Origin of the sequence: Kribbella sp. NPDC059898, from assembly GCF_042730855.1 — a bacterium.
In the GTDB taxonomy this organism is placed as follows: domain Bacteria; phylum Actinomycetota; class Actinomycetes; order Propionibacteriales; family Kribbellaceae; genus Kribbella.
The window spans coordinates 56,837-508,272 of the sequence record NZ_JBHWKR010000001.1; the positions used below are offsets into that span (position 1 = coordinate 56,837).

Below are 451,436 nucleotides of genomic sequence, written 5' to 3' on the forward strand. Positions count from 1 at the left end.
AGCGCGTGGTTGACCGTGTCCGCCACGACCACATCGTACCCGGTCCGGGCCGCGACGTCGTCCGGGAGTAACACCAGCCCGTTCGGCTCGGAGAAGCGCGCCTCGGAGTCGCCGCCGTCCACGAAACCACGCTCGCCGGTCCCGATCCGCCGTACGACGGTCGTCGCGTCCGCCGCGAGCTCCACGATGCTGTGGTTGCCGGCGTCCGCGACCAGGAACCCGTTGTCCAGCGCAACCACCTTCGCCGGGAACCGCAGGTCGGTCGGCTCCGCCGCGGGCGCGACGTACGGCGACTTGCCGCGCGTCAACGTGCCGGCCGCCTCGTGCTCGACGACAAGCTCCGCCAGCAGCGCGTCCAGCGCGTGCAGGTGCCCTTCACCGGAGTACTGCGCGACGATGTACCCGTTCGGATCCACCAGCACCAGGGTCGGCCACGCCCGCGCCGTGTAGTTCTGCCAGGTCACGAGCTCCGGGTCGTCCAGCACCGGATGCCCCACCTCGTACCGCTCGACGGCGGCCCGAACCGCCGCCTCCTCCCCCTCATGCGCGAACTTCGGCGAATGCACCCCGACGATCACCAACGCGTCGCCGTACTTCTCCTCCAACGGCCGCAACTCGTCCAGCACATGCAGACAGTTGACGCAACAAAACGTCCAGAAGTCCACCAGCAAAAAGCGGCCCCGGAAGTCCGCCAAGGCCAACTCCCGCCCACCCGTGTTCAACCACCCACGACCCCGCAACTCCGGCGCACGCACATGCATGCCACCCATTCTCCGCCGTGGCACAACCGCGTCTGATCAGCGGGGCAGGACGAGGGTGTCGCTGAGGAGTTTGGCGGTTTTGCGGAGGGTGGCTGGGGAGGAGGAGAGGTCGGTGGCGAGGGTGTGGGGGGTGAGGGTCTCGCCGGGGCCGACCAGGCGGTGGCGGTGGGCGATCAGCCAGACGATGGCGCGGGGCCAGGTCGAGAGGCGGGCCTTGGCGAGCAGGTCGGGGGCCTCGCGGACCAGGCGTTCGGCGATGTCGAACGCGTCGGGGGCGTACGACGTCCCCAAGGTCTCGCCGGCCATCAGCCAGGCGTGCGGGGCGAGCACCGAGAGGGTGGCGGCCTGGTGGTTGTCCAGGCCCTGGAGGTCGGGCTGCGGCGGGGTGCCGAGGCCGGCCAGGGCGCGGTAGGCGTCCTCCAGGTCGTTGGTGGTGTCGTCGAGGAAGACGCGCTCGCCGGGCTTCGAGCCGACCGGATCGATCATCGCGGCGGCCTCCAGCGCGGGCTGCCAGACGTCGACCGCGTCGACCGCCTCGTCGACGGTGTCCAGCGGCAGGCTGCCGCGGTCGCCGGCGAACTCGAGCCAGGCCTTCACCACTACCGGGACCGCGTCGAAGTAGGTGCTGTCGGCAAGCACCTTCCGCGGCAGCCAGTGCGCCAGGAACAGCTCGACCAGCACGCCGCTGACCCGCAGCGGGCCGCCGACGGTGTGGTCGACCGCATGGTCGATCCAGAGCCGGACGATGTCCGGCGCATCGTCGGGCAGACCAACGGCGAACCGCGAATCGAGGAAGTCCTCGACCAACTGCTCGCGCTGCCGCGGGGTCAGCAACGGCCGCATCGGCGGGCGGACCGGGCGCTCCGGCATCTGGGTCAGCCGGTTCACCAGCAGGCCGGTGAAGAACTCGAAGTCCTCGCTGACCGGCGGATCGTCGTAGTCCCGGGTCTCGCCGAGGGCCTGCAGGATGATCCCGGCGGCGATCGGCGGACGCACGGTCCGGATGGTCACCCGGCCGCCGCGCTGGTACGCCTCCAGGACGCGGTCCACCGGCGGGCCGACGAACACGTCCTTGATGATCGCGCCGAGGTTGTTGTCGATGAACACCACCACGGTGTGCGGGTGCTGCTCGTCGTCGTAGTCCAGCACGACGCTCAGCCCGTCACCGGTGATGTCCTCGGACACGATCGCGCTGGTCAGCCGGAACCCGGCGATCCGGGTCACCCACTCGGGCACTTCGTCCTGCGTCCGCAGGCGCGACACGTGCGCCCGCTGCAGCGGCAGCCGCCCGGCCGGGCCGACGGTCCGGGCCAGGCTGGTCAGCAGCACGAAGGACTCCAGGTCACGGCGCTCACCGAGCACCCGGGCTGCGTCGGCCCAGAAGAAGCGCTCCACCTCACCGATCTCGTCCGGCCGCCCGGCCGGCCACAGCTGGTCGGCGAGCATCGCCGCCGAACGGGCCACGGACGCCTCGGCGATCACCGGGTGCAGCGCGGCCGGCGCGGCGGCCAGGTCGAGGGAAAGCGTTTCCAGCAGGGTCTCCAGCACGGCGACGCTCGGCGTGGTGTCGACATCGACACCCACCGGCGGCGCGTACGTTTCGCCGGGATCGGAGCCGACGAGCCGCAGGTGGCTGCGCCGTCCATCCCGTCCACTCGGAGACTTGGTCACCTCCGTGAGATTACCGTCCGCGCCCACTCCCCCGCAGTCCCCACCGCGCGCCCTGTGGACAACTCCAGAACGACGGCCCGTACTCGCCTGAGCACGGGCCGTCGGGGTACTGCGGAGTTCAGCCCTTCAGCGCGCCCGCCATCAGGCCGCCGATGAACCAGCGCCCGAGCACGATGTAGACGATCAGCGTCGGCAGCGACGTGATCAACGCACCCGCCATCGAGGCGGCGTAGTCGACCTTCTGACCGCCCGCCAGCGCCGCCAGCCCGAGTGTCACGGGACCGTTGTCCTGCTGGGTCAGGAACAGCGCGAACAGGAAGTCGTTCCAGACCGAGGTGAACTGCCAGATCAGCGTCACCACGAACCCGGAGATCGAGATCGGCAGGATGATCCGCAGGTACGTCTGGACCAGGCCGGCGCCGTCCACCCGGGCCGACTCGATGATCTCGTTCGGCACGATCGTGGCGTAGTAGTTCCGGAAGATCAGCGTGCAGATCGGGATGCCGTAGATGCAGTGCGCGATGATCAGCGTCGGCACGCCCCGGGTCACGTCCAGTTCGGTGAACGTCGTACGCAGCGGCAGCATCACCGCCTGGTACGGGATGAACATCCCGAACAGGATGAACGCGAACACGATGTTCGCGCCCGGGAACCGCCAGCGGGCCAGCACGAACCCGTTCACGGACCCGATCATCGAGGAGATGATCGCGGCCGGGATCGCCAGCGACAGCGACCGGATCATGTACGGCTGCAGTACGTCCCAGGCCTTGCGCCAGGGCTCCAGCGTCCAGGTCTTCGGCAGGTTCCACTGCGAGGCCGCGGTGGTGTCACCGGAGGTCTTGAAGCTGGTGATCAGTACGACGTACACCGGGATCAGGACGAACAGCAGGAACAGCAGCAGCAGGACGTAGCGGACCGTCCGGCTGCGCCGGGTCGAGCCGTCCGCGATGACGCCGCGGCTCTTCGGCGGCTTCCGGCGGACCGCCGCGGCGGCGGACCCGGTCGCGGCGGTGGCGGTGTCGGCGCTCATTCCTGGTTCTCCTGCCGGACGGTGTACGCGATGTACGGGATGACCAGAACGGCGACGACGGCCAGCAGCACGATCGCGATCGCGGCCGACTTCGCCTGGTCACTGCGCAGCAAGGTGTTCCACATGTAGATCGCGGGCACCTCGGTACGGAACTGGTTCGGCCCGGTGATCGCGTAGATCAGGTCGAACAGCTTCAGCGACATATGCCCGAGGATGATCAGCGCGGACAGCGCGATCGGCGACAGTTGCGGGAACAGCACGTGCCGGTACAGCTTGAACTCGGACGCGCCGTCCACCCGGGCCGCCTCACGCAGCTCCGGCGGGATCCCGCGGAAGCCGGCCAGGAACAGCGCCATGATGTACCCCGACAACTGCCAGACCGCGGGTAACGCGATGGACGCCATCGTCGTCCATCTGCTCCCGGCGGTCCACCACGGATTCTCCAGGAAGTTCAGATGGAGGATCTCGAACAGCCGGTTCAGCCCGCGGGCGTCGGCGCCCTGGGACGGGTTCAGCAACCAGCCCCAGACGACGCCGGAGGCGATCATCGAGATCGCCATCGGGAACAGGTAGATCGACCGGAAGATCGACTCGCCGGGCACGCCCTTCTCCAGCAGCAGCGCCCAGAGCAGGCCGAAGATCAGCGTGCCCACGATGAACGCCACCGTGAGCACGCCGAGGTTCTTCAGCGAGTTGAGGAACCGGTCCTCACCGAACAGGTGCCCGTAGTTCTCGAACCCGACGTAGTCGGCCGGGCCCTTGCGAGCCGTGTGCCGGTTCGTCAGCGAGGTGTTGAAGGACCACGCGATCAGCCCGTAGACGAAGTACCCGAGCAGCAGCACGGTCGGCAGCAGCACCAGGGCTCCGGGTCCCCAGGTGCGGATTCTTCCGTGCACGCTCAGTCCTCCAACTCGTACTGGTTCCGCAACTCGACCTGCATCAGCTCGTCTTCATCGCGGTACCGAGCGCCGTCTGCAGCTTCGCGACGTCCGGGCTGCCGCTGAACTGGCTGAGCGCGGACAGGATGTCGTTGTTCTGCCCCAGCGTGCAGGCCGCACCGTGGGCGCAGGACGGGACGATCGTCTTGCTCTTCCAGTCCGCCATCGCCGACTGCTGGTACTTCGGGTAGTCCGCCGGGTTGGCGTCCGAACGGGCCGGGATCGAGCCCTTCTTGGTGTTGAACGCCTTCTGGCCCTCGGCCGAGCCGACGGTCTTCAGCCAGCACTTGGCGCCGTCGGGGTCCGCGCCGTTGGTCGGCAGCGTGAACGAGTCCGACAGGAACTGGAAGTCGCCCCCGGTGCCCGGGGCCGGCCAGTAGGTGTACGCCGTGTCCGGGACCTTGTCCGCCACCTGCTGCGCGGCGACCCAGTCACCCATCAGGGTGTAGCCGGCCTTGCCGGAGTTCACGTAGCCGAGCGCGTCCGGCCAGTCGATCGCCTCGCGGTCGGTGTTCGTGAAGGTCAGCAGCGTCTTGTACTTGTTCAGCGCCGCCGTCACGTCGCCGCCGGCCCAGTCGGTCTTGCCGTCCCACAGACCCTTGAACTTGTCCGGACCGAGCTCGGCCAGCAGCACGGCCTCGACCAGCATCTCCTGGGCGAAGCCCTTGGAGATCGCCAGCGGCGCGGTGACGCCGGCAGCCTTCAGCTTGGTCAGATCGGCGATCCACGCATCCACGCTGGCCGGGGCCTTCGTGCCGTCGAGGTTCGCCTTCTTCAGCACGGTCGGGTTCGCCCAGACGACGTTCGCCCGGTGGACGTTGGCGGGGATCGAGTAGATCTTGCCGTCGACCGTCAGGTTGTCGATCAGGTTCTGCGGGAACGCCTTGTCCAGCCCGAAGTCCTTGTACAGCTGGCTGATGTCGTCCACCTGGCCGGCGTTGATGTAGTCCTTCAGCTCGGCGCCGGCGTGCGCCTGGAACGTGGACGGCGGCTTGCCCGCCTGCAGGTCGTTCGCCAGCACCTGCTTGGCGTTCGAGCCCGCGCCGCCGGCGACGGCCGAGTTCACGAACTTGTAGTCCTTGCACGCGGTGCCGAACACCGACACCAGGCCGTCCAGACCGGCCTTCTCACCACCGTCGGCCCACCAGGTGAAGACAGTGACGTCCTTGCTCGCCGACGAGTTGCCGCCACCGCTGCTGTTGTTGCTGTTCCCGCAGGCGCTCACCGCGAGAAGACCCGCCGCACCCACCAGCGCCAGGGTCTTACTCAGACCACCACGCATGATTCACTCTCCGATCGAATTGATGGAGCCGCCTGTGACAACGATGCCCCCTTGACCGCCCCCACTCTGGAACTGCTACTCGCGAGTGTCAACGTTCCGCGCAGGCGCGTTGCGCAGCCGTGACCCCGTGCGGGTTGACAGTGTGAGAGCGCGCACATTCCCGGTTCGAACAGAGCTGTTGCGCACAACGTCAGGGCCGGAGCAGCACCTTGATCGCCCGCCGCTCGTGCATCGCGGCGTACCCGTCGGCCACGTCCGCGAGCGGGATCGCCGAGTCGAACACCCGCCCCGGATCGATCTCTCCCGCCAGTACGTCGGCCATCAGGTCCGGCAGGTAGGCCCGGCACGGGGCGGCCCCGCCGTTCAGCCCGACATTCCGGCCGAACATCGTCTTGATCGGCACCTCGACCCCGTGCGGTACGCCGACGAACCCGACCGTGGCGCCGGCCCGCGCGACGTCGAACGCGGTCGTCATCGACTGCGCCGTACCGACACACTCCAGCACGGCGTCGGCGCCGACGCCGTGGGTCAGCTCGAGGACGGCGTCCCGCGCCGCGTCGCCGCGTTCGGCAATGATGTCCGTGGCACCGAACTCCGTCGCCAACTGCTGCCGGTCCTGATGCCGCGACAGGGCAACGACCCGCTCCGCGCCCATCCGGGATGCCGCGAGGACGCCGCAGAGCCCGACCGCGCCGTCGCCCACGACGACCACCGTGTCGCCGGCCCGTACCCGGGCCGACCGCGCCGCGTGCCAGCCGGTGCCCATCACGTCGGACAGCGTGAGCAGCGACGGGACGAGCGAGTCGTCCGGTACGTCGGGCGTCGCGATCAGCGTGCCGTCGGCGTACGGGAGCTTCACGTACTCGCCCTGTCCGCCGTCGGCCTTCGCGCTGCCGTAGCCGACCAGGTTCTGGCAGGCCGTCTGGTACCCGGCGAGACAGTGCGGGCAGGTCCCGTCACTGACCACGAACGGCGCGATCACGAAGTCGCCCGGCTTGACCGTGCGTACCTCGGACCCGATCTCCTCGACGATGCCGACGAACTCGTGCCCGATCGGCCGCGGCGTCCGCACCGGGTTCTCGCCGCGGTACGGCCACAGGTCCGAGCCACAGATGCACGAGGCAACGACCTTGACCACGGCGTCCCCTGGCCCGTCGATCTTCGGATCCGGCCGCTCTTCCAGCCGTACGTCGAACGCTCCATGAATCACGGTGGCACGCATGGAGCTCACACTAGATCAGGCCGGAACCGGGACCCTCTCGACCCGCTTGGCGCTCCAGGCGAGCCACACACACGCGACGGCCAGAAGTGCGCCGTGACCGATCCGCAGTGCCGGTGGGCCGAAGAACTGCGGCAGGAACAGCCCGAACCCGACCGCGAACAGGATGGCCGGTACGGTACGAAGCCGGACCGCGACGATGATCGCGCCTGCCGCCATGGTCAGCAGCCCGGCGCCGAACAACGTCATCGCGAACGGGTTGTAGCGCACCTTCTCGGCCAGGTCGAGGATGTTCGGCTGGTTGGCCATCGCATGCAGGCCGAAGTCCTCGGCGCCGTAGTACGGCAGCGTCAGGCCGGCGCCGATCCAGAACACCACCGCGGCCGTACGGTCGATGTTCAGCAACGCGACCGCGACCAGGATGAAGCCGATCATCGCGCACAGGTGGGCGACGACCCAGGCGGTGGCGCCCATCGCGGCCGCGGCGCCGGACGTGGTCGACTCGTCCTCCCAGGGTCGGAGGGCGGGGTAGAGCAGGAACAGAACTCCTGCGACGGACAGCGGAATCCTCATGATTCGTTCCTCAGGCTGGCGAGATACATCCGGACGATTTGGTCGTAGGTCTCGTCGAGGTCCTCGGGCAGGCCGAAGCCGCCTGCCGCCTCGACGGACGCGAAGCCGTGGACGAGCACCCGCAGGCGCCGGGTGGCATGCACCGCGGCCGGTCCCTCGAGCCCGTAACCGCGCAAGGTGGCGTACATGACGCCGACCAGCTTCTTCCCCGCCACCTCTTGCAGCGGATCGTGCAGCGGGTCCATCGGCATTGCGGCGTATCGCTTCGGGTGCGCGGCGACGTAGGCGCGATAGGCGTGCATCAGCGCGGTGACAGCCTCGTCACCACCCATGCCCAGGACGGTGGCGGTGAACTGCTCGGTCATGTCCTCCAGCACCCGGACCCCGACGAGTGCCTTGAGCTCTCCGAGGTTCGCCACGTGCTTGTACAGCGACGGTGTGGCGACCCCGCAGCCCTGCGCGACGGCGGCGAGCGTGAGGCCGTCCGGCCCGTGCTCGTCGACGACGCCCAGCGCCACCTCGACCACGGCAGCAGGCGTCAGCGACCCTTTAACAACCATAGCCCAGAGGCTAATGGCATTAGCCAACGCTCGTCAACAGGGCTAGATCGTCACGTACCGTCCGCGGCGGTGAGCCAGGGCCGGTACGTCGTCCACGCCGAACTCGACGTGGGCGATCTCCAGTTGCACCTGCAGACCCCACCCGATCTCGGGCGGGTCCGGGTCGACCAGCGTGCAGCCGGCCCAGGTGCTGACGCCGACCGGGGCCGGGCCCCACTCGGTGTCGGTCCAGTCGATCAGCTTGAACGGACCGCCCGGCGCCGGCGCGACGTACCCGAAGGCGTCGGCCAGCTGCCGGTGCGGTTCGCCGAGCAGCGCCACCACCGCGGTCCTTGCCTCCCGCAACGTCTCCCACAGGTCCGAGTCGGGGTCGAGCAGCCCGATCACGTACCCGGGCTCCCCGTCGGCGACCAGCATCGACGACACCGTGAGCCCGGCCCGTTTCCCCTCGTACGCCGTCGTCCACAACCCCACCGGCGACGCCAGCCGCCCGCGGAACCGCCGTACCGGACTCCGCTCGGACTCGGGCGGCAGGAACGGGTGATCGCCGTGAATACTCACGTGGAAACGGTAACGCGCTCCGGGAGGGTGAAGGTGTCGAGCGGGTGCAGGGTGAGTCCGCTGGAGCCGCGCACCGACTCCACGGACCCGTCCGCGCCGAACGTGAACCGGTACGACTCGCCGTACGAGCTGTAGCCGTTGCCGCCGGTGACCCGCAGCGCGTCGCCGTCCGCCTCGACCGGCATCGGCTCCTCGGCCGGGTTCGGGCCGGACGGGTCGGTGATGTACAGCCGGCCGCCGAGCAGCATCACGTCGGTGATGCCCCACAGGTTCGCGAACCGCCCGGTGAAGCGCTCCAGACCGGCCGCGTCGCCGCGGTCCTTCGACTCGGCCAGGTCCAGCAGCCGGAAGAGGCCCTCCGCGAGCTGGGACGCCGGGCCGTCGATCGCGTTCGTCAGCACAGCCACGACCAGCCGCTTCTCCGGGTCGACGAGCGTCCGGGTGATGTGGCCCGGGTACCCGCCGCCGTGCCCGATCACCTCCCGGTCACCGACCTTCGTCACCGCGATCCCGAGGCCGTACCGCGCCTTCTCGTCGCTCCCGGTCGTCCACAGCGGGTGCTGCATCTCACGCTTCGACTTGTCCGTGAGCAGCCGGTCGTCGCCGGGCAGGTGCGCGGAGAAGTACGTCACCAGGTCGCGCGCGTTGCCGAAGAAGCCGGTCGCCGAGGCCAGCGCCCGGGTGTCGACGTGCTCGATCGGCACCCGCGTGTCGGCGTACGCCAGCGCGCTGTAGCCGACGGCGTACTCCGGCAGCCGCGCCGGGTCCAGCTCCGGGCCGAGGCCGGTCAGCCCGAGCTTGTCCACGATCGACCTCTGGACGAACTCGTTGTACGGCGTCCCGCCGGCCGCCTCGACGATCAGCCCGAGCAGCCCGAATCCGATGTTCGAGTACTTGAAGCGCTCGTTCTCCGGGAGCACCGCCGACTCCGCGTCCCGCAGTACGCCGAGCAACTGGTCGCGGTCCGGGAACGCCGCCGCCAGCTGCCACCAGTCGGCGTCCTGGCTGTCCCGGGTGACACCGCCGGCGTGCGCGAGCAGTTCGCGGACGGTCCGCTCCCCGATCGGCGTACCGGCGAGCTCGGTGACGTGCTGCGCCGCCTTGTCGTCCAGCCGCAGCAGGCCCTGCTCGACCAACTGCAGGATCGCGGTGCCGGTGAACGTCTTCGAGTGCGACGCGATCCGGAACAGGTGCTGGTCGGTCAGCGGTACGTCGTTCTCCACGTCGGCGTGGCCGTACGCGGCCGAGAACACCACCCGGTCGCCGGCGTACACCGCGACCTGGACCCCCGGGATCCGCTGGTAGTGCTGGTTGTACTTCAGCCAGCTGTCGTAATAGGCAAGCGCTTCGCGCAGGTTCTCTGGATTCAAGGCCTCACACATGACGCCTAGATTGAATGACGCGGAAGCGACTCGCAACGTAAGCGCCGTCGGTGTATGTCGCGTTCGCCGCCGGATTGGCCCCGGTGCCGTGGAAATCGCTGAAAGCGGCCGATTGATTCACGAACACCTGGCCGGTCAGGTTCTCGGACAGTGCGACACCCGCGTCGAGGGCCGCGTCCCGGGCCTCGTCGAGGACCTTCGGGTCGGTCGAGTAGATCCCGGCGGTCATCGCGCCGTCCTCGGTCACGGTCGACCGGAACAGCTCGATCGACTGCGCGGTGTCGGCCGTCTTCACCAGGAACGACACCGGCCCGAAGCACTCCCGCCCGTAGACGTCGGCGTCCGCGGCGTCGATCGCGACCAGCAACGGCGTACGGACGACCGCGTCCGGGTACGCCGGGTGCTGGATCGCGCGGGACGCGAGGACGACGTCGCCGTACTCGTCGGCCAGCTCGAGCCGGCTGATCACGGCCTGGTTGACGATGCCGCCGAGGATCTCGACCGCGCGGGCGTCGTCGCCGAGCAGCTTGCCGATCGCGGCCCCGATCCCGGCGCCGACCTCGTCGAAGGACTTGTGGCCCTCGTCGGTCTCGATCCCACCGGCCGGGACGAACAGGTTCTGGGTGGTGGTGCACATCTGGCCCGAGTACAGGCTCAGCGTGAAGGCGAGGTTGTTGCAGAGCGCCTTGAAGGAGTCGGTGGAGTCGACGATGACCGCGTTGACACCGGCCTTCTCGGTGAAGACGGTGGCCTGCGTCGCGTTCTGCTCGAGCCATTCGCCGAACTCGCTGCCGCCGGTGAAGTCGATCAGCTTCACCTCGGGGCGCTGGGCCAGCGGCTTGGCCAGGCCGTCGCCGGCGCGCTCGGTGGCGAGCGTGACCAGGTTCGGGTCGAAGCCGGCCTCAGCGAGCACCTCGCGGCAGACCTCGACCGTGATCGCCAGCGGCAGCACGGCCAGCGGGTGCGGCTTCACCACGACGGCGTTGCCGGTGACCAGCGAGGCGAACAGGCCGGGCCATGAGTTCCAGGTCGGGAACGTGTTGCAGCCGATCACCAGCGCGACGCCGCGGCCGGTGACCGTGAACGTCTTCTCCATCCGGATCGGGTCGCCCTTCGCAGGCTTCTCCCAGGTCGCGGTCGCCGGGTAGCGGTTCATCTCCTCGTACGCGTACGCGACCGCCTCCAGCGCGCGGTCCAGCGCGTGGGCGCCGCCGGCCTGGAACGCCATCACGAACGCCTGCCCGCTGGTGTGCTGGACCGCGTTCGCCAGCTCGAAGATCCGCTGGTGCAGCCGGTCGAGGATCTCCAGCGCGACGCCGGTCCGCCCGTCGATCCCGGCCCGCCGCCAGTCCGCGATCCCCTGCTGGGCGGCCGCGATCAGCTCGTCCAGACCGTCCTCGACCACCCGCGGGTACGCGACGTCCATGGCGATCCCGTACGGCGACTGCTCGGTCACGACCGTGCCGCGCGCACCCGGGATGTCCAGGGCGTACGCCGTACCGAGATGGGCCTCGAACGCCGTCTTGCCGTCCGCGGCCGCGGTCTCGCCGTACACCCGGGGGCTCGGCGACTCGGGGAACGCGGAGTGGTAGCCGCGGTCGTGGATCGCCTTCAGCGCGCCGTCGAGGCGCTCACGGTGGGAGGAGAGCAGGTCCGTGGTCATGTCTGCGATGTTACAGTCAATGGCGCAATCGGTACCAGGGTGTCACAAGAGTTTGGGGTGACCTATGAGTGACTTGGCGGCGCGGGTGGCCGCGGCGATGTGGGCGGAGGACACCGCCAGCGCCGGGCTCGGGATGACGCTGGTCGACGTCGGCGAGGGCACCGCGCGGCTCGAGATGACTGTCCGCGAGGACATGGTCAACGGGCACGGACTCGCGCATGGTGGATTCGTGTTCAGTCTGGCCGACTCGGCGTTCGCGTTCGCGTGCAACTCGCGCAACCGGGTCACGGTCGCGCAGGCCTGCGACATCATGTTCGTCGCCCCGGCGCACCGCGGCGACGTCCTGGTCGCTTCGGCTTCCGAGCGAACAAGCTTCGGCCGGAACGGGATCTACGACATCACGGTCACCCGCGGCGACGAAGTGATCGCCGAGTTCCGCGGCCGCAGCCGCCAACTGTCCGGCACGATCATTCCGGAGGAGTCCTGATGCGCGAGGCGTTTCTGGTGGACGGCGTACGGACGCCGATCGGGCGGTACGCCGGGGCGCTGTCGGCGGTCCGGCCCGACGACCTCGCCGCGCACGTCGTCTCGTCACTGCTGAACCGGACCGCGCTCGACCCGGCCCGGATCGACGACGTGGTCCTCGGCTGCGCGAACCAGGCCGGCGAGGACAACAGGAACGTCGCCCGGATGGCGCTGCTGCTCGCCGGGCTGCCGGACTCGGTGCCCGGTACGACGATCAACCGGCTGTGCGGGTCCGGGCTGGACGCGGTCGCGTACGCGGCCCGGTCGATCATTGCCGGAGACAACGACATCGTGGTGGCCGGCGGGGTGGAGTCGATGTCGCGGGCGCCGTTCGTGATGCCGAAGGCGACGACCGCGTTCGCGCGGCAGGCGGAGGTGCACGACACCACGCTCGGGTGGCGGTTCGTGAACCCGGTGCTGAAAGCGCAGTACGGGATCGACTCGATGCCGGAGACGGCGGAGAACGTGGCCGCCGAGTTCAACGTGTCGCGCGAGGACCAGGATCTGTTCGCGTTGCGGTCGCAGCAGCGGGCCGCGAAGGCGCAGGCGAACGGGCGGCTGGCGGAGGAGATCGTCTCGGTCGACGTCCCTGGGAAACGGGGCGCGGTGACGACTGTCGATGCCGACGAACATCCCCGTGAAACCTCGCTCGAAGCTTTGGCGGGTTTGAAGACTCCTTTCCGATCGCCTGGGACTGTTACGGCTGGGAATGCCTCGGGGGTGAATGACGGGGCGGCGGCTTTGCTGGTGATGAGCGGGGAGGCGGTGGAGCGGTACGGGGTGACGCCGATTGCTCGGGTGGTCGGGACTGCTGCCGCGGGGGTGCCGCCGCGGATCATGGGGATCGGGCCGGCGCCGGCGACCCGGAAGCTGCTCGAGCGGACCGGCGTCGCGTTGCCGGACATCGAGGTGATCGAGCTGAACGAGGCGTTCGCGTCGCAGTCGCTCGCCGTGCTGCGGGAGCTCGGCCTGCCCGACGACGCGGAGCACGTGAACCCGAACGGCGGCGCGATCGCCCTCGGCCACCCGCTCGGGATGTCCGGCGCCCGCCTCGCCCTCACCGCCGCCTTGGAGCTTCGCCACCGCGACGCCCGGTACGCGCTGACCACCATGTGTATCGGCGTCGGCCAGGGCATCGCGACCCTGCTCGCCCGTCCTTAGGAGTCGTTCGTGCTCGGTGAACCTTGCCCCTCGGAACTGCGGGACCCCGGCGAGCAACTGTCCGTCGACGAGCTCCGCGGTCGTCAACTGTCGTTGCTGCAGGCAACCGTACGGCGCGCGTACGAGAACGTGCCGCATTACCGTGCCGCGCTGGATGCGCTCGACTTCAAGCCCGGCGATCTGCGGTCGTTCGCGGATGTTTCGCGGCTGCCGTTCACCGCCAAGAAGGATTTGCGGGACAACTACCCGTTCGGGATGTTTGCGGTGCCCAGAACTGAGGTGGTGCGGGTGCATGCCTCGTCCGGCACTACCGGGCGGCCGACTGTGGTCGGGTATACGCGGCGGGATCTGGACAACTGGGCCGATCTGATGGCGCGGTCGATTCGCGCGGCGGGTGGGCGTGCCGGGGACGTGTGCCACGTTGCCTACGGGTACGGGCTGTTCACGGGCGGGCTGGGCGCGCACTACGGGGCCGAGCGGCTCGGGTGCACCGTCGTACCGATCTCGGGCGGGATGACCGAGCGGCAGGTGGATCTGCTCCGCGACTTCGGCGCCCGGATCATCATGGTCACCCCGTCGTACTTCCTGTCGATCGTCGACGAACTGGAACGCCGCGGGCTGGACCCGCGGGACACCTCGCTGCGGATCGGGATCTTCGGCGCCGAGCCGTGGACCGAGGCGATGCGCACGGAGGTGGAGGAACGGACCGGGATCCACGCCGTCGACATCTACGGGCTGTCCGAGGTGATGGGGCCGGGCGTCGCGCAGGAATGCGTGGAGACCAAGGACGGCCTGCACATCTGGGAGGACCACTTCTACCCGGAGATCATCGACCCGGTGACCGGCGAGGTGCTGCCCGACGGGTCCGAGGGCGAGCTGGTGTTCACGACGCTCACCAAGGAGGCGTTCCCGGTACTGCGGTACCGCACCCGCGACCTGACCCGCCTGCTCCCCGGCACCGCGCGCCCCGGGATGCGCCGGATGGAGAAGATCACCGGCCGTACCGACGACATGATGATCGTCCGCGGCGTCAACGTCTTCCCCACCCAGATCGAGGAACAGATCCTGCTGGTCCCCGGCCTCACCCCGCACTACCTGTGCGTCCTCACCCGCCCCGGCCGCCTCGACGAACTCACCGTCCAGGTCGAAGCCGCCCCCGACCTGACCGACCGATCCGCGGCCGCCTCGACTCTCGCCCACCGCATCAAGGACCGGGTAGGCGTCACCGCGTCCGTCGAGATCGTCGCACCGCACGCCCTCGAACGCTCCCTCGGCAAAGCCAAACGCATCCGCGACGACCGCCACTGACGAACGGTGGAGGCACCCGAATCGGGCGCCTCCACCGTCGCGTCAACAACGCGAACCGGCCCCCATCGCATACACGCCACACCCAGACTTCGGATCGGTGTTGTCAGGCCGCTGTGGCAATGGCGAGTCCATCTGGTACAGCCAGTACATGAACCGTGGGAACGGAGCGGTCCAGGAGAGTGCCTTCGGGACGTTGAAGCCTCCCGGCTCGTTCGAGTCGTTCCAGGCCATCTGCAGCCAACTGGTCACCACCAGCCCCGCGATGTTGCCTTTGAACTTCACGAAGATGTCCTTCCAGGTGCTCCCCTTCGTCAGCTCGCCGAAGAAGTCGCCGATGTTCTTTCCCGCGAAGCCGCCGGTGAACACGGTCGGCCACGGCAGGTCGCCGGGGTCGTTGTTCCCGATGTCGATCGGCGGGCGACCACTACCTCCGCCACTACCGCCACCACCCTGACTGTTGGCAGCTCGGAGTTGGTAGGCCCAGGTGAGGACGGCGTTGGCTCGGGCCGCTATCCGCTCGGCGGCTGCCAACGTGTCCTTCGACTGTCTGAGCATGCGGTCCAGGTCTTTCGCTTCGGCGTCGCCTACCCAGCGTTTGAGTTTGCGGGTGACGCGTTCCTGGACCTTCACGAGTTCGCGGATCGTGCGGGTGATGCGAACGATCTCGCGGACCACGTACGACGCGTAGACGAGCAGCGCGTTGGCCAATGAGTTCCAGCCCATCGCGCGGAACGCGAGGTACAGGCCGACAGACAGGATCAGCAGCCGGGTGTGCCGGACCAGCCGTTCCTTCTCCTCGGTGATCCGTTTGTAGACCACCTTGACCACTTCTCGGAGCGTGGTGACCGTCTCCGTCACGTACCGCTGGCCGTCCGGATCGCTGAACGTCACCGGACTGTTGTTGGCGTACGCGTACGCGTTCATCTGCTGCGGATCCTCGGTGTCCAACTGGGGATCCGCCGAGATGAACCGGCCACTGTCCGGGTCGTACTCGCGCGCCCCCAGGTGTACCAGCCCGGTCTGGTCGTCCTGCACTCCGCCGACGAAGCCCCGCTGGCCCGGCCACGCCGTCGGGGCGGTGCCGCGCACCTCGCCGTACGGCGTGATCCGGCGACGCTGCACCGCCAGTGTGTCCGCGTCGACCGAGACGGTCATGGTGCCGTGGTGGTCGCCGCTGACCCAGGTGACCTTGTTCCCGGTGCGTACCGCCACCTGCTGGTCGCCCAGCGCGTAGTACCGCGTGCCGACCAGCGATCCGTCCGGCTTCAGCTGCAGTTCGGTGTCGCCGATGAACAACGTCGTACCGCCGGCGTCCTTGCGCAGGATGCGGGTGCCATCGGCGGCGTAGATGGACGAGCTGGTCTTGCCGTTGCCGGCGAGCTCCCCGAGTTTGCCGTCGTCGGTCCAGGTCAGGGTGTCCGTGACACCTCCCTTGGTCCGCGTCTGCAGGTTGCCGTCGTCGTCGTACCCGTACTGGTCGACCCGGGTGCCGCCGGTGCCGGTGGTGGTCACCTTCTGCACGGCGTGTGGTTGCGGCTGCCCGGTGGCCGGGTACTCGTACGTGGCGTTGGTCTGGCCGCCAGGGGTGATCCGCTGTTCGCTCTTCCGGTTGCCGATGGCATCGAACGTCCAGCTGTACCAGTAGGGTGCCGGGCCGCCGAGGGCGTTCTTGTCCGGTACCGGGCCGCAGTCACCGCTGGACGGCGTCCACGCCTGCGTCAGCCGCCGGTAGTCGTCGTACCCGAAGCACTGGGTGTCCTTGGCGTCGACGGTCGTCGGGGTGTCGGTCGCCTTGACGATGTTGCCGGCCGGGTCGTATCCGTACCGGACGTCCGACTCGTACCCGTTCGGTGTCAGCATGCTGGACCGCGACAACCGGTGCGATCCGGGTTCGTACTCGAACAGTTGCTCCGCCCAATTGTCGGCGTTCGCCATCTGGATCCGGCTGGTCTCGCCGTACGGCGTGTAGTCGGTCTCGCTCACGTACGACGACGCGCCCGTCAGGCTGATCGGCCGGCTGCGCTGGTCGTACCCGACCGTGACGGTCTCGTCCGGCAGACCGCCGCGACCCGGCATGGTCGTGGTCTTCAGTTGTCCGTCGGCCGTGTACGTCGTACTGACCGGGTACGTTCCGCCGAGCTTGCCCTCGGAGTCCGGGATGACGAGCTCGGTACCGGTCGGACGCCCGGCGTCGTCGTATCCGGTGTAGCGCAGCGTGTAGGCGTTGCCGCCGACGTACCGCGTCGCGCTGGTGAGCGAGCCGGGCTTGATGGTGTCGTACTTCCACTCGGTCAGAAGGGTGTCGCCGTTCTTCACCGTCACCTGCCGGCCGAGGTCGTCGTACCCGTAGGTGAGCGTGACCTTCCGGGCGTCGGTCGTGGTCGCCACCTGGTCGAGGTCGTTGTAGGTGTAGGTCGTCGTCCCGCGGTCCGGGTCGTTCTCCTCGATCTTGCGGCCACGGACGTCGTACGTGTACTGCCAGACGTTTCCGGCCGGGTCCGTGACGCTCGCGAGCTGACCAGCCGGCGTGTACGTGTAGCTGGTCTTGTCGTACGTACCGGTCGCCTTGTTCCCGTGGTAGCTGCGCAGTTCGACGAGACGGCCCTGCAGATCGGTGATCCGGGTCGTCGCCTGGTCGCCGGCCGGCGGCTCGATCGTCTCGACACCGGTGCCGTTGCTGTGCGTCCGGGTCCACTGCGTGGCGCCCAGCGACAGGAACGACTCCTGCTGCGGACGGCCGAGGGCGTCGTACGACGTGAGCTTCTGGGCCGGGACCTCCTTCTCGTCGGTCGGTTTGACGATCTCGAAGCCGATCGGCGCGTCGTTGGCGTACGGGCCGTTCTGTTTGACCTGTTGACCCCGGCTGTCGGTGATGTAGTCCGTGACGATCCGGCCAATGCCGTCGGCGGACTCGGACTGGGTCTGGCGGCGGCGCATCAGGCCGTCGCTGAACTCCCGCGTCAGCTCGGTCGAGCCGTCGGCGCGCAGCGACATCGTGGAGACCACCCCGGGCTTACCAGGCTCGTTGGAGTAGTCGGTGGCCGAGTTCGGAGTCGACGAGGTGTTGCCTGGCAGCCAGGTCTGGACGGAGCGCCCGAGCGGGTCACGCGTGGTCCTTGTGGTGCGGCCCGCCACGTCGGTGACGGCGACCTCTTCACCCCACGCCGGATCCAGAGTGCTCGTCGCGGCCTGTCCGTTCGGCTGTGTGGTCTTCGTCGTGGTCAGCGGGCCACCGGCAGCCGGTGTGTAGTCGACCGTCGTCGTCCGCTGCAGTGCGTCGTTACTGTGCCGGACACGCCCGAAGGCGTCGTAGTCCGCCGTACTCACGGTCTGGTACGTCGGCTGACCGCTGGCGTCGAACCCGGACAGTCGCTGGACCGCTAGCTTGTCCCCGTTCGCCGGGTCGTAGCTGGTCTTCGTGTCGGACAGTACGTCCTTGTTCGTCCACGGTTTGTCACAGGCCACCTTGACGGTCTGCTCCCGCGACGGCAGCTCGGCGATCCCGGCAGCCGGGTTGCCGAAGTACTCGTACCGGGTACAGACATCGTCGTTCGGATCGGCGAGGTTGCGCAGGTCCGACTTCGCCGTCAACCGGCCGGTCGTCTCGTCGTACGTGTTGGCCGACGAGCTCTGCAGCCATCCACTCCCGACCGCCTGATCCTGCCGGATCGCCTTGTCCTGCACCCGGTACGCCTTCGTCGTACCCCACGGCTTGACTCGGGTGGCGGTCGGGTCCTTCGACACCCACTCGTCGGTGATCGACCGGTCGGCGACCGTGCTCCCTGAGTACGTCGTCTGCTCGCGGAGCTTGCCGGCCAACGGGTTCAGGTCCGCGGACTTGGCGCCGGTGGAGTCGGTCACGTCGACGCTCTTCACCGACCCGTCCTGCCGGACGTCGCCGTCCATGCCGCGGTAGTAGATGTTCAGCTTGACCGTGGCCGGGCCGTCCGTGCCGTTCCCGGTCGTCACCTTCACCTTCTCGTAGCCGCGCCACTGCGACCACGTCTTGCGGTCGACCTCGACCAGCCCGTCCTCCTCGTCGTGCCGCCAGGCCGGGGCCTCCGGGTAGGCGATGTTCGTCACCTGCCCGGGTGTGCCGCCGACCAGGTCGGACTCGGTGACCTGGTTCACCACGTACTTCGCGAACCAGTCCTGACGTTCCGCCTGGTCCTTCGGGGTCCACTTGATCGGGTAGCACCGCTTGCCGTTGTTGTCGACCGGCGGAAGGTCGGTCGGGACCGTGCAGTCCGGTCCGAGGTAGTTCACGGCCACCTGTCCGCCGGTGCCGTACGTGATGGTCTTGATCCGTGGCCAGATCAGCGCGGGCTGGCCCTGCGAATCCGGGCCGATCAAGCGGTTCGGCAGCAACTGCGCGGCGAAGCTCACCTCGGGCAGGGCCTTCGAGCCGCCGACCAGCCCGGTGCTGGTGATGCCTTCGAGCCAGAGCATCCCGCTCCGGCCGACGTCGTTCGGGTCCAGGAAGCTCTGCCGGAACGTCCAGGACTCCACCGGCTGGTACGCCGTACCCCGCCATACCTCGGTGACGACGCGGGACAGCCGCTTCTTCGTCCAGAACGACGGGTACAGCAGATCGCCGCAGTTCGTGGTACTGGTGCACTCCTGGTCGAGCGGCGTGTCCACATAGTCGGACGCGACACAGCTGCCGGCTTTGAGGCAGCGCTCGGCGGTCTCGAACCGGACCCGCGCGACCTTGGCTGTGTTGTCGGTCAGCTTGCCCGCCTGCTGGCCGTATTCGATCCGGTTCAGGTTGCCGGCCCGCACGTAGTCGGCGACCAGCGTCGACTTGCCCGCCCGGCCGTACTTGTTGGTCTCGACGTCGTAGTAGAAGCTCATCGTGTTGCCGTGCCGATCCACGACGTAGTCGAGGTTCCAGCGGTAGGCCTGCTGGCAGAACGAGTCCACGAACGCCGTCGCGTGGCAGGGCTCCTCCGGGTTGTTGCCGGCCACCGGGACCGTCCACGCCGAGTTCGTCGAACCGCTTGCCCCAGGCAACTTGTTGAGGCCGAAGAAGTACTGCGTCCCGGACTTGTCGGTGATCCGCCAGTACTCCCCCTTGGCAGCCACGCCGGTGGCCGGTCCGCCGTCGCCGTTGTCCGCGCCGGAGAGCTTCTCGATCGTCAGCCCGTCGTCGGTGCGGGAGTGCCACGTCTGAGTCTGGTCGTCGAGCACGAGTTCCCCGCCGGCGCCGTTCAGGGTGAAGGTCGCGTTGTCGGTCGCCCAGCAGAAGTCGCCGGTGACGCCGGTGCCGTTGTTGCCCTTCTGCTCGGTCTTCGACGCACAGGACGCGTACCGGCGCTCGATCGTGCCGCCGGGCGCGAACTCGAAGCCCGCGCCGACCCAGGACGCCTGGCTGTTCGCGGCGGTCGTCCGCCCGTCCACCGATCCGGACGCGTAGGCGAGTGCGAGTGTGGGCTTCGGACCACCGAGGCTCGGGGGCACCTGCATCGGATACGACCAGCTGAAGTCGCCGGACGAGCCACCGACCTGCCAGGTCGCGGTCGGTGTCAGCGAGGTCGCCGTACCGTCGCCCGCCGGACCTGATGCGGCCGCGCTCAGGGCGAACGTCTCCGGCGCGGCACCTGCCGGTACGTCGGCCGAGATCTCGCCCTTGCCGTCGTTGTGCGACGGCAGCCGGACCGGCGTACAGCCTGCGCAGTCCGGAACACTGACCACCTGGAGCCGGGTCGACCAGTCGCCGCCGAACGCCTGCCGGAAGCCGCTGTAGTCCAGCCGCAACGACACCTTGCCGGTCTTCATGACGCCGTCGGCCCGGTTGAGCCGGAAGCGCAACTCGTTGCCCGTCCGGCCGAGCAGTTCGACGGCCACCTTCGACGGCGACGCCGCGACGGCTGTATCGTCCGCGGACCTGGCAGCCGCCTTGTTCGCGGCCGCCGTCGGTCCGATCCGGATCGGCAACGCGCCTGCCTGCACGGCGGGGCCGATGGTCGTGGCGGCGGCGTTCCCGGCCAGCACCGTGACCCAGTCGACAGACTGCGCCTGCGGCTTCGGTACGGCGACCTCGGCCCGGCCGGGCGCCGGCCACTGCGGCTGGTCGACCGCGGTGATCGTGTGTTCGGAATCCCGGTCGGGCAGGCCGGGTTTCGCCGGCAGGTTCTCGGTCGGGACGGACGGTTCCCGGGCTGGCTTGCCGTGACTGGCGGTATGTTTCGCCGGAGACTGCGCGGCGGGCGCGACCCCGGGTGTGGTGGCTACCAGGCTGACGGCGAGAACCCCCGCCGTCGAGGCCAGCAGCAAATGCCGGCGATAACGCATGAGTTCCCCCTGAAATGGGCGGCGGGACGCCGCCAGTGCACCCTCGGGATCGCGGGCCCGGCAACGATTTCGACGGTGTTCGAATGGCCTCGACCGGCGGATTCGACGGTGCTCGAAAGGCCTTCCACAGACTCGCTGCAGATGTCATCGTGACCGCGTCGTCACACGCTGTCGAACCCAGGGGGGCCGCAGTGCGCACATTCCGGATCACGCAGGTACTGGCCGTGCTGGCCGCCGCCGCTCCACTGGTGCTGACCCAGTCACCGCCTTCGGTCGCGACCCCGCCGATCGTCACGCCGGACGGCCCGTCCGGCCAGGCCGCACGTACCGGCGAACGGGTGGAGCTGCCACAGCTGCGGACCGCGTCACGGCAGGTGTTCGTGAATCCGGACGGCACGCACACACTCGTCCAGCACGCCACGCCGGCGATCGACTCCACGCTGACCGTCGGCATCGACGGACGGGTCCACCCGGCGTCCGACGCCAAAGGCCTGACCTTCTCCGACGGCGGCACCGGCGACGGGCTCGTCAGCCTGGGATCGCTCCGCATGGGCTGGCCCGGTGTGCTGCCGAAGCCGACGCTGCGCGGCGACACCGCGACGTACGCCGAGGTACTGCCCGGTGTCGACCTGCGGCTGCGGGCCGAGCCGACCGGATTCTCGAAAGCGCTGATCGTCAAGAACCGGGCGGCGGCGAGCAACCCGGCGCTCCGCGAACTGCGCTTCAAGGTCAGCGGACTCACGTTCACCGCGAGGCCCGACGGTACGACGCTCGCCGCCGACCGCCGCGGACACGTGGTACTCGCCGCGCCCCAGGCACTGATGTGGGACTCCGGCTCCGAACCGATCACCGTCAAGGCCGGCTCGACGCTGCAGGGCGGCGTCCTGACCGTGCGACCGGATCAGGCGATGCTGACCTCGGCGGCGACACGCTATCCGGTGACCATCGACCCGTCGTGGTCCGACCCGGCGGACGACCTGTGGACGCACGTCGACCTGGTCCACCCGGACCAGGACTACTGGGCCTACGATCGCGACCAGGGGGCGAAGGTCGGTCAGGCGTGGGGGCCGGACACCGACACGTACCGCTCGGTCTTCCAGCTCGCCACGACCGGGATCGCCGGCGCCCGGGTGATCGACGCACGGTTCACGATCGTGCTCGACCACTCCCCGACCGGAAGCCCGACGCCCACCGACCTGTACCGGACCACTCCGATCAGCCGGGCGAACCCGGTCACCTGGAACAACACCGGCTGGCCGCAGTACCTGGCGACCGCGAGCGGCAACGCCTGGACCGGCCACCAGCCGGACATGTCGATGGGCTTCGCTTCGCCCGCCCTCACGGCCCTGCTGCAGGGCGTCGCGGATCGACGGGAGTCCTCGATCTCGCTCGGCCTGCGGGCCCCGAACGAGGGCGACGAGACACAGTGGAAGAGATTCCACGGCGAGACCGCGACGATCGTGGTCACCTACAACAACCCGCCGCGCGCCCCGCTGAAGGTCAACTTCGACTCCCCCCGGTCCTGCGGCACCGCCACGGCACCGACCGCGGTGAACGACCCCACGCCGACGTTCTCGGCCGTCGGGAGCGACCCGGACGGCGACAACCTGGTGAACCGCCTCGAGCTCCACCGCGTCGCGGACGACAGCACGGTCTACCAGCAGGACACAGCGATCACCGGCAACGGCGCCGCGTTCAGTTGGGCCCCTGTCCCCGACGGCACGTTGACCGAGGGTACGCCGTACTACTACGTCGCCCGCAGCAACGATCAGGTCGCCGGTGACGGCATCGAGTTCGGGGCGGCAAGTCCACGGTGCTACTTCGTCCTCGACGCCACCAGTCCCGGCGTACCGGCACTGTCCTCCACGGACTTCCCGGACGGGCTGCCCGGGCGGCCGGCTCGCGAGGTCGGCATCGTCAAGCTCTCACCGGCCGCCGGCGACACCGACGTCACGGAGTACCGGTACGGCTTCACGCAGGACCGGATCCTGCTGACGGTGAAGGCCAAGCCGGACGGTACCGCCGACCTCCCGGTCAGCGTGCCCGCCACCAGCCGGAAGCTCTTCGTCAGGGCTGTCGACCGGGCCGGCAACCCGAGCCTCGACCAGAACGGGCAACCGGCGTACGCGTCGTGGACGATGCTCGCCAAGTCCAACGGGACGGCGCCGCGGATCCGCGGCGACGTGAACGGGGACGGCGCGGCCGACGTCGTGATGGTGCTGGACCAGGGAAACGGACGGACGGGGATCTGGAACGTCGACAGTCTGAGCGGTGCGTTCGCGACCGGGACGCTGTCGTGGGACAGCGGCATCAACGGCGGGTTCGCGTTGTCCCGCAGCCTGCCGGTGCAGGGCGACTTCAACAACGACGGCCGTTCCGACGTGGCGTTCTTCCGCGACGAGCCCGGACGACGGCCGGCGCTCTATCCGATGTACTCGGACGGCAACCGGTACGACCCGCCGCCGACGCCGGTCTGGAAGGCCGCGGCGGCGGACTGGACGATCGCCAGCGCCCGGGTCACGTCGGGGGACGTGAACGGCGACAAGATCTCGGACATCGTCGTCCAGCTGAACACCGGCAACGGGACGTGGCGCGTGCTGGTGTTCCCCGGTGGCAACCTGGCCGCACCGGTGCAGTGGCTGCAGACGACCGCCGCGGGCGGCGAGTGGGCCCTGACCCAGCCCGTGGTCGCCGACGTCGACGGGGACGGCAAGGACGACTTCGCCGTCGTCCGCAAGATCAGCGGCTGCCGGACGGCGATCGACGTGTACCCGTCGTCCGGTACGGCGTTCGGCGCCGCGAAGTCGGCGTACGACGGTGACTACTGCGCCGACAAGGGCCATCCGGTCGTCGGAGACGTGGACGGCGACGGCAAGGACGACATCGTCGCGATCTACGACACCGGCTCCGGAACCTCGCTCAAGGTGTTCCGCTCCACCGGTACGGCCTACACGGTGTCGGACTGGTGGACCGGTGCCGGCTGGGACCCGCTGCGGACCTCCTTGCAGGTCGGCGACTTCAACAAGGACGGCAAGGACGACGCCGCGCTGGTCGCCGCACTCGACGGCGGCGGCCGCCAGGTCTCGCGCCTGCCGTCCAGCGGCACGGGGTTCGGTACGCCGGTCCAGGACTGGAGCGAGGCGGCGGTCGGCGCGGGAACCGGGCCGAAGTACGACATCGAGCCGCGAACGTACGAACTGGTGTCGCGGAACAGCGGCAAGTGCATGGAGGTGGCCGGCGCGAGCCAGACCGACCCGGCGGTCGTGCAGCAGTGGGACTGTTTCGGCGGACTGCACCAGCGGTTCCGGGTCGTGCCGGTCGCGGGCACCGAGCAGTACCAACTGGAGATGGTGCACGTGAACGGCGCATCGCTCGACGGGTCACCGCGTTGTGTCGACGTGGGCAATCAGAGCACGGCCGACGACGCCCCGCTCGTGCAGTGGAAGTGCGTTGGTACCGGCAACCAGCAGGTCCTGCTCGACTATGTCGAGGGCAGTAGCTACGACACCGTCGTGCGGTTGCGTTTCGCGCACAGCGGCAAGTGTGCGGCGGTGCAGAACGCCGGTACCGGCAACGGCAACGCGGTGATCCAGCGGACCTGCGCCGCGGTCCCCGAGCAGCAGTGGATCCTGCGCGCGGCTCTCAACTCCACACAGCTCGACGGCCGGTACAAGGTCGGCGTGGTGCTGCAACCGAACGACAAGGACTACGTGCTCGACATCAAGGACTGCACGCCGGCGTCCGGGGTGCGGACCTGGGACTGGATCCCGGCGAGCTCGTGCCAGCGCTGGCAGTTCAAGCCGCTCGGCGACGACATCTACCAGATCGTCGACCCGTCGACGAACACCGCGCTGCAGCTGCTCGGCTGCTCCCGGCAGGCAGCGGCACAGGTGATCGTGCTCCAGGCCGACCAGTCCGAGTGCCAGCGCTGGCGCGTCGAACCGGCGATCGACGGAACGTGGACGATCCAGCAGGCCGACACCGGGTTCACCCTCGACGTACCGCGATGTGTGGACACGAAGGCCGACCAACTGATCGTCTGGCACTACTGGAACGGGCCGTGCCAACGCTGGAGGCTGACGAAGATGTGATCAGAGCAGTGCTTCGGCCGGGGGTTCGAACTGCGGGGCTCTGCGGAAGGCGGGTGGGCGGAGGTGGGGGCGGATCAGCGCCTCCAGTTCGAAGTCCTCGAGAGTGAACTTGGCGGCGACGTCGCGGTACGGCGGATCTCGGTGAGGATGTCCCTCGACCGGGACGTCGTCGACGAGCGGGCGGCTGTAGGCGCGTGCGGGGTCGACGATCACGTCGATGTCCGGGTAGATCACCAGCCGGAGGGTGCCGGCGTACCCGTCGTCGGACCAGCCGATGGCGGCCGAGCCGCAGCCAGTCGCCGAGCGTGGTGGCCGGCAGCCCGAGATGGAGCGCCACCTCGGCGCGGGTGTACAGCGGCAGGTCGAACCGTGGATCCACGTCTCACCTCGATGCGCGGTGCGGGCGCTTGTCCTCCATAGAGTGCCAGAAATGGGGTTTCCAGCTCGGGCACCGGTCCGCTACGGTGCGAGGGCCGGGGTTCGACATCCCGGTGGCGGAGAGGAGGTGAGCGCGATGTCGAGTCCGACTGTCGTGCTGCCCCGCTGCCGTGTCCGCGGCTGACCGGGGTGGCGTCGTACCACCTAGGAGAAGTCGTATGACCGAAGTACAACGTCCGTCGCTGACCGCGGGAGAGCGGGATCAGTTGACCGGATGGCTCGATGTGCAGCGTTCGTTCGTCCGGATGAAGTGCGCCGGGCTGAGCGAGGCCGATGCCCACCGCAACGTCGTACCCACCTCGCCGCTGATGTCGCCGGCCGGGCTGGTCGCGCATCTGCGCTGGAACGAGTACTCGTGGTTCCAGCTCGGCATCGCCGGCGTCCCCGACACCGGCCAGACGCCGTGGACCGAGGGCGGGCACGTCGACGCCGAGATGTTCGTCGACGACGTACCGATCGCCCAACTGCTCGACGAGTACGACGAGGAGTGCCGGCGCTCGAACGCGACGATCGCGGACCTGCCGCTGGAGACCGTCGAGGCGGGCCAACCCGCTGACAAGGCAGCATCCTTGCGGTACGTGCTGTGTCACCTGATCGAGGAGACCGCCCGCCACGTCGGCCACCTCGACATCATCCGCGAACTCCTCGACGGCGCGAAGGGATACACCAGACTGGAGTAACCCGGTTACGCCTGCGCCGAGGGGTGGATAGGATGTCCGGCATCTGGCACGGGGTAGCGACAAGAGGTGTGATGAGGGAACCCTCCGTACGCCGTTATTCCGGGCGGTCAGTCGAAGAGTGGAAGGCCGCGCGCCGGGAACGGCTGCTGGCTGCCGCGCTCGAGCTCTTCGGGACCGAAGGATATCCGGCGACATCCGTGGAACGCCTGTGCACACAGGCGAAAGTGTCCACCCGGCACTTCTACCACGAGTTCCAGAACAAGGAAGCCGTGCTGCTCGCGGTGCACGCGCAGGTGATCGAGTTGGCGGTCCGGAGCACGGGGGACGCCCTCCGCCGGACCGCCGACCAGCCGGTGCGGGAGCGGATCACCGCGGCCGTCGACTCGTACCTGCGGACCATCATGGCGGACCTCCGGCGGGCCCGGATCTCGTTCGTCGAGGTGGTCGGCACCAGCCCGGCGGTCGAGGAGCAGCGGAACGCGTTCCGGGAGCTGCTGGTCGGCAAGGTCCGCGACCTCGGCGACACCGCGGTAGAACGCGGCGAGATCAAGCGCAAGGACTTCCGCTTCCTCGCGCTGGCGTTCCTCGGCGCGGTGAACGCGGTCGTCCACGACTGGATGCTCGCCGACCCGCGCCCACCGGAACAGAAGATCCAGAAGTCCCTCCGCGACCTCGCCGTCCAGCTGATCACGGCCTAGTCGAGGTACCGCTTCCTGAGTTCGGCGAGGGCTTCGTCGCGCGGTACGGCGGCGCCGGCGGCGTACGCGGACTCGTAGGCTTCGTTGCCCAGGGCATCGCGGAGTTCGTCGACGAGCCGCTGGACGTCGGCGTCCGGGATGGTGCGGAGGCCCTTCATCGTGGCGGCGAGCCCGAGCACCCGGGCCACCTCCGCGGGCTCGCTGGTCATCAGGTCGGCGTGCAGCCCGATCTCGACGACCGCGGCCGCGACCGGCATGTCCTCGGTGCCGAGGGCCAGCCCGATCGCCTCCCGGGCGCGCTGCTGGGCCTTCTCGACGTCGCCGGTGGACGCGTAGATCCGGCTCAGCTGGCTGAGCATCACCGCCTGCCCGTGCGGCGCCATCCGCTCGGCGTCCAGGTCGAGCGTCGCGTACGCGCGTTCGGCCAGCTCGCGCGCCTCCTCGATCCCCCCGAGCCGGAACTCCACCTTGGCGAGCCCCATGTACGCCATCGCCTCGCCGCCGCGCGAGCCCGTCTGCTCGGACAGCTGCAACGCCCGCTGCAGGTCGGCGCGGGCGCCCTCGTAGTCGCCCAGCTCGACCCGGCTCATCGCGCAGCTGCCGAGCAACTGCCCGACACCTTCGGTGGTCCCGAGCTCCTCGATCAGCCGGAGCGCCTCGATCAGCGATTCCAGCGCGGCCGCGTGGTCCCCGGTGCTGGCCTGGTACCCCGCGAGCCCGCGCAGCGCCATCGACGTACCGAACCGGTCGCCGATCTCGCGGAACCCGTCCAGCGCGATCGTGAGATCGGCCGCCATCTCGGTGACCTCGCCCTCGTTCTCGCGGAACATCGCGCTGGTCATCACTCCCATGTTCCGGATCCACGGATCGGGGTGCCGCCCGGCGGCCTCGAGTTCGGCGAAGCAGGTCGCCTTGTCCCGGCGTACGGCGGCCCAGACCGCGTTGGTGAACAGCCCGATCCCGGAGTCGACCAGGATCGGGTGTTTGCGCGTCATCCACCGCACCGTGGCCAGCCCGCGGGCCGCCTGCTGGAACGCCTTCGCGGCGTCCTGCCCGGTCGACATCCGGCCGAGCGCGAGCAGGTACAGCGCCTCGGCCTTGTCCAGCGGCACGGTCGGCCCGGGTACGGCGAGCGCGGCCTGCATCCAGGTCACCGCCTCGGCCGGGCGCCCGCTCATCGTCCAGTACTCCCCCAGCACCGCGACCATCTGTACGGCGACCCGCGCCGAGCCGGTGTCGATCGCGGTCCGGAGCGCGTCGATCAGGTTCTCGTTGTCGGCGGTGAGCCGGGCGATCCACTCGATCTGCTCGCCGGTCCGCAGCTTTGGCCGCGCCTTGCGGAGGATCCGGCTGAAGTACACGGTGTGCGCCCAGCGGAAGCGGTCGTACTCACCCGAGGCCTTCAGCTGCTCGGCGCCGTACGCGCGGACCGTCTCCAGCATCCGGTAGCGCACGGACCGCTCGTCGGCGGCAGCCTCCACGAGCGACTTGTCGACAAGCGATGCGAGCACGCCGAGCACGGACTCCGCGGGGAGGTGTTCGTCGCTGCAGATCTGCTCGGCCGCGTCCAGGGTGGCGCCGCCGGAGAACAGCGAGAGCCGCCGGGCGACCGCCTGCTCGTCCGGGTCCAGCAGGTCCCAGCTCCACTCCACGACCGCCCGCAGCGTCTGGTGCCGCGGCAGCGCCGTACGCGAGCCACTGGTCAGCAGCCGGAACCGGTCCGCCAGCCGGTCGACGATCTGCGGCGGGTTGAGCGCCCGCAGCCGGGCCGCGGCCAGCTCGATCGCCAACGGCATACCGTCCAGCCGGCGGCAGATCTCCGCCACGGCTTCCCGGTTCGCGTCGGTCAGCTGGAAGTCGGGCCGTACGGCGCGGGCGCGGTCGACGAACAGCTGCATCGACGGGTACTCGTCGGTGTCCGCGTCCTCCGGCGGCAGGTCCAGCGGACCGACCGGGTGCAGGTGCTCACCGGGGATGCTCAACGGCTCACGACTCGTGGTCAGCACTCGCAGCCGCGGGCACGACGCGAGCAGCGAGTCGACGAGTCCCGCGACTTCCTGCACGAGGTGCTCGCAGTTGTCGAACACGAGCAGGATGCGGCGGTCGCCGATCACCTCGACGAGCCGCTGGGTCGCCGCGCGGCTGGTAGGGATGTGTTGCGGCGCAAACCGAGCCTGTGTGACGTCGACGTACTCACTGGCGCCAAGCGTCGACAGTACGGCGGGGGCGACGTCAGCCGCGTCACCCAACGGTGCCAGCTCCACGAACCAGATGCCGTCGCCGGACTGGTCTACGAGCGACCTACCGGTCTCAGTGGCCAGCCTGGTCTTGCCTGCACCGCCAGGACCGACCATGGTGACCAGCCGGGTCCCGTTGCTCAGCAGGCGGGTCAGCTCGACCACGTCCTCCCGGCGGCCGACAAAACTCGTCAGCGGAGCCCGCAGGTTGTTACGCGGCACAGACGGAGCAGGAGCCGGTACGGCGATGCTCCTGGCCGCAGGATCCACCGCATCGCCCCGGAGCACCGACACATGCAGGTCCCGGAGCCGCGCACCGGGATCAGCACCGAGCTCGTCGGCCAGGGTGGTGCGGATACGTTCGTACGCCGTCAGAGCCTCCGCCTGGCGGCCGTCGGCGTACAAGGCGCGGATGAGGAGCTCGTGGACGCGTTCGCGGAGCGGGTGCGTGACGGCGAGGTGTTCGAGGTCCGCGATCAGGTCACGGGCGTGGCCGGAGCTGACAGCTGCCTCGGCCAGGTCCTCCGCGGCGGCGAGCCGCAGCTCGCCGAGCCGGTCCGCCTCGACCGCGGCGAACGGGAGGTCGCGCAGGTCGGTCAGGGCCTCACCCCGCCACAGCCTTTCGGCCTGGGTGAGCAGCGCGTGCGCCTGCTCCGGGTCGGACGTGAGGACCGCGCGGCCACGCCGTACCAGGTCCTCGAACTGGAGGGTGTCGACACAGTCCGGGCCGATCGTCAGCGTGTAGCCGGCCGGGCCTGACTGGACCGAGATGCTCGACTCGGTGGCAGGCAGGCTGCCGCGGAGCCGCGAGACCAGCGACTGCAGGGCGTTCGCGCTCGGGGCTTCGCTGCCCCACAGCCCGTCGACCAGGGTCTCGACACTGACCGGCCGCCCCGCGCTCAGCGCCAGCCGCGCCAGCAGCCCACGCAGGCGAACACCGCGGATGTCGAGCGGAGTCCCGTCGGCCGCCCACATCGCGAGAGGACCGAGCACCGCTATGCGCACTCCACCAGCCTCGCACATCCTCCCTCCCAAACACCCTGCCTTTTGTCACTTCGCTCCCTTAAGGTCGGGAAGCGTGACAGATATTGCCGCGCCGACGCAGGTCGCGCTCTCCCGAATCGTTGCCGAACGTCAGTCCAAGGGCCGGGTGCCCGGTGTGGTGGGCGCCGTCGCCCGGGCCGGGTCGCTGGCCTGGTCGCACGGTGCCGGATCGGCCGACCTGGACAGTCCCGGCGTACCGCCGACCGCCGACTCGCAGTTCCTGATCGCGTCGCAGAGCAAGACGCTGACCGCGGTCACGATCATGGCGCTCCGCGACGAGGGCAAACTCAGCCTCGACGACACGATCGAGAAGCTGATCCCGGACAGCACCCACGAGGGCATCACGGTCCGGCAGATGCTCAGCCACGCCAGCGGCATGCAGCGCGAACCGGTCGGCGACGTCTGGGACCTGATGAAGTTCCCGTCCCGCGAGGAGCTCGTCCCGGGCTGGAACGCGGCCGAGCGGATCGGCAAACCGCACCACCGGTTCCACTACTCGAACCTGGTGTTCTCACTGCTCGGCGAGATCGTCGCGCGGCTCGACGGCCGGTCCTGGTACGACGCCGTGAAGGCGCGGATCCTCGACCCGCTGGAGATGCGCCGGACCACCGTCGGCATGGACGGCGGCCCGGCGCAGACCGGGTACTACGTGCCGCCGTTCTCCGACGTACCCGTGCAGGAGCCGCTGCTCGACATCGGCGCGATGGACGCCTGCGGTGGACTGGCGTCGACCGCGGCGGACCTGGCGAAGTGGGCGATGTTCGTCGCGAACCCGGTCGACGAGGTGCTGTCCAAGGACACTCTCGAGGAGATGTGCCAGGTGCAGATCATGGCCGACGTGGACCGTTGGCAGCTGGCCTTCGGCCTCGGGTTCATGCTGCTGCGCCGCGGCGACCGGCTGTTCGTCGGCCATGACGGCGGCATGCCCGGCCACATCACGTCGACGTTCGTCGACCGTTCCTCCGGCACGGCCGGGATCGCGCTGTTCGGCGCCACCTCGTCGCCGGCACCGAGCGCGCTGGCGACCGACCTGATCATCAAGGTCCTCGAGGACGACCCGCTGCCGCCCGAGGCCTGGGTCCCGGGTACGACGGTCCCCGACGAGCTGACCGGCGTACTGGGCACCTGGTTCACCGAGGGATCGCCGTTCGTGTTCTCGGTGAAGAACGGCGTACTCGAGGCGAAGTCCCCGGGCGCGGCCGAGTACCAGTCACCCGCGGTCTTCGAGCGCGCCGCCGACGACACGTACCGCACAATCTCCGGCCGCGAGACCGGCGAACTCCTCCGCATCACCCGCGACCCGGCCGGCCACCCCACAAAGTTGCACTGGGCAACCTACCTCTGCACCCGCGAACCACTGTCCTTCGGCGAGCTCAACTCTTAGACCACACAGAAGTCGTTGCCCTCGGGGTCCTGCATCCACAGGTGATCGAGAGCCTCGTCGGTACCGATTTCCTGGACCAGCGTGGCACCGGCGGCCTGGAGTTTGTCGCCGGTGGTGCGGATGCGTTGCTCGCGGAGGTCCTGGGGTTGCGCGCGTCCGCCTGCCACCTGGAGGTCCAGGTGCAGGCGGTTCTTCACGGTGCGGGGCTCGGGGACCTTGAGGAACGAGATCGATGGGAGGACGCCGTTCGGGTCGGAGATCGAGGCGCCGTCGTTCCACTCGTCCTCGGGGACGTTCAGGTCGGTGAACCACGCCTCCCAGGTGTCCCAGCCCTGCGGTGGCGCCGACTCCGTGTAGCCGAGCGCCGTACACCAGAAGCGCGCGACCAGGCCGGGATCGGCGCAGTCGATGGTGAGCGTCCATTTGGTCGTCATGCGACCACTCTGACGCCCACCACCGACAGATTTCCTACGTACGGCGCCGGTAGGCGCGGATCGCCAATGGGGCGAAGACCCCGACCAGGCCGACCATCCAGGCGAGCGTGATCAGCAGCGGCTTCTCGATCGGGCCGCCGAGCATCAGCCCGCGCATCGTGTCCACCAGGTACTTGACCGGGTTGACGTTCACGAACGCCTGCAGGAAGCCCGGCAGCGTGTCGGTCTTCACGAACACGTTGCTGCCGAACGTCAGCGGGAACATCACCAGGAACGCCACACCCTGCACGCCCTGCGCGGTCTTCAGCGACAGCCCGAGCCAGACCCAGATCCAGCACATCGACAACGCGAACGCCAGTACGATCACGAGCGCGAGTACGCCGTACCCGACGCCGTTCTGGAACCGGAACCCGAGCGCGAAGCCGGTCCCCATCAGGATCACGATCGACAGCGTGTACCGGACCGCGTCGCCGAGCACCGCGCCGACCAGCGGCGCGATCCGGGCGATCGGCAGCGACCGGAACCGGTCGAACACGCCCTTCGCGAAGTCGTCGTTCAGCGCGACGCCGGTGCCCATCGTGGAGAACACCACCGTCTGCACCAGCAGACCGGGCAGCAGGAACGGCAGGTAGTCGCGCCAGCCGGCGCCCTGCGCGATCGCACCGCCGAACACGAACAGGAACAGCACCAGGAAGATGATCGGCTGGAACGTCACGTCCGCCAGGGCTTCCGGGTTCTGCCGGATCCGGACGATGTTCCGCCAGGCGAGCGTCAGGCTCTGCTGGGCCCATGCGAACGGGTTGGGCCGCCGTGTTTCGACTGCCATTGTGGTCATCGGCCGGCTCCTTCCAGGACCTTCGGTTCTTCGGCGGTGTGACCGGTCAGCGCCAGGAACACCTCGTCCAGGCTGGGCAGCCGCAGCGACAGCTCGGTCACCGCGATCCCGGCCTCGTCCAGCCGCCGTACCACGACCGGCATCGACGAGCCGTCCGTCACCGGCACGCTGACCAGCGCGTTCACCACGTCGACGGTCGGCCGGGTGCCGACCGATTCGGCCACGATCGCGGCCACCCGCTCGATGTGCGAGGGCTCCGCCGGGCGGACGTCCAGCGACTGCTTGCCGGCCTGCGCCTTCAGCTCGGCCGGCCGCCCGTTCGCGACCACGGCGCCCTTGTCGAACACCACGATCGAGTCGGCGAGCGCGTCGGCCTCTTCGAGGTACTGCGTCGTGAGCAGCACCGTCGTACCGTCGAGGACCAGGTTCCGGACCGTCTCCCAGACGCCGTTGCGGGCGTGCGGGTCGAGGCCCGTGGTGGGCTCGTCCAGGTAGAGGATGCTCGGGTTCCCGACCAGGCTCGCGGCCAGGTCGAGGCGGCGGCGCATGCCGCCGGAGTACGTCTTCGCGATCCGGTCGCCGGCGTCGGTCAGCTCGAACCGTTCGAGCAGCTCGTCCGCCTTGGTCCGGGCCTGCGGCCGCGAGTACCCGAGCAGCCGGCCGATCATGATCAGGTTCCGGCGCCCGGACATGTCCTCGTCGACCGACGCGTACTGCCCGGTCAGGCCGATGATGCCGCGGACCTTGCCCGCGTCGCGGACGACGTCGTACCCGCCGACTACTGCGTGCCCGGCGTCCGGCCGGAGCAGCGTGCCGAGGATGCGGACCGCGGTCGTCTTGCCGGCGCCGTTCGGGCCGAGGACCCCGAGAACGGTGCCGGTCGGCACGCTCAGGTCGACGCCGGCAAGCGCGGTCGTATTGCCATATTTCTTGACCAAGCCGACCGCCTCGATGGCGACCTGGTTCGTTGTGGTCATCGGGTTCCTCCCAGTTGTTGCTACTGGGACTACCGTCTCCCGACGTGCTGGCACCGGCCTGTCACGGCGCTGTCTCAGCCCTTCAGCGGCACGATCTGGTTCGCCAGCAGCGCCTGGTACGCCTCCGGGTTGTAGCGCGCGAGGTTGCCCCGCGCCTTCCGGCGGTACTTGAGGATCTGGCGTGTGCCGATCGCCCACAGCACGTACTGGAACGCGAGCGCGACCTTGAAGTCACCGATCGCCTGCGGTGCGCCACCGGACGACGCGTCAAGCAGTACGCCGACCATCCCGATGCAGAGCAGCGTCGCGATGAAGCCGCCGGTGTTGACCATCCCGTTCGCCGCCCCGAACCGTGTGGTCGGGTTGAACGTACGGGCGTAGTCCAGCCCCAGCATCGAGCCCGGTCCACCGGCTGCCTGTACGACGATCAACGCCAGTAGCACCGGCATCGGCGCACGCCCCGGCCACAGCAGCACGACCGTCCACATCAGCACCGAGCCCGCGATCACCGCCAGGACGATCCAGGACCGGTAGAACGGGAACTTGGCGGCGTACCGTCCGACAAGCGGTCCGTAGCAGAGCCCAGCGAGCACAGGGACGATCAGCATGGCCGCGGCGGTCGTTGGAGCGACCCCCTCTCCCTGCACGAGGAAGGGGTAGCCCCAGAGCAGTCCGAACGTACTCCCGGAGAAGCTGGTCGTGAAGTGCGTCCACAGGCCCAGCCGCGTGCCCGGTTCTTTCCAGGCGCGGCGCAGGTTCTTCTTGACCTCTGCGAGCGGCGGCTTCGCGCGGCGGAGCTGTTCGTCGTACGGGGTGTTCCTGACGAGCAGTAGTACCAGTACGCCTGTCACCAGGCTCAGCACTGACGCAGCGGCGAACGTGGGCGTCCAGCCGAACGCGTGGAACGCCGCAGCCATCGGAACGGTCGACATGATCGCGCCCAGACCACCGAGCATTCCTGTCGCCTGTGACATCACGGGCTGGCGCAGCGCGGGGAACCAGGACATGACCACGCGCAGCACACTGATGAACACCAGGGCGTCGCCAACACCTAGCACCGCGCGTGCGGCGAGTGCCGCGGGGTACGAGTTGACCATGCTGAACGCGGACTGCGCTACGAACAGCAGCCCGGACGCAGCGATCAGGAGCCGCTTGGAGCCGTAACGGTCGAGCAGTACGCCGACGGGGACCTGCATGGCGGCGTACACCGTCAGCTGTACGACGGTGAAGCTGGCCAGCGCGGACGCGGAGATGTGGAAGCGTTCCGCGGCCTGCAGGCCGGCCACGCTCATGGAACCGCGGTGCAGCACGGTGACGAGGTACGTGAAGACAGCTGTGGCCCACACCGCCCAGGCACGCCGTCCGCCCAGGGGGTAGCGAAGTTCGTTCACCGCGTGCCCCGCAGATCCGTCGCGGCGGTCTCGATGTGCGCGATCACGAGCTCACGGAACCGCTTCACGCTGTTCCCGCCGAGCGCCTCGATCATCTCCTGGTGCGCGGTGATCGACTTGTCCATCCGGGCCGGCTGGACCTCGATGCCGGGCACCCCCATCCGGACCTGCCGGTCCCGGAGGCTGTTGTAGAGCTTGGCCAGGATTTGGTTGCCGGCGGCATCGACGATCGCCTCATGGAAGGCGCGGTCGGCCTCGAGGAAGCTCTTCGCGTCGCCTGCCCTGCGGCAGGCGCGCATCTCGTCGACGCGCTCGGTGAGGGTTTGGATCAACTGCTTGCGGCGCGGCCAGACCTTGGCGGCGGCGTGCGTCTCGATCAGCTCACGGGCCTCGAGTACGTCGTCGATCTCCTGCGGCAGGACCGGGAGGACGAGCGCGCCCTTCTTCGGGTAGAGCTTGACCAGGCCGGACTCCTCGAGCCGGAGCAGGGCCTCGCGGACCGGCGTACGGGAAACACCTACCGCAGTCGCAAGCTCACCCTCGGTGAGGAGCTCGCCACCCGGGTAGGCCCGGTCCAGGATCGCGGCCTTCACGTACGCGTACACGCGCTCCGCCGCGGGGATCTTCTCCACCCCCGGCGCCGCCTCGACCACCACCCGCGCGATTTCCGCGGTCTCGTCACCCAATGTCAACGCGTCACGTCCCGCGTCCCCGGTTGCCACTGCACCCCACCCATACGACTCGTATCTTTGTTGTATCTATCTTACACACACAGACAATCCACTGTCGAAGCCGAATATTCCCCAGGTTATCCACAGGGGTGTCCACATGATGTGCACAGCTTGACGCAGGGTTTCCCCTGCGTTGTGGACGAAGAACTCCGCTTCCCCGCGATCCGGCCTAGAGTCTCGGGTTACCGGTCCGGACCCGTCCGTCCGGCCCCTGCACTGAGGAGGCCTCGTGTCCCGAACTCCCCGTCCCCGCCGGCTGGCCGCCGGTCTCGCCGCCGCCGCGCTCGCCTGCGTGTCGCTCGGCGCCACCACCGGCGCGCACGCCGCGACCACGGCCGGCCCGCTGATGAACTACGTGGTCAACACCAAGGCCACGCCCGGTCACGTCCGCAAGACCGAGGACGCGATCAAGGACGCCGGCGGGAAGGTCCTGGTCTCGTACCAGCAGCTCGGCGTGGTGATCGCCCAGTCGACCAACCCCGGCTTCCGCACCGACATCCGCGCCACCCACAACGGCCGCGAGGTCGAGTCGGTCGGCGCCACCCGCACCGCAGCGGTCAGCGAAGGCGGCATGAACGCCCTGGACGAGGCCACCGCCACCCCGGTCGCGGACCCGCGCGAGGGCGAGCAGTGGGACATGCAGCAGATCAAGGCGGACCAGGCGCACGCCGTCACCGACGGCTCCCGCAGCGTCCTCGTCGGCATCAACGACAGCGGCGTCGACGACAACCACCCCGACCTCGCCCCGAACTTCGACGCGGCAGACTCGGTCAGCTGCATCAACAACGGCGTACCGGACCGCACCGCCGGCGCCTGGCGCCCGACGACCAGCTCGCACGGTACGCACGTCGCCGGCACCGTCGCGGCCGCACGCAACGGCATCGGCATCGTCGGCGTCGCCCCCGGCGTCCGGATCGCGTCCGTCAAGGTTGTGAACGACGCCGGCTTCATCTACCCGGAGTACTCGATCTGCGGCATCGTCTGGGCCGCCGAGCACCACATGGCCGTCACGAACCACAGCTACTTCATCGACCCGTTCGAGTTCTGGTGCAAGGACAACGGCGACCAGGGCGCGGTCCAGGAAGCGGTACGGCGCGCGTACGCCTGGGCCACCGACCAGGGCACCCTGTCCGTCGCGGCAGCCGGCAACTCGAACTACGACCTCGCCCACAAGACCACCGACAACGGCAGCCCGAACGACTCCACCGCGACCCCGCGGACCATCAACAACAACTGCCTCGACATGCCGACCGAGCTCCCCGGCGTGATCACCGTCGCCAGCACCACCAAGACCACCGCCCGCAGCAGCTTCTCCAACTTCGGCCTCAACAAGATCGACGTAGCCGCCCCCGGCAGCTCGATCCTCTCCACCCTCCCCGGCGGCGGCTACGGCCTGATGAGCGGCACCTCCATGGCCTCCCCCCACGTCACCGGAATCGCCGCCCTGATCAAGTCCACCCACCCCTCGTGGGGCCCCCGCGACATCGAACGAGCCCTCCAAACCGAGGCCGACGACACCGCCTGCCCCACCACCCCCGACCCCCGCTGCACCGGCACCACCGCCAACAACTCCGTCTACGGCGAAGGCATAGCCGACGCCCTAGACGCAGTAACCCGCTAACCCCTCCCAAACCGAGTGGGGGTCCACCGCCCGGGACCCCCACTCACCCCCTATCGACGAACCGGCTCACCCGTTCGTCGAATCGTGGGATCCAGCGCGCGACACGCCGCATCCCGCGACCTCGATCCACGACTCGCAGTTACAGCCACCAGCCGAACGCCACGACTCGGCTCATCGGCCACCGCCGCTGAGCGGCAGGGTTAGGTCCGGCGGAGGGGCGGTGTTCGCGACGGTCTCGCCGGCGCTCATCGTCTTGGATGGCAGGGTCGTCGGCTTGTGGTTGGTGCGGTACGACACAACCCGAGGGCGGCGGCGCACGCGACAAGAGGCCGTTGACCTCGCGCGCACCCTCAGCAGGCCGTTCGAGGACGGCTAGCCCGACGAGAGGTACGCGCCACTCGCGCCCGGTCGTGGACTGGTGTCAGAGTGAGGGGATGTTGACGCAGGTGGGTGATGGGGTTTGGGTGCGGCAGAGTGGGTGGGTTTGGAGTAACTCGACTGTCGTGCTTGGGGATGACGGGTTGGTGCTGGTTGATCCGGGGATTACTGGAGCCGAGCTGAGCGAGCTTGCTGATGAGGTGGGGCGGCTTGGGGTTCCGGTGGTGGCTGGGTTTTCTACGCATCCGCATTTTGATCATTTGTTGTGGCATTCGCGGTTCGGGGACGTGCCGCGGTACGCGACGGCTGGGTGTGCGCGGAGTGCGGCCGAGGGGCGGGAGCAGGCGCAGGCTATGGCGGCGGAGAATGCGGAGGGCGCACCGGTTGAGCTGGTCGCGCTGGTCAGTCCGTTGCCGGCGGATGGTGGGCCTGTGCCGGGCGAGGTCATCGAGCATGACGGGCACGCTGTTGGGCATGCGGCGGTGCTGCTGGCGGATCAGGGCGTGCTGCTGGTCGGCGACATGCTGTCCGACGTACTGATTCCGATGCTCGACCCGGGTCGGCCTGGTCAGTTCGATGCGTACGAGGCGGCGCTCGACCGGCTCGAGGAGGCTGTTCAGCACGCCAACGTCGTGGTTCCGGGGCACGGGGCCGTGGCCGACGGGGCTGAGGTGGCGGCGCGGTTTGTTGCGGATCGCGCGTACGTCGATGCGCTGCGGCGGCGGCAGGTGCCCGTCGACGTACGGATGGAACAGGACTGGATGATGGGGCCGCACCGGCGCAATCTGCAGGTCGTACTTGATTGATCGGGGCATCTACCCTGTCGTGATCAGCACGATGCCGGCGACGACCACGGCCGCGGCGGTCGCTCGTTTCGGGCCGAAGCGTTCGTGGAAGAACAGGGCGCCGATGATCGCGCCGAAGATGATGCTGGTTTCGCGGAGCGCGGCGATGGCGGCGAGGGTGCCGCGGGTCTGGGCCCAGAGCACCAGGCCGTACGCCGCCATCGACACGACCCCGCCCGCGAGACCGGACAGGACCGCCGGGCGCGGGAGGTTGAAGGTCCGCGGGCCGCGCCAGGCCAGGACGGCCAGTGGTACGGCGAATCCTTGGAGCATGAAGACCCAGCCCATGTACGTTGCCACCGGCATCTTGTGTACGGCGACCCCGTCGACGACCGTGTACGACGCGATCATCAGGCCGGTGCCGATCGCGGCAAGGATGGCCGGCAACTGGTTGCGACCGGGACGACCGATGAAGACAAGGGCGATCAGCCCGGTCGAGACCAGCAGTACGCCGGCCAACTCGAGCAGTGCCAGGTGCTGATGCAGTACGACGATCGACACCACCGCCACCACCCACGGCGACGTACCGCGGGCCAACGGATACATCTGGCTGAACTGCCCCAGCTGGTACGACGCCAACAGCCCGCCGAGGTACGCGAGGTGCAAGAGCGCCGACGCGACGATGTACCCCCACGTCCCGGCCGGCGGCAGCCCCATCACCAGCACCGCGACCAGCCCGATCACCCCGGCCGCCACCTCGAACAACGCCAACCCGGCAACCCGATCCGGCGCCCCGTGCGCCATCGCATTCCACGTGGCGTGCAGAACCGCCGCCCCCAGCACCACCAGGATCACCACCACCCCACCACCCTCTCACCCGCTCGTCATGCGGGTCAGGTGGATTACATGAGGCCGAGGTCGCGGAGGCTCTGCGCGGTTTCGAGGATGGTTGTTTCGAGGGGGCGGGGGTTCCAGCCGAGCAGTGTGCGGGCTCGGGTGTTGTGGATGGTGGGACGGGGGAGGTCGGGGCCGGGGGCCTCTTCGGTGGGAGTGGGGATGGACAGGTGGGCGTGGAGGAGGTGGGACAGTTCGAGGAAGCTCGTGGTCGGGTCGTTGCTGACAGCAAGGAAGCGGTGGTTGGCGGCGGCTGGGGTGGCCATGGCTCGGACGTGCAGGTCTGCGACGTCGCGGACGTCGACCACGCCGAAGCGAGCGCGCGGGACGACCTGCGTGCTGCCGTCGAGGATCAGCTTGATCAGTTGGGTGGAGGAGCGAAGGTCCGTGGTGAGGGTCGGGCCGAAGATGGCGGTCGGGTTGACGACCACCAGTTCGGTGGTGGCGTCGCGCATCAGGTCCCAGGCAGCGCGTTCGGCGATCGCCTTCGAGCGGGGGTACGGCGCCAGGCCTGGCGTGTCCGGGTCCGTCCAGTCGTCCTCGGTGTAGTCGGCGTCGGGTTTCGGGGTATACCCGATCGCGGCGAAGGACGAGGTGAGTACGACGCGGCGGGCGCCGGCGTCGCGGGCGGCTCGTAGTACTCGGAGGGTTCCTTCGCGGGCGGGGATGATGAGCTCGTCGGGGTCCTCGGGTTGTACGGCAGGGATCGGTGAGGCGACGTGGTGGATCTCGGCGCAGCCCTCGACTACGCTCTTCCAGCCGTCGTCCGACAGCAGATCAGCCTCGACGAATTCAAGGCGGGTGTCGTCGGCGCCACCTCGGCGTACGGCGGCCCTGACAGAGTCGGCGCACGTCGTCGAGCGGACCGTCGTACGAACGTCGCGGCCGGCGCGGAGGAGTTGCGCGATCAGGTGGGTCGCCAGGTAGCCGGATCCGCCAGTCACCAGCACGGGGCTCATCGGAGGGCTCCGAGGCCGTCGACCACGTCGACCAGGCGTTCGATGGTGGCGGCCTCGGCGGCGTCGTCGCCGCGGTCGCGGGCATCCCAGAGCGCGGCTTTCTCGCGGAGGTAGCGGAGGCGGACCTGTTGCGCGGCGATCTCGGCCTCGATGCGGTCCGCGTGCCGGAGGAGCAGGTCGCGTTGTTCGCCGGCGGCCGCGCGGCCGCGGGCCCGGTTCGCCAGGTACGTGCGCATGTCGCCGATGCCGACGCCGACCGCGCGCAGGCAGGCGAGCGCCTCGAGTACGTCGACGTCCGCGGTCCGGTACCGACGGTGACCGCTCTGCGCGTCGCGGTCGATCGGGCCGACCAGTCCGACGTCCTCGTAGTACCGGAGCGTCGGCTCGCTCAGCCCGCTCCGCCGCGCGACCTCCTGGATGGTGAAAACCGTCATACCGTCACGGTCACACACTTCAAGCGCTTGAGGTCAACCAAGCGCCCGGACCTGCGCCACTCAGCAACCGACGGTCAACGCGTCCCGCCGCATCCCTCGACGGCCGGGAGCGGCGTTGGTGAGTGGTGGCGGTCCGGCAAACGAAGGGCCGGGCGACAGCCCGGCCCTTCGTCTCAGAACATCAGCGCGCGCGCCGGATCCTCGAGGATGCTCGCGACGTCGGCGAGGAAGGTGGAGCCCTTCTCGCCGTCGATCAGGCGGTGGTCGAAGGACAGCGCGAGCGTGGTGATCCAGCGCGGGACGATCTCGTCGTCCACCACCCACGGCTGCTTCCGGACCGCGCCGAACGCGAGGATCGCGGCCTCGCCCGGGTTGATGATCGGCGTACCGGCGTCGACGCCGAACACGCCGACGTTCGTGATCGTGAACGAACCGCCCGCCTGGTCCGCCGGCTGGGTCTTGCCCTCGCGGGCGGTGGCGACCAGGTCGTTCAGCGCCCGGCAGAGGTCGGGCAGGGTGAGCGATTCGGCGCTCTTGATGTTCGGGACGATCAGCCCGCGCGGAGTGGCCGCGGCGATGCCGAGGTTGACCGCGCCCTTGTAGACGATCTCCTGCGACTGCTCGTCCCAGGCCGCGTTGATGATCGGGGTACGGCGGGCCGCCAGCGTGACGGCCTTCGCGACGATCAGGAGCGGGGAGACGCGGAGGTCGCGGAACGCCCTGTCCGACTTGAGCCGCTCGACGAGCTCCATCGTGGCGCTGACGTCGACGGTGATCCACTCGGTCACGTGCGGCGCGGTGAACGCACTGGCAACCATCGCCTGCGCCATCACCTTCTGCACACCCTTCACCGGCACGCGCGTATCACCTTGCGCGCTCACCACCGGAGCAGGCTGGTACGCCGTCACACTCGGCAGCTCGTCCGCGGCCGGAGTCGCGACGTACGCCTCCACGTCCGCCCGGGTGATCACTCCCCCGGCACCGGTCGGTGCGACCGCTCCCAGGTCGATCCCCAGATCCTTCGCCAACTTCCGCACCGGCGGCTTCGCCAGCACGTGCCCCCCGGCAACCGGCGCCGGCGGCGCCGACGTGGAAGCTGCGGCGGCCGGCGCGTACGCCGCGGGAGTGGCCGGCGCGTATGCCGCGGGTGCTGGGGGTGGGGCGGGAGTGGTCGCCAGTGCGGCTGCACCGGCTGAACCTGGTGCTGCGGGTACGCCACCGCCCGCACCACCCGGAGCGGCGCCTGGCTTGCGTTGGCGGCGTTTGGCTTCGGTGGTTTTGGGGCCGTAGCCGACGAGGACCGCGGTGCGGCCGCCGTTCTCCTCGGGCTCCGGGGTGGGGGCGGGCTCGTCGGCGGTGTCGGTCTGCACCGAGATGATCGGCGTACCGACGGGGACGGTCTCGCCCTCGGGGACCAACAGCTCGGTGATGACGCCGGCGAACGGGACCGGGAGTTCGACGAGGGATTTCGCGGTCTCGATCTCGACCACGGTGTCGTTCAGCTTGACCGTGTCGCCCGGCTTGACCTTCCAGCTGACGATCTCGGCCTCGACCAGCCCCTCACCGACGTCGGGGAGGCGGAACTGCTGGATGCCCATCAGTACCCCATCACCCGGTCGACACCGTCCAGGACCCGGTCCAGGTCCGGCAGGTACTCGTCCTCCATCCGCGACGGCGGGTACGGCGTGTCGTACCCGGTCACGCGCAGTACCGGCGCCTCCAGGTGGTAGAAGCACTCCTCCGTCACCCGCGCCGCGATCTCCGACCCAGGCCCGAACGAGTACGGCGCCTCGTGCACCACGACTGCCCGCCGCGTCTTCTTCACAGAGGCGAAGATCGTCGCGAGATCGAACGGCGCGATCGTCCGCAGGTCGACGACCTCCAGGTTGCGCCCGTCCTCGACCGCGGCCTCGGCGGCCTGCAGGCACGTCTTCACCATCGGCCCGTAACAGAGCAGCGTCGCGTCAGTACCCTCACGCACCACCTTCGCCTTGTGCAGCGGCAGCGACGGCCCGGTGGACTGGTCCAGCTCGGCCTTCTCGTGGTACCGGCGCTTCGGCTCGAAGAAGATCACCGGGTCGTCGGACGCGATCGCCTGCTGGATCATCCAGTACGCGTCGACCGGGTCGCCGCAGGAGATCACCTTCAGCCCGGGCACGTGCGCGAACAGCGTCTCCGGCGACTCCGAGTGGTGCTCGACCGCGCCGATGCCGCCGCCGAACGGGATCCGGATGACGATCGGCATCGTCAGCTTGCCCATCGACCGGTAGTGCATCTTCGCGACCTGGTTGATGATCTGGTCGTACGCCGGGAACACGAACCCGTCGAACTGGATCTCGCACACCGGGCGGTACCCGCGCAGCGCGAGCCCGACCGCCGTACCGATGATCCCGGACTCGGCCAGCGGGGTGTCGATCACCCGGTCCTCGCCGAAGTCCTTCTGCAGGCCCTCGGTCACCCGGAAGACGCCACCGAGCTTGCCGATGTCCTCGCCCATCACGACGACCTTCGGGTCCTTCTCCATCGCGGCCCGCAGGCCCGCGTTGATGGCCTTGCCGAGAGTGATCTTGGTCATCGCTCAGCCCTCGCCTTCGAACGAAGCGGCGTACCCGACGTACTGGTCACGTTGTTCGGCCAGCTGCGGCGTCTCGTCGACGTACACGTTCTGGAAGAAGTCGGTGAGCACCGGATCCGGCAGTGCGAGGCAGCCGGCCCGCAGCTCGGCGGCGATCTTGTCGCCCTCGGCCTCGATCTCGTCGAAGTAGTCGTGGTCGACGCCCGCGTGCCGGCTCAGGTACGCGTGCACGCGCTCGATCGGGTCCTTGAGCTTCCAGTGCTCGAGGTCCTCGTTCAGCCGGTACTTCGTCGGGTCGTCGGAGGTGGTGTGCGCGCCCATCCGGTACGTGTACGCCTCGATCAGCGTCGGCCCGCTGCCCTCGCGGGCGCGCTTCATGGCCTGCTGGGTGACGGCGTACGTCGCGAGGACGTCGTTGCCGTCGACGCGGACGCCCGGGAAGCCGAAGCCGGCGGCGCGCTGGTACAGCGGGATCCGGGTCTGCCGGTCGATCGGCTCCGAGATCGCCCACTGGTTGTTCTGGCAGAAGAAGACGACCGGGGCGTTGAAGACCGAGGCGTAGATGAACGCCTCGTTCACGTCACCCTGGCTGCTGGCGCCGTCGCCGAAGTACGCGATCGTGGCCTCGCCGGTGTCCGGGTCGCCGACCGCGTGGTCGCGCTGCTGGCCCATCGCGTACCCGGTGGCGTGCAGCGTCTGGGCGCCGATCACGATCGTGTACAGGTGGAAGTTGTTGTCCTTCGGGTCCCAGGCACCCTGGTCGACGCCGCGGAACAGGCCGAGCAGGTTCAGCGGGTTGACCCCCTGGCACCACGCGACGCCGTGCTCCCGGTACGTCGGGAAGACCATGTCCTTGTCGTTCAGCGCCCGGCCGGACCCGATCTGCGCGGCCTCCTGGCCGAGCAGCGACGCCCACAGGCCGAGCTCACCCTGACGCTGCAGGGCGGTCGCCTCCGAGTCGATCCGGCGGACCAGGACCATGTCCCGGTAGAAGCCCTTGATCGCCTCGTCGTCGAGGTCGAACGAGTAGTCCGGGTGCTCGACGCGCTCGCCTTCGGGCGTCAGGAGCTGGACGAACTCGACCTCTTCGGAGGCCTGGGGCGGACTGACCGGCGCCTCGTGTGGCGCGAACACTTCCGGGGCAAGGCCCGGCACCGACTCACTCACATGCACTCCTCGGGTTCGAGCGCGGGATCGCCGCGACCGCAACGTTGCACGGGTCCCCCCGCTGTTGCCGGGTGCGGCTTTCGCAGGCTGGTCCGCGTGATTCCAGGGGTTGATGCACTGCGGGCAGTGGACCTCCTCACTGGTCTCACTCCCATCTTGCCGGACACCGTACAGACCAGGTGCCTGATCCGCTAACTTCCTGGACTCCAGCGGGTACGGCGGTACCGAAATCGGTCCTGGGATGAGACACCAGTCCAGCCACTGGTCCTATCCGCAGACTCGTCTTACAGCGTGCGAGCGCCTCGGATGTGAAGTGTCACAACTTCGTCTCGACGTCCCCCGCTTGGCGGGATCCGGCCGCCGGGTGGCCGGAAACCTCCTTGCGCGCGCGTGCGCGCGACGCCTAGCGTAAGCATCGTTCGTACATGACACCCCTGACACCCCGAGGAGGGTCGCGATGGCCACTGCCCCCGCCGAAGTGGTCGGGACCGGCGCCCGGCCGGCCTCCGGCGCGATGATCTGGACCGCGCTCGCGGTGGTGTACGTCGTCTGGGGTTCGACGTACCTGGCGATCCGGGTCGTGGTCGAGGCCGGGATCCCGCCGATGCTCGGGATGGCCACCCGGTTCCTCACCGCGTCGGTGCTGATGGCGACCGGACTGGCCCTCAAGTCGGGGTGGCGGCGGCTGCGGATCACCCGCCGCGAGGCGATCGGCGCGGCCACGGTCGGCATCCTGCTGCTTGCCCTCGGCAACGGCGCGGTGGCGATCGCCGAGCAGACGGTGCCGTCCGGACTGGCGGCGTTACTGGTCGCGGCCATTCCGCTCTGGCTGATGCTGCTCCGCGTCGGCGGCGGCGAGCGGCCGCGCGCGATGACGTGGGTCGGCGTACTGATCGGGTTCGGCGGGGCGGCGTTGCTCGCGCTGTCGGGCGGCAACACCAGCGCGAAGCCGTTGTCGGTGGCGATCCTGGTCGTCGGCACGATCTGCTGGGCCACCGGTTCGCGGTACGCGCCCCGGCTCGGCCTGCCGCGGGACCCGCTGGTCACAGCGCTCTACGAGATGGTCTTCGGCGGTACGGCGATGGTGCTGCTCGGCGTACTGCGGGGTGAGCCGGCGCGGCTGCACTTCGACCGGATCCATGGCAGCGGGTGGATCGGGCTGGCGTACCTGGTGGTGTTCGGGTCGCTGCTCGCGTACACGGCGTACTCGTATCTGCTCGCGAACGCGCCGATCTCGCTGGTCGGGACCTACGCGTACGTGAACCCGGCGGTCGCGGTGTTCCTCGGCTGGCTGATCCTGAGCGAGCGGCTGACCTGGCAGATCCTGCTGGGCGGCGCGGTGATCATCGTCGGGGTCGCGCTGGTGGTGACGGCGGAGCGGCGGAGGGCCTGACAAAAGGAAAGACCCGGGCCCAAGGGACCCGGGTCTCCCACCGCTGCCGATGCGCGCGGCAGCGGGTCTGGCTGCCGGTCGCGCCCTGCCCCGAAAAAACACGGCACGAAACTCCGGCAATGGTTCCAAATTGTTCCGACGAATCGTGCTATTGCCAATTCGGCAGCCACCGAGCCCACCGAAACAATCTCCGATTCACCGGGCCATCCGTCACCCGCGCTGACTCAACGACGTACCTCCGGCCTGGTTACGGGCCCCTCCGTCTCAACTTCCGCTCACCAATATCACTGCCGTATCAGGGAAAATAGTTGACGAAAAAGTTTGTAACCGGCTGCGCCAGGGGTCGTTACCACTAAGACGAATCCGTCAAACCCGAAAGGAAACCTGGCATAATGCAGGTAACTCGCAAGATCGTCATCGCAGCCGCGGCGGCGACCGTTGCCACCCTTGGTGTCGCGAGCTTCGCGGGCGCCAACATGCTCGACGACGCGCAGAAGAAGGCCCAGGTCGAGGGTCTGTCCGACCAGGTGTCGGCTCTGTCCCAGGGCGCCGGCAACTACGACGCGAGCCACGCTCGCTGGTGGGGCATGCACAAGGACGGCTCCCTGGTCGCGCTCGACCGCAACGACCTCGGTGCGGTTCAGGCCTGCCACAACTTCGGTGCCGGTACCGGCATCGGCGGCACGGTTCCGGCCCAGGACATCACCGGCATCATCGGCTGGGGCAACAACGGCAACAGCATCACCGCCGTCAAGACCTGCGAGCAGGACAACCAGCAGAACCGCAAGTGGTACAAGGCCGACGGCAACGGCGTTGTCTCGGTCAGCGACAACAAGGTCGGCCCGTGGCAGGTCTGCCACAACGAGATCGACGCCACCGGCATCGGCGGCACCGTTCCGCTGACGAACCCGACCGGCATCCTCGGCCTGGACAACAGCGGCAACTCGATCGACTCGCTGAAGACCTGCGAGCAGAGCAACGAGCAGAACAACTGACCCTCCCTGGTCAGTGATGCAGGACCCGAACCAGCCACCTCGGTGGGTTGACTGATTCGGAGCACCACCGCGGCGCCGGGAGCAAGCCTCACTCCTCCCGGCGCCGCTCCTTTTGTGCCTGTGCGTGACCGTTCGCGGACTAGGCTGCCGCCATGGACGTTCTGCCGAGTCAGTCCGAGGTGTTCCTGGTCGAAGAGAGCGACCGGGCACTGGTAGCCGACGGCCCGGCGCTGGTGGCGCCCGGCGGTGCGCGGCACCAGATTCCGCCGAAGGTGTTCGAGGCGATGCGATTCGTCGAGGCGGCGATGCGACAGGGATTCGCCGTACAGGTGATCGCGCTCCGGCACGAACTGCCGATCGACGAGGCGGCCGCCGCTATCGGGATGAGCGCGGAAGACCTCCGCGCCTACGCGGCCGAAGGGGCGCTGCCGTTCCGGAGTTCGGATTACGTCGACTGGGTCCGGCTGACCGACGTACTCGCGCTGGACGAGCGGCTCCGCGCGCAGCGGCGGCGGGCTCTGGACGAGCTGCTGAACGAGTCGGACTACGACGAGGACGACACGCCGAACGACCGCGAGGGCTGACCGATGCCCGAACCGCGACGCCAAGCCTTCCTCGACGCGAACGTCCTCCGTGGGCAACTGCAGACCGACGTACTGCTGACCCTGGCCGACTACCAGACGTTCGCACCGCGCTGGTCCGCCGAAGTCCTCGACGAGGTACGCCGCAACCGGCCGGAAGGTGTCCCGGAGACCAAGATCCAGCGGCGGCTGGACACCATGAACCGGGCGTTTCCGCGGGCGATGGTCTCCGGGTACCAGCACCTCGAGCCGCAGATGCAGGCCGACTCCAAGGACAAGCATGTCCTCGCAGCCGCCGTGCACTCGACGTCGACAGTGCTCGTGACCGAGAACGTAAAGGACTTCCACCCGCCGACCACAGGACCGCACGCTATGCCGGTCCAGAAGCTGTCCAACTTCCTCAACGAGATCGCGGACGAGAACCCGGAGCGTACGGTGGCCGCGATGCGGGAGATGATCTCCCGCACCGGCAAGGAGCCGAACACGCTGCCCGAGCTCATCGACAAGATGGCGCCCCAGAACGACCTCCGGGGGTTCGCTCAGAAGCTCAACGGTCTGGTGCCGGCCGACGAGCGCGGCAGTCACCCGAGCCTGCAGCAGGGGAAGAGTGCGCAGGCCGCGTTCAACGGTGTTGCGTCAGCCTCCGGTGCCGCCCAGAAGCCCGCGAGTACGCCGGAAGCTGTGAAGCACGCGCATCAGCAGGACAAGGGGCGGTCCACCGAGCGCGAGGTCTGAGCTTACGAGGTCTGGACTGTAGCCGTTGGGGACCTTGGGCCATGAGGGACCAGATGCCTCGAGCGGCTGCGCGGCACGCGGGCTGAACCACACGCGCCCGGTCACCCGGCTCCCAGCTCACCCACAGGCCCGCGCCAAGCCGTCACTCGCGAGCGGCAGCTCGCAACACGCCGGCGCCAGCCGGCCCCACGCGGGCGCACGCCCGCAACGCACGGGTGGGTAGGAGCGCGCGCGAAGCAGCCGCGCCTGAGGAGCGCAGCGTCGAAGCTAGCGGGTGCGTAGTACGCGTGGGTCAGAGGGCCTTCCGGTCTTGCTGGGGCCAGGTGCGGGCTACGGTGAGGAAGAGGTTGTTGGCTTCGGGTTCGCCGATGGTTACTCGGACGCCGTCGCCGGGGAAGGGGCGGACCGAGACGCCTTCGGCTTGGACGGCTTCGGCGAACTTGACGGTGTCTTCGCCGAGTTCGAGCCAGACGAAGTTCGTCTCGGACTCGGGGACGGTCCAGCCGGCGGCCTGGAGTTCGGCGACGACGCGTTGGCGTTCCTCGATCAGGGCGTCGACGCGTTCGAGGAGTTCGTCCTCGACGGCGAGGGAGGCGATCGCGGCCGCCTGTGCGACGTAGCTGACGCCGAACGGGAGCGCGCACTTGCGGATCGCGGCGACCACGGACGGGTGCCCGATCGCGTACCCGACGCGGAAGCCGGCCAGCCCGTACGCCTTGGAGAAGGTCCGCAGTACCAGCACGTTCGGCCGGTCGCGGTACAGCTCGACCCCGTCCACGACATCGGTCTCCCGGACGAACTCGCGGTACGCCTCGTCCACCACGACCAGCACGTCGGACGGTACGGCGTCGAGGAACGCGATCAGCTCGTCGCGGCGTACCACCGGGCCGGTCGGGTTGTTCGGCGTACAGACCAGCACGACCTTCGTACGGTCGGTGATCGCCGCCTCCATCGCCTTGAAGTCGTGCCGCGCGTCGGGGGTCAGCGGCACCTGGACCGACGTCGCGCCGGTCAGCTGCACCGCGATCGGGTACGCCTCGAACGAGCGCCAGGCGTAGACGACCTCGTCACCGTCCGCGACCGTCGCCTGCAGCAGGTGGTACAGCAGCGCGACCGACCCGGTACCGACCGCGAGGTCGCTCACCGGTACGCCGAATCGCTTCGACAGCGCCTCGAGCAGGTCGACCGCGCCCATGTCCGGGTAGCGGTTCATCTGCGCGGCAGCCTCGGTGGCGGCGGCGAGCACGCCGGGCAGCGGCGGGTACGGGTTCTCGTTGCTGGACAACTTGTACGTCGGCCGGCCGTCGGTGCGCTCCGGCGGACGGCCCGGCTTGTAAGCCGGTACGTCGTCCAGACAGGCGCGGAAGCGAACCTCATTGTCAGGGGTCATGACCGCAGGTTAGTCCTTACCGCACACCGGAACCAGCCTCCCCGAGGGGACCGTTTGACTCCACGAACGGCGAGCCTCAAACTGACTGATTGTCGGACAATCAGGGGATCCTGCACTGGGATCTCAACGGTCAGGGAGGTACTCGTGGGACAGCCGCTGGAGTGGGGTCGTCGCTATCTGATGGTCCGGCCGGACCACTTCCGGATCGACTATGTGATCAACCCGTACATGTCGACGCAGGACCAGCCCGACCCGGCGCTGACGCTGAAGCAGTGGGACGCGCTGCGGCAGGCGATCCTGGACGCCGGCGGCGAGGTCGAGGTACTCGAGCAGCGCGCCGACTCGCCCGACATGGTGTACGCGATGAACCTCGGGCTGGCCGCCGCGGACGGGCGCGCGATGCTCTCGCACATGCGGTTCGAGCCGCGCCGCGCAGAGTCGCTGAGCGCCGCCGCATGGTTCACCGGGCACGGGTTCCGGCTGGACCGGGTCGGCGGCGAGGGCGTCGGGCCGCACTTCGAGTCCGGTGACGCGTTCGTGTACGGCGACAGCCTGGTGGTGGGGTACGGGCCGCGGACCGACGCGGAGGCGCTCAAGCACCTGGCGACCGGGTGGAACATCCGGGTCCGCGGCCTGCGGATCGCGCACGAGGGGATGTACCACCTCGACCTGCCGTTCTGCCCGGTGGACAGCACGCACGCGATGGTCTACCCGCCGGCCTTCGACACCGCGAGCCAGGGCGAACTGTCCGGGATCGTCCCGGACCCGATCGTCCTCACCGACGAGGAGGCGTTCGCGTTCTCCGCGAACTCGATCGTGGTCGGCGAGACGATCATCATGCCGGCCTGCTCCCCGCGCCTGCGCGACATCCTCACCACCCTCGGCCTCCGGGTGGTCGTCCTCGACCTCTCCGAGTTCCACAAGGGCGGCGGCTCAGCCCGCTGCCTCACCAACCCCCTGGACTTCCCCCTCACCTCCATCACCACCCCAGGCGGAGAACTCCACCTCCCCGCCTGACCCGTAGCCGGTCACGGGACCTGCGCAGGCGGGCGGACAACTGGAGGTCCGCTGGAGCGTCCGGGCTGATGCGAAGGGCCGTCCCTCACCTGTTCGCCGGGTGGGGGACGAACCCGAAGCGGAACGTCACCGTGTTGTCGACGCGCTCCCGCCGACGGTGACGTTCCGAAGGCGGTGGAGCACCTACCCTGCCGCCCGACTCGGCGGCTCACCGCGGAGCAAAACGTGCGGGCCCACGCGTGCGGCGGTCCGGCGCGGCGGCGCGGCGGCGCGAGGGGGGCGGCGGCGCGAGGGGTGCGGCGGTGCGGTGCGGCGGTGCGGTGCGGTGCGGCGGTGCGGTGCGGCGGTGCGGTGCGGCGGTGCGGTGCGGCGGTGCGGTGCGGGGGTGCTCCGGTAGGCCGCGCGAGGATGGCGGTTACTTGCCGGTGGTCCAGATGATGTCGAGGGTGGCGGGGTCCCAGCCGTAACCTTCGATCCACTGCATGGCCTTGGTTCTGCCTTGAGGGCCGAAGACCTCGATGGCCAGCGAGATCGCCTCGGGGTTCTTCGGGTCGGACTTGGACGGAGCCTGAGTGGCTTCGAAGCCGTCGCCGACATACGGGAGGTAGGCCATCACCGGGTATTTGGCGCGCAGGCGGGCGTTCATTTCGTCGAAGTGCTGGCCGGCCGCGCGCTCCAACTCCAGCTCCTGCGTCGGGTTCTGCTGTGTCCACGCGCGACCCTCGGCGCTGTTGGCGTACAGGTACATCTTGTAGCTGAGCGCCTTGCCGGAGATGTCGAGCGTCCCGGTGTAGCTCTGGAACCCTGGGCGTGAGCCTTCCAGCGTGTGCTTGCCGGACTTGACGTTGACCTCGCCGTTGGCCGGGATCTCGTGCCCGTCCAGCCGCAGCGTCAGGTCGTTCGGGATCGAGACGACGGTGAGCTTCGTGTCCGAACCGCCGCGGAACAGCAGGACGCCACCGACCACCACGAGGACCACCACCACGACGACGGCACCGAACCTCAGCAGTCCGCGGTTCTCGTCACGCATTGCTCATCCCGTCCTTGCTCATTTCGCCGGCGTTGTCGTCGGCGTGGTCCCACCCTTGACCCGGAACACCCAGAAACCGCTCGGGCCGACGTTGTACAGGTTGTCCGCCGTCGGGACGTGGTCGCCGAGGGACGCCGCCGCCGAGTTCCACCCGCCGCCGTCGCCCCATGGGCCGACGAACAGGTACGTGTGGCCGGGTCCGTTCAGCACATCACCCGGTTTCACTCCGCCCGGTGGCGTCGACTCCCAGTGATCGTAGATCTCCGGGTGATCCAGCATGTACTGCCGCTGGACACCGGTGGACACGTTCGGGAACTTCGGGTCGGCGCCACTCATGTGCAGCACGGTGGCGACGAAGCGGCCACAGTCGCTGTACGGAGTCTGCCCGTTGGGGCCGTCGTTGTACTTCGCCATCGCGGCCACGTACTCCGGCTTGGCGGCGCTCGCATCGACGCTCCAGTGCGCCTTGGGCCCCTGCGGCCAGGCGAGGTTCTTCGCGACCTCGGCAATGTTCCCGCTGCCGGCCCCGCACGGGTCCACGGGCGCCGAGGCGTTCTTCGGGTCGGTGGTCGGTGCCGCACCTCCCCAGAGCGCCAACATATGCCGGGCGTTCCCCTCACGCTCAGCGTACGTGGAAGCGTTCGGGTCCTCGTGCCCGCCGAACCGCTCGAAGTCGCTGGCAAAGACACGGGCCGCCTGCTCTACGGTCGTGGCCGCCCGGACCGCGTCGCCTGCCGGCTTCTCCGGGAGCGGTCCCTGGCCGAGGAGCTGCTTCTTCAGGAAGTCCAGCTGGAAGGAGAGCGAGGAGATCTGCTCGTCCGAGGCCCCGGCAGCGCGCGCCGGATCGATCATCTTGCGGGCAGGTGTCCACTGCACCAGCCCCCAGCCACCACCGAAGTCGATGACATCCGCCGGTTTGGTCGTCTGCGGCGGATGGTCACCCTGCTTCATCATCGGCTCCACGAACGACTCGGCGACCATGTTTCCGAGGATGCCGGCGGCCTGCTCCTTGGTGTAGCCGTTCTGCACCAGGTAGTTGAAGACCTTCTGCTGGTTGTTCGTGCCCGAGAGGTTGCCGGCCGGGCAGCTGCAGGTGTTCTTGCTGTCGTCCCCGGAGTCCTGAATGACGAACGGGTTGTCCTTCGACTCGATGTGATGGTTCTTGGGGTGGCCGTCGCCGTTCTCGTCGATCCAGATCTCGAGGTGGATGTGCGCGCCGGTCAGTCCGGGCGGGGACTCGTCGCCGGAGCCGGAGGTGGCGATCTGATCGCCCTTCTTGACCGCCTTGCCGTTGGTGACGAGGACGTCCTTGAGGTACTTGTAATGCGCCTCGGCCCCTTCGCCGAGCTTGAGCACGATCTCGTTGTTCGCGGTGGAGGTAATGGTGCCGTCGGCGACCGCGTAGACCTTGCTGCCCTCGTCGACCTTGAAGTCCATGCCGGAGTGGCTGTCGCCGGTGTCCGGGTCGGGGTCGGCCCAGTCCTGGGAGATCTCGTGCTTGTCGGTCGGCCAGGCGAACGAGGCCTGGTCGGCGCCGTTCGCCGGAGACATGGCGCACGCCGCGGCGTCGGCGTTGATGTTCATCACCGAGCCCATCAGGAACACGATGGCGAGCGCAAGGGCAAAGCACAGGAGAAACGGTGCCGCGAGCAGCGGCAGCAGCTTCTTGGCTCCATCCACGGCTTGCTCCTCACTGACTCGAGTGGACTTCCGCGCCGGTCCACGGAAGGGGCGGCCACTTGAGGAAGATGGTGCCTGAAAAGCGGGTCATCGTGTCGGGAGTTATCCACAGGCCGCGGCCGCCGGGCGGGGCGGTCGCGACAACTGGCCTGGTCTGGACGAGAATCCTCTCATGTACGAACGGCTGCGGGTGGACCGGTCGACCACGGTGGATCGGGTGGTGGACGCGCTGCGGGCGGCGTTGTTCGCGGGGGATCTGGAGCCTGGTACGCCGTTGCGGGAGCAGCCGTTGGCGGAGGCGTTGGGGGTGGCCCGGAGCACGATCCGGGAGGCGATGACGATGCTGGTCACCGAGGGGCTCGCGGTGCGGGAGCCGAACAAGGGGGTCAGTGTCGCGATCCTGCACCCGGCGGCGGTGGCGGACATCTGCCGGGCGCGGTTCGTGCTGGAGTCGGCGGGGATCCGGGCGTGGTTCGACGCCGACGAGGCGGCTCGGGAGCGGGTGCGGGAGGCGATGCGGGTGTTCGCCGCGACTGCCAAGGACGGGGCTGATCCGGAGGCGTTGACGGAGACGCATCTGGCGATCCATCGGAGCTTGGTGGCGCTTACGGGGAGTGAGCGGTTGATTGCTACGGCGGACTCGGTGACCGGTGAGGCGCGGTTGGCGTTGGCGCGGGTGGATGCGCTGCGTCAGGACGCGCGGCAGCAGGTCGCGTCGCACCGCAAGCTGATCCGGCTGCTCGAGCGTGGTGAGCTCGACGAGTGCGTCGAGGAGCTCCGGCGGCACCTCGCCGGCGCCGAGGAGTCCCTCCTCGAGGCCATCGCGATGCCGCCGGGCTGATTGTCAGACCAGTCCGTCCGCGGTCACGTCGTACGTGCGGGTGCCGACTCGGAGGCCGGTCAGGCGGGCTTGGGGGTCCAGGTCGGTGAGCTGGGGGTTGGCGGTGACTGTGCCGTCCAGGGCTACTTCGAGGCCGAAGATGCCTTCGAGGACCAGGCTGACCCAGGCGCCGGAGGAGGAGCAGGACCAGTCGATCAGGTACGGGAACTGGGGCGGCGACTTCTGGGCGCCGCCGGACATTGCGGGCTGGGCCTCTTCGACGAAGTGGGCCTGGCCGCACGGGCCCTGGTTGGCGGTCTTCGCGAGGCCTGGTAGCCAGTCGAGGAGTACGTCGCCACGCCCGAGCGCGAACAGTGCGCGCCCCGCGTCGGCCGGCCACGCCGGGTACGCGCCGTTCCACTGGTGGTCCGGGCGGACGCTGAACGCCGCGTCGGCGTCGTACGGCGACAACGCGCGCATCCAGGTCGGTGTCTGCAGCTCGTTCTGGAAGAACGTCACCATCTCCGCGCACTGCGACTCGGACAGGTCGTCCGGGATCGTCGTACCGATGATGTTGAAGTCGTAGCAGTGCCGTACCGGTACCAGCGTGCCGTCGGGCTGGCGGGCGTGCCAGAAGCCCTTGCCCTCGACGTACAGCTCGTTGACGTGCCCTGCCTGCGCAGACGCCTCCTTGCGGAGTAAAGCGGCACGGTCCGTGTCACCCGAGCGGTCCGCGATCTCAGCGGCCACGCGCATGCACCAGACGTTGGCTGCGTTGAAGCTGGCCACCTCGTGTACGTAGCTGCTCACGCATTCCAGGAGGTTGTCGATGCCGCCGTAGTCCGCCAGTGCGTGCTCACCGCGCAGCCCGCGCCAGGCGGTCGCCCAGTCGTGCACGTGCTCCCCCACGGCCTTCGGACCGACAGGAACGTCCAAGAACGCGTCGTCGCCGGTGAATCGTACGTAGTCGCGCACCAGGCGCGTCATGGCGAAGTCGTTGACCGAGTACCACTGCCCCACCGGTCCACCGGTCAGCCACTCGGTGCCGAAGTGCTCGTGGATGTCCAGGTCGGTCCAGTGCTCGATGTGCTTGCGCATCGGCTCCGGGTCGAGCAGGGCGTGCGTCAGCGAGGACAGGCTGTAGTCCCAGATGAACGTCGTGGTCTGCCAGTACCGCGGCATCAACGTGTCGTACGTCCGCCCGAGAACACTCGCCGGGTTGTCGCGGCGGAACCAGATCACACCGAGCACACCCCACCAGTACAGCTTTCGCAGGGCCTCGTTGGACGTCTCCAGCACCGGCAGGGAACCACTGAAGCCTTCGCTGGACGGGTCGAACGCGTCCGCGATCGCCACGTCCCACACGCTCTCCGCGACCGAGATGACCGCCGGTACGTCGGCCACGCACACGTCGAAGTGCTCCGCAGCCTCCTCCACCGTCCCCGCCAGCACATGCACGTACGACAGCCGCCCCTGCCCCGTCTCGTCCAACACAACGGTGGCCTCGAGCACCCCCTTGTCCACAGTGCTGGGAATGTCGACACCCTGGATGCTCACGGCCGATTCGGACTCCCCGGTGCCGACGACCCGATCGTCGACAACCGTCAACGTGTTGGGCTCCGACGGAGGCTCCGGACGCAGCCACCCGGACGAGGAGCGGGTCGCAGTACTTGCCAGCGAAAGCCCCAGCCGAACCGACCGCCCCGGAGTCCCAGATATCTCAAGTTGTACGACCACAGCTGGTCTGCCTGGGGCGCAGGCGGTGGTGGTGCGGATCTGCAGGTCGGCGACGGTCGTCGAGCGGACTACCTGGTCGGGGCGCCACACGACCTCGACCGTGCCGCCATACGAGCGGGCCAGGCGGCCGTCGACGTACAGCTGGCCGGTGATCGTGTCGCCGTGCGAGTACGGCGGGAAGTTCACGCTGCGGATCGCGACGACGTCGTGGTCGACCTGGGCGGTGCCGAGGAAGTTCGTCAGCCCGGGCGGGTTGAACATGTCGTCGTACGTGTGCGTGAGGACGTCGCTCGCCAGGTCGGCGCTGCGCGGAATCATGACGGATCTGCCCAATCGGTGTTCGGTAGCAGGGGGTACCAGTCCGGGCGGGCCGGATCGCGGTCGTACGGGTAGGGGCCGAGCTCGCGGAACAGTTCGGCGTACTCGGCCAGCTTGTCGCGGTCCAGCTCGACGCCGAGGCCCGGCGCGTCCGGGACCGCGATCGCGCCGTCGACGTACGGGAGCTTGCCGCCGGCAATGATGTCGTCGCGCAGGTGGTGGTAGTGGGCGTCCGCGGCGAACGACAGGTTCGGTACGACGGCCCCGAGGTGCAGCATCGTGGCGAGCTGGATGCCGAGCTCGCCCGACGAATGCACCGCGACACCGAGCTGGAACGTCTCGCAGACGCCGGCCGCCTTGATGCACGGCCGGATGCCGCCCCAGAACGTCGTGTCCAGCAGGATCACGTCGACGGCCGGGTCGAGGACGTTCGCGGCGAGCTGCTCGAAGTTCACCACCACCGTGTTGGTGGCGAGCGGGATCGGCGTGTTCTGGCGGACCCGGCGCATCCCGTTCAGGCCCCAGGTCGGGTCCTCGAGGTAGTCGTTGTCCAGGTCCTCGATACCGCGCGCGAACCGGATCGCCTCCTCGACGCTGAACGCGCCGTTCGGGTCGAACCGGACCCGATGCTCCGGGAACGCCTCGGCCAGCGCACGGAAACACTCGCGCTCGTAGTCCGGCGGGAAGACGCCGCCCTTCAGCTTGTGCACGCTGAACCCGTGCTCGTCGACCAGCGATCGGGCGTGCGCGACCAACTGTTCCGCGGTACGGATCTCGCCGGTGCCGTCCGGATTCGCGTGCCGGAAGAACAGGTAGCTGGCGAACGGCACACGGTCCCGGACCTTGCCGCCGAGCAGCGCGTGCACAGGTACGCCGAGCTCGCGGCCCTGCAGGTCCAGGCAGGCGAATTCGATGGCCGCGAGCAACTGAGTGCGGTTGTTGTACAGGCTCGCGGTCGGGTTCGCGAGCATCCAGCGCAGTGCCTCGGTGCGGGCCGGGTCGTGGCCGACCAGGTACTCCTTCAGCCCCGCGACCGCGGCCTCGGCGCTCTGCCCGCCGCCGCCCATCTCGCCCAGGCCGACCAGCCCGTTGTCGGCCTCGACCTCCACGACAGTCCGTACGAAGCGTCCCCAGTGCGCTCCGTTGCTGTGTCGCAGCGGCGCCTCCAGCGGCATCGTGACCGTGGTGGCGCGTACGTCGACGATTTTCACTTGTCGTCCTCCGGCAGTACGACGGGCAGTCCGGCGGTCAGGCCGCCGTCGACCTTCACGTCCGCACCGGTCACGAACGACGCGGCCGGCGAGGACAGGAAGTAGATGACCTCGGCAACTTCTTCCGGGTTCGCGACCCGGCCGAGCGGGTGCGAGCGGCCCCACTCCGCGACCACTTCGTCCGTGGTCCGGCCGTTGGCGAACTGCGCGGCCGAGGTACGGAGCATCGGGGTGTCGACGGAGCCCGGGCAGACGGCGTTCACGCGGATACCGTCCGGGGCGTGGTCGACCGCCATCGCGCGAACGAGGCTGAGCAGGGCGCCTTTACCCATCGAGTACGCCGCGACGCCGGCCTGTGCGGCGTACGCCTGAACCGATGCGACCACGGCCACACTGCCGCCGCGGGGCAGCCGAGGTACAAACGCCTGGCAGGCGAAGAACACCCCGCCGACGTTCACCGCCATCACTTCGTCGTACACATTCCGGGGTGTATCGACAACAGTTCCGTAGCGTTGGACGCCCGCAGCACAAACCAGCACGTCCACGTCGCCGATCTCGGATGCGGCTGCTGCCAACGCGGCCCGGTCCGAGACATCTACTTGAACGCCAGCCACCCGATCGCCCAGATCTGAGATGTTGCGGTCGAGCACTATGACTTGGTCACCGGCGGTCAGGAAGCGCTCTGCGGCGGCTCGGCCGATGCCGGCTGCTCCGCCCGTGACGACGACCGTGCGCGGACCGTCGTCCCCGGCCGATGGAGCGGGGGCGGATCCCGGGGCCATCACAATCCTCCGTTCGCGTGCTGCGCACGCTCGCCCAGGCGGGCGGCGAGCGATTGTGATGGCGTGGCGATTCGCATATTTCCTCCGAGGAACATCAGAACTGCCCCAGGGCCAGGCCCCGGGAGAAGAAGCGTTGGGCGGCGAGGAACAGGATGACGGTGGGGAGGGAGACGAGGAGGCCGCCGGCGAGGACCGTTGGGAGGGCGGCGCCGCCGTACGTGCTCTGCAGGCCGGTGAGGGCCGGCATGATCGGGCGGACCGAGTCGGACTGGCTGAGCGTGAGGCCGAGCAGCAGGTCGTTCCAGACGAACGTCGCCTGCAGGATGAAGATCGCGGCCAGCGCCGAGCCCGCCATCGGCAGGTAGATGCTGCGGAAGATCCGGAACAGCCCGCCGCCGTCGACCACCGCGGCCTCGAACACGCTGCGCGCGATCCCGGTGAAGAAGTTCCGCATCACGAACGCCGAGAACGGCACGCTGATCGCGGTGTACACGATGATCATCCCGACCCGGGTGTCGTACAGCCCGGAGTTCGCGTACCCGGAGAACAGCGGCATCAGGATCATCTGCAGCGGGAAGATCGTGCCGCCGAAGATGAACACGAACCACAGGAACCCGCGCTTCAGCTTGAGTACGACGATCGCGTACCCGGCGGCCGCCCCGACCAGCACCGCGAGCACCGGCGCCACCACGCTGTACATCGTTGTCGACACCAACGTGTCGCCGAGCGACGCCTTGCTCCACGCGTCGCCGAAGTTCGCGAAGAGGTCGAACCCGGCCGGCTTCCACACGGTCTTGGCGTCGTACCCGTCGACGGACTTGGAGGCATTGACCACCAGCAAGTACACAGGTGCCAGCCAGAGCAGCCCGAGAACGATCAGGACTCCCGTCTTAACCTTGCTCACGGGCGTCTCCCAGCTGGTAGCGCAGGTACAGGATCGAGGCCGCGAAGGTGACCAGGCTCAGGAACAGGGCGATCGCTGCGCCTTGGCCGTAGTCGTTCAGGACGAAGGTCTCCTTGTACATGGAGAGCGCCAGGGTTTCGCTCGACGTACCGGGGCCGCCTTGCGTCATCACCCAGACGACGTCGAAGGTTTTCAGGCTTCCGACGAGTGAGAGGCCGATGACGACTGTGGTGATGGCCCTGAGCTGTGGCCAGAGATGGTGGCGGAACAAGCTGAAGCCCTCGGCTCCATCTAGGCGTGCGGCTTCGAGGGGCTCGGACGGGATCGACTGGAGGCCTACTACGAAGAGCAGGGCGTTGACGCCGGCAGCCTGCCAGGTGGTGGCGACGATCATCATGATCGTGTTGCCGGGGCCGGACTGCAGCCAGCCGGTGTGGGCACCCGGGAGCCCGAAGAACCCGAGTGCCTGCCCCAGTGCGCCGTCCGGCTGCAGTACGAATCCCCAGATGACCCCAACAGCCACCCCGGAGATCGCGTACGGCAGCAGGAACGGAAGCCGCAGCCACGTCCCCCACCGGTGCCCGTACGTCAGTACGGCGACCAGCAGGCCGAGCGCTACCGGCAGCGTGATCATGCCGACCACCCACAGCAGCGTGTTGACCAGCGCCCCGATCAGGTCGGGGTCGCTGAACATCGCCTTGTAGTTGGCCAGCCCGGACCACACCGGTGACGCGAGCCCGTCGTACGAGGTGAAGCTGACGTACGTCGTCCACAGGAACGGCACGTACAGCAGCAGTGCGACAACAGCTACCGCGGGCAGCCCGAACAGCGGCGCTGCCCGCGCGCCGGTACGGTCCTTCACTTCTGCTTGGCCCAGTACGCGTCCGCCTCGGCCTGGATCTTCTGCAGGCCCGGCATCGGGTCACCCGGCTTGGTCACGAACGCGCCGAACACCTCGAGCGCCTTGTTCGCCACCGGCACCGGCGTCGCCTCGAACCACCTGTTGATCAAGCGGTACCCGTTGACGTCCTTGTTCAGCTGAGCGAGGCCCGCGTCCTTGACCTCGGCCTTCGGGTTGAACGACAGGTCGCCGCGGGAGTTCGCCCAGTCGGTCTGCGCCTTCGGGGTGAGCCACCAGTCGGTCCACTTCTTGACGGTCGACGCGTGGTCGCCGGCGGCGGCCGAGCAGACCGGGCCGGTCTCGAAGATCATCGAGGTCTTCGGCAGCGACGGGTTCACGTTCGGGATCACGAAGAAGTCGTAGTCCGTCCCGGCCTTCATCTTCAGCGTGTTCAGGTTGCCGCTGAACCAGGTGCCGAAGTTGATCATCGCGACGTCGCCGTTCTTCAGCTGCGCCTGCGGCTCGGTCTTCGCGCCCGGGTCGCTGAAGTCGCCGGCGTCGATCATCTTCTTCCACTCGTTCATCACGTCGACGACACCCGGGTCGGTGTACTTCGCCTTGCCGGCCGCGAGCGCGTCGTACAGGTCGGGGTCCTTGCCGGCCAGCAGCGTCTCGAACCAGACGAACGAGAACAGGATGTTGGTCTGGTAGAACGGCTTCACGCCGATCGCCTTCACCTTGTCCGCCGCCTGCTGCAGCTCGGCCCAGGTCTTCGGCGCCGCGGTGATCCCGGCTTTCTTGAAGACGGACTTGTTGTAGTACATCACCCAGTACCCGGCGTTCAGCGGGACGCAGTACTGCTTGTTGTCGTAGGTGAAGTACTGCTTGAGCTGCTCCGGGACGTTGCCGTCAGCAACCGCCTTGGTCCACTGGTCGGTGGTCTCGGCAACGAGCTTCTGGTCCACCAGATCCTGAAGTTCCTTGCCGGTGTGCCAGGTGAACAGGTCGGCCTTCTCCTTGGTCCGGAACGAGGACCGGATGAACGCCGTGTACGTGTTCGAGTCGGAGTACCCGACCGGCTCCATGCCGACGCCGATGTCCTTCTTGCTGGCCGCGCCGACCTGCGTGAACGCGTCCTTCCAGCCGCCCTTGTCGTTGTAGAACTTCAGCGAGTCGACCGGCTTGTCCTCGGTGGCCTTGCCGGGCTTGGCGCCGCCGCCACAGGCCGACAGCGCGAGCGTGCCGGCAACCACCAGAGCAGCCAGCGCCTTGCGGTTGTTGCGTTGCATGTGTTGCGTCCTTCCAGCTCAGGGATGCTGAAGTCGTTCGTTGATGACGGCCAGTACGCCGTCCAGGTGCTCGCGGGTGAGCAGTTCGGCCAGGTCGGGGTCGCCGGACCGGATCGCGTCGTAGATCGCGCGGTGTTCGTCCAGGTCGGCCTGGCGGTCACCGTGGATGTGCAGGATCTCCAGCTGTTCGCGGGCGTTGACGACCGTCACGGACTCGACCACCTCGGCCAGCGTCGCGTTCCCGGACGCCAGCGCCAGTGAGCGGTGGAAGTCCATGTTCACCTCGGCCAGCCGCGCGTGGTCCCCAGAGGCGATCAGCTCCGCCGCGGCGTCCAGGTCCTTGGCCATCTGTTCGAGCGGAGCCTCGGCGCGGGTCTTCGCGGCCAGCGCGGCGACCGGCGGCTCGATCAGCGCACGGGCCTGCAGCAGCTCCACCAGCCGGTCCGGGCTCGGTTCCAGCGCGAGGGGGTTCGCCAGGACCAGCCGGCCGACGTTCGGGCCGACGTACACCCCGGAGCCGTGCCGGAGTTCCACGGCCCCAGTCGCCTCCAGCCGGCGCAGTGCCTCCCGGACGGTCGGTACGGCGACCTTGAACCGTTCGGCCAGCGACCGTACGGCCTCGAACTGATCGCCGGGCGCCAGCTTCCGCTCCGCGATCAGGGTGAGCATCGACGTCGCCAGGTCGTCCAGCAGACTGCGCCGTACGACGCCGCCGGACGCGCTCACTGCGCCGCCGCCAGCGTGACCGAGAGGAAGCGCGGCCGGTAGATGCTCACGTCGCCGTACAGCTCGTCGCTGACCAGGCTGTTTACGTTGTAGCTCACTAGCAGCGAGGTACCTTGCCGCAGGTCAGGGTGCTCGTGGGAGTTGTACGTGATGATGTTCCCGCCGGTCTCCGGGGTCTGGTACAGCTCCACCGGCTTCACCCACGGACCGGTCGGTGAGCAGGAGAAGTACCCGAGGACGCTCTTGCTGAAGAGCTCCTTGGTGTTGTGCGTGACCAGCAGGTAGCCGTCACCCCAACGGGTCACGCTGTGCTCGTTGGCCACACCCTCCAGCACCCGGGCAGAGGCCGTCTCATCCGCAGACCAGCCCGACCCGGTCCAGTACTCCCAGGGCTTGGCCGTGAGGTCGTCACCACGGACACGGGCGACGTGCTGGTACTTCGAGGCGCCCAGGTCCTCGACTCCGTAGACGTACGTGTAGCCGTGGTCGCGGAGCAGCCAGCCGGACCACTGCACGTTCGCGGCGGACGGGAGCGGCGTCAGCGACTTCAGCTTGAACGTCTTGCTGTCGAACCGCGCCAGGTAGTTGCTGGCCCACTTCCAGTCCCACTGGCCAGTGCCGGTCTTCTGGAACCGCAGGGCGACCACGTCGAGGTCCTGACCGGCGTGGCTCGTCTGCGCGGCACCGACCCAGTACCAGCCGTCGGACGGCGGCGGCACCAGCGCCGTCGGGTTGTCCGCCGTACCGCCGGTGACCGTCTTCAGGTCGGTGCCGTGCTGGATCACGAACGAGTTGTTGACGAACGGCGTGGTCTTCGGACGACTGCCGTCCGCGTTGACCGGGCCGAGGAACGTGTCGGAGAAGATCCACGCCGTACGCCCGCCGGCCAGCGGCACGGAGTACGTGCTGTCCGCGCCGGTCCAGCCCTTGCCGGTGTTGCTGTACGCGTTCAGCAACCCCTCGGGTGCGGCGTGCGGGGTCGTCTTCGCGGTCCAGTTCGTCTGGACGGCGCTGCACGTCGACGGGGCCGCCGACGCGGCGGGGACAGCGAGGCCTGCTGCCGTGAGGGACAACGCGACAACCGCAACCAGGGGCCGTTTCATGAAAATGATCAGATCACTTGGTCATTTTCGCTGTCAAGACCCAGGGTTCGACCAGGGTGTGTACGGAGCGTGGTGCTACCGCCTGGGTGGGAGGATCGACGGTATGAAGAACTTGATCATCAGGTTGCTGGCGAACGCCGTCGCGCTGGCGGTGGCGAGCTGGCTGGTGTCCGGAATCACCCTGGAGGGCGCGACCACCAGCCGCCGGGTGGTCACGCTGCTGATCGTGGCCGCGATCTTCGGCGTCGTGAACGCCGTCGTGAAGCCGGTCGTGAAGGTGCTGTCCTTCCCGTTCCTGATCCTCACGCTCGGCCTGCTGACGTTCGTGATCAACGCCGTGATGCTCTGGCTGACGTCCTGGATCACCGGCAAGCTGGACGTCCAGTTCCACGTGGCCGGGTTCTGGCCGGCGCTGTGGGGCGCGCTGATCATCAGCGTCGTCGGCATGCTGATCAACACCGTGCTCCCGGACAAGGCCGAGATCCACTGAGCCTGCGGGTCGAGATCGTCTGCACCGGGAACATCTGCCGGTCGCCGATGGGTGAGGTCGTGCTCCGCCACAAGCTCGCCGAGGCGGGCGTCGACGGCGTCGAGGTCACCAGCTCCGGCACCGGAGGCTGGCACGTCGGCGACCGGATGGACCCGCGCGCGGCGGCCGCACTCCGGCGCCGCGGGTACGACGGGACCGCGCACCGCGCCCAGCAGTACGAACGGTTCTGGGAGCGGGACCTGGTGCTCGCGATGGACTCGGGCCACCTGGACACGCTTGCCCGGTACGGAGTCGCCGCGCGGCTGTTCGCGCGCGACGACGTACCGGATCCGTACTACGGCGAGGACGCCGGCTTCGACGAGGTCCTCGCGCACATCGAGAAGGCGGCCGACCAGTGGGTCGACCGCCTCCGCGATCAGGCCTGACCGATCTCCGACTTGAGGGAGGCGAACCACTCCACGCCCGGGTCGAACTCCTTGCCGCCGGCGATCCGCGGGAACTCGATCGCGCGCAGTTCGTCGCCGCGCTCCTCGTCGTGGCCGACGACGCCGGACTCACCGCGCAACGCCGCGTCGACGGCGTAGTCGGTGCACTCCTTGATCAGCGCGAGGTCGCGGTCGTTCGCCGCGGCCGAACGGCTGAAGTAGCCGCTCTTCTGCACCATCGTCTTCTCGGCCCCGATCCGCTCCGCGAACTGCTTCGCGAACCACGCACCCGGGTTGATCGTGTCCAGCTTGACGTGCCCGAACGGGTCCCGGCCGACCTCCTCGCCGCGCGCCTCCAGCTCCGCGACGATCGACGACACACCCGCGCCCTCGGACAGGAAGATGTTCACGCAGTCCTCGGAGTCCATCACCTTGCGCAGCCGCTCGGCCTCGGCGTCCAGGTCGATCGTTGCCTCCGGCACGTACACCGCGTGCACCGACCAGCCGCCCTTGTCCAGGCCGATGCCCGGGTTCCACTCCTGCTCGTCGACCCACTGCTGGTACGCCTGCGCCGTGGCCGCGGTCAACCAGCCGCAGTTCCGCCCCATCACCTCGTGGACGATCAGCATCCGCGGGTTCGAGCTGTGCTCGCCGATGATGTTCCGGGCGAACAGCGCGCCCTGCTCGGCCGCGGTCCAGGCGCCGAGGCTCTGCCGGATCGGGATCACGTCGTTGTCGATGGTCTTCGGCAGGCCGACCACGGTGAGGTTGTAGTCGTGCTCCTGCAGGTACGCCGCGAGGTCGGCCGCGGTGGTGTTGGTGTCGTCGCCGCCGATCGTGTGCAGTACGTCGACGCCGTCCGCGACCAGCCGCTCGGCGGCCACCTGGAGGGCGTTCTGCCCGTCCTCGATCAGGCCGCGCTTGACCAGGTCGGCGGTGTTGGTGAGCTTCACCCGGCTGTTGCCGATCGGGCTGCCGCCGAACTTGTGCAGCAGCGACGCCTTCTCCCGCACCTCCGGCGTGACCTCGAGGAACCGGCCGCTGAGCAGGCCGTGGTACCCGTTCAGGTAGGCGATGATCTCCACGTCGGGCGCCACCTCGGTGTAGCGCTCGATCAGTCCGCCGACGGCGGACGACAGGCAGGGCGCAAGCCCGCCGGCGGTGAGCAGGGCAACTCTGCGGACAGCCATGGTCCTCGGTCCTTCCGGAGTGTCTCTGAAGTCGCCACCAGACTAGTGATGTGGACCACTGCGGGAAGTGGTCGGGCCGTCATGCGGACGCCCAGGCCATCACAATCGCCAACTCCGGGCTGAACTACGCGGGGGAGTGACACAGCGGTGGGATTGTGATGGCCTGGCGATCCGCTACCTCAGTGGAACCGGTCGGGGCGGCACCGGGGTCGAGACCACGAACGAGCTGGTGGTCTGGCCGTGGACCTGGAACTTGTCGAGGACGCTCTCCAGCGCGGCGATCTCGGCGACCTGGACGCGGATCAGGAAGCAGTCCTCGCCGGAGATCCGGTGACACTCGACCACTTCCGGGGTGCGTTCGGCGAGAGCGACGATCTTCGGGATCTGGCTCGGCCCGGGCCGCAGCCGGACCCAGGCGGCGACCGGCCGGCCGAGCGCGGCCGGGTCGACGTCGAGGCGGTACCCGCGGATCACGCCGGACTCCTCCAGCCGCCCGACCCGCTCGCGGACCGTCGGCGTCGACACCCCGAGCCGCCGGGCCAGCTCGGTGGTCCGCAGCCGCGGATCCGCGGACAGCTCCTCCAGGATCCGGATGTTCAGCTCGTCCAGCCCAGCACTTCTCATTTCGGTAAGCACAACCGCCTCCTCGCCTCCGATCTGCTATGGCAGGCCGCAGATCCGCTTTCTACGGTAATCGATGTGACTACTTCCGCCGCTGCCATCACCGTGCTCCTGTGGGCCTCGTCGTTCGTCGCCATCCGCCATGTCGGCACCGAAGTCTCCGCGGGTGCTCTCTCGCTGGCGCGGCTCGGTCTGGGCAGCATCTTCCTCGGCGCGCTGCTGCTGGCCAGGCGGCGTCCGGCGGTACGCCGCTGGCCGGCCGGGCGGGACTGGCTGCCGCTGATCGCCTGCGGCGTGCTGTGGTTCGGCGTCTACAACCTCGCCCTCAACGAGGCCGAACGCCGTCTCGACGCCGGTACGTCGGCCATGCTCGTCCACATCGCCCCACTGCTGATCGCCGTACTCGCAGGCATCGGCCTCGGCGAAGGCTTCCCGCGGCAGCTGGTGATCGGCGGCCTGGTCGCGTTCGCCGGCATCGTCGTGATCGGTACGTCGACGTCGAACGGCCGCGCCGAGACGTGGGGCGTCGTCCTGTGCGTGGTCGCCGCGATCTCGTACGCCGTCGGCGTGGTCACCCAGAAGCCCCTCCTGAGCCGGCTGCCCGCGGCCGAGGTCACCTGGCTCGCCTGCACCATCGGCGCGGTCCTCTGCCTGCCCTTCACGCCCACGCTGATCAGTGAGTTGCACACCGCCGACACGGCCACCATCTGGTGGATCGTGTACCTCGCAGCATTCCCGACCGCTTTGGGCTTCACCACGTGGGCGTTTGCGCTCCGCCGTACCAGTGCCGGCCGCATGGGCATCACGGTGTACGCCGTACCGGTCGTAGCGATCCTGCTGGCGTGGCTGCTGCTGGGCGAGACCCCAACGCTGCTGGCACTGGGCGGCGGGGCGATGTGCCTGGCGGGCGTTGCTATCTCACGGAGGTCTGCCTGAGCTGCTGGTGGATCCCGTCGTACGCCGTTACTCGCGGGAGCAGGCGTTTCGGGATCTTGGTGACCACGCTGTAGTTGGCGTCGACAACGTTTGCCAGTGGTACCTCGCTGACCTGGCTGAGCAGCTGGTACGCGTCCAGCTTGTCCAGGCCGTACAGCTCGCCCAACCAGTGCACCATGTCGACCTGGCCCGCCCGCCACGCGTCCTCGAGCGGACGGCTCGACCCGATGACCGACAGGTACTCGTCACTCTCCAACCGCGGCCAGACCGGCCCGGGCGTCTTCAGTAGCTCCACGATCAGTACGACGTTCATCGCGCCCTCGACAGCCGTCCCGCAGGACTCCCCCTCGCCCTGGCGGTAGTGGCCGTCGCCCACCGAGAACAGGGCGCCCTCGACGTTCACCCTGAGGTAGCAGGTGGTCCCGGCCCGCATCTCGGGGGTGTCCATGTTGCCGCCGAACATGTCCGGCACCAGCGCCGAGCGGACCTCGCCGCCGGCCGGGGCCACCCCGACCGTGCCGAGCATCGGCTCCAGCGGCAGCGCGACCTCCAGGTCGCTGCCCTGCGCCTGGAACCCGACCGTCCGCCGGGCGGTGTCCACCTCGTAGATCCAGGTCCGCTCCGGCAGCGGGTCCTGCAGCGTGGCGGTCCGGTCGGTGCTGGTCAGCCCGCCGAAGAACGGGATGGTCGCCGACGCACCCCAGCTCCGGGCGGGCGTCAGCTCGACGAAGTGCAGCACCAGCGTGTCCCCCGGCTCGGCGCCCTCGACGTAGAACGGGCCGGTCTGCGGGTTCACGAACGGCATGGTCAGCGAGGCGCTCGCGAGGTCCGACGTACTGCGGAGACTGCCGGCGAAGGCGTCCTCCGTCCACAGGCGCAGCGCCGTACCGGGCCTGACCCGGCGGACCGGCGCGACGCCCCCGAACGTCCAGGCGAAATCGGCGGGCTCAGGGGTGAATTCCAGAACGTCCATAACGGGAACCTAAGGTGTTGTGCGAGCCATCAGCGGGTTCTCAGGCGATTCTCACAGAAGCGACTTACTCTCGGTGGCGGAACTTCGAGCGGAGCGGGGCAGACATGCGGGTACTGGTGGTGGACGACGACCGGGCGGTCCGGGACTCGCTGCGCCGTTCGCTGGAGTTCAACGACTTCGAGGTGGTGACCGCGGCCGACGGCGCCGAGGCGCTCGCGGTGATCGGGAACGTCGAGCCGGACGTCGTGGTGATGGACGTGATGATGCCGCGCCTGGACGGACTCGAGACCACCAAGGCGTTGCGGGCCGCGGGCAACAATGTGCCGATCCTGGTGCTGACCGCGCGGGACGCGGTCGCGGACCGGGTGGACGGGCTGGACGCCGGCGGTGACGACTACCTGACGAAGCCGTTCGCGCTCGAGGAACTGCTGGCCCGGCTGCGCGCGCTGCTGCGCCGGAGCACCGCGCCCGGCGAGGGCGGCCAGCGTGGCGAGGTGCTGCAGTACGGCGACCTGGTGGTCGACGTCGACGCGCACGAGGTGCACCGCGGCGACGTCGCGATCCAGCTCACCCGGACCGAGTTCTCGCTGCTCGAGCTGCTGATCCGGAACCCGCGCCGGGTGCTGGAGCGGGCCGTCATCCTGGACGCGGTCTGGGGCTACGACTTCCCGACCACCGCGAACTCGCTCGAGGTCTACATCGGGTACCTGCGCCGCAAGACCGAGGTGAACGGTCTGCCGCGCCTGATCCACACCGTGCGCGGCATCGGCTACGTGCTGAGAGACACCCCGCCGTGAGCCAGCAACACCCCCAGGACTTCCCGTCGTACGCCGACGGTCCGCAGCAACCGGCCGCACCGCAGCCGGCGCCGGCGCAACCTGTTGCCAATGGCAACGGCAACCGGGTGGCGGCGACCGCCGCCCGCACCCAGACCTGGTGGAACGAGACCCTCCACAAACTGAGCCTGCACGCCCGCGTCACCCTGCTCGCCGCCGTCGCGGTCGGCCTGGCGGTGGCGATCGTCAGCGTGGCGGCCTACGTCACGGTGCGCCAACAGATGTACCAAAACCTCGACAACAGCTTGGTCCTGCGCGCCAGTCAGGCAGCTCAGAAGGGCGTGCTGACGAACCTCGACAACCTGCAGAACATCCCGCCCGATGCGCTCGGCCTGAGCGACATCCAGGTCGGGATCATCGCCCAGGACGGAGAGACATTCGGCGCCCGTCGGAGCACTCTTCCGCCGATGGGTCAGCAGGAGCTCGAGGTCGCTCAGTCACAGACCACCGATGCCAGTCTGCGAACGGTCGGGGTCCGGAACGGCCCACACTTCCGGGTTATCGCAGTGGCGGCCCGTTACTGTCCCGCTGAGTCGACGGAGGCATGCCAGAGCGATTCCCGCTTCCTGCAGCCCGGTGCGTTGGTGGTTGCGCAGTCGTTGGGGCCAATCGACCAGACGTTGCACAACCTCGGCATTGTGTTGTGGGCGTTTGGATTGATCGGGGTGATCGGGGCGGCGCTGGCCGGGAATGCGGTCGCGCGGTCCGGGTTGCGGCCGTTGGCGCGACTGACCGGGGCGGCGGAGCATGTCGCGGCGACCGAGGACCTGAAGCCGATCCCGGTTGCCGGGACGGACGAGATCTCCCGGCTGGCGGTCGCGTTCAACGCGATGCTGGGCGCGCTCGCGCAGTCCCGTGACCGGCAGCGGCGGCTGGTCGGTGACGCCGGGCACGAGTTGCGTACGCCGTTGACCAGCGTCCGCACCAACCTCGACCTGCTCGCCCAGGCGGACAAGCGTGGCGGCCTCCGCCCGGAGGATCGCCAGCAGCTGCTGGACGACGTACGCGCGCAGATGGACGAGCTGACCCAGCTGATCGGCGACCTGACCGAGCTCGCCCGCGACACCCCGCAGGTCCGGAACGCGGAGCTTATCGAGCTCTCCAACGTGGTCCAGGACGCGGTGATCAAGGTACGTCGACGTGCACCCGGGCTGGAGTGGGACGTACAGCTGACGCCGTTCCCGGTCTGGGGTGACGAGCGGCTGCTCGGCCGGGCCGTGACGAACCTGCTCGACAACGCGGCGAAGTACAGCGTCCCGGACGGCGCGGAGCAGCGGAACGACGGGCAGCCCGTCGGACACGTGACGGTCCGCCTGCTGGACGGGGTACTGACCGTGACCGACTCCGGCCCCGGCATCGCCGAGGCGGACCTGCCGCACGTGTTCGACCGGTTCTACCGCTCCAGCGAGGCCCGCGGCCGCCCGGGCTCCGGTCTCGGCCTGGCGATCGTCAAGCACGCGGCCGAGCAGCACGGCGGCATGATCTACGCCCGCAACGCCCCTGGCGCCGGCGCACAGTTCACGCTGTGGCTCCCGCACGCGGCCACGCAGACCCGCTGAGAGGAACCTGACAGGTCCTTCAGAGGATCTTCATGGAGTTCTTCGGTCACTCCGAGCGGATCTTCAGGCGGCTTTCAGGTCCGGCGGACAAAGTACGTGCCATGACCGAGAACCAGCCGCAGCAGCCGCAGCCGCAACCCGGCCAGAACGCACAGGGACCGGAAGGGCCGGAGCGGACGCAGCAGCTGCCGATGTACGGGCAGCATCAGCAGCAGCAGTACGCGCCGCAGGGCGGGCAGCCGCGGCTGGACTCGGGGCCGCAGGGGCAGCGGCAGGGCCAGTACCCCGCAGGCGGGGGCACTTACCCGCAGTTCGGGCCACAGGGGACGCATCAGGGGACGTCTCCTGGCCCGAACTGGCCCCTCGGACCACAGCAGGTCACGGCAACGGCACCCAAGCCGAAGCGCCGCCTCGGGCTGGCCGCGGTAGCGCTCACCGCGCTGCTGGTCGGTACGGCGGGCGGTGTCGGCGGCGCGGCCGTGTACTCGGCCAGCAACGACCACTCCACGAACACCCCGTCGGTGACCGCTCCGCTGAACGGCAACCAGGCGGCGCCCGCATCGGCACCGGACGGCTCCGTGCAGAGCGCGGCGGCGAAGGTCCTGCCGAGCGTGGTGAAGATCGCGGTCGCCAGCCAGCAGGGCCAGGCGACCGGGTCGGGCATCGTGATCAGCAAGGACGGCCTGATCGTCACCAACAACCACGTGGTCGCCGGCGCCGGGCAGGGCGCGACGCTGACCGTGATCCTGAACGACGGCCGCTCGGTACCGGCGACGGTCAAGGGCACGGACCCGCTCACCGACCTCGCGGTCATCCACGCGAACGCCACCGACCTGACGCCGGCCACCCTCGGCCAGAGCGGGAGGCTGGCCGTCGGGCAGGGCGTGGTCGCGATCGGTTCGCCGTTCGGCCTGGAGGCGACCGTGACCAGCGGGATCGTCTCGGCGCTGAACCGGCCGGTGACGTCGGGCGACCAGCAGCAGGACAGTACGACAGTCTTCCCAGCAATCCAGACGGACGCCGCGATCAATCCGGGGAACTCCGGCGGCGCCCTGATCGACCTCGCCGGCCAGGTGGTCGGTATCAACAGCGCGATCAAGACCGCCGGCGGATCGGGACAATCCGAGGGCGGGAACATCGGCCTGGGCTTCGCAATCCCGATCGACCAGGCCAAGCCGATCATCGACGAGCTGGTGGCCAAGGGCAAGGCCACGCATGCGCGGCTCGGTGTGACGGTCGGCGACGCGCAGTCCTCCGACGGGCTCACGAACGGAGCACGCCTCGGCGAGGTCACGTCCGGCGGTGCGGCGGACAAGGCCGGTCTGCAGTCAGGTGATGTGGTCACCGCTGTGGACGGCAAGGCGATCGCGTCAGGGGACGCGTTGGTCGCCGCGGTCCGCTCGCACCGCCCGGGCGATCAGGTGAAGCTCACCGTCACCCGGAGCGGCAAGACCCAGACGATCACCGCGACACTCGGCTCCGACAACGGGAACCCGACGGGCTGATCGTGCGTCTCACCCAGTAGACCGGACTGCGCCGCCCACCGAGCGGCGCAGTCCTCTTTTATTGCCCTGCGGCGGCCGGGCGAATTGGCTACGGTTCGCGGCATGACACTTTCCCGGGAGAGGCCGCCGCTGGTCGCGGACGAGCGGACGCAGCTGGTCGGCTGGCTGGATCAGCAGCGCTCGCTGGTGCGCTGGAAGCTGGAGGGGCTGGCCGCTGCCGACGAGTACCGGGCAGTGCTGCCGGACTCCCCGCTGATGACGCCGGCCGGGCTGGTGTCGCACATGCGGTGGACCGAGCACTGCTGGTTCAACGTGCTGTTCCTGGGCGAGTCGTACGACGGCAACCCGCAGTTCCAGGAGGAGCCGGAGGACGCCGACATGCGGATCACCGGCGTACCGCTGGCGCAGCTCCTGGACGAGTTCGAGGCGCAGTGCGCACTGTCGAACGAGATCGTCGCGGCGCACTCCCTCGACGACACCGGGAAGCACCCGGAGTTCAAGTCCGCGCAGGCGACGCTGCGCTGGATGCTGCTGCACATGGTCGAGGAGACCGCGCGGCACGTCGGGCACCTGGACGCGATGCGGGAACTGCTCGACGGGCATAAGGGGTATTACTAGAGCCTGTGGAGATGCATCGGGCGGACGAGCGGTTCCGGTCGGCGAGTGAGTGGCTGGACTCGCGGCACTCGTTCTCGTTCGGGCCGCACTACGACCCGGCGAACGTCGGGTTCGGGTTCCTGCTCGCGCACAACGACGAGACGGTTGCCCCCGGCACCGGTTTCGCTACGCATCCGCACCAGGACCTGGAGATCGTCACCTGGGTACTGCGCGGCGCGCTGGCGCACCGGGACTCGGAGGGGAACAGCGGCGAGGTGCATCCCGGGCTCGCGCAGCGGATGACCGCGGGCTCCGGCATCCGGCACTCGGAGTGGAACGACGGCGCCGACCCGGTGCACTACGTCCAGATGTGGGTCCGCCCGGACCGGTTCGACCTGCCGCCGTCGTACGAACAGGCCGAGCTCGACCTGTCCACGGGCGAGCTGGTCCCGGTGGCGTCAGGGCTGGCCAAGCACGCGTCGTCGACCGCGATCCGCATCAACCAGCCGGCGGCCGGGATGTCCGTCGCCCGGCTGATCCCGGGCGGGACGGTCGAGCTTCCGGGAGCGCCGTACCTGCATCTCTTCGTTGCGAGCGGTACGGCGACCCTCGACGACGCCATGCTCGGTACGGCGGACGCAGTACGGCTGACCGATGCCGGCGGACGAGTCACCGCCGGGCCGGACGGGGCCGAGGTGCTCGTGTGGGAGATGTACTAGTCGCCCTGCTCGCTCATCGTCCAGACGTGTCGCAGGGACTGGCCGGCGACGCCCTCGGGGTTCTCCGCGAAGCCCTCGACGAACTGGCTCATGTGCTGCTGCCAGCGCTGGTCGGTCGGGTTGTCGCGGAGGTACGCCACCGCGGACTCGTAGTCGTCGGACTCGACCAGGTGGAACAGGTCCCGGCCGCTGCGCCAGATCGACCAGTCGCTGATCCCGGCGGCGTGCATCACCGTGATCAGTTCCGGCCAGACACGGGCGTGCTCGGTCTCGTAGGCCTCTTCGGTTCCGGGGATCAGGCGGCTGTGCAGCGCAAGGCGGGTCACAAAGGAGCAGAATACGCCGCGCGGGGCGGCCGTGGAACGCGGTTCCAGAGTCCGGCGGACCAATTCACCGATCGTCTTGGTCCCGATTCGCACCGGCTCTGCGGACAACTCCCGCGCCGGAAACTGCGTCGTACTTGGGGGGATTGAGTAGGTTGCCGAGGTAGCCACACGCCGAAGGCCGTGTCCCGGTGTCCATCCGTCGTCGTGCGAGAGTTGGGAACGTGAAGCGAACCACTGCGATCGTCTGCCTGAGTAGTCTGCTGATCACCGCTGGTTGTTCGGACAGCAAGTCCGGCGGCGGCAAGTCCGGGAACGACGAGCAGAAGGCGTCCGGAGCGGTCATCAAGCAGTTCGCCGACGCCTGGGTGCAGGCGTGGGCGCCGAACGGGAAACCGGACGCGGCCGGCGCACTCACCGACAGCCCGACCGTGTTCGCCAAGCGCCTCGACGACGTCGACACCGCGCTGGTGGCGAGCACCGTGACCGTCACCCCGCAGGACCTCCCGAAGTGCTCCGACGGCAACAACTGCACGCAGGACCTGGCCGTCGAGGCGCAACTGCGCGGCATCGGCACGATGAAGTGGACCAGTACGGCGACCGCGGTGAAGACCGGTGACGCCTGGAAGATCAAGGCCTCCGGCGACACCATCTACCCGGGTCTCGGCGACAACAACTACCTGAAGCGGGTCCGCGCGCTGCCGGCCCGGGCGTCGATCCTGGACCGCAACGGTGTCGCGCTGACCGCGAACCGGCAGGTCGTGATCGTCGGCGTCGCGTCCGGTACGAAGGCGACCGCGGCGACGTACGCGGCGTTCACGCAGTACCTGCAGGTCGACGGCGCGAAGCTGGCCGCGCGGGCGAAGGCGGCCCCGGCCGGGCAGTTCGTGGACGCGATCACGATCCGCGCGGACGAGTGGGAGGCGCTGCGCCCGAAGATGCAGGCGCTGCCCGGCGTACTGACGATGGGTGGCACCCAGTCGCTGCCGCCGACCGCGACGTTCGCGAAGTCGATCCTCGGCACGATGAAGACCGCGACCGCGGACACGCTGAAGAACGCCGGCCCGACGGCGTCGGCGCAGGACCAGGTCGGCACGACGGGCCTGCAGTACGCGTTCCAGCAGCAGCTCGCCGGTACGCCGGGCGGCACGGTGACGCTGCGGGACGGCAAGACCAAGCTGACGATCAAGACGGTCTTCACCCAGAAGGGCACCGCCGGCCAGCCGGTGAAGACGACCCTCGACACGAACATGCAGAAGACCGCCGAAGCCGCGCTCGCGACCAGCAAGCTGCCGGCCTCGCTGGTCGCGGTGCAGGCGTCCACCGGGCAGATCCTGGCCGCAGCGAACGGTCCGCAGCCGACCAGCTACAACCGCGCCTTCCAGGGCCGGTACGCGCCGGGTTCGACGTTCAAGATCGTCACCTCGGCCGCGCTGCTCGGTGCGGGTGAAACCACCACGACACCGCTGCCGTGTACGCCGACGATCAACGTGTTCGGCAAGACGTTCAAGAACTACGACGGCCTGACCGCGTACGGCGCGGGCACCATGCAGAAGGCGTTCAACGAGTCCTGCAACACCGCGTTCATCTCGCAGCACGCGAAGCTGCCGAAGGACGCGATGACGAAGACCGCCGCGATGTTCGGCATCGGCCGCGACCTCGGCCTGTCGCTCGGCGCGTACGGCGGTCAGGTGCCGGCGCCGAAGGACGACGTCGAGGAGGCCGCGTCGATGATCGGCCAGGGCACGGTCACCGCCAGCCCGCTGGCGATCTCGCTGGTCGCCGCGGCGGTCGACCACGGTACGGCGATGAAGCCGGTGCTGGTGCAGGGCAAGGACGCGGCCGGCGCCGCCGCCTCCCCGCTGCCCGCGGCAACGGTGGCGGCGCTCCGGACGTTCATGCGCACCACGGTCACCGGCGGTACGGCGAAGGTGCTCGCCGGGAACGGCGCGGTCGCCGCGAAGACCGGTACCGCGGAGGTCGTGGTGAACGGCAAGGTCACCACCAACGCCTGGATGGCCGGCTACCGCGGCGACGTCGCGTTCGCCGTCATCGTCGAAGGCGGCGAGTCCGGCTCCCACACCGCCGGCCCCATCCTGAAAACCTTCCTCTCCAGCTTCAAGTAGTCACCGGCGGACGGCGATCACCGTGCCCTGGGCGAGGGCGCACAGGGTTTCGGTGGTGCCGTCGACGGTGCGTAGTTCGCAGGTGCAGGTGGCCTGGCGGCTGGTCGCGTGCGCGACCTTCGCGACGGCCCGCAGTACGTCGCCCTGCGCCGGGCGCAGGTAGTTGATGGTGAACCCGCCCGTCAGCACCTCCGGCCCGAGCGCCGTACCGCCGGCGAACGTGAGCGCGTTGTCGGCCGCGTAGCTCAGCACCCCACCGTGCAGGAACCCGTTCTGCTGCTGAAGGTCCTCGCGAATGTCGAGCTCCAACGTCGCCCCACCGTCCCCGAACGCCGTCACCCGCGCCCCGACCAACACACTGAACGGCTGCGTCGCCAGCAACTTCTGAGCCACCTCGAGCGTCAACTCCATGCCCATCAGCCTAGAGTCGGCCTGTGAGTACGCCGAAGGTGGAGCTTCGTCCGATGACCGTGGGCGAGTATCCGGAGTTCAAGGAAAAGCTCGCGACCACGTTCGCGACCGCGATCGGTCCGGCGCGAGGGTTGACCTCCGAGGAGGCGCTGAACGTCTCGTACGCGGAGACCGAGAAGCTGCTGCCGGACGGGCCGGACACGGAGCAGCAGCTGCTCTGGGTCGCGATGGCGGACGGCGTACTGGTCGGGATGCTCTGGATCACCACGCGGGCGCGGCTCCCGTTCGTGTACGGGGTCGAGGTGGCGGCCGACCAACGCGGCAAGGGCTACGGCCGGGCGATCATGCTCGCCGCCGAGGAGGAGTGCCGGCGGCGCGGGTACGACGCGCTCGAGCTGAACGTGTTCGGCGACAACGCGACGGCGATCGGGTTGTACGACTCGCTCGGGTACGTCGTGACCTCGCAGCAGATGCGCAAAAGCCTCTAGGTGAACCGCCTGATCAGCTCCGCGAACCGGGCCGGCTGGTCCAGCGGGATCAGTGTGTAGCTGTCCTCGACCAGCGCGAGCTCGGCCTGCGGCAGCAGCTCGGCGAGGCGGCGGCCGTGGTCGAGCGGCATCACGCGATCGTCGGCCGCCCACACCACGAGTGCGGGCCGGTCGAAGCGTGCGAGGTCCGGCGCGGCCTCGTCGAGCACCCGGCGGTCCGCGAAGACCGCGCGCAGCATCCGCACTGTCTCCGCGCGGATCTCGGGCTGCTCGAGGACCGGGCGGATCCAGCGCGCGGTCGTGGTGTCGCCGCGCTTCGTCAACGTCCCGAACGCGAGCGGCGATCGCCGGATCGCCTTGACCCGCAACTGCTGCATGAACGCCCCGAACAGCGCGGGCGGCAGCTTGCCGGACAGCGCGAGCGTCCGCCCCGTCAGCCCGGGCGGAAGGTTGTCGAACGCCTCGCACGAGGCGAGCACTGCACGGCCGACCCGCTTCGGGTCGTCCCGAAGTACGAGCTGGACAACCGCTCCGCCGGTGTCGTTCCCGACGAGTACGACGTCCTGCAGGTCGAGCCGGTCGAGGAACTCCACGACCAGGCGGGCGATCCCCGGGAGCGAGAGGTCCGCGTCCATCGGCAGCCGGTGCGCGCCGAACGGCAGCGTCGGCGCGAGGCAGCGATGGTCCGCGGACAGGTCCGCGATCACGTCGTCCCACAGCGACGCGTCCATCAGCAGCCCGTGCAGCAGGACGACGACCGGGCCGGGCCCGCGGTCGACGTACTGCAGGGTTCCGGCGGACAGCTCGAGCTCGTTCATCGGTCTCCTCTATGGTTAGTATGGGAATCATAATATACGGAACTCATACTGAGGAGTGGATGATGATTCTGATCACCGGTGGGACGGGGACCGTGGGGCGAGCGGTGGCTTCGGCGCTCGTCGGGCGTGGGGCGGCGGTCCGGGTGGTCGCGCGTTCGGTGGCGGACGTGCCGGCGGGGGTCGAGCGGTTCGCGGCGGACCTCGGTGACCTGGGCAGCGTGGCGCCCGCGCTGAAGGACGTCGACCTGCTGTTCGTGCACCCGCGGGCGGTCGGCGAGCAGGCGGCCGGGCTGGTCGCGCTCGCAGCCGAGCGCGGCGTACGGCGGGTGGTGGTGATGTCGGCGATCAACGTCGACGACGACCCGGCGCTGCCGCCGTCGCGGTGGAACGGCGACCGGAACCGGGAGGTCGAGGCCGCGGTCGCAGCGGGCGGGCTGCCATGGGTCGCCGTACGGCCGACGTCGTTCGCGGCGAACGCGGCCGGTCTGTTCGGGGCACAGGTCCGGGCCGGCCACGTTGTGCGGGCGCCGTACGGCGACTTCGCCGAGGCGTTGATCGACGAGGCGGACGTGTCCGCCGTACTGGCCGAGGTGTTGGTCGACGACCGGTGGGACGGGCAGCGGCTCGCGATCACGGGGCCGGAGCGGTTGACCCAGCGGGAGTTGGTGGAGGTCATCGCTACGGTCCTCGGGCTGCCGTTGCAGTTCCAGGAGGTTCCGGCGGAGGCCGCCGTCCGGGGGATGGTCGCCAACGGTCTGCCGGAGGCGTTCGCTCAGGCGCTGATGGAGCGGTACGCGAAGGTCGTGACGCCGGCAGCCACGGACACCGTCGAGCGGGTTCTCGGGCGGCCGGCGCGGTCGTTCGCGGACTGGGTCGGGGCGCATCGGGAGGCCTTCCGGCGCTGAAACCTGCTGGACGACGCTTTCCGGGTCGGAATACCGTGGGGGTGGCAGCCGCACGTCGAAAGGACCCACAGGGAGCGATGTCGACACCTCGCCGTTGATTTCGGCTGAGGTGCGAGGCCTGCGCTCTGCGCGTTTACGCGTTGACGCTGCCCGGTCCCGACATTCTCTCGAAAGCGGTGCATTTCGTGACGCCTGTTATCGCGGCACATGACCTGACCAAGACCTACACGTTCCATCAGCAGCGCGCCGGACTCGGCGGCGCGCTGAAGAGCCTGGTACGGCGCAAGTACGAGACCCGGCTCGCCGTCGACAAGATCTCGTTCACGATCGGCAGCGGCGAGGTCGTCGGGCTGCTCGGCCCGAACGGCGCCGGTAAGACGACCACGCTGAAGATGCTGTCCGGTCTGCTCTACACGACCGCCGGTGACCTGGAGGTCCTCGGCCACACCCCGTCCGACCGCAAACCGGACTACCTGCGCCGGATCGCGCTGGTGATGGGCCAGAAGACCATGCTGTGGTGGGACGTCCCGGCGATGGAGAGCCTGCTGCTGCACAAGGACATGTACGGGCTGTCCACCGCGGAGTTCGACCGGAACGTCGCCGAGCTCGCCGAACTGCTCGAGGTCGAGCACCTGCTGAACGTGCAGGTCCGGAAGACCTCGCTCGGTGAGCGGATGAAGCTCGAGCTGATGGCGGCGCTCGTGCACGGCCCGGAGATCCTGTTCCTGGACGAGCCGACGATCGGGCTGGACGTGGTCGCGAAGGCCCGGGTCCGCTCGTTCCTGGCCGACGTCAACCGGCTCCGCGGCACCACGATCCTGATCACCAGCCACGACATGGACGACATCGAGGCGCTCTGCTCGCGGGTGATGATCATCGACCACGGCCGACTCCAGTTCGACGGCGGCCTGGACGATCTGGTCCGTACGGCGCAACCGCGCAAGCTGGTACGGGCGACGTACGCGACACCGGTCGACGCGAGTCAGCTCGACGGGGTGACCGCGTTCTCGGGCACGACCGTCGAGCTCGAGGCCGACCGGGAGCGCACCGGTGCGGTGCTGGAGCAGCTGATCCAGCTCGGTCCGCTGGTCGACCTGGACGTCGCGGACGCCGACATCGAGGACATCATGCGGGACCTGTTCCTGCACCGCAGCACGCTCGGCGACGCCTCATGAGCACGATCGCGCGGAACCTCCGCGTCGTACGGCGGATGACGGCGGCCGAGATCGCGCAGCAGTCCGTGTACCGCGCGGCGTGGGTGATCTTCATGCTCGCGAACATCTGCGTGCCGATCATCTCGCTGCTGATCTGGCGGACCGCGCTCGCGAGCGGGGCGCAGCTGCCGGTCGACGAGCGGTACGTGACGACGTACTTCGTGCTGCTCGGCTTCGTCACGATGGCGACGTCGTCGTGGATGGCCGGGTTCCTCGCGCAGGACATCCGGCTCGGCAAGCTGTCCAGCTGGATGATCCGGCCGGCGTCGCTGCTGGTCGGGTTCGTCGCGAACAACCTGTCGGAGAAGTTCCTGAAGCTGATCGCGCTGGTGCCGATGATCGGGATCGTCTGGTGGATCTTCCGGGACTCGATGAACATCGCGGCCGGTCCGGGGCGCTGGGCCCTGTTCGCGGTCAGCATCGTGTTCGGCGCGATGCTGACGTTCACGATCGACATCCTGATCGCGTCGCTGGCGTTCTGGATGGACGACGTGAGCGCGCTGGTGCAGGCCCGCGTGATCGTGTCGGGTGTGCTGTCCGGTTCCGTCGTACCGCTGGCGTTGATGCCGTCGTGGTCGCGTGGGTTCGTCGACCACCAGCCGTTCCGGTACACGGTGTCATTCCCGGTGGAGATCGTCGCGGGTCAGCTCAGCGGGCGGGAATTGCTGGCCGGGTTCGGACTCCAGCTCGGGTACGTCGTCGTGCTCGGCGTACTCTCCCGGGTCGTCTGGGCGGCCGGGATCCGCGCGTACTCGGCGGTGGGCGCATGAGGATCTGGCTGCACGTGAAGCTGTGGCGGCGGTTCTTCCTGCAGGCCGTCGTCCGCGAGACGCACTACCGGGCGCACTTCCTGACCACGTTGCTGGTCGGGCTGGTGCAGCTCGGGCTGGGGATCGTGCCGACGCTGCTGCTGTTCGGGTTCACGTCCGAGGTGCACGGGTGGACACGGGCGGAAGTGATCGCGCTGGTCGGCGTGTTCCAGATCGTCACCGGGCTGATCGCCACGTTCGTCGCGCCGAACCTGAACCGGATGACGACGTACCTCACCGAGGGCGAGCTGGACGGCGTACTGCTGCGGCCGGTGTCGAGCCAGTTCTACCTGACGCTGCGGTGGATCAACGTCGCCGAGCTGACGAACGTCGCGAGCGGCATCGTCGTACTCGTGATCGGGCTGGTGCAGGCCGGCCTCAGCATCGGACCTGGACAGGTTGTACAAGCCTTCGTGCTGATGTGTTGCGGGCTGGTGCTGCTGACGTGCGTGTGGTCGGCGTTGGCGTTCCTGGCGTTCTGGCTGCAGTCGGTGAACCCCATCGGGATCGTGTTCCTGAGCATGGTGGAGGCCGGGCGGTACCCGTTGGTGTTCTTTCCGGTGGCGGTACGGACGTTCCTGACGTTCGCGTTCCCGGTGGCGTTCGCGACGACGTTCCCGGTACGGGCGCTGGCCGGCGACCTCGGGTGGTCACCGGTGGCGCTGGGCCTCGGGCTGTCCGTCGTGGCGTTGCTGCTGGTGCGGCTGGTGTGGCGGCGCGGCGTGCTGACGTACTCCAGTGCGTCCAGCTGATGTGGTTACCTGTGAGGTATGAGCTGGTGGGTCCTGCACGTGGACATGGATCAGTTCATCGCGGCCGTCGAGATCCGGCGCCGGCCTGAGCTTCGCGGGCTGCCTGTCGTGGTGGGTGGTTCGGGCGATCCGACCCTGCCACGACAGGTGGTCGCCACCGCGTCGTACGAGGCCCGCGCGTTCGGCGTGCATTCCGGGATGCCGGTGCGGGCGGCGTACAAGAAGTGCCCGGACGCGGTGTTCCTGCCGTCGGACCCGAAGGCGTACGACGCGGCGTCGGCCGAGGTGATGGACACGCTGCGGACGTTCCCGGTGGTGGTCGAGGTGTGGGGCTGGGACGAGTGCTTCGTCGGCGCGTCGACCGACGATCCCGAGCGACTCGCCGCCGACCTGCGGGCCGCCGTACTCGAGCGGACCGGGCTGACCTGCTGCGTCGGCATCGGCGACAACAAGACTCGCGCCAAGCTGGCCACGAACTTCGCGAAGGCCGCCGGGGAACGCACCGGCATCTACCGCCTGACCGCCGCCAACTGGCGGGAGGTGATGGACCACCGCCCGGTCCGCGATCTCTGGGGCATCGGCGCCCGGATGGAGCACAACCTCAACGAACTCGGCCTGCTGACGGTCGCCGACCTCGCCGCGGCCGATGTCGACGTACTGAAGAAACGCTTCGGCCCCAAGATGGGCACCTGGTACGCCGCCCTCGGCCGCGGCCTCGGCGACACCCAACTCACCGACGTCCCCCGCGAACCGGTCTCCCGCAGCCACGAGGAAACGTTCCCCACCGACCTCGCCGACCGCGAGTCCGTCGCCCGCGAACTCCGCCGCATCGCCGTCGAAGTCACCCAGGAAGTCGTCGCCGAAGGCCGCACGATCCAACGCGTCTGGGTCAAACTCCGCTTCGTCAACTTCTACACCCCGATCAAGAGCCGCAAACTCCCCTCCCCCACCCAGGACCCCGAAGTCATCGCCACCACCGCCCAGACCCTCCTGGACAAATTCGACCTCCACCGCCCCATCCGCCTCCTCGGCGTCCGCGTCGAGTTCGTCCCGCGAACCTGAGTCCTGTATAACTTTATTTCAACAAAGTTATACAGTGGACGATGTGAACCAACTATCTGTCGGCTGGGAGCGTTGCGAGTGGGACGCGGCCGGTCAGCCGATGTCCCGGCGCGAGCGCGCGGCGGCGCGGGGTTCGTACCTCGCGTCGATTCCACCGGACATCGCCGGCCAGCAGTTCGACCTCCCGTCCGACGTCGCCGCCGCAGCCGAGGACGCACTGATCGAGATCTCCCGGTTCGACGCCGAACTGGCCGCCTCACTCCCCGCGGCCGACGGCGAACTCGCGCCGCTCGCCGTCGTCCTGCTGCGCACCGAGTCGGCGTCGTCGTCGCAGATCGAAGGCGTCACCGCGGGGGCGAAGGCGCTGGCGATCGCCACGCTGAACGAATCCGCCGGCCAGAACGCTCGCTTGGTCGCAGCCAACGTCGAAGCCATGCAGAAGGCGATCGGTCTCGCCGACGACCTCAGCGTCGGCTCGATCCTCGCCGCACACCGCGCCCTCATGCACGATCAGTCCTACGCCCGCCCGGGCATGATCCGGGACGGGCAGGTATGGATCGGCGGCGGGCCGACTCCGCACACCGCGACGTTCGTTCCGCCCCGGCAGGAACGTGTTCCGGCGCTGCTCGAGGACCTGGTCGCGTTCTGTCGACGTACCGACATCCCAGTCCTTACACAGCTTTCGATCGCGCACGCCCAGTTCGAGACGATCCATCCGTTCAACGACGGCAACGGTCGTACCGGACGCACGCTGGTGCACGCGATGCTCCGTAGGTCCGGGGTCACCCGGCGCCTGACCGTCCCACTCTCGGCAGGTCTGCTCACCGACACCCGCGCGTACTTCGCGGCGCTCGGCTCGTACCGTGAGGGTGATCCGGCCCCGATCATCACGCAGTTCGGCCGTGCGGCGTTCGCTGCTGTCGGCAACGGTCGCTGGCTGGTCACCGATCTCATCGGCATCTACGACGACTGGCAGCAGACGCTTCCCTCGCGGAAGGGCTCGGCAGCCCGCCGTCTCCTGCCCCACCTGTTGAGCCAGCCGGCCGTCACCGTTGCGCACATCCAGCAGCACCTGGGCGTGTCACAGCCGGCCGCCCAGCGTGCCGTCGACCAACTCGTCGACGCCGAGATTCTGCAGCAGATCTCGACCGGAAAGCGCGACCGCGCCTGGATCGCCCGCGAGGTGATCACCGCGCTCGACAGCTTCGCCTCACGGTCGGGTCGCCGCAGCAGCTGAACGGTTAGGTCAGGTCGGTGAGGAGCTTTGACAGGTCGTCGAAGCTTTGGTGGACGGCGGTCGGGTTGTTCAGGCGGTGGCGTTCTAGGCGGACGGCGGCCAGGTGGCGGGCTTTGTAGATTGCTGCGCGCCAGGTGGCGGACGGGGAGGGGTCCAGGGGGCCGTAGGTGTCCCAGAAGGCCTTGCGTTCGTCGGGTTTTGCTTGGGCCATGCGGATGGTCCAGTCCGCGGCGGGGTCGCCGAACTCGGTGCGGTCGAAGTCCAGGACGCCGGTGATCCGGGGTTCGGGCGCGGCGGGGTCGAGTAGGCAGTTGACGGTCCACAGGTCGCCGGTGAGGAGGCGTGGTTCGCGGACTTCGTCCAGGATTGCGCGGCCGTGGGCGGACAGGTCGGCGGCGGTTCGTACGTCGGTGGCGTCGAGGCCGGCGTGCTCCAGGTCGTCGGCGATCTGGAGGAAGCTGGTGATGACGGCGTCGCTCCAACGCCCGTACGACGGATTGTCCACGCGGCCGAAGGACGGACCGTGTACGTCGTGCACGGTGCGGGTGATCGCTCCGAGTTGGCGGAAGAACGTCGTACGGCCGGAGCGTGGATAGCGGTCGAGGTGTTCCGGGGCGGGTAGACCGGTCAGGCAGGTCTGGATCATCCAGTCGCGGCCGACGACGTCCTGCGACCAGTCGACGGCCAGCACCCGCGGCATCAGCGGAGCGATCGGCGTCAGCCACGGGACGCTCGCGTACTCGTTCCGCATCAGCTGCAGCTCGGACCTGAACTGCACGGCCTCCTCGGGCGCCACCCGCAGAATCACCGGCTCGGGCAGCTCGATCCGGTACACGTTGTTGTAACCGCCGTACCCCAGCTCGACCGCCACCACCGGATCCGCGTCACCTCCGAAAGCGCGGCGACAGATCGCCACGATCCCGTCAGCGTCGACGGGCTGCTGAAATGCACCCGCCTGCCGTTCCAACGCTCGGAGCTCCATCTTCGTTGTCCTCTCGGCGTCCGCGCAGAGCCCGTCATGATGCCGTCCGCGATGCTGCCAGTCACTTTGCGTAGGCGCGACGAAAGGCCTATGATAAGGACATCAACACCGGCCCCGCTGTTGGCTTCGTGCCAACAAGGGCCGGTTTTCTTATGGGGGCATCACCACCGTATGGCGGAGTACACCAAGCCGCATCTGACGCATGAGCAGCAGTTGGCGCAGATAGTTGGTCGCGGGCTCGCCTGCGCCGACGAAGCAGTTGCGATCGAGCTGTTGAAAACGGTCGGGTACTACCGACTCTCCGCATATATCTACCCCTTCCGGGAGTTTCGTCAGGAGAGTTTGGACGGTCGGCCGGCGAATGGGCCGTACCGCTCGGACAGCATCCGTGACGGCATCACCTTGGACCACGTAGAGGCTCTCTGGAGGTTCGACCGGAAACTCCGATTGGTCTGCCTCGACGCGATCGAGACTGTGGAGATCGGGCTTCGGAGCCGACTCGCTTACGTCGTGGGACTTCGAGATCGCCTCGGACATGTCCACCGCGGCAGTCTCGACGCTGATGCTTGCTCTCGACCCGCGCGAGTGGGCGGGCAGCAGACGGGCCTGGACGCGTTCGACCAGTGGCTCGCCAAGTACGAGGTTCTCGAACACGAGGCTCGCAACGAGGAGTACGTCGTACACCACAAAGAGAAGTACGACGGCCATATGCCGGTCTGGATCGCGGTCGAGTTCTTCGACTTCGGGGCATTGAGCCGGCTGTTCGGTCTGCTGAACAAGCACGACCAGAACACGATCGCCAATGACATCGGCATCCGTGGCGGTCCGCTCCTGGCAGCCTGGCTGCGAGACGTGAACTACCTCCGGAATCTCTGCGCCCACCACTCCCGGCTCTGGAACCGTCAGCCCACCTACAAGCCTGGAAAGTTCAATCCTTCACAGGTCGGGAGCACTCTCGTCCACGCGGCCCAACTGGAACCACGCAACAAGATCTACATCCACCTTGCCGTATTGGCCTACCTGGTCCGATCTCTCGACCCCCGCCAGAACTGGCCTCTGGCGCTGCGCACGCTCGTCAAGAAGTTCCCACCGATCCCCGGCATTTCTCCAGAGACTGGTATGGGCTTCCCTGAGGGGTGGTCAGACCTTCCACTGTGGACGATGAAGCCCACGTAGCTGCCAGGCAACGTCCACGATGAACAGGCGGCCGTCAGCTAGAGGTCGTAGGCGCGAGTCGCTGTTGTGGCGAAGATGTCTTCTCGCTCGGTTGCGGACAATGCGGCGGTGAGGGTTTCTGCGGTGGACACGACCTCGGCGTACGACGCGGCCAGGAGACAGACGGGCCAGTCGGAGCCGAACATGACCCGGTCGGGGCCGAACGCGCTGAGGACGACGTCGGCGTACGGCTGGAGGTCGGCGGGTTTCCAGGTGTTCCAGGGCGCCTCGGTGACCATGCCGGAGAGTTTGCAGGTCACGTTGGGGAGAGCGGCCAGCGCCTCCAACGAGGTGGACCAGGGAGTCAATGGATCGCCGATGACCGGCTTGGAGATGTGGTCGACGACGAAGGGCAGGTTAGGCAGGTTGCGCGCGGTCTGGATCGCGGCGGGCAGATGCGGGGTCCTGGTGAGCAGGTCGTAGGCCAGGCCGGCGTCGGCGACGGCTTGCAGGCCGCGCTGTACGTCGGGACGCAGCAGCCAGTCGACATCCGGTTCGTCGTGGACCTGGTGGCGGATCGCCTTCAGGTACGAGCCGTCGGGCCGGGCCTGCAGCGCCGCCAGCGTGTCGGCGACGTCGGGCGCGGTGAGGTCGACCCAGCCGACCACACCTGCCACCAGGTCGTTGCCGGCAGCAATCTCCAGGAACTCGACCGTCTCGTCGAGCAGGCCGACGGTCTGCACGAGGACTGTCGCGGTGACGCCGGCCGCCGCGGCGAGCGGTTCGAGGTCGGCGATCGAGAAGTTACGACGGATCGGATCCAGCTCCGGCCCGGTCATCCAGCTCTGCTCGCGGACGGTCAGGTCCCAGACGTGGTGATGTGCGTCGACTCTGCTCATGCGCCGTACCCTTTCATCCGACCCGGCGGTCGTCGATGGCGTCCTGGTCCCAGTCGATGCCGAGACCCGGTACGTCGGGGGCGACCGCGTGCCCGTCGACGATCTCCATCTCGGACGACGTGATCGCGCGCAGCTGCGGGATGTGCTCGACGTACCGCCCGTTCGGTACGGCGGCCGTGAGGCTGACGTGCAGCTCCATCAGGAAGTGCGGGCAGACCTCGAGGTTGAACGTCTCGGCCAGGTGCGCGACCTTCAACCACGGCGTGATGCCGCCGACCCGGGCCACGTCCACCTGGATGATCCCCGCGCCGCCGGCCGCGGCGTACTCGCGGAACTGCGAGACGGAGTACAGCGACTCGCCGACCGCGATCGGGATCGACGTCGACGCGGCCAGCCGGACGTGCCCGGTCACGTCGTCGGCCGGCAGCGGCTCCTCGAACCAGGTCAGGTCCACGGCCTCGAACGCCGCCGCCCGCCGGCGCGCCTCCGGGTACGTCATCGACTGGTTCGCGTCCACCATGACGTCCAGCGCCGGCCCGACCGCGTCCCGCACAGCGCGGAGCCGCTCGAGGTCCTCATGGACGCGCGGCTTCCCGACCTTGAGCTTCACCCCCGGCCAGCCGGCCTTCTGCGACGCGAGCGCGCCGGCGACCAACTCGTCCGTTGTCAGGTGCAACCAACCGCCTTCGGTGTCGTACAGCGGCACCTGCTGGCGGTACCCGCCGGCCAGCCGCCACAGCGGCTCGCCCGCGCGCAGGCAGCGCAGATCCCACAGGGCCGTGTCGACCGAAGCCAGCGCGAGCGAGGTGATCGCGCCTACAGTCGTGGCATGCGTGGACCAGAAGAGATCCGACCACAGGGCCTCGACGTTGCGCGCGTCCGTGCCGACCAGCCGGGGCAGCAGATGGTCGCGGAGCAGCGCGAGTACGGCGGTGCCGCCGGTGCCGATCGTGTACGAGTACCCGAGGCCGCTCAACCCGTCCGCGGTGGTCAGCCGGACGAAAACGGTTTCCTGCTTGAGGAACGCCTGTACGGCGTCGGTCCGGACGGTTTCGACTTCGAGGTCGACCAGGAACGCCTCGGCCCGGACGATCGCCGTACTCACATGAGCCTCCAAGATCCTATAGGATATTGCGCATCTAGATGCTGCCCCTTCACACTGGACGGGTCAAGCGGGAGGAGCGACAGGTGACTGATGCGCACGCAGGTCTGGCCGGGCAGCTCACCCGGCTGCCGCAGCGCCAGGTGCTGAGCGACGACGTGTACGAGACGGTCAAGGGCCTGATCATGGACAGCGTGGTCGAGCCGGGCACCCGGCTCAACATCGACGCGCTGACCCGTGAGCTGGGCATCTCCCAGACCCCGATCCGCGAGTCACTGGCCCGGCTGGAGTCGGACGGCCTGGTGATCAAGGAGCCACTGCGTGGGTACCGGGTGTCGTCGCGGCTGACCCGGGACGAGTTCGAGGACCTCTTCGAGTACCGGCTGCACATCGAGCCGTGGGCGGCCGGACGGGCCGCGGAGCGGGCGGGTGACGACGACCTCGCCCGGCTCAAGGACGAGATGCTCAGCTACACCGACGTACCGGACCGTCCGTCGTACGAGAGCTACCGGGCGATGGCCGCGCACGACCAGCGGTTCCACGACCTGGTGCTGGAGCTGTCCGGCAACGAGACCGCCCGGCTGTCCTTCCAGCGGACACACTGCCACCTGCACCTGTTCCGGCTGTACTACGGTGGCGGCATCGCGACGAAGGCGTTGCGAGAGCACAAGACAGTGGTGACCGCCGTCCGCAAGGGCAACCCGGAGGAGGCGGCCGCGGCGATGCGGTCGCACATCGAGGCCTCCCGCGCCCGGCTACGGCCCATGTTCGACCAGGCCTAGGGAGACACCTGTGGAACTGCTCCGCCTCGGGGCGGTCGGCGAGGAGCGCCCGTACGTGCGCGCCGCCGACGGCACCGTTCACGATCTGACCCCACTGAGCGCTGACATCGACGGGGCCTTCCTGGCCGCCGACGGCATCGCCCGCACCCGGGCCGCCCTCGACGCCGGCGAACTGCCCACGGCCGACGTCGAGGGACTGCGGATCGGCGCACCGATCGCCCGGCCGGGCGCGGTGGTCTGCATCGGCATGAACTACGCGGCGCACGCGGCCGAGGGCGGCGCCGAGCCGCCGAAGCAGCCGATCGTGTTCTTCAAACACCCGAACACCGTCGTCGGACCGAACGACGACGTCCTCGTCCCGCGCGGTTCGGTGAAGACCGACTGGGAGGTCGAGCTCGCGGTCGTGATCGGCAAGCAGGCGCGGTACGTCGAGACCGACGAGGAGGCGCTCGCCTGCGTCGCGGCGTACACGGTCTCGAACGACGTCTCCGAGCGTACGTTCCAGATCGAGGTCTCCGGCGGGCAGTGGTCGAAGGGCAAGTGCTGCGAGACCTTCAACCCGCTCGGGCCGGCGCTGATCCCGGCCGACGAGGTCTCGGATGTGCAGAACCTGCAGCTCCGCTCGTGGGTGAACGGCGAGCCGCGGCAGGACTCGAACACGCGGGACATGATCTTCTCGGTGGCCGCGCTGATCCGCGACCTCTCGCAGTACATGGTGCTGAGCCCGGGCGACATCGTGAACACCGGCACGCCGGAGGGCGTCGCGCTGTCCGGCCGGTTCCCGTACCTCTCCCCCGGCGACACCATGGAACTCGAGATCGAGGGCCTCGGCCGGCAGCAGCAGGCACTGGGCAAGGCCTGAAAACTGTCCCCGGCCGGCTCTAGGGTCGGCCGGGTGGACTACCTCGACGACATCAGCACCTCGTACGACAACGTCGCGGCCTCGTACGCCGCCCTGATCGTGGACGGCGCCGACTGGGAGGTCGAGGCGTTCGACCTGGTCGGCAAGCTGGTCGCGGGGAGTGGGCGGCCGGTGCTGGATGTCGGTTGCGGGCCGGGCCGTACGACGGGGCTGCTGGCCGGGCGGGATCTGCCGGTGATCGGGATCGACCTCTCGCCGGGGATGATCGAGGTCGCCCGCCGCGACCACCCAGGCCTCGACTTCCGGGTCGGCTCGATGACCGCGCTGGACCTTCCGGACAGGTCGGTCGCCGCGGTCGTGTCCTGGTGGTCGATCATCCACCTGCCGCGGGACGTCGTACCGCAGGCCTTCGCGGAGTTCCACCGGGTGCTCGCGCCGGGCGGGTTCCTGTTGCTCGGGTTCCACGTCGGCGAGCAGTCCACCCACAAGACCTCGGGGTACGGCGGCCACCCGATGAACATCTACGTCCACCGCTGGACCGGGCCGGCGCTCACCGAACTCGCGGCCGCGGCGGGACTCACGCCGTACCAGGTGAGCGATATTCCCGAGGACCGATTGCTCTTCCAGAAGTAGCCTCTGCGCATGACTTCCCGCGTGCGGACCGTGACGTTCGATGCCCACAATCCCTACGAGCTGGCCGGCTTCTGGTTGCAGGTCCTGAAGGCCGAGCGCCCCGACGACGACCACCCCGGCGAGCCGTACGCCGCCGTCCCCGCCGACGGGATCACCGTCCTGTTCGAGCAGAACAACGACGACAAGGTGGTGAAGAACCGCGCCCACCTCGACCTGGTCCCCGACACCACCCGGGACGAGGAGGTCGCCTGGCTGCTGACGCTCGGCGCCACCGTCGCCCGCGACCACCGCGATCCCGACGGCAAGGGCTGGGTCGTGATGCAGGACCCCGAGGGCAACGAGTTCTGCGTCCTCCGCAGCGAAGCCGAGCGCGCCGCCACCTCTTAAAGCTCCGGGGTCTCCCCGGACAGGGTGATCCGCCAGTCGCCGTCCCAGGTGTGGACGGTGACCTGAAAGCCGTCACGGGTCGCAGAGGCCCGGTGGTGTGGGGGTTCGGCGGGCGGGACGGATGTCTGCCAGCCGCGCTGTTCGAGTGCGGCGACGGCGGCCGAGAGCTGGCCGGCCGGGTCGACGATCGACGGATGGCCGTTCTCCACGGTGATCGAGCAGATCGTCGCGGGACCGTCGCCGTCGGAGAGTACGTCGGGGTTGACCGGGCCGGCGTCCTGCGTGACCACGCCCTCGTACCCCGGTACGGCGGCGGCCGCGACCGCGAGGAGTTCGGCGCGGAGGAAGTCGCGGGCCTCGCTCAGCGTCATCGTGCGGGTCCTTCCACTCGGGGCGCTCGACGGGCCACAGTCTTCCGCGGCGCCGCCGTACTGACCTTCCGCAGCGTCGCGATTCCGTCGAACACCTTCGCGATCGGTACGGCGGCCTTCGACTGCGCCACCGTACGCAGCGCGCCCGCCCACGACACCCCCAGCATCCGGGTCTCCTCGGCGGGCGTCGTCCGCGGGGCCAGGGTCACCGCGTCGAGGTCACCGCGAACGACCCGGCCCACATTCGCCATCGACTCGCTGTTCTTCGCGAAGTAGCTCATGTGCCCGGTGACCTGCCGTTGCGCGTTGTCGGTCGCGATCCGTACGACGTCCGGGAACGACGCCGGATCGGGCCCATGCTGCTCGGCGTACGACACATAGTCTCCGCGCGCCCGCAGCGCCCCGAAGAACTCGCAGCCAGGCGGCGTCAGCTGTGCGCCCAACGTGATGCTCGGGTCGACGCCGGGGCAGCCGGTCACCAGGTAGCGGTGGGCCCGCGCTCCGGCGAGCATCGCCCGGCCGACCACCTGGGCGCCGAAGCTGTTGCCGATCAGCGTGACCTTCGCCTTCGGTGCGACGACACCGAGCCCGGCCTGGAACCGGCACAGCAACGGCGCGGCCGCGCGGGAGCGCTCGGTCGACCGCCCTTCCTCCAGGTCGAGCGGGGCGTAGTACCCGACCCACATCACGGTCGCCGTACCCGGACCTGACTCCTGCCGGATCTCCTCGGCGCGCACCGACTGCGCCCGGGCTCGCTCGAGGTCGTTGTTCATGCCCGGCACCAGTACGGCGATGTTGTCCGCGTTCTCGAGGTCACCCCGGACCTCGATGAGCCGCCCTTGCCCGTCGGGCTCGACTAGCAGGAACTGGCGCGGGACCTCCACGACGACCCGGTTCCCGTCAGCGTCGACGTCCAGCCGGGTCCCGGCCGGCTGGAGCAGTTCGTCGAGCGTCTCCAACCGCATTCGCTGCGCGGGCGTCGCCTGCCCGTTCGCGTCCAGCCTCCGCAGGCGTTGCTGCGCCGCGACCAGGATCAGGTGGTTCGCGCGGTACCGCAGCTGGACCGGCGCTCCGTCCAACCGGCCGACCTGCTCGGGCCGGTTCTCCGCCAGCGCCCGCGCCTCCGCGGCGGGCAGCGCCCGGAAGACGGCGTCGACCTGCTGGACTGCTTCGTCGTGCGGGAGGTCCCGCACGCGCGCGATCAGCCGATCGAGGTCCACCGCTGAGAGACAAGCGTTTCCCGGTGACCTACAAGTGACGACGCGTTGAACTACAGGTCATCGACGTACGGCGTCTCGCCCGTGAACGTGATCCGCCAGTCCGTGGCCCACGCGTGCACCGTCACGTCGTACCCGTCACGCTTGGCGGCGACCCGATAGTGCCCGTCCTCGGGCGGTACGACGTCCGCGCTCCACCCGCGGGCGCGCAACGCCGACGCCGCGGCCTCCACCTCGGCCCCCGGATCCGGCGCGTGTGGATTGCCGGTCTGCACGGTCACCCGCGACACGGTGGCCGGCCCGCGACCGTCGAACAGTACGCCGGGGTTCACCGGCCCAGGATCCCCCGTGACGACAGGCCGCTGACCTGGTACGACGGCCTCCGCCACCGCCACCAGCTCGCCCCGCAGGAACTCCCGCTCACCCGTCATCGCCGCCGCCCTTCCGACCGCTCACCGCGGGACGCGATGGTCGCCTTGACCCGTGCGACGGCCGACGTCGCGGACGCGACCGACGTACCGGACAGCGCCGCGACACCATCGAACGCCGCCGCCGCACCGTCACGCCCTTCCCGCCGGCCGCCACCCGACATCCCGTCGCCCAGCTCGACCCCGTGGCGCTGACCGCCGGTGATCTTGTTGTACAGCGTCGACACCGCGTGGGACAGCTTGTTCAGCGGCACGGCCCACCCGAGCTTGGTCTCCTCGCCGCGGCTGGTGTCCGTCGTGGTGACCGCCTTCAGGTCGTCCCGGACCACCCGTCCGACGTTCCGCAGCGCCTCGCTGTTCTGCCGGTAGTACTCGTTGTGCCAGTGCACCGACACCGGGTCCTGGCCGTGCGGGTCGGCGGTCGCCATCCGGATCGCGTCCGGGAACGTCGCCGGGTCCGGCCCGTGCCACTCGGAGTACGACACGTAGTCCCCCGGCGCCCGCTCGGTGAACAACCGGGTCGGCGGCTGGACGAAGTCGGCGGCCTCGTCGACGTACTTCTCGATCCCCGGCGACCCGGTCAGCACCAGCCGCGCCGGGCGGGCGCCGCACTCCATCACCGCCTCGGCCGCCACGTCAGTCCCGTACGAGTGCGCGACGACTGTGACGTCCGCGTCGTCGTCCTTCAGCTCTTCCAGCTCGTCCAGGCACTCCGCCAGCCGCGGCCCGCCCTCGATCGCGCCCTCCTTGCTCGCCGCCTCCTCGAGACCCTGCGGCGAGTCGTAGTCGAACCACACCACCACAGCGCTGTCCGGCCCGGCCTCCTGCCGGATCAGCTCGCCACGGTCCGACTGGCCCGGGAACGTGTCCAGGCTGTTCCCCATCCCGGGGACCACGACCGCCAGGTGCTTCGCGTGCTCGAGGTCGCCGAGGACCTCGACCGCACGGCCCTTTCCGTCGGGGTCGACCTTCAGGAACTGCCGCGGCCGCTCGACCTCGACCACGTTGCCATCGGCATCGACCGTCGTGGCCTTGACCGGGACGAGCAGCTTGTCGACGGTGTCCAGCCGCCTTCGCTCGTCGTCACTCGCCGTACCGGCCTCCACCGCCGCCCGCAGGCGGTCGCGAGCGCCGACGAGCAGCTCCTGATTCGCGCGGAACCGCTCGGCCAGCTGGTCGGACACCGCCATCGTGACTCCCCGTGACGTCCGGTCCACTGGGGGCGCGGGACCGGGTTACCGCAGTGTCCCAGCCGAACGCCCGGATGGCCAGCGACCACCTGCCGGATACGCCCGTGCGTCGCGACGCCGTCGCACCTACGCTGAGGAGATGCCGTCCGCTCATCATCTGATCGCGTTCGCGGTCACCGCGTTCATCATCATCGTCGTCCCGGGGCCGAGCGTGCTGTTCATCGTCGGGCGGGCGCTCGCGGTCGGGCGCCGGGAGGCCGTGCTGACGATGCTCGGCAACACCCTCGGCGCCACGCTGATGCTGGTCCTGATCTCCGCCGGGCTCGGGACGTTGATCGCCGCGAGCGCGATCGCGCTGACCGTGGTGAAGCTCGGCGGCGCGGCGTACCTGATCTATCTCGGTGTGCACGCGTTCCGGTCCCGGAAGTCGCTGGCCGAAGCGCTCGCGACCGGCGTCAAGCCGAGCAGTGGGCGGAAGACGGTCCGGCAGGGGTTCCTGGTCGGTGTGACGAACGCGAAGACGGCGGTGTTCTTCGCGGCCGTGCTGCCGCAGTTCGTGGACAAGGGCGCGAGCAGCCCGGCCTGGGCGCAGATCCTGATCCTCGGCCTGATCTTCATCGTGATCGCGCTCTGCTCGGACAGCATCTGGGCGTTCGTGGCCGGCACGGCGCGGGAGTGGTTCGCCCGCTCGCCACGCCGCCTCGAGCTGGTCGGTGGCACCGGCGGCCTGATGATCATCGGCCTCGGCGCCAGCATCGCGGTCACAGGGACGAAGGACTAGTACGGCGTCCTGCCGGTACGCCGAGCAACGCCAGTACTGCGGGGAGCCCGAACGCGACGAGGTACGCCAGTACGGCGGAATGCGGTTCCAGGGCCGCGAACAACGACCCGCCGATCGCCAGGATCGTTGCTGTTGACAACGAGTCGCTGAGCTGCGCCGCGGAGCTGTTGGCGCCCTGCTCGTCGCGCTCGGAGTACTCCAGCACGAGCACCGACAGCGTCGGGAACACCGTGCCCATCCCGAGCCCGGTCAGGCTCCAGCCGAGGATCCCGACCAGGATCGGCACCTGCGGGCTGAGCGTCAGCGCCGCCGTGATGATCCCCAGCACGATCGCGACCATCCCGGCCTGCAGGAAGACCGCATGCGAGAACGGCTGCTTCGGACGCCCGCGGTACCAGGACGCCGCCGACCAGCTCAGCGCGCTGACCGTCAGTACGAGACCCGCGAGCGCCGGCGACAGCCCGCGCTGCCGGGTCAGCATCAACGGCAGGAACACCTCCGCGCCGAACCCGGCCGCCGCGACCAGCCCGCGCAACGCGATCACCGACGGCAGTCCACGCCCGAACGCGAACGTCCCCGACGGCAGCAACCGCGGACCGAACACGACAACCCCGGCAAGACCGACGGCCAGCAGTACGAGCTGCAGGACGCCGCGCTGCTGCCCGCCGTAGTGCAGCAGCCCGACACCGACCGCCGCCGCGACCGCCCACAGCGCGCGCTTGTCCCACAGCTTGCCCGGGCGTACGTCGTACACGCTCCCCCGGGCCAGCCCCGGGCGCATCACCAGCACCGCGGGAATCGCGATCGCCGGGACCGCGAGGAACACGAACCGCCAGCTGGTGTGCTCGACGATCAGGCCCGCGATCGTTGGTCCGACCAGCGACGGTACGACCCAGCCGGTCGCGAACGCCGCGAAGATCCGCGGGCGCAGGCGGGCCGGGTACAGGTGGCCGACGACGACGTACAGCGCGACCATCAGCAGGCCGGACCCGAACCCCTGGATCACCCGGCCGACGACCAGCACCGCCATCGACGGCGCCAGGCCCGCGATGATCAGCCCGGCCAGGAACCACGCCGTACCGTGCCAGAGCGGGCGGGTCGGGCCCTTCAGGTCGCACCAGGTGCCGGAGACAACCATCGCGACGACACCGGAGGCGAGCGGTCCGCCGAACGCGAGCGCGTACAGGCTGAGCCCGTCGAGCGCCTGCGCCACGGTCGGCATCGCGGTCGCGACCGCCAGCGACTCGAACGCGGTCAACGTGATCAGCGCGACCATTCCGACGGTCAACGCGCGGTACTGCGGGGACAGGACGCCACCGGTCTCGGTGGTGGGCTCGGCAACTCCGGTCACGGGGCCTCCCTGCCTGGACTGAGGAGCGCAGGGAGCGAAGCGACCGAAGCGACGAGGGAAGGCCGGGAGCTGGAGCCCCGTGGCCCGCTGCGACGGAGTCGCGGCATGAATGCTGTCACTCGAAGACCATCGGTCCTCAAGTGCGCTTTAAGTCAACTAGAGAATGGCGGCGAGCACCAGCGCGACGATCGGCGGAACGGCCTGGGTCGCCGCGGCGCGCGCCATCCGGCGGTCGGAGGCGATCAGTACGACGCCGGCGCCGGCCATGCACGCACACGCGAAGAGCGCGATCGCGTGGCCCTTGTCGCCGCCCCAGATCAGTCCGCCGAGCGCACCGATCGCGAGGAACAGGTTGTAGAACCCCTGGTTGAACGCCCACGGGCGCGCGACCTCGACCTCGTTCTCCTTCACCAGGAAGCGGCCGTACGTGCTCGGCTTGCGGAACAGCAGGCTCTCCATGGCAAACACGACCAGATGGAACAACCCCGCGACGACAACGAAGATCTGCGCGATCACGTTCATGCGGGGAAGGTACCGCTACCCGCGCCAATCCGTCGCGAAGGCACGCGCTGGGTTGTTCCGGAACACTGCGTCGGCGACGTCGGCCCCGAAGTACTGCGTGATCCGCGGGCGGAGGTGGGTGAGCAGGTACGGCATACCCGGGCCTTCGCCAGTGGCGGCGCGAGCGCGGGCCGTGGTGGTGTCGCCGCCGAGCAGCAGGCGGTCGGCGTACCCGGCGTCGATCAGCGCGGCGAGGCAGTCCATCAGGTGCGGGTCGGTCGCGTTGTTCGCCCGGGACGGTCCGTCGAACGCGAGCCAAGCGCCGCGGCGAGCCAGGTCGAGGTGCACGCGGTGGTCCGGGAAGCGGTTCAAGTGGCCGAGGATGACGGCGGCCGGGTGCACGTCGAGCTTGTCGACGAGCAGATCGAGTACGGCGTCCGCGGCGGAACCGAGCTCGTGGTGGACGGCGATCGGGGCGTTCGTGGCGTGGTGGGCCTCGGCGGCGGCCCGCATCACGTGCTCGGCGTGCGCGTCGAGGACGTGGAACCCGCCGGCGACCTTGATCAGCCCGGCGCGGACCTGGGTGTCCGCGATCCCGGTGGTCAGCTCACGGACGAAGATCTCCGCGAGCTGGTCGTACACCTTGTCGACGTACCCGTCCGGGTAGTGCTCACGGCGGTGCAGTCCGGTCGCGGCGACGATCGCGACCCCGGTGCGAGTGGAGATCCCCGGCAGGAGGTCGGCCCGCCGGTTCAACCCGTGCGGCGTCCACTGCACGATCGCCTGCCCACCCGCCTCCGCGAACGCCCGCACCTCGGCGGTCGCCGCCTCCCCGTCGTCCATCACCTGCTCGACGGGCAACGCGGCCGACCGAAAGAACAAATGGTCATGCGAGTCGACAACCCCCAGCGCCCCTGGCACCAGATCGTTCAACACCGTACGAACCCGCATCATCACCCTCTCCCTCAACCCGAACCGTATCCGCCCCCACCCACCGAACCGCTCACCCCACCCCGGGCGCGACTGCCGCAACCAGCACCCTCACCACGGACGCGGCAAGCACAGCGCCCGCACCGGCGGCGGCGCCGGTGCGGGCGGGTAGCATGCGGGGCGGCTCGCCGACCTGTCGGAGGTCAACTCCTGTCGGACTGCCCGGCGATTGCGGTCCCCGGTTGGGCCGGGGACGGGGTGGTTCAGGCGGCTTGCTGGCCGGTGGGGCGGCGGCGGTTGCCGCGGCGGCGGCTGGGGCGGGTTGGGGCGGTGCCCTGGGGGCGACCGGTCTCGGCGCGGGAGTTCTTCGCGCGAGTGGGGGTTGTGCGGGTGGTGTTCGTGCCACCATCCCCGGCTCCGGTGCGGGTGGTGCGAGAGCGTCGGCCGCGGCCGGAGGACGGGCGGCTGGTGGATGGTTGGTTGGCTTCCTTGGGGGCGGGCGCTACGTACGTACGGTCGCCGGGGGCCAGTTCCGTCAGGAGGGGGTGGCCGGGGTCGAGCTTGGTGGTGGTGGGGGTGATGCCGGCCTTGCGGGTGAGGTCGCGGACGTCGCGGACCTGGTCGTCGGTCATCAGGGTGACGACCGTTCCCTCGGCGCCGGCTCGGGCCGTGCGGCCGGAGCGGTGCAGGTAGGCCTTGTGTTCCACCGGCGGGTCGGCGTGGATGACGAGCGTAACGCCGTCGACGTGGATCCCGCGGGCCGCGATGTCCGTCGCGACCAGCGTCCGCGCCGTACCGTCCGAGAACGCCTCCAGGTTCCGCGTACGGGCGCCCTGCGACAGGTTCCCGTGCAACTCGACGGCCGGGACGCCCTGGGCGATCAGCTTCTTCGTCAGCGCCTTCGCGCCGTACTTCGTTCGCGTGAACACCAGCGAACGACCAGGCGCGGCAGTCAGATCGACCAGCACCGGCAGCCGCGAATCCGCCCGCACGTGCAGCACGTGGTGCGTCATCTTCGCAACCGGCGACCGGGCCGAGTCGACGCTGTGCGTCACCGGATCGGTCATGAACCGCCGGACGAGTACGTCGACCCCGGCGTCCAGCGTCGCCGAGAACAGCAACCGCTGGGCGGTCGCCGGAGTCAGGTCGAGGATCCGCCGGACGGCGGGCAGGAAGCCCAGGTCCGCCATGTGGTCGGCCTCGTCGAGCACGGTGATCTCCACCGCGCCGAGCTTCGCGTGCCCGGCCTGGACGTGGTCCTCGAGCCGGCCGGGGCAGGCGACGACGATGTCGGCGCCCTTCCGCAGGCCGCTGATCTGCGGGCCGTGACCGACGCCGCCGAAGATCGTCATCGAGCGCAGCCCGAGCTTGTCGGCCAGCGGCGTGATCGACGCCTGGATCTGGGTCGCGAGCTCACGGGTCGGCGCGAGGATCAGCGCGCGCGGCTGGTTCGGCCGGCGCTTCGTACCGCTCGCGGCGAGCCGGGCGAGCACCGGCAGCACGAACGCGTAGGTCTTGCCGGATCCGGTCCGGCCGCGACCGAGAACATCCTTGCCGGCCAGCGAATCCGGCAGCGTCGCGGCCTGGATCGGGAACGGCGTGGTGACCCCGCCGGCCGCGAGCGCGGCGATCAGCGACTGCGGTACGCCGAGCTCCGCGAACGTACGGTTGTCAACGGCAACGGTCTCGACGACGTCGTCGCCGAGGGTCTCCAGATCGTTGCTCGCAGCAACATCGACGCGGCCGGCGGACTGCTCGTTGCGAGCAGCACCGGACCGGCGCCGGCGACGGGGCGCACCGGAGCGCGCGGCGCCGGTGCGCGCACCATCCGGGCGCGCGGCGCCGGCCGCGGGCTTGCGGCTCTGGGACGTGGATTGATTGTGCGTGGTTGTAGACGTGGGGCGGCGGGCCGCCATAGAAGTACTCCAAAAGTTCGGGGGTCGTCCTGCCCGGCGCGGCCGGTGGGGCCGCGGCGCGTGGTGGTCGACTGCTGGCGCAAAGTGATTGCGCTCACCGGCCCGAGGCAGAACTGGGCGGGCCGTCACGAACAGTGTACGGCACCGAGGGAGCGCTCCCCAGGACGCACGTCACACGGGTACCTTCTGCCCGTGACCGACTTCCGAGTGGATCCGCCCACCGCGGCCGACGAACGTACGCTCCTGCAGGGCTTCCTCGACTACCACCGCGGCACGCTGCTGTGGAAGATCTCCGGCCTGACCGGCGACCAGCTGGTACGCCGTACCGCCGACCCGTCGAGCCTGTCGCTGATCGGCCTGGTCAGGCACCTCAGCGAGGTCGAGAAGTACTGGTTCCACCGCGCCCTCGCCGGCCACGACTCGCCGCCGAAGCACTGGACCGCGGAGCACCCCGACGGCGACTTCGACCTGGTCACACCCGAGGAGGCCGAGCAGGACCTCGCCGAATACCGCGCGATCGTCCGGCTCTCCGACGAGCTCGCCGCGAACTACTCCCTCGATGACACGTTCGTCCGCCCCGGCCGCGACGGGCAGTACTCGCTCCGCTACCTCTACATCCACCTGATCGAGGAGTACTCCCGCCACAACGGCCACGCCGACCTGCTCCGCGAACGCCTCGACGGCGCCACCGGCGAGTAGCCCTACGGCTTGATCGAGTGGATCAGCGCCACGATGTCCTTCGTGACGCCACGGACGCCAGGGATCCGGGTCAGCCGCAACAGCCGATCCAGCAGCGGTACGGCGCGTGTGATCAGCGCGCGCGTACGCCGTACGTCGTCGGACTGGTCGTGCACCCAGAACAGCACGATCCCCATCTGGAAGAGCCACAGCAGCTCGGGCAACTCGGACCGCAGCTCGGCCGGCAGCTTCAGGTCCGACCCGTCCACGACCTGTCGGAAGATCTCCACGCTCGCGTCCCGCGCCGGGCGTGACTCGTCACTGAACGGCGACAACGGGCTCTTCGGATCGGCCGCCGTCTTGAAGAACGTCCCGGCGAACTCGTGGTACGGCGCGGCCACCTCGAGCCAGGTCCGCAGTACGCCGGTCATCCGCGGCACGAACGCCTCCTCGGCCGCGAGTACCGGCTCGACCGCGACGCGGTGCTGTTCCTGCAACAGGTCGTAGTACGCCTGCATCAGGTGGTCCTTGGAGCCGTAGTAGTAGTACGCGTTCCCGACCGAAACGCCCGCCTCGTTGGCGATCGCCCGCATCGTGGTCCGGCCGTACCCCTGCTCCCGGAACAACCGCAGCGCCGTCGTCAGGATCAGCTCACGCGTCTGCTCGCCCTTCGCGGTCGCACCGTCCGTCACACCGGTCAGCGTAATCACCTCCGCTCATCCGCCGCAGCCCAGCCGCCGCCTGCACCATCGCCCGCGCCACCGGGCGCATCGCCGGACTCGAGAGCAGGACCGCGGTGTGCCTGTGCTCCCCCGTGGCCCACAAGCAGACGATCCAGGCGCGGTCTCCGACGTACACGGACCCGTCGTCCGCGACCACGGTGATGTCGCGCAGCGTCGCCGCGTGGTCGAGCGCGGGGTAGCGCGCCCGCGCGTCCGCCGACCCCGCCGCGACGAACGCCAGCCGCACCACCCCGCCGTACCCGTCCGGCGCCGGGCGCTGTCCGGCCAGCCACTTCGTGAACCGGCGGCACAGCGGGCACTCGGCGTCGTACAGCACTGTCAGTTCACGCATGGCCCGGCGGCCTTCAATACCCGTACCGCGCGACCTGCTCGGTCATCGTCAGCGGAGCGACGTTGTCGTTCGGCGGCACCGGCGGGCGGGTCATCGTGTCGAGCTTGCTGCGGTTGCGGATCTTGTTGAAGATCCAGACGTTCGTCAGGTGCACCACGCCGAGCACCAGCATCACGATGCCGAGCTTGACGCTGAGCTGTTCGAAGATCCCGCTGGCGTTCTCGACCGGCGTCCCGCTGCGCAGGAACAGCGTCACGAAGCCGAGGTTGAGCAGGTAGAACCCGACCACCAGCAGCTTGTTCACCGCGTCCGCGATGTCCTCGTTCCCGTGGAACACGTCGACCAGGAAGATCCGCCCGTACCGGCTCAGCGTCCGGGCCACCCAGACCGTCAGCGGCACCGCGATCAGCAGGTAGAGCAGGTACGTCGTGACTGTCATGTCCATCATCCACCCCACGTCTTGAACACGTTCAAATCTCTGTCGTTCCTGACGGTACGCCGAAGTTTTGAACATGTTCAAGTCGAGCTGGACGTGATCTGGGGCACGATGGGGGAATGACGACCTGGGTCTTCGAAGGAACCGTGCTTCCCACCGGCGACACCACCCGCCTGACGTTCGGCGCGGATCCGGCCGGCGAGCAACTGCCCGGCCGGTACGCCGTACCGGGTCTGGTCGACTCGCACTGCCATCTGACCTTCGACGCGACGCCGGACGGACCGGTCCTGCGCGGCGAGGACTTCGCGGCCGAGCGACTGGCCGAGCTGGCCGGTGCCGGGGTGAGCGCGCTCCGCGACGTCGGTGGCAATCGGGACGTCACGCTCCGGCTGGCGCGCAACGCCGACGACGGGCGTCCGCTCGTACTCGCGGCCGGCCGCTTCCTCGCCCCGGCCGGCGCGTACTTCCCGCGGGCCTACGAACCGGTCGCCCCGGAGGACCTGCTGGCCGCGGTCGAGGCCGAGATCGCCGACGGTGCGACCTGGCTCAAGCTCGTCGGCGACTTCCCGGAGGTCGGCCCGGACGGCCCGATCCGGGGCAGCAAGATCAGCCCGACGTACGACCTCGAGCTCGTCGCCGCGATGGTCGAGCTGGCCCATTCCCGGAACGCCCGGGTCGCGGCCCACGTCAACACCGACCACGTGACCGGCCTGATCCAGGCGGGGATCGACTCGGTCGAACACGGTACGGCGCTGACCGAGCAGGACCTGGAGGTCCTCGGCGCGCGCGGCGGCGCGTGGACCCCGACGCTGAGCGCCTCGGTCAGCCCGGGCCCGGACGAGACCCCCGAGCGGAGGGCCCGGCGCGAGGAGCGGTCGGCGTACCTCGCGTCCGTCCTCCCGCTGGCCGAGCGGTACGGCGTGCACGTGCTGACCGGGTCCGACGTGGTCGGCACGGTCGCCGGCGAGATCGACATGCTGGTCAAGCACGGGCTGACCGTCGAGCAGGCGATCACTGCGGCGTCGACCGGCGCGCAGGCGTACCTCGGGCTGAGCGGCGCCGGCAACCTCGTCACGTACGACGCGGACCCGCGCGAGCACCCCGGCGTACTGGCGCGACCGGCGGCGGTCGTCCTGAACGGCCGGTGGATCGGATGAAGGAGAAGGACCTCGACCGCTGGGTGCAGCGGTACCGGAAGGCGTGGGAGAGCAACGACCCGAAGGACATCGCCGCGCTCTGGACCGCGGACGCCGTCTGGTACCGGCGGCCGGACGAGCCGCCGGTGGCCGGGCAGGAGGCGATCGTCGAGACCTGGATCGACCTCGCCGACGCGCCGGGCGAGACGACCTTCGAGTACGAGGTGCTGGGGTTCGGCGACGGTGTGGCGTTCGTCCGCGGCTGGACGACGTACCTGACGAATCCGCCGGGCGAGTTCAGCAACCTCTGGGTGATCCGGCTGGACAAGGACCGGGCGTACGAGTTCACCGAATGGTGGATGGAGAAGCCGCGGTGAGCTACTCTCGGGCGTAGGCGCTCAGGGTGCCACCGGTCCGCGGGAAGGGCACAGCCCACCTGAGTTGCTCCACCTGGGAAGAGTTTGACCTCCTTTCTCGCCTGACGACGCGGACAGCGGGCTTGTAGAGAGGAGGTCGGCGATGCCGACCCGAAACCTTCCGGACGACCCGAACCTCGAACACCTGCGCGGTCAGGCCAAAGCCCTGCTCAAGGGTGTGCGCGCTCAAGACAGCGAGGCCGTCGCGTTGGCGGCCGAGTTCCATCCCGTCCAGACCCTCGCGGACGCGCAGCTGGTGATCGCCCGCAGCTACGGATTCCCCAGCTGGCCGCGGATCGTGCGGCACCTCGAACTCGTGGACCGCTACAGCCGCTCGCCGCACCGGCAGTCCGTCGGCGGGCCGCTGGACACGCCCGAGCAACGCGCCGACGAGTTCCTCCGGCTCGCGACACTGCACTACGGGGAAGACGATCCGGCCCGGCAACAGTCGGCTCGCGAACTCCTGGAACGCTTCCCGGAGGTTGCCCAGAGCAACATCTACACGCGAGTGGTGGCCGGCGACACCGACATCGACTACTCCCAGGCGAGCGTCGAGGGTGGACCGTACCGCTGGGAGCCGCTGCTCTACCTCGCCTACAGCCGTCTCGACGCTCCGCATCAGCTCGAGATCGCCCGCCGGCTCCTCGAGAACGGCGCCGACCCGAACGCCGGGTACCTCTGGCAGGGCATGCCGTCGCCGTTCACCGCGCTCACCGGCGTGTTCGGCCGCGGCGAGGGCGATCAGCCGCCGCACCGCGATCGCGTCGAGCTGGCGCGGCTGCTGCTCGACGCGGGCGCCGACCCCAACGACAGCCAGACCATGTACAACTGCGGCCCCGGGTGTCCCCCGCCGTACGACGACGTGCACCTGGAACTGCTGCTGGAGTACGGCCTCGGCCGTGGTGACGGCGGTCCGTGGCACGAGCGGATGACCACCGCGCATCCGACCCCGCAACAGTTGCTCGAGGACGAACTGGTGTTCGCGTCGATGGCCGGTCTGCTCGATCGCGTCGAGCTGGTCCTTGCCCAGGGCACCGATCCGGAGGGGACCGGAACGCAGCACCCCGGCTTCGGCGGCGAACGCCCGTACGAGCTTGCCGCCGTGCAAGGGCATACAGAGATCGCCGAGTTGCTCCGTGCGCGGGGCGCGAAGCCGTTGGACGAACTCCACGAGGTGTACGCCGCCGCGATGCGCGGAGAAGTGCGCGACGTCGATCCCGCGCTGGCGGCCCGTGCGGTCGCGCGTTACCGCTACCTCCCGGTCCGCGCTGCCGAGGTCGGTCGCGCTGAGGCGATGGAACCGCTCCAGCGACTCGGATACGACCTGAACCGGATCTCGCGAGGGTCCGCGCCGATTCACCGGGCCGCGATCAGCGGTCACCTGGAGACGGTCCGGAAGCTGATCGAGCTCGGCGCCGACCCGGACCTCCGGGATCCCAACTACCACGGGAACGCGGTCAGCTGGGCCGAACACAACCACCAGGAGGCGGTGGCCGACTACCTCAGGGGCTTACCGCAAGGAACAGGAACGCGCTGAACACCGCGAGGTGAACGGCGCCCTGCAACAGCGTGGCGCGACCGGTGGACAGCGTGATGATGCTGGTCACCACCGTCAGCGCGAACAGCACCATCTCCGTGCCGCCGAGCCCGAGGACGAGCGGGCCGCTCAGCCAGATCGAGGCGAGCGCGATCGCGGGGATGGTCAGGCCGATACTGGCCAGCGCTGAACCGAGCGCCAGGTTGACGCTGGTCTGGAGACGGTTGCGCAGTGCCGCCCGCACTGCCGCGATCGTCTCCGGCAGCAGCACCAGCAGCGCGATCACGACACCGACGACGGACAACGGCAGGCCGGCCGACTGGACGGCGTGCTCGAGGTTCGGCGAGACGGTCTTCGCGAGGCCGACCACCGACACCAGACAGACGAACAGCAGCCCGAGACTGAGCAGTGCGGTCGCGGTGCTCGGCGCCTCGGCGTGGTGGTCCTCGTCCTCGTCGACGTCACCGTCCGCGCTCACCGGGAGGAAGTAGTCGCGGTGCCGGACCGTCTGGATGAACACGAACACGCCGTACAGCACCAGCGACGTCACCCCGGCGAACGCGAGCTGCGCGGGGCTGAACCGCGGGCCCGCCGCGCTCGTGGTGAACGTCGGCAGCACGAGGCTCAACGTGACCAGCGCGGTCATCACGGTCAGCGCGGAGTACGACGCCTGCACCCGGAACACCTGCACCCGGTGCCGCAGCGACCCGAGGACCAGCGCCAGGCCGAGGATGCCGTTGCAGGTGATCATCACCGCGGCGAACACGGTGTCCCGGGCCAGCGACGCCGCCTTGTCGCCGCCGGACGCCATCAGCGTCACGATCAGCGCGACCTCGATGACCGTCACCGCGAGCGCCAGGATCAGCGTGCCGAACGGCTCACCGACCTTGTGCGCGACGACCTCGGCATGGTGGACGGCCGCGAACACGGCGGCGCCGAGGCCGATACAGACCAGGAGCAGCAGCACCATGCCCAGGTCCCGGTGCCAGGACCCGACGAGGTCCAGGAAGGCGAGCGCGGGCACGACAAGGGTCCACCGCGGCAGCCCTTGGGTCACGGATCTACTCATCCCCAGAGAGCCTAGCCGCAATCCGCTTGGCATCCGGTGAACGACGGGTGATGCTTCTCCCACTATGGCTGTGGACATCAGGAACGCGACCGCCGACGACTGGCCGGCCATCTGGCCGTTCTTCCACGAGATCGTCACCGCGCGGGAGACCTACACCTACGACCCGGACCTCACCGAGGAGCAGGCGCGGGCGTTGTGGATGTCGCCGTCCAGCTCACCGTTGGCACGGACGACGGTCGCGGTCGATGCCGACGGCACCGTCCTCGGCAGCGCGAACATGTACCCGAACCGCCCGGGTCCCGGCGCGCACGTGGCGAGCGCGAGCTTCATGGTGGACGGCGCGGCCCGCGGTCGTGGCGTCGGGCGGGCGCTCTGCGAGGACATGATCGCGTGGGCCGGGCGGACCGGGTTCCGCTCGATCCAGTTCAACGCGGTCGTCGAGACCAACGAACCCGCCGTACACCTCTGGCAGTCCCTCGGCTTCCGCATCGCCGGCACGGTCCCGGAAGCCTTCGACCACCCGCGGCTCGGGTACGTCGGTTTGCACATCATGTACCGTCCGTTGCCATGAATCGCGCCCGCCGGATGTGGAAAGCGCTCGAGCCGTTTCACGCGATCACGTATTTCGCGCCGGAGACTCGGCAGGCGACGAACGCGCTCGGGCTCAAGGGCGGGTGGATGAGCTACTTCGGCTGCCGTGCCGCGCCGCTCGGGGCGGTCGGGCCGGAGTTCGTGGCGGCGGTGTTCTACAACTTCCATCCGGCGATGGTCGCGCGGTCGCTCCCGGACGCGTGGACCTACGCGACGCCGGAGCAGCTCCTCGCGGCGCGGCTGACGGCCGTGGACCACGCCATACGGCGGTTGTTCCCGGACGCCAGGTTCGACCGGGCGGCCGAGCTCGCGCGGCGGGCCGCGGAGCTGGCGCCGGTCGCGGGACGGCCGATCGCGGCGGCGAACGCATCGTTGGAATGGCCAACTGACCCGGCGTTGGTGCTGTGGCAGGCGACCACGATCCTGCGGGAGTCGCGGGGTGACGGGCATGTCGCGGCGCTGGTCGCGGCCGGGCTCGATCCGTGTCAGGCGCTGGTGACAATCTCGGCGGCCGGCGGACCGGGCAAGGACGTCTTCCAGCTGAACCGCCGGTGGAGCGACGAGGAATGGTCCTCGGCGTCCGATGATCTTCGGGCGCGCGGGTTGCTCGATGCTTCAGGTGCACTGACAGCCGACGGGCAGGCACTGCGGCAGCAGGTCGAGGACACGACCGACGCGCTGGCTGATCAGGGCTGGCGGGCGCTCGGGGACGCGGCGGCCGCCGAGTTGTACGACCTGGTGTACCCGCTGAGCGCAGTACTGATGGCCGACGGGCTGATCCCCGCCGACAACCCGATGGCTATGCGCTGGGACTGATCCGCTCGGCCAGCTGACGCAACGATTGCGCCAACTGCTCGCCGGTCGGCGCACTGGCCGGGTCGAGCATGCTCTGCGCCACCACGCCGAGCAACAGCGCCTGCAAGAACGCCCCGATCGCCTTCACCTGCTCCGGCGCCGCGCCGGCCTCCACTCCCCCGAACATCGCCGCCAATCCCTCGCGCGCCTCCCCCTGCATCTTCACCAGGTCCGCGATCAGCTCGGGCATGCTTCCCCCCAAACTGAGCACCTCGAACTGCGCCGCCCACAACGCCCGCATCCGGGGCTCCCGCAGACTCTCGGCGATCTGCCGCCAGGTCCCCACGAACTGCTCATGCGCATCTGCGGCTCGCACAGGTTCCACCTGGGTCGCCCACTCGTCGATCAGTAAGGCGCGGAGCGCCTCGTTCAGCAACGTGTCCTTCGAGCCGAAGTGGTAGCCGATCGCGGCCAGGCTCACCCCGGCCGCGGTCGCGATGTCGCGCGCCGTCGTCCGGCTGTAGCCCTTCTCCAGCAGGCACGTCTTCGCACCCTCGACCAGCGCATCGCGGTTTCCCATGTCCAGCATTCTAACAAAGGTGTCTAATACGACCGTCTTGCACAACTGTCTAAGACTGGCGTACGGTCATCGCATGACAACAGTGCTGATCTCAGGTGCGAGCGTGGCCGGCCCGGCGTTGGCCTACTGGCTGCAGCGATACGGGTACGGGCCGACGGTGGTCGAGCGCGCCCCGGCCCCACGCCCCGGCGGGTACGCGGTCGACTTCCGCGGCGCGTCGATGACCGTGCTGGACCGGATGGGCATCCTGCCCGCGGTCCGGGAGCGCGCGACCGGGATGGGCGCGATGTCGTACGTCACCGAGTCCGGCAAGGTCGCCGCGACCACCTCCACCGAGGCGTTCAGCGGCGAGCTCGAGATCCTCCGCGGCGATCTCGTCGAGATCCTGTACGACCTGACGCGCGACACCACGGAGTACCTATCACCGCGCTCGCCCAGGACGACGACGGCGTCGACGTGACGTTCGAGAGCGGTACGACGCGCCGCTTCGACCTCGTCGTCGGCGCGGACGGGCTGCACTCGAACGTACGGCGGATCGCGTTCGGCCTGGAGTCGTCGTACGTGCACAACCTCGGGTACTACGCCTCGGTCTGCACCGTCGAGAACCACCTCGGGCTCGACCACAGCGGGCAGATCCTGAACGTCCCGGGCAGGACCGTCGGCACGTACAGCGCGCGGAACAACACCGAGGCGAAGGCGCTGTTCTACTTCGCGTCCCCGGATCTCGCCTACGACCGGCGGAACGTGCCGGCGCAGAAGGCGATCGTCGAGGAGCGGTTCAAGGACCTGGGATGGCAGGTTCCGACGCTGCTCGACGGGCTACGGACCGCGCCGGACTTCTACTTCGACTCGATCAGCCAGGTCAAGCTCGACAGCTACTCCCACGGCCGGGTCGCGCTGTGCGGCGACGCCGGATACTGCGCCTCGCCGCTGTCCGGGATGGGTACGAGCCTCGCGATCGTCGGCGCCTACGTCCTGGCGGGCGAGCTGCACGCGGCCGGCGGCGACCACGCGCGGGCGTTCGCGGAGTACGACGTACGGATGAAGGGCTTCGTGGAGGCCTGCCAGCAGCAGGCAGTGGACGGAGCGCGGTGGTTCATCCCGGCGAGCAAGTGGTTCACCCGGGTGCGGAACCTGACGTTCCGGCTGATGCCGTACCTGCCGTGGCGGAACGTGATCCGGGACATGTCGCTCAAGGTCGGGAGCGCGATCGAGCTCCCCGCGTACGAAGGCCTGCCGCGGCGGCCCGCAGTACGGCGGCCGTGAGCGCGTCGAGGATGCCGGACTCGAGCTTCCAGTGCTGCCAGTACAGCGGTACGTCGATGTACTTGCCCGGGGCAACGTTGACCATCCGGCCCGCGGCCAGCTCGGGTCCGGCCAGCTGGTCCTCGATCATCCCCCAGCCGAGCCCGATCCGGACCGCCTCGTGGAACGGCGCGGACGCCGGGATCGCGTGCGCCGGCGGGTCCAGCCTCCGCCGGGTCACCTTGCGGAGCAGCCGGTGCTGCAGCACGTCCTTCTCGTTGAAGATCACCATCGGCGCCTCGGAAAGGGCCTCTGGCAACGGTTTGCCGGCCAGCCAGCGTTCGGCGTACCCCGGGCTGGCCAGCGGGAGGTAGCGCATCTTCCCCAGCGGTATGACGCGGCAGCCCTGCACCGGGCGCGGGTCGGCGGTAACCGCGGCGAGGACCGTACCGTTGCGCAGGTACTCCGCGGAGTGCTCCTCGTCCTCCTGGTGCACCAGGAACCGGGCGTCGTGCGTGCGGGACAGGTCGAGCATCGCGGGCAGGAACCAGTTGTTCAGCGAGTCGGCGTTCACCGCGATCGGGATCCGCTGCGCGTCGACCGTCCCGCGGACGGCGGCGATCGCCTCGACCTCGAGCAGCGCGACCTGCCGCGCGAGCCGGAGCAGCGCCTCCCCCGCCGCGGTCGCCCGGGCCGGCTTGCCGCGCATCACCACGACCTGACCGAGGCGGCTCTCCAACGCCTTGATCCGTTGGCTGACCGCCGACGGCGTCACGCTCAGCCGGCGCGCGGCCGCGTCGAAGCTGCCCTCGTCGAGGACCGCCACGAACGTCTCGAGCTGCACCGAGTCGAACTGCATGATGAAGCAATCCTAATGGTGCGTCAGAATCTTTAGCTGGTTTGAAGGCGATCCGCTGCTTACCGTCGGAGACATGCCCCTCCTGGCCGGATTCGTCACGTCGTTGTCGCTGATCGTCGCGATCGGCGCCCAGAACGCCTTCGTCCTCCGCCAGGGCCTCCGCCGCGAACACGTCCTCCCGGTCGTGCTGACCTGCGCCCTGTCCGACGCCCTGCTCATCTCAGGCGGCATCCTCGGCCTCGGCGCCCTCCTCACCCGCAGCCAGCTCGCCCTCGACATCGCGAAGTTCGGCGGCGCCGCGTTCCTCTACACGTACGCCTTCCTGGCCGCGAAACGCGCCTTCCACCCCGGTGCCATCACCCTCACCGACCACGCCCCCGCCGCTCTCCGCAGCGTCGTACTCGCCTGCCTCGGCTTCACGTACCTCAACCCGCACGTCTACCTCGACACCGTCGTACTCCTAGGCTCCCTGGCCAACCAACGAGGCACCAACGGCCGCTGGCTCTACGGCCTCGGCGCCGTCACCGCCAGCTTCCTCTGGTTCTTCTCCCTGGGCTTCTTCTCCCGCAAACTAACCCCCTTCTTCACCCGCCCCCGAGCCTGGCAACTCCTCGACACCGCCATCGCTCTCCTCATGACAACCCTCGCAACCTGGATGCTCCTCGCCTGATATCCACAGCCCGAAGATCGTCCGCGGAACACGGCGTCACTCGATGTATGGTTGTGATCAACACGGCCAGCCCCTCTGCCTCGCAGGCACGGGCTGGTTTTCTTTTACCTGGGGGATCTCGTGGCAACCTACGCCAAGCCCCACCTCGCCTTTGCCGACCGATTGAGCGGCTACTGGTACATCTACCGACGCAGACTCGGCCACAGCCGCCGCGACGATCGCTTCGTCGAAGGGACCACGTTCCGGCAGGTAGTCCGCCTCTACGACACCGATCGACGGCTGAAGCTGCACCTGCTCGACGCGCTGGAACGGATCGAGATCGCGGTCCGCGTGCTGGTCGGCTTCACGCTTGGCCGACGGGGAGCCTACGCACATCTCAGCCCCGGAAACCTCGACGGCCGATTCACTCGGTCGGGCAGTGGCCGGCCGAGCACTCACGACCGGTGGCTGCGCAAAGTTCTCGCTGCACAGAGCAGATCTTCGGAGGACTTTGTCCAGCATTTCCAGGGCAAGTACGACGGACGGCTGCCGGTCTGGGTGGTGACGGAGATCCTGGACTTCGGCTCGATGAGCTACCTGTTCCAGGGGTTGAAGGCCGCGGACCGCAACGAGATCGCCGGTCGGCTCGGCGTCGTCGACCAGTCAGGCGGCGGCAACGGGACCGCGCTCGCGAACTGGCTGCGCGTGCTCAACTACGTCCGGAACGTCTGCGCCCACCACTCCCGGCTCTGGAACCGGAACCTGGTCGACCAGCTCGCACCACGCCACCTGCGGTCGATCCCGGACCTCCACCACCTCGCGCGTGGCGAGGTCTCGCACTTCCGCATCTACTCGACGCTGTGCATCATTGCGTTCCTGCTCTCCCGCACCGGGCATGGACCGCAGTGGACCAGGCAAGTTCGAGACCTGCTCAGCACGGAGATTCCGTCCTGCGGACGAGGTCTTCACGAGCTCGGATTTCCGGCCGGCTGGACGGCTGAGCAACCGTGGAAGGGATGACTGCGGTGGACGTGACTGTGTTGTGTGATGCGGTGGCGGTGTTTCCGGAGGCGGTTGAGGTGGCTTTGCCGGGGGTGGGGGAGGAGGGGTGGTTGCTGCATTTTCATAGTTACCTGGTGGTGGGGGAATCGGGGGTGGTGCTGGTGGATGCGGGGGTTGGGCCGGCGGGTGGGGAGGCTGCGGAGTGGTTGGGGGTTTCGGGGCGGTTGCCGGGGTTGTTGGGGCAGGTGGGGGTGCGGGTTGAGGATGTGGATGCGGTGGTGTTGACGCATGTGCATCTGGATCACGTGGGGTGGGTGTCGGACGGGGTGCGGGTGGGGTTTCCGCGGGCGGAGTACGTCGTGCAGCGGGACGAGCTGGAGCATGTGCGGGGCGGGACGACGTACGAGCGGCGGATCCGGCCGGTGGTGGAGGCTGGGCAGTTGCGGGTGGTGGACGGTACGGCGATGGTGCGCGGGGCTCGGGTGGTGCCGACGCCGGGGCATACACCGGGGCATCAGTCGGTGGTGACGTCGCGGGCGATTCTTGGCGGGGACGTGTTCGTGCATGCCGCACAGGCGCGGCGGCCCGAGTTGACGTACGTGTATGAGCGGGATCCGGCGCGGGCGGTGACCTCGCGGCGGGAGGTGCTGGCGTTGGCGGCCGCGATGGGGGTTCCGATCGCGGCCGCGCATCCGCCGGTGGCGTTGTCGCCGACGGGCGAGCCGGTCGGCTCCACGGACAACGCCGACGAGGTCTGCCCGCCGTACAAGCTCTAGCTGGGCTAGCGGTAGCCCGTCGTGTCGGCGGGTTTGCCGGCGTGTTCTACCTCGACGATGTAGCGCCAGGCGTCGGGGCGGCTGCCGTCGAGGTCGGTGAAGCCGTACAGCTGGGCCAGTTCGCCGCTCGACGTGGACTTGCCGTTCCAGCGTCGTACGTCGGGATCGGCCGCCAGCGCCGCCACCGCGCGTCCGACGTACGACGGGCTCTCGGAGATCGCGAAATGCGGGACCTGCGCCGTCGCGTCCCGCCAGTTGTCCTCGCGGACGCCGAATCCCTCGAGCATCGCCTCCGACCGCAACCACCCGGGCGACAGCAGTACGGCGGTCGCGTCGTACTTGTCCAACTCGTGGGCCAACGCGAACGCGATCCGCCCGACCGCGCCCTTCGCCAGGTCGTAGAAGAACGACACCCGATAGGTCTCCGCGTTGTACTCGGCGGTGCCGTCCGTCATCTCGATCACCAACCCGCCCGGCGACTTGATCAGCAGCGGCAACGCGTAGTGCGCGGTGATCACGTGCGTGTTGACGCCCAGCTCCAGCAACCGCAGCCCGCCGGCGAGATCGCTCTCCCACACCGTCCTGTCCCACTCGGGCTCGCCGTGCTGCCCCCAGATGTCGTTCACCAGGATGTGCAGCGCGCCCTGCTCGCGCTCGATCCGCTCGATCAACGCCCGGACCTGCTCCGGATCCAGATGATCCACCGGTACGGCGATCCCGCGCCCGCCGGCCTTGTCGACCAGCTCCGCGGTGTCCTCGATCGTCTCCGGGCGGTCCATCTCCGACCGTCGCGCCCGCGTACTGCGACCGGTCACGTATACGGTCGCACCGGCCGCGCCGAGCTCGACCGCGATCCCGCGCCCGGCCGCCCGGGTCGCCCCGGCCACCAGCGCCACCTTCCCCGCCAACGGCTGCATCTGCCCTCCTTATCCATACACTGTACGATTATGTATCGTACGGCGTATGGTTAACGACAGCAAGCGCTCCGGACGACCGCGGGCGGGGGAGGAGCGGCTGAGCCGGACCGCGATCCTGACCGCGGCGCTGCGGATCGTCGACGACGAGGGCATCGACGCGCTGACCATGCGCCGGCTCGCCGCGACGCTGCGGGTCAACCCGATGTCGCTCTACCACCACCTGCCGAACAAGGCCGCCGTACTGGCCGGGCTCGCGGAGCTGGTCTTCGCCGAGCTCGAGCTGCCCGATCCGGGTCCCGCGGTGCCCTGGGAGGAGCAGCTCAAGGACGCGGCGCGGGCGTACCGGAACGGTCTGCGCGCCCACCCGAACCTCGCGCTCCAGGTGCTGTCCGACACCTCCGCCGTCTCGAGCGTCGTGGTGGTGACGATGGAGCCGTTCTACCGTGCGCTCGACCGCGCCGGCCTCCCGCCGCGGCAGATCTTCGAGGCCGCGAACACGCTGGTCGACTTCATCCACGGGTTCACGCTCGGCGAGACGTCCGTGCGGGCGGACACGTTCGAGCTCGCCCCCGACCTGCTCGCCCGCGTCCGCGACCTGCCACCGGAGAAGGCGCCGACGCTGACCCGCATCGTCGCCGAACTCGGTCCCGGCGGACTCGCCTACGACTTCGACAGCGGCTTCGAGTCGGGCCTGTCCATCGTGATCGCCGGCCTGGCGCGGTAACGCGAGATCGCGACCCCGACCAGGCAGAGCACGCCTCCGGCGTACGCGAGCGGCGCCGGGCTCTCACCCAGCAGCAGCCAGCCGAGGAAGATCGCGAGCGGCGGCACCAGGTACGTCGTGGCGCCCATCCGGCCCGCGGTCGTCCGCGCCAACGCATAAGCCCAGGTGGTGAAGGCGATCGCGGTCGGGAACGCCCCGAGGAACACCACCCACCAGACCGTCGACGGCCCAACCTCGCGGACCAGCGCCGGGCCGAACGGCAGACACGCGACCGCGCCGATCACGCACGACAACCACGTGACCTCCAGCGCGGGCAGACGAGCGAGCAGCGGCTTCTGCGACACGACACCGATCGCGTACGCCGCCGCCGCGATCAGGCAGAGCACCACGCCCCACGTCTCCGCGCTTCCGTGCGACGACGACAGCCCGATCACGACCACACCACCGAACGCGACCAGACTCCCGATCACCAACCGCCGCGGAAACCCCTCGCGCAGGAACAGTCCCGCCAGCAAGGCGATCAGCAGCGGCCCGACGTTCACGAGCATCGCCGTCGTCCCCGCGTCGAGATGCCGCTCCGCCTCGTTCAACGCGAGGTTGTACACCCCGAACCACAGCAACCCGCACGCCAGCAGCAACTTCCAGTCCGCCCGCGCCGGCCAGCGCCGCGGTCGCATGAACACGAAGATCCCGAGTACGACGCTGCCCACCAGCAACCGGCCGAGCGACAGCGCACCGGCGGAGATGTCCGCGCCGACGTGCCGGATCGCGACGAACGCCGACGCCCACAACACCACCGTCACGGCAGCGGCCCCGGCCGCGAGCGCGCCCTGTTTCCTCATGCCCGTACAACGTTCTCGACGTTCATGATGTGAGGCTAGGGGTCGATTGCTTCGGCCTCCGCCGAACTACCGGGCGCCGCAGCGCCAGCGGTACGACGAACCCGGTCAGCAGCACCGGCACCGTCAGCGCCGCGATCAGCACCGACATCGGGAACCAGATCGACCCGAGCGCGAACCCGCCGTACACCGCGATCGCCGACACCTCGGAGAACAGGCCGGACACCGACGTCACGGTCGCCCGCGCCGCACCGCTGATCGCGTCCTGCAGCCGCGCCTCGGACACCACGATCACCAGCTGGAGTACGCCGTACCCGATCGCGATCGGCAGGAATCCCCAGGCGGAGCGGCCGAGCGCACCGGTCGCGATCAGTACCGCGGCGGCCGCCAGCCCCACCGCGAAGGTTGCTACGGGCAACTTGTACGCCGGTCCCGCGAGCGCGCCACCGATCGCCTGCGCGGCGACGGTTCCCGCGATCAGCAACGGGATCACGCCGGTGGACGCACCGGTCTCGATGGCGAACAACGGGAAGTACTCGTCGAAGGCGAGGAATCCGCCGAGCAGCGCGACCAGCAACACGGCCCGCCGTACGACGTGACTCGTCAGGACCTCGGACATGCCTGTCCGCAGCATGTGGAGGTAGCCCACAGTGCGCGCGCTGTCGACGGCACGCGCTTCGGGCAGCGACCACGCGACGGCCGCCTCAACCAGGCAGCTCAGCACGCTCACCGCACCGGCGAGGACGTAGCCGCCGAGGTCGAACAGTGGCGCGGCGATCAAGGTGGCCGCCAGGTTGGCCACGAACGCCGCGGATCGGGCACGGCCCAGCAGCGTCGGGTAGAACTCGGCGCGGCCGCGCGCGGTGAGCTCGTCGTACACGAAGGCTTCGTACGTACCGGAGATCAGCGCCGACGACGCGCCCCACAGGACGAATCCCGCCGCGAATCCGGCGAACGACGGCAGCGTGATCCAGACGGCGTACCCGAGTCCGCTGATCAGCGCACCGAGGATCAGCAGCTTGCGCCGCGAGTACGAGTCCGCCCAGGCGCCCGACGGGATCTCGAGCACGAATCCGGTCGCGGACCAGATCACGAACAGCAGCGAGATCTGGGCGGGCGACAGCCCGTGGTCCTTGAAGAGCAGCTGGTACAGCGGATACAGCGGGATGAAGTCGTGCAGCGCGTTGACCGCGACGATCCGGGCCGGCAGCGCTCGCTCAGTACGTCAACGTGGGGGGCTCATGTTTCGACGATACCGGTAAATGCCGCGCGGCACCCGGGGAATATCCGTCAGAGTAGAGCGATGGGAGACGTCAGCGAACGGTTCTGGGCGAAGCTGCCGGAGGGCAGCCGGGACGCCCTGGTCGACGGTTTGAGCCAGTCCGAGCTGCAGTCCGTCCTGCTGGACGTGACGCGCGAGCGGGCCGCCAAGGTGACGCCGGCGCGGCTGCTGCAGCGGTGGAAGCAGGACCGGTTCGTCTGGCCGTCGACGGTCGATCCGCGCGAACTGGTGAAGACGCAGCAGCGGCTGTGGGGGCTGCTGCCGGAGAAGTTCGCCGGCGTACAGCTGTCGCCGCTCGCGCCGCTCGGCACGTGTTCGGCGGTCGCGACGATCAACCAGCACCAGATCGTCAGCACGATCCGCGGCACCGAGGTGGCCAGCGATCCCACCAACGAGCTGGCGATCGAGGCCGCCGTACGTCGGCGCGCCGGGGCGGAACGGGTGCACCTGGCCGCCTGTCAGCGGGTGGTACGCGCGCAACCGTTCGACACGCCTGGGCTCACGGCACACTTCGAGCTGTTCGTGCTGGTGTCGAGCGCGCGGGACAGCGGATCGTTCCGGACCGAGGCGGAGCTGCTGGTCGACCACTTCCGCTTCTGGCACGCCGTACTCGGTGAGAAGGCCGAGCTGAAGTTCACGCTCCTCAAGGAGTCCGGGCTGCGGGACCGGATCGAGGACACTGTCCGTCCGGCGCTCGGGGTGCCCTTGACCGAGGACACCGAGCGGACGAAGAGCGCGAACTACTACGCCGGTACGGCGCTGGCGCTCGGCGTACCGGGCAACGAGATCGGCGACGGCGGGTTCACCACGTGGACCGCGGACCTGCTCGGCGACGCGAAGGAACGCTGCCTTACGTCCTGCATCGCGACCGAGTTCCTGACCGCTATCTCAGCTTGAGCAGACCGGCATCCGTCGCCCGGAAGCCGCAGGCGTCCAGGTAGAACGCGGTCAGATGCGGTTCGAAGTCAACGTGCAACCACTCACACCCAGCCTTACGCGCCTCCTCGGCAGCGGTCAGCACGAGCTGCTTCCCGACGCCACGCCGCCCGTGGTCGGGATGCACGGCGGTGTCCAGCACGAACGCGTGCGCACCACCGTCCCAGCACACCTGCACGAACCCAACCAGCTGATCGTTGCTAAAAGCCCCTACCCAGGTAAGCGCCCACCGCGCCAACCGCTCCGCCCAGGGCTGGACGTCAACCTCGCCCCCGAAAGCAGCCGCATGTAGAGCTGACAGCTCACGATCGTCCACCTCGAACCGTACGACGTACTTCACAGCATCCCCACCGCCGCTTCGAGCCGGGCGATCCACCCGTCGGCAGATCCGTCCGGCAGGTCGGACATGCTCAGATATCCCTGCACCGCAACGGACGGCAGGACCGCGGTCAGCCCGTCCACGTACCCGTAGGCGTCCAGGGTGTCGGTCCAGTGGGCCGGGTCGACGGACGACACCAGGAACCAGGCGAGGTCGAGGATCCCGGGTGCGGAGGAGACGTCCTCCCAGTCGAGGAGCCCGATCACGCCGTCGGGCGAGGTGCACATGTTCTGCGCCGAGGCGTCGCCGTGGACGAGCGTCAACGGACCGGCGCCGCCGACGGCGCGCTCAGCTTCGACCACCTTTCCGACGAGGCGCTCGCCGAACTCGCGGACCGGGGTGGTGAGGTCCTGTCGCGTGGCCAGCGTGGGCCAGGTCCGGTCGTACAGGTCGGCCACGAGATCGTCGCCCGCGCCGGCCGGACGCAGCCACGGCCAGCGCTCATGGGCCTGGCCGGTCCAGCGGTCGTGGAGGTCGCGCAGCGCCCGCGCCCCGGCGACCGGGTCCGCGCCAGGCGTCCACGCGGACAGGTCCTCGAGGACGAGCAGCGTGCCGTCCGGGCCGGACTCCGCCTGGTAGCACTCGGGCACGCGGACCCCGACGTACGGCGCGATCTCGCGGTAGAAGCGCACCTCGGAGTCGAACATGTTCAGGACGTCCGGGATCGACCCCGGGAGCGCGGGCGGCCGGCGTTTTGTGTGGGTCACACAGTCTTTCTACGCGACGAGGGTGTACGCCGTCGGGATCGACGAGTAGGCGCGGGGGCCGGAGGGGATCCGGTGAGCGGTGCGGTCCTCGACGCGGATCGCGGCGGTCTGGAGGTGGACGGGGAGCGTGGACCGGACCGCGGTGGTCAGGTCGAACTGCACCTCGGCCAGCAGGTCGGTCAGCTCGAGTTCGAGTGCCCGGCAGATCGCGGCGAGGATCTCCGAGGACGGTTCCTTGCGGCCGCGCTCGATCTCGGACAGGTACGGCACCGACACCTGGGCCAGCTCGGCGAGCTCACGCAGGGTGATACCCCGCTCGCGCCGCAGCCGGCGGAACACGTTCCCGATCACCTGGCGTAGCAACACGACGGGCCCTCCTCGCCTCGGATCTCCTGTACCGAGTGTGCCATCCGGCACGGGCCGCCCGGACCGGATCTGCGCTGAGCAGACTTTCTGCTCTGCGCAGAATCAGCCTTCGAGGGCCTGGCGGAGGTCCGCGGTCAGGTCCTCCGGGTCCTCCAGCCCCAGGCTCAGCCGGAGCAGCCCGTCGCCCGGCTTCGCCTCCGCCGCGACCAGCCGGTGGGTGAGCGCGGCCGGGTGCTGGATCAGCGTGTCGACGCCGCCGAGCGACACTGCGTGCGTGATCAGCTTCAGCCTGCTCGCCACCCGGGACGCCGCGGCGTACCCGCCGCTGACCGTGAACGCGAGTACGGCGCCCGGACCGGACTGCTGGCGACCGATCAGGCCGTGCGGGTCGTTCAGTCCGGGGTAGTACACCCGCTCGACCGCGGGCTGCGCGGACAGCCAGTCCGCGACCTTGATCGCGGTCGCCTGCTGCGCCCGTACTCGCACCGGCAGCGTCTGCAGTCCCCTGTGCAGTTCGTACGCCGCCAGCGGGTGCAGCAGGCCACCGGTCACAGCGCGGACCTGCCGGAGCCGGCCGACCCACTCGACGCCGGCCGCGACGACGCCTCCCATGACGTCACCGTGGCCGCCGAGGTACTTGGTTGCCGAGTGCAACACCAGGCTCGCCCCGTGCCGAGCCGGCTGCTGCAGGACCGGCGTCGCGAAGGTGTTGTCCACCAGCAGCGGTACATCGCCGGCCGCGGCGGCGACGTACCGGAGGTCGACGAGGTCCACGGTCGGGTTGGCCGGCGTCTCGACGATCACCAGACCGGTGTCGGGACGGATCGCGGCCGCGACCTCGGCGGGTTGTGCATAGCTGACGGTTGTCCCCAGCAGGCCTGTGGATAACAGGTGGTCGGTGCCGCCGTACAGCGGCCGGACGGCGACCACATGCGGACGGCCAGCGGCGACGCTGGCGAGCAGACAGGCGGTCAGCGCGGCCATACCCGAGCCGAACGCGACCGCGCCGTCGGCGTGCTCGAGTTCGGCGAGCGCGTCCTCGAAGCGGGCGACGTTCGGGTTCCACAGGCGCTGGTAGACGAGGCTCCCGCCGTCCGGGCCGCGGCCCTGCGTGAGTTCGTCGTACGACGCTCCGCCGGTGTCGACGTCGGGCAGCGGGTAGGTCGTGGACAGGTCGATCGGCGGGACGTGGACGCCGCGCGCGGTCAGGTCGTCGCGGCCGGCGTGCACCGCCCGGGTGTCCAGCATGAGAGCCTCCTCTGCCTGTGGATAACTGAGGTGACTCTGGAATCTTCTGCGATGTAGAGGCAAGAGTTCCGAAGAAAATTCGTCCACAGGCTCATCCACACGCTGTGGATTCTGTGGATGGCCCTACAGTAGATGGCATGCCGAAGGATCGTCGGAGCCCGGGACCGGCTCCGCGGCCGGTCCCGGACGGGCTCGACGAGGTGGACCGGCAGCTGGTCCAGCTGCTCACGGCCGACGGCCGGATGCCGAACAACGCGCTCGCCGAGGCAGTCGGCATCGCACCGTCGACCTGCCTGACCCGGGTCCGCTCGTTACGCGAACGCGGGGTGATCCGCGGCTTCCACGCCGACGTGGACCTGGCCGCGCTCGGCCGGCCGCTGCAGGCGCTGATCGCGATCCGGATCGGCGCCCACTCCCGCGACGAGATCGACCGCTTCCGCACCAAGGTGCCCCGGCTGCCCGGGGTGCTGTCGCTGTTCCATGTGAGCGGTGCGAACGACTATCTACTGCACGTGTCCGCGAGTACGCCGGATGCGCTGCGCGAGTTCGTGCTCGACCACCTGACGGCGGATCCCGCCGTCACACACGCCGAGACAAGCCTGATCTTCGAACACGTGCGTGGTGGTTAGCGCGGCTTCAGGCCCCAGGCTTCGGCGAGGAGCTGGAAGGAGTGGCGGCGTTCGGCCGGGTTGTGGATGTTCGTGGTGATGATCAGCTCGTCGGCGCCGGCGGTGGTGGCGCGGCGGCGCAGGTCGGCGGCCACCTGCTCGGGCCTACCGACCGAGACCAGGCCGGTCCATTCCTCGACAGCGGCCTCTTCGGCCTCCGACCACGGGTAGGCGGCCGCTTCCTCGGGTGACGGGAGGGGACCCGGGCGACCGGACCGGAGCCGGAGCATGGAGAGGGCGTTCGCGCGGGCGAGCTGCGCGGCGCGTTCCTCGGTCTCCGCGACGATCGCGGCCAGCGCCAGGATCGCCCGCGGTTCGCCGTCGTGCTCGAAGCGCCGGTAGTTGGTCTTGTACGCCGAGATCACGCCCGCCGGGTCGAGCGTGCCGAAGTGGCCGGCGTACGCGAACCCGGTGCCGAGCGCGGCGGCCGCCTGACCGCCGTACGTGCTGGAGCCGAGGATCCAGATCGGTGGCAGCGGTACGTCGGACGGTTGCGCGGTGATCGGCTCGAACGGATGGCCGGCCGGAAAGCCGTCGACGTACGCGCGGAGTTCGGCGTACTGCTCGGTGAAGTCGTCGGCGCCGAGCGCCTCCCGGCTGCGGCGCAGGGCGAGCGCGGTGCGCTGGTCGGTGCCCGGGGCGCGGCCGAGGCCGAGGTCGATCCGGTCCGGGTAGAGCCCACCGAGAACGCGGAACGTCTCCGCGACCTTGAGCGGGGAATGGTTCGGCAGCATGATGCCGCCGGAGCCGACGCGGATCGTCGAGGTGGCCGCGGCGACGGCCGCGATCATCACCTCGGGGGTGGAACTCGCCACGCTGGGGATGTTGTGGTGCTCAGCGAGCCAGAAGCGGTGGTAGCCGGCCGCTTCCGCGGTGCGGGCGAGTTCGAGCGTCTCGTGCAGTGCCTCCGACGGCCGCGTGCCCGACGGCACCGGCGAGAGATCGAGCACGGACAGGGGCATCGCTTCGGCGCTCACGGTGAGGCTCAACGCGCGTTGGCTGGGGGGTATTCCGGATCTCCAGGCCATCACAATCGGCCGTTCCGGCGCCGGCTGAGCGTGGCGCGGCCGAACGGCCGCGATTGTGATGGCCTGGAGATCCGCTCAGGCGGGGTAGGGGGTGGTGGTGCGGGCGTCGCGGAGTGCGCGGGACCACCAGGCGAGTTGGGCGAGCAGGGCCTCGGCGGCGGACGAGGTGGCGGGGTCGACCGGGGTGCCGTCGTGGAAGTCTTCCTCGCGGAAGGCGAGGGTGTCGCGGATGGTCACGGCGTGGAGTTCGCCGAAGACCAGGCGGAGCTGTTCGGCCGCGCGCAGACCGCCGGAGCGGCCGCCGTACACGACGAAGCCGACCGGCTTCGCGTACCAGGGGCGCCGTACGGCGTCGATCGCGGTCTTCACGTCGCCCGGGTACGCGTGGTTGTACTCGGCCGTGACGATCATCACCGCGTCCGCGTCCTCGATCCGCGCCGGCAGCTCCGCGAGCTCCGTGCGGCTGAGGTCGACCAGGTCGAGCTTGAACTCACCCGACCGCTCAACCTCCCGCACGAACCACCGAGTCACCGCTGTCCCGAACCGCCCAGCCTCGACGTTACGCGTCAGCACGACGAGCCGCAGCGGATGAACTGTCACACCAACGACGCTAATACCTCAACAAACCTTGAGGTCAAATCGTCTCACCTACGGCCCGACCGACGGATACGGCGGCCCCACCAGCGGCGGCGTTCACCCAGCGGAGCCGGTGTTTCACTCCGGGGGTGATGAGGGTGGGGTGGTGGTGTGGAGGTCGGTTTGGGCGGCGTTCATGAGGGGGGTTTGGTCGCCGAGGACGCCGACGGTTTGCCAGGCGGTGGTGACGGCGGTGAGTTGGGGGGAGGTGTCGCCGAAGAGGGTGCGGGCGGTGGTCTGGGTGGCTTCGGCGAAGTCCTTGAAGGTGGCGGAGGACGCGAGCTTGCCGCCGGTCAGCGTGCCGTACCAGATCTTGCCGGCGTCGTCGTACGCATTGCCGCCGATCGCCGTCGCGACCAGGTAGAACGCGCGGTTCGGGATGCCGGAGTTGATGTGTACGCCGCCGTTGTCGTCCTGGGTGTCGACGTACCCGGACATGTCGGCCGGCTGCGGATCCTTGCCGAGCCGCGGATCGTCGTACGCCGTCCCCGGCGCCTTCATCGACCGCAACGCGACCCCCTGTACGCCGGGCAGGAACAGCCCCGCCCCGATCAGCCAGTCGGCGTCCGCCGCGCTCTGGTGGTTCGCGTACTGCTTCGCGAGCGACCCGAATACGTCCGAGATGCTCTCGTTCAACGCCCCGGACTGCCCCTGGTAGTCGAGGTTCGCGGTGTACTGCGTGACGCCGTGCGTGAGCTCGTGCCCGGTGACGTCGATCGACGACGTGAAGTTGCCGAAGATCACCCCGTCCCCGTCGCCGAACACCATCTGCGAGCCGTCCCAGAACGCGTTCGCGTAGCCGCGGTCGTAGTGCACCGTCGAGATCAGGACGAGCCCGTTCCCGTCGACGGAGTCGCGCCCGAAGCACTCCTTGTACAGCGTCCAGGTCGCGCCGGTGCCGTCGTACGCCTGGTTGACCGGCTTGTCCTGGACGGCGTCCTGCCCCTCGGAGCGGACCAGTGTGCCGGGCAGGTCGGTGCCGTTCTGCGCGTCGTACACCTTGCGCTGCCGGCCGCCCGCCGCGGCCGCGGTTTCGCGTCCGGCCGCGGGCCGGGTTCGCAGTACGGCGTCGTGCTGCAACGACTGCCGGATCCGGGCACGGACGCTGGGGTCACCCGCGGACTGCTCGAGCTGCTCGAGCAGATACGGCGGGACGATGGAGTGGAACACCACTACAGGAAAACCCGGCACCGGGATAAACTCAAGGATTTGTGGCTGCGTCGGAGCGAATTCCGGAAATGCAGCCCGAAACCAACGCGCGCATTTTAACACAAGGGATAGCGAATTGCCGAATCCTGTGGACGCCGAGCAGGACAACCTGGTCAGGTTCTACGCTGCGCTCGACACCGAGCGGGCGCGCACGGACGCGCGGGCCGACGACGAGGAACTCGTGCACACCCGGAACGCCCAGGCGCTGCACCAGCGGGACGGGCGGATCCGGGACCTCAAGCTCCGCCAGGCCCGGCTGAACGCCGCCGAGGAGGGGCTGTACTTCGGCCGGCTGGACACCGCCGACGGCGAGGTGCTGCACCTCGGCCGGATCGGGCTGCACGACGACGAGTACGAACCGCTGCTGGTCGACTGGCGGGCGCCCGCGGCGCGGCCGTTCTACATCGCGACCGCGGTGGCGAACCTCGGCGTCGTCCGCCGCCGGCACGTGCAGACCCGGTTGCGCCGGGTGATCGACGTCCAGGACGAGCAGCTCGACCTCGGCCGGGAGGCCGCCGACCCGTCGAAACCCGGCACCGGGGTGATCGGCGAGGCGGTGCTGATGAAGGCGCTGGAGGCCCGGCGGACCGGCCGGATGGAGTCGATCGTGCAGACGATCCAGGCCGACCAGGACCGGATCATCCGCTCCGAACTGCCGGGAATCCTGGTCGTCCAGGGCGGTCCCGGGACCGGAAAGACCGCAATCGCGCTGCACCGTGCGGCATTTCTGTTGTACACGCACCGTGAGCAGCTGGAAAAGCGCGGAATTCTCGTCGTCGGGCCGAATGCGGCGTTCCTGCGGTTCATCGGCCAGGTGCTCCCGTCACTCGGCGAGGACGGCGTCCGGCTGGTCACGATCGCCGAGCTGTACCCGGGGATCAACGCCACCCGCCCGGAGCCGCCGGAGAGCGCCGAGGTGAAGGGCCGGACGGTAATGGCCGACGTGATCGCGCGGGCGGTCGCCGACCGGCAGTGGGTCCCGGACGGCCCGGTGCAGGTGACCGTCGAGCGCACCGAGCTGACCCTCGACCCGGAGGTCGTTGGCGCGACCCACACCAGGGTCCGGAACCGCAACCTCACCCATAACCAGGCGCGCCCGTTCGTGCTGAACGAGATCACCGACCACCTCACGAACCAGTACGCCGAGCTGATCGGCACCGACCCGCTCGACGGCGAACAGTTGCTCGACGAGTACGACCTGGCCGAGCTGCGCAACGAGGTGCTCGCCGAGCCCGCCGTACAGGCTCTGCTCGAGCAACTCTGGCCGCTGCTCAGTCCGCAGAGACTTCTGGAGGACCTGTACGGCGACGAGGCCCGCCTCGCGGCCGCCGCGCCGGAGCTGTCCGCGCTGGATCGCGAGCATCTCCTGCGGTACGGCGCCGACTGGAGCACGGCCGACGTACCGCTGCTCGACGAGGCGGCGGAGCTGCTCGGCGACGACGGCACCGAGGCGGCGCGGGAGCGGGCCGCCCGGGCGCGCGCGGTCGCTTACGCACAAGGGGCTCTCGACGTACTCGCGGGGTCCGGGTCGACGGACTTCGACGACGACGACGAGGCGGAGATCCTGACCGCGAAGGACATCCTGGACGCGGAGGCGTTCGCCGAGCGGTACGAGGCGGACGACGACCGGACGCTGGCCGACCGGGCCGCCGCGGACCGGCGCTGGACGTACGGGCACGTGATCGTCGACGAGGCGCAGGAGCTGTCGCCGATGGCGTGGCGGGCGATCGCGCGGCGCTGTCCGCTGCGGTCGATGACGGTGGTCGGCGACGTCGCGCAGACGAGTGCGATCGGCGGCGGTACGTCGTGGTCGAGCGCGCTCGGTGAGACGTTCGGCGATCGTTGGCGGCTGGCCGAGCTGACGTTGAACTACCGCACCCCGGCCGAGGTGATGGACCTGGCGAACGCCGTACTGCGGGAGGTCGACCCGTCCGCGAAGGCGCCGCAGTCGGTCCGGTCGACAGGCCTGCGCCCGTGGCAGGCCGACGTACCGGCGGCCGAGCAGCCGTTGTACGTCTACAAGATGGCGGCCGAGGAGACGGCGTACGGCGAGGTCGGGGTGATCACGTCCCGCAGTCGGCTCGAGCTGATCCAGGAGGCGGTCGACGGGCTGAGCGGCGTCACGGTGCTGACCGCCCGCGAGGCGAAGGGCCTCGAGTTCGACTCGGTGCTGGTCGTCGACCCGGACGGGATCGTGATCGAGTCGCCGCGCGGCCTCCGCGACCTGTACGTGGCCCTCACCCGCTGCACCCAGCGCCTCGGCGTCGTCGGCGAGCTCCCCGACGTACTGCGGGGTTCAGCTGCCTGGGGGTGAGTCCTTGCCCTTCCGGCCGAGCAGCCGGGCGAAGTTCACGTCGAAGCCCCAGCCGAGCGCCTTCGGCGTGAACAGCCGCGGGTCGTCGGGGTTCCACCAACGGGACTTGAGCCGCTCCCCGGTCAGGGGCCGCCAGTCGTAGGGGATACCAAGGAACTTGCCGGTCTTGCCGCCCATACCCCGACAGTAGCGCGGTCAGTGGTCGGCGCAGCACTTCTGCTGGTGCTGGAGTTCGAACGGGATCAGTACGTCGCCGGCGGCCGGCTGGACCTGGAGGACCAGCCGGCCGTCGCGACGGACCGGGCGGAGGAAGTCGAGGGTGTCGATCAAGGTGTCGTCCTCGACCGGCACGCCGCCGATGCCCTCCAGGTGATCGATGCCGCAGCGGGTCCGCAGCTCGGCCGCGGGCAGTACGCCGTGCGCCTGCTCGTGACCGGGCCAGCGGACCACGCGTCCCGTCGTACCGAGCGCCGCCTCGACCGCGGCGACGTACGCGCCGCGGACCAGCCGGCTCGGACCGGCCAGCTCGGGCTCGGACGCGCCGGGCCGGGTGACCGCCAGCCCGACGTTGCGTTCGGCAACCATCGCGCGGACCGGGTCGGCGAGGTCGGCGGCACTGGTCAGCGAGACCGCGACGTGCGGCCGGTCGGCACCCGACACCATGTGGGTGAGCGCGACCACCGGCTGATCCAGCCCGGCGATCAGGTCGTACAGCAGGTGGTCGGCGGCCGCGGTGTCCAAGCTGTCGGCATCGATCGCGATGATCACAACGTCAGATCCTTACCTCGGGAGTACCCAGATCGGGTTGGTGTAGAACCACAGGTCGACCCACGGGTCCGCGTCGCCGACCACGTCCAGCTTCGGCCCGGCCGGGTCCACCGCCGCACCGTGGTACCCGGGCTGGCTGCGGTTCCCGTCGGTACCGCGGACCCGGACGTACTGCGCCTCGTCCGCCCGGCCGAGCGGGTACACCAGTTCGAACGTACCTCGCTTGCCCGAGGTGTCCCACTGCTTGACGACCTTGGTGTTCGGCGCGGTCATCGTGTCCTTGTCGGTGACCGGTCCGGTGACCGAGCCCTGGATCACGTCGACCCGGTTCAGCGACGGGACGAAGTTCGACCAGTTCGGCATCGTCTGCGCGGTGATCCGGACGACCAGCTCGATCGCGCGGCCCTTCTTCACCAGCAGCGCGCCGCCCAGCGGTTCGCCGTACGGCTTGCCTACCTCGCGGACCTCGACCTCGACGCCCTTGACCAGCCCGCCGTGGTCGACCCAGGCCCGGCCGTTGCGCAGGCCCTCCATCACCGCGAGGTAGTCGCGGCGGTCGGCGCCGACGTGCGTACGGCTGTAGTAGCCCGGCCAGAAGTCACCGGCGGTGGTGTTGATCGCGTTGCCGTACACCGGGTCCATGTACCGGCCGTCGCGGTCGAACTGCGCCTGGCTGGAGCCGTCCGGGCGGCGGGAGGTCTCGTTCCAGTTCACGTGCGAGTCGGAGTTCGCGGAGATCCACCACGGCTTGCCCTCGGCGAGCAGGCTGTCCCAGAGCCCGCCGACGGTCGCGGTCATCCAGTCGAAGCCGCCCCAGGTGCGGTAGCTCTCGGCCGGGTAGCCGGGGAACGAGTTCGCGTTCGGCGAGTTGCCGTAGTACCCGCGGGCGCTGCCGCCGCCGATCGGGGCCGGCAGGCCGGCCGCCTGGTGACCGGGCGCGCCCTCGAAGCCGACGGCGATCCGCGGGTCGGCGTCGCGCCAGTTGCGGATCTCGTGCGGGCTGTCGATGCCGTTCCGGGCCGGGTGGTTGGCGAGGAACAGCGCGTCCGCGACCAGGCGCCGGTCGACCTGCTGGCCGAGCCACTGGATGCCGGACACCGCGAGCGCCTCGTTGGCCGGCGAGTTCGCGCTTGCGTTCTTGACGCTGCCGTCGTAGCTGTTCTCGAACTGCTTCAGTACGTCGACCTCGCGGCTGCCCGGTGCGACGAAGACCGTGCCGTGCTCGGCGGCCGGGATGTTCCACTCCAGGCCCTGGAAGATCAGCGTGTCGCGCAGTTCGGCGCGGGCCGCCTTGATCTGCGGGTTGACCAGGTCGACGCCGATCCGCGCGTGCGTCGCGCCGCCGTGGTCGGTGATGACCAGCCAGTCCAGGCCGTACGCCGCGGCGTGCCGGGCCTGGTCGATGACGCGGTACATGCCGTCCGAGCTGAGCTGGGTGTGGATGTGGTGGTCACCGGCCAGCCAGACCTTGGGGCGGTTGCCCTGCTGGAAGACCCACCCGTCCTTCGGTGCGGCCGCCGCCGCGAACTGCGCACCGGTCACCGCGAGCGCCGCCGTACCGCCGAGGATGCCGGCCGACCGGAGCAGACCGCGACGGGTCACCTCGGTGGGGGACAGGTCACTGTCCGGCACGCTGGTATCCAGCGCGGCCAGGGTCGCCTGGTCCAGCTCGGTGTTCGGGTGGTGGTGGTCGTGCCCATGACCGTGATCGTGGTCGTGATCGTGGTCATGGGTGTGCGGGTGGTCGTGCGAGTGCCCCATCGACTGTCCTCTCATGGCGGAATCGGCGGGATCATCGCCGGTGTCCATGACCACGAGATGTGCGCGGGATGAACCGTTCACCCCTCCTGCGACCGGATCGCACGAGCTCAGCACCCGGCACCTCGTGTCGAGAATCCGGCGGCAGCTCCGACGTACCGGGGGTCAGGGCGGTGGAAGGAGTGAAGGTGATTCTGAACAGCATGTTGCTCGGGAGTACGAACGCCGAGCGGTTGAAGGCGTGGTACCGGGACGGGTTCCGGGCCGAGGTCGACGGGTACGGGAACCTGGATCTCGGCGGGTTCGGGCTGGTGATCGAGCAGCGGGACGACGTCGCGGGCAAGAACCCCGAACCCGGGCGGCACATCGTGAACTTCGGGGTCGACGACATCGAGGCGGCGGCCGCGCATCTGCGGACGCTCGACGTCGAGTGGCTGGTGCACCCGGAGGACCGCGGGATCGGCTGGTTCGCGACCGTGATCGACCCGGACGGGAATTACGTCCAGCTGATCCAGATGAAACCCGAGTACTACACACAAAAGTGAAAAACGTTCGCACCGGACCTGGGGGATCCGGTGCGAACGCGATTGTTCAGGCGCATTTCACAGGGGAGAAAAAGGGCGGCAGGCGAGGGGCAGAACGCCCACGCTCACCTGCCGCCCGACACCGGTCCTTCAATGATCGAGGTGAGGCGCTCGACCTGGCGTACGTTCCGCGTGGGTTGTCTGGTGAGATACGGAACGCGAAGCACCGGGGATTCTTTTCTCAGCGGGGCGCTACGTCCCACATGCGCTCGCCGGGCAGGGGGTCGGGGAGCTTGTCGATCATCGGCATCGGGTCGTTCGTGACCCGGAGACCGGCGAATCGGCGGCTCATGGCGTCTGCGTACCGCTCGGCCAACGCCGGCTCGGCGTTGTAGTCGGCGATGACGTGCTCACCGAACCAGACACGCACGCGTCGGCGCTGAACGGTCTGAGTGGCGGTGGCGGTTGTCACGGGTCCTCCTGGCTGTTACTTCGAGGGGTGGTCGGCCTGGAAAACGCGGGCGAGCGCGGTGCCGGTGCGCCGTGTTGTGTTCACCGTCACGTCACTTCCAACGGAGGACCAAGAGCCGAGGTCACGCCCGATTCCGGAAATTCTGGACAATCTCCAAAACTTTCCGGAGCCATTCTTTCGTGCGTATGTTCGATTACTGGAGCGGCCCGCGGACGGGCACCCCGCCCAGGACGGGAACGTCATGAGATTCACAGTGTTTCCTCAGGAAAGACACGCCGAAGCTGTCGGAACCGCTCCGTACGCTGGAGGCGTGACCATCGAAGACGCTGGTATCAGGCCGCCGACGGAAGCCGTTGAGGAACCGCTCGTGCCGAACGCGCTCGTCGTCCCCGAGCGGGTGATCGGCGGCGTCGTACCGTCGCCCGTCCGGCCGGGTCCGGCGGGTATCGCGGCCGTCCAGACCGAGTATCTGATCAGTGACGTCGGCGACGCGCTCCGGCTGCTGGACGCGGTCGAGCGCGTCCGCGGGCACGCGCATCCGTTGATCCTCGGCCTGCAGGAAGCGGTCGGGATCAAGATGCCGGCCGCGCTGGTGCTGAGCGCGGTCGCGAACGGCCGGACCACCGCGCACCAGGTCGCCAAGCAGGTCGGCATCACGAACGGCGAGGCGGAGCTGGCGATCGCCGACCTGGAAGCCCTCGGCATGGTCCGGACTACGCCGACGCTGACCGTCACCGGGATGGGCCAGGCCAGGCTCTCCCAGCTCGACGGTCTCACGGTCCGGGTCCTCGACGTCGTCACCGGCATCCTCGGCCCGACCGACGCCGCCCACCTGGTCCGCCTCCTGCACACGGTCGCCGACGGCCTCGAGTCCGCCTCGGTCGCGGCCACGGTGAATCCCGCTCTGTCCCACAACTAGTGTCGAAGCCGGCTTGGTGGTAACGACGTAGCTGATGTCGAGTGACTAGGAGGGCATCAGATGCTTCAGGACAGCAAGGCGTTCAGTGGGTTCTCGGTGGACGACATTCCGCGGGCCAAGGAGTTCTACACGAAGACGTTGGGTCTCGACGTCGGTGAAGAGCACGGGATGCTCAACCTGCGGATCGCGGGCGGCACCCCGGTGCTCGTGTACCCGAAGGACAACCACGTGCCGGCGGAGTACACCGTGCTCAACTTCCCGGTCGCGGACATCGAGGAGACGGCCCGGGCGCTCACCGCGCTGGGGGTCACGTTCGAGAGGTACACCGACGCCCAGGACGAGCTCGGGATCACCCGTGGCCAAGGCCCGTTGATCGCCTGGTTCAAGGACCCGGCGGGCAACATCCTCTCGCTCATCCAGCGATAGGACCATCCCTTCTCCGCCCACGGGTGGAGAAGGGATTCTCCATCTCCCCGGACCGCGCACCGCTCAGTAGTTTCATCGAAGAAGCACACCTGTACCAAATAAGGAGCCTTCGATGAAACGCTGGATCGCAGGCGTCACCAGCCTGCTCGCGGCCACCGCCTGGGGAACGGCCGGTACGCCGGCACCACGGCTGACCGCCGACGTCGACCGGGACGGCGTACTCACGGCCGCCGACGACGCCGGCAAGAACACCTGGACCGACGCCCGCGGCGCGATCTTCCTGCCGAACCTGGACGACGACGAACACCGCTGCAAGGTCGACCCGGCCGACCTTGACGCACCCGGTCGCGCGGTTGACGACAAGCTTGCCGCCTGCAACGATGCTGCCGACGACCGGATCAACGGCCCGCGCGATGCCGCGGACCTCGCGCCGCTGGCGATCGATGCCGAACGCAACCTTTCCGGCGACGCCACCGGCACCGTCACGATCACCCCGACCGACAAGGCGCGCGTCTTCGCGTACGGCCGCCCGGTCGGCACGCTCACCGCCCAGGACCTTCGGCACGGCGTACGACTGCTGCTCGAGGGCCGCGACATCGTCCGAGACCCGAAGAAGTGGGACGGCCAGATCACGGTCACGCTGTTGGTCACGGACCGCGGCCACACCGGCACGGACGCCGTACGGATGCGGGTCGCGCCGCTGATGCTGCAGAACGACCTGCAGCCCGCGCAGACCGTACTCGCGAGCAAGCCGAACACCGGGCAGGGCTTCTGGGGCCGTACGCCGCCGTACGAGCAGGGCGCTCCGGGCGACTGGCAGCAGTTCGAGTCGACGTTGCGTAAAGCAACCAAGGTCCGGTTCATCCAGGGCACGCACGAGGGCTGGAAGGACATGTGGGCGCAGGACTGGTTCGAGCCCGCCACCGCGAGCATGCCGGCCGTCGGCGGTCCGCACACGCTGCGGATCCTGATCCGCTCCGGCAACGTGTGGGACATGCCTGCCGGCAACACCCCGCGTCCGGCCGGCCGGTTGCTGTACCGCGACCTGCGCGGACCCGACGTCGGCGTCGTCCAGGAGCTCGCCGGCCAGGCGTCCTCCGGTTCGAACGACCTGCTGAACATGGGCGGCAACCTCGAGTCACTCCCGCCGTACGCCGGTTATCCACACGGCCGGCTGCTGTACGGCGCCACGGCCGAACGGCACCCCGACACCGGGTTCCTGACGATGCTGACCAGCCAGGGGTACCAGCCGCCGCTGGTGATCGACACATCCTGGCTGATGATCGGCCACGTCGACGAGACGGTGCACGTCGTACGCGCGGACAACGCCCGCGGCTGGACACTCGCGGTCGCCGACCCGCGGCTCGGCGCGCAACTGTTGCGTGAGGTGCAACGGCTGGGTGGCGGCAAGCAGAGGATGTTCGCGGACACGAAGTCGCCGCACAAACCGACAGTCGACGACGTACTCCGCACCGGGATGGCCGACAACGAGGGCGCGGCGAAGCACATCGATGATCAACTGAAGGTCCTACTGAAGGCCACCGGACTGCATCCGGACGAGTTGGTCCGGCTGCCGGAGATCTTCAACCGCGTGCCCGGCTACGGGTTGCTCAAGGCGATGACGCCCGGCCCGGCGAACGGGCTGTCGATCACCGACCGGGAGTACGCCGTACCCGATCCGCACGGGCCGCGGCTGCAGGGGCAGGACGTGTTCAAGCAGGTGACGGAGCGCGCGCTGGCCCGCAACGGCGTACGGGTGCGCTGGGTCGAGGACTTCCTGTGGGCCCACCTCGGCGGTGGCGAGGTGCACTGCTCGACGAACGCGCTCCGCGACACCAGCCGCGCTACGCCGTGGTGGTCCGGAACCGCAGCGTCGGAAACCTCGACTCGGTGAACCCGAGGCCCCGGTAGAGGTCGATGCCGTCGTCGGTCGCATGCAGCTCGATCTGACCGACGGCGGTCTCGTCGCGGAACCAGTCCACCAGCGCCACCACGCACGCCTTGGCCAGACCACGGCGCCGGAAGTCCGGGTGCGTGCTCACGTTGTACAGGTGCCCGCGGACGCTCGACGCGTCGTGGGGGCCGGGCGGGTGCGCGTGCACATTGCCGGCCGCCCCGGCGACCACGCCGGCGTCCGGGTCCTCGACGACGTACGCCGCGAACGTGTCCGGCGACGCGAGCTGCTCCGCGAACCACTTCCGGGCACCGATCCGCCACGGTGCGTCCGGCCCGCCGACGTCGGTACCCATTGCCGAGAGCATCAAGGCACGTAACTGGACCAGCGACTCCGCATCGGCCGCCCCGGCCCGCCGTACCAGCGGCTGTTGTGTCTGACTTTCGTTCACTTTATCGATCATGCCAACTTTTTGCCGGAGCGCTGAATCGTAGCTGACATGGCCCAGACCAGAGCCCCGCGCGCCGCCCGCGCACGTCGCGCCGGACCACGCCGACCGACCGGGATCGGGGCGCTGGCGATCGCCGTCCTCGGCATCCTGATCCCCGGGACCGCGTACCTGGCGGCCCGGCGGACCAGGCTCGGCACGGCGGTGACGCTGGTCAGCCTCGGGCTGTACGGCGGGGCGGCGTACCTCGCGCTCCGGCAGCGGGACGCGGTGATCGCGTGGGCGCTGGATCCAACGGTGCTGCTGTGGATGATCGCCGGCCTGGTCGCGATCGCGCTCGCGTGGGTCGTGGTGCTGGTCACGTCGTACAAGATGCTCCGCCCGCTGACCGCCGGACCGGCGGCCCGGACGCTCGGGTCGCTGGTGATCGGCGTGCTGTGTTTCGCGCTGGCGATGGGTACGGCGAGCGGCGCGCAGACGCTGGTGGCGCAGCGCGAACTGGTGACGAAGGTGTTCGCGGGCTCGGAGACGAAGAGCCAGACGCGGCCGACGATCGTCCCGAGGAAGGACATCTGGGAGCAGCTCCCGCGGCTGAACATCCTGCTGCTCGGCGCGGACGACGGCGCCGACCGGCAGGGCGTCCGGACCGACTCGGTGATGGTCGCGAGCATCGACACCAAGACCGGCAACACGTCGCTGATCTCGCTGACCCGGAACTTCATGCGGATGCCGTTCCCGGCCGGTACGCCGCTGCACGCGAAGTTCCCGACCGGGTTCTGGGACCCGAGCGTCCCGCCGGACACGGAGCAGCCGGAGTTCTACCTGGACGCGATGTACCGGAACATCCCCAAGCTGTACCCGGACCTGATCGGTCCGTCGGACAACCCCGGCGCGGACGTGCTGAAGCTGTCGGTCGGCGCGGCGCTCGGGCTGCAGATCCACTACTACGTGCAGGTCAACCTGGCCGGGTTCGCGAAGCTGGTGGACGCGCTCGGCGGGATCACCGTGAACATCAACTACCCGGTCCCGGTCGGCGGGAACGACGACAAGAAGATCCCGCCGAGCCGGTACCTGCAGCCGGGCCACGACGTCCAGCTGAACGGCTCCGACGCGCTGTGGTTCGCGCGCGGGCGGTACGGGCTCGCGACCGCCGACCTGGCCCGCCAGGCCCGGCAGCGCTGCACGGTCAAGGCGATCGTCGAACGGGCCACGCCGCAGAACGTGCTCGCCAACTACCAGGAGATCGCGCACGCCGGCGAGCAGATGATCCGCACCGACATCCCGGGGAGCCTGCTGAAGCCGCTGGTCGACGTCGGGCAGCGGGTGAAGACCGGGAAGATCACGAACGTCGACCTGGACAAGAAGAAGAACTTCCCGAACGGCCGGAACCCGGACTACGCCGCGATGCGCGCGATCGTGGCGCAGGCGATCAACCCGGTCCGCAGTACGAAGCCGGTACCGCGCCGTACCACCACGGCGACCCAGCCGAAGGTCACCCCCAAACCGGACACCGGCGACCTGACCTCGGCCTGCGCGTACAACCCCGGGGCGACCGGCTAGGCGTAGCGGATGCCGAGGCCGCCGTCGACCGCCCAGTTGGCGCCGGTGACGAAGGCGGCGGCGTCGGAGGCGAGGAAGCAGACGACCTCGGCGACGTCCGCCGGGGTGCCGATCCGGCCGAGTGGGTGCACGCCGAGGGCCTTCTCGCGTTCGCCCGGGATCGTGTCGAAGAACTCCTCGAGCAGGTCGGTGGCGATGTAGCCGGGGCTGACCGCGTTGACCCGGACGTTGTGCGGGGCGACGTCGAGCGCGAGCGAGCGGGTCATCCCGACCAGCCCGGACTTCGCCGCGGCGTACGGGAACATGCCGGCCTGGGTGAGCTTGGAGTGGATCGAGGCGATGTTCACGATCGAGCCGCGCTTGGCGTCGATCATCGGCTGCAGCACCTGGCGGGACATCAGGAAGGCGCCCTTCAGGTCGACGTCGAACACGTCGTCCCATTCGGCCACCGACATCCGCGCCGGGTCGGCGTACGAGTTCTTGCCGGCGTTGTTGACCAGCACGGTGACCGGGCCGCCGAGGTCGTCGGTAAGCTTGCCGACCGCCTGCCGGACCGACACCTCGTCGGTGATGTCGCCGACCGCCGCGGCCACCTTCGCCCCGGTCTCGCCGAGCTCCGCGGTGGTCGCGGTCAGCTCGTCGGCGAGGATGTCGATCAGCCCGACCGCCGCACCTTCCGCCGCGGCCTTCGCCGCGACCGCCCGGCCGATCCCGCGCGCGGCCCCCGTCACCAGCACAACCTCGTTCGCCAACCGACCAGTCACAAACGTCTCCCTCAACCTAGGCGTCGAGGACGACCCTAGTCGGGGGCGTTGCTCAGGACGGGGTGGTGATCAGGATGCAGAACTCGTTGCCGTCCGGGTCGGCCAGCGGGATCGCGGTGGGGCCCTCCTGGCTGGTCTCCAGCCGGGTCGCGCCGAGGGCCAGCAGCCGCTCGACCTCCGCCTCGGGGTCGCCGTCGGCCACCAGGTCCAGGTGCAGCCGGTTCTTCGGGGCCTTCGGGCCGACCGGCGGGCCGCCCCAGGTGATCTTCGGTCCGCCGGACGGCGCCTGGATCGCGGTCTCCTCGTCCTGGTCCCAGACCAGCGGCCAGTCGAGGGCCTTGCTCCAGAAGTACCCGACCGCCTGGGAGCCGTCGGACGACAGCGCGCCGATGAACGCGGTGTCCTTGAGGAAGTTGTTCCCGGCCTCGATCACACAGAACTCGTTGCCCTCCGGGTCCCCGAGCACGATGTGCCCCTCCTCGCCCGTCTGGCCGATGTCGAGGTGCTGACCGCCGAGCTCGAGCGCCCGGGCGACGGTCTCCTGCTGCTGCTCCGGCGTCTGACTGGTCAGGTCGAAGTGGGCCTGGTTCTGCCGGTCCTTCACCACGTCGCTCGGCAGGAACCGCAGCCGGAACCCGGTGTTGTCCGTCGGCACCAGCTCGTTCCCCTCGGCCGGTTCGAACCCGAGCATGCCGGCCCAGAACCGCGCGAGCCCGGCCGGATCCTTCGCGTCGATCGACAGCGCATACAGAGAGGTGCCCATACCGTCACGGTAGGTCGGTGCCAGGCGCGGTCGCAAAGGCTTTTGCGGCGATCCGGGCGTGACGGTCCGCCTGCGCGCGGGACATTGGCTGCCGGAGCAGGACGAGCTGGTGGTAGACCGGGCCGGTCGCGGTGAGCAGGACTTGATGAGCGTCCACCGTGCGCGGGAGCTCGCCTCGGTCGACCGCGCGGGCGACGAGGAGAGCGGTGCGCGCGTAGCGGTCATCCCAGAAGCGGGTGAGTGCCTCGGCGGCTTCCGGCGTACGGAACGAGGCGGCGATCACCGCCTGGGTGACCGACGGGCCGGCGGTCAGCGCGGCGTGGACCTCGCGGTTGACCGCGATCAGGTCGCCCTCCAGCGAGCCCGTGTCGGCCGGCTCCCACGCGTCGTCGGCGCCGGCCTCGAGCAGGTCGACGAGCAGGCCGGGCACGGTCTTCCAGCGCCGGTACAGCGTCGTGCGATGGACACCGGAACGTACGGCGACGGCGTCGATCGTGAGCCCGTCGTACCCGTGCTCGGCCAGCTCGGCCTCCACCGCCGCGAGCACCTCGGAGCGCACCCGGGCGGTCCGTCCTCCCGGCCTGCTTGCGCGAACCCCATCCGTCATGCGATCATCCTAACGCAACATCCGTCGCCTTTAAGGAGTAGCCAGTGATCTTCTGACCCGCCGTTCGCCAACCACGAACCCGCGAGAGGTCAGGAGGATCCTCATGTCTACCCAGCTGTCCCTGCACGACGTCACCAAGTCCTACGACCACCGCCTGGTGCTCGACCGGATCAGCTGCGCCTTCCCGCCCGGGCAGGTCAGCGGCCTGATCGGCGAGAACGGCTCCGGCAAGTCGACGCTGCTGCGGATCCTGGCCGGCCTCGAGCCGGCCACCGACGGTACGCCGACCGTTGCCGGCAGCATCGGCTTCCTGGCGCAGGACAACCCGCTGCCGCTCGATCTCGACGTCCGGGCGCTGGCCGACCACGCCCTCGCCGACCTGCGCCGGATCGAGGCCCGTCTCCGCGAGCTCGAGGAACAGCTGGCTCAGGGTCAGGACGTGCTGACCGAGTACGGCGAGCTGCAGACCGCGTTCGAGATCCGTGAGGGGTACGACGCGGACGCCCGGTTCGCCCGTGCGACGTACGGCCTGGGGCTGTCCACGCTGCCCGGTGATCGCCGGCTGTCCGAGCTGTCCGGCGGCGAGCTCGCCCGGCTGAACCTGGCCGCCGTACTCGCGTCGTCGCCCGAGGTGCTGCTGCTCGACGAGCCGACCAACCACCTGGACGTGTCGGCCGCTGTCTGGCTGGAGGATCACCTGCGGTCCCGGCGCGGAACGACGGTGGTCGTGTCGCACGACCGCGCGTTCCTGGAGCGGGTCGCGTCGACGCTGTTCGAGGTCGACGGCGACACGCACCGGATGACGCGGTACGGCAACGGTTTCCAGGGTTACCTGGACGAGAAGGCCGCCGAACGGGCCCGGCTCGAACAGGCCCGGCAGCAGTGGGAGGACGACGTCGCGGAGCTGCGCGGGCTCGTCCGGACCACCGCCGACCGGGTCGCGTACGGGCGGCCGATGAAGGACAACAACAAGGTCGCGTACGACCGGGCGACGGGCCGCGTCAACGAGGCCGAGCGGAGCAAGATCCGGAACGCGAAGGAACGCCTGCGCCGGTTGGAGGAGGACCCGGCGCCGGTGCCGGCGAAGCCGCTCCGGTTCACCGCGTCCATCCGTACGACGGGCGCCGCGGCCGGGCTGGATGCGGTCGGCGTCGCGGTCGACGGGCGGCTGCGGCCGGTGTCGCTCGACGTACCGGCAGGTGGCCGGGTGCTGATCACCGGGCCGAACGGTGCGGGCAAGTCGACGTTCCTCGACGTACTCGCGGGCGTGCTGCCGCCGGACTCCGGGTACGTCGAGCGGCGCGGACGGATCGGATACCTCCCGCAGGAGGTGGTGGAGCCGCGGCCGGACGACACGCTGCGTCAGGCGCTCGCGCGGCATCCTGGGGCGGCCGGGCTCGGGCTGTTCCGGCAGGAGCAGTTGCAGACCCGGGTCGGTGCGGTGTCCACAGGTCAGCGCCGACGTCTGGCGCTGGCGCGAGTACTGACGACGCCGTACGACGTACTGCTGCTGGACGAGCCGACGAACCACCTGTCGCTCGTCCTGGTGGAGGAACTGGAGGCCGCGCTGGACCGCTACACGGGCGCCCTCGTGGTCGTCAGCCACGACCGCCGCTTCGCATCCCGCTGGCGGGGAACTGTGCTCGAGATGGAGGTAATGACGTATGCCCACTGAATACGCAGTCGACGGGGCGCCGTACGGCGTGGTGTCGGCAGGTGGTGAGGTGTGGACGACGCTCGTCCACACCGGCCGTGTCGCGACCGTGTCCGGAAAGGTGTTCGACCTGAACGCACCCGAGTCGCGGCCGAGTGTGATCGTGGACGGGCCGGACGACGCGGTGTGGTTCACGCGGAACGGCGACGACCGGGTCGGGCGGATCGGGTACGACGGCGCGGTCTCGTCGGTGCCGGTCGCGGGCGCGCCGTACGGGCTGTGCGTCGGGCCGGACGGCGCGTTGTGGTGCACGTTGATGAGCAGCGACGCGATCGGACGGATCACGCGGGCCGGCGAGGTCACGACGTACCCGATCGGCACGACGGGTGCGTTCCCGGCGATGATCACGACGTACGCCGGGGACCTGTGGTTCACGCTCAACCAGGCGAACGCGATCGGGCGGATGACCGTGGCCGGGGAGGTCACCAGCTATCCCCTGCCGACCGACGGCGCCGGGCCGGTCGGGATCAGCGGCGGGCCTGACGGCGTCTGGTTCACCGAACTGCTCGCGGACAAGGTCGGCCGGATCGACGCCGACGGGACGATCGAGGAGTTCGCGCTGCCGGCCGGGTCGAAGCCGCATGCCGTGGCGGCGACGGCGGACGGGTGCTGGATCACCTTGTGGGCGGCGTCGGCCGCGGCCCGTGTCGATGCCAAGGGCAACATCATCGAGCAGGTGGGGTTTGCCGACGGCGCCGAGCCGCACGGGCTGTCCGCCGACGGTTCGGTGTGGGTCGCGCTGGAGAAGGGTTCCGTGGCTCACATCGAGCCTCGCGGGTGAGGAGGTTCACCCTGTGGAGGGAGGACGGGATGCACCCTGGAGGTGGACAGTTGTCGTGTGATCACGGACGTGCAGGTACGAGGGCCGCGGGTTCGTGATGTGGTCGCGGTCGGCAGGCCCGCGTTCTGGGTGGTGTCGATCGTCCCTTACTACACAGGGATCCTGCTCGCGACGCATCGGCTGATCCCGCCGGTCGCGGAGTGGCCGCGGCTGATCGTCGGCGCGGTCGTGATGGGTCCGCTGGTGTGGCTCGCCGTGCTGGCAGTCAACGACGCGTACGACCTGCCGAGTGATCGGCTCAATCCGCGCAAGGCCAAGTCGCCGCTGCTCGACGGGCGGGTCACGCTCCAGGCGGCGCTGCGACTGGCCTTCGCGGCGGCGGTCGCGGCGGTCGGGTTGAGCCTGCTGGTCGGGGTCGTGTTCGCGCTCGGCGTGCTGCTCGCCGTACTGCTCGGGTACGCGTACTCCGTGCCGCCCGTGCGGTTGAAGACGCGCGCCGGCTTCGACGTCGCGGTGAATGCCCTTGCGCTGGGCGCTTTCGGACCGCTCGCCGGGTGGGCCGCGATCAACCCCGACCTCAGCGGCTTCCCGTGGCTGATGGGCCTCCAGGGCACCCTCGCCGCGGTCGGCCTCTACCTCCCCACGACCCTCGCCGACCTCGACGCGGACCGCGCCGCCGGCTACCACACGATCGCGGTCCGCTTCGGCGCCCGCACGACGTACCGCCTCGGCTACACCGCCTGGATCGCCGCCGCCACCCTCTCGGTCGTCCTCGCCGCCACCGGCACGATCATCCCCCGCAGCATGCTCCCGCTCGAGCTCGTGATGGTCCCGGTCCTGGTCGCGGCGTACCCCAAACTCATTGGCCCCCACCAGTCCTTCAAAGGCATCATCACCCTCGCCACCCTCTTCCTCCTCCCCTGCGCCACCTTCGCCCTCACCTACACCGGAGTGCTCTGAGCATGTATCCCGAGATCGAGCCCTACGACCACGGCCTGCTCGATGCCGGTGACGGGCATCGCGTGTACTGGGAGGTCTGCGGGAACCCGGACGGGAAGCCGGCGCTCGTCGTGCACGGCGGGCCGGGGTCCGGGGCCGGGGCTTGGTGGCGGCGGTACTTCGATCCCGCCAGGTACCGGGTGGTGCTCGTCGACCAACGGAACTGCGGGCGCAGTACGCCGGACGCCGCCGAGCCTGAGGTGGATCTGCGGACGAACACCACTGCGCACCTGATCGCGGACTTCGAGCAGTTGCGGCGGATGCTCGGGATCGAGCGGTGGTTGTTGCTCGGGGCGTCCTGGGGTGCGACGCTCGGGCTCGCGTATGCCGAGCGGCACCCGGAGGTGATCTCGGAGGTCGTGCTGTTCAGCGTCACGAACACGACCCGCCGGGAGGTCGAGTGGATCACCCGCGAGATGGGCCGGATCTTCCCGGCGGAGTGGGCGCGGTTCCGGGACGGCGTACCGGAGGCGGAGCGGGACGGGAACCTCGCGCTCGCGTACAGCCGACTGCTGCACGATCCGGATCCCGCCGTACGCGAACAGGCCGCGAAGGACTGGTGCGCCTGGGAGGACACCCACGTGCGCACCCACCCGGACTGGCGGCCGGACCCACGGTACGACGACCCGGTACTGCGGCTGCGCCTCGCGCGGCTGGTCACGCACTACTGGGGACATGCGGCCTGGCTGGACGAGGACGCGCTGGTTCGGAACGCGGACAAGCTCGCGGGGATCCCAGGGGTGCTGATCCACGGCCGGCTCGACATCAGCAGTCCGGTGGAGGTCGCGTGGCGGATGGCGCAGACGTGGCCGGATGCGGACCTGCACTTGGTCGAACAGGAGGGTCACGGCGCGGGCGGAAGCACCACGCAGGAGTTGATTCTCGCGGCACTGGACCGGTTTGCCTTACGGTCCTGACCGGATTTCTGCACGTGCACCTAGGGCAAAGATTTGATCACTGATCTTTACAGCCGTCAAAGACGCGGGAACTCTTGTCTCCCATGGCTGCGCTTGATTCCTCCCCCGCCCCACCGCCCCGGTCGACCCGCCCGGACCTCGAGACCGGCTACACCCTCAGCCGGTCCGACATCGCGCACTTCGCCGAGCACGGATTCGTGAAGCTGAAGAACGTGCTCAGCGCCGAGACGATCGCGGAGTACGAGCCCGAGATCACCGGCAAGGTGATCGAGCTGAACACGCAGCACCTGCCGCTCGAGGAGCGGGACACCTACGGGAAGGCGTTCCTGCAGGTGTCGAACCTCTGGCAGGACAGCGAGCGGGTGCTGGAGTTCGTGTCGTCGCCGCGGCTGGCGCGGATCGCGGCGCAACTGCTCGGCGTGCAGTCGGTGCGGCTGTACCACGACCAGGCGCTCTACAAGGAGTCCGGCGGCGGCGTCACCCCGTGGCACGCGGACCAGTACTACTGGCCGTTCACGACCGACCGCTGCGTGACGATCTGGGTACCGCTGCAGGACACCCCGATGGAGATGGGGCCGTTGTCGTTCGCAGCCGGCAGCCAAGCGTTCGAGTTCGGGCGCGACCTGCCGATCAGCGACGAGTCCGAGCGGGTCCTGCAGGAGGCACTCGCCGAGCAGAACTTCACCGAGGTCTCCGAGCCGTACGAGCTCGGCGAGGTCAGCTACCACCTCGGCTGGACGTTCCACCACGCACCGCCGAACACCACCGGCATCCCGCGCCGGGTGATGACGGTCATCTACGTCGACGCCGCGATGGAGATCTCCGCACCGGTGAACGCGAACCAGGTCGCCGACCTGGCCACCTGGATGCCCGGCAACCAGCCCGGTGAGACCGTCTCCTCCCCGCTGAACCCGGTCGTGTACTGACCTCTGTACCTATTAGTATGTACGGCATGACCGAAGCGATCAGCCGTGTCGTCGTCCTCGACCAGCACCTGCCGGCCGCACTCCCCGTGCAGCGCGTCGAGGTACGGCGGATCACCATCGAGCCGCACACTGCCCTCGGCGCGCACGTCCACAACGGGCCCGTCTTCGGGAACATCGTGTCCGGGTCGGCGATCTACCAGCAGGGCGCCGACGACGAGCCGCGGGTACTGCACGCCGGCGACGTGTTCTACGAGCCGGCCGTCGACCGGATCAGCCGGTTCGACACCGCCGACGAGGGCGTCACGTTCCTCGCCTACTTCCCACTCACCGAGGGACAGGACGCGACACTCGACCTCGTCTAGGTGAGCGTCCGCTTCTGGGGGTAGATCGTCTCGCCGCGAGCCAGTTGATCGACGTACTGCGTGATGCGTTTCGCCCTGGTCTCGGGGCGTTTCGCGTCGTTCACCCGGAAGATGACCGCGAACCGATTCGCGCTGGTCAGGATGTCGAACATCGCCCGCGCCCGCGGTTCCGCGGCCAGTGCGGCGGCCAGGTCGTCGGGGACCTCGCGGGCGCTCGCACCGCCGTACGCCTTGTCCCAGCGGCCGTCGGCCTTCGCCCGCTCGACCTCGGCGCGGCCGGCGGCGTGCATCCGGCCGTCCTGTTCGAGGCGGGCGATCAGGTCGACGTTCCGCTTCGACCACATGCTGCGGGTGCGGCGCGGCGTGTACCGCTGGATGAACGTCTGCTCGTCGCGCCCGCGGCGTTGCCCGTCGATCCACCCGTGGCACAACGCCTCTTCGAGCGCCTCGTCGTACGTCAGGCTCGTCGGTGTCGTGACGTTCTTCTTCGCCAGCACGAGCCAGACACCGTCCGGCTCCCGGTGGTTCGCCCGCAACCAGTCGTGCCAGGCGGCCGCATCCACGACGATCAGTTCGGTACTCACGACGACGCCTCCCGGTAACGATCCGCGAGCTGGATCGCGGCATCCTTCAACTCCTGCGGGCCGATGAACTCCAGCTCGCACTCGAACATCCCGAACGTCGCGGCCAGCCCGGTCCACGACCAGCCGCTGAGCGCCAGCCGGCAGCTCGTCGGCGACAGTTCCTCGACGACCGCGCCGTACCCGGCCCACTGCGCGATATCGGACGCCTTCGCCTGCAAGATCGCCTCGCCCCGGCACGGGCTCTTGTCCTGCCCGCGGAACCGGCTGGAGATGAACGTCGCGATGTCCGGCGCGGGCAGTTCGCGCGGCGTGAACCGCGGACCGGTCGGCGTCTTCGGCGTCATCCGGTCGACCCGGAACGTCCGCCAGTCCTGGCGATCCAGGTCCCAGCCGACCAGGTACCAGCGCCCGCCCCAGGTCACCAGGTGGTGCGGCTCCACCTTGCGCGGCGGCGCCCACTCCCCTTCCGGCGTACCGGGTGCGGCGTAGTCGAACCGCAGTACCTCCTGCGCGCGGACCGCCATCCCGATCGCGATCAGCTGGTTCGAGTCCACCGTCGTACGGCGATGGGCGTACCGGTCGACCGTGGTGAGCTGCAGGGCGTCGACCCGCTGCCGCAACCGCGCGGGCATCACCTGGCGGACCGTGGCCAGCGCCCGGAGCGCGCCCTCCTCGATCCCGGTGACCGTGGTCGTTGCCGTCTGCAACGCGACCGCGACCGCGATCGCCTGGTCGTCGTCGAACAGCAGCGGCGGCAGCTCGGCGCCGGCGTCCAGGCGGTACCCGCCGTCGGGGCCTTTGGTCGCGCGAACCGGGTAGCCGAGATCGCGCAGCCGGTCGACGTCCCGGCGTACCGTCCGGGGGCTGACTTCGAGCCGGGAGGCGAGCAAGGCGCCGGGCCAGTCGCGCCGCGCCTGCAGCAGCGACAGCAGCGCGAGGAGGCGGGCGGAGGTTTCGGCCATGCACTCAGCCTGCCACGGGTAGCGGTCAGGTTCTGTCCGCTTCCGACAGGTGACCCAAACGAGCCACTGTCGCCACTGCGCCGTCCTCGTCGATGGATATCACCTACGGTAGCGCAGAGATCACTCACCGCCCCCGAAGGAGATCTGATGAGGCCCCGCCCCGCCTTGTTCGCCGCCTGACCTCGCTCGCGGTCGCAGCCCTCGCCGCCTCGAACGCCGTCGCGGCCCCCGCGCCGACCAAGGCTGACGCCACGGTGGTGGCGGCGACCGACACCGACGGCGACTCGTTGCCGGACGCCTGGGAGACCAACGGGTACGACGCGAACGGCGACGGTGTCGTGGACGTCGACCTGCCCGCGATGGGCGCGAACCCGAACAAGAAGGACCTGTTCGTCGAGATGGACTACATGTCCGGCCGGCTCGCCAGTACGGCGGCCCTGGACCGGATCGTGCAGGTGTTCGCGACCGCACCGGTGAGCAACCCGGACGGCAGCACCGGCATCACGATCCACCTCGACGCGGGCGCTGCGCGCGGGGCGAAGTACGACCTGGGCGGCGGCAACGAGGTCGCGTACGACGACGACCTGAACCCGTCGGCCACCCAGACGAACGTGATCAAGGCGGCGAACTTCGCCGCTGCCCGGAAGGCTGTCTTCCACTACATGCTCTGGGGCGACAGCTACGACGGCGGCTGCAGCAGCGGGCAGGCGTTCAACATCCCGAACGACACGTTCATCGTCACGGTCGGCCAGAGGTGCAACTGGAACGCGACCGACGACACCAACGTCGGCACGTTCGTGCACGAACTCGGGCACAACCTCGGGCTGCAGCACGGCGGCGCCGACGGGCTGAACTACAAGCCGAACTACCTGAGCGTGATGAACTACTCGTTCCAGCTCGGCGGTGTACTCAAGGCCGACGGCACCAAGTACTGGGGCTACTCGAACGTCCAGCCGACATCGATCAACGAGGCCCGGCCCGACGAGACGGTCGGCCTCGGCAGCCTGGGCGCCGGGTACCGGACCAGCTGGAAGTGCCCGGACGGCAAGACCCGGACCACGACCGGCGCCGCGAACCAGCCGATCGACTGGAACTGTGATGGTGACACCAACGACACCACCACGGCGGCCGACATCAACGGCGACAAGACCACGTCGGTGCTGATCGCACAGAACAACTGGGCGAACATCGTCTTCGGCGGCGGCGCGGTCGGCGGCGGCACCGAGCCACGCGCCAAGACCCCGGCGTCGGAGCTGAAGGAATTGACCCACGACGAGGCACTCGCCCTCCGCTGAGCCCACGCGAAGCCCTCGCATCTTCAGGTGGATGCGAGGGCTTCCGTGTGTTCAGACGTCCCACACTCCGGTCTTGGCAGTGGCCCGCGCCCAGTCGGTGAAGTCGCGGGCGGGGCGGCCGAGGACGCGTTCGACGCCGTCGGAGACGTACTCGGAGCGGTGGTTGCGGATCACCGTGAACAGGTCGCGGACGGCCTCGGCGTCCTCCGGTGGCAGGCCCTGCGCCCGCAGTTCGGCGACATGCGTCTCCGGGTCCAGGTCGACGTACTCGATCGGGCGGCCGGTCGCCGCGGTCAGTTCGCCGGCAATGTCGGTCATGGTCAGCACGCGCGGCCCGGAGATCGCGAGCACCTGCCCGGCGTACGACTCGTCGAGCAGGGCCGTGGTCATCACGTCGCCGACGTCGTCGGTGTCGATCCACGCCTCGCCGCCGGTCCCCGCGGACAGCCGGATCTGTCCGGCGAGTACGTCGTACCGCAGGAAGTCCTCGCTGAACCCCTGCGCGAACCACGCCGGCTGCACGATCGTCCAGTCCAGCCCGCTCGCCTGTACGACGCTCTCCAGCTCGAGCTGGCCGTCGTACACGGCGAAGTCCCGCCCCGGGCTGCCGACGCCGCGGCCGGACAGCAGCACCAGGCGCCGCAGCCCGTCCGCCTGCTGGATGAACTTGCCGGCCTGCGCGAGCCCGGTCGGCCCGACGGGCGGCGCGAGGTACGCCGTGGTCGTACCGCGGACCGCGTCCGGCCAGGTGCTCTCGTCGTACCAGTCGAACCGTTGCGCACTGGACCGCGACGCCAGCCGGTACGGGACGCCGCGGGCGTCGAGCTGGGCCGCGACGCGGCGGCCGGTCTTGCCCTTGCCACTGAGGATCAGGATCTCTGTCATGGCTCTAGTTCACCGGCCCGTGATGAGACAAACCATGGCTGTTCGCCGCAATAGGATGTTCGAAACGCTCAAGCTGTTCTAGGCTCGGGGTATGGACGTGCTCGACGAACTGCTCACCGGGACCCGCGCGCAGGACGGTGTGTTCAACATGACCATCCTGGATCTGCCGTGGGCGCTGGAGATCCGCGACCAGGCACCGCTGGCGCTCGCCACGATCGTCCGCGGCTCCGGCTGGCTGACGCGGGCCGGGGTCGAGCCGCAGCGGATGGAGCAGGGCGACGTCGCGATCGTCACCGGACCGGAGCCGTACGTCGTCGGCGACACGACCGCGACCACGCCGGTGCTGCGGATCCATCCCGGCGGGATCTGCGAACGGTTGCCTGGGGCACCTGTCGACTACTCGGCGCAGCTCGGGGTGCGGACCTTCGGCGGGCGGAAGTCCGGCGAGATCATGGTTGCTTCCGGCACCTATTCGGTGGCGGGCGACGTCAGCCGGCGGTTGGTGACCGCGCTGCCGCCGGTGCTCGTCGTACCGGCGGCGGAGGTTGCGGGGGCGGTGATGGACATGATCACCAGTGAGATCCAGCGGGATGTGCCGGGCCAGCAGACGGTGCTCGACCGGTGGCTCGACCTGGCGTTGATCACCACGTTGCGGGCATGGTTCGCGAGGCCGGAGTCCCACGCACCGGGGTGGTACCAGGCGCAGACGGATCCGGTAGCGGGTTCCGCGTTGCGCTTGCTGCACGAGGATCCGGCGCATCCGTGGAACGTGACCGAGCTGGCGGACCGGGTCGGGGTGTCACGCGCGTCGCTCGCCCGCCGGTTCACGGCCGTCGTCGGCGAGGCGCCGATGAGCTACCTGACCGGCTGGCGCATCACCCTCGCCGCCGACCAGCTCCGCTCCACCCGCGACACCGTGGAAACCATCGCCCGCCGCGTCGGCTACGCCAACGCCTTCGCCCTGAGCGTCGCCTTCAAACGAGTCCGCGGCATCACTCCGACCGACCATCGCCGGGCGGCGTGAAAGTCTCAACCGCCGGGTTCAACGATACGGTTGAGGCTCATGGGCCATCCCGACATTCCTCTGAGCCTTGACGAGCTGCGACAGCTCAGCCTGTGGACGGCGGAGTGCGCCGAGCGGGCGCTGCCGCTGGTGGACGATCCACGGCCGCGGGATGCGATCGCGGCTGTTCGCGCGTTCGCCTCCGGCGGTCCCCGGACGAAGGCGATCCGTACGACCGCGTTCGCAGCTCTCAAGGCGGCCGGTGAGCTGACCGATCCGGCCGCTGAGGCGGCTGCCCGCGCTGCGGTGGGGGCGGCAGGGTCGGCGTACCTGCATCCGTTTGCGGCGGCTACTCAGGTGAAGCACATCGTGGCGGCGGCGCAATATGCGGCGTACGCCGAGGAGTTGACGACCGGGGATCCGGGGGCGGCCGACGCCGTCGTACGGTGGGCGGTCGAGCGGGCTCCGGACGTGGTGCGCGACGTACTGGCGCGCTACCCGGACGGCACGCCCGGCCGGAGCCGGCTGGGCGAGCTACACCGGCAGATTGAAACCGCGCTCAGGCAACCGTCGACTTCATGAACGCGAGCGCCTGCGGCCACGCCAGCCGGAACGCGTCCGCGTTCACGTCCTTACCGTGCCGCGACTTGTCCGAGAACCCGTGGTCCGCCCCCGGGAAGTACTGCGCGAACGTCGCGCCCGTGGTCCGCGCCTGCAACACGGTCTGCAGCGTCTCGAAGTCCGCGTTCGGTACGGCGGTGTCCGCGCTCGGGTAGCTCACCAGCACCGGCGCGGTGATCCCGGCCGCCTCCGCGATCGCGTCGTACGTGTGGTGCGGCCGCCGGTCCGACGGCACCGTCGGGTGGAACGCCACGACGTTCGCCACCCGCTGGTCCCGCGCCCCGAGCAGAAACGCGAAACGACCCCCGAGGCACCAGCCGATCACGCCGACCTTGTCACACCCCAACTCATCGAACATGTAGTCCAGCAACGCCGACTGCTCCGCCAGCGCGGCGTCGTCGTCCATCTGCCGCAACATCCCGCTGAGCTCGTCGATGGTCGCGTTGTCCGTACTCCGCCCCTTGAACGGATCCCAGGCCAACGCGGTGATCCCCTCCCCGGCCAGCTCGTCGGCCCACGCCCGAAGCTGCTCACCGATCCCGGTGACCATCGGCAGCAACAACATCCCCGCCCGCCCGACCCGCGCCAGATACGCGCCCTGCTCCCCAACCGTCACCGTCACACCCATACCCAGATCCTAATGACACCGTCGGGTCGCACCGACCCACGTCTCGCGGACGACCTGGGGAGGATCTTGTGCCGATCCGGGCGGGAAATCCTCCCCAACCTCGTCACCGGGGGCACCGTGGCGCTCAGGTCACCTAGAACCTCAGTTGGTAGTTCTTAAATGCCAACGGTCTGGTGGTCGACCTCGATGACGCCGATTACTCGGTCGAGGTCCCGCGAGTACGGCTGGCCGATGTACTTCGTCGCGATCTGGTCGACCAGCGCCCAACCTTCGTCACCATCGATCCAGTTGACGACGCGGCCGCGGACGATGACCGGCTCGTACGGGTTGTCGACGGGCGCGAGAGAGAGCGCGACGCGGGGGTCGCGGCGGAGGTTGTGGGCCTTCTGAGAGTCGGGGCCGGTGAGGAAGATGATCTTGTCGTCGAGGGTGCTGACCCAGAGCGGGATCGAGTGCGGCGACCCGTCCGGCAGGACAGTTGCGAGGTGGGCGATCGACGTGCTCTCGACGGCGGCGCGTACGGCGGGCTTCAACATGGCAGGCTCCTTCAGCGAACGATTTCGTAGTGGAGGTGGGTGACGCCGGGGGCCGGCACGGCCTCCAGGAGGTTCAAGCGAATGTGATCAGGCAGCTCCTGGAAGAACGGCCGGCCACCGCCGAGCAGGATCGGAACCTGGTGCAGGATGAGCTCGTCGACCAGTCCGGCCCGCAGCGCCGCGGTGACGACACCACCGCCCATCAGTCCGACATCCTTCCCACCGGCCAGCTCACGCGCGGCGGCGACCGCGTCCTCGACCGTGTGCGCCAGGGTCTGCCGCTCGCTGATCTCGGCGACCGGTCCGTGGCTGAGCACGACCAGCGACGCGTTCGGGTGCGGGCTGTTGCCGCCGAACTGTCCGGAGTCGTCGTACGTCTTGTGCCCGGCGATCACCGCCCCGACCCGGGTGGCTGCGGCGTCGAACACCCGCGCACTCGGCGCGCTCAGCGTGAAACCGTCGAACGCCTGACTCGGGGTGTCCCCGTCGAAGTACCAGTCGAACAGCATCGGCGCGTCGCCGAGGCCGTGGTCCGGGCCGGAGCCGCGACCGGTGATGTATCCGTCGACCGAGACCGCCAGTGCGGCGAAGACCTTGCTCATCGTGCTGCCCTTCCATCCGGAGTTCCTTGAAGGAACGCTAACACGTTGAAGTTCCCTAAGGGAACTCCAAGCGCTAGACTGTTTTCATGCAGCGAACGGACTTCAGTGAGATGGCGTGCTCGATCGCGCGCACGCTGGACGTGATCGGCGAGCCGTGGTCGCCGCTGATCCTGCGCGACATCTGGGTCGGCTTCTCCCGGTTCGAGCAGCTCCAGGCCGACCTCGGGATCTCCCGCAAGGTGCTCACCGAGCGGCTCAACCACCTGGTCGACCGCGAGGTGATCGAGCGCCGGCCGTACGACGCGCGCCCGCGCTACGAGTACGTCCTGACCGACCGCGGCCGCGAGCTGGTCGACGTACTGATGGTGATGGTTGCCTGGGGCGACAAATGGCTGGCCGGTACGGCGTGCCCGCCGGTGCTGTACCGCCACCACGCGTGTGGCGAGATCAGCCACGTCGACCTGGTCTGCGCGCACTGCGGCAAGCCGATGCACGCGGACGACATCGACGTACTGCCGGGACCCGGCGCTAAGCGCAGTACCGCCTGAAGATCGCGAGGTTGCTGTCCACGCGCGCGATCCGGTCGAAGCCCCAGGTGTCGACGCCGGGCCGGTCCACGTCGTTCATCACCCGCGCCGCGAGGTCCCGCAGCCCACGGGCGAGCAGTGCGAACTCCAGGTGATTCGCGTCCAGATCGTCGGCGCCGTAAGCGTCAAGGAACTCCACGAGCGGCTCGCCGTCGGCCGCGACCCACAGGTCGTACTCGCGGGGTCCGATCACCGCGCTCTCCCAGTCGAGGATCGCCGCCACCGCACCGTCCGCGCCGATCAGCACGTTCAGCCCGTGGAAGTCCGTGTGGCAAACGACGTCCCGCACCGGCTTCAGCCGCGCCCGTACGTCGTCCAGCCGAGCGACCGTCGGCCAGTCGTCCCACGTCGCCGTACGGCCTTCTACATAAGGGAAAACGGCGTACGCGCGGGAGCCGCTGCGGGCGTACAACTCGCCGTCGATGGTGCGCAGCGGCTCGACGACCGGGAGACCGAGCGCGTGCAGCTCTCCCAGTTGCGTCAGGCCGAGCGGCTCCGAGCCGTCCTTCCACCGCTTCACGAACCACCGGCGGTCCGCCACCCAGCCTTCGGTGGCGAACCCGCCGGCGTGCGGCACGAGGTCGGCGACGGTCAGCCCGTAGTCGCGCAGGAGGTCCACTCCCGCATCAGATCACTTCTCCTGTGCGGCGAGCATCCGTAATACGGCGGCGTTGACCAGCACGAGGATCAGCACCGAGAAGATCAGCAGCGCGACCTGGGCCGGGAGCAGCGCGATGCCGAGGCCGATCGCGAGCACCGGGATCGCGAGCCCGGCGTACGCGATCAGGAACAGCGCCGCGAGCACCTCACCCCGCGACGACGGGTCCGCGAGCGCCGCGGCCGTGGCGACCGCACCCCGGAAGACCAGCCCGACACCCGCCCCCGCGACAATCCCACCGACGACGAACAGCCAAAGGTTCGGGAGCAGCCCGCCGACCGCGACACCGACCAGCCCGGCGCTCATCGCGACCAGCCCGAGCCGCAACTGCCGCGGCCGCGACATCCGCGCGAACACGACCTGACTCCCCGCCCCCGCGATGAAGACCGCGAACGTCACCACCCCGGCCAGCAACCGCGACGTGTGGTGCAGGACCCCGGCGAGGAACGTCGGCGCGAGCGACGTGAACAACCCGAAGATCGCGAACGCCGCGAACGCCCCGATCGCCGACGCGAAGAACAACGGCCGCGCGGCCGACGGCAGCGCGACCCGCTGCGGCCGGTACGCCGGACGCTCCTCCAGCCGCTCCACGGTCTCCGGAACCAACGCGATCCCGACCGCACTGAGCAGCAGCAACACCAGGAAGATCTCGTACGGGCGCTGCAGCGGCGCGTCGACGTACTGCGCGAGCAGCCCACCCACGAGCGGACCGAACGCCAGCCCGCCGAGGTTCACCATGCTCGAGATCAGCGCGGACCGGCTCGGATCCTCCCCCGGCCGCGCGATCTGCCGCAGCTCGGACAGGTGCGCCGTCGCGGTCGCCGTCAGTACGCCGACGCCGACACCGCAGACGAACCGCGCGATCAGCAGCCCGGGGACGGCCGGCCAGATCAGGAAGATCGCCGCGGACAGGGCTTCCGCGAGTACGGCGAGCAGCGCGACCCGCCGCCGCCCGAGCCAGTCGCTGACGTGACCGGCGAGGTACAGCGAGGCCATCACGCCGACCGCGTAGCTGGCGAAGATCACCGTGATCACGTACGTCGGGAACCCGTCGCGCTGCTGGTAGATCGCGTAGAGCGGAGTCGGGATCGTCGAGAAGGCCATCGTGGTGAGGAAGGCCGCGGCGATCACCCAGAACCCCGGAGCATGAGCGAACCGGATCCGTACGCCGGTCCGCGAAGACGTCATGGTGGACATGGTTCCAGGCTGCCGCGCCGCATCTATCGAGTCCAACGAAAGTTCTTGCATGCTCTTATCGGGAACTCCGATAATTGGGCCTGTGGACAGTCGTCAGCTGGAGTACTTCGTCGCGGTCGCCGAGGAGCTGAGCTTCACGCGCGCCGCGCAGCGGATGTTCACGGTCCAGTCCACGGTGTCGGCCGCCGTACGCGCGCTGGAGACCGATCTGAAGACCACGCTCTTCGACCGCTCGACGCGCCGGGTCGTGCTGTCGGCCGCCGGGCAGGCGCTGCTGCCCGAGGCGAAGGCCGCGCTGGAGGCGCTGGACCGGGCGCGCGCCGTGGTCGAGGAGGCCTCGACCGGTCTGCGCGGGAACATCCGGATCGGCACTCTCGCCCGGCTCAGCCTGGTCAACCTGGCGGAGCTGCTCGGTGCGTTCCACCGCGCGTACCCGCTGGTCGAGGTGCAGGTCGCCACCTCGCCGACCGGGTCCACCGGCCTCGCGGACGACGTACGGCACGGCCGGCTCGACGTCGCGCTGCTCGGCCTGCCGACGCCGGAGCTCAACGGGCTCGACGTCCGCGAGATCGCGACGGTCGACTTCGTCGCGCTGGTCCCGGCCGGGCACGACCTCGCCCGGCGGAAGGCGCTGCGCCTCGAGGACCTGGCCGGCGAGCGCTTCGTCGACATGCCGGGCGGCTTCGGGAACCGGAAGATGGTCGACCGGGCGTTCGAGGCGATCGGGCACCCGCGGCGGATCCAGGTCGAGGTACCGGAGCTGACCGCCATCCCGGATTACGTCCGGGCCGGGCTCGGGGTCGCGGTCGTCCCCGAGCCGGAGCTGACCGGTGAGCCCGGGGTCGCCAAGCTCCCGCTGAAGGGTGTGGACCTGACCTGGACGTTGTCCGTGGCAACCCTCGCCGGACGTCCGCCGAGCCGGGCGGTGACCGCGCTGCTCGACCTCGTCGGCCCGGACGGCCGGTACTTCTAGGTCTTGTTTCACCCGGGAATGTAAGTCGGGGGACGACCGTTGCAGCGAAGAGACACCCAAGACCTGGGGGCCTTTGCTACGGATCGTCCGGCACGTTCCTGCCGGCGAAGGAGAGGACGCGACATGGCAACTGTTTCGTTCAAGGGAGCCACCCGGGTGTACCCGGGCACCGACATTGCCGCGGTGGACAAGCTCGACCTGGACATCGAGGACGGCGAGTTCATGGTGCTCGTCGGCCCGTCGGGTTCCGGCAAGTCGACCGCGCTGCGGATGCTGGCCGGGCTCGAAGAAGTGAACGAGGGAGCAATCTTCATCGGCGACCGGGACGTCACCAACGCCCCGCCGAAGGAACGGGACATCGCGATGGTGTTCCAGAACTATGCGCTGTACCCGCACATGTCGGTGGCCGACAACATGGGCTTCGCCCTGAAGATGCAGGGCATCCACAAGGACGAGCGCGCTCAGCGCGTGCAGGACGCGGCCAAGCTGCTCGGTCTGGAGGAGTACCTCGACCGCAAGCCGAAGGCACTGTCCGGCGGCCAGCGTCAGCGGGTCGCGATGGGACGGGCCATCGTTCGTAATCCACAGGTCTTCCTGATGGACGAGCCACTGTCCAACCTCGACGCCAAGCTGCGCGTTCAGACGCGTACGCAGATCGCCGAACTGCAGCACCGCCTCGGCGTCACCACCGTCTACGTCACCCACGACCAGGTGGAGGCCATGACCATGGGCGACCGCGTGGCCGTGCTGAAGGACGGCGTACTGCAGCAGGTCGACACCCCGCTGAACCTCTACGACCGGCCGCGGAACAAGTTCGTCGCGGGCTTCATCGGCTCGCCGGCGATGAACCTCATCACCGCGGAGATCACCGACGGCGGCGCGATGATCGGCGACTTCCTGGTCCCGATCTCCCGCGAGCTGCTGGCCAAGGCCGGTGACGACAAGACCCTGACGATCGGTGTCCGCCCGGAGGCGTTGCACCTGGCCGACAAGGGCCTGCCGGTGAAGGTCTCGGTGATCGAGGAGCTCGGCTCGGACGCGTTCCTGTACGGCTCCGCCGACCACGCGGAGAACCAGCAGATCATCGCCCGGATCGGCACCCGGCTGCACAACGACAAGGGCGTCGAGGTCTACCTGGCGCCGGACCCGGAGAAGCTGCACCTGTTCTCCACCTCGACCGAGGAGCGCCTCGTAGTCTGATCCCGTGGGCCACTGGGAGAAGCAAGCACCAGGAGTGATGGAGCTGCCGTCGGGCCGGCTCGTCCGCGGACGCGGTCTGCGGCAGGGCCCGGCGGCAGCGCCGTTCCCGACGTACGGCGTGTATCTGCTCGGCAAGGAACCGCCGGACGTGCCGTGGGAGGCACACTGGGTGAAGTGGCCCGACTTCCGGCTGCCCGTGGATCGTCCACAGGCGCTGGCGGCATTCCGCGAGGCCCTGGAGCGGACCGCGACCGGACGGGTCGAGCTGGTCTGCAACGGCGGCCGCGGCCGGACCGGTACGGCGCTCGCGTGCCTCGCCGTACTGGATGGTGTGCCGGCTGATCAGGCGGTCGACTACGTGCGGGAGCACTACGACAAGCACGCGGTGGAAACACCGTGGCAGCGCCGGTACGTGCTAAATCTCTTGACCGAGGCGTGACGGATCGCGTTGGGTCGAGGTGTGACGATCGAGCGAAGCAACCCCGAAGGGCTGCATGCCACGCCCGGATATCACCACGTGACGCGGGTCCAGGCGGACGCCCTGGTGTTCCTGGCCGGGCAGTGCCCGTTGCAGCCCTCCGGCGAGCTTGCTCCGGGCGGTCTCGCAGGGCAGACCGCGCAGGTGATCGCCAACATCCTCACCGCTCTGAAGGCCGTCGGCGCGACGCCTGACCAGGTCGTTCGCACAGTCATCTACGTCGCCAGCTCCGAGCGGTCCGAGTTGAGTGCGGTGTGGACGCAACTGAACGAGTCACCCCTGGCGCCGGCCTTCACGACCGCGAGCACCCTGCTCGGCGTTGCCCAGCTCGGGTTCCCGGGGCAGGTCGTCGAGGTCGACGTCACCGCGGCTCTGTGATCGTCCCCGCGGAGGTCGTGGACTACGACCCGCGCTGGCCATTGTGGTTCGCGGCGATCCGCGGGCGGTTGGCGCCGTACCTGGCCGAGGTCTCGCACCGGATCGAGCACGTCGGGAGCACCGCCGTCCCCGGCCTGGCGGCGAAGCCGATCATCGACGTGGACATCGTCGTACCGTCCGCCGGCCTGGTCCCGACCGCGGTCGCGCGACTGGCCGCGGCCGGGTACGTCCACGAGGGTGACCAGGGGATCGCCGGTCGCGAGGCGTTCGCACTGCCGCCCGATGCCGTGCACTACCACCACCTGTACGTCGTTGTCGACGGCAACAAAGCGCACCGGGACCACGTGCTGCTCCGCGATCATCTGCGCGCGGACGCCGCGGACCGGGAGCGGTACGCCGCCCGCAAACGCGAGCTGGCGCACCTGCTCACCACCGATCGCGGCGCGTATGTCACCGGCAAGGGCGCGTTGGTCGAGGAGATGATCGCTAGAGCTGGTGGTTCGCCCACAGCCGGCGGTCCGGGTCGTACCGGCGCCTGAGCTCGACCAGCCGGTCGTAGTCGTCGTACGCCTCGGCGACCTCTTCGGGTGCGAGCTTGTCGAAGGTGAAGTTGAGGGCACGACCAATAGTCGCGTCCCGCCACGGGTCGAGTACCTCGGTCGCCGGCTCGCCGGTCCCGGGCGTCAGCACGGTCAGCGAGTACGCCGCGTCGCGGTGGCCGACGGCGTTCGGAATCTCCGGCCGGCGGGCGAGCGCGCCGCCGAGGTGCCGGATGCCGATCACGTGCATCCGCGGCGCGTCCGGTCCCGGTAGCGTCTTCAGGGCGTCGAGATCGGTGAGCAGCACGTTGCGCGAGGTGTAGGCGTCGGGGCGCTCCGGCTCCGCGAAGATCTGCCCGGAGTCGACGTACGGCAGGTCGCCGACCGTGTCCATCACGGGCGTCCCGATCGCCTTGAGCGGTGCGATCAGCTCCGCGCCGCGGTCGCCGAGGATCGCCACCTGAATCTGGCCGATGAACTTCCCGCGCAGCGGCGCCGGCACCTGCGGGAGGTCCGGGATCGGCAGGATCGCGATCGCCGAGGTCACCTCCTCCGGCACCGTCGGCGTCCACTCCCGCCACACCTCGGGCACCTCCGGGTAGTCGGCGAGATCGAAGTACAGGCTCCCGCCGAAGATCGTCGGCACCTCGAACAGGTCGATCTCGATCCCCGTCACCACCCCGAAGTTCCCGCCGCCGCCCCGGAGCGCCCAGAACAGGTCTGGGTCGTCCTCCGCGTTCCGCCGTACGCCGTCCGCGGTCACGACCTCGATCCGCCGGACGTGGTCCGCGGCGTACCCGAACCGCCGGGCCATCAACCCCAGTCCCCCGCCGAGCGTGTACGAGATCGCGCCGACGCCAGGCGCACTGCCGGACAACGGCGCCAGCCCGTACGGCGCGGTCGCGGCCAGCACGTCCCGCCAGGTCGCACCCGCCTCGATCCAGGCGGTCCTGTTCCCGGCGTCGACGGTCACGCCGTGGAAGCCGGACGTCGCGATCAGGACGTCGCCGTCGATCCCTTCGATCACCCCGTGCCCGGCCGCCTGCACCGCGATCCGCAGGTCATGGTCGACCGCGTACCGGACCGCCTCCTGCACCTCGTCCGCGCTCGTGACCGGGAAGATCACCGCCGGCCGGTGCGGATCCCGCCGCTGGAACCCGAGCCGCGCCTCGTCGTACCCCGTGCTTGTCGTCGTCAGCATCATGAAGATCACGCTAGAAGCCCTTGCGGACACATCTTGTCCGCAAGGGATCATGGGCGCATGAGAGACATGCCCGGCCGTCTGCTGCGGCTGTTGTCGCTGCTGCAGAGCCGCCGCGAGTGGTCCGGCCACGAGCTGGCAGACCGCCTCGGCGTCACCGAGCGCACGGTACGGCGGGACGTCGAGCGGCTGCGGGCGCTCGACTACCCGGTGACCGGCACGACCGGGACCGCGGGCGGATACCGCCTCGGCTCGGGTACGCACCTGCCGCCGCTGCAGCTGGACGACGACGAGGCGATCGCCGTCGCGGTGAGCCTGGTCGGCGCCGCCGGCGGCGGGGTGAGCGGGATGGCGGACAGTTCGATGAGCGCGCTGGCCAAGCTGGAGCAGGTCCTGCCCGCGCGGCTCCGGCCACAGCTCGCGGCGGTCGGATCGGCCGCGGAGGCGATCCCGCGACCCGGTCTCCCGCTGGTCGATCCGGGCGTGCTCGCCATACTCGCCCGTTGCTGCCGGAACCACGAGATCGTCGCGTTCGACTACGCCGGGCGCAGCCGGGAGCCGACGCGGCGTCGGGTCGAGCCGCACCAGCTGCTGACGCTGGCCTGGCGGTGGTACCTGCTCGCGTTCGACCCGGACCGGGACGACTGGCGGACGTTCCGCGTCGACCGGATCTCCTCGGCGGCTTCGGTCCTGCACCGGTTCACGCCGCGGGTGGTGGACGGGCCGACGTACCTGGTCGAGTCGTTCGTGTCGGCGCAGTACCAGCACAGCGTCGAGGTGACCGTCGAGGCGCCGGCCGCCGAGGTCACCTCGACGTTCGAAGGGGTGGTTCGCGGGATCGTGACACCGGTCGACGAGTCGTCCTGCACGGTCCGCTTCAGCGCCGACACCCCGGGCATGCTCCTCACCCAGGTGGCCGCCCTGGCCGCGCTCGGCCCGCTCACCGTCGACCAGGCGACCCCGGAGACGGCCGCACTGATCAGCGAAGTCGGCAAACGGCTCGCCCGGGCGTTTGCGCTAGGCAACGATCAGACCGACTCCGAGGGTCAGGACGCCGACGGCGAGTGACGCCGCTCCGAGCCAGAGGATCCAGAGGAACTGGTTCGGCGTGGTCCGGTCCTTGCCGGCCGACGAGGCGAAGAAGCCGCCGGACATCAGGATCGCCGCGACCGGGATCGCCAGCCGCGCGACCCACAGCCAGAACCCGCTCAGCCCGGTCTGGTCGACGTACAGCAGGCCGACCAGGCTGAGGATCACGAGGACGCCGGCGTGCGCGTGACCCGCGCGGGCGAAGGACTTCTGGAAGTCGGTCATCGGCACCTGACCGCGGACGATCCGGGTCATGAAGTAGCCGCCGAACTGGATTGTCACGATCGTGAGCAGGATGACGCCGGCGATGGTGCGGGACGGATCGGTCATGCGAACACGCGCTCCTTGACTGGTGTGGTGGTGGCCGACCGCGCGACCCAGAGCGCGACGGCGAGGTAGAGGATCTGTTCGGGAATGCGCTGCCACAGCGGCTCCGCGGGCGCTCCGGCGAAGGGCACGTGGTCGATCGCGGCGTAGATGTTGGCCGGCAACAGCCCGACGAACAGCGCTGCCAGCGCGTAGCCGCCCGGTTTGCGGGTCGCGGTGATCACCAGGCCTGCGGCGCCGAGCAGTTCGAGTACGCCGGTCAGGTAGACGAGCGCGTCGGCGTACGGCAGGAACGGCGGGACCATCCGCACCATGTCGGCGTGGTTCGGCATCACCGTCACGCTCGCCGGGACGAAGTGCGCGCTCGCGGTCAGCACGAGCATCACGGCCATCGCGTGCGCGGCGGCCACCGTGAAAGAGATCCTCGAATCACTCGACGCGGACACTGAGCCACTACACGAACAGATCGGTCGCGCCCACCGCGCACTCACCCCGACCCGCCGGTTGTCCGCGACCGACGAGGCCCGCGACGCCGCGACCGCTCAGGTCACCAAGCTGATCCACGACCGCGGCTGGACGGTCGATCCCGAAGCGCCCGCTCTGGCGACTTTGATCGACACCATCGCAGCCTTCCGCAGCCTCGGGCAGGACAACCTGATCGCGCACCTCGACACCTACGCGGACTCCGTCGAGCGCTTCACCCGCTTCGAGATCGACGCCGTCACCAGCAACCCCACGCGCGACCAGTTGGCCGAGTCGGTCGTGATCGGCACGATCCTCGGCGAGACGCTGATCGCGTCACTCCGGCTGCTCGCCCAGGAATCGATCTCGGCCGAGCGCTGGAGGGACCGCTAACAGTCGCCAAGGAGGCCGGGGAGCAGCTTGGCCATGGCGTTCTGCAGGGCGCGCCCTTCGTCGTCGGTCAGCGGGTCGAAGACCAGTTTGCGGACCAGTTCGACGTGGCCGGGCGCGGCCTTCACCAGCTCCGCGTAGCCGTCGGGCGTGAGGATCGCGTTCGTGAAGCGGCCGTCGTTCGGGTCGGGTTCGCGGCGTACCAGGCCGCGGTTCTCCAGCCGGCGGATCAGGTGTGACAGCCGGGAGAGCTCGGAGTTCGCCAGTACGGCGAGGTTGCTCAGCCGCATCGTGTGCTCGGGCTGGTCCGAGAGGCCGGCGAGGACGTAGTACTCCAGGAAGCTCAGGTTGGAATCGCGCTGGAGTTGCTCGCCGAGAGCGCTGGTGAGCAGCGCCATCGTGAGCTGCAGGGTCTTCCAGGTCTCGAGTTCGTCGTCCTGAAGCCAGCGCGTCCCACTCCCCATCCCTGCAGCATAGCCAGCTCCGCAGTGACTTGAATGTTCACGTCAATCGATCTATGGTCTTACTTGAAGTTTCAAGTCATCCCTTCCTCGAACTCGAAGGAGTCGTCGCGATGAGCGACCTGAAGATCGCGGTCATCCTCGGCAGCACCCGCCCCGGCCGCAACGGCAAGGCGGTCGCCGACTGGGTCCTCACCCAGGCGCAGCAGCGGAGCGGCGCGACCTATGAACTGGTCGACCTGCTCGACCACCCGCTGCCGCACCTGGACGAGGCGATCCCGCCGTCGACCGGGCAGTACGCCGGGGAACACACGAAGGCCTGGGCCGCGACGATCGCGGCGTACGACGGGTTCGTCTTCGTCACGCCGGAGTACAACCACTCGACGTCCGGCGTACTCAAGAACGCGATCGACTACCTGTACGGCGAGTGGAACAACAAGGCCGCCGGCTTCGTGTCGTACGGCTCGCTCGGCGGGGCGCGGGCGATCGAGCACCTGCGCGCGATCAGCGCCGAGCTGCAGATCGCCGACGTACGCCAGCAGCTGTCGTTCTCGCTGTTCACCGACTTCGAGAACTTCAGCACCTTCACGCCTGGACCGCAGTACGCCGACCAGGCCGCAGTGCTGTTCGACCAGCTCGAGTCGTGGGCCGGTGCGCTGCAGCAGGTCCGCGTCGGTGAGCCGGTGGCAGCGTGAACATCGCCGCCTGGATCGTCGCCGGCGTACTCGCCGCACTGTTCCTCATGTCCGGCGTGATGAAGGTCCCCGCCACCAAGGCGGCCCTGGCCGCGAACCCGCGGATGGGCTGGGCGGCGCCGTTCCCGATCGAGCTGATCAAGTTCATCGGCGTCGCCGAGATCGCGGGCGCCGTCGGCCTGATCCTCCCCCGCGCCTTCGACATCGCGCCCTGGCTCACCCCGGTCGCAGCGGTCGGCCTGGCCGTCACGATGCTCGGCGCGATCATCACCCACGCGCGCCGCTCGGAGTACTCGAGCGTCGCGATGAACGTCGTACTGCTCGCCCTGTCGGTCTTCGTCGCGGTGGCCCGCTTCTGACATCTGTACCCTTGTGGGTACGTAACCGATTGGGTACGCTGCACCGCATGGATGCGGTGCTGCACGCGCTGGCCGACGAGAGCCGGCGCACGATGCTCGAGATCCTTCGGGACCACCAGGCGACGGCCGGGGAACTGGCCGACGCGCTGCCGATCGCCCGGCCCGGCGTCTCCCGGCACCTGCGGGTGCTGCGAGAGGCCGGGCTGGTCGACGTACGGCAGGAGGCGCAGCGGCGGATCTACCGCCTGCGCCCCGAGGCGCTCGTCGAGGTGGACGAATGGCTGGACGGCTATCGCGCGCTCTGGCGGAACCGGCTGGACGCGCTGCACACCGAGATCGCCCGGGGAAAGAAGGAGCGGAAGTGAACCTGATCGGGACCATGCGGGCACTCGACGAGACCCGTGGAGCGGTGCGCGTCGAGGACGTGTACGACACAGACATCGACGACCTCTGGGCGTCGTGTACGACGCCGGACCGGCTCGCGCGCTGGATCGCCCAGGTGTCGGGTGAACTCCGGGTGGGCGGCACGGTCCAGCTCGTCTTCACCAGCAGCTGGAACGGTGCGGCACGGATCGAGGTCTGCGAGCCGCCACGCCACCTGCTGATCACGTCGGAGCCGGGCGCCGACGACGAGGGACAGCTCGAGGCGTGGCTGACCGCGGAGGGGTCGCGGACCAGACTGGTCGTCGAGGAGCGCGGGCTGCCGGTCGACAAACTCCACTACTACGGAGCGGGCTGGCAGGCCCACCTCGAGGACCTCGGGCGGTCCCTTGCCCTGGGTGGCGCGGCACACGAAGATGGCTGGTCGGGCGAGCGGCCCGCCCCGGCTTGGCACGAACGCTGGACCGAGCTGACCGCGGCGTACGAAGACACGAAGGTCGACTGATGTCGGACCGGATCCAGTTCAACGGCGTCACCGTGAACGCCCCCGACGCCATGGCCCTCGCGACCTTCTACGCCGAGCTCACCCGCGGCGTCGCGAAGGGCGACGAACACTGGGCGATGGCCACCGGCGACGGCGGCAGCATCGGCTTCCAGCAGGTCACCGACTTCCGCCCACCCGACTGGCCGGACGGCGACATCCCGATGCAGATGCACCTCGAGTTCTACGTAGACGACCTCGAAGCCACCGAACGCCGCGCCCTGGCGGCCGGCGCCACCCGCTTCACCTACCAACCAAACGCAGACCACTGCTTCGTGTACGCCGACCCAGCCGGCCACCCCTTCTGCCTCTCCACCTGGGCCGAACCCGAACTCGGCTAACCGTCGTGGGCCATGTCCACGAACCGTGAGTAATGCCCCTGAAACGCCACAACCACATCCGCAGTCGGCCCGTTCCGGTGCTTGGCCACAATAAAGTCCGCCTCACCGGGCCGGGTCGACTCCCGCTCGTACGCATCCTCCCGATGCAACAGAAGAACGACGTCAGCATCCTGTTCCAAGGAATTATGAAGAGAAATTCCATTAGCTACGAAATTGTGGGTTCCGAGAACTGTGGCGTCGAAAACTTCCCGCTCACCCAGCGATTCAATCGACGTAATTGTGTCCCAGAAGATGTCGTTCGTTGCGAGTAACTCGAGGTCAGCGACGTCCAGAATTGTCGCAACATCGGCGAGCCGTTGACGAGTGGGCGCTCCAGCGAACAGGCGGCTCACGTTACGTCGCCCAAGTGCAGCGCCGAGCGCGACAGTCGTCACTCCACGATCGCGCATTGCCACCTTGACCCGATCCCAGACCTCAATCGGGACCGTGTCCAGCTTCGGCGCAGCCTTGATGCTCAGCAGATGACCGCTCACCTCCGTCACCTTGGCGGCCCGCATGCCATGAACACCAATCTCGTCACAGAACCGCCGCTGATTCTCCACACCGTCGATTTTCAGATGATATGAGTCCCGGTAACCCGCCTTCTTGGCGACGTAAATACGGCTGAAGATGTTGTGGCGGAGGAGGAGGCGGGCCAGGTCGTCGACGAGTCGGCGGCTGGTGCTCGCGTAGTAGATGCGTGCCTGGCCCACCTTGTCGTCCCAGCGGACCGAGCCGTCGGTCGCCCAGAGGTGGCGGATGAAGTGCGCCACCTGATCCTTCGGAAGGCCGAACACGCCGTCCGGGAGAAACTTCTCGTGGCTGCGCAGACCGAACAGTCCGAGGTCGTCCAGCCAGGCGGCGATCGGGTTGCGCTTGCCACGCGCCAGCCGGTACGGCGCGGGCAGGCGCAAGGTGGTGACGCGCGCGGCGGCGTACTCGTCGCGAACCGCGGTGATGCCGAAGCGCCGCTGGGCCGCCTCGGACACCGCGGTCAGGTTGGCCTCGTCGATGCTCGCGTAACGGATCGGCTGGCGCTTCACGAACGAGCCGTCGCCGAGCAGGTGAGCGAGCAGGGTGAGCTCGTCTGCGTCCCACGGCTTGATGTCGAGCGGCGGTGGCACGTGGCGGAGCGACCCCAACCGGGCGCCGGGTGACAGCTCGCCCAGCGGCTTCCACCCGTTGTAGGTCAAGAACGGGTGGTTCGCGGTGGCCTTGACCTCTCGGCCGGAGGCGAGCTTGACCCGGAAGACTTCCTTCACGCCGCTGGGGAAGGCGTGGGTGAGAGTGCGCGGCACCAGCTTCAGCCGATCGTCCAGCGACCAGACCGGGATGTCCCGAACATCGTCGGCGAGCAACTCGCCGAGGGTGATCTCCGCGCCGGTGTCCGCCCGCAGTAACCGGGTGTCCGCGGTCAGGCAGCCCGATTCACGGAGGTCGGAGGCCATGGGGCGTTTGTCGGAGCGTTGTTCGGAGCCTCGGTTCAGCTGGCAGATGGCGACGACGGGGAGCTCGAGTTCTTTGGCGAGGAGCTTGATGGAGCGGGAGAACTCGGAGACTTCGAGCTGGCGGGACTCGACCTTCTTGCCGGACGTCATCAGCTGCAGGTAGTCGATGATGATCAGCTTCAGGTCGTGGCGCTGTTTCAGCCGGCGGGCCTTGGCGCGGATCTCCATCATGGTGAGGTTCGGCGAGTCGTCGATGAACAGCGGCGCCTCGGAGACCTCGCCCATCTTGCGGGCCAGGCGGGCCCAGTCCTCGTCGGTCATCTTGCCGTTGCGCATGTGGTGCAGCGGCACCTTCGCCTCGGCGGAGAGCAGTCGCATGGTGATCTCGTTACGGCTCATCTCCAGCGAGAAGATGCACGAGGTCAGGCCGTGCTTGATCGAGCAGGAGCGGGCGAAGTCCAGGCCCAGCGTGGAGTTGTGGGTCGGGATCATCGTCTTGCCGGCCAGGTACAGGTGGTCGGCGTTGTCGACCTCGACGCAGCGCACCGGGACGCTGGCCACCGGGTCGACCCACTCGAGCCGCCGCTCCCCCTCGCCGGTCAGCGCGGCCGGGTAGCCGTGCCCGGTGATCTGTCGCGGCGCCGACCCCGGGATCGACGGTGTCAGTCCGGGACTCGCCGACATCGCCGTGTAGAGGTCTTCGGTCGTACAGATCACCGGGCGGCCGCCGTCCTCGACCAGCCACTGGTGCTCGGCGTCGGCGACGATCATGCTGCCGTCCGAGAACGACAGCCGGAAGCACGGCCGGTCCACCATCACCTCGGTCGCCGCGACCACTGTGGTCGGCAACCCGTCGGCGTCCAGCAGCTGGTCGCCGACCGCGACCTCGGCCATCGTGGTCCAGCCGGCCGGCGTCGGCAGCGGGGTGTCGAGCGCGAGCGCCTTACCCATCGCGGGCCGAGCGGCGACGATGATCATCTGGCCGGGGTGCAGCCCGTTGGTCAGCTCGTCCAGGTCGGTGAACCCGGTCGGCACGCCGACCATCGCGTCACCACGGGAGTCGATCGCCTCGATCTCGTCGAGGGTGCCCTCCATGATGTCCTTCAACGGCGCGTAGTCCTCGGCGGTGCGCTTCTCGGTGACCGAGTAGATCTCCGCCTGCGCCTCGTCGACGACGTCGTCGACCTCGCCCTCACCGGCATACCCGAGCTGGACGATCTTCGTACCGGCCTCGACCAGGCGGCGGAGGATCGCCTTCTCCCGGACGATGTGTGCGTAGTACGACGCGTTCGCCGCGAGCGGGACGGACGCGACCAGCGTGTGCACGTACGGCGCGCCGCCGATCCGGGTCATCTCGCCGCGCTTGTTGAGCTCGGCGGCGACGGTGATCGCGTCGGCCGGCTCGCCCCGCGCATACAGGTCGGTGATCGCGTCGAAGACCACCTCGTGCGCCGGCCGGTAGAAGTCGGTGCTGCGCAGGTTCTCGATCACGTCCGCGATCGCGTCCTTGCTCAGCATCATCGCGCCGAGCACGCACTGCTCGGCCGCGAGATCCTGTGGCGGCGTGCGATCGAAGCCCATCGCCGGACTGCGCTCTTCGTGGCCGTCGTCCTGGCCCCCGCGGAACTCCGCCACGCTCACTTCGCCCGACCTCCTCGCCGACCCTGCCGATCATCGGTGCCGGATTCGAACACCTGATCGAACCATAGCCAGTCCCACGGACAGTTTTCTGATCGCCGGACGGCATCGGCCTCGCGACCGTACGCCGGTCCCGTCGCCCAAAGCCACCTGGCCGTCCACAGGGGGTGGGGAAGAGCTGTGGGTAACTTGCCGAACTCGTGTGCACAGGCTGCGCACAAGCCTGTGGATATCTGTGGGCAAGATCTCCACACGGGCACTCTGACCTGGGATTTCTCCGGTACACAGCTGTGGAGGAGAAAAACTTTCGATGCTTCTTCCGGAGTCCGGGACGGAGCAGGTTTTCCACAGGCCGAGTAAGGCACAATACCGGTTATGCCCCTGGCGCTGACACGGACTCAGGACCGCGAGATCCTCCGGCTCGCGGTCCCGGCGTTCTTCGCGCTGGTGTCTGAGCCGCTGATGCTGCTCGCCGACTCGGCGATCGTCGGCCACCTCGGTACGCCGCAACTGGCCGCGCTCGGCGTCGCCGGGACGATCCTGCAGACCCTGGTCGGGATCTGCGTCTTCCTGGCGTACGGCACCACGTCCGCGGTCGCCCGGCGGATCGGCGCCGGCGACCACAAGGGCGCGCTCGCGCAGGGCATCGACGGGTTGTGGCTGGCGCTGCTGCTCGGCGTCGTACTGGCGCTGCTCGGGCTGGTGCTCGCGCCGCAGGCCATCGGCGCGTTCCACCCGACGCCCGAGGTCGCCGGGTACGCCGTGACGTACCTGCGGATCAGCTGCTTCGGGATCCCGTCGATGCTGCTCCTGCTCGCGGCCACCGGCGTACTGCGGGGCCTCCAGGACACGAAGACCCCGATGGTCGTCGCGATCACGGCCAACCTCGCGAACATCGGGCTGAACGTCCTCCTCGTGTACGGCGTACACCTGAACATCGCCGGCTCCGCCCTCGGTACGGCGCTCGCGCAGACCGGGGCCGGGGTCGCGCTCGCGGTCGTCGTGGTCCGCGGCGCCCGGCGGGACGGCGCCAAGCTCCGCCCGGACCGCCCCGGCATCCTCGCGTCGGCGCAGATGGGCGTGCCGCTGATCGTCCGGACGCTCACGCTCCGGGCGGCGATCATCCTGCTCACGTTCGTCGCGACCGCGCTCGGTACGACGTCCGTCGCGGCGCATCAGGTGGCGTTCACGCTGTGGTCGTTCCTCGCGCTCGCGCTGGACGCGATCGCGATCGCCGCGCAGGCGCTCACCGGCCGCGCGCTCGGTGCGGGGGACGTCGCCGGTACGCGGCAGATCACCCGCCGGATGATGTGGTGGGGCCTGTTCTCCGGGGTGATCGGCGGCCTCGCGCTCTGGGGTCTGCGGGCCGTCTACGTCCCGTGGTTCACGTCGGATCCCGACGTACGGCGGACCCTGGCGGCCGTCCTGATCGTGGCGGCGTTGTGGCAGCCGGTGAACGGGGTCGTGTTCGTGCTGGACGGCGTACTCATCGGTGCCGGCGACGGGCGCTACCTGGCGATGGCAGGCGCGGTCGCGCTCGTGCTGTACGTGCCGCTGGCGCTGGCGGTGCTCTGGGCGGGCGGCGGGATCGTCGCGCTCTGGTGGGCATTCGGCGGGTACATGTTGCTCCGATTCCTCACTCTGACGACGCGGGAGCGCCGGGAGAGCTGGCTGGTCACGGGAGCTGTCCGCTGACCCTGCGGTACGGCATCGTTGAGCAGAAGGAAAGGAGCGGCATGCCCGACACCGATGACGACCTGTCCGTCGAGCTCGACCCCGTTCAGCGGGAGCAGGGCGACGACGACACCGAGGCCGCCCGCGAACGGCGTGCCGCCAAAGCGCGGGCCCAGGCCGACAAGTTCCCGACGCACGACCTCGACGACGAGGCCCGCAAGCACCTCGACGAAGAGGACGAGCAGGCCCGCCTGGACGCGGAGGACGCGACCGCCCGCAGCGAGGAGATCGAGCTCGCCGCCAAGGACGAGCAGGCGCTCGAGGAGCACCGCCTCCGCGACGAGGTCCTCGACGCCACCGCGGAAACCACCCGGGCGATGCAGCTCGCGTACGCCGACGAGCAGGCCCGCGACGTGCACCGGCAGTACGCCGCCAACGACAAGCAGCGCGGGATCGGCGATCGCGCCCACGGACGGCACGAACTCGACGAGGCGGCTGCCCGGCCCGACGACCTCGGATCGCCGGGGCTCGCCGCGGAAGGCCGGCGGTTCCAGAACCTGGCCACCATCGAGGAGCGCCGGTCCGCCGCCGAGGACCAGATCGCCGACAACTACGACGCCTCCGCACAGGAGCATCGCACCGAGGCCCGCGAGGCGCAGCCGCACGCGTCCGGCGCGGTCCGCAATCCGCCCGAGGAAGCCCCGGAGGCGCAGCTCCCCCAGGACCGCCTGCACGTCCGTGGCCACGGCCAGGTCCGGGACAAGCAGGGCAAGGCCCTCAAGCCGAACCCGAGCCGCGCCGGCACCCCCGACCTGAACATCGACCGCCGCCGGGAACGCTAGGGCTGCAGTTTTTGGGTGTGGATGATCGCGAGGTTCGCGGCGACGACCACCACGAAGACGAGGCCGAGCACCGGGTGCCCCAGGCTCCACAGGGCGGCACCCGCGAGTCCGAAGACGAGGACCTTCACGATCCAGCGCGGGACCTGCCCGCGCTTCGCCGTAGGCGCCGCGAACAGTCCCCAGAGGACCGCGGCCACGGCCGGCAGCCCGACGGCGAGCAGGATGCGGGTCGCCGTCGTACCGCCGATGTCCCAGCCCCAGCGCGCGAAGACGCCCAGGGCCAGGATCTCGACGAGGAAGGCGAGCAGCAGGTTCGCTGCCTTCCACATCTCAGACGCCGCGGATGTTCGGCTGGCGCTGGTCGAAGAACAGGCCGGCCGGCGGCTCCTGCACCGGCAGCGGCGGGATCGGGTAGTCGGTGTGCTGGTTGTTCCGGCAGGCCGCGAACGGGCCGTCCGGGTCCAGCAGCGCCATCATGTGCGGGTCGGCGTGGTCCCGCCACCAGACCGACATGCCCGTCGCCGGGTCCAGCCGCAGGTGCTCCCAGGCACGCCAGATCGAGTCCAGCCGGCTGAGCGCCTCGGCGTGCCGGTACCACTCCGGGCACCAGACGAACTGCTGCCCGAGCCGCCGCGTGTAGAGGTAGATCAGCCGGTCCTCGACGAACTCCGCGACGTGCGGGTAGAACAGCTCCTGCTCACCATCCACCGGTGTTCCCCTCGTTCTGCTCCCAGACCGGGCGCTCCGGGCCGCGCTGCTGGAGCGCCGGCTGCTGCGACGCCACCCACGGGTTGTTGCTCACCGGGATGTTCGCCGCCGCTCCGGGATCGTACTTCGCCAGCGACGCCTTCACCGTACCGGCGTCCGGCCGGGTGAACCACGGGACGGTCTTCACCAGCGTGGCCGGCTGACCCGACGACAGGACGACGGCCCGCCCGGCCGGCAGTGCGGCGAGCGCGGACACGTCGAAGATGTTGTGCCGCTGGACCTGCTGGCTGGTACCGCGCTTGCCCTCGTTGTACGACACCGAGTTGGACTGGATGTCGTACTCGCCGACCATCTTGCTCAGTCGCTCGAGGAAGTTCGGGTCCGCGCCGCCACCGCCGTACACGCGGATGTTGGCAGAGCCCCAGAGTTTCTCCATGCCGTGGTCGCCCCAGCACTCCTGGCCCTGCGCCCAGGACTGCAGGATCGTCATCAGCACGATGCCGCGGGAGCCGAAGTGCGAGTACAGGTCCGGGAGGTTCTTCCAGCGGCAGACGTTCGCGGCCTCATCCAGTACGCCGACCAGCGGCTTCGGCATCCGGCCGAGCGGGCAGCCGCGGGCGAACTGCTCGGCGGCCTCCGCGACGGCGACGGTCAGCGCGGTCACCAGCGGGCCCGCCGTACCGGCGCCTTCCTTGGACAGGCTGTACAGCGTTCCGCCCTTGCGGACGAACTCGTGCGGGTTGAACTGCGGGCGGTTGTCGTTCGGCCCGTTCGGGATCACCCAGCGGGTGACCTTGCGGTTGACCAGGAACTGCGCGCTCTGCTGCGCCGTACCGTAGACACCGGCCCGCTGCTTGTCCGGCGCGTTGATCACACCAGCCAGCGCGTCCGCGGACAGCTGCAGGCCCGGGGTGTTGCGCAGGATCCGCTCGGGCTCGTCGTTCCGCTGATCGGCGAGCCAGCTGTAGACCTGGGTGATCGGCCGCTTCGCCACCGCGGCGGCGAGCAGCAGGCCGGCCAGCAGGTCGGTACCGGCGGCGTCGAAGAACGCGTCGGTCTGCGCGCCGACCGTGCGCTGCGAGGCGACGAAGTGCTCGGCGAGCTCACGCGCCTTGGTCTCGTCGGTGATGTAGGTCAGCGGGTTCCACCACCAGTTCGGCGGCTCCTCGCAGACCTCCTGCGGGTCGAACACCCACAGCGGGCCCTTCTCCGACCGCGGACCGCGGGTGGCGTCGACGATGTCGCGCTTGTTCGAGGTGGCGATCACGCAGCCCGGCGCGTCCAGGATGGCCGGCACCGCGCGCGACGTGGTCTTACCGGTACGAGGACCCCAGATGTCGACGTGCATGTCTTCCCAGTTGCCGAAGACCTCGAGGTTGCCCTGCACCGTCCGGCCGATCAGGATGCCCGGACCCGAGTCGGCGATGCCGAGCTGGTTCGCCTTCTCCTGCGCGCCTTCGCGGGTCAGCTTGTAGATCTCCGACCGCTTCGCCATCAACGACGCCTGCCGGTCCACCCGACCGACCGACTGCTTCCGGTTCCGGACCATCCACCACACACCGCCGCCGATACCGAGCAGGACGACGACCTCGATGACCAGGACACCCGTCGCGGCGCCGGACCAGTGCAGCGTCCCCTTCGCCAGCTCGACGACCGCACTGAACGGGTTCCCGATCGCCCGCGTCTTGTTGATCGCCGACGCGACCGCCAGGGCCAGCCAGACCGAGACCGACACCAGCCCGATCAGGCCGACGATGACGAAGATGAAGACGGCCTCAGGTGAGATGCCGCCAGGTCCGGTACTCCGCTTGCCGTCGGCCATTACTCGTCAACTCCCGTCCGGGTGGGGACCCGGGTGTTCGGGTCGGGTGGCGGCAGCAGCGCCGGGTCGTCCAGGCTGTACTCGCCGACGACCGCCTCGGTGCCGTCCGGCGCGACCTCCACCATCTGCGGCTTGCCGTTCTCGCCGGTCGTCCACAGCTTGTTGGTGTCGTTGATCTCGCGTTCGACGGTGGTCAGGCCGACGTGCACCGGGATCCCGGGGCGGCCACCGACCTTGATCAGGAAGTTGCCTCGACCCGGAGGCGCGGCCTCCTTGCCGGTCGACGGGTCCCAGGCCGGCGGGTCCTGCCAGCCGATGAGCATGTTCTGCTCCTCCTGGGACATGGCCACGACCTCGGTCAGGTTGTCCATCTCTGCCCGCGGCAGACCACCGAGAACCACCATGCCGGAGCGCTCGACGAATCCCTTCGCCTTCATCCGGTCCTCCGGGTTCTGCAGCGCCAGCAGGTCGGACATGGTGTGCGAGATCATCGCCATACCGACACCGCGCTGCCGGTTCAGCCGGGTCAGCGCGTCGACCCGGTCGACCAGGCCGCTTCCGGCCCGCAGTACCCGCCACAGCTCGTCGAGGATGACGAAGTAGTGCCGCCGTGGCTCCAGGCCCGCGTCGGCCAAGGCCTGGGAGACCGCGACCGCGCCGAACCCGTACGACCAGCAGGCCAGCAGCACGGCCGCCTGCAGGCTGGTCTCGGAGTCGTCGACATTGGACACGTCGAACACCACCGGACGGTCCATCTGCATCGGGTTGTCGGTCGGCGCGGAGAAGATCTCGCCGAGCCGGCCACCGCCGACCAGGCCGATGAGTGACGCCTCGAGGCCTTCGGTGATCTGCCGGTAGCGGTCCAGGCTGCCGCGGTCGAGTGCCACGTTGCGGACCCGGTCCGGCGCGTCCTGGATGACCTGGAGCAGGTCCTTCAGGACCGGAGTGCCCTGGAAGCGCTCGTCCAGAACCTTGAGCGCCTCGTCGAGGATGGTCTCCTCGCGGTCGTTCGGGTTCTGGTTACGCATGATCGCGATCAGCGCCGACACCATCGTCTGCCGGCGGCCGTGCGCGTCGGCCTGGATCGCCTCCCGGGCCTTGCCGGTCAGCCGCAGCGCGGCCTGCCGCGACTCGCCCGGGTCCAGCACGTTCAGGTGACCGCGGCCGCGGCCGAGCTGGATGACCTGCCCACCAAGGGCCTCGATCAGGTCCTTGTAGTCCGGCTTCAGGTCGCCGAGCACCAGCGGCTGTACGCCGTACCCGGCGAGGCCGAGCGCCATCCGCCGGGTGATCGTCGACTTGCCCAGACCCGGCTTGCCGAGCACGAACATCGACGGGTTCGAGATCAGCTTGGCCCGCATGAACCAGCTGATCGGGTCGCAGCACATGGTCGCGCCGGAGAGGATGTTCCGGCCGATCGGTACGCCGACCATCGGGCTGCCGGTGCCGGCCGAGAACGGCCACATCCCGCAGACCTGGACCGTCGTACCACGCCACTCCTGCGCAGCCTGCAGGTACGTCGAGTAGCCGCCGCCCGGCCCTGGCCAGCCACGTGGCATCGGCCGTCGGCCGCGGCGGCTCGGGTCGACGGGCTTCTTCTGCTTCTTCTTGTCGCTCACTGTGACTCCCCAGATGTCACTGCGCTCAGCTCAATCATAGGGATTCCCGTAGGCCGGCGGGCACCGCGAGATGACTCGAGATCACGACGCCGAGCGGAAGGGCGGCGACGAACGCCGAGTCCTGCGAGCCGTACGCCGGCCGCAGCAGCACGCGTGCCGTGGCGCCGAGGTTGTCGACCGCGGCGACCATGTCCGGCAGCTGCTCCGCCGTCATCACGGTCCCGGTCACCACCATGCCGAAGTTGACCAGACCCGCGCCGCGGGCCTCTTCCTGGGCGGACCGGTCGGCGGCGCGGGCCTCGGCGAGGTTGCGTGCGGACGGCCGGGCGGACGTGGTGGCCCGGAACGACGCGTTGCGCTTGTCGGCCTCCACCATCCGGGCCGCCGTACCGGCGTCCAGCGGACGGTAGAGCAACGTGACGCGCTTGCGGTCGATGTCCGGGTGCGGCGCGACCAGCTGCGACAGTACCGAGGAGAACACCTCACCGCGGGGGGCCTGCGACATCTGCCAGGTCATCGACCAGGCGGAGTCGTGCCGGTACTTGTCCCAGAACGCCTGCGCGGCGGCCGGGCCGACGTCGGTCCACTGCAGCTCGGGCGGCATGCCCTGACCGCGGGCCTCGTCGATCAGCGAGGCCGACGCTGGGTCGTACGCGATCCGGATCGCCTCGCACAGCTCCTGGGCGCTGACCGGCCGGGCGGCACCCGCACCGGTGGCGTTCAGGCTCTGGGTGAGCGCGGGCAGCCGGGCCGCCAGCTCACGGCCCATGTCGTCTTCCTTGCGCCGCTTGCCACTCCGGTCGGTGCCCTTGAAGGTCAGCGCGACCCGGGCCGAGACCAGCGCGGAGCCCTCTGGGTACGTCTGCACGACCTCGGTGAGCATGGCGCGGGCGATCGGCGGCGAGCTGTCCGCCATGTTGCCGCCGACCTCGCGGCGCAGCCGGATGCCGGTGTCCGGCGCGCTCTCCACGGTGACCGAGGCGGCGATGATGCCCGGCTCATGGCCGAGCGACGCCAGCCACTGGCCCCAGTGCGCGACCCAGACGTCGACCTGTTCCTCGTCGACGAGTGAGGCGCCGTCGGGCTCGGCGTTGATGACGACGGTGAAGTGCCGGGTGGTCGGGTAGTACAGCAGCGCGAACGGCCGGCCGTACGAGTCCTGGTACTCGCTCAACTGGGAGGCAGCGGCGAGACCGGGCAGCTGAAACTTGCCCCACGCGGTCCGGCCGAGCGGGCCTGAGCGGTAAAGGTTGTGCTTAGCCATCTTTGCTCGTTGCCATCCAATGCTGGTCGAGAGCCGTTGCAGCGTCGACTGCCCGTGCTTGTCCTTGGTGATCAGCAGCCCCAACACGACACCGACGATCACCAGCGCGACGAAGGCGGACTTGACACCGCCGGTCATCATCGCGATGACCACGATCAGCAGGCCGCCCATGAGGATGCCCGTGCCGAGCATGCCGAGGCCGGCGATGCCCGCCGAAGCGGGCTGCCGCCAGTTGCCGTAGGTGCGAGGTGCGCGTCGTACGTTCTCAGCCGCTGCCACTTGGTCCGTCCGGTTCTGGTGGTGGTGGCTGGTCGCCCCCACCGTCGTTTGAGCCCTGTGCGGTGTTCCGGGTGCTGCCGCTCGGGCCTCCACCACCGCCACCGCCACCGCCGCCGCCACCTCCGCCTCCGCCGCCACCGGCGTCGCCCTCGCCCATGGTCTCGGACGCGGCCATCTGGCCGAACGCCTTGGTGGCGTCCATACCGGCCTTGACGGCGACCACCGCTACCGCGGCAGGTCCGGCGGCCGCGGCAGCACCACCGCCGGCAGCGGCCGCACCGCCACCAGCACCGCCCGCGGCACCTCCGGCCGCACCACCCGCCGCACCTCCGCCGGCTCCGCCTGCGGCACCGGCCGCGCCGCCTTCGCCGCCGGCCGCGGCAGCACCTTCACCGCCCCCTGCGCCTCCGCTACCGCTCGGGCTACTGCTGGGCGCTTGCTGGCGGGCGTTGCCCACGTTCTGCGCGCCGCTCGGGCCGTCGCTACTGCCGCTGCCGCTGTCCGAACCGGACTCGGCACTCTTGTTCGCCATGTCGCCGAGCTTGTCCATCCCGATCATCCGGGCCGCGATCATGCCGGCACCGGCCGAGCCCGCGGTCGCCGCGACCATCGGCACGATGAACCGCATCAGCGCCGGCAGTGCGAACAATGCGAGCACCAGCATCGTGACGCCGGTGACCAGGTTCATGACCTCACCCCCGATGTCCGAAGGGTTGAAGGACAGGTCACCGTTGTTCGAGGTCAGCCGGATCGCGGTGGCATAGACGATCGCGGCCACCGGTTTGTAGAGGATGAAGGCGAAGATCCAGGACAGGATCTTCTTGAACCATTCCTTCCCCATCTCGGTGTTGGTCGCGGCCGCCGCGATCGGCAGCACCCCGAGTAGCAGGATCAGCATCGCGCTCCGGACGACCATCAGCACGACCTGGATCACGCCGGCGATGATGCACAGCAGGCCGATGCAGATCAGCAGACCGATGCCCAGCGGACTGCCCGCGGTCGCGGCCCCTCCGAACCCGAGCAACAGGATCATGCCCTTGCCGAAGTCCACGTTCTGGCCGTCGGGTATCGGATCCCCGGGGCACACCCAACCGTCCGAGCCGTGCATGAGGGACGACATGACAAGGCAGCTCGAGAACTGGTCGGCCCAGCCGATCAGCACCTGTGCCACCGCGATCACGAAGGCGGAGGCGACCGCGAGGGTCATCAACCCCTTGAGCAGATCGCGGGCCGACTCGCCGCGCTGGGTCCAGGCCATCCGCATGCAGCCGACGATCAGAGCGAGGGTGGCGATCGAGATACTGAGGAACGAGGTGTGCTCCCAGACCCAGCTGACCGTGCCGCTGGCCGGCGTTCCGTCCGGATTCTGGTTGGCGTCGACGTTGCCGACAGCCGGGGTCGGCATGTGGATCCAGAAGGTGCCGATCGTGCTCATGATGACGCCGACGGCTTTTGCTATCGCGTTCAGGATTGGTTCGAAGATCAATTTGATCAAACCGTCGATTAGGGTTCCAGCACCGTTCAGGAAGTCCTGGAGCGCATTCTTGATGATGTCGACCCAGCCGAGCGCGATCATGTCAGGACGGCTTCGGTGAGACGAACCGGAGGATGGCCGGCAAGGCGACGACCGCGACGACCATGAGCGTGACGCCCATGACCATGTTCAGAGTCTCGGAGGTGCCCGCTTCCGCGCCCTTCACCGTCGGGGCGCCTCCGATCAAGAGGATGGCTGTCGCGTAGATCAACGCCGCGACAGGTTTGTAGATGATGAATCCGACCAGCCAGCCGAGTGTGCGCTTGAACCACATCATCCCCATCTCGGTATTCGTCGCGGCCGCGGTCAGCGGCAGCACACCGACCAGCAACACCAGCATCCCGTACCGGACGATCATCAGTGCCAGCTGAATGATCGCCGTGATGACCATCAGGATGCCGATGAAGATGACCAGTATGAAGCCGAAGATCTCTTGTGGGCCCTTGAGCGGATCGATCAGCACCGCGGTGAGCTTGGAGACGGCTGCATCCGAGCAGACATGCATCGCTGCCTCCTTGGCCGCCCCCGTGAGCTTGTCGAGCTTTTCACCTTCGCACTCGGCCTTGGTAGGCAGCAGGGCCGAGTTCATGATCCACCTCGAGAACTGGTCGGAGGCGCCGATCAGCGTGGCCGCGAAGGCCGAGCCGCCGGCCGACACGACCAGCAGCGTGAGCAGTGACTTCAGGATGTCGCGCAGCGGCTCGCCGCGGTGCATGTACGCCATCTGCATCGCACCCACGATCACCGCGATGGCGCCCACCGCCACGACGATGAAGTAGGTGTGGGCCTGGACCCAACTGGCCGGGCCGTTCGCGTCGACGTTCGGGGTCGAGAGGTAGATCCAGGCGAATCCGACTGCCTTGATCACACTGGCGACGGCCCCGAGGACGATGTCCCGGACCGCGTCGAAGATCTTGCCGAAGACCAGATTGACGAACCAGGAGATCGCCTGTCCTACGTACTTCTTGACGCAGTCGGGCCAGTCACCCGGGTACCACGAACAGAGAGCAATCATGAGGAACCACTGAACCTTACGTAGCCGTTGAGCGAGGACAGAATGTCCGGCTCGACCGTTCCGTTGAAGCTTCCGTCGTCCTGCAGCACCGCACGCCAGTCGCCCTTGAACCACTGCATGGTGACCATCAGCGCACCGACCCCCTGATCACCCAACTGGGTCGCGATCTGGATGATCGCCTGCGAACCGTCCTTCGGGTAGGAGACCACCTTGAAACCGACGAACTGCACGCTGGTGCTGTCCGCCGGTGTCGCCATGTCCAGCTTTGCCTGCGCGATGGCCTTGACCAGTCCGGGCCCGGGCACCACTCGCTCCTCCAGCACATCGATCGCGATGGACCGGTTCTGGACCTGGCCGAGCAGGACCATCGCCGCGAGCACGGCGCCGGTCGGCGAGTGCGCGAAGCAGTACTTGACACCGTTCGCCCTGGTCGCCGCGGGACCGCCGGCCACCTGCAGCGGGATCAGCATGCTCCCCTCGAACTGCCAGGTGACCGCCGTCGGCGCGTAGTAGCGCGGGATGGCCAGCGGCGGCTTGGCGACGTGGCAGCCGCCGACCGTGTTGTTGGCCGGCGGCGGAGTGACCCGTGGGGTCGTCGTCGCGGTCGGATCCGGCGTTGCCGGCGGTCCGCTCGGCTCGTCGGTGGGCACGTCGGTGGGTTGTCCGGTGGGCACGCCCGTACTCGGCGTCTTGCTCGCCGTGGCCGAGGGCGTACCTGATCCACCGCGCAGCACAAGGAACGCCACGAGGCTGAGGACCACCGCCACGACGACGATCGCCGATGCGACGAAGGCCCGGTTGTCGAGCATGCCGGTACCTTCGCCGTCGGTGTCGTCTCCCGAGTCCGGGGTCCTGCTGAACAGTCCCACCTACGATCAGCCTTCCGTGCAGGTTCCTACAGGTCGGGTAACCGTCACCGCAGGGCAGTCACGAGGCCGTTCGCCGCGCCGATGACGATGCAGGCGGCCAGGACCCAGCCGAGCCGGGCGGCGTGCTCGCCACCTTCACCTCGGCGCTGACCGATCGCCATCATGCCGCCGGCGATGACGATGCCGAGGCCGCAGATGATGTACGCGATGGTCTGGACCCAGGTGACGACATCGTTGAGCTTGTTCTGAATCTCCGGTGGCATGGTGGCCATCGGCAGCACGGTGGGCAGTTCGGAAGCCATGTGAAGCAACATCATGGTGAAAGCACCCTTTCAGTACGGGGCGGGGTAGTCCGCTGGGTTTGACGCGCGAAGTGCGTAGATGGATTCAAGTACTTCGAAAACCTCGTCGGGGGTGTTGTCAGGCGTAGGAGCCTCCCCTCGACGCCACTCCTCGATCCACGGAATGTCCCAGACCCTCGGGACACCTCCGCCGACGATGTCGGCGAAGTCGTCGAGCACTCGGGGCAGCCGGCCCGGGGCGTCCGCGATCAGCACCAGGCCGAGCACGGCGACACCCTGAACGACTCCCGAGGCCCACTCGATCGCGGCTCGCTGCGCGGCGCGCAGACCGGACCCGTGGGTCCGGGCGACCAGGATCACCGGCGTTGGCACCGGCGGTGGCGGGATCGGCCAACGGTGGTTGGCCGCCCGGGTCCCCGGAAGCAGCACGGACATCGTGGTCTCGCCGGCGCCACCGTGCACCCCGACCCACCACAACGTGTCCGCCGCCGGAATCGCGAACTTGGGCAAGCGCTGGTCCTCCGCGGGCGCCGGCACCCCGTGCTGCGGGGCGGACGGCCCTCGCGGGGTGATGTCCGGCTGAGGTCCCGGAGCCACTGACGCCTGCTGTTGTGGACCCGGAGACTGCTCTCGTGTCCACGGGTTCTGCGTCATGGCCCCTCCTCTCGCGTTCCGTCACAGGCAGTCGCCCACCGTATTCTCTCGCTTTCCGGGTGTACTTTCATGACCCATCCACAGGCGAGGATGTTTCTACCCCCTTGTCGGGGTCAGTCGAGCCGCCGGGCCCGCGTGGTTTCTGCGTGCCCGGAATCCCTGGCATGCCTCGTGCGGGGGACATGCTAGAACGAGGACGTCGGAACCGGATGAACGAGGGAGACCTGTGGCGGGAATGAGAGGCCATCGTGGCTGAGAAGATCCCTTCCTGGCCGAAGGTCACGATTCGGCTCTACGACGATCACAACGCCGAAGTGAAGATCGCGGGCCGTAGTCATCCGCTCAACAACTCCGATCCGCGGGCCGCCGCGCTCCAGCTGGTCGCCGAGCAGGCCGCACAACTCGGCCGCCCGATGAAGGTCACCGCGGTCGAGGCGGACGGCGCCTCCTGGCCGCTGGTCGTGCACCCGGACGGTCAGGTCGACGCGATCGACACCAACGCCGGGAAGCAGAAGCCGATCTGGCCGATCATCCTCGCGATGGTCGTGGCCGTCGTCCTGCTGGGTGGCACCGCGCTGTACCTCACCGTCTTCAGCAAGCTCGGCGACCACAAGCCGGTGGCGACCACGTCACCGAAGCTCCCGTCGCTCGCGGGGCCTGAGGTTCGCGCCGCCGACTTCGCGCCGAAGTCCCAGCCGCTGGGTTACACCGCACACGCCGACTGGACCGTCGCGATCGCCAAGGACACCACGCCGGCCGTCCGGCCCGACGGCACCGAGGTCGCGATCCTGGTACCGGACCCGGACTCGTCCGGCCTGAAGGTCGTCGTCTTCGACAGCAAGGGCAAGGTGCTGTGGCAGGACAAGGTTCCGAGGGACGCGCAGAGCCCGGTGTACACCACGATCGACTCCAAGGTCGTTCTCGCGCTCACGACCCGGGACACGCTGTACTACTGGGAGGGCGACGGCGCGCTGCCCAAGGAGATCGCCTTGCCCGACGGCGCCACCGTACAGTTCTTCGGCAAGTCGCCGCTGATCATGCTGCAGGGTGAGCAAGCCGGCGCGATGGTCGTCTCGGGTGGCGCACTCAAGGCGATCCCGGAGACTCCGCTGCTGTCGACCATCCTGCTCGCCGAGGGCGACCGGGTGCTGGTCTCGCAGTACAACGGTCCGATCTACTGGGTGCAGCCGGACAAGCCGTTGACCACAGTGGCGTTCGAGAAGCCGGGCGGGGCCGGCCAGATCAAGCAGGTCAAGGCGGCCAGCCCGGACTACGTCCTCGTCCTCTGGACCCTCGCGAAGGACCCGAGCCAGGTCATCCCGGTGGTGCACTCGACGGCCAGCGGCAAGATGGTCGCGGAATGTCATACCCAGCAGGAACACGACACCGACGACTGGGCCTGGGTCCCGGACCCGAAGCGCACGGCTGCTGCCTGGGGTGAGTGCCTGATCAACCTGTCCACCCGCAAGATCCAGATGGTCCCTGGCTTCCGGCCGCTGTCGCTGACCGGCGGGTTCATCTACGGCACGCTGGGGAGCAACACGGTCGCCATTTCGTCGAACTGGAAGCAGTACCCGTTGACGGCGGTCACGCGGCCGTGGGGCATCGCGGGTACGCACGCGATCGTGGTGTACAACTCGGTCCTCTACGCCTTGGACATCAAGTGAGCGCCCAGCGCCGGGCGGCGCGTCTCCTGGCAGCACTCGCCGCTGTCGGCATCCTGCTGGCTCCGTCGGCGCACGCGTTGGCGGGAGACAACGAGCCGCAGCCGACCGCCTGGCCGACGGTCGACCCGCCCGACAAGTTGGGACAGGCGTCGGAGCCACAGCCGGTCCAGTGGCCGTCGCCTTCGCCACTCCCAGGCGGCTGAGCCACAGAGCCCGGCACAGCCCCCGGGCTACAGCGCGTGCGGGGCACAAGCGAAGCCCGCGCCCAGCACAAGCGACGGCCCCGCGGCTTGGTACAAGCGAAGGCCCCGCGGCTTAGTACAAAGCGAAGGCCCGCGTCCCTTTCGGGGGACGCGGGCCTTCGGGTGTTGCTGCGGTATCAGCCGGCTGCGACCTCGAGGCGGACCGTGGCGGCCACCTCTGGGTGCAGCTGGACGGCGACCTGGTGCTTGCCGGTGGTCTTGATCGGCGAGCCGATCGCGATCGACCGCTTCTCGACCAGCGGGCCGCCGGCGGCCTTGATCGCACCGGCGATGTCGGCCGGGGTGACCGAGCCGAACAGGCGGCCGGTGTCGCCGGCCTTGACGGCCAGGCTCACGTTGAGCTGCTCGAGCTGGTTCTTGACCTCGCTCGCGTGCTCCTTGCCCTGGATCGCCCGGGCGTCACGCGCCCGCTTGATCGTCTGGATCTGCTTCTCCGCGCCACGGGTCCAGCCGATGGCCAGGCCGCGGGGGACGAGGTAGTTCCGGCCGTAGCCGTCCTTGACCTCGACGATGTCGCCGGGGGCTCCGAGGCCCTCGACCTCCTGAGACAGGATGAGCTTCATGGTCCGCGCCTCCCTCAGCGAGCCGTGCTCGTGTACGGCAGCAGCGCCACCTCACGAGCGTTCTTGATAGCGGTGGCCACATCGCGCTGGTGCTGCACGCAGTTCCCGGTCACCCGGCGGGCGCGGATCTTGCCGCGGTCCGAGATGAACTTGCGCAGCAGCGCAGTGTCCTTGTAATCGACGTACGTCGCCTTGTCCTTGCAGAAGCCGCAGACCTTCTTCTTCGGCTTCCGAATGATCTTGGCCATTGTGGTGCTCTCTTCCTATTTCCAGAGCCCGGCAGGGACTGCCGGAATGGTCACTGACTAGTGATGTTGGTGCGGGCCGATCAGAACGGAGGCTCCTCCATCGAGCCGCCGCCCTGGCTGGCCCAGGGGTCGTTCTGCTGGGCGGGCTGTCCGCCGCCCTGCGGGGTTGCCCACGGGTCGTTCTGCTGGTTGCCGCCACCCTGACCGCCGCCGTAGCCGCCGCCCTGGTTGCCGCCACCGCCACCCTGGAAACCGCCGCCACCCTGGTTGCCGCCACCGCCGAAGCCGCCGCCACCGCCGTCGGAGCGCGAGGTCTTGGAGATCTTCAGCGTCGCGTAACGCATGCTGGCGCCGATCTCCTCGACGTCACACTCGAAGACGGTGCGCTTGTTCCCGTCGCGGTCGTCGTAGCTGCGCGCCTTCAGGCGCCCGGTGACGACGACCCGGGATCCGCGGGTGAGTGACTCGGCAACGTTCTCGGCGACCTGCCGCCACACCGAACACGAGATGAAGAGGGTTTCCCCGTCCTTCCACTCGTTGCTCTGCCGGTCCAGCGTCCGCGGGGTCGACGCGACGGTGAAATTCGCCACCGCGGCGCCCGAGGGCGTGAAGCGCAGTTCCGGGTCACCCGTGAGGTTTCCGATCAGGGTGATGGGTGGTTCGCCTGCCATTGCCGTTCCTCCTGCTATCGGGTGTGGCTGTGTCTACAGCTATTGGTATCGGCTGGTGCCGACAGTACCGATGGCTGCTGACGACCCCAGGTTCAGTGCTGGTCCGGCCGGATGACCTTGGTGCGCAGGATCGACTCGTTCAGCGTGAGCTGACGGTCGAGCTCCTTCACGACCGCCGGCTCGGCGGTCAGGTCGACGACGGCGTAGATGCCTTCGGACTTCTTCTTCACGTCATAAGCGAGCTTGCGACGACCCCAGATGTCGAGCTTCTCGACCGTGCCACCTTCCTTGCGGACGATGTTCAGGTACTGGTCGATGGACGGCTCCACGGTGCGCTCATCGAGCTCCGGGTCGAGGATCACCATGACTTCGTAACGACGCATGCGCGAACTCCACCTCCTTCGGACTTGGCGGCCACGGTCTCTCCGTGGCAGGAGGGCGATGCGGTGCGCTCCGCGCCGGCAATTGCCACCGGCGCCAAGCAACGAGCCCGGTCGATGGACCGGGCCACACCGAAAAGAGTACCAGCGTTCGGACTGCCCCCCGAACATATCCACAGGCCTGTTGCTCGAACCGGCCAACGCCTGGCCGAACCAGGCCAGCGCGGCCCCGGCAGGCTCCGGCGGCGCCACGGTCGAACCTCACGACGCCGTACCGCGGAGGTTTGTTCAAGCATGACCATCGGATGTGCCGAGACCGAACTGGACGAGTTGGAGCGCCTCTACAGCTGCTTGCCCGCCGTACTGGACTTCGCTGTCGCCGCCTCGGAGCTGCACCGCCGCGGCTTCTTCGAGGACCTCTCGGCTGAGCTGATGTCTGACAAGTCGCGGGACGGGTACGAGACGGTCCTGCGCGGCGTGGTCGACCATCTCGTCGTCCGCCGGCATCCCCGGCTCGGCGCGGACGGCAGCATCATCGTGGACCACCTCGATCCGAGTCCCCGGATCGCCGGCACGCTCGGTGCGCTGCGCGCGGATGTACTGCCGGAAGCGGACCTCCACCTGCTGCACACGCTCGTCGAACACGAGCTCGTCCACCTCCGGCTGGCCGAGGAGTACGGAGTACCGCGGACGATCGCGGTGATCGACACGTATCGGAGGTTGGCCGCGGACCGGCGGGCCGAGCTCGCGGCCGAGGAGGTTGTCCGGGTGGCGCAGGTGCATTTCGACGAGCACCACGCCGCGATCGACGACCTCAGGCGGCAGCGGGATCGCCATCCGGCGTTCAGGGCCGCGGTGTCCGACGTACAGGCGCACCTCCAGTACGTCGACTGGCTGGAGGCGCATGCGGACACGGCTGCGATCGGTGGGCACCGGCGGGCGATCAGCGGGCGGTGGGATCGCCTGCAGGCCGAGTATCCGGAAGTACGCGAGGCGGAAGAGTCGATCGGCGAGCACGAGCGCGCGATCGGCGAGCTGTGGAACCGGCTCGAGGCGGGACATCCGCGGGTGCGGGAGGCCAGGCAGGCGATCGCCGAGCACGAAGGCATCGTCGAAGAGCAGCTGGAGTCGCTCCGTGGCGTCACCAACAGCCGGCTCCATCGTGCTGCCAACGAGCGGGCCGACTTCGAGTCGCTGGCCGCATCAGCGCCCGTCGCCTCGTGGGACGTACCGGACACCGCCGTACCCGCCGTACGACGCCGTTCGACCGTCGAGCCCATGTACGCCGAGTCCGGCGCCGAGACCGACGCCCAGCGCCGAGCCCGGCTGGCCAAGCACGAGAAGCGCGTCAAGCAGGAGCTGGAGCGGCTCCAGGAACGGGCCTTGAAGAAGGCTGGCCCAGAGCTGCAGCCGCACCTCAAAGAAGCGCTGCAGCGGATCGACAGGAGCGAAGGGCGGACCGCGCAGGAGCTACGCCGGCAGGTCGAGCTGTTGATCGAGAAGGGGCCGAACCAGGCCGGCGCAGGCAGCGTGAGCCGACTCATCAACACGGCCAACGGACTGTTCCGGGACAAGTCGAACGGGATCGACCTGGTCCAGAAGTTCATCGCGTACGGGCGCGAACTGGAGTCCACCTGGAAGGGGTTCGGTGGCAGCTACACGGATCCGAAACCGGCCCGTACGCCGGAGATCGCGGACGACTGGTTCCAGCGCGCCCAGAAGGAAATGGAAGCGCGAACGCAAGCCATGCAGGAGAAGAACATCCAGTTCATCAGAGAGCAGCAAGGCATCTCGCTGGGCGACCGCCCGATCCTGTCGCCGGAGCAGGCCAGGACACAGGAAATGGGTTCACGAACGAGGGATGCACGGGAACTAGGTTCGCGGGAGAGAGACGCCCGCGGGCGCGGTGACTGAACGATGACGCAGTACGAGGACCAGCAACGGTACGGCGAGGGTGAGTGAGGCTGCTGCCAGGACTGGGAAGCCGCCCAGCGTGAACAGCCAGGGCGACGTAGCTGTCGCCAGGGCGGACACGGTCCAGATCGAGGACTCCACGCGGCTCTCCAGCGCGGCTGACCCGAGCTGGGCGCTGCCGCCGAGGTAGCAGAGGTTCCAGGCGTACCCGAGCAGGAAAAGCGATGGTGTGACGGTCCGGGTGACCAGTACGGCCGCCACCAGCAGGCCAACGAGTCCGGCCAGCATCACCACGCGCGGCCCGGAGCGGTCGATCCACCAGCCGGTGAGTGGGGACAACGCGAACATCCCCAGGGTGTGGACAGACAGCATTACTCCCAGTACGCCCAGGCCGTCGTGGTGCAGGTGGGTGTGTACGGGTACGGCTGTCATCACCGAGACCATCACCAACTGGCCGACGACCATGACTCCGGCAGCTAGGAGCACAGGGCGCCCGCTGGTTGCTGTGGGAACCCGTGGTGCGTCAGCCGGCTTAGTACGACGGATGTACGTCGACGCGACCAGGGCGGAGAAAACCGCGGCCAGGGCCAGCAGGAACGGGCCTGCGATCGCGGGGAGGCCGGCAACGGAGGCGGCTGATTGGGACGGGGCCAGGAGGAAGGGGCCGCCGGCGGCTCCGAGCGTGCTTGCCCAGACAACCGTGCTCATTGCTCTGGACCGTTTGCTTGCGGGTGCGAGGTCGGCTGCGGCGTAGCGCGAAAGGAGAGCGGCAGCGTTGCCAGCACCCAACAGGAACATGCCTGCGAAGAGCAGAGCTATCGGACCGCCGACCGCGGACAGGACGGTGGTTGCGCCGCCGGCCACGCCCACGCCGTACCCGTAGCGGAGTGCTTGAGCGCGGTTGCGGCGGGCGGTCCAGCGTCCGATCAGCACGGCGCCTGCCGCGGTACCCAGGACGCCCGCGGTGTTGGGGAGGCCGGCCAGCGCCGGACCGAGGTCGTCGGCGATCAGGATCGCGCTGACCGCGCTGGCGGCGACCATCGCGGCGTTCATCAGGGCGGCGGCGAGAACGACGGGAGTCAGCATGCCAACCACGCTAGAAAGGCCGGGCGGTCTGCTGAATGCCAGAAGTAGGGCGTTCGGGCTTGTGCACCGTCGACATCGAAGGTGTTCTGGGGAGATGACCTTTCAGGAGCGTGAACTGGACTCCACCGACTGGCAGATCCTCGCCGCGCTGCAGTCCGACGGCCGCCTGTCGTTCAACCAGCTCGGCAAGCGGGTCAACCTCTCGCCACCCGCAGCCGCCGACCGGGTACGCCGCCTGGAAGAGGCGGGGGTGATCACCGGGTACCACGCGGAGGTGGACCCGGCCCGGGCCGGCCAGCCGCTGTCGGCGTTCGTCCAGATGCGCTGCACGACCGGCCGCTGCCTGCTCAAGACCACCCGCGCCGAGGACTTCCCCGAAGTACTCGAGATCCACAAGCTCAGCGGCAACTCCTGCTCGATGCTCCGCGTCCGCGTCACCTCGATGCGGCACCTCGAAGGCCTCTTCGAACGCCTCGGCGAACACGGCGAGATGAACACCCACGTCGTCCTCTCCACCGAGTTCGAGGGCCGCCCGGTCCAGCCGCCCGCACCGGAAACCCGCACGGTGACCCGCTCGGCCGGTTGGGGTTCGTGAACTGTCGGTTGGCGGTTCTAGGGTGGGTGCATGACTGTGAAGCTCGGTGCGCATGTGGACCAGGAGGACCCGTTGGCGGAGGCCGCCGATCGGGGGGCCGATCTGGTGCAGTTCTTCCTGGGGAACCCGCAGGACTACAAGGCGCCCAAGCTCGCGTACGCCGACGGTGAGGACGCGCTCAAGGAGCGGGCCGCCGCGGCGGGCGTGGACCTGTACGTGCACGCGCCGTACCGGTTGAACGTCGCGAACACGAACAACCGGATCCGGATCCCGAGCCGGAAGCTGCTGCAGCAGACGCTGGACAAGGCCGCCGAGATCGACGTCAAGGGTGTGATCGTGCACGGCGGGCACGTCGGGGACGAGGACGACCCGGAGGCCGGATTCGACAACTGGCGCAAGTGCATCGAGCGGGCCGAGCTGCCGGTGCCGCTGCTGATCGAGAACACCGCCGGCGGCGAGAACGCGATGGCTCGCCAGCTCGAGCGGATCGAGCGGCTGTGGGAGGCGGTGCAGGCGTCCGGCAACGACCGGCTGGAGAACGTCGGGTTCTGCCTGGACACGTGCCACTTCCACGCGGCCGGCGAGGAGCTGCCGACGATCGTCGAGCGGGTGCTGGCGATCACCGGACGGATCGACCTCGTGCATGCGAACGGGTCACGCGACGAGTTCGGCTCCGGCGCGGACCGGCACAGCAACTTCGAGGAGGGTCACATCGACCCGGCCGACATCGTCGCGGTCGTCCAGGCCGCCGGCGCCCCGGTCGTCGTCGAGACCCCGAACGCCGACAACGGCCAGAAGGCCGACCTCGACTACCTCCGGGCACACCTCACGTAGTCGGGCCCGTCGGCTTGGCGCGGTCCAGGCCGTACATCCAGTACGTCAACGCCCATGGCAGCGCGAGTGCCAGCGCAGCCTTGTGGCTGGTTGGGATGAGCAGGCCGAAGACGACTGCGAGTACGACGAGCACGGTGCTGAGCTGGAAGACGTCGAACCGGCCCAGCAGGCGGGTTCGCAGCGTGGCTTTCTCGAGTGCACAAGCGAAGTACCCGGCGACGAGTGCGATCACGCACAGGTAGGTCACCACCACGCTGAGCCAGCCGACCACGCCGAAGGCCTTGTTGGACTGGGCGATGTCGGAGAGCAGGAACGCGGCTGCGAGGAGGGTGAGCCAGCCGCACGTCCACAGGAACGTGCGCACCGTCCGGCGGGCCTTCTGCTCCGGAGTCAGCTCCGGCTCGGCCGGCTTCGCCGACTCTGCGGAAGGCCCGTCCGGCTTCACCGACTCCGCGGAAGGCCCGGCCAACTCTGCTGTCTCGTCCGGCTCCGCCTTCCCGTTCAGCTCCGCTGTGGAGGGGTCGCCGGGGTCGGCGGCCGGGGCGGGCTCGGGGTCTGGCTGGGGCATGGCAGCGACGGTAGCGCAGAATGAGGTTATGCAGCCCTGGGCGGAGCAGTTCCCCGACCTGTTCGCACCGGGGCACTGGGAGTGGGGCGAGCTGGACGTCCGGTACACCCTGGAGCAGCCGCCGGACGAGCTGATCAGCAACGCGCACGTGGTCTGCCGGACCGCGGACGGAGTCGTTGTCTGCACCAACGATCTCGGCTGGCGCTTCCTGCCCGGCGGTACCCGCGAACCGGGCGAGACGATCGAGCAGCTCGTCCAGCGCGAGCTGCTCGAGGAGGCGGGCGCGCGGCTCACCGGCCCGCTCACCTGGCTCGGCGCCCACCGCGCCGACCACCGCCGCCCGGCGCCGTACCGTCCGCATCTCCCGCACCCGGTGTCGTACTGGGCGAACTACGTCGCGGACGTGGTGATCGAGCAGCCGCCGACGAACCCCGAGGACGGCGAACAGGTCACCGACGTACTGGTGCTGCCGCCGGACGAGGCGGCCGAGTACCTCGACGGACAGGTCGAAGAGGTCAGCTCGATCGTCAGGCTGGCTCAGGCAATGCAGCTGGTTTAGCCACCTTCCACGGCAGCAGTACGGCGCTCAGCGTGCAGCAGATGCCCGCGACCCAGAGCGCACCCCGCATCCCGACCACCGTCGCGAGCACCCCGCCGAGCGCGATGAACGCCGGCTGAACACACCGCGAGCTGATCGACCACGACCCGACGACGCGCGCCATGAACCCGTCCTCGGTGACCTCCATCCGGTACGTCGCGAACGACGGGTTGAACGCCCCCGCGCCGACGAGCAGCGCCGTCTCGGCGGCGGTGAGTACGACGAACCCGCCCCACCCGTGCGGCGCCAACGGAAACAGCAGCAGCCAAGGAGCCCGCAGTACGCCGAACACCAGCAGCATCCAGTGCAGCCCGTACCGCTTGGTCAACCGCGGCGCGAGCCGGGCGCCGACCACACCGCCGATGCAGGAGACCCCGAGCATCACGCCGTAGCTCCACGGCGCGAGGCCCAGGTCGCGCAGCATGAAAACGGTCAGCAGCGGCGACGTCATCATCACCGGACCACCGAAGAGCATCGCGTTCCAGAACAGAGCGCGCAGGCCGCGATGCCGCAGGATGTACCGCCAGCCGGCCGTGATGTCGCGCTTGCCCTCGCGCTTCACCGGCTCCGGCTCGCGCTGCTGGATCCGCCGGATGCCGAGCGCCGACCCGAGGAACGACACCGCGTCGACCGCGAGCGTCATGGTCGCGCCGACCAGACTGACCAGCGCACCGCCCAGCGCCGGGCCGATGCTCAGCGACGCCCAGTTCGTCTGCTCGAACCGGCTGTTCGCCTCGGCCCGTCCCGCCGCGGGCACCAACGCCTTCAGGTGCGCGCCACTCGCCGCCTGGAACGCGATCGTCCCCGCCGCCTGCAGCACGCCCGCCACGCACAGGTGCGCATACGTCAGTACGCCGAACGCCGCCGCGACCGGCACCGACGCCAACGCCGCGAACCGCACCAGGTCCGAGGCGATCATCACCGGCCGCTTGCGCCGCTGCTCGATGAAGTCCCCCATCGGCAACGCGAGCGCCGCGCCGGCCAGCGCCGACAACGCGGCGAGCATCGAGACCTGGAAGGTCGTGGAGTCCAGGGCGAGGACGGCGACCAGCGGCAGCGCACCGAGTCCGACCGCCGATCCGAACGCACTGACCGTGAACGCAACCCACAACCGCCGGAAGTCTCGACCCAAAGACATCCCGCGATCGTAGAGCCGAGCGCCGACAGAATCAGCGCAGGTTGAGGCCGCCGTCGAGAAGGATGACCTCACCGGTCAGATAAGAGTTGTGGACAACCGCCGAGATCAGGTCCGCGATATCCACAGGTTGTGCGGCGCGACGCATCGGACTCGCGGTTTTCCACAGGTCCTGGGCTTCGGTCCACGACTCGGTGAGCGGTGTGTCGACAAGGCCGGGCGCGACCGCGTTCACCCGGACGTCAGGGCCGAGCGCGGCGGCGAGGAGCTTGGTCACGTGGTTCAGCGCCGCCTTCGACGCGGCGTACGCGATCGAGCTTCCCTTCGGCCGGACGCCCGCGTGGCTGGTGACATTGACGATGCAGCCGCCGGCGACGCGGAGTGCGGGAAGGGCCGCCGTACACAGGAGCCACGGCGCGATCAGGTTCACGTCGAGCAACTGACGCCAGTCGGACGCGGTCAGTGCGTCGAGGTCCGCGTGTGGGACGGGCCAGCTGATGCCGGCGTTGTTCACGAGTACGTCGAGCCGCCCGTGCGCGGCCAGCACCTCCGGTACGAGCGCCGCAGCGGCCGTGTCGTCGGAGAGGTCGGCCTGGTGGTACGACCCGCCGAGCTCCGCGGCCAGCTTCTCCCCCGCGGACCGGGTCGACCGCGAGTGCACCGCGACGGTCATCCCGTCCGCGGCGAACCGCCGTACGGTCGCCTCGCCGATCCCGGAGGTCGACCCGGTGACGAGCGCGACTTTCACGCGCCGTACCGGAGGCCGTCGAGGAGCAGGTTGAGCAAGCGGTCGGCCTGTTCGCGGCGACCGCCCGCGGCCAGTCCCACCCCGCTGAGGCTCAGCAGTACGTCGTCCGCGGTCACGTCGGACCGAAGCTCGCCGGAGGCCGCGCCCGCCTCGAGCAGCGGCGTTATCGCACCGACCAGCAGGTCGCGGCTCTGCGCGTACGGGTCGGCGCCGGACGCGATCACGGCGCGCAGCGCGTCGGCCATGCCGAGCTTGCGAGCCATGTAGTCGATGAAGCGATCCATCCAGGCGCGCAGGGCCTCCGCCGGCGGTAGCTTGGCGAGGAGCTCGGGGGCGGCCTCGCAGACGGCCGCGAGCTCGCTGCGGTACGCCGCCTCGATCAGCGCCTCCCGGGTCGGGAAGTGCCGGTACAGGGTGCCGATCCCGACGCCGGCGTCCTTCGCGATGCCTTCGAGGGTCGCCTCCAGGCCGCATTTCGTGAACGCCTGCGAGGCCGCGGTCAGGATCTGCCCCCGGTTGCGCTGGGCGTCCGCACGCAGCGGGCGCTCGCTCGTACTGCCCATGTCCCCTCCCCTCCGGACTCCACAACCTAGCGGAACTTGATATCCGGAGGTACCTCCGGTTAACTCGAAGATACCGGAGGCTCCTCCGGATACAGTCTAGGGACGGATGCTGATGAGCAGAATCACCACACCCTTCGGCTACGAGTCGACCGCGGCCGAGGTGATCACCGGCCTCGACCTGACCGGTCGGCGCGCGGTCGTCACCGGTGGCGCGTCCGGGATTGGGGTCGAGACCGTCCGGGCGCTCGCCGCGGCCGGCGCCGAGGTGACCCTCGCGGTCCGGAATACCGCCGCCGGTGAGCGGGTCGCCGGGCAGATCATCGAGGACACCGGCAACAACCACGTCTTCGTCGCACCGATCGAGCTCGCCGACCGCGCCTCGGTCCGCGCGTTCGCGCAGAGCTGGGACGGTCCGCTGCACGTCCTGGTCAACAACGCTGGCGTGATGGCCGAGCCGCTGCAGCGCACCCCGGAAGGCTGGGAGCACCAATTCGCCACCAACCACCTCGGGCACTTCAGCCTCGCCCTCGGCCTGTACGACGCGCTCGCGGCCGCGGGGGACGCCCGCGTCGTGTCGGTGAGCTCGAGCGCGCACCTGCGTTCCGACGTACACCTTGACGACCTGCACTTCGAGCACCGGCCGTACGAGCCGTGGGCGGCGTACGGGCAGTCGAAGACCGCGAACATCCTGTTCGCCGTCGAGGGCGCCAAGCGGTGGGCCGCGGACGGGATCGTGGTGAACGCGCTGATGCCGGGCGGCATCCGGACCGCCCTGCAGCGGCACGTCCCGGCGGACGTGCAGCAGGGCTGGGACCAGTACCGCTGGAAGACCGTCGAGCAGGGCGCGGCGACGTCCGTACTGCTGGCGGCCTCACCGCTCGTGCAGGGCGTGACGGGCAGGTACTTCGAGGACAACAACGAGGCACTGCCCAACGTCGCGGGCGAGAACACCGGCGTCGCGGCGTACGCGCTCGACCCTGAGTCGGCCGCTCGGCTGTGGGACCTCTCCGAGAAGCTGATTTGATCAAGAACCGGCTCAGCTACGGTTAACGGGGCTGGGCCGGTAGCCTGACCCACCGTGAGTGACTTGAGCATCCGGACCATCTCGTCCGACGAGCACGCCGCGTACATCGCGGCGCAGCCGGCGGCGAGCTTCCTGCAGACGCCCGGCTGGGCCGCGGTGAAGAGCGAATGGAAGGCAGAGTCACTCGGCTGGTACGAGCCGGGCACGCCCGGTCAGCTGGTCGGCGTCGGGCTGGTGCTCTACCGGCAGATGCCGAAGGTCAAGCGGTACCTCGCGTACCTCCCCGAGGGCCCGGTCATCGACTGGGACGCGATCGACCTCGGCAGCTACCTGCGCCCGCTGGCCGCGCACCTGGCCGAGCGCGGCGCGTTCGGGATCCGGATGGGTCCGCCGGTGGCGACCCGCCGGTGGGGCGCGCAGACCATCAAGGACGCGATCGCCGGCGGGCAGCAGCCGAAGCTCGGCGACGTCCGCCCGGACGTGATCGAGCCGTCCGGCGCGACCGTCGGCGAGAAGCTCCGGAAGCTCGGCTGGAAGCCGCCGCGGATCGCGGAGGGCTTCGCGGCCGGTCAACCGCAGTACGTCTTCCAGGTGCCGCTGGCCGGCCGCACCGAGGACGACCTGCTGAAGGGCATGAACCAGCTCTGGCGGCGGAACATCAAGAAGGCCGCGAAGTCCGGCGTCGAGGTGACGCAGGGCGGACCGGAGGACATCAAGGCCTTCCACGGGCTGTACGTCGAGACCGCGCAGCGCGACCACTTCACGCCGCGGCCGCAGCCGTACTTCGAGAAGATGTACGCCGCGATGGCCCACCAGCCAGCCGATTGCTGTGACTTCCGGATCTACAACGCCCATCACGAGGGCGACCTGGTCGCGTCGACGATCTGGGTCCGGGTCGGCGGTCATTCCTGGTACTCCTACGGTGCCAGCTCGACCGCCAAGCGGGACGTGCGCGGATCGAACGCGATCCAGTGGCGCATGATGACGGACGCACTCGCGGCGGGTGCGACCGTGTACGACCTACGGGGCATCACCGACACCTTGGACCCGAACGACCCGCACGTCGGGCTGATCCAGTTCAAGACCGGTACCGGCGGCGAGGCCGTCGAGTACGTCGGTGAGTGGGATCTGCCGTTGAACAAGGCGCTCTACACCGCATTCGACCTCTACATGAGACGGCGTTGACACCATGCCCCTAGTCCTGCACGTCGATTCCGATCGATGGCGTGACCACCTCCGTTCCACGTGGAACCCCGACATCGTCCCGGTCGCCAAGGGCAACGGGTACGGGTTCGGGAACCACCGGTTGTTCGCGGAGGCGCGCGCACTCGGCGCGCGGACGGTCGCGGTCGGCACGTACTTCGAGGTCCCCGCGGAGCCGCGCGAGGACGTCGTGGTGCTGTCGCCGTGGCGGCCGTTCCTGGAGATGCCGAAGAGCCAGAACGTGATCCACACGGTCAGCCGGCTGGCCGACCTGGTCTCGATCCCGGCCGGCAGCCGGGTGCTGATCGAGGTGATGACCTCGATGCGCCGGCACGGCATCGGCGCCCGCGAGCTGCGGCACACGATGCTGCTGAACGCCCTCGACCGGATCCGCTTCGAGGGCTGGTCGCTGCACTTCCCGATGGGCGCGGGCGGTACGTCGGCGAACCTCCGCGAGGCGCAGCAGCTCGCCAAGGCGGCTCTCGACGTACGGAAGAACACGCTCTGGGTGTCGCACGTACCGGCGCAGAAGCTGGGCGACATCGGCGAGGACGTGAAGCTCCGGATGGGCACCGGGCTGTGGCTCGGCGACCGCGGCGCACTGTCGGTGAAGGCGACCGTGCTCGACGTGCATTCGGTACGGCGGGGCGAGCGCGTCGGGTACCGGCAGCGCCGGGTGAGCGGCGACGGGCACATCATCATCGTCTCCGGCGGTACGGCGAACGGCGTCGGGCTGGAGGCGCCGACCGGCGCGGCGACCGTCCGGCAGCGGGCAATCGCGATGGCCAAGGGCGGCCTGGACGCGGCCGGGATGGCGCTGTCGCCGTTCAGCATCGAGGGCAAGCAGCGCTGGTTCGCGGAGCCGCCGCACATGCAGGCCAGCATGCTGTTCCTGCCCGCCGCGGTGGCCCCGCCGGCAGTCGGCGACGAGGTCGACCTGGACGTCCGGCACACCATCACGACCTACGACAAGGTGTCGATGGATTGACTTCAGGTCCACCTGAAGTTGCAGCGTGGACCGTATGAGCTTTCTGGATCGGATCGAGGAGCGGCCCGGTGCGGCCGAGTTGCGCGCGGCGTCGTACCGGCTGCTGGCGCTGAAACGCGGGGCGACCTGCGTCGACGTCGCGTGCGGCGCGGGTCACGCTGTCGCCGAGCTGGCCCGGAAGGGCGTCAAGGTGACCGGGGTCGACGCGGATCCGGACGCGATCGAGGCGGCTCGGGAGCGGGCGCCCGGGGCAATGTTTCACGTGGCACATTCCGACGACCTGCCGCTCGAGGACGCGTCGATGGACGGGTACCGGGCGATCCGGCTGTTCCACCTGCTCGACGATCCGCGCCCGACGATCGCCGAAGCCCGCCGGGTACTGCGACCCGGCGGACGGATCGTGGTCGGCGGGCAGGACTACGGCTTCTTCCTGATCGACAGCTCCGACCAGGACCTGACCGATGTCATCCGCCTCGGCCTCGAGTCCCGCACGGTCTCACCCCGCGCGGTGCGGACGCTCCGCGACGTACTTCTGGACCAACGCTTCCACGACGTCGAGGTCGCCGTACACAACGAGGTCGTCACCGACTACAAGCTGATGGCTCCGCAGCTCAAGAGCGCAGCCGAGGCAGCCGTCGCAAAGGCCCTGATCACACAGGAGGACGCGGCCGGCTGGCTGTCCGAGCAGACAGGCCGGGGCCGTCGGGACCGCTTCCTGGCCGCGATCCCGACGCTCCTGGTATCGGCTACCGCTTGAGCGGACCCTGCCAGCGGACTGTCGGCAGCAGAGCGGCTGGGTCGACGCGGTCCTTGTTGGCGGAGACGATGTCGAACATCGACTCGATCAGGGTCTCGGACAGCAGGTGCGGCTGGAGGCCGAGGCCGACCAGGCCGGTGTGCTTGACGTTGTAGTAGTGCTCGGCCTGCTCGACGCGCGGGTTCTCCAGGTGCTCGACCTGGACCGGGCCGGGGAAACACTCAGCTACCAGTTCCGCGAGCTGAGAGACCGAGTAGCTCTCGGTCATCTGGTTGAACACCCGGAACTCGCCTTGGTCCGCCGGGTTCTCCACCGCGAGCCGGATGCACTCGACGGTGTCGCGGATGTCCAGGAAGCCGCGCGTCTGACCGCCGGCGCCGTACACCGTGAGCGGCTCGCCCAGGACGGCCTGGATGCAGAACCGGTTGAGCACGGTACCGAACACGGCGTCGTAGTCGAACCGGGTCGCCAGCCGCGCGTCCTGCACGGTCTGGTCGGTCTGCTGGCCGTAGACGACACCCTGGTTGAGGTCGGTGACCCGCATCCCCCAGATCCGGCAGCCGAACTCGAGGTTGTGCGAGTCGTGCACCTTGCTCAGGTGGTAGAACGAGCCGGGCTTCTTCGGGTAGAGCATCCGGTCCTTGCGCCCGTTGTGCTCGACCTCCAGCCAGCCCTCCTCGATATCGATGTTCGGCGTCCCGTACTCGCCCATCGTGCCGAGCTTGACCAGGTGGATGTCCGGGTTGACCTCAGCGATCGCGTACATCAGGTTCAGCGTGCCGACCACGTTGTTGTGCTGTGTGTACACAGCGTGTTCGCGGTCGATCATCGAGTACGGCGCCGCCCGCTGCTCGGCGAAGTGCACGATCGCGTCCGGGTTGAACTCCCGCAGGACCCGGTAGACGAAGTCCGCGTCGAGCAGGTCCCCGACGTACGCCGGGATCGTCCTGCCGGAGACCTCCTGCCAGGCCTGCACCCGGGACTCGAGATCCTCGATCGGGACCAGGCTCTGGACGCCCAGCTCGCGGTCGTACCCGCGGCGGGCCATGTTGTCGAGCACAGCCGTGTCATGGCCGCGGTCGGAAAGGTGCAGAGCGGTCGGCCACCCCAGGTAGCCGTCACCGCCCAGGACGAGTACGCGCACGGTTCGGCCGCCTTCCGTCAGAAACGTCGTCAGAATCCTTCATATCCTGAGTACCCACTCCCGTAACGTGACAGGAGTCATCTATTCGCTGGCAATCGGCTGAGAATTTCCGCCGGACTGCCGCACCCTGGTGCGGGGGTGCAGAATAGGCGCGATGCGCGCTCTCACCAAGCTCAGGTCCCGCCGCGGCAAATGGTTGCTGTGGGCGAAGTACTCGGCGTCCTCCGTAGTCGCGACCGTGGTCAGTCAGCTCGCCTTCGCCCTCTGTTACTGGTTCGGTACGCCGGCCCTCGTCGCGACCCTGGTCGCCTGGCTCGCGGGCGCCGTCCCGAACTACGTGCTGAACCGCCGCTACACCTGGGGCCGCAGCGGCCAGAAGCTGCCGTACACGCTGATCGTGGTCGGCTCCGCCGTCTCCGCCGCGCTGGTCACCTCGCTGACCGACCACCTGGTCCGCGGGATCGACTCACACGCCTGGAAGACAGTCCTGGTCACCGGTTCGTACTTCGGGACCTACGCGGTGCTGTTCATCGTGAAGTTCGTACTGTTCGATCGGCTGGTGTTCGCCAAGCCGGCCGCCGCCCCCGCCGCCGAAGCACGTACTCCCGTAGCCACGTAGTCGTCATGACCCGCCCGTAGTTCGCGCCGTAAACGATCCCCGGGCCCTTCTTGCTGCTCCCGTCGCCGCGGCGGCGCATCGTCATCGGCAGCTCGACCACGCGGGCTTGTAGGGCGAGCGCACCCAGCAGGAGTTCGGACGATTGGTACTGCGGCTCACGCAACGTCACCGCCGTCGCGAGCTCGGCCCGCATCGCGCGGAACCCGAACGACGTGTCGGTCAGCTTCTTCCGGGTCAGAATCGACGCCAGTACGGCGAACACCCGGACGCCGACCCAGCGCAGCCGGCTGTCCGCGTCCTCGGCCCCGAGCCGGCGGGACCCGGTGACGAAGTCGGCCCGGTCGAGCAGGATCGGCTCAAGCAGGACCTCCAGCTCGTCGTTGTCGTACTGCCCGTCCGCGTCGGTGGTGACGACGTACTCCGCTCCGCCCGCGGCCGCCAGGTGGTACCCGAGCCGGAGTGCGGCGCCCTGGCCGCGGTTCGCCGGGGCCACGCAAACGTACGCACCGTGGTCCTTCGCGACGTCGGCGGTGTCGTCGGTCGCGCCGTCCACGACGACCAGCACGTCGACTGGCATGCCGGCACACGTCTTGGGCATGTTCGTCAGCACCGGCCCGATCCCGGCGGCCTCGTTGTAGGCCGCAATCACAACAACGACCGGGGCGAAGTCTTTGGTGAGGCCTTTGGCAGCCGCTGAATCCACCGCGTCGGGGTAGGGAGCCATCGCGGGCCGTGCCTGGTCCTTGCCGAGGATGGCGCGGAGACCTATGGCACCTGCGAGCGGGAAGAAGACCAGCCCCGGCAACTGGTAGCGCCAGGAGAACTCGAACGCGGCTGAGCCGAGTAGAAGGATAAGGCCGGCCGCAGCCGGAAAGAGTGCTTTGGAACGAAGCCCTGACGTCTTGGCGCGTCCCAAGCCGGCTGCAGCAGCAAGAGCGATCAGAGCGCACAGCCCGAGCAGTGTGCCGGACATGTAGCCACCATGCAGCTGGTAGGCGCGCAGGATGGCTGCAGGCACGTGCGAGACGTGGGGCTGGGACCCTCCCCATTTCACCGCCGCCTTGGTGGTGTTGGGGTCCTTGAGGTTCGGGTAGACCAGCTGGAACTGCCAACGGTCCAGCGGTACGTCGTCAGGTGAAGTGGTCCGGGTCGGCGCGAACCCCTTCGCGAAGTCCTTCAACGCTGCCCACGTCACGTCCAGCGGCTGGTGCGTGATGACGAGATGCGCGAACTCCGTGGCCAACTGGTGCTTCGTCGTACCGGGCGGCAACGGGCCAGGCCAGTTCCTGTCGCCGTACCGGTCGTGGGCGTACTTGTCGACGCCCAGGCGCTGTCCGAGCGGCTCCTTCGGGCAGAACAGCCGGGTGCCGTCGTTGAGCGGCAGCTTGTCGCAGTTCGCGACCGTGGCGGTCCGCCCGTACAGAATCTCGTTCTCGGCGCCGGTGAAACCCCAGCGGCCGGTGTCGATCCGGAAGTACGCGCCGTACGCAACGAAAACGAGGGCGAACCCGGCGACGGCGGCAGCGGTACGCCGTACCACGTCAACACGCCGTTTGCGCCAGGCGACTGCCAGGTAGAGCACGACGGCGATCAGCAGCACCATGCCGATCGCGCGGACCGTGAACGCGGCGCCGACGAGTACGCCGACCACCGCCGCGCGGCGCCAGCCCGGCACGCCCTTCGCCAGCAGCAGCCACAGGATCGCCACCAGGATCACGTCGAACGTGGTCTCGGCCATGATGTTCTGCTCGATCTGCACCTGGTACGCGTCGAGCAGGATCGGCGCGGCGGCGACCGCGGACAGCCAGCGGTAGACCGTCAGCTTCCGGGCGAGCCCGTAGATCACCGCGCCCAGCAGCAGTCCGACGAGGTGCTGAACGATCACGACCAGCTTCAGCCCACCGAGCCAGACCAGCGGGCCGAGGACGAAGTCGTAGCCGATCGGATTCAGCTGCTCCGGGCTTAGCTTGCCCATGTTGGTCAGGTACTGCACCGAGTCCACGTAGACGATCGCCGGCGTGTAGGCGACGGTCGCGAGGATCCGCAGTACCAGACCCAAGGTCAGAAAGACGGCGAGCAGCCAGTGCGTCCGCAGCGCCTTCCTGAGGTTCACTGGTTCTTGAAGTACTGCCACGTGCGGGCGAGCCCGTCGTCCAGCGAGACCGTCGGCCGGTATCCGAGATCGTTGGTGATGTCCACGACCACGGCCGGCATCTCGCCCGCCGGAGCGTCGATGTGCTCGGCCGGCACCGGACACCCGGTCACCGCGCGCACCGTCTCGATCATCTCCAGCACCGACACCGAACGCCCGGACCCGATGATCGCGCGACCGTCGTACTTGCTGTCCAGCGCCAGCAGGATCCCGCTCACCACGTCGTCGATGAAGACCAGGTCCCGGCGCTGCTTCCCGTCGCCGTACACCCGGACGCCGCCGTCGCTCAGCGCCGCCCGCATCATCCGCGGCACGAAGCTGTCCTTGTGCGACATCCCCGGCCCGTACACGTTCGTGAACCGCAGCGCGGCGGTCGCCATCCCGTAGCTCCCCGAGTACGCCGAGAGCAGCATCTCGCACGCGGCCTTCGTCGCGCCGTACGGCGTCAGCGGCCGGAGCGGGAGGTTCGCGGTGATGGTCGACGTACCGACGTTACCGACCACCGCGTTGGTGGACGCGAGCACGAACCGGTCCACGCCGCTGCCCCGCGACAACTCCAGCAGCACCTGCGTGATCGTCACGTTCTGCGCGAACGTCTGCATCGGCGCGTCCACCGACCGCAACACCGACGTCAACGCCGCCAGGTGCACCACCGCGGTCGGCCGCGTCTCGAACGCCGCGACGCAGGTCTCCTGCTCCGCGAGGTCCCCGGTCACCACGTGCACCCCCGCGTCCCACGAGGCATCCGGCGGCTCACGGTCCACCGCGGTCACCGGCACATCCCGCTCCCGCAGAGCCGCCACCACGGCCCGCCCGATGAATCCGGAGGCCCCGGTGACCAGCACACGCTCATCCATACCGCTCAACCTACCTGCGCCCGTCCACCCCCGACCATGCTCGTCACCCGACGTCACCGACCGAGCACTTCGAGCGCATGCGCGTACTTCTTCCGCAGCCGCTCCTGTGTCTCCGGATCAAGCCGGCTCCGCCGCGCCGGGCTGCTGTTGTGCTCGATGTCGGCCCGCTTCACCGGCACCGCCGCCGGGGTCCGAACCAGCCGAGTCAGGTAGTCGTCGTGGCTCTCGTCGGGCCGCCGGGTGAGCGCGTCGACCATCTCCACCACGTCCTGCGGAACGCCCAGCTCCGTCAACTGCTCCAGCGTGCAACTCGTGTCCTCGACCGAGTCGTGCAACAACGCCGCCATCTGCTGGTGCTCGTCCGCCCCGTCCCGCCGCGCGATGTCCGCCGCACCACGCACGTGCAGCACATACGGCTCACCACTCTTGTCGACCTGCTCCCGATGCACCGCGGCCGCCAACTTGTCCACAGCTTCCAGCGTGTCCACAGGACCTTCAAGATACGAGTACGCATCCGCCCAGGCTGTGTACAACTGCTCCAGCCGCTTATCCACAACTGCCAACGGAACAAACCGCTCCACGGTCTCCGCGTAGTACGACCGCTGCTTCCCCACCCGCGGATGCGTATGCAACCGCTGCACATTGCTGTACCGATCCGACAACTTCAGCAACAACACATCCCGCGACGCATGCGCCAACTTGTCGAGATACGCCGTACGCCCCTCCGGCCCGATAGTCACCGCCCCCACAAACCCCGCCGTACGCTCCCCGAACCTCTCCCCCAACTCCTCGATCGTCCCCTCCGTGTCCTCCACCACGTCATGCAACAACCCAGCCCGCAACAAATCCACATCCGTCACCCCGAGCCCCCGCACCAACACATCCACCACCTGCAACAAGTGCTCCGAGTAAGCCTCCCCCGCCGGCCGCACCTGCCCCCCATGCCACCCAACCGCCCCCTCAAACGCCACCCGCAACTCCCCAACCACTTCCTGCGGAAGCGACCCACCCAACGCAACCTCCGCAGCCGCCCACCCGTCCCACCCCGCAAACGCCCGCACGTCAGTCACAGCCACCCTCACCCCTCAACCGGCAGAGCCTCACCCGGATACAACTCATGCCACAGCCACACCAAGAACTCGTGATCGGTCTTCCAGTCGTCCCCGTCCGCGGCGAGGCTCAATGCGTCCCTCGGCAGTCCATCGCGATCCCCTTTCAACAGGCGTGCGAACTCCGCCTTGAAGGTCTGCAACTCCGAGTCGTCCGGGCGGTCTGCCTCCGCCCGCCGCTTGAGAGCAGAGAAGTTGTCCGGGTCAGCCTCCGAGTGGAGATGCGTCTGTACAACCGACAGGAAGGTGGCAAACGGTGTATCCGGATGCGTCAACCAGTAGTCGCCCGAGTAGCTCACGTGGATCGCTCCTCGAGCCAGTACTTTGGGCCAGTCGTCATGAAACAGCCGGGAGCCGACCCAGACCTTGCTACCCCCGGCTGCCCCCGCGATTTTCCGGCGCCCCCTCTCGGGCCTCGTGGGCACCGGCTCATCGAGATACAGCTCATGCCAGAGCCACGCTAGAAACTCGTCGTCATTGGCCCAGTCGTCGTACTCCGCGGCGGTCCTGATTGCCTGTGGGTGCAACCCCTCCCGATCACCGCACAGAACCCTCGCGACCTCGCTCTTGAAGGTCGCCATACCTTCATCACCGAGATCCGCCAGCCGCGCCCGTTGAATCAGGAACTCGAAATTATCGTAGTGAATCTCGGGACTGTAGTACTTCTCGAGATATCTCAGCAGCGTCCCGAACGGCACAGACTGGTCATCGAGCCAGTACCTCTCGATCACCCGCGCCACTGCAGGCCACGCTCACCCTCGCCCCGGTACGGCCTCGCCTGGACACAACTCCTTGCCGAACCACAATACGCAGTCGTCATCGGTCTTCCATTCGTCGTACCTCGCGGCATCGATTTGGACACGATCGGCGTTCCTTCCGACACCGACAGGTCTGAACAATTACGACTGCCGCGGCAACGGCTCGGAGGGATAGAGCTCACACCACAGCCACTGCGGGAATTCGTCATCGTTCCTCTGGTCGTACGCCGCGGCTGTGGCAAGCGCCTTCGGGTGGAGGCCTTCTCGCTCGCCCTGAAGAAGCTGAACCAGCTCGCGCCTGAAGTTGGCCAGCTCGACATCTTCGGGAACAGCAGCCCTCGCTCGTTGCACGAAAACCTCGAAATTGTCATAGCGGCTTCCAGGGTGATAGAACGCCTCAAGGACGTTCAGCACCGCGGCGAACGGCCCGTCGTCTTCTGTCAGCCAGTACCTGGCAATCGCCATGTCTTCGACCTTCCTCAACCCTCAGGTCGGTACAGCCTCGTTCGGATACGGCTCTCGCCACAACCACGCTAGGAACCGCCATCGATCACCGGGTTTCGCTATCCGCTGCGAGGCTCAATGCGTTCGCTAGGTTGCCAGGGTCGGCAGAACACCAGGCATCTGCAGATCGTCACTCGTCCGCGCTCGGCGCCGGCTCCCCCGGATACAACTCCCGCCACAGCCAGTCGAGGAACTCCTCGTCGGTGTTCCAGTCGTCGTACTCCGTGGCATCGCCGATCGCACCATCCCGCAAGCCCTCACGATCACCTCGGACCAGCCGCTCCAGTTCGGCTTTAAAGGTCGCCATTCGCTCTCCACCTCGACCGGTTCGCGCCATCTCGACCAGTTCGTCGAAGCTGTCGTTGCGGGCCTCAGGGTGGTAATAGCTCTGAATGATTGCAAGGAACGTTGCGAACGGTACCGAACGGTCCCTCAGCCAATACGACCTACTTCCAGGCACGTTTTTGGTTCCTCTCGCGCGCTTCATGATTCTGCAGGATTCGGGAAGGTGGTACTTATCTCGAACTTCGAGGCAGCGTGGTTACGCTTGAATAGCACAACAATATCCCCGCCCTCGAACGTCGGGATCGGCTCTGCCCGAGGCTCACACAAGGCCCCGAGATCCGCCCCGGTTGCCTTCGCCAGCATCCACTGTTTGCGCTGTACTCGAGCGTCGTTCCAGTCACCGACGAGCCGAAATCCGAGACAGTACTCATGACCACGCTCCCCGAGGACCTCCGAGATGGGAATCTCGAGCTGATCAGGTTTTGGACCGTCCCAATCACTGCGCAGGGCATCCTGCACATCTGGATGTTCACTCAGCATCGCGATGGCTGCGCCGAAGGCACGGGCGTCCACGATCGCTGTCGCATATCGACCGCAGTAATGCATCTTCGTCGGATCTAGCCCGTCCACACCGCGGTCCCGCAGATTGCCGTCCAGCTGGGCAGGATCTTCGAGCCGCGCGACTCTCGCGGCCAGGGCCTGCGAGTCAACGGCTGGTCCATGTCGAACATGCGCGTGGCCTGACCCTTGATCCAGCGATGCGTAGATGCTCTGAACCGCAGGTTCGCAGTCGGCCGCTGGGGCGAGCCACGGGCTCTGTTCCTTGTTGGCGGCAATGTAGGCGACCGCATTGGCTTCGTCGGCGCTTCGCTGGTCGATGTCCGGGACAGCGTCACCCTGATCGGCGAACGGGGGCCGAGGGAGGTTCAGGCGATCGGCGTCCCAACGGCCGAGTCGCTGGGCCAGAGTTTCCTCCTCGATCGCGACATCGCCGGTGTTGCTCCTGGACTGCCCCACGGAGTCAGCAGGTGTCTCTGATTCCAGACCTCTAGTTTGTGCAATCCCATCAGCGTGGTCCACTTCGGTGTGCGTGGTGCGATCGCCATCCCCATCATCAGTCTTGCTGCTGTCACCCGAAGGCTGCTCCGAAAGGTCCTGTGAACCGTCGGGGTCGCTGTCTGCAAACTTCACACCGGGCGTTTCAACGTCGGATACCGCGTCGGATGGCTCCTCCCGCGGCGGATCAACGACCGGTTCATCGATGACCGCCTGGTCGATCTCGGTCAGTTCGGCACCTGCTGCTCCTGCTACACCGCCGCAGGCAGCGGGTTGTCTGTCGTCGACGGGGTGTTCTGGCGTAACTGAAGCCTCTTCGGTGTCGGAGGAGTGGACTACGACCTGCTCGCCGGAACCGATGCCGTCATCACCGTCCGGCTCAGCATGGTCGTCGGTTCCCCAGCCGAGGCGTGTGAATATCGGGTCCTGGAGCATCTGTTCGCGGAGCTTGGCGGGTAGCTGCGCTGAGATGTCGCGGTCGGCTTCCGGTGAGTTGTCGGCTGGACGGGCGATCACAGCCGGCGCTGTCTCATCGTCGCCTCGCTCGTCCGTGGCGTCACAGGCGTCGGCGGCGTCATCGCCGTGAGCGGCGTCCGAGGCGGACGTTGCGGGCGTCGAGTCGTCTGGACGTTGGGCGGTCTCGGGTGTTCGGTCGGTGGCTTGGCTTCGGTGGTCTTCGACGGGTGCGGGATCTGACGGATCGTCGGTGCTGCGATGCGGTTGGGTCTCCTCCAGTGCTGAGCTGGACGCTGTCGGCTGGTCCTGCGGCTCGGCACGTGACTCGGCGGGCTCGTTCGGTTCGAGGGGCTCGGGTCTGCGGGATGGTCGGTCCATGGGCTATTTGGCCTTCGTTTCCAGGGAGCGAAAGACGTAGCGATGCCAGCTGCCGGGGATGGTGAGGCCATGGGTTGCGGTGAGGAGTTGGAGATAGGGGTCCGTGGACCTGGAGAGGGTGGCGGCGGTGCGGAGGAGGGTGCCGTTGCCGAAGAGCAGGGTGGGTGAGACGTTGGCGGAGTGGCTCTTCAGGAAGCTGCCGATTTGTTCCTCGATCGTCGAGCCCCAGAGCTTCAGGCCGCGGGCCTCCCATTCGTGGGTCGACGGGTGTGGCGCATCGAGCGTGCCGGTGTACGAGCGGAGCGCGTCCGCCACGTCCGCGAAGCGGAAGTCGCCGCCCTGCCATTCGATCTCGGTCGGCGGGCACCTGAGTGGTCGTTGCCTGACGACGCCGAGGGCGACCTCGGCGAGGTGGCCGATGAAGAGCGCCGGTACGACGCCGCGCCCGAGTGCCTCGGCGCGCCCGAGGACGGCGGCTCCCACCGCCTCGGAGATCGCGCACTCCACGACCCGTGACGGTACGCCGAACGCCCAAGGTGCCGTCGGCAACGGTTTCGGCAAGGCGGCGATGTGCGCGACCGTCAGCAGCTCGACCCACAGGACGAACCGCGGGTTCTTCTCCAGGAACCGCTCCGCGTCGGCGATGTCGCGCACCGTGCAGAGGCGCTCGCCACAGCTCACGCCACAGGTCGCACTCCGGCGCCCGGCGACAGCGACGGTCGGGGGTGAGGGTGCTCGGTGTTCGCGGGGTTTGCCGTGGGGGATGCGGAGGAGGACGGGGCGGTCCATGCCGTCGGTGAAGGTGGTGGCTTGGCCGGGTGGGAGGGAGACTACGGCTCGGGACTGGGGGGCGGTGAGGTTCATGGTGGCGCCGACGGTTTCGCGGTCGTCGGCGGCGGGGAGGCGGTGCAGGATCTTGAGGGCGGAGTTCTTGACGACGTCGGGGATGACCTTGCTGGGGATCTGTTCGGCGATCACGATGCCCTCGCCGTACGCGCGGATCTCGGCGAGCAGGCCGGCGAACAGTTCGACCGCGTGGTTCGACGTACCGTCGGTGGTTGCTTTGAGCAACCGGTGGGCCTCTTCGACGACGGTGACGTGCTGCAGGCCGGAGGCGGCCGTGCGGTGGACGCGGAGGTGCTCGATCAGGCGGATCAGGACGACGCCCATGCAGAACGCCTTGTCCTGGTCGTCGCCGACGTCCTCGAGTTCCAGTACGACGTTGCGCCGCAGCAGGTCCGCGACGTCGAGGGGATGGCCGCCGCCGAGGAAGCGGCCGGGGGTGCCGAGGAGGAGTGAGGTCAGCCGGACGTCGACGAATCCGCGGACGTCGGCGGCGAGCTCCGCGCCGTACCCGATGTCGTCGACGACCGCGCGGGCGGTGGTCTGCAGGTCAGCGAGGGTCGGGTACTGCGTGGCGCCGCGGCTGAGCGCCAGGTCCCAGCCGTACGACGTGTAGCACCGGGTCAAAGCCTGGCTCAGAACCTGTGGAAAAGGTTCGTGCGCTTCGAAGGCGGCGAGGAACAGCGCGCGGACGAGGTCGAGGTGGGTCTGCAGCGGGAAGCCGGCCTCGGGTTCGAGCGGGTTGAGGCTCAGCGGTACGGCGTCGGGGTCGCCGAGGCGGATCACCGCGACCGAGGAGTCGGCGCCGAGCCGGCCGGCCATCCCGGCGTACTCCGCCTTTGCCGGCTCGATCACCAGCCACGGGACGGAGGCCGCGCTGAGCCCCTCGAGCAGATGCCGGATCGTCTGCGACTTGCCCGACCCTGTGGCGCCGGCGACGAACGCGTGCCGGTTGAGCGTGTCCCGCGAGACCGTCATCGGCGCGACCGCCCGGCCCGCAGTGTCGATCACGTCGCCAAGCGGGATCCCGTCCGCGGGGGTCTCCGGCGTCAGGTCGAAGCGGACCTGCTCGACCGCCCGCACGCCGGCGATCTCCCGCACCGGCGGTCGCGCGATTGCCGCCAGCAACTCGCCGGTCGCCTCGAACCCGGTCGAGTCTTCGACGGTGAGCATGTACGGCGTTTCGTGAAGATCGGCGGTCGCGCTCAGGGTCTGGGCAATCATCCGGGCGGTACGGTCGTCCGTGGCGCCGGCGTGGATACGTACTGTCCATAGGCCGCCCGGGGCCGCGGAGAAGTCGCGGTAGCGTGCGCGGTTCCGCTCCAGGTCGAGGGCGTCCCGGCCGGAGATCTTCTCGCGGTCGAGGCCGATCGTCATCCGCAGATGCAGGTCGTCGAGCAGCTCGCGCCGGTCCGTGATCGGCACCGCCTCGACCAGCCAGGCGAACGGCGGCAGCGCCTCGGCGAGATCCTCGAGCAGCCCAGCCGGTTCGACCTCGGCCTCCGGCAGTGCCGTGAGTACGTCGTGCACGCCGCCGACCTCCACCCAGCACGGAAACTCGACCGGCTCCGCGTCGACGACCCGCGCACCGACCGGGTAGTCGAAGACGGAGGTCCGCACCTCGAGAGGTCCGCCGACCGCGGTACGAGTCCAGCAAAAGCTGAAGGGCTGCCCCGCCGCCGCCTGCAGCGTCAACGCCGGCAACAACCCACGCCGCAACGCGATCAACCGCTGCGCCGCATCCGCCTCCGGCCCGCCGGCCAGCGGCACCTCGACGATCCGCACCCGCGGAATCACAACACCCCCGGCCGCGGAACCGCCGATACGCGTGCCCACGGGATCACAGAGCTCCCAGGCGTGGGTCGCAGTCGCCGAGGCGCGGACTCGCGGGGTCGAGGGGGTCGACCATCACGAACGCCGTCGGTGACAACCCCTGCAGTACGGTCGGCTCCATCGCGTACTCGTAGGTGCGCTGATACCCGACCGACGTACTCTCCGTCGTCCCGCTCGACGCGGACGTCGACGTCGACTCCGACCACGACGTACCGCCGGTGGTCGACTCGGAGTACTGCTCCCCACTCGTCTTCGACCCCGACCGATGCCGCCGGCTGAACAGCAACCCGAACGTCGCCTGCCGGCTGTCTGACGTCTGTACGCCGCTCGACTCGCTCGTCGACGCACTGTTCCCGCGCGTGGTGCTGTCGGACGTGGACACGGACGTGTTCGTCCCGTGCGAGTACGTGAACTGACTCGCCACCAACCGGTGCTGCCGTCCGATGAACGTCGCCGCCTGCTCAGCCTCCTTCGCGTTACCGAGCCGCATGAACAGCACGGCGTCCCCGCCGCCGAGCACTTCGACCGCGCTGTCACGCAGATGCGCGAACAGCAGCACCAACCGAAGCCCATTACGCCGGCAGATGCTGTCGAACCGCTCCAGCTCCGGCCGCGCGAACGCGTCCGCCCCCGCGATCACCACGATCCGCTCGCCCCGCCCGGACAGTTCGCCGCGCTGGATCCGAACCATCGTGATCTGGAACAGGAGATGCCGGAGCAACGAAGCGGTCAGCTCGGACTCCCGATGGGACAGCTCGAACACCCGCAGCGAGACCTCCTCGCCGTCCCACCCGTCCATCGCCGCGTCACCGGTAACAGCAGCCAGCCGCTGCACCCCAGCGGCCAACCGGAACAGCCGAGCCTCAGCCGACCGCCGCGCAGACTCGCTCAACAGATCAGTCAACGTCGCGTACTCGGACCGTGTCAGCAGACCGCGCTGATCCGGCGTCACCTGCCGCAGCAACACCTGAAGCGCCAAGTGCAGCCGCTTGAATGTGACAGGCGCATCCTTAAGGCACTCAGCCACCTGTTGCACCAGGGTCGCGTCAACACCACGTGACTCGCTCTGCTCAGGCTCTGCCGCCCGCAGCCCTTCAGCCACGACCACACCGACCTCGTCAGCACTCAACTCAGCCAACGGGTTCACAGAGTGCTCAGGTACGACGGATGCACGGATCGGCGCACCATGTTCCTCCGCCAGCTGACGCAACGGCTCAACAACGGCGTCCTGTGTCAGATCAAGAACGACCAGCCGCCCGCCCGCACTCATCAGCGACGTACCCATTGCCAGCAACGCAGCACGCCAACCCGCAGCAGTACCGCCGTACAGGTCGACCCGTTCCTTCGTCACCGGACCCACAGGAACCCATGGCCGCACTGCGTCGACCTCGAGCGACCTGGTGCGCTCCCGCTCGCTCAGATCCTCCTGCCATGCCTGCACGTCCTGCTCGAACCCAGCCATCGTGCTGACACAGGCGGCCAGCCACAGCTGGTGTTCCTTCACAGTTGCCCGCCGCAACAACTCAGGCCGTCCCCAACACAGCCACACGACGCCCAACGCCACCAACGCAGGTATCAACGCCAGCAACGGCTGCACGACAACAGCAACCACAACGGTCGCCACCGCGGCACCAGCCGCGACCCACACAAGCACAGGCCGCAACCGTTCAGCAGTAGCGCGCTTGCTCTCCAGCGCAGCCAGAGCAGACGGCGGCGGTACGGCGGGAACCGGCGGGTCATGCTGCTCGACCACCACAACCTCACGCCCGCGGTACTCCCAGCCCCACCGCTCGGCCTCACGGGTCGCAACAGCCTCAGCCATGCGTGGCACCGCCCAGCCGCTCCAAGACCACACCGCGTGCCAGCTGCGCGAGCGCCACCTCGGCCTCTTTGACCGTCGCCGTGGCGCCGCTGACCGTGGTGTCCCGTTCCCGGTCGTCTGCTGTCGTGAACCGACGCCGGCACCCCGCGCAGTGCGTCGCGGACGTGTCCGACCACGTCCCGCAGTACGAGCAACGGCGCGCCTGGAGCAGGCGCTCGGCTGTGGACAACCGTTGACGCTCCAGGAGCGCCCGCTGCCAGCGAAGCTGCGCCTGCGGCAGGTACTCGACCAACTGCCGGTCGGTGAAGCTCTTGCCGCCACCAGCCAGCACGGCAGCGGTCAGCCGCGCCGCCGCGTCCCGGTGCACCGCCGACGGCCTCCCGATCGGCCCGACCGTCACCAGCAGTGGGAACCACCCGAGCGTCTGCACGCGAAGCGACGCATGACCCTTCGTCCAGCGCAGCGACATCGTCGAATTCTCGTCCGGATCCGCGACCCAGCCGGCCGGGCGCAACGCCACCTCGAACAGCGCCCGCTGCGGATCGTCCAGCGAGGCATGCGGCAGCAGCAGGTGCGTGTACTGCCGACGCACGGCCTGCACCGCCACTCCGGCCTCCCCGTGAAGTAGAACGTACGGTCTCCACCGGACCGCGCAAGGTAACTCTAGTTACCGACTGTGCCTGTCGCAGCACGATCACGTTGCCACTTGTGGAAAACTCACGCGCCAAGGCGGACCGAGTGCGACGAGGTCTTGACCGCGAGTGATCGGCGGGAGACGATTCCGGCCGGGCGTGGGCTGACAACCTTGTCATCGGGGCCGCGTACCCACACCGGCGGACGGGGGTCGCGTCGGTACGGCCGTGCTAGGAGCGTAGATGGATCTCCGCCGCCCACTGGGGCTCGTCACGTCTCTCACGCTGGTTGTGACAATGTCTGTTGCCATGACGCCAGCGCATGCCGCGTCACCTCCTGCTTCCGAGCAGCCGGTGGTCAGCGGTTCGTCGTACTTCACCTCGTTCGAGCCCGGGCAGCCGCAGCCCGGCTACACCGACGCCGTGGAGACCGGTCCGGACGGGAAGCCGCGCACCGACGGTGTCCGCGGCCCGACGCCGACCGGGATCGGCGGCAGTCAGATGGACAAGGTCACCAAGGTGACCGCGAACGGCGAGAACACCGGTGGCGGCGAGATCGCCACCAACGCCGCCGACGGCGACAAGTTCACCAAGTGGCTGGTGTTCCAGCCGACCGGCTGGCTGGTCTACCAGACCTCGGCACCGGTCGTGCTCAAGAAGTACGCCCTGACCTCGGCGAACGACGCCGACGGCCGCGACCCGAAGAACTGGACGGTGTCCGGTTCGAACGACGGCACCACCTGGACCACGCTGGACACCCAGACCGGCCAGGACTTCGCGAACCGGTTCCAGACCAAGGAGTACAGCTTCGCCAACGACACGGCGTACACGTACTTCAAGCTCGACGTCACGCTGAACCACGGCGAGGACATCGCCCAGCTCGCGGACTGGTATCTCTCGAACGGCGACCCGCTGCCGCCGCCCGGCCCGGTCGCGGAGTCGCGGCTCGACTCGGGCCCGACCAGTGCGTACAACGCCCGCGCCCGCGTCGGCTTCACCGGCGTGAAGTCCTTCCGGTACGCCGGTCACCAGGACTCGACGGGCCGCGGGTACACGTGGAACAAGATCTCCGACGTCGACCTCAAGGTCGGCAAGGACACGCGGCTCTCGTACAAGATCTTCCCCGAGCATGTCGAGGGCGACCTCAGCTACCCGAGTACGTACGCCGCGCTGGATCTGGCGTTCGACGACGGCACGTACCTGAGCGACCTGCACCCGACCGATCACCACGGGTTCGAGCTCAGCCCTCGCGGTCAAGGCGAGTCGAAAGCGCTCTACACGAACCAGTGGAACAACGTCGAGGCTGACCTGGGGAAGGTTGCCGCCGGCAAGACGATCATGCGGATCCTGATCGGCTACGACAAGCCGTCCGGGCCGGCCGACTTCCGCGGCTGGGTGGACGACATCCGGATCGCGGCCGCGATCAACCCGGACCGCGCGGCCCAGAAGACCGCGGCCAAGCACCCGTCCGATCTGGCGCTCACCACCCGCGGTACGAACGCCACGGGCGGCTTCTCGCGGGGCAACAACTTCCCGGCGACCGCCGTACCGCACGGCTTCAACTTCTGGACGCCGGTCACGAACGCCGGCTCCACGTCCTGGCTGTACGACTACGCCAAGGGCAACAACGAGGCCAACCGGCCGACCATGCAGGCGTTGTCGATCAGCCACGAGCCCAGCCCGTGGATGGGTGACCGGCAGACGTTCCAGGTGATGCCGTCGACGGCGGACACCCCGACCGCGGACCGCAAGGCGCGGGCCTGGTCGTTCAGCCACGACAACGAGATCGCCCGTCCGTATTACTACGGCGTCACGTTCGACAACGGCAACGCGGCCGAGATCGCTCCGACCGACCACGCCGCGATGCTGCGCTTCAGCTTCCCGGCCGGCAAGGCGTCACTGGTCTTCGACAATGTCAGCAACAGCGGCGGGCTGACGCTCGACCCGACGACCGGCGTGGTGACCGGGTACTCGGACATCAAGAGCGGGTTGTCCACAGGCGCCGGCCGGCTCTTCGTGTACGGCGTGGTCGACCAGAAGGTGCTTGCCTCAGGCAAGCTGTCCAACGGCGGCGGTGCGAACGTCGGCGGCTACTTCATGTTCGACGCGAAGACCACCCAGGTACAGCTCCGGATCGCGACCTCGCTGATCGGCACCGAGCAGGCTCGTAAGAACCTGGAGATGGAGCTACCGGCCGGCTCGAAGTTCAGCAAGGTGAAGGACGCCGCCCAAGCCGCGTGGGACGCGAAGCTGAGCACGATCGAGGTCGAGGGTGCGACGGCCGATCAGCTGACCTCGCTGTACTCGAACCTCTACCGCCTGTTCCTCTACCCGAACAACGGCTCCGAAAATACCGGGACCGCGAAGGACCCGGTGATCAAGTACGCGTCGCCGACCTCGCCGAAGGTGGGTACCGACACCCCGACCGCGACCGGTTCGAAGATCGTGGCCGGCCAGACGTACGTGAACAACGGCTTCTGGGACACCTACCGGACGGTGTGGCCGGCGTACTCGCTGTTCGCGCCTGAGGCCGCCGATCTCGTCAACGGATTCGTGCAGCAGTACAAGGACGGCGGCTGGATCTCCCGCTGGTCCTCCCCCGGCTACGCGAACCTGATGGTCGGTACGTCGTCCGACGTGGCCTTCGCGGACGCGTACCTCAAGGGCGTCAAGGGCATCGACGTGCAGGCGATGTACGACGCCGCGGTGAAGAACGCGTCCGTCGTACCGCCGTCCCAGAACGTCGGCCGCAAGGGCATGGACCTGTCCACGTTCAACGGCTACACCGCCAACACGACCGGTGAAGGCTTCAGCTGGTCGATGGACGGCTACATCAACGACTTCGGGATCGCGAACCTGTCGAAGGCGTTGTACGACAAGGCGAAGAAGAACGACCCGCGTAAGCAGGAGTACCTGGACAACTACAAGTACTTCCTGAACCGGGCGCGCAACTACGTCACGCTGTTCGACCCGGCGGTCGGGTTCTTCCAGGGCAAGGACCCCAACGGTGTCTGGGGCAACGCGCCCAGCACGTTCGACCCGCGCGACTGGGGCCACGACTACACCGAGACGAACGCGTGGAACATGGCGTTCTCGACCCCGCAGGACGGGGCCGGGCTGGCCGCGATCTACGGCGGCCGGGACGGGCTCGCGAAGAAGCTGGACGAGTTCTTCAGCACGCCCGAGGACGCCCTGCACACCGGCGGGTACGGCGGCACGATCCACGAGATGCTCGAGGCCCGCGACGTCCGGATGGGCCAGTACGGTCACAGCAACCAGCCGTCGCACCACATCACCTACATGTACGACGTGGCCGGGCAGCCGTGGAAGACGCAGTCGCTCGTACGGGAGGTGCTGTCGCGGCTGTACACCGGTTCCGAGATCGGGCAGGGGTACCCGGGCGACGAGGACAACGGCGAGATGTCGTCGTGGTACCTGTTCAGCTCGCTCGGCTTCTACCCGCTCCAGGTCGGCTCGCCGACGTACGCGATCGGCTCGCCGCTGTTCACCAAGGCGACGATCAAGCTGGCCGGCGGCAAGAAGCTGGTGGTCAGCGCGCCGCAGAACTCCTCGAAGAACATCTATGTGAGGAGCGTCAAGGTCAACGGCAAGAACTGGACGTCGACCTCGCTGCCGCACGACCTGATCGCAAACGGCGGCAAGATCGAGTTCGAGATGACCGACCAGCCGACCAAGTGGGGCACCGGCCGCAACGACGCCCCGCCGTCGATCACCACGCCGGGCGAGGACCCGACGACCTGGCGGGACTCCACCTCGGACACCGGCGCGGTCATCGGCGCGGGTGGTACCGATGTCTCGAAGCTGATCGACAACGACGCGAAGACGCAGGTCACGCTGACCGGCGCCCAGCCGACCGTCACGGTCGCCCTCCCGCAGGGCCGCCCGGTCGGCATGTACACGCTGACCAGCGGCGCCACCGGTACGGCGCCGTCCGCGTGGACGCTGGAGGGCTCGAACGACGGTACGACGTGGACGACCGTGGATCGCCGTACGGGCGAGTCGTGGGCGTGGGCGTCGTACACGAGATCCTTCAGCGTCGCCTCGCCGAAGGCCTACACGCAGTACCGCCTGGTCTTCGCCCCGGCCACCGACGGCGTCACGCTGGCCGAGATCGAACTCCTCGGCACCCTGAAGGGCGTCGAGCCCGGCACCCACCCGAGCGACAAACGAGCCGCCGCCAAGCCGAGCCCGACCCCGTCCCAGCCGATCGACCGGAACTGGGGCTGACGAACACGAGGGCGACGGCAGCCGCCGTCGCCCTCGGTAAGGACTACCCGGCGGAGCCTGCCCCTGAGAGGTTCCGCCGGAACTTGATGAGGGGTGGCGGTCCCCGCCCGGACTGCCACCCCTTCTTCCCTATCGACGCTCGAACCCGCTCAGGGGTTGCCTCCGCGCAAAACTGTCCACATGCCGGACACCGAGGCGGCTCAGCCGGACCAACGGCCCGTGAAGAACGCGGCCGCCCAAACAGCAGCCAGTGGTATCGCCAGGCCTAGGTAGAACCGCCCCAGCCACGGCTTTCGCTTGATCAGGACCGCCAGGCCGATCCACAGCGGCCACAGCAGCAGGGTGGCCCGGGTGAGCGAGAAGACCCAGTACGACGTACAGAAGGCGCCCAAGGTCGCAGCGACCCACGCTGACTCGCCCCAGGAGCGTCGCCAGACCAGCCAGACCAGGAGCAGCAGGCAGACCACCAACGCGACCAGCTCTGCCCGGAACATCCAGGTCCAGTCGGTGCGGTCAGCCGGGAACCGGCCCTTGGTTGCGGCCTCCACGGTGTGCTGCAGCGCCGTCCACGGCCAGGTGAACTTGCGGGGCCATCCCTTCTCCTGCGCCTCGTGCCAGGCGAACCAGGACCCATGGATCTGCTTCAAGTACGCCATGAAGCCCAGCACCGGTACCAGGGGAAGCGCCAGCCACGGTAGCGACAACCAGTCCCGCTTCTTCGAGGTCAGGAACTCGACACCGAGCGCGAAGATCAGGAACAGCCCGGAGACTCGTACGGTCGACGCCAGCGCGACGAAGATCGCCGCGCGGGCCCAACGCCCTTGCCGCGCCGCCAGCCAGGCGGGGAACGCGAACGCGCAGAACAGCGACTCCGTGTACCCGGCGGCAAGGAACACGCCCACTGGAGCGCCGTACCAGACCATGGCCGCGTTCGGCCCGATCCCCTTCAGCTCCGGGAACTCATACTCCGCCAGCCGCGCCAGGTACACGCCCGCGACCGCACTGGCGACAGCCGAGACCACGATGCCCGAGGCAACGTAACCGATACCTGTGTACGCGACGATGTGCACAAGCACCGGAAAACCCGGAAAGAACGCCGCCAGCGGCGCACCGGACGGCTCACCGTGGTTGTACCCGTACTGGGCGACCGCGTTGAGGTGCCACACGTCCCACTGCAGCCAAGCCCGCCACACGTTCGGGTAGTCGGTACCGCGGTTGAACAGCAGCGGCGCCGACACCGACAGCACGAACAGCCCGACCCGGGACACCAACCACCACCCGAGCACCTCCCGCGCGAGCGCCGACGGCATCCACCGCTGCCACCAGACCCCGTCCACCCGGGCCCGCCGAGCCCGCCCCGGCCGAGGCTCGCCGGCAGCCGCGCGCTCAAACACGCCGCCACCACCGCACACCACAGTCCGCCCGAGTCACGCCCCTATCGTCCCCCATCCGGGTTCCAGCCGCCCGGACGACCCTGGGGCCTACTGACCGCCGCTGCCGGGTGTGTTGGTCGGCTTGGTCGTCGCCCCGCCGGTCGGGAGCGGGATCACCGGGGTGTTCGGCGGTTGGGTCGGCTTGGTCTTGGTGGGCTTGGTCTTCGTCGGGGTGTTGGTGGGGGTGTTCGGCGGCGGGGTGCTCGGCGGAGGCGTGCTCGGGGGCGGCGTACTCGGCGGCGGGGTGCTGGTCGGCGTATTCGTCGGCGTGCTCGGCGGCGGCGTGTACGTCGGGGTGGTGGTGTCCTTGATCTGGTCACCGCTCGGGTCCGGGAAGGACTCCTCGGGGGCCCCGTCCAGGGCCGGCTTCATGAACGCCAGCCAGGTCTTCAGCGGCCAGTTGCCACCGAAGAACGCCTTGTCGCTCGAGTACGGGTCGAGGTTGCTCTCACCGGTCTTACCGGCCCGGTAGACCACCGCCGTCGACATCTGCGGGGTGTAGCCGGTCCACCATGACGTCAGCGTCGCGGAGCCTTGCATACAGCCACCACAGGCCTTGTCCTTCGCACGGTCCTCGACGGCAACGCCACCCGCCGTACCGGTCTTGCCGGCCACCGGGCGACCCAGGTCCTTGGCGCCGACACCGGTGCCGTCGGTCACGACATCCTGCAGGGCGTAGTTGACCGTCCGCGCAACATCCTGGCGAATGGCCTGCTTCTTGTTCTTGTCGAGACTCTTGTCGGTGAACAGCACCTTGCCGTCCGCACCCTTGACCTCGCTGATGACGTGCAGCGGCGCGTACATCCCGTCAGCCGCGAACGTGGCGTAAGCCTCGGCCATGTCGACCGCGGACGCGAACGGGTCCGGACCGAGCACTGTCGACGGATTGTGCCGCCCGTCTTCGAGGACCTTCGTACTCGGGATGCCGGCCGCCTCGGCGGCGTTGACGACCTTGTTCGGGCCGTCCTGCATCTTGTTGTCGACAAGGTCGTAGAACGCGGTGTTGATGGACTGCTCAGTGGCCTTCAGCAGGGTCACGTCGCCGTAGTCGCGGTTGAACTCGTTACCGAGCTTCTGACCCTGGATCTTGATCGGGCTGTCACCTTGGAAGATGTCGTAGAGGCTCTTCCCGTCCTCCAGCGCCGCGGCCAGCGCGAACGGCTTGAAGCCCGACCCAGGCCGAGCCTTCGCGGTCGCCCAGTTCAACTGACTCGCCAGGAAGTTCGGCCCGCCGTACATCGCGAGCAGCCGTCCGGTCCCCGGCTCGACCGTAGCCATGCCGACATGAAGGTTGTCCTTCTTGTCCGGCAACTCGTTCTCGGCCGCCTTCACCATCTGCAACTGCTGCGTGTAGCTGAAGGTGGTCGTCACCTTGAGGCCGCCGCCGCTGATCTGCTCCTCGGAGAATCCTCGCTGCAACAACTCCTTGCGAGCCATGTCGAGCAGGAACCCCTTGGCCCCCGCATAGACATTCTGCTTCTTCTTCGGCTTCAGCGGGGGCAGCGTCTTGGCGTACCTCGCCTCTTGGGCGGCGGTGATCGTGCCCATCTGCTGCATGCCGTCCAGCACGTAGTGATACCGCTCGATGATCCGCCGCTTCGTCGCGACATCGGTCCTGTCGACGTTGAAGAGCGTGGGGTTGTTCAGCACCGTCGCCAGCAATGCTGCCTGCGGGACGCTCAGTTGCTTCGGGTCGGGCTGGGTGAAGTAGGCGTCACCGGCGGCCGAGATGCCGTACGCGCCCTTGCCGAAGTAGATCGTGTTCAGGTAGCCCTCGAGCGTGCTGCTCTTGTCGTGCGTCCGGCCGAGCTTGGTGGCGATGAACAGTTCCTGGAGCTTTCGGGTCAGGGTCCGCTCCTGGGTCAGGTACATGACCTTGACGTACTGCTGGGTGATCGTCGAGCCACCCTGCAACTGCTGACCGCGAGCGATGTTCCAGGCGGCCCGCACCATGCCTTGCGGAGAGATGCCGGGGTTGGTCCAGAACGTCCGGTCCTCGGCCGCGATCACGGCGTCCTGGACGTGCTTCGGAATCTGGGCGAGTGGCACCGAGTGCCGGTTCTGGTCGAAGAACTGGCCGAGCGGCTGGGACGAACTGGAGTACGTCACCGTGGTCGTGTTGGCCTGGAACGCCTCGTTGGCGGTCGGGATCTTCGTCGTCTGGTAGATGACGAAGAACGCTGCCACCGCCGCGATGACGCCGAGGAACAGGAGTGCGGTGAACCAGCCCAGTACCCGGAGCGCCCAATGTTTCTTGCGCCGGCGCGGCGGGCTGGCCTTTCTACGAGCTTCACTCACTGTGCAATCCTCGACGATCTCGCGGGAGTCATTGCCCCACAGACTACGGTGGGTGTGGTAACAGGCCCGAATCCGCACAGGATGCTAGCAATCCCCGGCCGACCTGGCGAAAGTGGTCCAGGCAAACTCTCAGATAGAGCCTTTACAACGTTGGAAGCATCCGGTTCCCTGGGGATGTGATCCGCCTCTCACTGCTCGCAGCGGGCCTGACGCTGCTCGTCTCCTCGGTCAGCCATGCCGCGGCCCCGCCGGCCGTGGGCTACACGAATGCCGTCACCGCCGGGTACTCCGCCGACTTCCCCGACCCTTCGATGATCAAGGGACGGGACGGCTGGTGGTACGCGTACTCGACCGGCGGCCCGTACGCGAAGGACGGGCACGACGGCGACTCGTACAAGATCGCCCGTTCCCGCGACCTCACCCATTGGGAGAAGGTCGGCTCGGTCTTCAACGGGACCAATCGGCCGAGCTGGGCCGACCCGAACAGCGGGTTCTGGGCGCCGGACATCCGCTACATCGATGGGAAGTACGTCCTGTACTTCACCGTCCCGAACACCACGACGACCCCGGGCGACTGGGATTACGCGATCGGCGCGGCCACCGCGCCGACACCGGCCGGCCCGTGGACCGACTCCGGCGCACCGGTGGTCGCGCCGCGCCCGGCCGCGGGCGGTGGATTCCAGTGGACCATCGACCCGGCCGAGTTCACCGACTCGGACGGTACGCGGTACCTGTACTGGGGCAGCTACAACGGCGGCATCCACGCCGTACGACTGACGCCTGACGGCCTCCGTACGGTCGGAGCGGTCACCGACGTCGCCCGCGACCGCTTCGAGGGCCCGTACGTCGTGAAGCACGACGGGTACTACTACCTCTTCGGCTCCTCCTCGAACTGCTGCGCCGGCCCGACCACCGGATACGCCGTGTTCGCCGGGCGGTCGCGCAGCCCGCTCGGCCCGTTCCTCGACCGCTACGGCAACGACCTCAACGCGTCCCGTACCGGCGGCACACCGGTAGTGGCGTCGAACGGCAACCGCTGGGTCGGCACCGGCCACTCGTCGGTCGTCACGGACCTCAGCGGCCAGCAATGGCTCGCGTACCACGCTGTCGACCGCACCGATCCGTTCGTGACGAACAGCAACGGCTGGCTGCTCCGGCCGATGCTGCTCGACCGACTGGACTGGATCGACGGCTGGCCGGAAGTCAACGCCGGCACCGGGCCTAGCGAGTCCAGCAAAGTCTCACCCGTCACCACGTCTACAACAACGGCCGGCAACGTACGGACCGAAGCAGACGTCACAGGCGCTGGCCAAGGCGTCTCCGCTCACGGTATGACAGCTGTACTGAGCCAGGGCAGCCTCAAGGTGACCAACCGAGCCGGCTTCAGCCGTAGCATGCCTGTGCCGCTCGATGTGCCGGGGACTATCGCACTGGAGCTGCGCGGTGGCCAGGCGACCGCAGAGTTCAGTGAGGACCGCCTGGGCGATCCGTTAGCGACAGTGCAACTGCCTGCACTCGGCGGCGGACCAGCAGCGCCCGTGGGCGGTGCGGCCAACTTCTCAGTCGCACCTCTCTATACGCCCGTCACCCGCGCAGCCCCGACACCACGCATCGGCAGGGTAGACGCGCAGTACTCGGACGAGTTCACCAACGGACTGGGTGCCGGCTGGACCTGGCGCAACGTCAGCCCGGACGCCGCCGTCACCAACGGCGCACTGCAGTGGAAGACCGAGGCCAACGACCTCACCGACAACAACACCGCGGCCAAGGCCTCATTGCTGCTCCGCGACCAGCCGACCGGCAACTTCGTGGTGGAGACCAAGCTGCACCTCGACGTCGGCACCGACACGGTCCGGAACTATCAGCAGGCAGGTCTGCTGGTCTACCTCGACGACGAGAACTGGATGCGGCTCGATCATGTTGCCGGAGGCACCGGCCGGTTCATCGAGTTCGGCAAGCGGATGCGGTTCACCCCGGCCGGCGCTCCGTCGGTGGTCACGTTCGGCGGTGCGATGATCGGCCCGCCGGCCGAGACGACCTGGTTGCGGCTGGCGCACGACGTCGTACCGCAGACCGGCGAGCACAGGTACCGCGCGGCATCCAGCACCGACGGGAAGCACTGGGTGTGGGGCGCGGCGTGGACACTGCCCGCCGGTACGACGCCCCGGATCGGCCTCGTGTCACAGGGCTCGTCGGTGCAGACGGAAGCGCAGTTCGGCAAGGCGACCGCGCAGTTCGACTACTTCAGAGTCATGAGGTGACGTGCGGCGCGAGTAGCGTCACGGCGATCAGGGCGGCGGGGAAACAGGCCAGGAACATCGTGAACGTGTAGCCCATGATGTCCCGGGCCTTGAGACCGAGGATGGCGAGCGTCGGCAGCATCCAGAACGGTTGCAGCAGGTTGGCGCTCGCCTCCCCGAGGTCGTACACGACAACCATCCAGCCAGCGTCCACGTGCAGCGTGTTCGCGGCCTGCAGGACGTACGGCGCCTCGATCACCCACTTGCTGCCGCCGCTGGGGACGAAGATGCCGAGGACGCACGAGTAGATCGCGACCAGCGGCGGGAACAGGAACTGACTGCTCGCGTGCACCAGCCAGCCGGCCAGGCGCCCGGAGATCCCGGTGTACGCGATCATCCCGAAGATCCCGCCGTACAAGGGGAACTGGAGCAGTACGCCGGCCGCCGCCGGGGCACCGTCCCGAACCGCGCGCGCCATCCGCCACGGGCGCCAGTGCAACAGCATCGCGAGCAGGAACAGCACCAGGTTGACCGTGTTCAGGTCGAGCGCGTTGAAGAAGTTCTTCCCGTCGAAGTAGCGCACCAAGTAGACGGCACCGAGCAGCACGATCAGCAGGCTGAACACCGGCGAATGCTCGAGCCAGTCGCCAGGCCTGCGCTTCTCCTGCCGTTGACCGTTGCCCTGCTTTCCGTTGTACGCCGATCCGCGCCCGATCAACGGTTTGAGCTCGATGCCGATGTCCTCCGCGGTCCGCGCACCGCCTTCGCCCGGCGCGATGAACCACGCCATCGCGACGCCGACGACGTACACGATCAACGTCGCGACGACCGCCTGCCAGGTGAAGATCGTGTCGCTGAGTGGGATCAGGCCACTGGCGTGACCGGCCGCCTTGATGACCTCCTGCACCGGCGGCGGGCTGCTGCTCGCACTCGCGACCTGCAACGCGGCCGAGCCCGACAACCCCTGCGCCCACACGGTTCCGAGACCGAGGAATGCCATCGCGCCGAGCGCGCGATAGTCCGCCTTCGGCACGTTCCGGGCCACCTCGCGGGCCAGGATCGCGGCGAAGATCAGACTGAAGGCCCAGTTCAGGTACGACGCCGGCATCGCGACCGCGGCGACGAAGGCGACGGCGCTCCGCGGGCTCTTCGGGATCCGCGCGAGCCGGGTGATCAACCGGGCGATCGGGCCGCTGGTGGCGACGGCGTACCCGCCGATGATGATCATCGCCATCTGCAGGGTGAACGTGATCAGCGACCAGAACCCGATGCCCCAGGCATCGACCATCCCATAGCCCTTGGTCGCGGCCGGGTCGTCGGGGCGCCTCAGCAGCGGCTCGCCCGTGACCAGGCCGAACAGCAGCACCACGAAGGTGCCGACCAGGACGAACCCGAACGCGTCCGGGAGCCACTTCTCGGTGAACGCGGTGAACCGCAGGGCCAGCCGGGCGAGCACGCCCTCGGCCTCGACCTCGGATCGGGCGTGCTTCCCATGACCGTCTGTCATTACCCTCCGCTCCCGGGCTACGACGCTGGGTGTCATTCGATTAACGCAGCTCGGCGCCTGACATAACAGCTTTCCCGGCGCGGCGGGGTCGAGGGGTGACAAAGGTCGTCTTTGTCAAGAGTTGTCCACAGGCAGCGGGTCTGCTTACAGTGGCGGCACGATGTATCGAACCGATACATCAGGTCATGACAAACTAGACCGTGGGAGGTGAGTCATGGGAAACCGCAGTGGGGTCCTCGAGCTCGCCGTACTCGGTCTGCTGCACGAAGCGCCGATGCACGGTTACGAGCTCCGCAAGCGCGTCAACGCCCAGTTCGGGTGGGGACGCGTGCTGTCGTTCGGTTCGCTCTACCCGTGCCTGAAGGCGATGCTCCGCAACGGGCTGATCACGGCCGACCCCGGGACGCCGGAGTCGGGTCGCCGGCCCAAGATCGTCTACACGATCACCGCCGACGGCAAGGACTACTTCGCGCACGCGATGCACGAAGCCGGTCCGTCGGCCTGGGAGGACGACACCTTCGGCGTCCGCTTCTCGTTCTTCGGCCGGACCGATCCGGCCACCCGGTTGCGCATCCTCGAGGGCCGCAGGGCCCGGATGGAGGAGCGGCTGGCCAACTTCCGGGCGGCGATGAGCCGGACGGCGGAGCGGGTCGACGCCTACACCCTCGAGCTGCAACGGCACGGCCTGGAGTCGGCCGAGCGCGAGGTCCGCTGGCTGAACGAGTTGATCGACGGCGAGCGGCGCCAACAGCGGCCCCCTGACCAGCACCATCCGCCTACCCAAGGAGATTCCAGATGACCTCGATCCGAGTGGCGATCGTCGGCGTCGGCAACTGCGCAAGCTCGCTCGTCCAGGGCGTGCACTACTACCGCGACGCCAAGCCCGAGGAGCGTGTCCCGGGTCTGATGCACGTCGTGTTCGGCGAGTACCACGTGCGCGACGTCGAGTTCGTCGCGGCGTTCGACGTCGACGGCAAGAAGGTCGGCCTGGACCTCGCCGACGCGATCGGCGCCAGCGAGAACAACACGATCAAGATCTGCGACGTACCGCCGACCGGCATCACGGTGCAGCGCGGTCACACCCTCGACGGCCTCGGCAAGTACTACCGCGAGACCATCACCGAGTCCGACGCCTCGCCGGTCGATGTGGTGGCGGCGCTGCGCGAGGCGCAGGTCGACGTACTCGTCTGCTACCTGCCGGTCGGATCGGAGCAGGCGGCGAAGTTCTACGCGCAGTGCGCGATCGACGCGGGTGTCGCGTTCGTGAACGCGCTGCCGGTGTTCATCGCCGGCACCAAGGAGTGGGCGGACAAGTTCGAGGCGGCCGGCCTGCCGATCGTCGGCGACGACATCAAGTCGCAGATCGGCGCCACCATCACGCACCGCGTGCTGACCAAGCTGTTCGAGGACCGCGGCGTCACCGTGGACCGCACGTACCAGCTGAACGTCGGCGGCAACATGGACTTCAAGAACATGCTCGAGCGCGAGCGCCTGGAGTCGAAGAAGATCAGCAAGACCCAGTCCGTCACCTCGCAGCTGCACGACGAGATCGACCCCCGCAACGTGCACATCGGCCCGTCGGACTACGTGGCCTGGCTGGACGACCGCAAGTGGGCCTTCATCCGGCTCGAGGGCCGCAACTTCGGCGACGTACCGCTGTCGCTGGAGTACAAGCTCGAGGTCTGGGACTCGCCGAACTCGGCCGGCATCATCATCGACGCGATCCGCGCCGCCAAGATCGCCAAGGACCGCGGCATCGGCGGCCCGATCCTGTCCGCGTCGTCGTACTTCATGAAGTCGCCGCCGGAGCAGTACGCCGACGACGTCTGCCGCGACCTTGTCGAGAAGTTCATCCGCGGCGAGGTCGAGCGCTGACCCGGTCGTAACGACACGCCGCCCTGGGAGACCGGGGCGGCGTGCCATCATGGCGCCGGATGACCGAGATCCGTGAGTACCGCGACTCCGACGCCGACAGCTGGCTGCGCTGCCGCCTGCTGAGCTTCTTCCCGACCGAGTACTTCGACGACGTGGTCGTCGAGCGTCCGACGTTCTCGAACCTCGCCCACCGGCTCGTCGCCGTCGACCACGGCGCGGTCGTCGGGTTGATGGACGTCGAGATCTTCCCGGACCGCGCGACCATCGCCGTACTCGCGATCCACCCCGATCATCAGCGTCGCGGTCTGGCGACGCGGCTTCTCGATGCGGTGCTTCCGCGGTTGTCGGTCGACGTACTGGATGCGTGGACGCGCGGGGATGCGGGCGCGAACGCGTGGTACCAGCGGTCCGGGTTCGCCGAGGAGTTCCGGTATCTCCATGTCTACAAGACCTGGTCGGACGAAGGCCTCGTGGCGCCGGAGGGCGTGGACCGGGTGGTGACCGCGTTCCTGCAGGCGCCGATCTCGGCCGAGGCGGCGATGCGGGAGCGGTTCGGACGGGTGCATATCTGTCGGCAGTACGTGCGAAGGTTGTAGCCATGCTGCTGCACGTCGGATGCGCACAGTGGACGCATGCCGCCTGGGAGCAGCCGTCGCGGGACAAGCTGCGGTCGTACGCCTCGTGGTGCAATGCGGTCGAGAGCAACACGACCTTCTACGCGACGCCGTCCCGCTCCGCGGTCGAGAACTGGGCCGCGCAGACGCCGCCCGACTTCCGGTTCGTGGTGAAGTTGCCGCAGGTCATCACGCACGAACGCCGGCTCACCAACGTCGACGCCGAACTCCGCGCCTTCCTGAGCGCGATCGAACCGCTCGGCCCGCGCAACCACGCGGTCTGGATCCAACTGCCGGCCGCGTTCTCCCCCACCGACCTCGGCACGCTGGCCGCCTTCCTGCACAAGGCGCCCGCTGCTCATCGGTACGCCGTGGAGGTCCGGCATCGCGCGTTCTTCGAGGACGCCGGCGCGGCTGGAAACCTCGAGCGGGTGCTCGCCCGCGCTCAGGCGGAGTGGATCCCGTTCGACACCGGCACGCTGTTCTCGCGTCGCCCGACCAGCTTCGCCGAGCGCGACGCGTGGATGAAGAAGCCGCGCGTCGCCCGCCGTACCCGCGCGCTGACCGGGTACCCGATCGTCCGCTACATCGGCCGCGACTCAGTCGACGAGACCGTCGACGGCTGGGCGTACCTCGTCGAACTGGTCGTGAACTGGCTCTCCGAAGGCCGCTCACCGACGATCTTCCTGCACACGCCTGACAACGCCGAGGCGCTCAACCTCGCCCGCCGCTTCCACGCGACCGTCGCCGCGGCCATGCCCAGCCTGGCCCCGCTCCCGGCACCCGTCGAAACCGAGCCGCCCACGCTGTTCTAGTTATCCACAGCTCCAAAAGTCCCCCGTAAAAACGGCGTCGATCTCCGTATGTTCTCCGCCGACTTCACGACTCGGGAGGACAACCCATGGAGCACTCGACCGACCCCACAGCCTGCACCGACGCCCGCGCGGAGCGGCGCGCCCGCAACGACTGGCTGATCACCGAGCTCAGCCGCCTCGCGGCGACCGCCGACGATCCCCACGAGCAGACCAGATACCGCCGCGCCGCCGATTCCCTCACCCGGCTCGCGCTCGCGATGCGCTCGTGAGTACGCCGGAATCGCTCGGCGAGCTGCTCACGATCAGCGGCGAGACCGCCCGCGAACTCGCCGGCGCCGACCAGTCCGCCTGGAACGGAGGCGTGGTCGCGACCTCGAGCGCGATGCTCGGCCTCGCCCACTGGGACGGCACACTGTACCTCGACCGCGAGGCGATCCTGGAGCCGCTCCAGCACCTGTACGAGCACGCCGGCGAGTACCACGCGCCGCCGGTCCTGCTCGCCTACAAGGAATCGCTGGCAACCATCCTCCACGAACACGCCCATTTCCTCGGCCCGTCCGGCGCCAGTCAGGACGCCGCCCGCGAAGGCTTCCTCAAACTCGGCAGCCGTGAACTGGAGGAGGGCGTCACCGAAGCCTGGGCCCAGGACCACCTCGACGAGTACATCCACCGCCTCGGCATCGACAAGGTTGCCCCCGGCATCGACTCCGTCAGCTCCGGCGGCTACTACCCCGCCTTCGTCCCCGCCGTCCGCGACCTGACCACCGACCTCGACGCCCGCAACGGCTATCCACCCGGTCACACCCTCGCCACCCTCAACCGCCAAACCGCCGCCGGCCAGTTCCCCGTCCTGGTCGACAGCCTCTACAACTCCACCCGCCTCCCCACCCTGGAGCCCCCAGGCGCCACCACCCGCTCCACCCTCGAGTCTCTCCTCCGCACCGGCGTCTCCCACCTGGCCACCTACGAACTCACCTCCCCCAACGAGGCCACCACCAAGTCCCACCTCATCGCCCAAAACCTCCTGACCCACCTCAACCAGCAAATCCACACCGCCGAATCCACCTACACAGCCCTCTCAGGCCTCGCCACCCCACGCCCAACCGCGGTCACCTCCACCCCCACCACTCCCCTCCGCCCACCCACCCGCATCCCAGAACTGACGAGATAACCAATGGACTACAAAGCCTTCCAAGCCGAGTACCGCCACCTCCTCATCTCGATCGAGTCCCTGACCACAACCCAACTCACCACCGAAGCCAACCGCCTACGAACCCTCGCAACCACCCTCCACCCCAAGTCCGACCGCCTACGCGCCACCCGCCTAATAGCCCCCCTCGACCAAGCAATCGCCGCCGAACGACCCAACCCACGGACCACCTCCGACCACACCTGACTCACCGGCCCGCCTCACAGCTCCGCGCGGGTGAGGCCATCGCACTCGATACTGGGTGCCATGGACTTCACAACGTACAAGCAGGACGAGGAGCGCCTGGCCGACGCGGTGATGGCCAAGTCGATCTCCGAGGAGGACGTGTGGGCCGAGGTCGAACGGCTGCGCGGTCTGATCCCGACGGTCGAGCCGGAGGCCGGCCGGGAGCGTGCCGAACGGAGTCTGAGGTCCTTCGAGCGGGTCTTGAACTACAAGGCCCCGCCGATGTCGAACGAGATGGCAGCCGCGATCCGCGTCCAGTCGAGAGCCTTCCTCAGCAAGGGCACCCCGGAAGAGCGCATCAAGCTCCTCGAGGCCGCCATGGCCGAGATCTACCGGATTTCCACAACGGTGGATGGAGCTGAAGCGAGCCGCATCCACCACCTCAGCGAACCACTGGCAATGGACATCGAGTCCATCCGTATCCACAACGACCCCACCCACCCCGGCTATCGCGCGAGTTGAAGGAACAGCTGAGTTGGCGATCGACCGGGACGAGTAGCCGCATCGGGTCGGGCATCGCTGTGGATAACCGTTTCAGGTAGTGATGGTCTGGGAGACTCGGGCTATGGACTACAAGACCTTTGAGTCTCAGTACCGGCAACTGCTGCAGACGGCTCGCTCGCTGGATGCGGATGGGTTCGCGGCTGAGGTCGAGCGTCTGCGGGCGGCGGCTGATGATGTTCAGCCGGAGTCCGACCGCGCGCGGACGGTCGGCCTGATCAAGTCGCTCGACAATGCGGCCGCACAGGAGCGGGACACGCCTGCCGTCTCCGAGGCGATGGCAGCGGCGATCAGGGCGCAACGCCGCGCCAACCAGGCGGCGGGAACAATTCGAGATCGCATCAACCAGATCCGCGCTGCCATCGAGGAGATCGGCGCCATCGCCAAGGACACGTCTCCCGAGGAACGGCGCCGGATCATCGCCCTCACCGAGCCGCTCTCGATGTTGGCCAGCTCTCTTGAGATGACGGCGTCCTCCGGACCGGATCAATGATCTTGTCGACCACGCGAGTCGACCGGCTGACAGCGCGACGGCGAGGATCGGTCGGCGCCGGTGGTTGCTGACGTTCGTGAGCTGTTCCGGCAGCAGGCTGCGGCTGCCGTCAAGGTCGCCGGTGCGCATCATTCGTCCTGGACGGGCACCTGGAAGTACTTCCCCGACGGCGACCAGCGGCACGGGGTCGCCGACTGGGATCACACCATCTACTACCACCGCGAGGAGGTAGTAGACACGCTCCAGGAGATGTTCGATCGTGCGGGCTCCGACCACAGCGACTACAAACTGCGCCGGTACCGCGACGTCGTTCGGCTGGTACTGCACGAGAACATCCACCTGCTCGCGGAACGCGGTACCTCCCACGCGATGGGGTTCGACGCCTTCAAGCGTCCTGGAAACAAGGTCGTCGAGGAAGCCACCACCGAGCGGGCCGCCCAGAACCTGCTCGACCAGTACATCGACGAGCTCGGTCTGGAAGCGGTCGCTCCCGGGATCACATCGGTCGAGACCGACAATGCGTACGGCCAATGGGTGCCGGCGATCGACAGCTTCGCAGCCGGGGTCGCCGACCGTACGGGGGTCGCCGAAGCCGAGGTGATTCGGCGTATGGCCGTCGTCAACTCCGAGAACAAGCTGCGCGTCGCGGCTGAAATGCTGTACGACAGCACGTTGCGATCGGCGCTGCCCGAGCAAGCGCGTGCTCGAACTCTCGACGAACTCGTGGCGGACATGGAACAGCCCTTCGCGCAGATCGAGGACTGCGATCCGCAGGACCCGCTGGACCGGCGGCTGGCCTCGCTCGCCGGCGCCGATGCAGTGAGTCGTGCAGATGCGCGGATATCAGAGCTGCTGGAGTACTGGAACAACAACCAGGATCTGCGTCGGAGCCTCGACGCCGGCCTCGGGTCGAGCATTCCGCCGACGGCCCTACCTCAGCGAGAGTCCGGCGCCAGTCGGCCCGCAGAACCGGACGACCGCCGCCCCGAGAGCCGAAGCGTCAGGCCGACCACACCACCGCGAGGGATAGCCGACTGACCGCATCCCTCGATCCAGGTCGTCGATGAACTCTCACCGTTCACCACACCACCCGGCGGCATGGGTACGGTGGCGGGCAGGTTGGCGTTGATGGGAATGGAGGTTGGTTGTGGGGTTTGTTGGTGCGGGTGTGGGGGTTTTGGGTGGGTTGGTGGAGTTGCGGCGGGTTTTGCATCGGGTGCCTGAGGTGGGGTTGGTGTTGCCGGGGACTCAGGAGGTGGTGATGGATGCGTTGGCGGGGTTGCCGTTGGAGGTGCGTACTGGGCGTGAGGTGACGTCGGTGGTTGGGGTGTTGCGGGGTGGGGCGCCGGGGCCGACGGTGTTGTTGCGGGGGGATATGGATGCGTTGCCGGTGGTTGAGGAGACGGGGCTCGAGTACGCGGCGGAGAACGGGAACATGCATGCCTGCGGCCACGATCTGCACACGGCGGGGCTGGTCGGTGCGGCCCGGTTGCTGAGTGCGCGTCGGGAGGAGCTGCACGGGAACGTGATCTTCATGTTCCAGCCCGGCGAGGAAGGACTCGGTGGGGCCGGGTACATGCTGCGCGAAGGGCTGCTGGAGGCGGCGGGTGAGAAGCCGGTCGCGGCGTACGCGTTGCATGTCTGGGCGCAGGCCGCGAAGGGGGTGTTCCAGTTGCGGCCGGGGACGATGATGGCAAGTTCGAACCAGCTGCACATCACCGTGTACGGCAAGGGTGGGCATGGGTCGATGCCGGCGACGACGGTGGATCCGGTGCCGGTGGTGGCGGAGATCGTGCTGGCGTTGCAGGCGTACGTGACGCGGCGGGTGGACGTGTTCGACCCGGTGGTGGTCACCGTGACGCAGCTCGAGGCCGGCGTCGCGATCAACGTCATCCCGAACTCGGCCCGCCTCGGCGCGACGGTGCGGACGCTGTCCGAGGCGATGCTCGAGCAGCTGACCCGCGACCTCCCAGCGCTGGCGGAGCGGATCGCGGCCGCGCACGGCTGTACCGTCGACGCGCAGCTGAACCCGCAGTACCCGGTGACAGTGAACGATGCCGGACGTACGGCGGAGACGACCGATGTGTTGACCGGGTTGTTCGGCGCCGAGCGGGTGGAGCAGCTGGCAAACCCGTTGATGGGTGCTGAGGACTTCTCGATGGTGCTCCGGGAGGTGCCGGGAACGTTCACGATGGTGGGCGCACGGCCGGACGATGTGGCCGCGGGCGAGGCTCCGTCGAATCACTCCAGTGTGGTGCGGTTCGACGACGCGGTCCTCGGCGACAACGCGGCTGCGCTGGCTGAGCTGGCCGCTCGCCACCTGATCCCGGCCTGACGCAGCTCAGAGGTTGGGCGAGGCGGAGAGGTGGTCGTTGACTCGGGTCAGGAGAGTGAAGAGCTGAGTGCGTTCGTCCGCGGTCAGGGGCGCAGTGATGTGGTTGTTGACCGCGGACAGGACGGTGTCGAGCTCCACTAACCGGGCAGAGCCGGCGGGAGTGATCGTGATGACGTTGCGACGCTTGTCGGTCGGGTCCGGAGCGCGGCGGATCCAGCCGCTGTCCGAGAGTTCGTTGAGGACCGCGACCAGGTCGCTCTTGTAGACGCGCGCCCGCCCCGCGACCGCCGCCTGGCTCGCCGGCCCGAACTCGGCGAGCGCCGCGAGTACGACGAAATGGTCCTTGTGGGCGCCGATCGCGCGGAGCGCCTCACTGGAAACGCGCTGCGTCTGGGCCGCGGTCATCCCGACCAGACGGGACAGCTGCGCCTTCAGCCGCTCGGGCGTCTGGTCGCCGTGATCGAACCGGAGATCGTCGTCCATGCGGCACAGCGTACGCCTATTGCGTTAGGCGGACTAACGATCTATATTCATTGGCGACGCCAATGTTAGTCAGCCTAACCATTAAGGAGTCCGACCATGACCGACCTCCGCGAACTCATCGACCGCGGCGAGCTCGCCGAGCTGGTCGCCCGGCACAGCCTGTGGATCGACGAACTGCGGTACGACGAGAGCGACCAGCTGTTCACCGACGACGTCGTGGTGAAGTCGCTCCGCGGCGAGGCCGCCGGTATCGAAGCGCTCGTCCAGCTCGCCCGCAAGGGTCACGACGCCTACGTCCGTACCCTGCACAACAAGTCCAACCTGGTGATCGAGCTCGACGGCGACAGCGCGACCGTGCGGGCGAACGACCTCGCGGTACTCGTCCGCCACGACATGACCGAGGAGATCGCTGCCGCGATTCACTACTACGGAGCGCGGCGGACGCCCGGCGGCTGGCGGTTCGACCGGTTGGAGATCGCCCCGCAGTCGCTGACCGCCCCGCTGGAGCGGGCCATCTAGAGACTGGAGCGGGCGATCTAAAGGCCTGCGGCTGGTCGATCCGCCAGAAGATCGACCAGCCACAGGGATTCAGGACGGCGAGATGCCGAGCGTGTAGGCGCCGCGGCTGCCGTAGGTGGAGTACCCCGTGTTCAGCGGATCGCCGTACCCGACGTTGTCGATCCGCAGGTAGTACGTACCCGGCTGGAGGGTGCCGGTAACACTCGCGCCGAGGCCCGTCGGCGTACCGGCGTCGCTCTGGCCGGAGGCCGGGTCGTTCGAGGCGACGACCGCGCCGGAGCCGTCCAGCAGGTCGAGCTTGATGTCCAGGTTGCCGCCGACCGCGGCCGGGCTCGCCGTCGCGGTGTAGTTGCCCGCAGCACTCACATCGACGCGGTACACGTCGGTGTCGTCCTCGGCCGCGATGATCCCGGAGACCGGAGTGCCGACGGTCAGCGCGGCAGCGTCAGCAGTCGTGTCGCCCGCCTCGTCGGCGCGCAGAGCAAGGCCGTGGGTGCCGACGACCGCGAAATCGTCTTCCTTGTTGTTCGCGTCGGCGTACTCGCCCTTGCTCCACTGGCTGATGCCGCGGTAGTACCCGACGCCCATGATCGGGGCCCAGGCGCCGTGGCCCTGGTAGTACCCGACCGTCGACGTGCCGTCGTGCGACAGTCCGACCGTGTGGCCTGCCTCGTGCGATGCCGCCTCGGCCAGGTTCTTCGCGCCGGTGCCGACACCCTTCGTGAACACCAGCGCCGGCTGGTAGTACGCGTGCTGCGAGGAGTTGTCGTACACCCCGACGTACGCCACGCCGCCGCAACCGCAGCCCGATTGGTACCAGGTGTCCGGGTCGATCAGCACCCGCGTTCCGTACTGCTGGTCAGAGGCTCCCGACCGGTCGATCGCGGCCGCCGACGGTTCCTGCGTCGTCACGTCCACGTCGAACGGCGCGTAGTCCTCCGCGACCCGGGCCCACGTCTCGTGGACGACGTCCTGCTCGGCCGTGCTGAAACTCGACGGATCGCCGTCGGTGTCGTACGCCGACACGTTGACCGGATCCACGCCCTTCGACGCGTTCCACGCCGTACCGGTGATCGTGTGCCCGTCGAAGTCCAGGTAGATGACCCGGTTCGAACTGGGCTTGCTGTGCAGCTCGAACGCCGGACCTGTCGCGCCGGCCACCGCCGTACGCGCCCACCGCGGCGAGGCCTCGGCCGCCTTCTGCGGCGCGGTCAGCCCGGGCTCGCGGTAGAACAACTTGCTGTCGGCATCGAGCCACGCGGTCTTGTCGGTGGCCAGGATCTGCCGGAGCTGGTCGGTGGGCAGTCCGTTGTGTACGGCGACCTCAGCCAGCCGCGACTGCACCTTTCCGAGTGCCTGGCTGCCGACCACCGGCTGGGACAGCAGCTGGTCGATCGGCGTCTGTTGCGCATCGGCCTGGCTGCCGAGCGCGACAGCCAGCCCTCCGAAGGCGACAGCGCCGGCACATGCGAGTGCGCCGGCGCGGCGGATTCTGTTCATACGGGTTCCTCCTCACGTCCCCCCGCGGGCGGATCCCCCCGGACAACAGACCCGGAGCCGTCGATCTCGGTGGGATCGACGGCCCCGGGTCGCTCAGGCGGCGGTGACGCGGACCGCGTAGGCGCCGCGACTGCCGTACGTCGAGTAGCCGGTGTTGAGCGGATCGCCGTACCCGGAGTTCTCGACGCGCAGGTAGTACCGGCCGGCGGCGACCTGGCGACTGATGCTCGCGCTCAGGCCGGTCGGGGTGCTCGCGTTGGACTGGCCGGACGCCGGGTTGGCGGTGGCGACGACGGTGCCCGAGGAGTCGAGCAACTGGAGCTTGATGTCCAGGTCCGCGCCCGACGCGGCGGCGTTCGCGGCGAACTTGAAGGTCCCGGCCTTCAGGTCGATCCGGAACACGTCGACGTCCGTGTCCTTCTCGTAGATCCCCTTCGCGCTCGTCCCGAGGGTAAGTGCGTCGGCGGTCGCCGTGGTGTTCCCGTGGTCGTCGGCCCGGAGGGTCAGCCCGTTCTGGCCGATCACCGCGTAGTCGTCTTCCTTGTTGTTCGCGCCGGCGTACTCGCCCTTGCTCCACTGGCTGATCGCCTTGGAGTAGCCGACGCCCATGATCGGCGCCCAGGCGCCATGACCCGCGTAGTACCCGACCGAGGAGGTGCCGTCGTGCGACAGGCCGACGTTGTGCCCGGCCTCGTGGGCGGCGGCCTCGGCGATGTTCTTCGCGCCGGTGCCGACGCCCTTCGTGAACACCAGCGCCGGCTGGTAGTACGCGTGGTTGCTGGAGTTGTCGTACACGCCGACGTACGCGACCCCGCCGCAACCGCAGCCGGACTGGTACCAGGTCGTCGGGTCGATCACGACGCGCGTGCCGTACTGCGTGTCCGACGCGCCCGAGCGGTCGATCGCCGCCGCGGTCGGCTGCTGAGTCGTCACGTCCACGTCGAACGGCGCGTAGTCCTCCGCAACCCGAGCCCAGACGTCATGAACGACGTCCTGCTCGGCCGTACTGAAACTCGACTGATTGCCGTCGGTGTCGTACGGCGTGATGGTGACCGTCGCGGGCTTGCCGTTGGCGTTCCACGCCGTACCGGTGATCGTGTGACCGGTGAAGTCGAGGTAGATCACGCGATTCGAGCCGGGCTTGCTGTGCAGCTCGAACGCCGGACCCGTGGCGGCGGCGACCGCGGTCTTCGCCCAGCGCGGGGACACGGCGGCGTCGGCGGCCCGTTCGGTGGCCGTGGCGACCGGCTCGCGGTAGAACAGCCGGCCCGCGTGGTCGAGCCAGGCCGTCTTGTCGGTGGTCAGGATCTGCCGGAGGTGGTCGGTGGTCAGCTTGTTCTTCGCGGCGACCTCGTCGAGGCGGGACTGGACGCGGCCGAGCGCGGTCCGGCCGGGGAGCTCCTGGCCGAGCAGTTGGTCGACGGCGAGCGGAGCGGGCTCCTTGGCGTCGGCCTGGTTGCCCAGCGCGACGGCCAGGGTTCCACAGGCGAGTGCACCGGCGACAGCGAGCGCGCCGATCCGGCGGCGGTTCAAGGCATGGTTCAGGGGGCGGCGGGTTGGCATGGGGGCGGGGACTCCTCAGGTACTCCGGCGTGCCTCACTTGACATCTTCACGAGCGGTGTACGCGAACGCACTGAGCGTAGCCTGCCGGAAGGTCCCCGGCGCTGTATAGATTCGTCTCGGGATTTAACGCCGACTTGGGAGGCTCCCGATGCGATTCATGATGATCTTCAAGGCCAACGACGAGTCCGAGGCCGGGCAGCCGCCGAGCGAGGCCGCGCTGACCGCGATGGGCCTGGTGATGGCCGAGATGGCGGAGAAGGGTGTGCTGCTGGCGGGCGATGGGCTGCTGCCGAGCTCGGAGGGCTTCCGGCTGCAGCTCGACAAGGGCAGCCGCCGCGTGGTCGACGGCCCGTTCGCCGAGACCAAGGAACTGATCGCCGGGTTCTGCCTGATCGAGGTGGCGTCCCGGGCGGAGGCGGAGGAATGGGGCTGGCGGTGCATCGCGGCGGACGCCCTCGGCGTCGGCGACCCGCAGACCTCCGGCCAGCTGGAGATCCGGCCCGTCCCGACCGCCGACTTCTTCGGCGACAACTACACCGACGAGGCCCAGCAGCGGAACGAGGTGACCTTCCAGAAGGCGGCGGAGAACCTTCAGAACAGCAGCACCTGACGGATCGACGTACCGGCGGCGAGGTCGTCGAACGCCTCGTTCAGGTCGTCGAGTCCGACGGTGGCGGTAAGCAGCCGGTCGACCGGAAGGCGGCCGGCGCGGTAGAGCGCGACGTACCGCGGGATGTCACGGGACGGGACCGACGAGCCGAGGTACGAGCCTTTCACGGTGCGCTCCTCGGCGACGAGGGAGACCGCCGGCACCGTGAAGGACTGCGACGGGTGCGGGAGGCCGACCGTGACCGTGGTGCCGCCGCGGCCGGTTGCGGCGTACGCCTGCTCGAGGACCTTCGCGCTGCCGACCGTCTCGAAGGCGTACTCCGCTCCACCGGCGGTTGCTTCGCGGACCTGGTCGACGGCGTCGGGGGCGTTGGCGTCGATGGCTGCGGTCGCGCCGAGTTCGAGGGCGAGTTGGAGTTTGGCCGGTACGACGTCGACGGCGACGATCGGGTGGGCGCCGACGAGGACCGCGCCGAGCAGTGCGGAGAGGCCGACGCCGCCTAGTCCGAAGACTGCCGTGCTGCGGCCGGCGCGGAGTTGGGCTGTGTTTACTACCGCGCCTACTCCGGTGAGGACCGCGCAGCCGAAGAGGGCGGCGATCTGGGGTGGGAGGGACGGGTCGATCTTCACGGCCGAATGTGCCGAGATCACCGCGTGATCCGCGAATCCCGAAATGCCCAGATGGTGATGGATGACGGTTGCCCCTGGAGTGGTCAGGCGGTGGGCTCCGGTGAGGAGGGCGCCGGTGGTGTTGGCGACGGCGCCTGGTTCGCAGAGGGCGGGGCGGCCGGAGGCGCACGAGGCGCAGGTGCCGCAGGCGGGGACGAACGCACAGGCGACGATGTCGCCGGCGGCGAACCCGGGAGCCTTGGAGTGGATGATCTCGCCGGTGGCCTCGTGGCCGAGCAGCATCGGCATCACGCGGGGGCGCGAACCGTTGATGACCGACAGGTCCGAGTGGCACAGGCCGGCGGCCCGGATCCGGATCAGCAACTCCCCTGGCCCCGGCGGCGCGAGTTCGACCTCCTCCACCCGCAGCGGGCGCGACTCGGCGTACGGCGCCGCCAACCCCATTTCACGCAGTACCGCGCCGCGCACGATCATGGGGTGATTCCTTCCAGCGCGGTGCGGATGAGGGCCGGGACAGGGACTGGGCGTCGGGTGGTGCGGTCCACGAAGACGTGGACGAAGCGGCCGGTGGCGGCCGGGTGACTGGAGTCCTCGCGGAACAGGCCGATCTCGTAGCGCACGCTGGAGTTGCCGAGTTGGGCGCAGCGCAGCCCGGCGTCGACGACCCCGGGAAACTCGAGCGGCTGCTTGAACGTGCACTGCGAGTCCACGCACAACCCGATCACCTCGCCGCCGTGGATGTCGAGCCCGCCGGAGCGGATCAGGAAGTCGTTGATGACGGTGTCGAAGAAGCTGTAGTACTCGACGTTGTTGACGTGCCCGTAGACGTCGTTGTCCTTCCACCGCAGCGTGATCGCCAGGTGGTGCGGATACGCTGCGCGCTCCATCGGCAGGCTACGGCTTGCGGCCGACCCCGCAGTACAGACTGCACATGATCTCGGTGAACTCACCCGAGTCGACCCGGCGGTTGGTCTCCTCGTCCGGGAACCACCTGATCGGCGACACCACCCCCGGCTCGATCAGCTCCGTGCCCGCGAAGAAGCGCGTGACGTCCGCCTTGTTCCGCACCTGCGCGTTGCCGCCGCCGTCGGACTTGTACCCCTGCACCGCGCGGTCCCACATCTCCGGCGCGAAGTCCTGCGTCGCGTGCGAGATGATCAGCAGCGACCCGGGCGCCAGCGGCTCGAGCAGGTCGCGGACCATCTCGTACGGCTTCAGGTCGTCCGCGAGCGAGTGCAGCACGCCGACCAGGCTGAGCGCGACCGGCTTGCCGAAGTCGATCAGCTCCCGGACCTCTTCGGTCTGCAGGACCGAACCCGGCACGGTGATGTCGGCGTCGAGGTACGCCGTCCTGCCCAGCGGCCCGCTGGAGAGCAGGGCGCGCGCGTGGGTGAGCACGATCGGGTCGTTGTCGACGTACACGACGTGGGCCTCGGGCACGATCTTCTGGACGATCTCGTGCAGGTTCGGGCTGGTGGGGATGCCGGTGCCGACGTCGAGGAACTGCGTGATGCCCTGGCCGGCGGCGTACCGCGCGGCGCGGTGCATCCACATCCGGTTCGACTGGGCGGTGACGCGGCAGCCCGGGAACGCCTTCAGCAGATGCTCGGCCGCCTGCCGGTCGATGGCGAAGTTGTCCTTGCCACCGAGGAAGTAGTCGTACACCCGCGCCGCGTGCGGCCGGTCGAGCCGCAGCTGCTCGTAGACCCCCGGGTCGACGTCCTGCGATTCGGCCATGAACATCCCATCCGCGCTGCGGCTCAGATCTGAGAATCATCGTAACCGGCACGCCACTGACGGTGACGCCGGCACAAAAACACTACTCCCGTACGGCGTCACTGCCCTCAGCCGCGGCGCGTCCGACAATGTCCTTTACAGAGGCTTGATTCCGACGACGTGGGGTGGACCGATGGGTGACGTGGTCGAGGGCCGGCAGACGGCGGCGTACGACGGGGAACTGGTGGTGTTCCTGATCGGGATGCGGATCAACTCGCTGCGCCGGGTCAAGGAGTGGTGGCCGGTGGCGAAGGCCATGGGGCCGATGCTGCGGGAGCTGTCGAAGGACAAGGACAGCGGGCTGCTCGGCGTACGGACGTTCCCGACGTGGCGGGGCGTCACGCTGATCCAGTACTGGGAGTCCGTGGAGAAGCTCCAGGCGTTCGCGAACGACGACAACCGGAAGCACCGTCCCGCTTGGGTCGCGTTCTTCCGCAACTCGTACAAGAGCGGCGCAACCGGCATCTGGCACGAGACGTACGTCGTCCCGGCCGGCAACACCGAGACGGTCTACGGCAACATGCCCGTCATCGGCCTCGGCCGCGTCCAGGGCGTCGTGCCGGTAGGCCAACGCGGCGACACCGCGGCGGAGCGACTCAGCTAGTTGCGGATCCCCAGGCCATCACAATTGGCCCCGTTGGGGTTGGCCAGGCGGAGCCGCCCGCTGTGGGCCGGATTGTGATGGGCTGGGCATCCGGCCCGGCGGTTACAGTGCAGGCGTGCGGTTCATCCGGGATCTGTGGACGTTGTTGCGGCGGCGGGATTTCCGGCGGTTGTTCGCGGTTCGGCTGACGTCGCAGTGCGGGGACGGGGTGTTCCAGGTCGCGCTGGCGTCGTACGTGCTGTTCTCGCCGGAGCGGGCGCCGGACGCGGCCGCGATCGCGGGGCTGTTCGCGGTGTCACTGCTGCCGTACTCGATCCTCGGGCCGTTCACCGGCGTACTGCTGGACCGGTGGTCGCGCCGCCAGATCCTGTTCGGCGCGAACCTGACCCGCGCGGTGCTCGTGATCGGCGTCGGCGCGCTGGTCGCGGCCGGCAACGTGGGCGTTCCGTTCTACCTCGCCGTACTGCTCACCCTCGGCGTCAACCGCTTCCTGCTGTCCGGCCTCTCCGCCGGCCTCCCCCACGTCGTCGAACGCGACGAGTTGGTGATGGCGAACGCGGTCACGCCCACCTCCGGTACGGCGGCCTTCCTGGTCGGCGGCGGGATCGGCGCCGCGGTGAAACTGCTCGTCGACTCGGACCTCACCGTCCTCGGGCTGACCGTGGTCATCTACACCGCCGCCGCCCTGCTCGCACTCCGGCTGCGCCGCGACCAGCTCGGCCCGGACCTGAGCGGCGACGAGCCCGGCATCGTCGAAGCGCTCCGGACGATCGCGGCCGGTCTGGTCGACGGCGGCCGGCACCTCCGCGAACGCCGGCAGCCTGCGCTCGGCCTCGCCGCGATCGGCTCGCTGCGGTTCTTCTTCGGGCTGATGACGGTCTCGATGATCCTGCTGTACCGGAACTACTTCTACGGACCCGGGCAGCTCGACCGGGCGTTCGGCGGGCTGGCGATCGCGACCGGTGCGGTCGGCGCCGGCGTGTTCGTCGCCGCGCTGATCACCCCGTGGGGCACCCGGGTGATGTCGCTGCGCCGGTGGATCAGCTGGCTGTTCGTCGGTGCCGCAGTCGTCAGCGCCGTACCGATCGGGTTCTACACCAAGCCCGCGCTGGTGATCGGCGGGTTCCTCGTCGGATTCTGCTCGCAGGGCGTCAAGATCAGCGTCGACACCCTCGTACAGACGGGTGTCGACGACGTCTACCGCGGCCGGGTGTTCGCGCTGTACGACATGATCTACAACGTCGGGCAGGTCTCCGCGGCCGCACTCGGCGCGGTGATCCTGCCCGACAGCGGGAAGTCGTATCCGGTGCTCGCCGTGATCGTCGCCGGGTACGCGCTCACCGCCATGCTGTACTCACGTGCCTCGCAGCGCGGTGATCGGCTGGATGGCGGAGGCCTTCCAGGCGGGGTACGTTCCGGCGACCAGACCGATGAACGCACCCAGCAGAGGTGAACCGAACGCGAGCCGGTTGTCCAGGATCGGCGTCCAGTCGCGAATCCAGGACACGCTGACGGTCAGGATCACGCCGACCGCCGTACCGAGCAGGCCGCCGAGGAAGCCGACGATCACGCTCTCCACCAGGAACTGCACGGCGATGTGTCTTCGCGCGGCGCCGAGCGCCCGGCGGAGGCCGATCTCCGAGATGCGTTCCAGGACCGACAACAGGGTCACGTTCGCGATGCCGAGGCCGCCGACGAGGAGTGCAACCGCTCCTAGGAGGAGGAAGAGGGCGTTCAGGTCGGACTCGACACCCTTGCGTACGGCGCCTTGCTTGGGTGGGGCGTCGACGGTAAGGGTGCTCGGGTCGTTCGGCTGGATCGCGATCGGGGCCTGCTCGGCGATGAGCTGGGCGGCGCCCACTGCTGTGCGGATCTCCACCGCGTCGGGGGATTCCAGGTTGTAAGCCTTGCGGGCGGTGCCGTTCGGCATGATCACCGCGTCGTTCAGTTCGGCGCGGCCGGTGACCGAGTCGAGGATGCCGATCACGGTGTACGGCTCGTCGCCGATGAACACTGCCGGTTGCGCGTCGACCCGGTTGATGCCCAGGCGCTCGGCGGCGTGCTTGCCGAGGACAACTACTTTGTCGGCGCGGCGGTCATGGCCCTCGTCGAAGAACCTGCCGGTTTTCAGGACCGCGCGTACGGCGTCCCAGAGGCCGGCGGATCCGGCCATCACCGGGAGCGCCTTGCCGGCACCGCTGTCGAGGCCGGTGACGTTCTGGACGAGGTCGTCGCCGATCTGCAGGTTGGAGACCGTGCCGACCGCGTCGACGCCGTTCAGCCGCTGGATCCGCTCGGGCGCGTCCCACGGAAGCTGCGTCGCGGCCTCCCCTTGCTGACCGCCCTTGTCGTCCGGCGACACCACCACCCGCGTAGCCGCCGCCAGATCGAACCGCTGCGTGATCTGCCCCGCCGCGGTCTGCCCCAGCCCGACAGTCCCCACCAACGCCGCAACCCCGAGCACGGTGCCGAGGGTGGTGAGAATCAACCGCGTAGGACGCGCGGCGACACCGGCCAAGGCCTCGTCGAGGAGATCGCGAATTGCTGGACGTGACCGAAGCCGGCGTCGCCGCGCCGTGGACGGCCCGCCGGTCGGGTCCGGGGGGCCTGATCGGGTTACCACTGGAGGGTTCCGTCGACGATGCGGACCTGGCGTTGGGAGCGGCGGCTGACGTAGTCGTCGTGGGTGATGACGGCCAGCGTCATGCCCTCGGAGTGCAGTTCGTCGAACACCTGCAGGATCGCCTCCGCGTTCTCGCTGTCCAGGTTGCCGGTCGGCTCGTCCGCCAGCAGCAGGCTCGGTTCCGCGACGAGCGCCCGCGCGATCGCGACGCGCTGCCGTTCACCGCCCGAGAGGGTCGTCGGCGCGAACTCCATCCGGTGCGCCAGTCCGACCCGCTCCAGCGCGACCCGGGCGCGGGCGAGCCGCTCGCGCCGCGGCACCCCGACGTACACCATCGAGAGCGCGACGTTCTCCAGCACGGTCCGATGGTCGAGCAGGTGGAACGACTGGAAGACGAACCCGATCCGCTGCCCGCGCAGCACCGCGCGCCGCCGTTCGCGCAGGCTCATCGTGTCCACGCCGTCCAGCCGGTACACCCCGTCCGTTGGGTTGTCCAACAACCCGAGCAGATGCAGCAGCGTCGACTTCCCGGACCCGGACGGCCCCACGATCGACAGGTACTCCCCCTGCCCGATGGTCAGGTCGATCCCCTTGATCGCGCGGACCTCGGGCGGCCCCGGGAAGAACCGCCGTACCCCGATCATCTCCACCACCGGCGCCGGCAGCGCCACCGCGGTACTCACTTCCCCACCACCACTTGATCGCCCTCACTCAGCTTCGCGTCGCCCTTCGGCGTCACCTGGGCGAACCCGTCCGCGGACAGCCCGACCGTGACCGGAATCAGCTCGACCTGCCCGTTCCGCAGTACCTCGACCCGCGACGCCCCGTCGGACCCGGACGACAGCGCGGCCACCGGTACGGCGAGCACCTTGCCGCTGGTGCTCTTCACCGGGATCGTCACCCGCACGTTCGCGTCCCGGAGCAGCGCCAACTGGCTGCCGGTGAGCGCGTTCGGCGCGACCACCACGTCGTACTGCGTCCCGTTCTTCGTCACCCGCCGGACCTTCGACGCGACCGACGTACCGTCGCTGAGCTCGAGCGCCGCCGTCATCTCCGCCTTCAGCCGCTGCGCCGTCTCCGCGTCGACCTTGAGCGTGACAACCAGCGACGCACCGCTCGCCGACATCACCACGCCGTTGACGGTCCCGCCGCGCTCGACCTTCACGTCGTCGACCCGGCGCGGAAGGGTCTTCACGTAGACGACCTCCGACACCGGCAACGGCGTACCGGCCTTGAACTCGGCATCGGTGCGTGCCTGCTCGGCGTCCGACAAGTTCTGCTGGGCGTCGTCGACCGCGCCTTGCTGGACGGACGTGTCCTTCGCCTTGGCATCTTTGGCCGCCTTGAGTTGCGACTGCGCCTGGCGGAGCTGCTTCTTCGCGGCGTCTACCTGCTTCTTCGCCTGGTCGACCGCCTGCGTGAGGCGGTCCTCCGGCGCGGGCGCGTCGTACCCGGCGTTCTCGTACAGCTTCTCGACCGCGGCCGACGTGGACAGCGTGTACTCGTCGTCGACGGTCCCCGGGTCGTACCCGAGCCGGTCGAGCGTCTGCTCCAGCTGCAGCACGTCCGGCCCCTTGCTCCCCGGCGACAGCGTGCGATACATCGGCAGTACGCCGGCCAGCCCGATCACCGGTCGTCCCGTGATCTCCAGCAGCGCCTTGCCCTCGGTGATCGTCGACCCGACCGTCGGGACCTTGCCCGTGACGATCGCAGGCGTGGTCAGCCCGGCGGTCTCGACCCGGATGTTCACCGCGCCGTCGAACGATGCGTCACCCCGCCCGACCACCTTGCTCGACAGCAGCTTCTTCGCCACCGGCACGGTGATCTGGGACGCGGCCGGCGGCGCCGTCTTCGCGGCCGCGTCCTCCGGTGAACTGATCCGGCTGCCCGCCGCCACCCCGATCCCGAGCGAGACCACGGCCACTCCGGCGACACTGACCAGGACCCGGCGGCGGGACTTGGGCGAAGCGGTCACCGGTTCGCCGTCTCGTCGCGGTACGCCTCGAGCTCGGCCTTGTGCTGGTCGACGAACTCCTTCTCCTGCTCGTACTGGACCTTCTTGTAGGCGTCGTCGTACCCCTTGGCCTTGCACTTCTGGTCCGCGACCGCGAGCTCGATCTCGAGCTTGCGCAGCTCGGAGAGCTTCGCCGAGTCGACCTTGTCGAATGACGGCGGACCTGTGATCGTCTTCGCCGGTCCGCCCTTGGCCGGCGGCTGGTTCCCGGTCAACGCGTCGAGCTTCTGCTGTACTTCGTCCCGCGGGTCCGACACCTTCTTGTACCCGGAATGCCCGGCGTCGGCCATGCAGTCGGTCCAGGCAGTGGTCGCGTCCACGACGCGCTGGTCGGAGTCGATCCGCTTCTGCAGCGCCTGGATGTCCTTGAACAGGCTGTCGAACTTCTTGAAGTCGATGGCGCCCTTGTTGTCGCCGTACACCTGCTTGACCGCCTTGCCGCGGCAGCCGAGGTCCTGCTCGCCGCTCGAGTTCGGCCCGCCGCCCTGGATGACGACCGCGCCGTTCCCGGTGGCGTTCGGTCCGTTCAGCGCCTTGTCGTACGCCTTCTGCGCGGTCGGCGAGAGCGCCTTGCGGATCTTGGTGTTCGGGTTGCTGTCGTCGTCCGCGGCCTTCGACCAGTCGATCGTGCTGATCCCGTACCCGTACTGCTCGGCGAACTTGTCCGGCGGCAGGTTGAACGCGTCGCTGAACTTCCCCTTCGCCTGCTGCTCCGGCGGTACGGCGACGTACTCGAAGCCGGCGTCCTTCATGCACGCGACGGTGGCGTCCTCGACCTTCCGCTGTTTCGCGAGCTCCTCGTCGCTCGGCTGCTGCGCACCGCCGGCCCGGGTCGCGATCCGGAACGAGCCGCCGCCCCCGGACGACGAGCTCACGAAGCCATCGCCCATGTACTCCGCGAGCGGACTCTTGCCGCTCTGCTGATCGGACGCGACCGGCGCCTTGTCGTTGCCGCAGGCAGTCAACGCGAGGACCGCCACCAGGGCGAGTGCTGTTTTGCTCTTCATGGCGGTCGAGCGTGCCGCCCGGCTCGTGAAGAACCTGTGAAGGACCGGTTTGCACCCGATGCTCTCAGCCGATCTTCATCGGATTCTCATCTCTTTCGGGGACATTGAGCTAGTGCCCCGAGCCGGGTGCTGGTCGAGTGCTGGAGGTGTCCAGGTGAGTGCATCGCAAGGCGGAAGAGCTGACTCGATGTGGTTTTATCGTGTCCGCTCTTCCAACGCGGCGAGGCGCTCGCCTGGGCGCCTCCAGTGCCGACCAGCACCCGGCTCGGGGCACTAAATGCCAGCGCGGATCCTGGTCGCCGAAGACGACCTCAAGCAGGCCGAGCTGATCCGGCGGTACCTCGAACGCGAAGGGCACCTGACCGTCGTCGTGCACGACGGCCGGGAGGCCATCGACGAGGCCCGCCGGCGCAGCCCGGACCTGCTGGTGCTCGACGTGATGATGCCGAAGGTCGACGGCCTGGACGTCTGCCGGGTGCTGCGGGCCGACGGCGACGTACCGATCATCATGCTGACGGCGCGTTCCACCGACGACGACCTGCTGCTGGGCCTCGACCTCGGCGCGGACGACTACCTGACCAAGCCGTACAACCCGCGCGAACTGGTCGCCCGGGTCCGGACGGTGCTGCGGCGTACCCGGATCCGCTCCGAGGGCGAGGTGTACCGGGTCGGCGAGTTGGAGATCGACCCGTCCCGGCATGAGGTCCGGCTGGCCGGGAAGCTGATCGAGCTGACGCCGGCGGAGTTCAAGATCCTCGCCTGCCTGGCCGCGTCGCCCGGGCGGGCGTTCTCCCGGCAGCAGCTGCTGGAGCACGCGTTCGGCTTCGACCACTACGTGTTCGACCGGACCGTCGACGTCCACGTGATGAACCTGCGGAAGAAGATCGAACTGGCGCCAGGCGCCCCGACGTACCTGCGGACCGTGTACGGCGTGGGCTACAAGCTGGCGGAGGCGTCCCATGCGTCGTAGCGTGCTGGTCCGCTTCCTCGGGTTGTCGCTCGCGGTGGCGCTCGGGGCGGTGATCGCGACCGCGCTGATCGCGACGTACAGCACCTCGGAGAAGCTCCAGGGCGAGATCGACGCCAACACCGGCCAGCTGCAGGTCGATGGCGAGATCTACGCCGAGCTGTCGAAGTACGCCTCCGACCATCCGACCTGGTCGGGTGTGGACAAGGTCGTGCACGATCTGGCCGACCGGCTCGGGCGGCGGGTCGCGGTCACCGCCGAGGACGGGTCGGTCATCGCGGACTCGGCCCGGATGCTCGGCGCCGCACCCGAGCTCCCTTCGGTGCCGGCGGCAACCATCGACGCGCGCGGCGGGATGGGGAAGCTGAGCGGGACGATGACCGTGTACCAGCTGCGCAAGCCGGTAGCCGTCGCGAGCGGGTTCGCGGCGACCGCGGCGGTCGGTCCGCCGTTCATGCCCGCCTCGGATTGGGGGATGACCGACGACGAGCTGAAGCAGCGGACGCAGCTCGCGAAGCAGGCCGTAGCCTGCCTCGGCACGAAGGGCAAGTCGGCGAGCCTGACGCGCAGCGACGGAACGGTGCCGCAGGTGATGATCGAGTCGAAGCAGTCGGTCGCCGGCGTCGCGGTGAACTCCACCACCACCGGCAAGGACGAGTGCCTGCCGCCCGGTCTGTACGCGCCGAGCGCGAAGGCGAAGCTCGTCAACGACGACGAGGTACGGCGGTCCACGGCGTGCCTGGACGCGGCCGGGATCACGTACAAGATCAACGACTTCAACGGCCTGCGATCCGTCGATCCGGCCGTGGCGGAAGGCGCGGTCGACGAGACGTTCGCGAACTGCGTCACCCAGGCCCGCGTGCAGGCGTTGACGCCGTACGTCGCTCCGCCGGCGAAGCTGTACCTCGGGGCGAAGAGCACGTTCAACGTCTTCTCCGGCGAGGGCCTGCTCCGTACGGCGGCGACCGCACTCGGCGTACTGCTGATCGCGGCGCTGGTGATGCTGTTCGCGGGCCGACGGCTGGTACGGCCAATCGTCGCGCTGACCGGTGCGACCCAGCGGATGCGGAACGGCGACCACGCGGCGCGGGTCCCGGTCAGCGGGAAGGACGAGGTGGCGCGGCTGGGTCACGCGTTCAACGACATGGCCGAGGCGATCCAGCGGCACGACTTCCAGCGCAAGGCGATGGTCAGCGACGTCGCCCACGAACTACGGACACCGCTCGCGAACATCAAGGGCTACCTGGTCGCGTCGGAGGACGGCGTCGTACCGCTCGACGGCGCGCTCGTCACGTCCCTGCTCGAGGAGACCGCCCTCCTCGAACACCTGGTCGCCGACCTCCAGGACCTCGCCCTCGCCGACGCCGGCATGCTCCGCCTGCACCCTGCTCCCCGGGACCTGACCGAACTGGCGCAGCAAGTGGTGCTCGCCCACCAACCCACCGCCGAATCAGCAAACGTCACGCTGATCTCCACAGCTTCTGGGCCTTCACCAGCAGTCGTCGACAGCGCGCGCATTCGTCAAGCGCTCGGCAATCTCGTGTCGAACGCGATCAGGTACACACCCTTGGGCGGGCGAGTGATGGTCGGCGTACGCCCCGTGGACAACGGCTACAACCTCACCGTGACCGACAACGGGACCGGGATCGCCGCCGAGCACCTCCCCCACGTCTTCGACCGCTTCTACCGCGCCGACGTCTCCCGCACCCGCACCACCGGCGGCAGCGGCCTCGGCCTGGCCATCACCAAACACCTCGTCGAAGCCCACGACGGCCGGATCACCGTCACCAGCAGGCTTGGCTCCGGCTCCACGTTCACGATCTGGCTGCCTTAGAGATGCGTGTCGCGGTACGAACGAGGTCGGCAACGGCCTGGGATCTGCTGTGTGGTGGCCAGGCGATGACGGTCGTGACGGCCGCTGCGTCCGGCACCGGCACGATGGCGTGATCGTCGCGTAGCTGGGCTCCAAGCGACTCGGGCATGACTGCGCAGGCCCGTCCGAGGGTGATCAGCTGGGTCAACTGGGTATGGTCGCGCACCTGCGGGCCGTGGCCGTCCGGATAACTGCCATCTCGCCGAGGCCAGCGCGGCAGGGGCAAGTCCGTCAGGCCGTTGACCTCAGCCATCGACAGCTGGGTTCGCGTCGCGAGGGGGTGTCCCGCCGGCAGCACCACGACCTGCTGCTCGGTGTGGAGGTCCTCGGTGTCGAATCCGGCCGTTGTGTCGTACGGCCGGTGGAGCAGCGCTACGTCGGCATGCCCGGTGCTCAGCAGGCTTTCCGGTTCGCCAGGCCCGCACAGCATCACCTCGACCGCGACAGCGCCCGGTTCGGCTGCGTAGGCGTCCAGAAGGTTCGACAACAGTTCGCTGGAGGCTCCAGCTTTCGCGGCCAGCACCACACCAGGTTGGTCGGCCGCGGTACGGCGGGTGCGGCGCTCGGCGGCTTCGACCGCGTCGAGGGCCGTCCTGGCCTCCCGCAACAAGACCGACCCGGCTTCGGTCAAGGTGACTGCGCGGGCAGTGCGGTGCAGCAGAACGACGCCTAGTCGCCGCTCCAACTGCTGGATCGCCCGCGACAACGGTGGTTGCGCCATCGCGAGCCGTTCCGCGGCCCGCCCGAAGTGCAACTCCTCGGCGACGGCGACGAAGTACCGCAACTCCCGCGTCTCCACCGGCTCATCGTATCGGCGCTGACCACAACCGATACCCGTGCGGTATCGCCGCCGACCCGACCGGTCTTGGACGCCCTGCCCCGTCCGCACCATGATCGACGGCATGAGTAGACCGACGATTGCGCTGGTGACCGGCGCGAACAAGGGCATCGGATTCGAGATCGCGGCGGGTCTGGGTGCCCTTGGCTGGTGCGTCGGTGTGGGCGCGAGGGATCAACGACGCCGCGAGGCCGCGGTAGCGAAGCTGCAGGCGGCCGGGACCGACGCGTTCGGGGTGCCGCTCGACGTGACCGACGACGCGAGCGTGGCCGCGGCGGCCGAGTTGATCGCCGGCCAGGCCGGAGGGCTCGACGTCCTGATCAACAACGCGGCGATCACCGGCAACCTGCCACAGACGCCCACCAAGGTCGAGCCCGCGACCGTACGAGCTGTCGTAGAAACCAACGTGATCGGCGTCATCCGGGTCACCAACGCGATGTTGCCGATGCTGCGCGACTCGGCATCGCCGCGCATCGTCAACATGTCCAGCAGCGTCGGCTCGCTCGCCTTGCAAACCGCACCGGGCAGCGACATGGGCCCAGTTCCCACCGCCTAATTGGCCTCGAAGACCTTCCTCAACGCCCTCACCGTTCAGTACGCCAAGGAGCTGGGCGACACCGACATCCTCGTCAACTCCGGCTGCCCCGGTTTCACCGCCACCGATCTCAACGGCTTTCACGGCATCCGCACACCACAACAGGGCGCGGCCATCGCGATTCACCTCGCGACCCTGCCCGCCGACGGACCGACCGGCGGATTCTTCGATGACGCCGGACCCGTACCTTGGTGAGCTCGACACCGTTCCCTGCCGGCCTCGTACGCCTAGACTCGCCCCATGGCTCCGCGGAAGGCGCGCCTGGCCGACGTCCACGAGATCGCGTCCGGGATGCCGCACGTCACCAAGTGGGAACGCGACGACGGCACCGACCGCCCCGTCTACCAGGTCGGCGGCAAGTCCTTCGTCTTCTTCCGAACCCCTCGCCCCGACGCCGTCGACCCACTCACCGGCGAGAAGTACGACGACGTGATCATGATCTGGGTCGAATCCGAGTACGAGAAACTCGCCCTGCTCGCCGACGACACCAACCCGTTCTTCACCACCCCCCACTTCGACGGCCACCCGTCCGTCCTCGTCCGCGCCCGCGACCTCGGCACCCTCACCACACAAGAACTCACCGAAGTAATCCAAGACGCCTGGCTCTCCCGAGCCTCCCCCCGCCGAGCCACCACCTGGCTGAACGAAAACCGCCTCAGCTGAGCTACGTCCCGTTCGTGTAGAACTCAGCCAGCCGCTGGACCGCCTGCGCCTTGGTCATCGCACGTACGTCGCCTTCGGGAACGCGGGCGTCGACGACCAGCGCTCTGACAACACCCGCCGGAATCGACTCGACCAGAGCCGTCGGCCCTTGTCGGTTCGGGAGCACCTTGTCGTCGACGCAGCACCAGAACTCGTCCGCCGTCACCACGAGCTGGTCGCGCAGGATGTGCGCCCAGATGGACGGGCCGTAGTCGGTGCGGTCGACGGGGTGGCTGATCCGCGTGTACAGGATGCGTCCGTCGGGCAGCGGAAGCTCGTAGTTGACGTGGTGGGTGCCGCGTCGACCGGTCGCGCGTCGGCGCTCGGTCCACCCTTCGACGAGGCAGAAGCTCTGGTGGTCCGTGCGGGTCGCGGGGCGACGTTGTTCGCTCACGACTCAGGCCAGCAGCCAGGCGTGGAGCTGCTCGTCGGACGAGAGCGCGACGAGCTGCACGAGCCCCCAGTTCTCCGCGTGGTTGGGCGCCAGCCGCAGGTGGTCGATCCACTCCTCGGCGTACGCCCGGAGCGCGTCGACCATCTCCTCCGCCGCTTCGTCGAGCGAGGCGCCGTCCGCGGCGACCGGGAGCCCCGGAATCATGATCGACCAGCCGTCGTTCTCCGCGACCACCTGGGCGCCGGAGGGATGCACGCTGGTCAGAAAGTGCACCAGCCGATCCGCATCCACCGCCGCCACCCGCCGCGCGTCCCGCGTCACCGTCGCCGGACGCCCGTCATCGGCCGCATCCAAGATGTCCTTGAAGTGCTCCCGCGCCTCACGAACATTCCGGTATTCAACCTGCGAACTCATCACACACCCTCCATCCTGTGTACACAGCGTACACGGTGAACACAGCACCCCCACCGGCAATCCACACCCCAAGAACCCTCCGAGCCCGGGCGCCCCCGCACCCTCCCGTCAGCGCCATCCACTACACGCGGGTCCCACCCCTGCGCGAGTCCGACCGCCGCTCCAGTCCCACCCCAGGCAACACGCCCACCCCGGCACACCCGCTCAGCGGACACTTCTCGGCGCATCGACCTCCGGCTTCGCCAGTGCCTCCGTCCGCAAGCACCTCCCGCGCGCCGAAAGAACTGTCGCCGCGAAGCGGTGTCCCTTTCGCGCGGTGTTCGGGTTAGCTGGGGGCTAGGGAGCGGGCGGTTTCCAGGAGGCTGGTGCCGGTGGGGAGGGTGGCGATGATGGGGGTGTCCAGGCCGTTGTCGAGGTAGCGGTTGATGTGGGTGCGGCATTCGGTGGGGGTGCCGTGGACGATCAGGGCGTCGATGAGGGGTTCGGGGATGGCGGCCATGGCGGCGTTGCGGTCGCCGGCGGACCAGGCTTCGCGCATCGGGCGCATGATGTCGGCGCGGCCGAGCCAGTCGTGGAAGGCGGCGTAGCCGGGGACGGTCAGGTACGTCGCGATCAGGTAGCGGCCGATGTTGCGGGCCATTTCGGCGTCCTCGGTGACGCAGACGAAGATCCGGGCGGCGAGTTCCTTGCCGGGGCCGAGTTCCGCGCGGACCCGGCGTACGTCGTCTGCCGACAGCCAGTTGGTGATCGCGCCGTCGGCCTCCCGCGCCGCGAGCCGGAGCATCTGTGGACGCAGGGCGGCGAGCATGATCGACGGCGGTACGTCGGGCGCCTTCTCCAGCCGGAAGCGTTCGATGGTGAAGCTGTCGAATGTCCCGTCCACGCGATCCCCCGCGAACGCCTGCCGCAGGAACCGCAGTACGTCGCGGGTGCGCGCCAGCGGCGGGTCGTACGCGATCCCGTTCCACCCGGTCACGATCGTCTCCGACGACGCCCCGATCCCGAGCACGAATCGCCCGGGCGCGAGGTCCGCCAAGGCCGCGGCACTCATCGCGAGCGCCGCCGGCCCACGCGTGTGCACCGGTACGACGGCCGTCCCCAGCCGCAGCGACGAGTCCCACTCGGACGCGAGCACCAGCGGTGTGAACGCGTCCGCGCCCGCCACCTCCGCCGACCACAGGTCGGTGTACCCGAGCGACGACAACTCGGAGATCAACGCACGATGGTCCCGCAGCGGTACGCCGGTCAGCGGAACAGTCAGCCCCCACCGCATTCAGATCAGCCTCTTCAGCAACGGCAGCGGCGCCACCCGCATCACCTGGGCCAACGGCCACCATGGTCGCGCCGGCACGTACGCCTTCGCCTTCTCCGCCTCGATCGCGGCCACCATCGCCCGCACCCCCGGCTCGGTGTCGACGATGAACGGCGTGTGTTTCACCCGGTCGTTCATCTCCGACCGAATGTACCCGGGGTAGATCGTGCTGACCTTGATCGGCTTGCCGAGCAGTTCCAGCCGCAACCCCTCACCCAGCGAGGCGAGTCCGGCCTTCGTCGCGGCGTACGTCGTGACCGTCTTCGGGAAGCCGCGCAATGCCGAGATCGAGGCGATCAGTACGAGGTGCCCAGCGTTCCGCGCCCGGAACAGCTCGAGCGCGGCCTCCGCCTGGGCGAGGGCGCCGACGAAGTTGGTGAGTGCGGTCTCCCGGTTCGCCTCGAACCGTCCGGTGCCGAGCGGCGCGCCCTTGCCGAGGCCGGCGTTCACCACGATCCGGTCCAGCGGCAGCTCGGCGTCGATCGCACGGAACACCTCGAAGACCTGGTCGTGGTCAGTCACATCCAGACTGTGGATAACCACCTTCGCCTGTGGATAACTCGCGGCGAGCTCGTCCCGGAGTGCTTCCAGCCGCTCGGTACGCCGGGCGGTCAGCGCCAGGTCGTGGCCCTTCGCGGCGAACTGCCGCGCCATCTCCGCACCGAGGCCGGAACTGGCGCCGGTGATCAGGAGGTTCCGTCGCATCGAGGGATGTCCTATCTGTAAGTGAGCAGGTCCGCGCCGAGGTGGACGTGCTCGTTGTAGCTGACCACAGTCAGCCCGCCACGCCCGGACACGACCTTCGTGATCGCGGTGTTGATCGTCACCGGGTTCAGCTTTGTCCACAGCCCGTCGCCGCCGGACAGCAGCCGGCTCACCACGGCCGCGATCGGACCACCGGACGTGAAGACGAGCGCCGTCTCGCCCTTCCCGAGCCGTCCGGCAGTACGCCGTACCGCCGCCTCCGACCGATCGCAGAACGCCTGGAACGACTCGGAGTACCCGTCGCCGCCGTCGATCCAGCGCTGGGTCGCGGCCGTGAACATCTCCTGGAACGCCCGCTTCGGGTGCCCGCTGCGCGCCAGGTCGGCCACCATCACGGTGTGCCGCTTGTACGCCGGCTTGTGGGCGACGATCAGCTCCTGGTGATCGAACTCGTCGTACCCCGCATCCACCTCCGGGGTGAACCCCGCCAGCGATGCGGTCTGCTGGTGCCTGAGCATCGAACCCGAGACCACGACATCCGCCCGGACCTCGCCCAACGTCGAGCCCAACCGCACGGCCTGTTGCTCGCCGAGCGGTGACAGCTTGTCGTAGTCGCGCGCACCGAACGACGCCTGCGCGTGCCGGATCAGGTAGACGACCGCCATGCCCTACGCCTGCCGGATGATCCGGCGGCAGCGCCGCTCGAGCAGGTTGACCGGGAGCCAGAAGTTCTTGAACCGCGGGTTCCGGGTCTGCTTGTGGTGGTAGCGGTAGTAGATCTGCTGCGCGATCACCGCCAGCCGGAACAGCCCGAACACCTCGTAGAACGCCCAGTTGTCCACAGGCACCCCCGACTGCTTCACGTAGTAGTCGACGATCTCCGCGCGGGTCAGCATCCCCGGTACGTCGGACGGCTGCAGCTTGAACCGGCGGAACGCCCAGTCGTCGTCGGCCTGCACCCAGTACGCGAGCGCGCTGCCGAGGTCCATCAACGGATCCCCGAGCGTGGCGAGTTCCCAATCCAGTACGCCGACCACCCGCAACGGGTCGTCCGGCGCCAGCACGACGTTGTCCAGCCGGAAGTCGTTGTGGATAACGCAGGTCCGGATATCCACAGGCTGGTTCGCCGCGAGCCAGGCCATCACGCGCTCGTAGCTCGGCACGTTCCACGTCTTCGCCTTGCGGTAGCGCTCGGTCCAGCCGCTGACCTGGCGCTCGACGTACCCGGCACCACGGCCGAGATCCGCGAGACCGGCGGCCGCAGGATCGACGGCATGCAGCTCGACGAGCGTGTCGATCAACGTGAACCCGAGTTGCCGCGTCTGCGCCGGCGTCAGCTCGACCCCCAGCCGGTGGTGCCCGGGGATCGTCCCGGCAACCCGCTCCATCACGTAGAACTCGGAGCCGATCACCGACTCGTCGTTGCAGTGGGCAATCATCTCCGGGACGTACCGGTAGACCGGCTTGAGCCCGTTCTGGATGCGGAACTCGCGGCCCATGTCGTGGGCGCCCTTGGCCTTCGTACCGGCCGGCGGGCGCCGCAGGATCAGGTCGTGCTCGTCGTACCTCAGCAAATAGGTGAGGTTCGACGCCCCACCCGAGAACTGTTGGACCTCCGGCAGGCCGTCCGGCAGGACGGTCTGCTGCCGCAGCCAGGCGTCGACCGCCGGTACGTCGAACGCGTCCTCGTCGCGGACGGCCCGCGCGCCATCACCCATCCTTGGCCTCGGCCCGCTGCCGGGCCCGTTCCGCGATCTTCCGCATCTGCCGGTCGTACAGCGGCCGCGCGAACCGCTTGCTCAGGTACGCGACCCGGGCCGGCCGGTCCGGGATGATCAGGTGCTGCTTCTTGCCGACCCCGGCAACGACCGCCGCCGCGATGTCGTCCGCGGACCGCGGCGACTTCTCGATCAGCTGCCGCGCGGTCGCCCCCATCGCGCTGTCCGCGCCCTGGATCGAGTCGGCCAGGTTCGTCCGGAAGAACGACGGGCACACCACGGAGACGTTGATGCCGTACGGGCGCAACTCGTGCGACAGCGTCTCCGACAACGCGACCACGCCGGCCTTCACGGTGTTGTACGAGCTCATCATCGGCGGATGCACGAGCCCGGCCGCGGACGCGGTGTTCACGATGTACCCGGACCGCTGCCGCTTGAACAGCGGGACGAACGCCCGGCACCCGCGGACCACGCCCATCAGGTTGATGTCGACGACCCGGTTCCACTCGTCGAGCGTCTCGACGTCGATCCGCCCGCCGGTCGCGATGCCGGCGTTGTTCACCAGGATGTCCAGGCCGCCCCAGTTGTCCTGGCACCAGGCGACCGCCGTGTCCCAGTCCGCCGGGTTCCGCACGTCGAGCTTCAGGTACGGCGCCGCGCCGTCCGCGCCGATGTCCGTACTGAGCACCTGGTGGCCGTCGGCAACGAACCGGGCGACCAGGGCCGCGCCGAGACCGCTCGCGGCGCCGGTGACGAGGACGCGACTCACTTGGCCTCCTGAACGGCGGACAGGTACGACGCCAGCTCGATCCTGGCGATCACCCCACGATGCACCTCGTCCGGCCCGTCGGCCAGCCGCAACGCGCGCGCACTCGTCCACGCGGCCGCGAGCGGGAAGTCGTCGGACAGCCCACCGCCGCCGTGCAGCTGGATCGCCATGTCGACAACCTCCTGCGCCATCCGCGGCACCGCGACCTTGATCTGACTGACCTCGCTCAACGCCCCGGCCAGCCCCTGGGTGTCCAGCAGGTACGCCGTCTGCAGCACCAGCAACCGCGCCTGGTTGATCGCGATCCGCGCCTCGGCGATCCGCTCGCGGTTGCCGCCCAGGTTGACGAGCGGCTTGCCGAACGCGGTCCGGCTGGTACCGCGCTGCAGCGCCAACTCGAGCGCCTTCTCCGCCAGGCCGATCAGCCGCATGCAGTGGTGCACGCGGCCCGGACCGAGACGGCCCTGGGCGATCTCGAACGCCTTGCCCGGTCCGACCAGGATGTTCGCGGCCGGCACCCGCACCTCGGTGAACGAGACTTCGCCGTGGCCGTACGGTTCGTCGTACCGGCTCATCGTCGGCAGCAGGCGTTCGACCTTCACGCCGGGCGCGTCCCGCGGTACGAGCACCATCGTGTGGCGCGCGTACCGGTGCGCCTCGGGGTCGGTGAGGCCCATGAAGATCAGCAACTGGCAGTCCGGGTGGCCGACGCCGGTGCTCCACCACTTGCGGCCGTTCAGCACGATCTCGTCGCCGTCGACGACCGCGGTCGCCTCCATGTTGGTGGCGTCGGACGACGCGACGTCCGGCTCGGTCATGCAGAACGCGGACCGGATCGTGCCGTCCAGCAACGGTTCCAGCCAGCGCTTCCGCTGCTCGTCGTCGCCGTACCGGAGGAGCACCTCCATGTTGCCGGTGTCCGGGGCGTTGCAGTTGAAGACGTACGGCGCGATGAACGACCGGCCGGTGAGCTCCGCGATCGGGGCGTAGTCGAGGTTGCTCAGGCCCTCGCCGTACTTCTCGTTGCCCGGCTCGGCGGGCGGCAGGAACAGGTTCCAGAGGCCGGCCGCGCGGGCCTTCTCCTGGAGTTCCTTCATGATCGGCTGGGGCTGCCAGGGGTCTCCGGCGGCGCGGATCGCGCTGTGCAGCTCTGCCTCGGCCGGCTCGATCTCGGTACGCAGGAAAGTCTGCACGCGCCCGATCAGTTCCTGAGCCCGGTCCGAAGGTTCGAACCCCATCAAGACTCCTCTCCCTCGGCTTGACCGTAGCTCAGCCTCTAAGCAATGCTCAATAGATGGAACACCGTCTGACAGCGGACGACCGCAAGAAGCAACTGGTCAAGATCGGCCTGATGATGCTTCGCACCACACCGATCCACGAGCTGTCGATCGACGAGATCGCGAGCGCCGCCGGGATCTCCCGCGGGCTGCTGTTCCACTACTTCCCGAGCAAGCGCGACTACTACGTCGCGGTCATCTCCGCGGCCGGCCGCCGGCTGCTCCGGGTCACCAAGCCCGACGCCTCCCTCGCCCCCGAGCAGCAGCTCCGCGAGATGCTGACCCAGTTCGTCGCGTTCATCGAACGCCGCCGGACGGCATACATCTCGTTCGTCCGCGGCGCCGCGGGCGGTGACGACTTCGCCGTCGAGGTGTACGACGAGACCCGCGCGGGCCTGACCAAGCGGATCCTCACGTACCTCGGCACCCCCGAGGTGGCCGACGAGCCGACGTCGGCGGAGTACCTCCGCATCCACGCCTGGCTGTCGTACACCGAAGACCTGGCCATCGAATGGTCAGGCCTCCCCGAAGACGACCGTCCCTTCGGCCCGGGCCGCCTGGTCGACCACGCGATCGAGGCCCTGCACGTACTGCGGAAGTTGTAGACCGGGGCCGACCTGCCTGGCCGGCCCCGATCCGTCAGGTCAGCTGTTGGCGAGCGTGAAGCGCTCGACGCCGCAGGCGGACGTGGTTGGGTTGTTGTTCGCGTCACCGGAGTAGGTGACGAGCCAGCGCCAGGTCCCGAGCGTGCTCGCGACGAACGCCGTGTTGGACGTGCTGTAGGTGCCGTTGCCGTTCACGGTCACGGTCTGCGAGAACGCCGCGGAGCCGGAACACGTGAGGTCGGAAGGGACGAACAGCTTGAACGTGACCGAGCCGGTCGGGCTGAAGGCGCCGCTGATCGTGGCGTCGTCGTTCGGGATCACGTTGGGAGCGGTCGCCATCGCCGGGCTCGCCTTGGCGACAACAAGGTGCTCACTCGTGCACACGCTCGTCGCGCCGTTGTTGTTGGGGTCGCCGCTGTACACGGCCTGCCAGTAGAAGTCGCCCGCCGTGTTGAACGTGATCGGGTTCGAATCCGGTACGCCGCCGTTCGCCACGGTCACCGTGCCCGCGTCCTGCGCACCGGCGGAGCACGCCGTGTCGGTGTAGACGGTGTACGTCACTGTCCCGCCGGCGTTGGCCGTTGCTCCGGACAACGTCGCCGAGTCGTGCACCGTACCGCCGACCGTGACCGTCGTGTCGGACAGCGTGGTGGCGATCGACGGCGACTTCTTGGTCACGACCAGATGCTCACTGGTGCAGGCACTGGTGGCGGAGTCGTTGTTCGCGTCGCCGCTGTACACCGCCTGCCAGTAGAAGTCACCGGTCGAGTTGAAGGTGATCGCGTTCGAGTCCGGTACGCCGCCGTTCGTCACCGTCACGGTTCCCGCACCCTGGGCGCCCGTGGAGCACGCTGTGTCGGTGTAGACGGTGTAGGTCACCGTTCCACCGGCGTTCGCGGTCGCGTTCGACAGGGTTGCCGAGTCGTGGACGGAGCCGCCGACGACGACCGTCGTCGCGGACAGGGTGGTGGCGATCGAAGGATGAGCGTTGATGTGGTTGGTGTACGTGCAGTCGACCACACCTTCAGGTGCCATCGTGATGTTCGTAGTGGCACCACTGACCGAGTAACTCGTTCCCACGCCTGTCGCGGTACAGACCAGACTCTTTAACGTCCAGCCGGCCGGTACGGTCGACTCGGTGACGCTGTAGTTGCCTGCCTGGACCTGGGTCGCGTCGCTGTACGTCTGCGTGCCGCCGTTGGACAGGTTGAACGTCGCCGGGCTCAGACCACCGGTGGTGGTGTAGCCGAACGTCGCGTCGCCGTTCTCGGTGACCTTGTGGATGACGATCTTGCCGCAGTTCGCGATGTTCACCGGCTGCGGTGCGACGAAGTCCTTGACCTCGGCCGGGAACGACGCCGACGAACGGCTCTTCAGGAACGCGCTGCCGAACGCGGTGCACACGTTCGAGGAGAAGATGCCGGCCGCGGTCATGTTGATCGCTGCCTCGCCGAACTCCAGCCCGGCCAGGGTGCCGCCGGCGATCGGCTCCGAGATCGTCCCGGAGTTGACTGCGCCCTCGGCGAAGCCGGCGGCACTCAGGTTGACCCGGTTGCCCCAGCACGGTACGGCGTTCGCGGAGAAGCACTGGCTGCTCGCGCCCGTGGTCACCCAGCGGAGCAGACCGAGCACCGGGTTGCCGCCGCCGTTGGTGAAGTCGAAGGTGATCAGAATGTCGCCGGCCTTGCGGTTCAGCGTCTTCGCACCGGTGGTGGTCAGGTTGGGCTGGGCGAGTTGGTTGATCTCGAAGTCCATGTTGGCCGAGCCGAGTACGTTGGACCGCTCCCAGGCCAGATACAGGTAGACGTTGCCGCCGGCGGTCTCACTGCCGACGTAGAAGCGGGTGAGGTCGCTCTTGTTCGGCGGGATCGATCCGTTGACCACGGAGATGCTCGGGTCGTCCTCCTTGGTGCCCTGGCCGAACGCGTTGTCCGTCGACCCGCTGGCCAGATCGTCGCCGCGGACCCGGTTCGGGGCGTTCACCCAGTCGGTGTTCCCGGACGTGTTGACGACCATGTTGCCGTCGTTTCCTTCGAAGGTGCTGCCCGCCAGATTGGCGTCGGCGGCCGGTGTCATGGCCAGCAGCAACGCCGCGGTGGACGCGAATATCAGGGGTCGCCGCAGGCGCCGGAGCGGCTGCGACGTGCTTCGCGAAGTCACGGTTGTGCCCTTCCGCTGTGGAGCACGGAGATGGTGATGCGGCCGTATCCAAGGGCTGCCCCACCAGTCGGGGGACGCGGCATCGTCCTGCGCTCAGGCAGGACGTCGGCAGGCGACTTCCCGGCAAGGGCGTGCCGGGGTTCGGCCGTTGGTACGCCGTGAACCGGCGGACCACGCGCGGCGACGTACCGCCGTCGACGAACCATGGGTCCCCCCGCCTGGAACGCCGTCGGCGTCGGGCCCCCACCCCCGGCGACGCTCCGTAACGATCAGCGTCGCCCACGTAAGCGCTACCCCCAGCACCACGATCACGAGGCGTTATGACGCTACACCCGCGCCTCGGTCGCTAGCCAGCGCTCAGGGCAACAACTCCGGCGTCAGGTCCGGGTCGGCCATCTCCGGGTCGAACGGGAACAGTGGGCGCAGTACGCCGTGGTGCCCGAGGCGCAGCAGGTCCTGGTCGACGCCGCCCGGGGTGAGGGCGAGCAGCCAGTCGGCGGCGAGGTTGTAGAGCTCCGGCTCGAGGTAGCCGATCTTGACGATGACGAGGTCGGTCTTCGCGGGATCCAGGCCGAGGAGCGTGAAGTCGGCGAGGTGGTGGTACGGCTTGCGGCGGCTGGTCAGGATCGAGTGCAGGCCGCCGGCCTTGACCACCGCGACGGTGCCGCCGACCGGGTCCTCGGAGATCGAGAACACGGTGCCGGCGAGCGCGACCGGTCCGGCCGGGCCGGGGTCGACCTTGCCACCCGCGGTGACCTCGACCGGGTTGCCGACGCCGGCGGCCACGCAGGCGGCGACCGCGTCCGGATCGGTGATGCTGGCGTGGATCGCGGTGGCCTTGCCGGAGGTGAGGTCGTCGACCTTCAACAGTTCGCCGAGCGTCCAGGACACGTCGCCGGCGCCGCCCGCGGTCGGGTTGTCACCGGAGTCGCTGATCAGGAACGGGCGCGCGCTGCTGGCGAGACCGGCCGTGACGCATTCGTCCAGCGTCCCGGTCGGTGCCACGAACGCGAACCCGTCCCGGGCGTCCCAATACGCCTTCGCCAACTCGTTCGCCCGCGCGGTGATCAGCTCGGTGTCGTCACCCGTGACCACGACCGCGGCCCGGCAGCGCGGCTCGTCCGCCCACGCGTACCCGACCCAGACGGCCGCATCCAGTACGCCGGGCTCGTCCGCGATCTCGGCGACCCGGTGGTAGATCGACTTCGCCGGCTCGAGCCGTGTCGACGTCTTCTCGCCGGGCAGCAGTACCGGCACCTGGATCCACGCCTTCCCGGGCTTCCCGGCCCCGGAGCGCAGCCGCTCGACGAGGTTCCGCAGCGCCCGCTCGCGGCTCTCCATCGCGTCCTCGTGCGGCGCCATCCGGTAGCACGTGATCAGATCGACCGCCGTACCGAGCTCGCGCGAGACGTTGCCGTGCAGGTCCATCGAGGCTGAGACGAGTACGTCGGGACCGAGCACGTCGCGGATCCGGGTGGCGAGGTCCGCCTCCGCGTCCTGCCGTCCGACGACGCTCATCGCGCCGTGGATGTCGAAGAAGAACCCGTCCAGCTCGCCGGCGTCCTTCAGGCGGGTGATGATCTCCGCCGACAGGTCGTCGTACACCTCCGGCAGCACCGCGCCGCCGGGCAGCGAGCGCGCGTGCACGAGCGGCACCCATTCGATCCCCTGCGCCCAGTCCTTCCCGAGGAAGTCGGTGTACCGCTCCAGCAGGTGGTCTCCGCGCCGTACGTCGAAGTCGGCCAGGCCGGCCCGGTGCGGCGAGAACGTGCTGGACTCGATGGCGATCCCGGCAATGCCGATCCGAAGGTTCATGCCCAAAACTTGCCACAACCGAGCCGTTTCGCGCACTCCCCCTGGGTCAAATCTGGACAAGGTAGAGCTGTCGAAAGCCGCCGGACAGCTTCGAGGTAGCAGCACCAAGCAGCAACCGGAGAGGACACGGAACATGACGAACGAACTGCAGCAACTCGGCCGGCTGATCGGAACCTGGCAGGTCACCGGCGGCGCGACCGGTACGACGAGCTTCGAATGGCTGGACGGCGGACACTTCCTGGTCCAGCGCGGCGTGCTCGACCACGACGGCCACGAGGTCCGGATGACCGAGGTCATCGGCTACGAACACCCGTTCGGCGGCGAACGCGGCACCGAGGTGAAGTCCCGGGTGTACGACGCGGACGGCAACACGCTCGACTACGTCTACGAACTGGACGGTGACGAACTCACCATCTGGGGCGGGTTCAAGGGCTCGCCGGGGTACTTCAAGGGCGCCTTCTCCGACGGCGGAGACCGGCTCACCGGAGACTGGGTGTACCCGGGTGGCGGGTACCACGCGACGATGGTCCGCACCGCGGCCTGACGAGGAGGCACCGATGAAGTACCTGCTGCTTGCCTACGGCGACCAGTCGGGCTGGGACACGGTGGACGTGAACAGCCCGGAGTTCATCGCGATGTGCAAGTTCTACGAGGACCTCGCGGCGGAGCTGACCGCGAGCGGCGAACTGCTCGGCACCGAAGGGCTGGCGCATCCGGCCCTGAGCCGGACGGTACGCCGGACCGACGCCGGACCGGTCGCGAGTGAGGGGCCGTTCGCGGAGTCCAAGGAGGTGCTGGCCAGCTTCGCGATCGTCGACTGCGACAGCCACGACCGGGTGATGGCGATCGCTGCCCGGATCGTCGACGCGGTCGGCGACACCGTCGAAGTACGGCCGATCATGGCCGGGCCCGAGGACATCCGGCCGGACAGCTGACGATGGACGACCTGTTGCGGAGCCTCACGCCGCAGGTGCTCGGCGCACTGGTTCGCCGGTACGGGCACTTCGAGACGTGTGAGGACGCCGTACAGGAGGCTCTCCTGGTCGCAGCGGAGCAGTGGCCGAAGCAGGGCGTCCCGGACGAGCCGCGCACGTGGCTCATCCGGGTCGCCTCGCGGCGGCTGATCGACCTGCTCCGCAACGAGGAGGCCCGCCGGCGGCGCGAGGACATCGTCCGTACGCCGGACCTCGCGCCGGCACCGGTGAGCGACGCCGACGACTCGCTGACCGTGCTGTTCCTGTGCTGCCATCCGGACCTGCCGATCGCCTCGCAGCTTCCGCTGACACTGCGCGCGGTCGGTGGTCTCACGACCGGCGAGATCGCCGCGGCCCTGCTCACGCCGGAGGCAACGATCGGGCAGCGGATCAGTCGCGCCAAGCAGAAGCTCCGCGGGCGGCCGTTCCGGAGACCGGACTCGGACCAGGGCTGGGACCCGGTGCTCCAGGTCCTGTACCTGATCTTCACCGAGGGCCACACGAGTACCGCGGGGGCCGAGCTCGGGCGGGTCGACCTTGCGCAGGAGGCGATCCGGCTCGCGCGGATGCTCCGGGACCTGTTGCCGGACGACGGTGAGGTGGCCGGTCTGCTCGCCTTGATGTTGCTGACCGAGGCGCGACGTACGGCGCGGACCGCGCCCGACGGATCGCTCGTTCCGCTCGATCAGCAGGACCGGTCGCGGTGGGACCGGACGGCGATTGCCGAAGGCACCGAGTTGATCACCTGGGCGATGCGGACGACGACGCTCGGCCCGTACCAGTTGCAGGCCGCGATCGCCGCCGTACACAGCGAGGCAGCGACCGCCGCGGCCACCGACTGGCGGCAGATCCTTGCCCTGTACAACTTGCTAGAACCGCTGCTGCAGGGCCCGGTCGTCCGGCTGAACCGTGCGGTCGCGACCGCGATGGTCCATGGACCCGACGCGGGTCTCGTTCTCCTCGACACGCTATCCACCGACCCTCGGGCGACCCGTAGCCACCGGTACCACGCAGTACGGGCGCATCTACTCGAGCTGCGCGGCGACGCCGAGCAGGCTGTCGGCGCTTACCTCGACGCAGCCAAGCTGGCCACGAACACGGCCGAACAGCGGTACCTGCGCGGCCGCGCCAGCCGTCTCCGCGAGGGCTAGCCCGCGGTCGCTCGACGTGCCGCGCCGGTCGAGCCTCGAACGACGAGCTCGGTGGCGAGTTCGACGTGCAGCGCCTCGAGTGTGTGACGGTCGAGCAGGCGGGTCAGGAGGCTGACGGCCATCCGGCCCATCTCCTGCAGGGGTTGGCGGACGGTGGTCAGTTGGGGTGTGGTCGCCCGGCTCAGGTCGAGGTCGTCGAACCCGGTGATCGACAGGTCGTCGGGGACGGTCAGGCCGAGCTCGGCGGCGGCTTGCAGCGCGCCGATCGCGGCCTTGTCGTTGAAGGCGACGAGAGCGGTCGAGCGTGGGTCGAGGGTCAGGAGTTCGCGGGCCGCCCGGTAGCCATGGAGCGTGGTGGGCTGGTCGTGGCGGACGAGCGACGGATCGGGGAGGATGCCGGCGTCGGCGAGTGCGGCGGAGTGGCCGCTGAGGCGGGCGTCGGCGGCCAGCCATTCGCGGGGGCCGGCGATGACGCCGATACGGGTGTGACCGAGGCCCGTCAGGTGGGCGGTCAGTTGGCGGGCGCCGGAGTGGTGGGCGGCCGAGACGGACGGGATGTCGCGCGGGAGCGCCGTCCGCGGATCGACGACCACGAACGGGAACCGGCGGGAACTCAGCCGGACCAGCTCCTCGCTCGGCTCCGGCGGGAGGATCAGGATCGCGCCGCCGATGTTCCGGCGGGAGGCCAGCCGGGTCAGGACGGGATCGCGGACGGTGGCCTCACCCGCGCTGAGGACGACCTGGCGGCCGTGCTGTTCGAGCGTCTCGGCGATCGAGGAGACGATCAGGCCGAAGTAGTCGGTGAGGACGTACGGGCAGCGGACGTAGACGGCGCCCTCGACCGGTTTCGGCGTACCACCCCGGGGGACGGGCGCGGGCAGCCCGAGCTCCTCGATCGCCTGCTCCACCAGCCGCCGAGCCTCCGGCGAGATGCCGGCCGCCTGGTTGACCACGCGCGAGACGGTCGCGAGCGAGACGCCGGCGGCCGCCGCGACGTCGCGCATGGTCGCCCTAGCGCGCGGCATTTGTTACATCGCCTTGTTTCACGCTCAGCACTCTAGAACACCGCTCCCAGAGGTTGACAGTGGTCGACTGCGGTCGTTTCCTGAGGCCGTTTGTTACATCCTGTCGAGGAGTGCGATGAGAACACCCGCCTTCGGCGTCGCCCTTGCTCTCACGGTGGCGTCACTCACCGGTCCCGCCCAGGCCCATCCCCCGACGACCCAGGTCAGCGTCTGGGTCACCACACCGGACCGCGCCGAACTGCTGCACGAGCGTGCGCCGGTCTCGTTCCACGACGGCGCGAGCGACCGGACCACGATCACGGTCGACCCGCGGACGACGTACCAGACCATGGACGGCTTCGGTGCCGCGCTGACCGACTCGGCCGCCGCGGTGCTGTACCGGCTGAGCCCGGCCGTCCGTGAGCAAACGATGCGGAAGCTGTTCGACCCGAAGGAGGGCATCGGCGTCAGCTTCCTGCGGCAGCCTGTCGGCTCGTCCGACTTCACGGCCGCGAGCGAGCACTACACGTACGACGACGTACCGGCGGGCCAGACGGACTTCGGCCTGCAGCACTTCAGCGTCGCGCACGACGAGCAGCAGGTGCTGCCGCTGCTCCGGCGCGCCAAGCAGCTCAATCCACAGCTCGCGGTGATGGCGACGCCGTGGAGCCCGCCGGCCTGGATGAAGACCGGTGACTCGCTCGTCGGCGGCCGGCTGAAGGACGACCCGAAGGTGTACGACGCGTACGCGCGCTACCTGGTGAAGTTCGTGCAGGTGTACGCGCAGGCCGGCGTACCGGTCGACTACCTGTCGATCCAGAACGAGCCGCAGAACCGCAAGCCCAGCGGATACCCCGGCACCGACATGCCGGTCCGCCAGGAGGCCGCGGTCATCAACGCGCTCGGGCCGCTGCTGCGGAAGGTCAGCCCGCGGACCAAGATCCTCGGCTACGACCACAACTGGACGACCCACCCCGGCGACGTCGCGTCCACCCCGCCCGGCGAGGACCCGGAGACCGACTACCCGTACAAGCTGCTGCAGTCGTCCGCGGCGAAGTGGCTCGCGGGTACGGCGTACCACTGCTACTCCGGCGATCCGTCGAAGCAGACCGACCTGCACAACGCGTTCCCCACCAAGGGGATCTGGTTCACCGAGTGCTCCGGCTCGCACGGCCCGAACGACACGCCGCAGCAGATCTTCCGCGGCACGCTCACCTGGCACGCGCGGACGCTGATGATCGGTACGACGCGCAACTGGGCGAAGTCGGTCGTGAACTGGAACCTCGCGCTCGACTCGACCGGCGGCCCGCACCTCGGCGGCTGCGACACGTGCACCGGTCTCGTGACGCTGCAGCCGGACGGGGCAGTCACGACCGATGCGGAGTACTACACGATCGGGCACCTGTCGAAGTTCGTGCGGCCGGGCGCGGTGCGAATCGGGAGTACGTCGTACGGGACGACGGGATGGAACGGGCAGCTGATGTCCGCGGCGTTCCGCAACCCGGACGGTACGACGGCGCTCGTCGTACACAACGAGAACGACGATCCGCGGGCGTTCGCGGTCGCGGTCGGTGGCCAGTCGTTCGAGTACGAGCTGCCTGGTGGTGCGATCGCGACGTACACCTGGGGCCGGACGGCGGGCGACGTACCGCAGGAGCTGACGGCGGTGGCGGCGACCGCGAGCGACAACGCCGCTGATGCCGGGCTGCTGATCGATCAGGACGGGTCGACGGTGTGGCAGAGCAAGGCCGCGCAGACGCCTGGGCAGTGGGTGCAGGTGGATCTCGGGAAGGCGCAGACGTTCCGTCAGGTCGCCTTGGACAGTGGTGGGAATGCCGGTGACTACGCACGTGACTACGACGTTGCCGTGAGCAACGATGGGAGTAGCTGGCAGACGGTGTCGAGTGGAGCATCGAGCAGTCAACTGACGACGGTGACCTTCCGGCCGACGCATGCGCGGTACATCCGGGTCACGCAGACCGGGAGTGCTGGCAACTGGTGGAGTCTCGCGGATCTGCGGGTCTACAGGTGATCCTCCAGCTGCTCTGTCGCGATCACCGGAACTGGGGATAACGTCCCGTCATGAAGTTCCTGCTGACGTCCTCCGGCATCCGCAACCAGAGCATCTCCGACGCGCTCGTCGAGCTGCTGGGCAAGCCGATCGCGGAGTGCGACGCGCTGATCGTCCCGACCGCGATCTACCCGTTCCCCGGCGGCGGCGCCCAGGCGTGGCGGGCGATCTCCGGGAACGCCAAGGGTCCGTTGTGCGACCTGGGCTGGAAGTCCTTGAGCGTGCTGGAGCTCACGGCGCTGCCGACCATCCGGGAGGAGAGCTGGGTCCCCACGGTGCGCGAGGCCGACGCGCTGCTGGTGTGGGGCGGCGACGTTCTGTACCTGACGTACTGGATGCGGCAGTCCGGTCTCGCGGACCTCCTGCCCTCACTGACCTCGGTGTACGTCGGGGTGAGCGCCGGGAGCATCGCGGTGACGCCGTACAACTGCGACGCGGAGTTCGACCTGGAGTTCGTGCCGCCGGGCAGCGACATGGGGGAAGGTGCCGAGCGGGCGCTCGGGCTGGTCGACTTCACGCTGTACCCGCACCTCGGGCACCCGGACATGGCGGACACCACCCCGGAGAACATCGGGAAGTGGGCAGCCGGCATCCCGGTGCCGACGTACGCGATCGACGACGACACCGCGATCAAGGTCGTCGACGGCACCGTCGAGGTGATCAGCGAAGGCGAGTGGAAGCTGTTCGGCGCCTGACGCTCACGCCCCTTCGGTCGGTGCGAGAGGAAACGGAAACAGCAGCGTCATGCCAGGTTGCTACCGTCCGGCGGCATGGTGATCGAGGGAGTGGAACTGCGCGCTGCCGCGCCGACGGATCCCGACGTACTGGCGCTCACCGCCGCCCAGCAGGCCGAACTGGCCGGGATGTACGGCGAGGACCAGCCGCTGGTCGGGCTCCATCCTGACATCAGCTTCACCGTGCTGACACTGGACGGGACCGCGGCAGGCTGCGTCGGGCTCCAGCCGGTCGCCGCCGGGCTCGGGGAGATCAAACGGATGTACGTCGCCCCGGCCGCCCGCGGTTGGGGACTGTCGCGGGTCCTGCTGGACGCGGTCGAGTCCCAGGCCAGGTCCAGCGGTCTCACCACGCTCCGGCTGGAGACCGGGCGGCAGCAGGTCGAGGCGATCGCGCTCTACACGAACCACGGGTACCGCCCAACGCCGCCGTACCCGCCGTTCGAGAACTCCGCCGCCTCGACCTGCTTCGCGAAGGATCTCTAGAGGTTCAGCACCAGGTCGTCGCCCTCGCGGCGGAAGCCGAGGTTCTTCAAGTACGTCGACGAGTCGCGCATCCGCGGCGGTGCGATCACCTGCCGGAAGCCCTGCTCGGTGAACACGTCGCTGCGCCGGTACACGAACTCGCCCGGCGTGAAGTCGCGGTACTTCGGCACCACGTAGTCGAGGTCGATCTGCGCGCGCCCGCTGCCGGCGTCGTGCGCGAGGACCACACCGACGGTCCGGTCGCCGTGCTGCACCAGGAACGCGTACGGGCTCGCCCCGACCGCGAAGCCGGGGTTGAACCGGCTGATGTCCTTCCGATGCCGCTCGAGGACGAACCCGAGGTACGCGTCCCCGTCGCTCACCTGCAGCACCTCGTACGCCGTCTCGTCGTGCCGGTGCCGCAGCAGCCGCCACAGATGTACGACGTTGATGACCGCGAGTACGGCGTTCATCCCGACCATCGGCCAAACCCCGACGACCGCGTTGAACGCGACCAGGATCACGCAGCCGATCAGGTTCAGCACCCGCAGCCGCAGGATCCGCGTCTGCAGCAACGACAGCACGACGAGCGCCGACCCGCCCCACCCGATGACACTCCACACGTCCACAGCGGGAGACTAATGCGCGTGAACGAGTTCCTGCTGCTGGACGGCGCCCGGTTGCCGACGGTCGACCCGAGGTTGCTACGCGCAACCAGTTTCGGCCACTTCACCTCGCTGCAGGTCCGCGACGGTCACGTCGACGGCCTCGACCTGCACTTCGAACGACTGGACCGCAGTACCCACGAGCTCTTCGACCGCCCGCTCCCCGCCGACCGCGTCCGCGCCGACCTCCGCGCCGACCTGACCACCTACGACGCCGCCTACCTCACCAACTCCACCGACCCAGCCCTCCCGGTCGCCTCAGTCAATGACGTGACCTACGAGTATCACCCTGAGTCAGCCAATGCGATCGCCAAGGCATACGCAGCAGTCACCACGCAGCCGATCTGACTCAGCTCTGGAGGTCGGCAGCCGAATGGTCGCCCCACAACGCAGCGCGGCTGGCCAGCAGACGAGCGACCGGGATCTCCACGGCGAACGGCGCATCGACCTCGAGCACGTCGGTCGAACGCGCGTGAACAACCGGCGACCCCGATCTCAGGTCGACTACTACGATCTGGACGCCTTCCGGCTCGAGCTCGACCCGCCACATCCACCCGATGCCTGCCGCCGCGTACAACTGAGGCTTGAACACTCGGTCCATCGCGGCGTTCGACGGCGAAACCACCTCGACCACGAGGTGCACATCCTCGGGCCGCAACGCTACGGCTGCGGTGAGCAGGGCGGCCGACTGGGCGACAATGACATCCGGAACAAGCAGCCGTCCTGTGTTCAGCTGCACATTGGTCCCCTCCACAACGTCGGCTCCTGCCGGCGCTGCCTCGCGGAGGAACACCGAAAGCCGTCCAGCCACCAACTGATGCCGTGGCGCCGGTGCTGGTGTCACCAGCAAACTCCCATCGATGATCTCGTAGCGCTGCCCGTCATCGGGCAGACCGGCGAGATCGGCCGTGGTCCACGGTCCGAAATGAGAGAGCGACTCGGTCATCGAGATACCTGCTTTCTGGGTGCTTGGTACACGCCCCGGCACACACAGAGAATACGTGTTTCAGGTCTCGGTTCCGCGAAGAAATGACAGCTGTGGAGAACCTCTGTCAGGAACGCTCGGACCACCAGTGGAGGAGGGCTTCGCGGGCTTGGGGCTCGCTGAGGGGGCCCTCGTCGAGGCGGAGGTTCATCAGGAACTTGTAGGCCTCGCCGACCTCGCGGCCCGGGGGGATGCCGAGGATCTGCATGATCTGGTTGCCGTCGAGGTCCGGGCGGAGGGCGTCGAGCTCCTCCTGTTCCTTGAGGCGGTCGATGCGGGCCTCGAGGTCGTCGTACGCGGCCCGCAGGGACTCGGCCTTGCGGCGGTTACGGGTCGTGCAGTCGGCGCGGGTGAGGACGTGCAGGCGCTCGAGCTGGTCGCCGGCGTCGCGGACGTAGCGGCGTACGGCGGAGTCGGTCCACTCGCCCTCGCCGTACCCGTGGAAGCGCAGGTGCAGCTCGATCAGCTTGCTGACCTGGTCGATCTGCTCGTTGCTGAAGCGCAGCGCCTTCATCCGCTTCCGGGCCATCTTCGCGCCCTTGACGTCGTGGTGGTGGAACGTCACCTTGCCGCCGTCCTCGAACCGGCGGGTCTTCGGTTTCCCGATGTCGTGGATCAGCGCGGCGAACCGAACGACGAAATCGGGCGTCGGAACAGACAGACGGGATTCCAGATCGATGGCCTGATCGAGGACGGTGAGCGAGTGCTGGTACACATCCTTGTGCCGCTGGTGCTCGTCGGCCGTCTCCAGCAGCGCCGGCAGCTCCGGCAGCACGTGCTTGGCCAGCCCGGTGGAGACCAGCAGGTCGAGCCCGATCCGCGGGTGGTCGGCGCAGATCAGCTTCTCCAGCTCGTCGCGGACCCGTTCCGCGGACACGATCGTGATCCGGTCGGCCATCGCCCGCATCGCGGTCACCACGGCCGGGTCCGGCGTGAAGCCGAGCTGGGCCGCGAACCGGGCCGCCCGCATCATCCGCAGCGGGTCGTCACTGAACGAGTCCTCCGGCGTACCGGGAGTCCGGATCCGCTTGTTCGCGACGTCCTCGATCCCGCCGTACGGGTCGACGAACTGCCGGGACGGCAGCCGCACCGCCATCGCGTTCATCGCGAAGTCCCGGCGGGCCAGGTCGCCCTCCAGGCTGTCGCCGTAGGCCACCTCCGGTTTGCGCGAGGTGGGATCGTAGGTCTCCGACCTGTACGTCGTGACCTCGAGGACCCAATCCCCCTTGCGACTGCCGATGGTGCCGAACGCCTTGCCGATGTCCCACACGTGGTCCGCCCAGCCGGACAGCAACCGCTCGATCACGTCGGGGTGTGCTGACGTGGTGAAGTCGAGATCCTTGCTCCCCCGGCCGAGGAGAATGTCCCGGACAGGACCGCCGACCAGGGCGATCTCGTGGCCTGCGGCGGCGAACCGGGAGCCCAGTTCGTCGACGACGGGAGCGAGTTCCAGCAGGGCCTGGACGGCGCGCCGCTGGACGCCGGACAACGATCCGGCGGAGGCTGACTGGTCGGCAAAAGGTGACACGGGGAACTAGGTTACGGTGACGGCGTGTTCAGACGGCGACTGAGGCTCCCAGCGGTGCTGGGTGCCTGCCTGCTGGTTGCTGCTTCGGCAGCGACTCTCAGTGCTCCGGCCGATGCGCATCCGGTCGAGGACGACCCGTCCGTTCAGGTCACGATCGACACGTTCGGCCCGGTCGCGCCGAAGCCCGGTGACCAGGTCGTGATCAAGGGCCGGGTGACGAACACCAGTTCGGTCACCTTCGACGCCCCGCAGGCGCTCGCCTGTATCGATCGCACCCGGCTGTCCAGCACGTCCGCGCTGGAGGCGATCCCGACCGAGCAGAACATCCCGATGGACAAGCGGGACAGCTGCAGCAACCTGACCAACGACAGCCAGACCTTCCAGCCGTTCGAGCAGCCGCTGGCGCCGAAGCAGACGGTGAACTTCTCGCTGACGGTGCCGTGGAAGGAATGGCGGATCGACAACGACACCGGCGTGTACGTCGTCGGCGTGACGTTCCGCGGCGAGACGCCGGACGGCGGCCGGGTGATGGCCGGCCGGGCGCGGCTACTGATGCCGGTGATCGGCAAGCAGCCGTTGAAGCGGGTCGTCAACACGGCCCTCGTCGTACCGCTGCGCTTCCGCCCGACCCAGCTCGGCGGTCGCAACTTCGCGAACGAGTCACTCGCCAAGGCCCTCGCCCCGACCGGTTCGCTCGGCCGGCTGCTGGCCGTGGGCAGGCAGCACAAGGTGACCTGGCTGGCGGACCCGGCGACGCTCGACGAGGTCAAGCAGATGGCCAAGGGGTATGTGATCCTCGGCCAGAACGGCCAGACCACCCCCGGTACCGGTCAGGCCACCGCGGTCGCATGGCTGAAGGAGTTCGAGGCGTCGACCTCGAAGGGCAACGAGGTCGTCCTGCTCCCGTACGGCGACCCGGACGTCGCCGGGCTGCTGGACTCGGGCGCCCCGTTGAAGGACCTCGTCGGGCAGGCCCGGACCAAGACCGAGCACTCCGGCGGCGAGCTGACCCGCACCTTCACGAACGGGCTCTGGCTCGAGGGTGGCGCGGCCGCGAGCCGGTACCTGGGCGCGGCGTCGGGTGGCTTCACCGGCGCCACCTCGGACGACCTGAACCTGGTCAACAGCTCCTCCTGGTCCGCACGCACCCGCCCGGTCCTCACCAGCACCCCGGTGTACAACGTCCTCACGCCGGAAAGCCCCGACCACACCGTCCGGACCGTGATCGCGGACTCCGCGCTGACCGAGGGCGGTCCCGACCCGGAGACCGCCGACAACCCGCTCCAGGTACGGCAGCGGTTCGCGGCCGTGACCGCGCTGATCGCGGCCGCCGGTACGAACACCGCTTCTGTGGTTGCGCTCCCGCCGCGCGGCTGGGACCCGAACGGCACCGCCACCGCGGCGCTCGCGGGCAGCCTGTCGCTTCGCTGGATCAAGTCCGCGGACCTCGGCACGGTCGTGGCGGCCAACCCGAGGCCGCTGGCGATCAGGGCGCCGGCCGCGCCGCGGACCAACGGCGTACTGTCCGAGTCCCAGCTGCAGGCCGTCTCGCAGCTCGACACCGCGACCGCGACGATGCAGAGCCTGCTCGTCGACGGGAGCCAGTTGCCGGAGGTGATGACGCAGGCGCTGCTGCGGTCCACCTCGGCGAGCTGGACCGGGCACCCGGAGGAGGCGCGGTACTTCACCTCGATCGAGCGCGGCTCCGCGAGCCAGCAGCTCGGCAAGGTGCACCTGATCAACGCCAAGGTGGACAGCGGGCAGCGCAAGGAGATCAAGGTCAACCTGGCCGGCAGCAAGGGGACGTTCCCGCTGACGATCGCCAACGAGACCGACTGGTCGGTCCGGGTCGGCATCGTCGTCACGCCGGTGAACCGCACCGACCTGAAGATCAAGACCCCGCAGGCCGTCGTCCTCGGCCCGGGCCAGAAGTGGACCCCGCGGATCAACGCGAGCGCCGAGCAGAACGGGCTCATCCAGGCCAACGCGCAGGTGACCAACGCGGCCGGCGAGCCCGTCGGCAAGCCGCAGCAGATACTGATCCAGGCCAGCCAGTACGGCAGCGTCGGATGGATCTTCGTCGGCGCCGCGTGCGCACTGCTGTTCGGTACGTCGTTCGTCCGGATCTACCGCCGGATCCGGATCGAGCGCCGCAACCCGGCCGCGGTCACCACGAGCACCGAGCCGGCCGAGTCCGAGGAACCCGGCGGCACCGGCGACGAAACCCCTGATCCCGCCCACGGCCGCCATGCGGCGAACGGCGCTCCCGAGCAGGCCCCGGGAGCGTCCTTGAAAGAAGGAGTCGGTTCGAAGGATGGCTGACCGCACCCTGCGATCCGCGGCGGTGATGGCAGCCGGAACGGTGCTGTCCCGCCTGCTCGGATTCATCCGGATCGCCTTGCTCGCGGCCGCCATCGGCACCGCGCTGCGCGGCGACATCTTCACCGCCGCGAACACGATCCCGAACAGTCTGTACATCCTGCTGGCCGGCGGCGTGTTCAACACCGTGCTGGTCCCGCAACTGGTGCGCGCGATCAAGAACCACGACGACGGCGGCCAGGACTTCACCAACCGGGTGCTGACCTTCGGCTTCGTCGTACTCGCGGTCGTCACGGTCGGCTGCGTGCTGCTGGCGCCGGCGATCGCGGAGCTGTACCTGCCGAAGGAGCTGCACGAACCGTCCCGGGCGGCCGAGCGGGCGTCGATGGTGATGTTCGTCCGGCTCTGTCTGCCGCAGATCTTCTTCTACGGCGCGTTCGTCCTGGTCGGCCAGGTGCTGAACGCGCGCCGCCGGTTCGGCCCGATGATGTGGGCGCCGATCGCGAACAACATCGTCGCCTGTGCCTCGATCGTGGTCTTCCTGTTCATCTACCGGGTCGGCGACACGCCCCCGACGTACAGCCACGGCGAGGAACTGCTGCTCGGGCTCGGGCACACGGTCGGGATCGCCGTCCAGCTGCTCGTGCTGCTGCCGTACCTGCGGGCCAGCGGGCACCGGTACCGGGTCAAGTTCGGCCTCCGCGGGACCGGGCTGGGCCACACCGCCCGGCTCGGCCTGTGGACGGTGCTGTTCGTCGCCGTGAACCAGGTGACCCTGGTGGTCGTCACCCAGCTCGCGATCGCCGGTAGCGCCTCGGACGACCCGGGTGCGAAGGCCGGCCTGTTCGCGTACAGCACCGCGATGCTGATCATCCTGGTGCCGCACGGCATCGTCACGGTGTCGCTCGCCACGGCGGCGCTGCCGCAGATGTCCGCGCTGGCCGCCGACGGCGACACCGCCGAGGTGGGCCGGATGTCGGCGCGCTCGATCCGGCAGACGCTGGCGATCGTGGTCCCGGCGGCGGCCGCGATGATCGCGTTCGCCTATCCGATCGTCACGCTGATCGCCGGCTACGGTTCCGGTAAGAACAACCTGACGCTGATGTCGTACACGCTGATGACGCTCGCGCTCGGCATCGTCCCGTTCACCATCCAGTACTTCCAGCTGCGCACGTTCTACGCCTTCGAGGACACCCGGACGCCGTTCTTCCTGCAGTGCGTGATCGCGGCGACGAACATCGCAGCCGCGGTGATCGGGGTCCGGGTGCTGCTCGACGAGGACCACCTGCGGTTCAGCGGCGTGGTGCTCGGCGCGGCGTACGCGCTCGCGTACCTGGTCGCCGTACTGCTGTCCCGGCCGGTCCTGCGGCGGAAGGTGCCGCGGGTGCCGGGCGCCGGGATCGGGTTGCCGCTGCTCGCGATGGTGATCGCCGCGGTGGCCGGCGCCGGTGCGGGCAAGATCGTGCTGTGGGTGCTGAGCCTGGCGATCGACTGGTCCGGGCCGCTCGGTGCGATCCTCGAGCTCGCGGTGGCGGCGATCGTGATGCTGCCGGTGTACGCCGCCGTGTCGCGGGTACTCCGTATCCATGAGGTGAACGATGTGGTGTCCATGGTCACATCGAAGCTGCCGATCGGGCGGTGATCCGAACCGCTTGTGCATTAGTGCACCACCTGTCGGGTCAGTGGGGCACTAACATGGGGCCTGCGATCAGGCCGCTGGCGCTTCTAGGAGGGCGAGAGACACCGTGTCGAACCAGACCGTGAGTCCTGGTGCCTTGCTGGCCGGGCGGTACCGGATCGCCGAGTTGCTTGCGGAGATCGACGGTGCGCGGGTGTGGCGCGCCGTCGACGAGGTCCTCAGCCGCGCCGTCGTGGTCGACGTACTGCCGGTCGGCGACCCGCGGACCAACCTGCTCTTCGACGCCGCGCGCCGGGCCGCAGCGGCGAACGACCCGCGGTTCCTCCGGGTGCTCGACTGCGACATGCACGACGGCGTGACGTACTGCGTCCGCGAATGGGCCGGCGGCCGGAGCCTGGAGCGGATGCTCGGCAGCGGCCCGCTCACCGGGCAGCAGGCGGGCTGGCTGGCCCGCGAGGTGTCCGAGGCGCTCGAGAACCTGCACCGCACCGGCTACGCGCACGGCGCGATCAGCCCGGCGACCGTGGTGGTCACGGACGCCGGCGCGATCAAGGTCGTCGGCGTCGCCACCGAGGCGGCGCTGCGGTCGTCCGGCGCGGGGTCGCCCGAGGAGGACGTGCACTCGCTCGGCCAACTGCTCTTCGCGTCGCTCACCGGCCGCTGGCCCGGCCCGGCGCCCGCCTGGGGCCTCCAGCCGGCCCCGGTCGAGCACGGCCGGCTGCTGAGCCCGCGCCAGGTGCGCGCCGGCGTACCGCGCTCGCTGGACGACATCAGCGACCGGCTGCTCGGCGACCCGCCGCGGCACCACGCGCCGCCGATCACGAGCGCGGCCGGCCTGTCCGCTGCGCTGTCCGGCGTCGTCGGCAGCTCGCACGAGCCGCCGAACCAGATGGACGAGACCGTCCAGGTCGCCAGCCAGAACGGCAGCGTCGACGACGCCACCCAGGTGGTGCCGCAGGCCCCGCCGCCGGCGCTCGACCCGACGTACACCGCCGAGCCGAACGGGTACCGCCCGCCGCAACCGGCGTACGAACCGTCCACCGACACGCGGCCGGTCCGCCGGCAGCCCGCGCCGTCGAACGGGAACGGCCGCCGCCGGGACGAGCCGAAGCAGAAGCAGAAGGGCTCGTGGGGCGGCCGGATCCTGATCCTGCTCGCGATCCTCGCGCTGCTGTCGGTGATCCTGCTCGCGCAGTTCCTGCTCAAGGGCGCGATGAACAAGGACAACAGCAACACCAAGGGCGGCTCGGGCGGCACCACGACCAGCGCGCCGCCGCAGACCAGCACCACCCCGTCGACCACCGGCGGGAAGGCGACGATCGCCGGCGCCCAGGACTTCGACCCGCCGCCCGGCAACGGCGAGGAGCACCACAAGGACGTCCCGAACACGTACGACGGCGACCCGAGCACGACCTGGAAGACGCAGTCGTACAAGGGCAACCCGAACCTCGGCGGCCTGAAGACCGGCGTCGGCATCATCTACGACCTCGGCACCAAGACCCCGGTGTCGAAGGTCGCGGTCGCCCTGCAGGGTAACGACACCAGCATCCAGCTGATGGTCCCGAAGGGCGACACCAGTACGTCGCCGACCGCGATCAGCGGCTGGACGGCCGTCGCGACCAAGGCGGACCAGCCCGAAGGTACGGTGACCCTGACCCCCTCGGCGCCGACCGAGACACGGTACGTACTGGTCTGGCTGACCAAGCTGCCGAAGGTGTCGGACGGTTACCAGGGCACCATCTCGGAGGTCACGATCCAGAAATGACCGCGCATGTCGACTCGGGCAATCCGCCGCCCCGTCGTCCGGAGGTTCCGCGCATCGGCACGGAGGACCCGGTCGCCCAGGGTGGCGCGCAGCCTGCCCGGCCGAGTGGACCGGCCGGTTTGGACGAGCTGGACGACCACGAGCTGCTCCGGATGCACGTCGCCGGCAACCCGGACTCGTTCGGGTTCCTGGTCAAGCGGCACCGGGACCGGATGTGGGCGGTCGCGATCCGTACCCTCGGCGAGCCCGAGGAGGCCGCCGACGCGCTCCAGGAGGCGTTCATCTCGGCGTTCCGCCGGGCGGACTCGTTCCGCGGCGACGCGAAGGTGACCACCTGGCTGCACCGGATCGTGGTGAACGCCTGTCTGGACCGAATCCGCCGGCGCCAGGTGCGGGCGGCGGACCCGCTGCCCGAGGACGAGGACCGCGCGGCCGAGCTGGCCGGCCCGACCGAGGACGACCCGGCGGAGGTCCGCGAGCGCCGGCTCGACGTACTGAACGCACTGAAGCAGATCAACGAGGACCAGCGCGCGGCGCTGGTCCTGGTCGACATGGAGGGGTACTCGATCGAGGAGGCGGCCGCGATCCTGGACTGCGCGCCCGGCACGGTCAAGTCCCGCTGCGCGCGCGGCCGCGCCAAGCTGCTGCCGTTGCTGCGGCACTGGCAAACTTCCAGAAAAGAGTCCGCCGCGGAAGCAGTGGGAACCGAATGAGTGGGTATGCCGTCGAAGCGAAGTCGCCTGCCTCTGGCGACCGCACGCCTGACGCCTACCGGAGTCCTCTTATGAACACGCCGCGCACCTCCCGTGAGGAGGCGAGCCCCCGATGACCGATCCCGGTCTGCCGACCAGTGAGCACCTCGAGCACCTGGACACGGACACGATCGCCGACCTGATCGAGAACCTGCTGCCTGCCCCCGAGGCACACAGCGCCCGTGAGCATGTGAAGGCATGCCCGGACTGCCAGCAGACGTACGACGCCCTGCTGCAACTGACCGAGGACCTCGCCGAGGAGGGCCGCAGCGACATCCCGATCCCGGCCGACGTCGCCGAGCACCTGGACGCGGTGATCGTGTCCGAGTCGGTGCTGCGCGCGTCCACGGTCGGGGTGCACTCGCTGGCCCAGCTCCGCGAGGAGCCGCGCCGGCACCTGCCGAAGCTGCTCGGTGCCGCCGCCGGTGTGGTGCTGATCGCGGCGCTCGGCGTCGGGGTCGTGTTCGCCACCAAGGACCAGGCGAACGAGGGCGCCGCCGCCACCGACGCCAACACGCCGCCGGCCGACACCGTGACGATCGCCAGCAAGGACATCAGCTCGGCCACCAAGCGCTGGCTGGACCACACCCCGAACGCGATCCTGCACGGCTCGACCGACGAGCAGGCCTGCGCCCGGGCGTTCGCGGCCGGCCGCTCGAACTCGAACGTCCGGCTCGTGCAGCCCGCCAAGGTGGACGGCAAGCGGGCCACGATCATCGGGCTGCAGGGCGCGACGGTGAGCCAGATCCAGATCTTCGCGGTCACCGGATGTAGCTCCCCGGGCGGCGTCGGCACGTCGATCTACGACACCACGGTGACACTCAGCAACCGCTGAATCAGCCGATGCGGTAGAGCAGGCTGTCGGTGGGTACGGTGGGAATGGTCGGCCTCTAGGATCCGTTGAGTACGACGTCACTGTCTCGACGACACCGAGGAACGCCTGCATGAGCGAGTCCACCGCAGTCCGCAACGTCATCATCGTCGGCTCCGGCCCGGCCGGGTACACCGCCGCCGTGTACGCCGCCCGTGCGGCGCTGGAACCGTTGGTGTTCGAGGGCTCCGTCACCGCCGGCGGCGCGCTGATGAACACCACCGAGGTGGAGAACTTCCCCGGCTTCTCACAGGGCATCATGGGCCCGGCGCTGATGGACGAGATGCGCACCCAGGCCGAGCGGTTCGGCGCCGAGCTGGTGCCGGACGACGTGATCAAGGTCGACCTGACCGGCGACATCAAGGTGGTCACCGACTCGGCCGGTACCGAGCACCGCGCGAAGGCCGTCATCCTGGCGATGGGCTCCGGCTACCGCAAGCTCGGTCTGGCCGACGAGGACCGGATGTCCGGGCACGGCGTGTCCTGGTGTGCGACCTGTGACGGCTTCTTCTTCCGGGACCAGGAGATCGCGGTCGTCGGCGGCGGCGACTCCGCCGTCGAGGAGGCCACCTTCCTGACCAAGTTCGCGAAGAAGGTGCACCTGGTGCACCGCCGCGACGAGCTGCGCGCCTCGAAGATCATGGCCGACCGGGCGTTCGCCAACGACAAGCTCGAGTTCCAGTGGAACTCCGCCGTCGACAAGATCCACGGTGAGGACAAGCTCAGCCACCTGACGCTGAAGGACACCGTCACCGGCGAGACCCGCGAACTGCCGGCCACCGGCCTGTTCATCGCGATCGGCCACGACCCGCGCTCGGAGCTGGTCAAGGGCCAGGTCGACCTGGACGAGGAGGGGTACGTGCTGGTCAAGCCGGACAGCACCGAGACCAACCTGCGCGGCGTGTTCGCTGCCGGCGACCTGGTGGACCACACCTACCGGCAGGCGATCACCGCCGCCGGCACCGGCTGTGCGGCCGCGCTGGACGCGGAGCGCTTCCTCGCCACCCTGGAGGACGCGGAGCACGCCGCGGCCGCCACCGAGCCCGTCTCCGTCTGAACCTCCACACACAATCACCTGAAGGAGTTACGCCCGTGGGCGAGAAGATGAACGCCGTCACCGACGCCGAGTTCGACCAGACCGTGCTGAAGAGCGACAAGCCGGTTCTGGTGGACTTCTGGGCCGAGTGGTGTGGCCCGTGCCGCCAGGTGTCCCCGATCCTGGAGGAGCTGAACCAGGACTACGGCGACAAGATCACGTTCCTGAAGATGGACGTCGACCAGAACCCGGTCACCCCGAGCAATTACAAGGTCACCGGTATCCCTACTATCAACGTCTACGTGAACGGTGAGCTGGCGAAGTCCATCGTCGGCGCCAAGCCGAAGGCAGCGCTGCTGAAGGAGCTCGCGGACTTCACGGCCTGAGTTACCCGCCACACCGGCAAGGAGCTTTACCTGATGGAATCCCCGCACGGCGTGTACCGGATCGGCGACCGCGGTGAGGCGGTCGCGGAGATCGTCGGCAAGCTGCAGAGACTGGGGCTGCTGACCGGCGGTCACGACGTCTACGACGAGGCGACCGCACACGCTGTCCGGGGGTTCCAGCAGCAACGCGGGCTGATGATCGACGGGATCGTCGGCCCGCAGACGTACCGTGCGATCGACGACGCCCGCTGGCGGCTGGGCGACCGGCTGCTGACGTTCGTCCCGACGCATCCGCTGAGCGGTGACGACGTGCTGAGCCTGCAGGCGAAGCTGCAGGAGCTCGGGTTCGCGGTCGCCCGGATCGACGGGATCTTCGGCGCCGACACGCAGCGTGCCGTGACCGAGTTCCAGCGGAACATGGGGCTCCCGGCGGACGGGACCTGCGGGCCGTCGACGTTCAAGGCGCTGCAGCGGATCCGCCCGATGGCCACCGGCGGTCGGCCGGACGCGCTGCGGGCGCGAGAGGCCGTGCGTGCGGCCGGCCCGCGGCTGTCCGGCAAGACGGTCGTGATCGACGCGGGGCACGGCGGCTTCGACTACGGCTGGGAGGGGTACGGGCTGCGCGAGTCGGACATCGCGTACGACCTGGCCTCCCGGATCGAGGGCCGGCTCGGCGCCACCGGCGTACGGGCGTATCTCTCGCGGGGCCGCGACCAGGGGCCGGACGAGCTCGCGCGGGCCGCGTTCGCGAATGAGACGGACGCGAACCTGTGCGTCTCGCTGCACACCGACGGTTCGATGAACCCGGACGCGCAGGGCGTCGCGACGTACTACTACGGCAACGACCTGCACGGCGCCTCGTCGAGCGTCGGGGAGCAGTTCGCCGGTCTGGTGCAGCGCGAGATCGTCGCCCGGACGGATCTGCTGGACTGCCGTACGCACGCCAAGACCTGGGACCTGCTGCGCCGTACGAAGATGCCGGCGGTCCGGCTGGAGATCGGGTACGTGACGAATCCGCACGACTCGGCCCGGCTCGCGGACCCGGCGTTCCGGGACGTGATCGCGGAGTCGATCGTGGTCGCGATCCAGCGCGTCTACCTCCCCCCGGACCAAGACGCCGCCACCGGCATGCTCCGCCTCGGCCAACTGACCGTGTAGGTCCTTTGTGGCTATAATTCCATCAGGGAATGTAGCCACAGGAGGGTGGGTAACGTGGAGGTCGGCGTTCGGGAACTACGCGACAACCTGAGCCGTCACCTGGCCGAGGTCCGTTCCGGTCACACGGTGACAGTCACCGACCACGGGCAACCAGTGGCTCGCATCGTGCCTGTCGGACGACCGACACGGCTGGAGCAGCTTCGCTCCGAGGGGCGTGTTCAGCCCGCCCGCCAGAAGAAGCAGCCTGCGCCCGATCCGATTCGTGCCGAAGGCCCGGTCGGCGAGCTCATCGACGAGCAGCGCCGGTGATCGGCTATCTCGATACGTCGGCGTTCGTGCCGCTGCTGGTCAGTGAGCCCAGCAGTCCAGCCTGTCGCCGATTCTGGGACGATGCCGACGCCGTGGTCTCGAGCCGACTGCTGTACGTGGAGACCGCCGCCGCGCTCGCACAGGCCCATCGCATGGGGCGCCTGGACGACCGTGCGTATTCGTCATGCCAACGGCTGCTGGAAGAGTTGTGGCCGCAACTCGAGGTCACCGAGGTGAACGAGGCCTTGGTTCGGCGTGCGGCCGAACTCGCGAATCTCTTGGCGCTGCGTGGGTACGACGCCGTCCACTGTGCTTCCGCCGAGCAACTGGAGGACGCCGATCTCGTCGTTGCGTCCGGCGATAAGCGTCTGCTCGATGCGTGGAAGTCGTTGGGACTGGCGACCTTCGACACGAACACGTCCGAATGACCTGTCTCGTGACCATCACGAGTGATCCTCGAGTTTGATTCTCGGCAGGATGCGGTCCAGGCCGCGCGGCAGGCGCCACGCCCGTTCGCCGAGCAATCGCAGTACGGCGGGCACGATGATGCAGCGGATCAGCAGTGCGTCGAGGAGTACCGCGGTGGCGAGGCCTAGTCCGAACTGTTTCAGCATCCGGTCCGGGCTGAGCAGGAAGGCGCCGAACACCACGATCATGATCGCGGCCGCCGCGGTGATCACACTCCCGGTGGTCGCGAGCCCTTCCCGGACGGCGGCCGTCGCGTCCTTGGAACGCCGCCATTCCTCGTGGATGCGGGACACCAGGAAGACCTCGTAGTCCATCGACAACCCGAACACGATCGCGAAGATCATCACCGGGACGAACGCCTCGATCGGCCCGGCCTGCGCGCCGAACCAGCCGCGCTGGAACACCAACGTGATCACGCCGAGCGAGGCACCGATGCTGAGGAGGTTGAGTACGGCGGCCTTCAGCGGGATCAGCACCGAACGGAACACCGCCATCAGCAGCACCGCCGACAACCCAACCACCACGAGGACGAAGATCGGCAGCCGCTTGCTCACCGCCGCGGCGAAGTCGTCCGCGGCCGCCGTCGACCCGCCGACCAGGTACGCCCCTTCCAGCGTCGGCAACGTGTCCTTCCGCAGCCGCTGGACGAGATCGCTCGTCGCGGCGTCCTGCGGCGCCGACTTCGGGAACGCCAATACGGTCGTGATCTTCCCGTCCGGTGTCCGCTGCGGCGGAGTCACCGCGGCGATGTCGGGATCCTTCGCGAGCGTCTGCCCCAGCAGTTGCGCGTCCCCGTCCTCCGACACGACGACGAGCGGACCGTTGAACCCCGGCCCGAATCCTTCCGCCAGCAGGTCGTACGCCTTCCGGCTGGTCTTCACCGGATCATCGGTCCCGGCATCCGCGAACCCGAGCCGCATCCCCAACGCCGGCAACGACAACGCCGCCAGTGCGACGACACCGAGCAGCAACGGCACCCACGGCCCACGCTGTACAGCCCCAGCCAGCTTCCGCCAGCCGTCGCCCGGCGTACGCGGCTGCTTCGCGGCATGCTTCCGCACACTCCGCTCGATCCGCTTCCCGAACAGGGTCAGCAACGACGGCAGCAAGGTCACCGCCGCGAGCATCGTCATCAGGACGGTCATCGTCACGCCGAGCGCGATCCCCTGCAGCGAACCCAGTCCCAACGCCAGCAGGCCGAGCAGCGCGATCACCACCGTGCAACCGGCGAACATCACCGACCGCCCCGCGGTGTCCAGGGCAACGACCTTCGGATCGCCCTCGCCCTTCAACAGCTCGTGCCGATACCGGGAGAAGATCAGCAGCGCGTAGTCGATGCCGACACCGAGCCCGACGAGCATCATCACCGGTGTCGTGTACTCCGGCACCTTGAACAGATGCGACGCCAGCATCAGCAGGCCGACCGTGCTGCCGACGGCGAACACCGCGGTCAGCAGCGGAAGTGTTGCCGCAAGCAACGATCCGAACAGGAACACCAGGATCACCAGTGCGGCAAGGATTCCGGCCCCCTCGGCGGCGCCGCCCGAACTGTCGGACGCGCTCCGCGCGAGGTCTCCCCCGACCTCCACCTGGAACCCCGGCCGGGCGAAGTCCTGCGCCCGATGGATGATCGTCCGTACGCCGTCCACCGGCATGTCCGCGGCGGCCGCGTCGAGGCTCACGGTCGCGTACGCCGTACGTCGATCTGTCGACAAATCGCTCTGTCCACCGAACGGGTCGGCGACCGCGGAGACGTGCGGGAGCACCCGGACCGCGGCGAGCATCGACGCGACGCGGGACTTCTCCGCGTCCAGACCGCCGTCGGCGCGGACGACGATCTGCACGGACGCGGTGTCGCCCTTCGGCTGGTGCGCCGCGAAGATGTCGGCCACTCGCTGGGAGTCGGTGCCGGGGAGCGAGGTGTCACTCCGGTAGTTGGCGCCGACCGCCGTCGCCGCGCCGGTGACGGCGGCCAGGACGACGACCCACAGCACGAGCGCCAGGCCGGCGTGCCGCATCGCCCAGCCCGACACCCGGTGCAGCAAGCCGGGTCGGGTCGCTTGCCGGATCGGGGTGTTCACGGTCATCGGGAATCCTTGATAAGTAGATTGGCTACATGTTGCCTCTCGACACTAGCAGGCATATGAGTAGACTGGCTACATGAAGGCGGATGCGTTGCGTGGACACCTGGACCCGATGATCCTGGCGGTCGTCGAGGCCGAACCGCTGCACGGCTACGCGATCATGGAGGCGCTGCTCGAGCGCAGCGGCGGCGAGCTCGACCTGCCGACCGGCACGCTCTACCCGGCGCTGCGGCGCCTGGAGCGGGCGGGCTACCTGGCCAGCGAGTGGAGCACGGTCAGCGGGCGGAAGCGGCGTACGTACCAGCTCACCAGCTCGGGCGAGAAGATGCTCGCGTCCGGCAAGCAGGACTGGCTGACGTTCCGGGCCGTGGTGGAAGGGGTGCTACGCCCGAGCCAGGCGTAGACCGCGTGCGGCCTGCACGCTGACGAACGCGAGCGGCAGCACGACGAACGTCCCGACCACGCCGAACGCCGGCACGCCCGGCGCGTGGTTGCTGGTCGCTGCCATCAGTACGCCGATCCCGGCGACCAGCGCGGATCCGGCCAGCGCGAAGAGCGCGGTCACCCGGCTCAGGTGTTCCCGCACGACGGCGTAGCGGACACCGATCCCGGTCGCCAGTACGGCGAGCACCGCGCCGCCGATCACCACGCTGCCGATCGCGCGGACGACCGTCTGCAGCACGGCGTTGAGGGCGCTCGGCGACTCCGGCCCCTGCGTCCAGATCCAGACTCCGCTCTGCCACACGATCGGCTGGATCATCAGCGCGAACAGGAGCATCATCGCCGTCCGCCGGCTCTGGCTGATCGCCAGCTCAGCGCGGTACCCCGGCACCACGTCCGGCAGTTCGCCGAAGTCGGCGACCGCCGCCCGCTCCGCGTCGTTCCGCTCGTGCCCGTCCGCCTCGAACGCCTCGGTCGCATCGGTCAGATGGTCACGAGCCTCCGCCAGCAGATCCGCCTTCCGCCGCCGCGGCCCACGCAGCTCCCGGCGCAACGCCGCCAGGTAGTCGTCGACCGGCGTACTGGTTCTGGACACCCCTCCAGTATGGGGAGACCCCGCCCAACTCACGTCCGGGGTCCCACTGAGTCACCCCTGATCAATGCTGCGGTAGTTCGATCGCGCGGGCCGCGTCGTGGATCGGTTTCGTCACCTTCGCGATCATCGCGTCCTTGCCCGGCATCCGCGGCAGCACGCGGAGCATCTGCGCCCCGAACCAGCTCTGCAGCTTGCTCTTCGACACCATCCGGCCAAGGTTGTCCCGCCCGAGCTTCAGGTTCTGCTCGACGTACGGCCGCATCAGCCGTTCGTACTGGGTGAACGCGACAGCCGGCTCGGACCGGGACAGCTCGCCCGCCAGCACGTACGCACCGACGAGCGCGAGGCTGGTCCCCTGCCCCGAGGCGAACGACGGGCAGTACGCCGCGTCGCCGAGCAGCGCGACGCGTCCCCGGCTGTACCGCTCGAGCCGAACCTGGCTGACTGTGTCGAAGTAGAAGTCGTCGGCCTGAGCGATGCCGTCGAGCAAGCGATCCGTGTCCCAGCCCGCGCCGCGGAATCTGTCCTCGAGGATCTGCAACTGCCCGGGGCGGTCGTGCCGGTCGAACCCGCCGTCCGGTGTCGCGGTAAGGAACAGCACCTTGGCGTCGGCGCTGCCCGCGGTGCTATAGAGGTTCACGGTCCGGCCGGGCACCGAGTAGATGAGCTCCCAGCGGTCCAGCTCCAGGTGGTTCGGCACCGTGCCGATCGAGACCAGGTGCCCGAGATCGTCGAGCGCGTCGCCACCGAGGGCCAGTTCGCGGACGGCGGAGTGCAGCCCGTCGGCGCCGAACACCAGGTCGAACGAGCGGGGCGCGGCCTGCCCGAACGTGACCTCGCCGGTGTCCGCGTCCATCCCTGTGACGATCTCGCCGAACAGGTACTCCACGCTGCCCCGGGTCTCGTCGTACAGGATCCGGCTGAGGTCACCCCGCATCACCTCGAGGTCGGCCTCGCCGCGGCCCATGAACAGGTCCGCCGGTACGTCGACCATCCGCTTGCCGGCGCCGTTCACGAACGACATGAACCGCATGTCGGTCTCGAGCCCTTCGAGGCGGTCCTTCAGCCCCATCCGTTCGACCACGTCGATCGCGGCGCCACGGATGTCGATCTTGTACCCGCCCGCCCGCAGCTCGGGTGCTCGTTCGACGACCGTCACCCGTACCCGTACTTGGTCAGCCACCACGCCAACGCCGGACCGGCGATACTCGCGCCGACGACCAGAACCCGCCCCTTGTCCATGCGGGCGAGCAAAGCACAACCCCTGCCCCAAGGCCCGCCTGTCGATCAGGGTCGAAAGGCTCGCGCCTTCCGCCGCCGACGCAGTACGACGAAGAAGCCGACGTACGCGATCACGACAATGGCGAAGCCGACCCACGTGACGATGGGAGTATCGCCCGCCGGCCAGAGGCGGCCTTCGAAGTAGTGGCGGATGAAGCCGCCTCGGTAGCGGGGTTCGCCGGCGCGGCTCCGGAAGTACTGCTCGGTCCAGGTCACCGGGCAGGTGAAGCTCACCAGCGTGATGACGACGTTCCAGACGACGATGGCGAGGTGGAACCAGATCACCCGCGGCCACCGCCAGGCGAGGAAGCCGCCGACGAGGAAGAACAGCAGCAGAACGCCGTGCACGACCGCGACCAGGTCGGCCAGCGCACGCCACACCACGGTCTACTCCGGACCGGACCGCAGCGCATCCCGGACGGTCACCGGTGCGGACGGCGACTGCTCCGGCCGGATCGCGCCCATCAGCCGCTCGACCGCCGCCTCCATCTCACTGCGCCAGGTGATCGTGGAGCGCAGATCCAGCCGTAGCCGCGGAGTGCGTGGATGCTCCCGCACCACCCCGAACCCGACCGCCCGCAGGAACTCGGTCGGCCACACGCAGCTCGGCCCGTCCCAGCGCGAGTCGCCGAACGCCTCGACGGCCCGGAACCCGCGCTTCATGACGTCCTTCGCGATCGCCTGCACCAGGATCTTCCCGAGCCCGAGCCCCAGGTACCGCGGCAGGATCCGCCCGGTCGCCAGTACGACGGCGTCCGGGCTGACCGGTGCGGTCGGGAACGCCTGGATCCGGGGCAGGTACTTCGCCGGCGCGTACACGGCGAACCCGGCCGGCTCGTCGTCGACGTACAGCACGATCCCAGCGGTCCCCCAGTCCAGCAGCAACTGCGACAGCCACGCCTCCTTCTCGAGCGCGGTGTCGCCGTTCCGGATCGCGTGCCGCGCGGCGACCGGGTCGAGCTCCCAGAACACGCACTCCCGGCACGGCACCGGTAACCCGTCGAGGTTGTCGAGGGTCAGGGGTTCGAGCCGGCGGGCCATCAGCGGATCCGATCAGCGATACGGGCTGTTAGGTTCGTCACGACGTGTCATCGGGTGGCCGGCTCGGTCACCGGTCGCGGGACGACGGCCGGCGGCCGCACATCCGGAGTACGCGTCGCCTGCGGGGCGACGTACCGCTGCTGCACCTTGACCGGTTGCCGCCGGAACAGCTCCGCGGCGAACCCTGCCAACACACCCAGCAACAGGCCCGCGAACGTCCACCCGGCTGTCTTGCCCACACTCATTCCGTTCCACCTCTCAGGCCGCACCGGACTGTCCGGCTGTCTCAACAGCCAGATTCCGGCATGGTCGAACCTGCCCCTATAAGGCATGGTAGTGAGAGGTCACGCCGATCCCCAGCCCCGACTGCGGTGTCTCGACGTAACCTGGTGACTTCCCCCTCGATCACCGTTGGAGTGCCCTCGTGAGTGCTGACGTGCCCGATGTCCGGCAGACCCGTCTCGACAACTACGTCGAGGCGTACGCGGCCCGGACGAAGGGCATGACCGCATCGGAGATCCGCGCGCTGTTCTCGGTCGCCAGCCGGCCCGAGGTGGTCTCACTGGCCGGCGGAATGCCGAACATCGCCGGCCTGCCGCTGGACGTGGTCGGCGGCGCGGTCCGCGACCTGGTGATCGACAACGGCGCCGTCGCGATGCAGTACGGCTCCGGTCAGGGCGACCCGACGCTGCGGGATCAGATCTGCGACATCATGCGGCTCGAGGGCATCGAGGCGCACCCCGACGACGTCGTGGTCACGGTCGGCAGCCAGCAGGCCGTCGACCTGGTGACCCGGGTGTTCTGCGACCCGGGCGACGTGGTGATCTGCGAGGCGCCGTCGTACGTCGGCGCGCTCGGCGTCTTCCGCGCGTACCAGTGCGAGGTCGTGCACGTCGCGATGGACGACGACGGCGTCGTACCGGAGGCCCTCGAGCAGGCGATCGCGGCGGTACGGGCGGCCGGCAAGCGGATCAAGTTCTTCTACACGATCCCGAACTTCCACAACCCGGCCGGTGTCTCGCTGTCCGACGAGCGGCGCGCGCGGGTGCTGGAGATCTGCCAGCAGGCCTCGGTGCTCGTGCTGGAGGACAACCCGTACGGGCTACTCGGGTTCGAGGGCGAGCCGCAGAAGGCGTTGCGGGCCGCGGATCGCGAAGGCGTCATCTACCTCGGCTCGTTCTCGAAGACGTTCGCGCCCGGGTTCCGGGTCGGGTGGGCGGTCGCGCCGCACGCGGTCCGGGAGAAGCTCGTGCTGGCGCAGGAGTCCGCGACCCTGTGCCCGCCGACGTTCAGCCAGCTCGCGATCTCGTCGTACCTGATCCGGCACGACTGGATGGGGCAGGTGAAGCAGTTCCGTGAGATGTACCGCGAGCGCCGGGACGCGATGCTCGCGGCGTTGACCGAGAAGATGCCGGCGGCAACGACCTGGACGCGGCCGCGGGGCGGCTTCTACGTCTGGCTGACCCTGCCGGAGGGGCTGGACGCGAAGGCGATGCTGCCGCGGGCGGTCACGGCGCGGGTCGCGTACGTGCCCGGAACCGCCTTCTTCGCCGACGGTTTCGGCTCCCAGTGCATGCGGTTGTCGTACTGTCATCCGACGCCGGAGCGGATCACCGAGGGCGTCGGCAGACTGGCCGCGGTGATCAACGAGGAGCTCGAGCTCCGGCAGACCTTCGGCCCGCTCCCCCCGGGCGCCGGCCGCGACTACGACGCTCCGGGCCCGGAGCTGACCTAGGTACCCTCCGCAAAGGTTGCGCAAGGGACCAACGGGTGGCCGGGGGTCCATGCTGCGGTAGGGGTACCGTTCCAGTGGGCCTCGGGGCCGGCGACGGCGCCGGAGACGCCCACGAGTGATCGGGATATTTGTGATGAGTGATCTGGGTCGAGTGCTGGTTCTGGCCGGCGGTCTGTCGCACGAGCGGGACGTCTCGCTGCGCTCCGGCCGCCGCGTGGCGGACGCTCTGCGCAGCGTCGGCGTCGAGGTCGAGCAGCGGGACGTCGATGCCTCCCTCGTCGATCGATTGCGCGAGGATCCACCGGACGCGGTCTTCCCCGTCCTGCACGGCGTCACCGGCGAGGACGGCGCACTCCGCCAGGTCCTCGACCTGTACGGCGTCCCGTACGTCGGTGCCGACGCGGCTGCGTGCCGTACGGCGTTCGACAAGCCGGTCGCGTCGACGGTCGTCGGCAACGCGGGGCTGCACACGCCGGCATCCGTCGTGCTCGGGCACGACACGTTCCGCGAACTGGGCGCCGCCGCGCTGATGGAGGCCGTGGTCGCTCAGATCGGGCTGCCGCTCGTGGTGAAGCCGGCCCGCGGTGGTTCGGCGCTCGGTGCGTCGATCGTGCGGTCGGCGGACGAACTGCCCGCCGCGATGGTGAACTGCTACGCGTACGGTCCGGTCGCGCTGATCGAGCAGTACGTCGACGGCACCGAGGTGGCGGTGACTGTCGTCGACACGGGCGACGGGCCGCGCGCACTGCCGGCTGTCGAGATCCGCCCGGACTCGGGGTTCTACGACTACGAGGCGCGGTACACGGCCGGCGCGACGCAGTTCGTCGTACCCGCCCGGCTCGAGCCCGAGGCGGCCGGCGCGTGCGCCGCAGCGGCCGTTCAGGCGCATCAGGCGCTGGGGCTGCGGGACTTGTCGCGGACCGACCTGGTCGTCGACGCAGCGGGCGTTCCGTGGTTCCTGGAGGTCAATGTGGCGCCTGGGATGACGGAGACGTCGCTCGTCCCGCTCGCCGCGGAAGCCGCCGGGATCGAGCTCGGTGTGCTCTGCCGCGACCTGCTCGCTACTGCTGCCGCCCGCTGACGCCTCATGTCTGACGCTGCGCCCCGACCGATCTGGCGGACTGCTGTTCAGCCACGCTGGCTTGGGCTGCTCGCTCTCGCACTGGCGATTGCTGCCGTGATGACCGCGATGGGGGTCTGGCAGCTCGGCGTCTACAAGTCGAAGACCGCCACAGCAACGGCCGAGCGCGCCGCTGCGCCGCCGGTTCCGTTGCGGTCCTTGTTCTCGATCGACGAGGGTCTTCCCGCCAAGGCGGTCGGGCGGCAGGTGACGATCTCCGGCACCTGGGGGCCGACGGCCGATCAGGTGTTCGTCGCTGATCGGCTGCAGGACGGGCGCCAGGGGTTCTGGGTGGTGTCGCCGCTCAAGTTGTCCGACACGGATGCGGTCATGGTCGTCCGCGGCTGGGTCGCGTCGGTGACGGATCCGGCGGGGAAGGCGTTGAACGGGCCGGTGTCGCTGACCGGCGCGGTCGTCGCCTCGGAGGCGGAGGACTCGTCGGACGATGCCGCGAAGGGGCGGGTGCTGTCGTCGCTGCGGATCCCGACGATCGTGCACATGGTGAAGTACCGGGTGTACGACGCGTTCGTCGTACAGACCTCCGCGGCCGGTACGTCGCCTGCGCCGGCCGCGGTCGTACCACCCCCGCCGCCGACCGATCACGCGGGTCTTCGGAACGTGGCGTATGCGTTCCAGTGGTGGATCTTCGCGGCGTTCACGCTGTGGATGTGGGGACGGATGGTGCTGGACGCGCATCGCTCCCCCGAAGACTCCGACGACTCCGGAGACTCCGACGACGACGGCCTGGCCGACGGGCCCGCGGGCGCCGGCGGCGTTGAGGCTGACCGGGCCGAAGTGGCTGTGGAGCCAAGCGGTACCGTTTCAGCGTGACTTCCTCTGCCGACCCCGCCACCTCCGCGAAGCCGATCACTCCGGCCGTCCGCGGCGCACTGACCCGGTACCGCGTGATCGCGTACGTGGTGGGCGTGATGCTGCTCCTGCTGGTGTTCCTGGCGATGCCGCTGAAGTACTTCGGCGACAACCCGGGCGCCATGAACGTCATCGGCCCGCTGCACGGCTTCCTGTACGTCGTGTACCTACTGCTGACGTTCGACCTGTTCCGCCGGGTGCGCTGGTCGTTCCCGCGGCTCGTCCTGATGGCGCTGGCGGGCACGATCCCGTTCCTGTCGTTCTACGCCGAGCGCAAGACGTCGCACGAGCTCCTCGGTCGCTAATCCCGTTGTGCTGCTGCGGCGCGCACCTCTAGCGTCACCCGCATGCTGCACGACATCACCGCGTCGAATCGCGCCAGCTGGAACCAGATCCACCACGCCCGCCCCGGCGAGCCCGCGTCGTTCTTCGTCGCGGGTGGCTCCACCCTCACCGAGGAGGAGCTCGTCGCGGCGGGCGATGTTCGTGGCCGCCGCGTCCTGCACCTCGCCTGCTCCTGCGGCGACGAAGTCCTGTCCTGGGCGCAGCTCGGCGCCTCGGTCACCGGCGTCGACATCTCCGAGGTCGCACTGGCGATGGCGATCGAGAAGTCGACGGCCACCGGAATCGCGGCCGACTTCGTCCGCGCCGACATGCTCGCGCTGCCCGAGTCGCTGACTGGCTTCGATCTGATCTACCTGAGCTGGGGCGCCATCTGCTGGCTCCCGGACCTTGACGTCTTCGCCACCTCGATCGCCGCCCGGCTCACTCCCGGCGGCTCGGTCCTGATCGCCGAGCATCATCCTGTCTGGGAGACGCTGGCGGTTCGCGGACCCAACCAGCTCGAGGTCACCGCCGACTACTTCGGCCGGACCACTCCACTGGCCGCCGTCGAGAATTCGAAGCGGCCGACCGGCGCGCGCGACAATCCGGACGCGCCGACCTTCCAGGCGTTCATCTGGCCACCGAGCGATGTCATCACCGCTCTCCTGAAGGCCGGCCTCACCCTCGCCAGGTTCTCGGAGGCCCCGGATCCGGATAGCTACCCCGGTCTCGGTCCGACAGCTTCCGCCCTGCCCGCCACCTACCTGATCCTGGCGACGCGCGATGTTTCACGTGGAACATCGCCCGGAAGTCCGTAGATGACTTTGTCGACAAATCACCTTGCCGAGATTGAGCGGTGTTTCGTACTTCGAACTACCTCACTGGGCGCGATCCTAAGCCGCCTCGGCCGACTTACATCCCTGTGATTCCTCGCCAACTCGCCGGAGGATTTCGGTGTTTTCTCCGGCGTGTCGGCTTGTCAGGACTCGTTCTGCTTGTTCGGATCCATCAGCGTGACGATCCGCTCCAGATCGTCCAGCGACGCGAACTCGACGGTGATCTTGCCCTTGGTCTTCCCGAGGTCCACCTTCACCCGGGTCTCGAACCGATCCGACAGCCGGTCGGCGAGATCGACCAGTCGCGGCGCGACCGGCTTGTTGCGTCGCCGCGGTGCCGCGGTGTCGTCTGCGTTCATGTCGCCGAGCGCCACGATCTCCTCGACCGTCCGCACCGACAGCCCCTCGGCGACGATCCGCTGCGCGAGCCGCTCGATCGCGTCGCCACTCGGCAGCCCGAGCAGCGCCCGCGCGTGACCGGCCGACAGTACGCCGGCGGCAACGCGCCGCTGGACCGAGGCCGGCAGCTTCAGCAGCCGCAGCGTGTTCGAGATCTGCGGCCGCGACCGGCCGATCCTCGTCGCCAGGACTTCCTGCGTACACCCGAAGTCGTCGAGCATCTGCTGGTACGCCGCCGCCTCTTCCAGCGGGTTCAGCTGACTCCGGTGCAGGTTCTCGAGCAGCGCGTCCCGCAGCATGGCGTCGTCGGACGTCTCCCGGACGATCGCGGGGATCGTGGTCAGCCCGGCGGCCTGGGTGGCGCGCCAGCGGCGCTCGCCCATCACCAGCTCGAACTTGTCGTCCTCGAGCTTCCGAACGACGATCGGCTGCAGGAGGCCGATCTCCTTCACCGAGTGGACCAGTTCGTCCATCGCGTCTTCGTCGAAGACCGATCGCGGCTGCTTCGGGTTCGGCGTGATCTTCTCGACGTCGATCTCGGCGAACGACGCGCCGGGGACAGCGGCGAGCTCCGGTCCCTCAGGCGCGGTCGGCCTCGCCACCGGGGGTGCGCCCGGGATCGAGTTCGACTTGCTGCCGAGCGTCGTGGTGCCAGAGGCCGGCGAGCTGGGGATCAGCGCACCAAGTCCGCGTCCGAGTCGGGTGTTCATCGCGCTCCCTCGAGTTCGAATCCTGAGCTGGTGCTGGACCTATCACAACGCCGAACGGGTGCCGCTGTGCGTACTCGGGCCCCCGTGTCTCGTTTCACGTGAAACGCTGCCACACAACGCAAGGTTTTCAGGCGTTGTTCCGCATGGCGATCTCGCGCGACGCCTCCAGGTACGACAGCGCGCCGGCCGAGGCCGGGTCGTACGCGAGCACGGTCTGCCCGTGGCTCGGAGCCTCCGAGATCCGCACCGAGCGCGGCACGGCGGTCCGCAGTACGGCGTCCTTGAAGTGGCCTCGTACTTCGGCCGCGACCTCGCCGGCGAGCTTCGTCCGGGCGTCGTACATGGTCAGCAGGATCGTCGAGACGTCGAGCCCGGGGTTCAGGTGCGACTTCACCATGTCGATGTGCCGGAGCAGCTGAGACAGGCCCTCGAGTGCGTAGTACTCGCTCTGGATCGGGACCAGCACCTCGCGCGCGGCAGTCAGCGCGTTCACCGTCAGCAGACCGAGCGACGGCGGGCAGTCGATGAAGACGTAGTCGTACTTCTCCCCCGCGGCCTCGGTCTCGGCCAGGTAGGCCTCGAGCACGGTCTTCAGGCGGCTCTCCCGGGCGACCAGGCTGACGAGCTCGATCTCGGCACCGGCCAGGTCGATCGTCGCCGGGATGACCTGGATGCCGGGATGTTCGGCGCAGGGCTGGATCAGCTTGCTCAGCGGCTCGCCCTCGATGATCGCCTCGTACACGCCCGGCGTACCTTCGGCGTGCTCGATGCCGAGCGCCGTCGACGCGTTGCCCTGCGGGTCGAGGTCGATGACGAGGATCTTCGCGCCGTACAGCGCGAGGCCGGCCGCGACGTTCACCGTCGTGGTGGTCTTGCCGACGCCGCCCTTCTGGTTGGCGACGACGAACACTCGGGTCTCGGCGGGCAGCGGGAATTCGCGGCCCATTGTGCGTCCTTCATTCACCAGCAGGGTCCGTTCGGTCGCGGCGGCGATCGGAGTCTCGAGGAGTCGTCGCTGAAGCTCGTCCGTCGTGGCCCGCGCGGCGATCTGTGCGGCAGTCATAGCGCCCATTCCAATAGGTGCGGGACTCGGCCCGAAGAGGATGTCTGTAGGGGTCGGGGCGGGTCTACCCCCAGCTCCGTCCACAGGCTTCTGTGGACGAATTCCCGTGTGCGGGGGCAGTTTCATGCGGTGGTCATCCACAGGCGGTGGAGATTCCGAAAGGTCCGTCTCGGCGTCCACCAGTGGCGCCGACTCGGACCGGAAACCATCATCTCGCATCTCCGGCGTTTCACGTGAAACAGCAGGGGTGTCATCCGCACTTGGTCCGCCAAGACCGGCGGCCGCGGCCGCCTGCAGGCCCGAGGTGTCGATCGGAGGCACCGCGGACGGACGCTCGGCCGGCGGCGAGACTGTCGTCGAGGACACGGTGGCCGTCGTCGCCGCGGGTGCGGTCACAGCCGCCGCAGGTGCTGTCGCGGTCGACGCAGGTGCTGTCGCGGTGGACGCCGGCGGTGCTGTGGTGACCGGGGGCACGGGTGCCGGGGAGGTGTCGGGTGCGGGTTCCGGAGTCACCACGCGAACGGCGGGGTCCGCCTCGGTCGGCCAGCCGATGCCCTGTGATGACCTCGGCTCACCGGTGCTCTTCTCGGGCCATCCGAGGGCACGACTCACCAACCCGCTCACCTCCCGTGTCGTCCGTGCCGGGATCCCCCTGCAGCACGTCCGGCCACAATACTCACCACAGTCGTGGGGAGGGCCAGTTCATCGCCGCCGAGTTGGTGAATATGACAAACCTCTGCACCAAGCTTCATCAATTCGCGTTCTGAGCCGTCCAGTTCCTCCTCCGCGGACGCCCCTTTCATCGCCAGCATGAGTCCGCCCTCGACGCAGAGCGGCAGACACCAGCGCGCCAGCTTGGCCAGCGGAGCGACCGCCCGAGAGGTGACCACGTCGTACGACGCCGGCGGCAAGTCCTCGGCCCGCGCCCGGACCACTCGCGCGTTACCGAGCTCCAACGCGTCGACGGCCTCCTGGAGGAACGTCGTCCTCCGCAGCAGCGGCTCCACCAGGTCGACCTGGAGATCCGGCCGCACGATCGCGAGCACGATCCCGGGCAGTCCCGCGCCGGTGCCGACATCGGCGACCGAGGATTCCTCCGGAATCAGCCGCTCGACGACCGCACAGTTCAACAGGTGCCGGTCCCAGAGTCGCGGCACCTCCCGTGGCCCGATCAGTCCGCGCAGCGTGCCTTCGGTGGCCAGCAGCTCGGCGTACGCCGAAAGCCGGACCGCCGCCCGTGGGAACAGCTTGTCCACGAGCGGCGGTGTTTCACGTGAAACGTGATCGGTCATGCGAGCGTCACGGCTGGACCACCACGCGGCGGCGGGGCTCCTCGCCCTCGGACTCCGACGTGAGGCCGGCGGCCGCCACGACGTCGTGGACAACCTTGCGCTCGAACGGCGTCATCGGGTCCAGGCGTACCGGCGTACCGGTTGCCTTGGCCTCCTCGATCGCCTTGCGACCGACCTCTTCGAGCTCGGCCTTCCGGTTGGCGCGGTAGTTCGAGACGTCCAGCATCAGCCGCGAGCGCTCGCCGGTCTCCCGGTACACGGCCAGCCGGGTCAGCTCCTGGAGCGCCTCCAGGACCTTGCCGTTCTCGCCGACCAGGTTGTTCAGCTCGGCGCCGACGATCGAGACCGCGGCCCGGTCACCGTCGATGTCCATGTCGATGTCGCCGTCCAGATCGGCGATGTCGAGAAGTTCCTCGAGGTAGTCGGCCGCGATGTCGCTCTCCGCCTCAAGTGCCTTCAGGCGCTCCGACGCGGAGCTCTTCGGGCCGGCGGACTCGTCCGCCGTCTCGGTGTTCTGCATGCCGTCGGTCACGGCCACTCCTTCACAGTGTCAAGATCCGCCCCACGGGGACCCGGGTTCGTCAAAGAAAGGGACTGCGGTGCGCTTTGGGTCAGCGCGACCCGCCGGAGCGCTTCTGCGCCGCCTTCTTCTGCGCGGCCGACTTCGCCGCGGGCTGGCGCTTGGCTCCCGACCCCTTCTTGGCGGCCGGCTGCTTCTTGGCAGCACCGGCCTGAGTCTTCTTGGGCGCGTCCTGCTTCGGCGTCGCGTCCTGAACCTCCGGAGCATCCGCGGCATCCGCGGCCGAGGGGGCCGCCTGGCCGTTGCTCGCCGCCGGACCGCTCTTCCGGTCACTCCGCGACTGCCGCTTCGGCTGCTGCCGCTGCGCCGGCCGCCGGTCGCTCACCTCGGTGTCGGTCGCCGCACCCGCGGTCCCCGGGACGTTCTCGTCGGCCGGACGGCCGTGGCGCAGGTTGTGCTCGCGCTTACGGGCCTGCATCGCGTCGTACGCCGGCGTACCCGGGGCCGGGTTGCGGCGAATCACGTAGAACTGCTGGCCCATCGTCCACAGGTTCGAGATGAACCAGTAGATCAGTACACCGATCGGGAAGTTGAAGCCACCGATCAGGAAGAAGATCGGGAAGACGTACAGCATGATCTTCTGCATCTGGGCGGCCTGGCCCTCGAGGGCCTCCTTCGGCATGTTCTTCCGCATCAGCTGCAGCTGCGTGGTGAACATGGTCGCCGTCATCAGGATGATCAGGACGATCGCAACGACCTTGACGTTGCCCGAGCCGGTACCGCTCGCCTTCAGGAAGGTCTGCGAGATCTCCGCGCCGAAGATCTTCGCGTGCTGCAGCGAGTTGACGTACGGCTTCATGATCTCGCTGTGCCACTGGCCCTTGGCCGCGTAGTCGAGCACCCGGAACAACGCCAGGAAGATCGGCGACTGGAGCAGCAGCGGCAGGCACGAGGAGAACGGGTTGGTCCCGGTCTCCTTGTACAGCTTCATCATTTCCTGACCGAGCTTCTCCCGGTCGTGGCCGTACTTCTTCTGCAGCTCCTTCATCTTCGGCTGCAGCAGCTGCATGTTCCGGCTGGAACGGATCTGCCGGACGAAGAGCGGGATCAGGATCGTCCGGATCGTGACCGTCAGACCGACGATAGAGAAGGCCCAGGCCCAGCCGCTGTTCGCGTCGACGACCTGGCTGAGCAGCCAGTGCCAGCCGACCAGCAGTGCCGATACGGCCCAGTACAGCGGCGTCATGACCGTGTTGAACAGATCTACGATCCCGTCCCACACCGCGAGCCCGGGGATGGCCAGAAGAGTCACTCACACACCTCGCTGCACAGGCCCGGCGTCGGCTGACGGTCCGGGCTGGTTGGCGGAGACAGACTCTCCGCGCTGGTCGACATCTTTGGGTGGAACGGGGTCGTAGCCTCCGGGGTTCCACGGGTGGCAGCGGAGAAGTCGCCTCACCGCCAGCCAGCTACCGCGCACCGCACCGTGGCGCTCGACCGCTTCCAGGGCATACGCCGAACAACTCGGGTAGAACCTGCAGACCTGACCGTACAGCGGGCTGATCAGCAGGCGGTACAGCTTCAGAAAACCGATGATCCCGCTGCGCACGGGATTGAACCGCATCATGACTTCGACAATCGGCGGAACGCACCGTCGACGTCCGCGACGAGCTCGTCGTACGACGCCGTGGCCGACGAGGGCAGCGCGCGGACGACCGTCAGACTGCCGGCCGGCAACTCCGGGATCCGCGCCGCCAAGACAGCACGCAGACGGCGGTGGACCCGGTTCCGCAGAACCGCGTTGCCCACCGCCTTGTTCACAACGAACCCGACGCGCGGGGGGCCGGTGTGACCGGCCTCCGACAACACATGCAGGACCACCGCGCGTCGCGCCGCGCGCCGACCTGACCGGACGGCGCGACGGAAGTCGTCGGACCGGACCAACCGGTTCGACGCGGGCAACACGAGGTGGTCACCGTCCGACGGGTCGCTCAGGCCGCAAGGCGCTGGCGGCCCTTGCCACGGCGGGCGGCGATGATGGCGCGACCCGCACGGGTACGCATCCGAAGACGGAAGCCGTGCTTCTTGTGCCGGCGACGGTTGTTCGGCTGGAACGTCCGCTTGCTCACTGGAATGACTCCGGTTACTCGAGATCACAAATTTGTCGACAAATCCACTGATTGGATCTGCCCGGGTGCCTGTCCTGCAGGCCGTCGGAGAACCAAGGAAGGTCTCGCAGCGAGCGCAGCACGAAAGGGCCGGCTCAACACCGACCGATCCACGGTACGTGGCGTCCTGTGGACAGGTCAAACCAGGTATCCCCAGAGTTTTCCACAGGCTTGTGGACAGTCTAGTGGGTAACTGGTCGACGGACGGGTTCGTCACTGTCCGGACCGGGCCGCGACAGAGAGCGATCTCTAACCATGACTACGCTCCGGCGTCCACCCGACACGCCGCAGGTTGCCCCCAATTTCCTGTTCATAGCCTGTGGATGACGGCTTGTAGGTGGCTGGTCAGACTTGTTAGCGTCACTCCCTCACACCAGAAGGCCCACACCCCGCAATCGGTAACCAACCCGTCCCGGCGGTCGTTCACAACTGTGGACAACCGTGTGGACAGAGCGGCAGCACGGTGTCGGGTCGAACGGTCGCGCAACCCGGATTCCTCCGGATCGCGCCGGCCACCGCAGCGATGGATTCGGGGAGCAACGCGTGGTCGAGGACCATTCCGCCAGTGCGGAATTCACACCGGCGGAATTCGCGGCAAGCGAGTACCGGACGGACCACCGCACCGGCCGCCAGGATCTGCGGCCAGAGCCCGACGCCGACATCCGCCCCGAACCCGAGGCCAACTTCCGCACCGAGGTCCCACCCGCACCGGAGCCCCACCCCCGTCCCGAAGCCCCACGCCGCCCCGAGCCCGACCTCCGCTTCGAGCCCACACCCCGCGCGGAACCGGCACCCCGTGCAGAGCCCACACCGCGCCCAGAGCCGGCACCCCGCGCGGAGCCGACACTCGGCACACAGCCGGCACCTCACGGAGAGCCCGGTACGGAGCCCGCGTCAGGTGCGGAGTTCACGGCTGGTGCCCGGACCGCGCCTCGCGTGGAGCCTGGGCTCGGTGCGGGTTCGACGTCTCGGGGGGATTTGCGGCGGCGTACGGACTCCGCACCGCAGGCGGAGACGTTGCCGATTGCGTTGCCGGAGCCGGCGCCGCGGATGGATCCCGGGGACTACCTGAGCCCGTCGCTCCCGATCCCGATGCCCGAGCCGTCGGCCTTCGGGTACCGTCCGGCGCCGCCACCGGCGCCGTACGGCTACCGGTCCGAGCTCGAACGTGCGGCCACCGATCTCCCGGCCGGCCCACCCATGCCCACCGCAGGTACGACGTACTTCGGCGCGGCCCCAGCCGTCGGCAACTACCGCCAGCCGGACCCAGGTGCTGCCTGGGGTACGGCGGATTGGGGTACCGGCAGCTTCAACGCAGCTGGCGAGGTACCGAACGAGGGCGAGGCACGTGTGGACAACGCATCCACCAACCAGTGGTCACCCGACGACAACCGCACCCAACACCCGCCCGCCACAGACCAGCCCGGGACTCCCGACCAGGCCGTCCCCGCTCAGCAGCAGTCCGACCAACACCAGCCCGACCGGCCGGCCGAACCCCACGTGCCGCAACAGCCGCAGGAGCAACCGCCCGCCGAGCAGCACCCCGGCCTGCACCAGCAGGCCCCCCAGGAGCACACCCCAACGGAGCCCCAGCTCCACCAGCACGCTCCCCAGCAGGCCGCTCCGCAACAGCCTGCCTCGCAAGAGCAGGTCTCACAGCCCCCGGTCTCTCAGCAGCCCGCACCTGAGCCGCACCAGTTCCAGCAGGCGCAGCAGGCTCCCGAGCACCTGCAGCAGGTCCCCCAGCAGCGGGCCCCAGAGCACCAGCAGAACCCGGCTCCGCAGCAAGCGCACGCGCACCAGACCGCGCAGCAACAGGCTCCAGAGCAGCATGCTGCGCAGCAGTTCCACCAGCCGCTGCAACCGCCTGCACACGAGCCCGCAACCCACCAGCAGCAGCCGCAGGTCCACCAGCAAAGCCAGCCCCAGCCCACGGACCAGCAGCAGGCTCAGCAGCAAGCCAACTTCCAGCAGCATGCTCAGCAGCCGACCCCCCAGCAGCACGGGCAGCAACAGCCGTCCACCCAGCACGGTCAGCAGCAGCCGCTCATGCAGCAGCACGCCCAGCAGATCCAGCAGCCTGCCGCTCAGCACCAGATGGGTCAGCAACAGCCGGCCCAGCAGCAACCGGTGCCGCAGCAGCACCTGCAGCAGCCACCGATGCAGCAGCCGCGCATCGCCGAGGTAGCGCCAGCAGTCACCGACCTAGGTGAAGCCTGGGCGCGTGTGCTCGCCGGCCTGCCTCCGAACCAGCGCGCCTGGCTGACCAACTCGCGCCCCGTCACCCTCCACGAGAGCACCGCGATCGTCGCAGTCCCCGACGACTTCACCCGCGGCCAGCTGGAAACCCGTCTGCGCCCGGACCTGGAGCGCATTCTCACCGAGAGCTTCGGCCGCGACATCCGCATCGCCGTCACCGTCGACCCCTCACTCGACCCGGAGCAGCAGCAGACCCCCCAGCACCAGCCACCGCAACACCAGCAACCTCAGCAACACCCCCTGCAACAACCCCAGGCCCCGCAGCAGCAGTACACGCAACAGCCGGTCCAGCAGCCGCCCGCCGTACGCGAGCCACTCCGCACCGACGGCGCGTACCAACCGACGATCCAGTCCGCCCTGACCGACCCGGACAACCGCCCGCAGTACAACCAGCCGCCCGCGCAACCGCAGTACGAGCAGCCGGCCCCGCAGCAGCAGACCCCGTTCGGTCAGCCGCTCGGCTCGGTCGCGCCGCCGCCGAACGGTTCCAGTCAGCCGGCCACGGAGGCGCAGGGCGAGGCCCGCCTGAACCCGAAGTACACCTTCGAGACCTTCGTCATCGGCAGCTCGAACCGGTTCGCGCACGCGGCCGCCGTCGCGGTCGCCGAGGCACCGGGCAAGGCGTACAACCCGCAGCTGATCTACGGCGACTCCGGTCTGGGCAAGACCCACCTGCTGCACGCGATCGGCCACTACGTACGCAGTCTCTACACGGGTGCGCGCGTCCGGTACGTCTCCAGCGAAGAGTTCACCAACGACTTCATCAACGCGATCCGCGACGACAAGGCGTCCCAGTTCCAGCGCCGGTACCGCGATGTCGACGTACTGCTGATCGACGACATCCAGTTCCTGGAAGGCAAGATCCAGACCCAGGAAGAGTTCTTCCACACCTTCAACACGCTGCACAACGCGAACAAGCAGATCGTGATCAGCTCCGACCGGGCGCCGAAACGCCTGGAGGCGCTGGAGGACCGGCTGCGGAACCGGTTCGAGTGGGGTCTGATCACCGACATCCAGCCGCCGGACCTGGAGACGCGAATCGCGATCCTCCGGAAGAAGGCGGCGACCGAGCGGCTGACCGCGCCGCCGGAGGTGCTGGAGTTCATCGCGTCGAAGGTGCAGACGAACATCCGGGAGCTCGAGGGCGCGCTGATCCGGGTCACCGCGTTCGCCAGCCTGAACCGGCAGCCCGTGGACCTGAGCCTGGCCGAGATCGTGCTCAAGGACCTCATCCCTGAAGGCAGCAAGCCTGAGGTGACGGCCAGCATGATCATGGGCCAGACGGCGTCGTACTTCGGTCTCTCGATCGACGACCTGTGCGGTTCGAGCCGTAGCCGGGTGCTCGTGACGGCCCGGCAGATCGCCATGTACCTGTGCCGCGAGCTGACCGATCTGTCGCTGCCGAAGATCGGTCAGCAGTTCGGCGGCCGCGACCACACGACCGTGATGCACGCGGAGCGGAAGATCCGGCAGTTGATGTCCGAGCGACGCAGCGTTTTCAACCAGGTGACCGAGCTGACGAACCGCATCAAACACCAGGCGAAGCAGCAGTAATCAGGACGCACAGGTTGGGGACGCAGCTGTGGAAAACTGTGGGAAACCTCGGTTGTGGTTGTGGATTGGCTGTGGGGACAGAAATCTTCGTCCACGGCCGTCCTCAACCGAAGCGGGGACTGTCCACACGGCGTCCACACGGCGATTTGGGGTCTGACCTGCGAAGTCGCCGCTTTTCCACACTATCCACCGGTGCTAAGAACACTATGGAATCTATAGAGAGCTCGAAGGCCACAAAACGATCGAGCGGCCCGATCTGGGGAAAACCCCGATCTCGCGCCGGCTTGCGGGACCTGTCAGGCTGTTCCCGAAGGCAGCAGAAGCACGACCGGTACGACGCCGACGCGACCCGCCCGAAGCGCCACGTCCGGCCCGAATGGCGCACAGCACACTTGTCCGTGGCAGGATCTGCCTGGCACACAGCCGAAACAGGAGGCACCCAGCGGTGAAGTTTCGCGTCGAGCGCGACGTACTGGCCGAGTCGGTGGCCTGGGCCGCGCGCAGTTTGCCCAGTCGACCCAGCGTCCCGATCCTTGCCGGCCTTCTGGTCGAGGCAGAGGACGGGCAAATCACCCTGTCCGGCTTCGACTACGAGACGTCGGTCCGGGTCACCGTGCCCGCGCAGGTGGCGGACGCCGGGAAGTGTCTGATCTCCGGCCGGCTGGTCGCCGACATCTCCAAGAGTCTTCCGAACCAGCCCGTGGACGTGTCCGTCGACGGCGCGAAGGCACAGGTCACCTGTGGCAGCTCGCGCTTCACACTCCAGACGCTTCCCACAGAGGAATATCCGGCCCTGCCGACGCTTCCGGCGGCCAGCGGCACGGTGAAGGCCGACGTCTTCGCCCAGGCCGTCTCACAGGTCGTCACCGCCGCCGGGCGCGAGGACACGCTGCCGGTGCTGACCGGTGTACGGGTCGAGATCGAGGGCTCCACGATCTCCCTGCTGGCCACCGACCGCTACCGGCTGGCGATCCGCGAGCTCGAGTGGAACCCGGAGTCCCCCGACGCGTCCGCGGCCGCGCTCGTCCCGGCCCGCGTGCTGTCCGAGACCGCGAAGGCTATGACCGGCTCCGACGTGACCGTCTCGCTGGCCGCCCCTGGCACCGGTGACGGCATCGTCGGCTTCGAGGGCCAGGTGTCCGGCGGCAACCGCCGCGCCACCACCCGGCTGCTGGACGGCGAGTTCCCGAAGGTCCGCGGCATCATCCCGACCGACGCCGCGATCGCGACCCGGGTCCGGATCGACACCGCGACGCTGGTCGAGGCGGTCAAGCGCGTCGCACTGGTCGCCGAGCGGAACGCTCCGGTCCGGCTGACGTTCGACGAGGACAGCGTGACGCTCGACGCCGGCAGCGGCGACGAGGCACAGGCATCGGAGTCGCTGGAGGCGCGCGTGGTCGGCGACCCGGTGACCGTAGGCTTCAATCCGACGTACCTGCTGGACGGTCTCGGTGCGATCGGTACGCCGGTCGCGCACCTGGCCTTCACGCAGGCGACGAAGCCGGCCGAACTGACCGGTGTGCGGGACTTCGACGGCGAACCGATCAGCGAGTTCCGGTACGTGCTGATGCCGGTCCGCCTGAACAGCTGAAAAGCCAACAGAACAAGGGGATTCAGATGGAGCTCGGCCTTGTCGGTCTCGGCAAGATGGGCGGCAACATGCGCCAGCGGATCCGCAACGCGGGCCACACCGTGGTCGGATTCGACAACAACCAGGACATCTCCGACTCCAAGGACCTTGCCGACATGGTCGGCAAGCTGACCGCCACGGATCAGCCGAAGGTGGTCTGGGTGATGGTGCCGGTGCAGGCCATCGACCCGGTCGTCACCGAGCTGGCCGAGCTGCTCTCCCCCGGTGACATCGTGATCGACGGCGGCAACAGCCGCTGGACCGACGACACCCGCCGCGCCGCCCAGCTGGCCGAGAAGGACATCCGCTTCGTCGACTGCGGCGTCTCCGGCGGCGTCTGGGGCCTGGAGAACGGGTACGCGCTGATGTGCGGCGGCGACAAGGCCACCGTCGACGTCGTGATGCCGATCTTCGAGGCGCTGAAGCCCGAGGGCGACTTCGGCTTCGTGCACGCCGGCAAGGTCGGCGCCGGGCACTTCTCGAAGATGGTCCACAACGGCATCGAGTACGGCATCATGCAGGCGTACGCCGAGGGCTACGAGCTGCTCGAGGCCTCGGACATCGTCGAGAACGTGCCGGAGGCGTTCCAGTCCTGGCGCGAGGGCACCGTGATCCGGTCCTGGCTGCTCGACCTGCTGGTGAACGCGCTCGAGGACGACAACCACCTGGAGAAGATCCGCGGGTACGCCGACGACTCCGGTGAGGGCCGCTGGACCGTCGAGGCCGCGATCGACCTCGCCGTACCGGTGCCGGCCATCGCGGCCGCGCTGTTCGCCCGGTTCTCGTCGCGGCAGGACGACTCGCCGGCGATGAAGGCGATCGCCGCGATGCGGAACCAGTTCGGTGGTCACGCGGTGAAGGGCGCCGAGGCCGCGGACCCGTCGTACGCGACACCCCCGGTCAAGCACTGAGGTGTACGTCACCGCCCTGGGTCTGCTCGACTTCCGGTCCTACCAGCAGGCGGAGGTCCAGCTCGCGCGGGGCGTGACGGCCTTCGTCGGGCCGAACGGCCACGGCAAGACCAACCTGGTCGAGGCGATCCACTACACCGCGACACTCGGCTCGCACCGGGTGGCGAACGACGCACCGCTGGTGCGGGCCGGCGCCACCCGGGCGATCATCCGCACGGAGATCAACAGCCAGTACGACCGGGACGTGGTCGTCGAGCTCGAGATCAATCCGGGCAAGTCCAACCGGGCCCGGATCAACCGGTCACCGGTGTCGCGGCCACGCGAGGTACTCGGGCTGCTGTGGACCGTGCTGTTCGCGCCGGAGGACCTCGCCCTGGTGAAGGGCGACCCGTCCGAGCGGCGCCGGTTCCTGGACGAGCTGCTGACGTTGCGCGCGCCGCGGATGGCCGGCGTACGGCAGGACTACGAACGGGTGCTCAGGCAACGGAACTCGTTGCTCCGGAGCGCCTCGCAGGCCCGCCGGCAGAACCGGTCGAGCGCCGCCGAGGGGCAGTTGCGCACGCTCGAGGTCTGGGACTCGAACCTCGCCCGGACCGGCGCCGAGCTGCTCGCGACCCGGCTGGAGCTGCTGGAAGCCCTGCGCCCGTTGGTCTCCGGCGCGTACGACGCTGTTGCCCGCGGCAAGGGTGATGCGCGGCTGGAGTACAAGTCGTCGGTGGTTCTCGAGCCCGGGGTGGCATCCCGTGAACAGCTCGAGGAGGTGCTGCTCGCGGCCGTCCGGGAGAAGCGCCAGGACGAGCTGGAGCGCGGCGTGTCGCTGGTCGGCCCGCACCGCGACGACGTCGTACTCGGGCTCGGCGACTTGCCCGCGAAGGGGTACGCGAGTCACGGTGAGTCCTGGTCGTTCGCGCTCGCGCTGCGGCTGGCGTCGTACGAACTGCTGCGCGCGGACGGAGGTGAACCGGTGCTGATCCTCGACGACGTGTTCGCCGAGCTGGACTCGCAGCGCCGGGACCGGCTCGCCGAGCTGGTCGCCCCGGCCGAGCAGGTGCTGGTGACCGCGGCGGTCGGCGCGGACGTGCCCGCTGAGCTCAGCGGAGCGCGCTTCGAGGTGGGTGAGGGGGCCGTTCGGCGTGGCTGACCCCCCGGATTCCTCCGAGAGCGTCCCTGAGACCGAAGAAGAGCACGACAAGCAGGGTCTCGACCTGGCCAAGTCGCTCGCCGGGCGCCTCAAGCAACAGGCGGCCAAGGGCGGCTTCAAGCCGGTCAAACGCCGCCGCCGGCCCCGCATCGACGGCGCCCAGATCAGCAGCGCCCGCCCCGACGACCGCGACCCGCAGAAACTGACCAACACCCTCGGCCGCCTGATGCGCGACCAGGGCTGGGAGGTCGACGTCGCCGTCCACGGCGTGATGGCCCGCTGGCAGACCATCGTCGGCCCCGAAATGGCCGAACACTGCACCCCGGAGTCGTACGACGACACCGTGCTCACGGTCCGTACGTCGTCCACCGCCTGGAAGGTCCAACTCGACCTCCTGGTCCCCCAACTCCTCTTCCGCCTGAACTCCGAACTCGGCGAAGGCACCGTCACCCAGGTCAAGGTCCTAGGCCCCAACACCTACACCTGGCGCAAAGGCACCCGCACAGTCCGCGGCGGCCGCGGCCCCCGAGACACCTACGGCTGAGGATTGCAACAAACTGCAAAATGCTTGCGCTGCGCACTCGGGCTTGAGTAGGACTTGGCTTCATCGAGTGCGGAGACAGGAGATACCTAGATGCGTCGTCTACTGGCCGGCATCGGTTTCACGATCGTGCTCTTCTGCACGATCCTCACTCCGACAAGCGCTGAAGCGACCACCGTCGTCAGGAGCTATGACCTCGAATACACCGGGACCTCGACCTACACACGTGGACACGTGTACTTCTACAACCGGTCGGTCGAGGTGGCGGGAGAACAGAACTCCTCAAATACCACCGGCCAAGGGTGCCGGTACACGAAGGCCATCACCAATCTCGGGGCCTACAAGTACACGTCCGTCGTCTGTGGCGGAACCACTGAGAACTATGACCTGATCATCCCAGCAGACGTTGTTGGTGGTGCCGCGTCAGTCAAGCTCGAGTTCTACTCGACCGACGACACTCGCACCACCCTGCTTGGCTGGAAGACGATCAGTCGTCGTTGATCGCCGGTTCTCCGAGGCGTGCAGGGTTCGCCTTCCGTTGCAAAGTGGTCTGCGCTGGAAGTTGGTCAGAGGTCGCCGTCAGGTCGTTCGGGCAGGCCACTCTGTCTCTCCGGAACATAGTTTGCGCCCACCGCAAGATATGTTCCGGAAACCTCACGCCCCGACGGCCGTCGTCGTGGGTACCGGCCATGGTGAGGACCGTCAGGCGAGGTCCGCGACAAGCGATGGGGGCCAGGCACAGGCTGTTTCCTGTTCCGGGACCTGACCGGGTGCGCCTTGGTTCCAACATCTGCGGCGACCAACCGGCCCCAGCCAACGGCTCAACGACCACCAGCCCGCCAGCAACGTCGCGACCCTCGACGAACTCACGGCGCCGACCACCAAGGCGCACCCGTGCGTGCCATAGGATCAGGCGCGATGCGCACGCTCGTTGACGGCTTTCGCGAGATGGTCCACCTGATCGGGGATACGTTCCGGCTCTGGTGGAAGAACCTGCTGCCCATGAGCGCCTGGTGGGCGGCAGGGTTCCTCGGCTTCACGCTCTGCTCGCAGGGTGCGATCTGGCTGGCCAAGCACACGCACTCGAGTCTCGGTACCGGCCTGTTCGCGGTCGGTGTGCTGCTGCAGATCACGGCGACGGTCGGGATGATCCGGACCTGTGCGATGTCGCTGTACCGCTGGCGGGACGCGGCGAGCAGTGAGGCCGAGGAGACCGCCGACCCGACGCAGCGCGGCCTGCTCGAGCTGCTGGCCGTCACGCTGCTGCCGCTCGTGGCGGTGTGGTCGGCCTGGGGCTTCTTCGACAAGCAGGTCAGCCAGCTGAGCGCGACCGATCTGGTCCAGAACGGCCTGCAGGAGGGCGGTGGATTCTTCAAGGTCGGAATCCACAGCTGGCACAACTACCTCCCGGCGCTCATCATCCTGCTGGTACTCCGCCGGGTGCTGCAGTCCGTCGACGACCGGTGGCCCAGCCGTCCGGTCAAGTTCGCCCAGGTCTGGGCCGAGTCCTTCTTCGTGCTGCTCACGGTCGTGATCACGCCGTTCGCGATCTCCGAAGGCAAGGAATGGCTCAAGGACCGGAGCTTCTGGTACTGGTCGCTGGACTGGTGGGACGGTCTCAAGGGCTTCTTCGACAAGATCCACATCCCGATCCCGGCCGGTATCGAGTTCCTCTGGGGCTTCTTCTGGGACTCGCTCTGGCCGCTGTTCAAGGACGGCATCGCCGAGCCGCTGACCTGGCTGGCGATCACCACCGTGGTGTTCGGCCACCGCGTGCTCTCGAGTGGTGGCGTCTTCCGGGGTACGCGCATCGAACGCCGGCTCGGGGCGCACGGAGCGCAGGAGGAAGAGCCGCAGCGCGGCCGGCTGGTGAGCCTGACCTACAAGGCACCGGACCTGGTGCTCGGCGGTCTGCGGGAGAAGTTCTACCCCGCGATCAACGCATTCCGGCTGCTGGTCCGGGTTGGACCGGTCTTCCTCGGCGTCGTCTGCCTGGTGTACACGCTGTGGTGGCTCGCCGACGATTGGGCGTTCGTCGTACTGGAGCGACTGATCGGCATCCACGGGTCGAACTGGGGCCTGATGGACATGGAGATCGCCAGCATGATCGGGGGCCTGATCTTCGAGCCGCTCCGGATCGCCTTGCTGGCGGCCGCGTTCGACCTGTGTATTTCGGTCGGGACCGAACGTCGCGTCGAGGCGAAGGCGATCGCCGACGCCAAGGCACCGCAGGCGGCGCAGCCCGTGACCGCCGGCGCCTGACCGCTCGTCCTGATCAGGGAGTGATCAGGACCCGCTTGTGCAGGTAGAAGTCCTCGGTCGTGATGCCGACCAGGTCCGGTACGACGTTCTTCGGCACGACGTAGATCTTCGCGATCTTGGCCGGCTTGGCCATCGTGAACGGGTGGTCGTTGTCACCGCAGTACGTCGGCAACGGATAGCCGTACGCCTGCTCGTCGTCCCACGTGTTGCCCTTGGTGTCCCGCAGTACGGCGTCGCAGGTGAAGCTGTGGTCCTTGAGGTAGAGGCCGGGCTTCGGCGTCACGGTGATGGTGGCCAGCACGATCACGGTGCCGGCCGGGCCGTCGAGCTCGATCGGCTCGCCGTCCCCGTTCAGGATTTTCGTGTAGACCTTCAGCGAGTCGAGCTTCCACTCGACGTTCGCGACGGTCACCGGACCTTGACTCACGACCTGGTCGATGCGGCCTTCCTTGTAGGCGTCCTCGTCGTCGCTGAGGTACGGGTGCAGCATGGCGAACGCACCGACGGCCAGCAGAGCGACCAGCACCAGGACCTGCGCGACCAGCCGGGTCGCCCGGCTCCCCAGGTTCACGAGGCCACCCGGGTGACGGCGTCGTTCACGACGTACTGCTCCTCCGCGGTGTCGACCATCTGCTGTGCGATGGCCTCGGTCGGGATCCCGAGATCGACTCGGATCTCGCTGCTGTTCACGTTGAAGAAGAGGCTCGGCTTCAGCCGGAGCGTCAGGTCCTTCAGATCGGCCGGGTTGGCCTCGAACACGATCGCTCCGGTCCGTGCGAAGCCGGCGTCCGGGAAGTTGATCCCGCTGTTGGACGGGTCGCTGACCTCCGCGTAGACACTGCCGCCGGCGGTGGTGAGGGTCGGGGTGAAGGTGTCGGGCTTGACGACGCCGCGGACCGCGTCCCACTCGACCGCGACGAAGACGCCGTTCGTCTCGATCGGCTTGTCGTCGTCACTTGCCTTGGCGCTGATGATCTTCTGCGCGAACTTGATCCGGGTCACCTTGAACATCGTCCCGGTACCGGCGAACTCGAGCGACTGACCGATCTGGCCGCGGACGATCGCAAGGTTCGGGGTGTCGTGGTACACGTTGTCCGAGCCGGCCAGGCGGATGATTCCGCCGAGCAGGACGAACACCAGGCCGACCAGGATGGTCGCGGGGCGGTACAGCTTCATTTGGCTTTCCCGTCGTCGATGACAACGGTCGGCTTCAGCCGCACGACCGCGGCTGGGTCCTCGTTGTGCCAGTACGGCTTCGGGTCCGCGCCGAGAGCGGAGTTGTCACCCTCGTAGTGCTCCTGCAGTACGCCGATCTCGACGACGTCGGCGTTGAAGTTCGGGCCGACGTCGAACTTGGTGCTGCAGTCCTCGGGCGGCAGCCCGTAGACGAGCACCCAGTTCAGGTTGTCGCCCTTGCACGAGTCGCCGTTGGACTCGACGAGGTCCGCGCCGCCTCCGGGCACGAGCCTCAGCAACTCGCCCGTGATCGAGTCGCTCTTCTGTTCTTCGGAGTCGATGTTCTTGGCGGTGAAGTAGACCTTGAGGCTGGCTTCGGCCTTGCTGTACTCGGTCTTCGGCTTGCGGACGATCTCCGCCTTGGTGAACGTGTACTCGAAGCGGCCGGCGGTGACCGTGGCTGGGGCGTCGAGGGTGGGGACCGTTCGGCCCTTCTTCTCTTTCCAGCCGCCGGTCGCGAGGATCACCAGGATCGCCGCGATGAGCAGGGCGATCACCAGCAGCCAGACTCGGCGGTGCCGGTGAATCACCCGGTCGGCGATCATCGCGTCGATGACCTCGTCGAGACTCTCCACGGCTGCGATCCTAAGGGGCGGTGGGTGCGCGCCGCCCACCTGTCGTCGACAGCCGCCCCGGATGCCGGTGAGCGGTCTGGACCGGTGGTCGCCGGAACCGTCAGTCGCGAAACGGTCGAAGGCCACTGAGTGCCCGTGAGCGCTTTCTGGCCCCCCACCCGCGAGAGGGGACATGGCGACGAGGGAGAAAAGACGCCCTGAGGTGAGTTTCAGGCGCCTGGTGGCCGGTTCTGCTTCGGTCGACGGGTAGAATGGACGGCGTAGAGCGAGCCGCGCCTTTGCCATCACCGTAGAGGGCGGCTCTACTGTGCCGCGATGCCTCGCGAACGCGGGGTCCGAGGAGGACAACCACCGGTGACCGACGAGCCGATCGAGATCGACGCCAACCAGTCCGCCGACCCCATCGGCCCCAGTGATACCGCCGCACCCGATCTCGACGAGATCCCGTCGTCGGTCGTCGAACGGGAGTACGACGCGAGCGCGATCCAGGTCCTGGAGGGTCTGGACGCGGTCCGCAAGCGCCCGGGTATGTACATCGGGTCCACCGGCGAGCGGGGCCTGCACCACCTGGTCACCGAGGTGGTGGACAACGCGGTGGACGAGGCGATGGCCGGGTTCGGCGACCGCATCGTGGTGACGCTGCTCGCTGACGGCGGGGTCCAGGTCGAGGACAACGGCCGCGGTATCCCGGTCGACATCGTCGAGTCCGAGGGCAAGCCGGCCGTCACGGTCGTGCTCACTGTGCTGCACGCCGGCGGCAAGTTCGGCGGTGGCGGGTACAAGGTGTCCGGCGGTCTGCACGGCGTCGGCGTCTCCGTGGTGAACGCGCTGTCCACGAAGCTCCAGGTCGACGTCCGGCTGAAGGGCAAGCTGTACACCCAGTCGTTCACCCACGGCGTCCCGGATGCCGACCTGGCCGAGATCGGTACGTCGACCTCGAACGGTACGACGATCACCTTCTGGCCCAGCGAGGACGTCTTCGAGACCACGACGTACTCCTACGAGACGCTGACCACCCGCTTCCGCGAGTACGCGTTCCTGAACAAGGGCCTCGAGTTGGTCATCCGGGACGAGCGCCCGGACCACTTCGACGAGGACGGCAAGCCGCTGCAGCAGTCGTTCAAGTACGACGACGGCCTGGTCGACTACGTGAAGTACCTGACCGGGATCCGCGAGACCGTGCACCGGGACGTGATCTCGTTCGAGGCGGCCACCGCCGACGACACGATGAGCCTCGAGGTCGCGCTGCAGTGGAGCGGCTCCTTCCAGGAGTCCGTGCACACCTTCGCGAACGCGATCAACACGCACGAGGGCGGTACGCACGAAGAGGGCTTCCGGGCCGCGCTGACGTCGCTGGTCAACTCGTTCGGCGAGGACCAGGGGATGATCAAGAAGAAAGAGGACAGGCTCACGGGTGACGACATCCGCGAGGGCCTTACCGCGATCATCTCGGTCAAGCTGGCCGAGCCGCAGTTCGAGGGCCAGACGAAGACCAAGCTCGGCAACACCGAGGTCAAGGGCTTCGTCCAGCGGGTCGTGAACGACAAGCTCGGTGCCTGGTTCGAGCAGAACCCGGCCGAGGGCCGCGAGATCATCCGCAAGGCGAGCGCCGCGGCGAGCGCCCGGATCGCGGCCCGCAAGGCCCGCGACCTGGCCCGGAACCGCAAGGGTCTGCTCGGCGGCGGCGGCCTCCCCGGCAAGTTGGCCGACTGCCAGTCGACGAACCCGGAGGAGTGCGAGGTCTACATCGTCGAGGGTGACTCGGCGGGCGGCTCCGCGAAGGGCGGCCGGGACCCGAAGTTCCAGGCCATCCTGCCGATCCGGGGCAAGATCCTGAACGTCGAGAAGGCCCGGATCGACAAGGTCCTGCAGAACAACGAGGTCCAGGCGATCATCTCGGCGCTCGGCACCGGGATCCACGAGGACTTCGACGAGGAGAAGCTGCGGTACCACAAGATCGTGATCATGGCCGACGCCGACGTCGACGGCCAGCACATCCGAACGCTGCTGCTGACGCTGCTGTTCCGCTTCATGCGCCCGCTGATCGAGCGCGGTCACGTGTACGCCGCGCAGCCGCCGCTGTACAAGATCCGCTGGAGCAACCAGCCTGACGAGCTGGCCTACACCGACCGGGAGCGGGACGGCCTGCTCGAGGCCGGCTACGAGGCGGGTAAGAAGCTGCCCAAGGAGAACCCGATCCAGCGCTACAAGGGTCTGGGCGAGATGAACGCGAACGAGCTGTGGGACACCACGATGGACCCGGCCAACCGGGTGCTGCTGCAGATCACCCTCGACGACGCGATCCGGGCCGACGAGACGTTCCAGACGCTGATGGGCGACGACATCGAGGCGCGGCGCAACTTCATCCAGCGCAACGCCAAGGACGTCCGCTTCCTCGACATCTGATCTCGCTGCTCACCGACGTACTGATCTGAACGGGACTTTTTCATGACCGAGACCCCCACTTCGCCGGGCCACGACCGGGTCGAGCCACTCGACCTGCAGACCGAGATGCAGCAGTCGTACCTCGACTACGCGATGGCCGTCATCGTCGGCCGGGCGCTGCCCGAGGTACGTGACGGCCTGAAGCCGGTGCACCGCCGCATCCTCTACGCGATGTACGACGGCGGCTACCGGCCGGACCGCGGTTTCAACAAGTGCTCCCGCGTCGTCGGTGACGTCATGGGTCAGTACCACCCGCACGGTGACTCGGCGATCTACGACACCCTGGTCCGGCTCGCGCAGCCGTGGGTGATGCGCGCGCCGCTGATCCAGGGCCAGGGCAACTTCGGTTCGCCCGGTAACGACCCGGCGGCCGCCATGCGATACACCGAGTGCCGGATGGCGCCGCTGGCGATGGAGATGGTCCGCGACATCGACCAGGACACCGTCGACTTCCGGCCGAACTACGACGGCAAGTCGCAGGAGCCGGTGATCCTGCCGGCCCGCTTCCCGAACCTGCTGGTCAACGGCTCGTCCGGAATCGCGGTCGGGATGGCGACGCAGATCCCGCCGCACAACCTGCGCGAGGTCGCGGCCGCGGTCGACTGGGCGCTCGAGCACCCGGACGCGACCCGCGAGGAGCTGCTCGAGGCCTGCCTGCAGAACATCAAGGGCCCCGACTTCCCGAACGGCGCGCTGATCGTCGGCTACAAGGGCATCGACGACGCGTACCGCACCGGCCGCGGCTCGGTGACGATGCGCGCGGTCGTCGACATCGAGGAAGATGCCAAGGGCCGGACCAGCCTGGTCGTCACCCAGCTGCCCTACATGGTGAACCCGGACAACCTGGCGCTGAAGATCGCCGAGCTGGTGAACACCGGCAAGATGACCGGCATCGCCGACATCCGCGACGACAGCTCGTCCCGGACCGGCCAGCGGCTCGTCATCGTGCTGAAGCGTGACGCCCAGCCCCGCGTCGTACTGAACAACCTCTACAAGCACACGCCGCTGCAGGACACCTTCGGCTGTAACATGCTCGCCCTGGTCGACGGCGTACCGCGCACGCTCAGCGTGGACCTGTTCATCAGCCACTGGATCGACCACCAGATCGAGGTCATCCAGCGGCGGACGCGCTACCGTCTTCGCGAGGCCGAGCGGAACGCCCACATCTTCCGTGGTTATGTGAAGGCGCTGGACGCCCTGGACGAGGTGATCGCGCTGATCCGGCGCAGCCCCGACGTCGAAGAGGCCCGGACCGGCCTGATGCAGCTGCTCGACATCGACGAGATCCAGGCGAACGCGATCCTCGAGATGCAGCTGCGCCGGCTCGCCGCACTGGAGCGGCAGAAGACCATCGCCAGGTTGCAGGAGCTCGAGGCGATCATCGCCGACCTCGAGGACATCCTCGCCAGCCCGCTCAGGCAGCGCACGATCGTCAAGGACGAGCTCGCTGAGATCGTCGACCGGTACGGCGACGAGCGGCGTACCGAGATCATCGCCGCCGACGGCGACCTGTCGGTGCAGGACCTGGTGCCGGACGAGGACGTGGTCGTCACGATCTCCCGCGGCGGCTACGCGAAGCGCACCAAGACCGACCTGTACCGGACGCAGAACCGTGGCGGCAAGGGCGTCCGCGGTGCCGCGCTCCGGGCCGAGGACGAGATCAGCCACTTCTTCGCCACCACGAACCACCACTGGATGCTGTTCTTCACCACCAAGGGCCGGGTGTACCGGGCCAAGGTGTGGCAGCTGCCCGAGTCTGCCCGCGATGCCAAGGGCTCGCACGTGGCCGGCCTGCTGTCGTTCCAGCCGGACGAACAGATCGCCCAGGTGCTGACCCTGCGTGACTACGACCAGTCGGACTACCTGCTGCTCGCGACCAAGAGGGGCCTGGTCAAGAAGACGGCGCTGCGGGACTACGACTCCGCGCGGCAGAGCGGCATCATCGCGGTCAACTTCCGTGAGGACGACGACGAGCTGATCGGTGCCGACCTGGCCACCGCCGAGGACGACCTGCTGCTGGTGTCCCGCAAGGGCCAGTCGATCAGGTTCACCGCGAGTGACGACCAGCTTCGGCCGATGGGCCGGGCGACGTCCGGTGTGACCGGGATGAAGTTCCGGTCCGGTGACGAGCTGCTGTCGATGTCGGTGATCCGGGCCGGCGCGGACGAGGACTCGCAGTTCGTCTTCACCGTGACCGATGCCGGGTACGCCAAGCGCTCGAAGGTCGCGGAGTACCGCCAGCAGGGCCGCGGCGGCCTCGGCATCAAGGCGGTCAAGCTGAACGACGAGCGCGGCTCGCTGGTCGGCGCGATCATCGTGGTCGAGGAGGACCAGGTGCTGGCGATCAAGGCCAGCGGCCAGGTCGTCCGCAGCCGGGTGGACAGCGTGCCGGTCAAGGGCCGCGACACGATGGGTGTCCGGTTCGCCGGGGTCGGCGAGTCCGACGCCGTGGTCGCGATCGCCCGGAACACCGATCTGACCATCGCCGAGGAGGAGTCAGAGGGTTCGGAGACGGGTACTGTCGGTGAGGACGCCCAGAATGTGGACGGATCGACAACCGAATCCCCCTCTGAGAGCGTCCAGAATGGTGACGAGCGTTCGACGGAGGTTGACGGCGCGGCTACCGTCGAAAGCGACGAAGCCGGCCAGGAGGGTGACTGATGACCAACCGCGCGAGGCCGAACTGGCCTGAGGGTGCGGCCGACGGCTCCAAGTCCCAGCGCAGCGCGCCGGGCGGGAAGCCGGCTGCTGCCCCGGGCAATCCGGCTTCCAACGGTCGTTCCAACGGCGTCCCCGGCGCCAACGGCCAGCGAGCAGCCGCTCCGAACGGTCAACGACCGTCGGAGTACCGTCCGCAGCCCCGTCCGGGTACGCCGGCTGCCGGGTCTGCTCCGGTGCGTCCGCAGCAGCCGGCCCCGAGTACGCCGGGCCGCCCGGAGCCCTGGGCTCCCGGGCCGTTGCCGGGCGAGGCCGCCGCGAACGGTGCGGCGGCGTCCAACGGTGCAGTGTCCAACGGGGCGGCGTACGGCGAGCCGGTCGTGTCGAAGACCGAGTCGTTGGGTGACCGGATGAACGCGGCGCGGCAGGCCGTCCTGGACAAGGCCGCCGCGGTGAAGGCGGCGAAGCCGGACAAGTCGGCGGAGCGCGCCGAGCGGGCCGAGGTCAAGCAGGCCCGCGCCGCCGAGAAGGAGACGAAGTCGTCGGGCCGGGCGCAGACGCGGAAGGCGCGGCTGCGGATGTCCCGGATCGACCCGTGGTCGGTGATGAAGACGGCGTTCCTGCTGGCGATCGCGTTCGGCATCGTCACCTGGGTGGCGGTGTTCATCATCTGGTCCGCGATCGGCGCGGCCGGCGTGTTCGACAACATCAACTCGACCGTCCGCGAGGTTCTCGGTACGCCGACCGGCGAACCGTTCCGGGTGGAGAACTACATCAACACCGGCAAGGTGATGGGTTTCACCACCCTGCTCGCCTGCGCCGATGTGCTGATCATCACCGCGCTCGCGACCCTCGGATCCTTCCTCTACAACATCGCCGCCGCGCTCCTCGGCGGCCTCGAAGTCACACTGGCGTCGGAGGACTGACCGGCCCCGGCCGGGCCTGTCGAGGCCCGGCCGTAACCGGTTTGGGAGTACGGCACTTGGTGCGGTAATCTCTCCCGGGTTCGACACCGCAGAACGCGGGCCTATAGCTCAGTTGGTTAGAGCGCTGCCCTGATAAGGCAGAGGTCACTGGTTCAAATCCAGTTAGGCCCACCATCACGTAGTTCGAAGTTCTGATCCAAGGAGTCCCAGTGCTGAGAAAGTTCCTGCTGGTGCTGCTGGCCGGCGTCGGTGGATACTTCGTCTACAAGAAGACCCAGCAGTCCCGCGCCGAAAAGGACCTCTGGGCCGAGGTCGCCGACCCGGTAACCCCGGGCCACTGACCACCCTCACGGGGGCGTAGCTCAACTGGCAGAGCACTGCCTTTGCAAGGCAGGGGTTAGGGGTTCAAGTCCCCTCGTCTCCACCAATTCCCGGTGCCGAGCTGCTAGGTCAAGCCCGGAAGGTCCTCGGATAGCCACGCCGGATCTGCTCGAGTGACCAGGGGCCGGCGGACTGGTCGTCGAATGCGTATCCTCCCTCGACCAGGAGGCGCTCAACGAGGTCGCTCCATGCTCGGGAACACTTGCACCGACCTCATGACGGCAGTGTCTCAGCCGCGTGTCCACGTGCTGGCGTCGTGCGGTCGTATTGTCGGGGGATGGTCTTTTCGTCGCCTGTTGAGCGGGTTTCGCCTGGGCGGGTGGTTGGGGAGCGGGAGGCGTTGGGGCAGCAGTTGGAGTTTCAGCGGGCTACGTTGGTGGGGAAGTTGGACGGGCTCGAGGATGCGGAGCTGCGGCGGCCGATGACGGGGTCGGGGGTCAGTTTGCTGGGGTTGGTCAAGCATCTGGCGGCGACCGAGCACGGGTGGTTCATCGGCGTTTATGCGGGGGTGGAGGAGCCGGAGTTGTGGCCCGCGGACGAGGACTTTCGGGTTGGGGTCGGGGAGACGGCCGAGGGGCTGGTTGGGCAGTATCTGCGGGTCTGTGAGCGGGCCCGGGAGGTTGTGGCGGCCGGTGAACTGGACGACGTGGTGCGGACGCCGTCGGGGGCGGAGGTCAATCTGCGGGCGATTCTGATGCACATGGTGCAGGAGACGGCGCGGCACAACGGGCACGCGGACATCATTCGGGAGAGCATCGACGGTGCCACCGGGTATTGAGTAGGTTTCGGGGATGTCGGTTTGGAGTGTTCCCGAGCGGTTCGAGCCGCCGGTTGATCCGGTGGACGAGTTGGCGGCGTTGGTGGACCGGCTGGAGTTTCAGCGGACCACCCTCCTGATGAAGTGCGGTGGGCTGACGCCCGAGCAGCTGGTACTGCGGGCCGTGCCGCCGTCGAGGTTGTCGCTGCTGGGGATGGTGCGGCACCTGTCCGGCGTCGAGGCCTGGTTCCACGAGTACGACGGGCGGCCGGACCACCTGTACTTCTGGAACTACGGCGCAACCACCGGATTCGAGGACCTCGATCCCGCCCGGGCAGACGACGACCTGGCCAGTTACCAGGCGAGCGTCGCCCGATCACGTGCCGCTGTCGCCGGCGTCGACCTGGACGCGCGCAGTCCGGGCGAGGACTACACGCTCAGGTGGATCTACCTGCACATGATCGAGGAGTACGCCCGGCACAACGGCCACGCGGATCTACTCCGCGAGTGCATCGACGGTGCCACCGGCGAGTAGCTGTTCGCGTGTGCCCGCGGTGCAGATCTCGGTCGACGTCGTCGAGGCGGACTAGCCGAACGCCCAGGTCACCATCAACGGGAACTCGGCCCGCCAGAACGGGTCGCCGTGGTTCCCGGGACGCTCCGTCATGACTACGTCGACGTCGGCGGCGTGCAGTGCGTCGTACCACCGGGCGGCGTTCTCGAGGAACCAGGGCTCCTCGGTGCCGGCGACGAGGTACGTCCTCGGCAGCCGGTCCGGCAGCACCGCGGGCGGGTGATAACCCCCGCCGGGTGAGGCCGCGAAGACCGAGCCGTAGATGTCGGGGTGCCGGACACCCATCGCCAGTGCGAGTTCCGCGCTCGCCGAGACGCCGAACACCGCGGTCCGCTCGGCCGGGAGCGCGACGCCGAAGCGCGTTTGTACCCACTCGCGGACCTCGTCGACGAAGAACCTCTCGTGCGCCGCGAACTGCTCCGGCTCGAAGGACGGCGAGTACTCGCGGATTCGCACCATCTCGTCCGGATCGTCCGTCCGGTGTACGCCGACGACCAGGGTCGGAGGTACGTCGGCACTCACCAGGTCCGGGCCCCACGTCGAGATCAGCTGGCCGTCGCCGGCGTACACGACTGCCTCCGGAGCGGCGGGCGGTACGTAGACGGTCACCTGCCGGCCGCCGTCGTACGCGAATGTCTCGGTGACGAACTCACCGGTGCTGTCGTCCATCGATCTCTCCGTCAGGTTGGCGGTTCGGGCTGGCAGACTGGCTGCCGTGGCCGATCAGAGTGCGTTCGACTTCAGTGGTTATCAGCAGGCCGCGGCGCGGACCGGTGGTCCGGTCGCGACCGATCACCCGATTGTGTACCCGACTTTGGGTCTCGTGAACGAGGCGGGCGAGGTCGCCGGCAAGGTGAAGAAGATCTTCCGGGACCGGGCGGGTGTGGTGACCGACGCGGACCGGGAAGCGTTGACGCTGGAGCTGGGCGATGTGCTCTGGTACCTGTCGGAGCTGTCCACCAGGCTCGGCATCCGGCTCGAGGACGTTGCCGAGCGCAACATTGCGAAGCTCGCGGACCGGGCCTCGCGCGGCGTCCTGCACGGTGACGGGGACCACCGCTGACTCACGGCCGGAAGTGGTCGGCGGCCGCCTGAACCTGGGCTCGCCGGTCGTTCCAGAACGCTGCGTCGGCGGCGACCGTGGTGCCGCCGCCGAGTCCGCCGTCGAGTTGTTCGCGGAGGATGTCGGCGTGCCCGGCGTGCTGACTGGTCTCGGCGAGCATCCGGATCAGCAGTACGCCGAGGGTCGTCTCGCGGTGCCCGTCCGCCCAGTGCGCGACGTACGCCGGGCTGTCGAGCTCGAGGTCCGCGACGGTCCGGTCGGAGTGCGCGGCGAGCCGGCGGTACACGTCGACGACGTACTCGCTCGACTCGTCCGGCGTCGCCCACATGTCGATCTCCGTCGACACGTCTTCCCGGAACCATGACGGCCGCACCGCGGGCACCCGGCCGGCGGCCTCACCCAGGTACCCGTACTCCAACCCCGCCAGGTGCTTCACCAACCCCAGCAAGTTGGTCCCCGTCGGCACCAACGGCCGCCGCAGGTCGTACTCCCCCAGCCCTTCCAACTTCCCGAGCAACCCCACCCGAGTCCCCTGCAACCCTCGCAGCAACTCGCCTTTGGCGTCCACACAACCTCCCGCAGAAAATTTGACAGGCTGTCAGTGTTCGACCAGGCCGCCGACCGCGATCGGCGCCACCCGACCCGTTCGTGGCCGGGATTCCCACAGCGCGATCCCCACGTCGACGAGCGCCGCGCGATGCAGCCCCGGTACGTCGGCGATCGGGGTCCACGCCGACTCCGCCGTCTCGCCGTTCGGCTCCGGACGGGTACTCCCGCCGGTGACGCGGACCGCGTAGAAGATCCCGAGGTTCTGGTGATCCCCGCGCCCCCACCGCCGACGCACCGCCGCGGGCACCACGCGCGAGTCGACGCCGAGCAACTCCTCGACCACCGACTCGTAGCCGGTCTCCTCGGCAACCTCCCGCGTCACCGCGTCGAACGGATCCTCGTTCTGCTCAACACCCCCACCCGGCAAGGTCCACCAACTCCCGTCCCCGAACGGCGACACGTAGCGCGCCAGCAACACCCGCCCGTCGTCGACGCACACCGCATAAGCACCCACCCGCTGACTCATCCCCCGAACCTAGTGCCTCAGTTGGTCAGGTCTGGGATGGTGTGGGCGCTGACGTAGTCGCGGAAGAGTTTGATCTTGCCGTTGTGGATGCGGAAGACCTGGATGCAGCGGGCTTCGAAGGGGGCGCCTGTGGTGGTGTGGCGGGCCTCCGTGGTGAGTTCGAGGATGACGACCTCGGGGTCGGTGGTCTGGTGGAGCTGAACGGTGTGCAGGTCGACGATGTCGATCGGGCGGTCGCTGGTGCGTAGCGAGAACTCGCGGATCGCCTCGCGGCCTTCGAGGCGGGTGGGGAGGCCGCCGACGGCGAATGGGAGCTCGATCACGCCGTCCTCGGCGAAGAGGTCGGCGAACGCGTTGAAGTCGCGGGCGATCAGGTGCCGGTGGCGGAGTTCGAGTACGTCGAGCGGGGTCATCATGCTCCTTCATTCAACGGATGTAGAACGGTTCAACGAGCGTAGAACGAAACTCGCGACCGGTCAACGGCCGTAGAATGAACTGATGAGTGAGCCCACGCCCCGGCTGTCGCGGGCCCAGCAGCGGATCGATACCCAGAAGCGGATCCTGTCCGCCGCGGGCCGGCTGTTCGCCGCGCTCGGGTACGACCGGACGACGATCCGCGCGGTCGCCGCCGCGGCCGAGGTGGATGCCGGGCTGGTGATGCACTACTTCGGCAGCAAGGAGCAACTGTTCGCGCTGGCGACCAAGACCGAGACGCCGCTGGTCACCGGTGAGACGCCGGAGGAGGTCGCCGAGCAGCTGCTCGGGATCCTCCGGCAGTCGCTGATCGAGGAGCCGATCGCCTCCCTGGCCGCACTGCGCTCGATGCTGACGCATCCCGAGGCCGCCGCCGAGGTCGGCAACGCGCACGCCGAACGCGTCAAGGTCAGCAAGGCGATCCCCGGCGTGGACGGCAACCTCCGGGCCGCCGTGGTGAGCGCGATCCTGATCGGCGTGGTCCTCGGCCGGCACCTGGTCAAGCTCGACGAGCTCGCCGACGCCGACCCCGACGAGATCGTCGAGTTGCTCCGCCCGGCGGTCCTCTCGCTCACCAAGGCCGACCAGGAATAGGCCGTAAGACGACGAGGTTGCCGCCGGGTATGAGCCTTGAGTTCGGAGTCATCCTGCCGACGTCGACGCCCGATCCGGAGCAGCCCATCCTCGGCGACGTCCGGGAGAGCGCGCGGTACGCCGAGGAGGCCGGGCTGGACTCGATCTGGTCCACGGATCACCTGATCGCGAGCGCGCCGCTGCTGGAGAGTTCCGTCGTACTGGCGACCGCGGCGGCGGTGACCGAGCGGATCACGATCGGGTACAACGTGATGCTGCTGGCGTTGCGCCCGGTGGCGTGGGCGGCGAAGCAGATCAGCGCGCTGCAGTACGTGTCGAGCGACCGCGTCGTGCTCGGTGTCGGCACGGGCAACCCGGCGCACGGTGCCGCCGGCTGGGAGGCGGCCGGCGTCGAGTACGCGGACCGCGGCCGGCTCACGGACGAGGCCCTCACCGTACTGCCGGACCTGATCGCCGGTGCGGAGATCTCGCCGAGCGTGCGGGTGCCGCCGATCTTCGTGGCCGGAAGCGGCGTACGGGCGCAACGCCGGGCGGCGAAGTACGCCGACGGATGGGCGACGATCGCGCTGCCGCCGGACGAGGTCCGCGCGAACCTGGACCGCATAAACGAGCTTGCCGACGGCAAGCAACTGACGGCCACCGTGGTCGCCCCGCAGCTGACCGGCGACCCGCTCGAGCAACTGGCCGCCTACGAGGCCGCCGGCACCGAACGCGTCATCCTGCCCCCGACCGGCGACTGGCAGCGCGACTACGACCAGGCCGCCGACCTCCGCACCCGCTACCACCAGGCCTGAATGGGCTGCTGAAATGCCCGCCGATTGGATCTGCCGAGATCTGCTGCCGCGCCGAATACTGGGGGCGTACCCGGCGAGTTGAGGATGTGGATGATGTACGTTCCCGCGCACTTCGCGCCGGACGAGGGCGCCGTGCAGGAGCTGCTGGCGCAGCACGGTGCGGCCGATCTGGTGACGATGACGGCGGACGGTTTACTGGCGACCATGCTGCCGTTCGTGTACGACGCCGACCGGAACGTGCTGCTCGGGCACCTCGCGCGGAACAACCCGCACTGGCAGCAGCCGGCGATCGGGGACGCGTTGGTGATTATGCGCGGCCCGGACGCGTACGTCCCTCCCACCTGGTACGCCTCCAAGCGGGAGCACGGCCGCGTCGTTCCGACCTGGAACTACATCACTGCTCACGTCTACGGAGCCCTGACCGTGCACGACGACCCCGCGTGGGTCGAGGACGTCGTACGGCGGCTCTCGGATCTGCATGAGGCGGGACGGCCCGAGCCGTGGTCGGTGGATGACGCGCCGCCGAAGTACGTCAGCGGTCAGCTCCGCGCGATCGTCGGCGTGGAAGTCGCGATCACGCGGATCGAGGCCAAGTTCAAGCTCAGCCAGAACCGCCCGGAGGCGGACATCGACGGTGTGGTCGACGGTCTGCACGAGGACGGCGCCGACGAGTTGGCGGATGCCGTCGGCAACCATCGCCCGGACAAACCTTGACCTTGACCCCAAGGGCAAGGTTTACCCTCGCCGTCGTGTCTGGACTTGTGCTGGTGGGAGTCGGTCCCGGGATCGGGACAGCGGTGGCGCGGCGGTTCGTCCGCGAGGGGATGAGCGTGGGCCTGATCGCCCGCTCGGAGGCGACCGTGAAGGCGGCGGCCGTGAAGGTGGCGGCCGACGGGCTCGCGGGTGCCGACGTACTCCCGGTGACCGCGGACGTGACCGACGAGACCGCGCTCCGGGCGGCACTCGACCGGGTCGTCGAGGCGTACGGCGTACCGGACGTGGTGGTCTACAACGCCGCCCTCATCCAGCCGGACCGGATCGGCGATCTGACCGCGCGGCAGCACCTCGACGCGTGGGCGGTGAACGTGGTCGGCGCGATCACCACCGCCGCGCACCTCGCGCCGGCGATGGCCGAGCGCGGCAGCGGATCGTTCCTGATCACCGGCGGGATGCCCGTACCGAAACCCGCCTACGCCAGCCTGTCCATCGGCAAGGCCGGCGTCCGTACGCTCGTGACGCTGCTCGATCAGCAGTACGGCGCCGCGGGTGTGCACGCGGCGAGCGTCACCGTCAGCGGCGGTGTCGCACCGGGCAGCGCGTGGGACCCGGACGACCTCGCGAACCACTACTGGCGCCTGCACACCCAAACGCCGGCCGAGTGGATCCACGAGCTCGTCATCTGACCTCTTGTCGTATTGTTCAACAATCTCTATCGTGAGTGAGATCACCCGAGAAGGGGGTCTCATGACGATCGCAACGCTCACCGCGGCGCAGGCGCGCTCCCTGTTCCGGGATGACTGCAGCGTGCCGACCACCGGCTGGGCCGGCGGCTACACGCAGACCAACCTGATCGCCGTTCCGGCCGACTGGGCGTACGACGTGCTGCTGTTCTGCACGCGCAACCCGCAGGCGTGCCCGGTCCTCGACGTCAGCGATCCGGGCGACCCGACGACGCGACTGGCGTCCGGCGCGGACCTCCGGACCGACCTGCCGCGGTACCGGATCTGGCGCGACGGCGAGCTGACCGCCGAGGTGCCGGACGCGACCGAGTTCTGGCAGCACGACCTGGTCGCGTTCTCGCTCGGCTGCAGCTTCACGTTCGAGTCCGCGCTGGCGGCCGACGGGATCCCGCTCCGGCACGTCGAGCAGGGGCGGAACGTCGCCATGTACCTGACCGACCGCGAGTGCGTACCGGCGGGCCGGCTGCACGGTCCGCTGGTGGTTTCGATGCGGCAGATCCCCGCGGACCGGGTCGACGACGCGGTACGGATCACCAGGGCGATGCCGGCCGTGCACGGCGCTCCGGTCCATATCGGTGATCCGGCCGGGCTCGGGATCGCCGACCTCGCTGCCCCGGACTTCGGTGATCCCGTCGACGCGGCGGAGGGCGACGTACCGATCTTCTGGGCGTGCGGGGTGACCCCGCAGGCGGCGTTGATGACGTCCCGCCCGCCGTACGCGATCACGCACGCGCCCGGGTACATGTTCGTCACCGACCGCCGCGACAGCGAGTACCGGCTCAGCTCGGTTTGAGCAGGCCGCGGTTGTAGGCCTCCGCGACGGCGGCCGCGCGATCGGAGACGTCGAGCTTGGCGTAGATGTTCAGCAGATGCGTCTTCACCGTGGCCTCGCTGATGAACAGGTGCCGGGCGGCCTCGCGGTTGGTGTTGCCGCCGGCAACCAGTTGCAGTACTTCGAGTTCCCGCGGGCTCAGCAGCTGTTCCGGGGCGCGCGGCGCGCGGACGTGGTTCATCAACGTGTTGGCGACCGACGGCGCGAGCACCGAACGGCCATCGGCCGCGGACCGGACCGCGCGGAGCAACTCGTCCCGCGGCGCGTCCTTGAGCAGGTACCCGGTGGCGCCCGCCTCGATCGCGGGAACGACGTACCCGTCGGTGTCGTACGTCGTCAGCACCAGCACGCGCGACCCGACGCCGCGTTCGGCGAGTTCGCTGATCGCGTCCAGGCCGTTCATCCCGGGCATCTGCAGGTCCATCAGGATCACGTCCGGCCGCAGCTCCGCCGCCAGCCGGATTGCCTCCGCGCCGTCGCCCGCCTCACCGACCACCTCGAACTCGGGCTCGGCCGCGAACATCCCGCTCAGCCCGTCCCGGACGATCGGGTGGTCGTCGGCGATCAGCAGCCGGATCATGCGCCCGCTCCGGTCAACGGCACGGTCGCTGAGATCGCCGTACCGAAGCCGGGCTCGGACTCGATCTCCAGCGTCCCGTTCAGCGCCTCGACCCGCTGCCGCATCGCGACCAGGCCGAACCCGCCGGACTCCGACGCCGGCCGGGGCAGTGCCGGATCGAACCCGGTGCCGTCGTCCCGCACGTCCAGCGCGACCTTCTTCTCCATGTACGACAGCGTCACACCCACCCGGGTCGCCTGGGCATACTTCGCCACGTTCGCCAACGCCTCCTGAGTCGCGCGGAGCAGGGTCGACTCCGCCTCGGGCGTCATCACCCGCTGCGTGCCGGTCGTGGTCAGTTGTCCGTCGATCCCGTGCAGCGCCGACCATCGCCGTACGACGTCCTCGATCGCCTCGCCCAGCGTCGCCGACTGCAGCGGCTGCGGCCGCAGCGCGTGCACCGAACGCCGCGCCTCGGTCAGGCTCTCGCGGGCGAGCCCGATCGCGGTCGTCACGTACCGCCGCCAGTCGTCCGCGGTCTCGGCGGCCTGCAGTTGGGCCACGATGCCGGTCAGCCCCTGCGCGAGCGTGTCGTGGATCTCGCGGGCCATCCGCTGCCGCTCGTCGATCACCCCGGCCTCGCGCGCCTGGGTGACCAACTGCTCGTGCAGTACGGCGTTCTCTGCGAGCGTGGCCTCGAGCCGGAGGTTGGTCTCGGTCAGGGCGTCGACCGCGTCCTTGCGCTGCTGGCTCAGCACCTCGCCGCGGCGGCCGAGCCAGGACGCGAGGCACATCCCGACCACGTTCACGCCGATCACGGCCGCCGTCCCGAGAATGCCGAAGACGTCCGACTTCGAGATCGCGTACGCCTGGGCGTAGCCGGCGACGACCGCGACGCTGCCGACGCCGACCAGTTCGATCGGCCAGGGCAGCAGGATGAACGTGTAGAAGTAGCCGGCCGGGGTGAGGAAGCCGAACCACGGATCCCGCACCACCAGCACGGCCAGCATCAGTACGTACCCGGCGATGAAGACGCCGATCCAGCGGTGATCGGTCCGCTTCGCCGGGCGGAGGGTGAACATGCCGAGCGTCCATACCGCGATCAGCGCGCACAGCGCCAGGTCGACGGTGAGCGACCCGGGCCGGTCGCGCTTGATCAGGATGGTGACGGCGGTGAGGCATGCGAGGAACACATACGGCACCACCGTCAACCGCACCGGCCAGACGCCTTCGCTCATGTCACTTAGTGAACACCGAGCGGAGGTGCTTGCTGTTCACCACGAGTGTCACGCCGAGCAGGAGCAGTCCGCAGACCGCCTGCTCACCCTTCATCCACAGCGGGAAGGTGCCGGGCAGCGCGATGATGACGGCGATCGCGACCAGCATCACGGCCGACACGATCCGGAGCCGCAGGTACCCCCTGTGGGAGCCCTTGGCCGCGCTGCGGGCGAACAGGAAGGTCAGCAGCGAGCTGCCGACGACGATCGTGCCGCGGACCCAGACGGCGTCGTTGACGACCGTGCTGTGGTTCCGGAGGACGATGATGGCGATCAGCGTGAGCAGGCTGATCGCGACGTAGCCGGTCACCAGCAGTTGCACGCTCCGCAACGCGGAGGCGCTGCGCGGGTGTCCGACGTTCGCGGGAGTGGTCATCTCGGTGGTCCTTTCGGGGCTCTGTTTCGGTACTACGACTGTCCCGTTCAGGCCCCTTCCGCCACATCGCCCGTGCGGTTCCACTCACCTCCACCGATCGGTTGATCGAGGGTCTCCACCGGTCCGCCGCTGGCACATGATCGTTGCCTTGAGCACCTTCCTTCCGTGTCAGTTTGTGCACGGATGGTCACGAACTGTCACGGACGGCTTACGGCTGCGTGCAGATGTCCGGACAGCACTTCCGGCGGCGGGACGCGGCGGCAGATGGTCGTCCTGGAAGTCGAGAAGGGTTCGAGTCAGCCGGTCGACCACGGAGGACCAGACGCGTGCTCGAGACTTATCGCGGTATCCCACATCTGTTGGACACCTGGCTCGTGCTCACCGGCATGACCCTGCCGATCGCCTTCTCCGCGTTACGGCGGCGCGGCGACCTCCTCCCCCGGCTGGCGGCGTTCTGCCTGCCGGCGGCGTTCGCGCTGGTGGTCGCGGCGACGCTCACCCCGACTCCGCTCCGGTACGGTCCGGTCGGGATGTGCGGCGCCCGGATGGAAGGCTTCGGCGGCCTGAGCTCGATCCAGGCGCCGCTGAACGTGCTGCTGTTCGTCCCGTTCACCGGGATGCTGACGCTGGCCGGCGGCCGCCGCGCGGAGGCGATCGCGGCCGGGATCGGGCTGTCGGCGGCGATCGAGGCGATCCAGTCGCTGGTCCCGTCGCTGGGCCGGACCTGCCAGTTGCACGACGTGCTGACGAACTCGCTCGGCTCCGTCTGCGGCGTCGGCCTCGCGGCTGCCGTACAGACGATCGCCCACGGGGTGCTGACCACTACCCGCGGGCGGCTGGTCACCCCGCCGTACGTCGTCGAGCACGCCGGGCTGCTCGTCGTCCGGTCCAGACCGCCGGCTCGGCATCGCCGCGCGACCCTGGTCGCTCCGCGGCGTCGTAACGCTGCTGGGAGATATCACAGAACGAATACACAGTTATCCGGATAGTTATCCACAGGCTGTGGATGGGGCCGTGGATTGCCGTGTGACTGCCTGGGGATATCCACAGGTCACGGTCGTACGTCGAGTCCCAGCGCGGTCGCGACCACCATCGCCTGGGTAACGTCGATCCGGGCGCCCTTGAGCGTGACGGTCAGCGGATCGAGCGTGGAGAGGTCGGACCCGCGCAGGTCGGCGCCGGAGAAGTCGGCCTTCTGCAGCATCGCGCCGGACAGGTCGAGGTCGCGGAGCACCGCCTTCGGCGCCCGGACGCCGGTCAGGTCGGCCTCGCGCAGCTTCACGCCGGTGAACTCGGTCCCCTTCAGGTCCGCGCCCGGCAGACCGGTGAACGACCAGTCGCCGCCGGACACCTTCATCAGGCTGTGCGCGCACTGGTCGAAGAAGCTGCCGACGAACTTGCACCGGGTGAACGTCGTGTCGAACAGCGAGCAGCGGACGAACGTGCAGTTCACGAACGCGGCGTCGGTGTGCGTCGACGCGTTGAACCGCACCCCGCGGAACGTGCACTCCTCGAACACCGCGCCGCGGTTCTCCACCTCGGTGAGATCCGAGTCGACGAACAGCACCCGCCGGTACGTCTGCCCGGACGGATCCGCGTCGTCCCACTCCCGGATCGTCGACTCGGTCGGCACTCCCGCACGCGTAGCCATGGCCTTCACCTTGCCACGTCGTACGGACAGAGTTGTGATGCTAAGGCAGGAGAACGGAGGGCCGACCGACAAGTACGGGCCGCACGATGGAGAGGTGACCGGAACTGAGCGGGTGATGGTGTTCGGCGCGGGAGGCTTTCTCGGCGCCAGGATCTGCGCGCTGCTCGCCGACCGCGGGATCGAGTACCGCGGGCTGAGCCGGGCTCGGAGCGAGCCGTACCGGCGGTGTGACCTGACCGCGATGCACCCGTACGCGCTGGACACCCAGATCGGTATGTACAAGCCGACCGTGATCGTCAACGCGGTCGGCGCCACGTTCGGAGCGCCGGCCGAGCTGGTCCGGGCGAACGTGATCGCGGTCGAGGCGCTGCTCGCGTCGGTCCGCGACCACGCCGGTCACGCGCGGTTCGTCCAGCTCGGGTCCGCGGCCGAGTACGGCGGTGCCGCACACGGGACGAGCATGCCCGAGGACAGCGCTCCGCACCCGCTCGGTCCGTACGGGATCACCAAGCTGGCCGGGTCCGAGCTCGTGCTCCGGGCGCAACGGGCCGGCGCGGACGCCGTCGTACTGCGGATCTTCGACGTGATCGGGCCGGGGGCGCCGGACAGTACGTTGACCGGCCGGGTGATCCGGGACCTGCGGACGCGGCGGCTGATCGAGGTCGGGGCGCTGGACGTCTGGCGCGACTTCGTCGACGTCCGGGACGTGGCCGAGGCCGTCCTCGCGGTCGCGCTCGCGGACGGGAAGCTGCCTCCGCTGCTGAACGTCGGCACCGGCCGGGCGACCCTCGCGCGCGACGTCGCCGGGCAGCTCTTCGAGCTCAGCGGCCTGGCGGCGACGATCGTCGACGAGGCCGGCCAGGAGACGCTGCTCGGGGCGCCGTGGCAGCAGGCCGACAGCACGCTGATCGGCCAGCAGCTCGGCTGGTCGCCCAAGGTCGCGCTCGAGCAGTCCCTCGCCGACAGCTGGGCTGAGCCAGACTAGGTCCGTGCAGATTCGCTCGCTCAGTGAGGCCGCGCCGGATCGGCGACCACCTGCGGTCAACGAGGACCTCGTCCTGACCGGACCCGATTTCGCGCTCGTCCTCGACGGCGCCACCGCGCCGAAGGGCGTCGACTCGGGCTGCGTGCACGACGTTCCGTGGCTGGTGCGCCAGCTCGCGATCCAGCTGGCCCCGGCGCTGCTCGCGCAGTCGTCCGTACCGCTGCCCGACCTGCTCGCGGAGGCAATCGCCGCGGTCCGGGCGACCCACGCGGACACCTGCGACGTCAGCAACCCGGACAGTCCGTCGTCCACGGTCTCGATCGTGCGGCTCCACCCGGACCACGTCGAGCACCTCGTCCTCGCCGACTCGCCCGTCGTCATGCGCTCCCCGGACGGGCAGATCACCCTCCACCACGACGACCGGATCGAGCAGCTCCCGGAGCGCACGCTCGAGGCGGTACGCCGATTGCGCAACCAGCCGGGCGGTTTCTGGGCCGCGAGCACCGAGCCGAAGGCGGCGTACGAGGCGATCACCGGCAGCACCGACCTGGCCGCCGTCGACGTGATCGCGATCCTCTCCGACGGCGCCTCCCGCTTCAGCGAGCTGTACGGGCACACCTGGGACGAGCTGATCGACGTACTCACGACCGCTGGTCCGCGGCAGCTGATCGACCGGGTCAGGCAGTACGACGCCACCACGACCGGGCGGTGGAAGCAGTACGACGACGCGAGCGTCGTACTGCTTCAGCGGCCGTAGGTCGGGAAGCCGTGGCGCGGCGCGTACTGCGGGGGCAGCAGCGGCAGGTGGTCCCGCACCGGTGGCGGTGGCGCCATCCGCTCGTCCTGCCAGTCGCCGATCTGGCGCATCAGCAGAACCATCGCGACGCCCGCCGCGATCAGCAGCACGGTCGCGACCGTGAACCCGATGTCGACGCCGAGCGCCACGTGCACCATGAAGTCCTGCAGGTCGTAGACGTCGACGTACTCGCCGGCGCCGTTGTCGGTCGCCTGCACGAGCCGCACGATCCAGACGATGAAGCCGACCACGGCGACCGTTCCGCCGCCGACCATGATCACCCAGAAGCCGGTCCAGGTCGCCCACCACCCGTACAGCAGCGCGCGGACCCGACCGAGCGGTCGCGCGGGCGGCTTGCTGGCACGGACGACGTCGTCGACGATCTGGTACGGGTACCAGAACTGCACGATCGGGCAGAACCACGAGCCGATCACCCAGCCCGGTGCGTGCCGGTGCAGCAGGTGCTGCGGCACGACGGGCCCAGGCGCGAACGGCGAGTGCAGGAAGTCCGCGTTGTCGCGGGCGCGCCACAGCCAGAGCAGGAAGGCGATCGCGGTTCCGATCAACAGGTAGCCGAGCAGGTCCAGCAGCGGTCCGGTGCCGGCGACCGAGCGGGCGCCGCGTTCGATCTCGGCGTCCGAGAGCAGCCCGTACACGAGCCGTTTGACCTGGTCGTACGACCGCCAGAGCAGCACGCACTGGACAATCGCCGCGACCACGCTGAGCCCCATCAGCACCATGCTGACGATCGCGACCGTCCGCAACGACCGGAACTGCGGCAGCACCGGCTGATACGGCACCGGCTGATACGGCCCAGGCTGGAACTGCCCCGGATAAGGCTCCGTCACCCTTCCACCTCCCCGCAGCCAAGTTAACCCAAGCCCGTCTAGACCGCTGCGAACGCCTCCCGCACCGCGGGCAGCGCCAGCTCCCGGTCCGTCGCCGACAGCCCGATCCGCGTCCGCCGATCGAGTACGTCGTCCTCGGTCAGCGCCCCTTCGTGCCGTACGGCGAACCTCAACTCGGCGTACGTCGTCCGCAGTCCCGGCGCGATCGGCTCCCGCAGCTCGGGCGGACCGTCGATCACCCGCGGCGCCTCCACGCCGTACCGCTGGACGAACCGGGCCGGCGCCCGGACCGCGGCGAGGTGGACGCGATCGGCCGCGCCGACGAGCGGGATCCGGTGCGTCTCGCACTGCCGCCGAACCTCGACCTCGGACTGCTCGAGCGCGGTGTCGAGCGCGTCCTGCGCCATCCGCCGGTACGTCGTGAGCTTGCCGCCGACGATCGTGACCACGCCGTCGTCGCTGGTGATCACCGCGTGCCGCCGGGAGATGTCGGCGGTGCCGCTGTGGTGGCCCGTGTCGAGCAGCGGACGCAGGCCGGCGTACGTGCCGAGCAGGTCCGCGCGGGTCACCGGCTGCTGGACGGCGGCGCTGATCGTGTTCAGCAGGAAGTCGATCTCGGCCTCGGTCGCCCGCGGTACGTCGTCGACCGGGCCCGGCGCGTCGACGTCCGTGAGGCCGACGTACACCCGGTCGTCCGGCGCCGGGATCGCCATCACCACCCGGCGCAGCTCGCCCGGCACCGGCACCGTGAGGACCGCGGACAGGCCGCCGAAGACGGACTGCGGCAGCACCAGGTGGGTGCCGCGGCTCGGGCGGAGCTTGATGCCGGAGGCAACCTGATCCGCCCAGATCCCGGTCGCGTTGATCACGATCCGCGCGTCCACCGACCGCTTGTCGCCGGTCAGCTGGTCGACCAGCACCGCGCCCTGCCCGGTCACCTCGGTCGCGGCCACGTGGGTCAGGATCCGGGCGCCGTACTGCGCCGCGGTCCGGGCGATCGCGACCACCAGGCGGGCGTCGTCGTACAGCTGCCCGTCCCAGGTGAGGAAGCCGCCGCGCATCCCGTCCGGGCTCAGCGTCGGCGCGTAGCGGAGGATCTCCGCCGACGACACCCGGCGGGAGTGCGGGAGGTAGTCGTCGCTGGTCCGCGCGAAGGTCCGCAGTACGTCACCACCCAGGAACGCCGACCGCAGCAGCGCGGCCTGCACGAACTTTGCCTGCGGCAACCACGGCGCGATCTGCGGGATCGGGTGCACGAGGTGCGGTGCCGTCGTCTTCATCAGGATGCCGCGCTCGACGGCACTCTCGTACGCGATCCCGACATGCCCGGACGCGAGGTACCGCAGTCCGCCGTGCACGAGCTTCGAACTCCACCGGCTGGTCCCGAACGCCAGATCGTGCTTCTCCACCAGGGCAACGCTCAATCCACGAGCGGCCGCGTCCAGCGCCACGCCGGCGCCGGTCACACCACCGCCGATCACGAGCACGTCGACCGTCGTCAACTCGTCGAGCTCTTGGGTACGCCGTGCCGCGTTCAGACTCGCGTTGCCGATGGTGCTCATGGCATCAGGTACCTCGTCAGCATCACGCGCAGCTCCTCGTCGAGCTTCGGGTACTCGTCCTTCGCGGCCATCACCGGGCCGGACACTGCCGACGCGAGCGAGACCAGGATGATCTGCCGGGCCAGCCAGACCGGGTCGCCGGCGCGGATCGAGCCGTCCGCCTGACCTTGCCGGAGGCCCTCCTCGACGAGCGCGAGGTGCGCGACCGTGCTGCTGCCGCGGCGCTCCAGCAGGTACGGCGTGAGGAATTCGGGGTCGAGCTCGATGATCTTCCGCATCAGCGGATGCACGCGGGTCTTCGCGACCACCTCGACGACACCCTCGACCAGGCGCGCGCGGCCGTCGGCGGCGTCCGGCTGGAACGCCGACACCAGCGCGATCGTCCACTCCCGGGTCATCAGCGCGGCGACCACGGCCTGCACGTTCGGCCAGCGCCGGTACAGGGTCGCGCGGGAGACCTCGGCATGCCGGGCGATGTCGGCCATCGTCATCCGGCGCATCCCGATCGCGAGCAGCAACTCGTACGCCGCGTCCAGGATCCGCTCCTCGCCGATCGCGTTCGCCGGGGTCGGACGGGTGCTGGTCTCTTGCTCTGATTCGCTGCTACGCTGAGACATCACATGCCAAAGTGTATCAGCGACTGCGGCATCCTGGAACTGTCCAGGGAGGTGGGAGCCAGGGGGTTCCGCCTCCCTGGACGCTACCTCGCGCGCCCGCCGAAAGGGAGTCACCGATGACCGAATCCGACCTCCCGGTGGCGCAACTCACCCCCGGCCGCTGGGGCGACCCAGCGCACCCGGCAGAACTCCCCGCCGCCGCGCTGGACGCCGTCAAACACCTCGGCATCCACCGCCCGCCGCCGTCCGCGCAACCGGAGGCCAGGCCCGGCGCTTCCGACCGCCAACTGCATTTCCTCACCTCAGTCGTGGGCCCTCAGCACGTGACGACCGAGTGGGAGATTCGCTGGTCCCACACCCGCGGGTACTCGACAACGGACCTGCTGCGATTCCGCGCCGCCGACACCACCGACGTACCGGACGCCGTCGTCTTCCCGGCGAGCCACGACGAAGTGCAAGCGATCCTCGAAGGCGCCGCCGACCACAACCTGGCCGTCGTCCCGTACTCAGGCGGCACCTCGGTCGTAGGCGGTCTCGCCCCGACCAGAAGGTTCGTCACCCTCGACCTGCGCCGGCTCGACCAACTCACCGACCTGGATGAGATCTCGCGTACGGCGACCCTGCAAGCCGGCGTCCGCGGCCCCGCCGCCGAAGCCCTGCTCGCCGAGCGCGGCTACACACTCGGCCACTTCCCGCAGTCCTACGAAGGCGCCTCGATCGGCGGCTACGCGGCCGCCCGCTCGAGCGGTCAGTCGTCCGCCGGCTACGGCCGTTTCGACCAGATGGTTGTCGGTCTCACGGTCGCCACCCCGCGCGGCACCATCGAGCTCGGACGCGCCCCGATGTCGGCCGCCGGTCCGGACCTCCGCCAGCTGTTCCTCGGCTCCGAAGGCGCGTTCGGCGTCATCACCTCGGTCGTCGTCCGGATCCGCCCGCGCCCGACCGAGCGGCACTTCGAAGGCTGGAAGTTCGACACGTTCGACGCCGGTCTGACCGCGGTACGGCGGCTCGCGCAGGACGGACCGCTGCCGACCGTGCTGCGGTTGTCGGACGAGGTCGAGACCGCGGTGAACCTCGCCGACCCGGACGTGCTCGGCGGCAGCGCGGGCGGCGTACTCGCGATCATCGGCTTCGACGGCCCGTACAACCAGGCCACCGCCGACGTACTCGCGGCGGCCGGTGGGACGAACCTCGGCGAGGGACCCGGCGAGACCTGGCGGGTCGGCCGGTACCGAGCGCCGTACCTCCGCGATCCGTTGCTCGACGAGGGCGCATTGGTGGAGACCCTCGAGACCGCGGCCTTCTGGTCTCGCATCCCGGCCTTGAAGGCCGCCGTCACCGAGGCGCTGGTCGGAGCGCTGCCCACGACGCCGCCGCTGGTGCTCTGCCACATCTCACACGTCTACGAAACGGGCGCATCGCTCTACTTCACCGTCGTCTGCGCGCAGACCGACGACCCGATCACCCAATGGCGCACCGCCAAGTCCACCGCCAACCAGGCCATCGCCGCGGCCGGCGGCACCATCTCCCACCACCACGGGGTCGGCACCGACCACCGGGACGCCTACGTCGCGGAGATCGGTCCGCTCGCCACCGAAGCCTTACAAGCTGTCAAACAAACCCTCGACCCGGACCACATCATGAATCCAGGCATCCTGCTCCCGGAGAACTGATCCGAGACGGGAGTGGCGGCTCCCGCTCGACTACTTCTCCGGCCCGCCCAGCGCCTTGCCGATGTCGCCGAACGCCCCGGTCCGCGGAGCCTCGCCGGCGTCCTCCCGCACTTCGCGCTCCTCCGAGCCGAGGTCGAGCGCGGCGCGGAAGTTCTTCGAGTCCTGCTCGCTCCAGCCGCCACCGCCCGTGAGTTGCTCGCCACTCTGGTGGACGTTCCGCTCAGACATTGCTCCTCCTTCACCTAGGGACTTTCACCGTAGGTACGGCGCGGGGTCATCGGGCGCAATGCTTGACTTCAAGCTTAGTTGAGGTACGACGGTTGCCGCATGACTCCTGAACCGTCCGAACGTCCTGTCGCTCTGATCACCGGTGCCTCCGCCGGGCTCGGGCTCGCGTTGGCGCACGGGCTGGCCGAGCGCGGGTGGGCGTTGCTGATCGACGCGCGGGGTGCGGAAGCGCTGAAAGACGCGGCCGACGCGCTCGCCGCCCGAACCGACGTCGTACCGCTGGCCGGTGACGTCGCCGACCCGGAGCATCGCGCCGACCTGCTCGACGCGGTGACCGAGCTCGGCCGGCTCGACCTGCTCGTGAACAACGCCAGCTACCTCGGCCCGAGCCCGCTGCAGCCGCTGGCCGCGGCCGACCTCGACGAGCTCCGTCGCGTGTACGAAGTCGACGTACTCGCGCCGCTCGCACTCACCCAGCTCCTGCTCCCGGCACTCACCACCGCGTCCGGTGTGCTGATCAACATCAGCTCCGACGCTGCCGTGGAGGCGTACGAGACCTGGGGCGGCTACGGCTCTGCCAAGGCGGCCCTTGATCACGCCACGAAGGTCCTGGCCGCAGAGCATCCTGCGCTGGCGGTGTACGCCGTCGACCCGGGTGATCTGCGTACGGCGATGCACCAGGCCGCGTTCCCCGGCGAGGACATCTCGGACCGGCCGGAGCCCGCAACCGTCGTACCGTCGTTCCTGCAGCTGCTCGACAAGCGCCCGGCCAGCGGCAGGTACCGAGCGGCCGAGTTCGCGCCGGCGGTGACCTCGTGAGGGTGCACCCACACACCCGGTTCGAGTTGCCGGGCGCGTTGAACGCCGGCGAACCTCCCGAAGCGCGCGGCCTTTCCCGGGACCACGTGAAGCTGCTGGTCGCGGAGGGGTCGACCGTCACGCACACGCGCTTCGACCGGATCGGCGACCACCTGTGGCCGGGCGACCTGCTGCTGGTGAACACCTCCGGCACGCTGGCGGCAGCCGTCGACGGTACGACGTACACCGTGCACTTCTCCACGCCGCTCGACGACGGCACCTGGGTGGTCGAGCTGCGCGACGGGGGTGCCCCGATGTTCAGCGGTACGCCGGGACAGCAGGTGGAACTGCCCGAAGGCACGTTGACCTTGCTGGCGCCGTACCAGGCCTCGCCGGGCAGGCTGTGGATCGCGAAGCCGCCGACTCCCGACGTACTCGGGTACCTGCGACGGCACGGGCGGCCGATCACCTACAACTACGTGGGGAAGCGCTGGCCGCTGGCGTCGTACCAGACCGTCTTCGCCCGCGAGCCCGGCAGCGCGGAGATGCCCAGCGCGGCCCGGCCGTTCAGCTTCGAACTGGTGAGCCACCTGGCCTCGCAGGGCGTGCTGATCGCGCCGATCCTGCTCCATTGCGGCGTCTCTTCACTGGAGAGCCACGAACCACCCCAGTCCGAGCGGTACGACGTGCCGACGCACACGGCCCGCCTCGTCAACTGGGTCAAGGCGAACGGCGGACGGGTGATCGCGGTCGGCACCACCGCCGTCCGCGCGATCGAGTCGGCCGCGGCCGGCGGAACCGTCGCGCCGTCGAGGGGCTGGACCGACCTCGTCCTCGGCCCGGACCACCAGCCGCAGATCGTCGACGGCCTCATCACCGGCTGGCACGCCCCCGAGGCGTCCCACCTGCTACTGCTCGAATCCGTCGCCGGCCGCGACCAGGTCCAGCGCGCGTACGACGCCGCCATCCAGCACAACTACCTCTGGCACGAGTTCGGCGACAGTTGCCTGCTGCTGCGCTGAGTCAGGATGCGGCCTTCGTCGGCGGCTTGTGCTGCGAGATGCGGTTCGTGGTGTGGTCGGCGGCCTTGAGCGCGGTGACCGCGCTCGGGGTCTCCGGTGCTGTGGGGCGGGCTACCTGATGTTCGTTGCCGGGGCGGGCGCGTTTGTCCACTGCGCGTGGGCTCATGTGGATGTCCTTACCAAGCTGGTCCCCCGTCGGGACGTCACCTGATTAGACGAGCAGTTCCACCAGGTTGTCACCTGGTTTGATCCAACTGAGCCGAAGTTGTGGCCTATGCCGCTTGATTGTTGCGGCGCCTCGGCTTCGAGAGTTGGAGGAAGACCCAGGCGGTGGCGGCGCCGACGATGAAGCCGCCGAGGTGGCCTTCCCACGAGACGTTCGGGATGGCGAAGGACAGGAACGCCGTCACCGCGACGTACATGATGATCCAGGTGATGTCCAAGCCGCGCGCCCGGTGGATCACCAGCAGGGCGCCGACCAGGCCGAGGACCGCGCCGGACGCGCCGAGGGTCGCGCCGCCGGGGGCGGACAGCAGCCAGACCGCGACGCTGCCGCCGAGCGCGGACAGCAGGTACAGGATCGTGAACCGGAGCCGGCCGAGCATGCCTTCGAGCATCGGGCCGAGCTGCCAGAGCATGAACAGGTTCGAGAAGATGTGGAAGAGCTGGACGTGCGTGAACGCCGACGTCAGCAGCCGCCACGGCTCGCTGCCGGCCAGCGCCGGCACCATCACGAAATCGTTCAGGACCTGCGGGCTGACGTACCGGGCGACGATGAAGACCAGCACGTTCAGCGCCAGGATCGTGTAGGTGACGACCTGCTGGCTGCCGGCGCGCTGGATACCGCCGAGCGAGGTGCGGGTGCGGGGCACCGAGCGGACGCCCTCGTTGAAACAGCTCGGGCACTGGAAGCCGACGGCGGCGCTGTTCATGCACGCCGGGCAGATCGGCCGGTCGCAGCGCTGGCAGCGCACCCCGGCGGGCCGATCCGGGTGCCGGTAGCAGACGGTCTCGGTCACGCGGGTGCGTCCCTCTCTGGGAACGCGGGGCCGAGTCGTTCCCGGCCCCGCGATGAAGCTGTGTCAGGCGTTCTTACGCTCGACGACGACCTTGTTGATCACGATCGGGTCGATCGGCCGGTCGCCCGGCGCGGTCTTCGCGGTCGCGATCGCGTCCACGACCTTCTTCGAGTCGTCGTCGGCGACCTCGCCGAAAATCGTGTGCTTGCGGTTCAGGTGCGGGGTCGGGACCACGGTCACGAAGAACTGCGAGCCGTTGGTGCCGTGCCCGAACTGGATGCCGGCGTTCGCCATCGCGAGCAGGTACGGACGGTCGAACTGGAGCTCCGGGTGGATCTCGTCGTCGAACTGGTACCCCGGCGTGCCGGTGCCGGTGCCGAGCGGGCAGCCGCCCTGGATCATGAAGCCGTCGATCACCCGGTGGAAGCCGAGGCCGTCGTAGAACGGCTTGGTGACCTGCTGGCCGGTCTCCGGGTCGGTCCACTCCTTGGTGCCCTCGGCGAGACCGACGAAGTTGCTCACCGTCTTCGGCGCGTGGTTGGGGAACAACCTGATGACGACGTCGCCCTTGTTCGTCTGCAGGGTTGCGTACAGCTCTTCGGCCACGGGAGTCACTCCTAGTCGGGTTACCACTGCTTACGCCCTCGATCCTGTCATGCCGTTCAAAGAACCCGCGCATCGACGGGCGGAGAGGAAGAACACCCGCCCCTCGCTCCGCTCGGGGCGGGGTTGGAGGCGGGCCCGGTCCGGGTTGGGCGGAGGCGGGGCCCGCGTTGGGTGGGGCGACCCGGGCCGGGGCTGAAGTCGGGTGAGCGGGTCCGGTTTTGGGTGGGGCGAGCGGGTCGGTGGTTGGGGTGGGGCGAGCGGGCTGGGGCTGGGGTCGGGCGAGCGGGTCGGGGTCGGGCGGGGGTCGGGTCGGGGGTGGGTGGGGGGAAACGTGTGGAGATTGGGTGGTGGGGGCACAGGGTTATCGGCTTGTGACGTCGTACGATGCAGATGCAGCCGGATTTGTCCAGAGTTGTCATCAGAAAGAAGCCCATGTCGCCGATGGGCGGGAGAGCTGTCCGCGGGGCGGGCGGCACCGAGGAGGGAACCGTGGGTTTGAGGAAGTCCAAGGACCGGGTCGAGGCCGCCAAGGACCGCGTCCGGCCGCTCGCCGAGTCGGCGACCGAGAAGTTCGGACCGGCCGTCGGCCAGGTCCGTGAGCACCTCGGGCCGGCCGTTGGCACCGCACGGGAGAAGGTGTCGCCGTACGCCGAGAAGGCTGTCGAGCGGGGCGCACACCTGGCCCACCAGGCGGTGGAGAAGGCCGGTCCGGTGCTCGACGACGCGCTCGCGAAGGTCGGTCCGGCCACCGAGCACGCGGCCGAGAAGGCCCGCGAGCGGCTGAACGACGACGTACTGCCGAAGGTGACCGCCGCACTGGCCACCCTGGCAGCGGCCGCCGAGCCGGTCGTCGAGGAGACCACCCGCCGGGGCAAGGCCACCAAGGCCGCGCTCAAGGGCGAGCTCGACGTACCGACGAAGAAGAGCCACAAGCTCCGCAACGTGGCGCTGTTGCTGGGCCTCGGCGCACTGGCCGCGGCAGCGGTGAAGAAGCTGCTGACCCCGCCGGAGCCGGCCTGGCAGTCCACCCCGACCAGCGGCCGCGACTACAGCTCCGCCCCGGCCGGTACGTCGACCCGCCCGGCCGACACCACCGCGTCCAACGGGACGTCGGCCAACGGCAAGTCCGACGCGAAGCCGGAAGAGCCGACGGCGGACGCCCCGAAGGCCGAGGCCAAGCCCGAGGCCAAGGTGGAGGAGGCGAAGGACGAGGTGAAGGCCGCGTCGAACGGCGCCACCAAGAAGACCACCACCAGGAAGCCGACGGGCGAGAGCCGCCCGAGCGACTCCTGACACCACCGCAACGGCGAAGGTCCCGAACCCCAGGTTGGGGTCCGGGACCTTCGTCTGTCCGGACGTCGCCTTGCGCGTACGACGTTCAGTTGGCCTGCGGCTCCGGATCGTCGGCCTTCGTCAGCTGGTAGCGGCCGGCGGACAGCAACTGGGTCGCGTACCGGTGCGTGATGCACGGGTACGAACCGCCGCAGCTCAGGCAGACCGCATCGTTGCGGTGCAGCCAGGGCACGACCTTGAAGCGCTTGGTCCAGGTCAGCGGTTCCCGGTCCGGAGCGTGCATCTGGAGCGCCGCGCGGGCAGCGTCCTGGATCTCCGGGGCCGACCATTCCTCGGCGCTCTTGTCCATCAGGGCGCTGAGATCGGGGTGCAGGTGGTCGTTGGTGCGGGCTTTGTTCATTTATGTGTCTTCCAAGGGCTTGGGAGGACCTACTGAATCGCTCGCTTCAAACGTTAGTGCCCCGGCATGCCGACCGCGCCTCGAGAAGGCGCACCCGGGTGTCAGATCTTCGTTAGTTCCACATCGTCTCGAGGCTGACCCTGGCCTCGAGCTCGAGCAGGTGCCGCTTGGTCGGGATGCCGCCGCCGAAGCCGACCATCTTGCCGCCGGCACCGACCACCCGGTGGCAGGGCACGACGATCGCGATCGGGTTCCGGTTGCAGGCGGTCCCGACGGCGCGGGCGGCGCCGAGGTCGCCGACGATCTTCGCGACGTCGCCGTACGTCTGCATCTCGCCGTACGGGATCCGGGTCAGTTGTTTCCAGACCGCGCGCTCGAAGTCGGAGCCGCCGCGGACCGACAGCGGCAGCGTGAACTCCTGGAGCTCGCCGGCGAAGTACGCCTTCAGTTGCTCGGCGGCCTCGGTCAGCAACGGGTCGTCGGACCGCGGCCGGTCGGTGCCGCCGAAGTGCAGCCGGCAGAGCCCGGTCTCGTCGACCGCGAGCGTGAGGTCGCCGATCGGTGAGTCGACCACGGACCAGTGCATGCACCTATCCTCCCCGTCCCCGCCGACACTTTCTGGCAGAAAAGCGCCACGGAGTGACCGCAACCTGATGTTCTCGCCCGGTCACGCCGTGTTGTGCTATGCCTGATCCATGCCGAGCCGGCCCGCACAGGTACCGCCCTTGGACCGCTGGTTCAGTTCCGAGCGGGCGATGGGTATCGGCGCGTCCGTCCTGATCGGCCTGGTCACCGTGACCAGTTGGTCGACCGCGTGGTCCGACTTCAACTTGTACCGGACCCGGCGGACGTACGGCGACAACGCCGACCGCTGGTCCGAGGCGAACCTGATCTCCGGCTCGCTCGGGATCGTCGCGGCGCTCGCGCTGTTCGCGGCCGCGGCGGTGTTCATCGTCTGGCTGTGGCGGGTCCGGTGGAACGCGGAGATGTTCTGCCGCGGCGAGCACCGGTACACCCGCGGCTGGGTGCTCGGTTGCTGGCTCGTCCCGGTGGTGAACCTCTGGTACCCGAAGCAGGTCGTCGACGACGTCGTCGCGGCCAGCGACCCGCGGACCGATCCGCTGACCCCGGAGCTCAAGGACATTCCGGGCACCCGGCTGGTGTGGGCCTGGTGGCTGACCTGGGTGACCGGACTGGTGACCGGAAACATCGTGCAAAGGGGCGTTCTTTCCGGCGCGTCGCAGCTGGGAGACCTGCGGACGAACGTCATACTGTCCTCCGTCTCCGCGCTGTTCACGACCGGCGCGGCGGTGTTCGCGGTGATCCTGATCCAGCGGATCGACGAGCTGCAGAGCATGCGCCCATGGGTGCCTTGGTGGGCGCTCGGGACACCCCAGAACGGCTTTCATCCACCTGCGCGGTAAACCAAACCGTCACGCCCTGCCGAATGCCTCGTTACCAATGGTGATGGGCGTACGAAAAGAACACGTTAAGTCGACACCCTCTGTGCTGGGGCCGACTGCCCTGGCCTACCTACTTCGTGGTATCAATGTGGCTCGGTCACGCGGGGGCAGGGCCGGGCCGAAGCGCCGGACAGACGACGGAGTTCCAGCAACGCGAGGGACGCGAGACGTGAGCCACCCGCAGGCATTGATGACCCCTGTCGAGGACGAGGAAGAGTGGCAGCCGCACGCGGCTGAGGAGTTCCAGCAGATCGGGACGGTCGGCAAGCTCGCCGTCGCCCTGCTGGGCGCGTCCACCGTGACGCATCTGCTGTCCACCTGGTCCGACTGGAACACGTACTCGGTGGTGCACCGCTACCTCGGCGGGATGCCGAACGTCGACGACGCGGACCTGAACCGCGCGGACGCGATCGCCAAGGTGACCGCCGTACCGAACGTCATCGTCTCGGTGGCCGCCGCGGTCGTCTTCGTCATCTGGTTGTGGCGGGTCCGGGTCAACTCCGAGGTCTTCTCGCAGGCCGACCATCGCCGCAGCCACGGCTGGGTGCTGGCCAGCTGGTTCGTCCCCGGACCGAACCTCTGGTACCCGAAACAGATCGTCGACGACGTCTGGATCGCCAGCGATCCGAAGACCCCGGTCTACGCCGACGACCTGCGCCGGTTCAGGACTCCCCCGCTGACCTCGGTCTGGTGGGTGGCCTGGATCGGCGCGCTTGCGTTCGACGTGGTGGTCCGCCGGTTCCTGATGTGGATGGAGGCGACGGTCGGCTCGCTGCGCGGGATCGCGATGGCGGGTACGGCGTCGCTGGTGCTGACCGCGATCTCCGCGGTCGCCGCGACGATGATCATCCGCAAGATCAACCACATGCAGACCACCCGCAAGTGGGTGCCGTGGTGGGACCAGGGCCCGAAGCTGAGCGCCGTCCCGACGTACGAGGTGACCCAGGTCCCGTCGTACGCGAACGACGACACCGACGAGCAGCCGGTGATCTCGGAGCCGATCGCGCCGTCGCTGGGCCTGGTCCGCGAGCCGCAGCTGCAGATGGCCGGCGCACCCCAGCAGCCGCTGCAGCCGAACAACCCGTTCGCTCCGCAGGCGCCCGCTCCGGCGGCGCCGGTCGGGAGCCCGTTCGCGCCGCAGCAGCCGCAGGGCTTCCCGGGTGACGGCGCCGCCGCGTACGGCGGTGCTCCCCAGCAGCACCAGCCGCAGCAGCCGGAGGACGCCCCGAAGTGGAGCCCGTTCGCCCCGGCCGCGCAGAACTGGCAGGACAACGACGGCGGGCCGGCGACCGAGCAGTTCAGCCCGATCCGCGACTGGCAGGACGAGCAGCCGGCCGCGGAGACGACGTACGCCCCGGCCGCCGAGCCGACCTGGGAGGAGTACCGCAGCACCATCACCCAGGACACGCTCGGTTCCGCGAGCAGCTGGCGGGACGAGGCGGCTCCGATGACCGCCGTCCAGCCGGACCCGTACTCGTACCAGCCGCAGCAGCCCGCGCAGGAAGAGCACTGGGCGGCCCGCTACTCCGAGCCGTACTCGTACGAGCCGGACTACACCTCGACGTCCTCCCCCGCGGAGGCGCAGACCGCACCCGAGCCCGAGCCCGCACCCGTTGCGCGCGCTGGTCGCCGGGCCGCTCGGGTCGCGGTCGACAGCCCGTCGGCGATCCAGCCGGCCGTCGGGGACCACCTCACGCAGCCGTCGCACTCCGGGCACACCACGCAGTCGGCGTACCAGGACCACACCGTCTACGGGCAGTCCGAGCACTCGCAGCCGTCGTCGCACGTGTCGGCCTCCTCCGGGTACTACGAGCCCGCGCCAGCGCCGAGCTACGACGTACAGGACGACTTCCTGACCCCGTCGAAGCCGCTGCCGCCGGTGCCGTCGTACGGGCCGGAGCCGACGTACACGCCGAGCAACGACTACACGGACTACGGCTCGTCGTCGTACAACTCGGACTACAGCGGCTACTCGTACGAGGGCGGTAGCAACCAGTCGTACGGGTCCTACGAGTCGCAGTACCCGGAGCAGACCGAGTACCAGTACTCGCAGGAGCAGCAGCCGACCGAACCCGAGCAGCCGAACGGCCCGCGGACCCAACCGCGCCGTGGCCGCTGGGTCTGATCAGATAGAGCGTATGCGTTTAGGTTTCGCCACCCTCGGTTGTCCCGGAGCTTCACTCGACGACGTCCTGGCACTTGCCCAGGGCAACAACTTCACCGGTCTGGAGCTGCGCGCCGCGCCGGAAGAGTTCACCAGCACCGGCCTGACGCCGGCCCAGCGGCGGGAGCTGCGCGGCCGGATCGAGGACGCCGGCCTGGAGATCTTCGCGATCAGCAGCTACGTGCGGCTCTGCGCCGTCGAGGAGCAGCCGCTGGAGGCGCACCTGGAGCTTGCGGCCGATCTCGGTGCGCTAGGTGTCCGCGTCTTCCCGGGTGACGACACGGACAGCGACGCCGGTACGCCGGACGGCCCGAGCGCCGGCGAGATCCGCGCGCTGGACCGGGTGACCTCCGCGCCGCGCGAGGTGCCGATCCTGCTCGAGACCCACGACTCGCACTCGACCGGCCGCCAGGTCACCGCGTTCCTCGCGCTGCTCGACACCGACGCGCCGGGCCACAACGTGCGGGCGCTCTGGGACAGCTCGCACACCTGGTCGCACGGCGAGACGGCGGCCGAGTCGTACGCGCTGCTGCGGCCGTGGCTGGAACTCGTCCAGTTCAAGCAGGCCGACTCGCGGCAGGACTACCGCCCGGTCGCGATCGACGAGGGCGACTTCCCGATCCACGACCTGCTCGCCGCTCTCGACGGCACGGACTACCCGCTCTCACTGGAGTGGGAGCTGAAGTGGCACCCGCAGCTACCGTCCCTCGCGGAAACGCTGCCCGCCGTTCACGCCTGGCTGGGCGCGGGCTCGGTCAAGTAGCGCGTCACGGTCGGTCCGAGCCAGGCGACCGCCTCGTCGGTCGTCAGCTCGACAACCGGCCGGAGCTCGAGGATGTAGCGGCAGAGCGCGAAGCCGAGTGCCTGGGTCGCGATCAGCCCGGCCCGTACGGCGGGCCGGTCGATCGAGGCGCGCTGGAACGTCGGCATCAGCTGCCCGATGAACACCTGCCGCATCCGCTCGGCCGCCGACTCGTTGGTCACCGCCGTCCGCAGGAGCACCCGCAGCGTGTCGTCCTCCTCCCACCGCTCGACGAGGTGCCGGACGAGCACCTCCCCGAGCCGCTCCTTCGGTACGTCGTGCAGCTCCGGCATCCGTACGTCGAACTCGGCCGCTGCCGCGAACAGCTTCTCCTTGCTGCCGTAGTACCGCATCACCATCGCCGGGTCGATCGCCGCGTCGGCCGCGATCGCCCGGATCGTCGCGCGCTCGTACCCGTCCGCGCCGAACCGCTCGCGGGCCGCCGCCAGGATCGCCGCCCGGGTCCGATCGGACTTCTTCTCCGCCATGTCCCCAGCATATGCCAACACTTGTTGACTTTTGCCAGCCTCGGTCCTAGCTTAAAAGTCAACAAGCGTTGGCAAAGGAGCGGATCATGAACGCCGAGGTTGTGGTGGTAGGCGCCGGGCCGGTGGGACTCGCGGTGGGAGTCGGGCTGCGGCTGCACGGACACGACGTGGTGGTGGTCGACAAGCTGGCCGAAGGCGCGAACACCTCCCGGGCCTGCGTCATCCACCCGCGGACGCTGGAGGTTCTGGAGCAGTTGGGCGTCACGAAGCGGCTCGTCGACCTCGGCCTGGAGCTGCAGGACTTCGCGGTCCGGTCCGGCGACCGGCAGCTGATCCCGGTCGGCTTCGCGGACCTGCCGACGGCGTACCCGTTCGTCACGATGATCCCGCAGCCGGTCACCGAGCAGGTCCTGCTCGAGCGCCTGCAGGAACTGGGCGGTTCGGTCCTCCGTCCGTACGCCGCGACCGGCGTGAGCCAGACCGCCGACGGCGTCGACGTGACGCTGGACAACGGCGACGTGATCCACGCGCAGTACGTCGTGGCCGCCGACGGCATGCACAGCACGGTCCGGGAGCTGGCTGGCCTGCGGATGCCCGGCAACACGCTGGAGTTGTCGCTGAGCCTGGTCGACGTCCGCGTCGCGGGCGGCCTGCCGACCGACGAGGTCGGGCTGTACTTCGCGGCTGCCGGGATGCTCGTGGTGGCGCCGCTGCCGGACGGGAGCTTCCGCCTGGTGGCCGAGGTGCACGACGCGCCGGAGCACCCCGACATCGCGTTCGCGCAGCACCTGCTGGCCGACCGCGGCCCGCGCAAGGCGCATCCACAGGTCACCGAGGTGGTCTGGGGCTCGCGCTTCCGGATCCACGAGCGGGTGGCGGACAAGTACCGCGCCGGTCGCGTGCTGCTGGCCGGCGACGCCGCCCACACGCACAGCCCGGCCGGCGGTCAGGGCATGAACCTCGGACTGCGGGACGCCGTCGCGCTCGCCGACGCCCTCTCGCAGGCGTTGGCCGGCGACGAGTCAGGCCTCGACACCTACGCCACGAACAGCCGCACGGAGGCCGTCCGCGTGATCGGCCTGGTACACCGGCTGACCCGGCTCGCCAACGTCCCCCGCCCGATCCGCCCGGTGCGCAACGCCGTACTCCAGCTGGCCGGCCGCCTGCCGAACTCCCAGAACGCCCTGGCCAAGCAACTCGCCGGCTTCCCGGAACGTTAACCACCGAAATGGTCCCTTCCCGCGCGGCATGCTGAAGGTGAAGGGGCAATCCGCGAGGTTAACCGGCGGTCGACTCGCGGATCTCCAGGGTGTACGGGACGGTCAGGTCGCGGTGGGCGGAGTTGTCGTCGCCGGTGATCCGGTCGAGCAGCAGCGCGACCGCGTTGTCGGCCAGCCACTCTTTGTCCGGCGAGATCGTGGTCAGCGACGGCGAGTGGAACCGGCCGTCCTCGATGTCGTCGAAACCGGCAACGGCGACGTCCTCGGGCACGCTCAGCCCGGCGTCGGCCAGCGTTCGCAGCGCGCCGAGCGCCATCAGGTCGTTGAAGCAGAACACCGCGTCCGGCGGCTTCGGCAGCGCCAGCAGTTCGCGCATCGCCGCCGCGCCGTCAGCCCGGTGGTACCCGGATCCGGCCAGCTCGAGCGCCGGATCGTGCGGCAGCCCGGCTTCCTTGAGCGCCTTCCGATAACCCTTCCGCCGTACGGCGCCCGTACTCGTCCCGCCGACGCCGATGGCCGCGATCCGGGTCCGGCCGAGCGAGATCAGGTGCGTGGTCGCGTCGTACGACGCCTGCACCGAGTCGACGGCGACGCGGTCGAACTGGCCGCCGGCCGGGCGCTCGCCGAGCAGCACCAGCGGCTTCCCGATCGCGACCGAAGTGAGCTTCGCCGGCGCGGTGGCGAGCGGGGAGAAGATGATGCCGTCGATCAGCTGCCCGCGCATCCCGTCCAGGACGAACCGCTCGGCGGCGGCCTCGCCCTCGGTCTGGTCGATCAGGACGGTGATCCCGCGGCGCTTCGCGGCCCGGGAGATCTCGGCGCCGAGCTCGGCGAAGTACGGCGAGCCCATCTCCGGGATCGCCAGCGCGATGAAGTCCGAGCGGCCCTTGCGCAGTGAGCGGGCGCTGACGTTCGGCGTGTAGTCGAGCGCGGCGATCGCGGCCTCGACCTTGGCCCGGGTCTGCGCGGTGATGTGCGGATAGTCGTTGATCACGTTCGAGACGGTCTTCACCGAGACCCCGGCCCGCGCGGCCACGTCACTCAGCCTGGTCGCCATCCGAACCTCCTGTCGTGCAGCTGTCGCCCGAGTGTCCCACCGCCGAACCCTTTACACCGATTGTCAATCGTTGTAGACATCCACGGTAAACGTTGTAAACGTCGATGGGGAGGCCCTGTGGCTCGGCTCGTGGTGGACCCGGCGTTCGTGGTCGGTGCGTTGGACCGGCGGTTGTTCGGCTCGTTCGTCGAGCACATGGGCCGTTGCGTCTACACCGGCATCTACGAGCCCGGGCATCCGAGCGCCGACCCGGACGGGTTCCGGCAGGACGTGCTCGAGCTGGTCCGCGAGCTCGGCGTCACCGCGGTGCGGTACCCGGGCGGCAACTTCGTCTCGAACTACCGCTGGGAGGACGGCGTCGGCCCGAAGGAGCACCGGCCGCGGCGGCTGGACCTGGCCTGGCGGGCGATCGAGCCGAACCAGTTCGGCACCGACGAGTTCGTCGCCTGGGCGCGGAAGGCCGCCGTACAGCCGATCTGGGCCGTGAACCTCGGCACCCGCGGCATCCGGGACGCCGTGAATCTGCTCGAGTACTGCAACCTCCCGGCCGGCACCGCCCTGTCCGACCGGCGGATCGCGAACGGCAGCCCGGAGCCGCACGACATCCGGATCTGGTGCCTGGGCAACGAGATGGACGGCCCCTGGCAGATCGGCCACAAGACCGCCGAGGAGTACGCGCGGATCGCCGAGGAGACCGCGAACGCGATGCGCCGGGTGGACCCCGGCCTCGAGCTGGTCGCCTGCGGATCGAGCAACGCCGGGATGCCGACGTTCGGCGAGTGGGAGCGGGTCGTCCTGGAGCGGGGCTACGACCTGGTCGACCACATCAGTCTGCACGCGTACTACGAACCGAAGGACCGCGACCAGACCAGCTTCCTCGGGTGCGCCGAAGAGATGGACCGGATGATCTCCGCGGTGGTCGCGACCGCCGACCACGTGAAGGCGCTGAAGCGCAGCGACAAGGAACTGACGCTGTCGTTCGACGAGTGGAACGTCTGGCGCCAGCAGGAGTTCCCCGGCGAGCTCGGCCTGGACATCCGCGAGGCCGGTCCGCTGATCGAGGACACCTACACGGTCGACGACGCGGTGGTGGTCGGCAGCCTGCTGATCACGCTGCTCCGGCACGCCGACCGGGTCAAGATTGCTTGCCTCGCGCAACTGGTCAACGTGATCGGCCCGATCCGCACCGAGCCCGGCGGCCGCGCCTGGCGGCAGACGATCTTCTACCCGTTCGCACTCACCGCGCGGTACGCCGGCCCGACCGTGCTGCGGACCGCGATCGCCGGTGGACCCGACATCGAGACCGCCGCGTTCGGGCGGATCCCGGCGCTCTGGAGCACCGCGACGTACGACGAGACCACCGGGGAGACCGCGATCTTCGTGGTGAACCGGAGCGAGACCGACAAGATCGACCTGGAAGTCCCGGTGACCGGACGGGTTGTCCGGCACCTCGCCCTCTACGACGAGGACCGCACCGCCGTGAACACGGCGGACGATCCGGACCGGGTCCAGCCCCGGGCCGTCGACACCACTGCCGTTGTCGACGGTGTCTGCCGTGCCACGCTGCCGCCCGCATCGTGGCACGTGATCCAACTCAGCAGTTGATTCGAGAGAGGACCCGCCCGTGCCTCCGAAACGACTACTCGCCGCAGTCATGACTGTGGCCGCGATCGCCGCCGGTACGACGGCCGCGACCGCCGCCCCGGTGGTGACCACGACGAACCCGATCACCTCCAGCTTCGCCGACACGTTCGCCGACCCGTCGATCATCCAGGGCCGGGACGGCTACTGGTACGCGTACGCCACCTCCGACCCGTTGGTGGCGAACGGCCCGTTCGGCCTGATGCACATGGCCCGGACCAAGGACTTCAGCTCCTGGGAGTACCTCGGCACGGTCTTCAACGACCAGACGAAACCGTCCTGGGCCGCGCCCGGCTCGTTCTTCTGGGCACCCGACATCCGGTACTTCGACGGTCACTACGTCATGTACTTCACCGTCACCGACACGCTCGCCAACCCCGGCGGCGACCCGGCGATCGGTGTCGCGACCGCCCCGACCCCCGCGGGTCCGTGGACCGCGACCGGCGGCCCGGTCGTCGCGCCGCGCCCGGACGGCAACGGCGGCTACCTCGGCACCATCGACCCGGCGATGCTGACCGCCGCCGACGGCAAGCGCTACCTGTACTACGGCGGCTTCTACGGCGGCATCTCCGTCACCGAGCTGAGCCCCGACGGCATGCACGCGGTCGGTACGCCGACGCAGGTCACGATCGGCGACCGCTACGAGGGCTCGTACGTCGTCTACCGCGACGGCTGGTACTACTTCATGGGCTCGTCGATGAACTGCTGCGCCGGCCCCACCACCGGGTACTCCGTGTTCGCCGGCCGGTCCCGCTCGCCGAAGGGCCCGTTCCTCGACGCCGACGGCGCGGCCCTCACCGACTCGCGGGTCGGCGGTACGACGGTCATCACCCAGAACGGCAACCGCTGGATCGGCCCCGGGCACCACGCGTTCATCACCGACGCGGCCGGGCAGGACCACATCGTCTACCACGCGATCGACCGGAACCAGTCGTGGCTGACCACGCCGTTCGGGATCAACCGGCGGCCGATGCTGATCGACAACATCGACTGGATCGACGGCTGGCCGCGCACCAACGCCGGCGCCGGCCCGTCGGAGAACCCGGTCGCCGCACCGACGACCGGCTCCGCCCTCGGCATCGACTCCACCGACCCGGCCGCCGGCCTGCTGGGCGCAACCCGCCAGCCAGGCGACGCCCTCGGCGGCCCAACCGCCACCATCAACGGCGCCGCCCAAACCCGCCAGCCCGCCCCAGCCGGCGCCCTCCGGGTGGAAGCAGACGCCAAACTAGGCACCTCCTTCACAACGGTTCTGGGTAATCAGGTGGTGACGACTGTCGCGAACAATCGTCTGACGGTGACGGTCGGTCGGCGTACGTCGTCCGTGACTCTCCCGGCGGACTTCGACCGCACCCAGTGGAACAAGCTGTCGGTACAAGTCTCCGAATCCACCGTGACAGCACGACTGAATGACGCCGGCCTAGGAGATGTTTACGGGGAGGTGCAGCTCGCAGTACCGGGGTTGGAGCTCAAGTCCGCGCCTGTGCGGTGGGTTGGGTCGGCTGAGGTGGACAACCTGACCGTTCGATCCGTTGCCAAGCCGGTCAAGAAGATGGTTGCGGTGCCGCGGGCCGGGAAGTTGCTGACCGGTGACAGCTTCGACGGGGCGCTCGGGTCCGACTGGTCCTGGGTACGCAAGGACGACAAGGCGACCGTTGCCGACGGCAAGTTGTCGTGGCCGTTGGAGAACGCCGACATGACCGGCTCGTCGAACAACGCCGGGCTGCTGTTCCACACCACGCCGGCCGGGGACAGCTGGATCGCCGAGACCAAGCTGCACCTCGACACCGGGCAGGGGGATGTCCGCAACTACCAGCAGGCCGGGATGATCGCGTACCTCAACGACAACGACTTCGCCCGGCTCGGCAACGTGGCGATCTGGAAGACCCGCCAGACGGAGTACGGCCGGGAGCTCGTCGCGCGCCCGTCCGACGGCGCGACGTCGTACGGCGCGGCCGCGATCGGCCGATCGGCGCCGACGCTGTGGATGCGGCTCGCGTACCACAAGAACGCCGCCGGTGAGCACGTGTACCGCGCGGGTACGTCGGTGGACGGGAAGAACTGGACCTGGGGCGCGTCCTGGGTGCTGCCGTCCGCGGCCAAGATCGGCATCTACGCGCACGGCGAGTTCACCGGCGCGAACCCGCCGCCGGTGGCGACCTTCGACTACCTCAACTTCTACGAAAGCAAGTGAATGTTCTCCAACCCGGTGTACGTCGGTGGGTTCGCCGATCCGCAGATCATTGCGGTGGGCAACGAGTACTACGCGTTCGCGACCAACGGACCGCTCGGCAACGTGCAGACGCTGACCTCCCGCGACCTGGTGTCGTGGCAGCCGGTGGGTGACGCGCTGCCGGCGGTGCCGGGTTGGACGATCCCCGGCTGGGTGTGGGCACCCGAGGTCGCGGTGCACGCCCCGGACCGGTACGTCATGTACTACACGTCCCGCGACGCCGCCGCCGATCGGCAGGCGGTCGGCGTCGCGGTGGCGGCCTCGCCCGAAGGTCCATATATCGACAAATCGACTAGTCCGCTCATCAGTCAGGCCGACGAGGGCGGATCGATCGACGCGTCGCCGTTCCAGGACTCGACCGGCAAGCGCTGGCTGTACTGGAAGAACGACGGCAACGCGATCGGCGTCGACACCTGGATCTACGTGTCCGAGCTGTCCGACGACGGTCTCACGCTGGTCGGTCCGGTGCACCGGATGATCAAGCAGGACCTGCCGTGGGAGGGCACGCTGGTCGAGGCGCCGTACATGGTCGAGCGGGACGGGAAGTTCCACCTGTTCTACTCCGGCAACGCCTACGACAAGGCGGCGTACGCCGTCGGTCACGCACTGTGCGAGTCGCCGATCGGGCCGTGCGTGAAGTCCGGCGACCCGATCCTGTCCAGCTCTCCCGACGCCGCAGGCCCGGGCCACAACATGGTCCTCGGCGACTGGTTCGTCTACCACGCCTGGGATCCAGAGCAGCCCGGCACCGATCCAAAGGGCCGCACAATGTGGCTGTCGCGCTTGACGTGGGACGGCGACACCCCGGTGGTACAGCCGCCGCTCGCACGGAATCCCTTGCAGCCGTAGGGCGGCGACCGCCGCTGAAGATAACGGTTCTGGATCGGCGATTGTGAGTTACTCAACGCGTCGATATGATTTTGAGGTCATATTAATCTGATGTCATAGTTGCGCGGTGCAGATCGACTGCGCTGCACTCAAACACCTCCAGGAACTCAAGGTACCGCCGACCCGCGAGGCAGAAACCGCAACGCTTCGCTGGGTGCGGCAGTCCAGGCGGCACCTGCTCTGGCGGGTTTCGCACCCGTATCGGCCCGGTATCGCAGTTCGGCTCATCCGTTCTACAACTCCGTCGGCGTTCGTGCCGACGGGCTCATCGACCAGTGGAAACGAGAAGCGATGAGGGGAGACTCATGAGCGGTATCGAGCCTGGCCGGAAGACTTTCGTGCGAGGGAACAAGCGGCTCGACGAATTGCTTGCTCGTCCGGACATTGCGTCCGGCGTTGCCGAAGTCGAGGCCGAGGCTCGTGAGCAGGATCGGGTGTACGCCGAGAGCCTCGCGATGATTCGCCGAGCCGGTGACCTCACCCAGGTCGAGGTGGCAGCGAAGCTCGGGGTCGGGCAAGCGGTGGTCTCGCGGCTCGAGCGGAGGAACGACATGCTGCTGTCGACCCTGGCGGATTACCTCCACGCGACCGGGGCGGAGCATCCGCGCATCGTCGCAGTTCTCAACGGAGTCGAGGTCGAGTTGGACCTCGACGAGTTCCGCGCACCGCGGTCGGCGTAGCCGGACGAGTCGCTCACCGGTGCGCGAGGACCGTGGTGAGGACGGTCAGGGCGCGGTGGAGGTCGGGGGCTGATGGGGTCGCGTAGCCGATCACCAGGCCTGGTGGTCCGGGGATGGTGCGGCGGTACTCGGAGAGGGGTGCTACCACGACGCCGGCCTGTCGTGCCGCGGCCGCGATGTGGCGGTCGTCGGTGTTGCCGGAGAGCAGGAGCGTGATGTGCAGGCCGGCGTCCTGGCCGATCACCTGGCCGTACGGCGCCAGCACCTCGCAGGTGAGGGTACGGCGTTCCGCGTACAACCGGCGGCTGCGCCGGACGGCGCGGTCCAGATAGCCGTCGCGGAGCATCGCGAGCAATGCGGCCTGCATCGGCCAGGCGGGCCAATCGCCGGTGCTCTTGCGGTGCGCGGCGAGCCGGTCGACCATCGCCTCGGACGCGACCAGCCAGCCGAGCCGGAGCGCTGGGCTGAGCGTCTTCGACAGCGTGCCGAGATGGACGACCCGTTCCAGGTCGAGCTGGGCCAGCGCGGGCAGCGGCGCGACGTCGTACCGGAACTCGCTGTCGTAGTCGTCCTCGATCAGCAGACTGCCGGTACGGCGTGCCCAGCGCACCAGTTCGTTGCGCCGGGCAACGGGTAGCCGGCCGCCGAGCGGGTACTGGTGGGACGGCGTCACGTACACGGCCTGCGCCTCGCCGGTCAGCGCCGCGACCTGCAGGCCGTCCTCGTCGACCGGTACGTCGACGATCTCGAGCCGGTGGTCGCGCGCGGCGGCGACCGCGTTCAGGTACCCGGGGTCCTCGATCGCGATCCGGTCGCCCGGGTGCCGCGTCACCGTCAGCAGCAGCCGCAGCCCGTGCACGGTCCCGTTCGTGACCAGCACGTTCTCCGGGCCGCAGGCGATACCACGGACCCGCGCGACGTGGTCCGCGAGCGCGGCCCGGAGCGCGGGCAGGCCGGGCGCGTCGTCGTACCCGCGGGGTGGGGACTGCGTGGAAACCTCCCGCCAGGCGCGCCGCCAGCCGGGGTCGGGCGTCGGCGCGATGTACGGGATGCCCGGGCGCAGGGTGAGGAGCTTCGGGTCGGCGTCGGGCTGAGGTGTTTTGGAACGTCGTACGGCGGGCTGCAACGGCGCGACGTCCGTGACGAAGGTGCCCGCGCCCGTACGGCCCTCGATCCAGCCCTCCGCGTGCAACTGGTCGTACGCCGCCTGTGTCACGGATCGCGACACGGACAGCTCCCGCGCGAGGTCCCGCGTCGACGGCAGCCGGTGCCCCGCCTGCAGCCTGCCGTCCATCACGGCCGCGCGGAACTGCTCGGCCACCTGCAGGTGCAACGGCACCCCGGAAGCTCGGTCGATCGTCAGCGGCAGCGAACTCTGCACGCGTCTAGGATTCCAGCATGGCCATGACCGCGGAGGACGTGTCCCGGTTCGAGCGGTCCCGGCGCCGGCTCGAGGCCATCGCGTACCGGCTGCTCGGGTCGGCGGCCGAGGCAGAGGACGCCGTACAGGAGACGTTCCTGCGCTGGCAGGCCGCGGACCTCGGGCGGATCGACGTACCCGAGGCCTGGTTGACGAAGGTGCTGACCAACCTCTGCCTGAACCAGCTGACCTCGGCCCGCGCGCGGCGGGAGACATACGTCGGCCAGTGGCTGCCGGAGCCGCTGCTCGACGGCGACCCGATGCTCGGTCCGGCGGACACGGCCGAGCAGCGCGAGTCGGTCTCGTACGCCGTCCTCACGCTGATGGAGCGGCTGTCGCCGAACGAGCGCGCGGTCTACGTACTGCGGGAGGCCTTCGACTACCCGCACCGCGAGATCGCGGAGATCCTCGAACTGACCGAGTCGGCGAGCCAGCAGTTGTTCCGCCGCGCGCGGCAGCATCTCGCGGACGGTCGCGCCCGGGCCGAGGTCGACGAGGCGGCGGCGCGGCGGATCGTCGACGAGTTCATCCTGGCCGCGACCAGCGGGCAGACCGAGTCGATCGTCCGGCTGCTCACCGCCGACGCGATCTCGGTCGGCGACGGTGGCGGGAAGGTCCCGGCCCGGACGACCGCGGTCGAGGGCGCGCTCGCGGTGGCCCGCTACCTGCGCGGCATCTTCAGGCCGACCGATGCGAAGCGGCTGTACGTCGGCGGCGCGGCGGAGGTCTACGCCTGGCCCGCCAACGGCGAGCCCGCGCTGGTGGTGCTCGTCAACGGCGAGGTCATCGGCGTGATCTGCGTCCAGGTGACCGGCGACGGCATCACCTCGGTCCGCACGCAGGCGAACCCGGACAAGCTGGCCCGCGCGACCGAGTTGTTCGCGGCCGCCGAGCACGGAGAGCCGCTGCTGACCATCCTGTGAGCTGCTTCACAGCACGTTCCTGTCATGAATCGGCGGGCTGCCCGGTTCAAGGGTCGACACCGCAGCAGACAGGAGCACGGATATGAAGCACCGCATCGTCGTCCTCGGCGCCGGGTACTCCGGAGCCGTCGCCGCCGGCCGCCTCGCCGCCCGGTTGTACCGCGACGAGGTCAGCATCACGCTGGTCAACGCCGAACCCGACTTCGTCGAGCGGGTCCGGATGCACGAGGTCGCCACCGGCCGCGACCTGAAACACCGGCCGTACGCCGAACTGTTCGCCGGCACCGGCGTGGAGCTGAAGCTCGCGAAGGTCACCGCGGTCGACGTCGAACGCAAGACGGTCGCACTGGAGTCGGAGGACCTGGAGTACGACACGCTCGTGTACGCGCTCGGCAGCGGGTGGAACTCGCAGGGCGTGCCCGGTGCGGCCGAACACGCGTACCAGATCGCCGGCCGCCCCGGTGCGCTCCGGCTGCGCGAGCGCCTGGCCTCGCTGTCGGCCGACCAGCAGGTGACCGTCGTCGGTGGCGGGCTGACCGGGGTCGAGTTCGTGACCGAGCTCGCCGAGTCGCGGCCGGATCTCGACGTCGCGCTGGTCGTCCGCGGCGGGCTCGGGGACTGGCTGTCGCCGAAGGGCCGCCGGCATCTCCGGAAGGTCGTCGACCGGCTCGGCATCACCGTGCACGAGAACGCCCGGGTGACCGAGGTCGCTGCCGATCATGTGGCGGTCGGCAGTTCGCTGATCCCGAGCGCGGTCACGGTGTGGACGGCCGGGTTCGCCGTCCATCCGATCGTGCAGGCGACCGCGTTGGAGGTCTCGGACACGGGGCGGATCGTGGTCGACCACACGATGCGGTCCGTCTCGCACCCGGACGTCTACGCGATCGGCGACGCGGCGTACGCGATGGGCTCGAAGAACAAGCCGTTGCGGATGTCCTGCGCGTCGGGTCAGCCGATGGCGTGGCAGGCCGCCGACTCGATCGCGGCCCGGCTGACCGGCGGCCGATTGCCGCACGCACCGCTGGCGTACTTCAACCAGTGCATCTCGCTGGGTCGCAAGGACGGGCTGATCCAGTACGTGACCACCGACGACCGGGCGGTCAACGCCGCGCTGACCGGTCGCGTGGCCGCGGTTTACAAGGAGTCGATCTGCAAGGGTGCCGCCTGGGGCGTCGTGAAGCCGACCCTCGGCCTGCCGGTCCGGCGCCGGCACGTCGTCCGACCGGCGGTCCCGTTGCGCGAATGGACTAGCTGATTCGTCGCGGAATGGCCCGTGTCGCCAGGCCACTGCGGATCGACCCTGGAGGCATGACCACATTGCAGCCGACTGCCCGGACGTCCCTCCGCCGCTCCAAGGAACGCGCCGCCACGGATCGCCAGGCGCTGTACGACGTGTTGCTCGACGGCATGTTCTGCCATCTGGGCGTCGTGGTCGACGGCGATCCGGTCGTCCTGCCGACGGCGTACGGCGTGGACCTGGAGCGCGGGGCGGACGGGACGCTGTACCTGCACGGCTCGGTCGCCGCCCGGAGCATGGTCGCCGCGCCGGAGCAGACCGTGTGCGCCACGGTCACGCACGCCGACGGGCTGGTGCTGGCGCGGTCGGCGTTCCACCACTCGGTGAACTACCGGTCCGCGGTGATCTTCGGCGTACCGCGGCTGGTCACCGACCCGGACGAGAAGCTGCACGGGCTGAACCGGATCGTCGACCACCTGGTCCCGGGCCGCTCGCTCGCCGTCCGGCCGCCGAACCGGAAGGAGTTGGCGAAGACGTCCGTCCTCGCGCTCTCGCTGACCGAGGCCTCGGTGAAGACCCGGTCCGGCGCCGCCAACGACGACGAGGAGGACCTCGACCTGCCGTACTGGACAGGCGTCATCCCACTCCACGTCGTCGCCGGCGAACCGGAGAACAATCCCGACTGCGACCTGCTGGTCCCCGCCCACGTCCGGACCCGCGCGAACCTGCTCGGCGCACCGTCCTAGGCCACAGTTCCCTTGTTGTAGTTCTTCTGGGCCCAGAAGTAGCCGACGATCGCGATCGCCACGCACCACGCTGCGGCCAGCCAGCCGTTGCCGCTGTCCATCGGCGTCCCCAGCAGCAGGTGCCGCAGGGTGTCGATGATCGGGGTGAACGGCTGGTACCGGGCGAACCAGCGGATCGCGCTCGGCATCGCGTCCAACGGGATGAACGTGTTGCTGAGGAACGGCAGCAGCAGGCTGATCGGCAGTACGACGTTGCTCGCGGCCTCGGGCGTCTTGCTGGTCAGACCGAGCGCGATCGCGAACCAGGTCAGCCCGAAGGTCAACGCGATCATCAGCACCGCGGCGAGCAGCCAGTCGACGACGGACGCGTCCGGGCGGAACCCGATCAGGATCGCGAACCCGACCACGAGCGCCAGGCTGACGATCGTCAGCAGCACGTTGCCGAGCACATGCCCGGTGAGTACGGCGGGCCGGAAGATCGCCATCGTCCGGAACCGGGCGACGATGCCCTCGGTCATGTCCATGCAGACCGCGACCGCGGGCGACATCGTCCCGGACGCGATCGACATCAGCAGGATGCCCGGAGTGAGGAAGTTGATGTACGCGCCCCGCCCGCCGCCACCGCCGAGGCCGTGCGCGAACGTATCGCCGAAGACCAGGCCGAACAGCAGGATCATGATCACCGGCATCCCGAGGGCGCCGAGGGACAGGCCCGGGTACCGCTGGGCGTGCCGGAGCGTGCGGCGGAGCATGGTCGAGGTGTCTTGGATTGCGTAGCTCATGATGCGGTGACCTTCTCGGTGGGCTGACCGGTGACGGCGAAGAACACGTCGTCGAGGTCAGGGGTGTGGACAGTCAGTTCGTCGACCTCGAGCGAGGCGTCGTCGATCCGGGCCAGCAGGTCGCGCAGCGCGTGCACGCTGCCGTCGTTCGGCACCTGCAGCACCAGGGCTTCGTGGTTCGGTACGGCGGTCGGCAGCACCTGGCCCGCGAGCGCGAACTCCTCGGGGGACGTGAACCGGAGCCGGATGTGGCCGCCGGGGGCGAGTCGCTTCAGTTCTTCGGCCGTACCTTGGGCGACGAGCCGGCCGTGGTCGAGGACCGCGATCCGGTCGGCCAGCTGGTCGGCCTCTTCGAGGTACTGCGTGGTGAGCAGAACCGTGACGCCGCCGGCGACCAGGTCGCGGATCATCGTCCACATGCTGTGCCGGCTGCGCGGGTCGAGGCCCGTCGTCGGCTCGTCCAGGAAGATGATCCGCGGGCGGCCGACCAGCGTCATCGCGAGGTCGAGCCGGCGCTTCATGCCACCGGAGTACGTCATCGCGAGCTTCTTGCCGGCGTCGGTCAGGTCGAACTGCTCGAGCAGCTCGTCCGCCCGGTGGCGGGCCTCCTGCTTGCCGAGGTGGTACAGGTCGGCCATCAGGATCAGGTTCTCCCGGCCGGTCATCAGACCGTCGACCGCCGAGAACTGCCCGGTGACGCCGATCGCGGCCCGGACCGCCTCCGGGTCCTTCGCCAGGTCGTGGCCGGCCACCCGGATCTCGCCGGCGTCGGCCGCGGCCAGGGTGGACAGGATCCGCACCACGGCGGTCTTGCCGGCGCCGTTCGGGCCGAGCAGGGAAAAGATGGTGCCTTCGGCAACGTTCAGGTCGATGCCGTCGAGCACGAGTTTGTCGCCGTAGGACTTGCGCAGTCCGCTGACGTCGATCGCTGGTGACATGAGAGGTCCTTGGGTGTTTTCGGGCAGGGGAAACCTGGCCCATTGGCTCGATTGGGTGGATTCGGGCGTGCCTGACCGCCCGGGCGCCCAGCGGGGCGCGTCCGGTGGTCTGCGTTCAGTTAGATGTCGAGGTCCTCGACGGCCGGTTGTTCGGCGGCCTCTTCGACGAGTTCGTAGAGGTCTTCCGGGATCAGTGCGCGGAGCTCCTCGATGGTGTCCACGACGTACAGCGTGGCCTCGCCCTGCGCCATGCTCCAGGACTGGTCGCTGCTCCAGTTGCCGACCCAGGAGCGCCAGCCGGTCAGGTACCGCTCGTCGTCGGCGCCCTGCTTGAACTGGTTGCGGCGGTCGGCGTGCAGGACGAACTTGCCGGTCCGGGTGCGGTACACCTGGAAGGCCTCGTACCCGGTGCTGCTGGAACGACCTCCTTCGGCGAGCAGTACGCCGGAGAACCGCTGCTTGCGGCCGGTGCCCCGGCCCACCCGCACGGTGATCTCGTCGTACCCCTCGAGGCGGCCTTCCTCCATCTCGACGTACTTCCGCAGCGCGATCGAGATCGCCGAGGACAGGTTCCCGGCGAGCTCCTGTGCGCGCTTGTAGAGCGGCAGGTCGTCGTCGGACACATAGATCGTCTTGTTGGGCATCGCTCTCCTCCTACGTAGAACTATACGCAGATCTCTCCGCATATGTCTACGTAGATCTGTACGTAGACGTGGAACGGCCCGCGACGGGGGATCCGTCGCGGGCCGTTTCGAGCCGCCTTTACCTCGGTGAGTACAGCCAGGGGTGCTTCAGGTCGAAGAAGGCCGGCGGGCCGGAGGCGAGGCTGTTCATCTCGTCCATGTCCGCCTGCAGCTCCGGTGGAGGCTGCTTCTGCTCCCCCTCGCGGGCTTCGGCCTCGGTCGTGAAGTACATCGCCATCGTGTAGTCGCCCTGGTCGTACATGGCGACCTCACTGCCGAGGATCTCGGGCCGGAAGACGGCCCATTCGTCGCGGTGCTGGCCCATCACTTCACGCGCGCGCTCCGGGTTGCTGCCGGCGCCCTGCATGACCTGGACGAAGCCGGCCGAGTCCGGATCGCCGTGGATGTCGGTGACCACGTCCTCGGTGTCGTGGAAGGTGGCATCGCCGCTGAGCAGCGAAGTGAACTCGTGCCACCACTTGTCCTGCGCCGGTGAGTCGCTGTTCCGCCGCGCGGTGTCGGCGGAGTCGAAGCGTGCCAGCGCGATGAACTGCCCGTCCGCGGTGACACCGGCGGTCGTCCCCAGCCAGCCGGTTGCCTCGGGCGCGAGTTCTTCCATCCACCGATCCATCGCGGCATGCGCCTGCTCTTCGTCGGTGACCTGGCCCTGAATGACCTGAACGAACATGGTGAGACCCTCCCCGTCTCTCAGGCCGCAAGTTGGCATTTCGACGGTACGCCCGCGCGGCGGGCGCGGGCGAGCATCAGGATGCTCGCGAGCACGCCGGTGGCACCGAGGACGATCAGGCGGGTGTCGGCCTTGTACAGGCCGAACACGAACCAGCAGGTCAGTTCGCCGAGGACCAGGCTCCAGGTGGCGGCCGAAATGCCGGTCGGCCGCGCGGTTCGGTACGCCGTCCACAACGACGGCGTGACCTGGACGATCGACGCGGCGGCCAGCACGCTGCCCAAGCCGATCCGGCCGCCGACGATCGCCGCGAGCAGGAGCAGTGCGGACCAGGCGGAGATCCATCCGATCGCGCGACGGTTCAACGCGCCGCGGCGTACCAGGAGGACGGAGAGCGTGCCGGCCAGCGTCGATGCCACGGTCGACGGCAGGCCGGCGGTCCAATAGCCCGAGGCCATGAAGTAGCCGAACCATGCCGCGTTGTTGATGCTCGTCAGCGTCGCCCACGCCCACGAGACGCCGGCGGTGTCGCCGGTGCGCCGCAGCTTGAGGATCTGCGGGAGGTACTGCGGGATGCCGAAACAGGCGGCGGCGATGGGCAGGAAGTCGAGCATGGAGCAAGATTAGGCCTGTTCGAGCGAACGTTTTGTGCGAATTTATGCTCTGATTGAGGTGTCGGCGATAGGATTCTTGCTGTGGATGCCATCGATCGACAGATCCTTGCCGCGCTCCAGGCCGAGGGACGGCTGACCGTCACCGAACTGGCGCAGCGGATCAGCCTCAGCGCGGCCCCGTGTCACCGCCGGCTCCGGGAGCTCGAGCGGTCCGGGGTGATCCGCGGGTACCGCGCGGTGGTCGACGGCGCGGCTGTCGGGCACGGGTTCGAGGTACTGCTCGCGGTCACCATCGACCGGGAAGGGGCAGTGGCCGAGTTCGAGGCCGGGCTCGCGGCGATCCCGGAGGTGGTGCACGCGGAGCGGCTGTTCGGTGAGCCCGACTACTTCATCCGGGTGGCGACCGCGGACCTGGAGTCGTTCCAGAAGCTACGCGACGAGCGCCTGGCGCGGCTGCCCGGCGTACTGCGCCTCACCTCCACCATCGTGATGAAGAAGATTGTGGACAGCCGCCCGCTGCCAACCTGAACGATGTGGAAACTCCAGCAGCCAAACCTGAGTTATCCACAGATTTGGCCCAGTTTTGGACACATTCGGTGGAGAACTAACTCCCAACCTGGGGATAACTCCCGCAAATCCGTGTGCACACCTGGGGACGCGGATGTGGATAACTCTGGGGTCGAGGCAAAAAGGAACCTCGACCGGGGCGCCCGTGGGCCCGGTCGAGGTCTGTGAGTAGAAGGGACTGAGCGGTCAGACCCACTGGGTGGAGACGACGAAACCGACCGCGATCAGGCCCATGCCGATCAGCAGGTTCCAGTTGCCGAGGTCCTTCATCACCGGGATGTCCTGGCCGGCCACGTAGAAGACGACCAGCCAGGCGAGACCGAGCAGCCAGCATGCCAGCATCAACGGCGCCACCCAGACGCGTGACTGGGTACGTGGCTTCTTCGGCGTCTTCTCCGCCTTGACCTTCTCGGTCTTCTTCTTGTTGCGACTGCTCGACTCGGGCACGTCTGAACTCCTTGTAAGGACGCATAAGCTGACCGCAGCAGGACCTGTTCCGGTCCGGTCCCGCGCTAGCGTAGTGCAGAGAGCAATCTGGAGATCACGGGTGCGTAGGTTGAGGCGGATTTCACTGTGGCGCGTGGGTGCGCCACTGGCGCTGATGTGCGCCGGTCTGCTGTTCGCGACCAGTGCCACCAACGCCCGGGGTACCGACCTGCGACCCAGCCGCAACACTACGCTCGCGGGCCTCGTCGAGGAACAGAGCCGGCGCAGTGCCAGCCTGGTCAAGCAGCACGCCGCGCTGACCCACGACATCGAGGCGTTGCAGGCGCAGCAGGGGTCCATCGACCCGAAGCTCGCCAAGCAGTTCGAGGACCTGTCCGAGCAGGTCGGCACCCGCCCGGTGACCGGCCCCGGTCTGACCGTGACGCTCCGGGACGCGCCGCCCGAGGTGGTCAGGGACAACCCGGACGTCGACGAGAACTGGCTGGTCATCCACCAGCAGGACATCCAGGCCGTGGTGAACGCGCTCTGGGCCGGCGGCGCCGAGGCGATGACGATCCAGAACCAGCGGGTCATCTCCACCACCGGCGTGAAGTGCGTCGGCAACTCGGTCGTCCTGCACGGCGTCCCGTACCTGCCGCCGTACACGATCTCCGCGATCGGCGACCGGCGGAAGCTGCAGAAGGCGCTCGACGACTCGCAGTACATCCAGAACCTGCAGGACTACGTCGTGAAGTTCCAGCTCGGGTACGACGTGAAGAACCAGTCCTCGCTGCAGATGCCGGCGTACGAGGGCAGCCTGGACCTGCAGGTCGCCACCGTCCCAGGCTTCCCGCACACCCCTTCGGTCAGCCCCACCGTCACCGGGCGGTAGCTGACACAATGGACCGCATGCCGCGGATCCTCGTCGTCGACAACTACGACTCCTTCGTCTACAACCTGGTGCAGTACCTGCAGCAACTGCGGGCCGACACCACCGTGCTGCGCAACGACGAAGTGACCCCCTGGCAGGCCGCGGAGTACGACGGGGTGCTGCTCTCCCCCGGTCCGGGTACGCCGGAAGAGGCCGGCGCCTGCGTCGACATCGTGAAGGAAGCCGGCGGCAAGGTCCCGATCTTCGGGGTCTGCCTCGGCCTGCAGGCGATCGGCGTCGCGTACGGCGGAGTCGTCGGGCGCGCGGACGAGCTGCTGCACGGGAAGACCAGCGAGGTGTTCCACCAGGGCGCCGGCGTACTCACCGGGCTCCCGTCGCCGTTCACCGCGACCCGCTACCACTCGCTGGCGATCGCCGAGGACAGCGTGCCCGACGTACTCGAGGTGACCGCGCGGACCGAGGCCGGCGTGATCATGGCGGCCCGGCACCGCGAGCTCGCGGTCGAGGGCGTCCAGTTCCACCCGGAGTCCGTGCTCACCGAGGGCGGCCACCGGATGCTCGCGAACTGGCTGACGATCTGCGGCGACCCGGACGCAGTCGCCAACTCCGCCGGCCTCGCGCCGGTGGTCAGCTGACCCGGACGAACCGAACCCCGTCGAGGCGGTCGCCTCGACGGGGTTCGCTGTGTTCTGGAGCGCTCAGCCGCCCGGGATCGTGATGACCGGGGTGCTGGGACCGCCGCTCGGGTTGTCCGTCGGCGTCGACGGCGGCGGGGTCGGCTGTTCCTGCAGCTTGTTGACCGTCAGCGTGATCAGCGTGCCCTTCGGCGCCTTGGTGTTGGCCTTCACGGACTGCTGCAGTACGGCGCCCTCGGCCGCGTTCTGGTCGTTCCCGAACGTCTGTCCGACCCGGAAGCCGGCCTGCTCGAGCGTCAGCTTCGCGTCGTCGAACGTCTGCGTGACGACGTTCGGTACGTCGACCTGCACGACGCCGCTGGACACGATCAGCGTGAACTCGGTCCCTGGCGGGTAGGTGCCGCCCGCGTCCGGGTTCAGGCCGATCACGACGCCCTTCTTCTGGTCGCTGTCCTGCTCGACGACCTGGTCCTTGACCGTGAACTGCCCGGCCGCGGCCTCGAGCGCCTTGCGGGCCTTGGACTCGCTCATCCCGATCACGTCCGGCACGCCGTAGGCGTTCTTGCCGGCCGAGACCACGACGGCGACCGTCGAGCCCGGGTCGGCCTCGGTGCCGGCGTCCGGCGTCTGGCGGATGATCAGGCCCTTGCCGACCGAGTCGCTCTTCTCCGAGGTCGAGCTGATCTTGAGGTTCTTCGAGGCCAGCAGCTGGGTCGCCGCGGGCACCGACTGGTTCTGCAGATCCGGCACCTGGACCTTCGCGGGCGGCGTGTTCGACGTCGTCGGTCCGCCGCCGGCGTTGTCGCTGTTGTACTTCGAGTACAGCGCGTACGCGCCGATCGCGATCGCGACGATCGCCAGCCCGAGCAGGAAGTACGCCAGGCCACGGTTCCGCCGGGAGCGGCCCTCGTCGCCCTCCTCCAGGTCGTCACCGCCGGGCGGCAGCAGGTCGTTGCCGCCGGTCTGCCGGAGCTGCTGGGTGGCGGCCGTCGGCGCGAGCTGGGTCGGCTGCAGCTGCCGGGTCTCCGCGACCGCGGCCATCGGCGCGGTCACCTGCTGGCCGGCCAGCACCCGGTGGATGTCGGCGCGCATCTCGGACGCGCTCTGGTACCGCTCCTCGCGGTTCTTCGCCAGCGCCTTGAGTACGACGGCGTCGACCTCCGGCGGGATGTCCGGGTCGAACGACGACGGCGGCAGCGGCTGTTCCCGGACGTGCTGGTACGCCACCGACACCGGCGACTCGCCGACGAACGGCGGCCGGCCGGTGAGCAGTTCGTACAGCAGGCAGCCGGTCGAGTAGAGGTCGGAGCGGGCGTCCACGGTCTCGCCGCGGGCCTGCTCCGGGGACAGGTACTGCGCCGTGCCGATGACGGCCGCGGTCTGGGTCATCGTGGAGGACGTGTCGGCGACCGCGCGGGCGATGCCGAAGTCCATCACCTTGACCTGGCCCTGCGGGGTCAGCATCACGTTCCCGGGCTTGATGTCGCGGTGCACGATGCCGGCCCGGTGGCTGTAGTCGAGCGCCTCGAGCACGCCGGAGGTGATCTCCAGGGCGCGCTCCGGCATGATCTTGCGGCCCTCGCGGATCAGATCCCGCAGCGTCTTGCCGGTGACCAGCTCCATCACGATGTACGGGATGGTGACGCCGGAGCCGTTCGGGTCGGGTTCCTCGCCGGTGTCGTAGACCGAGACGATCGTCGGGTGGTTCAGCGAGGCGGCCGACTGGGCCTCCCGCCGGAACCGCGCCTGGAACGTGGCGTCGCTGGCCAGGTCGACCCGCAGCCGCTTGATCGCGACGCTCCGGCCGAGCCGGTTGTCCAGACCCTTGCGGACCTCGGCCATACCGCCGCGGCCGAGCGGCTCGCCTTCTTCGTACCGGCCGCCGACGAGACGTGCCTGCGATGTCATGACCCAGCCTTCCAACCTGTCCGGAAAAACACACTCAACTTGCCCACGGTAGCGAGAGCCACACGTGGGTCCCCGTTGGAAAGACGCCCTGTCATCGCATCATTCCGTATTGTCGTCATTGGCCCAGCACCGCCTCCATCACCTTCTTGGCGATCGGAGCGGCCAGCGTGCCGCCGGCCACGTCGGTACGCGGGACGTTCGCGTCCTCGATCAGCACCGCCACCGCGACCTTCGGGTCCTTCGCCGGCGCGAACGCGGTGAACCAGGCGAACGGCGGGCGGTCCTTCGACGTCTGCGCCGTACCGGTCTTGCCGGCCACCTGGACGCCGCTGATCCGGCCTGGCTTGCCGGTGCCGTTGTTGACCACGTCGATCATCATGTCGGTCAACTGGGTCGCCACCTGCGGGGTCACGGCCTGGTGCAGCGACTCCGGCTTGGTCTCCGAGACCGTCTTCAGGTCCGGGGTCTGCACGTTCTGGACCAGGTACGGCTTCATCACGTTGCCCTGGTTCGCGATCCCGGCCGCCACCATCGCCATCTGCAGCGGGGTGGCCCGGACGTCGAACTGGCCGATCGCGGACTGCGCGGTCTGCGGCTCGTTCGGGTCGCCGGGGAACTGGCTGGTCGCGACGCCCGGCAGCTCGGTCAGCGGCCGGGCGCCGAAGCCGAACTTCGCCGCCTGCGCGTTCAGCGCGTCCGCGCCGAGCGCCATGCCGACGGTGCCGAACGCCGTGTTGCAGGAGTAGCGCAGCGCGATCGTCAGCGTCGCGTTGTTGCTGCCGCCGCAGTTCTTGCCGTCCTCGTTCACCAGCGGGACCGTGGTCTGCGGGAGCGGCAGCTGGGCCGGCGAGTTCACCGTGGTGGTCGGTGTGTACTTGCCGCTGGACAGCGCGGCCGCGGCGGTGACCAGCTTGAACGTCGAGCCCGGCGGGTAGAGCTCCTGCACCGCGCGGTTCGACAGCGGCTTGTTCTTGTCCGCGTTCAGGCTCTTCCAGGCCGCCGACACCTTGGTGGTGTCGTGCGAGGCGAGCAGGTTCGGGTCGTACGACGGGCGGGTCGCCATCGCCAGGATCTTCCCGGTCTTCGGCTCGATCGCCACCACCGCACCGGTCTTCCCGGCGAGGCCGTCGTACGCCGCCTGCTGGGCCGCGGCGTTCAGCGTGAGGGTGATGCTGCCGCCCTGCTGCGGGCGGTTGCTGATCACGTCGATGATCCGCCGGAACGCCATCGACGGGTCCGAGCCGTTCAGCTCGGAGTTCATCGTCAGCTCGATGCCGCCGCGGCCGAACAGGTACGAGTAGTACCCGGTCGCCGGCGCGTACACCAGACCGGACGGGTACTTGCGCTGGTACTTGAACTGGTCGTTCGACGGGTCGCTCTTGGCGATCGGGGTGGTGCCGATCAGGATCGGGCCGCGGTTCACCGAGAACTGCGAGTCCCGGACCCGCTTGTTGTCGTTGCGGCCGTTGATCTCGCTCGACCGGAACGCCTGCAGGTACGTCGAGTTCGCCATCAGCGCGAGCATCAGGATGATCGCCGCCACGGCCAGTCGTCGGATCGCCGAGTTCACTGCTTCTGCACCGCCATCGCGATCGTTTCGTCGGACACCGGAGCGGCCGGTGTTTGTGGTCGCCGGGCCTGGTCGCTGATCCGCAGCAGCAGCGCGATGATCGCCCAGTTCGCGACCAGCGACGTACCGCCGAGCGCCATGAACGGCGTGGCCAGACCGGTCAGCGGGATCAGCGCGGTGACGCCGCCGACGATCACGAACACCTGCAGCGCGAACGACATCGCCAGGCCGGTGGCAACCAGCTTGCCGAAGATGTCCCGGCAGCCGAGGGCCGCGCGCAGGCCGCGCTCGACGATCAGGGTGTAGATCAGGATGATCGCGATCAGGCCGGTCAGGCCGAGCTCCTCGGCCATCGAGGAGATGATCATGTCGCTGTTCGCGTACAGCGTGAGCTCCGGGTGGCCCTGGCCGAGGCCGCGGCCGAGGACGCCGCCCCACGCCTGACCCATCAGGCCGAGCTTGATTTGGCCGCCGTCGATCGCCCACGGGTTCAGCCAGTCGGTGACCCGGCTGTGCACGTGGCCGAACGTGACGTACGCGAAGTAGGCGCCGCCGACGAACAGCAGGCCACCGATGATCAGCCAGCCGGCCCGCTCGGTGGCGACGTACAGCAGGAACAGGAACAGGCCGAAGAACAGCAGCGAGGACCCGAGGTCGCTCTCGAACACCAGGACGCCCAGGCTGGCCAGCCAGGCGATCAGGATCGGCCCGAGGTCACGGGCCCGCGGCAGGTCCAGCCCGAGGAATCGGCGGCCGGCCAGCGTCAGCACGTCGCGCTTCACGACCAGGTAGCCGGCGAAGAAGATGACCAGGCAGACCTTCGCGAACTCGCCCGGCTGGAACGACATGCCGGCGATGTGGATCCAGATCGGGGCGCCGTTCACGGTCCGGCCGATGCCCGGGACGAGCGGCAGCACGAGCAGCACCAGACCGGCCAGGCCGGCCGTGTACGTCAGGCCCTGCAGCCGGCGATGGTCGCGGACCACCACGATGACGCCGACGAACAGGACCACTCCGACCGCGGTCCAGGTGATCTGCTGCGGCGCGAACGGGACGCCCCGGGTCCGGCCCATCGCGGTCAGCCCGAGGTCGATCCGGTGGATCATCGCGACGCCGAGTCCGTTCAGCAGGACCGCGCACGGGAGCAGCACAGGGTCGGCGTACGGCGCCCGGAAACGGAGCACGAGGTGCGCGATCAGCGCGAGCAGCCCGATGCCGGCGGCGTAGTACCCGGTGCTGGCCGGGACCGAGTTCTGGGCCGTGATGCCGATGTTCACGTACGCCGCGACCGCGACCGCGACGGCGATCACCAGCAGCAGCAGCTCCACCCCGCGCCGGGTACGCGGGATGATCTGGATGACGGACGTGGACGCGATGCTCATCGGACGCCGTCGCAATCGTCCGGGTCGACCGGCGTACTGGGGGTCGACGTCGGCGTCGTACTCGGCCGGGTGGTCGCCGGCACCGTGGCCGGCGGCTTCGAGACCGGGACCGACGTGGACGGCTTCACCGTCGGCTTGACGGTCGACTTCACGGGCGGCTTGGGCGTCGGGGTCGGCTTGGCCTTCGCGGCGCACTGGGCGGCGGTCTGCTCCAGTTGGGCGACGATCGACCGCGCCCCGGCCAGATTGTCCGCCTGGATGTTGCCCTCCACCTGCTCACGGCTGTACGTCGGCAGCTTGTCCACCTGCAGCGACTGCCGCTCGTAGACCTTCGACAACGAGATCCCGGGCAGGTCCGCCTCGACGCCCTGGAAGATCGCCACGTAGTCACCGTCGGAGCCGACGTAGTACTGCTTCTGGGTCCAGCCGTACGCGAACCAGGCGCCGCCGACGATCACCGCCAGCACCACGGCGAGTACGACGATCCGCCGCGCCCACAGGAAGCGTTTCGGCGGGCGCGGCGCATACCGCAGCTCCTCCGGATCGACCGCGCCGTGGCCACCGCCGCCTCCGGAACCGCCGCCGACGGCGCCGACCGCGACCGTCGGCTCACCGCGGCCGGTGCTGCCCTGAGCCAGCTCGGCCGCCGCGCCGACCAGCTGCGGCTGGACCCCGCTCGCGGGCTCGGTCTCGACCACGTCCGCCACCACACACGTGACGTTGTCGTTCGACCCGGCCTCGAGCGCGTGCGTGATCAGCTCCACCACGACCGAGTCCGGCGTACCGGACGACATCGAGGCGAGGATCACGTCGTCGCTGACGTAGTCGGGCAGGCCGTCGCTGCACAGCATCAGCCGGTCGCCGGCCTGGACGTCGAGGATCTGCAGGTCGGGATCGGAGTCCGGGCGACCGTCCAGCACCCGGAGGATCAGGTTCCGGTGCGGGTGCGTGAAGGCCTCCTCCTGGGAGATCCGGCCCTCGTCGACCAGCGACTGGACGAACGTGTGGTCGTGGCTCAGCTGGTACAGCTTCCCGTCGCGCAGCCGGTACGCCCGGGAGTCGCCGAGATGCGCCAGCCCGAGCTGCTTGCCGTCGAACATCAGCGCGGTCACGGTCGAGCCCATGCCCTCGCGCTCGGGGTCCTCCTCGACCAGCTCGGAGAGCCGCTCGTTCGCGCGGTGCACGGCGCCGGCCAGCGCCTCGATCATGTCCTCGCCGCTGATGTCGGCGGTGTCCAGCCGGCGGATCACCTGGACCGCGGCGGCACTGGCCACCTCACCGGCGGCCGCGCCGCCCATCCCGTCGGCGAGCAGCAGCAGGTGCGGACCGGCGTACGCCGAGTCCTCGTTGTTGCGGCGCACCCGTCCGACGTCGGAAAGGGTTGCGTAGTCGAGCGACAGGGTCATCGGGGCAGGCCTACTTCGCGATGTTCAGCGTCGTCCGGCCGATCCGGATCGAACCGCCGATCTCGGCCGGGACCGGGCGGGTGACCCGCTGGCCGTCCAGGTACGTGCCGTTGGTGGAGCCGAGGTCCTCGACCCACCACTGGCCCTCGGACAGGAACAACCGGGCGTGCCGGGTGGAGGAGTAGTCGTCGTCCAGCCGGATCTGGCAGTCCGAACCACGACCGATGATCACCGGCTCGTCGACCAGCGACGCGCCGACCCCCGCCTGCGGACCGTCCGCGATGCTCAGTGACCCGGGCAGGCCCTTGCGCTTCTTGGCCGGCTTCGCGGGCTTCGGTGTCCGGGTGGGCTGCGGCGCGGCGGGGGCCGCCGCCCGGCTGTCCACCTTGGCACCGAACAGGTCCGACCTGATCACGGACAGCACTGCGAGGACGAACATCCACAGCAGCGCCAGGAACCCCAGTTTGATCAGGGTCAGGGTCAGTTCCGACATGGAAGGTCAGTCACCACCCGCTGCTCGGCGGCTGGGCCATCGGCTCGTCCGCGAGACGCAGCGTCATGGTCGTGTTGCCGATCCGGACCGTGGAGCCGTCGACCAGCTCGGCCTCGGTGGACCGACGGCCGTTCACCAGTGTGCCGTTGGTGGAACCGAGATCGACCAGCACCACGCGGATCCCGCCGGGGCCCTCGGGCATCAGCCGGATCTCGGCGTGCCGCCGCGAGACGCCCGGGTCGTTGATCTGGATGTCCGCGTCGGTGCCGCGGCCGAGCACCACGCCGGGCGGGTTGACCGGGCGGCGGCGGCCGTTCACCTCGAGCATCACCTGCGGGTGGCCGCGGCGCGGCGTCTGCTGCTGCGGCGGTTGCGGAGGCTGCTGGTACTGCGGGGCGACCGGCGGCGGGTTCGGCGGCACGTAGGGCTCCTGCTGGTAGGGCTGGGGCTCGGGCTGCTGGTACTCGGCCGGCCGCCGCTGGGGCGTCCCGGCCGTCTCGCTGACCACCCGGAACTTACCGGTCGGCAGATCATCCTGCTGGACCAGCTCGATGTCGATGGGTCCGGAGAACGTGTACCGCTGGATGTCCGCGTGGTCCCGCAGCTCGTTGGCGAGCTCGTGGTTCAGGGTCCGGCCGTAGGCGTTCAGCCGCTCGTAGTCGTCCGGACCGAGCTCGATCGTGAAGTGGTTCGGCACCAGCCGGCGGTCCCGGGACAGGATCCGCGCGGTGTTGTCGATCTCACGCTTGAGAGCCGCGGCCAGCTCGATCGGCTCCACATCACCCTTGAAAGCGCGCGCGAAGACACCGCTGACAATGCCTTCCAGGCGTCGCTCGAAGCGCTGTAGCGGTCGCACGCCTCCTCCTCCACCGTCGGTACGCCATCTGTCGTCCACCGGTCGTGGCGGACACACCGGGTACGACGATCGATCGTATCGGGAGGTTCGACCGAACCCGCAATGTGAAGCACCGGCACAACCCGTGCTACTGTTCCTTCTCGTCGCCAGGAGATCATCTCAGGCGGCAGCGCGCGGGTGGCGGAATAGGCAGACGCGCACGGTTCAGGTCCGTGTGCCCGAAAGGGCGTGGGGGTTCAACTCCCCCCTCGCGCACAGACAAGACCCCGGTCGATCTCGGCCGGGGTTTTTGCGTTGCCGGACCCGATTTCGTCCTTTCGGATGATTCGGCTGACCCGACCGGTAACTTTCTCCCGCCGGTGCTGCCTGGCCTGATGGTTGATGCCGCGGGTCCGCCGTTGGACTGACGCGGCGGGCGCGGTCCCGATGGAAGAGTTCCGCGTATGGAACAGGCGCTGGAGCTCGATGGGCTGACCAAGGTGTTCGGGGAGCAGCGGGCCGTCGACGAGCTGAGTCTGAGCGTGCCCCCCGGGTCGTTCTTCGGGATGCTCGGGCCGAACGGGGCCGGGAAGACGACGTCGCTGTCGATGGCCGTCGGGCTGCTCCGGCCCGACGGGGGTACGGCGCGGATCTTCGGCGTGGACCTGTGGCGCGAGCCGACGAAGGCGAAGGCCCTCGTCGGCGTTCTGCCGGACGGGCTGGGGATGCCCGAACGGCTGACCGGGCGGGAGGTGCTCACGTACCTCGGGCTGCTCCGGGGACTGCCCGAGGACGAGGTACGGCGGCGTACGGCCGAGCTCCTGGAGGTCCTCGGGCTCGACCACGAGGACGACAAGCAGGTGATCGGCTACTCGACCGGGATGCGGAAGAAGCTCGGGCTCGCGGTCGCGCTGCTGCACGCGCCCCGGCTGCTGGTGCTGGACGAGCCGTTCGAGGCGGTCGACCCGGTGTCGGCGGCCACCATCCGGACGATCCTGCACCGGTTCATCGCCGGCGGCGGGTCGGTGGTGATCTCGAGCCACGTGATGGCGCTGGTCGAGCAGTTGTGCGACCGGGTCGCGGTCGTCGCGGACGGGAAGGTCGTTGCCGAGGGCACCGTTTCGGAGGTGCGGGCGGGCGGCAGCCTGGAGGACGCGTTCGTGTCGCTGGTCGGCGCGTCGACGCGCGGCGCGGAGGGGCTGACGTGGCTCTCGCGCTGACGTACTCCACCTCGGACACGCTGGTCCGGATGCGACTGGCCGCGTTCCGGCACGCGCTGAAGGACCAGTTCCGGCGGTCGTGGATCGGCACCGGGGCGTTCGTCGGGCTCGCGCTCGCGGGCGGCACGATCTGGGTCGCGGCGGCCGGGAAGTCCGACGTACTGGTCGTCGTGCTCGGGGTGTGGATGCTGGGCTGGGTGGTCGGGCCCCTGTTCGCGGGCGGCGGTGACGAGACGCTCAAGCCGGAGTACTTCACGATGCTGCCGCTGTCGCCGCGGACGCTGTCCACCGGGCTGCTGGTGGCTGCGCTCGCGGGGGTGGCTCCGGTGATCAGCCTGATCGCACTGGTCAGTCTTGTCGTTGCGAGCGGTGGTGTCGTCGCGGGACTCGTTGCGGTGCCTGCGCTGCTGCTGCAGCTGTTCTGCTTCGTCCTGGCGTCGCGGCTCGCCGTCGCGGTGTACGGCGTACTCCTGCAGGTGCGGGCGGGTGCGGTGATCGCTGCGCTGGTCAACGCGTTCATCCTCGCGTTCACGGCGCAGGGATGGGCGTTGATCGCCGCGTTCGTGTCGACCGACATCCAGGGCACGATCGCGCGGGCTGCCCGGATCGCGCCGTCCGGTTGGGGTTTCGACGCCGTACAGGCCGCGGGGCGTGGTGACTGGCTGCAGGTCGTCGGGCTGTTGGCGGCGCTCGTGGTGCTCGCCGTGGTGATGCTGTACGCGTGGTCTGCGCTGATGGTACGCCGTACGACCGCGGCCAGGGCAGGGGGTAAGCCACGGCGGCTGTTGACCGCGAAGACGGCGCAGGGTGCTGCCGCGGGCAAGGAGATCCGCTCGTGGAGCCGGGACCTGCTCTACGGGCACAAGGCGGTGTTCGCGATCGCGTACGGGCTGTTCTTCTGCCTGATGCCGCTGGCGATCGGCATGCGGTCGATGCTCCCGTGGGCGGGTCCAGCGGCTGTCGTGATGGCGGGCTCGATGTGCGCGAACCTTTACGGCGCGGACGGTACGGCGTACTGGACGACGCTGATGACGCCTGGCTCCAGCCGGGCGGACGTCCGCGCGCGGCAGCGGGCGTTCCTGCTCGTGTTCGGGCCGGTGACGTTGCTGATCACCCTGCTGCTGACGTGGTGGTCAGGCGTGACCAGTGCGTGGCCGCTGGTGCTGAGCGTGCTGCCTGCACTGCTGGGCGGTGCGGCCGGTCTGGTGGTCGCCTGCTCGGTGTACGCCGCCGTACCGACGACCGATGCGCACGAGCGGTCCGGTAACCCGCTCAACTCGGGTGAGAACGAGGGCGAGACGGTGGGCATCGTCTACGTGATGCTCGTGCTGGTCGCGACGACCTGTACGCCGGCCCTGATCGTGGCGCTCTACCTGGGTTGGTGGGGCGTGCCGCTGGGCGTCCTGTCCGGCGTACTCGCCTGGTGGTTCTTCGGTCGCCTCGCAGCCCGTCGGCTGGACCAGCGAGGCCCGGAGCTCCTCACTCTGCTCAGGCATGGCCGATCGCCCGCGGAGCAGGCCAAGAAGACCGCGGGGCTCGACGCACTTCCGAAGTGGCGTCGGGGGCTGGCCGGTTTCTGCCTGGGGTTCGGGGCGATCCCGTTGTTCCCGCAGGCCGTCGTACCGGCCATCATCAAGCTGACCGGCAGCCACAGCTCCAAGTCGTGGTTCCTGGCCCTCTACCAGGACGGCCCGTGGCAGTGGGTCGTGATCGTGCTGATGGGCACGCTGGGGCTGTCGATGTACGCGTACGGCGGCCTCACCTACTACTACGCGAAGAAGCGCGCTCAGGGTGTGCCGGTCGTGGGAGTCGGAGGGTAGGCGAGCCGCGGTGTTTGCCGGTGCGGGCGGGGGCGGGGGCGGTGCGGTGGTTGCGCAGCATCCAGATCGCGACGGCGGCCGCGGCGATCAGGCCGGCGATGCCGGCGTAGTCGGTCATGCTCATCATCGGTCTCTTCTCCAGGGCGGTTCGCTGGGCGGCGGCGAGTTCCGCTTGACCGGGAAGTGACGGGTGTTCACGAACATCGTGATGGCACGGGTGGGTCATGGCTCTGTTGTGTCATTGGGAAAGCGCTCGCTTCCTGATCGGTAAGGCTGTTAGGTGGGTGCATGCAGGAAGGTTCGTTGCTCGACGCGCACGAGGAGCACACGTACCGGCTGCTGGTCGGCCTGTCCGCCGCGCGGGCCACGGAGCTCGCCGAGGTCGCGGACCTGCCGCCGCAGGAGGCCGACGAGGTGCTGCAGCGGTTGCAGGCCAAGGGCCTGGTGTCGGTGCAGCCGGCCGAGGAGCCGGTGTTCCGGCCGTTGCCGCCGGATGTCGCGTTCGGTACGACGTTGCTCCGGCGCCAGGAGTCGCTGGAGGCCGCGCGCAAGACCGTGGCCGCGCTCAGCGAGGAGTTCCGGGCCAGCGCGGGGCGGCGGGACGCGCATCACCTGGTCGAGGTCATCATCGGCGCGACCACTCTGCGCGAACGGCTGCGCGACCTGCAGAACGCGGCGCGGGAGGAGATCCTGTGGTTCTGCCGGGCCAACCCGCTGGCGATGCAGGGCGCCGACAACACCGAGGAGTACGGCGCGTTGTCGCGCGGGGTGCGGTACCGGGCGATCTACGAGCGCGCCCTGATCGAGACGCCGGGCGAACTGGACTCGATCGCCGAGGGGGTCAGCTGGGGTGAGGAGGCGAGAGTCGTACCGACGCTGCCCGTCCGGCTCGCCATCGTCGATCGGTCGACCGCGATCTGCCCGCTCGTCCGCGACGACGAGACCGTGGGCGAGCCGTCCGCCGCGATCATCAACCAGGGCCAGCTGCTGGACGCCCTGCTCGCCCTCTTCGAAAGCTACTGGGAGTTCGCCACCCCCGTACGCCTCCAGCGCGACACCCCCACGCCGGAAGGCCTCGACGACTCCGAGCGGCTACTTCTCTCGCTGCTCGTGGGCGGCGTACCGGACAAGTCCATCGCCACCCAGCTGGGCATCAGCCGCCGAACGGTCCAGCGCCGGCTGGACCGCCTGATGTCCCTGGCCGGCGTGGACACAAGAACTGGCCTGGCTTTCCAGGCCGCCAAGCGCAACTGGCTCTGACACCAGCTGCGCTCGGCGGGGTTGTCAGCGGACGCCGTAGGCGCGGATGACGGACTGGGTGATCTTGGATCCGTTCGGGCCGGTGGCTTCGACCTTGAGGGATACGGTGTCGTGGGCGTTGGGTACTACGGCTACGTAGTGCCCAAGAGCACCTGCTACGGCCAGGCGTTGCCAGGTGGTGCCCTCGTCGTACGAGGCCCAGGCCTTCAGTGACTTAGCTCCCGGGGAGTCCAGGCCGATGACGTGCGTACGGGTGGCCACGCGGCCCGTCAGGTCTACGGGGACCTTGTAGTTCACCTGTTGCAGCGTCAGCGGCACAGCCTTGTCCTCCGGCTGCTTCGCCGAGCGGAACTCCCACGAGGTCTGCGTCTGCGTCCCCCAGTTCCACTCCCCGTCCTCGTCGATGCGTGCGGTCGACAGATCCAGCTTGTACGCCGCGTCCGCGCTCGTCGTGATCACGTCCGCCCACGCGTTCGGCAGCTCCGCGACCACCTTCCCGTCGCGGGACAGCGTCGCCGACGCGGACGTGGTCTCGCCGCGGGTGTAGTGCCCGGCCGCGTCCACGAACGTCGGGATCCGCAGCGACAGCCGGTCGCCGGTCCGCGTCGACGGCACACCCGGCGCGGCGGCCGGCCGGACGACGGGACCGAACCAGGTCTCGTCCGACTTCGCGGCCCGGTAGCTCTGCGGTACGGACGTCATCCCGCCGCCGAGCGGGTTCATCGTGTCCCACGTGTACAGGTGGTGGACGCGGTGCTGCCAGAGCGAGTCACCCGAGGTCACCCACTCCTCGCGCACCTTCGGCGTCTCGACGAACCGCTGCGCGTCGTTCCACGAGTACTCCTGCCACGGGCGCCACCCGAACCGCTGCTCCTTGGTCCAGTTGAACCCGCCGTTGTCGGCGTACCGCGTGGTGATCCGGGCGCTGTTCGCCGGGGTCACCTTGTAGTCGATCTTGGCGGGGATCGCGCCGGTCGACACCTGCTGTACGTCGTACAGGTACGGGCTGGAGGTGGTCAGCGTGAGGTCGATCGTCGCTCCGCCACGCTTGATCCGGTCGAGCAGCTTCTGGCCGTCCTTGGTGGTGGTGACCATTGCCGGGATGGGGAGGCGGTCGCCGGTCGGGCCCCAGACCGTCCAGGCGGTCCAGTCGGCGGGGCGGATGAGGATGATGCCGGCGGCGCCTGCTGCTGCGGCTGCTTCCACCTGGGCCGATTCGTCGTCGGAGTGCATGAGTACTACCGCCCCCTGCACGCCGTTGAGGGACGAATCTGTGGACACGAGCGGGAAGCGGCGTTTGCCTTCGAATGTTGGGGATTGGCCCAGCAGGTTGATGTCCAGGGGGGTGCTGGGGGTGCTGGGGAGGCCTGGGACTGTTGCTTGGACCATGGGGGCGACTAGTTGCCAGCGGGAGGAGAACTCGAAGGTGCCGTCCTTGACCGGCTTCGTCGGCGTCACGTTGACCTTTTGGACCGTGCTGAAGTGCATCACGCCGTGCGAGATCGACCGGCCGTTGCCGTAGACCCGGTGCACGTAGTAGCTGAGCACCGCCTGCTGCTCGGACGGCTTCGGGGTCTCGATCGTGATCGGGACCGCCTTCCGGGCGTCGATGACGAGGTCGGTGTCCTTGTCGATCACCACGTTCGGATCGGTGACCAGGCTGGCCTGCTCGTCCTGCGGGTCGTTGTGCTCCACCAGCGCGTGCATCAGGTAGGTGCCCTCTTCGACCTCCGCGGTGTACGACTGCCCGTCCCTGATCCACGCCAGTACGTCGGACCGCGAGTTGTCGCCGTACAGCGAGAACACCGGGACACCGGTCGGCTGGCCGTCCATGTCGACGGCGCGGACCGTGACCTTGTGCTTCGGGCCGGAGCGGAGTGCGCCGACCGCGGTGTGCGTGACGACGCCGTCAGGCCCGGTGGCGACGACCCAGCCGCTGTACTGCCCGCGGCCGACCTGCGCCGCGTCCAGCGCGAGCGGTACGTCGGCCGTGCCGTGCGCAGGCACCGTCACCGTGCCGGGGACCGTGAAGCCGGCGGTCGTCGGCTTGCCGCTGTCGAGGTTGGTGATCTGCGCGGCGAGGTTCAGCGTGACCGCGTTGTCGGCGTCGTTCCGGTACGTGATGGTCCGGGTGGTCGTGTCGGTCGTGGTCTGCAGGCCGAAGTCCGCGACCCCGCTGGCGGTCACCTTCTGCGCGACGGCGCGGGTGAGGTCGACGCGGCCGGCGCCCTGCTGGTACACGGTCTGGTCGGGCTGCGTCTTCGCCGTACTGACCAGCGCGTCCTTCAGCTGGTCGGCCTTCCAGTCCGGGTGCTGCTGGGCGAGCAGCGCGGCGGCCCCGGCGACGTGCGGCGTCGCCATCGACGTACCGGAGGCGGCGGTGTAGAGCTCGTCGACCGGGTCGCCCATCGCGGTGCCGGCGGCGCGGGCGGCGATGATGCCGACGCCGGGCGCGGTGATCTCCGGCTTCAGGCCAGAGTCGCCGAGGCGCGGGCCGCGGCTGGAGAAGTCCGCGAGCTTGTCCTGCCGGTCGACGGCGCCGACGGTCAGCGCGGCGGCGGCAGCGCCCGGCGTACCGACGGTCTCGTCCTGGCCCTCGTTGCCGGCCGCAACGACGAACAGCGTGCCGGTCTGCGCGGTGATGTCGTTGACCGCCTGGCTGAGCGGGTCGGTGCCGTCGGTGGCGTCACCGCCGAGGCTCATGTTCACGACCTTGGCGCCGGAGTTGGCGGCCCATTCCATCCCGGCGATGATCCAGGAGTCGTACCCGTACCCGTCGTCGCCGAGCACCTTGCCGACCAGCAGGTCGGCCTTCGGCGCGACGCCCTTCCGGGTACCGCCGGCGCCGGCGCCCGTACCGGCGATCGTCGCGGCGACGTGGGTCCCGTGGCCGAAGTGGTCCTCGGTACCGCTCGGGCTGCCGGAGAAGTCCTGGCTCTCCTTGACCTTGCCCTGCAGGTCCGGGTGGTTCGCGTCGACGCCGGTGTCCAGTACGGCGACCTCGACGCCGGACCCCTCGTACCCGGCCTTCCACGCGTCCGGCGCGCCGATCTGCGGGACGCTCTTGTCCAGCACCGGCTTGACCTTGCCGTCCAGCCAGATCTTGGTCACGCCGCTGTTCAGCGACTGGACGCCGACGGACGGCTTCAGCGAGTTCCACAGCGCCGGGAGCTGGTCCTTCGCGGCCTCGACCGCGCGGCCGCCGATCGACGGCAGTTGCCGGGTGGTCGTCGTACCGGTCAGGTTCTGCGCGGCGCGGAGCCCGGGCGTGTCCTTGACGATCAGCGGCAGGTCGGCGGATGCGCCGTACCCGTCCGCGATCAGCTCGTCGACGTCGAACAGGTTCACGTCCAGGACGCCGGTGGAGATGTACGGGACCGCGTCGCTCGGCAGTACCCGCAGGCCGCCGTCGGCCTCGACGGTGTGGAACGAGACGCCTTCGCGGCCCGCCGCCGGGTGCACGGTGGCGGCCTTCCGGCCACCGCCCGCGTCGGTCACTTCGACGACGTCACCGGTGATCAGCGTGACCGTGGAGGTCTTTCCGGGGGCCTGGTTCGCGGACGGTGGCGGGGCGGCGGCGGACGGGATCACCGTCGCCGCGCCGAGGGCAAGGACCGCTGCTGTGGTCAGCGCGGCGATCCGTCGGGGGGAGGACATGGCGGTTTCTCCTTCGGGCGGGACAGCCTTCCGACAGAGTTTGCAATCAGGCCACCGAAATCCGCCCTGTCCATCACTGCCGTCCCTGCGACATGGCGCAACCACGCCAGAACCGGCAGCATCAGCCGCACGACCGAACAAGCAGCCGGCCCGCCGGTGCTCGGGTATGGACAAGACGTGTCGAAATGAGTACGGTCCGTAACGGCGTCCGCCCGACGCCGCCGAGTCGGTGAGGTGCCGCCCGCCAGTGGTACCTCGCTGGTAGGTGGGCAGAGCAGGCTGCGGCGGTTCGTCACGGCCTGATGGGGGCCCGCTTGCCGAGGTGGGGTGCTGAACGACACTCACTCCTTCAGCACCCCACCGGTTCAACTCTTCACCTGGTGTTTGTTAGGCCGCCCGGCAAGCTGGGCAGACTGACCTGCGTCCCCCCGGTCCCCAACCGCCCCTGGGAGTAGCCGTGCAACGACTCTTGCGTCCTGCGCTGCTCGTCACCGCCGTACTAGCGCTCCTCGGCTTCGGCATCACCCCGTCGAACGCCGCCACCACTATCACGGTCGCCACCGCGATCGGCCGTCAGGACAACTCGACCGCCTCGGTCACCGGGTACGTGGTCGGGCAGCCGACCGCGACCAGCACCGTTGTCCGCAGCAACTTCCCGAACGACTACGCGCTGGCGCTCGCCGACTCGGCCTCGCAGACCAGTACGTCGTCGATGCTCTACGTCCAGATCCCGGCCGCGTTCCGCGCGTCGTACGGGCTGCAGAGCAACCCGAGCCTGCTCGGCCAGCAGATCACCGTCACCGGTGCGCTCTCGGCGTACTTCTCGCATCCCGGCCTGAAGAACGCGACCGCCTTCACCGGCGGTGGCGGCTCGGACCCGGGCGATCCGCCGACCGACCCCGGCGACTACTACGCCGGTGCCGCGGGCAAGACGGGTGCCGCGCTGAAGGCGGCGCTGCACACGATCATCTCGCAGCAGACCAAGCTCACCTACGACCAGGTCTGGGACGCGCTCAAGGTCACCGACCAGGACCCGAACAACAGCAACAACATCATCGAGGTGTACTCCGGCCGCTCGATCGCGAAGAGCAGCCAGGGCGGCGGCGTCGACGACTGGAACCGTGAGCATGTCTGGGCCAAGTCGCACGGCGACTTCGGCACCGCGACCGGCCCGGGCACCGACATCCACCACCTGCGTCCGGAGGACGTCTCGGTGAACTCGGCGCGCGGCAACCTCGACTTCGACAACGGCGGTACGGCGGTTGCCCAGTGCACCGGTTGTACGGCGGACGCGGACTCGTTCGCGCCCCGCCCGGCCGTCCGCGGCGACGTCGCCCGGATGATCTTCTACATGGCCGTCCGCTACGAGGGCGACGACGGGTTCGCGAACCTGGAGCTCGACGACAAGGTCGGCAACGGCACCGCGCCGTACATCGGCAAGCTCTCGGTGCTGAAGGCGTGGGCGGCGGCCGACCCGCCGGACGCGTTCGAGAAGAACCGCAACGAGGTCATCTACACCCAGTTCCAGCACAACCGGAACCCGTTCATCGACCACCCCGAGTGGATCAACTCGATCTGGCCGTAAGGCTCCGAAACCCTGAGGGCCGCGTCTCCTTGAGGCGCGGCCCTTACCTGTTGGCCTGCAGGTCCCGGTTCTGGCCGACGGCCCGCAGTTCGGGCGCGCGTTCGCCGGTCGGTACGGCGGCCTTCACCTGCGCGGCCTGGACGACGCCGGACTGCGCGGCCGCGACCCCGAGGCGGGTCTGCACCCACTTCTGGAAGCCCGGGTCGCCGACCTTGATCTGCTGCCCGGTCCGGGTCAGCAGACCGTTGGAGACGAGCTTCTGCGCGGCGCCGTCGAGCGACCAGCGGTCCGGATCGGTCCCGGACCGGGCCGGGATCGGGATCCCCTGCGCGCCGTGCGCGGCGGTCCGCGACAACAGGTCCTTCTGCTCGGGCGTGCAGTTGTACCAGGCGGCGTCGTACAGCACCCGGGAACGGATCTGGTGCTGCTCGATCGCCGTACCGACGGTCTCCGCGGTGAGCGCCTGGTCCGACCCGGCCAGGTCGATCGCCTCGCCGGTGAGGGTCCGCAGCCGGCTCGGGTTGCCGTTCGCTGCCGCGAGCAACTGATCGACCGCCTGCGGCGTCGACCGGATGCCGGCCTCGTGGAGCGGGCGGCTCAGTGCCGGCCGCAGTTGCTCCGCGTTCAGCGGGGTCAGCCGGCGCACGTCCCAGCGCGCGGCCTCCATGGTCTCCTTGCCGGCCTTCCCGCCCGATGCCTCGAGCAACCGGCTGGTCGCCTCCTCGCCACCGGCCGCGATCAGGAACAGCGGCTTCTTCTCCCGGCGCAGGTGCGACGACAGGTCGGTCAGCGTGGTCAGGTCCGACTTCGAGGCAGCGTCCAGGTTGTCGACCATGAGCAGGATCGGCTGCCCGGTCGGCGCGGCCATCTTGCCGAGCTGCGCGGCGACGTCGTTCAGCGTGGCTCCGACGGAGTCCTTGGCGACACCCTCCCAGGACCGGTGGACGCCGACCTGGAACGCCCCAGGCCAGCCGAACCGGGCCTGCGCGGTGTGCATCCGGTTCTGGGTCCGGATCGCCATCCCGTTCACCAGCTTCTTCAGCTGGTTCACCTCGCCGGGTGGGAAGCGCGCTTCGAAGGTTCGCATCTGGCCCTGCAGGGAACGGATCACCCGGGCCTCGATCGGCTCCCGCCGGGTGGCGTCCAGCCGGATCGAGATCCAGCCCTCCTGGTCGGCGAGCTGCTTGGTCCGGTTCAGTTCCTGGCTGGTCCCGGATCCGGGCGGGCCGGTGAACAACACCGACGTACCACGGGGAACCCGTTGGTCGAGCGAGATCGCCCGGCCGCGCTCGTCCTTGCGGTCGACCTGGTGGACGAGCTTCGTCCCGGACCCGAACACCTCGTTGGTCCGCTCGAGCTTGCCGGTCGGGTGCGCCGGGGCCAGTGCGCCGGACCCGGCAGCGGTCTCGGGCAGCAACGGCGTCGCGGCCGGCGGTTTCGGGGTCTGGCCGAGGTAGTCGTTCAGCCAGTCCCGGAAGCCGTGGTCGGGGATCGTGACGACCGTGCCGTCGTGCTCGCGGAGCAGGCCGCGGGCGACCAGGTCCTGGCGGGCCTCGTCGATCTGCTGCCAGGCACCCGGGCCGGCGGCCTGCGTGACGGCCGGCATCGACAGGCCGTTCGACCCCTCGGCGGCGACGCGGGCGAGCAGGTCCTTCTGCGCGGCGTTGGTGTCCTTCTGGTCCCACACGTCCTGGTACATCTGCGCCGCGTCCGCGTTCACGTGCGCGATCGCCCGGGCCGCGGCCAGCACGGTGATGCCCTGCTCCGCATCCCGGTACGCGACCGCGGCGTTGCAGAAGTTCCGGATCCGCGCGGGGTGACCGTTCGCGGCGGCGAGCAGGTTCTGGATCGCGAGGTCGTCGTACGGGATGCCGGCGGCCGCCAGCGGCCTGGTGACGGCCGGCCGGAGCTGCTCGTCCGCGACCGGCTCGAGTTCGCGGATGTCGAACTGGTTCGACGTCGTGGTCGCGATCCCGGACATCCGCCGGGACGCGACCATCAGGCTGCTGGTCGACATCGAGCCGCCGGCCGCGATCAGCCAGACCGGCCGGTCCAGGCCCTCGATGTGGATCGCCAGCTCGTTCAGGCCGGCGCGGTCCGGCTCCTCCGCCTTGTCGATGTTGTCGACCAGCAGCAGGATCGGCTTGTTGTCGATCTCCGTCAGCTTGCCGAGCTCGTCGGCGAAGTCGTTCAGCGTGGTGCCGAGCTTGTCGTACGCCGTGGTGTCCTGCTCGGTCTTGTGGATCACCTGGACCGGGCCGCCGCCGACGCGGGTCTCGACCCCGACCCGGGTCTTCCGGCCGCTGCGGGTCAGGTCGTTGACGGTCTTGCGGAGCTTGCGCAGCGGGTCCGGACGGAACCGGGCGATCATCCGGCCGACACCGGTGGTCGGCGGCCGCCGGCCCCGGAACCGGCGGTCCAGGGTGTCCAGGCTGTTCCGGACGGCCCCGGTCAGGTGGTGCTCGATCGGGATGCTGGCCGACGCCGACATCCGGATCGTGGTCCAGCCGTGCCGGGCGGCCAGGTCCTCCGCGCGGTCGAGCTCGGTGCTCTTGCCCATCCCGGGCGCGCCGGTGAACAGGATCGCCTTGCTCTCCGGCAGCACGTCGCCGAGCGAGATCGGATTGCCGAGCCGGTCGGTGCGCGTGACGCGGTCGACCCCCGGGACCTGACTCATTGGAACAGCCTGCGGATCGTAGCGGTCGCCGACACTGTCGGTGAGTTACCTACGGGTTAACAGTCGGGTCCCGGAAGTTGAATCCGGCAACCGTGATCCGGTCTAGGCGCGGCCGCCCGATCGCGCACATCCGCGCCCAAATGATTGGAACCGGCCTGTACCGCTGTCACGCTGAGTGGCATGCGAATCTATCGAGTACTCGCGGCGTTGTGCGCGATTCCTCTCGCGGGAGGTCTGCTCGGTGGTGTGCCGGCCGCCCAGGCCGCTCCCGATCCGTACCTGACCGTCTCCCAGGTCACCCTCGACCGTACGTCGGTCGCGGTGTCCGGTCTGAACACCTATCCCGTCAACGTCACCGTCAAGGGCGGATACCACTCCGGCAACAGCGGAGACAACAACGCCGTCCTGAACGTGTACCTGAAGCGCACCGGCGGGGCCGGAGCGCGCGAGGACATCGTCTCCACGGACCTGAAACGGACGGACGGCACGATCGAGAACGGCACCTGGACCGGCCGGCTGTACGTCGCCTCGACCGCGAACGGCACCTTCACGGTGACCGGTGTGGCGCGCGGCCCGTACGGCGCCCCGTTCGCCGGCACGCCGTACGACGTGACGCCGTACGCCGGCCAGACGCTCACCGTCCGGGGCACGAACCAGCCGCGGATCACCGCCGTGGTGAGCCCGCGGGTGGTGCCGTGGGGCAAGCCGTACTCGATCACCTGGGCGGTCACGAACAGCGCGACCGGCAAGCCGTACGGGTCCCGGATCCCGATCGGGCTCGGCGTCGACGTACCGTGCGCCGAGGGCGGCAGCCCGATGTACAGGACCGGGACGAACGGACTGATCACCAAGTCCTACACGGCCGACGACGGCGACCTGCTGAACTGCGCCCACATCTACACCGACCCGTACTACATCGCCGGTCAGTGGCTCCGCGTCGCGCGTCCGGCGATCGTCTCGGCGGCCCCCGCGAAGGCCGCGGCGCCGGTCGGCTCGGTCGTGCCGGTCAACGGCTCGGTGTACCACGTGACCCGTAGTTGCCCGGTGCAACTTCAGCGGCTGTACGGCGCCTCGCAGTGGCGGACCGTCGGGAACGCGCACCTGCGGACGTCCGGGCGGTTCACGCTCAGCGCGCAACCGGCGTACAAGGGCCTGATTCCTTACCGCGCCTACCTTCCGGCCTGCGGCTCCGTGGTCGCGGGACTCAGCAAGACGTTCTACATCCGAGGGACGTGACCATGAAACGAGTTCTGTCCGCGCTGCTGGCAGTACCGATCGCGGCGCTGGGGTTCGCGGCCGCGCCGCTCGCGGCGCACGCGTCGCCCGATCCGGATCTGAAGATCACCTCGATCACGCTGAACAAGACCGCCGTGGCCGTCAGCGGCCTGAACACGGTGCCGGTCACCGTCACCGTCAAGGGCTCGTACGCGCCCGAGCCGACGACGACCCTGAACGTGGTCCTGGAACGCACCGGCGGCACCGGAATGGACCCGTCGCTGTTGTCGACCAACCTCGTCCGCAATGAGGGCGCCGGCAGCTGGAGCGGGTCGGTCCTGGTCCCGTCCACCGCGAACGGCACGTTCAAGGTGACCGGCGCCCAGACCGGGCCCTACTTCCCGGGCAGCGGGAGTATGACCACCCCGACGCCGTACTCCGGTCCGACGCTCACGGTCACCGGTACGCACCAGCCGAGGATCAGCGCCTCGGTGTCGCCGAAGGTGGTGCCGCGCAACGCGCCGTACACGATCAAGTGGGCCGTCACCGACGCACAGACCGGCAAGCCGTACGGCACCCGGGTCCGGGTCGCGCTGGAGAACGACAACCTCTGCGTCGAGTACATGGGCCCGGGCTACACCAACCTGACCGATGTCAACGGTGTGGTCACGAAGTCGTACCCGGGGTCGCTGGGCGACTACCTCAACTGCCTGCTGCTGCCCGGCAATCCGGACACCACCGGGTGGCTGTCGTTCTTCGTGGCCCGTCCGGTCACCAAGCCGACGGTGACCGCGGTGCCGTCCCGGACGAGTGCGCCGGTCGGATCGATCGTGCCGGTCAACGGCGCGGTGCACACGGTGGCGTCCGGCTGCAAGGTGTACCTGCAGCGGCTGTACGGCGCGACCCAGTGGCGCACCGTCAGCACCGGACAGGTCCGCTCGTCCTGGCGCTACACGGTGAACGCGCAACCGGCGTACAAGGGCAGCATCCCGTACCGGTCGTACGTCCCGGCGTGCAACTCGATCGCCGCGTTCAGCAAGGCGTTCTCCATCCGAGGCACCTGATGAAGCGGGCGCTCGCTGGACTGCTGGCGCTGGCTGTTCTCCCAGCGCCGGCGCACGCCGCGCCAGACCCGCGCCTGCACATCGAGTCCGTCACGCTGAACCGCGGCAGCGTCGCGGTGAGCGGACTCAACACCGTGCCGGTCACGGTGACGGTGAAGGGCTCGTACGGCGTCGACGCGAAGGCCCCGGTGAACGTGATCCTCGAACGCACCGGCGGCTCCGGCACCATGTCCGCGCTGTTCTCCACGAACCTGGTCCGCGACGCGGCGTCCGGTACCTGGAGCGGCGCGCTGAAGGTCCCTTCCACGGCGAACGGGACCTTCAAGGTCACCGGCGTACAGACCGGCCCGTTCTCCCCGCCCAGCCCGCCGACGTTCGACCCGACGCCGTACGCCGGTCCTTCGCTCGCGGTCACCGGCACGCATCAGCCGCGGATCACCGCCGCGGTGACGCCGAAGGTGGTCCCGTTCGGCGCGCCGTACTCGATCCGCTGGGCGATCACCGACGCCCAGACCGGTAAGCCGTACGGGAGCCGGATCCGGGTCGCGCTGAAGCACGACAGCGGCTGCGTGGAGTACTTCGGTCCCGGTACGACGGACGTCACCGGCACGAACGGGATCGTGACGAAGACCTACCCGGCGTCGACGGACAACCCGAGCAACTGCCTGATCGTCCCGGGCGACCCATGGCTGAACGCCACGCTCGGCTTCACCGCCGCCCGTCCGGCGATCGTCTCCGCGACGCCGTCGAAGGCCAGCGCTCCGATCGGCACGATCGTCCCGGTGAACGGTACGGTCGCCGGCGCACCGTACAACTGTGCGGTCCAGCTGCAGCGGCTGTACGGCGCCTCGCAGTGGCGGACCGTCAGCGCCGGGCGGGTGCGCAGGTCCGGGCGCTTCACGCTCACGGCGCAACCGGCGTACCGGGGGCCGATCCCCTACCGGGTTTCCTTCCCGGCATGCGCGCCGTACGTCGCGGGCGTCAGCAAGGCCTTCTCGATCCGCGGAACCTAGGCCGCTTGGGCGGATGGGTTAGGGTGACCTTACCTATCCGCCCGAGAGGAAAGTGGTCGCGTGCCCAGCCCCGCACCCCGCCGTAACCGCGTCTGCAAGCGTGCCGTCGTCCAGCGGACCGAGCGGATCACGCCGCACATGATCCGGGTCGTGCTGACCTCCGACGACTTCGCCGGCAACGGCTTCACCGACACGTACGTGAAGCTGCTGTTCGGCCAGGACGGCGTCGAGTACCCCGAACCGCTGGACATGGGCGTGGTGCGGGAGACGTACCCGAGCGAGCAGTGGCCGACGATGCGCACGTACACCGTCCGCGCCTGGGACGAGGCGACCCGCGAGCTGACGATCGACTTCGTGCACCACGGCGACGAGGGCGTCGCGGGTCCGTGGGCGGCGTCGGCGCAGCCCGGTGACGTGCTGTGGTTCAACGGCCCGGGTGGTGCGTACGCGCCCGACGAGGCGGCCGACTGGCACCTGCTGGTCGGCGACGAGAGCGCGCTCCCGGCGATCGGTGCGGCCGTCGAGCAGTTGCCGGCCGGCGCGCGGGCCACGGTCCTCGTCGAGGTCGCGGACGAGACCGAGCAGCAGAAGTTCGGTACGTCGGCCGACGTCGACGTCCAGTGGTTGCACCGCGCGGACGGCGCCCGTGGCGACGCCTTGGTCGCCGCCGTCGAGGCCCTCGACTTCCCCGCCGGCACGCCGCACGTCTTCGTCCACGGCGAGGCCGGTTTCGTCTTCCGGATCCGCAAGAACCTCTTCCAGGAGCGTGCCCTGCCGCGCGACCGCGTCTCGCTCTCCGGCTACTGGCGCCTCGGCAAGAACGAGGACGGCTGGCAGGCCGAGAAGGCCGACACCAGAAAGCGCGAAGAAGCCGCCGCCAACTAGCCTCGGCGGACCGCCAGGATGTCGATCAGGGTGGTTGCCTGGTTGCTGGGGAGTACCCAGTCCTCGCCGTTCGCCTGGAGGATGACGGCGGGGCCGGGGGTGGCGACCGCGTGCGTGACCGCGATCGGGAACTTGAGGCGTTCGGCGCCCGAGAGGTCGAATGCGTGGGTGCCGGTGATCGCGGTCAGCGGGTAGCCGCGGGACTGGTGCTCGGCGCGCGGGAACGGGTGCGCCTGGACGGTGACCCGGTCGGCGCCGACGAGGACGGCCGCCAGCGGCATGCCGCGGAGCCGGAAGACGAGTTCGTACGGCGTACCCGCGAGCTCCGGGTCGAACGGGACAAGCAGCGCGCGGTTCGCCGTACGGGCCAGAACGAGACCGGCGGCGACGCCGACGATCAGTCCGGGCAGCGCGAGCACCGCCGGCCACCACACGCCGGCCGCCAGCGGGAACAGCGTCACCATCAGACCGGTCAGCCCGCCGAACGACCCGGCGACGACCGCCCACCAGCGCGGCTGGTAGCGATGCCGGCGGCGCAGTACGAACCCGAGCGCCAGCATCGCCAGCGGTACGACGCACCCGATCCACGCGGCCGCCGTACCGCGGGACGCGATCACCGCCACGACGATCAGCAACAGCACCGGGATACCCAAGTACGTCGCCGCCACGATCCGCTGCACCCGCCGATGCCTGCTCTCCACGGGAAGACCCAAGCACATCACCCGGCCGAGCACCTACTGTGCATCGGGTGATCGAGATTCCCGCGAAGCTCATCCGGAACCACAGCGAGAAGGCGTCCGACTGGCTGGACAGCCTGCCCGGGTCGGTCGAGCGGTACGTCGGCGAGTGGGACCTGACCGTCGACGGGGACGTGCTGAGCGGCGAGGCCTCGCTGATCGTGCCCGTCGTACGCCGGGACGGGACCGCGGCGATGCTCAAACTCCAGTCGGTGAACGACGAGAGCGAAAGTGAGGCGCTGGCCCTCCGTACGTGGAACCACGACGACGTCGTCGAGGTCCTCGAGGACGACCCGGCGACGTCCACCATCCTGCTCGAACGCCTCCACCCACGCAAGCTCGAAGCTCACCCCGATCCGGCCGAGGCGACCCGCATCCTGGCCGAGCTCCTCAACCACCTCAGCGCCGTCGCCGCCCCGCCGGGCGTCCGTCGCCTCGCCGACATCGCTGCCGGAATGGTCGAGGACGCCCCGCGCCTGATCCCACGGTTGGAGGACCCGGCCGAGCAGGCTCTGGTCCGGAGCTTCGTCGCCATGGTGCGGGAGGTGCTGCCGGAGCCGGGCGACCGGCTGCTGCACTGGGACCTGCACTACCTGAACGTGATGGCGGCGGAGCGGCAGCCGTGGCTGGTGATCGACCCGAAGCCGCTCGCGGGTGATCCGGCGTTCGACCTGTTCCCGGTGCTGTGGAACCGGTGGGACGATCTCGTCGCGACCGGTGACGTGGCGCGGGCGATCCGGGACCGGTTCGACCTGATGCTGGAGGTGACCGGGATCGAGCGGGACCGTGGGCTGGCCTGGACCGCGGGGCGGATCCTGCAGAACGTGCTGTGGTTCACCGAGGACGGCGACACCCGGATCGAGGACGAGTTGGCGGCGGTGGCCAGTGCCCTGTTCTCGTGATTACATGATTACGTGACAAATCCGACGCTGTACGACTGGGCCGGTGGGCACGACGCGCTCCGCCGGCTGACCGAGGTGTTCTACGACCAGGTGCTCGAGGACCCGGTCCTCGCGCCGGTCTTCGCGCACATGGGCGAGAACCACCGTGAGCACGTGGCGATCTGGCTGGGCGAGGTGTTCCGCGGGCACAGCCGGTACACCGACGAGTTCGGCGGCTACCCGGCGATGCTCGGCCACCACCTGAACCTCGGCCTCACCGAGGAACAGCGCTCCCGCTGGGCGGCCCTGATCGCGAAGAGCGCCGACCCGGCGGGCCTGCCCGACGACCCGGAGTTCCGCTCCGCGTTCGTCGCCTACATCGAGTGGGGCACCCGCATTGCCCTCGCCAACTCCCAACCCGGCGCAACCCCACCCCCACAGGCCCCCGTCCCGCACTGGGGCTGGGGCGAAGCGCCCCCGTACCAGCCCTGACAGGAGTCGTCGCCCTCGTGGTTGGGTAAAGTCCCGGTTCACGCTGTGTCTGCCGCCGGGGATGCGAGGGTTTACGTGTGACCGCTCAGCTCGAGTACCCCGACGTACAGGATTCCGACGCGCTGTTGTCCGTGCAGGGGCTGTGGAAAGTGTTCGGCCCGAAGGCGCAGCGGGTGCCGCGTCGGGCGGACCTCGCGGCGCTCGACCGGACGGAGCTATACGCGAAGACCGGCTGTACGGCGGCGGTCCGCGATCTGAGCTTCGACGTGGCGCCGGGCGAGGTGTTCGTCGTGATGGGGCTGTCCGGGTCCGGGAAGTCGACGCTCGTACGCTGCCTGACCCGGCTGATCGAGCCGACCGCCGGGCGGCTGACGTTCGAGGGCGAGGACCTGCGCGCGGCCGACGAGAAGCGGCTGCGCGCGCTCCGGCGGAGCAAGTTCTCGATGGTGTTCCAGCACTTCGGGCTGCTCCCGCACCGCAAGGTGATCGACAACGTCTCGTACGGCCTGGAGATCCGCGGCGAGAGCAAGCCGGACCGCCGTCGCCGCGCCCAGGAAGTGATCGACCTGGTTGGGCTGGCCGGCAACGAGCACCTGTACCCGGAGCAGCTGTCCGGCGGCATGCAGCAACGCGTCGGCCTGGCGCGGGCGCTCGCCAACGACCCCGACGTACTGCTGTTCGACGAGCCGTTCTCCGCGCTCGACCCGCTGATCCGGCGCGAGATGCAGACCGAGGTGGTGCGGTTGCACCGCGAGGTCGGCAAGACGATGGTGTTCATCACCCACGATCTGTCCGAGGCGTTGAAGCTCGGCGACCGGATCCTGCTGATGCGCGACGGCGCCGCCGTACAGCTCGGCACCGGCGACGAGCTGGTCGGCGCACCGGCCGACGACTACGTCCGCGAGTTCGTCCGCGACGTACCGCGGGCCGATGTCCTCACGCTGCGCTGGATCGCCCGCGACCCGCACCCGGACGAGCCGCTGGACGGCCCTGAGCTGGGCCCCGACGTCCTCGTCCGCGAGGCCACCCGCCTGGTGCTGGAGTCGGACCGCCCCGTCAAGGTCGTCGACAACGGCACCCTCCTCGGCATCATCAGCGACGAAGAAATCCTCGCCGTCGTCGCGGACGCCTGATGGCGGCGATCACCAGTGACGGGGAGGTCGAGGTACGGCGGCCTCGGCGCAGTGTGGTTGCCGGTGTACTGCTGGTCGTCTGGGTCGCGGCGTACTTCGCCCTGCGCGGGATCGACACGCTCGTCCTCGGCGGGCAGGACACGACCGCGCTGCACCGGTGGCTGACCGAGCACCGTGACGACGTCGGCCAGGGCAACGGGTTCTTCGGCGCGATCCGGGTCGCCGTCGACCAGGTCGTGGTGCTGCTCCAGGACGTGATCTCGCAGCCGTCGTTCGACCGTCCGGTGCCGGTGATCGGCTGGCTGGGCGTGATCGCGATCGCGGCGTACTGCGCGTGGGCGTTCGGGAACTGGAAGGTCGCCGTACTGACGGCCGCCGGGCTCGGGTTCGTCGGGCTGCAGGGGTTGTGGCAGCAGAGCATGGACACGCTCGCGCTGACGATCGCGGCGGTGCTGCTGTCGTTGCTGGTCGCGATCCCGCTCGGGATCTGGGCGGGGCTGTCCGATCGGGCGTTCAAGGTCGCGACGCTGGTCCTCGACCTGATGCAGACGCTGCCGACGTTCGTGTACCTCGCGCCGCTGACCCTGTTCTTCGCGATCGGCCCGGCCGCGGCGACGATCGCGACGCTGATCTACGCGGCGCCGCCCGCGGTCCGGCTGACCGCGCACGCGATCCGCTCGGTGCCGCCGGAGAGCGTCGAGGCGGCCCGTTCGCTCGGCTCGACCGGTGGTCAGACGCTGCTCAAGGTGCTGCTGCCGATGTCGCGCTCGACGGTCGTGGTCGGCATCAACCAGACGATCATGGCGGCCCTCTCGATGGTGACCGTGGCCGCGCTGATCGACGCGCCCGGCCTCGGCCAGACCGTCCTGAAGGCGCTCCAGACGCTGGACGTCGGCGTCGCGTTCAACGCCGGCCTCGCGATCGTCGTACTGGCGATCGTCCTCGACCGGGTGACGACCGCGGCGGGCGACCGGCCCTGGCGTACGGCGAGTGTCCGGCGGAAGGTGCTGCTCGGTGCGGGAGCGGTCGCGGTGCTCGTCGCGGTGTGGTTCTCGCGGACCTACGTGTGGGCGGCCGAGTTCCCGTCGGTCGAGGTGGGTTCGCGGATCGCGACGGTCACCACCGACGTGACGAACTGGGTGCAGGACGTCTTCGGCGGCTTCACGTACGGCGTACGCGATGCGGTGACGGTCGGCCTGCTCAACCCGCTCGAAAGCCTGCTGACCGGGTCGCCGTGGTGGCTGGTCAGCGTGGTTGTCGTGGCGCTGGCCGCGGTGCTGGGCGGCTGGCGAGGAGCTGTTCCGGCCGCCGTCTGCCTGGGTCTGCTGGTGGCGACCGGGGTGTGGCACGACAGCATGGTCACGCTCGCGTCGACGCTGCTCGCGACCGTCGTGGTGGTCGCGGTCGGGCTCGCGCTCGGCGTGTGGGCCGGGCGGAACCGGCGGGTCGACGTCTGGATCCGGCCGGTGCTGGACGCCGGGCAGACGATGCCGCCGTTCGTGTACCTGGTGCCGTTCCTCGCGCTGTTCGGGACCAGCCGGTTCACCGCGATCGCGGCGGCGGTGGTGTACGCCGTTCCGGTCACCACCAAGATCGTTGCCGACGGCATCAGAGCGGTGCCGGTCGCGACCGTCGAGGCGGCGAACTCGGTCGGCTCCAGCAGCTGGCAGGTGATCAGCAAGGTGCAGCTGCCGGTAGCCCGGCGGGCGATCACGCTGGCTGTCAACCAGGGCCTGATCTACGTGCTCTCGATGGTCGTCGTCGGCGGCCTCGTCGGCGCGGGTGCGCTCGGGTACGACGTGTCCGCGGGCTTCGCGCAGAGCGACCTGTACGGCAAGGGCCTCGCGGCAGGCCTGGCGATTGTGCTTCTGGGGGTGTTGCTCGATCGGGTGACACAGGCGGCGGCCCGCCGTACCCACGACTACGAAGGAGACAAGCGGTGAAGAGACTCCGGTACGCCGGTGTGCTGACGGCGGTCGCACTGGCCCTGACGGCCACAGCAGGCTGCGGTGGGCAGAAGGTCGGGACCGACAAGCCGGCCGCCGGTGGCAAGGAGTGCGGCTCGTTCAACCTGACCGTCAGCCCGTGGGTCGGGTATGCGGCGAACGCGGCCGTGGTGTCGTACGTCGCGACCAAGGATCTCGGCTGCAAGGTCGTGGAGAAGAACCTGGCCGAGCAGGTCGCCTGGCAGGGCTTCGCCACCGGCGAGGTGGACGTGAACCTGGAGAACTGGGGCCACGAGGACCTGAAGAAGAAGTACATCACCGACGACAAGGTCGCGGTCGAGGCCGGTTCCACCGGCGTCAAGGGCGTGATCGGCTGGTATGTGCCGCCGTGGATGGCCGCCAAGTACCCGGACATCACCGACTGGAAGAACCTGAACAAGTACGCGGCCCTGTTCAAGACGTCGGAGTCCGGCGGCAAGGGGCAACTGCTCGACGGCGACCCGTCGTACGTCACGAACGACGAGGCGCTGGTGAAGAACCTGGCGCTGAACTACAAGGTCGTGCAGAGCGGCAGCGAGACCGCGCTGATCCAGGCGTTCCGGGACGCGGAGAAGAACAAGAAGCCGCTGCTCGCGTACTTCTACGAGCCGCAGTGGTTCTTCAACGAGGTCAAGCTGGTGAAGATCAACCTGCCCGCGTACAAGGCCGGCTGCGACACGGTCCCGGCGAAGGTTGCTTGCGACTACCCGCCGTACGACCTGGACAAGATCGTCTCGAAGAAGTTCGCCGACTCGGGCAGCCCGGCGTACGACCTGGTGAAGAACTTCAAGTGGACGAACGAGGACCAGAACACGGTCGCCCGGATGATCGCGGTCGACAAGCTGACGCCGGACCAGGCGGCCGAGAAGTGGGTCAAGGACAACCAGTCCAAGGTCAACGCCTGGCTCGGGAAATAGCCCGCTCCACGTCGAAGCGCTCGGCGGGCGGCAGCGGTACGCCGACCTGCCGACGGAGCGCTGACGCCTCGGCGAGCAGGGACAGGGCGCGATCGGGATCCTCGGTCGCGCCCGCCAGCCCTTCGAGGGCGAGGGCGATCGCCCGCTTGTCGCCGGTCCGGTGCGCGAGCTCGAGGCCGCGCTCGTGCAGCCGCCGTGCCTCGGCCAGATCGCCGCGCTGCTCGGCGATGTAGCCGAGCTGGTTGGTGATGAACCCGATCCCGGGCGTCCCGCCGACCTGCTCCAGCCAGGCGAGCCACTTGGTGAAGTGCCGCTCCGCGTCGTCGAGCCGGACCTGCCTGCGTGCGGACAGGCCGAGACCGACCTCGGCGTACTCCTCGGCGGACTTGTTCGACTGCTCGACCGCGAGCCGGCGGGCCTGCTCGTGCAGCTCGTCGGCGCGGGCGTAGTCGCCGGTCAGCATCGCGATCCGGCCGAGTCCCGCCGTACGGAACGACACCTCTGTCCACAGCCCGAGGTCCTGCGCGTGCCGGACCGCGTCCTCCAGGTACGCCGTCGCCGTCGGGTAGTCGCCGCTGATCTCGGCCGCCACGATCAGCGCGTACGTCGCCTGCAGCCGGCCCCAGTCGTCGTCGAGTTCGTCGAAGAGCGTCAGACTGCGACGGCTGTCCCGCTGCATCGCCGGCAGGTCCGCGTGCACGATGTTGAGCTGTGCACGGGTGCTCAGCGCGGCGGCGAGTCCCCAGCGGTCGTCTCGCTCGGTGAAGAGGGTGATCGCCCGGTCGATGCGTTCCATGAGTACGCCGGGGTCGCCGTACGCCCAGCGGGTCATCGTGAGGAACCAGAGCGCGTCCGGGTCGTCGCCGACCGCCGCGAGCGCGCTGTCGCCGGCCGCCGCGACGTCGGTGCCGTGGGCGTCGGTCGCGGTCATCCCGGCGAGCCAGACGGCGGCGCGGGCGCGGAGCACGGGCGGTTGGCCGGGAAGGTCGAGCGCGGCGGCGAGGGTACGGCGGGCCTCGCCGTAGCGGCCGCGGAGGTACCAGTACCAGGGGAGGGCGTTCGCCAGCTCGAGGGACGGCGGGAGGAGGCGGAAGTTCGCCACCTCGAGGTCCAGGCGGTGCAGCCATCCGCGCTGCCGTTCGCCGTGTAGCTCGGCCTGCTGGGCGAGCTGGAGGTAGTAGGTCGCGTGCCGCTGCCGCAGGGTCGTTTCGTCGTCGAGTTTTTCGAGGCTGTACGCCGCTATGGACTCCAGCAGGCGGTAACGGCCGTCCGTGGCGACCACGAGCGACTTGTCGACGAGTGCCAGCAGCACGTGCTCCGGTAGGTCGCTCACCTGCGCTGCTGCCTCCAGGGAGAACGTGCCGGCGTGTACGGCGAGGCTCCGGAGCATCTGGCGCTCGTCGGCGTCCAGCAGGTCCCAGCTCCAGTCGATGGTGGCGCGGAGGGTGCGCTGCCGCTCCGGGCCGGCCTTACCGCCGGACAGCAACCGGAACCGGTCGTCCAGCCGCTCTGCCAGTCCTTGGACGCCTAGCCCCCGCACACGCGTCGCAGCCAGCTCCAACGCGAGCGGTATGCCGTCGAGGCGCTCACAGATCGCAGTCACGTCCGCGGTGACGCCAGCCAGCGCCTGGAACAGCTCAGCCGCCGCAGCCGGCGCCAGCGGCGGCACCTCGACCACCAGCTCCCCCGGCACCCCGAGCGCCTCACGACTGGTCGCCAGCACCCGAACCCCCGGCGCCGCCACCAGCAGACGCTGGACAAGGTCTGCCAGCTCCAGATGCTCGCAGTTGTCCAGAATCAGCAGGATCTCCCGCACCCGCAAGGAATCCACCAGCCGCCCCAGAAGCTCCCCCGCCTCATCCCGAAGCTCCAGCGCACTCGCCAACGCCTCCAGCACGTCCCCCTCCCGTAGCGCCGCCAACTCCACCAGCCGCACACCGCCAATGCCCCGGCCGAGCTCCAGGGCCAGGCGGGTTTTGCCGACGCCGCCCGGGCCGACCAACGTGACCAGCCGGTTCGTGGTGAGCTGCTCCTGGACGGCGGCCAGCGTGTCGTCTCGCCCGACCAGCGGGTTGAGCGGCGCGGGCAGCGTTGGCGAGGGTTGCAAGGACGGGTCGTGGCGGAGGATCGCCTGGTGGAGGGCGGTCAGCTCCGGGCCGGGGTCGGCGCCGAGCTCATCGGACAACGCTGCCCGGAGATCGGCGTACGCCCGGAGCGCCTCGTGCTGACGGCCCGCGCGGTACAGCGCCTTCAGGTGTACGGCGTGCACCCGTTCGTCGAGCGGCCGTTGCCGGACGAGTGCAGTCGTCCGCTGGAGTACGTCGTCGCCGCGTTCCAGCACCGTCAGATACAGATCCTCCAGGTGCTCACGCGCCGCCCGGGCGAACTCGTGATCCAGCACCTCGGCGTACGGCTGCCCTCGCCACAGCTCCAGCGCCTCCCGCAGCCGCCCGCTCCGCACGTACTCCTCGAAGATGTTGCTTTCGACAACCTCCGCCTCGAGCGTGTACCCGGCCGGCCCGTGCCGCACCAACCCCCGCGAGCCGACCTCCGCCCGCTCCAGCGTCGACCGCAGCTGGGACACCCGCGCCTGCAACGTCCCGATCGCGTTCCGCGGCGGCCGCGATCCCCACAGGTCGTCGATCAACCGGTCGGCGCTGACCGGCGTCCCGAGATTCGCCAGCAGATCCAGCAGCAGAACCCGGACCTTCGTATCCGGTACGGCGACCTGCACACCGGTGTCCGTCCGCACGAGCAGCGGACCGAGCACCCCGAAGTACATACCCGTAGTAAACCCGTAGCGCGTTCTCCGAGCATCGACCGCATGAGTTCACGAGAAGCAGTGACAGTGATCGGCCTCGGCGCGATGGGCTCCACGATGGCCCGCACGTACGTCGCCGCCGGCCACCCGACCACCGTCTGGAACCGGACCTCCGGCAAGGCCGACGGACTCGGCGCCGTACCGGCAACCACCGCGGCCGAGGCGGCTGCCGCCAGTACGGTCGTGGTGATCAGCCAGGTCGACTACCCGGCGATGTTCGATTCGCTGGCCGGCGCGGACCTGCGCGGACGCGTGCTGGTCAACCTCAGCTCGGACAGCCCGGAGCGCCTGCGGGAGGCGGCCGCGTGGGTCGCCGAGCGCGGCGGCACGCTGGTGACCGGCGGCATCATGGTCCCGCCGCCGGGGATCGGGAAGCCCGGCGCCTACGCGTTCTACGCCGGACCCGCGGACGCGATCGACGCCCACCGCGCCACCCTGGAGGTCCTCGGCCGCGTCGACCACGTCGGCACCGACCCCGGCCTGGCGATGCTCTACTACCAGGCCATGCTGAACATCTTCTGGACCACGTTGATCAGCTACTTCTACTCGGCCTCCCTGGTCGGAGACGCCGAGCAGCTGCGCCCGTACGTCGCCACGATGCTCACCGACCTGACCCAGGACGGCCCGATGGGCTTCCTGCGGATCCTGACCCGCGAGCTTGAGGCCGGTGAGTACCCCGGCGGCGAGAACAACCTCCACATGCAAGCGGTCGGCTCGCACCACGTCGTACAGGCGTTCACCGATGCGGGCCTCGACGTGACGATGCCGGCCGCCGTGGCGGAGCTGTTCGCGCGCGCTGACGCGGCCGGGTTCGGTGGCAACGGCCTGAGCGCGCTGGCCGAGATGGTCAGGAAGCCGTAGTCAGCTTGCACACGCCGTCGGTGCATTCACGCTGCACCTTCCCGCGGGAGATCGTCTCGATCAGGCCGATCACCCAGCAGGTGGGGCAGCCGCGGAAGGCGATGAAGGTGACGGGTAGGAGCAGAAGACTCCACGGGCCGACGACCGGGATGAGTGCGAAGGCGGCGATCAACGAGCCGAAGCCGACGGCGCCGCGGAGGAGGTGCCGAGGCACGGAGGTGCTGGCGAAGGTCATGTGGGGACTCCTAGCGTCTCGCGCACGGTCGCCCGGGCGCGGTGCAGACGGGACTTCATGGCGGGGACGGTGAGACCGAGGGCCTTGGCGACCATCGGCCCGCTGTAGCCCTGGACGTCACGCAGGACGAGGACGCTGCGCTGGTCCGGCGGCAGTTGCGCGATCGCCGCCGCGACCGCCCGCGCCTCCAGCTGCCGCAGCGCCTCGTCCTCGGCGGACGGTGCCGGATCCGGTACGACGGGATGCTCGCGCAGCATGGCCCGCGCCCGGCGCAGGCACTCGTTGCGGATGATCCGGAACATCCACGACGTCAGCGCGCTGGTCGCGCGGAGCATCCCGATCTTGCGGTACAGGATGATCAGTGCCTCCTGCGCCGCGTCCTCCGCGTCCTCGGGCGTCGCGCACAGCGTCCGGGCGAACCGCCGTACGGTCGGATGCGAGTCCGCGACCAGCGTGCTGAGCGCGCCGACGTCGCCGTGCTGGGCGGCGCGGACGAGCTGCTCGTCGAGGTCAGCCACGGGTCCGCCGGCGGAGAACGACGACGCTGCAGGTGCCGAGCAGGGCGACCGCGACGGCGGCCGCGACGATGATCCAGGTCATGAGGTGCTCCTTCATCGGGTGCGATGTCAGGAGTAAGAGGCGGTGGACGGCGGAAAGGATTCTCCACTGAAGTACGGTTGAGCTTGTACACACGGGCCGGGGGCAACTATCACGATGTGATTCGGCAACGCCGACGACACGCCGGAATTCGGGCAAGACCGGGTAAGTTCGTGCCCATGATCATCGTGACAGCTGCACTGAAGGGCGGGGTCGGTAAGACAACCACGTCGGTGTACTTGGCCGCGCTGGCATCTTCCAACCGTCGCACATCCACCCTGGTCGACGCCGATCCGCAAGGCAGCGCCGCGGACTGGATCGCGGACTCCAGCGACGAACACCTCTCCAGGATCGAGATCGCGGAGGCACCGACGGAGCGCCTGCTGAACAAGGCGCTCGACAAGGTCCCGCCCGAGGGCATCGGCATCGTCGACATGCCGCCGTCCCACGAGCGGCTGCTGAACAAGGCCCTCGAACGCGCCCGGATCGTGGTCATCCCGACCCGCGTCGGCGGCGTCGAGACGCCGCGGGTGAAGGCCGTGCTGGAGCTCGTGCCCGACGACGTACCGGCCGGGCTGGTGGTCTGCTCGGCACGGACGTACACCCGCTCCTACCAGGAGGCGATGCAGCAGTACGCCGCCGAGAACATCCCGGTCTGGGGCACGATCCCCGAGCGCGTCTCGATCACCGCCGGCCCGACCGGCCCCCTCGCCTCCGACGGCCTCGAGTCCTACAAAAAGGTCTGGCGCAAAATCCTCGCCGCCGCCCGCACCTGAGCATTTGTGAGGTTCACCCGCGAGTTGGTCCCTTCCCCAGCGGGATGCGAGGCGGGAAGGGGCCGGCGGCAGGGTTCACCGCTGAAATGGCCAGGGGCTGGGGTCAGCGTTGGAGTGGGGGTTCGCCTCGGACGTAGGAGCGGATCACGGTGGCCGCCGCACCGCGGGCCCAGTCGTCGAAGGTGTGTGAGCGGAGCGTCAGCCGGCAGTCCCCGGCCGCGCCGAACGCGTGCTCCGCGAACGCGCGCCGCATCCGCTCCTCGTACAGGTCGTACTCCGCCACGCCCTCGCCGGCGATCATCACCAGCTCGGGCCCGACCAGGTTCACCATCGCCGCGAGCGCCGCGCCGATCACCTCACCGGCCCGGTCGAACGCCTCGCGCGCCTGCTGGTTCCCCTCGTGCGCCAGCTCGATCGCGCCGGCCAGGTCCAATTCCGGCCGCCCGGTCTGTTCCCGCGTCCGCGCCAGGATCGCGTCCGACGACGCGACCGTCTCGACACAGCCCCGCCGTCCGCAGGTACACACCAGCTCGCCCGGTGCCAACGGCAGATGGCCGAGCTCGCCGGACACGCCGTACGCGCCGGAGACGACCTCGCCGTTGATGTAGAGCCCGCAGCCGATGCCAGAGCCGATCGTCACGACGGCGAACGAGTCCGCGTTCACCCCGGCACCGAACCAGTGCTCGGCGACCGTCAGCGCGCGTACGTCGTTCGACACCAGGATCGGCACCCGGATCCGCTTGCCGAGCAGCTCCGCGACCGGGACGCCGCGCCAGCCCATCAGCGGCGAGTCCCGGACGACGCCGTGCGTCGCGTCCACGTCACCCGAGACGGCGATCCCGATCCCGGCCAGCGGGCCGGCCGTCGCGGTGCCGGTCTTGAGCGCGCTGATCAGCGCCTTCACGTGTTCCGTGAGGCGGTCGATCACCACCTCTGGATCGGTACTGTCCAGCTCCTCGTGCCGCACGTTCAGGATCCCGGCGGTGAAGTCGGTGGTGACGCCGATCAGGCTGGTCGGCGTGACCTTGACGCCGATCACCGACACGCTGCTCGGTACGACGGTCAACGGGCTGACCGGCCGTCCGATCCCGAGCTGCCCCTCGTCGCCCACCGGTGCGTCTGTGACGAACCCGGTCTCGATCAGCGGCGCGACCGCCTTCGTCACCGCAGCCTGCGACAGCCCCGTCCGGCGCGCGATCTCCACCCGCGGAATCGGCCCCTGCGTCAGGATCTTGGTCAGCACCTCGACTCCCGCCGGCGTAGCCAGGGGGAGCGGACGATGAGGACGCAGCGGCACGAGAACAACCTACAAGCGCGGGGCCGCTATGCGGGGGTTTCTGCCAGTGTTGGCGACGCCAGCGCCCAGCGGATGGTCCTGGTGAGGCCGTCGCCGGCGGCGCGTACGACGGTCTGCTCGGCCAGCGGGAGGTACGGGAGCCGCAGCGGGAGCCTTGTCCACCACGGGAGCAACCCGACGGCGGCAGCGGTCAGTACGCCGTACGCGGGACGCGCGGCCCACGGTACGGGCGGGTGCACCAGGATGAAGCGGGCCGCCTGGCGAGCTTCCGTCGTACCACGGAGCTCGGGCTGGTAGTCCTTGAGCAGCTGACGCACCTCGGCGAGCGTGGTGGGCGGGTCGATCACGCCCAGCCGCTCCGCCACGAGCGCCGCGTCCTCGACGTACAGGTCCTGCTCGTGAGCGGTCAGCGGATGCGCGCCGTACCGCTGGTGCGCCGCGAGGAAGCTGTCCACCTCCGCCACATGTACCCACTTCAGCAGATGCGGATCCGACGCCCGGTACTTCACCCCGTCCGGACTGGTCCCGCGCACCCGCTCGTGCACCGCCCGGACCCGCGCGATCGCCTCCTCCGCGTCCGGAATCGCGCCGTACGTCGTGATCGCCAGGAAGTAGCTGGTCCGCCGGAGTCGTCCCCACGGGTCGCCCTGATACCCGGAGTGCGCCGCCACCGCGGCCATCGCCAGCGGGTGCAGCGACTGCAGCAGGAGCGCCCGCAGGCCGCCGGCGAACATCGACGCGTCACCGTGCACCCGCCGGATCGGCCGGTCCTCCGCGAACCACCTCGGGCCGGGGCTCTTGTGCACCCGGTCCCGCTCAGCCTGTGGGTCCGGCCCCGCGACCTTCGTGAGAATCATCCGGGCAAGGTTGTCCCGCAGCGGTCCGATCACACCACCAGTGTTGCTCAGGTGTCGTACTCGTCTTCGAGCAGCGAGTAGAGCCGGGAGTCACGCCAGGCGCCGTTGGTGAACACGTGGTCGCGCAGCTGGCCCTCGTAGGTGAAGCCGATCCGCTTCACCACCGCGATCGAGGCCTCGTTCTCCGGCCCGATCGCGGCCGTCACCCGGTGCCGGCCGAGCTGCCCGAAGGCGAACTGCAAGAGCGCCCGGGCCGCGTCGGTCGCGTACCCGTGCCCCCAGTGGTCGGCGCCGATCGCATACCCGAGCTTGGCCGTCCAGGGCCCGCTCGGCGCGATCCGGCCGAACCCGATCACCCGGTCCTCGTCCGGCCGGGTGACCGCGAGCATGTAGTCGGGCCGGTCCTCCTGCGCCGACCGCTGGACGATGCCGGCCAGGTTCTGCTCGGCCTTGGTCCGGTCGTAGCTGTCGAACGCCATCCAGGTCGTCACCCGGTCGTCACCGGCGACGGCCAGGTAGTCGTCGAGATCTGAGGTCCGGAATTCGCGCAACACAGTCAGCTGTCCGCTGAGCTCCATTGGCGCAGGCTACCGGGGGAAGGACTGCATCGGAGTCCGGGTGAAGGACTCGATCTCCTCCTGCAGCTCGCGGGCGTCGTCCGCGCGACCGGACTGCCGCAGCGCCTGGTGGACGCGGCGGGCCGAGTGCACGACCCCGTTGATCCGGCGCTCGGTCGGCAGCGTCAGCACCGGGGCGAGAGCGTCCGCGGCACCGTCCAGCTCACCGCTCGCGATCCGGGTGATCGCCATCGCGGCGTGGCTGCCGGCGGCGTCGCCGAAGGCCCACTCCGGGTGGTTCTGGTCGGTGTACGCGTCGACGGCCTGGCTCGAATACCGCTGGGCCTGCTCCACCTCGCCGGGCAGCTGCGCGAGCGCGTCGGCGGCGTAGTACAGCTGGCGGTTGCGGCCGAAGGTGCAGAGGCCGCCCATGTCGTCCAGGTCGTCGTTGTGCACCGAGTTCCACGCCTCTTCGGCGCGCTCGAGCGCGGCGCGGGTGGCCTCCGGGTTGCCGAGCGCGGCCCAGGCGCGGGCCTCGCTGACCGGGAGCCAGACGCTGGTGGTGCTGTTCGCCTGCTCGGCGTAGCCGGCGCCGAGCTGGGCGTAGCGCACCGAGTCGTGCGGGTTGCCGGCCCAGTAGGAGACCAGCGACTGCAGACCGCGCACCCAGGCGCGCAGCCCGTGGTGGTCGGCGTTGTCGGCACACATGAACGCGGTCCGCGCCTGGGTGAGCGCGGCGTGCGGGTTGCCGAGGTCGTGGGAGGCCTTCGCGAGCAGCCCGCCGGTGACACCGGCCAGGAAGTACAGCTGGCGGTGGTTCTCCGGGCGTTGCCGGCTCTCGAGCAGGCCGAACACCAGGTCCTGGGTCTCGACCAGCTGGCCGAGGATCTCCGGCAATGGGCGCTGTGGGTACGCCTGGGCGGCGTGGCGTACGTCGTCGTACACCTGTTCCATGGCCTCGCTTCCGAGACCGGACTGGGCCGCAAGGGCGAACGCCCTTGCTCGGCTGGCAGCCATGTCGAGAACCTCCATCTCGTTACCTGTCGTGATCCGTCCACTCGCGGCAGGTGCCGGCACCACCTGGGCGGCCGGTTCGGCGACGTACGGCGAGAGAAGTTCCTCGACCGGCTTGCCGAACATGCGTTGCAGGGTGCGCCGGGTCTGAGGAGTGGTCCCTGCGCGCTCGCCCGATGCGAGCCGCCGCAGGTGCCGCTCGGTGATGGTTCCACCCAGCTCGACGAACTCGGCGACGATCTCGGAGTAGGTCTGGTTCCGGCGCTGGATCAGGTGCGCCAGGACCGTCTTTGGCGCATACCTACCCGCCATCGTTCCTCCCGTTCACGTCAGTCAGACGTTGTCTCGACTTGTGCCCCACGACAAGGTGCTGTCCCCCAGATGTCCGCGAGAGGACCGGAAGAGGTCCGGCAAAGGTCCGGTCCAGGTCCTAGAGCGGTCACGTTGGGCTCGTGCACCATTACTGCCATGACAACCAGTAAGTCCAACTGGTTGCAAGGCCTGAGAGTTACGGGGTGAGAGGTTGTGACCATCGCGGAAATGACGTCGAGACAGCACCGGCGCAGAGTCCGGGTCTGGTTCGGCGAGCACGTGATCGCGCAGTACGTCGCGGAGGCGCCGCTGGCGGCCCGCTACGAACAGGCGATGCGGCGCCGTTTCGCCGGTCTCAAGGTCACCAACGACCTGCTCGGTCCGCTCGACTCCACCGACTGAAACACCCGATGCTGCCGGGTCCTCCTCAGGCCCGGTGATGCTGACCCTGGGGTCTCCTCACGTCCAGGGCCGGCGCTGGAAGGTTCGGGGCACTCCTCAGCCCCGGACGAAACCCAGGTGCGGTCCGGAGTACTCCTCAACTCCGGACCGCGCCGCCCACCGACCCGGCTGGGCTTGGCGGCTGAGTTCCCTGTATCGCCGCCGCCCAGCCGTTCCAACCACCTCCTGACCGACACCTCGGGTCAGGCAGGGCCGAGTGTCCTGGGCGGTAGGACACCGGAGGCTCCCGACACCTCACCGGGAACCTCCCCCTTGAGGTGGCCGGCTCCGAGTGTGACCGCCGCGCCTGGGCGGTCACACCCGGAGCCCCTTAGCTGAGGTTGCCCGCCATCCGTCGTAGGACGTCGACGGTGGCCAGGTACTCCTCGGTGGAGATGCCCGCCGTGATCCTGCGGCGTTGCGCCCGGACCTCGATCGTCAGGTCCGCCAGGGCACGCGACCCGGCCGCCGTCAGCTCGTCGCCGGTCAGCCACTCGCGCTTGACCAGCGGATTCGTCACCGCGGCGAGCTCGGCCGGGTCGCCGCTCCGAAACGGCGCCAGCGCCCTGCACCGCTAGATCCCCTCTTTGGAACTTTTCCGCCGCTCCGCGCGGATTTCTTTCCGGAAACAGTCAGAGATCGGCGCAGGCCCGGACCAGAGCCGCGAACAGCTGCTCGGGGTCGTGCAGTACGCGGACGCCGTCCGTCACCACGCTGCGGGTCCCGGGGTCGACCGGGTCGGTCGAGGCCCACGCGGTCGCGGTGATGCCGACCTCGACCTCCAGCCCGGACGCCCGCTGGATCCGGACCGCGGTGAGGTGCGGTCCCCACTGCTGCCGGCGTACGACGCGGACCGCGCCGAACACCTCGAGCCAGTCGTCGTTCCCGAGGTACCGCTCCGGTACGTCGGTCAGCACGACCACGTCCAGGTCCGATGTCATCCCCGCGGCACCACGCGCCCACGACCCGACCATCGCCGTACCGCGGATGTCTGGCTGGTCCGCCGCCCATCGCACCGCGTTACCGACCACCTCGTCGACCTCCTGCGCCCGGGTTGCGTGGTTGGTGAGGTAGACGGCGAAAGGCGCGTCCGGCAGGACCTCCGAGGCGTCGGTGGACCAGCCTTCGGCGTGGATCTCGCCGGCGTAGCGCATGCCGAGGCGTTGCATGACGGCTTGGGAGGCGGTGTTGGACCGTTCGGTGAACGCGATGACGGCCGATGCCTTCAGGGTGTTGAAGGCGTAGGTGAGCCCGGCGCGGCCGAGCTCGGTGGCCAGGCCGTGGCCGCGGGCGGACTCGACCAGCGCCCAGCCGAGTTCCAGGCGGTCGGCTGCCCACTCAGGGCCGGCCAGTGCGGCGATTGCCTCGGCGGTCGGCGTTCCGGCGGGAATGCGGGAGAGGCCGCCGCGGCCGGTCAGGGCGCCGGTCGTGCGGTCGTACGCGATCCACTTGCCGGCGCCGTCGCGGTCCCAGTCGGACTGGTGTCTCGCGGCCTGGGCGGTGGCCTGGTCCGCGGTCAGCGTGAGGTCGTACCAGCGGGACACCCACGGGTCCGCGAAGAGGCGCTCGAGGTCCGCCGCATGTCCGGGGAGGACCCCGTTCGGTCCGGTGATCGGTTCCAGGCGGAGGCGATCGGTGAAGCGGGTCCGGACGGTGTGGGCGACGAGGTCCCGCAGGCGCCGGTCGCCGTCGGGGCGGTTGACCATCAGGAGGTCGAGGTCGTCCGGTCCGGCCCAGGCGGACCGGTCGTGCTTGCCGGCTTCGAGGCGCGGCCGGGTGAGATCACCGTCGACGGTGACCAGGTAGTCGATCTCCCGGCGTACCCGCCCTTCCCACTCCCATTCCCAGTCCGCCACGGTCCGGACGATGTCGCGGACCTTCCACCCGGTCTCCTCCTCGACCTCCCGGGCGAGCGCCTCCTCGGGCGTCTCCCCGGGTTCGAGATGACCGCCGACGATGTCCCAGATCCCCGGCAGCAGCCGTCGCTCGGCGGTACGCCGCTGCAGATAGACGCGATGCTCTTCGTCCCGGATCAGTGCACCCACACAGTCGACTGCGCGCATGGCTACCGGAGTGGCCGCTCGGTGATGCGGTTCGGCATGAAGATCACTGCGACCACCAGGAGCAGGGCAGCCGCGGCGGCGCCGTAGTACACGTCGTGCACCGCGGGAGCCAGGACGCTGGCAGGGACCTTCTCCAGGTCGGCATGGTCGTCACCAAGACGGGCCGCGACGACGCCGTTCGCCACCGCGCCGAACACCGCGACCCCGACCGCGCTCCCGACCGAGCGGGCGAACATGTTCGCACCGGTGACCACCCCGCGCGTCTGCCAGTCGACCGACGACTGCGCCGCCACCACCGACGGCGACGCGGAGAAGCCCAGCCCGACCCCGATCACGAAACACGCGACGGCCAGGTGCAGGACGGAACTCCGGGCGCCGACCGTGAGCAGGATCCCCGACCCGAGTACGACGATCACCGCCCCCATCAGCATCGTCGTCCGGAAGCCGACCCGCAGGTAGATCCGCCCCGCGAACGACGCCGCGATCGGCCACCCCAGCGTCATCGCGGCGAGCGTGAACCCCGCGATCAACGCCGACGTACCGAGGACGCTCTGCGCGAACAGCGGCACGTACGTCGACAACCCGATCATCAGCAGCCCGATCAGCAACGCCGCCGAGTTCGCCGAGTTCAGCACCCGCTGGCCGAGCACCCACAACGGCAGGATCGGCTCGGCGGCGCGCCGCTCGACCAGGACGAACGCGACCAGCAGTACGACGGCCGCCGCCAGGATCACGATGCTCCGCACCGATCCCCAGTCCCACATCACGCCGCCCTCGAGCAGCCCGAGCAGCAGCAGCGAACCGCCCGCTGCGAGCAGGATGGCGCCGGCGTAGTCGATCGTGTGCCCGGTCTTGTCGGCGACCTTCTCCTCGAACCGGCGGACCAGCACCCACGCGGCCGCGATCCCGAGCGGGATGTTCACGAAGAAGATCCACCGCCAGGAGATGTAGTCCGAGAACACACCGCCGAGGGTCGGCCCGACGAACGACGAGATCCCCCAGACGCTGGCGACGTACCCCTGGACCTTGGCGCGCTCCGCGACCGTGTAGATGTCGCCGATGATCGTCATCCCGATCGGCTGGATGGCGCCCGCGCCGAGGCCCTGGATCAGCCGGAACGCGATCAGCGCCGGCATGCTCCATGCGAACCCGCAGAGCACCGACCCGAGCAGGAACAGGCCGACCCCGAGCAGCATCATCGGCTTCCGCCCGCGCTGGTCGGCGAGCTTGCCGTAGATCGGCACCGAGACCGCCTGGGCGAGCAGATAGATCGAGAACAGCCACGGGAACTGGGTGAACCCGCCGAGGTCCGCGACCACGGACGGTACGGCGGTGGCCAGGATTGTCGCGTCGATCGCGACCAGGCCGACGCTCAGCATCACCGCGAGCAGGATCGGGCCCCGTTCCGACCGAAGCCCCACACTCGTCCGGTCGATCCGCTCAGTAGTCATATCACCGACCAATGTATGTGAACCGACAGCTATTCCCGCAGTCGTGGACCGCCTCGTGGACTTCACCCAGGTACGACGAGGTAGGCGCGCCCGCTGCAAGGCGGCGTCGGCTCACCGGCCGTTACGCTCCCGGGGTGAGGATGCGGTCTTTCGTGAGCGGCGCCGTACTCGTGGTGACCGTGTCGCTGACCGTCGTACTCCTCCCGATCGCGATCAACGTCGGCACCGGCGGCACCGCGCCCGCGTTCCTCGCGCCGTACGTCGGCCTGGTGTGGCCGGCGATCGGCGTGCTCTGGGTCGTCGCGGTCGGTACGGCGCTGCTCGAGGTACGGAACCGCCGGCAGCCGCGGATCTCGAACCGGACCGCCGACCAGCCGCGGAACCGGCAGAACGCGCTCCTCCAGGTCGACCGGTACTTGTCGGAGCGCCGCGCCGGTTCGCTCGCCTCGCGGACCCGGGTCGCGCTCGCGCTGGACGGGGAGCCGGACGCGGTCCGCCCGTTCGACCTGCTTGTGCAGCCGCTGGGCGAGCCGCCCACGCGGATCCCCGACGACGCCGATATCGCGACCGTGTTCGACGGCCTCGAGGACAGCATGCTGATCCTCGGCGCGCCCGGAGCGGGCAAGACCACGATGCTGCTCAACCTCGCGCGCCGGCTCTCGGCGCTTGCGCAGACCGACGAGAAGCAGCCCATCCCGGTAGTGGTCGACCTGGCCGGCTGGAGCACCCAGACTTCGCACCGCAACGACGACGACCCCAATGACAGCGCACTGCTCGCCGGCTTCGTCCGGTGGCTGCTGTACGAGCTGGACGACCGCTACCGGATCCCGCCCGGCGTCGGACGGACGTGGTTGCGGGCCGGACGGCTGGCGTTGCTGCTCGACGGACTCGACGAGATCGCCGAGCCGGACCGCCCCAAGCTCGGACCGGTCCTGGAGGAGCTTCGGCACAACTACCGGGTCAACCAGCTCGCGATCACCTGCCGGACGCACGACTACGAGCGCCTGCCGCGCCGGCTGAGCCTGTTCGGAGCCGTGCACATCAGGCCGCTGTCGAGGCAGCAGGTGCTCGACTACTTCGCCGCCGTCGGCCCGGTGCTGGACGGTGCGCGGGCCGCGATCGAGCAGGACGACGAGCTGTGGGACCTGATCAGCTCACCGCTGATGCTGAACGTGATGACGCTCGCGTACCAGGGCCGCGCGCCCGAGGACGTCACCGCGGGCGGGGTCGCCGACCTGCGGCGTGAGCTCTTCGACACGTTCATCTGCGAGGTCCTCGCCCGCAACCGCAAGATCGGCAGACAGTACGACGCCAAGACCGCCGTACGGCGCCTGTGGTGTCTGGCGTGGTGGACCCGCAGCAGGGCCGGCGACCGGACCGCCGTGCCGCGGTGGATGACGCCGGACGGGTGGTACGGGCTGGCGCTGCCTGAGGTGGACTACCTGACGCACGCGGTATGCCTGCCGGCCCTGTTCGGGGCGCTGAGTGCGGGCGCGACGGTGATGATGGTTGCGCAGTACGGCGCACTCGCCGGGCTGGCTGTTGTCGGTGCCGCGCTGGTACTCGTCCATCTGCTGCCGCATCCGTGGCAGAAGCTTGCCGGGACTGGTCCGCGACAGTTGCTGCTCTACACCGTGGTGTTGCTGACAGGCACTGCCGGGACGGTCGCGGTCACGGGTGCTGCGCTCGGGCTGGTGGAGCTGCTGACGGCCAAGGTGGCTCTGGCTATCGAGGCTGCGCTGGTGGCTGGTGCCTATGGGGTCGAGCTGATCGTGTTTCACGACAACAGACGGCGGTTGCTGCTGGGAGTGCGGCTCTTAGCGGTCGTGGTGGCGAGCTGGGTCGTGTTGAGCGTCGGCGACGCCGGGCCGTTCGTTTCTGGTGCTGCAATCGGGCTGCTGGTTGCTCAGGGCATTCGGATGGTCAAGTCGTTGCCCACGGACCACCTGCCTACTGCTGTGGTCGGTGACACCTGGCGGATGGACGTGTGGGTCGCTGGTGGTGCAGTGGCTGCGTTCTTGATCGCAGTACTGCTGGGAGCCGACTTCTCCTCACCGCAGCTGGAAGCGGCGGCGGGAATCGTGGTGGGCACCGTGGCCGCGAAGGCCTGGCGCCGGCGGCCTCCTGTGCTGGCCGGGCCGTTGTCGCGTTGGCTGCACGACCTGCTGCTCCGGTGGACCGGATACCTGTCCTGGCGACGGAGGGCGTTCCTGCAGTACGCCGCGGATCGGTATGTGCTCGCCCGCACCGGACGCAGCCAGTACGCGTTCATCCATCTGCTGGTCCGCGACCACCTGGCCGAGTGCACGCCGGACGAGCTCGCCGCGAAGGTCGAGCGCCGGATCGCTGATCGTCAGGTGGGCTCGGTCAGCGCGTAGCCGATCAAGCTGCTGCACAACGCCAGCATGATCAGCGTGCTGAGGGCGAGCCGGAGCGACGTGTGCTCCGCGATCGTGCCGAGGACCGGGGTCGCGACGCCGCCGATGCTGACCGCGAGGCCGAGCGTCATCCCGCCCGCCGTACCGACGCGGCCTGGGAGGAAGTCCTGGCCGAGCGTGACGTGCAACGAGAACGGGATCGACATCGCGATCGCGGTCAACGCGAGGAACCCGAAGAACGCCGGCCCGGGCACGAACACCAGGCAGGCGATCGCGGGTACGGCGACGGCGTACGACGTCCGCAGCGTGCGGATCCGTCCGTACCGGGTGGCGAGCCGGCCGCCGAGGAGGGTGCCGAGTGCGCCGGACGCGAACAGTACGAACAGCGCCGTACCGCCGGTGGTCGTCCCGCCGCCGACGCGCTGACCGGCGTACAGCGCGATGAAAGTGCCGAGGCCGACGAACACGATCGAGCGGCAGACCATGATCACCGACAGCCGCAGGAACGACGGCCAGTCCTCGGTGCCGTCCGTCGTACTGCGGGCCACGGGCCCGGTGGCGCGGGAGCGGATCGCCCACGAGGTGATCGCGGCGCCGATCAGCGCCGGTACGACGAGGACCGGGGTGAGCGGGAGACCGCCGGCGGCGATGATCGGGGTGACCAGGACCGGTGCGAGCGCGAAGCCGACGTTCCCGCCGACCGAGAACCAGCTCATCCCGACGTGACTGCCGCCGCTGACCAGGCGCGCCATCCGGGCCGCCTCCGGGTGGTATGCCGCGACGCCGAGGCCGGAGAGTGCCGCGGCCAGCCACATCAGCGAGTACTGGTGGCCGACGCCGAGCAGGGCGATGCCGAGGCCGGCTGTTGTCATCGCGACCGGGATGAGCCAGGTGAGTGGGCGGCGGTCGGTGAGTACGCCGAAGACGGGCTGGACGACGGAGGACAGCAGTGTTGCGGCGAGCGTGATGCCCGAGACCGCGACGTACCCGAGGCCGCGCTCGGCGACGAGGAACGGGACGAGCGCCGGGACGCAGCCCTGGTAGATGTCCACGCAGGCGTGGCCGACCGCCATCAGTCCGATTGATCTCCGCACCTGACGATCGTCGCCGCGGAGGTGGCTGTCCGGCTTCCGATAAAATGCCAACCAATGCCGGAAACCCGCCAACGTCCCGCGACCACCGGCCACCGCCCGATCCGGGCCGGCGGCGGCATCGCCCCGCACTGGCACGACCGCCACCAGATCGTCTACGCGGGCCACGGCGTCCTCGCCGTCACCACCTCGGCCGGCACCTGGGTAGCCCCCGCCACCACCGCGATCTGGATCCCCGCCCACACCCTCCACCGACACCGCGCCTACGGCGAAACCACCCTCCACACCATCGGCCTCACCGAAAACCCCCTCGCCCTGACCACCCCCACCGCGCTTTCAGTCACCCCCCTTCTCCGCGAACTGATCCTCACCTACACAACGGAGGAAGAGGCGAGCGAAGAGTGGGGACGGTTGCGAGGGGTGTTGCTGGATCAGTTGCGGAGGTCGGATCAGCGGCCCACGTACTTGCCGTCGGGGCGGGATCCGCGGTTGGTGGCGGTTTGTGCGGTGCTGCAGGCGAATCCGGCCGACGGTAGGACGCTTGTGGAGTTGGGGCGGTTGGTTGGTGCGAGCGAACGGACGTTGAGCCGGTTGTGCAAGTCTGAGTTGGGGATGACGTTTCCGCAGTGGCGGATTCAACTCAGGTTGCAGCAGGCGTTGATCGGGCTGGCCGAAGGTGAGTCCGTGACCCGGGTGGCGCATCGGACCGGGTGGGCCTCGGCGAGTGCGTTCATCGACAGTTTCCGGCGCGCGTTCGGTCACACCCCGGGATCGCGCAGGGCCTGATCCAAGATCCGGCTCCACTGCCGCACGATCCCGCGCCGCCGCGCGCTGTCATCGGTCAGCAGATCCGCCAACCCGAGCCCTCGCGCCATGTCCAACACCCCCTGCACGGTCTCCCGCACCCCCGGGGTCCGCTCACTGACCTCCAACACCTCAAGCAACGCCCGATGCGCCTGCCGACCCACGTGCGCCTCGAGCCGCACGATCTGTGCCCGCAGCGCCTCCTCGGTCGACGCCGCCACCCACAGATGCAACGCGGCCCGGAACAACGGCCCCGTGTACACGTCCGCCAGCATCCCCACGATCGCCTCGGTCCGCCCCGCTCCGCTCGGCAACCGCGAAGCCTGCGCCCGGATCTCCGCCAGTCGTACCTCGGTCATGTACTCGACCGCCGCCGCGAACAGATCCGCCCGCGTCGGAAAGTGATGTTGCGCCGCTCCTCGCGACACCCCGGCCCGCGTCGCCACCACGCTCACCGTGGTCGCTGCGTACCCGACCTCGGCGAGCGACTCGACCGCGGCCTCCAGCAGCCGCTGCCGGGTCGCCCGCGACCGGTCCTGCTGCGGCGCCTTCAGCACCTCACTCACGGGCCCGCAGTTCCCGGCGGAGGATCTTCCCGGACGCCGCCTTGGGCACCGCGTCGATGAACTCGACCTGCCGGACCTTCTTGTACGGCGCCACCCGCGAGGCGACGTACTCCATCACCTCTTCCGCGGTCAGCGACACCCCCGGCATCGGCACCACGAACGCCTTCGGTACTTCGGTCCCGTCCGCGTCGACCCCGATCACCGCCGCGTCCGCGATCCGGTCGTCGGTGAGCAGCACGGCCTCCAGCTCCGCGGGCGGCACCTGGTACCCGTGGTACTTGATCAGCTCCTTCACCCGGTCCACGACGTACAGGTACCCGCGCTCGTCCATCCGCCCGATGTCGCCGGTGTGCAGCCACCCGTCCCGGTCGACGGTCGCGTCGGTGTCGGCCGGCCGGCCGAGGTACCCCTTCATCACCTGCGGCCCGCGGATCCAGATCTCGCCCTCGTCCGTATCGTTGCCATCGGCACCGACCAGCCGCATCTCGGTCGACGGGAACAGCTTCCCGACCGCACCCGCCGGCGGCTCCGGGTCGTCCTGCGGTACGGCGTGCGTCCCGGGCGACAGCTCCGTCATCCCGTACGCCTGCAGTACGGCGTGCAACCCGAGCCGCTTCGCGCACGCCGCGGCCAGCTCACCGTCGAGCGGCGCCGCGGCTGACGTCACGTACTTCAACGCGGACAGGTCGACGCCGTCCACCGCCGGGTGCTTCGCCAGCGCCAGGACGACGGGCGGCGCCACGAACGCCCGCGTGATCCGCTGCTCGTCCAGAGTGGTCAGGAACTGCTGCAGGTCGAACTTGGGCAGTACGACGACCGTCGCGCCGAGCCGCAGCGGCAGGTTCATCAACACCGACAGCCCGTAGATGTGGAAGAACGGGAGGATCGCGATGATCCGCTCCTCCTCGCCGAGCGTGATCATCACCTCGGCCTGCGAGATGTTGGTCGCGATGTTCCGGTGCGTGAGCATCACGCCCTTCGCTGCGCCGGTCGTCCCGCTGGAGTACGGAAGAACGGCGACATCGGAGGCCGGGTCGATCGAGACCACCGGCTCCGGGCCGGTCGACGCGAACAGTTCCTGGATCGAGCGGTACCCCTCGGCCTGGTCGCAGACGAAGATCTGCTCGACGCCGGTCCCCTCGACCGCCGCGGTCGCGGCCGGCAGGAACAGCGAAATCGTCACCAGCAACTTCGCCTTCGAGTCGACCAGTTGCTTGTGCAACTCGTCCGCCGTGTAGAGCGCGTTCACCGTGGTCACGGTCGCGCCGGCGCGGGTGGCGCCGTAGAACACCACCGGGTAGAGGATCGAGTTCGGGCTGTAGAGCGCGATCACGTCCCCGTGCCGGACGCCGAGCTCCGCCAGACCGGCCGCGACCCGGCGGGTCAGGTGATCGAGTTCCGCGTAGGTCAGCGTCTTTCCGGTGACGCCGTCGACCATCGCCGGCCGGTCGCCGTACTCCTGGGCTCTGCCGAGAACGGCGTCGTGGATCGGTACGTCGAGCACCTCGACGGGCGGGAACTGGCTGGTGATGATCATGGCCCCACTCCTCCTAGTACGACTTCGGCAACCCGAGGCTGTGTTGTGCGACGAAGTTCAGGATCATCTCCCGGCTCACCGGGGCGATCCGGGTCGCGCGCGCGGCGGCGACCAGGGACGCGACGCCGTACTCGACCGTCATACCGTTCCCGCCGAGCGATTGCACGGCCTGGTCGGTGGCGCGGACGGCGACCTCACCGGCGGCGTACTTCGCCATGTTCGCGGCCTCGCCGGCGCCCATGTCGTCGCCCGCGTCGTACAGCGCGGCCGCCTTCTGCATCATCAGCCGGGCGAGTTCGAGCTCGATCTTGATCTGCGCGAGCGGGTGCGCGACCCCTTGGTGCGCGCCGATCGGGGCCTTCCAGACCTGGCGTTCCTTGACGTACGCCGTCGCCTTGCCGAGCGCGTGGCGCGCGATCCCGAGTGCGAACGCCGACGCCATGATCCGCTCGGGGTTCAGGCCCGCGAACAGCTGCATGAGAGCGGCGTCCTCGGAGCCGACGAACGCCTCGCGCGGGAGCTGTACGTCGTCCAGGAACAGCGCGTACTGCTTGTCCGGGCTGATCAGGTCCATCTCGATCTGCCGGAACTCCACGCCCGGCGCGTCGATCGGGACGACGAACAACGCCGGCTTGAGCTTGCCGGTCCGTGCGTCCTCGGTGCGGCCGACGACCAAGACAGCCTTCGCGACGTCGAGGCCGGAGATGAAGACCTTGCGCCCGGACAGCGACCAGCCGTCGTCGGTACGGCGGGCGGTGGTGGTGATCTGGTGCGAGTTCGAGCCGGCGTCGGGTTCGGTGATCGCGAACGCCATGATCGTCGTACCGTCGGCGAGCCCCGGCAGCCAGCGCTGCTTCTGGTCGTCGGTGCCGAAGCGGGAGATCACCGTGCCGCAGATCGACGGCGAGACCACCATCATCAGCAGCGGGCAGCCGGCCGCGCCGAGCTCCTCCAGCACGATCGACAGGTCGGCCATCCCGCCGCCGCCACCGCCGTACCGCTCGGGGAGGTTCACGCCGAGGAACCCGAGCTTGCCGGCCTCCAGCCACAACTCGGCGGTGTTCCCACCGGAGCGCGCCTGCCGGTTGAACCACTCGTACCCGTACTTCTTGCCGAGCTCCGCGACAACCTTCCGCAGCTCCTGGCGCTCTTCCGATTCGACGAAACTCATGAATCCTCTCCCACCACGGCCAGTACGGCGCCGACCTCGACCTGCTGTCCCGCCGTCACCTTCAACTCCCCGACAACACCGTCCACGGGTGCGGCGATCAGATGCTCCATCTTCATCGCCTCCAACCACACCAACGGCTGCCCTTGCGTCACCACGTCACCCACCTGCACGCCAACCCGGACCACAGTCCCCGGCATTGGCGCCACCAACGACCCCGCGGCCACCTGCCGCGCCGGATCGGTGAACTGCCCCACCGAGGTGAGCATGACGCTGCCGAGCGCCGAGTCCACACAGGTGAGCCCGTCGTACACCGCCACCTCGAACACCCGGCGCACACCGTCCACCTCGAGCACCACCCGCCCACAGTCCGAGGACATCAGCGCGATGTTGCCATCGACCACCAATCCGTCCCGCGTCATCCGGTACTCGACCTCGACCACGTCATCGCCGTACCGGTAGCTCTTCCGCTGGGGCTGCGACGGAAGGTTGCGCCATCCGCTCGGCACCCGCACCGGAGTACGACGTCCCGCGGCATCCGCCAACGCCGCGGCGAGCGCCGACACCCGCACCACGTCCGCGTCCACCGGCGCGCCGACGCCGTACGTGTCGAAGAACGCGGTATCGGTGTCACCCGCGAGGAACGCCGGGTGCCGCAGGATCCACGCCAGGAGGTCGCGGTTGGTGCCGACCCCGTGGATCGTCGCGCGTTCCAGTACGCCGGCCAGCCGTCGCGCCACCGCCGTCCGCGAAGGCCCGTGCGCGATCACCTTGGCCAGCATGGGGTCGTAGTACGGCGAAACCTCCGAACCCGACTCGACACCGGCCTCGACACGAAGAGTTTGCGGAACCTCGAACCGCTGCAGGAGACCGGTCTGCGGTTGCCAGTTGTTCAGCGGGTCCTCGGCGTACAACCGGACCTCGATCGCGTGGCCGGACGCGGGCGGTGGTGCGGGGGCCAGGTGCTCGCCCGCGGCGACGGCGAACTGTAGTTCAACCAGATCCAGACCGGTCGTCTCCTCGGTCACCGGGTGTTCCACCTGCAGGCGGGTGTTCATCTCGAGGAAGTAGAACGCCCCACTCTCATCCGCAAGGAACTCCACCGTCCCGGCGCCGACGTACCTAATGGCCGCGGCAGCCTTCCGCGCCGCATCGAACAAGGCAGGACGCATCGACGGAATCCGCTCGACCAGCGGCGACGGCGCCTCCTCGACGACCTTCTGATGCCGCCGCTGGATCGAGCACTCGCGCTCCCCGACGGCCCAGACCGTCCCGTGCTGATCCGCCATCACCTGCACTTCGACATGCCGCCCCCGCGCCAGATACCGCTCGCAGAACACTGTCCCGTCGCCGAACGCCGACAACGCCTCCGCCGACGCGGCCTCGATCTCCCCGGCCAGGTCTTCCAGCCGCGACACCACCCGCATCCCGCGGCCGCCACCACCGGCCGATGCCTTCACCAGCACGGGCAGATCGTCCGCCGACACCTCGGCCGGCGTGAGCTCGGCCAGTACCGGCACCCCGGCCGCCGCCATCAGCTTCTTCGCCTCGATCTTCGACCCCATCGACGAGATCGCGTCCACCGGCGGCCCGATCCAGGTCAGCCCCGCGTCGATCACCGCCTGCGCGAACCCGGCGTTCTCCGACAGGAACCCGTACCCCGGATGTACGGCGTCCGCCCCGGCCCGCAGCGCCGCCGCCACGATCAGGTCGGCCCGCAGGTACGTGTCACCCGGAGCGCTCCCCGGAAGGTGCACCGCCGCATCAGCCTCGTCCACGTATGGCATCCGCGCATCGGCAGTCGAGTAGACCGCGACGGTCCCAAGCCCGAGCGTCCGGGCGGTGCGGAAGACGCGCCGGGCGATCTCGCCCCGATTGGCCACCAGTACAGCGGAAAACATCGGCATCACATCCTGAAGACGCCGAAGGACGACGTGCCTTCGACCGGGGCGGAGTGGATGGCGGACAGGCAGATGCCGAGGACGGTGCGGGTGTCGCGCGGGTCGATCACGCCGTCGTCGTACAGCCGGCCGGACAAGAACATCGGCAGCGACTCCGCCTCGATCTGACCCTCGACGTACGCGCGCATCTGCTGGTCGCCGTCCTCGTCGTACGGCATGCCCTTCGCCTGCGCGGCCGCCCGCGCGACGATCGACAGCACGCCGGCGAGCTGCTGCGGACCCATCACCGCGGACTTCGCCGACGGCCACGCGAACAGGAAGCGTGGGTCGAACGCCCGCCCGCACATCCCGTAGTGCCCGGCGCCGTACGACGCGCCCATCAGGATCGAGATGTGCGGGACCTTGGAGTTCGAGACCGCGTTGATCATCTGCGCGCCGTGCTTGATGATCCCGCCCTGCTCGTACTCCTGCCCGACCATGTACCCGGTCGTGTTGTGCAGGAAGATCAGCGGCGTGTTCGCCCGGTTCGCGAGCTGGATGAACTGCGCGGCCTTCTGCGACTCCTCGCTGAACAGCACCCCGCGCGCGTTCGCGAGGATGCCGACCGGGTACCCGTGCACCGAGGCCCACCCGGTCGCCAGCGACGACCCGTACAGCGGCTTGAACTCGTCGAACACCGACCCGTCCACCACACGGGCGATCACGTCCCGCGGATCGAACGGGATCTTCAGGTCGCCCGGGACGATGTCGAGCAGGTCGTCCGCGTCGTACAGCGGTTCGGCGTACGCCGGAGTCGGCGCGGGACCGGCCTTGCGCCAGTTCAGGCGGGACACGATCTGCCGGCCGAGCCGGATCGCGTCCTGCTCGTCGACCGCGAAGTAGTCGGCCAGCCCGGACTTCCGGGCGTGCATCGAGGCACCGCCGAGCGACTCGTCGTCGGCGTCCTCCCCGGTCGCCATCTTCACCAACGGCGGCCCGGCGAGGAACACCTTCGCGCCGCCGTCGACCATCACGACGTAGTCGCTCATGCCCGGGATGTACGCGCCGCCCGCGGTCGAGTTGCCGAACACGAGCGCGATCGTCGGGATGCCTTCGGCGGACAACCGGGTCAGGTTCCGGAACATCGCGCCGCCCGGGATGAAGATCTCCTTCTGCGTCGGCAGATCCGCGCCACCGGACTCGACCAGGCTGATCACCGGGAGCCGGTTGGCACGCGCGATCTCGTCGGAGCGCAACGCCTTCTTCAACGTCCAGGGGTTGCTGGCCCCACCCTTCACAGTCGGGTCGTTCGCAGTGATCAGACACTCGACGCCTTCAACCACGCCGATCCCGGTCACCAGGCTCGCCCCGACGGTGAAGTCGGACCCCCAGCCGGCCAGCGGCGAGAGCTCAAGGAAGTACGAGTCGGGGTCGAGTAGCAACTCGATCCGCTCCCGCGCCAACAGCTTCCCCCGCTTGTGATGCCGCTCGACGTACTTCGGCCCGCCCCCCGCGAGCGCCTTCTCATGCTCGGCGTCCAGCGCAGCCAGCTTCTCCACCATCACCTGACGATTGCTCATGCTGTGTACCCCAGTCGCTTGGAAGCGAGGCCGGTCAGGATCTCGGTTGTGCCGCCGCCTATGGCGAGGATCTTCTGGTCGCGGTACTGGCGTTCCACCTCTACGTCCCGCATGTAGCCGAGGCCGCCGTGCAACTGGAGCGCCTGGTCGCACACCCACTGGCCGGCCTCGACCGCGGTGTTCTTCGCGAAGCAGGTCTCGGCGATCACGTCCTCACCCACGCCCGCCCGCCGCGCGACCTCGTGCACGTACACCCGCGCAACGGAGATCCGCCGAGCCATCTCGGTCAGCGTGTGCTGCACCGACTGCCGAGAAATCAACGGCCGACCGAACGTCTCCCGATCACGACACCAAGCGACGGTGAGATCAAGCGCCCGCTGAGCCCCCGCGTACGCCTGCACGGCCAGCGTCAGCCGCTCCGCTACGAAGTTCACCGCCAGCTGCACAAAACCAGATCCTGCGGCCCCCACCAGATTCCCGGCCGGCACGCGAACATCCGTGAACGACAGCTCAGCAGTGTCCGAGCACAGCCACCCCATCTTCTCCAGCTTGCGCGAAACCACGAACCCAGCCGCCCCGCGCTCGATCACCAAGAGGCTGATCCCGTGCGGTCCAGGGCCATCAGTGCGGACTGCGGTAGTCACAAAATCCGCCCGGCACCCAGAGGTGATGAAGGTCTTGGAACCGTTCACCACAAACACATCACCTTCCCGGCGAGCCGTCGTACGAAGTGACGCGACGTCCGACCCACCACCAGGCTCCGTGATCGCGAGCGCCCCGATCAGCTCGCCCTCCAACGTGGGACGAACCCACCGCTCAACCTGCTTTTCGTTGCCCCCAGCAATGATGTGGGGCAGGGCGATGCCGCAGGTGAGCAGGGAGGCGACGAGGCCGCCTGACCCGCCGGCGTAGTGCATCTCCTCCACGACAGCGATTGCGTCCAGCAGGGATCCGCCGCCACCACCGACGGCCTCCGGGAAGCCGACGCCGAGCAACCCCAGAGCGCCCGCCTTCTTGTGCAGCTCCCGCGGCAGCTCGCCGTCCCGCTCCCACTGGTCCAGATGCGGTAGCACCTCCGCCCGCATGAACCTCCGTACAGACTCCCGGAAGTCGTTCACAGCAACACCTCCGGTACGTCGACATACCGCGACCGCAGCCACTCCGCGACCGCCTTCGCCTGCGGATCGAACCGGGCCTGCGCGGCCACTCCCTCACCGAGCAACCCTTCGACGACGAAGTTCACCGCCCATAAATTCGGCAGCAGGTACCGCGTTACCGTCAGCGGGCCCGTCTCCGGCAACAACTCCTTGAAGAGCTCCACCGTCAGCGTATGCGCGAGCCACCGCCACGACTTGTCGTCCCGCACCCACACACCGACGTTCGCATCGCCACCCTTGTCGCCGGAACGCGCTCCCGCGATCCGCCCGAGCGGCACCTCGCGGGTCCGCGGCGGTCCGCTGGACAGCTGCAGCAACGGCAGCGGCTCCTCGATGTCGTCGACGGCTTCGAGCGGCAACGTCTCGGCCGCCGGCGCGACCACCCTGCGCGTACCGTCCGGCAGTACGACGACGTGCTCGACGTCGTGGATGTCGACGTACCCGGCCCGGAACACGCCGTACGGCGAACCCTCACCGGGCGGCGCGGTGACGTGGAACCCGGGGTAGCTGGCCAGCGCCAGCTCCACCGCCGCACTGCTGAACGCCCGCCCGACCACCTTCGGATCGGGGTCCTTCACCGCGCAGCGGAGGAAGACGCTCGCCTCCTCCTCGGTGCCGGCGTTCGGCTTCTCGGTCCAGGCGAGCGACCACTTCAGCTCGGTCGGCCGCTTCGGGAGTGCCTGCTCCAGCTGCTTCTGGACGAGCTCGGCCTTCTGTTCCAGTTGCAGTCCGGTGAGGACGAAGTCGACCTCGTTGCGGAAGCCGCCGACGCTGTTCAGCGAGACCTTGTACGTCGGTGGCGGGGCCTCGCCGCGGACGCCGGAGATTCGCACCCGATCGGGACCGTCCGCGGTGAGTTCGATCGTGTCGAGCCGCGTGGTGACGTCCGGACCGGCGTACCGGGCGCCGGTGATCTCGTACAGCAACTGCGCCTTGACCGTGTCGATCGTGACCGCGCCGCCGGTGCCGTCGTGCTTGGTGATCACGCTGCTGCCGTCCGCGTGGATCTCGGCGATCGGGAACCCGGGCCGCCCGAAGTCGCGGATCTCGGTGAAGAACGCGTAGTTCCCGCCGGTCGCCTGGCAGCCGCATTCGATGACGTGCCCGGCCGCGACCGCTCCGGCGAGTTCGTCGTACTGCGTCCGCTTCCACCCGTGATGCGCCGCGGCCGGCCCGACGATCACCGAGGCGTCGGTCACCCGCCCCGTCACCACGACATCAGCCCCGGATTGGATCGCCTCAGCAATCCCCCATGCCCCAAGGTAAGCGTTAGCCGTCAGCGGCTGACCTAACCCCAACTCCACAGTCCTAGGCAGGAGATCGTCGCCTTCGACGTACGCAACATTCGGATGCAACCCCAACCGGTCAGCCAGTCCGGAGATCGCCGCCGCGAGCCCTGCGGGGTTCAAGCCACCCGCATTACTGACAATCCGAACACCCCGATCGAGCGCCTCGCCCAGCCCGTGCTCCAGCTGCTTGAGGAACGTCTTCGCATACCCCAACGCCGGATCCTTCAGCCGATCCCGCCCGAGAATGAGCATCGTCAGCTCAGCCAGATAGTCCCCGGTGAGCACGTCCAACGGCCCACCCGTGAGCATCTCCTGCACCGCGGTGAACCGATCCCCGTAGAACCCAGAGGCGTTCCCGACCCGAAGCGGCTCAGTCATCCGAACTGCCCTGCCTCGCGACCCTTCCCGGGCAACCCGGCGAACGCCTGGATGATCCCCAGCCACTCCTCGGCGTCCGCCCCGTCGGCCTGCACCGCCAGGTCGTCGCGGTGCCTGCGTTGGGTGGCGAGCAAACAGAAGTCGAGCGCCGACGCGACCACCCGCTGCCCGGCGTCCTCAGGACCGAACGCCCACACCTCACCATCAGGCCCGGTCAGCTCCACCCGGAACACATCCGCGGGTGGCTGACGGTTGTTCAGCAGATAAGCGAAGTCCCGCGTGCGGACCGCGAGATGCGCGACATGCCGCAGCCGGTTGCTCGGCTGCCGTCGTACGCCGAGGGCGTCGAACACGTCCTGCCCGTGCGCCCACGTCTCCATCAACCGCGCCGTCGCCATCGACGTGGGACTCATCGGCGGCCCGTACCAGAGCACCTTCTCCCCGTCCGGCACCTTCCGCAGCGCGTCCACGACCTCGGCCCGGGTCTCCCGCCAGTACGTCAACAGCTCGTCCGGCGGCAGCGCGGCAGTCTCCGCGGCCCCGTCGTCGACGTACGTCGTCGGACTCGCCGCGGCGACCTGCAGCGACGCCTTGAACCCCTCCGGATCGGTGGCGGCCAGCCGCGCGGCCTCGTCCGTCCAGGCGAGATGCGCGATCTGATGCGCGATCGTCCACCCGGGCGCGGGCGTCGGAGTAGACCACTCGTCCGCCGCCAGCCCGCCGACCAACCGATCCAGTTCCGCACTCTCGACCGACAGATCGGCCAGTACCTCGTCCACTCGCACGCCGCACTCCCTCGCCGGGGATCGATGCAGCCGAGCCTCCCACTCCAGACAAAAAGAATCAAGCGTGCTTGTTTTTCGATTTCGGCCCTGAATCGGTCGGCATCCCGTGGTCGGGAGGCCCGGGTGGTCTGTTCAACGGTGGTCTAAAGGGTTTCGGAGTGGTCCAGCCGGTGCTACTCAGGTGAGATGCATGGTTCGCTGCCGGGGAAGGCCGCCGAGATCCGGGCGTTGCTGCTGAGTCTGATCGACACGCTGCCGGAAGGCGCCGCGCTGCCGCCCGAGCGCGAGCTCGCCGCGCGCTGGAACGTCGCCCGGATGACGCTGCGGCGCGCCGTCGACGAACTGGTGATCGAGGAGCTGCTGGTACGGCGGCACGGCAGCGGCACGTACACGACCCGGCCGAAGGTGGCGCGCTGGCTCGGGATGATCGGGTTCTCCGAGGACATCCGGCGGCGCGGGATGCGGCCGGGCAGCACGATGCTGGAGTTCCGGCACCAGAAGGCCGAGCGGGCCGCGGCGCGCCGGCTGCGGATCCCGGTCGGCGACCCGATCATCGCGTTCACCCGGCTGCGGCTGGCCGACGACCACCCGATGGTGGTGGAGCGCACCACACTGCCGGCGGCGTACGTCCCGGGGCTGCGCGCCGAGGACCTGAACGGCTCGCTGTACGACCTGCTGACCAGCCGCTACGAGATCGACGTGGTGAGCGCGACGTCCCGGCTCGAGCCGATGATGCCGGACGCGAAGACGGCCGGCTGGCTGGACATCCCGACCACCCAGCCGTGCATCGCCCTGCACGGCATCAGCTTCGACAGTCGCGACCGCGTCTTCGAGTACACGTCGGCCGTGTACCGCGGCGACCGCTACGCCTTCACCACCGAACTCCGCACCACCACCCCAAGCCCCCGCGCCAACGCCCGCGGCCTCTAGCGGAACACTCCCGTGTGCCCGAGTGAGTACCGCCCGGGCTGTGGATAAACGGCCAGGCCGTGCGGACCCTTGCCGACCGGGATCTTCGCGAGCAGCTTGCCGTCGCTCAACCGGATCGCGTAGACCACCGAGTTGTACCGGCCGGACACCCAGAACACCAGGCCGTCCGGCGACAACCCGCCCATGTCGGGGCTGCCGCCGCCGGTGATCTTGATCTTCCGCACCACCTTGCGGGTCCGGAAGTCGAGCAGCGAGATCGACCCCTCGCCGCGGTTGGTGATGATCAGGTACCGCGAGTTCCGCGTGACATAGAGCCCGTGCGCGCCCTTGCCGGTCGGGATGAACGCCTTGATCGCGACCGGCGGCCGCGCGTTCAGTACCCAGATCCCGTTGCTGACCATGTCCGCGACGTAGTAGAACCGCCCGTTCGGCGACAGCTTCACGTCCTGCGGCATCGGCATGCCCATCCGCCGGCGCATGGGCAGGTGCACCACCTGCGTCACCTTCTCCGCGGCCGTGTCGACCACGAGCAGGTCGGCGGAGAACTCGCACGACACGAGGAACGACGTACCGTCCGCTGTGAAGTCCGCGTGGTTCACCCCGGCGCACGGGACCGGCACCGCCTTCTGTACCGCCATCGTGTGCGGGTCGCGGAAGACCAGCTGCTTGTCGTTCGACGCCATCACGACCGCGTGCTTGCCGTCCGGCGTGAAGTACAGGTTGTACGGGTCGTGGACGGCGACCGGCTTCCCGGGGAGGCCGGTCAGCGGGTTGATCGGCGTCAGGCTGTTGCCGAGGTCGTTGTTCACCCACAGCGTCTTCAGGTCCCAGGACGGTACGACGTGCTGCGGCTCGCGACCGGTCCGGAACCTGCGGATCACCTTGTAGGTCCGCGGGTCGATCTCGGTCACGGTGTTGCTGCCGCTGTTCGGTACGTAGACGCGCTCCGGGAACCGGCGTACCGCCGCGGCCAGCATGCCCGGGCGGTCGGCGGCCCACACGTCGGTGGGTGACAGCGGCGGCGGCATCCCGGGCAGCAGCGAGCTCTTCGCGGCCGGCGTGACGTGCGGACCTGCCGTCGGGACCTGCGTCGACGAGGGCGCGGGGGTGGTCGAGATGTCGGTGTGGCTGTTGCCGGAACAGCCGCCGGCCGCCAGCAGCAGAACCATGCTCAGGGCAACGGTCCGTTTCATCGCAGCAGTTCGCTCAAGGTGACCGGCGTGAGGTGCTTGGCCCGCAGACCCGACAGGATCTGCGGCAGCGCGCTGAGTGTCACGGGATGCCCGAGGTGCAGGCTGACGATCGACCCCGGGCGAGCGCCGTCCAGGACCGCCTTCACCACGGTCGCGGCAGGCGGATCCTGCCAGTCGAGGCCGTCGACGTCGTACGACACACAGGCAGCGTAACCGGACGCGGCCGCGGCCGACCGGATCAGCGGCGTGGTCTGCTGGGTCCCCGAGGCGCGGAACCAGTGGCCTTGAGACTTCGCCGTACGGCGTAACACCGCGGCGCAGTCGTGGACCTCGCGGCGGGCGTCGGCGGCCGCGAGCTTGCGCATCGGCTTGTGGTGCATCGTGTGGTTGCCGAGGTCGTGCCCGCCCTGGAGGACCCGGGTCGCCATCTCGGGATGCGCGACCAGCCAGGTGCCGACCGCCAGCACGCTGGCCTTGGCGCCGGCGTGTTCGACGAGGTCGAGCAGCTTGGTGCCGAGCGCCGGATCGCCGTTCCCGTGGAACGTCAGCGCCACCCGCGGCACGGTCCGCGGACCGTGCCCGATCTCGACGGCCTCGGTCGGCGGCACGGGCTTCGGCCGCTGCTGCGGCTTCGTCGTCGTGACGGCCGGAGGCGAGGTAGACGTTCGCGCCGAGGCTGGGGGAGCCTTGGTCTGCTCGGTGCTCGAGCAGTCGGCCAACGCGCCCGTACCTAGTGCCAGCAGTGCCGATCGCAGGACTGTACGGCGCTCCATACCGGCGAACGTACGTACGCGATCCTGAGCGGACCCTGAGACGTCAGTGTGATTGGGGAGTACGTTCCGATCGTCACTATGGTGCTGCGGTGGACCTCGCGCGCCCGATCAGCACCGTCGTACCGTCACTGGACGGGCCGGTGCTGCTCGTCCTGGCCGCCGCCGAGGAGGGCCTGTCGGGTCGCCAGATCCACAAGCTCGCCGGCTCCGGCAGCGTCGCCGGCGTCCGCCTCGTCCTGCAACGCCTGGCTGCGACCGGCCTGGTCCACGGCGACGACTTCGGCAGCTCGCTGCTGTACCGCCTCAACCGCAAGCACCTGCTCGCCCCGATCGTCGAACAGCTCGCGAACCTCCGCGGCACGCTGACCACCCACCTCGCCGCCGAGCTCACCAGCTGGCACCTCCCACCGGTCCACGCCAGCCTGTACGGCGCCATCGCCCGCGCCGACGGCGACCTGGACAGCGACGTCGACCTGCTCCTGATCCGCCCCGACCACCACGCCGCGGACGACACCCTCTGGACCGCACAGGTCAGCCACCTCATGCAAACCGTCGTCGACCTCACCGGCAACGCCGCCCACGTCTTCGAACTGAGCCGCTCCGAACTATCGGCCCACCTCTCCAACACCCCCATCCTCAACGACTGGACCCACCCAAACCTCCACCTCACGGGCGTCCCGCTAGACCACCTCGAGGTAGTCCTTGGTGGGGAGGGTGGGGAAAGGGGCGTGGGGTTCGGTTTGGTACCAGTAGGTGGTTGAGGCGAGGTCGTCCTGGAGTTGGAGGAAGCGGCCGTCGCGGCGCCAGCCGAGGGCCTGGACGGTGACGCGGAGGTCTTCGGTGAAGCGGATGGTGTCCTGGATGTGCCAGCGGTAGAGGCCGAAGCGTTGCTGGTTGTCGAAGAAGCCGTCCGGCTCGATCACCTGCGGCATCCCGAGGTACGGCGTGGTGAACGTCGCGTACTGCCCGGCCGGGTGCTCGAACCCCCACGCGCCGCCGAAGTAGTCCTCCGTCCCGGTGCCGCAGATCGTCGGGTACTCGTCGTCGCCGTCGAGGTAGAACTTGAACTCGCCCTCGCCCCACCACCCGGTGTTGTTGCAGCCCCACGCCAGGTACGTCCCGACGTACTGCCCCTGGCCGCGGACGCCGTCGAGCAGCGTGTGCACCTCGCCGTACGGGACCGGGTTCGAGCGGCGGAACTGCGCGTGGAAGTACGCCATGTCCGCCGGGACCTCGGTGCGGACGAAGTCGACCTGGTAGAAGAAGCCCTCGATCTCCGTCTCCAGCAGGTTCTCGATCGTGATCCGGGCGCCGCCGCGGAACGGCATCTGCCAGTAGCTGTTGAACCCGCCCTTCGGGTTCACCGCGATCGGCACCGAGCTGACCTGGCAGTGCCGGCCCCAGCCGTTGCAGAAGAAGTCGCCGAGCGGCACCTCCACCGACGGCGTCTCCTCGCCGTCCCAGTACATCCGCAGTACCAGCGAACGCCACGCCTTCGAGTCGACCGTGATCCACAGGTGCGTGATCGCGCCCGCGCCGTCGATCTCCGCGAGCGTCGTGGTCGACCCCGGTGCGAGGTTGATACAGGGCTGGATCTTCCAGCCCGGGCCGAGGTCGCGTGCCTGCCGGGACAGCACGCCCTCGGTCGCCCGCGCGCCGCCGGCCTTGGCGCCGTCCGGGTTCTCCGCGCTGATCGAGTAGGACCGCGCGGACGACAGCCGCGCCAGGTTGCCGAGATGTACGTCGAGACCGTTGAAGTCACCCATACCCGACGACCCTAGAGCGCCGCCCGCCCAGCCACACCTGGTCGTATGAGACCGCCGCCTCCGGTTTCGGGCGAGTGGTCTACCCAAGGTGCTTTACCGGCCGCGCTTCGTCGGCAACAGTGAACCGGTGTCTGCTTCGTCTGTCGCGCTGATCGGCCCACCCGGCCCGGCGACCGCGTTCGTCGCCGCTGGTCTCCCGTGCGTCCGGTACGACGAGCTGCCCGCGGACCTCGCGCCGTACCGGGCGGTGGTCGTGCTCGCGGGGAACTACCCGGAGCCGACCCGGCTCGACACGGCCGCGCTCGCGGAGTACGTGCGTGGCGGCGGGACGGCGTACGTCGAGTTCGCGGTCGACGACGGTTTCCTGCCGAGCGGTCCGGTACGGGACGCGCACATCGAGCGCATCTTCACCCGGGAGGCGCTGACCGGGATCGAACCGCTCAGCATCCTCGACGAACATCTGTCCCGCGCCCAAGAAGTCAGCGCACCTTCAACAGCCACGGAACTCCTCACCTACGGCTCGGTCGCCGGCACCCACAAGGCGGTCTTCGGCCCGCCTGAGCACACCTTCCCCGCCCTCCTCGACATCCCCGTCGGCACTGGCCGCCTCCTCTACGCGACCACCGCCCTCAGCCACCACATCCAGGGCCGCTACAAGCCGGTACGCCGCTGGCACCGCCTCCTCCAGCTGATCGCTGCCGAAATCACCGGCACCGAGGCACCACCCGATCTCGAACTCTTCACCGAACCCCACGTCTGGGTCGCAACAGGCGAACCCACGAAGCTCGTCGTGCGCACCACCATCCAACCCCCACCCGTCACCCACCAGGACCGCCAGCTCGAGCTGACCGAGGTCGCACCCGGTCGATACGAGTCCAGGCCGACAATGCTTCCCGACGGCGTACACACATTCACCGTCGGCGACCAGACAACCACCATCGCCGTCGGCCCGCGCCCCGAGCGGTACCGCCGGATGGTCGACCGCGGCATCGCCTGGTTCGACCAGGCCGGCATGTTCTACGACGCCCCCGACGGCTCCAAGGGCGTCGCCGAAGGCTTCTCCAACGAGATCGGCTTCGACGGCAAACTCCCCTTCCGCCCGGTCCCGCGCGGCGACTGCTACACCCAAACCGCCCACGCCTTCCGGATGTACGCCGACCTGACCGCCGACCCCCGCGGCCACACCATCGCCAAGAACCTGATGCGCCAGGTCGTCGAGGAAGAACAACTGACCGACCGCAACAACCTGTACGGCGCCTTCGAACCGCGCGGCGCCCGTACCGACCTCACCGCCACCAACAACCTGTTCGCCGACGACGGCGGCTGGATCTCGCTCTTCGCGCTCATCTCCGGCGACCTCGAGGCCGGGCTGCGCGGCGTCGAGTCCCTGATCCGCACCGCGAACACCGAACTCGGCCTGCAGGTCGACCCCTGGCGTACGCCGTCGACGCTGATGGTGAAGGGCTGGGACGAGTTCGGCCGCAGCCCGATCGAGGACGGCCTCGATCTCACGTCGCACTGGCAGAGCTCCGCGCTGTGCGCGTACCTCTACGCGTACGGCGTCACCGGCGAACCGTCGTACCTGCAGATCGCCGAGCGCGGACTCGACCACATGGCCTCCCGTCACCCACGTGCCCGCCTCGAAACCAGCCGCACCTGCGAGGCCGGCCGCTTCCTCCTCCCGCTCGCCGGCGGGTACTTCTACACCCGCAAACCCCTGTACCTGCGGACGATGCTCGATCTCGCCGACTACCTGAAGAGCCGCCAGGGCCCGGACGGCGGGTTCGCCGAGTGGGACGGCAAGTGCCCGCCGAGCAACGAGGCGTACGGCGTCGACGAGGCGTCGATCTTCCAGGCGAACGGCGACCCGGTCACCGACCAGCTGTACGGCACGCCGTTCGCCGCGTGGGCGCTGCCGATCGTCCACCAGATCACCGGCGAACCGGTCTTCGAGGAGCTCGCGCACGGCGTCCTCGACTACCTGAGCCGGATCCAGATCGACGACCCGGACGACGAGCAGCTCGACGGCACCTGGCAGCGCGCGTTCGACTTCGACGCCTGGGAGTACTTCGGCTCGAACGCCGACATCGGCTGGGGCCCGTACTGCGTCGAAACCGGCTGGTCGGTCGCGCCATCCCTCATCGCCGCCATGCAATACCTCCAAGCCACCCCGTTCTTCCCGGAGCCTGGGAACAACCCCGGACCGGTGGCAGCTGTCCGCGCGGAGTTCGAATCCATCCGCAAGGGCGAGATCGTGCCGCCCACCTTCCACCGTGGTGAGGACGGACGGATCGTTCGGGTCCAGGGTGGGGTGCGTGCCTTACTGGGTGACCTGCTCGCCGCGGGTGAACCGGCGTGGGCGCGGAACGACCCGGCGAACTCGTACGAGATCTATGTCCGCGGCGCCGACAACCACCTGCACCACACCTACCTCGACGACCGCGTCGGCCAGGGCCGCTGGCAGCAGCTCGGCGAGCTCGAACTCGCCGACGACCCGGTGGTTGCCTTCAACCCCGGCGCGGACGCGATCGAGGTGTACGTCCTGGGCGCCGACCGCCGCATCCACCACTGCTCGATGATCGACGTCCGCGGCGGCCACACCCCGTGGGAACCTGTCGGTACGCTGCACTTCACCGGCTCCCCGGCCGTGATGTACGACGAGACCCTCGGCTCGGTCCGCCTGGTCGCGAACGACACCGCCGGCCAGGACCGCCGCACCCGCAAAGTGAACCGCTGGCACCTTCCCTGGCAAGACTATTCACAATGGATCACCGCATGACGCAGATCGCCATCGATGGCGGGCAGTCCGCCCTCCGCCTCCGTGTCCTTCCCTCCGGCCGGACCGGCTCCGGACCTGGCTACACCCACGGGCCGGATGCGATGGCCAAGCTCCTCGACGCGATCCGGCTGGCTGCGGCTGAGGCTCGGCTGAACGGGCCGGTCGAGGTCGTCGCGCTTGGGCTCACCGGTTATCCACAGGCGCCGGGTGCCGCGGAGCAGCTGGCCGCGGACGTCGCCGAGTTGCTGGACGCGGGCGAGGTACGGCTGACGCAGGACATGGTCACCGCGCACGCCGGCGCGCTCCCGGACGGGTACGGCGTAGTCGTTGCCGCGGGCACCGGATTGGTCTGCCTCGCGGTCGACCGGGACGGGACGTGGCGGAAGCTCGACGGGCACGGGTACCTGTTCGGCGACGCGGGCAGCGCGTTCGCGATCGGTCGCGCCGGGCTGGTCGCCGTACAGCGGGCGCGGGACGGGCGCGGGCCCGCGACCAAGCTCGCCGGCACCTCGCTCGACCCGGTGACGCTCTACCGCTCGTCGACGCTGGTCGACGACGTCGCGCGGTTCGCTCCCGAAGTACTGCGGTGTGCCGCCGAAGGTGATCCGGTCGCGCACGAACTCGTCGTACGGGCCGCCGCCGACATCGCCGAGACGATCTCCGCCGCGGTCGCCCAGCTGGGCGGTGAAGGACCCGTGCCGGTCGCCTGTGTCGGCGGCCTGTTCGCGGGTGCCGGGGAACAACTCCTGATCCCCGTCCGCGCCGCCGTCCCCGCGCGGGCGGAGCTCACCCCCGCGGCCGGCAACTCGCTCGACGGCGCCGAACGCCTCGCCACCGGCCCCGCCGGGACGTACGCCGACCTGATCGTGACGCACCGTCGATGAGAACCCTTGCCCCCGGCACCCTCGTGGTGTCCTGCCAGGCAGGTCCGGAGAACCCGTTGTACGGTCCGGCCGGGATGGCGTTGATGGCCCAGGCGGCCGAGGCCGGCGGCGCGGGCGCGATCCGGGCCAACGGGCCGTACGACGTCGCGGCGATCCGCGCGGTCACCGACCTGCCGATCATCGGCATCCACAAGCTCGGCGACCCGGCGGGCGTCTTCATCACCCCGACGTACGACGCCGCGGTCGGGATCGTGGCCGCCGGCGCCGACCTGATCGCGCTCGACGCCACCCTGCGACCGCGTCCGGACGGACGGCCGGTGGCGCAGCAGATCGCCCGCATCCACGCGGAGCTCGGCGTACCGGTGATGGCCGACGTGGACACCCTGGACGCCGGTCTGGCGGCCCGGGACGCGGGCGCCGACGTGGTCGCGACGACGCTGTCCGGCTATACCAATGGCCGCCCGCCGACCGGACCTGACGTCGAACTGGTCCGGCAGCTCGCGACCGAACTCGACTGCCCGATCGTTGCCGAGGGCCGGATCCGGACCCCGGAAGACGTCCGCAGGGTGTGCGATGCGGGCGCGTACGCCGTCGTGGTCGGGCACGCGATCACCAACCCGATGGATCTCACCGCGCGACTGGTCGGCGCGATCCCCTTGTCGTAGACCATGAACAGTGGTCTAGTCGATCTTGTCGACCCAGGTCGAATCCCCTTCCGCGCACCGCGTCAACCGGCGTATCCATGACGCAGTCAACGCCCTGAGAGGACTCGTCATCATGATCGAGGTCGACCGCCGTACCCTGTTCCGCGCCGCGCTGGCCGGATCCGCCGTCGCCACGCTCGCCTCCTGCGCGAAGCCCGTCCAGAGCAAGAGTGCTCCGGCCGCCGCCGGGTCGTCGGTGGACGGCAGCAAGCCGCTGGAGTTCTTCAACTTCGACGGCGGCTACGGCAAGGCATGGACCACGATGCCGCTGGATCTCTACCGCAAGGAGTTCCCGAAGGCGGACGTCAAGCTGAACAGCGGGCAGCAACTCCAGCAGCAACTTCAGCCGCGCTTCATCCAGGGCGACCCGCCGGACCTGATCGAGAACGTCGGCATGGACGGCGCCACGCTGGCCGCGCAGAAGCAGGTGATGGACATCGGCTCGCTGCTCGACATGGAGGCCTACGGTCAGCCCGGCGTCAAGGTCCGCGACACGCTGCTCCCCGGCGTCGCCGAGGCCGGCCGGTACGACGGCGTGAAGTACGAGATGCCGTACGTCTTCGGCGTCGGCGGGATCTGGTACAGCAAGCCGCTGATGGACAAGCACGGCTGGGAGTACCCGAAGCACTGGGACGAGATGCTCGCGCTCTGTGCGGAGATCAAGAAGACGACCGACATCGCGCCGTGGACGTACCAGGGCAAGTTCCCCGGGTACCTCACCAACCCGATGCTGATGACGGCGTACAAGGCGGCCGGTCCGGACCTGAAGAAGAAGGTCGACAACCTGGAGCCGAACGCGTGGCGCGACCCGGCGCTGATCGCCGCCGCCGAGGGCTACCAGGAGCTCGCCGCGAAGGGGTACCTGCTGGAGGGTTCGCAGGCGCTCACGCACACCCAGTCGCAGACCTACTGGGCGCAGGGCAAGGCGGTCTTCATCCCGTGCGGCGGCTGGCTCGAGAACGAACTCGGCGACATCGCGCCGAAGGATCTCGGTATGACGATGGTCCCGGTGCCGGGCATGTCGTCCGCGGACAAGGCGCCGTTCGAGACCGTCACAGGTGGGCCGGGCGGTGCGCTGATCGTGCCGTCCAAGGCGAAGAACCCGCAGGGCGGTCTGGAGCTGCTGCGGATCATCCTGTCGAAGCAGTGCATGACGAACTTCACCAAGGTGACCAAGTCGCTGACCGTGGTGAAGGGCGCGAGCGACGGCGTCGAGCTGTCCTCGGCGAACAAGTCGATGCAGGCAGTGATCACCGCGGCCGGCACCAACATGTTCGCGGACTGGTCGTGGCGGCTCTGGTACAAGAAGCTGCTCGACAACTCCGACAAGGCGACGGCCGCGCTGATGAACCGCGAGCTGACGCCGGACGGGTGGAGCAAGCAGATGCAGAAGTACGCCGACGAGACAGCGAAGGATCCGTCGATCAAGAAGTTCCACGTCTGATGCACCACGGGAAGTACCGCTTCGTCGTCAGCCTGCTGGTGGTGCCGCTGGCGGTCTACGCGGTGTTCGTGATCTCGCCGTACGTGCAGGCGTTCCCGATCGCGTTCACCAACTGGGAGGGGTTGTCGGCGAGCTACCAGTACATCGGGTTCGGGAACTTCGTGACGCTGTTCCACGACTCGGTGTTCTGGGTGGCGTTGCGGCACAACCTGTTCCTGCTGGTGTCGTTGCCGGTCATCATCGTGACGTTGTCGCTGTTCTTCTCGGCCGCGCTCAACTACCGCGGCGGGGTACCGGGCTCGCGGATCTACAAGGTCGTGTACTTCTTCCCGGGCATTCTGTCGATCGCGATCGTCGGTGTGCTGTGGCAGTTCGTCTTCGAACCGCGCAGTGGCCTGCTGAACGGGTTCCTGCGCGCGATCGGACTGGGCAGTCTCGCGCGGCTCTGGCTCGGTGACGGCAAGACCGCGCTCGGTTCGATCATGGCCGTGGTGGTGTGGGGCGGCGTCGGGTTCTACGTCGTACTGTTCACGGCCGCGATGGCGGCGATCCCTCGGGAGCTGTACGAGGCCGCGCTGCTGGACGGGGCCGGTGCGCTGCAGTCGTTCTTCCGGGTGACGTTGCCGCTGATCTGGAGCACGGTGCAGACCGCGCTCGCGTTCCAGGTGATCGGGGCGCTCGACATGTTCGCGCTGGTGAAGATCCTGTCGGTCGGGCCGGGCGGCCCGGACGACGCCACCCAGGTGATCTCGCTGTACATGTACACGAACGCGTTCTCGTACGGGAAGTTCGGCTATGCGTCCGCGATCGGAGTCACGTTGTTCGGCATCAACATGATCCTGACCCTGCTCACGTTCCGGCTGACCCGCCGCGAGCGGGTCGAGTACTGAGGAGGGTTCGTGGCTCTTCTGACGTCACCGTCGCCGACGGTTGCGCCCGACGTACCGCCTGCTGCTGCTCGGTCGCGGGCCGGCTCACGAGTACTTGGTGGAGTGTCGCAGGGGTTCCTGCTGGTGTGGGGCGCGATGGTCGTGTTCCCGTTGCTGTGGGCGGTGCTCAGCTCGTTCAAGTCCGACCAGGACATCTTCACCAGCCCGTGGAGCTTGCCGTCGCGGTGGCGGTGGGACAACTTCTCGCGGGCGTGGAACGAGTCGCACATCGGCTCGTACTTCTTCAACAGCGTCGTCGTCGTGTGCTGCGGCGTCGTACTGACGTTGCTGTTGTCGTCAGCGGTCGCGTACGTGCTCGCGCGGTTCGAGTTCCCGGGGTCGCGGGTGCTGTACTACGTGTTCGTCGCGGGGATGGTGTTCCCGGGGTTCCTGGCGCTGGTGCCGTTGTTCTTCGTCGTACAGAACCTAGGGTTGCTGAACACGTACTTGGGGTTGATCCTGGTGTACGCCGCGCACGGGATGTCGTTCTCCGTGTTCTTCCTGACGGCTTTCTTCAAGACCCAGTCGAAGGAGCTTGCCGAGGCGGGACTTGTGGACGGGTGTTCTCATTGGGGTGTGCTCTTTCGCATCATGTTGCCGCTCGCCCGGCCCGGCCTGGTCAGTATCGGCATTTTCCAGTTCCTCGGGATGTGGAACGAGTACCTGCTGCCGCTGGTGCTGAACACCGACGAGAGCCGGTACCTGGTCACCCAGGGGCTGGCGAACATCGCGGTCACCCAGGGCTATCACAGCGACTTCTCAGGATTGTTCGCCGGACTGACCATCTCGATAATTCCGGTCCTGGCCGTATATCTTGGATTCCATCGACAGATCAGCGCCGGAATGACCGCGGGAGCCCTCAAGTGACCGAACTCCTCCTGGCCGCCAAGTCCCTGGACGTCACGCCACCACCCGGTCATCGCCTCGACGGGTACGCCGCCCGCGCGGGAGTCGCCACCGGTACGGCGGACCCGTTGAACGCGAGCCTGATCTGGCTGTCGAGCACCGACGACCCGGGCGTCCTGTGGCTGACGCTGGACGCGATCGCCGTCGGCTGCGAGCTCGTCTCCGAACTCGCCTCGGCAGCCGCCGAGGCAGCCGGGATCCCGCCGTCGCACGTCGTGGTGTCCGCGTCCCACACGCACTCGGGACCGTCCGGCTGGACCGGCGAGATCCACCCGGTGATCCCCGCCGCCCGCGAACGCGACCTCGTCGACGCACTGCTCGACACGGTCAGGTCGGTCCGGCTCGAACGGCAACCGGTGACCGCGTCGTGGCGGTCCGTCGAGGTCGTCGGCGTCGGCACCAACCGGCACCGCCGCAACGGCCCGCACGACAACACCGCCGGCATCCTCGCGCTGCACTCGCTCTCGGGTTCCCTCGAAGCGGTGCTGCTCGACTTCGCGTGTCACCCCACGACGTACGGCCCCGAGAACATGAAGTACTCCGCCGACTGGCCGGGTGCCGCCCGCGCCGCACTCGCCCCCGCCGTCGTCGGCTTCCTCCAAGGCGCCGCCGGCGACGTCAGCCCCCGGTTCACCCGCCAGGGCCGCGGCGCCGCCGAAGTCACCCGCCTCGGCACCCTCTTCGCCGGCCGCGTCCGCGAAGCCCTGGCGCACCCCGGCCTGGAACTCCCCCAGTCGCCCCCGGCGATCCGCCGTACGACGCTCACCCTGCCGGTCCGCACCATCCCACCCGCCGCCGAAGCCGAAAAGGTCGTCTCCGCCGCAGCCATCCACCTCAGCGGCACCGACGACCCCTCCGGCCGCATCTCCCAAACCCGCCTCGACGGCGCCCGCGGCCAAGCCCTGATGGCCGCCGCCGCCCTCCCCCCGGCCTTCGACCTCCCGATCAGCGCCGTCACCATGGGCGACGTCTGCTGGATCAACCTCCCAGTAGAACTCTTCGCCGCCCACGGCGCCTGCCTCCAGTCCGACAGCACCCACCCCATCACCCGCGTAGTCGGCTACACCGACGGCTACTACGGCTACGTGGTCGACCCCTCCGCCGCCGAAGCCGGCACCTACGAAGCCCTCATCACCTTCTTCGACCAACCCACCACCAACCACCTCCTCAACCAAACCGCCACCTTCGTCAACAGCTGAGGAATCTCTCCCGCGTGCAGGCGTGAAAGCCCCCGCGTGCAGGTGAAAGATCCCCCCGCGTGCTCCGCGGGTGCTCCGGTCGCTCCGCCCCCTCCCGCCCTCACTCCGCGCGCTACCCACCCACCCCAGCTAGCGTCGGTAGCTCCTCCCGCCGACCGCCGGGTTCCATCCGGCTACCGCCGGGCTCCTTCCGGCTCCGCCTGCATCCTGCGGGCTAGCGCCCGCGATTTTGCTCGCTCCGCTCGCGACCGACCGCCCGGCATCACCGCCCAACGGCGTTACTGAACATCAAGGCCCTACACAGTCACCCAAGGCCAGCCCGACCCGCCCACCTGATCCAGGGCGAACCACCCCTCCATTCCGTTGCTAAGGGCAACGACGGCCACATAACGGCTGTTGCCGTCGACATCGACATGCACTGGATGTCTGAGTCAGCGCCTAAAGTGCTCGCATGCCCTCGCACGTGTTCGTCGACGAGAACAAGTCTCGTGGTCTGCTCATGGCCGCGGCGGCCTGTGTCGCCGGCGACGTCAACGCGCATCGCCGGACGATGCGAAGCCTCCTGCTGCCGCGGCAGCGACGGCTGCATTTCTTCAAGGAATCCGCGGCACACCAACGCAAGATCCTCGGAGTCATCGAAGGCTTCGGACTGGAAGTGAAGCTCTACGCCACACCGTCGGACTCTCACGCTGGCCGCGAACGCTGCCTGAACGCGATCGTCCAGGACGCCGCCGGTACGGCCGAGCGACTGGTCATCGAACGGGACGAATCACGGCTCGAGTTCGACAGGAGAACGCTGTATCGCGCCGTCCGAACCTATGGATGCGTGGACACACTGCAGTACGAGTTGCTCGCGCCGCACCTGGACCCGCTGCTGTGGATCCCCGACGCGGTCGCGTGGTCATGGGCCAAGGGCGGTGAGTGGCGGCAACTGGTCGCGCCGTACTCCGAGCTGACTGAGCTCTGAATGCGCGAAACCCGGCTCACCAACCGTCCGGAAGGCTGCCGGGTCCACTTCCCAAGGGCTACTGCCCCGGGCTACCGCGATTCTACTACGGCGATCGCGTTCGAACCACGATTCCGACTGACGAATCAACCTCAGGGCCGGACAGTAGCGGGCCTGGCGGCAGACAGATAATGACCCTGCGCCGTCAACCTGCTTGAGTGTCGTCCGCGTAGGTGACGCCGGATGCTCGAGGAGGGACCAGAGTGGAGGAGCATTCCTACCGGCGGGATCGCTTTCCGGCTGGGCGTCGTCTCGGCGCTGTGATCGGCGGACCCTCGGTGCCCCGGCGGTGTCCCGATCTGGTGGCCGGCTTGGATCCCCACGTGAACGGCGTCCAACCGGCATGGTTGCTTTGATGCATTCGATCGGAGGAACGATGGCAATTTCGCCGTTGGTTCTGACGGGCGGGCCTGCAGTCGGGAAGAGTGCGACCGGTAGGGCGCTCGCGGAGGGGCATCCGAGGTGTGCCTATGTTGATGTAGACGACATACGGCAGCTTGTCGTGTCGGGTGCCGCGGCTCCGTGGGATGACGATGAAGGGCTTGAGCAACAAAGGCTTGGTGTGGTGAATGCGTGCGGGATTGCGCGCAACTTCCTGGCCGCTGGCATCGATGTTGTCATCGCCGACGTCCTCACCCCCGAGACGTCCGAGCTGTACAAGCAGAACCTGCCCGGCTGCGTGATCGTGCACCTCAGGGTCGGCCTACCGGAGGCACTACGGCGGGCAGCCTCTCGGGAGGCATGGCTCACCGACACCGAGTTCCGAATGCTCCACGCCCAGAACGCGTCGAACCCGCCGTACGCCGACCATCACATCCAGGTCGACACGCTCGACCTGCCACATCAGATTGCTGTGGTCGCAGCCCTGTGGAGCGAAGGGCACGGCGGATAGTCCTTCAGTCAGCGAGGGCTTCAGCACTCCTCATCCCGTCGTCTGGCTTCTCACGCTCCAGCGGTGCGGATGGTGCGGGCGGCTTTCGTGAGTTGGGTGAGGGTGGTGCGGACGGCGGTGCGGGCGGTGTGTTCGGGGCGGTGTAGGGCGTCTATGTGGCGGAGGGTGTGGACGCCGCGGAGGGGGTGGAGGGAGATGGCGGGGTGGGGGCGGGCGGTCCAGCGGGGGATGAGGGCGAGGCCGGCGCCGGCGGCTACGAGTTCGGTGACTACGGTGAACTCGTTGACGCGGTGGACCAGGTTGAGGCGGTGGTTGGCGGCGGCGCCGATGGCTTCGATGGTGGCCATCAGGGGGAAGCCGTCGTGGACGGTGATCCATGGTTCGTGGGCGACGTCGCGTGGGGTGAGGACGCGCTTGGCTGCCAGCGGATGGTCGATGGGTACGGCGACGTCGAGCGGCTCGCGGAGCAGCGGGGTGACGGTGACCGTACGCGGCCAAGCCTCCGCATGGTCGAGGCGATGGGCCAGCACGATGTCGTACTCGCGGGTCAGTGGTGGGAACTCGTCCTGCGGTACGTCCTCGTCGTGCAGGTGCAACTCGGGCCCAGCCTGGAGAAGCAACGGAAAGAACGCGGCCGCGGCACTGTGGAACGCCGCGAGAGAAACCGAACCGTCCGGCAGCGAGACGAACTCCTCGACGGCGTGCCTCGCACGGGCCAGTGCCGACTCGACGTCTACCGCGGCGCTCGCGAGAGCCTGACCGGCCGGGGTGAGGACGACCCGGCGGCCGGAACGTTCGGTCAGCGGCACCGGCATCGAGCGCTGCAGCAGCCGCAACTGCTGCGACACCGCCGACGGCGTCACCAACAGCGCCTCCGCCGCGGCCGTCACGCTGCCGAGCTCGCCGACTTCCCGAAGTACCCGCAACTGCCGTTCGTCCACGAACAACACTGTAGGCCCGCTACAACCTCGTTGAAGAACTTCGGTCTTGGCTACAACATCGGAATCGGTCACCGTGGACCCGTGCCCGGATCCCGCCGTATCGACCTCGTCCTGCTGATGGTCGCGATCGTCTGGGGCTCGAGCTACCTCGCGGCGAAGACCGCGACCGCAACCCTGCCCGTACTCACCGTGCTGTTCCTCCGCTACGCCATCTCCGCCCTGGCCCTGCTTCCCGCCGCCCGACGCGCCAACCGCACCGAGCGGCGTACCGGCCTTATCCTCGGCCTCACCCAGGCTGCGGTTCTGATCCTCGAGACGTACGGCGTCACGCACACCACCGCCGCGAACGCCGGCCTGATCATCAGCCTCACTCTCGTCCTCACGCCGCTGCTGGACCGCCGCCGCTTGCCGCCGAAGTTCTACCTGGCCGCCGCGATCTGTGTGGCAGCCGTCGGCCTGTTGATGTCCGGCAACGGCCTGCACCAACCGGGCATTGGCGACCTCCTGATGCTCGCGGCCGCCGTCGTACGCGCCGGTCACGTCGCGCTCGTCGGCCGTCTCGCGCACGACGTACGCCCGCTCCAACTGACCGCGATCCAGTCCCTTGTCGGTACGGCGCTCTTCGTCGTACCCGGCCTGCCCCACCTGCCGACCGGGCCGGCGACCTGGCTGCAGGTCACGTACCTAGCCCTGTTCTGCAGCGTCTTCGCGTTCCTCGCGCAGACGTGGGCCGTGCAGCGTACGTCGGCCAGCCGTGCCAGTCTGCTGCTCGGCACCGAGCCGATCTGGGCCGTTGCCATCGGCATCGGTCTCGGCGACGAGCGGCTGACCGTACCGGCCGCGCTCGGCGCCGTACTCCTGCTGGCCGGCACCACCTGGGGCCAATCCATCGAACGCCGCCATCGGGAGGCCGCATGTCTGACACCTACGCCCGTCTGATCGCCCTGCTCGACGGCGTCCCATACCAGCTGATCGACCACGCCCCCGACGGAACCACCGAGACGGTCAGCGCACTCCGTGGTCACCCGGTCGCGCAGGCCGCGAAGTGCATCATCCTGCTGGTCAAGCCCGACAAGCGCACCACGAAGTACGTGCTGGCCGTCGTCCCCGGCGACCGCCGCGTCGACCTCGACGCGATCAAGCAGTTGTACGCCGCCCGGTACGTCGGATTCGCCGACGCCGCGACGGCCGAGCGGCTCGCCCGTACGGTCCCGGGCACCGTCCTGCCGTTCAGCCTCGACCCGGAACTCGAACCGATCACGCCCCGCTGACGCCGTCGATCTGCTCGCGCAAGATGTCCGCGTACCAGCCGGCGGCGGGCGTCCTGCTCGGACAGGCCGCGGAGCTTCTCCACCACGACCTGCCGGTGCGATTCCAGAAAGGCCTCTAGTACTTCACGCTCTCCCGCAGTACGTACCAAGTCCTCCACGCAAGGACTCTAACGGGTCCACTTCTGGTCGTCAGATCCGTTACAGGCGGCCGTTACGACCGCGGCGCCGTTGCTTGTGCCTGCTGCGGTGAGGCAGCGAGCAGGGTCGGCAACGCTGGTCACGGTCTGGTCTGCGTTGAGCTCCCACGCCTGGTTGGTTGCCCCGGTGCAGTTCTCGATGGTGACCGACGTACCGGACGTCATGCACTTGTCGGCGTACACCGTGAGCTGTTTGGTCGCCGTGTAGTTCCAGGACTGGTTGCCGCCGTTGTTACAGTCCCACAGGTCAAGCGACGTACCAGGTGCCGTTGAGAACCCAGGCACGTCGGTGCACCGCCCACTGGCGACCCCACGCAGCGGCTGACCCGGCGGGGACGGCGGCAGCGTGTTGGTCGGCTCGTCCTTCAGCAACCGCCAGCCCCACCACAGCTGGTCCAGCCCGCTCCGGCTATTGACCTGGAGATCAGCCGGGCCTACCTGGGTAGTCATCGAGTAAGAGTCGCCAGTACGAAGCCCTGGCCAGTAAACGATGCCCATCTCGTTCTCACGGGCGACCTGCGTGAGCGCACCGAGGTACGCCGTGTACACGTTGCCCTCGTGGTTGCCGTAGTTCAGCCCGATCGTCATCGGCGACCCGGCCTCGTCGATGATCGTCCGCGACCCGTACGACCCGATCCGCGGCCGGATGTTCGCCAGCCAGGCCGCCTCGGTGGTGTCGGACGCCCAGAACCCGTAGAAGTGCAGCGAGAGCAGTGTCCCCTGCAGTTGCGGCGCCGCGCCGACCCCGGTGACGTTGTCGTTGTACCCGGTGCCGGAGATGACGATCCGGCTCCGCGGTACGTCGCTGTGCCGGGCGATCCACGCCGACGTCAGCGAGACCCAGTCCGGCAGTGAGTACCCGAACGGCTCGTTCATCGGCTCGAAGTACACGTGCGGGTTCTTGGCGTACGCCTTCACCACGGTGTCCCACATGGCGCCGTACGCCGCGGTGTCGTCGACCCGGCCGTCCTTGGCGTTGTCGGCCTCCCAGTAGCTGAGGATGACGTTGAAGCCGCGCCCGACCGCGGCGTCGATCGCACCGCGGTACGAGGTCCACCAGGCGGTCCCCACGCTGGACGGGTTGATCGGCAGCCGGACCGTGTTCGCCTTCAGTTCCTTGCGGAACTCGCCCACGATCCCGTCCGCCTTGCGGTACGTCGTCGCGTAGTCGTCCGCTGTACTGAGGCCGGACGGGACGACCGCGTCGTGGGCGTAGTTGTCCCGCGGATCGGCCCAGTTCACCCCGCGGAACGCGCCGGTGTTGCCGGGCAGCGGAGCCGCCGTGGACGGGGGGACGGTGAGCGCTGTGAGGGCGGCGGCGACCGAGAGCGTCGCGGCGGCGAGGCGCCGGGCTGGTGATCTCATGCCGCCGATGTTCACGCAAACATTTCTCCCCGTCAATGCCTCGGCGCCGACTACCGAGCGGCTACAGGACCAGTTCCGGTTGCAGCTTCTTCGCCGGCCAGACCCGCTGCTTGCGGGCCGCCAGGGTGGACGCGGCGATCGCGACCACGAACCACGCCCCCAGCGCGAGCAGGTCCCGCCCGAGCGACGCGCCGGGCCCGCCGTACATCAGGTGCCGGACGCCGTCGATCGCGTAGCTCATCGGCAGCGCGTGGTGGAAGAAGTACAGCGGCTCCGGGATCGTCTGCCACGGGAACGTACCGCCGGCGCTGACCAGCTGGACCACCATCAGCACGAGGCCAAGGAACTTACCCACCGCACCGAACCACGCCGACAATGCGTGCAGGATCGCGACGAAGGTGAACGACGTGAGGATCAGGAATCCGACCGTCAGCCATGGATGCGCAGCATTGATGCCGAGGCCGAGTACGACGGTCACGAACACCAGCGTCGCCTGCACCGCACCGAAGAGCGCCGGCGGCAACCAACCGCCGAGCGCCACCCGGAACGGAGACTGCAGCGCGGCCAGCGCACGCGGCGACAGCGGCCGGACCAGCAGGAACAGGACGTACGCCCCGATCCAGCAGGCCAGGCTGAGGAAGAACGGCGCCAGGCCGGCACCGTAGCTGTCAGCGGTGGCCTGTGAGACGTTCTGCAGAGTCACCGGAGCACCCAGCGTCTCCGCAACGGCCTTGCGCTGGTCTGCGGTCGGGTTGGGGATCTGCTTCAGGCCGTTCTGGAGCCCTGTGTTCAGCTGGGTCGCACCGGTCTTCAGCTGACCCATCCCGGTGGCAAGACTGTTCACACCGGTCAGCAACTGGCCCTGGCCGGTCACGGCCTGCTGCTCACCGGCAGCCAGCTTCTGTGCACCGGTTTGCAGGGTGCCGAGCCCAGTCTTCAGCTGGGTGGCGCCTGTGTTGAGCTGGTGTGCACCGTTGGCTGCAGTGCTGATCCCGTTGGTCAGTGCGGGCGTCGCCTTGGCCAACTCGGACGCGCCGTCAGACACCTTCCGCGCGCCGGTCGCAAGCTGGTTGAGCTGCTTGGACGTCGACTGGATCTTCGTGTTCGCCTGTACGACGGGAGTCCGCAGCTTCGCCGTCTCCAGAAGAATGACCCGGATCTGGTGCTGGCTGAGGCCCTGCTCCTTCAGCTTCGCGGCCAGCTGGGCGTCGAACGTCTTCAGGTCCTGGACCAGCGTGCTGGACGCGGTCGCCACCTGCTTGCCGACACCGGCGATCTTCTCGTTGCCATCAGCAACCTGGTTCGCACCGTCGGCCAGTTGCTTCGTCTGCCTCGGCAGCGACGCGGTCTTGTCCTTCAGGGTCCCCAGACCGCTGTCGAGCTGCGCGGCACCTGAAGCGAGCGACGACGCGCCCTGCGACGCCTGCGTTGCCCCCGTGGCCAGCTGCGTCGCACCGGCCGACAGCTGCTTCTGTGCGGTGTTGAGTTGCGTCGCGCCGGTCTGCAGCTTCGTGACACCAGTCGCGGCAGAAGTCAGGCCTGTCTGCAGCTGGGCGGCACCGGCGGCCGCAGTACCGATCTGCTTGTGGATGGTGTTGTAGCCGGCCAGCAGCTGCGACGCGGCGGTCTCGCTGACCTGTGACGCCACCGTCTTCGTCACCTGCGCGACGACCTGGTTGGCGATCGTGTGGGCGATGTAGTTGTTGGCGTCGTTCGTCAGCAGCTCCAGCTCCGCCTGCCGCGGCTTGAAGTCCGCGCTCGACGCCAGGTCGCCCGAGAACGACTTGGGCAGCACCAGCGCGAACTCGTACTTCCCGTCCGACACACCCTGCGTCGCGTCCGCACGGTTCACCTGATGCCAGTCGAAGCTCTTCGACTTCACGAGTTCGTCCGCGACCTGCGGTCCGACGTTGAGCTTCTCGCCGGTCGCCAGCGTCGTACCTTGATCTTCGACGACGACCGCGGTCGGGATCTTGTTGAGCCGGCCGTACGGGTCGTGGTTCGCGTAGAGGTACAGGCCGCCGTACAGCACCGGCACCAGCAGCAGCGCGACCACGGCCAGCTTGGGCAGCCGTCCGGCCGTCAGGCGCCGCAACTCACTCAGGGCCATCCGCAGCGCGGTCACGCCTCTGTCTCCTCTTCGTCTTCTTCTTCAATTGCAGCTACAGGCTCAACAGGAGCGATCGGCGCGACCTGCACCGGGTCAGGCTGGTCCGTTTCGCCCATGCGCGCGGCCTTGATGTCCAGCAACCGCGCTGACGCGTCGGCACACGTGATGATCACGCCGTACCCCTCTGCCGCCAGCCCGCGCCCCAGCTCGTACCAGTCGTGCGGATCGCCGCCATGTCGATCCGGCATGGTCAGAATCACCACCTGTACGTCGGGACGCGCAACGGTGAGCTCCGTGAGCAGTCTGGTCCGTACGGCGACCGGGAGGTGCTCGAACCGTTTGTCGGCGTGCTCCGCGGCGTCGTGCTCGTTCAGCCACTCCAGCACGGCCTTACGCCCCGCCTTGCGGCCGGCGATCGCCAGCTCCTCGCCGACGACCGTCTGAACCGGCAGCGCGTCGTCCGGCTCGGTGATGCCGGGTGCATCGACCACGGCGACCCGCCGCCGCAGCAGCGCGAGATCGGCCTTGCCATCGAACCGGACCGTGCCGGTGTCGGGCTTCAGCCGACCGGACAGCCCCAGCGCCGCGGCCACGTGGCCTGCGCCCGGGTAACCGGTCAGCAGCACCACCTGATGATCCGCGACCGACACCGACGTGGCGAGCAGCATCGGTGCGTGCGGGCCACGCACACTGATCCCGACGGCCTCGAGCTCCATCCTGCATCCCCGTTCAATACGGTTGTGTATTCAATACAGAACTGTATCCTACTCCTATGGAACCTCCCAAGCGCCGCCGTTCGAACACGCGGGCCCGTCTTCTCGAAGGCGCCCTCGAGGTGTTCGCCGAGCGTGGGTTCCACGGCGCGTCGGTGGAGGACATCTGCGAGCGCGCCGGGTTCACCCGCGGCGCCTTCTACTCGAACTTCGGCTCCAAGGACGAGCTGGTGCTCGCGCTGTTCCAGGCGACCACGGATCGGCTCCTCGAGCAGATCGAGGCGCTGCTGCCGGAGCTCGCGACCCAGCCCGGCTCGCTGCTCGACGCCGTACTGGGGCTGCTCGACGAGACCGCGCCGGACCAGCGGCAGTGGCACCTGATCTCGGCCGAGTTCACGCTGCACGCGCTCCGCGACCCGGAGGCCGCGGAGTCGCTGAACAAGCAGCGCGCGATGTTCCGCGAGAGCCTGACCCGGCTGGTCGAGCAGATCACCGAGACGAGCGGCCTCGAGCTGACCGTCCCGGCGGAGCAGTTCGTCCGGATGGTCATCGCCGTCCACGAAGGTGCCCGGTCGCAGAGCCTGCTGGAGCCGGACCTGGTACCGGCCGGATCTCTCGAGCACACGTTCCTGCCGATGGTGCTGGAGGCGGTCAGTCGACCTTCACACTGACCGTGTGCAGGCCGGTCGCGCCGTTCGGGGCGGGCGGTGCGGAGGACTCGACCTGCGGATTGCCCTGCGCGTCGAACGCCCGTACCTGCAGCATGTGCGTGCCGTGCGGCGCGTTCCACGTCCAGTGCCACTGCCGCCAGGTGTCCACCGACGGGTCCGTCGCCAGCGTCGCTTGTAGCCAAGGGCCCCCATCGACGCGGACCTCGACCTTGGACACGCCGACGTGCTGGTCCCAGGCGACGCCGGCCACGGTCACCGGGCCCGGCGCGACCTTCTTGTTCTGCGGGGTGTCGATCCGCGACGACAGCTTGATCGGCCCCAGCGCAGACCACCCGCGCGGCGTCCAGTACCCCTCGAACTGGTCGAATCGCGTCACCTCGATGTCGACCAGCCACTTCGTCGCGGAGACGTAGCCGTACAGCCCGGGTACGACGATCCGCACCGGGAAGCCGTGCTCCACCGGTAGCGGTTCGCCGTTCATCGCGAACGCGAGCATCGCCTGGCGGTCGTCGAGCAGCGTGGGCAGCGGCGTACCGGCGGTGAAGCCGTCCTTCGACGTGGACTTGATCGCGTCCGCGTCCTTCGACGGGCCGGCCTCCTGGAGGAGGTCCTTGAGTACGACGCCCGACCAGAGCGCGTTGCCGATCAGGTCGCCGCCGACCTCGTTGCTCACGCAGGTGAGCGTCACCCACTTGTGGATGACCTGGCGTTTGAGCAGGTCGTCGAAGGTGAGGTTGAGCTCGCGGCCGACCATGCCGTGGATGCGCAGTTTCCAGTCCGCGGGCACGATCTGCGGGACCGAGAGGGCGGTGTCGATGCGGTAGAAGTCCGCGTTCGGGGTGGCCCACGGTACGGCGCCTTCGGCCTGGACGCCGGGTGGCGGCGCGAGGGTCGGGGGCTTCGGGAGCTGGAGCTGTTTGCGGGCGTCGGCGACGGCGGCGCGGTTCCCGCCGACGACCTTGCTGAGCCCGGCGAGCGCGACCGAGCCGAGGGCTACGCCGGCCGACAGTTGCAGGAAGCCGCGGCGGCTGACGGCATCGTCGGGGAAGTCGACGAGCGGTTCGAGGCGGCGACTGAACAGGCGCAGGATCAGGAGCGCGGTGACGCCGGCGAGCATCGACGGGAGGAACCCGGTCTGGCCGGAGTCGGCGCGGGTGAATGCTGCCGCCACGGCGACGCCACTGAGCGCGATCGTGATGAGGGCACCGGCCCAGTAGCGGCGTACCGAGAGGATTCCGCCGACCGCGGCAAGCAGTGCGACGGCGATCAGGATGCCGATCCGGAGCGCGGTCTTGTCATGGGTCCCGAACCAGGAGATCGCCAGGTCCTTCAGCCACGGCGGCACCCGGTCGATGAACGCCGACCCGATCGCCACCACCGGCGTCTGCGGCGTCCCCAGCAGCCCCGCAACCACACCTCCCACCGCCAGCCCCGCCAAGGCCGCCAACACCCCACCCACGGCCCCGCGCCACCACAACCCCCGGCGCCGAACTCCATCGGTCCTGGGCGGTCCGCCTGCGTTCCCCGGTCCGCCCATCTCTGGAGGTTTGGTGGGCGAACTCGTGGGACTACCTGCCCCGCCCGTCGCCCCGGTGCCTCCTGGGGCGTAGGTCGGCCAGTGGTCGGGGGTGCCGGGTTGGCGCTGGTTCACTTCTCAACGATTGCGCGAAGGGGCGCCCGACACCAGTCGGGCGCCCCATCCGTTAGTCGCGGGTAATGCGGTTGGTGAAGTTGTGGTGCTGGTCAGATCCGGTCGGGCGTGATCGGCCCCAGACCCGGCCGGCCATTCGGCCAGCGACGGGCGTTGTCCCGGACCCGGCGGAGCTTGCCGAGGACGACGTCACGTTCGTCCGCCAACTGGGACATCCAGAGGCTGTCGATCTCGAGCAGGTGATCCGGCAGTGCGTCGCGCAGCCGCCGCTTCCCCTCCTCGGTCAGGACGGCGAACGAGCCGCGGGCATCGTCAGGGCAGGGCTCCCGGCGAACCAGGCCGAGGTTCTCGGCTCGGTCGACCAGACGGGTAATGCCACCAGTGGTGACGGTCAGCTCCCGCGCGAGGGAGGTCAGACGCTGCTTCTCCCCGTTGCTACGGGCCAGCCGCAGCAACAGTTCGAACATTGCCATTTGCAGTCCACTGCGCTTCAAGGAATGGCGCATCAGGTGATCCAGCTCGGCAGCTGCTTCTCGCAGCAGCCCGTAGGCCGTCAGCACGTCGCTTTCCCAGGGTTCGGCGGCGCGAGTGGGTTCTGCATCGGCGAGCGCTAGGGGCGAGCAAAGCGAAGGCGCGATGGTCATGCGCGGACTCTATTAGCTGACCAGTTCACTTCGCTACACGGGGTGACCCTTCGGCTACAGATCGACCCAGAACCGCAAACCTCCCGAGCGTAACGGACAACCTGAACCATATCTGGTCTAGTACGGTGAAAAACGTACTGCGGGGACGGCCGGAACAGTGGGAGGATGACCGTTCGCGCTCGCTGGGGAGGGTCCGAATGGCAGTGATCGAGGCGTCCGACCTCGTCAAGGAGTTCTCCCGGCCCGCGGTCCTGCCGGGCCGCCTGCCCCGCGTGCGCGCCCTGTTCAGCACCAAACGCGACATCACCCGCGCGGTGAACGGGGTGAACTTCGAGGTCGAGCCGGGCGAACTCGTCGGGTACCTCGGCCCGAACGGCGCCGGCAAGTCGACAACCATCAAGATGCTGACCGGGATCCTCACCCCGACCTCCGGCGTCTGCCGGGTCGCCGGCCTGGAGCCGTCCCGCGACCGCGCCCGGAACGCCCGCAACATCGGCGTGGTGTTCGGTCAGCGGACGCAGCTCTGGTACGACCTCCCGCTCCGCGACTCGTTCGAAGTACTGGCGGACCTCTACACCCTGGACCGTACGACGTACCGCAACCGCGTCGGGCTCTTCACCGAACTGCTCGACCTGTCCGACTTCCTGGACACGCCGGTGCGTTCGCTGTCGCTCGGGCAGCGGATGCGTGGCGACCTGGTCGCCGCAATGCTGCACGAGCCGTCGATCCTGTTCCTCGACGAGCCGACCGTCGGCCTGGACGTGGTCGCCAAGGCGCGGTTGACCGAGTTCATCGCGGAGACCAACCGGACCGCAGGCACGACCGTCGTCCTGACCACCCACGACATGGACGACGTCGAACGGCTCTGCCAGCGCATCATCGTGATCGACTCCGGCACCGTCCTGTACGACGGGGACCTGTCGCGGCTGAAGGAACGCTTCATGCCGTACCGGTTCCTCGTCCTCACGCTGGCCGAACGCAGCATCCGCCGGGTCGCGGACATCCCGTTCGCGACCGAGGTGGACGCCGCCGCGGTCGGCACCGTGCTGCCGTACCCGGACCGCAGCGTCGTACTGCGCTTCGACCCCCGGGAGATCACCACCCCCGAGCTGATCGCCCGGGCGTCGCAGGTCTACCAGGTCGACGAGCTGTCGATCGTGGATCCACGGCTCACCGACGTGATCTCGCAGCTGTACGACGGACTGCTGACGTGAGCACGGCAGGGCAGGACGGGCCACTGAGGTGAGCACGGCAGAGCGCGGCGGGGCAGGACCGACTGCTGACTTGAGCATGGCGGAGCAGGTGGCGCGGATCCGGGCGTTCCGGGGTATGACCCGGGCCGGGACGCGATCCGTGCTGATCTACCGCGGCGATCTGATCACCGGCGCGGTGACGCTGGTGATCCAGGTCGTGCTCGCGATCGCGGTCTGGCGGATCGTGTACGGCGGCCGTGGGCCGGTCGCCGGGGTGGACGTGCGTACGGCGGTCGCGTACGCGGCGATTGCGGCGTGTCTGCAGTCGGTGCTCCTTCCGTGGCAGTTCTCGTCGTTGCCGATGCGGATCCGGAACGGTCAGATCGCGACCGACCTGGTCCGCCCGCTCGGCCTGATGGGGCAGGTCCTCGGCCAGAACCTCGGCGTACTGCTCGGCCGGCTGCCGCTCGGCGCGATCGGGCTCGCGGCGGCGGGCGTGATCGGTGCGCTCGTGCTGCCGCCGAGTGCGGGTGCGTTCCTCCTTTCGCTGGTGGCCACGGTGGCCGGCGTGGCCGTGGCGATGTTGTGCAACCTGATCGTGTCGATGGTGACGTTCTGGACGTTGGAGGTCAGCGGGCCGCTGATCGTGTACCGGTTCGGGAGCGCGTTCCTCTCCGGGTCACTGATCCCGTTGTGGTTCATGCCCGGCTGGTTGCGGTCGACGGTGGAGTGGCTGCCGTTCCAGGCGCAGGTCTACACCCCGGTGTCGATCTATCTCGGCCGGCTGCACGGCGGCGAGGCGCTCGCGCTGGTCGGCGTACAGCTCGTGTGGGTCGTCGTACTGGCGCTCCTCCTCGAGTTGGTGTGGCGACGTGCGCGGCACAAGGTGGTGGTGCAGGGTGGCTGAGCAGTCGTGGCTCCGGCAGTACCTGATCCTCGAGCGCGCGGCGTTGCGGGCACAGCTGCAGTACCGCGTGAACCTCTGGACCACGTTGATGGGCGGCGTCGCCTTTCAGGGCACCCAGTTGTTGTTCCTCGGGGTCCTCCTCGGAAAGTTCGGTCTGATCGCGGGCTGGGGCTTCCCGGAGGTCGCCTTCGTGTTCGCGATGCGGCTGGCATCGCATGCGCTGTACGTCGTACCGTTCGGGGCCTTGATGCTGACCGACGAGATGGTCCGCGACGGCGAGTTCGACCGGGTGCTGTTGCGTCCGGTGAACCCGTTCCTGCAGTTGGTCACCCGGCGGTTCTCGCTGATGTCGCTCGGCGACGCGCTGCTCGGTATCGGCGCGCTGATCATCTTCAGCAGGCAAGCACCCGTCGACTGGGACGCCGTCAAGGTCGCCTATCTGCTGCTGGCGGTGCTCGGCGGCAGCCTGATCGAGACCGGCATCGCAACCTTCTTCTGCGGCTTGTCCTTCGTCGCCACCTCCACGTTCTCGCTGCGGATCTTCGCCGACAGCTCGATCACCCAGTTCTCCGGATACCCACTCACCATGTTCGGCCGCACCACCTTCTACGCTTTCTGCACCGTCTTCCCGATGGCGTACATCTCCTTCCTGCCGGCAACAGTCCTGCTGGACCGCAGCTCGGACGTCCCACTTCCCACCTGGCTCACCACCGCCTCCCCACTGGCCGGGCCGGTCGTCCTGGCGCTCGGCTATGCGTTCTTTACCAAGATGATGCCGAGATACACGAGCCCCGGGAGCTGACGATTCGGGCCTGTGGATAACTTCCGCGGCGGCTGCCCGATTTTTGCCACCCTTGATCCGTGAGGTTCTCAACCGGCGGATCGGGGAGTCAGATGAGCGACACGAGCGAGAAACAGTCACCGTTCGGGCGCGGGTTCATTGCGGCCTGCATCGTCATCGGGGCCGTGCTGCTGTGCGGCGTCGCGCTGCTCGTGAGCGGCCGATCGACCTCCGCCGCCCAGCAGCAAGCCGCAGGCTCGACCAATGCCGCCGCCGCGGAATCCGGCGCGCCGCCCGCACCCGCGCAGCCGACAGGACCTGCGCAGCCGACAGGACCTGCGCAGCCGACCGGACCCGCACAGGACCCCGGATCCGCGCATGAGACCGGTTCCGCGCAGGGGACTGCATCCGCGCAGCCGACAGGACCCGGCCAGCCGACCGGACCCGCGGAGCCGACGGCGCCCGGTTCGGCGAGTGCGGGTCGTTCGCAGGGCTCCGGCGGATGCGGTCTGGCCGCCGCCGACCAGGCGATTCCGGCGAAGGCGCCGGCTGTGGACAGCTGGGAGGTCAGCAGCCGGATCGTCGTACCGCGTGCGTCGAAGTACGGCCCGGCCGTGATCGACGGCGACGGGTTCCGCCGGTGCTTCGCGCACTCGCCGACCGGTGCCGTGTTCGCCGCGTACAACGCCTACGCGGCGATGGCCGACCAGACCAAGGTCGTCGCCACCGCGCGCCGCCTGATGGTCCCGGGCCCGGCGACCGACGCGTTGGTCCGTGAGCTCGAGTCCGACGACACGGCCAGCGGCTACAGCGTGCCGCAGCTCGCCGGGTACCGGATCATCGACGCCGGCGCGGACCGGGTCAGCCTGATGCTGGCCACGCCCGTCGACACGGCGTACATGAGCCTCAGCCTCACTCTCGTGTGGCAAGCGGGTGACTGGCACCTGCAACCGCCGGCCCCGGGCGATCCGGTCGGCGCACCGTTCGCCCAGCACCGTGACCTGTCCGACTTCGTTGCCTGGAGTGGTGTCTGATGTGCGGAAAGATGGACGTCGCCTGCTACATCAAGGACGGCTTTCAGTCGGTCGCGAACAATGCCATCGACCAGATCCGCCACGAGGTTTCCGAGAGTGCGTTGAGCACCTTGGACTCGATGACCTTCTGGCTACGGCCGCAGACCCCGTCCGTGGCCAACGGGCAAACCTGGGCGAACAGCCCCACCATCGAGTTCCTGCACTCGAACCTGCTCGGGGTCACGGGTTCCGTGTTCGCGGTGGCGATCGTGATCGCCGGCCTGCGGATCGCCTGGGAGCAGCGGGCGAAGCCCCTTCAGGACCTGCTCAAGATGATGCTGACCTTCGTGGTCGTCGCCGGGATGGGGACGGCCACCATGGAGTTGCTGATCTCGTGGTCGGACCAGTTCTCGGTCGGCATCATCGACAATGTGGCCAAGGACATGTCGCTGGCGGCCTCGTTCGGTGGTCCGAAGGACGCGGACGGCAAGGTGCGGAGCATCGTCGCGGACAGCATGCCCGCGATGCTGGCGATCCTGAGCAGTCTGGGGGTGATCATCGCCTCGTTGATCCAGATCGTGCTGATGCTGGTCCGGTCGGCGCTGCTGGTGCTGCTCGCCGGAGCGTTCCCGCTGGCCGCCGCGGCGACGAACACCGAGATCGGCCGCAACTGGCTCCGGAAGTTCTGCGGCTGGTCCCTGGCGTTCATCGCGTACAAACCGGCGGCGGCACTGGTGTATGCGGCTGCGATGAAGCTGGCTCACGACCCCGTCGCCGGCGGCGCCGACGGCAGCGGTGGCGGTAACGGCCTGATGCCGGCGATGACCGGAATGATGATGCTACTGCTCGCCATCTTCGCGCTGCCCGCTTTGCTGCGCTTCATGGTGCCGGTGACCGCGGCCGTGGCCGGTGGCGGTTCCGCGATGGGCAGCTCGGTCGCGGACCCGGGTGGCATGGCGACCGGAGCGGTGAACGTCGGCAGCTCCGGCGCTGGATCGGCCCGCGGGGCGGGTGCGACCGGCAGCTCGGCAGGTGGTGGCGGGGGTGCGACCGGTGCGGCGCTCGCCGGTGGCAAGGCTGCCGGGGCCGCGAGCTCGGCGGGGGTCGGCCTCGCGGCCGCCCGGAAGGCTGCCGGCGGAGTCGCCGGAGCAGCCTCCCACTCGGCCGGTGAGTCGGGCGGCGGTGCCGTGACGCCGGCGTCCGCGAGCGGCCCAATGGCCGGCGGCTCAGGTCACCGGGCTTCGAGGCCCAGCCGCAGTCACGCCTCGACGACTCCGCACAGCCACAACTCGACGGCCCAGCAAAGCCGCGACTCGACGAGCCAGCACAGCACTCCGGAATCCGTCGGCCCGCCTGGAGCCTGGTGAGGCGAATGCGCGCTTGTGAGCGGTTTCCCCAGGGTTTTCCACAGCTGTGGATTTCTGTGGTGCTACTTCAGGAGCAGTGCCTCGGACCCGACCGGCTGGTAGCCGGCGGCCAGGAAGGTGCGCAGGGACGCGGCGTTCCCCGGAGTGATCTGGGCCCAGATCGAGGCGGTCGGCGGAATCAGGGCGCGGGCGGCCAGCGCGAGCCGGCGACCGTGGCCCTGCTGCCGGGCGTTCGGCGGTACTTCGACGGCACACTCCAGCCGGTCCGCCAGGCCGCGCCCGGTCAGCACGAGGCCGTCGTGGGTGTCGACGTACACCCGGACGTCGTCGCGGTACTGCCAGGCTCGGTCGACCCGGGGGTGGTCGAGGTCCTGGAGTTCGGTGAGGCCGGCGGTGGCGGCGGCGCGCTCGTCCGGGTCCGTGACGGCCGGGGCGACCAGCATCGCGTCGAGTGCGCTGACCCGGCGGCCGGTGAACTGTTCGAGTGCGGACAGGAACGGCGGGTTCGTCGGAGCGCACAGGTCGCCCTCCGGGACCCGCTCCGCGACCCACGCCGGGTCGACGTCCGCGGCGATCACGATATGACCGGTGAACGACACCACGCAGGACTCCCGCTCCGACGGCGGTGCGACGACCGAGACGCCGAGATCCGGGGGCGGGAAGACGCCGCGTTCGGCGGCACGCAGAATGGCAGCAAGAGTTGTCATCAGGAGCATTGTCGCGGCCCGCGGCCCGCTCGACCGCCGAGGAGGCAGCAGGATGCGCGAACCGCAGCTGGTCACGGCCGAGGGACTGCCCGACCGGGTCACGATCTACGAGGTCGGCCCGCGGGACGGGTTGCAGAACGAGTCGGCGGTCGTCGACGTAGCGGTCAAGGCGGAGTTCATCCGGCGACTGGTCGACGCCGGCCTGACGACGGTCGAGACGACGAGTTTCGTGCACCCGAAGTGGGTCCCCCAGTTGGCCGACGCGGCCGAGCTCCTCGATCAGCTCGACCTGCCCGACGGCGTCCGCGCCCCGGTCCTGGTCCCGAACGAGCGCGGCCTCGACCGCGCGCTGGCGGCCGGTGTCCGGGAGATCGCGATCTTCGCGAGCGCGACCGAGACGTTCGCGACGAAGAACCTGAACTCCACGCTGGACGAGCAGTTCACGATGTTCACGCCGACGATCCAGCGGGCGCTCGACGCAGGGCTGACCGTCCGTGGGTACGTGTCGATGTGTTACGGCGACCCGTGGGAGGGCGACGTACCGATCGACCAGGTCGTCAAGGTCGGGGCGCGGCTCGTCGAGCTCGGCTGCGACGAGCTCTCGCTCGGCGACACGATCGGTGTCGCCACACCGGGGCAGGTCACCGCGCTGATCAGGGCGTTCACGGCCGCCGGCGTACCTGTGGACAAACTCGCGGTGCACTTCCACGACACGTACGGCCAGGCGCTCGCCAACACGCTGACTGCTCTCCGCGAAGGCGTCACCACCGTCGACAGCTCGGCCGGCGGGCTCGGCGGCTGCCCGTACGCCGAGAGTGCCACCGGCAACCTTGCCACCGAGGATCTCCTCTGGCAGCTGAACGGCCTCGGCATCCAGACCGGCGTCGACCTCGAGAAGCTCGTCACCACGTCCGCCTGGATGGCCGAGCAGCTGGGCAAGCCGTCCCCGAGCCGTGTGGTCCAAGCCCTCGCCGGCTGAAAGTGTCGGTGGCGGCAGGGAAACTGAGCGGGTGAGTGCGCAGCGGGTTGAGCTTGGCGAGTTCTTGAAGGCGCGGCGTGCGCGGGTTACGCCCGAGGACGTCGGGCTGCCCGGCGGTGGACGGCGGCGTACGCCGGGTCTGCGGCGGGAGGAGCTGGCGCAGCTGGCCGGCGTCGGCGTGACTTGGTACACGTGGCTGGAGCAGGGGCGGCCGATCAACGCCAGCGGGCAGGTGCTGGATGCGGTGGCGTCGACGTTGCGGTTGACGCCGGTGGAGCGCGAGCACCTGTACCGGCTGGCCGAGGCGACGCCGGTGCGGCTGCCGCGGGTGACGGACTGCGCGAGCGAGGCGGTGTTCGAGGACATCCTCGACGGGCTCGATCCGCTGCCGGCGGTGATCACCAACACCCGGTTCGACATCGTCCGGGCGAACCGTGCGTACCACGACCTGTTCCACGACTGGCACCAGCTGCCCTGCATCCATCAGAACCTGCTCTGGTGCATCATCACCGAGCCGTCCGCCCGCGAGCAGCTGCTCAACTACGACACCGAGGTGCCGTATCTGGTCGGCCGGCTGCGGTCGGCGTACGGCGAACACGTCGGCGACCCGGACTGGGAGACCGATCTCGCCCGGCTGCGGTCGATCTGTCCCGAGTTCGAGCAGCTCTGGTCGCGGCACGAGGTGTCGGCCTGTACGCCGCGGCACCGCCGGATCAAGAACCCGCGAGCCGGCGAGCTGAACCTGATCGTCACCGAACTCGCCGTCTCCGCCCACTCCGACCTGGTCCTGTACGTGGAAACCCCCGCCGACGAGGAGACCCGCGCCAAACTCCCCCTCACCCGCCGGGAGCCGGCGGACCGGTCAGCGTGACACCCGGAAGACGTCCGGCAACGGCTGCACCTGGTCCGGGCAGTCGAGTGTCCTAGAACGCCGCCGTCACGGCTCGATCGGTCGGGGGATCCGGCGGATCAGGCTCTTGTCCGCGAATTGGCCGACGCGGTACGTCGACCAGCCGTCGACGCCGGCGCCTACCGCGCCGCCGAGCAGCGGGATCCGCCGGGTCACGGTCAGGGCCATCCGCTTGCCGCTGATCCGTCCGATCAGCTCCGCGACGACCTCGCCGGACACCTGCCGGTCGAGCACCGGGTCGAACACCGGCGCGGTCGCGATCGCCAGCGGTGACGACACCAGGCTGGACTTCTTCAGTCGTGCGGTCACGCCCTCCTCGCCGAGCAGGCAGGTGATGACCGCCGTACGGACGCGGGGATCGTCGAGGTCGTACCCCCGCAGATGAGCGATCGCCGCCACCATCCGGCACTGCACGACCGCGAGCCCGGTCAGGTTGGCGGGCAGTGCGACCGGGAGCGTGACGAGACCGCCGATGCTGGTCGCGAACCCCTGCACGCCGGCGAGCCGGATGTGCTGGTCGATGACCGCGTCGATCGCGAGCGTGACGTCGCCGTCGCAGCGCTCCAGCTTGTGGTCCGCGATCCGCTCCGCGCCCGGGAACCGCTGGTACCCGTCGATCGCGATCTCGAGGATCTGACGCAACACGCCGCCGGCTGCGGTCGGGGCGAACCGCTGGGCTGCGGGCGCGAGACTACTGGCGACGAACCTGGCTACTCCGGCCACGGTGCTCCTTCCCGCCCGGCCCCACGCGTCAGAACCCGGACGTGCTTCAACTGTACGTGGCTCCCGGCCCCTCGCCACTCGGGAGAAACCCTTGGTGTCCCCTAGGTGAGAATGGTCGCGTGCCAGTAGAACCTGCTCCGACTCAGTGGGAGTTCCCGCCTGTGGGTGTGGCCGGGAGCAGTGACGTGGTGGCGGGGGGTGCCGATCTCGCGCCGGGGACCGTGCTGGCGGCGTACCGGCGGGGGCTGTTCCCGATGCCGGACCACCGGGGGTCGACGCTGTGGTGGTCGCCGGTCGACCGTGGCGTGATCGAGGTCGACGGGTACCGGCAGACGCGGTCGCTGCGGCGGGCGCGGGCGAAGTTCGAGATCCGGGTGAACACCGCGTTCGACCAGGTGATCCGTGCCTGCGCCGACCCGCGCCGTCCCGGGTCGTGGATCGACCGCGACATCATCGCGTCGTACACCGAACTGCACCGGCTCGGCTGGGTGCACTCGGTCGAGGCCTGGAACGGCGACCAGCTGGCCGGCGGGCTGTACGGCGTGGCGATCGGCGGGCTGTTCGCGGGCGAGTCGATGTTCCACCACCAGACCGACGGCTCGAAGGCGGCCGTCGCGGGCACGATCGAGCTGCTGAACGACGAGTACGCCGCCGACCGGGTCTTCGACATCCAGTGGGTGACCGACCACCTCGCCACCCTCGGCGCGGTGTCGATCCCGCGCGAGACCTACGTACGACGGGTCGCCCGCGCCGTCGACGTACCGCTGCCGAAGGCCTTCAGCTGAGCCCGACGAACGCCGCCATCTGCCGGGCGGTCGACGCGAAGAACTCGTCCGCCGGGTCCATCGACCCGACCAGCTGACCGAACAGCTCGAAGCTGATCATCCCGAACAGCTGCGTCCACACGATCACCGCCCGCACCAGCACCGCCGGCGGCACGTCCGGCGCCAGCGCGAGCAACACCTCCGTCTGCTGGGCCAAGGCCCCCTCGGGCTCCGGCGCATCCGCCGGTACGGCGAGCCGTCCGTCCGCGTGGGCCCGCTGCAGCAACCCGAGCAGCGCCAGCGGTACCCGCGCCGCCGGCTCGACCGTCGTCTGCGGCGCCTGGTACCCGCTGATCGGCGACCCGTAGATCAGCGCGTACTCCTGTGGATAAGTCCGCGCCCACCCGCGGACGGCGGCATAGATCGCGAGCCACTCCTCGACCGGATCCCCCCCGGTCACGGCCCCCTCGGCCGCCGCGCCGAGCGCGTTGTACGCGTCGATGATCAGTGCGGTGAGCAGCTCGTCGCGGCTCGCGAAGTACCGGTACAGCGCCGAAGACACCATGCCGAGCTCGCGGGAGATCGCCCGCAACGAGAGCGACTCGGCGCCGACCGTCGCCAGCTGCTGCCTGGCGACTGCCTTGATCTCGTCGGTCAGCTCGGCCCGGGCACGTTCACGGGCAGTACGTCCGGCGTTCATGTGGCCAGTCTGCCACAAAACCGAGAGCAGTGCTCTTGACAGTGAGCAGTGATCCGAGGTTCACTGATCACAACAGAGAGCACCGCTCTCGCGAAGCCGAAGGAAACCCGCCATGACCGAGTACAAGCAGACCTACGACAGCAAGCGCGTGATCACCGCCAACGAGGGCAGCATGCGGGTGTTCAACCGGGTCGTCGCGCGGCTGACGAAGCTCGGGATCAGCCTGATGGGCAGCCGGGTGCTCTCGGTGCAGGGCCGGAAGTCCGGCGAATGGCGCAGTACGCCGGTGAACCTGCTGGTCATCGACGGGCAGCGGTACCTGGTCGCCCCGCGCGGCCACACCCAGTGGGTGAAGAACCTGCGCGCCATCGGCACCGGCCGGCTGCAGCTCGGCGGCAAGGTCGAGACGTTCCACGCCGAGGAGCTCGCCGACGCCGACAAGCTGCCCGCGCTGCGGCTCTACCTGAAGAAGTGGGCCTGGGAGGTCGGCGCGTTCTTCGGCGGGGACGTCACCAAGAACTCCCCCGACGAGGTGCTGCGGCACATCGCCCCCGGCGTCCCGGTCTTCAAGATCAACTAGTG

At 69.0% G+C, this 451,436-nt stretch carries 452 protein-coding genes, 3 tRNA genes and 1 pseudogene (2 of these 456 running past the window's edge); 222 read left to right on the forward strand and 234 right to left on the reverse strand.

Translation table 11 applies throughout. The features are described 5' to 3' along the window. The 11 genes from ACFV9C_RS00275 to paaN form a co-directional block, all read right to left on the reverse strand. On the reverse strand, positions 1-761 hold the start of the coding sequence (locus tag ACFV9C_RS00275; RefSeq protein WP_380189361.1) for an NHL domain-containing thioredoxin family protein. Its footprint begins 1,018 nt before the window's first position; the window shows 761 of its 1,779 coding nt (coding positions 1-761); it begins with the start codon at positions 759-761; the stop codon falls past the left edge of the window. A 36-nt stretch (positions 762-797) separates the two neighbouring features. Beyond that, positions 798-2,432, reverse strand: coding sequence for a hypothetical protein (locus tag ACFV9C_RS00280; RefSeq protein WP_380189363.1), 1,635 nt, complete (start codon positions 2,430-2,432; stop codon positions 798-800). Positions 2,433-2,550: 118 nt separating this feature from the next. After that, complete coding sequence (locus ACFV9C_RS00285; RefSeq protein WP_380189365.1) at positions 2,551-3,462, reverse strand: carbohydrate ABC transporter permease; 912 nt, start codon at positions 3,460-3,462, stop codon at positions 2,551-2,553. After that, positions 3,459-4,358 carry a carbohydrate ABC transporter permease gene (locus ACFV9C_RS00290; protein WP_380189367.1) on the reverse strand — a complete coding sequence of 300 codons (900 nt, stop codon included), beginning with the start codon at positions 4,356-4,358 and terminating at the stop codon, positions 3,459-3,461. The genes ACFV9C_RS00285 and ACFV9C_RS00290 overlap by 4 nt, the downstream gene beginning before the upstream one ends. A 43-nt stretch (positions 4,359-4,401) precedes the next feature. Beyond that, entirely contained in the window at positions 4,402-5,682 is a 1,281-nt protein-coding gene (locus ACFV9C_RS00295; protein WP_380189369.1) for an ABC transporter substrate-binding protein, read from the reverse strand. Between the two features lie 190 nt (positions 5,683-5,872). After that, positions 5,873-6,904, reverse strand: a complete 1,032-nt coding sequence (locus ACFV9C_RS00300) for a zinc-dependent alcohol dehydrogenase family protein (protein ID WP_380189371.1) — start codon at positions 6,902-6,904, stop codon at positions 5,873-5,875. A gap of 15 nt (positions 6,905-6,919) precedes the next feature. Further along, the gene (locus ACFV9C_RS00305; RefSeq protein WP_380189373.1) at positions 6,920-7,474 is read right to left on the reverse strand and encodes a hypothetical protein; all 555 of its coding nucleotides are present in this window, start codon (positions 7,472-7,474) and stop codon (positions 6,920-6,922) included. After that, positions 7,471-8,034: a TetR/AcrR family transcriptional regulator gene (locus ACFV9C_RS00310; protein ID WP_380189375.1), complete on the reverse strand. Its 564-nt coding sequence runs from the start codon at positions 8,032-8,034 to the stop codon at positions 7,471-7,473. Before ACFV9C_RS00310 ends, ACFV9C_RS00305 begins: the two co-directional genes overlap by 4 nt. A gap of 42 nt (positions 8,035-8,076) precedes the next feature. Next, positions 8,077-8,595, reverse strand: coding sequence for a flavin reductase family protein (locus ACFV9C_RS00315; protein WP_380189377.1), 519 nt, complete (start codon positions 8,593-8,595; stop codon positions 8,077-8,079). Continuing rightward, a complete protein-coding gene (locus ACFV9C_RS00320; RefSeq protein WP_380189379.1) occupies positions 8,592-9,977 on the reverse strand; it encodes a serine hydrolase domain-containing protein in 1,386 nt (461 codons plus the stop codon). The genes ACFV9C_RS00315 and ACFV9C_RS00320 overlap by 4 nt, the downstream gene beginning before the upstream one ends. Next, positions 9,970-11,640, reverse strand: coding sequence for a phenylacetic acid degradation protein PaaN (paaN, locus tag ACFV9C_RS00325; protein ID WP_380189382.1), 1,671 nt, complete (start codon positions 11,638-11,640; stop codon positions 9,970-9,972). Before paaN ends, ACFV9C_RS00320 begins: the two co-directional genes overlap by 8 nt. Before the next feature lie 64 nt (positions 11,641-11,704). On the opposite strand from paaN, the gene paaI reads away from it, so the two are divergent. From paaI to paaK, 3 genes are read left to right on the forward strand one after another with little or no spacing between them, the layout of a single operon-like run. After that, positions 11,705-12,127 (forward strand): hydroxyphenylacetyl-CoA thioesterase PaaI, encoded by a 423-nt coding sequence (paaI, locus tag ACFV9C_RS00330; protein WP_380189384.1) that lies wholly within the window; start codon positions 11,705-11,707, stop codon positions 12,125-12,127. Next, complete coding sequence (pcaF, locus tag ACFV9C_RS00335) at positions 12,127-13,326, forward strand: 3-oxoadipyl-CoA thiolase (RefSeq protein WP_380189386.1); 1,200 nt, start codon at positions 12,127-12,129, stop codon at positions 13,324-13,326. Before paaI ends, pcaF begins: the two co-directional genes overlap by 1 nt. A gap of 9 nt (positions 13,327-13,335) precedes the next feature. Beyond that, on the forward strand, positions 13,336-14,634 hold the full coding sequence (gene paaK, locus ACFV9C_RS00340; RefSeq protein ID WP_380189388.1) for a phenylacetate--CoA ligase PaaK: 1,299 nt from the start codon (positions 13,336-13,338) through the stop codon (positions 14,632-14,634). A 42-nt stretch (positions 14,635-14,676) separates the two neighbouring features. Here the strand turns inward: paaK and ACFV9C_RS00345 are convergent, their stop codons facing one another. Continuing rightward, positions 14,677-20,928 carry an RHS repeat domain-containing protein gene (locus tag ACFV9C_RS00345; protein ID WP_380189390.1) on the reverse strand — a complete coding sequence of 2,084 codons (6,252 nt, stop codon included), beginning with the start codon at positions 20,926-20,928 and terminating at the stop codon, positions 14,677-14,679. Positions 20,929-21,119: 191 nt separating this feature from the next. Between ACFV9C_RS00345 and ACFV9C_RS00350 the strand changes: the two genes are divergently transcribed. Continuing rightward, entirely contained in the window at positions 21,120-25,019 is a 3,900-nt protein-coding gene (locus ACFV9C_RS00350) for an RICIN domain-containing protein (RefSeq protein WP_380189392.1), read from the forward strand. On the opposite strand, the gene ACFV9C_RS00355 is transcribed toward ACFV9C_RS00350, so the two are convergent. Next, positions 25,020-25,253: a hypothetical protein gene (locus ACFV9C_RS00355; RefSeq protein ID WP_380189394.1), complete on the reverse strand. Its 234-nt coding sequence runs from the start codon at positions 25,251-25,253 to the stop codon at positions 25,020-25,022. A gap of 362 nt (positions 25,254-25,615) precedes the next feature. On the opposite strand from ACFV9C_RS00355, the gene ACFV9C_RS00360 reads away from it, so the two are divergent. Further along, a complete protein-coding gene (locus tag ACFV9C_RS00360; RefSeq protein WP_380189395.1) occupies positions 25,616-26,137 on the forward strand; it encodes a DinB family protein in 522 nt (173 codons plus the stop codon). Positions 26,138-26,208: 71 nt separating this feature from the next. Beyond that, positions 26,209-26,835: a TetR/AcrR family transcriptional regulator gene (locus ACFV9C_RS00365; RefSeq protein ID WP_380189397.1), complete on the forward strand. Its 627-nt coding sequence runs from the start codon at positions 26,209-26,211 to the stop codon at positions 26,833-26,835. Here the strand turns inward: ACFV9C_RS00365 and ACFV9C_RS00370 are convergent. Then, a complete protein-coding gene (locus ACFV9C_RS00370; RefSeq protein ID WP_380189399.1) occupies positions 26,832-30,065 on the reverse strand; it encodes a BTAD domain-containing putative transcriptional regulator in 3,234 nt (1,077 codons plus the stop codon). The genes ACFV9C_RS00365 and ACFV9C_RS00370 overlap by 4 nt on opposite strands. Before the next feature lie 85 nt (positions 30,066-30,150). Here ACFV9C_RS00370 and ACFV9C_RS00375 point away from each other — a divergent pair, with 85 nt between their 5' ends. Continuing rightward, positions 30,151-31,500, forward strand: coding sequence for a serine hydrolase domain-containing protein (locus ACFV9C_RS00375; protein ID WP_380189401.1), 1,350 nt, complete (start codon positions 30,151-30,153; stop codon positions 31,498-31,500). Here the strand turns inward: ACFV9C_RS00375 and ACFV9C_RS00380 are convergent. The 5 genes from ACFV9C_RS00380 to ACFV9C_RS00400 all read right to left on the reverse strand — a co-directional run bounded on the left by ACFV9C_RS00380 (position 31,497) and on the right by ACFV9C_RS00400 (position 35,859). After that, the gene (locus tag ACFV9C_RS00380; protein ID WP_380189403.1) at positions 31,497-31,934 is read right to left on the reverse strand and encodes a VOC family protein; all 438 of its coding nucleotides are present in this window, start codon (positions 31,932-31,934) and stop codon (positions 31,497-31,499) included. The genes ACFV9C_RS00375 and ACFV9C_RS00380 overlap by 4 nt on opposite strands. 34 nt (positions 31,935-31,968) lie before the next feature. Next, positions 31,969-32,769, reverse strand: a complete 801-nt coding sequence (locus ACFV9C_RS00385; RefSeq protein ID WP_380189416.1) for an ABC transporter permease — start codon at positions 32,767-32,769, stop codon at positions 31,969-31,971. After that, positions 32,766-33,746, reverse strand: a complete 981-nt coding sequence (locus ACFV9C_RS00390; protein WP_380189418.1) for an ATP-binding cassette domain-containing protein — start codon at positions 33,744-33,746, stop codon at positions 32,766-32,768. The genes ACFV9C_RS00385 and ACFV9C_RS00390 overlap by 4 nt, the downstream gene beginning before the upstream one ends. Positions 33,747-33,820: 74 nt before the next feature. Further along, on the reverse strand, positions 33,821-35,137 hold the full coding sequence (locus tag ACFV9C_RS00395; RefSeq protein WP_380189420.1) for a nitrate/nitrite transporter: 1,317 nt from the start codon (positions 35,135-35,137) through the stop codon (positions 33,821-33,823). Further along, a complete protein-coding gene (locus tag ACFV9C_RS00400; RefSeq protein WP_380189422.1) occupies positions 35,134-35,859 on the reverse strand; it encodes a GntR family transcriptional regulator in 726 nt (241 codons plus the stop codon). Before ACFV9C_RS00400 ends, ACFV9C_RS00395 begins: the two co-directional genes overlap by 4 nt. A gap of 238 nt (positions 35,860-36,097) precedes the next feature. On the opposite strand from ACFV9C_RS00400, the gene ACFV9C_RS00405 reads away from it, so the two are divergent. After that, entirely contained in the window at positions 36,098-37,489 is a 1,392-nt protein-coding gene (locus ACFV9C_RS00405) for a S8 family serine peptidase (protein WP_380189424.1), read from the forward strand. Between the two features lie 434 nt (positions 37,490-37,923). Further along, positions 37,924-38,673 carry an MBL fold metallo-hydrolase gene (locus tag ACFV9C_RS00410; protein WP_380189426.1) on the forward strand — a complete coding sequence of 250 codons (750 nt, stop codon included), beginning with the start codon at positions 37,924-37,926 and terminating at the stop codon, positions 38,671-38,673. Positions 38,674-38,682: 9 nt separating this feature from the next. Here the strand turns inward: ACFV9C_RS00410 and ACFV9C_RS00415 are convergent, their stop codons facing one another. The 6 genes from ACFV9C_RS00415 to pdhA form a co-directional block, all read right to left on the reverse strand. Continuing rightward, positions 38,683-39,513 (reverse strand): DMT family transporter, encoded by an 831-nt coding sequence (locus ACFV9C_RS00415; protein ID WP_380189427.1) that lies wholly within the window; start codon positions 39,511-39,513, stop codon positions 38,683-38,685. Positions 39,514-39,554: 41 nt separating this feature from the next. Then, positions 39,555-40,505 carry an NAD-dependent epimerase/dehydratase family protein gene (locus tag ACFV9C_RS00420; protein ID WP_380189429.1) on the reverse strand — a complete coding sequence of 317 codons (951 nt, stop codon included), beginning with the start codon at positions 40,503-40,505 and terminating at the stop codon, positions 39,555-39,557. Further along, positions 40,502-40,939, reverse strand: coding sequence for a MerR family transcriptional regulator (locus ACFV9C_RS00425; protein ID WP_380189431.1), 438 nt, complete (start codon positions 40,937-40,939; stop codon positions 40,502-40,504). The genes ACFV9C_RS00420 and ACFV9C_RS00425 overlap by 4 nt, the downstream gene beginning before the upstream one ends. Before the next feature lie 173 nt (positions 40,940-41,112). Continuing rightward, on the reverse strand, positions 41,113-42,537 hold the full coding sequence (locus ACFV9C_RS00430) for a dihydrolipoamide acetyltransferase family protein (RefSeq protein ID WP_380189433.1): 1,425 nt from the start codon (positions 42,535-42,537) through the stop codon (positions 41,113-41,115). Further along, positions 42,537-43,514 (reverse strand): alpha-ketoacid dehydrogenase subunit beta, encoded by a 978-nt coding sequence (locus ACFV9C_RS00435; protein WP_380189435.1) that lies wholly within the window; start codon positions 43,512-43,514, stop codon positions 42,537-42,539. Before ACFV9C_RS00435 ends, ACFV9C_RS00430 begins: the two co-directional genes overlap by 1 nt. Positions 43,515-43,517: 3 nt before the next feature. Continuing rightward, positions 43,518-44,681 carry a pyruvate dehydrogenase (acetyl-transferring) E1 component subunit alpha gene (pdhA, locus tag ACFV9C_RS00440; RefSeq protein ID WP_380189437.1) on the reverse strand — a complete coding sequence of 388 codons (1,164 nt, stop codon included), beginning with the start codon at positions 44,679-44,681 and terminating at the stop codon, positions 43,518-43,520. A 457-nt stretch (positions 44,682-45,138) separates the two neighbouring features. Here pdhA and ACFV9C_RS00445 point away from each other — a divergent pair, with 457 nt between their 5' ends. The 4 genes from ACFV9C_RS00445 (at position 45,139) to ACFV9C_RS00460 (ending at position 48,385) form a co-directional block, all read left to right on the forward strand. After that, complete coding sequence (locus tag ACFV9C_RS00445; protein WP_380189438.1) at positions 45,139-46,074, forward strand: EamA family transporter; 936 nt, start codon at positions 45,139-45,141, stop codon at positions 46,072-46,074. A gap of 392 nt (positions 46,075-46,466) precedes the next feature. Next, positions 46,467-47,069, forward strand: coding sequence for a hypothetical protein (locus ACFV9C_RS00450; RefSeq protein WP_380189440.1), 603 nt, complete (start codon positions 46,467-46,469; stop codon positions 47,067-47,069). Between the two features lie 152 nt (positions 47,070-47,221). Next, on the forward strand, positions 47,222-47,653 hold the full coding sequence (locus ACFV9C_RS00455; protein WP_380189442.1) for a hypothetical protein: 432 nt from the start codon (positions 47,222-47,224) through the stop codon (positions 47,651-47,653). A gap of 3 nt (positions 47,654-47,656) precedes the next feature. Continuing rightward, complete coding sequence (locus ACFV9C_RS00460) at positions 47,657-48,385, forward strand: hypothetical protein (RefSeq protein ID WP_380189444.1); 729 nt, start codon at positions 47,657-47,659, stop codon at positions 48,383-48,385. A gap of 292 nt (positions 48,386-48,677) precedes the next feature. Here the strand turns inward: ACFV9C_RS00460 and hisC are convergent, their stop codons facing one another. Then, positions 48,678-49,775, reverse strand: coding sequence for a histidinol-phosphate transaminase (hisC, locus tag ACFV9C_RS00465; protein WP_380189446.1), 1,098 nt, complete (start codon positions 49,773-49,775; stop codon positions 48,678-48,680). A 144-nt stretch (positions 49,776-49,919) separates the two neighbouring features. Here hisC and ACFV9C_RS00470 point away from each other — a divergent pair, with 144 nt between their 5' ends. Beyond that, on the forward strand, positions 49,920-50,792 hold the full coding sequence (locus ACFV9C_RS00470) for a dimethylarginine dimethylaminohydrolase family protein (protein WP_380189448.1): 873 nt from the start codon (positions 49,920-49,922) through the stop codon (positions 50,790-50,792). 415 nt (positions 50,793-51,207) lie between these two features. Here the strand turns inward: ACFV9C_RS00470 and ACFV9C_RS00475 are convergent, their stop codons facing one another. After that, positions 51,208-51,822, reverse strand: a complete 615-nt coding sequence (locus ACFV9C_RS00475) for an S-layer protein (RefSeq protein ID WP_380189450.1) — start codon at positions 51,820-51,822, stop codon at positions 51,208-51,210. A gap of 18 nt (positions 51,823-51,840) precedes the next feature. Continuing rightward, complete coding sequence (locus ACFV9C_RS00480; protein ID WP_380189452.1) at positions 51,841-53,502, reverse strand: phage tail tip lysozyme; 1,662 nt, start codon at positions 53,500-53,502, stop codon at positions 51,841-51,843. A gap of 172 nt (positions 53,503-53,674) precedes the next feature. On the opposite strand from ACFV9C_RS00480, the gene ACFV9C_RS00485 reads away from it, so the two are divergent. After that, positions 53,675-54,343: a GntR family transcriptional regulator gene (locus ACFV9C_RS00485; protein WP_380189454.1), complete on the forward strand. Its 669-nt coding sequence runs from the start codon at positions 53,675-53,677 to the stop codon at positions 54,341-54,343. 3 nt (positions 54,344-54,346) lie between these two features. Here the strand turns inward: ACFV9C_RS00485 and ACFV9C_RS00490 are convergent, their stop codons facing one another. The 8 genes from ACFV9C_RS00490 to ACFV9C_RS00525 all read right to left on the reverse strand — a co-directional run bounded on the left by ACFV9C_RS00490 (position 54,347) and on the right by ACFV9C_RS00525 (position 63,233). After that, the gene (locus ACFV9C_RS00490; protein ID WP_380189456.1) at positions 54,347-56,377 is read right to left on the reverse strand and encodes a hypothetical protein; all 2,031 of its coding nucleotides are present in this window, start codon (positions 56,375-56,377) and stop codon (positions 54,347-54,349) included. Beyond that, complete coding sequence (locus ACFV9C_RS00495; RefSeq protein WP_380189458.1) at positions 56,374-57,588, reverse strand: enolase C-terminal domain-like protein; 1,215 nt, start codon at positions 57,586-57,588, stop codon at positions 56,374-56,376. The genes ACFV9C_RS00490 and ACFV9C_RS00495 overlap by 4 nt, the downstream gene beginning before the upstream one ends. Continuing rightward, positions 57,585-58,370 (reverse strand): SDR family NAD(P)-dependent oxidoreductase, encoded by a 786-nt coding sequence (locus ACFV9C_RS00500; RefSeq protein WP_380189460.1) that lies wholly within the window; start codon positions 58,368-58,370, stop codon positions 57,585-57,587. Before ACFV9C_RS00500 ends, ACFV9C_RS00495 begins: the two co-directional genes overlap by 4 nt. 94 nt (positions 58,371-58,464) lie before the next feature. Next, positions 58,465-59,274: a carbohydrate ABC transporter permease gene (locus ACFV9C_RS00505; RefSeq protein ID WP_380189462.1), complete on the reverse strand. Its 810-nt coding sequence runs from the start codon at positions 59,272-59,274 to the stop codon at positions 58,465-58,467. Further along, positions 59,261-60,136: a carbohydrate ABC transporter permease gene (locus ACFV9C_RS00510; protein ID WP_380189464.1), complete on the reverse strand. Its 876-nt coding sequence runs from the start codon at positions 60,134-60,136 to the stop codon at positions 59,261-59,263. The genes ACFV9C_RS00505 and ACFV9C_RS00510 overlap by 14 nt, the downstream gene beginning before the upstream one ends. Further along, positions 60,133-61,404: an ABC transporter substrate-binding protein gene (locus ACFV9C_RS00515; RefSeq protein WP_380189466.1), complete on the reverse strand. Its 1,272-nt coding sequence runs from the start codon at positions 61,402-61,404 to the stop codon at positions 60,133-60,135. The genes ACFV9C_RS00510 and ACFV9C_RS00515 overlap by 4 nt, the downstream gene beginning before the upstream one ends. Positions 61,405-61,422: 18 nt before the next feature. Then, complete coding sequence (locus ACFV9C_RS00520; protein ID WP_380189468.1) at positions 61,423-62,130, reverse strand: FadR/GntR family transcriptional regulator; 708 nt, start codon at positions 62,128-62,130, stop codon at positions 61,423-61,425. Further along, positions 62,127-63,233 carry a DUF4185 domain-containing protein gene (locus tag ACFV9C_RS00525; protein WP_380189470.1) on the reverse strand — a complete coding sequence of 369 codons (1,107 nt, stop codon included), beginning with the start codon at positions 63,231-63,233 and terminating at the stop codon, positions 62,127-62,129. Before ACFV9C_RS00525 ends, ACFV9C_RS00520 begins: the two co-directional genes overlap by 4 nt. A gap of 103 nt (positions 63,234-63,336) precedes the next feature. On the opposite strand from ACFV9C_RS00525, the gene ACFV9C_RS00530 reads away from it, so the two are divergent. Together ACFV9C_RS00530 and ACFV9C_RS00535 are read left to right on the forward strand one after the other, a co-directional pair. Continuing rightward, positions 63,337-63,723: a phage holin family protein gene (locus ACFV9C_RS00530; RefSeq protein WP_380189472.1), complete on the forward strand. Its 387-nt coding sequence runs from the start codon at positions 63,337-63,339 to the stop codon at positions 63,721-63,723. A 14-nt stretch (positions 63,724-63,737) separates the two neighbouring features. Further along, positions 63,738-64,148, forward strand: coding sequence for a low molecular weight protein-tyrosine-phosphatase (locus tag ACFV9C_RS00535; RefSeq protein WP_380190868.1), 411 nt, complete (start codon positions 63,738-63,740; stop codon positions 64,146-64,148). Here ACFV9C_RS00535 and ACFV9C_RS00540 read toward each other — a convergent pair. Both ACFV9C_RS00540 and ACFV9C_RS00545 read right to left on the reverse strand, forming a co-directional pair. Beyond that, positions 64,139-65,338, reverse strand: coding sequence for a pyrophosphate--fructose-6-phosphate 1-phosphotransferase (locus ACFV9C_RS00540; protein WP_380189474.1), 1,200 nt, complete (start codon positions 65,336-65,338; stop codon positions 64,139-64,141). The genes ACFV9C_RS00535 and ACFV9C_RS00540 overlap by 10 nt on opposite strands. A 174-nt stretch (positions 65,339-65,512) precedes the next feature. Further along, positions 65,513-65,962 carry an Lrp/AsnC family transcriptional regulator gene (locus ACFV9C_RS00545; RefSeq protein ID WP_380189476.1) on the reverse strand — a complete coding sequence of 150 codons (450 nt, stop codon included), beginning with the start codon at positions 65,960-65,962 and terminating at the stop codon, positions 65,513-65,515. Between the two features lie 75 nt (positions 65,963-66,037). Here ACFV9C_RS00545 and ACFV9C_RS00550 point away from each other — a divergent pair, with 75 nt between their 5' ends. Next, the gene (locus tag ACFV9C_RS00550) at positions 66,038-66,895 is read left to right on the forward strand and encodes a DMT family transporter (RefSeq protein WP_380189478.1); all 858 of its coding nucleotides are present in this window, start codon (positions 66,038-66,040) and stop codon (positions 66,893-66,895) included. Here ACFV9C_RS00550 and ACFV9C_RS00555 read toward each other — a convergent pair. After that, the gene (locus ACFV9C_RS00555) at positions 66,873-67,868 is read right to left on the reverse strand and encodes an acetamidase/formamidase family protein (protein ID WP_380189480.1); all 996 of its coding nucleotides are present in this window, start codon (positions 67,866-67,868) and stop codon (positions 66,873-66,875) included. The genes ACFV9C_RS00550 and ACFV9C_RS00555 overlap by 23 nt on opposite strands. 104 nt (positions 67,869-67,972) lie before the next feature. On the opposite strand from ACFV9C_RS00555, the gene ACFV9C_RS00560 reads away from it, so the two are divergent. From ACFV9C_RS00560 to ACFV9C_RS00580, 5 genes are all read left to right on the forward strand, one after another. Beyond that, complete coding sequence (locus ACFV9C_RS00560) at positions 67,973-68,665, forward strand: response regulator transcription factor (protein ID WP_380189483.1); 693 nt, start codon at positions 67,973-67,975, stop codon at positions 68,663-68,665. After that, the gene (locus ACFV9C_RS00565; protein WP_380189485.1) at positions 68,662-70,263 is read left to right on the forward strand and encodes a sensor histidine kinase; all 1,602 of its coding nucleotides are present in this window, start codon (positions 68,662-68,664) and stop codon (positions 70,261-70,263) included. The genes ACFV9C_RS00560 and ACFV9C_RS00565 overlap by 4 nt, the downstream gene beginning before the upstream one ends. Positions 70,264-70,364: 101 nt before the next feature. After that, positions 70,365-71,768 (forward strand): S1C family serine protease, encoded by a 1,404-nt coding sequence (locus tag ACFV9C_RS00570; protein WP_380189487.1) that lies wholly within the window; start codon positions 70,365-70,367, stop codon positions 71,766-71,768. Between the two features lie 102 nt (positions 71,769-71,870). Continuing rightward, on the forward strand, positions 71,871-72,386 hold the full coding sequence (locus tag ACFV9C_RS00575) for a DinB family protein (RefSeq protein ID WP_380189489.1): 516 nt from the start codon (positions 71,871-71,873) through the stop codon (positions 72,384-72,386). 11 nt (positions 72,387-72,397) lie between these two features. After that, on the forward strand, positions 72,398-73,084 hold the full coding sequence (locus ACFV9C_RS00580; RefSeq protein ID WP_380189491.1) for a pirin family protein: 687 nt from the start codon (positions 72,398-72,400) through the stop codon (positions 73,082-73,084). Here the strand turns inward: ACFV9C_RS00580 and ACFV9C_RS00585 are convergent. Continuing rightward, a complete protein-coding gene (locus ACFV9C_RS00585) occupies positions 73,081-73,410 on the reverse strand; it encodes an L-rhamnose mutarotase (protein WP_380189493.1) in 330 nt (109 codons plus the stop codon). The genes ACFV9C_RS00580 and ACFV9C_RS00585 overlap by 4 nt on opposite strands. Before the next feature lie 221 nt (positions 73,411-73,631). Between ACFV9C_RS00585 and ACFV9C_RS00590 the strand changes: the two genes are divergently transcribed. Next, positions 73,632-75,533, forward strand: a complete 1,902-nt coding sequence (locus ACFV9C_RS00590) for a penicillin-binding transpeptidase domain-containing protein (RefSeq protein WP_380189495.1) — start codon at positions 73,632-73,634, stop codon at positions 75,531-75,533. Here the strand turns inward: ACFV9C_RS00590 and ACFV9C_RS00595 are convergent, their stop codons facing one another. Further along, entirely contained in the window at positions 75,534-75,944 is a 411-nt protein-coding gene (locus ACFV9C_RS00595; protein WP_380189497.1) for a PaaI family thioesterase, read from the reverse strand. It abuts the gene before it with no gap. Positions 75,945-75,967: 23 nt separating this feature from the next. Here ACFV9C_RS00595 and ACFV9C_RS00600 point away from each other — a divergent pair, with 23 nt between their 5' ends. Further along, positions 75,968-76,432: a GNAT family N-acetyltransferase gene (locus ACFV9C_RS00600; RefSeq protein ID WP_380189499.1), complete on the forward strand. Its 465-nt coding sequence runs from the start codon at positions 75,968-75,970 to the stop codon at positions 76,430-76,432. Here ACFV9C_RS00600 and ACFV9C_RS00605 read toward each other — a convergent pair. Further along, positions 76,429-77,250 (reverse strand): alpha/beta fold hydrolase, encoded by an 822-nt coding sequence (locus ACFV9C_RS00605; RefSeq protein WP_380189501.1) that lies wholly within the window; start codon positions 77,248-77,250, stop codon positions 76,429-76,431. The two genes, ACFV9C_RS00600 and ACFV9C_RS00605, sit on opposite strands and share 4 nt — an antisense overlap. A gap of 62 nt (positions 77,251-77,312) precedes the next feature. Here ACFV9C_RS00605 and ACFV9C_RS00610 point away from each other — a divergent pair, with 62 nt between their 5' ends. From ACFV9C_RS00610 to ACFV9C_RS00635, 6 genes are all read left to right on the forward strand, one after another. Beyond that, complete coding sequence (locus ACFV9C_RS00610; protein ID WP_380189503.1) at positions 77,313-78,155, forward strand: NAD(P)H-binding protein; 843 nt, start codon at positions 77,313-77,315, stop codon at positions 78,153-78,155. Positions 78,156-78,340: 185 nt separating this feature from the next. Then, positions 78,341-79,330 (forward strand): ATP-binding cassette domain-containing protein, encoded by a 990-nt coding sequence (locus ACFV9C_RS00615; protein ID WP_380189505.1) that lies wholly within the window; start codon positions 78,341-78,343, stop codon positions 79,328-79,330. Further along, positions 79,327-80,139 carry an ABC transporter permease gene (locus ACFV9C_RS00620; protein ID WP_380189508.1) on the forward strand — a complete coding sequence of 271 codons (813 nt, stop codon included), beginning with the start codon at positions 79,327-79,329 and terminating at the stop codon, positions 80,137-80,139. The genes ACFV9C_RS00615 and ACFV9C_RS00620 overlap by 4 nt, the downstream gene beginning before the upstream one ends. Further along, positions 80,136-80,930, forward strand: a complete 795-nt coding sequence (locus ACFV9C_RS00625) for an ABC transporter permease (RefSeq protein ID WP_380189510.1) — start codon at positions 80,136-80,138, stop codon at positions 80,928-80,930. The genes ACFV9C_RS00620 and ACFV9C_RS00625 overlap by 4 nt, the downstream gene beginning before the upstream one ends. Positions 80,931-80,948: 18 nt before the next feature. Next, positions 80,949-81,992, forward strand: coding sequence for a DNA polymerase IV (locus ACFV9C_RS00630; RefSeq protein WP_380189512.1), 1,044 nt, complete (start codon positions 80,949-80,951; stop codon positions 81,990-81,992). A gap of 43 nt (positions 81,993-82,035) precedes the next feature. Further along, a complete protein-coding gene (locus ACFV9C_RS00635) occupies positions 82,036-83,229 on the forward strand; it encodes a Fic family protein (protein WP_380189514.1) in 1,194 nt (397 codons plus the stop codon). 4 nt (positions 83,230-83,233) lie between these two features. On the opposite strand, the gene ACFV9C_RS00640 is transcribed toward ACFV9C_RS00635, so the two are convergent. Continuing rightward, complete coding sequence (locus ACFV9C_RS00640; protein ID WP_380189517.1) at positions 83,234-84,211, reverse strand: phosphotransferase family protein; 978 nt, start codon at positions 84,209-84,211, stop codon at positions 83,234-83,236. Positions 84,212-84,382: 171 nt separating this feature from the next. Here ACFV9C_RS00640 and ACFV9C_RS00645 point away from each other — a divergent pair, with 171 nt between their 5' ends. After that, positions 84,383-85,387: an Abi family protein gene (locus tag ACFV9C_RS00645; RefSeq protein WP_380189519.1), complete on the forward strand. Its 1,005-nt coding sequence runs from the start codon at positions 84,383-84,385 to the stop codon at positions 85,385-85,387. A 38-nt stretch (positions 85,388-85,425) separates the two neighbouring features. On the opposite strand, the gene ACFV9C_RS00650 is transcribed toward ACFV9C_RS00645, so the two are convergent. Continuing rightward, positions 85,426-86,265: an amidohydrolase family protein gene (locus ACFV9C_RS00650; RefSeq protein WP_380189521.1), complete on the reverse strand. Its 840-nt coding sequence runs from the start codon at positions 86,263-86,265 to the stop codon at positions 85,426-85,428. Positions 86,266-86,278: 13 nt separating this feature from the next. Next, a complete protein-coding gene (locus ACFV9C_RS00655) occupies positions 86,279-87,382 on the reverse strand; it encodes a mandelate racemase/muconate lactonizing enzyme family protein (protein ID WP_380189523.1) in 1,104 nt (367 codons plus the stop codon). Between the two features lie 71 nt (positions 87,383-87,453). On the opposite strand from ACFV9C_RS00655, the gene ACFV9C_RS00660 reads away from it, so the two are divergent. From ACFV9C_RS00660 to ACFV9C_RS00675, 4 genes are read left to right on the forward strand one after another with little or no spacing between them, the layout of a single operon-like run. Continuing rightward, positions 87,454-88,149, forward strand: a complete 696-nt coding sequence (locus ACFV9C_RS00660; protein WP_380189525.1) for a GntR family transcriptional regulator — start codon at positions 87,454-87,456, stop codon at positions 88,147-88,149. Positions 88,150-88,159: 10 nt separating this feature from the next. Next, positions 88,160-89,011, forward strand: a complete 852-nt coding sequence (locus ACFV9C_RS00665; protein ID WP_380189527.1) for a fumarylacetoacetate hydrolase family protein — start codon at positions 88,160-88,162, stop codon at positions 89,009-89,011. 33 nt (positions 89,012-89,044) lie between these two features. Then, positions 89,045-89,644 carry a class I SAM-dependent DNA methyltransferase gene (locus ACFV9C_RS00670; protein ID WP_380189529.1) on the forward strand — a complete coding sequence of 200 codons (600 nt, stop codon included), beginning with the start codon at positions 89,045-89,047 and terminating at the stop codon, positions 89,642-89,644. 9 nt (positions 89,645-89,653) lie between these two features. Continuing rightward, positions 89,654-90,031 (forward strand): VOC family protein, encoded by a 378-nt coding sequence (locus ACFV9C_RS00675; protein ID WP_380189531.1) that lies wholly within the window; start codon positions 89,654-89,656, stop codon positions 90,029-90,031. Here ACFV9C_RS00675 and ACFV9C_RS00680 read toward each other — a convergent pair. From ACFV9C_RS00680 to ACFV9C_RS00695, 4 genes are read right to left on the reverse strand one after another with little or no spacing between them, the layout of a single operon-like run. Next, positions 90,028-90,402: a hypothetical protein gene (locus ACFV9C_RS00680; RefSeq protein ID WP_380189533.1), complete on the reverse strand. Its 375-nt coding sequence runs from the start codon at positions 90,400-90,402 to the stop codon at positions 90,028-90,030. The two genes, ACFV9C_RS00675 and ACFV9C_RS00680, sit on opposite strands and share 4 nt — an antisense overlap. Then, entirely contained in the window at positions 90,399-91,622 is a 1,224-nt protein-coding gene (locus ACFV9C_RS00685) for an alpha/beta hydrolase (protein WP_380189535.1), read from the reverse strand. The genes ACFV9C_RS00680 and ACFV9C_RS00685 overlap by 4 nt, the downstream gene beginning before the upstream one ends. 50 nt (positions 91,623-91,672) lie before the next feature. Beyond that, entirely contained in the window at positions 91,673-92,050 is a 378-nt protein-coding gene (locus tag ACFV9C_RS00690) for a hypothetical protein (protein ID WP_380189537.1), read from the reverse strand. Next, entirely contained in the window at positions 92,047-93,237 is a 1,191-nt protein-coding gene (locus ACFV9C_RS00695) for an alpha/beta hydrolase (protein WP_380189539.1), read from the reverse strand. Before ACFV9C_RS00695 ends, ACFV9C_RS00690 begins: the two co-directional genes overlap by 4 nt. A 139-nt stretch (positions 93,238-93,376) precedes the next feature. Here ACFV9C_RS00695 and ACFV9C_RS00700 point away from each other — a divergent pair, with 139 nt between their 5' ends. Next, complete coding sequence (locus ACFV9C_RS00700) at positions 93,377-94,018, forward strand: LysE family translocator (protein ID WP_380189541.1); 642 nt, start codon at positions 93,377-93,379, stop codon at positions 94,016-94,018. Here ACFV9C_RS00700 and ACFV9C_RS00705 read toward each other — a convergent pair. The 4 genes from ACFV9C_RS00705 to ACFV9C_RS00720 all read right to left on the reverse strand — a co-directional run bounded on the left by ACFV9C_RS00705 (position 93,999) and on the right by ACFV9C_RS00720 (position 98,716). Beyond that, positions 93,999-95,369 (reverse strand): MFS transporter, encoded by a 1,371-nt coding sequence (locus tag ACFV9C_RS00705; protein WP_380189543.1) that lies wholly within the window; start codon positions 95,367-95,369, stop codon positions 93,999-94,001. The genes ACFV9C_RS00700 and ACFV9C_RS00705 overlap by 20 nt on opposite strands. A 156-nt stretch (positions 95,370-95,525) precedes the next feature. After that, the gene (locus ACFV9C_RS00710; protein ID WP_380189545.1) at positions 95,526-95,891 is read right to left on the reverse strand and encodes a DUF1304 domain-containing protein; all 366 of its coding nucleotides are present in this window, start codon (positions 95,889-95,891) and stop codon (positions 95,526-95,528) included. Positions 95,892-95,906: 15 nt separating this feature from the next. Beyond that, on the reverse strand, positions 95,907-96,824 hold the full coding sequence (locus ACFV9C_RS00715; RefSeq protein WP_380189547.1) for a phosphotriesterase: 918 nt from the start codon (positions 96,822-96,824) through the stop codon (positions 95,907-95,909). 239 nt (positions 96,825-97,063) lie between these two features. Then, positions 97,064-98,716 carry a DEAD/DEAH box helicase gene (locus tag ACFV9C_RS00720; RefSeq protein ID WP_380189549.1) on the reverse strand — a complete coding sequence of 551 codons (1,653 nt, stop codon included), beginning with the start codon at positions 98,714-98,716 and terminating at the stop codon, positions 97,064-97,066. 192 nt (positions 98,717-98,908) lie between these two features. Between ACFV9C_RS00720 and ACFV9C_RS00725 the strand changes: the two genes are divergently transcribed. After that, entirely contained in the window at positions 98,909-99,415 is a 507-nt protein-coding gene (locus ACFV9C_RS00725; protein ID WP_380189551.1) for a DinB family protein, read from the forward strand. 2 nt (positions 99,416-99,417) lie between these two features. Here ACFV9C_RS00725 and ACFV9C_RS00730 read toward each other — a convergent pair whose 3' ends face one another. Genes ACFV9C_RS00730 through ACFV9C_RS00740 form a run of 3 tightly spaced genes read right to left on the reverse strand, consistent with a single transcriptional unit; the run spans position 99,418 to position 100,907 of the window. Continuing rightward, positions 99,418-100,086: a TetR family transcriptional regulator gene (locus ACFV9C_RS00730; RefSeq protein ID WP_380189553.1), complete on the reverse strand. Its 669-nt coding sequence runs from the start codon at positions 100,084-100,086 to the stop codon at positions 99,418-99,420. After that, positions 100,046-100,468 carry a thiol-disulfide oxidoreductase DCC family protein gene (locus ACFV9C_RS00735; RefSeq protein WP_380189555.1) on the reverse strand — a complete coding sequence of 141 codons (423 nt, stop codon included), beginning with the start codon at positions 100,466-100,468 and terminating at the stop codon, positions 100,046-100,048. Before ACFV9C_RS00735 ends, ACFV9C_RS00730 begins: the two co-directional genes overlap by 41 nt. Positions 100,469-100,481: 13 nt before the next feature. Further along, positions 100,482-100,907: a hypothetical protein gene (locus ACFV9C_RS00740; protein ID WP_380189557.1), complete on the reverse strand. Its 426-nt coding sequence runs from the start codon at positions 100,905-100,907 to the stop codon at positions 100,482-100,484. Positions 100,908-101,023: 116 nt separating this feature from the next. On the opposite strand from ACFV9C_RS00740, the gene ACFV9C_RS00745 reads away from it, so the two are divergent. The 3 genes from ACFV9C_RS00745 (at position 101,024) to ACFV9C_RS00755 (ending at position 103,993) form a co-directional block, all read left to right on the forward strand. Next, entirely contained in the window at positions 101,024-102,061 is a 1,038-nt protein-coding gene (locus ACFV9C_RS00745) for an amidohydrolase family protein (RefSeq protein WP_380189559.1), read from the forward strand. Continuing rightward, the gene (locus ACFV9C_RS00750; RefSeq protein WP_380189561.1) at positions 102,058-102,417 is read left to right on the forward strand and encodes a YybH family protein; all 360 of its coding nucleotides are present in this window, start codon (positions 102,058-102,060) and stop codon (positions 102,415-102,417) included. Before ACFV9C_RS00745 ends, ACFV9C_RS00750 begins: the two co-directional genes overlap by 4 nt. Positions 102,418-102,559: 142 nt before the next feature. Continuing rightward, positions 102,560-103,993 (forward strand): ankyrin repeat domain-containing protein, encoded by a 1,434-nt coding sequence (locus ACFV9C_RS00755; RefSeq protein WP_380189563.1) that lies wholly within the window; start codon positions 102,560-102,562, stop codon positions 103,991-103,993. Here the strand turns inward: ACFV9C_RS00755 and ACFV9C_RS00760 are convergent. Then, positions 103,959-105,062, reverse strand: coding sequence for a calcium:proton antiporter (locus tag ACFV9C_RS00760; protein ID WP_380189565.1), 1,104 nt, complete (start codon positions 105,060-105,062; stop codon positions 103,959-103,961). The two genes, ACFV9C_RS00755 and ACFV9C_RS00760, sit on opposite strands and share 35 nt — an antisense overlap. Before the next feature lie 64 nt (positions 105,063-105,126). On the opposite strand from ACFV9C_RS00760, the gene ACFV9C_RS00765 reads away from it, so the two are divergent. Then, positions 105,127-105,633 carry a GNAT family N-acetyltransferase gene (locus ACFV9C_RS00765; RefSeq protein WP_380189567.1) on the forward strand — a complete coding sequence of 169 codons (507 nt, stop codon included), beginning with the start codon at positions 105,127-105,129 and terminating at the stop codon, positions 105,631-105,633. Continuing rightward, the gene (locus ACFV9C_RS00770) at positions 105,630-106,469 is read left to right on the forward strand and encodes a hypothetical protein (RefSeq protein WP_380189569.1); all 840 of its coding nucleotides are present in this window, start codon (positions 105,630-105,632) and stop codon (positions 106,467-106,469) included. Before ACFV9C_RS00765 ends, ACFV9C_RS00770 begins: the two co-directional genes overlap by 4 nt. On the opposite strand, the gene ACFV9C_RS00775 is transcribed toward ACFV9C_RS00770, so the two are convergent. Further along, a complete protein-coding gene (locus ACFV9C_RS00775; RefSeq protein ID WP_380189571.1) occupies positions 106,453-107,028 on the reverse strand; it encodes a TetR/AcrR family transcriptional regulator in 576 nt (191 codons plus the stop codon). The two genes, ACFV9C_RS00770 and ACFV9C_RS00775, sit on opposite strands and share 17 nt — an antisense overlap. A gap of 73 nt (positions 107,029-107,101) precedes the next feature. Between ACFV9C_RS00775 and ACFV9C_RS00780 the strand changes: the two genes are divergently transcribed. Beyond that, positions 107,102-107,488 carry an FAD-dependent monooxygenase gene (locus ACFV9C_RS00780; protein ID WP_380189573.1) on the forward strand — a complete coding sequence of 129 codons (387 nt, stop codon included), beginning with the start codon at positions 107,102-107,104 and terminating at the stop codon, positions 107,486-107,488. Beyond that, complete coding sequence (locus ACFV9C_RS00785) at positions 107,485-108,294, forward strand: FAD-dependent monooxygenase (RefSeq protein ID WP_380189575.1); 810 nt, start codon at positions 107,485-107,487, stop codon at positions 108,292-108,294. The genes ACFV9C_RS00780 and ACFV9C_RS00785 overlap by 4 nt, the downstream gene beginning before the upstream one ends. Here the strand turns inward: ACFV9C_RS00785 and ACFV9C_RS00790 are convergent. Then, positions 108,221-109,132, reverse strand: coding sequence for a LysR family transcriptional regulator ArgP (locus ACFV9C_RS00790; protein ID WP_380189577.1), 912 nt, complete (start codon positions 109,130-109,132; stop codon positions 108,221-108,223). The genes ACFV9C_RS00785 and ACFV9C_RS00790 overlap by 74 nt on opposite strands. Before the next feature lie 73 nt (positions 109,133-109,205). Here ACFV9C_RS00790 and ACFV9C_RS00795 point away from each other — a divergent pair, with 73 nt between their 5' ends. From ACFV9C_RS00795 to ACFV9C_RS00805, 3 genes are all read left to right on the forward strand, one after another. Then, on the forward strand, positions 109,206-109,802 hold the full coding sequence (locus ACFV9C_RS00795) for a LysE/ArgO family amino acid transporter (protein ID WP_380189579.1): 597 nt from the start codon (positions 109,206-109,208) through the stop codon (positions 109,800-109,802). A gap of 120 nt (positions 109,803-109,922) precedes the next feature. Beyond that, a complete protein-coding gene (locus ACFV9C_RS00800; protein WP_380189581.1) occupies positions 109,923-110,801 on the forward strand; it encodes an Abi family protein in 879 nt (292 codons plus the stop codon). Then, on the forward strand, positions 110,798-111,559 hold the full coding sequence (locus ACFV9C_RS00805; RefSeq protein WP_380189583.1) for an MBL fold metallo-hydrolase: 762 nt from the start codon (positions 110,798-110,800) through the stop codon (positions 111,557-111,559). The genes ACFV9C_RS00800 and ACFV9C_RS00805 overlap by 4 nt, the downstream gene beginning before the upstream one ends. A gap of 5 nt (positions 111,560-111,564) precedes the next feature. Here the strand turns inward: ACFV9C_RS00805 and ACFV9C_RS00810 are convergent, their stop codons facing one another. Beyond that, the gene (locus ACFV9C_RS00810) at positions 111,565-112,476 is read right to left on the reverse strand and encodes an SDR family oxidoreductase (protein WP_380189585.1); all 912 of its coding nucleotides are present in this window, start codon (positions 112,474-112,476) and stop codon (positions 111,565-111,567) included. Between the two features lie 46 nt (positions 112,477-112,522). Between ACFV9C_RS00810 and ACFV9C_RS00815 the strand changes: the two genes are divergently transcribed. Beyond that, positions 112,523-113,200 carry a TetR/AcrR family transcriptional regulator C-terminal domain-containing protein gene (locus ACFV9C_RS00815; RefSeq protein WP_380189587.1) on the forward strand — a complete coding sequence of 226 codons (678 nt, stop codon included), beginning with the start codon at positions 112,523-112,525 and terminating at the stop codon, positions 113,198-113,200. Here ACFV9C_RS00815 and ACFV9C_RS00820 read toward each other — a convergent pair. Together ACFV9C_RS00820 and ACFV9C_RS00825 are read right to left on the reverse strand one after the other, a co-directional pair. Further along, a complete protein-coding gene (locus ACFV9C_RS00820) occupies positions 113,137-114,042 on the reverse strand; it encodes a DMT family transporter (RefSeq protein WP_380189589.1) in 906 nt (301 codons plus the stop codon). The genes ACFV9C_RS00815 and ACFV9C_RS00820 overlap by 64 nt on opposite strands. A 22-nt stretch (positions 114,043-114,064) precedes the next feature. Next, the gene (locus tag ACFV9C_RS00825) at positions 114,065-115,249 is read right to left on the reverse strand and encodes an MFS transporter (RefSeq protein ID WP_380190869.1); all 1,185 of its coding nucleotides are present in this window, start codon (positions 115,247-115,249) and stop codon (positions 114,065-114,067) included. 93 nt (positions 115,250-115,342) lie between these two features. Between ACFV9C_RS00825 and ACFV9C_RS00830 the strand changes: the two genes are divergently transcribed. After that, positions 115,343-116,218 carry a hypothetical protein gene (locus ACFV9C_RS00830; RefSeq protein WP_380189591.1) on the forward strand — a complete coding sequence of 292 codons (876 nt, stop codon included), beginning with the start codon at positions 115,343-115,345 and terminating at the stop codon, positions 116,216-116,218. Here the strand turns inward: ACFV9C_RS00830 and ACFV9C_RS00835 are convergent. The 4 genes from ACFV9C_RS00835 to ACFV9C_RS00850 form a co-directional block, all read right to left on the reverse strand. Further along, positions 116,205-116,597, reverse strand: coding sequence for a GNAT family N-acetyltransferase (locus ACFV9C_RS00835; RefSeq protein WP_380189593.1), 393 nt, complete (start codon positions 116,595-116,597; stop codon positions 116,205-116,207). The two genes, ACFV9C_RS00830 and ACFV9C_RS00835, sit on opposite strands and share 14 nt — an antisense overlap. Beyond that, the gene (locus tag ACFV9C_RS00840) at positions 116,594-117,343 is read right to left on the reverse strand and encodes a phosphotransferase family protein (protein WP_380189595.1); all 750 of its coding nucleotides are present in this window, start codon (positions 117,341-117,343) and stop codon (positions 116,594-116,596) included. Before ACFV9C_RS00840 ends, ACFV9C_RS00835 begins: the two co-directional genes overlap by 4 nt. Positions 117,344-117,352: 9 nt before the next feature. After that, positions 117,353-117,709, reverse strand: a complete 357-nt coding sequence (locus ACFV9C_RS00845; protein WP_380189597.1) for a helix-turn-helix domain-containing protein — start codon at positions 117,707-117,709, stop codon at positions 117,353-117,355. 102 nt (positions 117,710-117,811) lie between these two features. Next, on the reverse strand, positions 117,812-118,957 hold the full coding sequence (locus ACFV9C_RS00850; RefSeq protein WP_380189599.1) for a trans-sulfuration enzyme family protein: 1,146 nt from the start codon (positions 118,955-118,957) through the stop codon (positions 117,812-117,814). Between the two features lie 137 nt (positions 118,958-119,094). Between ACFV9C_RS00850 and ACFV9C_RS00855 the strand changes: the two genes are divergently transcribed. Next, positions 119,095-119,586, forward strand: a complete 492-nt coding sequence (locus ACFV9C_RS00855; RefSeq protein ID WP_380189617.1) for an Lrp/AsnC family transcriptional regulator — start codon at positions 119,095-119,097, stop codon at positions 119,584-119,586. Here the strand turns inward: ACFV9C_RS00855 and ACFV9C_RS00860 are convergent. The 3 genes from ACFV9C_RS00860 to ACFV9C_RS00870 all read right to left on the reverse strand — a co-directional run bounded on the left by ACFV9C_RS00860 (position 119,583) and on the right by ACFV9C_RS00870 (position 122,459). Then, the gene (locus ACFV9C_RS00860) at positions 119,583-120,602 is read right to left on the reverse strand and encodes an LLM class flavin-dependent oxidoreductase (protein WP_380189619.1); all 1,020 of its coding nucleotides are present in this window, start codon (positions 120,600-120,602) and stop codon (positions 119,583-119,585) included. The two genes, ACFV9C_RS00855 and ACFV9C_RS00860, sit on opposite strands and share 4 nt — an antisense overlap. 126 nt (positions 120,603-120,728) lie before the next feature. Further along, positions 120,729-121,253, reverse strand: coding sequence for an NADPH-dependent FMN reductase (locus tag ACFV9C_RS00865; protein ID WP_380189621.1), 525 nt, complete (start codon positions 121,251-121,253; stop codon positions 120,729-120,731). Between the two features lie 114 nt (positions 121,254-121,367). Further along, positions 121,368-122,459 (reverse strand): M4 family metallopeptidase, encoded by a 1,092-nt coding sequence (locus tag ACFV9C_RS00870; protein WP_380189623.1) that lies wholly within the window; start codon positions 122,457-122,459, stop codon positions 121,368-121,370. A gap of 115 nt (positions 122,460-122,574) precedes the next feature. On the opposite strand from ACFV9C_RS00870, the gene ACFV9C_RS00875 reads away from it, so the two are divergent. Beyond that, on the forward strand, positions 122,575-124,812 hold the full coding sequence (locus ACFV9C_RS00875) for a HelD family protein (protein ID WP_380189625.1): 2,238 nt from the start codon (positions 122,575-122,577) through the stop codon (positions 124,810-124,812). Here ACFV9C_RS00875 and ACFV9C_RS00880 read toward each other — a convergent pair. Genes ACFV9C_RS00880 through ACFV9C_RS00890 form a run of 3 tightly spaced genes read right to left on the reverse strand, consistent with a single transcriptional unit; the run spans position 124,795 to position 127,341 of the window. Further along, positions 124,795-124,989 carry a DUF5808 domain-containing protein gene (locus ACFV9C_RS00880; RefSeq protein ID WP_380189627.1) on the reverse strand — a complete coding sequence of 65 codons (195 nt, stop codon included), beginning with the start codon at positions 124,987-124,989 and terminating at the stop codon, positions 124,795-124,797. The genes ACFV9C_RS00875 and ACFV9C_RS00880 overlap by 18 nt on opposite strands. Positions 124,990-125,007: 18 nt before the next feature. Beyond that, positions 125,008-125,580: a hypothetical protein gene (locus ACFV9C_RS00885; RefSeq protein WP_380189629.1), complete on the reverse strand. Its 573-nt coding sequence runs from the start codon at positions 125,578-125,580 to the stop codon at positions 125,008-125,010. A gap of 12 nt (positions 125,581-125,592) precedes the next feature. Continuing rightward, on the reverse strand, positions 125,593-127,341 hold the full coding sequence (locus tag ACFV9C_RS00890; RefSeq protein WP_380189631.1) for a PHP domain-containing protein: 1,749 nt from the start codon (positions 127,339-127,341) through the stop codon (positions 125,593-125,595). Positions 127,342-127,526: 185 nt separating this feature from the next. Between ACFV9C_RS00890 and ACFV9C_RS00895 the strand changes: the two genes are divergently transcribed. Next, positions 127,527-127,883, forward strand: a complete 357-nt coding sequence (locus tag ACFV9C_RS00895) for a VOC family protein (protein ID WP_380189633.1) — start codon at positions 127,527-127,529, stop codon at positions 127,881-127,883. A 220-nt stretch (positions 127,884-128,103) separates the two neighbouring features. Here ACFV9C_RS00895 and ACFV9C_RS00900 read toward each other — a convergent pair whose 3' ends face one another. Beyond that, entirely contained in the window at positions 128,104-128,334 is a 231-nt protein-coding gene (locus tag ACFV9C_RS00900) for a hypothetical protein (protein ID WP_141856379.1), read from the reverse strand. Positions 128,335-128,644: 310 nt separating this feature from the next. Between ACFV9C_RS00900 and ACFV9C_RS00905 the strand changes: the two genes are divergently transcribed. The 3 genes from ACFV9C_RS00905 (at position 128,645) to ACFV9C_RS00915 (ending at position 131,573) form a co-directional block, all read left to right on the forward strand. Further along, positions 128,645-129,253 (forward strand): MarR family transcriptional regulator, encoded by a 609-nt coding sequence (locus tag ACFV9C_RS00905; RefSeq protein WP_380189636.1) that lies wholly within the window; start codon positions 128,645-128,647, stop codon positions 129,251-129,253. Positions 129,254-129,313: 60 nt separating this feature from the next. After that, positions 129,314-129,679 carry a VOC family protein gene (locus tag ACFV9C_RS00910; protein ID WP_380189638.1) on the forward strand — a complete coding sequence of 122 codons (366 nt, stop codon included), beginning with the start codon at positions 129,314-129,316 and terminating at the stop codon, positions 129,677-129,679. Between the two features lie 112 nt (positions 129,680-129,791). Beyond that, the gene (locus ACFV9C_RS00915; RefSeq protein ID WP_380189640.1) at positions 129,792-131,573 is read left to right on the forward strand and encodes a protein-arginine deiminase family protein; all 1,782 of its coding nucleotides are present in this window, start codon (positions 129,792-129,794) and stop codon (positions 131,571-131,573) included. Here the strand turns inward: ACFV9C_RS00915 and ACFV9C_RS00920 are convergent. Beyond that, a complete protein-coding gene (locus tag ACFV9C_RS00920) occupies positions 131,524-132,024 on the reverse strand; it encodes a GNAT family N-acetyltransferase (RefSeq protein ID WP_380189642.1) in 501 nt (166 codons plus the stop codon). The two genes, ACFV9C_RS00915 and ACFV9C_RS00920, sit on opposite strands and share 50 nt — an antisense overlap. A gap of 48 nt (positions 132,025-132,072) precedes the next feature. On the opposite strand from ACFV9C_RS00920, the gene ACFV9C_RS00925 reads away from it, so the two are divergent. Beyond that, the gene (locus ACFV9C_RS00925; protein ID WP_380189644.1) at positions 132,073-133,581 is read left to right on the forward strand and encodes an LCP family protein; all 1,509 of its coding nucleotides are present in this window, start codon (positions 132,073-132,075) and stop codon (positions 133,579-133,581) included. On the opposite strand, the gene ACFV9C_RS00930 is transcribed toward ACFV9C_RS00925, so the two are convergent. Genes ACFV9C_RS00930 through ACFV9C_RS00940 form a run of 3 tightly spaced genes read right to left on the reverse strand, consistent with a single transcriptional unit; the run spans position 133,578 to position 135,715 of the window. Continuing rightward, positions 133,578-134,345: an SDR family NAD(P)-dependent oxidoreductase gene (locus ACFV9C_RS00930; RefSeq protein WP_380189646.1), complete on the reverse strand. Its 768-nt coding sequence runs from the start codon at positions 134,343-134,345 to the stop codon at positions 133,578-133,580. The two genes, ACFV9C_RS00925 and ACFV9C_RS00930, sit on opposite strands and share 4 nt — an antisense overlap. Before the next feature lie 52 nt (positions 134,346-134,397). Beyond that, the gene (locus ACFV9C_RS00935; RefSeq protein ID WP_380189648.1) at positions 134,398-135,108 is read right to left on the reverse strand and encodes a VOC family protein; all 711 of its coding nucleotides are present in this window, start codon (positions 135,106-135,108) and stop codon (positions 134,398-134,400) included. 4 nt (positions 135,109-135,112) lie between these two features. Then, positions 135,113-135,715, reverse strand: coding sequence for a TetR/AcrR family transcriptional regulator (locus tag ACFV9C_RS00940; RefSeq protein ID WP_380189650.1), 603 nt, complete (start codon positions 135,713-135,715; stop codon positions 135,113-135,115). A gap of 103 nt (positions 135,716-135,818) precedes the next feature. Here ACFV9C_RS00940 and ACFV9C_RS00945 point away from each other — a divergent pair, with 103 nt between their 5' ends. From ACFV9C_RS00945 to ACFV9C_RS00970, 6 genes are all read left to right on the forward strand, one after another. Continuing rightward, positions 135,819-137,390 carry an ABC-F family ATP-binding cassette domain-containing protein gene (locus ACFV9C_RS00945; protein WP_380189652.1) on the forward strand — a complete coding sequence of 524 codons (1,572 nt, stop codon included), beginning with the start codon at positions 135,819-135,821 and terminating at the stop codon, positions 137,388-137,390. After that, complete coding sequence (locus ACFV9C_RS00950; protein ID WP_380189654.1) at positions 137,380-138,210, forward strand: virginiamycin B lyase; 831 nt, start codon at positions 137,380-137,382, stop codon at positions 138,208-138,210. Before ACFV9C_RS00945 ends, ACFV9C_RS00950 begins: the two co-directional genes overlap by 11 nt. Positions 138,211-138,267: 57 nt before the next feature. Next, a complete protein-coding gene (locus tag ACFV9C_RS00955) occupies positions 138,268-139,170 on the forward strand; it encodes a UbiA prenyltransferase family protein (protein WP_380189656.1) in 903 nt (300 codons plus the stop codon). A gap of 2 nt (positions 139,171-139,172) precedes the next feature. Beyond that, positions 139,173-140,126 carry a prolyl aminopeptidase gene (gene pip, locus ACFV9C_RS00960; RefSeq protein WP_380189658.1) on the forward strand — a complete coding sequence of 318 codons (954 nt, stop codon included), beginning with the start codon at positions 139,173-139,175 and terminating at the stop codon, positions 140,124-140,126. A gap of 83 nt (positions 140,127-140,209) precedes the next feature. Further along, positions 140,210-141,052 carry a phytanoyl-CoA dioxygenase family protein gene (locus tag ACFV9C_RS00965; RefSeq protein WP_380189660.1) on the forward strand — a complete coding sequence of 281 codons (843 nt, stop codon included), beginning with the start codon at positions 140,210-140,212 and terminating at the stop codon, positions 141,050-141,052. A gap of 26 nt (positions 141,053-141,078) precedes the next feature. After that, on the forward strand, positions 141,079-141,414 hold the full coding sequence (locus tag ACFV9C_RS00970; protein ID WP_380189662.1) for a cupin domain-containing protein: 336 nt from the start codon (positions 141,079-141,081) through the stop codon (positions 141,412-141,414). Here the strand turns inward: ACFV9C_RS00970 and ACFV9C_RS00975 are convergent. Beyond that, positions 141,411-141,998 carry a YdeI family protein gene (locus tag ACFV9C_RS00975; protein ID WP_380189664.1) on the reverse strand — a complete coding sequence of 196 codons (588 nt, stop codon included), beginning with the start codon at positions 141,996-141,998 and terminating at the stop codon, positions 141,411-141,413. The two genes, ACFV9C_RS00970 and ACFV9C_RS00975, sit on opposite strands and share 4 nt — an antisense overlap. Further along, the gene (locus ACFV9C_RS00980) at positions 141,995-142,960 is read right to left on the reverse strand and encodes a helix-turn-helix transcriptional regulator (RefSeq protein WP_380189666.1); all 966 of its coding nucleotides are present in this window, start codon (positions 142,958-142,960) and stop codon (positions 141,995-141,997) included. Before ACFV9C_RS00980 ends, ACFV9C_RS00975 begins: the two co-directional genes overlap by 4 nt. A gap of 92 nt (positions 142,961-143,052) precedes the next feature. Between ACFV9C_RS00980 and ACFV9C_RS00985 the strand changes: the two genes are divergently transcribed. Further along, positions 143,053-144,255 carry a zinc-dependent metalloprotease family protein gene (locus ACFV9C_RS00985; protein WP_380189668.1) on the forward strand — a complete coding sequence of 401 codons (1,203 nt, stop codon included), beginning with the start codon at positions 143,053-143,055 and terminating at the stop codon, positions 144,253-144,255. A 51-nt stretch (positions 144,256-144,306) separates the two neighbouring features. On the opposite strand, the gene ACFV9C_RS00990 is transcribed toward ACFV9C_RS00985, so the two are convergent. Further along, positions 144,307-145,140 carry an NAD(P)H-binding protein gene (locus ACFV9C_RS00990; RefSeq protein WP_380189670.1) on the reverse strand — a complete coding sequence of 278 codons (834 nt, stop codon included), beginning with the start codon at positions 145,138-145,140 and terminating at the stop codon, positions 144,307-144,309. Positions 145,141-145,231: 91 nt separating this feature from the next. Here ACFV9C_RS00990 and ACFV9C_RS00995 point away from each other — a divergent pair, with 91 nt between their 5' ends. Together ACFV9C_RS00995 and ACFV9C_RS01000 are read left to right on the forward strand one after the other, a co-directional pair. Beyond that, positions 145,232-146,164 carry an AraC family transcriptional regulator gene (locus ACFV9C_RS00995; protein WP_380189672.1) on the forward strand — a complete coding sequence of 311 codons (933 nt, stop codon included), beginning with the start codon at positions 145,232-145,234 and terminating at the stop codon, positions 146,162-146,164. A gap of 39 nt (positions 146,165-146,203) precedes the next feature. Beyond that, entirely contained in the window at positions 146,204-146,725 is a 522-nt protein-coding gene (locus ACFV9C_RS01000) for a putative immunity protein (RefSeq protein ID WP_380189674.1), read from the forward strand. Here ACFV9C_RS01000 and ACFV9C_RS01005 read toward each other — a convergent pair. The 3 genes from ACFV9C_RS01005 to ACFV9C_RS01015 all read right to left on the reverse strand — a co-directional run bounded on the left by ACFV9C_RS01005 (position 146,703) and on the right by ACFV9C_RS01015 (position 148,530). Next, positions 146,703-147,392, reverse strand: coding sequence for a dienelactone hydrolase family protein (locus ACFV9C_RS01005; RefSeq protein ID WP_380189676.1), 690 nt, complete (start codon positions 147,390-147,392; stop codon positions 146,703-146,705). The two genes, ACFV9C_RS01000 and ACFV9C_RS01005, sit on opposite strands and share 23 nt — an antisense overlap. Before the next feature lie 155 nt (positions 147,393-147,547). Then, the gene (locus ACFV9C_RS01010) at positions 147,548-147,928 is read right to left on the reverse strand and encodes a TIGR03618 family F420-dependent PPOX class oxidoreductase (RefSeq protein WP_380189678.1); all 381 of its coding nucleotides are present in this window, start codon (positions 147,926-147,928) and stop codon (positions 147,548-147,550) included. Between the two features lie 11 nt (positions 147,929-147,939). Continuing rightward, a complete protein-coding gene (locus tag ACFV9C_RS01015; RefSeq protein WP_380189680.1) occupies positions 147,940-148,530 on the reverse strand; it encodes a dihydrofolate reductase family protein in 591 nt (196 codons plus the stop codon). 86 nt (positions 148,531-148,616) lie between these two features. On the opposite strand from ACFV9C_RS01015, the gene ACFV9C_RS01020 reads away from it, so the two are divergent. After that, a complete protein-coding gene (locus ACFV9C_RS01020; protein WP_380189682.1) occupies positions 148,617-149,078 on the forward strand; it encodes a winged helix-turn-helix transcriptional regulator in 462 nt (153 codons plus the stop codon). On the opposite strand, the gene ACFV9C_RS01025 is transcribed toward ACFV9C_RS01020, so the two are convergent. Together ACFV9C_RS01025 and ACFV9C_RS01030 are read right to left on the reverse strand one after the other, a co-directional pair. Then, the gene (locus tag ACFV9C_RS01025; protein ID WP_380189684.1) at positions 149,059-149,736 is read right to left on the reverse strand and encodes a phosphotransferase enzyme family protein; all 678 of its coding nucleotides are present in this window, start codon (positions 149,734-149,736) and stop codon (positions 149,059-149,061) included. The genes ACFV9C_RS01020 and ACFV9C_RS01025 overlap by 20 nt on opposite strands. 12 nt (positions 149,737-149,748) lie before the next feature. Next, positions 149,749-150,963 (reverse strand): MFS transporter, encoded by a 1,215-nt coding sequence (locus ACFV9C_RS01030; protein WP_380189686.1) that lies wholly within the window; start codon positions 150,961-150,963, stop codon positions 149,749-149,751. A 91-nt stretch (positions 150,964-151,054) separates the two neighbouring features. On the opposite strand from ACFV9C_RS01030, the gene ACFV9C_RS01035 reads away from it, so the two are divergent. The 5 genes from ACFV9C_RS01035 (at position 151,055) to ACFV9C_RS01055 (ending at position 154,540) form a co-directional block, all read left to right on the forward strand. Continuing rightward, entirely contained in the window at positions 151,055-151,945 is an 891-nt protein-coding gene (locus ACFV9C_RS01035; RefSeq protein WP_380189688.1) for a LysR family transcriptional regulator, read from the forward strand. 123 nt (positions 151,946-152,068) lie between these two features. Continuing rightward, complete coding sequence (locus ACFV9C_RS01040; protein ID WP_380189690.1) at positions 152,069-153,145, forward strand: ABC transporter ATP-binding protein; 1,077 nt, start codon at positions 152,069-152,071, stop codon at positions 153,143-153,145. 4 nt (positions 153,146-153,149) lie between these two features. After that, on the forward strand, positions 153,150-153,584 hold the full coding sequence (locus ACFV9C_RS01045; RefSeq protein WP_380189692.1) for a protein-tyrosine phosphatase family protein: 435 nt from the start codon (positions 153,150-153,152) through the stop codon (positions 153,582-153,584). Between the two features lie 21 nt (positions 153,585-153,605). Continuing rightward, positions 153,606-154,001, forward strand: a complete 396-nt coding sequence (locus ACFV9C_RS01050) for a RidA family protein (RefSeq protein WP_380189694.1) — start codon at positions 153,606-153,608, stop codon at positions 153,999-154,001. Further along, on the forward strand, positions 153,998-154,540 hold the full coding sequence (locus ACFV9C_RS01055) for a GrpB family protein (RefSeq protein WP_380189696.1): 543 nt from the start codon (positions 153,998-154,000) through the stop codon (positions 154,538-154,540). The genes ACFV9C_RS01050 and ACFV9C_RS01055 overlap by 4 nt, the downstream gene beginning before the upstream one ends. On the opposite strand, the gene ACFV9C_RS01060 is transcribed toward ACFV9C_RS01055, so the two are convergent. Beyond that, entirely contained in the window at positions 154,488-155,744 is a 1,257-nt protein-coding gene (locus ACFV9C_RS01060; RefSeq protein WP_380189697.1) for an FAD-binding oxidoreductase, read from the reverse strand. The genes ACFV9C_RS01055 and ACFV9C_RS01060 overlap by 53 nt on opposite strands. A 57-nt stretch (positions 155,745-155,801) precedes the next feature. Between ACFV9C_RS01060 and ACFV9C_RS01065 the strand changes: the two genes are divergently transcribed. After that, positions 155,802-156,809 carry a helix-turn-helix transcriptional regulator gene (locus tag ACFV9C_RS01065; RefSeq protein WP_380189699.1) on the forward strand — a complete coding sequence of 336 codons (1,008 nt, stop codon included), beginning with the start codon at positions 155,802-155,804 and terminating at the stop codon, positions 156,807-156,809. On the opposite strand, the gene ACFV9C_RS01070 is transcribed toward ACFV9C_RS01065, so the two are convergent. Together ACFV9C_RS01070 and ACFV9C_RS01075 are read right to left on the reverse strand one after the other, a co-directional pair. Then, entirely contained in the window at positions 156,759-157,160 is a 402-nt protein-coding gene (locus tag ACFV9C_RS01070; RefSeq protein ID WP_380189702.1) for a hypothetical protein, read from the reverse strand. The two genes, ACFV9C_RS01065 and ACFV9C_RS01070, sit on opposite strands and share 51 nt — an antisense overlap. Next, positions 157,157-157,489, reverse strand: coding sequence for a hypothetical protein (locus ACFV9C_RS01075; protein WP_380189704.1), 333 nt, complete (start codon positions 157,487-157,489; stop codon positions 157,157-157,159). The genes ACFV9C_RS01070 and ACFV9C_RS01075 overlap by 4 nt, the downstream gene beginning before the upstream one ends. Here ACFV9C_RS01075 and ACFV9C_RS01080 point away from each other — a divergent pair. After that, a complete protein-coding gene (locus tag ACFV9C_RS01080) occupies positions 157,470-158,012 on the forward strand; it encodes a hypothetical protein (protein WP_380189706.1) in 543 nt (180 codons plus the stop codon). The genes ACFV9C_RS01075 and ACFV9C_RS01080 overlap by 20 nt on opposite strands. Here the strand turns inward: ACFV9C_RS01080 and ACFV9C_RS01085 are convergent. Continuing rightward, positions 158,009-158,473 carry a MarR family winged helix-turn-helix transcriptional regulator gene (locus ACFV9C_RS01085; RefSeq protein WP_380189708.1) on the reverse strand — a complete coding sequence of 155 codons (465 nt, stop codon included), beginning with the start codon at positions 158,471-158,473 and terminating at the stop codon, positions 158,009-158,011. The genes ACFV9C_RS01080 and ACFV9C_RS01085 overlap by 4 nt on opposite strands. 110 nt (positions 158,474-158,583) lie before the next feature. Between ACFV9C_RS01085 and ACFV9C_RS01090 the strand changes: the two genes are divergently transcribed. From ACFV9C_RS01090 to ACFV9C_RS01110, 5 genes are read left to right on the forward strand one after another with little or no spacing between them, the layout of a single operon-like run. Continuing rightward, positions 158,584-159,165, forward strand: coding sequence for an NADPH-dependent FMN reductase (locus tag ACFV9C_RS01090; protein WP_380189710.1), 582 nt, complete (start codon positions 158,584-158,586; stop codon positions 159,163-159,165). Then, positions 159,162-159,524 (forward strand): DoxX family protein, encoded by a 363-nt coding sequence (locus ACFV9C_RS01095; protein ID WP_380189712.1) that lies wholly within the window; start codon positions 159,162-159,164, stop codon positions 159,522-159,524. Before ACFV9C_RS01090 ends, ACFV9C_RS01095 begins: the two co-directional genes overlap by 4 nt. 47 nt (positions 159,525-159,571) lie before the next feature. Further along, positions 159,572-159,889: an ArsR/SmtB family transcription factor gene (locus ACFV9C_RS01100; RefSeq protein WP_380189714.1), complete on the forward strand. Its 318-nt coding sequence runs from the start codon at positions 159,572-159,574 to the stop codon at positions 159,887-159,889. Beyond that, the gene (locus ACFV9C_RS01105) at positions 159,886-160,410 is read left to right on the forward strand and encodes an SRPBCC family protein (RefSeq protein WP_380189716.1); all 525 of its coding nucleotides are present in this window, start codon (positions 159,886-159,888) and stop codon (positions 160,408-160,410) included. The genes ACFV9C_RS01100 and ACFV9C_RS01105 overlap by 4 nt, the downstream gene beginning before the upstream one ends. Beyond that, a complete protein-coding gene (locus ACFV9C_RS01110) occupies positions 160,410-160,787 on the forward strand; it encodes a VOC family protein (RefSeq protein WP_380189717.1) in 378 nt (125 codons plus the stop codon). The genes ACFV9C_RS01105 and ACFV9C_RS01110 overlap by 1 nt, the downstream gene beginning before the upstream one ends. Here the strand turns inward: ACFV9C_RS01110 and ACFV9C_RS01115 are convergent. Further along, positions 160,784-163,855 (reverse strand): replicative DNA helicase, encoded by a 3,072-nt coding sequence (locus tag ACFV9C_RS01115; RefSeq protein ID WP_380190870.1) that lies wholly within the window; start codon positions 163,853-163,855, stop codon positions 160,784-160,786. The two genes, ACFV9C_RS01110 and ACFV9C_RS01115, sit on opposite strands and share 4 nt — an antisense overlap. Positions 163,856-164,287: 432 nt before the next feature. Between ACFV9C_RS01115 and ACFV9C_RS01120 the strand changes: the two genes are divergently transcribed. After that, complete coding sequence (locus tag ACFV9C_RS01120; RefSeq protein WP_380189719.1) at positions 164,288-165,607, forward strand: MATE family efflux transporter; 1,320 nt, start codon at positions 164,288-164,290, stop codon at positions 165,605-165,607. 41 nt (positions 165,608-165,648) lie between these two features. Continuing rightward, positions 165,649-166,428 carry a hypothetical protein gene (locus ACFV9C_RS01125; RefSeq protein ID WP_380189721.1) on the forward strand — a complete coding sequence of 260 codons (780 nt, stop codon included), beginning with the start codon at positions 165,649-165,651 and terminating at the stop codon, positions 166,426-166,428. Here the strand turns inward: ACFV9C_RS01125 and ACFV9C_RS01130 are convergent. The 10 genes from ACFV9C_RS01130 to ACFV9C_RS01175 form a co-directional block, all read right to left on the reverse strand. Then, positions 166,425-166,757: a YrdB family protein gene (locus tag ACFV9C_RS01130; protein WP_380189722.1), complete on the reverse strand. Its 333-nt coding sequence runs from the start codon at positions 166,755-166,757 to the stop codon at positions 166,425-166,427. The two genes, ACFV9C_RS01125 and ACFV9C_RS01130, sit on opposite strands and share 4 nt — an antisense overlap. Position 166,758: 1 nt before the next feature. After that, entirely contained in the window at positions 166,759-167,136 is a 378-nt protein-coding gene (locus ACFV9C_RS01135; protein ID WP_141856453.1) for a DUF4913 domain-containing protein, read from the reverse strand. Next, positions 167,126-168,958, reverse strand: a complete 1,833-nt coding sequence (locus ACFV9C_RS01140; protein ID WP_380189725.1) for a type IV secretory system conjugative DNA transfer family protein — start codon at positions 168,956-168,958, stop codon at positions 167,126-167,128. Before ACFV9C_RS01140 ends, ACFV9C_RS01135 begins: the two co-directional genes overlap by 11 nt. Next, on the reverse strand, positions 168,958-170,577 hold the full coding sequence (locus ACFV9C_RS01145) for an ATP/GTP-binding protein (RefSeq protein ID WP_380189727.1): 1,620 nt from the start codon (positions 170,575-170,577) through the stop codon (positions 168,958-168,960). Before ACFV9C_RS01145 ends, ACFV9C_RS01140 begins: the two co-directional genes overlap by 1 nt. Before the next feature lie 34 nt (positions 170,578-170,611). Next, positions 170,612-172,120: an SCO6880 family protein gene (locus ACFV9C_RS01150; RefSeq protein ID WP_380189728.1), complete on the reverse strand. Its 1,509-nt coding sequence runs from the start codon at positions 172,118-172,120 to the stop codon at positions 170,612-170,614. Then, on the reverse strand, positions 172,107-173,606 hold the full coding sequence (locus ACFV9C_RS01155) for a hypothetical protein (RefSeq protein WP_380189730.1): 1,500 nt from the start codon (positions 173,604-173,606) through the stop codon (positions 172,107-172,109). Before ACFV9C_RS01155 ends, ACFV9C_RS01150 begins: the two co-directional genes overlap by 14 nt. Before the next feature lie 91 nt (positions 173,607-173,697). After that, positions 173,698-174,669 carry a type IV secretion system protein gene (locus ACFV9C_RS01160; RefSeq protein WP_380189732.1) on the reverse strand — a complete coding sequence of 324 codons (972 nt, stop codon included), beginning with the start codon at positions 174,667-174,669 and terminating at the stop codon, positions 173,698-173,700. Further along, on the reverse strand, positions 174,666-175,478 hold the full coding sequence (locus ACFV9C_RS01165) for a hypothetical protein (protein ID WP_380189734.1): 813 nt from the start codon (positions 175,476-175,478) through the stop codon (positions 174,666-174,668). Before ACFV9C_RS01165 ends, ACFV9C_RS01160 begins: the two co-directional genes overlap by 4 nt. A 104-nt stretch (positions 175,479-175,582) precedes the next feature. Further along, complete coding sequence (locus tag ACFV9C_RS01170) at positions 175,583-175,840, reverse strand: TrbC/VirB2 family protein (RefSeq protein WP_380189736.1); 258 nt, start codon at positions 175,838-175,840, stop codon at positions 175,583-175,585. Between the two features lie 30 nt (positions 175,841-175,870). After that, positions 175,871-176,350 carry a DUF6668 family protein gene (locus tag ACFV9C_RS01175; RefSeq protein WP_325042293.1) on the reverse strand — a complete coding sequence of 160 codons (480 nt, stop codon included), beginning with the start codon at positions 176,348-176,350 and terminating at the stop codon, positions 175,871-175,873. A gap of 392 nt (positions 176,351-176,742) precedes the next feature. On the opposite strand from ACFV9C_RS01175, the gene ACFV9C_RS01180 reads away from it, so the two are divergent. Together ACFV9C_RS01180 and ACFV9C_RS01185 are read left to right on the forward strand one after the other, a co-directional pair. Further along, a complete protein-coding gene (locus tag ACFV9C_RS01180; RefSeq protein WP_380189738.1) occupies positions 176,743-178,161 on the forward strand; it encodes a hypothetical protein in 1,419 nt (472 codons plus the stop codon). Then, positions 178,158-178,364, forward strand: coding sequence for a hypothetical protein (locus ACFV9C_RS01185; protein WP_380189740.1), 207 nt, complete (start codon positions 178,158-178,160; stop codon positions 178,362-178,364). Before ACFV9C_RS01180 ends, ACFV9C_RS01185 begins: the two co-directional genes overlap by 4 nt. 176 nt (positions 178,365-178,540) lie before the next feature. Here ACFV9C_RS01185 and rplI read toward each other — a convergent pair whose 3' ends face one another. The 4 genes from rplI to rpsF form a co-directional block, all read right to left on the reverse strand. After that, positions 178,541-178,987, reverse strand: coding sequence for a 50S ribosomal protein L9 (gene rplI, locus ACFV9C_RS01190; RefSeq protein ID WP_380189742.1), 447 nt, complete (start codon positions 178,985-178,987; stop codon positions 178,541-178,543). A gap of 14 nt (positions 178,988-179,001) precedes the next feature. After that, positions 179,002-179,235, reverse strand: a complete 234-nt coding sequence (gene rpsR, locus ACFV9C_RS01195) for a 30S ribosomal protein S18 (protein WP_012924539.1) — start codon at positions 179,233-179,235, stop codon at positions 179,002-179,004. Positions 179,236-179,315: 80 nt separating this feature from the next. After that, the gene (locus ACFV9C_RS01200) at positions 179,316-179,906 is read right to left on the reverse strand and encodes a single-stranded DNA-binding protein (protein WP_380189744.1); all 591 of its coding nucleotides are present in this window, start codon (positions 179,904-179,906) and stop codon (positions 179,316-179,318) included. Positions 179,907-179,998: 92 nt separating this feature from the next. Further along, positions 179,999-180,289 (reverse strand): 30S ribosomal protein S6, encoded by a 291-nt coding sequence (gene rpsF / locus ACFV9C_RS01205; protein WP_130386399.1) that lies wholly within the window; start codon positions 180,287-180,289, stop codon positions 179,999-180,001. 291 nt (positions 180,290-180,580) lie between these two features. Here rpsF and ACFV9C_RS01210 point away from each other — a divergent pair, with 291 nt between their 5' ends. Continuing rightward, positions 180,581-182,200 carry a hypothetical protein gene (locus tag ACFV9C_RS01210; protein ID WP_380189746.1) on the forward strand — a complete coding sequence of 540 codons (1,620 nt, stop codon included), beginning with the start codon at positions 180,581-180,583 and terminating at the stop codon, positions 182,198-182,200. Here the strand turns inward: ACFV9C_RS01210 and ACFV9C_RS01215 are convergent. Further along, positions 182,159-183,286 carry an MFS transporter gene (locus ACFV9C_RS01215; RefSeq protein ID WP_380189748.1) on the reverse strand — a complete coding sequence of 376 codons (1,128 nt, stop codon included), beginning with the start codon at positions 183,284-183,286 and terminating at the stop codon, positions 182,159-182,161. The genes ACFV9C_RS01210 and ACFV9C_RS01215 overlap by 42 nt on opposite strands. 94 nt (positions 183,287-183,380) lie before the next feature. Between ACFV9C_RS01215 and ACFV9C_RS01220 the strand changes: the two genes are divergently transcribed. Continuing rightward, a complete protein-coding gene (locus tag ACFV9C_RS01220) occupies positions 183,381-183,881 on the forward strand; it encodes an Lrp/AsnC family transcriptional regulator (RefSeq protein ID WP_380189750.1) in 501 nt (166 codons plus the stop codon). A 30-nt stretch (positions 183,882-183,911) separates the two neighbouring features. Continuing rightward, positions 183,912-184,715, forward strand: a complete 804-nt coding sequence (locus ACFV9C_RS01225; protein ID WP_380189751.1) for a deoxyribonuclease IV — start codon at positions 183,912-183,914, stop codon at positions 184,713-184,715. Here the strand turns inward: ACFV9C_RS01225 and ACFV9C_RS01230 are convergent. After that, positions 184,708-185,283, reverse strand: a complete 576-nt coding sequence (locus ACFV9C_RS01230) for a hypothetical protein (RefSeq protein WP_380189753.1) — start codon at positions 185,281-185,283, stop codon at positions 184,708-184,710. The genes ACFV9C_RS01225 and ACFV9C_RS01230 overlap by 8 nt on opposite strands. A gap of 28 nt (positions 185,284-185,311) precedes the next feature. Here ACFV9C_RS01230 and ACFV9C_RS01235 point away from each other — a divergent pair, with 28 nt between their 5' ends. Further along, entirely contained in the window at positions 185,312-185,842 is a 531-nt protein-coding gene (locus tag ACFV9C_RS01235) for an NUDIX hydrolase (RefSeq protein WP_380189755.1), read from the forward strand. On the opposite strand, the gene ACFV9C_RS01240 is transcribed toward ACFV9C_RS01235, so the two are convergent. The 3 genes from ACFV9C_RS01240 to ACFV9C_RS01250 are packed head-to-tail and all read right to left on the reverse strand — an operon-like array spanning position 185,811 to position 188,327. After that, on the reverse strand, positions 185,811-187,019 hold the full coding sequence (locus ACFV9C_RS01240) for an MFS transporter (RefSeq protein ID WP_380189757.1): 1,209 nt from the start codon (positions 187,017-187,019) through the stop codon (positions 185,811-185,813). The two genes, ACFV9C_RS01235 and ACFV9C_RS01240, sit on opposite strands and share 32 nt — an antisense overlap. Positions 187,020-187,050: 31 nt before the next feature. Further along, positions 187,051-187,764 (reverse strand): SDR family NAD(P)-dependent oxidoreductase, encoded by a 714-nt coding sequence (locus tag ACFV9C_RS01245; protein WP_380189759.1) that lies wholly within the window; start codon positions 187,762-187,764, stop codon positions 187,051-187,053. Further along, positions 187,761-188,327: a TetR/AcrR family transcriptional regulator gene (locus ACFV9C_RS01250; protein ID WP_380189761.1), complete on the reverse strand. Its 567-nt coding sequence runs from the start codon at positions 188,325-188,327 to the stop codon at positions 187,761-187,763. The genes ACFV9C_RS01245 and ACFV9C_RS01250 overlap by 4 nt, the downstream gene beginning before the upstream one ends. A gap of 112 nt (positions 188,328-188,439) precedes the next feature. On the opposite strand from ACFV9C_RS01250, the gene ACFV9C_RS01255 reads away from it, so the two are divergent. Genes ACFV9C_RS01255 through ACFV9C_RS01270 form a run of 4 tightly spaced genes read left to right on the forward strand, consistent with a single transcriptional unit; the run spans position 188,440 to position 192,299 of the window. Beyond that, entirely contained in the window at positions 188,440-189,351 is a 912-nt protein-coding gene (locus tag ACFV9C_RS01255) for an SDR family NAD(P)-dependent oxidoreductase (RefSeq protein WP_380189763.1), read from the forward strand. 54 nt (positions 189,352-189,405) lie between these two features. Then, the gene (locus ACFV9C_RS01260; RefSeq protein ID WP_380189765.1) at positions 189,406-190,536 is read left to right on the forward strand and encodes a lipid II:glycine glycyltransferase FemX; all 1,131 of its coding nucleotides are present in this window, start codon (positions 189,406-189,408) and stop codon (positions 190,534-190,536) included. Between the two features lie 4 nt (positions 190,537-190,540). Next, positions 190,541-191,542: an alanine racemase gene (locus tag ACFV9C_RS01265; RefSeq protein WP_380189767.1), complete on the forward strand. Its 1,002-nt coding sequence runs from the start codon at positions 190,541-190,543 to the stop codon at positions 191,540-191,542. 34 nt (positions 191,543-191,576) lie between these two features. Beyond that, a complete protein-coding gene (locus tag ACFV9C_RS01270) occupies positions 191,577-192,299 on the forward strand; it encodes a methyltransferase domain-containing protein (protein WP_380189769.1) in 723 nt (240 codons plus the stop codon). Here ACFV9C_RS01270 and ACFV9C_RS01275 read toward each other — a convergent pair. Next, entirely contained in the window at positions 192,289-193,443 is a 1,155-nt protein-coding gene (locus ACFV9C_RS01275; protein WP_380189771.1) for an NAD-dependent epimerase/dehydratase family protein, read from the reverse strand. The two genes, ACFV9C_RS01270 and ACFV9C_RS01275, sit on opposite strands and share 11 nt — an antisense overlap. Before the next feature lie 154 nt (positions 193,444-193,597). Here ACFV9C_RS01275 and ACFV9C_RS01280 point away from each other — a divergent pair, with 154 nt between their 5' ends. Beyond that, positions 193,598-194,062, forward strand: a complete 465-nt coding sequence (locus ACFV9C_RS01280) for a GtrA family protein (RefSeq protein ID WP_380189773.1) — start codon at positions 193,598-193,600, stop codon at positions 194,060-194,062. On the opposite strand, the gene ACFV9C_RS01285 is transcribed toward ACFV9C_RS01280, so the two are convergent. From ACFV9C_RS01285 to ACFV9C_RS01330, 10 genes are all read right to left on the reverse strand, one after another. Continuing rightward, positions 193,971-196,175 (reverse strand): glycosyltransferase family 2 protein, encoded by a 2,205-nt coding sequence (locus ACFV9C_RS01285; RefSeq protein WP_380189775.1) that lies wholly within the window; start codon positions 196,173-196,175, stop codon positions 193,971-193,973. The genes ACFV9C_RS01280 and ACFV9C_RS01285 overlap by 92 nt on opposite strands. Continuing rightward, a complete protein-coding gene (locus ACFV9C_RS01290) occupies positions 196,172-197,071 on the reverse strand; it encodes an NAD-dependent epimerase/dehydratase family protein (protein WP_380189777.1) in 900 nt (299 codons plus the stop codon). Before ACFV9C_RS01290 ends, ACFV9C_RS01285 begins: the two co-directional genes overlap by 4 nt. A gap of 53 nt (positions 197,072-197,124) precedes the next feature. Then, on the reverse strand, positions 197,125-198,153 hold the full coding sequence (locus ACFV9C_RS01295; protein WP_380189779.1) for an HD domain-containing protein: 1,029 nt from the start codon (positions 198,151-198,153) through the stop codon (positions 197,125-197,127). Further along, positions 198,150-198,911, reverse strand: a complete 762-nt coding sequence (locus ACFV9C_RS01300) for a hypothetical protein (protein WP_380189781.1) — start codon at positions 198,909-198,911, stop codon at positions 198,150-198,152. Before ACFV9C_RS01300 ends, ACFV9C_RS01295 begins: the two co-directional genes overlap by 4 nt. A 168-nt stretch (positions 198,912-199,079) precedes the next feature. Then, on the reverse strand, positions 199,080-199,403 hold the full coding sequence (locus ACFV9C_RS01305; RefSeq protein WP_380189783.1) for a hypothetical protein: 324 nt from the start codon (positions 199,401-199,403) through the stop codon (positions 199,080-199,082). 169 nt (positions 199,404-199,572) lie between these two features. Continuing rightward, entirely contained in the window at positions 199,573-199,749 is a 177-nt protein-coding gene (locus ACFV9C_RS01310; protein WP_380189785.1) for a hypothetical protein, read from the reverse strand. 176 nt (positions 199,750-199,925) lie between these two features. After that, a complete protein-coding gene (locus tag ACFV9C_RS01315; protein ID WP_380189787.1) occupies positions 199,926-201,299 on the reverse strand; it encodes a hypothetical protein in 1,374 nt (457 codons plus the stop codon). Positions 201,300-201,620: 321 nt separating this feature from the next. After that, positions 201,621-204,257, reverse strand: a complete 2,637-nt coding sequence (locus tag ACFV9C_RS01320) for an ATP-binding protein (protein WP_380189789.1) — start codon at positions 204,255-204,257, stop codon at positions 201,621-201,623. A 43-nt stretch (positions 204,258-204,300) separates the two neighbouring features. Then, the gene (locus tag ACFV9C_RS01325; RefSeq protein WP_380189791.1) at positions 204,301-206,115 is read right to left on the reverse strand and encodes a hypothetical protein; all 1,815 of its coding nucleotides are present in this window, start codon (positions 206,113-206,115) and stop codon (positions 204,301-204,303) included. Beyond that, a complete protein-coding gene (locus ACFV9C_RS01330) occupies positions 206,108-206,722 on the reverse strand; it encodes a hypothetical protein (protein WP_380189793.1) in 615 nt (204 codons plus the stop codon). The genes ACFV9C_RS01325 and ACFV9C_RS01330 overlap by 8 nt, the downstream gene beginning before the upstream one ends. A 334-nt stretch (positions 206,723-207,056) precedes the next feature. On the opposite strand from ACFV9C_RS01330, the gene ACFV9C_RS01335 reads away from it, so the two are divergent. After that, on the forward strand, positions 207,057-210,995 hold the full coding sequence (locus ACFV9C_RS01335; RefSeq protein WP_380189795.1) for a GH92 family glycosyl hydrolase: 3,939 nt from the start codon (positions 207,057-207,059) through the stop codon (positions 210,993-210,995). Between the two features lie 200 nt (positions 210,996-211,195). Here the strand turns inward: ACFV9C_RS01335 and ACFV9C_RS01340 are convergent, their stop codons facing one another. Together ACFV9C_RS01340 and ACFV9C_RS01345 are read right to left on the reverse strand one after the other, a co-directional pair. Next, complete coding sequence (locus ACFV9C_RS01340) at positions 211,196-212,389, reverse strand: mannosyltransferase family protein (RefSeq protein WP_380189797.1); 1,194 nt, start codon at positions 212,387-212,389, stop codon at positions 211,196-211,198. 87 nt (positions 212,390-212,476) lie between these two features. Then, positions 212,477-214,726, reverse strand: a complete 2,250-nt coding sequence (locus ACFV9C_RS01345) for a transglycosylase domain-containing protein (protein ID WP_380189799.1) — start codon at positions 214,724-214,726, stop codon at positions 212,477-212,479. 176 nt (positions 214,727-214,902) lie between these two features. Between ACFV9C_RS01345 and ACFV9C_RS01350 the strand changes: the two genes are divergently transcribed. Next, positions 214,903-216,987, forward strand: a complete 2,085-nt coding sequence (locus tag ACFV9C_RS01350; protein WP_380189801.1) for a family 43 glycosylhydrolase — start codon at positions 214,903-214,905, stop codon at positions 216,985-216,987. On the opposite strand, the gene ACFV9C_RS01355 is transcribed toward ACFV9C_RS01350, so the two are convergent. Continuing rightward, complete coding sequence (locus ACFV9C_RS01355; protein ID WP_380189803.1) at positions 216,977-218,473, reverse strand: short-chain fatty acid transporter; 1,497 nt, start codon at positions 218,471-218,473, stop codon at positions 216,977-216,979. The genes ACFV9C_RS01350 and ACFV9C_RS01355 overlap by 11 nt on opposite strands. A 214-nt stretch (positions 218,474-218,687) precedes the next feature. On the opposite strand from ACFV9C_RS01355, the gene ACFV9C_RS01360 reads away from it, so the two are divergent. The 11 genes from ACFV9C_RS01360 to ACFV9C_RS01410 all read left to right on the forward strand — a co-directional run bounded on the left by ACFV9C_RS01360 (position 218,688) and on the right by ACFV9C_RS01410 (position 226,541). Beyond that, the gene (locus ACFV9C_RS01360; protein ID WP_131284360.1) at positions 218,688-219,272 is read left to right on the forward strand and encodes a PadR family transcriptional regulator; all 585 of its coding nucleotides are present in this window, start codon (positions 218,688-218,690) and stop codon (positions 219,270-219,272) included. Continuing rightward, positions 219,269-220,348, forward strand: a complete 1,080-nt coding sequence (locus tag ACFV9C_RS01365) for an inositol-3-phosphate synthase (protein WP_380189806.1) — start codon at positions 219,269-219,271, stop codon at positions 220,346-220,348. Before ACFV9C_RS01360 ends, ACFV9C_RS01365 begins: the two co-directional genes overlap by 4 nt. A 59-nt stretch (positions 220,349-220,407) precedes the next feature. Then, positions 220,408-220,944, forward strand: coding sequence for a GNAT family N-acetyltransferase (locus ACFV9C_RS01370; protein WP_380189808.1), 537 nt, complete (start codon positions 220,408-220,410; stop codon positions 220,942-220,944). 2 nt (positions 220,945-220,946) lie between these two features. Next, complete coding sequence (locus ACFV9C_RS01375) at positions 220,947-221,777, forward strand: DUF72 domain-containing protein (RefSeq protein WP_380189810.1); 831 nt, start codon at positions 220,947-220,949, stop codon at positions 221,775-221,777. 86 nt (positions 221,778-221,863) lie between these two features. Then, positions 221,864-222,046, forward strand: coding sequence for a hypothetical protein (locus ACFV9C_RS01380; protein WP_380189812.1), 183 nt, complete (start codon positions 221,864-221,866; stop codon positions 222,044-222,046). Further along, entirely contained in the window at positions 222,043-222,948 is a 906-nt protein-coding gene (locus ACFV9C_RS01385; protein ID WP_380189814.1) for a hypothetical protein, read from the forward strand. The genes ACFV9C_RS01380 and ACFV9C_RS01385 overlap by 4 nt, the downstream gene beginning before the upstream one ends. A 3-nt stretch (positions 222,949-222,951) precedes the next feature. Continuing rightward, positions 222,952-223,173: a hypothetical protein gene (locus ACFV9C_RS01390; RefSeq protein ID WP_380189816.1), complete on the forward strand. Its 222-nt coding sequence runs from the start codon at positions 222,952-222,954 to the stop codon at positions 223,171-223,173. A 60-nt stretch (positions 223,174-223,233) separates the two neighbouring features. Continuing rightward, the gene (locus ACFV9C_RS01395) at positions 223,234-223,674 is read left to right on the forward strand and encodes a hypothetical protein (protein ID WP_380189818.1); all 441 of its coding nucleotides are present in this window, start codon (positions 223,234-223,236) and stop codon (positions 223,672-223,674) included. A 103-nt stretch (positions 223,675-223,777) separates the two neighbouring features. Further along, a complete protein-coding gene (locus ACFV9C_RS01400; protein ID WP_380189820.1) occupies positions 223,778-224,206 on the forward strand; it encodes a hypothetical protein in 429 nt (142 codons plus the stop codon). A 60-nt stretch (positions 224,207-224,266) separates the two neighbouring features. Next, positions 224,267-225,244, forward strand: coding sequence for a hypothetical protein (locus ACFV9C_RS01405; protein WP_380189822.1), 978 nt, complete (start codon positions 224,267-224,269; stop codon positions 225,242-225,244). 151 nt (positions 225,245-225,395) lie between these two features. Continuing rightward, positions 225,396-226,541 carry a M20 family metallopeptidase gene (locus tag ACFV9C_RS01410; protein WP_380189824.1) on the forward strand — a complete coding sequence of 382 codons (1,146 nt, stop codon included), beginning with the start codon at positions 225,396-225,398 and terminating at the stop codon, positions 226,539-226,541. A 6-nt stretch (positions 226,542-226,547) separates the two neighbouring features. Here ACFV9C_RS01410 and ACFV9C_RS01415 read toward each other — a convergent pair whose 3' ends face one another. Beyond that, positions 226,548-227,024, reverse strand: a complete 477-nt coding sequence (locus ACFV9C_RS01415; RefSeq protein WP_380189826.1) for a MarR family winged helix-turn-helix transcriptional regulator — start codon at positions 227,022-227,024, stop codon at positions 226,548-226,550. 96 nt (positions 227,025-227,120) lie between these two features. On the opposite strand from ACFV9C_RS01415, the gene ACFV9C_RS01420 reads away from it, so the two are divergent. Beyond that, on the forward strand, positions 227,121-227,543 hold the full coding sequence (locus tag ACFV9C_RS01420) for a nuclear transport factor 2 family protein (protein WP_380189828.1): 423 nt from the start codon (positions 227,121-227,123) through the stop codon (positions 227,541-227,543). 69 nt (positions 227,544-227,612) lie between these two features. On the opposite strand, the gene ACFV9C_RS01425 is transcribed toward ACFV9C_RS01420, so the two are convergent. Together ACFV9C_RS01425 and ACFV9C_RS01430 are read right to left on the reverse strand one after the other, a co-directional pair. After that, the gene (locus ACFV9C_RS01425) at positions 227,613-229,043 is read right to left on the reverse strand and encodes a pre-peptidase C-terminal domain-containing protein (protein ID WP_380189830.1); all 1,431 of its coding nucleotides are present in this window, start codon (positions 229,041-229,043) and stop codon (positions 227,613-227,615) included. A gap of 93 nt (positions 229,044-229,136) precedes the next feature. Next, complete coding sequence (locus tag ACFV9C_RS01430; protein WP_380189832.1) at positions 229,137-230,606, reverse strand: pre-peptidase C-terminal domain-containing protein; 1,470 nt, start codon at positions 230,604-230,606, stop codon at positions 229,137-229,139. Positions 230,607-230,755: 149 nt separating this feature from the next. Between ACFV9C_RS01430 and ACFV9C_RS01435 the strand changes: the two genes are divergently transcribed. Next, the gene (locus ACFV9C_RS01435; RefSeq protein ID WP_380189834.1) at positions 230,756-231,217 is read left to right on the forward strand and encodes a YciI family protein; all 462 of its coding nucleotides are present in this window, start codon (positions 230,756-230,758) and stop codon (positions 231,215-231,217) included. Here ACFV9C_RS01435 and ACFV9C_RS01440 read toward each other — a convergent pair. The 3 genes from ACFV9C_RS01440 to ACFV9C_RS01450 are packed head-to-tail and all read right to left on the reverse strand — an operon-like array spanning position 231,199 to position 233,583. After that, positions 231,199-232,320 carry a zinc-dependent alcohol dehydrogenase family protein gene (locus ACFV9C_RS01440; RefSeq protein WP_380189836.1) on the reverse strand — a complete coding sequence of 374 codons (1,122 nt, stop codon included), beginning with the start codon at positions 232,318-232,320 and terminating at the stop codon, positions 231,199-231,201. The two genes, ACFV9C_RS01435 and ACFV9C_RS01440, sit on opposite strands and share 19 nt — an antisense overlap. Further along, positions 232,317-232,733, reverse strand: coding sequence for an acyl-CoA thioesterase (locus ACFV9C_RS01445; RefSeq protein WP_380189838.1), 417 nt, complete (start codon positions 232,731-232,733; stop codon positions 232,317-232,319). The genes ACFV9C_RS01440 and ACFV9C_RS01445 overlap by 4 nt, the downstream gene beginning before the upstream one ends. A gap of 7 nt (positions 232,734-232,740) precedes the next feature. Then, positions 232,741-233,583 (reverse strand): SAM-dependent methyltransferase, encoded by an 843-nt coding sequence (locus ACFV9C_RS01450; protein WP_380189840.1) that lies wholly within the window; start codon positions 233,581-233,583, stop codon positions 232,741-232,743. Between the two features lie 172 nt (positions 233,584-233,755). Between ACFV9C_RS01450 and ACFV9C_RS01455 the strand changes: the two genes are divergently transcribed. Further along, positions 233,756-234,226: a DUF4188 domain-containing protein gene (locus ACFV9C_RS01455; protein ID WP_380189842.1), complete on the forward strand. Its 471-nt coding sequence runs from the start codon at positions 233,756-233,758 to the stop codon at positions 234,224-234,226. A 115-nt stretch (positions 234,227-234,341) separates the two neighbouring features. Then, positions 234,342-235,679 carry an MFS transporter gene (locus tag ACFV9C_RS01460; RefSeq protein ID WP_380189845.1) on the forward strand — a complete coding sequence of 446 codons (1,338 nt, stop codon included), beginning with the start codon at positions 234,342-234,344 and terminating at the stop codon, positions 235,677-235,679. Here ACFV9C_RS01460 and ACFV9C_RS01465 read toward each other — a convergent pair. The 4 genes from ACFV9C_RS01465 to ACFV9C_RS01480 all read right to left on the reverse strand — a co-directional run bounded on the left by ACFV9C_RS01465 (position 235,581) and on the right by ACFV9C_RS01480 (position 239,870). Then, positions 235,581-236,714: an ABC transporter permease gene (locus tag ACFV9C_RS01465; protein ID WP_380189847.1), complete on the reverse strand. Its 1,134-nt coding sequence runs from the start codon at positions 236,712-236,714 to the stop codon at positions 235,581-235,583. The two genes, ACFV9C_RS01460 and ACFV9C_RS01465, sit on opposite strands and share 99 nt — an antisense overlap. 128 nt (positions 236,715-236,842) lie before the next feature. Further along, positions 236,843-237,493, reverse strand: coding sequence for an ABC transporter ATP-binding protein (locus ACFV9C_RS01470; protein WP_380190871.1), 651 nt, complete (start codon positions 237,491-237,493; stop codon positions 236,843-236,845). 35 nt (positions 237,494-237,528) lie between these two features. Then, positions 237,529-238,824 (reverse strand): peptidoglycan-binding protein, encoded by a 1,296-nt coding sequence (locus tag ACFV9C_RS01475; RefSeq protein ID WP_380189849.1) that lies wholly within the window; start codon positions 238,822-238,824, stop codon positions 237,529-237,531. Then, entirely contained in the window at positions 238,821-239,870 is a 1,050-nt protein-coding gene (locus tag ACFV9C_RS01480; protein WP_380189851.1) for a hypothetical protein, read from the reverse strand. The genes ACFV9C_RS01475 and ACFV9C_RS01480 overlap by 4 nt, the downstream gene beginning before the upstream one ends. A gap of 277 nt (positions 239,871-240,147) precedes the next feature. Here ACFV9C_RS01480 and ACFV9C_RS01485 point away from each other — a divergent pair, with 277 nt between their 5' ends. Both ACFV9C_RS01485 and ACFV9C_RS01490 read left to right on the forward strand, forming a co-directional pair. After that, positions 240,148-240,840, forward strand: coding sequence for a response regulator (locus tag ACFV9C_RS01485; protein ID WP_380189853.1), 693 nt, complete (start codon positions 240,148-240,150; stop codon positions 240,838-240,840). Then, on the forward strand, positions 240,830-242,671 hold the full coding sequence (locus tag ACFV9C_RS01490; RefSeq protein WP_380189855.1) for a sensor histidine kinase: 1,842 nt from the start codon (positions 240,830-240,832) through the stop codon (positions 242,669-242,671). The genes ACFV9C_RS01485 and ACFV9C_RS01490 overlap by 11 nt, the downstream gene beginning before the upstream one ends. On the opposite strand, the gene ACFV9C_RS01495 is transcribed toward ACFV9C_RS01490, so the two are convergent. Next, complete coding sequence (locus ACFV9C_RS01495) at positions 242,652-243,509, reverse strand: LysR family transcriptional regulator (RefSeq protein WP_380189857.1); 858 nt, start codon at positions 243,507-243,509, stop codon at positions 242,652-242,654. The two genes, ACFV9C_RS01490 and ACFV9C_RS01495, sit on opposite strands and share 20 nt — an antisense overlap. Positions 243,510-243,600: 91 nt before the next feature. Between ACFV9C_RS01495 and ACFV9C_RS01500 the strand changes: the two genes are divergently transcribed. Genes ACFV9C_RS01500 through ACFV9C_RS01510 form a run of 3 tightly spaced genes read left to right on the forward strand, consistent with a single transcriptional unit; the run spans position 243,601 to position 244,806 of the window. Further along, positions 243,601-244,104 (forward strand): SDR family NAD(P)-dependent oxidoreductase, encoded by a 504-nt coding sequence (locus ACFV9C_RS01500; RefSeq protein ID WP_380189859.1) that lies wholly within the window; start codon positions 243,601-243,603, stop codon positions 244,102-244,104. After that, positions 244,105-244,338 (forward strand): hypothetical protein, encoded by a 234-nt coding sequence (locus tag ACFV9C_RS01505; RefSeq protein WP_380189861.1) that lies wholly within the window; start codon positions 244,105-244,107, stop codon positions 244,336-244,338. Positions 244,339-244,383: 45 nt separating this feature from the next. Next, the gene (locus ACFV9C_RS01510) at positions 244,384-244,806 is read left to right on the forward strand and encodes an MmcQ/YjbR family DNA-binding protein (RefSeq protein WP_380189863.1); all 423 of its coding nucleotides are present in this window, start codon (positions 244,384-244,386) and stop codon (positions 244,804-244,806) included. Between the two features lies 1 nt (position 244,807). Here ACFV9C_RS01510 and ACFV9C_RS01515 read toward each other — a convergent pair whose 3' ends face one another. From ACFV9C_RS01515 to ACFV9C_RS01550, 8 genes are all read right to left on the reverse strand, one after another. Further along, the gene (locus tag ACFV9C_RS01515; protein WP_380189865.1) at positions 244,808-245,239 is read right to left on the reverse strand and encodes a hypothetical protein; all 432 of its coding nucleotides are present in this window, start codon (positions 245,237-245,239) and stop codon (positions 244,808-244,810) included. A gap of 3 nt (positions 245,240-245,242) precedes the next feature. Then, a complete protein-coding gene (locus tag ACFV9C_RS01520) occupies positions 245,243-245,653 on the reverse strand; it encodes a hypothetical protein (protein ID WP_380189867.1) in 411 nt (136 codons plus the stop codon). A 325-nt stretch (positions 245,654-245,978) separates the two neighbouring features. After that, the gene (locus ACFV9C_RS01525) at positions 245,979-246,926 is read right to left on the reverse strand and encodes an LLM class F420-dependent oxidoreductase (RefSeq protein WP_380189869.1); all 948 of its coding nucleotides are present in this window, start codon (positions 246,924-246,926) and stop codon (positions 245,979-245,981) included. Next, positions 246,927-247,670, reverse strand: a complete 744-nt coding sequence (locus ACFV9C_RS01530) for an SDR family oxidoreductase (RefSeq protein WP_380189871.1) — start codon at positions 247,668-247,670, stop codon at positions 246,927-246,929. A gap of 11 nt (positions 247,671-247,681) precedes the next feature. After that, positions 247,682-248,335: a histidine phosphatase family protein gene (locus ACFV9C_RS01535; protein ID WP_380189873.1), complete on the reverse strand. Its 654-nt coding sequence runs from the start codon at positions 248,333-248,335 to the stop codon at positions 247,682-247,684. 3 nt (positions 248,336-248,338) lie between these two features. Beyond that, positions 248,339-249,388 carry a phosphotransferase family protein gene (locus ACFV9C_RS01540; protein WP_380189875.1) on the reverse strand — a complete coding sequence of 350 codons (1,050 nt, stop codon included), beginning with the start codon at positions 249,386-249,388 and terminating at the stop codon, positions 248,339-248,341. After that, the gene (locus ACFV9C_RS01545; protein WP_380189877.1) at positions 249,381-250,157 is read right to left on the reverse strand and encodes an SDR family NAD(P)-dependent oxidoreductase; all 777 of its coding nucleotides are present in this window, start codon (positions 250,155-250,157) and stop codon (positions 249,381-249,383) included. Before ACFV9C_RS01545 ends, ACFV9C_RS01540 begins: the two co-directional genes overlap by 8 nt. Next, a complete protein-coding gene (locus ACFV9C_RS01550) occupies positions 250,154-251,395 on the reverse strand; it encodes an acyl-CoA dehydrogenase family protein (RefSeq protein WP_380189879.1) in 1,242 nt (413 codons plus the stop codon). The genes ACFV9C_RS01545 and ACFV9C_RS01550 overlap by 4 nt, the downstream gene beginning before the upstream one ends. Before the next feature lie 56 nt (positions 251,396-251,451). Between ACFV9C_RS01550 and ACFV9C_RS01555 the strand changes: the two genes are divergently transcribed. Continuing rightward, positions 251,452-252,039 carry a TetR/AcrR family transcriptional regulator gene (locus ACFV9C_RS01555; protein ID WP_380189881.1) on the forward strand — a complete coding sequence of 196 codons (588 nt, stop codon included), beginning with the start codon at positions 251,452-251,454 and terminating at the stop codon, positions 252,037-252,039. A 39-nt stretch (positions 252,040-252,078) separates the two neighbouring features. Here ACFV9C_RS01555 and ACFV9C_RS01560 read toward each other — a convergent pair whose 3' ends face one another. Both ACFV9C_RS01560 and ACFV9C_RS01565 read right to left on the reverse strand, forming a co-directional pair. Further along, positions 252,079-254,199 (reverse strand): hypothetical protein, encoded by a 2,121-nt coding sequence (locus ACFV9C_RS01560; RefSeq protein ID WP_380189884.1) that lies wholly within the window; start codon positions 254,197-254,199, stop codon positions 252,079-252,081. A gap of 357 nt (positions 254,200-254,556) precedes the next feature. After that, complete coding sequence (locus tag ACFV9C_RS01565; protein WP_380189886.1) at positions 254,557-256,014, reverse strand: M81 family metallopeptidase; 1,458 nt, start codon at positions 256,012-256,014, stop codon at positions 254,557-254,559. A gap of 133 nt (positions 256,015-256,147) precedes the next feature. Between ACFV9C_RS01565 and ACFV9C_RS01570 the strand changes: the two genes are divergently transcribed. The 3 genes from ACFV9C_RS01570 to ACFV9C_RS01580 are packed head-to-tail and all read left to right on the forward strand — an operon-like array spanning position 256,148 to position 258,139. After that, complete coding sequence (locus tag ACFV9C_RS01570) at positions 256,148-256,558, forward strand: hypothetical protein (RefSeq protein WP_380189888.1); 411 nt, start codon at positions 256,148-256,150, stop codon at positions 256,556-256,558. A 13-nt stretch (positions 256,559-256,571) separates the two neighbouring features. Next, on the forward strand, positions 256,572-256,949 hold the full coding sequence (locus ACFV9C_RS01575) for a YciI family protein (protein ID WP_380189890.1): 378 nt from the start codon (positions 256,572-256,574) through the stop codon (positions 256,947-256,949). Between the two features lie 2 nt (positions 256,950-256,951). Then, positions 256,952-258,139, forward strand: coding sequence for an RNA polymerase sigma factor (locus tag ACFV9C_RS01580; RefSeq protein ID WP_380189892.1), 1,188 nt, complete (start codon positions 256,952-256,954; stop codon positions 258,137-258,139). On the opposite strand, the gene ACFV9C_RS01585 is transcribed toward ACFV9C_RS01580, so the two are convergent. Then, complete coding sequence (locus ACFV9C_RS01585) at positions 258,136-259,164, reverse strand: LacI family DNA-binding transcriptional regulator (protein ID WP_380189894.1); 1,029 nt, start codon at positions 259,162-259,164, stop codon at positions 258,136-258,138. The genes ACFV9C_RS01580 and ACFV9C_RS01585 overlap by 4 nt on opposite strands. 115 nt (positions 259,165-259,279) lie before the next feature. Here ACFV9C_RS01585 and ACFV9C_RS01590 point away from each other — a divergent pair, with 115 nt between their 5' ends. From ACFV9C_RS01590 to ACFV9C_RS01600, 3 genes are all read left to right on the forward strand, one after another. Then, positions 259,280-261,175, forward strand: a complete 1,896-nt coding sequence (locus ACFV9C_RS01590) for a discoidin domain-containing protein (RefSeq protein ID WP_380189896.1) — start codon at positions 259,280-259,282, stop codon at positions 261,173-261,175. Positions 261,176-261,225: 50 nt separating this feature from the next. Then, the gene (locus tag ACFV9C_RS01595; RefSeq protein WP_380189898.1) at positions 261,226-261,909 is read left to right on the forward strand and encodes a Type 1 glutamine amidotransferase-like domain-containing protein; all 684 of its coding nucleotides are present in this window, start codon (positions 261,226-261,228) and stop codon (positions 261,907-261,909) included. A gap of 75 nt (positions 261,910-261,984) precedes the next feature. Beyond that, complete coding sequence (locus ACFV9C_RS01600) at positions 261,985-262,434, forward strand: GNAT family N-acetyltransferase (RefSeq protein WP_380189900.1); 450 nt, start codon at positions 261,985-261,987, stop codon at positions 262,432-262,434. Here the strand turns inward: ACFV9C_RS01600 and ACFV9C_RS01605 are convergent. After that, on the reverse strand, positions 262,431-263,042 hold the full coding sequence (locus ACFV9C_RS01605) for a hypothetical protein (protein WP_380189902.1): 612 nt from the start codon (positions 263,040-263,042) through the stop codon (positions 262,431-262,433). The two genes, ACFV9C_RS01600 and ACFV9C_RS01605, sit on opposite strands and share 4 nt — an antisense overlap. 18 nt (positions 263,043-263,060) lie before the next feature. Here ACFV9C_RS01605 and ACFV9C_RS01610 point away from each other — a divergent pair, with 18 nt between their 5' ends. Continuing rightward, on the forward strand, positions 263,061-263,426 hold the full coding sequence (locus ACFV9C_RS01610) for a hypothetical protein (protein WP_380189904.1): 366 nt from the start codon (positions 263,061-263,063) through the stop codon (positions 263,424-263,426). A gap of 1 nt (position 263,427) precedes the next feature. Here the strand turns inward: ACFV9C_RS01610 and ACFV9C_RS01615 are convergent, their stop codons facing one another. Both ACFV9C_RS01615 and ACFV9C_RS01620 read right to left on the reverse strand, forming a co-directional pair. Then, the gene (locus ACFV9C_RS01615; protein ID WP_380189906.1) at positions 263,428-264,024 is read right to left on the reverse strand and encodes a Uma2 family endonuclease; all 597 of its coding nucleotides are present in this window, start codon (positions 264,022-264,024) and stop codon (positions 263,428-263,430) included. 106 nt (positions 264,025-264,130) lie between these two features. Next, complete coding sequence (locus ACFV9C_RS01620; RefSeq protein WP_380190872.1) at positions 264,131-265,552, reverse strand: CCA tRNA nucleotidyltransferase; 1,422 nt, start codon at positions 265,550-265,552, stop codon at positions 264,131-264,133. A 63-nt stretch (positions 265,553-265,615) separates the two neighbouring features. On the opposite strand from ACFV9C_RS01620, the gene ACFV9C_RS01625 reads away from it, so the two are divergent. From ACFV9C_RS01625 to ACFV9C_RS01670, 10 genes are all read left to right on the forward strand, one after another. Continuing rightward, the gene (locus ACFV9C_RS01625) at positions 265,616-267,913 is read left to right on the forward strand and encodes a hypothetical protein (RefSeq protein ID WP_380189908.1); all 2,298 of its coding nucleotides are present in this window, start codon (positions 265,616-265,618) and stop codon (positions 267,911-267,913) included. Next, entirely contained in the window at positions 267,906-269,552 is a 1,647-nt protein-coding gene (gene murJ, locus ACFV9C_RS01630) for a murein biosynthesis integral membrane protein MurJ (protein WP_380189910.1), read from the forward strand. The genes ACFV9C_RS01625 and murJ overlap by 8 nt, the downstream gene beginning before the upstream one ends. Before the next feature lie 103 nt (positions 269,553-269,655). Continuing rightward, on the forward strand, positions 269,656-271,314 hold the full coding sequence (locus tag ACFV9C_RS01635; protein ID WP_380189912.1) for a protein kinase family protein: 1,659 nt from the start codon (positions 269,656-269,658) through the stop codon (positions 271,312-271,314). Further along, positions 271,311-272,027, forward strand: coding sequence for an RNA polymerase sigma factor SigM (gene sigM, locus ACFV9C_RS01640; RefSeq protein WP_380189914.1), 717 nt, complete (start codon positions 271,311-271,313; stop codon positions 272,025-272,027). The genes ACFV9C_RS01635 and sigM overlap by 4 nt, the downstream gene beginning before the upstream one ends. Positions 272,028-272,139: 112 nt before the next feature. After that, complete coding sequence (locus ACFV9C_RS01645) at positions 272,140-272,901, forward strand: anti-sigma factor family protein (RefSeq protein ID WP_380189916.1); 762 nt, start codon at positions 272,140-272,142, stop codon at positions 272,899-272,901. 109 nt (positions 272,902-273,010) lie between these two features. Further along, positions 273,011-273,994, forward strand: coding sequence for a thioredoxin-disulfide reductase (trxB, locus tag ACFV9C_RS01650; RefSeq protein ID WP_380189918.1), 984 nt, complete (start codon positions 273,011-273,013; stop codon positions 273,992-273,994). A gap of 35 nt (positions 273,995-274,029) precedes the next feature. Continuing rightward, complete coding sequence (gene trxA, locus ACFV9C_RS01655) at positions 274,030-274,359, forward strand: thioredoxin (RefSeq protein WP_380189920.1); 330 nt, start codon at positions 274,030-274,032, stop codon at positions 274,357-274,359. Between the two features lie 33 nt (positions 274,360-274,392). Then, the gene (locus tag ACFV9C_RS01660; protein ID WP_380189922.1) at positions 274,393-275,517 is read left to right on the forward strand and encodes an N-acetylmuramoyl-L-alanine amidase; all 1,125 of its coding nucleotides are present in this window, start codon (positions 274,393-274,395) and stop codon (positions 275,515-275,517) included. Positions 275,518-275,571: 54 nt separating this feature from the next. Continuing rightward, positions 275,572-275,826, forward strand: coding sequence for a type II toxin-antitoxin system Phd/YefM family antitoxin (locus tag ACFV9C_RS01665; protein WP_380189923.1), 255 nt, complete (start codon positions 275,572-275,574; stop codon positions 275,824-275,826). Beyond that, entirely contained in the window at positions 275,823-276,254 is a 432-nt protein-coding gene (locus ACFV9C_RS01670; RefSeq protein WP_380189925.1) for a type II toxin-antitoxin system VapC family toxin, read from the forward strand. Before ACFV9C_RS01665 ends, ACFV9C_RS01670 begins: the two co-directional genes overlap by 4 nt. A gap of 15 nt (positions 276,255-276,269) precedes the next feature. Here the strand turns inward: ACFV9C_RS01670 and ACFV9C_RS01675 are convergent, their stop codons facing one another. Further along, positions 276,270-278,381, reverse strand: a complete 2,112-nt coding sequence (locus ACFV9C_RS01675) for an MMPL family transporter (RefSeq protein ID WP_380189927.1) — start codon at positions 278,379-278,381, stop codon at positions 276,270-276,272. Positions 278,382-278,454: 73 nt separating this feature from the next. Here ACFV9C_RS01675 and ACFV9C_RS01680 point away from each other — a divergent pair, with 73 nt between their 5' ends. Continuing rightward, a complete protein-coding gene (locus ACFV9C_RS01680; protein WP_380189929.1) occupies positions 278,455-278,781 on the forward strand; it encodes a PadR family transcriptional regulator in 327 nt (108 codons plus the stop codon). On the opposite strand, the gene ACFV9C_RS01685 is transcribed toward ACFV9C_RS01680, so the two are convergent. The 5 genes from ACFV9C_RS01685 to ACFV9C_RS01705 all read right to left on the reverse strand — a co-directional run bounded on the left by ACFV9C_RS01685 (position 278,761) and on the right by ACFV9C_RS01705 (position 281,981). Further along, the gene (locus ACFV9C_RS01685) at positions 278,761-279,414 is read right to left on the reverse strand and encodes a permease prefix domain 1-containing protein (protein WP_380189931.1); all 654 of its coding nucleotides are present in this window, start codon (positions 279,412-279,414) and stop codon (positions 278,761-278,763) included. The genes ACFV9C_RS01680 and ACFV9C_RS01685 overlap by 21 nt on opposite strands. A 61-nt stretch (positions 279,415-279,475) precedes the next feature. Then, the gene (locus ACFV9C_RS01690; protein ID WP_380189933.1) at positions 279,476-280,597 is read right to left on the reverse strand and encodes an FAD-dependent monooxygenase; all 1,122 of its coding nucleotides are present in this window, start codon (positions 280,595-280,597) and stop codon (positions 279,476-279,478) included. A gap of 104 nt (positions 280,598-280,701) precedes the next feature. Further along, positions 280,702-281,079: a DUF2784 domain-containing protein gene (locus ACFV9C_RS01695; RefSeq protein WP_380189935.1), complete on the reverse strand. Its 378-nt coding sequence runs from the start codon at positions 281,077-281,079 to the stop codon at positions 280,702-280,704. Between the two features lie 3 nt (positions 281,080-281,082). Further along, positions 281,083-281,736: a GNAT family N-acetyltransferase gene (locus ACFV9C_RS01700; protein WP_380189937.1), complete on the reverse strand. Its 654-nt coding sequence runs from the start codon at positions 281,734-281,736 to the stop codon at positions 281,083-281,085. A 47-nt stretch (positions 281,737-281,783) separates the two neighbouring features. Then, positions 281,784-281,981 carry a hypothetical protein gene (locus tag ACFV9C_RS01705; protein ID WP_380189939.1) on the reverse strand — a complete coding sequence of 66 codons (198 nt, stop codon included), beginning with the start codon at positions 281,979-281,981 and terminating at the stop codon, positions 281,784-281,786. Positions 281,982-282,160: 179 nt separating this feature from the next. Between ACFV9C_RS01705 and ACFV9C_RS01710 the strand changes: the two genes are divergently transcribed. The 5 genes from ACFV9C_RS01710 (at position 282,161) to ACFV9C_RS01730 (ending at position 286,603) form a co-directional block, all read left to right on the forward strand. Further along, entirely contained in the window at positions 282,161-283,471 is a 1,311-nt protein-coding gene (locus ACFV9C_RS01710) for a PLP-dependent aminotransferase family protein (RefSeq protein ID WP_380189941.1), read from the forward strand. A 133-nt stretch (positions 283,472-283,604) separates the two neighbouring features. Then, complete coding sequence (locus ACFV9C_RS01715) at positions 283,605-284,552, forward strand: D-alanine--D-alanine ligase (RefSeq protein WP_380189943.1); 948 nt, start codon at positions 283,605-283,607, stop codon at positions 284,550-284,552. Positions 284,553-284,558: 6 nt separating this feature from the next. Beyond that, positions 284,559-285,422 (forward strand): SURF1 family protein, encoded by an 864-nt coding sequence (locus ACFV9C_RS01720; protein WP_380189945.1) that lies wholly within the window; start codon positions 284,559-284,561, stop codon positions 285,420-285,422. Continuing rightward, positions 285,419-285,766, forward strand: coding sequence for a DUF3817 domain-containing protein (locus ACFV9C_RS01725; protein ID WP_325035228.1), 348 nt, complete (start codon positions 285,419-285,421; stop codon positions 285,764-285,766). The genes ACFV9C_RS01720 and ACFV9C_RS01725 overlap by 4 nt, the downstream gene beginning before the upstream one ends. Before the next feature lie 42 nt (positions 285,767-285,808). Beyond that, on the forward strand, positions 285,809-286,603 hold the full coding sequence (locus ACFV9C_RS01730; RefSeq protein WP_380189947.1) for a class I SAM-dependent methyltransferase: 795 nt from the start codon (positions 285,809-285,811) through the stop codon (positions 286,601-286,603). Between the two features lie 161 nt (positions 286,604-286,764). Here ACFV9C_RS01730 and ACFV9C_RS01735 read toward each other — a convergent pair whose 3' ends face one another. The 10 genes and pseudogenes from ACFV9C_RS01735 to ACFV9C_RS01780 all read right to left on the reverse strand — a co-directional run bounded on the left by ACFV9C_RS01735 (position 286,765) and on the right by ACFV9C_RS01780 (position 294,918). Beyond that, positions 286,765-287,730 (reverse strand): ParB/RepB/Spo0J family partition protein, encoded by a 966-nt coding sequence (locus ACFV9C_RS01735; protein ID WP_380189949.1) that lies wholly within the window; start codon positions 287,728-287,730, stop codon positions 286,765-286,767. 127 nt (positions 287,731-287,857) lie between these two features. Continuing rightward, a complete protein-coding gene (locus tag ACFV9C_RS01740; protein WP_380189951.1) occupies positions 287,858-288,793 on the reverse strand; it encodes a ParA family protein in 936 nt (311 codons plus the stop codon). Positions 288,794-289,413: 620 nt separating this feature from the next. Further along, a complete protein-coding gene (gene rsmG / locus ACFV9C_RS01745; protein WP_380189953.1) occupies positions 289,414-290,085 on the reverse strand; it encodes a 16S rRNA (guanine(527)-N(7))-methyltransferase RsmG in 672 nt (223 codons plus the stop codon). Positions 290,086-290,092: 7 nt separating this feature from the next. After that, a complete protein-coding gene (locus ACFV9C_RS01750) occupies positions 290,093-290,605 on the reverse strand; it encodes a protein jag (RefSeq protein ID WP_380190873.1) in 513 nt (170 codons plus the stop codon). A 322-nt stretch (positions 290,606-290,927) separates the two neighbouring features. Beyond that, positions 290,928-291,908: pseudogene (yidC, locus tag ACFV9C_RS01755) on the reverse strand (membrane protein insertase YidC); the annotation flags it as partial. Positions 291,909-291,917: 9 nt separating this feature from the next. After that, the gene (yidD, locus tag ACFV9C_RS01760) at positions 291,918-292,229 is read right to left on the reverse strand and encodes a membrane protein insertion efficiency factor YidD (RefSeq protein ID WP_344189582.1); all 312 of its coding nucleotides are present in this window, start codon (positions 292,227-292,229) and stop codon (positions 291,918-291,920) included. Continuing rightward, on the reverse strand, positions 292,229-292,570 hold the full coding sequence (gene rnpA, locus ACFV9C_RS01765; RefSeq protein WP_380189955.1) for a ribonuclease P protein component: 342 nt from the start codon (positions 292,568-292,570) through the stop codon (positions 292,229-292,231). Before rnpA ends, yidD begins: the two co-directional genes overlap by 1 nt. A gap of 26 nt (positions 292,571-292,596) precedes the next feature. Continuing rightward, entirely contained in the window at positions 292,597-292,734 is a 138-nt protein-coding gene (gene rpmH / locus ACFV9C_RS01770) for a 50S ribosomal protein L34 (RefSeq protein ID WP_130386492.1), read from the reverse strand. Between the two features lie 1,416 nt (positions 292,735-294,150). Then, positions 294,151-294,372: a hypothetical protein gene (locus ACFV9C_RS01775; RefSeq protein ID WP_380189958.1), complete on the reverse strand. Its 222-nt coding sequence runs from the start codon at positions 294,370-294,372 to the stop codon at positions 294,151-294,153. A gap of 54 nt (positions 294,373-294,426) precedes the next feature. Then, complete coding sequence (locus ACFV9C_RS01780; protein ID WP_380189960.1) at positions 294,427-294,918, reverse strand: hypothetical protein; 492 nt, start codon at positions 294,916-294,918, stop codon at positions 294,427-294,429. A gap of 15 nt (positions 294,919-294,933) precedes the next feature. On the opposite strand from ACFV9C_RS01780, the gene dnaA reads away from it, so the two are divergent. The 7 genes from dnaA to ACFV9C_RS01815 all read left to right on the forward strand — a co-directional run bounded on the left by dnaA (position 294,934) and on the right by ACFV9C_RS01815 (position 303,071). Continuing rightward, a complete protein-coding gene (gene dnaA, locus ACFV9C_RS01785; protein ID WP_380189962.1) occupies positions 294,934-296,586 on the forward strand; it encodes a chromosomal replication initiator protein DnaA in 1,653 nt (550 codons plus the stop codon). Between the two features lie 445 nt (positions 296,587-297,031). Further along, complete coding sequence (dnaN, locus tag ACFV9C_RS01790; protein ID WP_380189964.1) at positions 297,032-298,177, forward strand: DNA polymerase III subunit beta; 1,146 nt, start codon at positions 297,032-297,034, stop codon at positions 298,175-298,177. A 26-nt stretch (positions 298,178-298,203) separates the two neighbouring features. Continuing rightward, on the forward strand, positions 298,204-299,127 hold the full coding sequence (gene gnd / locus ACFV9C_RS01795) for a phosphogluconate dehydrogenase (NAD(+)-dependent, decarboxylating) (protein WP_380189966.1): 924 nt from the start codon (positions 298,204-298,206) through the stop codon (positions 299,125-299,127). Position 299,128: 1 nt separating this feature from the next. After that, positions 299,129-300,268: a DNA replication/repair protein RecF gene (recF, locus tag ACFV9C_RS01800; RefSeq protein ID WP_380189968.1), complete on the forward strand. Its 1,140-nt coding sequence runs from the start codon at positions 299,129-299,131 to the stop codon at positions 300,266-300,268. Then, on the forward strand, positions 300,261-300,812 hold the full coding sequence (locus ACFV9C_RS01805) for a DUF721 domain-containing protein (RefSeq protein ID WP_380189970.1): 552 nt from the start codon (positions 300,261-300,263) through the stop codon (positions 300,810-300,812). Before recF ends, ACFV9C_RS01805 begins: the two co-directional genes overlap by 8 nt. A gap of 90 nt (positions 300,813-300,902) precedes the next feature. After that, complete coding sequence (locus ACFV9C_RS01810; RefSeq protein WP_380189972.1) at positions 300,903-301,310, forward strand: hypothetical protein; 408 nt, start codon at positions 300,903-300,905, stop codon at positions 301,308-301,310. Positions 301,311-301,727: 417 nt separating this feature from the next. Then, positions 301,728-303,071, forward strand: coding sequence for a hypothetical protein (locus ACFV9C_RS01815; RefSeq protein WP_380189974.1), 1,344 nt, complete (start codon positions 301,728-301,730; stop codon positions 303,069-303,071). A 13-nt stretch (positions 303,072-303,084) separates the two neighbouring features. Here the strand turns inward: ACFV9C_RS01815 and ACFV9C_RS01820 are convergent, their stop codons facing one another. Genes ACFV9C_RS01820 through ACFV9C_RS01830 form a run of 3 tightly spaced genes read right to left on the reverse strand, consistent with a single transcriptional unit; the run spans position 303,085 to position 304,882 of the window. Next, positions 303,085-303,642: a hypothetical protein gene (locus ACFV9C_RS01820; protein WP_380189976.1), complete on the reverse strand. Its 558-nt coding sequence runs from the start codon at positions 303,640-303,642 to the stop codon at positions 303,085-303,087. Beyond that, entirely contained in the window at positions 303,639-304,247 is a 609-nt protein-coding gene (locus tag ACFV9C_RS01825) for a hypothetical protein (protein ID WP_380189978.1), read from the reverse strand. Before ACFV9C_RS01825 ends, ACFV9C_RS01820 begins: the two co-directional genes overlap by 4 nt. Further along, on the reverse strand, positions 304,244-304,882 hold the full coding sequence (locus ACFV9C_RS01830) for a hypothetical protein (protein WP_380189980.1): 639 nt from the start codon (positions 304,880-304,882) through the stop codon (positions 304,244-304,246). The genes ACFV9C_RS01825 and ACFV9C_RS01830 overlap by 4 nt, the downstream gene beginning before the upstream one ends. A gap of 315 nt (positions 304,883-305,197) precedes the next feature. Here ACFV9C_RS01830 and gyrB point away from each other — a divergent pair, with 315 nt between their 5' ends. From gyrB to ACFV9C_RS01870, 8 genes are all read left to right on the forward strand, one after another. Beyond that, positions 305,198-307,288, forward strand: coding sequence for a DNA topoisomerase (ATP-hydrolyzing) subunit B (gyrB, locus tag ACFV9C_RS01835; protein ID WP_380189982.1), 2,091 nt, complete (start codon positions 305,198-305,200; stop codon positions 307,286-307,288). A gap of 42 nt (positions 307,289-307,330) precedes the next feature. Beyond that, positions 307,331-309,988 carry a DNA gyrase subunit A gene (gene gyrA, locus ACFV9C_RS01840; RefSeq protein ID WP_380189984.1) on the forward strand — a complete coding sequence of 886 codons (2,658 nt, stop codon included), beginning with the start codon at positions 307,331-307,333 and terminating at the stop codon, positions 309,986-309,988. Next, positions 309,988-310,911 (forward strand): DUF3566 domain-containing protein, encoded by a 924-nt coding sequence (locus tag ACFV9C_RS01845; protein ID WP_380189986.1) that lies wholly within the window; start codon positions 309,988-309,990, stop codon positions 310,909-310,911. Before gyrA ends, ACFV9C_RS01845 begins: the two co-directional genes overlap by 1 nt. Positions 310,912-311,008: 97 nt before the next feature. Further along, positions 311,009-311,085: transfer RNA gene (locus ACFV9C_RS01850), tRNA-Ile, on the forward strand. 35 nt (positions 311,086-311,120) lie between these two features. Then, positions 311,121-311,252, forward strand: coding sequence for a DLW-39 family protein (locus ACFV9C_RS01855; RefSeq protein WP_209696738.1), 132 nt, complete (start codon positions 311,121-311,123; stop codon positions 311,250-311,252). A gap of 10 nt (positions 311,253-311,262) precedes the next feature. Beyond that, positions 311,263-311,338: transfer RNA gene (locus ACFV9C_RS01860), tRNA-Ala, on the forward strand. A gap of 231 nt (positions 311,339-311,569) precedes the next feature. Next, complete coding sequence (locus ACFV9C_RS01865; RefSeq protein ID WP_380189988.1) at positions 311,570-312,070, forward strand: DinB family protein; 501 nt, start codon at positions 311,570-311,572, stop codon at positions 312,068-312,070. Between the two features lie 13 nt (positions 312,071-312,083). Further along, a complete protein-coding gene (locus ACFV9C_RS01870) occupies positions 312,084-312,584 on the forward strand; it encodes a DinB family protein (protein WP_380189990.1) in 501 nt (166 codons plus the stop codon). 51 nt (positions 312,585-312,635) lie between these two features. Here ACFV9C_RS01870 and ACFV9C_RS01875 read toward each other — a convergent pair whose 3' ends face one another. Continuing rightward, positions 312,636-313,292: an alpha/beta hydrolase gene (locus ACFV9C_RS01875; RefSeq protein ID WP_380189992.1), complete on the reverse strand. Its 657-nt coding sequence runs from the start codon at positions 313,290-313,292 to the stop codon at positions 312,636-312,638. A 46-nt stretch (positions 313,293-313,338) separates the two neighbouring features. Between ACFV9C_RS01875 and ACFV9C_RS01880 the strand changes: the two genes are divergently transcribed. After that, positions 313,339-313,686, forward strand: a complete 348-nt coding sequence (locus tag ACFV9C_RS01880; protein ID WP_380189994.1) for a nucleoside triphosphate pyrophosphohydrolase family protein — start codon at positions 313,339-313,341, stop codon at positions 313,684-313,686. Between the two features lies 1 nt (position 313,687). Here ACFV9C_RS01880 and ACFV9C_RS01885 read toward each other — a convergent pair whose 3' ends face one another. The 3 genes from ACFV9C_RS01885 to ACFV9C_RS01895 are packed head-to-tail and all read right to left on the reverse strand — an operon-like array spanning position 313,688 to position 315,174. After that, positions 313,688-314,254: a DUF664 domain-containing protein gene (locus ACFV9C_RS01885; protein ID WP_380189996.1), complete on the reverse strand. Its 567-nt coding sequence runs from the start codon at positions 314,252-314,254 to the stop codon at positions 313,688-313,690. Between the two features lie 30 nt (positions 314,255-314,284). Next, positions 314,285-314,761 (reverse strand): NUDIX hydrolase, encoded by a 477-nt coding sequence (locus ACFV9C_RS01890; RefSeq protein WP_380189998.1) that lies wholly within the window; start codon positions 314,759-314,761, stop codon positions 314,285-314,287. A 17-nt stretch (positions 314,762-314,778) separates the two neighbouring features. Then, positions 314,779-315,174 carry a nuclear transport factor 2 family protein gene (locus tag ACFV9C_RS01895; RefSeq protein ID WP_380190000.1) on the reverse strand — a complete coding sequence of 132 codons (396 nt, stop codon included), beginning with the start codon at positions 315,172-315,174 and terminating at the stop codon, positions 314,779-314,781. Between the two features lie 85 nt (positions 315,175-315,259). On the opposite strand from ACFV9C_RS01895, the gene ACFV9C_RS01900 reads away from it, so the two are divergent. From ACFV9C_RS01900 to ACFV9C_RS01920, 5 genes are all read left to right on the forward strand, one after another. Next, positions 315,260-315,829: a TetR family transcriptional regulator gene (locus tag ACFV9C_RS01900; protein WP_380190002.1), complete on the forward strand. Its 570-nt coding sequence runs from the start codon at positions 315,260-315,262 to the stop codon at positions 315,827-315,829. A gap of 29 nt (positions 315,830-315,858) precedes the next feature. Then, entirely contained in the window at positions 315,859-316,623 is a 765-nt protein-coding gene (locus ACFV9C_RS01905) for an LLM class flavin-dependent oxidoreductase (RefSeq protein ID WP_380190004.1), read from the forward strand. A gap of 93 nt (positions 316,624-316,716) precedes the next feature. Beyond that, the gene (locus ACFV9C_RS01910) at positions 316,717-317,337 is read left to right on the forward strand and encodes an FMN-binding negative transcriptional regulator (protein ID WP_380190005.1); all 621 of its coding nucleotides are present in this window, start codon (positions 316,717-316,719) and stop codon (positions 317,335-317,337) included. 35 nt (positions 317,338-317,372) lie between these two features. Beyond that, complete coding sequence (locus tag ACFV9C_RS01915; protein ID WP_380190007.1) at positions 317,373-318,026, forward strand: SDR family NAD(P)-dependent oxidoreductase; 654 nt, start codon at positions 317,373-317,375, stop codon at positions 318,024-318,026. A 61-nt stretch (positions 318,027-318,087) separates the two neighbouring features. Next, positions 318,088-318,876: a putative hydro-lyase gene (locus tag ACFV9C_RS01920; RefSeq protein ID WP_380190009.1), complete on the forward strand. Its 789-nt coding sequence runs from the start codon at positions 318,088-318,090 to the stop codon at positions 318,874-318,876. On the opposite strand, the gene ACFV9C_RS01925 is transcribed toward ACFV9C_RS01920, so the two are convergent. From ACFV9C_RS01925 to ACFV9C_RS01935, 3 genes are read right to left on the reverse strand one after another with little or no spacing between them, the layout of a single operon-like run. Further along, on the reverse strand, positions 318,863-319,495 hold the full coding sequence (locus ACFV9C_RS01925; RefSeq protein ID WP_380190010.1) for a response regulator: 633 nt from the start codon (positions 319,493-319,495) through the stop codon (positions 318,863-318,865). The genes ACFV9C_RS01920 and ACFV9C_RS01925 overlap by 14 nt on opposite strands. Then, positions 319,492-320,712, reverse strand: a complete 1,221-nt coding sequence (locus ACFV9C_RS01930) for a sensor histidine kinase (protein WP_380190011.1) — start codon at positions 320,710-320,712, stop codon at positions 319,492-319,494. The genes ACFV9C_RS01925 and ACFV9C_RS01930 overlap by 4 nt, the downstream gene beginning before the upstream one ends. Before the next feature lies 1 nt (position 320,713). Beyond that, positions 320,714-321,127 (reverse strand): hypothetical protein, encoded by a 414-nt coding sequence (locus ACFV9C_RS01935; protein ID WP_380190012.1) that lies wholly within the window; start codon positions 321,125-321,127, stop codon positions 320,714-320,716. 326 nt (positions 321,128-321,453) lie between these two features. Here ACFV9C_RS01935 and ACFV9C_RS01940 point away from each other — a divergent pair, with 326 nt between their 5' ends. After that, entirely contained in the window at positions 321,454-322,116 is a 663-nt protein-coding gene (locus tag ACFV9C_RS01940; protein ID WP_380190013.1) for a VanZ family protein, read from the forward strand. Between the two features lie 62 nt (positions 322,117-322,178). Here ACFV9C_RS01940 and ACFV9C_RS01945 read toward each other — a convergent pair whose 3' ends face one another. Continuing rightward, entirely contained in the window at positions 322,179-322,778 is a 600-nt protein-coding gene (locus tag ACFV9C_RS01945) for a pentapeptide repeat-containing protein (RefSeq protein WP_380190014.1), read from the reverse strand. Between the two features lie 94 nt (positions 322,779-322,872). On the opposite strand from ACFV9C_RS01945, the gene ACFV9C_RS01950 reads away from it, so the two are divergent. Continuing rightward, positions 322,873-323,763 (forward strand): NAD-dependent epimerase/dehydratase family protein, encoded by an 891-nt coding sequence (locus ACFV9C_RS01950; RefSeq protein ID WP_380190015.1) that lies wholly within the window; start codon positions 322,873-322,875, stop codon positions 323,761-323,763. 4 nt (positions 323,764-323,767) lie between these two features. Then, positions 323,768-324,520 (forward strand): protein phosphatase 2C domain-containing protein, encoded by a 753-nt coding sequence (locus ACFV9C_RS01955; RefSeq protein WP_380190016.1) that lies wholly within the window; start codon positions 323,768-323,770, stop codon positions 324,518-324,520. On the opposite strand, the gene ACFV9C_RS01960 is transcribed toward ACFV9C_RS01955, so the two are convergent. Genes ACFV9C_RS01960 through ACFV9C_RS01970 form a run of 3 tightly spaced genes read right to left on the reverse strand, consistent with a single transcriptional unit; the run spans position 324,508 to position 327,586 of the window. Beyond that, positions 324,508-325,407: a DUF4328 domain-containing protein gene (locus ACFV9C_RS01960; protein WP_380190018.1), complete on the reverse strand. Its 900-nt coding sequence runs from the start codon at positions 325,405-325,407 to the stop codon at positions 324,508-324,510. The two genes, ACFV9C_RS01955 and ACFV9C_RS01960, sit on opposite strands and share 13 nt — an antisense overlap. A gap of 38 nt (positions 325,408-325,445) precedes the next feature. Then, positions 325,446-326,969 (reverse strand): glycerol-3-phosphate dehydrogenase/oxidase, encoded by a 1,524-nt coding sequence (locus tag ACFV9C_RS01965; protein WP_380190020.1) that lies wholly within the window; start codon positions 326,967-326,969, stop codon positions 325,446-325,448. Further along, a complete protein-coding gene (locus ACFV9C_RS01970; protein ID WP_380190022.1) occupies positions 326,966-327,586 on the reverse strand; it encodes a TetR/AcrR family transcriptional regulator in 621 nt (206 codons plus the stop codon). The genes ACFV9C_RS01965 and ACFV9C_RS01970 overlap by 4 nt, the downstream gene beginning before the upstream one ends. A gap of 116 nt (positions 327,587-327,702) precedes the next feature. On the opposite strand from ACFV9C_RS01970, the gene ACFV9C_RS01975 reads away from it, so the two are divergent. Then, a complete protein-coding gene (locus tag ACFV9C_RS01975; protein WP_380190024.1) occupies positions 327,703-329,259 on the forward strand; it encodes an FAD-binding oxidoreductase in 1,557 nt (518 codons plus the stop codon). A 30-nt stretch (positions 329,260-329,289) separates the two neighbouring features. On the opposite strand, the gene ACFV9C_RS01980 is transcribed toward ACFV9C_RS01975, so the two are convergent. Next, the gene (locus ACFV9C_RS01980) at positions 329,290-329,487 is read right to left on the reverse strand and encodes a hypothetical protein (RefSeq protein ID WP_380190026.1); all 198 of its coding nucleotides are present in this window, start codon (positions 329,485-329,487) and stop codon (positions 329,290-329,292) included. A 99-nt stretch (positions 329,488-329,586) separates the two neighbouring features. On the opposite strand from ACFV9C_RS01980, the gene ACFV9C_RS01985 reads away from it, so the two are divergent. Both ACFV9C_RS01985 and ACFV9C_RS01990 read left to right on the forward strand, forming a co-directional pair. Continuing rightward, the gene (locus ACFV9C_RS01985) at positions 329,587-330,306 is read left to right on the forward strand and encodes an SDR family NAD(P)-dependent oxidoreductase (protein WP_380190028.1); all 720 of its coding nucleotides are present in this window, start codon (positions 329,587-329,589) and stop codon (positions 330,304-330,306) included. After that, entirely contained in the window at positions 330,303-331,307 is a 1,005-nt protein-coding gene (locus tag ACFV9C_RS01990) for an S-adenosylmethionine:tRNA ribosyltransferase-isomerase (RefSeq protein WP_380190030.1), read from the forward strand. The genes ACFV9C_RS01985 and ACFV9C_RS01990 overlap by 4 nt, the downstream gene beginning before the upstream one ends. Position 331,308: 1 nt before the next feature. Here the strand turns inward: ACFV9C_RS01990 and ACFV9C_RS01995 are convergent, their stop codons facing one another. From ACFV9C_RS01995 to ACFV9C_RS02005, 3 genes are all read right to left on the reverse strand, one after another. Beyond that, a complete protein-coding gene (locus ACFV9C_RS01995) occupies positions 331,309-331,473 on the reverse strand; it encodes a hypothetical protein (RefSeq protein WP_380190032.1) in 165 nt (54 codons plus the stop codon). A gap of 106 nt (positions 331,474-331,579) precedes the next feature. Beyond that, positions 331,580-332,326, reverse strand: a complete 747-nt coding sequence (locus ACFV9C_RS02000; protein ID WP_380190034.1) for a rhomboid family intramembrane serine protease — start codon at positions 332,324-332,326, stop codon at positions 331,580-331,582. 63 nt (positions 332,327-332,389) lie between these two features. Further along, complete coding sequence (locus ACFV9C_RS02005) at positions 332,390-332,932, reverse strand: peptidylprolyl isomerase (protein WP_380190036.1); 543 nt, start codon at positions 332,930-332,932, stop codon at positions 332,390-332,392. Positions 332,933-333,421: 489 nt separating this feature from the next. Here ACFV9C_RS02005 and ACFV9C_RS02010 point away from each other — a divergent pair, with 489 nt between their 5' ends. Next, the gene (locus ACFV9C_RS02010; protein WP_380190038.1) at positions 333,422-334,225 is read left to right on the forward strand and encodes a hypothetical protein; all 804 of its coding nucleotides are present in this window, start codon (positions 333,422-333,424) and stop codon (positions 334,223-334,225) included. 85 nt (positions 334,226-334,310) lie between these two features. Here the strand turns inward: ACFV9C_RS02010 and ACFV9C_RS02015 are convergent, their stop codons facing one another. Beyond that, on the reverse strand, positions 334,311-334,625 hold the full coding sequence (locus ACFV9C_RS02015) for a hypothetical protein (RefSeq protein WP_380190040.1): 315 nt from the start codon (positions 334,623-334,625) through the stop codon (positions 334,311-334,313). Between the two features lie 112 nt (positions 334,626-334,737). After that, positions 334,738-335,211, reverse strand: a complete 474-nt coding sequence (locus tag ACFV9C_RS02020; protein WP_380190042.1) for a methylated-DNA--[protein]-cysteine S-methyltransferase — start codon at positions 335,209-335,211, stop codon at positions 334,738-334,740. 109 nt (positions 335,212-335,320) lie between these two features. Here ACFV9C_RS02020 and ACFV9C_RS02025 point away from each other — a divergent pair, with 109 nt between their 5' ends. The 3 genes from ACFV9C_RS02025 to ACFV9C_RS02035 all read left to right on the forward strand — a co-directional run bounded on the left by ACFV9C_RS02025 (position 335,321) and on the right by ACFV9C_RS02035 (position 339,015). Then, positions 335,321-336,049: a DUF4328 domain-containing protein gene (locus tag ACFV9C_RS02025; RefSeq protein WP_380190044.1), complete on the forward strand. Its 729-nt coding sequence runs from the start codon at positions 335,321-335,323 to the stop codon at positions 336,047-336,049. Positions 336,050-336,257: 208 nt separating this feature from the next. Continuing rightward, positions 336,258-338,213: a DUF4328 domain-containing protein gene (locus tag ACFV9C_RS02030; RefSeq protein WP_380190046.1), complete on the forward strand. Its 1,956-nt coding sequence runs from the start codon at positions 336,258-336,260 to the stop codon at positions 338,211-338,213. Positions 338,214-338,226: 13 nt separating this feature from the next. Beyond that, the gene (locus ACFV9C_RS02035) at positions 338,227-339,015 is read left to right on the forward strand and encodes a sugar phosphate isomerase/epimerase family protein (RefSeq protein WP_380190048.1); all 789 of its coding nucleotides are present in this window, start codon (positions 338,227-338,229) and stop codon (positions 339,013-339,015) included. On the opposite strand, the gene ACFV9C_RS02040 is transcribed toward ACFV9C_RS02035, so the two are convergent. After that, positions 338,982-339,542: a TetR family transcriptional regulator gene (locus tag ACFV9C_RS02040; RefSeq protein WP_380190050.1), complete on the reverse strand. Its 561-nt coding sequence runs from the start codon at positions 339,540-339,542 to the stop codon at positions 338,982-338,984. The two genes, ACFV9C_RS02035 and ACFV9C_RS02040, sit on opposite strands and share 34 nt — an antisense overlap. Before the next feature lie 86 nt (positions 339,543-339,628). Between ACFV9C_RS02040 and ACFV9C_RS02045 the strand changes: the two genes are divergently transcribed. Beyond that, positions 339,629-340,762 carry an FAD-dependent oxidoreductase gene (locus ACFV9C_RS02045; protein ID WP_380190052.1) on the forward strand — a complete coding sequence of 378 codons (1,134 nt, stop codon included), beginning with the start codon at positions 339,629-339,631 and terminating at the stop codon, positions 340,760-340,762. Positions 340,763-340,820: 58 nt separating this feature from the next. Here the strand turns inward: ACFV9C_RS02045 and ACFV9C_RS02050 are convergent, their stop codons facing one another. Further along, on the reverse strand, positions 340,821-341,819 hold the full coding sequence (locus tag ACFV9C_RS02050; protein WP_380190054.1) for a LacI family DNA-binding transcriptional regulator: 999 nt from the start codon (positions 341,817-341,819) through the stop codon (positions 340,821-340,823). Between the two features lie 117 nt (positions 341,820-341,936). Here ACFV9C_RS02050 and ACFV9C_RS02055 point away from each other — a divergent pair, with 117 nt between their 5' ends. The 4 genes from ACFV9C_RS02055 to ACFV9C_RS02070 all read left to right on the forward strand — a co-directional run bounded on the left by ACFV9C_RS02055 (position 341,937) and on the right by ACFV9C_RS02070 (position 347,261). Beyond that, positions 341,937-343,424, forward strand: a complete 1,488-nt coding sequence (locus tag ACFV9C_RS02055; RefSeq protein ID WP_380190056.1) for an alpha-N-arabinofuranosidase — start codon at positions 341,937-341,939, stop codon at positions 343,422-343,424. Positions 343,425-343,443: 19 nt separating this feature from the next. Further along, the gene (locus ACFV9C_RS02060) at positions 343,444-345,654 is read left to right on the forward strand and encodes a family 43 glycosylhydrolase (RefSeq protein WP_380190058.1); all 2,211 of its coding nucleotides are present in this window, start codon (positions 343,444-343,446) and stop codon (positions 345,652-345,654) included. Next, complete coding sequence (locus ACFV9C_RS02065) at positions 345,655-346,542, forward strand: glycoside hydrolase family 43 protein (RefSeq protein ID WP_380190060.1); 888 nt, start codon at positions 345,655-345,657, stop codon at positions 346,540-346,542. 344 nt (positions 346,543-346,886) lie between these two features. Continuing rightward, positions 346,887-347,261, forward strand: coding sequence for a helix-turn-helix domain-containing protein (locus ACFV9C_RS02070; protein ID WP_380190062.1), 375 nt, complete (start codon positions 346,887-346,889; stop codon positions 347,259-347,261). A gap of 13 nt (positions 347,262-347,274) precedes the next feature. On the opposite strand, the gene ACFV9C_RS02075 is transcribed toward ACFV9C_RS02070, so the two are convergent. Continuing rightward, positions 347,275-348,642 (reverse strand): PLP-dependent aminotransferase family protein, encoded by a 1,368-nt coding sequence (locus tag ACFV9C_RS02075; RefSeq protein ID WP_380190064.1) that lies wholly within the window; start codon positions 348,640-348,642, stop codon positions 347,275-347,277. 17 nt (positions 348,643-348,659) lie between these two features. On the opposite strand from ACFV9C_RS02075, the gene ACFV9C_RS02080 reads away from it, so the two are divergent. The 3 genes from ACFV9C_RS02080 (at position 348,660) to ACFV9C_RS02090 (ending at position 351,587) form a co-directional block, all read left to right on the forward strand. Further along, positions 348,660-349,604 (forward strand): RNA polymerase sigma-70 factor, encoded by a 945-nt coding sequence (locus tag ACFV9C_RS02080; protein WP_380190066.1) that lies wholly within the window; start codon positions 348,660-348,662, stop codon positions 349,602-349,604. Positions 349,605-349,686: 82 nt separating this feature from the next. Then, positions 349,687-350,859 (forward strand): NAD(P)/FAD-dependent oxidoreductase, encoded by a 1,173-nt coding sequence (locus tag ACFV9C_RS02085; protein WP_380190068.1) that lies wholly within the window; start codon positions 349,687-349,689, stop codon positions 350,857-350,859. A 53-nt stretch (positions 350,860-350,912) separates the two neighbouring features. After that, the gene (locus ACFV9C_RS02090) at positions 350,913-351,587 is read left to right on the forward strand and encodes a pyridoxamine 5'-phosphate oxidase family protein (RefSeq protein WP_380190070.1); all 675 of its coding nucleotides are present in this window, start codon (positions 350,913-350,915) and stop codon (positions 351,585-351,587) included. Here ACFV9C_RS02090 and ACFV9C_RS02095 read toward each other — a convergent pair. The 5 genes from ACFV9C_RS02095 to ACFV9C_RS02115 form a co-directional block, all read right to left on the reverse strand. Beyond that, complete coding sequence (locus ACFV9C_RS02095) at positions 351,584-352,369, reverse strand: ABC transporter permease (RefSeq protein WP_380190072.1); 786 nt, start codon at positions 352,367-352,369, stop codon at positions 351,584-351,586. The genes ACFV9C_RS02090 and ACFV9C_RS02095 overlap by 4 nt on opposite strands. Further along, on the reverse strand, positions 352,366-353,307 hold the full coding sequence (locus ACFV9C_RS02100; RefSeq protein ID WP_380190074.1) for an ATP-binding cassette domain-containing protein: 942 nt from the start codon (positions 353,305-353,307) through the stop codon (positions 352,366-352,368). The genes ACFV9C_RS02095 and ACFV9C_RS02100 overlap by 4 nt, the downstream gene beginning before the upstream one ends. Positions 353,308-353,426: 119 nt before the next feature. After that, positions 353,427-353,951: an EXLDI protein gene (locus tag ACFV9C_RS02105; protein ID WP_380190076.1), complete on the reverse strand. Its 525-nt coding sequence runs from the start codon at positions 353,949-353,951 to the stop codon at positions 353,427-353,429. Positions 353,952-354,069: 118 nt separating this feature from the next. Next, the gene (locus ACFV9C_RS02110; protein WP_380190078.1) at positions 354,070-354,678 is read right to left on the reverse strand and encodes a hypothetical protein; all 609 of its coding nucleotides are present in this window, start codon (positions 354,676-354,678) and stop codon (positions 354,070-354,072) included. 20 nt (positions 354,679-354,698) lie between these two features. After that, the gene (locus ACFV9C_RS02115) at positions 354,699-355,292 is read right to left on the reverse strand and encodes a hypothetical protein (protein ID WP_380190080.1); all 594 of its coding nucleotides are present in this window, start codon (positions 355,290-355,292) and stop codon (positions 354,699-354,701) included. 81 nt (positions 355,293-355,373) lie between these two features. Between ACFV9C_RS02115 and ACFV9C_RS02120 the strand changes: the two genes are divergently transcribed. Next, complete coding sequence (locus tag ACFV9C_RS02120; RefSeq protein ID WP_380190082.1) at positions 355,374-355,820, forward strand: Lrp/AsnC family transcriptional regulator; 447 nt, start codon at positions 355,374-355,376, stop codon at positions 355,818-355,820. A gap of 225 nt (positions 355,821-356,045) precedes the next feature. Here ACFV9C_RS02120 and ACFV9C_RS02125 read toward each other — a convergent pair whose 3' ends face one another. Continuing rightward, positions 356,046-356,306: a cell division protein CrgA gene (locus ACFV9C_RS02125; RefSeq protein WP_325039995.1), complete on the reverse strand. Its 261-nt coding sequence runs from the start codon at positions 356,304-356,306 to the stop codon at positions 356,046-356,048. A 133-nt stretch (positions 356,307-356,439) separates the two neighbouring features. On the opposite strand from ACFV9C_RS02125, the gene ACFV9C_RS02130 reads away from it, so the two are divergent. After that, a complete protein-coding gene (locus ACFV9C_RS02130) occupies positions 356,440-357,177 on the forward strand; it encodes a DUF881 domain-containing protein (RefSeq protein WP_380190084.1) in 738 nt (245 codons plus the stop codon). Positions 357,178-357,194: 17 nt separating this feature from the next. Further along, positions 357,195-357,812 (forward strand): aminodeoxychorismate/anthranilate synthase component II, encoded by a 618-nt coding sequence (locus tag ACFV9C_RS02135; protein ID WP_380190086.1) that lies wholly within the window; start codon positions 357,195-357,197, stop codon positions 357,810-357,812. Positions 357,813-357,875: 63 nt separating this feature from the next. Here the strand turns inward: ACFV9C_RS02135 and pknB are convergent, their stop codons facing one another. From pknB to ACFV9C_RS02165, 6 genes are all read right to left on the reverse strand, one after another. Next, entirely contained in the window at positions 357,876-359,720 is a 1,845-nt protein-coding gene (gene pknB, locus ACFV9C_RS02140; protein WP_380190088.1) for a Stk1 family PASTA domain-containing Ser/Thr kinase, read from the reverse strand. A 115-nt stretch (positions 359,721-359,835) separates the two neighbouring features. Next, complete coding sequence (locus tag ACFV9C_RS02145; RefSeq protein WP_380190090.1) at positions 359,836-361,290, reverse strand: peptidoglycan D,D-transpeptidase FtsI family protein; 1,455 nt, start codon at positions 361,288-361,290, stop codon at positions 359,836-359,838. Continuing rightward, entirely contained in the window at positions 361,287-362,672 is a 1,386-nt protein-coding gene (locus tag ACFV9C_RS02150; protein ID WP_380190092.1) for an FtsW/RodA/SpoVE family cell cycle protein, read from the reverse strand. The genes ACFV9C_RS02145 and ACFV9C_RS02150 overlap by 4 nt, the downstream gene beginning before the upstream one ends. Beyond that, positions 362,669-364,078: a PP2C family protein-serine/threonine phosphatase gene (locus ACFV9C_RS02155; RefSeq protein WP_380190094.1), complete on the reverse strand. Its 1,410-nt coding sequence runs from the start codon at positions 364,076-364,078 to the stop codon at positions 362,669-362,671. Before ACFV9C_RS02155 ends, ACFV9C_RS02150 begins: the two co-directional genes overlap by 4 nt. A gap of 10 nt (positions 364,079-364,088) precedes the next feature. Continuing rightward, positions 364,089-364,571, reverse strand: coding sequence for an FHA domain-containing protein (locus ACFV9C_RS02160; protein ID WP_380190096.1), 483 nt, complete (start codon positions 364,569-364,571; stop codon positions 364,089-364,091). Positions 364,572-364,581: 10 nt separating this feature from the next. Continuing rightward, complete coding sequence (locus ACFV9C_RS02165; protein WP_380190098.1) at positions 364,582-365,427, reverse strand: FhaA domain-containing protein; 846 nt, start codon at positions 365,425-365,427, stop codon at positions 364,582-364,584. Positions 365,428-365,598: 171 nt separating this feature from the next. Between ACFV9C_RS02165 and ACFV9C_RS02170 the strand changes: the two genes are divergently transcribed. The 4 genes from ACFV9C_RS02170 (at position 365,599) to ACFV9C_RS02185 (ending at position 369,706) form a co-directional block, all read left to right on the forward strand. After that, positions 365,599-365,682: transfer RNA gene (locus tag ACFV9C_RS02170), tRNA-Leu, on the forward strand. 188 nt (positions 365,683-365,870) lie between these two features. Beyond that, on the forward strand, positions 365,871-366,626 hold the full coding sequence (locus ACFV9C_RS02175) for an ABC transporter ATP-binding protein (RefSeq protein WP_380190100.1): 756 nt from the start codon (positions 365,871-365,873) through the stop codon (positions 366,624-366,626). Then, positions 366,611-368,446 carry a hypothetical protein gene (locus tag ACFV9C_RS02180; RefSeq protein ID WP_380190102.1) on the forward strand — a complete coding sequence of 612 codons (1,836 nt, stop codon included), beginning with the start codon at positions 366,611-366,613 and terminating at the stop codon, positions 368,444-368,446. The genes ACFV9C_RS02175 and ACFV9C_RS02180 overlap by 16 nt, the downstream gene beginning before the upstream one ends. Before the next feature lie 288 nt (positions 368,447-368,734). Next, positions 368,735-369,706 (forward strand): helix-turn-helix domain-containing protein, encoded by a 972-nt coding sequence (locus ACFV9C_RS02185; RefSeq protein ID WP_380190104.1) that lies wholly within the window; start codon positions 368,735-368,737, stop codon positions 369,704-369,706. Positions 369,707-369,730: 24 nt separating this feature from the next. On the opposite strand, the gene ACFV9C_RS02190 is transcribed toward ACFV9C_RS02185, so the two are convergent. Next, the gene (locus ACFV9C_RS02190) at positions 369,731-373,363 is read right to left on the reverse strand and encodes a S8 family serine peptidase (protein ID WP_380190106.1); all 3,633 of its coding nucleotides are present in this window, start codon (positions 373,361-373,363) and stop codon (positions 369,731-369,733) included. Positions 373,364-373,820: 457 nt separating this feature from the next. Here ACFV9C_RS02190 and ACFV9C_RS02195 point away from each other — a divergent pair, with 457 nt between their 5' ends. Then, complete coding sequence (locus ACFV9C_RS02195; RefSeq protein WP_380190108.1) at positions 373,821-374,948, forward strand: endonuclease; 1,128 nt, start codon at positions 373,821-373,823, stop codon at positions 374,946-374,948. A gap of 43 nt (positions 374,949-374,991) precedes the next feature. Here the strand turns inward: ACFV9C_RS02195 and ACFV9C_RS02200 are convergent, their stop codons facing one another. Then, complete coding sequence (locus ACFV9C_RS02200) at positions 374,992-377,625, reverse strand: hypothetical protein (RefSeq protein ID WP_380190110.1); 2,634 nt, start codon at positions 377,623-377,625, stop codon at positions 374,992-374,994. A 180-nt stretch (positions 377,626-377,805) separates the two neighbouring features. Between ACFV9C_RS02200 and ACFV9C_RS02205 the strand changes: the two genes are divergently transcribed. The 4 genes from ACFV9C_RS02205 to ACFV9C_RS02220 are packed head-to-tail and all read left to right on the forward strand — an operon-like array spanning position 377,806 to position 381,802. Continuing rightward, positions 377,806-378,861 (forward strand): hypothetical protein, encoded by a 1,056-nt coding sequence (locus tag ACFV9C_RS02205; protein WP_380190112.1) that lies wholly within the window; start codon positions 377,806-377,808, stop codon positions 378,859-378,861. Between the two features lie 2 nt (positions 378,862-378,863). After that, positions 378,864-379,904 (forward strand): hypothetical protein, encoded by a 1,041-nt coding sequence (locus tag ACFV9C_RS02210; protein WP_380190114.1) that lies wholly within the window; start codon positions 378,864-378,866, stop codon positions 379,902-379,904. Then, entirely contained in the window at positions 379,904-380,917 is a 1,014-nt protein-coding gene (locus ACFV9C_RS02215; protein WP_380190116.1) for a hypothetical protein, read from the forward strand. The genes ACFV9C_RS02210 and ACFV9C_RS02215 overlap by 1 nt, the downstream gene beginning before the upstream one ends. Before the next feature lie 60 nt (positions 380,918-380,977). Next, entirely contained in the window at positions 380,978-381,802 is an 825-nt protein-coding gene (locus ACFV9C_RS02220; protein WP_380190118.1) for a siderophore-interacting protein, read from the forward strand. On the opposite strand, the gene ACFV9C_RS02225 is transcribed toward ACFV9C_RS02220, so the two are convergent. Then, on the reverse strand, positions 381,799-382,503 hold the full coding sequence (locus ACFV9C_RS02225; protein ID WP_380190120.1) for a hypothetical protein: 705 nt from the start codon (positions 382,501-382,503) through the stop codon (positions 381,799-381,801). The two genes, ACFV9C_RS02220 and ACFV9C_RS02225, sit on opposite strands and share 4 nt — an antisense overlap. Before the next feature lie 38 nt (positions 382,504-382,541). Here ACFV9C_RS02225 and ACFV9C_RS02230 point away from each other — a divergent pair, with 38 nt between their 5' ends. From ACFV9C_RS02230 to ACFV9C_RS02250, 5 genes are all read left to right on the forward strand, one after another. Beyond that, a complete protein-coding gene (locus ACFV9C_RS02230; RefSeq protein ID WP_380190122.1) occupies positions 382,542-383,441 on the forward strand; it encodes an aminoglycoside phosphotransferase family protein in 900 nt (299 codons plus the stop codon). A 12-nt stretch (positions 383,442-383,453) separates the two neighbouring features. After that, a complete protein-coding gene (locus tag ACFV9C_RS02235; protein WP_380190124.1) occupies positions 383,454-383,912 on the forward strand; it encodes a group II truncated hemoglobin in 459 nt (152 codons plus the stop codon). Positions 383,913-383,989: 77 nt separating this feature from the next. Beyond that, positions 383,990-385,045 (forward strand): glycine betaine/L-proline ABC transporter ATP-binding protein, encoded by a 1,056-nt coding sequence (locus ACFV9C_RS02240; protein ID WP_380190126.1) that lies wholly within the window; start codon positions 383,990-383,992, stop codon positions 385,043-385,045. Beyond that, a complete protein-coding gene (locus tag ACFV9C_RS02245) occupies positions 385,045-386,988 on the forward strand; it encodes an ABC transporter permease subunit (RefSeq protein ID WP_380190128.1) in 1,944 nt (647 codons plus the stop codon). The genes ACFV9C_RS02240 and ACFV9C_RS02245 overlap by 1 nt, the downstream gene beginning before the upstream one ends. Then, a complete protein-coding gene (locus ACFV9C_RS02250; protein WP_380190130.1) occupies positions 386,985-387,947 on the forward strand; it encodes an ABC transporter substrate-binding protein in 963 nt (320 codons plus the stop codon). The genes ACFV9C_RS02245 and ACFV9C_RS02250 overlap by 4 nt, the downstream gene beginning before the upstream one ends. Here ACFV9C_RS02250 and ACFV9C_RS02255 read toward each other — a convergent pair. Beyond that, positions 387,925-390,729: an ATP-binding protein gene (locus ACFV9C_RS02255; RefSeq protein ID WP_380190132.1), complete on the reverse strand. Its 2,805-nt coding sequence runs from the start codon at positions 390,727-390,729 to the stop codon at positions 387,925-387,927. The genes ACFV9C_RS02250 and ACFV9C_RS02255 overlap by 23 nt on opposite strands. A 42-nt stretch (positions 390,730-390,771) precedes the next feature. On the opposite strand from ACFV9C_RS02255, the gene ACFV9C_RS02260 reads away from it, so the two are divergent. Continuing rightward, a complete protein-coding gene (locus tag ACFV9C_RS02260; protein WP_380190134.1) occupies positions 390,772-391,629 on the forward strand; it encodes an NAD(P)-dependent oxidoreductase in 858 nt (285 codons plus the stop codon). Here the strand turns inward: ACFV9C_RS02260 and ACFV9C_RS02265 are convergent. Further along, positions 391,616-391,864, reverse strand: a complete 249-nt coding sequence (locus ACFV9C_RS02265; RefSeq protein ID WP_380190136.1) for a hypothetical protein — start codon at positions 391,862-391,864, stop codon at positions 391,616-391,618. The genes ACFV9C_RS02260 and ACFV9C_RS02265 overlap by 14 nt on opposite strands. Continuing rightward, entirely contained in the window at positions 391,861-392,382 is a 522-nt protein-coding gene (locus ACFV9C_RS02270; RefSeq protein WP_380190138.1) for an RNA polymerase sigma factor, read from the reverse strand. The genes ACFV9C_RS02265 and ACFV9C_RS02270 overlap by 4 nt, the downstream gene beginning before the upstream one ends. Before the next feature lie 258 nt (positions 392,383-392,640). Between ACFV9C_RS02270 and ACFV9C_RS02275 the strand changes: the two genes are divergently transcribed. Then, positions 392,641-393,237, forward strand: coding sequence for a ParA family protein (locus tag ACFV9C_RS02275; protein ID WP_380190140.1), 597 nt, complete (start codon positions 392,641-392,643; stop codon positions 393,235-393,237). Positions 393,238-393,340: 103 nt separating this feature from the next. Here the strand turns inward: ACFV9C_RS02275 and ACFV9C_RS02280 are convergent, their stop codons facing one another. From ACFV9C_RS02280 to ACFV9C_RS02295, 4 genes are all read right to left on the reverse strand, one after another. Beyond that, complete coding sequence (locus tag ACFV9C_RS02280) at positions 393,341-394,480, reverse strand: ROK family protein (RefSeq protein ID WP_380190142.1); 1,140 nt, start codon at positions 394,478-394,480, stop codon at positions 393,341-393,343. A gap of 80 nt (positions 394,481-394,560) precedes the next feature. Beyond that, the gene (locus ACFV9C_RS02285) at positions 394,561-395,424 is read right to left on the reverse strand and encodes an oxygenase MpaB family protein (RefSeq protein WP_380190144.1); all 864 of its coding nucleotides are present in this window, start codon (positions 395,422-395,424) and stop codon (positions 394,561-394,563) included. A 14-nt stretch (positions 395,425-395,438) separates the two neighbouring features. Then, a complete protein-coding gene (locus tag ACFV9C_RS02290; protein WP_380190146.1) occupies positions 395,439-395,969 on the reverse strand; it encodes a GNAT family N-acetyltransferase in 531 nt (176 codons plus the stop codon). A gap of 9 nt (positions 395,970-395,978) precedes the next feature. Next, positions 395,979-397,274 (reverse strand): XRE family transcriptional regulator, encoded by a 1,296-nt coding sequence (locus ACFV9C_RS02295; protein ID WP_380190148.1) that lies wholly within the window; start codon positions 397,272-397,274, stop codon positions 395,979-395,981. A 228-nt stretch (positions 397,275-397,502) separates the two neighbouring features. On the opposite strand from ACFV9C_RS02295, the gene ACFV9C_RS02300 reads away from it, so the two are divergent. Continuing rightward, positions 397,503-397,676: a hypothetical protein gene (locus ACFV9C_RS02300; RefSeq protein ID WP_165549662.1), complete on the forward strand. Its 174-nt coding sequence runs from the start codon at positions 397,503-397,505 to the stop codon at positions 397,674-397,676. Positions 397,677-398,046: 370 nt separating this feature from the next. On the opposite strand, the gene ACFV9C_RS02305 is transcribed toward ACFV9C_RS02300, so the two are convergent. The 3 genes from ACFV9C_RS02305 to ACFV9C_RS02315 form a co-directional block, all read right to left on the reverse strand. Then, the gene (locus tag ACFV9C_RS02305) at positions 398,047-398,235 is read right to left on the reverse strand and encodes a hypothetical protein (RefSeq protein ID WP_380190150.1); all 189 of its coding nucleotides are present in this window, start codon (positions 398,233-398,235) and stop codon (positions 398,047-398,049) included. A gap of 112 nt (positions 398,236-398,347) precedes the next feature. Beyond that, positions 398,348-399,760, reverse strand: a complete 1,413-nt coding sequence (locus tag ACFV9C_RS02310) for a GNAT family N-acetyltransferase (RefSeq protein ID WP_380190152.1) — start codon at positions 399,758-399,760, stop codon at positions 398,348-398,350. Positions 399,761-399,780: 20 nt separating this feature from the next. After that, positions 399,781-401,229 (reverse strand): MDR family MFS transporter, encoded by a 1,449-nt coding sequence (locus ACFV9C_RS02315; RefSeq protein WP_380190154.1) that lies wholly within the window; start codon positions 401,227-401,229, stop codon positions 399,781-399,783. A gap of 140 nt (positions 401,230-401,369) precedes the next feature. Between ACFV9C_RS02315 and ACFV9C_RS02320 the strand changes: the two genes are divergently transcribed. Next, complete coding sequence (locus ACFV9C_RS02320) at positions 401,370-403,607, forward strand: NACHT domain-containing protein (RefSeq protein WP_380190874.1); 2,238 nt, start codon at positions 401,370-401,372, stop codon at positions 403,605-403,607. On the opposite strand, the gene ACFV9C_RS02325 is transcribed toward ACFV9C_RS02320, so the two are convergent. Further along, positions 403,583-404,701: an MFS transporter gene (locus ACFV9C_RS02325; RefSeq protein WP_380190156.1), complete on the reverse strand. Its 1,119-nt coding sequence runs from the start codon at positions 404,699-404,701 to the stop codon at positions 403,583-403,585. The genes ACFV9C_RS02320 and ACFV9C_RS02325 overlap by 25 nt on opposite strands. 21 nt (positions 404,702-404,722) lie before the next feature. Here ACFV9C_RS02325 and ACFV9C_RS02330 point away from each other — a divergent pair, with 21 nt between their 5' ends. Then, positions 404,723-405,484, forward strand: a complete 762-nt coding sequence (locus ACFV9C_RS02330) for an AraC family transcriptional regulator (protein ID WP_380190158.1) — start codon at positions 404,723-404,725, stop codon at positions 405,482-405,484. On the opposite strand, the gene ACFV9C_RS02335 is transcribed toward ACFV9C_RS02330, so the two are convergent. The 8 genes from ACFV9C_RS02335 to ACFV9C_RS02370 are packed head-to-tail and all read right to left on the reverse strand — an operon-like array spanning position 405,457 to position 415,842. After that, positions 405,457-406,068, reverse strand: coding sequence for a TetR/AcrR family transcriptional regulator (locus tag ACFV9C_RS02335; RefSeq protein ID WP_380190160.1), 612 nt, complete (start codon positions 406,066-406,068; stop codon positions 405,457-405,459). The two genes, ACFV9C_RS02330 and ACFV9C_RS02335, sit on opposite strands and share 28 nt — an antisense overlap. Further along, positions 406,061-407,605, reverse strand: coding sequence for an AMP-binding protein (locus tag ACFV9C_RS02340; RefSeq protein ID WP_380190162.1), 1,545 nt, complete (start codon positions 407,603-407,605; stop codon positions 406,061-406,063). The genes ACFV9C_RS02335 and ACFV9C_RS02340 overlap by 8 nt, the downstream gene beginning before the upstream one ends. 13 nt (positions 407,606-407,618) lie before the next feature. Continuing rightward, positions 407,619-408,776, reverse strand: a complete 1,158-nt coding sequence (locus ACFV9C_RS02345) for an acyl-CoA dehydrogenase family protein (protein ID WP_380190164.1) — start codon at positions 408,774-408,776, stop codon at positions 407,619-407,621. Beyond that, positions 408,773-410,674, reverse strand: coding sequence for a biotin carboxylase N-terminal domain-containing protein (locus tag ACFV9C_RS02350; protein WP_380190166.1), 1,902 nt, complete (start codon positions 410,672-410,674; stop codon positions 408,773-408,775). The genes ACFV9C_RS02345 and ACFV9C_RS02350 overlap by 4 nt, the downstream gene beginning before the upstream one ends. Before the next feature lie 5 nt (positions 410,675-410,679). Further along, complete coding sequence (locus ACFV9C_RS02355; RefSeq protein ID WP_380190168.1) at positions 410,680-412,233, reverse strand: acyl-CoA carboxylase subunit beta; 1,554 nt, start codon at positions 412,231-412,233, stop codon at positions 410,680-410,682. After that, positions 412,230-413,351 (reverse strand): acyl-CoA dehydrogenase family protein, encoded by a 1,122-nt coding sequence (locus tag ACFV9C_RS02360; RefSeq protein ID WP_380190170.1) that lies wholly within the window; start codon positions 413,349-413,351, stop codon positions 412,230-412,232. Before ACFV9C_RS02360 ends, ACFV9C_RS02355 begins: the two co-directional genes overlap by 4 nt. Next, positions 413,348-415,057 (reverse strand): acyclic terpene utilization AtuA family protein, encoded by a 1,710-nt coding sequence (locus ACFV9C_RS02365; protein ID WP_380190172.1) that lies wholly within the window; start codon positions 415,055-415,057, stop codon positions 413,348-413,350. The genes ACFV9C_RS02360 and ACFV9C_RS02365 overlap by 4 nt, the downstream gene beginning before the upstream one ends. Next, positions 415,054-415,842 carry a TIGR03084 family metal-binding protein gene (locus tag ACFV9C_RS02370; protein WP_380190174.1) on the reverse strand — a complete coding sequence of 263 codons (789 nt, stop codon included), beginning with the start codon at positions 415,840-415,842 and terminating at the stop codon, positions 415,054-415,056. The genes ACFV9C_RS02365 and ACFV9C_RS02370 overlap by 4 nt, the downstream gene beginning before the upstream one ends. 186 nt (positions 415,843-416,028) lie before the next feature. Between ACFV9C_RS02370 and ACFV9C_RS02375 the strand changes: the two genes are divergently transcribed. Further along, a complete protein-coding gene (locus ACFV9C_RS02375) occupies positions 416,029-416,772 on the forward strand; it encodes a GntR family transcriptional regulator (RefSeq protein WP_380190176.1) in 744 nt (247 codons plus the stop codon). Here ACFV9C_RS02375 and ACFV9C_RS02380 read toward each other — a convergent pair. Continuing rightward, positions 416,769-417,965, reverse strand: coding sequence for a YncE family protein (locus tag ACFV9C_RS02380; RefSeq protein ID WP_380190179.1), 1,197 nt, complete (start codon positions 417,963-417,965; stop codon positions 416,769-416,771). The two genes, ACFV9C_RS02375 and ACFV9C_RS02380, sit on opposite strands and share 4 nt — an antisense overlap. Then, positions 417,962-418,738, reverse strand: coding sequence for a polysaccharide deacetylase family protein (locus ACFV9C_RS02385; RefSeq protein ID WP_380190181.1), 777 nt, complete (start codon positions 418,736-418,738; stop codon positions 417,962-417,964). The genes ACFV9C_RS02380 and ACFV9C_RS02385 overlap by 4 nt, the downstream gene beginning before the upstream one ends. Before the next feature lie 89 nt (positions 418,739-418,827). Between ACFV9C_RS02385 and ACFV9C_RS02390 the strand changes: the two genes are divergently transcribed. After that, positions 418,828-419,499, forward strand: a complete 672-nt coding sequence (locus ACFV9C_RS02390) for a hypothetical protein (RefSeq protein WP_380190183.1) — start codon at positions 418,828-418,830, stop codon at positions 419,497-419,499. On the opposite strand, the gene ACFV9C_RS02395 is transcribed toward ACFV9C_RS02390, so the two are convergent. Continuing rightward, complete coding sequence (locus tag ACFV9C_RS02395) at positions 419,419-420,504, reverse strand: glycoside hydrolase family 172 protein (RefSeq protein WP_380190185.1); 1,086 nt, start codon at positions 420,502-420,504, stop codon at positions 419,419-419,421. The two genes, ACFV9C_RS02390 and ACFV9C_RS02395, sit on opposite strands and share 81 nt — an antisense overlap. 127 nt (positions 420,505-420,631) lie before the next feature. On the opposite strand from ACFV9C_RS02395, the gene ACFV9C_RS02400 reads away from it, so the two are divergent. From ACFV9C_RS02400 to ACFV9C_RS02440, 9 genes are all read left to right on the forward strand, one after another. After that, positions 420,632-423,283 carry a hypothetical protein gene (locus tag ACFV9C_RS02400; protein ID WP_380190187.1) on the forward strand — a complete coding sequence of 884 codons (2,652 nt, stop codon included), beginning with the start codon at positions 420,632-420,634 and terminating at the stop codon, positions 423,281-423,283. After that, positions 423,280-424,167: an N-acetylglucosamine kinase gene (locus ACFV9C_RS02405; RefSeq protein ID WP_380190189.1), complete on the forward strand. Its 888-nt coding sequence runs from the start codon at positions 423,280-423,282 to the stop codon at positions 424,165-424,167. The genes ACFV9C_RS02400 and ACFV9C_RS02405 overlap by 4 nt, the downstream gene beginning before the upstream one ends. Further along, positions 424,164-424,832, forward strand: a complete 669-nt coding sequence (locus tag ACFV9C_RS02410; RefSeq protein WP_380190191.1) for an N-acetylmannosamine-6-phosphate 2-epimerase — start codon at positions 424,164-424,166, stop codon at positions 424,830-424,832. The genes ACFV9C_RS02405 and ACFV9C_RS02410 overlap by 4 nt, the downstream gene beginning before the upstream one ends. 112 nt (positions 424,833-424,944) lie before the next feature. Beyond that, on the forward strand, positions 424,945-426,315 hold the full coding sequence (gene ngcE / locus ACFV9C_RS02415; protein WP_380190193.1) for an N-acetylglucosamine/diacetylchitobiose ABC transporter substrate-binding protein: 1,371 nt from the start codon (positions 424,945-424,947) through the stop codon (positions 426,313-426,315). Next, complete coding sequence (locus tag ACFV9C_RS02420; protein ID WP_380190196.1) at positions 426,315-427,205, forward strand: carbohydrate ABC transporter permease; 891 nt, start codon at positions 426,315-426,317, stop codon at positions 427,203-427,205. Before ngcE ends, ACFV9C_RS02420 begins: the two co-directional genes overlap by 1 nt. Positions 427,206-427,214: 9 nt before the next feature. Then, positions 427,215-428,111 carry a carbohydrate ABC transporter permease gene (locus ACFV9C_RS02425; protein WP_380190198.1) on the forward strand — a complete coding sequence of 299 codons (897 nt, stop codon included), beginning with the start codon at positions 427,215-427,217 and terminating at the stop codon, positions 428,109-428,111. After that, the gene (locus tag ACFV9C_RS02430) at positions 428,108-429,349 is read left to right on the forward strand and encodes a hypothetical protein (RefSeq protein ID WP_380190200.1); all 1,242 of its coding nucleotides are present in this window, start codon (positions 428,108-428,110) and stop codon (positions 429,347-429,349) included. The genes ACFV9C_RS02425 and ACFV9C_RS02430 overlap by 4 nt, the downstream gene beginning before the upstream one ends. A 451-nt stretch (positions 429,350-429,800) precedes the next feature. Continuing rightward, positions 429,801-430,316: a hypothetical protein gene (locus tag ACFV9C_RS02435; protein ID WP_380190202.1), complete on the forward strand. Its 516-nt coding sequence runs from the start codon at positions 429,801-429,803 to the stop codon at positions 430,314-430,316. A 394-nt stretch (positions 430,317-430,710) separates the two neighbouring features. Continuing rightward, complete coding sequence (locus ACFV9C_RS02440; RefSeq protein ID WP_380190204.1) at positions 430,711-431,247, forward strand: hypothetical protein; 537 nt, start codon at positions 430,711-430,713, stop codon at positions 431,245-431,247. A gap of 50 nt (positions 431,248-431,297) precedes the next feature. Here ACFV9C_RS02440 and ACFV9C_RS02445 read toward each other — a convergent pair whose 3' ends face one another. Beyond that, positions 431,298-432,188 carry a LysR family transcriptional regulator gene (locus tag ACFV9C_RS02445; RefSeq protein ID WP_380190206.1) on the reverse strand — a complete coding sequence of 297 codons (891 nt, stop codon included), beginning with the start codon at positions 432,186-432,188 and terminating at the stop codon, positions 431,298-431,300. A gap of 81 nt (positions 432,189-432,269) precedes the next feature. Between ACFV9C_RS02445 and ACFV9C_RS02450 the strand changes: the two genes are divergently transcribed. Next, complete coding sequence (locus ACFV9C_RS02450; protein ID WP_380190208.1) at positions 432,270-433,127, forward strand: DMT family transporter; 858 nt, start codon at positions 432,270-432,272, stop codon at positions 433,125-433,127. Then, entirely contained in the window at positions 433,103-433,459 is a 357-nt protein-coding gene (locus ACFV9C_RS02455; protein ID WP_380190210.1) for a YbaK/EbsC family protein, read from the forward strand. Before ACFV9C_RS02450 ends, ACFV9C_RS02455 begins: the two co-directional genes overlap by 25 nt. Positions 433,460-433,626: 167 nt before the next feature. Here ACFV9C_RS02455 and ACFV9C_RS02460 read toward each other — a convergent pair whose 3' ends face one another. The 3 genes from ACFV9C_RS02460 to ACFV9C_RS02470 form a co-directional block, all read right to left on the reverse strand. Next, positions 433,627-435,021 carry a ricin-type beta-trefoil lectin domain protein gene (locus ACFV9C_RS02460; protein ID WP_380190212.1) on the reverse strand — a complete coding sequence of 465 codons (1,395 nt, stop codon included), beginning with the start codon at positions 435,019-435,021 and terminating at the stop codon, positions 433,627-433,629. Between the two features lie 61 nt (positions 435,022-435,082). Next, complete coding sequence (locus tag ACFV9C_RS02465; RefSeq protein WP_380190214.1) at positions 435,083-437,146, reverse strand: YhgE/Pip family protein; 2,064 nt, start codon at positions 437,144-437,146, stop codon at positions 435,083-435,085. Then, on the reverse strand, positions 437,143-437,847 hold the full coding sequence (locus ACFV9C_RS02470; protein WP_380190216.1) for a hypothetical protein: 705 nt from the start codon (positions 437,845-437,847) through the stop codon (positions 437,143-437,145). The genes ACFV9C_RS02465 and ACFV9C_RS02470 overlap by 4 nt, the downstream gene beginning before the upstream one ends. Positions 437,848-437,903: 56 nt before the next feature. Between ACFV9C_RS02470 and ACFV9C_RS02475 the strand changes: the two genes are divergently transcribed. Continuing rightward, the gene (locus ACFV9C_RS02475; RefSeq protein ID WP_380190218.1) at positions 437,904-438,515 is read left to right on the forward strand and encodes a TetR/AcrR family transcriptional regulator; all 612 of its coding nucleotides are present in this window, start codon (positions 437,904-437,906) and stop codon (positions 438,513-438,515) included. Here ACFV9C_RS02475 and ACFV9C_RS02480 read toward each other — a convergent pair. After that, positions 438,496-439,965: a molybdopterin-dependent oxidoreductase gene (locus tag ACFV9C_RS02480; protein WP_380190875.1), complete on the reverse strand. Its 1,470-nt coding sequence runs from the start codon at positions 439,963-439,965 to the stop codon at positions 438,496-438,498. The two genes, ACFV9C_RS02475 and ACFV9C_RS02480, sit on opposite strands and share 20 nt — an antisense overlap. A 293-nt stretch (positions 439,966-440,258) precedes the next feature. After that, a complete protein-coding gene (locus tag ACFV9C_RS02485; RefSeq protein WP_344188849.1) occupies positions 440,259-440,810 on the reverse strand; it encodes a MarR family transcriptional regulator in 552 nt (183 codons plus the stop codon). 197 nt (positions 440,811-441,007) lie between these two features. Between ACFV9C_RS02485 and ACFV9C_RS02490 the strand changes: the two genes are divergently transcribed. From ACFV9C_RS02490 to ACFV9C_RS02510, 5 genes are all read left to right on the forward strand, one after another. Next, on the forward strand, positions 441,008-442,024 hold the full coding sequence (locus tag ACFV9C_RS02490) for an ATP-binding cassette domain-containing protein (RefSeq protein WP_380190220.1): 1,017 nt from the start codon (positions 441,008-441,010) through the stop codon (positions 442,022-442,024). A 76-nt stretch (positions 442,025-442,100) separates the two neighbouring features. Next, on the forward strand, positions 442,101-442,910 hold the full coding sequence (locus tag ACFV9C_RS02495) for an ABC transporter permease (RefSeq protein WP_380190222.1): 810 nt from the start codon (positions 442,101-442,103) through the stop codon (positions 442,908-442,910). Then, on the forward strand, positions 442,903-443,712 hold the full coding sequence (locus ACFV9C_RS02500) for an ABC transporter permease (protein WP_380190224.1): 810 nt from the start codon (positions 442,903-442,905) through the stop codon (positions 443,710-443,712). The genes ACFV9C_RS02495 and ACFV9C_RS02500 overlap by 8 nt, the downstream gene beginning before the upstream one ends. 92 nt (positions 443,713-443,804) lie before the next feature. Then, positions 443,805-444,725 carry a hypothetical protein gene (locus tag ACFV9C_RS02505; protein ID WP_380190225.1) on the forward strand — a complete coding sequence of 307 codons (921 nt, stop codon included), beginning with the start codon at positions 443,805-443,807 and terminating at the stop codon, positions 444,723-444,725. After that, positions 444,725-446,071, forward strand: a complete 1,347-nt coding sequence (locus ACFV9C_RS02510; RefSeq protein WP_380190226.1) for a hypothetical protein — start codon at positions 444,725-444,727, stop codon at positions 446,069-446,071. Before ACFV9C_RS02505 ends, ACFV9C_RS02510 begins: the two co-directional genes overlap by 1 nt. Positions 446,072-446,133: 62 nt before the next feature. Here ACFV9C_RS02510 and ACFV9C_RS02515 read toward each other — a convergent pair whose 3' ends face one another. Then, complete coding sequence (locus ACFV9C_RS02515; protein ID WP_380190228.1) at positions 446,134-446,778, reverse strand: GNAT family N-acetyltransferase; 645 nt, start codon at positions 446,776-446,778, stop codon at positions 446,134-446,136. Positions 446,779-446,830: 52 nt separating this feature from the next. Between ACFV9C_RS02515 and ACFV9C_RS02520 the strand changes: the two genes are divergently transcribed. Further along, on the forward strand, positions 446,831-447,757 hold the full coding sequence (locus tag ACFV9C_RS02520; RefSeq protein WP_380190230.1) for a hydroxymethylglutaryl-CoA lyase: 927 nt from the start codon (positions 446,831-446,833) through the stop codon (positions 447,755-447,757). Positions 447,758-447,788: 31 nt separating this feature from the next. Continuing rightward, positions 447,789-448,628: a helix-turn-helix transcriptional regulator gene (locus ACFV9C_RS02525; protein ID WP_380190232.1), complete on the forward strand. Its 840-nt coding sequence runs from the start codon at positions 447,789-447,791 to the stop codon at positions 448,626-448,628. Between the two features lie 66 nt (positions 448,629-448,694). Here the strand turns inward: ACFV9C_RS02525 and ACFV9C_RS02530 are convergent, their stop codons facing one another. Beyond that, positions 448,695-449,390, reverse strand: a complete 696-nt coding sequence (locus ACFV9C_RS02530) for an EcsC family protein (protein WP_380190234.1) — start codon at positions 449,388-449,390, stop codon at positions 448,695-448,697. A 185-nt stretch (positions 449,391-449,575) separates the two neighbouring features. Between ACFV9C_RS02530 and aat the strand changes: the two genes are divergently transcribed. Continuing rightward, positions 449,576-450,175: a leucyl/phenylalanyl-tRNA--protein transferase gene (gene aat, locus ACFV9C_RS02535; RefSeq protein WP_380190237.1), complete on the forward strand. Its 600-nt coding sequence runs from the start codon at positions 449,576-449,578 to the stop codon at positions 450,173-450,175. Here the strand turns inward: aat and ACFV9C_RS02540 are convergent. Then, positions 450,168-450,854 (reverse strand): TetR/AcrR family transcriptional regulator, encoded by a 687-nt coding sequence (locus ACFV9C_RS02540; RefSeq protein WP_380190239.1) that lies wholly within the window; start codon positions 450,852-450,854, stop codon positions 450,168-450,170. The two genes, aat and ACFV9C_RS02540, sit on opposite strands and share 8 nt — an antisense overlap. A 112-nt stretch (positions 450,855-450,966) precedes the next feature. Here ACFV9C_RS02540 and ACFV9C_RS02545 point away from each other — a divergent pair, with 112 nt between their 5' ends. Then, the gene (locus ACFV9C_RS02545; RefSeq protein WP_380190241.1) at positions 450,967-451,434 is read left to right on the forward strand and encodes a nitroreductase family deazaflavin-dependent oxidoreductase; all 468 of its coding nucleotides are present in this window, start codon (positions 450,967-450,969) and stop codon (positions 451,432-451,434) included. Here ACFV9C_RS02545 and ACFV9C_RS02550 read toward each other — a convergent pair. Continuing rightward, positions 451,431-451,436, reverse strand: partial view of an ABC transporter ATP-binding protein gene (locus tag ACFV9C_RS02550; RefSeq protein WP_380190243.1) — the end only. The gene runs 1,782 nt beyond the window's last position; only the last 6 of its 1,788 coding nucleotides appear in the window; its start codon lies beyond the right edge, outside the window — the gene reads right to left on this strand; it ends in the stop codon at positions 451,431-451,433. The genes ACFV9C_RS02545 and ACFV9C_RS02550 overlap by 4 nt on opposite strands.

Bases quoted from the DNA above. Each gene is read 5' to 3' on its own strand.
- ACFV9C_RS02150 (WP_380190092.1), bottom strand. From the start codon at position 362,672: ATGAGCATCGCGTCCACGTCCGTCATCCAGATCATCCCGCGTACCCGG.
- trxB (WP_380189918.1), top strand. From the start codon at position 273,011: ATGAGCGAGTCCACCGCAGTCCGCAACGTCATCATCGTCGGCTCCGGC.
- ACFV9C_RS01565 (WP_380189886.1), bottom strand. From the start codon at position 256,014: ATGAACCTTCGGATCGGCATTGCCGGGATCGCCATCGAGTCCAGCACG.
- ACFV9C_RS01220 (WP_380189750.1), top strand. From the start codon at position 183,381: ATGACCTTTCAGGAGCGTGAACTGGACTCCACCGACTGGCAGATCCTC.
- ACFV9C_RS01595 (WP_380189898.1), top strand. From the start codon at position 261,226: ATGAAGTTCCTGCTGACGTCCTCCGGCATCCGCAACCAGAGCATCTCC.
- ACFV9C_RS02490 (WP_380190220.1), top strand. From the start codon at position 441,008: ATGGCAGTGATCGAGGCGTCCGACCTCGTCAAGGAGTTCTCCCGGCCC.
- ACFV9C_RS01255 (WP_380189763.1), top strand. From the start codon at position 188,440: ATGAGCAGAATCACCACACCCTTCGGCTACGAGTCGACCGCGGCCGAG.
- ACFV9C_RS00940 (WP_380189650.1), bottom strand. From the start codon at position 135,715: ATGACGGATGGGGTTCGCGCAAGCAGGCCGGGAGGACGGACCGCCCGG.
- ACFV9C_RS00945 (WP_380189652.1), top strand. From the start codon at position 135,819: ATGTCTACCCAGCTGTCCCTGCACGACGTCACCAAGTCCTACGACCAC.
- ACFV9C_RS02175 (WP_380190100.1), top strand. From the start codon at position 365,871: ATGGAACAGGCGCTGGAGCTCGATGGGCTGACCAAGGTGTTCGGGGAG.
- ACFV9C_RS01575 (WP_380189890.1), top strand. From the start codon at position 256,572: ATGAAGTACCTGCTGCTTGCCTACGGCGACCAGTCGGGCTGGGACACG.
- ACFV9C_RS01435 (WP_380189834.1), top strand. From the start codon at position 230,756: ATGCGATTCATGATGATCTTCAAGGCCAACGACGAGTCCGAGGCCGGG.
- ACFV9C_RS01535 (WP_380189873.1), bottom strand. From the start codon at position 248,335: ATGGCGGTCGTCTACCTGATCCGGCACGCGCAGGCGTCGTTCGGTGCG.
- ACFV9C_RS00385 (WP_380189416.1), bottom strand. From the start codon at position 32,769: ATGACCACAATGGCAGTCGAAACACGGCGGCCCAACCCGTTCGCATGG.
- ACFV9C_RS00605 (WP_380189501.1), bottom strand. From the start codon at position 77,250: ATGAACGAGCTCGAGCTGTCCGCCGGAACCCTGCAGTACGTCGACCGC.
- ACFV9C_RS02385 (WP_380190181.1), bottom strand. From the start codon at position 418,738: ATGGAGCGCCGTACAGTCCTGCGATCGGCACTGCTGGCACTAGGTACG.
- ACFV9C_RS01280 (WP_380189773.1), top strand. From the start codon at position 193,598: ATGCGCGCTCTCACCAAGCTCAGGTCCCGCCGCGGCAAATGGTTGCTG.
- ACFV9C_RS01000 (WP_380189674.1), top strand. From the start codon at position 146,204: ATGGGCCATCCCGACATTCCTCTGAGCCTTGACGAGCTGCGACAGCTC.
- ACFV9C_RS02410 (WP_380190191.1), top strand. From the start codon at position 424,164: ATGAGAACCCTTGCCCCCGGCACCCTCGTGGTGTCCTGCCAGGCAGGT.
- ACFV9C_RS01085 (WP_380189708.1), bottom strand. From the start codon at position 158,473: ATGGGGAGTGGGACGCGCTGGCTTCAGGACGACGAACTCGAGACCTGG.
- ACFV9C_RS00755 (WP_380189563.1), top strand. From the start codon at position 102,560: ATGCCGACCCGAAACCTTCCGGACGACCCGAACCTCGAACACCTGCGC.
- ACFV9C_RS00850 (WP_380189599.1), bottom strand. From the start codon at position 118,957: ATGCTGGACACCCGGGCGGTGCACGCCGGCCGCGACGACCTGACCGCG.
- ACFV9C_RS01580 (WP_380189892.1), top strand. From the start codon at position 256,952: ATGGACGACCTGTTGCGGAGCCTCACGCCGCAGGTGCTCGGCGCACTG.
- ACFV9C_RS01215 (WP_380189748.1), bottom strand. From the start codon at position 183,286: ATGCTGACTCCCGTCGTTCTCGCCGCCGCCCTGATGAACGCCGCGATG.
- ACFV9C_RS01290 (WP_380189777.1), bottom strand. From the start codon at position 197,071: ATGGATGAGCGTGTGCTGGTCACCGGGGCCTCCGGATTCATCGGGCGG.
- ACFV9C_RS01730 (WP_380189947.1), top strand. From the start codon at position 285,809: ATGCTGCACGACATCACCGCGTCGAATCGCGCCAGCTGGAACCAGATC.
- ACFV9C_RS02100 (WP_380190074.1), bottom strand. From the start codon at position 353,307: ATGTCACCAGCGATCGACGTCAGCGGACTGCGCAAGTCCTACGGCGAC.
- ACFV9C_RS02115 (WP_380190080.1), bottom strand. From the start codon at position 355,292: ATGCTCGACTTCCTGCCCATCGCCGCCGCCTGTTTCGGCATCCCGCAG.
- ACFV9C_RS02105 (WP_380190076.1), bottom strand. From the start codon at position 353,951: ATGCCCAACAAGACGATCTATGTGTCCGACGACGACCTGCCGCTCTAC.
- ACFV9C_RS01965 (WP_380190020.1), bottom strand. From the start codon at position 326,969: ATGAGCACCATCGGCAACGCGAGTCTGAACGCGGCACGGCGTACCCAA.
- ACFV9C_RS00890 (WP_380189631.1), bottom strand. From the start codon at position 127,341: ATGGGGCACTCGCACGACCACCCGCACACCCATGACCACGATCACGAC.
- ACFV9C_RS01235 (WP_380189755.1), top strand. From the start codon at position 185,312: ATGCAGCCCTGGGCGGAGCAGTTCCCCGACCTGTTCGCACCGGGGCAC.
- ACFV9C_RS02380 (WP_380190179.1), bottom strand. From the start codon at position 417,965: ATGAAACGGACCGTTGCCCTGAGCATGGTTCTGCTGCTGGCGGCCGGC.
- rsmG (WP_380189953.1), bottom strand. From the start codon at position 290,085: ATGACCGATCACGTTTCACGTGAAACACCGCCGCTCGTGGACAAGCTG.
- ACFV9C_RS01865 (WP_380189988.1), top strand. From the start codon at position 311,570: ATGGTCTTTTCGTCGCCTGTTGAGCGGGTTTCGCCTGGGCGGGTGGTT.
- ACFV9C_RS01440 (WP_380189836.1), bottom strand. From the start codon at position 232,320: ATGATCGTGCGCGGCGCGGTACTGCGTGAAATGGGGTTGGCGGCGCCG.
- ACFV9C_RS01735 (WP_380189949.1), bottom strand. From the start codon at position 287,730: ATGAACACCCGACTCGGACGCGGACTTGGTGCGCTGATCCCCAGCTCG.
- ACFV9C_RS00815 (WP_380189587.1), top strand. From the start codon at position 112,523: ATGGTTAACGACAGCAAGCGCTCCGGACGACCGCGGGCGGGGGAGGAG.
- ACFV9C_RS01225 (WP_380189751.1), top strand. From the start codon at position 183,912: ATGACTGTGAAGCTCGGTGCGCATGTGGACCAGGAGGACCCGTTGGCG.
- ACFV9C_RS01480 (WP_380189851.1), bottom strand. From the start codon at position 239,870: ATGAAGAGCAAAACAGCACTCGCCCTGGTGGCGGTCCTCGCGTTGACT.
- rpsF (WP_130386399.1), bottom strand. From the start codon at position 180,289: ATGCGTCGTTACGAAGTCATGGTGATCCTCGACCCGGAGCTCGATGAG.
- ACFV9C_RS01265 (WP_380189767.1), top strand. From the start codon at position 190,541: ATGCCCCTAGTCCTGCACGTCGATTCCGATCGATGGCGTGACCACCTC.
- ACFV9C_RS00390 (WP_380189418.1), bottom strand. From the start codon at position 33,746: ATGACCACAACGAACCAGGTCGCCATCGAGGCGGTCGGCTTGGTCAAG.
- ACFV9C_RS02355 (WP_380190168.1), bottom strand. From the start codon at position 412,233: ATGAGCAATCGTCAGGTGATGGTGGAGAAGCTGGCTGCGCTGGACGCC.
- ACFV9C_RS02495 (WP_380190222.1), top strand. From the start codon at position 442,101: ATGGCGGAGCAGGTGGCGCGGATCCGGGCGTTCCGGGGTATGACCCGG.
- ACFV9C_RS01500 (WP_380189859.1), top strand. From the start codon at position 243,601: ATGATCGACGGCATGAGTAGACCGACGATTGCGCTGGTGACCGGCGCG.
- ACFV9C_RS00475 (WP_380189450.1), bottom strand. From the start codon at position 51,822: ATGCGTGACGAGAACCGCGGACTGCTGAGGTTCGGTGCCGTCGTCGTG.
- ACFV9C_RS00965 (WP_380189660.1), top strand. From the start codon at position 140,210: ATGGCTGCGCTTGATTCCTCCCCCGCCCCACCGCCCCGGTCGACCCGC.
- ACFV9C_RS02065 (WP_380190060.1), top strand. From the start codon at position 345,655: ATGTTCTCCAACCCGGTGTACGTCGGTGGGTTCGCCGATCCGCAGATC.
- ACFV9C_RS01065 (WP_380189699.1), top strand. From the start codon at position 155,802: ATGAGAGACATGCCCGGCCGTCTGCTGCGGCTGTTGTCGCTGCTGCAG.
- ACFV9C_RS02340 (WP_380190162.1), bottom strand. From the start codon at position 407,605: ATGATCATCACCAGCCAGTTCCCGCCCGTCGAGGTGCTCGACGTACCG.
- dnaA (WP_380189962.1), top strand. From the start codon at position 294,934: ATGCAGCAGCCGCGCATCGCCGAGGTAGCGCCAGCAGTCACCGACCTA.
- ACFV9C_RS02345 (WP_380190164.1), bottom strand. From the start codon at position 408,776: ATGAGTTTCGTCGAATCGGAAGAGCGCCAGGAGCTGCGGAAGGTTGTC.
- ACFV9C_RS01445 (WP_380189838.1), bottom strand. From the start codon at position 232,733: ATGGAGCGCGCAGCGTATCCGCACCACCTGGCGATCACGCTGCGGTGG.
- ACFV9C_RS01975 (WP_380190024.1), top strand. From the start codon at position 327,703: ATGACCGAATCCGACCTCCCGGTGGCGCAACTCACCCCCGGCCGCTGG.
- rpsR (WP_012924539.1), bottom strand. From the start codon at position 179,235: ATGGCCAAGATCATTCGGAAGCCGAAGAAGAAGGTCTGCGGCTTCTGC.
- ACFV9C_RS01100 (WP_380189714.1), top strand. From the start codon at position 159,572: ATGGATGCGGTGCTGCACGCGCTGGCCGACGAGAGCCGGCGCACGATG.
- ACFV9C_RS00560 (WP_380189483.1), top strand. From the start codon at position 67,973: ATGCGGGTACTGGTGGTGGACGACGACCGGGCGGTCCGGGACTCGCTG.
- ACFV9C_RS01305 (WP_380189783.1), bottom strand. From the start codon at position 199,403: ATGGCGATTGCCAGGTACTGGCTGACAGAAGACGACGGGCCGTTCGCC.
- ACFV9C_RS02350 (WP_380190166.1), bottom strand. From the start codon at position 410,674: ATGTTTTCCGCTGTACTGGTGGCCAATCGGGGCGAGATCGCCCGGCGC.
- ACFV9C_RS02320 (WP_380190874.1), top strand. From the start codon at position 401,370: ATGCGGTCTTTCGTGAGCGGCGCCGTACTCGTGGTGACCGTGTCGCTG.
- ACFV9C_RS02300 (WP_165549662.1), top strand. From the start codon at position 397,503: ATGACGTCGAGACAGCACCGGCGCAGAGTCCGGGTCTGGTTCGGCGAG.
- ACFV9C_RS01450 (WP_380189840.1), bottom strand. From the start codon at position 233,583: ATGGCCGAATCGCAGGACGTCGACCCGGGGGTCTACGAGCAGCTGCGG.
- ACFV9C_RS00620 (WP_380189508.1), top strand. From the start codon at position 79,327: ATGAGCACGATCGCGCGGAACCTCCGCGTCGTACGGCGGATGACGGCG.
- ACFV9C_RS02190 (WP_380190106.1), bottom strand. From the start codon at position 373,363: ATGTCCTCCCCCCGACGGATCGCCGCGCTGACCACAGCAGCGGTCCTT.
- ACFV9C_RS00795 (WP_380189579.1), top strand. From the start codon at position 109,206: ATGCCCCTCCTGGCCGGATTCGTCACGTCGTTGTCGCTGATCGTCGCG.
- ACFV9C_RS00990 (WP_380189670.1), bottom strand. From the start codon at position 145,140: ATGACAGAGATCCTGATCCTCAGTGGCAAGGGCAAGACCGGCCGCCGC.
- ACFV9C_RS01530 (WP_380189871.1), bottom strand. From the start codon at position 247,670: ATGCGACGGAACCTCCTGATCACCGGCGCCAGTTCCGGCCTCGGTGCG.
- rplI (WP_380189742.1), bottom strand. From the start codon at position 178,987: ATGAAGCTCATCCTGTCTCAGGAGGTCGAGGGCCTCGGAGCCCCCGGC.
- sigM (WP_380189914.1), top strand. From the start codon at position 271,311: ATGACCGCGCATGTCGACTCGGGCAATCCGCCGCCCCGTCGTCCGGAG.
- ACFV9C_RS02505 (WP_380190225.1), top strand. From the start codon at position 443,805: ATGAGCGACACGAGCGAGAAACAGTCACCGTTCGGGCGCGGGTTCATT.
- ACFV9C_RS01430 (WP_380189832.1), bottom strand. From the start codon at position 230,606: ATGCCAACCCGCCGCCCCCTGAACCATGCCTTGAACCGCCGCCGGATC.
- ACFV9C_RS02440 (WP_380190204.1), top strand. From the start codon at position 430,711: ATGCATTCGATCGGAGGAACGATGGCAATTTCGCCGTTGGTTCTGACG.
- ACFV9C_RS00540 (WP_380189474.1), bottom strand. From the start codon at position 65,338: ATGGCTGTCCGCAGAGTTGCCCTGCTCACCGCCGGCGGGCTTGCGCCC.
- ACFV9C_RS02020 (WP_380190042.1), bottom strand. From the start codon at position 335,211: ATGCACTGGTCCGTGGTCGACTCACCGATCGGCGACCTCACGCTCGCG.
- ACFV9C_RS00445 (WP_380189438.1), top strand. From the start codon at position 45,139: ATGGCCACTGCCCCCGCCGAAGTGGTCGGGACCGGCGCCCGGCCGGCC.
- ACFV9C_RS01920 (WP_380190009.1), top strand. From the start codon at position 318,088: ATGACGATCGCAACGCTCACCGCGGCGCAGGCGCGCTCCCTGTTCCGG.
- ACFV9C_RS01380 (WP_380189812.1), top strand. From the start codon at position 221,864: ATGGAGCACTCGACCGACCCCACAGCCTGCACCGACGCCCGCGCGGAG.
- ACFV9C_RS01365 (WP_380189806.1), top strand. From the start codon at position 219,269: ATGACCTCGATCCGAGTGGCGATCGTCGGCGTCGGCAACTGCGCAAGC.
- pcaF (WP_380189386.1), top strand. From the start codon at position 12,127: ATGCGCGAGGCGTTTCTGGTGGACGGCGTACGGACGCCGATCGGGCGG.
- ACFV9C_RS02460 (WP_380190212.1), bottom strand. From the start codon at position 435,021: ATGAGATCACCAGCCCGGCGCCTCGCCGCCGCGACGCTCTCGGTCGCC.
- ACFV9C_RS01645 (WP_380189916.1), top strand. From the start codon at position 272,140: ATGACCGATCCCGGTCTGCCGACCAGTGAGCACCTCGAGCACCTGGAC.
- ACFV9C_RS00925 (WP_380189644.1), top strand. From the start codon at position 132,073: ATGGCCCAGACCAGAGCCCCGCGCGCCGCCCGCGCACGTCGCGCCGGA.
- ACFV9C_RS01370 (WP_380189808.1), top strand. From the start codon at position 220,408: ATGACCGAGATCCGTGAGTACCGCGACTCCGACGCCGACAGCTGGCTG.
- ACFV9C_RS02095 (WP_380190072.1), bottom strand. From the start codon at position 352,369: ATGAGCTACGCAATCCAAGACACCTCGACCATGCTCCGCCGCACGCTC.
- ACFV9C_RS02435 (WP_380190202.1), top strand. From the start codon at position 429,801: ATGCCCTCGCACGTGTTCGTCGACGAGAACAAGTCTCGTGGTCTGCTC.
- ACFV9C_RS01615 (WP_380189906.1), bottom strand. From the start codon at position 264,024: ATGACCGAGTCGCTCTCTCATTTCGGACCGTGGACCACGGCCGATCTC.
- ACFV9C_RS01080 (WP_380189706.1), top strand. From the start codon at position 157,470: ATGTCGGCGTGGTTCGGCATCACCGTCACGCTCGCCGGGACGAAGTGC.
- ACFV9C_RS02085 (WP_380190068.1), top strand. From the start codon at position 349,687: ATGAAGCACCGCATCGTCGTCCTCGGCGCCGGGTACTCCGGAGCCGTC.
- ACFV9C_RS01165 (WP_380189734.1), bottom strand. From the start codon at position 175,478: ATGCTCGACAACCGGGCCTTCGTCGCATCGGCGATCGTCGTCGTGGCG.
- ACFV9C_RS01210 (WP_380189746.1), top strand. From the start codon at position 180,581: ATGACCATCGGATGTGCCGAGACCGAACTGGACGAGTTGGAGCGCCTC.
- ACFV9C_RS01900 (WP_380190002.1), top strand. From the start codon at position 315,260: ATGAGTGAGCCCACGCCCCGGCTGTCGCGGGCCCAGCAGCGGATCGAT.
- ACFV9C_RS02110 (WP_380190078.1), bottom strand. From the start codon at position 354,678: ATGTTCGTTCAGGTCATTCAGGGCCAGGTCACCGACGAAGAGCAGGCG.
- ACFV9C_RS02210 (WP_380190114.1), top strand. From the start codon at position 378,864: ATGAAACGAGTTCTGTCCGCGCTGCTGGCAGTACCGATCGCGGCGCTG.
- ACFV9C_RS01070 (WP_380189702.1), bottom strand. From the start codon at position 157,160: ATGACCGATCCGTCCCGCACCATCGCCGGCGTCATCCTGCTCACGATC.
- ACFV9C_RS00935 (WP_380189648.1), bottom strand. From the start codon at position 135,108: ATGGGCACCTCTCTGTATGCGCTGTCGATCGACGCGAAGGATCCGGCC.
- ACFV9C_RS01930 (WP_380190011.1), bottom strand. From the start codon at position 320,712: ATGAGCGAAGGCGTCTGGCCGGTGCGGTTGACGGTGGTGCCGTATGTG.
- ACFV9C_RS00810 (WP_380189585.1), bottom strand. From the start codon at position 112,476: ATGCAGCCGTTGGCGGGGAAGGTGGCGCTGGTGGCCGGGGCGACCCGG.
- ACFV9C_RS02070 (WP_380190062.1), top strand. From the start codon at position 346,887: ATGAGCGGTATCGAGCCTGGCCGGAAGACTTTCGTGCGAGGGAACAAG.
- ACFV9C_RS00740 (WP_380189557.1), bottom strand. From the start codon at position 100,907: ATGACAGTCACGACGTACCTGCTCTACCTGCTGATCGCGGTGCCGCTG.
- ACFV9C_RS02215 (WP_380190116.1), top strand. From the start codon at position 379,904: ATGAAGCGGGCGCTCGCTGGACTGCTGGCGCTGGCTGTTCTCCCAGCG.
- ACFV9C_RS00300 (WP_380189371.1), bottom strand. From the start codon at position 6,904: ATGCGTGCCACCGTGATTCATGGAGCGTTCGACGTACGGCTGGAAGAG.
- ACFV9C_RS00735 (WP_380189555.1), bottom strand. From the start codon at position 100,468: ATGCGTGAACTGACAGTGCTGTACGACGCCGAGTGCCCGCTGTGCCGC.
- ACFV9C_RS02275 (WP_380190140.1), top strand. From the start codon at position 392,641: ATGATCATCGTGACAGCTGCACTGAAGGGCGGGGTCGGTAAGACAACC.
- ACFV9C_RS00630 (WP_380189512.1), top strand. From the start codon at position 80,949: ATGAGCTGGTGGGTCCTGCACGTGGACATGGATCAGTTCATCGCGGCC.
- ACFV9C_RS00500 (WP_380189460.1), bottom strand. From the start codon at position 58,370: ATGGCCCCGGGATCCGCCCCCGCTCCATCGGCCGGGGACGACGGTCCG.
- ACFV9C_RS02035 (WP_380190048.1), top strand. From the start codon at position 338,227: ATGCGTTTAGGTTTCGCCACCCTCGGTTGTCCCGGAGCTTCACTCGAC.
- ACFV9C_RS02205 (WP_380190112.1), top strand. From the start codon at position 377,806: ATGCGAATCTATCGAGTACTCGCGGCGTTGTGCGCGATTCCTCTCGCG.
- ACFV9C_RS00820 (WP_380189589.1), bottom strand. From the start codon at position 114,042: ATGAGGAAACAGGGCGCGCTCGCGGCCGGGGCCGCTGCCGTGACGGTG.
- ACFV9C_RS00345 (WP_380189390.1), bottom strand. From the start codon at position 20,928: ATGCGTTATCGCCGGCATTTGCTGCTGGCCTCGACGGCGGGGGTTCTC.
- ACFV9C_RS01705 (WP_380189939.1), bottom strand. From the start codon at position 281,981: ATGAGTGTGGGCAAGACAGCCGGGTGGACGTTCGCGGGCCTGTTGCTG.
- ACFV9C_RS00460 (WP_380189444.1), top strand. From the start codon at position 47,657: ATGCCCGAACCGCGACGCCAAGCCTTCCTCGACGCGAACGTCCTCCGT.
- ACFV9C_RS02485 (WP_344188849.1), bottom strand. From the start codon at position 440,810: ATGACCATCGCGCCTTCGCTTTGCTCGCCCCTAGCGCTCGCCGATGCA.
- ACFV9C_RS02200 (WP_380190110.1), bottom strand. From the start codon at position 377,625: ATGAGTCAGGTCCCGGGGGTCGACCGCGTCACGCGCACCGACCGGCTC.
- ACFV9C_RS00995 (WP_380189672.1), top strand. From the start codon at position 145,232: ATGGACGTGCTCGACGAACTGCTCACCGGGACCCGCGCGCAGGACGGT.
- ACFV9C_RS00765 (WP_380189567.1), top strand. From the start codon at position 105,127: ATGGCTGTGGACATCAGGAACGCGACCGCCGACGACTGGCCGGCCATC.
- ACFV9C_RS01170 (WP_380189736.1), bottom strand. From the start codon at position 175,840: ATGGCTTCCGAACTGCCCACCGTGCTGCCGATGGCCACCATGCCACCG.
- ACFV9C_RS02160 (WP_380190096.1), bottom strand. From the start codon at position 364,571: ATGTCGGAACTGACCCTGACCCTGATCAAACTGGGGTTCCTGGCGCTG.
- ACFV9C_RS02265 (WP_380190136.1), bottom strand. From the start codon at position 391,864: ATGACCTTCGCCAGCACCTCCGTGCCTCGGCACCTCCTCCGCGGCGCC.
- ACFV9C_RS02090 (WP_380190070.1), top strand. From the start codon at position 350,913: ATGACCACATTGCAGCCGACTGCCCGGACGTCCCTCCGCCGCTCCAAG.
- ACFV9C_RS01090 (WP_380189710.1), top strand. From the start codon at position 158,584: ATGAGCGACCTGAAGATCGCGGTCATCCTCGGCAGCACCCGCCCCGGC.
- ACFV9C_RS01015 (WP_380189680.1), bottom strand. From the start codon at position 148,530: ATGAGCAAGGTCTTCGCCGCACTGGCGGTCTCGGTCGACGGATACATC.
- ACFV9C_RS01540 (WP_380189875.1), bottom strand. From the start codon at position 249,388: ATGGGTGATGGCGCGCGGGCCGTCCGCGACGAGGACGCGTTCGACGTA.
- gyrB (WP_380189982.1), top strand. From the start codon at position 305,198: ATGCCTCGCGAACGCGGGGTCCGAGGAGGACAACCACCGGTGACCGAC.
- ACFV9C_RS01980 (WP_380190026.1), bottom strand. From the start codon at position 329,487: ATGTCTGAGCGGAACGTCCACCAGAGTGGCGAGCAACTCACGGGCGGT.
- ACFV9C_RS00790 (WP_380189577.1), bottom strand. From the start codon at position 109,132: ATGCAGTTCGACTCGGTGCAGCTCGAGACGTTCGTGGCGGTCCTCGAC.
- ACFV9C_RS00320 (WP_380189379.1), bottom strand. From the start codon at position 9,977: ATGTGTGAGGCCTTGAATCCAGAGAACCTGCGCGAAGCGCTTGCCTAT.
- ACFV9C_RS01905 (WP_380190004.1), top strand. From the start codon at position 315,859: ATGAGCCTTGAGTTCGGAGTCATCCTGCCGACGTCGACGCCCGATCCG.
- ACFV9C_RS01740 (WP_380189951.1), bottom strand. From the start codon at position 288,793: ATGACTGCCGCACAGATCGCCGCGCGGGCCACGACGGACGAGCTTCAG.
- ACFV9C_RS02080 (WP_380190066.1), top strand. From the start codon at position 348,660: ATGGCCATGACCGCGGAGGACGTGTCCCGGTTCGAGCGGTCCCGGCGC.
- ACFV9C_RS01660 (WP_380189922.1), top strand. From the start codon at position 274,393: ATGGAATCCCCGCACGGCGTGTACCGGATCGGCGACCGCGGTGAGGCG.
- ACFV9C_RS00570 (WP_380189487.1), top strand. From the start codon at position 70,365: ATGACCGAGAACCAGCCGCAGCAGCCGCAGCCGCAACCCGGCCAGAAC.
- ACFV9C_RS01585 (WP_380189894.1), bottom strand. From the start codon at position 259,164: ATGCCGCGCGCTAGGGCGACCATGCGCGACGTCGCGGCGGCCGCCGGC.
- ACFV9C_RS01005 (WP_380189676.1), bottom strand. From the start codon at position 147,392: ATGGGTGTGACGGTGACGGTTGGGGAGCAGGGCGCGTATCTGGCGCGG.
- ACFV9C_RS00295 (WP_380189369.1), bottom strand. From the start codon at position 5,682: ATGCGTGGTGGTCTGAGTAAGACCCTGGCGCTGGTGGGTGCGGCGGGT.
- ACFV9C_RS00915 (WP_380189640.1), top strand. From the start codon at position 129,792: ATGAAACGCTGGATCGCAGGCGTCACCAGCCTGCTCGCGGCCACCGCC.
- ACFV9C_RS01490 (WP_380189855.1), top strand. From the start codon at position 240,830: ATGCGTCGTAGCGTGCTGGTCCGCTTCCTCGGGTTGTCGCTCGCGGTG.
- ACFV9C_RS01700 (WP_380189937.1), bottom strand. From the start codon at position 281,736: ATGGCCCGCCGGCTCGAACCCCTGACCCTCGACAACCTCGACGGGTTA.
- ACFV9C_RS01125 (WP_380189721.1), top strand. From the start codon at position 165,649: ATGCCCGACACCGATGACGACCTGTCCGTCGAGCTCGACCCCGTTCAG.
- ACFV9C_RS01360 (WP_131284360.1), top strand. From the start codon at position 218,688: ATGGGAAACCGCAGTGGGGTCCTCGAGCTCGCCGTACTCGGTCTGCTG.
- ACFV9C_RS00580 (WP_380189491.1), top strand. From the start codon at position 72,398: ATGCATCGGGCGGACGAGCGGTTCCGGTCGGCGAGTGAGTGGCTGGAC.
- ACFV9C_RS01160 (WP_380189732.1), bottom strand. From the start codon at position 174,669: ATGATTGCTCTCTGTTCGTGGTACCCGGGTGACTGGCCCGACTGCGTC.
- ACFV9C_RS01115 (WP_380190870.1), bottom strand. From the start codon at position 163,855: ATGGGCTTCGATCGCACGCCGCCACAGGATCTCGCGGCCGAGCAGTGC.
- ACFV9C_RS02515 (WP_380190228.1), bottom strand. From the start codon at position 446,778: ATGACAACTCTTGCTGCCATTCTGCGTGCCGCCGAACGCGGCGTCTTC.
- ACFV9C_RS00425 (WP_380189431.1), bottom strand. From the start codon at position 40,939: ATGACGGTTTTCACCATCCAGGAGGTCGCGCGGCGGAGCGGGCTGAGC.
- ACFV9C_RS01890 (WP_380189998.1), bottom strand. From the start codon at position 314,761: ATGAGTCAGCGGGTGGGTGCTTATGCGGTGTGCGTCGACGACGGGCGG.
- ACFV9C_RS01925 (WP_380190010.1), bottom strand. From the start codon at position 319,495: ATGATCCGGCTGCTGATCGCCGACGACCACCCGATCGTCCGGGACGGG.
- ACFV9C_RS01485 (WP_380189853.1), top strand. From the start codon at position 240,148: ATGCCAGCGCGGATCCTGGTCGCCGAAGACGACCTCAAGCAGGCCGAG.
- ACFV9C_RS01985 (WP_380190028.1), top strand. From the start codon at position 329,587: ATGACTCCTGAACCGTCCGAACGTCCTGTCGCTCTGATCACCGGTGCC.
- ACFV9C_RS00695 (WP_380189539.1), bottom strand. From the start codon at position 93,237: ATGGCGGTGTCCGACCAGCTGGCCGAGCGGTTCCGCGCGAATCAGGAG.
- ACFV9C_RS01020 (WP_380189682.1), top strand. From the start codon at position 148,617: ATGCAGCGAACGGACTTCAGTGAGATGGCGTGCTCGATCGCGCGCACG.
- ACFV9C_RS00640 (WP_380189517.1), bottom strand. From the start codon at position 84,211: ATGGAGCTCCGAGCGTTGGAACGGCAGGCGGGTGCATTTCAGCAGCCC.
- ACFV9C_RS01945 (WP_380190014.1), bottom strand. From the start codon at position 322,778: ATGGCTACGCGTGCGGGAGTGCCGACCGAGTCGACGATCCGGGAGTGG.
- ACFV9C_RS01715 (WP_380189943.1), top strand. From the start codon at position 283,605: ATGAGTGATCTGGGTCGAGTGCTGGTTCTGGCCGGCGGTCTGTCGCAC.
- ACFV9C_RS00360 (WP_380189395.1), top strand. From the start codon at position 25,616: ATGACCGAAGTACAACGTCCGTCGCTGACCGCGGGAGAGCGGGATCAG.
- ACFV9C_RS00530 (WP_380189472.1), top strand. From the start codon at position 63,337: ATGAAGAACTTGATCATCAGGTTGCTGGCGAACGCCGTCGCGCTGGCG.
- ACFV9C_RS01825 (WP_380189978.1), bottom strand. From the start codon at position 304,247: ATGAAGCTGTACCGCCCCGCGACCATCCTGGTCGGCCTGGTGTTCGTC.
- ACFV9C_RS01675 (WP_380189927.1), bottom strand. From the start codon at position 278,381: ATGACCGTGAACACCCCGATCCGGCAAGCGACCCGACCCGGCTTGCTG.
- ACFV9C_RS00420 (WP_380189429.1), bottom strand. From the start codon at position 40,505: ATGAGCCCCGTGCTGGTGACTGGCGGATCCGGCTACCTGGCGACCCAC.
- ACFV9C_RS00380 (WP_380189403.1), bottom strand. From the start codon at position 31,934: ATGACGACCAAATGGACGCTCACCATCGACTGCGCCGATCCCGGCCTG.
- ACFV9C_RS02135 (WP_380190086.1), top strand. From the start codon at position 357,195: ATGCCGCGGATCCTCGTCGTCGACAACTACGACTCCTTCGTCTACAAC.
- ACFV9C_RS00950 (WP_380189654.1), top strand. From the start codon at position 137,380: ATGCCCACTGAATACGCAGTCGACGGGGCGCCGTACGGCGTGGTGTCG.
- ACFV9C_RS00775 (WP_380189571.1), bottom strand. From the start codon at position 107,028: ATGGGAAACCGCGATGCGCTGGTCGAGGGTGCGAAGACGTGCCTGCTG.
- ACFV9C_RS02470 (WP_380190216.1), bottom strand. From the start codon at position 437,847: ATGGAGCTCGAGGCCGTCGGGATCAGTGTGCGTGGCCCGCACGCACCG.
- ACFV9C_RS00745 (WP_380189559.1), top strand. From the start codon at position 101,024: ATGACGACCTGGGTCTTCGAAGGAACCGTGCTTCCCACCGGCGACACC.
- ACFV9C_RS01875 (WP_380189992.1), bottom strand. From the start codon at position 313,292: ATGGACGACAGCACCGGTGAGTTCGTCACCGAGACATTCGCGTACGAC.
- ACFV9C_RS01130 (WP_380189722.1), bottom strand. From the start codon at position 166,757: ATGTGGAAGGCAGCGAACCTGCTGCTCGCCTTCCTCGTCGAGATCCTG.
- ACFV9C_RS00750 (WP_380189561.1), top strand. From the start codon at position 102,058: ATGAAGGAGAAGGACCTCGACCGCTGGGTGCAGCGGTACCGGAAGGCG.
- ACFV9C_RS00490 (WP_380189456.1), bottom strand. From the start codon at position 56,377: ATGATTCCGCGCAGCGCCGACCTGGCGAGCGACGTCCTCACGCACACG.
- ACFV9C_RS00610 (WP_380189503.1), top strand. From the start codon at position 77,313: ATGATTCTGATCACCGGTGGGACGGGGACCGTGGGGCGAGCGGTGGCT.
- ACFV9C_RS02395 (WP_380190185.1), bottom strand. From the start codon at position 420,504: ATGGGTGACTTCAACGGTCTCGACGTACATCTCGGCAACCTGGCGCGG.
- ACFV9C_RS00690 (WP_380189537.1), bottom strand. From the start codon at position 92,050: ATGACGGGTGAGCGGGAGTTCCTGCGGGGCGAGCTGGTGGCGGTGGCG.
- ACFV9C_RS00525 (WP_380189470.1), bottom strand. From the start codon at position 63,233: ATGAAACGGCCCCTGGTTGCGGTTGTCGCGTTGTCCCTCACGGCAGCA.
- paaN (WP_380189382.1), bottom strand. From the start codon at position 11,640: ATGACCACGGACCTGCTCTCCTCCCACCGTGAGCGCCTCGACGGCGCG.
- ACFV9C_RS01110 (WP_380189717.1), top strand. From the start codon at position 160,410: ATGTCGGACCGGATCCAGTTCAACGGCGTCACCGTGAACGCCCCCGAC.
- ACFV9C_RS01680 (WP_380189929.1), top strand. From the start codon at position 278,455: ATGAAGGCGGATGCGTTGCGTGGACACCTGGACCCGATGATCCTGGCG.
- ACFV9C_RS01510 (WP_380189863.1), top strand. From the start codon at position 244,384: ATGGCTCCGCGGAAGGCGCGCCTGGCCGACGTCCACGAGATCGCGTCC.
- ACFV9C_RS01600 (WP_380189900.1), top strand. From the start codon at position 261,985: ATGGTGATCGAGGGAGTGGAACTGCGCGCTGCCGCGCCGACGGATCCC.
- gnd (WP_380189966.1), top strand. From the start codon at position 298,204: ATGGAGCTCGGCCTTGTCGGTCTCGGCAAGATGGGCGGCAACATGCGC.
- ACFV9C_RS01525 (WP_380189869.1), bottom strand. From the start codon at position 246,926: ATGCGGTGGGGGCTGACTGTTCCGCTGACCGGCGTACCGCTGCGGGAC.
- ACFV9C_RS01060 (WP_380189697.1), bottom strand. From the start codon at position 155,744: ATGATGCTGACGACGACAAGCACGGGGTACGACGAGGCGCGGCTCGGG.
- ACFV9C_RS00830 (WP_380189591.1), top strand. From the start codon at position 115,343: ATGGGAGACGTCAGCGAACGGTTCTGGGCGAAGCTGCCGGAGGGCAGC.
- ACFV9C_RS02540 (WP_380190239.1), bottom strand. From the start codon at position 450,854: ATGAACGCCGGACGTACTGCCCGTGAACGTGCCCGGGCCGAGCTGACC.
- ACFV9C_RS00880 (WP_380189627.1), bottom strand. From the start codon at position 124,989: ATGGGCGGCAAGACCGGCAAGTTCCTTGGTATCCCCTACGACTGGCGG.
- ACFV9C_RS01810 (WP_380189972.1), top strand. From the start codon at position 300,903: ATGCGTCGTCTACTGGCCGGCATCGGTTTCACGATCGTGCTCTTCTGC.
- ACFV9C_RS01395 (WP_380189818.1), top strand. From the start codon at position 223,234: ATGGACTTCACAACGTACAAGCAGGACGAGGAGCGCCTGGCCGACGCG.
- ACFV9C_RS02375 (WP_380190176.1), top strand. From the start codon at position 416,029: ATGCATGGTTCGCTGCCGGGGAAGGCCGCCGAGATCCGGGCGTTGCTG.
- hisC (WP_380189446.1), bottom strand. From the start codon at position 49,775: ATGACCCCTGACAATGAGGTTCGCTTCCGCGCCTGTCTGGACGACGTA.
- ACFV9C_RS00555 (WP_380189480.1), bottom strand. From the start codon at position 67,868: ATGGACGTTCTGGAATTCACCCCTGAGCCCGCCGATTTCGCCTGGACG.
- ACFV9C_RS01140 (WP_380189725.1), bottom strand. From the start codon at position 168,958: ATGGCCGACGGCAAGCGGAGTACCGGACCTGGCGGCATCTCACCTGAG.
- ACFV9C_RS01240 (WP_380189757.1), bottom strand. From the start codon at position 187,019: ATGTCTTTGGGTCGAGACTTCCGGCGGTTGTGGGTTGCGTTCACGGTC.
- ACFV9C_RS00760 (WP_380189565.1), bottom strand. From the start codon at position 105,062: ATGAGTAGATCCGTGACCCAAGGGCTGCCGCGGTGGACCCTTGTCGTG.
- ACFV9C_RS00310 (WP_380189375.1), bottom strand. From the start codon at position 8,034: ATGGTTGTTAAAGGGTCGCTGACGCCTGCTGCCGTGGTCGAGGTGGCG.
- ACFV9C_RS01400 (WP_380189820.1), top strand. From the start codon at position 223,778: ATGGACTACAAGACCTTTGAGTCTCAGTACCGGCAACTGCTGCAGACG.
- ACFV9C_RS01420 (WP_380189828.1), top strand. From the start codon at position 227,121: ATGACCGACCTCCGCGAACTCATCGACCGCGGCGAGCTCGCCGAGCTG.
- ACFV9C_RS00645 (WP_380189519.1), top strand. From the start codon at position 84,383: ATGGCGGAGTACACCAAGCCGCATCTGACGCATGAGCAGCAGTTGGCG.
- ACFV9C_RS02420 (WP_380190196.1), top strand. From the start codon at position 426,315: ATGCACCACGGGAAGTACCGCTTCGTCGTCAGCCTGCTGGTGGTGCCG.
- ACFV9C_RS01375 (WP_380189810.1), top strand. From the start codon at position 220,947: ATGCTGCTGCACGTCGGATGCGCACAGTGGACGCATGCCGCCTGGGAG.
- ACFV9C_RS00545 (WP_380189476.1), bottom strand. From the start codon at position 65,962: ATGAGAAGTGCTGGGCTGGACGAGCTGAACATCCGGATCCTGGAGGAG.
- ACFV9C_RS01995 (WP_380190032.1), bottom strand. From the start codon at position 331,473: ATGAGCCCACGCGCAGTGGACAAACGCGCCCGCCCCGGCAACGAACAT.
- ACFV9C_RS02520 (WP_380190230.1), top strand. From the start codon at position 446,831: ATGCGCGAACCGCAGCTGGTCACGGCCGAGGGACTGCCCGACCGGGTC.
- murJ (WP_380189910.1), top strand. From the start codon at position 267,906: ATGGCTGACCGCACCCTGCGATCCGCGGCGGTGATGGCAGCCGGAACG.
- ACFV9C_RS00910 (WP_380189638.1), top strand. From the start codon at position 129,314: ATGCTTCAGGACAGCAAGGCGTTCAGTGGGTTCTCGGTGGACGACATT.
- ACFV9C_RS01520 (WP_380189867.1), bottom strand. From the start codon at position 245,653: ATGAGTTCGCAGGTTGAATACCGGAATGTTCGTGAGGCGCGGGAGCAC.
- ACFV9C_RS01270 (WP_380189769.1), top strand. From the start codon at position 191,577: ATGAGCTTTCTGGATCGGATCGAGGAGCGGCCCGGTGCGGCCGAGTTG.
- ACFV9C_RS02185 (WP_380190104.1), top strand. From the start codon at position 368,735: ATGCAGGAAGGTTCGTTGCTCGACGCGCACGAGGAGCACACGTACCGG.
- ACFV9C_RS00515 (WP_380189466.1), bottom strand. From the start codon at position 61,404: ATGCAACGCAACAACCGCAAGGCGCTGGCTGCTCTGGTGGTTGCCGGC.
- ACFV9C_RS00780 (WP_380189573.1), top strand. From the start codon at position 107,102: ATGACAACAGTGCTGATCTCAGGTGCGAGCGTGGCCGGCCCGGCGTTG.
- ACFV9C_RS02260 (WP_380190134.1), top strand. From the start codon at position 390,772: ATGAGTTCACGAGAAGCAGTGACAGTGATCGGCCTCGGCGCGATGGGC.
- ACFV9C_RS00855 (WP_380189617.1), top strand. From the start codon at position 119,095: ATGCCGAAGGATCGTCGGAGCCCGGGACCGGCTCCGCGGCCGGTCCCG.
- ACFV9C_RS00805 (WP_380189583.1), top strand. From the start codon at position 110,798: ATGACTGCGGTGGACGTGACTGTGTTGTGTGATGCGGTGGCGGTGTTT.
- ACFV9C_RS01355 (WP_380189803.1), bottom strand. From the start codon at position 218,473: ATGACAGACGGTCATGGGAAGCACGCCCGATCCGAGGTCGAGGCCGAG.
- ACFV9C_RS01250 (WP_380189761.1), bottom strand. From the start codon at position 188,327: ATGGGCAGTACGAGCGAGCGCCCGCTGCGTGCGGACGCCCAGCGCAAC.
- ACFV9C_RS00675 (WP_380189531.1), top strand. From the start codon at position 89,654: ATGACTTCCCGCGTGCGGACCGTGACGTTCGATGCCCACAATCCCTAC.
- ACFV9C_RS00485 (WP_380189454.1), top strand. From the start codon at position 53,675: ATGTACGAACGGCTGCGGGTGGACCGGTCGACCACGGTGGATCGGGTG.
- ACFV9C_RS01075 (WP_380189704.1), bottom strand. From the start codon at position 157,489: ATGCCGAACCACGCCGACATGGTGCGGATGGTCCCGCCGTTCCTGCCG.
- ACFV9C_RS01470 (WP_380190871.1), bottom strand. From the start codon at position 237,493: ATGATCGGGGTACGGCGGTTCTTCCCGGGGCCGCCCGAGGTCCGCGCG.
- ACFV9C_RS00710 (WP_380189545.1), bottom strand. From the start codon at position 95,891: ATGAACGTGATCGCGCAGATCTTCGTTGTCGTCGCGGGGTTGTTCCAT.
- ACFV9C_RS01590 (WP_380189896.1), top strand. From the start codon at position 259,280: ATGAGAACACCCGCCTTCGGCGTCGCCCTTGCTCTCACGGTGGCGTCA.
- ACFV9C_RS02050 (WP_380190054.1), bottom strand. From the start codon at position 341,819: ATGGCGACCAGGCTGAGTGACGTGGCCGCGCGGGCCGGGGTCTCGGTG.
- ACFV9C_RS01325 (WP_380189791.1), bottom strand. From the start codon at position 206,115: ATGGCTGAGGCTGTTGCGACCCGTGAGGCCGAGCGGTGGGGCTGGGAG.
- ACFV9C_RS01415 (WP_380189826.1), bottom strand. From the start codon at position 227,024: ATGGACGACGATCTCCGGTTCGATCACGGCGACCAGACGCCCGAGCGG.
- ACFV9C_RS00455 (WP_380189442.1), top strand. From the start codon at position 47,222: ATGGACGTTCTGCCGAGTCAGTCCGAGGTGTTCCTGGTCGAAGAGAGC.
- ACFV9C_RS01010 (WP_380189678.1), bottom strand. From the start codon at position 147,928: ATGTTGAAGCCCGCCGTACGCGCCGCCGTCGAGAGCACGTCGATCGCC.
- ACFV9C_RS02510 (WP_380190226.1), top strand. From the start codon at position 444,725: ATGTGCGGAAAGATGGACGTCGCCTGCTACATCAAGGACGGCTTTCAG.
- ACFV9C_RS02045 (WP_380190052.1), top strand. From the start codon at position 339,629: ATGAACGCCGAGGTTGTGGTGGTAGGCGCCGGGCCGGTGGGACTCGCG.
- yidD (WP_344189582.1), bottom strand. From the start codon at position 292,229: ATGCGGTTCAATCCCGTGCGCAGCGGGATCATCGGTTTTCTGAAGCTG.
- ACFV9C_RS01750 (WP_380190873.1), bottom strand. From the start codon at position 290,605: ATGCAGAACACCGAGACGGCGGACGAGTCCGCCGGCCCGAAGAGCTCC.
- paaI (WP_380189384.1), top strand. From the start codon at position 11,705: ATGAGTGACTTGGCGGCGCGGGTGGCCGCGGCGATGTGGGCGGAGGAC.
- ACFV9C_RS01425 (WP_380189830.1), bottom strand. From the start codon at position 229,043: ATGAACAGAATCCGCCGCGCCGGCGCACTCGCATGTGCCGGCGCTGTC.
- ACFV9C_RS02025 (WP_380190044.1), top strand. From the start codon at position 335,321: ATGCCGAGCCGGCCCGCACAGGTACCGCCCTTGGACCGCTGGTTCAGT.
- ACFV9C_RS00410 (WP_380189426.1), top strand. From the start codon at position 37,924: ATGTTGACGCAGGTGGGTGATGGGGTTTGGGTGCGGCAGAGTGGGTGG.
- ACFV9C_RS00700 (WP_380189541.1), top strand. From the start codon at position 93,377: ATGCCGTCCGCTCATCATCTGATCGCGTTCGCGGTCACCGCGTTCATC.
- gyrA (WP_380189984.1), top strand. From the start codon at position 307,331: ATGACCGAGACCCCCACTTCGCCGGGCCACGACCGGGTCGAGCCACTC.
- ACFV9C_RS00680 (WP_380189533.1), bottom strand. From the start codon at position 90,402: ATGACGCTGAGCGAGGCCCGCGACTTCCTCCGCGCCGAACTCCTCGCG.
- ACFV9C_RS01815 (WP_380189974.1), top strand. From the start codon at position 301,728: ATGCGCACGCTCGTTGACGGCTTTCGCGAGATGGTCCACCTGATCGGG.
- ACFV9C_RS00650 (WP_380189521.1), bottom strand. From the start codon at position 86,265: ATGAGCAGAGTCGACGCACATCACCACGTCTGGGACCTGACCGTCCGC.
- ACFV9C_RS01335 (WP_380189795.1), top strand. From the start codon at position 207,057: ATGACGCCAGCGCATGCCGCGTCACCTCCTGCTTCCGAGCAGCCGGTG.
- ACFV9C_RS02295 (WP_380190148.1), bottom strand. From the start codon at position 397,274: ATGGCGGGTAGGTATGCGCCAAAGACGGTCCTGGCGCACCTGATCCAG.
- ACFV9C_RS01910 (WP_380190005.1), top strand. From the start codon at position 316,717: ATGTACGTTCCCGCGCACTTCGCGCCGGACGAGGGCGCCGTGCAGGAG.
- ACFV9C_RS00365 (WP_380189397.1), top strand. From the start codon at position 26,209: ATGAGGGAACCCTCCGTACGCCGTTATTCCGGGCGGTCAGTCGAAGAG.
- ACFV9C_RS00970 (WP_380189662.1), top strand. From the start codon at position 141,079: ATGACCGAAGCGATCAGCCGTGTCGTCGTCCTCGACCAGCACCTGCCG.
- ACFV9C_RS00305 (WP_380189373.1), bottom strand. From the start codon at position 7,474: ATGAGGATTCCGCTGTCCGTCGCAGGAGTTCTGTTCCTGCTCTACCCC.
- ACFV9C_RS01970 (WP_380190022.1), bottom strand. From the start codon at position 327,586: ATGTCTCAGCGTAGCAGCGAATCAGAGCAAGAGACCAGCACCCGTCCG.
- ACFV9C_RS01845 (WP_380189986.1), top strand. From the start codon at position 309,988: ATGACCAACCGCGCGAGGCCGAACTGGCCTGAGGGTGCGGCCGACGGC.
- ACFV9C_RS02015 (WP_380190040.1), bottom strand. From the start codon at position 334,625: ATGAACAAAGCCCGCACCAACGACCACCTGCACCCCGATCTCAGCGCC.
- ACFV9C_RS00575 (WP_380189489.1), top strand. From the start codon at position 71,871: ATGACACTTTCCCGGGAGAGGCCGCCGCTGGTCGCGGACGAGCGGACG.
- ACFV9C_RS01570 (WP_380189888.1), top strand. From the start codon at position 256,148: ATGACGAACGAACTGCAGCAACTCGGCCGGCTGATCGGAACCTGGCAG.
- ACFV9C_RS00985 (WP_380189668.1), top strand. From the start codon at position 143,053: ATGGATATCACCTACGGTAGCGCAGAGATCACTCACCGCCCCCGAAGG.
- ACFV9C_RS01895 (WP_380190000.1), bottom strand. From the start codon at position 315,174: ATGACCCCGCTCGACGTACTCGAACTCCGCCACCGGCACCTGATCGCC.
- ACFV9C_RS00625 (WP_380189510.1), top strand. From the start codon at position 80,136: ATGAGGATCTGGCTGCACGTGAAGCTGTGGCGGCGGTTCTTCCTGCAG.
- ACFV9C_RS01550 (WP_380189879.1), bottom strand. From the start codon at position 251,395: ATGGGGTTCGAACCTTCGGACCGGGCTCAGGAACTGATCGGGCGCGTG.
- ACFV9C_RS01390 (WP_380189816.1), top strand. From the start codon at position 222,952: ATGGACTACAAAGCCTTCCAAGCCGAGTACCGCCACCTCCTCATCTCG.
- ACFV9C_RS02405 (WP_380190189.1), top strand. From the start codon at position 423,280: ATGACGCAGATCGCCATCGATGGCGGGCAGTCCGCCCTCCGCCTCCGT.
- ACFV9C_RS01935 (WP_380190012.1), bottom strand. From the start codon at position 321,127: ATGACCACTCCCGCGAACGTCGGACACCCGCGCAGCGCCTCCGCGTTG.
- ACFV9C_RS01120 (WP_380189719.1), top strand. From the start codon at position 164,288: ATGCCCCTGGCGCTGACACGGACTCAGGACCGCGAGATCCTCCGGCTC.
- ACFV9C_RS01455 (WP_380189842.1), top strand. From the start codon at position 233,756: ATGGGTGACGTGGTCGAGGGCCGGCAGACGGCGGCGTACGACGGGGAA.
- ACFV9C_RS01310 (WP_380189785.1), bottom strand. From the start codon at position 199,749: ATGGCGACCTTTAAAGCCGAACTGGAGCGGCTGGTCCGAGGTGATCGT.
- ACFV9C_RS02475 (WP_380190218.1), top strand. From the start codon at position 437,904: ATGGAACCTCCCAAGCGCCGCCGTTCGAACACGCGGGCCCGTCTTCTC.
- ACFV9C_RS01030 (WP_380189686.1), bottom strand. From the start codon at position 150,963: ATGACGTCTTCGCGGACCGGCGTACGGATCCGGTTCGCTCATGCTCCG.
- ACFV9C_RS02315 (WP_380190154.1), bottom strand. From the start codon at position 401,229: ATGACTACTGAGCGGATCGACCGGACGAGTGTGGGGCTTCGGTCGGAA.
- ACFV9C_RS01040 (WP_380189690.1), top strand. From the start codon at position 152,069: ATGGCAACTGTTTCGTTCAAGGGAGCCACCCGGGTGTACCCGGGCACC.
- ACFV9C_RS01200 (WP_380189744.1), bottom strand. From the start codon at position 179,906: ATGGCAGGCGAACCACCCATCACCCTGATCGGAAACCTCACGGGTGAC.
- ACFV9C_RS02455 (WP_380190210.1), top strand. From the start codon at position 433,103: ATGTCTGACACCTACGCCCGTCTGATCGCCCTGCTCGACGGCGTCCCA.
- ACFV9C_RS02155 (WP_380190094.1), bottom strand. From the start codon at position 364,078: ATGACCCTGTCGCTCGACTACGCAACCCTTTCCGACGTCGGACGGGTG.
- ACFV9C_RS00715 (WP_380189547.1), bottom strand. From the start codon at position 96,824: ATGATGCGGGTTCGTACGGTGTTGAACGATCTGGTGCCAGGGGCGCTG.
- pip (WP_380189658.1), top strand. From the start codon at position 139,173: ATGTATCCCGAGATCGAGCCCTACGACCACGGCCTGCTCGATGCCGGT.
- ACFV9C_RS00770 (WP_380189569.1), top strand. From the start codon at position 105,630: ATGAATCGCGCCCGCCGGATGTGGAAAGCGCTCGAGCCGTTTCACGCG.
- ACFV9C_RS00285 (WP_380189365.1), bottom strand. From the start codon at position 3,462: ATGAGCGCCGACACCGCCACCGCCGCGACCGGGTCCGCCGCCGCGGCG.
- ACFV9C_RS00430 (WP_380189433.1), bottom strand. From the start codon at position 42,537: ATGGGCATCCAGCAGTTCCGCCTCCCCGACGTCGGTGAGGGGCTGGTC.
- ACFV9C_RS01555 (WP_380189881.1), top strand. From the start codon at position 251,452: ATGGAACACCGTCTGACAGCGGACGACCGCAAGAAGCAACTGGTCAAG.
- ACFV9C_RS00595 (WP_380189497.1), bottom strand. From the start codon at position 75,944: ATGGAGTTGACGCTCGAGGTGGCTCAGAAGTTGCTGGCGACGCAGCCG.
- ACFV9C_RS00720 (WP_380189549.1), bottom strand. From the start codon at position 98,716: ATGGCGGCCCGCCGCCCCACGTCTACAACCACGCACAATCAATCCACG.
- ACFV9C_RS02545 (WP_380190241.1), top strand. From the start codon at position 450,967: ATGACCGAGTACAAGCAGACCTACGACAGCAAGCGCGTGATCACCGCC.
- ACFV9C_RS02365 (WP_380190172.1), bottom strand. From the start codon at position 415,057: ATGACTGAGCCGCTTCGGGTCGGGAACGCCTCTGGGTTCTACGGGGAT.
- pknB (WP_380190088.1), bottom strand. From the start codon at position 359,720: ATGACATCGCAGGCACGTCTCGTCGGCGGCCGGTACGAAGAAGGCGAG.
- ACFV9C_RS00450 (WP_380189440.1), top strand. From the start codon at position 46,467: ATGCAGGTAACTCGCAAGATCGTCATCGCAGCCGCGGCGGCGACCGTT.
- ACFV9C_RS02245 (WP_380190128.1), top strand. From the start codon at position 385,045: ATGGCGGCGATCACCAGTGACGGGGAGGTCGAGGTACGGCGGCCTCGG.
- ACFV9C_RS00980 (WP_380189666.1), bottom strand. From the start codon at position 142,960: ATGGCCGAAACCTCCGCCCGCCTCCTCGCGCTGCTGTCGCTGCTGCAG.
- ACFV9C_RS01870 (WP_380189990.1), top strand. From the start codon at position 312,084: ATGTCGGTTTGGAGTGTTCCCGAGCGGTTCGAGCCGCCGGTTGATCCG.
- ngcE (WP_380190193.1), top strand. From the start codon at position 424,945: ATGATCGAGGTCGACCGCCGTACCCTGTTCCGCGCCGCGCTGGCCGGA.
- ACFV9C_RS02255 (WP_380190132.1), bottom strand. From the start codon at position 390,729: ATGTACTTCGGGGTGCTCGGTCCGCTGCTCGTGCGGACGGACACCGGT.
- ACFV9C_RS00435 (WP_380189435.1), bottom strand. From the start codon at position 43,514: ATGACCAAGATCACTCTCGGCAAGGCCATCAACGCGGGCCTGCGGGCC.
- ACFV9C_RS01230 (WP_380189753.1), bottom strand. From the start codon at position 185,283: ATGCCCCAGCCAGACCCCGAGCCCGCCCCGGCCGCCGACCCCGGCGAC.
- ACFV9C_RS02040 (WP_380190050.1), bottom strand. From the start codon at position 339,542: ATGGCGGAGAAGAAGTCCGATCGGACCCGGGCGGCGATCCTGGCGGCG.
- ACFV9C_RS02290 (WP_380190146.1), bottom strand. From the start codon at position 395,969: ATGGAGCTCAGCGGACAGCTGACTGTGTTGCGCGAATTCCGGACCTCA.
- ACFV9C_RS01720 (WP_380189945.1), top strand. From the start codon at position 284,559: ATGTCTGACGCTGCGCCCCGACCGATCTGGCGGACTGCTGTTCAGCCA.